The sequence below is a fragment of the Paenibacillus sp. 37 genome (assembly GCF_008386395.1).
In the GTDB taxonomy this organism is placed as follows: Bacteria; Bacillota; Bacilli; order Paenibacillales; family Paenibacillaceae; genus Paenibacillus; species Paenibacillus amylolyticus_B.
In genome coordinates, this window is record NZ_CP043761.1 from 57,672 (window position 1) to 519,044 (window position 461,373).

Annotated in this window: 395 protein-coding genes, 46 tRNA genes, 12 rRNA genes, 2 other RNA genes, 2 pseudogenes and 3 riboswitches (2 of these 460 running past the window's edge); of the genes and pseudogenes, 356 read left to right on the plus strand and 101 right to left on the minus strand. The window is 47.4% G+C overall.

The features are described 5' to 3' along the window. From spoIIE to F0220_RS00395, 24 genes are all read left to right on the plus strand, one after another. On the plus strand, positions 1 to 2,166 hold the 3' portion of the coding sequence (gene spoIIE, locus F0220_RS00280) for a stage II sporulation protein E (protein WP_179198589.1). It extends 342 nt beyond the left edge of the window; the window shows 2,166 of its 2,508 coding nt (coding positions 343–2,508); its start codon lies off the left edge, out of view; its stop codon occupies positions 2,164 to 2,166. An 85-nt stretch (positions 2,167 to 2,251) separates the two neighbouring features. Continuing rightward, the gene (locus tag F0220_RS00285) at positions 2,252 to 3,004 is read left to right on the plus strand and encodes a VWA domain-containing protein (protein WP_091018321.1); all 753 of its coding nucleotides are present in this window, start codon (positions 2,252 to 2,254) and stop codon (positions 3,002 to 3,004) included. Next, positions 2,988 to 3,935 (plus strand): serine/threonine protein kinase, encoded by a 948-nt coding sequence (locus tag F0220_RS00290; RefSeq protein WP_105602440.1) that lies wholly within the window; start codon positions 2,988 to 2,990, stop codon positions 3,933 to 3,935. Before F0220_RS00285 ends, F0220_RS00290 begins: the two co-directional genes overlap by 17 nt. A 44-nt stretch (positions 3,936 to 3,979) precedes the next feature. Then, on the plus strand, positions 3,980 to 5,419 hold the full coding sequence (tilS, locus tag F0220_RS00295) for a tRNA lysidine(34) synthetase TilS (RefSeq protein WP_105602439.1): 1,440 nt from the start codon (positions 3,980 to 3,982) through the stop codon (positions 5,417 to 5,419). Between the two features lie 52 nt (positions 5,420 to 5,471). Next, a complete protein-coding gene (hpt, locus tag F0220_RS00300) occupies positions 5,472 to 6,011 on the plus strand; it encodes a hypoxanthine phosphoribosyltransferase (protein WP_017691352.1) in 540 nt (179 codons plus the stop codon). A 100-nt stretch (positions 6,012 to 6,111) separates the two neighbouring features. Continuing rightward, the gene (gene ftsH / locus F0220_RS00305) at positions 6,112 to 8,157 is read left to right on the plus strand and encodes an ATP-dependent zinc metalloprotease FtsH (RefSeq protein WP_036606115.1); all 2,046 of its coding nucleotides are present in this window, start codon (positions 6,112 to 6,114) and stop codon (positions 8,155 to 8,157) included. Between the two features lie 298 nt (positions 8,158 to 8,455). Further along, positions 8,456 to 9,394: a quinolinate synthase NadA gene (gene nadA, locus F0220_RS00310; RefSeq protein ID WP_036606114.1), complete on the plus strand. Its 939-nt coding sequence runs from the start codon at positions 8,456 to 8,458 to the stop codon at positions 9,392 to 9,394. 35 nt (positions 9,395 to 9,429) lie between these two features. Next, positions 9,430 to 11,064: an L-aspartate oxidase gene (gene nadB, locus F0220_RS00315; RefSeq protein WP_105602437.1), complete on the plus strand. Its 1,635-nt coding sequence runs from the start codon at positions 9,430 to 9,432 to the stop codon at positions 11,062 to 11,064. Then, positions 11,061 to 11,927 carry a carboxylating nicotinate-nucleotide diphosphorylase gene (nadC, locus tag F0220_RS00320; protein WP_105602436.1) on the plus strand — a complete coding sequence of 289 codons (867 nt, stop codon included), beginning with the start codon at positions 11,061 to 11,063 and terminating at the stop codon, positions 11,925 to 11,927. The genes nadB and nadC overlap by 4 nt, the downstream gene beginning before the upstream one ends. A gap of 6 nt (positions 11,928 to 11,933) precedes the next feature. Beyond that, positions 11,934 to 12,704, plus strand: a complete 771-nt coding sequence (locus tag F0220_RS00325; RefSeq protein ID WP_026081372.1) for a type III pantothenate kinase — start codon at positions 11,934 to 11,936, stop codon at positions 12,702 to 12,704. Between the two features lie 73 nt (positions 12,705 to 12,777). Then, the gene (gene hslO / locus F0220_RS00330) at positions 12,778 to 13,698 is read left to right on the plus strand and encodes an Hsp33 family molecular chaperone HslO (protein ID WP_047844508.1); all 921 of its coding nucleotides are present in this window, start codon (positions 12,778 to 12,780) and stop codon (positions 13,696 to 13,698) included. A gap of 26 nt (positions 13,699 to 13,724) precedes the next feature. After that, complete coding sequence (locus tag F0220_RS00335) at positions 13,725 to 14,675, plus strand: peptidyl-prolyl cis-trans isomerase (RefSeq protein ID WP_105602434.1); 951 nt, start codon at positions 13,725 to 13,727, stop codon at positions 14,673 to 14,675. Between the two features lie 345 nt (positions 14,676 to 15,020). Next, the gene (gene cysK, locus F0220_RS00340; protein ID WP_036668448.1) at positions 15,021 to 15,959 is read left to right on the plus strand and encodes a cysteine synthase A; all 939 of its coding nucleotides are present in this window, start codon (positions 15,021 to 15,023) and stop codon (positions 15,957 to 15,959) included. Positions 15,960 to 16,099: 140 nt separating this feature from the next. Further along, on the plus strand, positions 16,100 to 17,713 hold the full coding sequence (locus F0220_RS00345; RefSeq protein WP_105602432.1) for an anthranilate synthase component I family protein: 1,614 nt from the start codon (positions 16,100 to 16,102) through the stop codon (positions 17,711 to 17,713). A 50-nt stretch (positions 17,714 to 17,763) separates the two neighbouring features. Further along, entirely contained in the window at positions 17,764 to 18,339 is a 576-nt protein-coding gene (pabA, locus tag F0220_RS00350; RefSeq protein ID WP_036606106.1) for an aminodeoxychorismate/anthranilate synthase component II, read from the plus strand. A gap of 1 nt (position 18,340) precedes the next feature. After that, entirely contained in the window at positions 18,341 to 19,225 is an 885-nt protein-coding gene (locus F0220_RS00355; RefSeq protein WP_091018309.1) for an aminotransferase class IV, read from the plus strand. After that, a complete protein-coding gene (folP, locus tag F0220_RS00360) occupies positions 19,222 to 20,085 on the plus strand; it encodes a dihydropteroate synthase (RefSeq protein WP_105602430.1) in 864 nt (287 codons plus the stop codon). Before F0220_RS00355 ends, folP begins: the two co-directional genes overlap by 4 nt. 117 nt (positions 20,086 to 20,202) lie before the next feature. After that, on the plus strand, positions 20,203 to 20,565 hold the full coding sequence (folB, locus tag F0220_RS00365) for a dihydroneopterin aldolase (protein ID WP_053778905.1): 363 nt from the start codon (positions 20,203 to 20,205) through the stop codon (positions 20,563 to 20,565). A 9-nt stretch (positions 20,566 to 20,574) separates the two neighbouring features. Beyond that, the gene (gene folK / locus F0220_RS00370) at positions 20,575 to 21,123 is read left to right on the plus strand and encodes a 2-amino-4-hydroxy-6-hydroxymethyldihydropteridine diphosphokinase (RefSeq protein WP_091018305.1); all 549 of its coding nucleotides are present in this window, start codon (positions 20,575 to 20,577) and stop codon (positions 21,121 to 21,123) included. Beyond that, the gene (locus F0220_RS00375) at positions 21,084 to 21,278 is read left to right on the plus strand and encodes a helix-turn-helix domain-containing protein (RefSeq protein ID WP_036668438.1); all 195 of its coding nucleotides are present in this window, start codon (positions 21,084 to 21,086) and stop codon (positions 21,276 to 21,278) included. The genes folK and F0220_RS00375 overlap by 40 nt, the downstream gene beginning before the upstream one ends. Before the next feature lie 97 nt (positions 21,279 to 21,375). After that, on the plus strand, positions 21,376 to 22,395 hold the full coding sequence (gene dusB / locus F0220_RS00380; protein WP_105602429.1) for a tRNA dihydrouridine synthase DusB: 1,020 nt from the start codon (positions 21,376 to 21,378) through the stop codon (positions 22,393 to 22,395). A gap of 251 nt (positions 22,396 to 22,646) precedes the next feature. Further along, entirely contained in the window at positions 22,647 to 23,126 is a 480-nt protein-coding gene (gene greA, locus F0220_RS00385) for a transcription elongation factor GreA (RefSeq protein WP_036606099.1), read from the plus strand. A gap of 116 nt (positions 23,127 to 23,242) precedes the next feature. Then, positions 23,243 to 24,754 carry a lysine--tRNA ligase gene (gene lysS / locus F0220_RS00390; protein ID WP_047844500.1) on the plus strand — a complete coding sequence of 504 codons (1,512 nt, stop codon included), beginning with the start codon at positions 23,243 to 23,245 and terminating at the stop codon, positions 24,752 to 24,754. Positions 24,755 to 24,957: 203 nt separating this feature from the next. Beyond that, entirely contained in the window at positions 24,958 to 26,295 is a 1,338-nt protein-coding gene (locus F0220_RS00395; protein WP_105602427.1) for a TrkH family potassium uptake protein, read from the plus strand. Positions 26,296 to 26,382: 87 nt separating this feature from the next. On the opposite strand, the gene F0220_RS00400 is transcribed toward F0220_RS00395, so the two are convergent. After that, complete coding sequence (locus F0220_RS00400) at positions 26,383 to 26,973, minus strand: TetR/AcrR family transcriptional regulator (protein ID WP_105602457.1); 591 nt, start codon at positions 26,971 to 26,973, stop codon at positions 26,383 to 26,385. 85 nt (positions 26,974 to 27,058) lie between these two features. On the opposite strand from F0220_RS00400, the gene F0220_RS00405 reads away from it, so the two are divergent. From F0220_RS00405 to F0220_RS00460, 13 genes are all read left to right on the plus strand, one after another. Continuing rightward, the gene (locus F0220_RS00405; protein WP_091018299.1) at positions 27,059 to 27,610 is read left to right on the plus strand and encodes a hypothetical protein; all 552 of its coding nucleotides are present in this window, start codon (positions 27,059 to 27,061) and stop codon (positions 27,608 to 27,610) included. A gap of 439 nt (positions 27,611 to 28,049) precedes the next feature. Next, positions 28,050 to 29,602: ribosomal RNA gene (locus tag F0220_RS00410) — 16S ribosomal RNA — on the plus strand. Between the two features lie 343 nt (positions 29,603 to 29,945). Next, positions 29,946 to 32,873: ribosomal RNA gene (locus F0220_RS00415) — 23S ribosomal RNA — on the plus strand. Between the two features lie 78 nt (positions 32,874 to 32,951). Further along, a 5S ribosomal RNA gene (rrf, locus tag F0220_RS00420) occupies positions 32,952 to 33,068 on the plus strand. Together the 16S, 23S and 5S rRNA genes form the textbook arrangement of a ribosomal RNA operon. Positions 33,069 to 33,435: 367 nt before the next feature. Further along, the gene (gene guaB, locus F0220_RS00425) at positions 33,436 to 34,893 is read left to right on the plus strand and encodes an IMP dehydrogenase (protein WP_036607306.1); all 1,458 of its coding nucleotides are present in this window, start codon (positions 33,436 to 33,438) and stop codon (positions 34,891 to 34,893) included. A gap of 417 nt (positions 34,894 to 35,310) precedes the next feature. Then, on the plus strand, positions 35,311 to 36,693 hold the full coding sequence (locus tag F0220_RS00430; RefSeq protein ID WP_149846225.1) for a D-alanyl-D-alanine carboxypeptidase family protein: 1,383 nt from the start codon (positions 35,311 to 35,313) through the stop codon (positions 36,691 to 36,693). A gap of 217 nt (positions 36,694 to 36,910) precedes the next feature. Beyond that, a complete protein-coding gene (pdxT, locus tag F0220_RS00435) occupies positions 36,911 to 37,501 on the plus strand; it encodes a pyridoxal 5'-phosphate synthase glutaminase subunit PdxT (RefSeq protein ID WP_036671585.1) in 591 nt (196 codons plus the stop codon). A gap of 274 nt (positions 37,502 to 37,775) precedes the next feature. After that, on the plus strand, positions 37,776 to 39,059 hold the full coding sequence (serS, locus tag F0220_RS00440) for a serine--tRNA ligase (RefSeq protein WP_149846226.1): 1,284 nt from the start codon (positions 37,776 to 37,778) through the stop codon (positions 39,057 to 39,059). A 194-nt stretch (positions 39,060 to 39,253) separates the two neighbouring features. Beyond that, positions 39,254 to 39,342: transfer RNA gene (locus F0220_RS00445), tRNA-Ser, on the plus strand. A gap of 192 nt (positions 39,343 to 39,534) precedes the next feature. Then, positions 39,535 to 39,876 carry a hypothetical protein gene (locus F0220_RS00450; protein ID WP_124118848.1) on the plus strand — a complete coding sequence of 114 codons (342 nt, stop codon included), beginning with the start codon at positions 39,535 to 39,537 and terminating at the stop codon, positions 39,874 to 39,876. A gap of 25 nt (positions 39,877 to 39,901) precedes the next feature. Further along, the gene (locus tag F0220_RS32335) at positions 39,902 to 40,078 is read left to right on the plus strand and encodes a hypothetical protein (protein ID WP_017691325.1); all 177 of its coding nucleotides are present in this window, start codon (positions 39,902 to 39,904) and stop codon (positions 40,076 to 40,078) included. Positions 40,079 to 40,099: 21 nt separating this feature from the next. Beyond that, the gene (locus tag F0220_RS00455; RefSeq protein WP_036607296.1) at positions 40,100 to 40,252 is read left to right on the plus strand and encodes a small acid-soluble spore protein P; all 153 of its coding nucleotides are present in this window, start codon (positions 40,100 to 40,102) and stop codon (positions 40,250 to 40,252) included. Between the two features lie 235 nt (positions 40,253 to 40,487). Next, complete coding sequence (locus tag F0220_RS00460; protein WP_105602481.1) at positions 40,488 to 41,582, plus strand: hypothetical protein; 1,095 nt, start codon at positions 40,488 to 40,490, stop codon at positions 41,580 to 41,582. A gap of 260 nt (positions 41,583 to 41,842) precedes the next feature. On the opposite strand, the gene F0220_RS00465 is transcribed toward F0220_RS00460, so the two are convergent. Continuing rightward, the gene (locus F0220_RS00465; protein ID WP_105602482.1) at positions 41,843 to 42,412 is read right to left on the minus strand and encodes a GNAT family N-acetyltransferase; all 570 of its coding nucleotides are present in this window, start codon (positions 42,410 to 42,412) and stop codon (positions 41,843 to 41,845) included. 43 nt (positions 42,413 to 42,455) lie between these two features. Then, positions 42,456 to 42,962 carry a tRNA adenosine(34) deaminase TadA gene (gene tadA, locus F0220_RS00470; protein ID WP_105602484.1) on the minus strand — a complete coding sequence of 169 codons (507 nt, stop codon included), beginning with the start codon at positions 42,960 to 42,962 and terminating at the stop codon, positions 42,456 to 42,458. A 332-nt stretch (positions 42,963 to 43,294) separates the two neighbouring features. Here tadA and F0220_RS00475 point away from each other — a divergent pair, with 332 nt between their 5' ends. Continuing rightward, entirely contained in the window at positions 43,295 to 45,634 is a 2,340-nt protein-coding gene (locus tag F0220_RS00475; protein WP_105602501.1) for an ATP-binding protein, read from the plus strand. A gap of 18 nt (positions 45,635 to 45,652) precedes the next feature. Continuing rightward, positions 45,653 to 46,354, plus strand: a complete 702-nt coding sequence (locus tag F0220_RS00480) for a pseudouridine synthase (protein ID WP_091020211.1) — start codon at positions 45,653 to 45,655, stop codon at positions 46,352 to 46,354. A 211-nt stretch (positions 46,355 to 46,565) separates the two neighbouring features. On the opposite strand, the gene motB is transcribed toward F0220_RS00480, so the two are convergent. Continuing rightward, positions 46,566 to 47,384: a flagellar motor protein MotB gene (gene motB, locus F0220_RS00485; protein ID WP_105602485.1), complete on the minus strand. Its 819-nt coding sequence runs from the start codon at positions 47,382 to 47,384 to the stop codon at positions 46,566 to 46,568. After that, positions 47,371 to 48,171: a flagellar motor stator protein MotA gene (gene motA / locus F0220_RS00490; protein WP_036607291.1), complete on the minus strand. Its 801-nt coding sequence runs from the start codon at positions 48,169 to 48,171 to the stop codon at positions 47,371 to 47,373. The genes motB and motA overlap by 14 nt, the downstream gene beginning before the upstream one ends. Before the next feature lie 233 nt (positions 48,172 to 48,404). Between motA and F0220_RS00495 the strand changes: the two genes are divergently transcribed. Genes F0220_RS00495 through rbsK form a run of 4 tightly spaced genes read left to right on the plus strand, consistent with a single transcriptional unit; the run spans position 48,405 to position 50,273 of the window. After that, positions 48,405 to 48,698 (plus strand): hypothetical protein, encoded by a 294-nt coding sequence (locus tag F0220_RS00495; protein WP_091020207.1) that lies wholly within the window; start codon positions 48,405 to 48,407, stop codon positions 48,696 to 48,698. A 1-nt stretch (position 48,699) separates the two neighbouring features. Next, on the plus strand, positions 48,700 to 48,918 hold the full coding sequence (locus F0220_RS32765) for a hypothetical protein (protein ID WP_105602487.1): 219 nt from the start codon (positions 48,700 to 48,702) through the stop codon (positions 48,916 to 48,918). A 30-nt stretch (positions 48,919 to 48,948) separates the two neighbouring features. Then, the gene (locus F0220_RS00500; protein ID WP_017691315.1) at positions 48,949 to 49,245 is read left to right on the plus strand and encodes a 4a-hydroxytetrahydrobiopterin dehydratase; all 297 of its coding nucleotides are present in this window, start codon (positions 48,949 to 48,951) and stop codon (positions 49,243 to 49,245) included. Positions 49,246 to 49,289: 44 nt separating this feature from the next. Further along, positions 49,290 to 50,273: a ribokinase gene (gene rbsK / locus F0220_RS00505; RefSeq protein ID WP_105602489.1), complete on the plus strand. Its 984-nt coding sequence runs from the start codon at positions 49,290 to 49,292 to the stop codon at positions 50,271 to 50,273. Positions 50,274 to 50,347: 74 nt separating this feature from the next. Here the strand turns inward: rbsK and F0220_RS00510 are convergent, their stop codons facing one another. From F0220_RS00510 to F0220_RS00530, 5 genes are all read right to left on the minus strand, one after another. Beyond that, positions 50,348 to 50,704 carry a c-type cytochrome gene (locus F0220_RS00510; RefSeq protein ID WP_036607288.1) on the minus strand — a complete coding sequence of 119 codons (357 nt, stop codon included), beginning with the start codon at positions 50,702 to 50,704 and terminating at the stop codon, positions 50,348 to 50,350. A 150-nt stretch (positions 50,705 to 50,854) separates the two neighbouring features. Then, positions 50,855 to 51,349 (minus strand): GNAT family N-acetyltransferase, encoded by a 495-nt coding sequence (locus tag F0220_RS00515; protein WP_091020204.1) that lies wholly within the window; start codon positions 51,347 to 51,349, stop codon positions 50,855 to 50,857. Positions 51,350 to 51,704: 355 nt separating this feature from the next. Further along, entirely contained in the window at positions 51,705 to 52,175 is a 471-nt protein-coding gene (locus F0220_RS00520; RefSeq protein WP_036607285.1) for a C40 family peptidase, read from the minus strand. Positions 52,176 to 52,178: 3 nt separating this feature from the next. Continuing rightward, positions 52,179 to 52,316, minus strand: a riboswitch (cyclic di-AMP (ydaO/yuaA leader). A gap of 245 nt (positions 52,317 to 52,561) precedes the next feature. Continuing rightward, the gene (locus F0220_RS00525; RefSeq protein WP_149846227.1) at positions 52,562 to 53,413 is read right to left on the minus strand and encodes a hypothetical protein; all 852 of its coding nucleotides are present in this window, start codon (positions 53,411 to 53,413) and stop codon (positions 52,562 to 52,564) included. Between the two features lie 10 nt (positions 53,414 to 53,423). After that, entirely contained in the window at positions 53,424 to 55,415 is a 1,992-nt protein-coding gene (locus F0220_RS00530; protein ID WP_149846228.1) for a M1 family metallopeptidase, read from the minus strand. 101 nt (positions 55,416 to 55,516) lie between these two features. On the opposite strand from F0220_RS00530, the gene F0220_RS00535 reads away from it, so the two are divergent. Then, positions 55,517 to 56,020 (plus strand): YwhD family protein, encoded by a 504-nt coding sequence (locus tag F0220_RS00535; RefSeq protein WP_017691308.1) that lies wholly within the window; start codon positions 55,517 to 55,519, stop codon positions 56,018 to 56,020. A 199-nt stretch (positions 56,021 to 56,219) separates the two neighbouring features. On the opposite strand, the gene F0220_RS00540 is transcribed toward F0220_RS00535, so the two are convergent. After that, positions 56,220 to 58,298 (minus strand): transglycosylase domain-containing protein, encoded by a 2,079-nt coding sequence (locus tag F0220_RS00540; protein WP_149846229.1) that lies wholly within the window; start codon positions 58,296 to 58,298, stop codon positions 56,220 to 56,222. A 412-nt stretch (positions 58,299 to 58,710) separates the two neighbouring features. Here F0220_RS00540 and speE point away from each other — a divergent pair, with 412 nt between their 5' ends. Beyond that, entirely contained in the window at positions 58,711 to 59,538 is an 828-nt protein-coding gene (speE, locus tag F0220_RS00545; protein ID WP_017691306.1) for a polyamine aminopropyltransferase, read from the plus strand. Positions 59,539 to 59,553: 15 nt separating this feature from the next. Beyond that, entirely contained in the window at positions 59,554 to 60,423 is an 870-nt protein-coding gene (speB, locus tag F0220_RS00550; protein ID WP_017691305.1) for an agmatinase, read from the plus strand. 426 nt (positions 60,424 to 60,849) lie between these two features. Here speB and F0220_RS33190 read toward each other — a convergent pair whose 3' ends face one another. Next, the gene (locus F0220_RS33190; protein WP_017691304.1) at positions 60,850 to 60,981 is read right to left on the minus strand and encodes a hypothetical protein; all 132 of its coding nucleotides are present in this window, start codon (positions 60,979 to 60,981) and stop codon (positions 60,850 to 60,852) included. Positions 60,982 to 61,373: 392 nt separating this feature from the next. Between F0220_RS33190 and F0220_RS00555 the strand changes: the two genes are divergently transcribed. The 5 genes from F0220_RS00555 to argS all read left to right on the plus strand — a co-directional run bounded on the left by F0220_RS00555 (position 61,374) and on the right by argS (position 66,897). Continuing rightward, positions 61,374 to 62,561, plus strand: a complete 1,188-nt coding sequence (locus F0220_RS00555) for a WD40/YVTN/BNR-like repeat-containing protein (RefSeq protein WP_149846230.1) — start codon at positions 61,374 to 61,376, stop codon at positions 62,559 to 62,561. A gap of 218 nt (positions 62,562 to 62,779) precedes the next feature. After that, positions 62,780 to 64,261 (plus strand): alpha-N-arabinofuranosidase, encoded by a 1,482-nt coding sequence (locus F0220_RS00560; RefSeq protein WP_091020195.1) that lies wholly within the window; start codon positions 62,780 to 62,782, stop codon positions 64,259 to 64,261. Between the two features lie 47 nt (positions 64,262 to 64,308). Continuing rightward, positions 64,309 to 64,530, plus strand: a complete 222-nt coding sequence (locus tag F0220_RS00565; RefSeq protein WP_223199821.1) for a DUF6171 family protein — start codon at positions 64,309 to 64,311, stop codon at positions 64,528 to 64,530. 265 nt (positions 64,531 to 64,795) lie between these two features. After that, positions 64,796 to 65,221, plus strand: coding sequence for a YwiB family protein (locus F0220_RS00570; protein ID WP_149846231.1), 426 nt, complete (start codon positions 64,796 to 64,798; stop codon positions 65,219 to 65,221). Beyond that, positions 65,218 to 66,897 carry an arginine--tRNA ligase gene (argS, locus tag F0220_RS00575; protein ID WP_091020191.1) on the plus strand — a complete coding sequence of 560 codons (1,680 nt, stop codon included), beginning with the start codon at positions 65,218 to 65,220 and terminating at the stop codon, positions 66,895 to 66,897. The genes F0220_RS00570 and argS overlap by 4 nt, the downstream gene beginning before the upstream one ends. A gap of 288 nt (positions 66,898 to 67,185) precedes the next feature. Here argS and F0220_RS00580 read toward each other — a convergent pair whose 3' ends face one another. Beyond that, the gene (locus tag F0220_RS00580) at positions 67,186 to 68,340 is read right to left on the minus strand and encodes a S8 family peptidase (protein ID WP_091020189.1); all 1,155 of its coding nucleotides are present in this window, start codon (positions 68,338 to 68,340) and stop codon (positions 67,186 to 67,188) included. A gap of 461 nt (positions 68,341 to 68,801) precedes the next feature. On the opposite strand from F0220_RS00580, the gene rpoE reads away from it, so the two are divergent. The 49 genes from rpoE (at position 68,802) to F0220_RS00825 (ending at position 113,295) form a co-directional block, all read left to right on the plus strand. Beyond that, positions 68,802 to 69,371 carry a DNA-directed RNA polymerase subunit delta gene (gene rpoE / locus F0220_RS00585; RefSeq protein ID WP_091020187.1) on the plus strand — a complete coding sequence of 190 codons (570 nt, stop codon included), beginning with the start codon at positions 68,802 to 68,804 and terminating at the stop codon, positions 69,369 to 69,371. Positions 69,372 to 69,827: 456 nt separating this feature from the next. Next, on the plus strand, positions 69,828 to 71,432 hold the full coding sequence (locus F0220_RS00590) for a CTP synthase (RefSeq protein WP_076217010.1): 1,605 nt from the start codon (positions 69,828 to 69,830) through the stop codon (positions 71,430 to 71,432). Positions 71,433 to 71,661: 229 nt separating this feature from the next. Continuing rightward, a complete protein-coding gene (locus tag F0220_RS00595) occupies positions 71,662 to 72,048 on the plus strand; it encodes a response regulator (RefSeq protein ID WP_091020184.1) in 387 nt (128 codons plus the stop codon). 260 nt (positions 72,049 to 72,308) lie between these two features. Beyond that, positions 72,309 to 73,163, plus strand: coding sequence for a class II fructose-1,6-bisphosphate aldolase (fba, locus tag F0220_RS00600; RefSeq protein ID WP_036607263.1), 855 nt, complete (start codon positions 72,309 to 72,311; stop codon positions 73,161 to 73,163). A 147-nt stretch (positions 73,164 to 73,310) separates the two neighbouring features. Further along, a complete protein-coding gene (locus F0220_RS00605) occupies positions 73,311 to 74,564 on the plus strand; it encodes a UDP-N-acetylglucosamine 1-carboxyvinyltransferase (RefSeq protein ID WP_036607261.1) in 1,254 nt (417 codons plus the stop codon). 465 nt (positions 74,565 to 75,029) lie between these two features. Continuing rightward, positions 75,030 to 76,355 carry a transcription termination factor Rho gene (gene rho / locus F0220_RS00610; protein ID WP_036607258.1) on the plus strand — a complete coding sequence of 442 codons (1,326 nt, stop codon included), beginning with the start codon at positions 75,030 to 75,032 and terminating at the stop codon, positions 76,353 to 76,355. 97 nt (positions 76,356 to 76,452) lie between these two features. Continuing rightward, positions 76,453 to 77,727 carry a radical SAM family protein gene (locus tag F0220_RS00615; protein ID WP_149846232.1) on the plus strand — a complete coding sequence of 425 codons (1,275 nt, stop codon included), beginning with the start codon at positions 76,453 to 76,455 and terminating at the stop codon, positions 77,725 to 77,727. A gap of 102 nt (positions 77,728 to 77,829) precedes the next feature. Then, on the plus strand, positions 77,830 to 78,027 hold the full coding sequence (rpmE, locus tag F0220_RS00620) for a 50S ribosomal protein L31 (protein ID WP_036607255.1): 198 nt from the start codon (positions 77,830 to 77,832) through the stop codon (positions 78,025 to 78,027). Between the two features lie 146 nt (positions 78,028 to 78,173). Beyond that, positions 78,174 to 78,441, plus strand: an RNA gene (gene ffs / locus F0220_RS00625) — signal recognition particle sRNA large type. 174 nt (positions 78,442 to 78,615) lie between these two features. Then, the gene (dnaX, locus tag F0220_RS00630; RefSeq protein WP_076329942.1) at positions 78,616 to 80,361 is read left to right on the plus strand and encodes a DNA polymerase III subunit gamma/tau; all 1,746 of its coding nucleotides are present in this window, start codon (positions 78,616 to 78,618) and stop codon (positions 80,359 to 80,361) included. Between the two features lie 42 nt (positions 80,362 to 80,403). Then, entirely contained in the window at positions 80,404 to 80,715 is a 312-nt protein-coding gene (locus F0220_RS00635; RefSeq protein ID WP_036607248.1) for a YbaB/EbfC family nucleoid-associated protein, read from the plus strand. Between the two features lie 36 nt (positions 80,716 to 80,751). After that, a complete protein-coding gene (recR, locus tag F0220_RS00640) occupies positions 80,752 to 81,351 on the plus strand; it encodes a recombination mediator RecR (RefSeq protein ID WP_036607246.1) in 600 nt (199 codons plus the stop codon). Between the two features lie 232 nt (positions 81,352 to 81,583). Then, positions 81,584 to 81,811, plus strand: coding sequence for a DUF2508 family protein (locus tag F0220_RS00645; protein ID WP_083677617.1), 228 nt, complete (start codon positions 81,584 to 81,586; stop codon positions 81,809 to 81,811). A gap of 34 nt (positions 81,812 to 81,845) precedes the next feature. Next, complete coding sequence (locus F0220_RS00650) at positions 81,846 to 82,115, plus strand: pro-sigmaK processing inhibitor BofA family protein (protein ID WP_036607241.1); 270 nt, start codon at positions 81,846 to 81,848, stop codon at positions 82,113 to 82,115. Positions 82,116 to 82,463: 348 nt separating this feature from the next. Beyond that, a 16S ribosomal RNA gene (locus F0220_RS00655) occupies positions 82,464 to 84,016 on the plus strand. Positions 84,017 to 84,122: 106 nt separating this feature from the next. Then, positions 84,123 to 84,239: ribosomal RNA gene (gene rrf / locus F0220_RS00660) — 5S ribosomal RNA — on the plus strand. A gap of 36 nt (positions 84,240 to 84,275) precedes the next feature. Beyond that, positions 84,276 to 84,352: transfer RNA gene (locus tag F0220_RS00665), tRNA-Ile, on the plus strand. A gap of 22 nt (positions 84,353 to 84,374) precedes the next feature. Next, positions 84,375 to 84,450, plus strand: a tRNA-Ala gene (locus F0220_RS00670). Positions 84,451 to 84,657: 207 nt separating this feature from the next. Next, a 23S ribosomal RNA gene (locus F0220_RS00675) occupies positions 84,658 to 87,585 on the plus strand. 80 nt (positions 87,586 to 87,665) lie between these two features. Further along, positions 87,666 to 87,757 (plus strand) — tRNA-Ser (locus F0220_RS00680). 43 nt (positions 87,758 to 87,800) lie between these two features. Beyond that, positions 87,801 to 87,877, plus strand: a tRNA-Met gene (locus F0220_RS00685). A 9-nt stretch (positions 87,878 to 87,886) separates the two neighbouring features. Beyond that, positions 87,887 to 87,962: transfer RNA gene (locus F0220_RS00690), tRNA-Val, on the plus strand. A gap of 5 nt (positions 87,963 to 87,967) precedes the next feature. Continuing rightward, a tRNA-Thr gene (locus F0220_RS00695) sits at positions 87,968 to 88,043 on the plus strand. A gap of 9 nt (positions 88,044 to 88,052) precedes the next feature. Beyond that, a tRNA-Asp gene (locus F0220_RS00700) sits at positions 88,053 to 88,130 on the plus strand. Between the two features lie 21 nt (positions 88,131 to 88,151). Next, positions 88,152 to 88,224 (plus strand) — tRNA-Phe (locus F0220_RS00705). Between the two features lie 12 nt (positions 88,225 to 88,236). Next, positions 88,237 to 88,322, plus strand: a tRNA-Tyr gene (locus tag F0220_RS00710). A 7-nt stretch (positions 88,323 to 88,329) separates the two neighbouring features. After that, positions 88,330 to 88,402, plus strand: a tRNA-Lys gene (locus tag F0220_RS00715). A gap of 120 nt (positions 88,403 to 88,522) precedes the next feature. Further along, positions 88,523 to 89,740 (plus strand): PucR family transcriptional regulator, encoded by a 1,218-nt coding sequence (locus tag F0220_RS00720; RefSeq protein ID WP_149846233.1) that lies wholly within the window; start codon positions 88,523 to 88,525, stop codon positions 89,738 to 89,740. 103 nt (positions 89,741 to 89,843) lie between these two features. Beyond that, positions 89,844 to 90,971 carry an ABC transporter ATP-binding protein gene (locus F0220_RS00725; RefSeq protein ID WP_017691279.1) on the plus strand — a complete coding sequence of 376 codons (1,128 nt, stop codon included), beginning with the start codon at positions 89,844 to 89,846 and terminating at the stop codon, positions 90,969 to 90,971. Between the two features lie 419 nt (positions 90,972 to 91,390). Continuing rightward, on the plus strand, positions 91,391 to 92,329 hold the full coding sequence (gene hprK / locus F0220_RS00730) for an HPr(Ser) kinase/phosphatase (protein ID WP_091011999.1): 939 nt from the start codon (positions 91,391 to 91,393) through the stop codon (positions 92,327 to 92,329). 121 nt (positions 92,330 to 92,450) lie between these two features. After that, positions 92,451 to 93,476: a prolipoprotein diacylglyceryl transferase gene (gene lgt, locus F0220_RS00735; RefSeq protein ID WP_076320055.1), complete on the plus strand. Its 1,026-nt coding sequence runs from the start codon at positions 92,451 to 92,453 to the stop codon at positions 93,474 to 93,476. Between the two features lie 6 nt (positions 93,477 to 93,482). Beyond that, the gene (ppaX, locus tag F0220_RS00740) at positions 93,483 to 94,139 is read left to right on the plus strand and encodes a pyrophosphatase PpaX (RefSeq protein ID WP_149846234.1); all 657 of its coding nucleotides are present in this window, start codon (positions 93,483 to 93,485) and stop codon (positions 94,137 to 94,139) included. Beyond that, positions 94,136 to 94,678 (plus strand): acyltransferase, encoded by a 543-nt coding sequence (locus F0220_RS00745; RefSeq protein WP_036616162.1) that lies wholly within the window; start codon positions 94,136 to 94,138, stop codon positions 94,676 to 94,678. The genes ppaX and F0220_RS00745 overlap by 4 nt, the downstream gene beginning before the upstream one ends. 390 nt (positions 94,679 to 95,068) lie before the next feature. Continuing rightward, positions 95,069 to 96,268 carry an ATP phosphoribosyltransferase regulatory subunit gene (locus F0220_RS00750; protein ID WP_149846235.1) on the plus strand — a complete coding sequence of 400 codons (1,200 nt, stop codon included), beginning with the start codon at positions 95,069 to 95,071 and terminating at the stop codon, positions 96,266 to 96,268. Position 96,269: 1 nt separating this feature from the next. After that, the gene (gene hisG, locus F0220_RS00755; protein ID WP_091012003.1) at positions 96,270 to 96,929 is read left to right on the plus strand and encodes an ATP phosphoribosyltransferase; all 660 of its coding nucleotides are present in this window, start codon (positions 96,270 to 96,272) and stop codon (positions 96,927 to 96,929) included. A gap of 155 nt (positions 96,930 to 97,084) precedes the next feature. Next, entirely contained in the window at positions 97,085 to 98,389 is a 1,305-nt protein-coding gene (gene hisD / locus F0220_RS00760) for a histidinol dehydrogenase (RefSeq protein ID WP_074092955.1), read from the plus strand. After that, on the plus strand, positions 98,382 to 99,011 hold the full coding sequence (gene hisB / locus F0220_RS00765; protein WP_197997954.1) for an imidazoleglycerol-phosphate dehydratase HisB: 630 nt from the start codon (positions 98,382 to 98,384) through the stop codon (positions 99,009 to 99,011). The genes hisD and hisB overlap by 8 nt, the downstream gene beginning before the upstream one ends. Positions 99,012 to 99,014: 3 nt before the next feature. Further along, positions 99,015 to 99,641, plus strand: a complete 627-nt coding sequence (hisH, locus tag F0220_RS00770) for an imidazole glycerol phosphate synthase subunit HisH (protein ID WP_105602314.1) — start codon at positions 99,015 to 99,017, stop codon at positions 99,639 to 99,641. Positions 99,642 to 99,703: 62 nt separating this feature from the next. After that, entirely contained in the window at positions 99,704 to 100,438 is a 735-nt protein-coding gene (gene hisA / locus F0220_RS00775; RefSeq protein WP_091012008.1) for a 1-(5-phosphoribosyl)-5-[(5-phosphoribosylamino)methylideneamino]imidazole-4-carboxamide isomerase, read from the plus strand. A gap of 30 nt (positions 100,439 to 100,468) precedes the next feature. Next, on the plus strand, positions 100,469 to 101,230 hold the full coding sequence (gene hisF, locus F0220_RS00780; protein WP_017691268.1) for an imidazole glycerol phosphate synthase subunit HisF: 762 nt from the start codon (positions 100,469 to 100,471) through the stop codon (positions 101,228 to 101,230). After that, positions 101,223 to 101,957 (plus strand): bifunctional phosphoribosyl-AMP cyclohydrolase/phosphoribosyl-ATP diphosphatase HisIE, encoded by a 735-nt coding sequence (hisIE, locus tag F0220_RS00785; protein WP_373419791.1) that lies wholly within the window; start codon positions 101,223 to 101,225, stop codon positions 101,955 to 101,957. Before hisF ends, hisIE begins: the two co-directional genes overlap by 8 nt. Positions 101,958 to 101,969: 12 nt before the next feature. After that, complete coding sequence (gene hisJ / locus F0220_RS00790) at positions 101,970 to 102,794, plus strand: histidinol-phosphatase HisJ (RefSeq protein WP_091012013.1); 825 nt, start codon at positions 101,970 to 101,972, stop codon at positions 102,792 to 102,794. An 80-nt stretch (positions 102,795 to 102,874) separates the two neighbouring features. Continuing rightward, complete coding sequence (locus F0220_RS00795) at positions 102,875 to 103,822, plus strand: ribose-phosphate diphosphokinase (RefSeq protein ID WP_036616184.1); 948 nt, start codon at positions 102,875 to 102,877, stop codon at positions 103,820 to 103,822. 238 nt (positions 103,823 to 104,060) lie between these two features. After that, positions 104,061 to 106,319, plus strand: a complete 2,259-nt coding sequence (locus F0220_RS00800) for a helix-turn-helix domain-containing protein (RefSeq protein ID WP_105602307.1) — start codon at positions 104,061 to 104,063, stop codon at positions 106,317 to 106,319. Between the two features lie 427 nt (positions 106,320 to 106,746). Then, positions 106,747 to 108,333 (plus strand): extracellular solute-binding protein, encoded by a 1,587-nt coding sequence (locus F0220_RS00805; RefSeq protein WP_374954438.1) that lies wholly within the window; start codon positions 106,747 to 106,749, stop codon positions 108,331 to 108,333. A 102-nt stretch (positions 108,334 to 108,435) separates the two neighbouring features. Next, positions 108,436 to 109,332, plus strand: coding sequence for an ABC transporter permease (locus F0220_RS00810; protein WP_074092961.1), 897 nt, complete (start codon positions 108,436 to 108,438; stop codon positions 109,330 to 109,332). Between the two features lie 75 nt (positions 109,333 to 109,407). Beyond that, positions 109,408 to 110,280: a carbohydrate ABC transporter permease gene (locus tag F0220_RS00815; protein WP_091012017.1), complete on the plus strand. Its 873-nt coding sequence runs from the start codon at positions 109,408 to 109,410 to the stop codon at positions 110,278 to 110,280. A gap of 56 nt (positions 110,281 to 110,336) precedes the next feature. Continuing rightward, positions 110,337 to 111,287, plus strand: coding sequence for a sugar phosphate isomerase/epimerase family protein (locus tag F0220_RS00820; RefSeq protein WP_105602304.1), 951 nt, complete (start codon positions 110,337 to 110,339; stop codon positions 111,285 to 111,287). Positions 111,288 to 111,543: 256 nt separating this feature from the next. Then, positions 111,544 to 113,295, plus strand: a complete 1,752-nt coding sequence (locus F0220_RS00825) for a hypothetical protein (protein WP_105602303.1) — start codon at positions 111,544 to 111,546, stop codon at positions 113,293 to 113,295. A gap of 140 nt (positions 113,296 to 113,435) precedes the next feature. Here F0220_RS00825 and F0220_RS00830 read toward each other — a convergent pair whose 3' ends face one another. Beyond that, on the minus strand, positions 113,436 to 113,843 hold the full coding sequence (locus F0220_RS00830; RefSeq protein ID WP_149846236.1) for a hypothetical protein: 408 nt from the start codon (positions 113,841 to 113,843) through the stop codon (positions 113,436 to 113,438). Between the two features lie 491 nt (positions 113,844 to 114,334). Here F0220_RS00830 and F0220_RS00835 point away from each other — a divergent pair, with 491 nt between their 5' ends. The 10 genes from F0220_RS00835 (at position 114,335) to F0220_RS00880 (ending at position 125,603) form a co-directional block, all read left to right on the plus strand. Then, complete coding sequence (locus F0220_RS00835; protein WP_105602299.1) at positions 114,335 to 116,068, plus strand: tetratricopeptide repeat protein; 1,734 nt, start codon at positions 114,335 to 114,337, stop codon at positions 116,066 to 116,068. Positions 116,069 to 116,238: 170 nt separating this feature from the next. Continuing rightward, entirely contained in the window at positions 116,239 to 117,198 is a 960-nt protein-coding gene (gene trxB, locus F0220_RS00840) for a thioredoxin-disulfide reductase (protein WP_105602298.1), read from the plus strand. A gap of 162 nt (positions 117,199 to 117,360) precedes the next feature. Continuing rightward, a complete protein-coding gene (locus tag F0220_RS00845) occupies positions 117,361 to 118,392 on the plus strand; it encodes an AI-2E family transporter (protein ID WP_036616412.1) in 1,032 nt (343 codons plus the stop codon). A gap of 446 nt (positions 118,393 to 118,838) precedes the next feature. Then, positions 118,839 to 119,789, plus strand: coding sequence for an ROK family glucokinase (locus F0220_RS00850; protein WP_105602296.1), 951 nt, complete (start codon positions 118,839 to 118,841; stop codon positions 119,787 to 119,789). Between the two features lie 51 nt (positions 119,790 to 119,840). Beyond that, a complete protein-coding gene (rapZ, locus tag F0220_RS00855) occupies positions 119,841 to 120,740 on the plus strand; it encodes an RNase adapter RapZ (protein WP_017691251.1) in 900 nt (299 codons plus the stop codon). A 13-nt stretch (positions 120,741 to 120,753) separates the two neighbouring features. Beyond that, a complete protein-coding gene (locus F0220_RS00860; RefSeq protein WP_017691250.1) occupies positions 120,754 to 121,740 on the plus strand; it encodes a gluconeogenesis factor YvcK family protein in 987 nt (328 codons plus the stop codon). A gap of 6 nt (positions 121,741 to 121,746) precedes the next feature. Continuing rightward, positions 121,747 to 122,685 (plus strand): DNA-binding protein WhiA, encoded by a 939-nt coding sequence (whiA, locus tag F0220_RS00865; RefSeq protein ID WP_036616210.1) that lies wholly within the window; start codon positions 121,747 to 121,749, stop codon positions 122,683 to 122,685. 255 nt (positions 122,686 to 122,940) lie between these two features. After that, positions 122,941 to 123,210 carry an HPr family phosphocarrier protein gene (locus F0220_RS00870; protein ID WP_017691248.1) on the plus strand — a complete coding sequence of 90 codons (270 nt, stop codon included), beginning with the start codon at positions 122,941 to 122,943 and terminating at the stop codon, positions 123,208 to 123,210. Positions 123,211 to 123,366: 156 nt separating this feature from the next. Next, positions 123,367 to 124,119: an SIMPL domain-containing protein gene (locus F0220_RS00875; protein ID WP_047841458.1), complete on the plus strand. Its 753-nt coding sequence runs from the start codon at positions 123,367 to 123,369 to the stop codon at positions 124,117 to 124,119. Positions 124,120 to 124,505: 386 nt separating this feature from the next. Then, the gene (locus tag F0220_RS00880; protein WP_105602295.1) at positions 124,506 to 125,603 is read left to right on the plus strand and encodes a stalk domain-containing protein; all 1,098 of its coding nucleotides are present in this window, start codon (positions 124,506 to 124,508) and stop codon (positions 125,601 to 125,603) included. Between the two features lie 164 nt (positions 125,604 to 125,767). On the opposite strand, the gene clpP is transcribed toward F0220_RS00880, so the two are convergent. Then, positions 125,768 to 126,364: an ATP-dependent Clp endopeptidase proteolytic subunit ClpP gene (clpP, locus tag F0220_RS00885; protein WP_017691245.1), complete on the minus strand. Its 597-nt coding sequence runs from the start codon at positions 126,362 to 126,364 to the stop codon at positions 125,768 to 125,770. 176 nt (positions 126,365 to 126,540) lie between these two features. Then, positions 126,541 to 126,615, minus strand: a tRNA-Arg gene (locus F0220_RS00890). A 426-nt stretch (positions 126,616 to 127,041) separates the two neighbouring features. Here F0220_RS00890 and F0220_RS00895 point away from each other — a divergent pair. The 25 genes from F0220_RS00895 to F0220_RS01015 all read left to right on the plus strand — a co-directional run bounded on the left by F0220_RS00895 (position 127,042) and on the right by F0220_RS01015 (position 156,826). Next, positions 127,042 to 128,067, plus strand: coding sequence for a sugar-binding transcriptional regulator (locus tag F0220_RS00895; protein WP_091012030.1), 1,026 nt, complete (start codon positions 127,042 to 127,044; stop codon positions 128,065 to 128,067). Positions 128,068 to 128,173: 106 nt separating this feature from the next. Then, positions 128,174 to 129,181, plus strand: coding sequence for a type I glyceraldehyde-3-phosphate dehydrogenase (gene gap / locus F0220_RS00900; RefSeq protein WP_017691243.1), 1,008 nt, complete (start codon positions 128,174 to 128,176; stop codon positions 129,179 to 129,181). 151 nt (positions 129,182 to 129,332) lie between these two features. Next, entirely contained in the window at positions 129,333 to 130,514 is a 1,182-nt protein-coding gene (locus tag F0220_RS00905) for a phosphoglycerate kinase (RefSeq protein WP_105602293.1), read from the plus strand. Positions 130,515 to 130,550: 36 nt separating this feature from the next. Then, positions 130,551 to 131,303, plus strand: a complete 753-nt coding sequence (gene tpiA / locus F0220_RS00910; protein WP_036616221.1) for a triose-phosphate isomerase — start codon at positions 130,551 to 130,553, stop codon at positions 131,301 to 131,303. 1 nt (position 131,304) lies between these two features. Then, positions 131,305 to 132,849, plus strand: a complete 1,545-nt coding sequence (gene gpmI, locus F0220_RS00915) for a 2,3-bisphosphoglycerate-independent phosphoglycerate mutase (RefSeq protein ID WP_091012033.1) — start codon at positions 131,305 to 131,307, stop codon at positions 132,847 to 132,849. 243 nt (positions 132,850 to 133,092) lie between these two features. After that, the gene (gene eno, locus F0220_RS00920) at positions 133,093 to 134,379 is read left to right on the plus strand and encodes a phosphopyruvate hydratase (protein WP_062837741.1); all 1,287 of its coding nucleotides are present in this window, start codon (positions 133,093 to 133,095) and stop codon (positions 134,377 to 134,379) included. A gap of 209 nt (positions 134,380 to 134,588) precedes the next feature. Then, positions 134,589 to 134,822 carry a preprotein translocase subunit SecG gene (gene secG / locus F0220_RS00925; RefSeq protein WP_036616231.1) on the plus strand — a complete coding sequence of 78 codons (234 nt, stop codon included), beginning with the start codon at positions 134,589 to 134,591 and terminating at the stop codon, positions 134,820 to 134,822. A gap of 563 nt (positions 134,823 to 135,385) precedes the next feature. Next, on the plus strand, positions 135,386 to 138,184 hold the full coding sequence (rnr, locus tag F0220_RS00930; RefSeq protein WP_149846237.1) for a ribonuclease R: 2,799 nt from the start codon (positions 135,386 to 135,388) through the stop codon (positions 138,182 to 138,184). Positions 138,185 to 138,443: 259 nt separating this feature from the next. Beyond that, positions 138,444 to 138,926 (plus strand): SsrA-binding protein SmpB, encoded by a 483-nt coding sequence (gene smpB / locus F0220_RS00935; protein ID WP_062837738.1) that lies wholly within the window; start codon positions 138,444 to 138,446, stop codon positions 138,924 to 138,926. Positions 138,927 to 139,509: 583 nt separating this feature from the next. Then, positions 139,510 to 139,874, plus strand: a transfer-messenger RNA (tmRNA) gene (ssrA, locus tag F0220_RS00940). Positions 139,875 to 139,961: 87 nt separating this feature from the next. Further along, a complete protein-coding gene (locus F0220_RS00945) occupies positions 139,962 to 140,159 on the plus strand; it encodes a hypothetical protein (protein WP_105602288.1) in 198 nt (65 codons plus the stop codon). Continuing rightward, positions 140,152 to 140,724 (plus strand): ATPase, encoded by a 573-nt coding sequence (locus tag F0220_RS00950; protein WP_105602287.1) that lies wholly within the window; start codon positions 140,152 to 140,154, stop codon positions 140,722 to 140,724. Before F0220_RS00945 ends, F0220_RS00950 begins: the two co-directional genes overlap by 8 nt. Positions 140,725 to 141,272: 548 nt before the next feature. Continuing rightward, a complete protein-coding gene (locus F0220_RS00955; protein ID WP_181155615.1) occupies positions 141,273 to 142,199 on the plus strand; it encodes a metal-dependent hydrolase in 927 nt (308 codons plus the stop codon). Positions 142,200 to 142,327: 128 nt separating this feature from the next. Then, on the plus strand, positions 142,328 to 143,035 hold the full coding sequence (locus F0220_RS00960; RefSeq protein WP_105602284.1) for a uracil-DNA glycosylase: 708 nt from the start codon (positions 142,328 to 142,330) through the stop codon (positions 143,033 to 143,035). Between the two features lie 108 nt (positions 143,036 to 143,143). Next, positions 143,144 to 143,506 (plus strand): hypothetical protein, encoded by a 363-nt coding sequence (locus tag F0220_RS00965; protein ID WP_105602282.1) that lies wholly within the window; start codon positions 143,144 to 143,146, stop codon positions 143,504 to 143,506. 557 nt (positions 143,507 to 144,063) lie between these two features. Continuing rightward, positions 144,064 to 146,208 carry a cache domain-containing sensor histidine kinase gene (locus F0220_RS00970; protein ID WP_223199822.1) on the plus strand — a complete coding sequence of 715 codons (2,145 nt, stop codon included), beginning with the start codon at positions 144,064 to 144,066 and terminating at the stop codon, positions 146,206 to 146,208. Then, positions 146,199 to 147,977 (plus strand): response regulator, encoded by a 1,779-nt coding sequence (locus F0220_RS00975; RefSeq protein WP_105602280.1) that lies wholly within the window; start codon positions 146,199 to 146,201, stop codon positions 147,975 to 147,977. The genes F0220_RS00970 and F0220_RS00975 overlap by 10 nt, the downstream gene beginning before the upstream one ends. Before the next feature lie 189 nt (positions 147,978 to 148,166). Further along, positions 148,167 to 149,480 carry an extracellular solute-binding protein gene (locus F0220_RS00980; RefSeq protein WP_105602279.1) on the plus strand — a complete coding sequence of 438 codons (1,314 nt, stop codon included), beginning with the start codon at positions 148,167 to 148,169 and terminating at the stop codon, positions 149,478 to 149,480. A gap of 148 nt (positions 149,481 to 149,628) precedes the next feature. Next, on the plus strand, positions 149,629 to 150,498 hold the full coding sequence (locus tag F0220_RS00985) for a carbohydrate ABC transporter permease (protein WP_091012051.1): 870 nt from the start codon (positions 149,629 to 149,631) through the stop codon (positions 150,496 to 150,498). A 15-nt stretch (positions 150,499 to 150,513) separates the two neighbouring features. Further along, positions 150,514 to 151,389, plus strand: a complete 876-nt coding sequence (locus tag F0220_RS00990) for a carbohydrate ABC transporter permease (RefSeq protein WP_181155614.1) — start codon at positions 150,514 to 150,516, stop codon at positions 151,387 to 151,389. 185 nt (positions 151,390 to 151,574) lie between these two features. Further along, positions 151,575 to 152,216: a polysaccharide deacetylase family protein gene (locus F0220_RS00995; RefSeq protein ID WP_105602278.1), complete on the plus strand. Its 642-nt coding sequence runs from the start codon at positions 151,575 to 151,577 to the stop codon at positions 152,214 to 152,216. Between the two features lie 146 nt (positions 152,217 to 152,362). Next, positions 152,363 to 153,616, plus strand: coding sequence for a mechanosensitive ion channel family protein (locus F0220_RS01000; protein ID WP_091012054.1), 1,254 nt, complete (start codon positions 152,363 to 152,365; stop codon positions 153,614 to 153,616). Between the two features lie 314 nt (positions 153,617 to 153,930). Continuing rightward, positions 153,931 to 154,380: a hypothetical protein gene (locus F0220_RS01005; protein ID WP_091012056.1), complete on the plus strand. Its 450-nt coding sequence runs from the start codon at positions 153,931 to 153,933 to the stop codon at positions 154,378 to 154,380. A 181-nt stretch (positions 154,381 to 154,561) separates the two neighbouring features. After that, the gene (locus F0220_RS01010) at positions 154,562 to 155,806 is read left to right on the plus strand and encodes a macrolide family glycosyltransferase (protein ID WP_105602276.1); all 1,245 of its coding nucleotides are present in this window, start codon (positions 154,562 to 154,564) and stop codon (positions 155,804 to 155,806) included. A 165-nt stretch (positions 155,807 to 155,971) separates the two neighbouring features. Beyond that, positions 155,972 to 156,826, plus strand: coding sequence for an aldo/keto reductase (locus F0220_RS01015; RefSeq protein WP_105602274.1), 855 nt, complete (start codon positions 155,972 to 155,974; stop codon positions 156,824 to 156,826). Between the two features lie 109 nt (positions 156,827 to 156,935). On the opposite strand, the gene F0220_RS01020 is transcribed toward F0220_RS01015, so the two are convergent. Further along, positions 156,936 to 160,109 (minus strand): alpha-mannosidase, encoded by a 3,174-nt coding sequence (locus F0220_RS01020; RefSeq protein ID WP_105602273.1) that lies wholly within the window; start codon positions 160,107 to 160,109, stop codon positions 156,936 to 156,938. Between the two features lie 199 nt (positions 160,110 to 160,308). Between F0220_RS01020 and F0220_RS01025 the strand changes: the two genes are divergently transcribed. After that, a complete protein-coding gene (locus tag F0220_RS01025; protein WP_105602271.1) occupies positions 160,309 to 161,232 on the plus strand; it encodes a helix-turn-helix transcriptional regulator in 924 nt (307 codons plus the stop codon). A 135-nt stretch (positions 161,233 to 161,367) separates the two neighbouring features. Here the strand turns inward: F0220_RS01025 and F0220_RS01030 are convergent, their stop codons facing one another. The 7 genes from F0220_RS01030 to F0220_RS01060 all read right to left on the minus strand — a co-directional run bounded on the left by F0220_RS01030 (position 161,368) and on the right by F0220_RS01060 (position 169,388). After that, positions 161,368 to 162,051, minus strand: a complete 684-nt coding sequence (locus tag F0220_RS01030) for an ABC transporter ATP-binding protein (protein WP_105602269.1) — start codon at positions 162,049 to 162,051, stop codon at positions 161,368 to 161,370. Continuing rightward, positions 162,051 to 163,172: an ABC transporter permease gene (locus tag F0220_RS01035; RefSeq protein WP_105602268.1), complete on the minus strand. Its 1,122-nt coding sequence runs from the start codon at positions 163,170 to 163,172 to the stop codon at positions 162,051 to 162,053. The genes F0220_RS01030 and F0220_RS01035 overlap by 1 nt, the downstream gene beginning before the upstream one ends. Positions 163,173 to 163,293: 121 nt before the next feature. Next, on the minus strand, positions 163,294 to 163,860 hold the full coding sequence (locus F0220_RS01040; RefSeq protein WP_105602266.1) for a TetR/AcrR family transcriptional regulator: 567 nt from the start codon (positions 163,858 to 163,860) through the stop codon (positions 163,294 to 163,296). Positions 163,861 to 164,165: 305 nt separating this feature from the next. Further along, positions 164,166 to 165,167: a 4-hydroxythreonine-4-phosphate dehydrogenase PdxA gene (gene pdxA, locus F0220_RS01045; RefSeq protein WP_105602264.1), complete on the minus strand. Its 1,002-nt coding sequence runs from the start codon at positions 165,165 to 165,167 to the stop codon at positions 164,166 to 164,168. Beyond that, entirely contained in the window at positions 165,164 to 166,459 is a 1,296-nt protein-coding gene (locus F0220_RS01050) for a four-carbon acid sugar kinase family protein (RefSeq protein WP_105602263.1), read from the minus strand. Before F0220_RS01050 ends, pdxA begins: the two co-directional genes overlap by 4 nt. Positions 166,460 to 166,552: 93 nt before the next feature. Next, entirely contained in the window at positions 166,553 to 167,539 is a 987-nt protein-coding gene (locus tag F0220_RS01055; protein ID WP_105602261.1) for a 2-keto-3-deoxygluconate permease, read from the minus strand. Positions 167,540 to 167,705: 166 nt separating this feature from the next. Beyond that, a complete protein-coding gene (locus tag F0220_RS01060) occupies positions 167,706 to 169,388 on the minus strand; it encodes a sigma-54-dependent transcriptional regulator (protein ID WP_105602260.1) in 1,683 nt (560 codons plus the stop codon). A gap of 231 nt (positions 169,389 to 169,619) precedes the next feature. Here F0220_RS01060 and F0220_RS01065 point away from each other — a divergent pair, with 231 nt between their 5' ends. The 27 genes and pseudogenes from F0220_RS01065 to F0220_RS01195 all read left to right on the plus strand — a co-directional run bounded on the left by F0220_RS01065 (position 169,620) and on the right by F0220_RS01195 (position 204,357). Continuing rightward, positions 169,620 to 169,838, plus strand: coding sequence for a hypothetical protein (locus F0220_RS01065; protein ID WP_105602258.1), 219 nt, complete (start codon positions 169,620 to 169,622; stop codon positions 169,836 to 169,838). Between the two features lie 228 nt (positions 169,839 to 170,066). Then, entirely contained in the window at positions 170,067 to 170,768 is a 702-nt protein-coding gene (locus F0220_RS01070; protein ID WP_149846238.1) for a PspA/IM30 family protein, read from the plus strand. A gap of 68 nt (positions 170,769 to 170,836) precedes the next feature. Continuing rightward, complete coding sequence (locus F0220_RS01075; RefSeq protein WP_036616300.1) at positions 170,837 to 171,868, plus strand: TFIIB-type zinc ribbon-containing protein; 1,032 nt, start codon at positions 170,837 to 170,839, stop codon at positions 171,866 to 171,868. Then, the gene (locus tag F0220_RS01080; RefSeq protein ID WP_091012081.1) at positions 171,865 to 172,668 is read left to right on the plus strand and encodes a TPM domain-containing protein; all 804 of its coding nucleotides are present in this window, start codon (positions 171,865 to 171,867) and stop codon (positions 172,666 to 172,668) included. Before F0220_RS01075 ends, F0220_RS01080 begins: the two co-directional genes overlap by 4 nt. 46 nt (positions 172,669 to 172,714) lie before the next feature. Continuing rightward, positions 172,715 to 173,752 (plus strand): SPFH domain-containing protein, encoded by a 1,038-nt coding sequence (locus F0220_RS01085; protein WP_105602256.1) that lies wholly within the window; start codon positions 172,715 to 172,717, stop codon positions 173,750 to 173,752. A gap of 249 nt (positions 173,753 to 174,001) precedes the next feature. Further along, positions 174,002 to 174,229, plus strand: coding sequence for a DUF896 domain-containing protein (locus F0220_RS01090; RefSeq protein ID WP_105602330.1), 228 nt, complete (start codon positions 174,002 to 174,004; stop codon positions 174,227 to 174,229). A 144-nt stretch (positions 174,230 to 174,373) separates the two neighbouring features. Then, positions 174,374 to 175,330 (plus strand): ring-cleaving dioxygenase, encoded by a 957-nt coding sequence (locus F0220_RS01095; RefSeq protein ID WP_091012084.1) that lies wholly within the window; start codon positions 174,374 to 174,376, stop codon positions 175,328 to 175,330. Between the two features lie 236 nt (positions 175,331 to 175,566). Further along, a complete protein-coding gene (locus F0220_RS01100) occupies positions 175,567 to 176,655 on the plus strand; it encodes a low temperature requirement protein A (RefSeq protein WP_105602255.1) in 1,089 nt (362 codons plus the stop codon). A gap of 226 nt (positions 176,656 to 176,881) precedes the next feature. Continuing rightward, positions 176,882 to 179,665, plus strand: a complete 2,784-nt coding sequence (locus F0220_RS01105) for a glycoside hydrolase family 3 C-terminal domain-containing protein (RefSeq protein ID WP_105602253.1) — start codon at positions 176,882 to 176,884, stop codon at positions 179,663 to 179,665. A gap of 188 nt (positions 179,666 to 179,853) precedes the next feature. Further along, the gene (locus F0220_RS01110) at positions 179,854 to 180,045 is read left to right on the plus strand and encodes a hypothetical protein (protein WP_105602251.1); all 192 of its coding nucleotides are present in this window, start codon (positions 179,854 to 179,856) and stop codon (positions 180,043 to 180,045) included. Between the two features lie 536 nt (positions 180,046 to 180,581). Further along, on the plus strand, positions 180,582 to 181,349 hold the full coding sequence (locus F0220_RS01115) for a copper homeostasis protein CutC (RefSeq protein WP_091012091.1): 768 nt from the start codon (positions 180,582 to 180,584) through the stop codon (positions 181,347 to 181,349). A 31-nt stretch (positions 181,350 to 181,380) separates the two neighbouring features. Next, positions 181,381 to 182,841 (plus strand): alpha-L-fucosidase, encoded by a 1,461-nt coding sequence (locus F0220_RS01120; protein ID WP_105602250.1) that lies wholly within the window; start codon positions 181,381 to 181,383, stop codon positions 182,839 to 182,841. A gap of 1 nt (position 182,842) precedes the next feature. Next, a pseudogene (locus F0220_RS01125) lies at positions 182,843 to 184,623 on the plus strand (glycoside hydrolase family 35 protein). Positions 184,624 to 184,728: 105 nt separating this feature from the next. Further along, complete coding sequence (locus F0220_RS01130; protein ID WP_105602248.1) at positions 184,729 to 185,595, plus strand: sugar phosphate isomerase/epimerase family protein; 867 nt, start codon at positions 184,729 to 184,731, stop codon at positions 185,593 to 185,595. 254 nt (positions 185,596 to 185,849) lie between these two features. Further along, positions 185,850 to 186,908 carry a Gfo/Idh/MocA family protein gene (locus tag F0220_RS01135; protein WP_105602247.1) on the plus strand — a complete coding sequence of 353 codons (1,059 nt, stop codon included), beginning with the start codon at positions 185,850 to 185,852 and terminating at the stop codon, positions 186,906 to 186,908. A gap of 695 nt (positions 186,909 to 187,603) precedes the next feature. Next, a complete protein-coding gene (locus F0220_RS01140; protein WP_105602245.1) occupies positions 187,604 to 189,016 on the plus strand; it encodes an alpha-L-fucosidase in 1,413 nt (470 codons plus the stop codon). A 378-nt stretch (positions 189,017 to 189,394) separates the two neighbouring features. Beyond that, positions 189,395 to 190,372: an ABC transporter permease gene (locus F0220_RS01145; protein ID WP_105602244.1), complete on the plus strand. Its 978-nt coding sequence runs from the start codon at positions 189,395 to 189,397 to the stop codon at positions 190,370 to 190,372. Between the two features lie 15 nt (positions 190,373 to 190,387). Beyond that, on the plus strand, positions 190,388 to 191,296 hold the full coding sequence (locus tag F0220_RS01150) for a carbohydrate ABC transporter permease (RefSeq protein ID WP_091012102.1): 909 nt from the start codon (positions 190,388 to 190,390) through the stop codon (positions 191,294 to 191,296). 129 nt (positions 191,297 to 191,425) lie between these two features. After that, positions 191,426 to 193,063, plus strand: a complete 1,638-nt coding sequence (locus tag F0220_RS01155; RefSeq protein WP_105602242.1) for a type 2 periplasmic-binding domain-containing protein — start codon at positions 191,426 to 191,428, stop codon at positions 193,061 to 193,063. Positions 193,064 to 193,241: 178 nt separating this feature from the next. Next, positions 193,242 to 195,461, plus strand: a complete 2,220-nt coding sequence (locus tag F0220_RS01160; protein ID WP_181155613.1) for a helix-turn-helix domain-containing protein — start codon at positions 193,242 to 193,244, stop codon at positions 195,459 to 195,461. A 50-nt stretch (positions 195,462 to 195,511) separates the two neighbouring features. Next, the gene (locus tag F0220_RS01165) at positions 195,512 to 197,824 is read left to right on the plus strand and encodes a glycoside hydrolase family 3 N-terminal domain-containing protein (RefSeq protein WP_105602238.1); all 2,313 of its coding nucleotides are present in this window, start codon (positions 195,512 to 195,514) and stop codon (positions 197,822 to 197,824) included. Further along, the gene (locus F0220_RS01170) at positions 197,821 to 200,928 is read left to right on the plus strand and encodes an alpha-mannosidase (RefSeq protein WP_105602237.1); all 3,108 of its coding nucleotides are present in this window, start codon (positions 197,821 to 197,823) and stop codon (positions 200,926 to 200,928) included. Before F0220_RS01165 ends, F0220_RS01170 begins: the two co-directional genes overlap by 4 nt. 17 nt (positions 200,929 to 200,945) lie before the next feature. Beyond that, on the plus strand, positions 200,946 to 201,821 hold the full coding sequence (locus F0220_RS01175; RefSeq protein WP_091012110.1) for a sugar phosphate isomerase/epimerase family protein: 876 nt from the start codon (positions 200,946 to 200,948) through the stop codon (positions 201,819 to 201,821). Between the two features lie 12 nt (positions 201,822 to 201,833). Beyond that, positions 201,834 to 202,706: a sugar phosphate isomerase/epimerase family protein gene (locus tag F0220_RS01180; protein WP_105602235.1), complete on the plus strand. Its 873-nt coding sequence runs from the start codon at positions 201,834 to 201,836 to the stop codon at positions 202,704 to 202,706. A gap of 188 nt (positions 202,707 to 202,894) precedes the next feature. Next, on the plus strand, positions 202,895 to 203,122 hold the full coding sequence (locus F0220_RS01185) for a hypothetical protein (RefSeq protein ID WP_017691180.1): 228 nt from the start codon (positions 202,895 to 202,897) through the stop codon (positions 203,120 to 203,122). Positions 203,123 to 203,201: 79 nt separating this feature from the next. Further along, on the plus strand, positions 203,202 to 203,762 hold the full coding sequence (locus F0220_RS01190; protein ID WP_105602234.1) for a hypothetical protein: 561 nt from the start codon (positions 203,202 to 203,204) through the stop codon (positions 203,760 to 203,762). Between the two features lie 166 nt (positions 203,763 to 203,928). Continuing rightward, positions 203,929 to 204,357: a VOC family protein gene (locus F0220_RS01195; RefSeq protein ID WP_105602232.1), complete on the plus strand. Its 429-nt coding sequence runs from the start codon at positions 203,929 to 203,931 to the stop codon at positions 204,355 to 204,357. A gap of 101 nt (positions 204,358 to 204,458) precedes the next feature. Here F0220_RS01195 and F0220_RS01200 read toward each other — a convergent pair whose 3' ends face one another. Then, positions 204,459 to 205,316 carry a hypothetical protein gene (locus tag F0220_RS01200; RefSeq protein WP_105602328.1) on the minus strand — a complete coding sequence of 286 codons (858 nt, stop codon included), beginning with the start codon at positions 205,314 to 205,316 and terminating at the stop codon, positions 204,459 to 204,461. 222 nt (positions 205,317 to 205,538) lie between these two features. On the opposite strand from F0220_RS01200, the gene ytxJ reads away from it, so the two are divergent. The 9 genes from ytxJ to F0220_RS01245 all read left to right on the plus strand — a co-directional run bounded on the left by ytxJ (position 205,539) and on the right by F0220_RS01245 (position 215,786). After that, positions 205,539 to 206,078, plus strand: a complete 540-nt coding sequence (gene ytxJ, locus F0220_RS01205; protein WP_223199823.1) for a bacillithiol system redox-active protein YtxJ — start codon at positions 205,539 to 205,541, stop codon at positions 206,076 to 206,078. 77 nt (positions 206,079 to 206,155) lie between these two features. Continuing rightward, the gene (locus F0220_RS01210; protein ID WP_076329646.1) at positions 206,156 to 206,338 is read left to right on the plus strand and encodes a hypothetical protein; all 183 of its coding nucleotides are present in this window, start codon (positions 206,156 to 206,158) and stop codon (positions 206,336 to 206,338) included. A gap of 20 nt (positions 206,339 to 206,358) precedes the next feature. Then, positions 206,359 to 206,436, plus strand: coding sequence for a potassium-transporting ATPase subunit F (locus F0220_RS33395; RefSeq protein ID WP_223199957.1), 78 nt, complete (start codon positions 206,359 to 206,361; stop codon positions 206,434 to 206,436). Between the two features lie 58 nt (positions 206,437 to 206,494). Continuing rightward, a complete protein-coding gene (gene kdpA / locus F0220_RS01220) occupies positions 206,495 to 208,174 on the plus strand; it encodes a potassium-transporting ATPase subunit KdpA (RefSeq protein ID WP_373419793.1) in 1,680 nt (559 codons plus the stop codon). 208 nt (positions 208,175 to 208,382) lie between these two features. Next, entirely contained in the window at positions 208,383 to 210,383 is a 2,001-nt protein-coding gene (gene kdpB, locus F0220_RS01225) for a potassium-transporting ATPase subunit KdpB (RefSeq protein ID WP_219845160.1), read from the plus strand. Positions 210,384 to 210,482: 99 nt separating this feature from the next. Continuing rightward, on the plus strand, positions 210,483 to 211,043 hold the full coding sequence (kdpC, locus tag F0220_RS01230; RefSeq protein ID WP_105602227.1) for a potassium-transporting ATPase subunit KdpC: 561 nt from the start codon (positions 210,483 to 210,485) through the stop codon (positions 211,041 to 211,043). A gap of 100 nt (positions 211,044 to 211,143) precedes the next feature. Continuing rightward, entirely contained in the window at positions 211,144 to 213,483 is a 2,340-nt protein-coding gene (locus F0220_RS01235; RefSeq protein ID WP_105602226.1) for a histidine kinase, read from the plus strand. Continuing rightward, entirely contained in the window at positions 213,464 to 215,083 is a 1,620-nt protein-coding gene (locus tag F0220_RS01240) for an ATP-binding protein (RefSeq protein ID WP_223199824.1), read from the plus strand. Before F0220_RS01235 ends, F0220_RS01240 begins: the two co-directional genes overlap by 20 nt. Before the next feature lies 1 nt (position 215,084). Next, the gene (locus F0220_RS01245; protein WP_105602224.1) at positions 215,085 to 215,786 is read left to right on the plus strand and encodes a response regulator; all 702 of its coding nucleotides are present in this window, start codon (positions 215,085 to 215,087) and stop codon (positions 215,784 to 215,786) included. Between the two features lie 127 nt (positions 215,787 to 215,913). Here F0220_RS01245 and F0220_RS01250 read toward each other — a convergent pair whose 3' ends face one another. Continuing rightward, complete coding sequence (locus tag F0220_RS01250; protein WP_105602223.1) at positions 215,914 to 217,215, minus strand: alpha-glucosidase/alpha-galactosidase; 1,302 nt, start codon at positions 217,213 to 217,215, stop codon at positions 215,914 to 215,916. 202 nt (positions 217,216 to 217,417) lie between these two features. Between F0220_RS01250 and F0220_RS01255 the strand changes: the two genes are divergently transcribed. Then, positions 217,418 to 218,245, plus strand: a complete 828-nt coding sequence (locus tag F0220_RS01255) for an AraC family transcriptional regulator (protein ID WP_105602221.1) — start codon at positions 217,418 to 217,420, stop codon at positions 218,243 to 218,245. A 77-nt stretch (positions 218,246 to 218,322) separates the two neighbouring features. Then, a riboswitch (cobalamin riboswitch) is annotated at positions 218,323 to 218,516 on the plus strand. Positions 218,517 to 219,006: 490 nt separating this feature from the next. On the opposite strand, the gene F0220_RS01260 is transcribed toward F0220_RS01255, so the two are convergent. The 7 genes from F0220_RS01260 to F0220_RS01295 all read right to left on the minus strand — a co-directional run bounded on the left by F0220_RS01260 (position 219,007) and on the right by F0220_RS01295 (position 227,544). Beyond that, on the minus strand, positions 219,007 to 221,898 hold the full coding sequence (locus F0220_RS01260) for a DUF5704 domain-containing protein (protein WP_223199958.1): 2,892 nt from the start codon (positions 221,896 to 221,898) through the stop codon (positions 219,007 to 219,009). Between the two features lie 496 nt (positions 221,899 to 222,394). Beyond that, positions 222,395 to 223,666, minus strand: coding sequence for an S-layer homology domain-containing protein (locus F0220_RS01265; RefSeq protein WP_105602219.1), 1,272 nt, complete (start codon positions 223,664 to 223,666; stop codon positions 222,395 to 222,397). Positions 223,667 to 224,012: 346 nt separating this feature from the next. Beyond that, positions 224,013 to 224,342 (minus strand): chaperone CsaA, encoded by a 330-nt coding sequence (gene csaA / locus F0220_RS01270; RefSeq protein ID WP_105602218.1) that lies wholly within the window; start codon positions 224,340 to 224,342, stop codon positions 224,013 to 224,015. 111 nt (positions 224,343 to 224,453) lie between these two features. After that, the gene (udk, locus tag F0220_RS01275) at positions 224,454 to 225,086 is read right to left on the minus strand and encodes a uridine kinase (protein ID WP_017691162.1); all 633 of its coding nucleotides are present in this window, start codon (positions 225,084 to 225,086) and stop codon (positions 224,454 to 224,456) included. Positions 225,087 to 225,281: 195 nt separating this feature from the next. Next, a complete protein-coding gene (locus F0220_RS01285) occupies positions 225,282 to 225,866 on the minus strand; it encodes a VanZ family protein (RefSeq protein WP_105602217.1) in 585 nt (194 codons plus the stop codon). A 33-nt stretch (positions 225,867 to 225,899) separates the two neighbouring features. Next, positions 225,900 to 227,024 carry a DUF4179 domain-containing protein gene (locus tag F0220_RS01290; protein ID WP_105602215.1) on the minus strand — a complete coding sequence of 375 codons (1,125 nt, stop codon included), beginning with the start codon at positions 227,022 to 227,024 and terminating at the stop codon, positions 225,900 to 225,902. Continuing rightward, positions 227,008 to 227,544 carry a sigma-70 family RNA polymerase sigma factor gene (locus tag F0220_RS01295; protein WP_091012141.1) on the minus strand — a complete coding sequence of 179 codons (537 nt, stop codon included), beginning with the start codon at positions 227,542 to 227,544 and terminating at the stop codon, positions 227,008 to 227,010. The genes F0220_RS01290 and F0220_RS01295 overlap by 17 nt, the downstream gene beginning before the upstream one ends. Before the next feature lie 329 nt (positions 227,545 to 227,873). Between F0220_RS01295 and F0220_RS01300 the strand changes: the two genes are divergently transcribed. From F0220_RS01300 to F0220_RS01315, 4 genes are all read left to right on the plus strand, one after another. Beyond that, complete coding sequence (locus F0220_RS01300; protein ID WP_223199825.1) at positions 227,874 to 228,719, plus strand: PRD domain-containing protein; 846 nt, start codon at positions 227,874 to 227,876, stop codon at positions 228,717 to 228,719. Positions 228,720 to 228,861: 142 nt separating this feature from the next. Next, entirely contained in the window at positions 228,862 to 230,790 is a 1,929-nt protein-coding gene (locus F0220_RS01305; protein ID WP_105602214.1) for a beta-glucoside-specific PTS transporter subunit IIABC, read from the plus strand. A gap of 52 nt (positions 230,791 to 230,842) precedes the next feature. Beyond that, a complete protein-coding gene (locus tag F0220_RS01310) occupies positions 230,843 to 232,300 on the plus strand; it encodes a glycoside hydrolase family 1 protein (protein ID WP_105602212.1) in 1,458 nt (485 codons plus the stop codon). A gap of 6 nt (positions 232,301 to 232,306) precedes the next feature. Then, positions 232,307 to 233,266, plus strand: coding sequence for a 2-keto-3-deoxygluconate permease (locus F0220_RS01315; protein ID WP_105602211.1), 960 nt, complete (start codon positions 232,307 to 232,309; stop codon positions 233,264 to 233,266). 67 nt (positions 233,267 to 233,333) lie between these two features. Here F0220_RS01315 and F0220_RS01320 read toward each other — a convergent pair whose 3' ends face one another. Further along, positions 233,334 to 234,017, minus strand: a complete 684-nt coding sequence (locus tag F0220_RS01320; RefSeq protein ID WP_105602209.1) for a type 1 glutamine amidotransferase domain-containing protein — start codon at positions 234,015 to 234,017, stop codon at positions 233,334 to 233,336. Positions 234,018 to 234,402: 385 nt separating this feature from the next. Between F0220_RS01320 and F0220_RS01325 the strand changes: the two genes are divergently transcribed. After that, entirely contained in the window at positions 234,403 to 234,867 is a 465-nt protein-coding gene (locus F0220_RS01325; protein ID WP_091012151.1) for a hypothetical protein, read from the plus strand. Positions 234,868 to 234,958: 91 nt separating this feature from the next. Here the strand turns inward: F0220_RS01325 and F0220_RS01330 are convergent, their stop codons facing one another. After that, positions 234,959 to 237,979 (minus strand): DEAD/DEAH box helicase, encoded by a 3,021-nt coding sequence (locus F0220_RS01330; protein WP_105602323.1) that lies wholly within the window; start codon positions 237,977 to 237,979, stop codon positions 234,959 to 234,961. A 5-nt stretch (positions 237,980 to 237,984) separates the two neighbouring features. Then, positions 237,985 to 239,763, minus strand: a complete 1,779-nt coding sequence (locus F0220_RS01335) for an SWIM zinc finger family protein (RefSeq protein ID WP_146118079.1) — start codon at positions 239,761 to 239,763, stop codon at positions 237,985 to 237,987. A gap of 280 nt (positions 239,764 to 240,043) precedes the next feature. Here F0220_RS01335 and F0220_RS01340 point away from each other — a divergent pair, with 280 nt between their 5' ends. Beyond that, positions 240,044 to 240,862 (plus strand): endonuclease/exonuclease/phosphatase family protein, encoded by an 819-nt coding sequence (locus tag F0220_RS01340; RefSeq protein ID WP_105602207.1) that lies wholly within the window; start codon positions 240,044 to 240,046, stop codon positions 240,860 to 240,862. A gap of 159 nt (positions 240,863 to 241,021) precedes the next feature. Here F0220_RS01340 and F0220_RS01345 read toward each other — a convergent pair whose 3' ends face one another. Further along, a complete protein-coding gene (locus F0220_RS01345) occupies positions 241,022 to 241,849 on the minus strand; it encodes a methyl-accepting chemotaxis protein (protein WP_105602205.1) in 828 nt (275 codons plus the stop codon). A gap of 561 nt (positions 241,850 to 242,410) precedes the next feature. On the opposite strand from F0220_RS01345, the gene F0220_RS01350 reads away from it, so the two are divergent. From F0220_RS01350 to F0220_RS01480, 27 genes are all read left to right on the plus strand, one after another. Continuing rightward, positions 242,411 to 244,654, plus strand: a complete 2,244-nt coding sequence (locus tag F0220_RS01350; protein ID WP_105602203.1) for a glycoside hydrolase family 88/105 protein — start codon at positions 242,411 to 242,413, stop codon at positions 244,652 to 244,654. A 332-nt stretch (positions 244,655 to 244,986) separates the two neighbouring features. Further along, positions 244,987 to 246,327, plus strand: a complete 1,341-nt coding sequence (locus tag F0220_RS01355) for an ABC transporter substrate-binding protein (protein WP_181155612.1) — start codon at positions 244,987 to 244,989, stop codon at positions 246,325 to 246,327. Positions 246,328 to 246,375: 48 nt separating this feature from the next. Continuing rightward, on the plus strand, positions 246,376 to 247,326 hold the full coding sequence (locus tag F0220_RS01360) for a carbohydrate ABC transporter permease (RefSeq protein WP_105602200.1): 951 nt from the start codon (positions 246,376 to 246,378) through the stop codon (positions 247,324 to 247,326). Continuing rightward, positions 247,323 to 248,171: a carbohydrate ABC transporter permease gene (locus F0220_RS01365; RefSeq protein ID WP_036616400.1), complete on the plus strand. Its 849-nt coding sequence runs from the start codon at positions 247,323 to 247,325 to the stop codon at positions 248,169 to 248,171. Before F0220_RS01360 ends, F0220_RS01365 begins: the two co-directional genes overlap by 4 nt. A gap of 28 nt (positions 248,172 to 248,199) precedes the next feature. Beyond that, positions 248,200 to 250,068, plus strand: a complete 1,869-nt coding sequence (locus F0220_RS01370; RefSeq protein WP_105602198.1) for a cache domain-containing sensor histidine kinase — start codon at positions 248,200 to 248,202, stop codon at positions 250,066 to 250,068. Continuing rightward, positions 250,065 to 251,678, plus strand: coding sequence for a response regulator (locus F0220_RS01375; protein WP_105602197.1), 1,614 nt, complete (start codon positions 250,065 to 250,067; stop codon positions 251,676 to 251,678). Before F0220_RS01370 ends, F0220_RS01375 begins: the two co-directional genes overlap by 4 nt. Positions 251,679 to 251,729: 51 nt before the next feature. After that, complete coding sequence (locus F0220_RS01380) at positions 251,730 to 252,275, plus strand: GNAT family N-acetyltransferase (protein WP_105602195.1); 546 nt, start codon at positions 251,730 to 251,732, stop codon at positions 252,273 to 252,275. Positions 252,276 to 252,903: 628 nt separating this feature from the next. Next, positions 252,904 to 254,456: ribosomal RNA gene (locus F0220_RS01385) — 16S ribosomal RNA — on the plus strand. A 308-nt stretch (positions 254,457 to 254,764) separates the two neighbouring features. After that, positions 254,765 to 257,692 (plus strand): 23S ribosomal RNA (locus F0220_RS01390). An 80-nt stretch (positions 257,693 to 257,772) separates the two neighbouring features. Beyond that, positions 257,773 to 257,889, plus strand: a 5S ribosomal RNA gene (gene rrf / locus F0220_RS01395). 38 nt (positions 257,890 to 257,927) lie between these two features. Continuing rightward, positions 257,928 to 258,001, plus strand: a tRNA-Ile gene (locus tag F0220_RS01400). A 34-nt stretch (positions 258,002 to 258,035) separates the two neighbouring features. Further along, positions 258,036 to 258,111 (plus strand) — tRNA-Ala (locus F0220_RS01405). Between the two features lies 1 nt (position 258,112). After that, a tRNA-Asn gene (locus tag F0220_RS01410) sits at positions 258,113 to 258,188 on the plus strand. Between the two features lie 4 nt (positions 258,189 to 258,192). Next, positions 258,193 to 258,264: transfer RNA gene (locus F0220_RS01415), tRNA-Glu, on the plus strand. 122 nt (positions 258,265 to 258,386) lie between these two features. Next, positions 258,387 to 258,462: transfer RNA gene (locus F0220_RS01420), tRNA-Val, on the plus strand. Positions 258,463 to 258,478: 16 nt separating this feature from the next. Then, positions 258,479 to 258,552: transfer RNA gene (locus F0220_RS01425), tRNA-Met, on the plus strand. Between the two features lie 27 nt (positions 258,553 to 258,579). After that, positions 258,580 to 258,657: transfer RNA gene (locus F0220_RS01430), tRNA-Asp, on the plus strand. Between the two features lie 17 nt (positions 258,658 to 258,674). Then, a tRNA-Phe gene (locus F0220_RS01435) sits at positions 258,675 to 258,750 on the plus strand. A 20-nt stretch (positions 258,751 to 258,770) separates the two neighbouring features. Then, positions 258,771 to 258,846 (plus strand) — tRNA-Thr (locus F0220_RS01440). A 9-nt stretch (positions 258,847 to 258,855) separates the two neighbouring features. After that, a tRNA-Tyr gene (locus F0220_RS01445) sits at positions 258,856 to 258,941 on the plus strand. Positions 258,942 to 258,951: 10 nt separating this feature from the next. Next, positions 258,952 to 259,027 (plus strand) — tRNA-Lys (locus tag F0220_RS01450). 6 nt (positions 259,028 to 259,033) lie between these two features. Then, positions 259,034 to 259,114, plus strand: a tRNA-Leu gene (locus tag F0220_RS01455). A 10-nt stretch (positions 259,115 to 259,124) separates the two neighbouring features. Beyond that, positions 259,125 to 259,199 (plus strand) — tRNA-Gly (locus tag F0220_RS01460). 7 nt (positions 259,200 to 259,206) lie between these two features. Continuing rightward, positions 259,207 to 259,283 (plus strand) — tRNA-Arg (locus F0220_RS01465). Positions 259,284 to 259,300: 17 nt separating this feature from the next. Beyond that, positions 259,301 to 259,379: transfer RNA gene (locus F0220_RS01470), tRNA-Leu, on the plus strand. A 7-nt stretch (positions 259,380 to 259,386) separates the two neighbouring features. Continuing rightward, a tRNA-Pro gene (locus F0220_RS01475) sits at positions 259,387 to 259,460 on the plus strand. Positions 259,461 to 259,470: 10 nt separating this feature from the next. Continuing rightward, positions 259,471 to 259,541 (plus strand) — tRNA-Gly (locus F0220_RS01480). A 96-nt stretch (positions 259,542 to 259,637) separates the two neighbouring features. Here F0220_RS01480 and F0220_RS01485 read toward each other — a convergent pair. The 3 genes from F0220_RS01485 to F0220_RS33400 all read right to left on the minus strand — a co-directional run bounded on the left by F0220_RS01485 (position 259,638) and on the right by F0220_RS33400 (position 262,039). Continuing rightward, positions 259,638 to 260,843, minus strand: coding sequence for a tyrosine-type recombinase/integrase (locus tag F0220_RS01485; RefSeq protein ID WP_105597948.1), 1,206 nt, complete (start codon positions 260,841 to 260,843; stop codon positions 259,638 to 259,640). A 130-nt stretch (positions 260,844 to 260,973) separates the two neighbouring features. After that, positions 260,974 to 261,447 (minus strand): ImmA/IrrE family metallo-endopeptidase, encoded by a 474-nt coding sequence (locus tag F0220_RS01490; RefSeq protein ID WP_105597949.1) that lies wholly within the window; start codon positions 261,445 to 261,447, stop codon positions 260,974 to 260,976. A gap of 4 nt (positions 261,448 to 261,451) precedes the next feature. Continuing rightward, positions 261,452 to 262,039, minus strand: coding sequence for a helix-turn-helix domain-containing protein (locus F0220_RS33400; protein ID WP_105597950.1), 588 nt, complete (start codon positions 262,037 to 262,039; stop codon positions 261,452 to 261,454). 266 nt (positions 262,040 to 262,305) lie between these two features. Between F0220_RS33400 and F0220_RS01500 the strand changes: the two genes are divergently transcribed. The 15 genes from F0220_RS01500 to F0220_RS01565 all read left to right on the plus strand — a co-directional run bounded on the left by F0220_RS01500 (position 262,306) and on the right by F0220_RS01565 (position 274,709). Further along, positions 262,306 to 262,500 (plus strand): helix-turn-helix domain-containing protein, encoded by a 195-nt coding sequence (locus tag F0220_RS01500; RefSeq protein ID WP_105597951.1) that lies wholly within the window; start codon positions 262,306 to 262,308, stop codon positions 262,498 to 262,500. A 74-nt stretch (positions 262,501 to 262,574) separates the two neighbouring features. Beyond that, on the plus strand, positions 262,575 to 262,853 hold the full coding sequence (locus F0220_RS01505; protein ID WP_105597952.1) for a helix-turn-helix domain-containing protein: 279 nt from the start codon (positions 262,575 to 262,577) through the stop codon (positions 262,851 to 262,853). Next, positions 262,850 to 263,026 (plus strand): hypothetical protein, encoded by a 177-nt coding sequence (locus F0220_RS32340; protein ID WP_181155330.1) that lies wholly within the window; start codon positions 262,850 to 262,852, stop codon positions 263,024 to 263,026. The genes F0220_RS01505 and F0220_RS32340 overlap by 4 nt, the downstream gene beginning before the upstream one ends. Positions 263,027 to 263,043: 17 nt before the next feature. Continuing rightward, complete coding sequence (locus F0220_RS01510; RefSeq protein ID WP_105597953.1) at positions 263,044 to 263,235, plus strand: hypothetical protein; 192 nt, start codon at positions 263,044 to 263,046, stop codon at positions 263,233 to 263,235. A 41-nt stretch (positions 263,236 to 263,276) separates the two neighbouring features. Further along, positions 263,277 to 264,182: a hypothetical protein gene (locus F0220_RS01515; protein ID WP_105597954.1), complete on the plus strand. Its 906-nt coding sequence runs from the start codon at positions 263,277 to 263,279 to the stop codon at positions 264,180 to 264,182. Then, positions 264,182 to 264,433 (plus strand): AbrB/MazE/SpoVT family DNA-binding domain-containing protein, encoded by a 252-nt coding sequence (locus F0220_RS01520; RefSeq protein WP_105597955.1) that lies wholly within the window; start codon positions 264,182 to 264,184, stop codon positions 264,431 to 264,433. The genes F0220_RS01515 and F0220_RS01520 overlap by 1 nt, the downstream gene beginning before the upstream one ends. Before the next feature lie 22 nt (positions 264,434 to 264,455). After that, on the plus strand, positions 264,456 to 264,899 hold the full coding sequence (locus F0220_RS01525) for a hypothetical protein (protein WP_105597956.1): 444 nt from the start codon (positions 264,456 to 264,458) through the stop codon (positions 264,897 to 264,899). Continuing rightward, entirely contained in the window at positions 264,896 to 266,095 is a 1,200-nt protein-coding gene (locus tag F0220_RS01530; RefSeq protein ID WP_105597957.1) for a DUF2800 domain-containing protein, read from the plus strand. Before F0220_RS01525 ends, F0220_RS01530 begins: the two co-directional genes overlap by 4 nt. Before the next feature lie 85 nt (positions 266,096 to 266,180). Further along, positions 266,181 to 266,780: a DUF2815 family protein gene (locus tag F0220_RS01535; RefSeq protein ID WP_105598445.1), complete on the plus strand. Its 600-nt coding sequence runs from the start codon at positions 266,181 to 266,183 to the stop codon at positions 266,778 to 266,780. 401 nt (positions 266,781 to 267,181) lie between these two features. Then, positions 267,182 to 269,131, plus strand: a complete 1,950-nt coding sequence (locus F0220_RS01540; protein WP_105597958.1) for a DNA polymerase — start codon at positions 267,182 to 267,184, stop codon at positions 269,129 to 269,131. A 439-nt stretch (positions 269,132 to 269,570) separates the two neighbouring features. Continuing rightward, a complete protein-coding gene (locus F0220_RS01545; protein ID WP_105597959.1) occupies positions 269,571 to 271,916 on the plus strand; it encodes a virulence-associated E family protein in 2,346 nt (781 codons plus the stop codon). 262 nt (positions 271,917 to 272,178) lie between these two features. Beyond that, complete coding sequence (locus F0220_RS01550) at positions 272,179 to 272,460, plus strand: VRR-NUC domain-containing protein (RefSeq protein ID WP_105597960.1); 282 nt, start codon at positions 272,179 to 272,181, stop codon at positions 272,458 to 272,460. Then, the gene (locus tag F0220_RS01555; RefSeq protein ID WP_105597961.1) at positions 272,457 to 273,827 is read left to right on the plus strand and encodes a DEAD/DEAH box helicase; all 1,371 of its coding nucleotides are present in this window, start codon (positions 272,457 to 272,459) and stop codon (positions 273,825 to 273,827) included. Before F0220_RS01550 ends, F0220_RS01555 begins: the two co-directional genes overlap by 4 nt. Beyond that, positions 273,828 to 274,292 (plus strand): sigma-70 family RNA polymerase sigma factor, encoded by a 465-nt coding sequence (locus tag F0220_RS01560; RefSeq protein WP_105597962.1) that lies wholly within the window; start codon positions 273,828 to 273,830, stop codon positions 274,290 to 274,292. A gap of 78 nt (positions 274,293 to 274,370) precedes the next feature. Further along, the gene (locus tag F0220_RS01565; RefSeq protein ID WP_105597963.1) at positions 274,371 to 274,709 is read left to right on the plus strand and encodes a hypothetical protein; all 339 of its coding nucleotides are present in this window, start codon (positions 274,371 to 274,373) and stop codon (positions 274,707 to 274,709) included. A 136-nt stretch (positions 274,710 to 274,845) separates the two neighbouring features. Here the strand turns inward: F0220_RS01565 and F0220_RS01570 are convergent, their stop codons facing one another. Beyond that, the gene (locus F0220_RS01570; protein WP_105597964.1) at positions 274,846 to 275,100 is read right to left on the minus strand and encodes a hypothetical protein; all 255 of its coding nucleotides are present in this window, start codon (positions 275,098 to 275,100) and stop codon (positions 274,846 to 274,848) included. A 128-nt stretch (positions 275,101 to 275,228) separates the two neighbouring features. Here F0220_RS01570 and F0220_RS01575 point away from each other — a divergent pair, with 128 nt between their 5' ends. The 27 genes from F0220_RS01575 to F0220_RS01695 all read left to right on the plus strand — a co-directional run bounded on the left by F0220_RS01575 (position 275,229) and on the right by F0220_RS01695 (position 295,540). Beyond that, positions 275,229 to 276,026: a terminase small subunit gene (locus tag F0220_RS01575; protein WP_105597965.1), complete on the plus strand. Its 798-nt coding sequence runs from the start codon at positions 275,229 to 275,231 to the stop codon at positions 276,024 to 276,026. Further along, positions 276,016 to 277,353 (plus strand): phage terminase large subunit, encoded by a 1,338-nt coding sequence (locus F0220_RS01580; RefSeq protein WP_223199826.1) that lies wholly within the window; start codon positions 276,016 to 276,018, stop codon positions 277,351 to 277,353. The genes F0220_RS01575 and F0220_RS01580 overlap by 11 nt, the downstream gene beginning before the upstream one ends. A gap of 2 nt (positions 277,354 to 277,355) precedes the next feature. Further along, entirely contained in the window at positions 277,356 to 278,858 is a 1,503-nt protein-coding gene (locus tag F0220_RS01585; RefSeq protein ID WP_105597966.1) for a capsid protein, read from the plus strand. Next, on the plus strand, positions 278,855 to 279,970 hold the full coding sequence (locus F0220_RS01590; RefSeq protein WP_105597967.1) for a phage minor capsid protein: 1,116 nt from the start codon (positions 278,855 to 278,857) through the stop codon (positions 279,968 to 279,970). Before F0220_RS01585 ends, F0220_RS01590 begins: the two co-directional genes overlap by 4 nt. A 106-nt stretch (positions 279,971 to 280,076) precedes the next feature. Continuing rightward, positions 280,077 to 280,667 (plus strand): phage scaffolding protein, encoded by a 591-nt coding sequence (locus F0220_RS01595; protein ID WP_105597968.1) that lies wholly within the window; start codon positions 280,077 to 280,079, stop codon positions 280,665 to 280,667. A 17-nt stretch (positions 280,668 to 280,684) separates the two neighbouring features. After that, positions 280,685 to 281,638: a major capsid protein gene (locus F0220_RS01600; protein WP_091014791.1), complete on the plus strand. Its 954-nt coding sequence runs from the start codon at positions 280,685 to 280,687 to the stop codon at positions 281,636 to 281,638. Between the two features lie 12 nt (positions 281,639 to 281,650). Further along, a complete protein-coding gene (locus F0220_RS01605; RefSeq protein ID WP_105597969.1) occupies positions 281,651 to 281,920 on the plus strand; it encodes a hypothetical protein in 270 nt (89 codons plus the stop codon). A 7-nt stretch (positions 281,921 to 281,927) separates the two neighbouring features. After that, positions 281,928 to 282,290 carry a head-tail connector protein gene (locus F0220_RS32345; RefSeq protein ID WP_105597970.1) on the plus strand — a complete coding sequence of 121 codons (363 nt, stop codon included), beginning with the start codon at positions 281,928 to 281,930 and terminating at the stop codon, positions 282,288 to 282,290. A gap of 2 nt (positions 282,291 to 282,292) precedes the next feature. Next, positions 282,293 to 282,619, plus strand: coding sequence for a hypothetical protein (locus F0220_RS01615; RefSeq protein WP_091014785.1), 327 nt, complete (start codon positions 282,293 to 282,295; stop codon positions 282,617 to 282,619). 20 nt (positions 282,620 to 282,639) lie between these two features. Continuing rightward, positions 282,640 to 283,008 (plus strand): hypothetical protein, encoded by a 369-nt coding sequence (locus F0220_RS01620; RefSeq protein ID WP_223199827.1) that lies wholly within the window; start codon positions 282,640 to 282,642, stop codon positions 283,006 to 283,008. Then, positions 283,005 to 283,394, plus strand: coding sequence for a minor capsid protein (locus F0220_RS01625; protein WP_076328814.1), 390 nt, complete (start codon positions 283,005 to 283,007; stop codon positions 283,392 to 283,394). Before F0220_RS01620 ends, F0220_RS01625 begins: the two co-directional genes overlap by 4 nt. A gap of 9 nt (positions 283,395 to 283,403) precedes the next feature. Further along, positions 283,404 to 283,856 (plus strand): phage tail tube protein, encoded by a 453-nt coding sequence (locus F0220_RS01630; RefSeq protein ID WP_105597972.1) that lies wholly within the window; start codon positions 283,404 to 283,406, stop codon positions 283,854 to 283,856. Between the two features lie 24 nt (positions 283,857 to 283,880). Continuing rightward, positions 283,881 to 284,192 carry a hypothetical protein gene (locus F0220_RS01635; RefSeq protein WP_105597973.1) on the plus strand — a complete coding sequence of 104 codons (312 nt, stop codon included), beginning with the start codon at positions 283,881 to 283,883 and terminating at the stop codon, positions 284,190 to 284,192. Next, the gene (locus F0220_RS01640; RefSeq protein ID WP_223199828.1) at positions 284,161 to 284,526 is read left to right on the plus strand and encodes a Gp15 family bacteriophage protein; all 366 of its coding nucleotides are present in this window, start codon (positions 284,161 to 284,163) and stop codon (positions 284,524 to 284,526) included. The genes F0220_RS01635 and F0220_RS01640 overlap by 32 nt, the downstream gene beginning before the upstream one ends. Further along, the gene (locus F0220_RS01645; RefSeq protein ID WP_105597975.1) at positions 284,527 to 287,547 is read left to right on the plus strand and encodes a phage tail protein; all 3,021 of its coding nucleotides are present in this window, start codon (positions 284,527 to 284,529) and stop codon (positions 287,545 to 287,547) included. 12 nt (positions 287,548 to 287,559) lie between these two features. Further along, positions 287,560 to 287,919, plus strand: a complete 360-nt coding sequence (locus tag F0220_RS01650; protein ID WP_105597976.1) for a DUF6711 family protein — start codon at positions 287,560 to 287,562, stop codon at positions 287,917 to 287,919. Positions 287,920 to 287,923: 4 nt separating this feature from the next. Next, positions 287,924 to 289,984 carry a bactofilin family protein gene (locus F0220_RS01655; RefSeq protein ID WP_105597977.1) on the plus strand — a complete coding sequence of 687 codons (2,061 nt, stop codon included), beginning with the start codon at positions 287,924 to 287,926 and terminating at the stop codon, positions 289,982 to 289,984. A 41-nt stretch (positions 289,985 to 290,025) separates the two neighbouring features. Further along, positions 290,026 to 290,607 (plus strand): stalk domain-containing protein, encoded by a 582-nt coding sequence (locus F0220_RS01660; RefSeq protein ID WP_105597978.1) that lies wholly within the window; start codon positions 290,026 to 290,028, stop codon positions 290,605 to 290,607. Between the two features lie 26 nt (positions 290,608 to 290,633). After that, positions 290,634 to 290,915: a hypothetical protein gene (locus F0220_RS01665; RefSeq protein WP_105597979.1), complete on the plus strand. Its 282-nt coding sequence runs from the start codon at positions 290,634 to 290,636 to the stop codon at positions 290,913 to 290,915. After that, positions 290,908 to 291,069: a hypothetical protein gene (locus tag F0220_RS32350; protein ID WP_181155331.1), complete on the plus strand. Its 162-nt coding sequence runs from the start codon at positions 290,908 to 290,910 to the stop codon at positions 291,067 to 291,069. Before F0220_RS01665 ends, F0220_RS32350 begins: the two co-directional genes overlap by 8 nt. Continuing rightward, positions 291,059 to 291,265: a hypothetical protein gene (locus F0220_RS01670; protein ID WP_105597980.1), complete on the plus strand. Its 207-nt coding sequence runs from the start codon at positions 291,059 to 291,061 to the stop codon at positions 291,263 to 291,265. Before F0220_RS32350 ends, F0220_RS01670 begins: the two co-directional genes overlap by 11 nt. After that, complete coding sequence (locus tag F0220_RS01675; RefSeq protein ID WP_105597981.1) at positions 291,231 to 293,186, plus strand: phage tail protein; 1,956 nt, start codon at positions 291,231 to 291,233, stop codon at positions 293,184 to 293,186. The genes F0220_RS01670 and F0220_RS01675 overlap by 35 nt, the downstream gene beginning before the upstream one ends. A 12-nt stretch (positions 293,187 to 293,198) precedes the next feature. Next, complete coding sequence (locus tag F0220_RS01680; RefSeq protein WP_105597982.1) at positions 293,199 to 293,492, plus strand: hypothetical protein; 294 nt, start codon at positions 293,199 to 293,201, stop codon at positions 293,490 to 293,492. Then, positions 293,492 to 293,650, plus strand: a complete 159-nt coding sequence (locus F0220_RS32355; protein WP_181155332.1) for a hypothetical protein — start codon at positions 293,492 to 293,494, stop codon at positions 293,648 to 293,650. The genes F0220_RS01680 and F0220_RS32355 overlap by 1 nt, the downstream gene beginning before the upstream one ends. A gap of 81 nt (positions 293,651 to 293,731) precedes the next feature. Beyond that, positions 293,732 to 294,160: a phage holin family protein gene (locus F0220_RS01685; RefSeq protein ID WP_105597983.1), complete on the plus strand. Its 429-nt coding sequence runs from the start codon at positions 293,732 to 293,734 to the stop codon at positions 294,158 to 294,160. Further along, on the plus strand, positions 294,153 to 294,881 hold the full coding sequence (locus F0220_RS01690; protein ID WP_105597984.1) for an N-acetylmuramoyl-L-alanine amidase: 729 nt from the start codon (positions 294,153 to 294,155) through the stop codon (positions 294,879 to 294,881). The genes F0220_RS01685 and F0220_RS01690 overlap by 8 nt, the downstream gene beginning before the upstream one ends. A gap of 260 nt (positions 294,882 to 295,141) precedes the next feature. Continuing rightward, the gene (locus tag F0220_RS01695; RefSeq protein ID WP_105597985.1) at positions 295,142 to 295,540 is read left to right on the plus strand and encodes a hypothetical protein; all 399 of its coding nucleotides are present in this window, start codon (positions 295,142 to 295,144) and stop codon (positions 295,538 to 295,540) included. Between the two features lie 135 nt (positions 295,541 to 295,675). On the opposite strand, the gene F0220_RS01700 is transcribed toward F0220_RS01695, so the two are convergent. Together F0220_RS01700 and F0220_RS01705 are read right to left on the minus strand one after the other, a co-directional pair. Next, on the minus strand, positions 295,676 to 296,077 hold the full coding sequence (locus F0220_RS01700; RefSeq protein ID WP_105598447.1) for a type II toxin-antitoxin system HicB family antitoxin: 402 nt from the start codon (positions 296,075 to 296,077) through the stop codon (positions 295,676 to 295,678). Between the two features lie 307 nt (positions 296,078 to 296,384). Beyond that, positions 296,385 to 296,600, minus strand: coding sequence for a type II toxin-antitoxin system HicA family toxin (locus F0220_RS01705; RefSeq protein ID WP_105597986.1), 216 nt, complete (start codon positions 296,598 to 296,600; stop codon positions 296,385 to 296,387). Positions 296,601 to 297,329: 729 nt separating this feature from the next. Between F0220_RS01705 and iolD the strand changes: the two genes are divergently transcribed. The 7 genes from iolD to F0220_RS01740 all read left to right on the plus strand — a co-directional run bounded on the left by iolD (position 297,330) and on the right by F0220_RS01740 (position 306,103). Then, positions 297,330 to 299,195, plus strand: coding sequence for a 3D-(3,5/4)-trihydroxycyclohexane-1,2-dione acylhydrolase (decyclizing) (iolD, locus tag F0220_RS01710; protein WP_105602502.1), 1,866 nt, complete (start codon positions 297,330 to 297,332; stop codon positions 299,193 to 299,195). A 53-nt stretch (positions 299,196 to 299,248) separates the two neighbouring features. Then, a complete protein-coding gene (iolE, locus tag F0220_RS01715; protein ID WP_105602504.1) occupies positions 299,249 to 300,151 on the plus strand; it encodes a myo-inosose-2 dehydratase in 903 nt (300 codons plus the stop codon). A 199-nt stretch (positions 300,152 to 300,350) separates the two neighbouring features. Further along, positions 300,351 to 301,361 (plus strand): 5-dehydro-2-deoxygluconokinase, encoded by a 1,011-nt coding sequence (gene iolC / locus F0220_RS01720; RefSeq protein ID WP_105602505.1) that lies wholly within the window; start codon positions 300,351 to 300,353, stop codon positions 301,359 to 301,361. Between the two features lie 99 nt (positions 301,362 to 301,460). Then, positions 301,461 to 302,936, plus strand: a complete 1,476-nt coding sequence (locus F0220_RS01725) for a CoA-acylating methylmalonate-semialdehyde dehydrogenase (protein ID WP_223199829.1) — start codon at positions 301,461 to 301,463, stop codon at positions 302,934 to 302,936. Between the two features lie 68 nt (positions 302,937 to 303,004). Next, positions 303,005 to 304,057, plus strand: coding sequence for an inositol 2-dehydrogenase (iolG, locus tag F0220_RS01730; protein WP_105602507.1), 1,053 nt, complete (start codon positions 303,005 to 303,007; stop codon positions 304,055 to 304,057). A 109-nt stretch (positions 304,058 to 304,166) separates the two neighbouring features. Continuing rightward, positions 304,167 to 304,973 carry a 5-deoxy-glucuronate isomerase gene (gene iolB / locus F0220_RS01735; protein ID WP_105602509.1) on the plus strand — a complete coding sequence of 269 codons (807 nt, stop codon included), beginning with the start codon at positions 304,167 to 304,169 and terminating at the stop codon, positions 304,971 to 304,973. 122 nt (positions 304,974 to 305,095) lie between these two features. Continuing rightward, positions 305,096 to 306,103, plus strand: coding sequence for a LacI family DNA-binding transcriptional regulator (locus tag F0220_RS01740; RefSeq protein ID WP_105602510.1), 1,008 nt, complete (start codon positions 305,096 to 305,098; stop codon positions 306,101 to 306,103). Between the two features lie 166 nt (positions 306,104 to 306,269). On the opposite strand, the gene F0220_RS01745 is transcribed toward F0220_RS01740, so the two are convergent. After that, the gene (locus F0220_RS01745) at positions 306,270 to 308,246 is read right to left on the minus strand and encodes a methyl-accepting chemotaxis protein (protein ID WP_181155622.1); all 1,977 of its coding nucleotides are present in this window, start codon (positions 308,244 to 308,246) and stop codon (positions 306,270 to 306,272) included. A 239-nt stretch (positions 308,247 to 308,485) separates the two neighbouring features. Between F0220_RS01745 and F0220_RS01750 the strand changes: the two genes are divergently transcribed. Then, entirely contained in the window at positions 308,486 to 309,013 is a 528-nt protein-coding gene (locus F0220_RS01750) for a hypothetical protein (protein ID WP_105602513.1), read from the plus strand. Beyond that, on the plus strand, positions 309,010 to 309,519 hold the full coding sequence (locus F0220_RS01755; RefSeq protein ID WP_091019836.1) for a GNAT family N-acetyltransferase: 510 nt from the start codon (positions 309,010 to 309,012) through the stop codon (positions 309,517 to 309,519). Before F0220_RS01750 ends, F0220_RS01755 begins: the two co-directional genes overlap by 4 nt. 149 nt (positions 309,520 to 309,668) lie before the next feature. Here the strand turns inward: F0220_RS01755 and F0220_RS01760 are convergent, their stop codons facing one another. From F0220_RS01760 to F0220_RS01770, 3 genes are all read right to left on the minus strand, one after another. Next, positions 309,669 to 310,028 carry a hypothetical protein gene (locus F0220_RS01760; protein WP_105602515.1) on the minus strand — a complete coding sequence of 120 codons (360 nt, stop codon included), beginning with the start codon at positions 310,026 to 310,028 and terminating at the stop codon, positions 309,669 to 309,671. A gap of 260 nt (positions 310,029 to 310,288) precedes the next feature. Further along, positions 310,289 to 311,128: a DUF4261 domain-containing protein gene (locus F0220_RS01765; RefSeq protein ID WP_105602516.1), complete on the minus strand. Its 840-nt coding sequence runs from the start codon at positions 311,126 to 311,128 to the stop codon at positions 310,289 to 310,291. Positions 311,129 to 311,204: 76 nt separating this feature from the next. Continuing rightward, entirely contained in the window at positions 311,205 to 311,561 is a 357-nt protein-coding gene (locus F0220_RS01770; protein ID WP_179198648.1) for a DUF1304 domain-containing protein, read from the minus strand. A gap of 267 nt (positions 311,562 to 311,828) precedes the next feature. Between F0220_RS01770 and F0220_RS01775 the strand changes: the two genes are divergently transcribed. Next, positions 311,829 to 312,362: an MOSC domain-containing protein gene (locus tag F0220_RS01775; RefSeq protein ID WP_091019841.1), complete on the plus strand. Its 534-nt coding sequence runs from the start codon at positions 311,829 to 311,831 to the stop codon at positions 312,360 to 312,362. 31 nt (positions 312,363 to 312,393) lie between these two features. Here the strand turns inward: F0220_RS01775 and F0220_RS01780 are convergent, their stop codons facing one another. Both F0220_RS01780 and F0220_RS01785 read right to left on the minus strand, forming a co-directional pair. After that, complete coding sequence (locus F0220_RS01780) at positions 312,394 to 313,218, minus strand: helix-turn-helix transcriptional regulator (RefSeq protein ID WP_105602518.1); 825 nt, start codon at positions 313,216 to 313,218, stop codon at positions 312,394 to 312,396. Positions 313,219 to 313,246: 28 nt separating this feature from the next. Then, on the minus strand, positions 313,247 to 313,984 hold the full coding sequence (locus tag F0220_RS01785) for a WecB/TagA/CpsF family glycosyltransferase (protein WP_105602520.1): 738 nt from the start codon (positions 313,982 to 313,984) through the stop codon (positions 313,247 to 313,249). A 259-nt stretch (positions 313,985 to 314,243) separates the two neighbouring features. Between F0220_RS01785 and F0220_RS01790 the strand changes: the two genes are divergently transcribed. Then, positions 314,244 to 314,693, plus strand: coding sequence for an SRPBCC family protein (locus F0220_RS01790; protein WP_091019847.1), 450 nt, complete (start codon positions 314,244 to 314,246; stop codon positions 314,691 to 314,693). 176 nt (positions 314,694 to 314,869) lie between these two features. Further along, positions 314,870 to 316,399, plus strand: a complete 1,530-nt coding sequence (locus F0220_RS01795; protein ID WP_105602521.1) for a methyl-accepting chemotaxis protein — start codon at positions 314,870 to 314,872, stop codon at positions 316,397 to 316,399. 138 nt (positions 316,400 to 316,537) lie between these two features. On the opposite strand, the gene pyk is transcribed toward F0220_RS01795, so the two are convergent. Beyond that, positions 316,538 to 317,953, minus strand: a complete 1,416-nt coding sequence (gene pyk / locus F0220_RS01800) for a pyruvate kinase (protein WP_036607968.1) — start codon at positions 317,951 to 317,953, stop codon at positions 316,538 to 316,540. 112 nt (positions 317,954 to 318,065) lie between these two features. Between pyk and F0220_RS01805 the strand changes: the two genes are divergently transcribed. Then, the gene (locus F0220_RS01805; protein WP_091019851.1) at positions 318,066 to 318,845 is read left to right on the plus strand and encodes a helix-turn-helix transcriptional regulator; all 780 of its coding nucleotides are present in this window, start codon (positions 318,066 to 318,068) and stop codon (positions 318,843 to 318,845) included. A gap of 134 nt (positions 318,846 to 318,979) precedes the next feature. On the opposite strand, the gene F0220_RS01810 is transcribed toward F0220_RS01805, so the two are convergent. Then, positions 318,980 to 319,651 (minus strand): phosphatase PAP2 family protein, encoded by a 672-nt coding sequence (locus tag F0220_RS01810; protein WP_105602523.1) that lies wholly within the window; start codon positions 319,649 to 319,651, stop codon positions 318,980 to 318,982. A 305-nt stretch (positions 319,652 to 319,956) separates the two neighbouring features. Between F0220_RS01810 and F0220_RS01815 the strand changes: the two genes are divergently transcribed. The 4 genes from F0220_RS01815 to F0220_RS01830 all read left to right on the plus strand — a co-directional run bounded on the left by F0220_RS01815 (position 319,957) and on the right by F0220_RS01830 (position 322,144). Beyond that, positions 319,957 to 320,745 carry a CPBP family intramembrane glutamic endopeptidase gene (locus F0220_RS01815; protein WP_091019855.1) on the plus strand — a complete coding sequence of 263 codons (789 nt, stop codon included), beginning with the start codon at positions 319,957 to 319,959 and terminating at the stop codon, positions 320,743 to 320,745. A 150-nt stretch (positions 320,746 to 320,895) separates the two neighbouring features. Further along, positions 320,896 to 321,132 (plus strand): DUF6953 family protein, encoded by a 237-nt coding sequence (locus tag F0220_RS01820; RefSeq protein WP_036607962.1) that lies wholly within the window; start codon positions 320,896 to 320,898, stop codon positions 321,130 to 321,132. A 395-nt stretch (positions 321,133 to 321,527) separates the two neighbouring features. After that, entirely contained in the window at positions 321,528 to 321,728 is a 201-nt protein-coding gene (locus F0220_RS01825; protein ID WP_024633772.1) for a cold-shock protein, read from the plus strand. A 188-nt stretch (positions 321,729 to 321,916) separates the two neighbouring features. After that, complete coding sequence (locus F0220_RS01830) at positions 321,917 to 322,144, plus strand: cold-shock protein (protein ID WP_017691121.1); 228 nt, start codon at positions 321,917 to 321,919, stop codon at positions 322,142 to 322,144. Positions 322,145 to 322,389: 245 nt separating this feature from the next. Here the strand turns inward: F0220_RS01830 and F0220_RS01835 are convergent, their stop codons facing one another. After that, on the minus strand, positions 322,390 to 322,737 hold the full coding sequence (locus F0220_RS01835) for a hypothetical protein (protein WP_105602524.1): 348 nt from the start codon (positions 322,735 to 322,737) through the stop codon (positions 322,390 to 322,392). A gap of 164 nt (positions 322,738 to 322,901) precedes the next feature. Between F0220_RS01835 and F0220_RS01840 the strand changes: the two genes are divergently transcribed. Then, the gene (locus F0220_RS01840; protein WP_105602526.1) at positions 322,902 to 323,636 is read left to right on the plus strand and encodes a class I SAM-dependent methyltransferase; all 735 of its coding nucleotides are present in this window, start codon (positions 322,902 to 322,904) and stop codon (positions 323,634 to 323,636) included. A gap of 58 nt (positions 323,637 to 323,694) precedes the next feature. Here F0220_RS01840 and F0220_RS01845 read toward each other — a convergent pair whose 3' ends face one another. Then, entirely contained in the window at positions 323,695 to 324,339 is a 645-nt protein-coding gene (locus F0220_RS01845; protein ID WP_036671927.1) for a GntR family transcriptional regulator, read from the minus strand. A gap of 326 nt (positions 324,340 to 324,665) precedes the next feature. On the opposite strand from F0220_RS01845, the gene F0220_RS01850 reads away from it, so the two are divergent. The 24 genes from F0220_RS01850 to F0220_RS01965 all read left to right on the plus strand — a co-directional run bounded on the left by F0220_RS01850 (position 324,666) and on the right by F0220_RS01965 (position 335,834). Further along, a complete protein-coding gene (locus tag F0220_RS01850) occupies positions 324,666 to 325,487 on the plus strand; it encodes a transporter substrate-binding domain-containing protein (RefSeq protein WP_105602527.1) in 822 nt (273 codons plus the stop codon). Positions 325,488 to 325,510: 23 nt separating this feature from the next. Further along, a complete protein-coding gene (locus F0220_RS01855) occupies positions 325,511 to 326,167 on the plus strand; it encodes an amino acid ABC transporter permease (RefSeq protein ID WP_149846239.1) in 657 nt (218 codons plus the stop codon). Positions 326,168 to 326,308: 141 nt separating this feature from the next. Then, positions 326,309 to 327,529 (plus strand): ornithine--oxo-acid transaminase, encoded by a 1,221-nt coding sequence (locus F0220_RS01860; RefSeq protein ID WP_105602530.1) that lies wholly within the window; start codon positions 326,309 to 326,311, stop codon positions 327,527 to 327,529. Further along, positions 327,519 to 328,484: an arginase gene (rocF, locus tag F0220_RS01865; RefSeq protein WP_105602532.1), complete on the plus strand. Its 966-nt coding sequence runs from the start codon at positions 327,519 to 327,521 to the stop codon at positions 328,482 to 328,484. The genes F0220_RS01860 and rocF overlap by 11 nt, the downstream gene beginning before the upstream one ends. Before the next feature lie 613 nt (positions 328,485 to 329,097). Next, a 16S ribosomal RNA gene (locus tag F0220_RS01870) occupies positions 329,098 to 330,650 on the plus strand. A gap of 342 nt (positions 330,651 to 330,992) precedes the next feature. Next, positions 330,993 to 333,920 (plus strand): 23S ribosomal RNA (locus F0220_RS01875). A gap of 143 nt (positions 333,921 to 334,063) precedes the next feature. Beyond that, positions 334,064 to 334,180 (plus strand): 5S ribosomal RNA (gene rrf / locus F0220_RS01880). Positions 334,181 to 334,238: 58 nt separating this feature from the next. Further along, positions 334,239 to 334,312 (plus strand) — tRNA-Ile (locus F0220_RS01885). A 33-nt stretch (positions 334,313 to 334,345) separates the two neighbouring features. Continuing rightward, positions 334,346 to 334,421 (plus strand) — tRNA-Ala (locus tag F0220_RS01890). Position 334,422: 1 nt separating this feature from the next. Further along, a tRNA-Asn gene (locus F0220_RS01895) sits at positions 334,423 to 334,498 on the plus strand. 3 nt (positions 334,499 to 334,501) lie between these two features. Beyond that, positions 334,502 to 334,593, plus strand: a tRNA-Ser gene (locus tag F0220_RS01900). A 16-nt stretch (positions 334,594 to 334,609) separates the two neighbouring features. Further along, positions 334,610 to 334,681: transfer RNA gene (locus F0220_RS01905), tRNA-Glu, on the plus strand. A gap of 6 nt (positions 334,682 to 334,687) precedes the next feature. Beyond that, positions 334,688 to 334,763: transfer RNA gene (locus tag F0220_RS01910), tRNA-Val, on the plus strand. Positions 334,764 to 334,779: 16 nt separating this feature from the next. After that, positions 334,780 to 334,853, plus strand: a tRNA-Met gene (locus F0220_RS01915). 26 nt (positions 334,854 to 334,879) lie between these two features. Next, a tRNA-Asp gene (locus tag F0220_RS01920) sits at positions 334,880 to 334,957 on the plus strand. A 21-nt stretch (positions 334,958 to 334,978) separates the two neighbouring features. Beyond that, positions 334,979 to 335,054 (plus strand) — tRNA-Thr (locus F0220_RS01925). A 97-nt stretch (positions 335,055 to 335,151) separates the two neighbouring features. Beyond that, positions 335,152 to 335,227 (plus strand) — tRNA-His (locus F0220_RS01930). Positions 335,228 to 335,238: 11 nt separating this feature from the next. Further along, a tRNA-Gln gene (locus F0220_RS01935) sits at positions 335,239 to 335,313 on the plus strand. 9 nt (positions 335,314 to 335,322) lie between these two features. Continuing rightward, positions 335,323 to 335,398: transfer RNA gene (locus tag F0220_RS01940), tRNA-Lys, on the plus strand. 9 nt (positions 335,399 to 335,407) lie between these two features. Next, positions 335,408 to 335,495 (plus strand) — tRNA-Leu (locus F0220_RS01945). A gap of 8 nt (positions 335,496 to 335,503) precedes the next feature. Further along, a tRNA-Gly gene (locus F0220_RS01950) sits at positions 335,504 to 335,578 on the plus strand. Positions 335,579 to 335,584: 6 nt separating this feature from the next. Further along, positions 335,585 to 335,661: transfer RNA gene (locus tag F0220_RS01955), tRNA-Arg, on the plus strand. 16 nt (positions 335,662 to 335,677) lie between these two features. Continuing rightward, a tRNA-Pro gene (locus F0220_RS01960) sits at positions 335,678 to 335,751 on the plus strand. A 12-nt stretch (positions 335,752 to 335,763) separates the two neighbouring features. After that, a tRNA-Gly gene (locus F0220_RS01965) sits at positions 335,764 to 335,834 on the plus strand. Positions 335,835 to 336,105: 271 nt separating this feature from the next. Here F0220_RS01965 and F0220_RS01970 read toward each other — a convergent pair. Then, positions 336,106 to 336,966 carry a CYTH domain-containing protein gene (locus F0220_RS01970; protein WP_105601631.1) on the minus strand — a complete coding sequence of 287 codons (861 nt, stop codon included), beginning with the start codon at positions 336,964 to 336,966 and terminating at the stop codon, positions 336,106 to 336,108. Between the two features lie 137 nt (positions 336,967 to 337,103). Continuing rightward, a complete protein-coding gene (locus tag F0220_RS01975; protein WP_105601630.1) occupies positions 337,104 to 338,021 on the minus strand; it encodes a LysR family transcriptional regulator in 918 nt (305 codons plus the stop codon). A 385-nt stretch (positions 338,022 to 338,406) separates the two neighbouring features. Between F0220_RS01975 and F0220_RS01980 the strand changes: the two genes are divergently transcribed. From F0220_RS01980 to F0220_RS32775, 4 genes are all read left to right on the plus strand, one after another. Further along, entirely contained in the window at positions 338,407 to 339,423 is a 1,017-nt protein-coding gene (locus F0220_RS01980) for an ABC transporter ATP-binding protein (RefSeq protein ID WP_105601650.1), read from the plus strand. Positions 339,424 to 339,491: 68 nt separating this feature from the next. Continuing rightward, entirely contained in the window at positions 339,492 to 340,565 is a 1,074-nt protein-coding gene (locus F0220_RS01985) for an ABC transporter substrate-binding protein (RefSeq protein WP_105601628.1), read from the plus strand. A gap of 73 nt (positions 340,566 to 340,638) precedes the next feature. Next, a complete protein-coding gene (locus F0220_RS01990; RefSeq protein WP_105601627.1) occupies positions 340,639 to 342,324 on the plus strand; it encodes an ABC transporter permease in 1,686 nt (561 codons plus the stop codon). After that, complete coding sequence (locus F0220_RS32775; RefSeq protein ID WP_223199830.1) at positions 342,321 to 343,910, plus strand: MBL fold metallo-hydrolase; 1,590 nt, start codon at positions 342,321 to 342,323, stop codon at positions 343,908 to 343,910. The genes F0220_RS01990 and F0220_RS32775 overlap by 4 nt, the downstream gene beginning before the upstream one ends. A 76-nt stretch (positions 343,911 to 343,986) precedes the next feature. Here F0220_RS32775 and F0220_RS02005 read toward each other — a convergent pair whose 3' ends face one another. Together F0220_RS02005 and F0220_RS02010 are read right to left on the minus strand one after the other, a co-directional pair. Then, positions 343,987 to 344,508 (minus strand): GerMN domain-containing protein, encoded by a 522-nt coding sequence (locus F0220_RS02005; protein WP_223199831.1) that lies wholly within the window; start codon positions 344,506 to 344,508, stop codon positions 343,987 to 343,989. A gap of 73 nt (positions 344,509 to 344,581) precedes the next feature. Continuing rightward, positions 344,582 to 345,994, minus strand: a complete 1,413-nt coding sequence (locus F0220_RS02010; RefSeq protein ID WP_105601624.1) for an N-acetylmuramoyl-L-alanine amidase family protein — start codon at positions 345,992 to 345,994, stop codon at positions 344,582 to 344,584. Between the two features lie 351 nt (positions 345,995 to 346,345). Here F0220_RS02010 and F0220_RS02015 point away from each other — a divergent pair. Next, positions 346,346 to 347,505 (plus strand): annotated as a pseudogene (locus F0220_RS02015) (anhydro-N-acetylmuramic acid kinase). A 125-nt stretch (positions 347,506 to 347,630) separates the two neighbouring features. Continuing rightward, on the plus strand, positions 347,631 to 348,470 hold the full coding sequence (locus F0220_RS02020) for a MurR/RpiR family transcriptional regulator (RefSeq protein ID WP_036616797.1): 840 nt from the start codon (positions 347,631 to 347,633) through the stop codon (positions 348,468 to 348,470). Positions 348,471 to 348,617: 147 nt separating this feature from the next. Here F0220_RS02020 and murQ read toward each other — a convergent pair whose 3' ends face one another. Both murQ and F0220_RS02030 read right to left on the minus strand, forming a co-directional pair. Continuing rightward, positions 348,618 to 349,523 carry an N-acetylmuramic acid 6-phosphate etherase gene (gene murQ, locus F0220_RS02025; RefSeq protein ID WP_105601622.1) on the minus strand — a complete coding sequence of 302 codons (906 nt, stop codon included), beginning with the start codon at positions 349,521 to 349,523 and terminating at the stop codon, positions 348,618 to 348,620. 22 nt (positions 349,524 to 349,545) lie between these two features. Beyond that, a complete protein-coding gene (locus F0220_RS02030) occupies positions 349,546 to 350,502 on the minus strand; it encodes an N-acetylglucosamine kinase (protein ID WP_223199959.1) in 957 nt (318 codons plus the stop codon). Between the two features lie 363 nt (positions 350,503 to 350,865). On the opposite strand from F0220_RS02030, the gene F0220_RS02035 reads away from it, so the two are divergent. The 7 genes from F0220_RS02035 (at position 350,866) to nagZ (ending at position 358,980) form a co-directional block, all read left to right on the plus strand. After that, complete coding sequence (locus tag F0220_RS02035; RefSeq protein WP_091019950.1) at positions 350,866 to 352,218, plus strand: ABC transporter substrate-binding protein; 1,353 nt, start codon at positions 350,866 to 350,868, stop codon at positions 352,216 to 352,218. 55 nt (positions 352,219 to 352,273) lie between these two features. Beyond that, positions 352,274 to 353,197 (plus strand): carbohydrate ABC transporter permease, encoded by a 924-nt coding sequence (locus F0220_RS02040; protein WP_017691097.1) that lies wholly within the window; start codon positions 352,274 to 352,276, stop codon positions 353,195 to 353,197. 85 nt (positions 353,198 to 353,282) lie between these two features. Further along, positions 353,283 to 354,116 (plus strand): carbohydrate ABC transporter permease, encoded by an 834-nt coding sequence (locus F0220_RS02045; protein WP_105601619.1) that lies wholly within the window; start codon positions 353,283 to 353,285, stop codon positions 354,114 to 354,116. 49 nt (positions 354,117 to 354,165) lie between these two features. Further along, positions 354,166 to 355,275 (plus strand): ABC transporter ATP-binding protein, encoded by a 1,110-nt coding sequence (locus tag F0220_RS02050; protein WP_105601618.1) that lies wholly within the window; start codon positions 354,166 to 354,168, stop codon positions 355,273 to 355,275. Between the two features lie 48 nt (positions 355,276 to 355,323). Beyond that, the gene (locus F0220_RS02055; RefSeq protein ID WP_105601616.1) at positions 355,324 to 356,034 is read left to right on the plus strand and encodes a hypothetical protein; all 711 of its coding nucleotides are present in this window, start codon (positions 355,324 to 355,326) and stop codon (positions 356,032 to 356,034) included. Next, the gene (locus F0220_RS02060; RefSeq protein WP_105601615.1) at positions 356,034 to 357,230 is read left to right on the plus strand and encodes an exo-beta-N-acetylmuramidase NamZ family protein; all 1,197 of its coding nucleotides are present in this window, start codon (positions 356,034 to 356,036) and stop codon (positions 357,228 to 357,230) included. Before F0220_RS02055 ends, F0220_RS02060 begins: the two co-directional genes overlap by 1 nt. Before the next feature lie 31 nt (positions 357,231 to 357,261). After that, positions 357,262 to 358,980 (plus strand): beta-N-acetylhexosaminidase, encoded by a 1,719-nt coding sequence (gene nagZ, locus F0220_RS02065; RefSeq protein ID WP_105601613.1) that lies wholly within the window; start codon positions 357,262 to 357,264, stop codon positions 358,978 to 358,980. Positions 358,981 to 359,149: 169 nt separating this feature from the next. On the opposite strand, the gene F0220_RS02070 is transcribed toward nagZ, so the two are convergent. Further along, a complete protein-coding gene (locus F0220_RS02070; protein WP_105601611.1) occupies positions 359,150 to 360,583 on the minus strand; it encodes a serine hydrolase domain-containing protein in 1,434 nt (477 codons plus the stop codon). 233 nt (positions 360,584 to 360,816) lie between these two features. Between F0220_RS02070 and F0220_RS02075 the strand changes: the two genes are divergently transcribed. Further along, positions 360,817 to 362,790 (plus strand): methyl-accepting chemotaxis protein, encoded by a 1,974-nt coding sequence (locus F0220_RS02075; RefSeq protein WP_179198655.1) that lies wholly within the window; start codon positions 360,817 to 360,819, stop codon positions 362,788 to 362,790. A gap of 215 nt (positions 362,791 to 363,005) precedes the next feature. Further along, positions 363,006 to 364,202, plus strand: coding sequence for a DUF2087 domain-containing protein (locus F0220_RS02080; protein ID WP_105601610.1), 1,197 nt, complete (start codon positions 363,006 to 363,008; stop codon positions 364,200 to 364,202). Between the two features lie 133 nt (positions 364,203 to 364,335). Here the strand turns inward: F0220_RS02080 and F0220_RS02085 are convergent, their stop codons facing one another. Then, on the minus strand, positions 364,336 to 366,336 hold the full coding sequence (locus tag F0220_RS02085) for a methyl-accepting chemotaxis protein (RefSeq protein WP_091019969.1): 2,001 nt from the start codon (positions 366,334 to 366,336) through the stop codon (positions 364,336 to 364,338). A 446-nt stretch (positions 366,337 to 366,782) separates the two neighbouring features. Between F0220_RS02085 and F0220_RS02090 the strand changes: the two genes are divergently transcribed. The 7 genes from F0220_RS02090 (at position 366,783) to F0220_RS02120 (ending at position 375,051) form a co-directional block, all read left to right on the plus strand. Further along, positions 366,783 to 367,487, plus strand: a complete 705-nt coding sequence (locus tag F0220_RS02090) for an AzlC family ABC transporter permease (RefSeq protein ID WP_223199960.1) — start codon at positions 366,783 to 366,785, stop codon at positions 367,485 to 367,487. Then, positions 367,478 to 367,807 (plus strand): AzlD domain-containing protein, encoded by a 330-nt coding sequence (locus F0220_RS02095; protein WP_091019970.1) that lies wholly within the window; start codon positions 367,478 to 367,480, stop codon positions 367,805 to 367,807. The genes F0220_RS02090 and F0220_RS02095 overlap by 10 nt, the downstream gene beginning before the upstream one ends. A gap of 110 nt (positions 367,808 to 367,917) precedes the next feature. Continuing rightward, positions 367,918 to 368,715: an NAD-dependent epimerase/dehydratase family protein gene (locus F0220_RS02100; protein ID WP_105601648.1), complete on the plus strand. Its 798-nt coding sequence runs from the start codon at positions 367,918 to 367,920 to the stop codon at positions 368,713 to 368,715. 115 nt (positions 368,716 to 368,830) lie between these two features. Beyond that, on the plus strand, positions 368,831 to 369,487 hold the full coding sequence (locus tag F0220_RS02105) for an SGNH/GDSL hydrolase family protein (RefSeq protein ID WP_105601608.1): 657 nt from the start codon (positions 368,831 to 368,833) through the stop codon (positions 369,485 to 369,487). Between the two features lie 298 nt (positions 369,488 to 369,785). Beyond that, positions 369,786 to 371,777 carry a heparinase II/III domain-containing protein gene (locus F0220_RS02110; protein ID WP_105601607.1) on the plus strand — a complete coding sequence of 664 codons (1,992 nt, stop codon included), beginning with the start codon at positions 369,786 to 369,788 and terminating at the stop codon, positions 371,775 to 371,777. After that, a complete protein-coding gene (locus F0220_RS02115) occupies positions 371,770 to 373,734 on the plus strand; it encodes a glycosyl hydrolase (protein ID WP_105601605.1) in 1,965 nt (654 codons plus the stop codon). The genes F0220_RS02110 and F0220_RS02115 overlap by 8 nt, the downstream gene beginning before the upstream one ends. Before the next feature lie 180 nt (positions 373,735 to 373,914). Then, the gene (locus F0220_RS02120; RefSeq protein WP_105601604.1) at positions 373,915 to 375,051 is read left to right on the plus strand and encodes a glycoside hydrolase family 88 protein; all 1,137 of its coding nucleotides are present in this window, start codon (positions 373,915 to 373,917) and stop codon (positions 375,049 to 375,051) included. Positions 375,052 to 375,222: 171 nt separating this feature from the next. On the opposite strand, the gene F0220_RS02125 is transcribed toward F0220_RS02120, so the two are convergent. After that, a complete protein-coding gene (locus F0220_RS02125) occupies positions 375,223 to 375,828 on the minus strand; it encodes a methyltransferase domain-containing protein (protein ID WP_091019980.1) in 606 nt (201 codons plus the stop codon). Positions 375,829 to 376,038: 210 nt separating this feature from the next. Between F0220_RS02125 and F0220_RS02130 the strand changes: the two genes are divergently transcribed. Then, the gene (locus F0220_RS02130; RefSeq protein WP_105601602.1) at positions 376,039 to 378,411 is read left to right on the plus strand and encodes an Ig-like domain-containing protein; all 2,373 of its coding nucleotides are present in this window, start codon (positions 376,039 to 376,041) and stop codon (positions 378,409 to 378,411) included. 160 nt (positions 378,412 to 378,571) lie between these two features. Here F0220_RS02130 and F0220_RS02135 read toward each other — a convergent pair whose 3' ends face one another. From F0220_RS02135 to F0220_RS02160, 6 genes are all read right to left on the minus strand, one after another. Further along, positions 378,572 to 379,117 (minus strand): chromate efflux transporter ChrA, encoded by a 546-nt coding sequence (locus F0220_RS02135; protein WP_105601601.1) that lies wholly within the window; start codon positions 379,115 to 379,117, stop codon positions 378,572 to 378,574. A gap of 2 nt (positions 379,118 to 379,119) precedes the next feature. Continuing rightward, a complete protein-coding gene (locus F0220_RS02140) occupies positions 379,120 to 379,707 on the minus strand; it encodes a chromate efflux transporter ChrB (RefSeq protein WP_074093159.1) in 588 nt (195 codons plus the stop codon). 12 nt (positions 379,708 to 379,719) lie between these two features. After that, positions 379,720 to 380,214 carry a chromate efflux transcriptional regulator ChrS gene (locus F0220_RS02145; protein ID WP_062837151.1) on the minus strand — a complete coding sequence of 165 codons (495 nt, stop codon included), beginning with the start codon at positions 380,212 to 380,214 and terminating at the stop codon, positions 379,720 to 379,722. 271 nt (positions 380,215 to 380,485) lie between these two features. Further along, a complete protein-coding gene (locus F0220_RS02150; RefSeq protein WP_105601599.1) occupies positions 380,486 to 381,601 on the minus strand; it encodes a PAS domain-containing sensor histidine kinase in 1,116 nt (371 codons plus the stop codon). Continuing rightward, positions 381,594 to 382,244, minus strand: a complete 651-nt coding sequence (locus tag F0220_RS02155; RefSeq protein ID WP_017691068.1) for a response regulator — start codon at positions 382,242 to 382,244, stop codon at positions 381,594 to 381,596. The genes F0220_RS02150 and F0220_RS02155 overlap by 8 nt, the downstream gene beginning before the upstream one ends. A gap of 109 nt (positions 382,245 to 382,353) precedes the next feature. Continuing rightward, a complete protein-coding gene (locus F0220_RS02160) occupies positions 382,354 to 382,785 on the minus strand; it encodes a GAF domain-containing protein (RefSeq protein ID WP_091019986.1) in 432 nt (143 codons plus the stop codon). Positions 382,786 to 383,158: 373 nt separating this feature from the next. Between F0220_RS02160 and F0220_RS02165 the strand changes: the two genes are divergently transcribed. After that, a complete protein-coding gene (locus tag F0220_RS02165; protein ID WP_223199832.1) occupies positions 383,159 to 383,935 on the plus strand; it encodes a Crp/Fnr family transcriptional regulator in 777 nt (258 codons plus the stop codon). Between the two features lie 160 nt (positions 383,936 to 384,095). Here F0220_RS02165 and F0220_RS02170 read toward each other — a convergent pair whose 3' ends face one another. The 3 genes from F0220_RS02170 to F0220_RS02175 all read right to left on the minus strand — a co-directional run bounded on the left by F0220_RS02170 (position 384,096) and on the right by F0220_RS02175 (position 385,566). Then, on the minus strand, positions 384,096 to 384,653 hold the full coding sequence (locus F0220_RS02170; protein ID WP_105601597.1) for a GNAT family N-acetyltransferase: 558 nt from the start codon (positions 384,651 to 384,653) through the stop codon (positions 384,096 to 384,098). A 311-nt stretch (positions 384,654 to 384,964) separates the two neighbouring features. Next, positions 384,965 to 385,120, minus strand: coding sequence for a hypothetical protein (locus tag F0220_RS32360; protein WP_017691064.1), 156 nt, complete (start codon positions 385,118 to 385,120; stop codon positions 384,965 to 384,967). Between the two features lie 152 nt (positions 385,121 to 385,272). After that, positions 385,273 to 385,566 carry a hypothetical protein gene (locus tag F0220_RS02175; RefSeq protein WP_105601595.1) on the minus strand — a complete coding sequence of 98 codons (294 nt, stop codon included), beginning with the start codon at positions 385,564 to 385,566 and terminating at the stop codon, positions 385,273 to 385,275. 224 nt (positions 385,567 to 385,790) lie between these two features. On the opposite strand from F0220_RS02175, the gene F0220_RS02180 reads away from it, so the two are divergent. From F0220_RS02180 to F0220_RS02195, 4 genes are all read left to right on the plus strand, one after another. Next, a complete protein-coding gene (locus tag F0220_RS02180) occupies positions 385,791 to 387,305 on the plus strand; it encodes a DUF6359 domain-containing protein (RefSeq protein WP_223199961.1) in 1,515 nt (504 codons plus the stop codon). A 214-nt stretch (positions 387,306 to 387,519) separates the two neighbouring features. Beyond that, complete coding sequence (gene cdaS / locus F0220_RS02185; RefSeq protein ID WP_105601592.1) at positions 387,520 to 388,149, plus strand: sporulation-specific diadenylate cyclase CdaS; 630 nt, start codon at positions 387,520 to 387,522, stop codon at positions 388,147 to 388,149. A 287-nt stretch (positions 388,150 to 388,436) separates the two neighbouring features. Next, positions 388,437 to 389,543: a Glu/Leu/Phe/Val family dehydrogenase gene (locus F0220_RS02190; protein ID WP_105601591.1), complete on the plus strand. Its 1,107-nt coding sequence runs from the start codon at positions 388,437 to 388,439 to the stop codon at positions 389,541 to 389,543. Between the two features lie 230 nt (positions 389,544 to 389,773). Then, positions 389,774 to 391,840 carry a methyl-accepting chemotaxis protein gene (locus F0220_RS02195; RefSeq protein ID WP_105601645.1) on the plus strand — a complete coding sequence of 689 codons (2,067 nt, stop codon included), beginning with the start codon at positions 389,774 to 389,776 and terminating at the stop codon, positions 391,838 to 391,840. 99 nt (positions 391,841 to 391,939) lie between these two features. Here the strand turns inward: F0220_RS02195 and F0220_RS02200 are convergent, their stop codons facing one another. The 4 genes from F0220_RS02200 to F0220_RS02215 form a co-directional block, all read right to left on the minus strand. Further along, complete coding sequence (locus F0220_RS02200) at positions 391,940 to 392,512, minus strand: nitroreductase family protein (protein WP_223199833.1); 573 nt, start codon at positions 392,510 to 392,512, stop codon at positions 391,940 to 391,942. A 6-nt stretch (positions 392,513 to 392,518) separates the two neighbouring features. Beyond that, on the minus strand, positions 392,519 to 393,610 hold the full coding sequence (locus F0220_RS02205; RefSeq protein WP_091020005.1) for an ABC transporter substrate-binding protein: 1,092 nt from the start codon (positions 393,608 to 393,610) through the stop codon (positions 392,519 to 392,521). A 12-nt stretch (positions 393,611 to 393,622) separates the two neighbouring features. Then, on the minus strand, positions 393,623 to 395,206 hold the full coding sequence (locus F0220_RS02210) for an AraC family transcriptional regulator (protein WP_105601588.1): 1,584 nt from the start codon (positions 395,204 to 395,206) through the stop codon (positions 393,623 to 393,625). Between the two features lie 61 nt (positions 395,207 to 395,267). Beyond that, a complete protein-coding gene (locus tag F0220_RS02215; protein WP_105601586.1) occupies positions 395,268 to 396,131 on the minus strand; it encodes a LysR family transcriptional regulator in 864 nt (287 codons plus the stop codon). A gap of 165 nt (positions 396,132 to 396,296) precedes the next feature. Here F0220_RS02215 and F0220_RS02220 point away from each other — a divergent pair, with 165 nt between their 5' ends. Then, positions 396,297 to 397,349 (plus strand): oxidoreductase, encoded by a 1,053-nt coding sequence (locus tag F0220_RS02220; RefSeq protein ID WP_223199834.1) that lies wholly within the window; start codon positions 396,297 to 396,299, stop codon positions 397,347 to 397,349. A 117-nt stretch (positions 397,350 to 397,466) separates the two neighbouring features. After that, the gene (locus F0220_RS02225) at positions 397,467 to 397,835 is read left to right on the plus strand and encodes a VOC family protein (RefSeq protein ID WP_105601583.1); all 369 of its coding nucleotides are present in this window, start codon (positions 397,467 to 397,469) and stop codon (positions 397,833 to 397,835) included. 143 nt (positions 397,836 to 397,978) lie between these two features. Here F0220_RS02225 and F0220_RS02230 read toward each other — a convergent pair whose 3' ends face one another. Then, positions 397,979 to 399,187: an MFS transporter gene (locus tag F0220_RS02230; RefSeq protein ID WP_105601581.1), complete on the minus strand. Its 1,209-nt coding sequence runs from the start codon at positions 399,185 to 399,187 to the stop codon at positions 397,979 to 397,981. A 297-nt stretch (positions 399,188 to 399,484) separates the two neighbouring features. Here F0220_RS02230 and F0220_RS02235 point away from each other — a divergent pair, with 297 nt between their 5' ends. Continuing rightward, positions 399,485 to 400,063, plus strand: a complete 579-nt coding sequence (locus F0220_RS02235; protein ID WP_105601580.1) for a TetR/AcrR family transcriptional regulator — start codon at positions 399,485 to 399,487, stop codon at positions 400,061 to 400,063. 114 nt (positions 400,064 to 400,177) lie between these two features. Here F0220_RS02235 and F0220_RS02240 read toward each other — a convergent pair whose 3' ends face one another. Further along, positions 400,178 to 401,302, minus strand: coding sequence for an LLM class flavin-dependent oxidoreductase (locus F0220_RS02240; protein ID WP_105601578.1), 1,125 nt, complete (start codon positions 401,300 to 401,302; stop codon positions 400,178 to 400,180). A gap of 267 nt (positions 401,303 to 401,569) precedes the next feature. Between F0220_RS02240 and F0220_RS02245 the strand changes: the two genes are divergently transcribed. From F0220_RS02245 to F0220_RS02290, 10 genes are all read left to right on the plus strand, one after another. Beyond that, positions 401,570 to 402,964, plus strand: a complete 1,395-nt coding sequence (locus tag F0220_RS02245; RefSeq protein ID WP_105601576.1) for a helix-turn-helix domain-containing protein — start codon at positions 401,570 to 401,572, stop codon at positions 402,962 to 402,964. Between the two features lie 198 nt (positions 402,965 to 403,162). Further along, positions 403,163 to 403,687, plus strand: coding sequence for a pyruvate kinase (locus F0220_RS02250; protein WP_105601575.1), 525 nt, complete (start codon positions 403,163 to 403,165; stop codon positions 403,685 to 403,687). A gap of 309 nt (positions 403,688 to 403,996) precedes the next feature. Next, complete coding sequence (locus F0220_RS02255; protein WP_223199835.1) at positions 403,997 to 404,185, plus strand: aspartyl-phosphate phosphatase Spo0E family protein; 189 nt, start codon at positions 403,997 to 403,999, stop codon at positions 404,183 to 404,185. 242 nt (positions 404,186 to 404,427) lie between these two features. After that, the gene (locus F0220_RS02260; RefSeq protein ID WP_105601573.1) at positions 404,428 to 406,251 is read left to right on the plus strand and encodes a sensor histidine kinase; all 1,824 of its coding nucleotides are present in this window, start codon (positions 404,428 to 404,430) and stop codon (positions 406,249 to 406,251) included. A 5-nt stretch (positions 406,252 to 406,256) separates the two neighbouring features. After that, the gene (locus tag F0220_RS02265; RefSeq protein WP_091018374.1) at positions 406,257 to 407,024 is read left to right on the plus strand and encodes a response regulator transcription factor; all 768 of its coding nucleotides are present in this window, start codon (positions 406,257 to 406,259) and stop codon (positions 407,022 to 407,024) included. A 103-nt stretch (positions 407,025 to 407,127) separates the two neighbouring features. Further along, positions 407,128 to 408,423, plus strand: a complete 1,296-nt coding sequence (locus F0220_RS02270; protein ID WP_105601572.1) for an ABC transporter substrate-binding protein — start codon at positions 407,128 to 407,130, stop codon at positions 408,421 to 408,423. A 30-nt stretch (positions 408,424 to 408,453) separates the two neighbouring features. Next, positions 408,454 to 409,164, plus strand: coding sequence for a beta/alpha barrel domain-containing protein (locus F0220_RS02275; RefSeq protein ID WP_091018378.1), 711 nt, complete (start codon positions 408,454 to 408,456; stop codon positions 409,162 to 409,164). Between the two features lie 275 nt (positions 409,165 to 409,439). Continuing rightward, positions 409,440 to 410,354, plus strand: coding sequence for a carbohydrate ABC transporter permease (locus F0220_RS02280; protein ID WP_105601570.1), 915 nt, complete (start codon positions 409,440 to 409,442; stop codon positions 410,352 to 410,354). Then, the gene (locus F0220_RS02285; protein ID WP_091018381.1) at positions 410,338 to 411,192 is read left to right on the plus strand and encodes a carbohydrate ABC transporter permease; all 855 of its coding nucleotides are present in this window, start codon (positions 410,338 to 410,340) and stop codon (positions 411,190 to 411,192) included. The genes F0220_RS02280 and F0220_RS02285 overlap by 17 nt, the downstream gene beginning before the upstream one ends. A 78-nt stretch (positions 411,193 to 411,270) precedes the next feature. Next, on the plus strand, positions 411,271 to 412,608 hold the full coding sequence (locus F0220_RS02290; protein WP_105601642.1) for an FAD-dependent oxidoreductase: 1,338 nt from the start codon (positions 411,271 to 411,273) through the stop codon (positions 412,606 to 412,608). A 349-nt stretch (positions 412,609 to 412,957) separates the two neighbouring features. Here the strand turns inward: F0220_RS02290 and F0220_RS02295 are convergent, their stop codons facing one another. Beyond that, positions 412,958 to 413,608 carry an amino acid ABC transporter permease gene (locus F0220_RS02295; RefSeq protein WP_105601568.1) on the minus strand — a complete coding sequence of 217 codons (651 nt, stop codon included), beginning with the start codon at positions 413,606 to 413,608 and terminating at the stop codon, positions 412,958 to 412,960. A gap of 58 nt (positions 413,609 to 413,666) precedes the next feature. Here F0220_RS02295 and F0220_RS32365 point away from each other — a divergent pair, with 58 nt between their 5' ends. Continuing rightward, positions 413,667 to 413,804: a hypothetical protein gene (locus F0220_RS32365; RefSeq protein ID WP_188310511.1), complete on the plus strand. Its 138-nt coding sequence runs from the start codon at positions 413,667 to 413,669 to the stop codon at positions 413,802 to 413,804. 27 nt (positions 413,805 to 413,831) lie between these two features. Here the strand turns inward: F0220_RS32365 and F0220_RS02300 are convergent, their stop codons facing one another. From F0220_RS02300 to F0220_RS02310, 3 genes are all read right to left on the minus strand, one after another. Continuing rightward, positions 413,832 to 414,554, minus strand: coding sequence for an amino acid ABC transporter permease (locus tag F0220_RS02300; RefSeq protein ID WP_105601567.1), 723 nt, complete (start codon positions 414,552 to 414,554; stop codon positions 413,832 to 413,834). A 102-nt stretch (positions 414,555 to 414,656) separates the two neighbouring features. Then, entirely contained in the window at positions 414,657 to 415,499 is an 843-nt protein-coding gene (locus F0220_RS02305; RefSeq protein WP_091018386.1) for a transporter substrate-binding domain-containing protein, read from the minus strand. Between the two features lie 39 nt (positions 415,500 to 415,538). Continuing rightward, complete coding sequence (locus F0220_RS02310) at positions 415,539 to 416,267, minus strand: amino acid ABC transporter ATP-binding protein (RefSeq protein WP_091018388.1); 729 nt, start codon at positions 416,265 to 416,267, stop codon at positions 415,539 to 415,541. A 480-nt stretch (positions 416,268 to 416,747) separates the two neighbouring features. On the opposite strand from F0220_RS02310, the gene F0220_RS02315 reads away from it, so the two are divergent. Next, positions 416,748 to 418,361, plus strand: coding sequence for a glycoside hydrolase family 28 protein (locus F0220_RS02315; RefSeq protein WP_105601565.1), 1,614 nt, complete (start codon positions 416,748 to 416,750; stop codon positions 418,359 to 418,361). Positions 418,362 to 418,513: 152 nt separating this feature from the next. On the opposite strand, the gene F0220_RS02320 is transcribed toward F0220_RS02315, so the two are convergent. Continuing rightward, complete coding sequence (locus F0220_RS02320; RefSeq protein WP_105601564.1) at positions 418,514 to 419,365, minus strand: AraC family transcriptional regulator; 852 nt, start codon at positions 419,363 to 419,365, stop codon at positions 418,514 to 418,516. Between the two features lie 256 nt (positions 419,366 to 419,621). Here F0220_RS02320 and F0220_RS02325 point away from each other — a divergent pair, with 256 nt between their 5' ends. Next, the gene (locus tag F0220_RS02325; protein WP_017691032.1) at positions 419,622 to 420,083 is read left to right on the plus strand and encodes a cupin domain-containing protein; all 462 of its coding nucleotides are present in this window, start codon (positions 419,622 to 419,624) and stop codon (positions 420,081 to 420,083) included. Positions 420,084 to 420,234: 151 nt separating this feature from the next. Here F0220_RS02325 and F0220_RS02330 read toward each other — a convergent pair whose 3' ends face one another. The 3 genes from F0220_RS02330 to F0220_RS02340 all read right to left on the minus strand — a co-directional run bounded on the left by F0220_RS02330 (position 420,235) and on the right by F0220_RS02340 (position 422,707). Then, entirely contained in the window at positions 420,235 to 421,086 is an 852-nt protein-coding gene (locus F0220_RS02330; RefSeq protein ID WP_091018394.1) for a hypothetical protein, read from the minus strand. Then, positions 421,083 to 421,601 carry a sigma-70 family RNA polymerase sigma factor gene (locus tag F0220_RS02335; RefSeq protein WP_223199836.1) on the minus strand — a complete coding sequence of 173 codons (519 nt, stop codon included), beginning with the start codon at positions 421,599 to 421,601 and terminating at the stop codon, positions 421,083 to 421,085. Before F0220_RS02335 ends, F0220_RS02330 begins: the two co-directional genes overlap by 4 nt. 278 nt (positions 421,602 to 421,879) lie before the next feature. Further along, positions 421,880 to 422,707 carry an aldo/keto reductase gene (locus F0220_RS02340; RefSeq protein ID WP_105601560.1) on the minus strand — a complete coding sequence of 276 codons (828 nt, stop codon included), beginning with the start codon at positions 422,705 to 422,707 and terminating at the stop codon, positions 421,880 to 421,882. Between the two features lie 332 nt (positions 422,708 to 423,039). Between F0220_RS02340 and F0220_RS02345 the strand changes: the two genes are divergently transcribed. The 4 genes from F0220_RS02345 (at position 423,040) to F0220_RS02360 (ending at position 426,605) form a co-directional block, all read left to right on the plus strand. Next, positions 423,040 to 424,296 (plus strand): DUF445 domain-containing protein, encoded by a 1,257-nt coding sequence (locus F0220_RS02345; RefSeq protein ID WP_105601558.1) that lies wholly within the window; start codon positions 423,040 to 423,042, stop codon positions 424,294 to 424,296. Positions 424,297 to 424,672: 376 nt separating this feature from the next. Beyond that, entirely contained in the window at positions 424,673 to 424,954 is a 282-nt protein-coding gene (locus F0220_RS02350) for a hypothetical protein (protein ID WP_105601557.1), read from the plus strand. A 31-nt stretch (positions 424,955 to 424,985) separates the two neighbouring features. Next, positions 424,986 to 426,275 carry a Tle-like phospholipase domain-containing protein gene (locus F0220_RS02355; protein ID WP_105601555.1) on the plus strand — a complete coding sequence of 430 codons (1,290 nt, stop codon included), beginning with the start codon at positions 424,986 to 424,988 and terminating at the stop codon, positions 426,273 to 426,275. A gap of 57 nt (positions 426,276 to 426,332) precedes the next feature. Then, positions 426,333 to 426,605 carry a hypothetical protein gene (locus F0220_RS02360; RefSeq protein ID WP_017691024.1) on the plus strand — a complete coding sequence of 91 codons (273 nt, stop codon included), beginning with the start codon at positions 426,333 to 426,335 and terminating at the stop codon, positions 426,603 to 426,605. Between the two features lie 226 nt (positions 426,606 to 426,831). On the opposite strand, the gene F0220_RS02365 is transcribed toward F0220_RS02360, so the two are convergent. From F0220_RS02365 to F0220_RS02380, 4 genes are all read right to left on the minus strand, one after another. Further along, on the minus strand, positions 426,832 to 427,608 hold the full coding sequence (locus tag F0220_RS02365) for a YcnI family copper-binding membrane protein (RefSeq protein WP_223199837.1): 777 nt from the start codon (positions 427,606 to 427,608) through the stop codon (positions 426,832 to 426,834). A gap of 487 nt (positions 427,609 to 428,095) precedes the next feature. Continuing rightward, positions 428,096 to 429,805, minus strand: a complete 1,710-nt coding sequence (locus tag F0220_RS02370) for a copper resistance CopC/CopD family protein (RefSeq protein ID WP_146118072.1) — start codon at positions 429,803 to 429,805, stop codon at positions 428,096 to 428,098. Between the two features lie 257 nt (positions 429,806 to 430,062). Next, positions 430,063 to 430,719, minus strand: coding sequence for a response regulator (locus tag F0220_RS02375; protein ID WP_036616682.1), 657 nt, complete (start codon positions 430,717 to 430,719; stop codon positions 430,063 to 430,065). Between the two features lies 1 nt (position 430,720). Continuing rightward, on the minus strand, positions 430,721 to 431,551 hold the full coding sequence (locus tag F0220_RS02380; RefSeq protein ID WP_091018405.1) for a sensor histidine kinase: 831 nt from the start codon (positions 431,549 to 431,551) through the stop codon (positions 430,721 to 430,723). 304 nt (positions 431,552 to 431,855) lie between these two features. Between F0220_RS02380 and F0220_RS32370 the strand changes: the two genes are divergently transcribed. Further along, positions 431,856 to 432,023, plus strand: coding sequence for a hypothetical protein (locus F0220_RS32370; RefSeq protein WP_017691019.1), 168 nt, complete (start codon positions 431,856 to 431,858; stop codon positions 432,021 to 432,023). Positions 432,024 to 432,155: 132 nt separating this feature from the next. On the opposite strand, the gene F0220_RS02385 is transcribed toward F0220_RS32370, so the two are convergent. The 3 genes from F0220_RS02385 to F0220_RS02395 form a co-directional block, all read right to left on the minus strand. Beyond that, entirely contained in the window at positions 432,156 to 433,988 is a 1,833-nt protein-coding gene (locus F0220_RS02385; RefSeq protein WP_105601552.1) for a bifunctional diguanylate cyclase/phosphohydrolase, read from the minus strand. Between the two features lie 311 nt (positions 433,989 to 434,299). Next, the gene (locus F0220_RS02390; protein ID WP_091018409.1) at positions 434,300 to 434,890 is read right to left on the minus strand and encodes a DUF5317 domain-containing protein; all 591 of its coding nucleotides are present in this window, start codon (positions 434,888 to 434,890) and stop codon (positions 434,300 to 434,302) included. A gap of 242 nt (positions 434,891 to 435,132) precedes the next feature. After that, positions 435,133 to 436,554 carry a hypothetical protein gene (locus F0220_RS02395; protein WP_105601550.1) on the minus strand — a complete coding sequence of 474 codons (1,422 nt, stop codon included), beginning with the start codon at positions 436,552 to 436,554 and terminating at the stop codon, positions 435,133 to 435,135. A gap of 277 nt (positions 436,555 to 436,831) precedes the next feature. Here F0220_RS02395 and F0220_RS02400 point away from each other — a divergent pair, with 277 nt between their 5' ends. The 6 genes from F0220_RS02400 to F0220_RS02425 all read left to right on the plus strand — a co-directional run bounded on the left by F0220_RS02400 (position 436,832) and on the right by F0220_RS02425 (position 442,927). Beyond that, entirely contained in the window at positions 436,832 to 437,863 is a 1,032-nt protein-coding gene (locus tag F0220_RS02400; RefSeq protein WP_017691014.1) for a BMP family lipoprotein, read from the plus strand. A gap of 114 nt (positions 437,864 to 437,977) precedes the next feature. Continuing rightward, positions 437,978 to 439,477 (plus strand): ABC transporter ATP-binding protein, encoded by a 1,500-nt coding sequence (locus F0220_RS02405; protein ID WP_105601549.1) that lies wholly within the window; start codon positions 437,978 to 437,980, stop codon positions 439,475 to 439,477. Continuing rightward, positions 439,474 to 440,541, plus strand: a complete 1,068-nt coding sequence (locus F0220_RS02410) for an ABC transporter permease (RefSeq protein WP_149846240.1) — start codon at positions 439,474 to 439,476, stop codon at positions 440,539 to 440,541. The genes F0220_RS02405 and F0220_RS02410 overlap by 4 nt, the downstream gene beginning before the upstream one ends. Next, complete coding sequence (locus F0220_RS02415) at positions 440,525 to 441,448, plus strand: ABC transporter permease (RefSeq protein ID WP_076332630.1); 924 nt, start codon at positions 440,525 to 440,527, stop codon at positions 441,446 to 441,448. Before F0220_RS02410 ends, F0220_RS02415 begins: the two co-directional genes overlap by 17 nt. Positions 441,449 to 441,495: 47 nt before the next feature. After that, complete coding sequence (locus F0220_RS02420; protein WP_017691010.1) at positions 441,496 to 442,167, plus strand: sulfite oxidase-like oxidoreductase; 672 nt, start codon at positions 441,496 to 441,498, stop codon at positions 442,165 to 442,167. Between the two features lies 1 nt (position 442,168). Next, positions 442,169 to 442,927 (plus strand): nucleoside phosphorylase, encoded by a 759-nt coding sequence (locus F0220_RS02425; protein ID WP_105601545.1) that lies wholly within the window; start codon positions 442,169 to 442,171, stop codon positions 442,925 to 442,927. Between the two features lie 436 nt (positions 442,928 to 443,363). Here the strand turns inward: F0220_RS02425 and F0220_RS02430 are convergent, their stop codons facing one another. From F0220_RS02430 to F0220_RS02440, 3 genes are all read right to left on the minus strand, one after another. After that, a complete protein-coding gene (locus F0220_RS02430) occupies positions 443,364 to 444,041 on the minus strand; it encodes a hypothetical protein (protein ID WP_105601543.1) in 678 nt (225 codons plus the stop codon). 108 nt (positions 444,042 to 444,149) lie between these two features. Further along, a complete protein-coding gene (locus F0220_RS02435; protein WP_105601542.1) occupies positions 444,150 to 444,668 on the minus strand; it encodes a hypothetical protein in 519 nt (172 codons plus the stop codon). A gap of 288 nt (positions 444,669 to 444,956) precedes the next feature. Beyond that, positions 444,957 to 445,142 carry a hypothetical protein gene (locus tag F0220_RS02440; protein WP_076329734.1) on the minus strand — a complete coding sequence of 62 codons (186 nt, stop codon included), beginning with the start codon at positions 445,140 to 445,142 and terminating at the stop codon, positions 444,957 to 444,959. A 135-nt stretch (positions 445,143 to 445,277) separates the two neighbouring features. On the opposite strand from F0220_RS02440, the gene F0220_RS02445 reads away from it, so the two are divergent. The 9 genes from F0220_RS02445 to nfsA all read left to right on the plus strand — a co-directional run bounded on the left by F0220_RS02445 (position 445,278) and on the right by nfsA (position 452,962). Then, positions 445,278 to 445,565 carry a hypothetical protein gene (locus F0220_RS02445; protein ID WP_105601540.1) on the plus strand — a complete coding sequence of 96 codons (288 nt, stop codon included), beginning with the start codon at positions 445,278 to 445,280 and terminating at the stop codon, positions 445,563 to 445,565. A gap of 100 nt (positions 445,566 to 445,665) precedes the next feature. Next, positions 445,666 to 445,851, plus strand: a complete 186-nt coding sequence (locus F0220_RS02450) for a hypothetical protein (protein ID WP_036616704.1) — start codon at positions 445,666 to 445,668, stop codon at positions 445,849 to 445,851. Positions 445,852 to 445,954: 103 nt separating this feature from the next. Further along, positions 445,955 to 446,467 carry a GNAT family N-acetyltransferase gene (locus F0220_RS02455; RefSeq protein ID WP_105601539.1) on the plus strand — a complete coding sequence of 171 codons (513 nt, stop codon included), beginning with the start codon at positions 445,955 to 445,957 and terminating at the stop codon, positions 446,465 to 446,467. 167 nt (positions 446,468 to 446,634) lie between these two features. After that, positions 446,635 to 446,991, plus strand: a complete 357-nt coding sequence (locus F0220_RS02460) for a metal-sensitive transcriptional regulator (RefSeq protein WP_074096703.1) — start codon at positions 446,635 to 446,637, stop codon at positions 446,989 to 446,991. Positions 446,992 to 447,050: 59 nt separating this feature from the next. Continuing rightward, complete coding sequence (locus F0220_RS02465; RefSeq protein ID WP_017691004.1) at positions 447,051 to 447,251, plus strand: copper ion binding protein; 201 nt, start codon at positions 447,051 to 447,053, stop codon at positions 447,249 to 447,251. A gap of 228 nt (positions 447,252 to 447,479) precedes the next feature. Further along, complete coding sequence (locus tag F0220_RS02470; protein WP_105601639.1) at positions 447,480 to 449,957, plus strand: heavy metal translocating P-type ATPase; 2,478 nt, start codon at positions 447,480 to 447,482, stop codon at positions 449,955 to 449,957. 353 nt (positions 449,958 to 450,310) lie between these two features. Next, positions 450,311 to 451,471, plus strand: a complete 1,161-nt coding sequence (locus tag F0220_RS02475) for a YhgE/Pip domain-containing protein (protein ID WP_105601537.1) — start codon at positions 450,311 to 450,313, stop codon at positions 451,469 to 451,471. A gap of 155 nt (positions 451,472 to 451,626) precedes the next feature. Beyond that, the gene (locus tag F0220_RS02480; RefSeq protein WP_091018425.1) at positions 451,627 to 452,226 is read left to right on the plus strand and encodes a TetR family transcriptional regulator; all 600 of its coding nucleotides are present in this window, start codon (positions 451,627 to 451,629) and stop codon (positions 452,224 to 452,226) included. Further along, entirely contained in the window at positions 452,219 to 452,962 is a 744-nt protein-coding gene (nfsA, locus tag F0220_RS02485; protein WP_091018428.1) for an oxygen-insensitive NADPH nitroreductase, read from the plus strand. Before F0220_RS02480 ends, nfsA begins: the two co-directional genes overlap by 8 nt. 322 nt (positions 452,963 to 453,284) lie before the next feature. On the opposite strand, the gene F0220_RS02490 is transcribed toward nfsA, so the two are convergent. From F0220_RS02490 to F0220_RS02510, 5 genes are all read right to left on the minus strand, one after another. Continuing rightward, positions 453,285 to 454,115, minus strand: a complete 831-nt coding sequence (locus F0220_RS02490) for a TatD family hydrolase (protein ID WP_105601536.1) — start codon at positions 454,113 to 454,115, stop codon at positions 453,285 to 453,287. An 81-nt stretch (positions 454,116 to 454,196) separates the two neighbouring features. Next, positions 454,197 to 455,105: an ABC transporter ATP-binding protein gene (locus F0220_RS02495; protein WP_179198592.1), complete on the minus strand. Its 909-nt coding sequence runs from the start codon at positions 455,103 to 455,105 to the stop codon at positions 454,197 to 454,199. A gap of 37 nt (positions 455,106 to 455,142) precedes the next feature. Next, the gene (locus F0220_RS02500; protein ID WP_105601534.1) at positions 455,143 to 455,901 is read right to left on the minus strand and encodes an ABC transporter permease; all 759 of its coding nucleotides are present in this window, start codon (positions 455,899 to 455,901) and stop codon (positions 455,143 to 455,145) included. Continuing rightward, positions 455,901 to 456,191 carry an MTH1187 family thiamine-binding protein gene (locus tag F0220_RS02505; RefSeq protein WP_105601532.1) on the minus strand — a complete coding sequence of 97 codons (291 nt, stop codon included), beginning with the start codon at positions 456,189 to 456,191 and terminating at the stop codon, positions 455,901 to 455,903. The genes F0220_RS02500 and F0220_RS02505 overlap by 1 nt, the downstream gene beginning before the upstream one ends. A gap of 224 nt (positions 456,192 to 456,415) precedes the next feature. Next, positions 456,416 to 457,456 (minus strand): ABC transporter substrate-binding protein, encoded by a 1,041-nt coding sequence (locus F0220_RS02510; protein ID WP_105601530.1) that lies wholly within the window; start codon positions 457,454 to 457,456, stop codon positions 456,416 to 456,418. A 207-nt stretch (positions 457,457 to 457,663) separates the two neighbouring features. Then, positions 457,664 to 457,776: riboswitch (TPP riboswitch) on the minus strand. A 434-nt stretch (positions 457,777 to 458,210) separates the two neighbouring features. On the opposite strand from F0220_RS02510, the gene F0220_RS02515 reads away from it, so the two are divergent. Continuing rightward, positions 458,211 to 459,611: a phospholipase D-like domain-containing protein gene (locus F0220_RS02515; protein ID WP_105601529.1), complete on the plus strand. Its 1,401-nt coding sequence runs from the start codon at positions 458,211 to 458,213 to the stop codon at positions 459,609 to 459,611. Between the two features lie 179 nt (positions 459,612 to 459,790). After that, positions 459,791 to 460,291: a DUF2798 domain-containing protein gene (locus F0220_RS02520; RefSeq protein WP_105601527.1), complete on the plus strand. Its 501-nt coding sequence runs from the start codon at positions 459,791 to 459,793 to the stop codon at positions 460,289 to 460,291. A 422-nt stretch (positions 460,292 to 460,713) separates the two neighbouring features. On the opposite strand, the gene F0220_RS02525 is transcribed toward F0220_RS02520, so the two are convergent. After that, a protein-coding gene (locus F0220_RS02525) for an MFS transporter (RefSeq protein ID WP_105601526.1) crosses the window boundary here: on the minus strand, positions 460,714 to 461,373 show its 3' portion. It continues 576 nt past the right edge of the window; only the last 660 of its 1,236 coding nucleotides appear in the window; the start codon falls outside the window, past its right edge — the gene reads right to left on this strand; it ends in the stop codon at positions 460,714 to 460,716.

Consider the following 461,373-nt stretch of genomic DNA (forward strand, 5'->3'; position numbering starts at 1 on the left):
ATCTTTTATCTGCTCTTCCGCGGTCTGGAGTCATATGATCGTGCTGAATTATCTTATGCGCCAACGATGGTTTTTACGACTACATTTATGGTCAAATTATTCGCGGTTGTGATCGGGCCATCCTTCAGTTGGTACGCCATGCTGATGCTCACGATGGATTCCGTACTAAGCTTTGTGCTCACCCTTGTTTTTATACAAGCCATACCGATCTTCACCTACCGCAAAAAAAAGTTCAGCCTAAAGAACGAGGAGATCCTCTGCCTGATCATATTGCTCGCTTCCGTTATGACGGGAGCCGTAGGGTGGACCATTCAGTCTTTATCCGTCGAGCATATGCTCTCCCGTTATCTCATATTAATCTTTGCGCTGGTGGGTGGAGCCCCCCTGGGAGCCTCAGTTGGGGTTATTACCGGCTTGATTCTGAGTCTGGCTGACATGTCAGCGGTATATCAGATGAGCCTGCTTGCTTTTGCCGGGATGCTGGCGGGTATGCTTCGAGAGGGCAAACGTGCGGCGGTTGCACTGGGCATGCTACTGGGTTCGTCCATTCTATCCATATATCTGGGAGGACCGGGCGACGTTATGAACTCATTATGGGAGACGTGTGCAGCTATCGTACTATTCATGTTAACACCTAAAAGCCTGATGACGGCGATATCCAAATATGTACCGGGTACGCAGGATCATACGAAATCCCAGCATGAGTATGCCAAACGGATACGGGATATCACGGCAGAACGGGTAACCCGATTCTCGCAGGTATTCCGTCAATTGTCACGCAGCTTTGATCAGATGTCCGGGGCGGGTGAACAAGTACAGAAAGAAGGTGGAATGGATCATTTCATGAATGCGGTTGCCGAGGGCACATGTGCAAGCTGCTTCAAGCGTACACAATGCTGGGATGCAAAGTTTATTCAAACCTACAAATATATGACGGACGTGATGAGTACGATTGAAGCAAATCCGGAGATCTCAGGCAAGCAGATTCCAGTGGACTGGAACAGGGTGTGTGCGAAGCCGGAAGAGGTACTTGAAGTCATGCGTGCCCAGTATGGACTGCATCAACATAACATGCAATGGAAGCGTCAAATTATTGATAGCCGGCAACTGGTTGCAGAGCAATTGTCCGGTGTATCTCAGGTCATGGAGGACTTGGCCAAAGAAATTCAGCGGGAAAGTGATGAGATGGTGCAGCAGGAGGAGCAGATTCGGGACGCACTGGAGTCATTAGGCTTGTCCATTCACTCCATTGAGATCATCAATCTGGAAGCGGGCAACGTAGAGATTGAGATTGTACATGCATATACACGTGGATTCGATGAGTGTCGGAAAATGATAGCTCCGCTGATCTCGGATGTACTGGACGAGCATATTGCCGTCTTGCATGAGACCATGACCGATCCTCGTCAGGGACTGGCAACCGTCACGTTTGGTTCGGCCAAAACCTTCGAGGTTACCACGGGTGTTGCTGCCGCCGCAAAAGGGGGAGATGTGATGTCAGGCGACAGCTTCAGTACGGTTGAGTTAGGCAACGGTACATTTGCAGTGGCACTCAGTGATGGAATGGGCAATGGAGAACGGGCACGCATGGAGAGCAGCGCGGCGCTGAACATACTGGAGCAGTTGTTACAGTCCGGCATGGACGAGAAACTGGCGATCAAATCCGTGAACTCCGTTCTGATGCTGCGCTCCCCTGAAGAGATGTATGCCACAGTGGACATGGCACTGATTGATGAATATACGGCAGAGACAACGTTTATGAAAATCGGATCGACGCCAAGTTTTATCAAACGAGGACAGGAGGTTATTCAGGTTTCAGCCAGCAATTTGCCAATCGGTATTATTAAAGATATTGAAGTGGATTTGGTGACAGTACAGCTACAACCAGGGGATATCCTCATTATGATGACGGATGGCATCTATGATGCACCGGGGTATGCGGTGAACAAAGAGTTATGGATGAAACGGCTCATTCAAGAGATTGATACAGATGATCCACAAGATTTGGCCGATTGCCTGCTTGAAAGTGTCATAAGATATCAGCAGCATGAGATATTGGATGATATGACCGTCGTTGTTGGAAAAGTAGAGCATTTCCGCCCTGAATGGGCCACACTGCGTGTGCCTGGCATCAACCGAATGGAGCGTCCACGGACCGTCAGTTAATTGCATATTCTTCTGTTTGAAGTCTCTTCATTCTGGCAATGCTAGTCATAGAGTTGGAGAGTAACGAATAACGGAGGGATATCGGATGAAGCAAATCTTATTGATCACCGACGGTTGTTCCAATGTAGGACCAAGTCCGGTGCTGGCAGCGGCCGAAGCACAGGAAGAGGGAATTACGGTTAATGTGGTTGGTGTGATTGATTATGGAACCATTGGTGAGTTGGGCAGTCGGGAGATTGAGGATATTGCCAGAGCCGGAGGTGGAATCAGTCAAATTGTAGGTACACGGCAGCTTGCCCATACGATGCAGATGATGACAAGGAAAACGGTGGTTCAGACCATTCAGCAGGCGGTTAATAGAGAGTTAACACAAATTTTGGGAGAGAAGGAGCCCAAAACGGTAACCGATCTGGAGCCTGCACAACGCGCCCGGGTCGTGGAAGTGATGGATGATATGGCTGAAACTACAGCCTTACAGGTTATATTGCTAATAGACGTCAGTGCCAGCATGAAGCCCAAACTGGCTGCGGTGGAAGAAGGCATTCGTGATTTAATGTTAAGTTTGCAGGCGCGTATAGGTCAGAGCAAGCTTTCCGTATTTCATTTTCCGGGGCGACACAGTGGAGAAGATGCGGTAATGGATATTGACTGGACAACGGATCCGGGCCGTGTTCGGTCCCTGTTTGGAAGGTTGCAGATGAAGGGTGCAACGCCGACAGGTCCTGCAATTCAGAAGGTGATTGATTTTTACCGTTATGGTACACTGGAGAAACAGCAGGAAATAGAAGGGAACTATCGCATTGAAAGAGAAGGGATGCTCGGTGACAACGTTGTCTGACGCCTCTTTCCCGCCAGGAACCGTGGTTACAGGGAAATGGAATCGCAGTCGTTACACGATTCGGAAGCTACTGGGCAAAGGAGCCAATGGCATCGTTTTTCTTGTCCAACGGTGTGAAAATGGCAAACACTACGCGCTAAAAATGGGATTTGATCCGGTTGATCTGCAATCGGAAGTCAATGTGCTCAAATCTTTTCAACTACAGCGTAATCATGAGGCCCTTCGGCAGAGCGGCATTCCTTCCTATCTTAAAGATGTGGATGATTATGCCGTTCGTGGCCGGGATATTCCCTTTTATGTGATGCGTTACGTTCGAGGTGAGGCACTTCATCACTTCATTCGGCGTCAGGGGACAGACTGGACACTTCTGGTGGGACTTAGACTCTTGCAGAAGCTGGCACAATTGCATCAGGCGGGATGGGTATTTGGTGATCTCAAACCTCAGAATGTGTTGGTATCCGACTATGGGCAGGTGGAATTGATCGACTATGGCGGAGTTACGTCTATTGGTCGAAGCGTCAAACAGTTCACCGAATGGTATGATCGGGGCTTCTGGAATGCAGGCAGCCGTACGGCAGATGGTACCTATGATGTATTTGCATTTGCACTATTGTTGATTCATGTACTTGAAGCAGACGCGCTCAAGGCACTGGCAGCCGAAGGATTACCGCAACTGCGAAGTGTGAATCAGCTTGTAGCGCTGGTGGAACGCAGTGAACGACTGGGTCCTTTTCGCAATTGGACGAATCAGGCTTTACGAGGTCAGTTTCGTGATGCAGGTCATGCGGCACAAGGGTGGAAGGAAATGATGGCACGCCCCACGCCTCTCCGCCGTCGTTCCAAAAGTACAACACCGCGCTGGCTTAAAAACGCATTTGCTGTATCTGTGATATTACTTATTGGAGTGCTCATCTATGCACTACTTTTTTGATCTGTGAGAGTGCATATACATAACGCAAGGAATGAGGAACAGGTATGGAGGCTTTACGCTGGAACATGCTGGTGAAGAACGTGCTGGATGCAGCGGAAGAGCATCAGTTATGGGTTCCCGGGGATCGGATTGTCGTCGCAGTATCGGGCGGGCCGGACTCGGTAGCTTTTTTGCATATCATGCACGAGATCAGCAAGCGGCATGTGCCACTTGAATTGATCTGTGCCCACGTGCATCATGGCTTCCGGAGTGAATCTGATGACGAAGCGGAGAAAATGATGGAACTGGCACAGCAGCTTGGCATTGCATTTGAATGGACCAAGGCCGATGTACCTTCATATATGGAGCTTACGGGTCAAGGACCACAGGAAGCAGCCCGCAACAAGCGATATGCCTTTCTTCATGAAGTGGCTTCCAAATATAATGCAGCAAGCATCGCTTTGGCACATCATGCCGATGATCAGGCGGAGACGGTCATGCTTCATTTGCTTCGTGGAACCGGCTTGTCGGGACTCTCAGGAATGAAGTTTAAAAGACGAGAAAAAAATGTGGAACTTATTCGTCCATGCCTTCGTATAAACAAGACAGACCTTGTAGAAGCTTGTAATACCCAGGGTTTTATGTATTTCAATGATGAGAGCAACGCCCTGCGTAAATATCGGCGTAATGCCATTCGCTTGGATGTGCTTCCTTTTTTGGGGCAGTATAATGGACAACTCACGCCGTCATTGAATCGGCTTGCCGAAATTGTGGGTGATGAAGACGATTTCATGGAGCAGAGTGCACATGACACATACAGGTGTCTAGTGCAGGTGAACGGCGGAAGGCAAACCTTTGAGGTGCCTTCCTTCTTGAAGTTACATGTCGCTTTACAACGAAGGTTGATTAAACTAATATTGAATTATCTGCCTTTGGACAGTGATTTTGTCGACTTTACCCGTATAGAAACCATTCGGCACAAGGTCATGGAGACCCATGTGACGACCTGGAGCCTGGATATAGGACAGACACTCGCCTGCACTCGGGAGTATAATCTGATTTCTTTTGGCATACGGACGGACGTACAGGATCAATCTTACGAATATCGTCTTGCGCAATGGAGTGGAACTTATGAGCTTTCACTCACCCCAATTAACCGGCATATTCGGTTGATGACGGTGAGTCCCGAGGACTATCATGTACCGGAATCGGCGGATCAAGCCGCGTTTGATGCGGATCAACTGCTTATGCCGCTGGTTGTGCGTTCACGGTTACCTGGAGATACCATGAAAGTGATGGGATTAAACGGAAGCAAAAAGGTGAAAAATATTTTCATCGATGAGAAAATCCCCCCATCTGTCCGTCCACGTATTCCTGTGGTATGTGATGGAGCAGGTCATATCATCTGGTTACCGGGTGTTCGACGGTCCAATGTGGCTCCTGTCAGGGAGGGCACTTCCGCAATCCTGTACATGACTGTAGGCGATTCAGCGATTCAGGGGTAGTGGTTATGGTTCAGGTAAGGCTTTCATAGTATAACTTAGGAGGTTCGCACAGTTGCAGAACGACATTCAGGAAGTATTGATCAGTGAAGAAGAAATTCAGAGTAAAGTCAAGGAATTAGGCGCAACACTAAGTGCCGAATATGCAAATCGCAATCCTTTGGTCATTTGTGTGCTCAAGGGTGCGTTTATATTTATGGCTGATTTGGTTAAAAACATAACGGTACCTGTTGAAATGGATTTTATGGCGGTATCCAGTTATGGCGCTTCAACCAAGTCATCAGGTGTTGTCAAAATCATTAAGGATCTGGATGTATCCGTTGAAGGACGGGAAGTTCTGATTGTCGAAGATATTATCGACAGCGGACTTACACTCAGCTATCTGATTGAACTGCTAGAAAACCGCGGTGCCGAGTCGGTGCGTGTGGTTACGCTGTTCGACAAGCCTTCAGGCCGTAAAGTTGAGTTAGAAGCTCATTACACAGGCTTTGACATTCCTGACGCGTTCATCGTTGGTTACGGTTTGGATTTTGCGGAGAAGTACCGGAACCTGCCCTATATCGGGATTTTGAAGCCGGAAGTCTATAGTAGCTAATATCCTGCCCGACCCAAGCCTTGAGCTGTTCTTGGCTTCTGTTGAGAAGCCATGTCGGGCTATGTTAAAATAATTAAAGTGTCTCGAGAGGAGGTAGGGGATGAATCGGTTCATCCGGAATTCTGGTTTTTATTTGATTCTTTTTTTAGTTGTGGTGGGGATAGTCCAGTTCGTCAGCAATGGCGGCGAAGCCACCGATAATCCTAGATATGATCAGTTGCGTGCAGCGATCAAAGCCAACAATGTCTCTGAATTGACGGTTCAATTCAACGGTCAAACGTATCTCGTGACCGGTCAATACAAGAAGGCACCTGATGGCGCCAAATCAGAAAATTTCTCAACGTATATTCCTCCTACGGATGAGGCAATTAGTGAGCTTGTAGCTGCAAGTGAAACTAACAATTTCCAATATCATCAGGAGCCAATGAAAGGTGACAGCATCTGGTTGACGTTGCTGACTTCCTTTATTCCTTTGATCATTATGTTCCTGCTGTTCTTCTTCCTGTTTAATCAGGCTCAAGGCGGCGGCGGTAAAGTAATGAACTTTGGTAAAAGCCGTGCTCGTCTCTACAACGAAGAGAAGAAGCGGGTTACATTTGAAGATGTTGCGGGTGCTGACGAAGAGAAACAGGAACTTGTTGAGGTTGTAGACTTCCTCAAGGACCCTCGTAAATTCGCAGCTGTAGGTGCACGGATTCCTAAGGGCGTGTTGCTCGTAGGGCCTCCAGGTACCGGTAAAACATTGCTCGCTCGTGCCGTAGCCGGTGAAGCGGGTGTACCATTCTTCACTATTTCAGGTTCCGACTTCGTGGAAATGTTTGTCGGTGTCGGTGCATCACGTGTACGTGATTTGTTTGAAAATGCGAAGAAAAATGCCCCATGTATCATCTTTATCGATGAGATTGATGCTGTAGGACGTCAGCGTGGTGCTGGTCTCGGTGGTGGTCACGATGAACGTGAACAGACACTCAACCAGTTGCTCGTTGAGATGGACGGATTCGGAGTTAACGAAGGTATTATCATCATAGCCGCAACGAACCGTGCAGATATTTTGGACCCTGCCTTGCTGCGTCCTGGACGTTTTGACCGTCAAATTACGGTTGACCGCCCTGACGTAAGAGGTCGTGAAGCTGTCCTGAAAGTACATTCCCGTAATAAACCACTGACCAAAGATGTGAAGATGGATATCATCGCGAAGCGTACAACAGGTTTCTCTGGTGCGGATTTGGAGAATCTCTTGAACGAAGCGGCATTGCTTGCAGCGCGTCGTAACCGTAAAGATATTTCCATGAAGGAAGTTGACGAAGCGATTGACCGTGTCATCGTTGGTACGGAGAAGAAAAGTCGTGTCATCAGTGATCGCGAGAAACGAATCGTTGCTTATCACGAAGCAGGTCATACCATTGTAGGATACTTCCTCGAACATGCTGATATGGTACATAAAGTGACCATTATTCCGCGCGGACGTGCGGGTGGATATGTAATCATGTTGCCAAAAGAAGACCGTATGCTGGTTACCAAGCAGGAATTGCTGGATAAAGTAACCGGACTTCTCGGGGGTCGTGTAGCTGAAGAATTGTTCATCGGAGAAATTGGGACTGGTGCATACAGTGACTTCCAGCAAGCGACAGGTATTGTTCGCAGCATGGTTATGGAATACGGTATGAGTGAGAAATTGGGACCTATGCAATTCGGAAGTTCACAAGGACAGGTATTCCTTGGTCGGGATATCGGTCATGAACAGAATTACTCGGATTCCATTGCTTACGAGATTGATCAGGAAATGCAACGCTTTATCAATGACTGTTATGAGAAGTGTAAGGACTTGCTTGTTAAACATTCAAAAGAGATGCACCTGATCGCTCAAACTTTGCTTGAGGTAGAGACTTTGGAAATGGATCAGATCAAGCAATTGATCGAAACAGGTTCTTTGACTCCAAAAGCAGAGAATGACAATGATGGTGAAGGCACACCAACTGAAGGCGGAGAGCCAATCATCGACACCATCGGTGATGTGCGTGTTCGTATTCAAGGTAAAGATGAAACGCCTGAGCCACCAGCCGGAGATATTCCAAACGAAGCTCCGAATCTGGAAAAGGGTAATAACAATAACCCGGATGATGGCGGAACTAAGCCAACGTCTTAATGCACAATACATCTGGCTATGATAGCAGGTGAAATCAAGAGAGCCCTCGAGGCTCTCTTTTTTTATCCATTATTTTAAAAGAGGATAGATAAAGATAAACGGGAGTTAGATGGCGAACCAGTTAGCAAACAGGTGGTTACAGCGCTGTTCCGGGCCTTTTTCATTTATTGACAGAGTCGTGAACGTTGTGTAAATTAGTTGTTAAACCGCTTGTGATTCGTTTCTCAAGCGAAGATAACGACTAGGTTAGCCCACGAAACAGCGCATGACGCTGTCCCGATAAAGGAGAGGATCACAGGTGGAAGCTCTGGCTTTAGAGCGCAAGGCTGAGATGAACCGCGAGCTGCGTGAGCGGCTTATGGTGTTGAAGAAGGAACGAAATGCCATTATTCTTGCCCATTATTATCAACGTGACGAAGTACAGGAGGTTGCCGACTTCCGTGGAGATTCATTTCTGTTAGCCCAGAAGGCAGCACAGACAGATGCGGATGTGATCGTTTTCTGTGGTGTTCATTTTATGGGTGAAAGCGCTAAAATTCTGGCGCCAAATAAAACAGTTATTATCCCGGACGAACGTGCGGGCTGCCCAATGGCAGATATGGTGAATGTGGATGGACTACGCAAATTGAAAGCACAACATCCTAATGCCAAGGTAGTTACGTATATCAATTCCTCGGCTGAGATCAAAGCAGAGACTGACATCTGTTGTACATCGGCGAACGCAGTCCGGGTTATTCAATCGGTGGATTCCGACGAAATTATCTGGGTACCGGATAAAAACCTGGGACATTATGTGCAGCAGCATACAGACAAGAAAATGATTATCTGGGAAGGTTACTGCAACACTCACGATATGCTCACAGTCAAAGATGTGGTGGAGATGAGAGCCAAGCATCCAAATGCAGAGTTTGTTGTCCATCCAGAGTGTCGCCCTGAGGTTGTAGAGATGGGTGATTTTGTAGGCAGCACAACAGCTATTCTGGAGTATTGCAAAAATTCATCAGCGAAGGAATTTATCGTAGGTACCGAAGATGGTACAGGATATCAGCTTCGTCTGGATAGTCCGGATAAACAGTTCCACTTTGCTACCAAGTTCCTCGTATGTCCCAACATGAAGGTGAACAACTTGAAGAAACTGGTGAAATGCCTGGAAACGATGAAGCCGCAAATCTACGTGCCACCGGCCGTTGCCGACAAAGCCAGAGAATCACTAGAGCGCATGTTGTTGGTAAAGTAGGATGCGCTACTCTTGCTCCAAGACAGGTGAATAACATGATACCGCAATATTTAGTTGATTTTGATCTGTCTGCGCTACCCATGGTAGAGACGGATGTACTGGTTATAGGCTCAGGAATTGCTGGTTTGTTTACCGCCATTAAGGCAAGTGAACAACAACGTGTATTAATGATCACGAAGAAGTCTTTACTTGAAAGTAACACCAGATATGCGCAGGGAGGCATCGCTGCGGTTATTGCTGAGGATGATTCACCTGCTTACCACTTGCAGGACACACTTGTAGCAGGAGCGGGCTTATGCCGCTCCGAAGCGGTAGAGGTATTGGTGAATGAGGGTCCGGACGGAGTGAAGGAACTGATTCGTTTGGGTACTTTATTTGATCTGGAGAACGGCGAGTTGGCGTTGACGCAGGAAGGTGCGCATAGCCACCGCCGTATTTTGCATGCCAACGGAGATGCAACAGGATATGAGATTGTACGTGCGCTTGCTGTTGAAGTGAATGAACATCCCGGGATTGAAGTATGGGATGAGCATTTTGTTGTTGACCTGATTACAGATCGAGATCGAGGGGAATGCATTGGCGCTCTGGTTCAGAAGGATGACGGATCCCAAGTGTTCGTTAAGGCACAGGCAACTGTTCTTTGCTCTGGTGGTGCAGGACAACTGTACCGATACACGACGAATCCGGATGTAGCTACTGCCGATGGTGTAGCCATGGCCTATCGGGCTGGGGCTATTGTTCGTGATATGGAATTTATCCAGTTCCACCCCACCTCTCTATGTTACCCGGGGGCCCCACGTTTCCTTGTGTCAGAAGCCGTACGCGGTGAAGGGGCATATTTGCGCAATGTGAAGGGCGAGCGCTTCATGGATCGTTATCATGCCCAGCTTGAACTGGCCCCACGCGATATCGTGGCACGAGCGATTGTTAGTGAGATGGAGTCCACCAACAGTACCTTTGTGTACTTGGACATTACACATGAACAGCCAGAGATGATCAAGCACCGATTCCCTACCATATATGAGACTTGTATGCGTTATGGATTAGACATGACAACGGACTGGATTCCCGTTGCACCTGCTGCCCATTACATGATGGGTGGGGTGAAAACAGATCTTAGTGGAGAGAGCAGCATCTCCCGATTATTTGCTTGTGGCGAGGTGTCTTCTACAGGAGTGCATGGAGCAAACCGCCTGGCAAGCAATTCTTTATCAGAAGCGATTGTATTTGGGCGGAGAATTGTTGATCGTATTCAATCTCTCCCTCCGCTTGGTTTATTACAAGGGGTTGCGCCTTCATCTGTGGACATGAATAACAAGATCAATAAGATCATGGAAGAGCAAAAACCTATATCCGAAAGACGTTTACGACTACAGAAAATGATGGTTCGTCAGGTAGGGTTGCGCCGGAATGGTGAGGACCTGCAGAAGGCCATGGACAAGCTGCAACAGGAATTGCAATTTTTTGATCAGACACTCACTCATAAGGAAGAGCTGGAGTATGCCAACCTTCTGACCTGTGCCTGGTTAGTTACCAGCGGTGCATTACATCGCGAGGAGAGTCGTGGGGCTCACTATCGTGAGGATTTTCCGGCACGTGATGATATCGTGTGGCAGAAGCATAGCCTGCAGCAGCGAGAACAAGCGATTGTGGAGGAATTGATGTCATGATAATGAATGGATATAATGAAGGACTTATCGAATCAATCAAAAACTGGCTTCGTGAAGATGTTGGTGCAGGTGACGTTACAACAAGTGCGACGATCCCGGCAGGCAACCAATCCAAGGCCATTATACACGCCAAAGACAATGGTATTATTGCAGGCATGACCGTGGCTGAACTTGTGTTTCAGGTCGTTGATCCTGATCTTGTATTTACACCGAAGGTAACAGACGGAGAGAGGGTTACCCATGGCACGATTTTGGCCGAGGTAGAGGGAAGTACACATTCACTGCTTACAGGGGAACGACTGGCACTTAACTTGCTGCAACGTATGTCCGGAATAGCTACGCGTACGCGTGCCTACGTGGATATTCTGGATGGTCTTGAGACCAGACTCGTGGATACACGTAAGACAACGCCGGGCCACCGATTACTTGAGAAGTATGCAGTGCGCGTGGGTGGCGGAGCGAATCATCGATTTGGACTGTACGATGCCGTTATGATTAAGGATAACCACATTAAGGGTGCAGGCGGAATCACCGAGGCGGTACAGCGTGCGCGAACTGTTATCCCACATACGATGACGATTGAAGTGGAGACTGAAAATCTGGAGCAGGTGAGAGAAGCCTTGCAAGCCGGGGCAGATATCATTATGCTGGATAACATGCATCCAGAGCGGATGCGTGAAGCGGTTGAACTTATTCGTGAACAGGCTCCTCATGTGAAGGTTGAAGCATCCGGTAACGTGTCTCTTCAGACCATTCGTGGTATTGCAGAGAGTGGTGTGGATGTAATTTCGGTTGGCAGGTTAACCTATTCCTTTGAGAGCCTGGATATTAGTCTGGATTTAAATGAAAAGAAAGAGGGGTGAACCTCTTTGATTCTAGTTGTAGACGTGGGGAACAGCAATATGGTGCTCGGCGTATATCAAGGCCGGGAATTGCTGCACCACTTTCGTCTGAGTACATCACGTCAGTCAACAGTGGATGAATACGGCGTATTGATTTATAATTTATTTCATATGTCCGGCATCAGGGCAAGTGACATCGAAGGTGTCATCATCTCATCTGTGGTTCCGCCACTGGTGAATGTAATCGAAGCGATGTGTGAGAAGTATGTAGGCAAAAAAGCTTTGCTCGTTGGACCTGGTATCAAAACTGGCCTGAATCTGCGATACGAGAACCCTCGTGAAGTGGGTGCAGATCGTATTGTTAATGCAGTGGCAGCCGTTGAGAAGTATGGCGGCCCTCTCGTCGTGGTCGATTTCGGTACTGCAACGACCTTTGACTGTATTGACGAGAAAGGCCACTATCTGGGGGGAGCTATTGTACCTGGCATTCAGATTGCCACTGAAGCGCTCTATGAGCGGGCATCCAAGTTGCCTCGTATAGAGCTGGAGAAACCTAAAAAGGTCATTGGCCGTAATACTATTCATGCCATGCAAGCGGGTATTATATTTGGCTATGCAGGCCAGGTAGATGGTATTGTAGAACGTATTCGCGAGGAGATGGGAGCGAAGCCCCGAGTTATCGCGACGGGTGGTCTCGCTACACTTATCGCAGAAGAAACCCGTAGTATAGAGGAAGTTGATCCGCTGCTTACGCTTGAAGGGCTGCGTATTATATATGAGCGGAACCGGGAAAGGTGAGCATAGAGACGGCATACAGCGGGCTGAGATTACAGCTTAAGTGTTGTGCCGTTTTTTCTGTGTTACAACTATTATGGCGATACGCCAAAGGAGGCTGAATGACTTGGAAAACAACAACAAGCATGACCGGTTAATTCGTGGTACAGCAATGAATGGAAAGGTAAGAGCCTTTGCTATCCAGACTACGGAACTGGTTGAGGAACTACGCAGAAGACACGATACGTTTCCCACGGCTACAGCTGCCATGGGGCGTACGGTTACAACAGCAGCCATTATGGGTGCAATGCTCAAAGGTGAAGAGAAGTTAACGGTACAAGTCAACGGTGATGGGCCCATTGGACAGATTGTAGCGGATGCCAATGCGAAAGGCGAAGTACGAGGATATGTTTCTAATCCGCATGTACATTTGCCAAGTAATAGTGTGGGAAAACTGGACGTTGCAGGCGCAGTTGGAACGGAAGGTTTCATCAACATAACGAAGGATTTGGGACTGAAAGAGCCATATCGTGGCAGTGTGCCTATTATTTCAGGAGAACTGGGCGAAGACTTCACTTACTACTTTGCGCAATCGGAGCAAACACCTTCTGCTGTAGGCGTTGGTGTGCTCGTTGATACGGATAATTCCGTTATTGTCTCAGGTGGATTCATTATGCAGCTGTTGCCGGGATTGACAGATCCAGAGATCACGGCGATCGAAAATGCCATTAGTACGCTGCCGCCAGTGACGACTTTGCTGGAGCAGGGGCTTGAGTTGGAAGAGTTGCTTCGCCGATTGTTGCCAGATGTACAAGTGATGGAAGGACTGGATATTCATTTTAGCTGTGAGTGTTCACGTGAGCGAGTAGAGAAGACGCTGATCAGCCTGGGCCAAACGGAGATGGAGCAATTAATTGAAGAAGAGGGCCAGGCTGAAGTGGTCTGCCAATTCTGTAATGAAGCCTATGACTTTAACAAAGAACAACTTGAGACCATCCTAGAGCAAGCCAAGAACTGATCTATGCGGGGACGGGATGATGCGGAATGACAAGACAGGAAAAAGGGTTGTGGACGGCTGTAATTGTCTTGACGTTAGGCATGCTGGTCATGGGTACAGTGATGGCTATGCATGGTCTCAGACAGGGCAAAGACGAGGCAGATGCATCCCATGATGCCAATACGGAAGAAGGAAGCGCCGTAGCGACGATCAACGGAGAAGTTATCACGGACAAAGAGTGGACCGATGCGCTGAAACGACGTTACGGCAGTGAGTTATTACTCCAGATGTTAAACCGTAAAGCAGTATTTGCCGAAGCAATTGAACGCAAGCTGATCGTCACTCCCCAAGAGATTGCAAGAGAACTTGCCGCCGCGATGGATGGGTACGATTCAGAGAAATCATATTTTGACGAAATGAAGTCTCAATTGGGCCTGTCAAAACAGGAACTTGAATTGGAAGCCGGCTACAGGCTGCTGCTTGAGAAAATCGCAACGATTGGCATACAGATCAAGGATGCAGATATTGAGCATTACTGGACTGAACACCGTGAGGATTACGTTTCCCCCGAGAAATATGACTTGTCCATCATCGTAGTGAAGGAAGAAGAAGAGGCGGATTCCTTACTGGATTCGTTGGAGAAGGGACAAGACTTTGAAGAAGCTGCTCGTAGTCAATCGACGGACAGCTTCTCTCGTGATGCTGGTGGCAGGCTGGGATGGATTGAGCGGAATGATCCATTCCAGTCAGAAGAAATCCTTCAACTTGCTGCGGGGCTGGATGTAGGCGATGTTGCCGGACCGGTTCGAGTGGAAGAAGGTTATGTTATTATCAGACTTAATGATAAAGAAGAACGCCAGGTGCAGTCGGCCGAAGAGGTCCGTGAGGAGATTCGAATGCAACTGGCTCTGAGTCAGGCTGACCCGTTGCCGCAAGTAGAGCAAATGCTGCGTAACAAGTATGAAGCCGTAATCCTGTCCGAGATTCCTGCCTCCTGAATTCAATGGAGAAGATTGTATAGTACTGCTGCATCTTGATAAAAATACTCTGTCTGCGGTCTTAGGGCCAAAGGCAGAGTATTTTTTTTGAGTACTCATATTGACAATAAGGGTTAACGTTGATAAGATGAAAATAATAAATACCTACTCGTTTACTCGGATATAAAAGATTTATTTATGAACAAAGAAACTTTCGGAAACCTCCGCCCTGTCTAGAAATCTTAGCAGTAAGGGATGGGATCAACAGGATTTCCGCAGTTCTTCTATAACAGCTAGAGGCTACCGGCCGCACAGTATAGGTTAACAGGACTCAAGTTTTATTCATCCACTAAGGAGGGCATTCATATGGCTAAAGTAGTTAATAACGTAACAGAACTCATCGGAGGTACTCCGCTTGTTCGTCTGAACCGTATCGTACCTGAAGGCAGTGCTGAAGTATTCGTGAAGCTGGAGTACCAGAATCCAGGTTCAAGCGTGAAAGACCGTATCGCAATTAGCATTGTGGAAGAAGCGGAAAAAGAAGGCAAGCTGAAACCGGGTGATACCATTATTGAAGCAACAAGTGGTAACACGGGAATTGGACTCGCGATGGTGGCTGCAGCCAAAGGCTACAAGTCCGTTATTGTAATGCCTGAGACGATGAGCTTGGAGCGTCGTAACTTGCTTCGTGCGTATGGTGCTGAGCTTGTGCTTACACCTGGAGCTGAAGGTATGAATGGTGCTGTTAAAAAAGCCGAAGAACTGCTGAAAGAAAACCCTTCCTATTTCATGGCTGAGCAATTTAAAAATAAAGCCAACGTGAAGATCCACCGTGAAACGACTGGCCCTGAGATTGTTGAAGCAATTCAATCTGTAGGCGGTACGTTGGATGCTTTCGTTGCAGGAATCGGTACAGGTGGAACAATTACAGGTACAGGCGAAGTGCTGAAAGAAGCTTTCGCTGGTATTAAAATTGTTGCGGTTGAGCCAGCAGCTTCGCCAATTCTGGCGGGCGGCAAACCAGGACCACATAAGATCCAGGGGATTGGTGCCAACTTTATTCCTGAGATTCTGGATCAGGAAATCTATGATGAGATCATTCACATTGAGAATGATGATGCATTCGAGACGGCTCGTCAGGTAGCGAAGGAAGAGGGCATTCTGTCTGGTATTTCTTCCGGTGCGGCGATCCGTGCAGGTCTTCAGGTAGCGAAACAGTTGGGTGAAGGCAAGCGCGTTGTCGTAATCGTGCCAAGTAACGGCGAACGTTACCTCAGCACACCGCTTTACAACTTCGAAGGCTAAGTCTACAAATGACAAAACCAATCCTCCTTGCCCGTATGACGGGTATGGAGGATTTTTGGCGTAATGCTTTTAAAAGGGGCGGCGCTTTAGTATACTATCAGACAATAGAACTAGCGACAGATGGAGGGCGGCACACCGCAATGACACACCTGATGACAACATACGCCGACTGGATGGAGTGGGCTGAACAAGGCTGGACCATGATGCCCTATATCACGAAGTCGGATGAGGGACCGTATCATGGCGGTTTACCGTTATCGTGGGAGGCAGCCTGGCAGCAGGCGTCACCCTACGCAATTGTGCTGGAGAATGGCAAAGGCGGGAGATATACATTTCTGGGGTTAGACCCCGTATCTGTTATTTCCGGCAAGGGTCAAGAAGCGGTTATTCATGATGTGATTCAAGGAACCACCTCGACGGACAGTGGCAAGCCGCTTGACGTATTGAAGAGATGGACTGCCCCATATAGTGCACCCAAGGTTAATGGGGCTCCAGACTTTGGTGGTGGATATGCAGGTTATCTCAGCTACGATGTAGCAAGATCATTGGAGAAGCTTCCAGACTTGGCTGAGGATAACCCGGCTCTGCCGGATTATTGGTGGATGCGCTTTGAAGAACTATGGGCGTATGACCATGAGCAGCAGATGCTTTTCTGCATGGTTCATCTGGCTATAGAACCTAACGGGAACGAAACGGATATCCGTAGCCTATATGCAACGGCCGAAGCACGAGCGACAGCGATGCAGAAACGTTGGCTTCATATTATGGGGGCTGCACAGGCCGAGGAACAACAACAGGCACTGGAACGCCGCAACAAGCAGGTCAATCGTACACCGCAACCTGAAGATGCGGAAAGAGAATCCGAAGGATGGGAGACATCCTTTCCCCAAGAGGACTTTGAACAAGCTGTACGTACGGTACAGGAATATATCAGGCAGGGCGATGTGTTCCAGGTGAATCTGTCCTTGAGACAGGAAAAGCGGCTTCATTCGAGCGCTGAGCATATTTATGAATGGCTGCGCCTTGTGAATCCATCACCGTATATGGGTATGTTGCGTAGTCCGGACTTTCAACTGGTAAGCGGATCTCCCGAACTTCTGGTCAAAGTGGAGAATGGCAAAGTCAGTGCACGTCCCATTGCAGGGACCCGAAGAAGGGGCCGCGATGAAGCAGAGGATAAAGCTATGGCGGATGAACTGCTCCGCAGTGAAAAGGAACGGGCGGAGCATATTATGCTCGTTGATCTGGAACGTAATGATATCGGACGGATTGCGGCCTATGGTTCGGTTCATGTGCCTGAATTGATGACCATCGAGAAGTATTCCCATGTCATGCATCTTGTTTCCCAGGTGGAAGGCAGGCTGGCAGAAGGGTTATCCGTATTTGATGTGATCGCTGCGACATTCCCGGGTGGAACGATTACAGGAGCGCCAAAAGTCCGCACCATGGAGATTATCGAGGAACTTGAGCCAGTGCGGCGTGGGCCTTATACGGGTTCCATCGGGTGGATGGATTACAGTGGAAATATGGAATTGAACATCGTCATTCGTACGCTTGCCATCAAGGATGGTATTGGTTATGTACAGGCCGGTGCAGGAATTGTTATTGATTCCGATCCATATCGGGAATACAAGGAATGCCGCAACAAGGCAAGAGCCATGATGAGAGCTGTGAATTACAGCGAAGAGGCGGAAGCAAGCAGAGCTATTGAACAAGAACAAGCGGAGCGAACAGAAGCTGTTAAACTAAAATAAAACGAAGCAACCGTCACTTGTGTTGACGGAAGATGAGGAGGAGCAGGCATATGATACTGGTTATCGATAATTACGATTCCTTCACGTACAACCTGGTTCAATATTTGGGTGAACTGGGTGAGACGGTGGAAGTTCGCCGCAACGATGAGATTGATCTGGCAGGCATAGAGGCACTGGCACCTGATCATATTCTGATCTCTCCGGGTCCGTGTACACCGAATGAAGCAGGCATTAGCCTGGCAGTCATCGATCATTTCAAGGGAAGCATTCCGATCTTTGGTGTTTGTCTGGGTCATCAGTCCATCGGACAAGCGTTTGGCGGCAATGTCATTCGTGCGGAGCGCATGATGCACGGCAAAACATCCGAGATGCACCACAATGGAACATCGGTATTTGCCGGATTGCCATCTCCATTCACAGCTACCCGTTACCACTCCCTGATTGTCGAGCGCAGCAGCTTGCCTGACTGCCTGGAGATTACAGCGGAGACAGCTGAAGGTGAGATTATGGGTCTGCGCCACAAAGAATATGCGATTGAAGGTGTTCAATTCCACCCGGAATCCATTATTACAGACCATGGTCATCAGATGCTTCGTAACTTTTTGTCCCAACAAGTGAAGGTATAACATGCAATATGCCGCGATAAATGGAGAGTTGGTCAATATGGCGGCGGCCGTGGTTCCTGTAACGGATCACGGCTTTTTGTACGGGCTGGGCCTGTTTGAGACGTTCCGGACTTATCGAGGTGTCCCATATCTTTTGGAACGGCATCTGGAGCGCATGGCCTCGGGGTGTAAGGAAATTGGCATTCCTTTTACAAAGACCGCGGCAGAGGTGACAGATTGGATTCAACGTTTGATGGATGCGAACGGACTTCGGGATGCGTATGTGCGATACACGGTATCAGCCGGTGAAGCACCGCTAGGCTTACCTTCTGGTGATTATTCGAAGCCAAATCATATTTTACTGGCAAAAGCATTACCTGAACCTTCTCCCTCTTTATATGAGAGCGGAAAAATGCTCCAACGGTTGTCTACACCTCGCAACACGCCCGAAGGAGAAGTTCGGTTCAAGTCGCTACATTACTTGAACAGCATTCTGGCGAAACGGGAGCTGAACGGGTACGGGCAGCATGTGCTGGGTGCGGAAGGGTTACAATTAACCCGGGATGGTCATATAGCGGAAGGGATCGTCAGCAATGTGTTTTGGGTACGGGAAAATGTCCTTTACACGCCAGCACTCTCAACCGGCATTCTGCCGGGCATCACGAGAGCTTGGGTACTGGAGATTGCCTCGCAGCAAGGAATCCACTGTATAGAAACGTTAGCTGCCTGGGAGGATCTCCTGCAAGCAGATGAAATATTTCTAACAGGCTCGGTGGCCGAACTGGTTCCGGTGACAACTCTGAGGGATCAGGACGGAGCCGAAACGATAATTAGCAACGGACATATTGGCCCGGTTACAGCAGTCCTTCTGGGTATGTACCGGCAGAAAGCGGGGTATACTTCATGACACTTACACCTGTCATCTATGAACGGAACTATACATGGGGGCCAGCTGAATTGAAGCTGGGTACAAGAACACAGATTATGGGCATTCTTAACGTCACGCCTGACTCATTCTCGGATGGCGGACGTTATACCAACGTGGAGCGGGCGGTTGCCCATGCCCAGCAGATGATGGAGGATGGGGCGGACCTGATTGATATCGGCGGGGAGTCTACCCGTCCAGGTTCAGATGTCGTGGGCGCCGATGAAGAGCTTAGCAGGATCATTCCGGTTATTGAGGCATTGCATAAGCAAGCCCCACACATTCCGATATCGGTAGACACGTATAAGGCCGAGGTTGCACGTCAGGCTATTCTGGCGGGTGCTCATATCATTAATGATGTGTGGGGCGCAAAAGCAGATCCAGATATGGCCCGCACGGCAGCAGAGCTGGGGTGTCCCATTATTCTGATGCATAATCGGCAGGTGCGAAACTATACCGATTATCTGAGCGATGTCGTGAGCGATTTGCAGGAGAGTATACAAATTGCGTTAACAGCCGGCGTGAGAGCAGATCAGATTATCCTGGACCCGGGTATTGGTTTTGTGAAGGATCTCGGAGAAAATCTGAAGCTCATGTCATCGCTCGGTTTGCTCAATGAAATGGGATATCCCGTTCTGCTAGCCACCTCACGTAAACGATTCATCCAGAACACCCTGGATGTCGGGGCGGATGATGCGCTGGAAGGAACCGCTGCGACCGTTGCATTTGGCATTGCCCAAGGCTGCCAAATGGTTCGGGTTCATGATGTGAAGCCGATTCGGCGGACGGCAGACATGTGTGATGCCATGTTGTATGCTTCTCCGGGTCTACGGAGGAAATAATGCTGGCGGGTCCCGAGTGACCCGTCCAGTGGAAGCGTAGCGTTTTTCAAAGGCAAAGCAAAGGGATATCTTCAAATAGATAAAAATTTCAATATATATAGAGGGCAGGCGGATCGTATGGATAGAATGGTTATGCATCGAATGGAGTATTACGGATATCACGGTGTATTTGCCGAGGAGCGGAAGCTAGGGGCACGTTATTATATTGATCTGGAGATTGACATGGACCTGGGTGAGGCTGGGCGTAACGATGATCTGACCAAAACGATCAATTATGCGGAGATCCATGAGCTGGTAAAACAGATTGTAGAGAATAAATCATTCCAGTTAATTGAAGCTTTGGGCGAACATATTGCATCTTCTTTACTAGACACTTATACTATTATCAATGCATTGACAGTCAAGGTGACGAAGCCACATCCGCCATTCGATATTCATTTTGGGGGCGTAACGGTAGAGCTTCGCCGCACAAGAAAGTGAGAACCGATCATGATTGCACATTCGACCTCTGAATCTTCAGAGGCTTATATTGCTTTAGGGGCCAATTTGGGGGACCGGGAACAGACGTTGTTTGAGGCATTGTCTTTGCTGGATGAACACCCTCATATATCCGTTCTGCGTTGTTCAGCGCTATATGAGACGGAACCTGTAGGATATGTAGATCAGCCTGCGTTTCTGAATATGGCAGTCGCCGTACAGGTGATGCTGACACCGGAGCAGTTGCTTACAGAATTACTGGATATCGAGAATCGGCTCGGCCGTGTTCGTGATATTCGCTGGGGACCGCGCACAGTTGATCTGGATCTGCTCTGGATGCAAGGTGAGACGCGAGATACCGAATTGCTTCAATTGCCTCATCCCCGCATGGGAGAACGGGCTTTTGTGCTAGTCCCACTGTCGGATATCGTACCGGAGGGCGAGACTTCAGGTTTGTATACCTTTGTACACTCATCGTTGTCTGTACTGGATGGAAAGGATGGAATACAGCTTTGGAAAACATGCAATTGGCCAATCGAATCCGGGCATTCCGGAAGCTGAAAGGTTTAACACAACATGAACTTGCGGCCGAGACCGGCATCTCGCTGGCCATTCTGGGAACCATTGAACGGGGGAACCGTAAGGTATCACAGCAAGAGCTCGATCGAATTGCTGGTGTGCTGGCAATCAGTATCGAGGAGTTGCGGGGCAACTAGGACCGTTTCGGTTTCGTCATGTTACAACAACCAAGACACTGATCGAACTTTATATCGTGATATATACAGAATTGAAAAAAGGAGTGGAACGACTACCGTGCTTAACATTGGTGGCATTGAAATGAAAAACCAGGTCGTACTTGCGCCGATGGCTGGCGTATGTAATCCGGCTTTTCGTTTGATCGCAAAAGAATTCGGAACAGGCCTCGTATGTGCGGAGATGGTGAGTGGCAAAGCCATTGTCCATGGCAACCAGCGTACACGTGAGATGTTGTTTGTAGATGAGCGTGAGAAACCGCTGAGCCTTCAGATTTTTGGGGGAGATCGTGATTCCCTTGTAGAAGCAGCCAAAATCGTGGACAAAGAAACCAATGCAGACATCATCGATATTAACATGGGATGCCCTGTGCCAAAGGTAACGAAATGTGATGCCGGTGCACGTTGGTTGCTTGATCCGAACAAAATCTATGAGATGGTATCCGCTGTTGTGGACGCGGTGGAGAAGCCGGTGACAGTCAAGATGCGTATCGGCTGGGATAACGAGCATATCTTTGCGGTGGAGAATGCGCTCGCGGTTGAACGTGCTGGTGGACAGGCGGTAAGTGTTCACGGCCGTACGCGTGAGCAACTCTATACAGGCACAGCTGACTGGTCACATATCAAAGATGTAAAAGAAGCTGTCTCTATCCCAGTGATCGGCAATGGTGATGTCCATACACCAGAGGATGCACGCCGTATGCTGGATGAAACGGGTTGTGACGGAGTTATGATCGGTCGTGCCGCCCTGGGTAACCCATGGATGCTGTATCGTACCATTCAATACTTAAGCACGGGGGAATTGCTTCCTGACCCGAATGGCGAAGAGAAGATCCGTGTTGCCATCCTGCATATGGATCGCCTGATCGCATTGAAGAATGAGACAGTTGCCGTACGCGAGATGCGCAAACATCTGGCCTGGTATTTGAAAGGTTTGAAAGGATCTGCCCGCATCAAGGACGTTATTATGGAAGGAACCAAGCGGGACGAGATGGTACAGATTCTGGAGAACTTTGTGGGTCAGCTGAAAAGCGAAGGTAATTTGGAGTCAGAACCGGTAATCGCCGGAAATGCATCTTAATTATAAACGCTTCTGTAAAACGTTTACACCTATAGGGGACGTAACATTGACTTTTCGAGATCGTTCCCCTATAATTTCTCAGTATAAATTCGCCATGTGCGTTAATAAGGCTATAGCATCAGGAGGAATATTCTATTTCTCTGGAGAACTTCATATAGTTTTGAAGATGTATGCGAGCGGAGCTCTGTAACAAGCACTGATTCCGTTGCCGTACAATCAAATTTATTCCCATGACAGGAGAATCGGTTGAGATGAGCGACAAGGAAGTTATCCTTACACCAGAAGGACTCAAGAAGCTGGAAGAAGAATTGGAAACATTGAAATCAGTGAAGCGCCGCGAAGTGGCTGAACGGATTAAGGTAGCCATCGGGTATGGAGATATCAGTGAAAACTCTGAATACGAAGACGCGAAGAATGAGCAAGCTTTCATTGAAGGACGTGTAATCACGTTGGAGAAATTGCTTCGTAACGCGCGGATTATTAACAGCGACGAGATCGATACCGATGCCGTAAGCGTGGGTGCAACCGTTACTGTAGAAGATCTGGAGTTTGGCGACATCACGGAATATACGATTGTAGGTACTGCGGAGGCAGACCCGCTTCAGAACAAGATATCGAACGAGAGCCCTGTAGGTAAAGCGATTCTCGGCAAGAAAAAAGGTACAGTTGTTGATGTAAGTGTACCTGCTGGCGTAATTCAATATAAAATTATGGACATTAAAAAGCTATAGCAACGAAGCAGTTGGGCACGGTAAACAAAAGCTTCCTTAGGGAAGCTTTTTCAACATTAGAGGAAAAACGTCCTTTCGCGATGCCTGCAATGTAAATAAGGAGATGAATACAGATCATGACGGATGAAGTCTTGAATCAGGAAACCGAACTTAGCGAGCTTTTACAAATTCGCCGTGACAAATTGGACGAGCTCCGCAAATTGGGAATCGACCCTTTTGGCCAAAAATACGTACGTACCGAAGAAGCCGGCTCCATTCTGAAGAAGTATGAAGAACTGACCAAGGAAGAGCTGGAAGAGAAGCACATCGAAGTCAGTATTGCCGGACGGATTATGGCGAAGCGGGGAATGGGTAAAGCAAGCTTCGCACATATTCAGGACCTGAGCGGCAGAATCCAGATCTATGTTCGTCAGGATAGCGTGCCTGAAGACAAGTATGCGGCATTTAGCCTGCTGGACCTTGGCGATATCGTTGGGGTAACGGGTGTGATCTTTAAGACCAAAACAGGTGAAACTTCTGTCAAAGTGAAAGATCTTGAAGTGCTGTCCAAATCGCTCTATCCGCTTCCGGATAAATTCCATGGTCTCACCGATGTAGAGCTGCGTTACCGCCAGCGTTATGTTGACCTGATTATGAGCCCGGACGTACAACAGACCTTTATCGCACGTTCCAAAATCATTCAATCGATGCGTCGTTACCTGGATTCCCTTGGATATCTGGAAGTGGAAACACCTACGTTGCATACGATCGCAGGAGGAGCGGCAGCACGTCCGTTCATCACACATCACAATGCGCTGGATATGGAACTGTACATGCGGATTGCGATTGAACTTCACCTGAAACGTCTGATTGTTGGCGGACTGGAGAAGGTATATGAGATCGGCCGTGTATATCGGAACGAAGGGATGTCCACACGTCACAATCCGGAATTCACAATGATTGAGTTGTATGAGGCATATGCCGACTACAAGGACATTATGCAATTGACGGAGAATCTGGTAGCTCATATTGCACAGGAAGTACTGGGTACGCAAGTAATCCAGTATGGAGATTATGAAGTAGATCTTACGCCGCAGTGGCGTCGTGTTACGATGGTGGATGCAGTTAAGGAAGTTGTGGGCGTAGACTTCTCCGTACACATGACGGATGAGGAAGCACATAACCTGGCGAAGGAACATAAGGTTCCGGTTGAAAAACATATGACATTTGGTCATATTCTGAACGCGTTCTTTGAAGAGTTTGTGGAAGAGACGTTGATTCAACCGACATTCATTATGGGACACCCTCTTGAAATCTCACCACTGGCGAAGAAAAATGATGTAGATCCGCGCTTCACGGATCGCTTCGAATTGTTCATCGTTGGACGTGAGCATGCCAATGCCTTCACAGAGCTGAATGATCCAATCGATCAGCGTCAACGCTTTGAAGCACAGATGCTGGAGAAAGAACATGGGAACGACGAAGCTCATGAGATGGATGACGACTTCATCCGTGCGCTCGAATATGGTATGCCACCAACAGGCGGATTGGGAATCGGGGTGGATCGTCTGATCATGCTGCTTACCAACTCCCCGTCGATTCGTGACGTACTGCTCTTCCCGCACATGCGTCCTCGTACGCAAGATTAAATAAGGAACGTAGTATACGTTCATAATAGAAGAGGAACCTGCCGTTCAGTATCATGCTGGGGCAAGTTCCTCTTTAGGTTTACATAGACGCTAAAAATAAAGTTGTCAGAAGGCCGTTGCTCACAGCACACCATTAGGGTAGCATCGCGTCTTGAAATTGTTAGATTAACCTGTACGTATTTTTGTTAAAAGAGGTGCCCTTCATGCAGTTCAGGCTTCACTTTGCCAAATTCTTATCTCCTCCGTTAATTCTGGTCGGTGGTTTTCTGCTTATCATTGCGATTGGAACGGTGCTTCTCATGTTGCCAATCTCCAACCAAAGCGGTATGCATTTGGCGTTTATTGACGCGCTCTTTACATCAACCTCTGCCGCATGTGTAACTGGACTTGTCGTTGTGGATGTAGGGACGACCTTTAATTTGTTTGGTCAGTTCGTCATTATGGTATTAATGCAGCTTGGTGGACTCGGATTCATGACCATGGCTACTCTCTTTGCACTTGTATTGGGCAAGCGAATTTCACTCAAGGACAGGTTATTACTCAAAGAAGCCATTAATGCAGATAGTATGGAAGGGATAGTACGCATTATCCGCAAGGTGTTGATTTTCTCCTTTACCATTGAAGGGGTGGCGGCTGTCATATTAGCACTGCGCTGGGCAACAGAGATGCCTTTGGGTCAGGCCGTATACTATGGATTATTCCACTCTGTTTCATTGTTTAATAACGGCGGATTTGATCTGTTTGGTAACAGCTTCCAATACTACACTGGAGATTGGATATTCAATGTGACCGCTTCTGTGCTCGTTGTCTCTGGTGGACTGGGTTTTGTTGTATTGAATGACCTGTTTGAGTATCGCAAACGTCGCCGTTTATCTCTTCAGTCCAAACTGGTGCTGTCTGTATCCGGAGCGCTGATCGGTATAGGAGCGATTGTCTTGTTTGTTTTCGAATTCACCAATGGACATACACTGGCTTCACTCACATGGAGCGAGAAGATCTACGCGTCCTTCTTCCAGTCTGTCTCTACACGTTCGTCGGGAACGAGCACAATCGATATCACGGAGATGAGGCAGGCTACCCAATTCTTCTTCATTCTGCTGATGTTTATCGGAGCTTCCCCTGGATCGACCGGGGGCGGAATCAAGACGACTACATTCTTGATCATGATTGGTGCAGTGTATGCCATGATTCGGGGGAATAAGGATATTGTGTTTTTCCGCCAGCGTGTTCCGAAAGAACTGCTGATGAGGGCTTTGACCATTATTATGGTTTCTCTGATCATATTCATGATCGTGGTGATGCTTCTGCTTACGACAGAGGATGCGCCATTCCTTTCACTGATGTTTGAAGCTGCATCCGCAATCGGTACCGTGGGTCTTTCTGTGGGAGTGACTGATGAGTTGACCAATTGGGGAAAAATCATTATTACCTTTACCATGTTTGTAGGTCGGATTGGGCCATTAACCATCGCGTATGCCCTTCGTCCGCGCAAAGAGAAGAAACTGTATCGTCATCCGGAAGGCCGGATCATTATCGGATAAAAAGAAAAACCGTCAGACATTCAGAACTAACTCCTGTTATCGTAACGGGCCTTAGTCACAAACGAATGTGCTGCGGTTTTTTTTGGTTTAACGGCACAAGGAAGCAAGATGTAAGGTGAGAACATCGTCCATAAGCTTGGCATTCATCTGATCCGGTCTAAGCACGGTATGTATGCCTAAGCCATCCACCAGTGCATACAATCTTTCAATCTCCAGTTCTTTGTCCAGATCGGTTCTGGAGAGGTCGAGCTTTATCAGGTAGGTGATAACAGAGCCTACGGCTTGTCTGAGTTCATCATATACGGTATTAGCAAGTTCTTTGAGTGTAGGATCGGTTTTCGATCTGGCTGTAAAAGCGTACCACACCTCCATTTCGGCCAGTTTTTCTTCCGTGTTTGGTAAGAATTCAAGCAATAGGCATTTCATATTGTCCATGGGAGAGCCGGTAAAGGGCATTTTTTGGACTCGATGAGACACCCGTTCAGATACTAGATTCATGGCATATCGTAGTAGTTCCGATTGAGTAGAAAAGTAGTGGCGCATTGAGCCAACCGAAACTCCAGCTTCTTCAGCGATATTCCGAACAGAGGCTTGTTCCATGCCATCTCTTCGTATAATACGCCAAGCTGCCTCGGCCACGAGCACGCGCTGTTTATCATGATCAACAATTTTAGGCATAGGCATATTATATCACTGTTGATTATTATAGTACATACGTGCTAAATTATATTTAATACATATGTATCAAAAAGGAGGGGCTGAAATGATTGGTTATTTCATTATAGGTTGTGAGATTGCCTTTTGGGTGTTTGTGTTCACGGGTCTGAGTGTCAGGTATCTCCTTGGCATGAAGCGGTTAGGCATCGGTTTGTTAATGGCAACGCCGGTTATCGATCTGTTATTGCTGGTAGCTACAGTCATGGATCTACAGCGAGGAGCTACAGCGAGTATGATTCATGGTATAGCTGCGGTGTATATAGGGGCAAGCATTGCTTATGGTCACCAGATGATCGCTTGGGCGGATCGATATTTCCTATATTGGTTCAAGGGTGGAGAGAATCCTCGCAGCAACAAGTTATATGGTAGAGAACATGCGAGTCGTGAACGTAGTGGATGGTTTAGACATCTATTGGCTTGGGCTATAGGAAGTGCTTTTTTATTCGCCATGATATGGTGGATTGGAGATGCTGAACGTACAGCTGCCTTCAATAATCTGATCAGAGTGTGGGGAATGATACTCGGAATCGATTTTCTGATAAGTTTTAGTTACAGTTTATGGCCAAGAAAGGTTCCTGCTAGGAATGTTAAACATTAAAGTGAAAATGGACGTGCGTATGAACTTGCTAAGTTGGGAGAGTACCATATGTACGTCTGTATTAGATCAAACCGATTGTTAATATAGTTTCAAAAAAAGACTTGCATTCAATATCTGTACATGGTATATTCTAATTCCGGCCAAGAAAACACGGTTTACACGGTGCGGCAAGCGAATGAAATAAGCTTCCAAAAGAAACTTAAAAAAGAGCTTGCAAAGTTGGTTCGGATGTGATAAGATATAAAAGTTGCTGAAGAGAACAACATTCAGTAACAAAAATAAGTTTGATCTTTGAAAACTGAACAACGAGTGAGTAAACATTCTGCTTGCAGAATGAACGCGAAAGTTTGAGACAAGCCTTGGCTTGAATCGACTGGAGCACAAATGAGATTTTTAATCTCGTCAGATTCAAAATGAGCTTATCGCTCTTTTCAATACTTTATTGGAGAGTTTGATCCTGGCTCAGGACGAACGCTGGCGGCATGCCTAATACATGCAAGTCGAGCGGACTTGAAGAGAAGCTTGCTTCTCTGATAGTTAGCGGCGGACGGGTGAGTAACACGTAGGCAACCTGCCCTCAAGTTTGGGACAACTACCGGAAACGGTAGCTAATACCGAATAATTGTTTTCTTCGCCTGAAGAGAACTGGAAAGACGGAGCGATCTGTCACTTGGGGATGGGCCTGCGGCGCATTAGCTAGTTGGTGAGGTAACGGCTCACCAAGGCGACGATGCGTAGCCGACCTGAGAGGGTGATCGGCCACACTGGGACTGAGACACGGCCCAGACTCCTACGGGAGGCAGCAGTAGGGAATCTTCCGCAATGGGCGAAAGCCTGACGGAGCAATGCCGCGTGAGTGATGAAGGTTTTCGGATCGTAAAGCTCTGTTGCCAGGGAAGAACGCTTGGGAGAGTAACTGCTCTCAAGGTGACGGTACCTGAGAAGAAAGCCCCGGCTAACTACGTGCCAGCAGCCGCGGTAATACGTAGGGGGCAAGCGTTGTCCGGAATTATTGGGCGTAAAGCGCGCGCAGGCGGTCATTTAAGTCTGGTGTTTAATCCCGGGGCTCAACCCCGGATCGCACTGGAAACTGGGTGACTTGAGTGCAGAAGAGGAGAGTGGAATTCCACGTGTAGCGGTGAAATGCGTAGATATGTGGAGGAACACCAGTGGCGAAGGCGACTCTCTGGGCTGTAACTGACGCTGAGGCGCGAAAGCGTGGGGAGCAAACAGGATTAGATACCCTGGTAGTCCACGCCGTAAACGATGAGTGCTAGGTGTTAGGGGTTTCGATACCCTTGGTGCCGAAGTTAACACATTAAGCACTCCGCCTGGGGAGTACGGTCGCAAGACTGAAACTCAAAGGAATTGACGGGGACCCGCACAAGCAGTGGAGTATGTGGTTTAATTCGAAGCAACGCGAAGAACCTTACCAGGTCTTGACATCCCTCTGATCGATACAGAGATGTATCTTTCCTTCGGGACAGAGGAGACAGGTGGTGCATGGTTGTCGTCAGCTCGTGTCGTGAGATGTTGGGTTAAGTCCCGCAACGAGCGCAACCCTTATATTTAGTTGCCAGCACTTCGGGTGGGCACTCTAGATAGACTGCCGGTGACAAACCGGAGGAAGGTGGGGATGACGTCAAATCATCATGCCCCTTATGACCTGGGCTACACACGTACTACAATGGCCGGTACAACGGGCTGCGAAATCGCGAGATGGAGCCAATCCCAACAAAGCCGGTCTCAGTTCGGATTGCAGGCTGCAACTCGCCTGCATGAAGTCGGAATTGCTAGTAATCGCGGATCAGCATGCCGCGGTGAATACGTTCCCGGGTCTTGTACACACCGCCCGTCACACCACGAGAGTTTATAACACCCGAAGTCGGTGGGGTAACCGCAAGGAGCCAGCCGCCGAAGGTGGGATAGATGATTGGGGTGAAGTCGTAACAAGGTAGCCGTATCGGAAGGTGCGGCTGGATCACCTCCTTTCTATGGAGAATCGTTTCCTGCAACGGAAACATTCAAATATAAGTCTTCAGGAAGCATGCTTCCGAAGCGAGCTTTACTTCGTAAAGCTTTTAACTCACTCGTTGTTCGGTTTTGAGAGCTCAAACTCTCAAAACAGCTTGCTTTTGCATGGAGCTTGTTCTTTGAAAACTAGATATCGAAACGAAACAAACGCGAATTAGAACATTCCTTTTTAGCTGAACTTGTGTTAAACAAGTTTAATAAATTGGTACTTAATTGCTTTTGCGATGGTATTGGATGGGAGTGACTTTTGGCTTTGCGCAAGCAAAACAAGGGAAACGAGCAGTCAAAACCGGAGCAAACTGGTTAAGCTACTAAGAGCACACGGAGGATGCCTAGGCGCTAGGAGCCGATGAAGGACGTGGCGAACAACGAAACTGCCTCGGGGAGCTGTAAGCAAGCTTTGATCCGGGGGTGTCCGAATGGGGAAACCCAGCTGGGGTAATTTCCAGTTACTCACAACTGAATACATAGGTTGTGTAGAGGCATACCAGGGGAACTGAAACATCTAAGTACCCTGAGGAAGAGAAAACAATAGTGATTCCGTCAGTAGCGGCGAGCGAACGCGGAGAAGCCCAAACCAAGGAGCTTGCTCTTTGGGGTTGTGGGACGTCTCACATGGAGTTACAAAGGAACCGGTTAAGCGAAGAGGTCTGGAAAGGCCCGCCAAAGAAGGTAAAAGCCCTGTAGTTGAAAGTCTGTTCCCTCCGAGACGGATCCCGAGTAGTGCGGGGCACGTGAAACCCCGTATGAATCCGGCAGGACCATCTGCCAAGGCTAAATACTTCCTAGCGACCGATAGTGAAGCAGTACCGTGAGGGAAAGGTGAAAAGCACCCCGGAAGGGGAGTGAAATAGAACCTGAAACCGTGTGCTTACAAAAAGTCAGAGCCCGTTTTAGGGGTGATGGCGTGCCTTTTGTAGAATGAACCGGCGAGTTACGTTCCCGTGCAAGGTTAAGGTGAAGAGCCGGAGCCGCAGCGAAAGCGAGTCTGAATAGGGCGACATAGTACGTGGACGTAGACCCGAAACCGGGTGATCTACCCCTGTCCAGGGTGAAGGTGCGGTAACACGCACTGGAGGCCCGAACCCACGCATGTTGAAAAATGCGGGGATGAGGTGGGGGTAGCGGAGAAATTCCAATCGAACTCGGAGATAGCTGGTTCTCCCCGAAATAGCTTTAGGGCTAGCCTCGGAAAACAGAGTCGTGGAGGTAGAGCACTGATTGGGTGCGGGGCCCGCAAGGGTTACCAAGCTCAGTCAAACTCCGAATGCCATAGACTTACTTCCGGGAGTCAGACAGTGAGTGCTAAGATCCATTGTCAAAAGGGAAACAGCCCAGACCATCAGCTAAGGTCCCCAAGTGTGTGTTAAGTGGGAAAGGATGTGGAGTTGCACAGACAACCAGGATGTTGGCTTAGAAGCAGCCACCATTGAAAGAGTGCGTAATAGCTCACTGGTCGAGTGACTCTGCGCCGAAAATGTAACGGGGCTAAACACACCACCGAAGCTATGGCTTGATGCTTTGCATCAGGGGTAGGGGAGCGTTGTATAAGGGTTGAAGGTGTACCGTAAGGAGCGCTGGACATTATACAAGTGAGAATGCCGGTATGAGTAACGAAAAGATCAGTGAGAATCTGATCCGCCGAAAGCCTAAGGGTTCCTGAGGAAGGCTCGTCCGCTCAGGGTAAGTCGGGACCTAAGGCGAGGCCGAAAGGCGTAGTCGAAGGACAACAGGTCGAAATTCCTGTACCACCGTAAGCCGTTATGAGCAATGGGGGGACGCAGTAGGGTAGTGACGCGGACTGATGGATGTCCGTCTAAGCAGTAAGGCTGATGTGTAGGCAAATCCGCACATTGTAAGGCTGAGCTGTGATGGGGAGCGAAAATTATAGTAGCGAAGGTCATGATCTCACACTGCCAAGAAAAGCCTCTAGCCAGGTGATGGTGCCCGTACCGCAAACCGACACAGGTAGGCGAGAAGAGTATTCTAAGGCGCGCGGAAGAACTCTCGTTAAGGAACTCGGCAAAATGACCCCGTAACTTCGGGAGAAGGGGTGCCCCGGTAGTGTGAATAGCACGAGGGGGCCGCAGTGAAAAGGCCCAAGCGACTGTTTAGCAAAAACACAGGTCTGTGCGAAGCCGTAAGGCGAAGTATACGGGCTGACGCCTGCCCGGTGCTGGAAGGTTAAGGGGAGTGGTTAGGGAGTAATCCCGAAGCTGTGAACCGAAGCCCCAGTAAACGGCGGCCGTAACTATAACGGTCCTAAGGTAGCGAAATTCCTTGTCAGGTAAATTCTGACCCGCACGAATGGCGTAACGACTTGGGCGCTGTCTCAACGAGAGATCCGGTGAAATTTTAATACCTGTGAAGATGCAGGTTACCCGCGACAAGACGGAAAGACCCCATGGAGCTTTACTGCAGCTTGATATTGAATTTGGGTACGATCTGTACAGGATAGGTGGGAGCCTTTGAAGCATGAGCGCCAGCTTGTGTGGAGGCAACGTTGGGATACCACCCTGATCGTATCTAGGTTCTAACCTGGTACCGTAATCCGGTGCGGGGACAGTGTCAGGTGGGCAGTTTGACTGGGGCGGTCGCCTCCTAAAGAGTAACGGAGGCGCCCAAAGGTTCCCTCAGAATGGTTGGAAATCATTCGAAGAGTGCAAAGGCATAAGGGAGCTTGACTGCGAGACCTACAAGTCGAGCAGGGACGAAAGTCGGGCTTAGTGATCCGGTGGTACCGCATGGAAGGGCCATCGCTCAACGGATAAAAGCTACCCTGGGGATAACAGGCTTATCTCCCCCAAGAGTCCACATCGACGGGGAGGTTTGGCACCTCGATGTCGGCTCATCGCATCCTGGGGCTGAAGTAGGTCCCAAGGGTTGGGCTGTTCGCCCATTAAAGCGGTACGCGAGCTGGGTTCAGAACGTCGTGAGACAGTTCGGTCCCTATCTGTCGTGGGCGTAGGAAATTTGAGAGGAGCTGTCCTTAGTACGAGAGGACCGGGATGGACGTACCGCTGGTGTACCAGTTGTTCCGCCAGGAGCACCGCTGGGTAGCTATGTACGGACGGGATAAACGCTGAAAGCATCTAAGCGTGAAGCCCCCCTCAAGATGAGATTTCCCAGTATGTAAGACCCCTTGAAGACGACGAGGTAGATAGGCTGGGGGTGGAAGTGCAGCAATGCATGGAGCTGACCAGTACTAATCGGTCGAGGGCTTATCCAATAGCAAGTGATAATTCGCATGTTTCGTTTCGAATCTAGTTTTCAGAGAACGATCTCTGAATGTAAGCACAGCTACGCGTTTGGTGGCGATGGCGGAGGGGTTCCACACGTACCCATCCCGAACACGACCGTTAAGCCCTCTAGCGCCGATGGTACTTGGACCGCAGGGTCCTGGGAGAGTAGGACGCCGCCAAGCGAAGAACCACTGCCGATGTTATTCGGTGGTGGTTTTTATTATATAGATTTATTAAGCAGTTTGGGATTGAAATACAGATTGAATTTGGTAATTTATCAGCACAATAGGATGTATAAAATTAACGTTATTCGATACGAATTGACGTTTTTTTGCGTAATAAATAGACTTGTCCGCTCTGGAAAAACAGTTGTATTCATCAGGCAATACACCTGATATAACCAAGTACTTTTCCTTGACAGTCTAAATATCGCTTTGCTAAGATGGCAATAATAAATTTTTCAGAAAACGTATTTTCGGCGTAAAATACAGCCTGGAATCTTCGGGTTTTGGACCGTAAAGCTGAGCAAACATAAGGAGGAACACTTGCGTGTGGGAAGATAAATTTGGTAAGGAAGGCCTCACCTTTGATGATGTATTGCTAGTGCCACGGAAATCCGAGACACTGCCTAAAGAAGTAGATGTATCTATTCGTTTGAGCGATACTGTAAAGCTAAATATCCCTTTGATCAGTGCGGGTATGGATACAGTAACTGAAGCGACATTGGCTATTGCCATTGCACGTGAAGGCGGCATCGGTATTATCCATAAAAATATGTCAGTTGAACAACAGGCAGAAGAAGTAGATCGTGTTAAACGTTCGGAGAGTGGTGTTATTACGAATCCATTCTCACTGACGGCAGATCATCTGGTATCTGATGCGGAAGCAGTAATGGCAAAATATCGGATCTCTGGTGTACCTATTATTGAAGGAGATCAGAAGCTGGTTGGTATTTTGACTAATCGCGATTTGCGTTTTATCCATGATTACGGCATCAAAATTAGCGAAGTCATGACTCATGAGAATCTGGTTACCGCTCCTGTTGGCACTACACTGCAAGAAGCTGAAGGTATCCTTCAGAAGCACAAGATTGAGAAACTTCCATTAGTTGATGAGACAAACACGTTGAAAGGTCTTATCACGATTAAAGATATTGAGAAAGCCATTCAATTCCCTCATGCAGCCAAAGACGCTCAAGGACGTTTGTTGGTTGGTGCAGCAATTGGTATTTCCAAAGATACATTTGAACGTGCAGATGCTTTGGTACAAGCTGGTGTCGACCTGATTACGGTAGACTCGGCTCACGGACACCACATCAATATCATTGAAGCTGTGCGTCAGCTTCGTGAACGTTTCCCTAGTCTGACCATCGTTGCAGGTAACGTCGCTACTGGCGCTGCCACTCGTGACCTGATCGAAGCAGGGGCTTCGGTAGTCAAAGTGGGTATTGGTCCAGGTTCGATTTGTACAACACGTGTTATTGCTGGTATTGGTGTACCTCAAGTAACTGCAGTGTACGATTGTGCAACAGTGGCACGCGAATATGGAGTTCCGATTATCGCGGATGGCGGAATTAAATATTCTGGTGAAATTACGAAGGCACTGGCTGCAGGCGCACACGCGGTGATGCTGGGAAGTTTGTTTGCCGGCACAGCGGAAAGCCCGGGGGAAACTGAAATCTTCCAAGGACGTAGCTACAAAGTATACCGCGGTATGGGTTCAATGGCTGCAATGAAACAAGGTAGTAAAGATCGTTACTTCCAAGATGATGACAAGAAACTGGTTCCGGAAGGAATCGAAGGTCGTGTCGCTTACAAAGGACCATTGTCTGATACGATCCACCAACTGATTGGTGGTCTGCGTTCGGGTATGGGATACTGTGGTACAAGTAACTTGGAGCAACTTCGTAACGATACAGGCTTTATCCGAATTACAGGTGCGGGACTTCGCGAAAGTCATCCCCATGATGTACAGATTACCAAAGAAGCACCTAACTACTCGTTGTAATCTGAAGAGAGTTAATTATTTCCAGGGCAGGCTCGGTGATTTTCACCGGGTCTGTCTTTTTTTGCAGATACCCCTGTGATAGAATAGAAAAAGCGGTGACTATCCAAGGGTGGATTAAGGCGTTGCGGCGGCTATTTGACGTGAATCTATGAACATGCTTTTGAAAAGCAAATGCAGTGCCAGAAAAGGCTGCCAGTTAAACAGAAGCGCGGACGTCCTTTTTACATAAGCATTTGGAAAATGCGGACTAAGTGACAATCGATAACGAACTTTAGGAGCAATAATATTGCTCGTTCGATACAGCGCATATAGCACACATCTCATACATCAAACACGCAGGTTAGGGAACAAGAAAATCGCAGCATAAGCTGCACTGAAGCAATTAACAATGCTTTGGATCGAAGGGAGTATTCATCATTGAAAGCCAAACACATGAATAAAAAGAAACGCCAAATTCTCAAAAAGAGCGTAGCCTCGGTAATGCTAATTAACATGCTTTGCATGTCTGCAGTCATGCCGGTCATGGCTGCTGCGGATAACTCCGGTCAGGTTCTAACTGCTGCGGCAACGAAGACGGAGAAAGCCGTACAGGTGCCTGGGGTAGACTCACTTGGGCTTGAGGTTAGATCAGCGGTGCTAATGGAAGCATCAACGGGACAGATTCTACTAAATGTCGATGCGGATAAAGCGATGCCACCTGCAAGTATGACCAAGATGATGACAGAGTACATTGTCGCAGAACAGGTCAAACAAGGTAAATTCGGCTGGGACGATATTGTAACTGTTAAAAAGAATGCTGCACAAAGTATCGGGTCGCGAATTTTCCTCGCGGAAGGTGACCAGCACACAGTTAAGGATCTCTATATTGCAATGGCTGTTGGCTCTGCCAATGATGCTACGGTTGCTTTGGCTGAACATGTTGCTGGTTCGGAAGAAGCTTTCGTGAAAATGATGAATGATGAAGCCAAGCGTATGGGCATGAAGGATACCTTCTTCATCAACTCTTCCGGTCTCGACCGAGCAGATATGCCTGCTGATTTCCGCCCAGCTGAAGACAAGGAAACTGTGATGTCCGCTCTGGATGCTGCAATTCTATGCCGATATATCATCATGGATCACCCGGACTACAAAGATTTCACAACGATTCAATCCTATAAGTTCCGTCCTAATGATAAAGCTCCAATTATCAATTACAACTGGATGCTGGAAGCGAATAAAAATATAACCAATTTCAAAAGCTATGCCTATGAAGGTCTGGATGGAATGAAAACAGGCCATACCACGAACGCAGGTAATAACTTTACAGGTACAGCAGAACGTAACGGTATGCGTCTAATTAGTGTTGTTATGGGCACAGATTCGGAATCCGCACGTTTCAGAGAAACTAAAAAGGTATTGGACTATGGATTTAACAACTTTGAAGTGAAACAGGCTGTTGCAGGCAAGACCAAAGTGACGGGCTGGGAAGCGGTACCTTTGAAAAAAGGGAAAGAAACAACCGTTCCTGTTGTAACAGATAATGCGGTAAGTTTCGTTGTACCCAAAGGTACTCAGAACCTGGATGTGACGTTCAAAGCCAACGTAACTGAGGCTGATAAGTTGGTAGCACCACTCAAGGCAGGTACAAAGGTTGGTACAGTAACGTACACGTATAAAGCAGATGGAATTGAGCCACAGGAAAAAACAGTGAACTTGATCACTGCTGAAGAGGCTGAAAAAGGCGGATGGTTCCGTTTGTTCTTCCGTGCCGTGAAGGATTTCTTCGTGGATCTTTTTGACGGAATCAAAAACTTGTTCTAACCCTTAGCAGACTTCATGGAAAGAGTATGATCATGATTTTATTGCTTACATGGTCATATCATTGACAAAATACAAGTTATTCCGACCGGATGGATTGTATATTTACAATTTTTCCGGTAAAATATCAAGTTAGAATTCACGTATGATGAAGTGAAAAAGTACAATGTTCGTTTACCGTATGCAAGATCGTGGCTGGTAAGAGAAGGGGAATGAGCGTATGAAGATCGGCGTTTTAGCACTTCAAGGAGCTGTCACAGAGCATATTCGAAGTATTGAACGTGCTGGAGCAGAAGGTATAGCTATCAAACAGGTTCAGCAATTGGAAGACTTGGATGGTCTTATCCTTCCTGGTGGGGAAAGCACGACGATCGGTAAACTGATGCGCAAGTATGGGTTTATGGATGCCATTCGGGCGTTTGCTGCTGAGGGCAAACCGGTATTTGGTACCTGTGCTGGCTTGATCGTTATGGCTAAACACATTGCAGGGCAAGAAGAAGCTCATTTGGAGCTAATGGATATGACAGTATCCCGAAATGCATTTGGACGGCAGAGAGAGAGTTTTGAGACGGATTTGCCAGTCAAAGGTATTGAGGAAACGGTAAGGGCTGTATTTATACGGGCGCCCTTGATTGAGAGTGTCGGAGACCAGGTGGAGGTTCTCTCCACATACAAGGATGAGATTGTTACGGCTCGTCAGGGACATTTGTTGGCTTGCTCCTACCATCCGGAATTGACGGATGACTATCGTCTGCATACTTATTTTGTAGACATGGCCAGATCCTACAAACACACGGTAGACTCTAAATAATGCATGATGTACAACCTATGATCTCCCGGTCATCGGATCACTTCCCCAGAGGCCGTGTAAGGCCACTGGTTGGCAGTTGCATCTGAACGGATGCCTTGATGTTGCCTGTATCTGCTTCATAGCGGGAATCGCAGCGGAGGGTGACAAGGGGGATATAGGTTGTTTTTTGGGTTACAGGTTCCGATAAGTATATAGTAAGGTGTATACAATAGAGTTCTGAGAATGGATTTAACATAAGGCTTCACGTTGTGAGGTTATTTAGGAGGGGTATATCGTGCTTGATGTGAAAATATTGCGGAATGAGTATGCACGTGTTGAAGAAGCGTTGACTAAACGTGGCAAATCGCTGGATCTTATCGCTGGATTTACCGAGATGGATGCCAAGCGTCGGGAGTTGCTTCAAGAGAGTGAAACACTGAAGAGTCGTCGGAATACAGTCTCCGCGGAAGTTGCTAGACTGAAGAAGAATCGTGAGAATGCTGATGATCTGATTGTGGAGATGCGTGAAGTCTCTGATCGAATCAAAGCCATGGACGAGGAAGTTCGGGAACTGGAAGTAAAGATCAATGATCTCACAATGGCGATTCCGAACATTCCTAACGAAAGTGTACCTATTGGAGCTTCTGAAGACGACAATGTTGAGATTCGTCGTTGGGAAGAGCCGAAGTCATTTACTTTTGCACCAAAAGCACACTGGGAAATTGCGCAGGATCTCGATATTCTTGATTTTGAAGCGGCTGCCAAAGTAACAGGTTCCCGTTTTACCTTTTATAAAGGTCTGGGTGCGCGTCTGGAACGTGCATTGATCAACTTCATGATGGATCTGCACAGCGATCAACATGGATATGAAGAGATTCTGCCTCCATACATCGTTAATCGGGACAGCTTATTTGGAACGGGTCAACTGCCTAAGTTCGAAGAAGACCTGTTCAAGTTGAAAGATACCGAATATTATCTGATTCCTACTGCTGAAGTTCCGGTAACGAACTATCATCGCGAAGAGATTCTGAATGTAGATCAATTGCCTAAGCACTTTGTGGCCTACAGCTCTTGTTTCCGTTCTGAAGCCGGTTCGGCTGGACGGGATACACGCGGCTTGATTCGTCAGCATCAATTCAACAAAGTAGAGCTACTCAAGCTCTCTACTCCAGAGACTTCATATGAAGAGCTGGAGCAAATGACTCAAAATGCGGAGCGTGTGCTTCAATTGTTGGGCTTGCCGTATCGCGTTCTGACATTGTGTACCGCAGATATGGGCTTCACTTCAGCTAAAACGTATGATATTGAAGTATGGTTGCCTGAGAGCAATACCTATCGTGAGATTTCTTCGTGCTCCAACTGTGAGGACTTCCAAGCACGTCGTGCCAATATCCGTTTCCGCAGAGAGCCAAAAGCGAAACCTGAATTTGTTCATACATTGAACGGGTCAGGATTGGCCGTTGGACGGACGGTAGCCGCGATCCTGGAGAACTATCAACAGGAAGATGGTACGGTTGTTATTCCTGAAGCATTGCGTCCTTATATGGGCGGCATCAGTGTGATTGCACGTCGCTCTTAAGAGTTATTTAACCATCCTCATCAAGAGGAGTACACACTTAATCCGTCATTTTGGAATGGCGGATTGGAGTGTTTTGTATAACTGAAAGCAGTTGTCTGATACGGGATCTTCATTTTTAATATAAAAAGGTTGCATTATAATGTCGAGATGTGGTATGATACTTTTCGTGGCAAGTTTATAAAAATTAATTCCCTGGAGAGGTACCGAAGCGGTCATAACGGGGCGGTCTTGAAAACCGTTAGGGGGCAACTCCACGTGGGTTCGAATCCCACCCTCTCCGCCATACTACACTTATAACAAGGACTCGAGCGATCTCGCTCGGGTCCTTTTTTGCGTTGCGAGTTTGTTAAACGTAGTGAGCATACAGGTTGGTGACCGATGTATACGTTGCACAGTACAACGTTATATTTTGAATAAGGTTAATATGTATAAAAACATCTTCATCGCCGCACTTTATAGGAGTGGAGGTGGTAAGATGAACCGCGAGTTAAACATCGATCAAACAGAGCTTGTAGGGGCTTGGCAAGAACGTTTGCCTCAAGTCCTGAATGTTGGAGACCAGGCTCAGGTAATGGCCGATGAAGCCGATCAGCAGGCGATTCGGATACACATTGCTACAGCAGGGCACGAGATGTACTCTTTTGATTTCAAATGTGCATATGTCGATTCCCGTGAAGTCAGCGTACAGCTGATTGATGTGGAACGGGATGGAAGAACGACGGATGAGCGTACAGAACCGATTCAGGAACTGGCTCACGATTATACACGGCACATTCATGAATGCGCCCAGTCGTTACAATCCCAAACGAGACAATAGCCTTATTCTGAAGGAGTGAACTCAATTGACTAAAGCCAAAGCGGGAGTAGACAAAAACCTGCAAAATGTAGTCGATGATCTGGAGCAACCTGCCGTAAACAGTCATCATGCCCAGCAAATTCAGCAAGATATTAATGATCGCCGTCATCAGGATGCACTGAATCATGACAAAACGGAAGACAGGGACCCATCCCATTCCTAACAATGATGAGGGGGCAATAATATGAGCAAACCAAAAACAATTCCCGTACCGGAAGCGCAAGCATCCGAACAGCATCGTCATTCATCCAAACGCTCTTCCATGCAGGAACCATTATCCGGTTCCAAAAAAGTAAAAAATCAAAATCATGTGGATCATTTGAATCCCCAAGGTTAATTGAAGAAACAGATTCACGCAAAAGTCCCTTGTTACCTAACAGGGGGCTTTTGCGTATTCATACATATATAAAGACAGGCGCATGGTTATTCCCAAAGCTGACATAGGTCTTTGTAGCCATTTTAAAGAGGAAAGATCACATTTTTCCCAAATTAGGTTTCGGTATCTGGCGATATGGTATATCATTGATATTGAATTACTTTTTTTTGGGGTTATCACGAGAGGAGAGAAACAAATGACTAAACGTATGGGGGCGCTTCTTCTTACGTTGCTGTTGACCGTATCTATGGCATTGACAGCATGTAGCAGCAAGCAGGAACCAAAAGAGGCATTGAAGACGGCTGCAGCCAATGCTTCCAAATTAACTTCGTATGAGATGAGTTCCAACTTTACAATTAATGAATTGAGCTATAAACCTGGGGATACTTCACAAACTGATCCTACTATGACTCAGTTTATGAGCATGCTGAAGGATGCTCAGTTGAATGTAACAGGTGTATACCAAAGTGAGCCAATGCAGACAGAGATGACTCTTGGCATCGAGCTTAAAGGCGATATGGGTATGACCTTTAACATTCCAATGGTGATGACGGCAGAGAAACTGTATGTGAAAGTGCCGAATATTCCGTTCTTCCCGATTCCGGAGAATGTTGTTAACAAGTTCCTTGAGCTGGACCTGAAAGAACTGGCTGAGCAAGAGGGTACGGAATGGAACCCGGATGCTATGGACGCAGCCAAAACGCAAAAGCTGAGCAACGAAGTTATGGATGCAGTGCTGAGCGAGTACGATCAAGCTAAATTCTTCAAAAATCTAGACACCAAAGATGCAAAACTTCCTGAAGGTGTAGATGCGAAGCAAGTTGTACAATTCTCGGTGAATAATGACAATGTTAAAGAAGCAGTTACTGTACTGGTAACAAAAGCTATGCCTAAAGTATTGGATATTCTGTCCAAAGAGGAATATCGTGAAATGCTGCAAATGGATCAGGCTGATATCGACAAAGCTAAAGAAGATCTGAAGATCACTGAAGCAGATCAGGCTGAAATGGCTAAAGACTTGGATAAATTGAAAGATGTTCTGACAATTAACCAATTCAACATCGATTTCGCATTGGACAAAAACGACTTCCCTGTATATCAAAAGATGGTCGCTGATGTGCTGATCAAGCCAGAAGGTACAAAAGACGAAGTGAAATTGGCATTTACCGGTTCCAATACGTACACCAAGATTAACGAAAAAGCAGCATTCAAAATCAACATCCCTACTGGTGATGACGTAATTACTATGCAAGAGTTCGAAGAATTGATGAACGCTTCATACGGATACTAATCTCGCTGAGTTCAAACCGTCTGTGATTCAAGTGAAGGATAATCTCCTTGCGCTTGGATACAGGCGTTTTTTTTATGTTAGACAGCGTAAGAGGGGATATCCGCAGAATGATTGATCTTTGATTTTGAATTGTGGCTGGGGACATACAAATAAAACCGCACTCTCTCCTACACAACTAGGGTAGTGCGGCTTTGAATATTGAATTTGTATCGTCTTGAATTGGGAATACAGACAGCTCTGTGGTGGAGCTTCTAAATTAATTAATCCGCAAGTTCATCCAAGTCTTCAGCAAGTACAGCATAGATCTGATGATCCTGATACTTGCCATTGATCTTGAGGTATTTGCGAGCCGTACCTTCAAACTGGAATCCGTTCTTCTCCAGTACGCGCTGTGAACCTTTGTTAGAGGGTAAAACGGCAGCCTGAATCCGATTTAACTTCAGCGCACGGAAGCCATAAGCTACGGCCAGTTTAACCGCTGCTGTCATTCGTCCGCCACCCTGATAATCCGGATGGATAAAGTAACCCATATCCGCATAATTGGCAACGCCCAATACGACATTGTTGATACTTACTTGTCCAATCAACAGGCTGTCTTTAATGGTATAGATTCCAAATTGATATCCTGTACCATCTTCTGCTGCCCTGACCCGATCCTCAATCCGCCGAGTCTGAACATCCAGTGTATAAAAATCATTCTCTCGCACGGGTTCTACAGCTTGATAGGGGACACGTGTAACCTGAATCAGGTCCAGATAGGATTGTGTATCCTGAGATGTGAGCAACCGAAGGCTTATGCCATTGGCTGTATCATAGAGTGTTAGTGCCATTGCAGCATACTTCCTTTCTAATTGGGATGTTTGTAGTCGGGGACTACTTTAACTTTTGGCGCAGACTTCTGAAAAATTGAGTTAGCATCGTGGAGCATTCAGGCTGGAGGATATCCGGGATCACCTCCGTGCGATGGTTAAAACGAGGCTCCTGTAGCAGGTTCATCAGTGTACCTGCACAGCCTGCCTTGGGATCAGCCGTACCATAGATTACGCGGGGGACCCTAGATTGTACAATCGCACCTGCACACATCGGACAAGGTTCCAGTGTGACGTACAGAGAACAATCCAATAAACGCCAAGCCCCAATGGTCTCGCTGGCCTGACGGATAGCCACCATCTCTGCATGGGCGGTGGAATCCAGCGTAGTTTCACGCAGATTGTATCCTCGACCAATGATTTGGTTATTTTGTACGATTACAGCTCCAATCGGCACTTCCCCAAGAGCCTCAGCTTTGTAGGCCTCGGCAATGGCCTCCCGCATCCAGTGCTCATGCTGAGCTTCCTCAGATAAATGCGCAAGATCGGTCGGAAGAGAATGGTCAGTCATTACTATATAACTCCTTCCAAAATCGTTTATTCAGCGAACAAATATTCGGGTTGTTAACATGTTGTGCATAGAATTGTGGATAACCGTGTAGTTGCTCACATAGTTATAAACAAACTATCCACAAGCCTGTGGGTATGTGGATAAATACAGTGATTAATTTCATTGTAGAGTTCAAAAATGCAAAAAACAACGAATTTCGAGCTTTTCAGTCATTCGGTAACTTTTGGACACAGGTCAATTATCCTTTTCAAAAAGACATACAAGCGTTATGATGGAGATAGGTTTTGCCATATATCGCCAGAGGGTACAAGCCGAGAGGTGAACAAAAAAACTTGTCTATTAAAACGAAATTATCCATGATTATGTCGTGCTCAGTGCTCGTTATTTTAGTGTTGAATATCGCACTGAGTTATTATACTACAGAAGAGAATCTGAGGCAGGACAGTGAAACCAAGATGGTGCTCACTGCAAAGCAGATTGCAATTGCTGTCGAACAGAATCAATACAGTTCGGATTATGTAAAACGGCAGATTGGAAACAATCTGTGGCTTGCTGCTGTCATGGCAGCGGAAGAATTGGACCCGGATATTAATAATATCACAAATGAAGAACTTGTACGCTTGAGCCAAAAGGTCGGCGTCTCACATATTTCGTTAATGGAGCAGACGGATGATGACATCGTTGTTAGCCGCTCCTCAGATCCGAGAGAAATCGGGCTGTCCACCAAATCCATGACTTATTGGTATCAGGCCTTTAAGCAGTTGTTTGAAAAACAACAGGTGACGATTCCCCAAGGGCAGAAGTTGGAGCATTTCTGGTCAGATGGATTCGAATACTCGACATCCAGTCCTTCGGATATTGATATCTGGGGTTACTACCATGATGGAAAGAGAAACTACATAATCAATCCCTTCTATAATAATACGGAAGTTGATGACTATGTGAAAATCTCTAGTCCGGATGAGATTTTAAATAAAATTCGTGAGGTCAATCCCTCCATTCTGGAAATTACAGGCATCAATCCGTTGACTTTTGGCAGCCCAAACATGGGTGATGACGGAAGAGATTCTAACTTTAGCAAGTTGAATAACAGACCGATTCGTTTTGGTACATACCAGTATGGTTCTACGGATGAGGATCATCGTGCTGTGGTGCGCGCCATTCGAACAGGGCAAAATGTATCTTTTGTCAGTGAAACGCACGAACAGAAGGTACTGAAGAGTTTTATTCCCATTTTCACACCCAATCAGTCTTCCTATGTGATCAGTATTGTCATGGACTATAAGCAAATATCCTCCATGGTATCTGAGCAGTTGGTGAGTCATGCCTCCATATCGTTGGTTTTGCTGGAGATTGTGATCTTTGGCAGCTATTTGCTCGCAGGGTATATTACACGTCCGATCCAATCCATACTGGGCAAAGTGAATGAGGTAGCGGACGGGCACTTTGATTTCCGTCTGAAAGTACGGAGGAAGGATGAGCTTGGCCAACTGGCCAATCGTATTAATGCCATGATACGTAATCTGGGCCATTATACGAGCCGTCTGAAACAGATGTATGAAGAGAATCGAGCGGTGAAAGAGCATCTGGAGTCCATTATCAATCAGACTGCGGATGCCATTCACATTACGGATCTTGAAGGGAAAGTGCTGCGGGTTAACCGGGCATTTGAACAATTATATGGTTTTCGAAGTCGTGAGGTGGAAGGTCGTAATCTGAAGATCATCCCGCCAGAGGCAGAAGAAGAAATGAAACGCCAGCATGCCCAACTCGTTGAAGGGATGTCCATTACGTCTAACGAAACCACCTGGATGAAGAAAGACGGGACTAGGGTAGAGGTCAGTGTCAGTACGGCTCCGGTAAGAGACGAAGCTGGAGAGATTACTGCGCTCATAAGTGTCTCCAGGGATATTACAAGTCGTAATCGGATGGAAGAGCTACTCAGACGCTCTGAGAAGCTTACAACCGTGGGTCAGCTTGCAGCAGGTGTGGCACATGAGATTCGTAATCCACTGACCACGCTGCGCGGGTTCCTGCAGTTACAGCAAGAGAGCAACAAGCTGAATCATCGTCATCTGGATCTGATGTTATCGGAGCTGGATCGCATCAACCTTATCGTTGGTGAATTTCTGATTCTGGCGAAACCGCAGGCGGTTCATTTTCAGAATCGGGATATTCGTTTTATTCTTGGCGATGTCATCTCGTTACTGGATAGTCAGGCGCATCTGCATGGTGTAGAATTTGTACTGCGTGCCTCATCCGATTCGGCTATGGTACACTGTGAAGAGAACCAGTTGAAGCAGGTATTCATCAATTTGCTGAAAAATGGTATGGAGGCCATGCCAAATGGAGGAAGCATCCACATCAAGCTCAAGCATGACGAACAGTCGAAACGCGTCAGAATTGAGATCAGGGATGAAGGGATCGGTATCCCGGAAGAGATGATGCCCAAGCTTGGGGAGCCTTTCTTTACGAATAAAGAGTCTGGAACAGGGCTTGGCCTGATGGTCAGTCAGCGCATTATTCAATCACATAAGGGCATGATGGATATTAAAAGCGTCATGAACAAGGGAACAACGGTTATTATTGAACTGCCTGCATCCGAGCAACAACCGGAGGTTATTGAGGTAGATCAGGTAACAGATGACACACTTACAGATGAAGAGAAATAGATGAGGTGAGATTACCTTTTGCGTATTAATAAATTTATTAGTGAAACAGGTTATTGCTCCCGGCGTGAAGCCGACAAGTTGGTGGATCGTGGGCTAGTAACTATTAATGGAGTTAAGGCTGAACTGGGCAGTCAGGCAGAAGAAGGCGACGATGTACGAATCAATGGCAAGCCGATCAAGGAAAAGAGAAAACACGTATATATCGCGCTGAATAAACCGATCGGGATCACAAGTACAACCGAGCAGCATATTCAGGGGAATATCGTTGATTTTGTCGGGCACGATGAACGTATCTTTCCAATTGGGCGTTTGGATAAGGACTCAGAAGGTCTGATCCTGATGACCAATGATGGTGATATCGTTAACCGGATTCTTAGATCAGAAGGGCGCCATGAGAAAGAGTATATCGTTACTGTTGATCGATCTGTAACCCCGAGTTTCCTTAGAGGCATGAGCACTGGGGTGAAGATCCTGGGTGAAATGACCCTGCCTTGTACAGTGACCCGGATGACGGATCGAGTATTCCGTATCATCCTGACTGAAGGAAAGAACCGTCAGATTCGGCGGATGTGTAGTGCCTTTGGTTACGAGGTTCGTAAGTTGAAGCGCATTCGGATCATGAACATCCATCTTGGAGAAATGGCGACAGGTTCATGGAGAGAGCTTACCCCTGCTGAAAAAGCGGAGTTGGGCGGTCTGTTGGACTATTCACTGGAATAGTTGATTCGAGTTCGACTAGTTAACTGATTGAAGCCCTGCTTTCCGTAAAGGAGTGTAGGGCTTTTTGGTCTAGGGTCAATGATGACAGATAAATCTTCCAAAATAGCATGAAAAATGTAGAGATAAACTAGGCATAAGCCTTATAAAACCAAAAAGACCGTTCTCAGTTACAAGGAGAACGGTCTTCTTGGTTAATGAATCGCTGCAGCCTCTAGTTTCCTCCGCCAACGGCTTTTACATTTGTATTGTTACTTTGATACTTACGAATGATAGATACCTCTACACGGCGATTCTGTGCCCGTCCCGTATTGGTTTCATTGCTGGCAATTGGGTGATACTCTCCATAACCACTTGGTGTGAATTTGGAAGGGTCCAATTGCGAGTTCAGCAACAGGATTTTCAGGAAGTTGAGCGCACGATCTGCGCTTAGATCCCAGTTATCCTTATATTGGTTGTTCGAAATGGGAATATTATCGGTATGACCGGATACAACCACTTCATATTCAGGGAACTCCTGCAGCATGCTTGAGATTGCTTTGGCCAGGGATCGTGATTCAGGCTTCACATCTGCTCGGCCTGAGGAGAACAGGGCGTTATCACTGATCGTGATCTTCAATTCAGACTGATTCAGCTTGGTGTTCAGCTGATCCGAAAGCCCGTTCTTCGAGATATATTTGTCGAGTCGCTCTTTGAGTTTCTCCAGGTCTTCTTGTTCTTTCTTAGCCATCTGTGCATCTGTAATCTGAGCTGGTGTTTTCTTGGTAATTTCTGTAGGTTCCTGTTTGTTCTTACCCAAATCAGCACCTGGCGTATCCGGATTCATGGACGAATGGTCCAGAATTCCGGAACCTCCATTTAATGCACTGTTTAGTGCGGAAGCCATCTGCTCAAACTTAGCTGCATCGATTGAACTCATACCGAACAATACAATAAACAGAGCGAGCAACAAGGTCATCAAGTCGGAATAGGGAAGCAACCAGCTCTCGTCTATATGCTCTTCATGTGGTTCGTGCTTCTTAGCCTTTTTCACCTGGTGATCCCTCCTTCTCTTCCAGTTGTTTACGTTCGGAAGGTGTCAGGAATACGGATAACTTTTGGTTGATGGCGATGGTGGAGACACCGGATTGTATGGATAACAGTCCTTCAACCATCATCAGCTTGATCTCCATTTCTTGCTTGGACATCCGTTTCAGCTTGTTAGACATCGGGTGCCATAACACGTAACCACTAAATATACCAAGGAGTGTTGCGATAAATGCTGCTGCAATCGCATGGGAGAGTTTCTCCATGTCACTGAGATCGGCAAGTGCTGCGATGAGACCTACAACGGCCCCGAGAACCCCTAGGGTTGGTGCGTACATCCCCGCCTGAGCGAAGATCAAGGCACTGCCACGGTGGCGCTCCTCTGTAGCATGAATATCTTCCATGAGCACATCACTTACAAATTCCTGATCGTTGCCGTCTATAATCATACGCATACCGCCACGAAGGAACTGATCGTCAATCTCTTCTACTTTTGATTCCAATGCAAGCAAACCTTCACGACGGGTAGTGGAAGCCCAATCCATAAATGTGCCGATCAGGGATACGCGATCAATAAGTACTTGATTTTTGAAAACAATCCCGAAAAGCTTAGGGATTTTCTTAACTTCAGACATCGGAAATGCGATAAAAATGGTTCCTGCCGTACCAACAAAGATAATAATGTAGGCTGCGGGATTGTTAACCAGGTTGATTAAGGGCGCACCCTTCAAGAACATACCAAATACAAGGGAGACCAGCCCCAAAATTAGTCCAATAATCGTTGAAATGTTCATCATACACCTCATCCATGAGATAAAATTGAATCCTTTCAAGCGGCTGTGTTCGGGCTTCCGGACGAATTTTTGGCCGCAATCCGTTCAATGTTAGGCATTCCTTACGGTTGCTAAAACAGTTAAAACGGTCATATATGTATTTATCGACCAGAAGGCCTTTTTTTTTAAGGGCTATTTTCAGGTATAATAAGATCAAATCCGCTCCTTAGGGGCCGAATAGGAGTGAAAAGCCAATGGGCGTAAAGCATGGACGGGATTATGAAGGAATTTTGACAGATCTGACAACGGCAATCGGACGCATACCTGATCGGTATGTTTTCTTTGAAATGGACGCGGAAGAGTGGGATAGACTGGCTGCATCTGACCAACTTGAAGTGGATGAGGCGTTGGCGGAGGATTTGTTCTATGCGCTGGGCGAGGAGTCCGTTATTCCGGTTGGAAGTGGCGTGGTCATCCATGATAAGGAACAGCACCGCATTCATATTTTGATCGGGGAAGAAGAGTTGACATTTGTACCTTTAATTTAGTGTGTTCACATGCATTTTCAGGGGTGTAAATGGAATTGAAATTCCCTTCAAAGCCTTATGGTTATTGGTTCTAAGCCACGTAGTTGATTGGATTTTGAAGCTTGTCCGTGGTAAGATGTTAGTCGTGAAATGGGCCAACCGCATGGCGGTGAGCCTGGCCTTTGAGGCTGCTGTTGATAGCGCCGAAGGTGTCGGTGGTTATACGGACTCAAGTCTGTAATGTACCATCCTATGGGGAGGAAGATAACGCATGGTTTTTTCGCAAGAGGAAGTCGAAGCTCATCTGGGAAGGCTGGAAGGCTGGGAACTGGAAGAGGGACGGTGGATTGTACGTAAATTCGTGTTCTCCAACTACATGAAAGGGATTGCATTTGTGGATGAGGTCGCTGCGATCTCGGAAGCATTCAATCATCATCCTTTTATTACGATTGATTATACAACGGTTACGCTGCGTCTCACATCATGGGATGCGGGTGGTATCACATCTGTAGATATCAAGGAAGCAGGGCAATATAACGAAGCTTATGACAAAATGAGGTCGCAATAACGAGGTCGGTTATTATCACGCGGCCAGAAGTGAGTGAACTATATATGTCAGACTATAATCAGAAACAACCTCTTATTGCTGTCGTAGGCAGTCTCAATATGGATCTTGTGGTGAAGACAGACACGATTCCGGAAGAGGGAGAGACAGTGAGCGGTGAGGAGCTGCATTATCTCGCTGGTGGCAAAGGGGCGAACCAGGCTGTTGCCGCTGCGCGTCTGGGTGGACAGACTACGATGATTGGTGCGGTGGGATCGGACGGTTTTGGCGAACGTCTGCTACACAGTCTGACGGAAAGTGGTGCAGATGCCTCGCAGGTTCGCATCTTGGAAGACACGGTTACAGGGACGGCTTCCATTTGGCTCTCTCGGGGAGACAACCGGATTATCGTTATTCCTGGTGCAAATGGGCAAGTGGTGCCTGAGATGCTGGAAGAGGCGGATACGGTAAAAAGCCTGACTGCAGCCGCAGCGGTGCTGCTGCAGCTGGAGATCCCGCTGCCAGCGGTTACCCGCGCCGCCCAACTGGCGGCTGAAGGCAGCGCACTGGTGGTGCTCAACCCGGCTCCCGCGGTGCCGGGTCTGCCCCAGGAGCTCCTGCGGTGCGTCGACGTTGTCACGCCGAACCGCAGTGAGCTTGCCGTGCTTACCGGCCGGGATCATCTCCGGCCGGAAGACCTGGATGCGGCGGTCGCAGAGCTCGCCGCATCCCTCGGGGCCGCTGTCGTCACAACGCTCGGCCCCGAGGGGGCTGTGTACGCGGCAGCGCCTGGTGGCCGCGTACAAGCAGGGCGTGCCGGCGCATGCCGTGCGCCCGGCTACGCCGTAAGCGCCGTCGATACGACCGGCGCTGGCGATTGCTTCAACGGCGCGTTGGCAGTAGCCCTCGCGCGCGGTGAGACGTTGGACGCGGCCGTAGGCTTTGCCATGGGTGCGGCCGCGTTATCCGTGACGAAGCTCGGCGCCCAGTCCGGGATGCCGTTCGCACGTGAAGTGGAGGCCTTTCTGGACGAGCATGCGGCAGAGGCTTAATAATTGATATAACAAAGAGGCTCTTACTCTCCGAAAAGGGGATTAAGGGCCTCTTTGTTATGCGTGTGCAGAGATTATTTCTTCTCTGAAAGCCACATGGCGATATTTGCAATCTCTTCATCTTGCAGCTTGCCCTTGAAGGAAGGCATGCCACCTTTACCTTTGACAATCGTAGAATAGATCTTCTCCAGATCATCCTGGCTGCCGATGTTTGCCAGAGCAGGTCCTACGCCACCTTGAAGCTGATCCCCGTGACAGGAGATACAATTGGCTTTGACCAGTGCTTCAGCCTGTCCGGCATCCAATGTGACTTCCGGCATGGTTGGCTTGGCTTCTTCAGCCACTTCTTCTTTCCCTGGAAGCGTAAACATTAAAACAATAGCTAAAGCGCATGCTGCAAAAAATACTCCGCTCATGATCCATTTGTGCATCCCTTATGTCCCCTCCAGAATGAAAGATCATCTAACCTAAAACTATCCATATCATTATAACGGAACCTGTACTGACATCATAGCATTTTGTGGGAAAATTTTGAACTAATCACATAACAAGGCGCAAATTTAGTTGTTTTGCAAGAGATTCTAATCACGAGGCCCTTCATAAACCATACAGTGAAAGGGCTTTAAGCCGCTTGGGGTCTGTCGTTCGTATGTATCCTGGGTGACAAATCCACTCTTCAGATAGACTTGAATGGCACGAGCATTCCAAGTGAGCACTTCCAGATCGATCTCATTCTTCGGATTTCGGCGAATGGCTTCCTGTACAATGGCCGTGACAAAAGCTGTCCCTTGACCCTGACCACACAGCTCTGGATGCATGCCGAGGCCAATCCGGGTTACCCCTTGAAGTGGGAAGTATTGAGCAAATCCACATATACGATCGTTCTGATCCAGGACGATTGCATATTGCTCCTGTCGCAGCTGTGCATCTCCGAATTCCACTTCCAGAGCTTTCATCTGCTCCCAGGGGAGCCAGCTGTAGATATTGTAAGGCGGATCATACTGCCAACTGCAGATGAGCTCCGCATGTTCTTCTCGCATGGGTACAACGTGAAACGTCACAGGGGCTTCCTTCATACACTTGCATGCTCCTTTCCTTGAAACAGAACTCTTTGTCCACTCTACAAAAGTGATGTTCTTTTAGCAAGTCTTCCTTCCCCAGAAAAAAAATGAAACAAAAGTTCCGGTAATTTCGTTTATATTATAACGGGATGGGTAAAAACATCATAAGGGCACGGACGAACGAACGCAAAATGAACCTGTTGATGTCGTAGGATATACCCAGAGTATACCTTGCAACATGAATAAGGATTGAAGCACAAAAAAACCGCCGGATACATTCCTGCGGAGAATGTACCGGGCGGTTCTGTTATGCTTCTTGCTTCGTTCCAGTATGGTTAATGGTTACAGCATTATGTTGCTCAGCTTGTCCCTAGTCAAGGGCCAGTGATTCATATGCGTCCGTGCTCATAATCCGTTTCGCGCCAACATAACGATTGGCCCAATAGTTTTCACTCAATGCACTGATCGTAACGCCTTTGGAAGAAGAGGAGTGTGCAAACTTTCCATCCCCTACAAAGATTCCTACATGGGATACGCCTTTACCTGTTGTATTAAAGAACACCAGATCGCCAGCTCTCATTTCCATGCGGGATACGGAATCGCCCATGTCGAATTGGGAACTGGATTGGCGTGCCAAATCAATACCCAACTTGTCGAATACATACCGTGTAAATCCGGAGCAGTCAAAGCCGTTTAGCGTTGTTCCTCCACTTTTGTATGTAGTTCCCATTGCTGAATCAATTACTGTGTCCATCTTTGAATCTGCGAATGCGCTACCTGCACCAAGCGATAAAGCGAATGTGATGCTAAGTACAGCTGCGGTTAATTTCTTCTTGAACAAGAGATATTCCCCTTCCAATGCCTGCGAGGTTAGCTTAAGGATTCGGTTGAAGGTCCCCTATGATCCCTCTGTAGCAAGATCAATTCACCCATAACTGGTTCCCCCGCTTCCCAGGTGCCAGGAATTTGGCTGTGCTAGTTATGCACCTGCGAAATCAAGAAATGACGATTTAATTTTAAGTAGTTACAAATATGAATGTAAAGATTACAAAGTTGTTACTAAAAACTCACTGCGATTATTGTAACAGAGGAGTACGGATTTGGCAACGTTTAGCAACAAATTTAGCAAAAAAAACCTCGACCTTTGACGGGGAAAGGTTGAGGTTTGCCTATTTATAAGTACATATTAGGCCGTGAGTTTAACTTGTGATGGTAACAATTTTTAATCTATCTGCTCTCACCTTTGGATATTTTGGACTGCCATAATCGGAAATGGCTGCATATTTTCCACAGACTCAATAGACATCTGGCAAGTGGATACGTCTGTTGTAGTATAAGTCCGGTAAGTCCCGTTAATAACCATGAGGCTGAAGTGAATGCCCCAAAGACGAGCAGGTGTACTCCGCCCAGCAGGAGTGCAATGCCGATTACAGCGATGAGATGACGCAGTGCAATCCAGAGTGCTTTGAGGGTACCGTGAGCCCCGCCTTCTCCTTCTGGTGCCGAAACACCGAACTGCATGTAGAGTATGGCATGGTGGATGATCCAACCATATACAATCCAGGCAGCAACATAAGGTATACCAGGCAAAAGTAATTGAAGGGAATGAAAACCTTCCATGAGAATAGAGTAGAGCTTCGGTATGAGCCAGTAGGCGGGCAGAAGGATCAATAATGTACGTACGGTGTGTAGCAGCAGCATCGGTTTCCACAGATTTTTGATTCCGGGGACAAAGGGGATGCGCTCTTCTGTAGAATTAAAGTGCTGAAGTGAGTAGAGCAGTCCTGCCTGAATGAGGGGGCTGATCAACATGCGAACCAGCAGCATGCCCCCGAGAATCCATAGATAACGATGAACCTCCGGATGGGTAGACAGGTTAAGTTGACTTTCCATTTTGAACAAAAGTGTACTCAGCTCTCCCGCATCAGCATCTGGATAGCGCAGGAGCAGTGGGATGACCGCCGATTGTACCATTCGATAGAAGAAATATCCCCAAATGAGTTGATAGAGAAATAAGAGTGCGGCAATGAACATATGCTGACGGACGAGAAACCAGCCTTCACGTATTTTCGCTTTCACCGTTTCCACCTCACCATGACAGACCTCCGAATATGGCTTCTATTAGTTTGGTTACACTCATGCTCCAGCGGGACTTCGCCCGCTCATCCAGTCCGGATTTCAGGAAATTGTTCATATGGCGGTTCTCCAGCACGATCGAGTACAGGGGATCGGTCATGGCCCAGGATACGGGGGATGTGTGAGTTAATTTATAGGTGATGCGATCTTCTTTGCCATTCCATTGCTTAGTGAGGATATGCCCGTCTTCAAAAGCAATGCGAACAGGAACGGCGCTGTAATCACTCCCTTTTTTTGCGATCGTCACGGATGACTCGTACAATGTTTGACCGTCTTTCTGTACGGGCGTAACACGAATCTTCTCTACAGCAAAGTCAGCCATCCCGTTACCATAGACATATTGATCAAAATAATCAGACCAGGAAGTGCGGGTCACTTGTTCCACAACGTTCTGAAAATCAGCCGAAGTGGGATGTTTGAAGCGGTACTTCTTCACATAGGTAGAGAGAATGCGTTCCATCTTTTTGGCACCGACTTGGTGTTCGATACCAAGCAATACAAGCTTGCCACGTGTATAGACATTGGCTGCATACTCATTCTGTGAATCGAACTTCCAGGATTCTTGTGTTAAGGATGAAGGAGAAGTAATCAGTCCCGATTGTACCGGCAGATTTGGAATCAATCCGTATTCCTGCTCCATCAGTTTGTCTTCTGCATAAGAGGTGAACCCCTCATCCAGCCAGGCTTCCTCGAATTCGTTGCTGGCAACCATGCCGTAGAAGTACTGGTGTCCGATCTCGTGGACTACGGTACGTTCCAGGTCATAACCTGGCGTAGTATCATCGGCTCCAAAGGCCGTAACTAGTGTAGGGTATTCCATACCTCCAGCACCGTTCCCCGCTTTGGGTGGAACTACGATGGATAAGGTAGCATAAGGATATGGGCCAAACCATTTGCTATAATTGGCTAGAGCGGCCTTCGCGGCGTAGAAATAACGTTCTTTCAGATCCTGATGAGCTGGGTCCAGATATAACTTGATTCGTACACCAGGCACATTGGGTGCAGAGAAGGGTTCCTCGGCGTACACAAAATCGGGTGAGGCTGCCCAGGCGAAATCATGCACATCATCGGCATAGAATTGATAGACCTTTTCTCCATTTTTCACCACGGCTTGCTGCGTCGGAAATCCGGTAGCAGCCACTTTGTATGTTTCAGGCACCCGAATACGTACACTATATATACCGAAGTCGGCGTAAAACTCTGAGTTGCCATGGTACTGGTGCAGATTCCAGCCTTCCGTTGTTTGTCCACGCCTGCCTACTGGTTCATAGGCACTTAATTTGGGAAACCATTGACCTGCCATGACAAAATGATCAGCGGTTCCCATTCGTGCAAAAATCTTCGGCAGATTCACTTCAAATCTGGTGTGGAGCGTAATGCTTTCCCCGCCTTTGACGGGTTTGGGCAAGCGTACTTTAATGAGGGTGGTGTCCTTGATATTTCCGTCATCTGGTTGCACATACTGCATCCGATGCAGCAGAGAGAGCCCGTCCTCCGTTTTCATTTCGGTAATGTTCATGGAGCCATAACCATTGGTAGGCATGACATCACCCCGAAGCTTTCCACCGGATTCCTTCATAAAGGTGGTGTCAGCAGAAGAGAAGGCGTTGGGATACATATGAAAGTAAAGCTCGCTGACGGTTTTTTTACCTGGATGTGTCCAGGTAATCGTCTGAGTCCCTTCCAGTACATTCCCTTCCACCAGTTTTACATCCATGTGATATTCCACAACACGGTTGCTGTACACTTCGGCAGTAGGGGTCTGTACACTTTCTGGAGGAGCTGGTGTTGGAGCTATTGCCTTGGGCTTGCCCGATTCGGGGGCGATTACTGGCAATTCGGAATGAGTTGAGCGATTATAACCCAGAGTGATCCATATCCCTCCGGCAAGTACACACAGGGCCAGGGATACAGTGAGCCAGCTCTTGGCGCGTCGTGGAATCATCGTTAAATACCTCCCGTTGACAAGCATCTACAGCATGTATATGTTTGCAATGGGACAATTATTAGTTAAAATATTTGTATCAACCCTTGGAGGCTATAAACATGGACCAAAACGAGCAAAACGGCAAAAAACAGATTGCCTTGAATATCGTTAGTGCAAAAAGCAAGCATAAAGGCTTCGGTGCAGGCTCCATTGAACTGAATAACCTTTCCCCGGTCATTATTGATAATGGCGAAGCCAAAATCGATATTGGTGCGATGCATGCGAAGAGCAAAGTGGAACGCAATATCAAGTTCTCTACCAATCGTGAGGATGTGCCCAACGGACGCCAGGTATGGCTGGTGTGGGTAGCTGTCGATCGCACGGAGGAAGGCCAACTGTATGGTGGAGCAACGGCATGTGAGATGTGGATTGATACGGAAGCAAGACGTGGATGGAAACTGCTGGCGGAACATGTGAATCGCATGGATTATGCCTTGAAGCGTCGCTTCATGCTGGATGAGCTTGGACCTGAAGCTCGAGCTGCACTTAAGACACTACTGATCTCACACAACGAAGACTGGTGGAATGCTTCTCCAGATGTATTGAAGGAAGCACTCGCCTAAGGCGGATCTTTAAACACAGTCTAAAAGAAAAAAAAGCAAAAGGCCCCTTGACCGGAAAGATCGGTTGTGGGTCTTTTGCTTGTGCATTAATCGTATTCATCGATCTGAATAATTATGAATTTTCATCCGAAGTGAATTTCCAATTGTTCAATATAACCAGGAGTTATAGGTGACGTAACTAAGTCATTGCGCATTTACGTCATTCTACCCACCAACGTTTGAAATCTCCCCACCAGGAATGTTTCTCTTCCTGTATACCTTGTTGATTCTGTACCTGACGGGTCTTCTCATCTTCTCCAGAATCCGAATCATCCGTTGTGCCATGACATACCTCTGTCGGTTCAGTACCATCAATAAAAACTTCCAATCGTTTCTCTTCACAACCGTTGCCTGCCAGCTTGCCGGATTCCGGGTCAATATAGACACTTACGACATGATCAGGCACAGTGAAAATTTTGGGTGGTACGCTCGCAAGTGCCTGCTCTGTGAACTGGGCAAAGATCGGAGCCGCCCGGCGGCCATCCGAAGTCGAGATGGCTTTGCCTTGATCGTACCCAACCCATACAGCGGTGGAGAGCTCGGGTGTGAACCCAACCAACCAGGCATCCGTGTTGGTTGTTCCCGTTTTTCCCGCTACCGGACGTTTGATCGCCTTAGACACGCGGTTGCCCGTTCCTCCATTTTCGAAGACACTTTCCATTAAACGAGTCAGGACATAAGCTGCTGCAGGTTCCACAACGGTCTCAGCCTTGGTTTGAGGCGATTCATAGAGCACACGTCCTGCGGCATCCGTCACTTGCAGAATGGCTACAGGTGGCGTCCGTTGTCCACCAGCAGCAATGACGGAAAAGGCCGACGCCATCTCCAACGGGCTGACAGGTGACGTTCCCAGTGCAAGAGAAGGTACGGCGCTCAGGTTGCTTGTAATGCCGAGATTTTTTGCCATACTCACAACCTGCTCAGGACCGATCTGCATAATGGTGTTCACCGCATAAATATTATCTGAAGCGGCGATCGCCTGTCTTAGATCAATCTCACCCAGATACTTGTCTCCAAAGTTGCCGGGTTTATAAGTTTTGCGGTCATTATCATAGTGAAAAAGGGTAGGTTCACTGTTAAATATGGATGCACTGGTGAGCTGCTTGGATTCCAGGGCTGCCAGATACATAATCGGTTTAAACGCCGAACCTGGCTGGCGCGTTGTCGCCAGAACATGGTTAATCTGATTGGTGCGGTAATTCTTGCCGCCCACCATGGCTTTAATGTAGCCCGTGCGAGGGTCGATGGACACCAGAGCCGTCTCCAGCTCACTTTTGGCATCCATACCCTTCGCTATCGCGTCTTCAGCTGCTTTTTGTACACGCAGATCCAGGGTGGTGTAGATATTCAATCCTCCATGATCCAGCATCGCTTCACTGATTCCCAGTTCTTTGATGGCCAGATTCCGAATATAGTCGCGGAAATAAGGGGCACTTTCTACCGTTTTACGCTCACTTTCCGGTTTGAACACCAGCATTTTCTCATAAGCTTTATCCGCTTCAGCTTGGGTGATCTTTCCGATATCAGCCATGGCATTCAGCACAATCTTCTGTCGGTCTTTGGCATTCTTCATATGGTTATAGGGTGAATAGTAGGTAGGTCCTTTCGGGATTCCTGCCAACATGGCACTCTCTGCAAGATCCAGCTGTTTGGCTGATTTGCCAAAATACATTCGTGAGGCCGCTTCGATTCCGTACGCACCATGCCCATAATAGATTTCGTTCAGATACATCTGCAAAATTTCATCCTTGCTGTATTTCATCTCCAATTGCGCCGTGTACATAGCTTCCTTGGCTTTGCGAGTCCATGTTTTCTCATGAGACAGATACAGGTTACGCGCCAGCTGTTGAGTTAATGTACTCGCACCCTGCGACATCTGCATATGTTCGAGGTTAACGAGCACAGCCCGTCCCATCCCTTGCACGTCGAACCCGTAGTGATTATAGAATTTGCGGTCCTCTACAGCCAGAGTGGCATGGACCAGATCTGGAGCGATATCCTCCAGTTGAACGGGTACAGAGTCTTTGCCACCTGCGGAGAAGGTAGCGATGACTTCACCTTGACTGTCCAGTAATCTGGAATTCCGGTCAGAGTCTGCGAGAGGCAGGCTGGTTGCGTATAGATAGACCAATCCTGCAGCGGTAGCAAGTATAGCGAGCACGGCGAGCAGAGACAGGTTTTTAAACAATTTACGTACACGGAACCCGCGTTTGCGGGTCTTTTGATTTGGCTTGGTCATGGAACGGGCTCCTCTCTTTTCTTCCAGTATGGGACTTGATTGGCAGGGATATTCAATCGGGTGCATAAGCGAACAAAATGTAGCATTTCCGCCTTAAAAACCGTTTTGCAGTATAAACGTCAATCGCGTATAATGCAAAAGGGTAATGAAAAGGTAAGATTCGGCACAAGATACTAAAGCGCGTAAGGACGAACAGACGAATGGTCATTGATTCATTGATTAGTCAGACGCTCCGCACGCTCTGGTCAATTTAATCTATATAATGAAGTGAACCGCGGACCTTTCCCGCAGGCCAGCAATTATAACGCGATATGGCGCCGGACGCTGGACGTGCTTGGGCGAACCGATTATAGTGCACAGCGCTGGATCGGGTATGGCTGATCATTAACTTTACGGAAAGAAGGTAGAGATTATGGAATTGTGGTTTACGGAGAAACAGACCCCGGTATTCGGGATCACCGCGAAGATTAAGCAGACCTATGTTACAGAGAAAACGGATTTTCAAGATTTGGCCATGGTAGAGACCGAAGAATTCGGTAACATGTTGCTTCTTGATGGCATGGTGATGACGACTGTAAAAGACGAATTCGTATATCACGAAATGGCGGCACATCCTGCGCTGAACACTCACCCGAATCCAAAAAAAGTTCTGGTTGTTGGTGGCGGGGATGGCGGAGTCATTCGTGAAGTCATTAAACATGCTGCTGTAGAAAAAGCTGTTCTCGTCGAAATTGACGGTAAAGTTATTGAATACTCCAAAAAATATCTGCCTGAAATCGCCGGCAAGTTGGACGAGCCTAATGTTGAAGTGCTCGTGAACGACGGCTATATGCATATTATTGAACATAAAAATGAATACGATGTGATCATCGTAGACTCCACGGAGCCTGTAGGCCCGGCTGCGCCATTGTTTGAGCGTGGGTTCTACCAAGGCATCTACGAAGCATTGAAAGAAGACGGAATTTTTGTTGCCCAAACGGACAACCCTTGGTTCAAGGCGGATCTGATCCAGAAGGTGAACAAAGACGTCAAAGAAATCTTCCCGATCGTACATGTGTACGGCTGTAATATTCCAACCTATCCAAGTGGTTTGTGGACATTCACTATGGGTAGCAAGAAACATGACCCGCTTGAGGTGGATGAGACTCAAATCCCGGAGATGGATACCAAGTATTACTCTCCGCGTCTGCACAAAGCAGCATTTGTACTTCCTAAATTCGTGGAAGATTTAACGAAATAAAAGGGGAAATCATTAATGAAACTGGATCAAGCTTATTCAGGAAACGTATTTATTTGCAGCTCTGAGGATTATGAGAACTCCAAAGCGGTTATCTATGGCATGCCGATGGATTACACCGTCAGCTTCCGTCCGGGTTCCCGTTTCGGCCCATCTCATATCCGTCAAGCATCGGTTGGACTTGAAGAGTACAGCCCATATCTCGACAAAAGCATTGTAGACATGACATACTTTGACGCTGGAGACCTGCTCTTGCCTTTCGGTAACGCGGGACGCAGCCTTGAAGTAATTCATGAATACATCGGTAGTCTGCTCGCTGACGACAAATTCCCAGTTGGTCTCGGTGGCGAGCATCTGGTTACTTGGCCAGTCATCCAACAGATGTACAAGAAATACCCGGATCTTATCCTGATTCATATTGATGCACACGCTGACCTTCGTGAAAACTATGAAGGCGAGCCATTGTCCCACTCCACGCCAGTACGTAAAGCAGCTGAGTTGATGGGTGGCCAAAACATCTATCAGTTCGGTATCCGTTCTGGCTCCCGTGAGGAGTTCCAGTATGGTCGCGAGAACATCAACTTCTATCCATTTGAAGTGGCAGCTCCAATGAAGGAAGCTCTTCCGAAGATGGGCAATCGTCCGGTATACGTAACCATCGACATCGATGTACTTGATCCGTCAGCAGCACCAGGAACAGGTACAGCAGAGGCGGGCGGCATTACGTCCAAGGAACTGCTGGAAGCCATTCATATGATCGCAGGATCTGATGTAAATGTAGTTGGTTGTGACTTGGTTGAAGTTGCACCAATCTATGATCCAACACAACAGACACAGATTGTAGCTGCGAAGCTGATCCGTGAAATGCTGCTTGGATTCGTGAAATAATCACAGAATAATTGATAAAGATAACGCTCTCTGTCTGCGCCGTTTCAAATTAGCGCAGGGAGGGCGTTTTTTGTTCACGTTTATCCCTGTGTCCTCAACTATTCTAGCTTAAGGAACGGAATTGATTGCTGGACCAAAAGTATTCTGGCAAACCAAATAACGAAGTTAAATTAAGTTAAGTTAACTTAACTTAATTTAACTTTTGGAAAGAGCTGTGCTATACTGACTACATAAGTATTCAGTAGTATATTAATTGATATATTACATTCGTGAAGTATATGGTGCTCGGGTTCGGTCATATACTAAAAAGAGCCTTTACCGCTACCAACGGTAAAGACTCTTAGGACCCGAAAGGCTGTGGATTGCCACGGCGCGCATGAACTAAATAATGCTATTCAAGCGAAACCCACCGTCAGGCTTCCGACCTTATGAGGTGGGTTTTCGCTTGCTACGAAACTTTTTACGCAACCAACGGTAAAGCTTTCGCCCACTCAGTACAATACTGAGGATTGCAGCAATCCATCGGATTACATCAAGCAACGCCACAAGTTTGACCATCGACGTCACCCCCTTTCGGGAAGCTGCGCCGTGGTCGGGAAAACATCCACCGATATTCAAAAGTCCATAAAATCAATTATAGCACGTACGTTCCCTTGTCTCTACCATTTATTTCATGTGTTAGTATAGTTCGCACATGCAGATTTCCTGCCTTGGCATGACTCCATCTTAATATTTATCCCTTTTATTAAGTATCAGTTTTGTTATCCTTGCTGTGGGGACGTATCCCATTTAACTTAGAGTACACAACGTTTGTTGATGCACCACCCTTGCCTACATGATCCAATCATGGGTGAAGGTGGTTTTTTTCTTGCAAAATTGTCATAGGGGTTAATCCGATTGTTACGTTAGAACCATCAAATTTGGGTAAAACCATAGAAGGAGGTGTTACGATGACAACCAAGAGTTCAATGACATGGAAACGAATTGGTGCACTCGCATTATCGTTAACGCTGGCTTGGGGAATCGGTCCAGTACATACGCTATCAGGTGCTAACGCTGCATCTTCACAGGCATGTGGAAAGGGAGATCATGGACTCTCTGCTACACTGAAAAAAGGTAGTGGTGTGGAAGAGCAACGATTGCAATTTACCGACATTGATTTTCTAAATGATACGACTGGACGAGCTGGGGGTGAAGGCTTCCTGATCGGCACCTCGAATGCAGGATGTACGTGGCAGTCCATATATACCGGGCAGTGGCAATTCACACAGCTTGATTTTCCGAATAATGTGAATGGATATGCGTTGGCACAAGTGAAAAATTCACCTGCAACCTATCTGATCCGTACCCATGATGGGGGATCGCACTGGACGCGGCTCGATACGCCGGGCATTCAATTCAAGCGAATCGATTTTCGCAATAAAGATGTAGGTTATGGTTACACCTATAATGGTGCATATCAGACGAAGGATGGCGGGGTAACCTGGAGTAGATTGAATACGCCTGCCAACACGCGTGCAGCTGCCTTTGCGACAGAGAAACAAGGGTATGCCGTCGTGGTTGTACCTGGATCGGGATATCATCTGAAGCAAACGAGTGATGGCGGCAAGAACTGGACAACCTCTCTTCGAGTTGTCTCAGACACATGGAGCGGAGCGGATCTGTATGCACATGGCCAACAAGTATGGGCCCTTCTGTATGGTGATGCAGGCATGTCCCAACAATCCTACTCCCTCTATGCGAGCGGTAATCAAGGCAAGAACTGGACCCAAGTATTTGCGCAATCCACAGCAGGGGGAGGTCCTGCACCAGGTACAAACAGTACGGGCAAAGGGAACGGACCAGCCAACCCGGGTGGTCATCCCGGCAACATGGCGTTGATTGGTAATCAGACGGCTTATCTATCTGCGGGTTCACCGGCAGCGGGCAAAGTGGGTATTGGACGTTCTTATGATCCAGGTTCCACGTGGAAAAATATTGACCTGAAAGATCCGGGATACAGTTCCCGTATCTCGTTCCCATCGGCCAAGACGGGTTGGCTCGTAGTCACAAGTGATAACTCTCCTTCGATCTATCAGACTATAGATGGTGGAACGACGTGGACACAAAAAATGTTGTTGCCTTCAGAGCAGGATTAAGTAGCCTGTTATTCTGAAATAATAAACGGGCAAATCCAAATTAGAAATGTATAAAAATCAATTTGGTAAGTCTCTGTATGAATTTATATAACAAACAAGCCTCTTCCTAATCAATTACACAGGAAGAGGCTTGTTTGTTTAGAAATAAAAACGGTTGAAACCTACTCTAAAACGAGTTATTGTAAGCGATAACAATACATTATATGGAGGTTGAAATCATGGTTGATGTTATTTTAAAGGCGGATTCGGATCAAGGATTAATAAATCGCAATATATATGGTCATTTTTCCGAACACTTGGGACGTTGTGTTTATGAGGGGCTGTGGGTAGGAGAAGATTCACCTATTCCGAATACGGATGGGATTCGAAATGATGTATTGACGGCCTTGCAGAAGCTTAATATTCCAGTACTTCGCTGGCCAGGCGGTTGTTTTGCCGATGAATATCACTGGAAAGATGGTGTAGGTCCGAAGAGTGAGCGTGCTCGTATGATCAATACACACTGGGGCGGTGTGGAAGAGAACAATCACTTTGGTACACATGAATTCTTGAGATTATGTGAGTTGCTGGGCACGGAGCCATACATCAGTGGCAACCTGGGTAGCGGTACAGTGCAGGAGATGCAGGAATGGGTGGAGTACATCACGTTTGACGGCGAATCGCCGATGGCGAACTGGCGTAAGAGTAACGGTAGGGAAGAACCGTGGAAAATGAAGTATTTTGGCGTGGGAAATGAGAACTGGGGATGCGGCGGCAATATGCGTCCTGAATATTATGCGGATGAATATCGCCGGTATGCTACATATGTACGAAACTATTCCGGGAACGAGATTTATAAAATCGCTTGCGGTCCGAACGAAGGTAACTATGAATGGATGGAAGTCCTGATGCGGGAGGCTGCTCGCTTTATGGATGGAATCAGTCTTCATTATTACACCATCCCTACAGGAGAGTGGAACGATAAAGGCGCAGCTACAGGATTTGATGAGGCTGAATGGTTCACCACCTTGAAAAAGACGCTCCATATGGATGAATTACTGGTGAAGCACTCCGAGATTATGGACAAATATGATCCAGAGGGCAGAGTTGGCATTATTGTGGACGAATGGGGCACGTGGTATAACGTTGAGCCAGGAACTAATCCAGGGTTCCTATATCAACAGAATACGATGCGGGACGCTGTGCTTGCAGGTGTTAACCTGAATATTTTCAACCAACATAATAAACGGGTACACATGGCAAATCTTGCTCAGATCGTCAATGTGCTTCAATCGCTTGTGCTCACGGAAGGGGACAAAATGCTCCTGACCCCTACGTATCATGTATTTGATATGTATCAGGTCCATATGGACGCACAGCGACTGGATTTGAATTATGAAAGCCCAGGATACACATTCGGAGAAGAGACCATTCCGCAGCTCAGCTTATCAGCTTCCCGCAACAAGGATGGGGTCATTCATGTGACAGCTTGTAATCTGAGTCACACGGATGAGTTGGAAGTTGTGTGTCAGCTGGACGCAACTCAAGCGGCTAAAGTAACCGGGCAGATTCTGCACCATACTGATTTTGGTGCATTCAATACCTTTGAACAGCCGAATCGTGTTCAGCCTGTGGCGTGGGAAGGACTCACACTGGAGAATAACATACTGCGTTTTGTTCTTCCTCCAGCATCGGTTGGGGTCATCGCTGTCGAGGGTTAATGATGAAAAGGCAGGAACCTTGCAAAGGCTGTAATGATCAGTACGATGTGAAGATTAGCGATGCCAAAATGGCCAAACTTGTGGAGATTGCCTCACGTTCGCGTCCGACGGTACAGGATGAGGAATATGAACGTCGGCTATCTATCTGCTCTGCTTGTCCGGGATTGCAATATGGCACAACTTGTCGGCATTGTGGTTGTCTCGTACAGGTGCGAGCGAAGCTGAGTGAGTCGACATGTCCTTTTCCTTATGAATCGCAATGGGCCTGATCGGATGAACGAATCTTATTATAATGAAGCAAAAGGGAGTTGCACTTTACGGGTGCGGCTCTTCTTTTTTGGCTTGATGAGGAAAAAACTCTGAATTTGGATTTGAATTGAGCGAGGGAACTGGATATAGTTATACAGTAGAGTGTAGGATAGCGAGCTATCCGGGAATATGAGCGCGTATAGCGACACAACAATACGGGAAGGGCTGTTCTCACCAGCCGTGCCTGATTTTGCGTCGCCTCGAATATAATGGAGGTTAACATTCATGTCGAACATGCGACCGGTACACATCCGGCTGCACAGCCGTTATGAAGGTGAAGATGTGCTGCAGGAAATGCAGGGTGAAGCCGTGTTAAAAGGGTCTGTTCTTTATGTTCGTTATGAAGAACCGCAGGTTGGACCTGAGGGAGGTACAACCCGTACAACATTGAAGCTGGGCGGACAATCCATCAAGATTATACGTCATGGTGAGGTGGAATCGGAGCAGACTTTTGAATTGAATCGGAAGCTTCCTGGTTTCTACCGATCACCATACATGTCGTTTGCCCTGTCCACGCATACACAGAAGCTGGAATTTTCCATTCAGGGATTGAGCGCACGCGCAGCGTGGAGCTACGACTTTTACCGCTTTGATGAAGAATCCGGACATTTCGCGATTAGTTTGCATATACAGGAGGAACCAATTTCATGACACGTAATCCACTAGATACGATTAACGAACGGGTAAGCACGGCCATTGGTAACGCCATTGTGGCGGCCGGGATTGTTACGCAGGACGAATTGCCAGCTATCACATTGGAAGTGCCGCGTGAGAAGACGCACGGAGACTTGGCGACCAATGCTGCCATGCAGCTGACCAAGATTGCCAAGCGCAATCCGCGTCAGATTGCTGAAGAGATCATTGCCAATCTGAATCTGGCTGAAGCCGGAATCGAGAAGGCTGAGATTGCGGGCCCAGGATTCATTAACTTCAAATTGGACAAGAGCTACCTCTATCCAGTACTTGCGCTTGTGCAGGAGCAGGGTAAAGATTACGGAAGAATTAACATCGGAGAAGGACGTAAAGTCGAGATGGAGTTTGTCAGTGCCAACCCGACAGGCAGCTTGCATCTGGGTCATGCCCGTGGAGCAGCTGTAGGTGATGCACTATGTAACATCCTTGATTATGCAGGATATGATGTAACCCGTGAATACTACATTAATGATGCAGGTAATCAGGTGTTTAATCTGGCTCGTTCCATTGAAGCTCGTTATCTGCAAGAGTTGGGTCAGGATGCTGAGATGCCTGAAGACGGTTATCACGGTGAAGATATTAAAGGATTCGCCAAGCAGCTTGTCGCTGAAAAGGGTGACGAATTGCTGTCCATGCATCCGGGTGACCGTGCGGCTTATTTCCGTGACTTTGGTCTGGAGAAGGAACTGGACAAGATCAAACGTGACTTGAATCGCTTCCGTGTTAACTTTGACATCTGGTTCAGCGAAACTTCCCTGTACGACAACGGAGAAGTGCTGCGAGTACTTGATGAATTGCGTGACCGCAATGAGATCTATGAGCAAGATGGAGCAACTTGGTTGAAAACGATGCAGTACGGTGACGACAAAGAACGTGTATTGATCAAGAACGATGGCACGTATACTTACCTGACGCCAGATATTGCTTATCACCGCGACAAATATGCTCGTGGATACGACACGATGATCAACATCTGGGGTGCCGATCACCATGGATATATTCCACGGATGAAAGCGGCGATGCAAGCACTGGGTAATGACCCTGAGAAACTGGTGGTCTTGATTGCACAGATGGTGAGCCTGTTCCAGAACGGTGAAAAAGTGAAGATGTCCAAGCGTACAGGTAAAGCTGTAACGATGGAAGATCTGATGGATGAAGTCGGGATTGATGCGATCCGTTACTTCTTCACAATGCGCAGCATGGACTCCCATCTGGACTTTGACATGGACCTTGCCATTTCCACATCCAATGAGAATCCGGTATTCTACGTACAATACGCGCATGCACGTGTATGCAGCGTATACCGTCAGGCTGAGGAACAAGGTATTGAACTGCTGCCACTGGCACAGATTGACCTGTCCAAGCTGACAACAGAGCACGAGTATGACCTTCTCCGCAAAATGGGAGAGTTGCCTGAGGAAATCTCGGCAGCAGCAACGGGATATGCGCCTCATCGTATCATCCGTTATGTATACGAGCTGGCATCCCTGTTCCACAGCTACTACCGTGCAGAACGTGTCATTACGGAAGACGCGCAGCAAACTCAAGCACGTCTGGCACTAATCGGTGCTGTGCGTACCGTTATCGCAACAGCGCTTCGTCTGGTAGGCGTAACCGCTCCTGACAAAATGTAAATTCCAGGCTCGCGGCCTATCCGCCGCTCTGCCTAAGGCAAAAAGTCTCCATGTCCACGTTGAAGTTGCAACGTGGACATGGAGACTTTTTTTGTTGTGTACCCGGAGCTGAAGAAAACGAAATGCCTGGTCCATCCAAGGCACACTAACCTGCTCTGACATCACAGTGGGCGTAACCTAGAGTCACAGCCACTACGTAATACTCCCTCGTGCGTATTACCTGGGCAGGGCTGCAGCGTTTTCGCCATGAGCCTCAATCAAGTTCTGCTGACGGCTGACAGAGCTGATTCATTCCCCGCCCTCCTGCATTAGCTTCAGGGCATCAATCTCACCACCACGCACCTTGCTTTTTGCTGTGGTAGTCTTGCGAGCGCGCAACGGGATCGTAGCGCGTTTGACGAGTGTCTTGATTTCACTAGGGGATAACCCCGGATGTCTGGAGAGCAGCAAGGCGATAGCGCCGCTCACATGGGAGGTCGCCATGGAGGTTCCGCTCATCTCGTGATGTTTGCCTTGTACCCAGGAGGAGACGATCTTATCACCGGGTGCATAGACATCCACATATGCGCCACGATTGCTGAAGGACGCAATACGTCTGTTTTTGTCGGTTGCCCCAACAGATATGGTCTGGGGATACCGTGCAGGGTAATCAATACTGCGGCGTTTGCCATCATTTCCTGATGAAGCAACAATAACGATTCCAGCATGGTACGCACGGTTGACAACGTCAAGAAGCGCCTTGCTGCGTGTTTTCATGCCAAAGCTCATATTGATGATATCGACCTTGTTGCGTACACACCAGTCGATGCCAAGTACAATGTCGGATACATAAGCCGATCCGTTGTGGTCAAATGCTTTCACCGGATAGATCAGGGAGCGTGGAGCTACACCAATCATGCCTGCGGTACTGTTGGCAGCAGCGATAGTCCCTGCAATGTGGGTGCCGTGTCCGTTATCATCATGAGGAAGCAGGCTGCGGTTTAACAGATTGATTCCGCGTGCCAGGGAATAACGAAGATCAGGATGGTGATAATCAGCACCTGTATCAATCACACCGATTTTAATCCGGTGTCCGGTAGACACAGACCATACTTTGGGCGCCCGAATCTGCTTCACTCCCCAGGGTATGCCTTGAGCATTGCTTGGTTTGCTGTGGAGTGCGGTGGCATGAAGGGAGATGGGAACGTCTGCTTCAATCGTAATTTCATCCCCATAGCGGTATAGGTCCTCCGGGCGTTGGACTGGAGCGATAATGGAACGAGCCAGTCGAGAGGAACGGACAGCCCCAAGGTCTGTGAATTCATTCCGCATTCGGGACAATTCTACGAGACAGGCCTCGTACTGCTGCGGTTTGGCAAATCGGATCAAATATCGCCCTCCCTGTTCTGGTTCAGGGCGTCGCATTCCGTCAATCAATTGATGCAATAAACCAGTATAGTCCATAATGGGCAGCCCCCTTCGGGATGAACATGCTGAGGTATTCTATGAATGCGCTCATCCCGCCGCATGGGGAACTTGCCCTTTTTTTACAAAAACACATTCACTTCGTGTCAAAACGGGCGCAGGGACATATGATGGATGGAGAGCTAGAGGGCTCTTGCGGGGAACCTGGTGAGGAGTAATCCTCCAAGGGTATACAGTCAGAAGGCGGAGGGGACTCCGTCTTTTTTATTATGGAGCTGTCTCTTTGACAAAGAGGGTATTCCTGTGGATTCGATGTCACTTCACGTTGAATATATGGACATATTGTTGCTGCTCTCCGCATTTGCGTCACATCCGTACATAAAAACTTGCTTTTTAACGCTAAATAGGTTTTACTTAGGTTTGTTAATGGATATGTTATACGTAACAGTCCAGTTCGTAGGGGTTAAAAAGTGAATTTTGTGTGAGAGGAAGTGTCTGCAGTGAGTACCTCGCTCAATTTGAAAATTGATAAAGAAAAGGTAAAAGAGATCCCTTTGGTGGACCTTGCCTTTATGGTGCTGAAAGCGGCTAATACGCCGTATTACTATCGTGACTTAATGAATGAGGTAGCGAAGCAGCGCGGAATGACTGATGAAGAAATCAACGAGTTTATCGCCCAGCTATATACCGAGATTAATATCGATGGCCGTTTTGCTTGCGTCGGTACAAGTCTGTGGGGCTTGAAGCGCTGGTATCCGGTAGCTGGAACAGAAGATTCCATGACGGGTGCGAAGCGTCCGCGTATCATCAACGATGAAGACGATGATCTGGAAGATGAAGACTTCGGTGAAGAAGAAGACAGCTATAGCAGCGATGAAGACTTCGACAGCACGGATAAAGACGAAGAAGAAGACGAAGAAGAGGAAGAAGAAGACGACATCTTTGACGAAGAAGACAGCGAAGAAGAAGTGCTGGTTGAAGATGACGATCTGGAAGATGAAGACCTCGAAGAAGACGAAGAAGAGTCCGAAAACGAGGATGAATTTGACGACGATTCTGATAATCGGTAGTCATTTTTGACGTCTATAATTTACCCGTTTCCCCGGAATAGTCAGCCTTGACAGCAGACGGGGTAACGGGTAAACTATTGCATGGGCTTATGAATGAGCGACAATATATTTATGTTTTTTATAGAAGGTGCCCCGTCCTGCGGGAGTACTTTTTTTTGTATTTTTAGAGGCATAATTTTGCAAAAAGTTTTCATTTCCGCATGCTCCCGGCCAACATTTTGTTGTGGCCCGTTTTTGTATATCAAAAACACCAAATGAAATGATGGCTACCGGAATGTTTGCACCATTTTTTGCTGTAGAACAACGTGTATTTAAACCGTCTTCGCAGAAAGAGCAGTTCGCAGATGCAGGGAATTTCTGCCATTGCTCTTTTTAACGATGATTACCTGGGAAACAGGTTACGATAACACCATATATCGCCTGAATTTCTGTACTTATATTAGGAGGGTAATAACAGTGACAAAGTATATTTTCGTGACGGGCGGAGTTGTGTCCTCCCTGGGCAAAGGGATTACGGCTGCTTCTCTGGGCAGATTGCTGAAAAACAGAGGGCTTAAGGTAACGATCCAGAAATTTGATCCATATATTAACATCGACCCGGGAACAATGAGTCCTTATCAGCACGGCGAGGTTTTTGTAACGGATGATGGCGCGGAAACGGATCTGGATCTTGGCCACTATGAACGTTTTATTGACATCAATCTCTCCAAAAACAGCAACGTCACGACTGGTAAAGTATACTCTTCCGTCATCAGCAAAGAGCGGCGCGGGGAATATCTGGGTGGAACGGTACAAGTTATTCCACACATTACGAACGAGATCAAAGAGCGTGTATTCCGCGCTGGACGTGAAGCGGGTTCGGATGTGGTTATTACGGAAATTGGCGGAACAGTGGGCGACATTGAGAGTTTGCCTTTCCTGGAAGCTATCCGTCAGATCAAGAGTGATGTAGGTCGCGACAATGTGATGTACATCCACGTAACACTTATTCCTTATATCAAAGCAGCTGGTGAAGTGAAAACAAAACCAACGCAACATAGTGTTAAGGAATTACGCAGCATTGGTATTCAACCGAATGTGATTGTATGCCGTACGGAGTATGAATTGTCTAAAGACATGAAAGCCAAGATCGCTCTCTTCTGCGACATTGATGAGAATGCCGTGGTTGAATGTCGTGATGCAGACACGTTGTATCAAGTACCTTTGAACCTGCGTGAAGAAGGCTTGGATGAGATCGTGGTAAATCACCTGAAACTGACTACTCCTGCACCGGATATGAGCGAGTGGGAAGGGCTGGTTGACCGGATCAACAAGTTGGAGCATACAGTTGAGATCGCTATTGTTGGTAAATATGTGGCGTTGCATGATGCATACCTGAGTGTTGTTGAGTCGTTGTCTCATGCAGGATTTGCATCCAATGCTGATGTGAAAATTCGCTGGGTTCCTTCTGAAGATATTACGGATGAGAATGTAGGCGACTTGTTACATGGTATTGGCGGTATCCTTGTTCCTGGTGGATTCGGAGATCGTGGTATTGAAGGTAAAGTATCGGCAATCCGTTATGCTCGTGAGAAACAAATTCCGTTCTTCGGTATTTGCCTGGGTATGCAGGTTTCCGTTATTGAGTATGCACGTTCCATCGTTGGTTTGAATGGTGCGAACAGTTCCGAAATTAATCCGGCTACGGAATTCCCGGTGATCGATCTGTTGCCTGAGCAAAAAGATATCGAAAATCTGGGTGGCACGATGCGTCTGGGTCTGTATCCTTGTAAGCTTCAGGAAGGTTCTTTGGCGATGGCTTGTTATGATGATGAGCTGGTGTATGAGAGACACCGTCACCGGTATGAGTTCAACAATGAATACCGTGAAACGATCGAAAAAGCAGGACTGGTTATCTCGGGTACATCTCCGGATGGACGTCTGGTTGAGATCGTGGAACTTCCAGGACACCCATGGTTCCTGGCGGTACAATTCCATCCGGAATTCACTTCCCGTCCGAACCGTCCGCAACCATTGTTCCGTGAGTTTGTAAAAGCTTCTCTGGAGAATGCGCAGAAGTAATACATGGTTTTATTGTTTAACGTAATAGATATTGGGGATGTTCCTGGCAACCATAGCGGATGCCAGAACATCCCTTTTTTTGCGTAAAAAGCAGATGGATATGCTTTTTGTCATTTTGTGAATGTAGCAGGATTTTAATGGAAGAGGTAGAATACTTATCATGACGACTATGGGATAGTTATCCAGATTCAAAGATGTACATGCTTTCCTAATTCTAGGAGGTTACAGAGTGGAAGATAAAAAAGTTTTGATTGTTGATGACCAGAATGGTATTCGAATCCTGTTAATGGAAGTGTTCAGCAGTGAGGGGTATAACACGTTTCAAGCACCCAACGGCAAGGTTGCTCTGGAGATTGTGAATAATGACAAGCCTGACCTGGTATTGCTCGATATGAAGATTCCTGGGATGGACGGTCTGGAAATCCTGAAGCATATTAAAGATATTGATCCGGGTATCAAGGTCATCATGATGACCGCTTATGGTGAACTGGACATGATTAAGGAAGCAACGGATCTCGGAGCGCTCATGCACTTTACAAAACCATTTGATATCGACGAGATGCGAGTGGCTGTGAATATGCAACTTCGTAATGGTACCGCCAATAAATGCAGCTGAATCCTGTTGATACAGGATTTTTTTGCGTGTGGAGAACACAGAAGGTACTTGGTGGGAGAATGGGGTATTTCACTCCTTCATCCGGGGAATATTGGAAATGGGGAAGTTATAAAGCGGTGTCTATGAAAACTGTGCTGCAAAGCACAGCATTTTTGCAAATGCTTGTTTAGTATTTGACATGGGATGTGGTATAATAAGCCCGTATGTGATTTCGGCTAAAAACCATAGACACAACCCAAACCCCTAGGAGGATTGAAACCATGCCATTAGTATCTATGACAGACATGTTGAACAAAGCACTTGAAGGAAAATATGCAGTTGGTCAATACAACATCAATAACCTTGAGTGGACTCAAGCGATTCTTGGTGCTGCTGAAGAAGAGAAATCCCCAGTAATCCTGGGTGTATCCGAAGGCGCAGCACGTCACATTGGTGGCTTCTACACTGTAGTTAAAATGGTAGAAGGACTCATTCACGACATGAAAATCACTGTTCCAGTTGCAATTCACCTGGACCACGGTTCAAGCTTCGACAAGTGTAAAGAAGCGATCGACGCTGGATTCACATCCGTAATGATCGACGGTTCCCACCACTCTATCGATGAGAACATCGAAATGACTAAAAAAGTTGTTGAATATGCACACGCTAAAGGCGTTTCTGTAGAAGCTGAAGTAGGTACTGTAGGCGGACAAGAAGACGACGTTATCGGTGGTATCATGTACGCTGACCTGAACGAGTGTATCCGTATCGTTAAAGAAACAGGTATCGATACATTGGCACCAGCTCTTGGTTCCGTACACGGTCCTTACCATGGCGAGCCTAACCTGGGCTTCAAAGAAATGGAAGAAGTTCGTGACGCGGTACAAGTTCCACTCGTATTGCACGGTGGTACAGGTATTCCTAAACACGACATCGACAAAGCCATTTCCCTGGGTACGTCCAAAATTAACGTAAACACAGAGAACCAAATTGCTTTTGCAAGAGTGGTTCGTGAAGTGCTTGCAGCTAAACCAGACGCTTACGATCCACGTACATTCATCGTACCAGGCCGTGAAGCAATTAAAGAAACCGTTAAAGGTAAAATCCGCGAGTTTGGTTCTAACAACAAAGCGTAATTTATCTTTACCAGTTCCATACTGTGAAATGGAAAAACACCGCCTAGCCGGTGTCTTTCCATTTTCACACCTTATTTCTACATCGGAATCCAACAGCACGTATTGCCGTTCATCGGCTGCAAAACACGTAGGGGGACATTAAGCTTTATGGAAAAATTGATGATTAGTGGCGGACGTCCGTTACAGGGAACTGTAACTATAAGCGGCGCCAAGAACAGCGCCATTGCGCTTATTCCTGCAGCATTGCTTGCCGAGTCAGAAGTCGTGTTGGACAACCTGCCGCTTTTGAGTGACGTGGCGGTTTATGCAGAAATTTTGGAGGAACTCGGAGCACATGTGACTTGGGAAGGCAGTCAGATGAAGATAGACCCTTCTGACATCAAATCCATTCCTATGCCGAATGGTCCCGTGAAGAAGCTTCGTGCTTCGTATTATATGATGGGTGCATTGCTAGGGCGTTTCAAAGAAGCGACCATAGGTTTACCAGGGGGTTGTAATTTTGAGCCTCGTCCAATTGATCAACATATCAAAGGGTTTGAAGCGCTTGGCGCAACCGTAACAAACGAACATGGCTCCATTCATTTGCATGCCAAAGAGCTGCGCGGAGCAAAAATCTATCTTGATGTAAGCAGTGTCGGCGCAACCATTAATATCATGCTGGCGGCTACTCGTGCCAAAGGCTCTACAATTATCGAAAACGCGGCTAAAGAGCCTGAGATTATAGATGTAGCAACACTTCTGAATTCCATGGGTGCCAGCATCAAGGGTGCAGGTACCGAAACGATCCGTATTGAAGGGGTCTCGGAGCTTAAAGGCTGCCGTCATTCCATCATTCCGGACCGTATCCAAGCAGGTACGTATATGATCGCTGCAGCGGCGACGCGCGGAGATGTTCTGATTGACAATGTGATTCCCAAACATCTGGAAGCTTTAACGGCAAAGCTGCTGGAGATGGGTGTTGGCATTGAGGAATTGGATGAAAGTATACGTGTCATTGGTAAACCAAGCTATAACCATGTGGACGTGAAGGCACTTGTATATCCTGGTTTTCCAACGGATCTACAGTCACCAATGACAAGTGTTTTAACACAGGCAACTGGTGTGAGTGTCCTGAGCGACTTTGTATACAGTAATCGATTCAAGCATGTGCCTGAGTTAGTGCGGATGGGTGCAAAGATTCGAGTAGAAGGACGGTCAGCGATTATTGAAGGCAGTGCATTAAACGCGGCCAAAGTAAAAGCATCCGATCTTCGGGCTGGAGCAGCACTGGTGATTGCAGGTCTCACCGTCAGTGAAGGTGTGACTGAAGTGACGGGGGTCGAATATATTGACCGCGGTTATGATCATCTGGTGACTAATCTGCGCCTGCTCGGTGCAGATGTATGGCGGGAAACTGATTAATAGGAAACGTTATGCATAATTCAGTCCTACACATGTTTATTTTAACTGAACTGCATATCTTTTTGATGATTAGGTAAACCTGTTTTAATAGAGTTCTCAGCCTCTCCGGCATAAGACGAAATGTTTCTGTTTCCTTTACCGGAGGGTCTTTTTTTGAAATAAACTTCATATGGCTGTAAGAACATCATTTCTCATCCCCAACCCCCGGTTTTGTTTGAACTGCGCTCCATAGCCGGTCTATCCGGATTGATCGCCTCAATGCATCGTTCACTCAATAGCGGATCTTGCCGAATGTTGGCCATCCCACCCGGAAACTTACACTCAAAGACAAGTATTTGCATTATAACGGTTACATTCCGTACAATGGACAGAAGGGATTGTGGCAGACGCCGCTCTCTATAGCCGGAACATCTAGCGAAACTATCCATTTCACACGGACTTATTAATTGAATAGGTGGTTATTATATGGATCTACAAATTTCCGATTTGGAAGAAATGAAACTAACGGACCTCTACAAACTGGCCAAAAAATATCAGATACCTTACTATGGTACGTTAAAAAAGAAAGAATTAATTTTTGCTATACTACGTGCACAAGCTGAACAGAGTGGCCTGATGTTCATGCAAGGCGTACTCGAGATTTTACCTGAAGGTTACGGATTCTTAAGACCTATCAACTACTTGCCAAGTACGGAAGACATCTACATCTCAGCTTCTCAGATTCGCAAGTTTGACCTAAGAACAGGTGACCTCGTATCAGGTAAGTGTAGAACGCCTAAGGAAAACGAGAGATACTTCGGTTTGTTGCAAGTCAACGCTGTAAATGGTGAGAATCCATCGGCGGCTGCAGAGCGACTTCACTTCCCGGCACTAACCCCACTGTATCCGCAGAAAAAACTGGTTCTCGAAACATCCCCCAACCATTTGTCCACACGCATTATGGATGTGCTCGCCCCGGTAGGATTGGGACAGCGCGGATTGATCGTAGCACCTCCCAAAGCGGGTAAAACGCTTCTCCTCAAAGAAATTGCCAACAGCATCTCAACTAACAATCCTGAAATTGAACTGTTTGTCCTGTTGATTGATGAACGTCCAGAGGAAGTAACGGATATGTCGCGTTCGGTAAAAGGGGAAGTTGTGGCTTCAACATTTGATGAACTGCCTGAGAATCATATCAAGGTGGCGGAATTGGTGCTTGAACGTGCGCTTCGTCTGGTTGAGGCTAAAAAGGATGTCGTTATCCTGCTGGATAGCATTACACGTCTTGCCCGTGCATATAACCTGGTTATTCCACCATCCGGTCGTACGCTTAGTGGTGGTATTGACCCAGCTGCATTCCATCGTCCGAAACGTTTCTTCGGTTCTGCCCGGAATGTGGAAGAAGGCGGAAGCTTGACCATCCTGGCAACGGCATTAATTGATACCGGTTCACGTATGGATGACGTCATTTATGAAGAGTTTAAGGGTACAGGTAACATGGAGCTCCATCTGGACCGTCGTCTGGCAGAGCGCCGCATATTCCCGGCAATCGACATTCGTCGTTCCGGTACACGTCGTGAAGAAGTGTTGCTCAGCAAGGAAGAGTTGGATACAATCTGGGCGATTCGTAAAAACATGAATGATTCCCATGACTTTGTTGAAGGATTCCTGAAAAAACTTCGTAACAGCAAGACAAATGCAGAGTTTTTGGCGGCATTTGATTCGGCTGGTAACAGCCCGACAAGTAATTCGGGTACAACAACAACCCGTCGCTCACCTAGACAGACAGCAACGTCAGGTACATCGACGTAAGTGTCGTTCGACTAATCACTTTCTTTTTGCAGCAATGCTGTGAATGTTACAATACACTCGTCGTTAGGTTTAACCCATTAGATGTGAGGAGAACATCATGTATTTAGTATACGCAGATGAAAAAGGTAATGTATTTGATCATCCTTCCCTGTACGGGCTTGCCCGCAGTGGAGATATGATCGTTGAGATTATGGAGGATGAGTTGATTCCTCTGCCAGAAGGTGCAACGTTGGTTGGACTCCCGAGTACCCGGCCCATTGGTATGGACCCAGACACCGGTGAGATGCTGCCAATGCCAACGGACACACAGGCTGTAGGTGCATTGCTTCCACAGGGATTCACTCGTTTGTGTCTCCCAGGGTATGTGAAGACGGATAAGGAGTATAAGTTGCCTTTGTTCGGTTATTCCGCAGTGGTTTGGAAAGATGGCGGTTTCTATGTTACGGCTTCGAAGTCAGATAGTCCTGACCAATGGAATCCGCTTAACTGTGATCGTGACGATGTGCGTTCCGGGGTTAAACGATTGACGGAGCAATACCCCGAGAACCGTCTCTACACCCATCTATCCAACTGTGCGCTTGGATATGAATGTCTAACTTCATCCAACACGTTCCTGAATCGTTGGGAAGGTGGAGTGCCGGTATCCTATTCTTGCAATGCGGGCTGTTTCGGGTGTATCTCCGAGCAACCGGATGATAGCGGCTTTGTTTCCCCGCAGACACGTATGAACTTCCGACCGCGTGTGGATGAGATTGTGGAGGTTATGATGGAACACCTGAAGACGCCGGAGTCCATCATTAGTTTTGGACAAGGTTGTGAAGGGGAGCCTTCCACGCAGGCCAAGCTGATTATTGAAGCGATTCGCGAAGTGCGTTCCGTAACGGACATGGGGTATATCAACATTAATACCAATGCCGGTCTGAATGATCACATTAGAGGTATTGTAGATGCTGGATTGGATCTGATGCGCGTAAGTACAATTAGTGCACTGGATGACCATTATAACGCCTACTATAAACCGCGTGGTTATACCTTAGCCAATGTTGAGAAGTCGATGAAATACGCAGCGCAGCAGGGCGTATACACGTCCATTAACTATCTGATCTTTCCAGGTGTAACAGATCGTGAAGAAGAGATTGAGGCGATGATTGAGTTTGTAAGAAGAACCGATCTACGCTTGATTCAGATGCGTAATCTCAATATTGATCCAGAGAGCTATCTGGAATTAATTCCTCCTGCTCAAGGTGATATCTTGGGTATGAAGCAGATGATTGAGATTTTTGAAGACGAATTGCCTGATGTTGTGATCGGATCGTATACCCATGTTCCGCCAGCTGGAATGGCACGTCCAAAACGGTTGATTACCTTATAACAATAATGGATTGCAACAGGCACAAGGCCGTGTTATAATCTCAGAGTTGTGCCATTTACTCTGGGTCCGCTTGAGGCTCAGGGCGGAAAGAGGTGAAAGGTAATGAAAGAAGCAATTCATCCTAATTACACGATTGGTCAAGTATCTTGCGCTTGCGGGAATACTTTTGAGACAGGTTCGGTTAAAGACGGACTTCGTGTAGAGATTTGCTCCGCGTGCCACCCGTTCTTCACAGGTAAACAGAAGTTTATCGATGCTGGCGGCCGTGTTGATCGTTTCAAAAAGAAATACGGAATCTAATAGGACAATTCTTGGAGTTGTCTGCTAATCGCATCCAACACACCCCTGCTGATCTGGCGGGGGTTTTTATATGTTATATATAAGCATAATCGCATTCACGTTCCTCTGGTTGCAATTTGGATAACCTTACGTTATACTATTTCTTACCGTGCTAGATGGGGAGGTAGCGGTGCCCTGTAACTCGCAATCCGCTATAGCGAGGTTGAATTCCTGCTAGAGGTTTTGCCGATGTGAGGTTTGGTCCCTAAACGTGGTGTTGACGGTTGGGTCCTCCGCAATGAGTACTCATGAACCTGGTCAGGTCCGGAAGGAAGCAGCCATAAGTGAGATCACTCTTGTGCCGGAGGGTTGCCTAGCCCGAGCTATTGTTCAGGGGTGCCACTTGGATCGCAAATATCGATAGCAGGTGCACGGCTTACCTTTTAAATGTAGAGACCTTTGCAGTTGTATGTATGCAGAGGTCTTTTTGATATGTCTTAATAAACCACGCATGAATGAGTCAGATAAAGTTTGGATTCACCCTAGAATATAGTATAATAGGGGAACGACAAAGGACTCGAATGCGAAGTGGAAGGAAGGTAACGCATCATGGAGCATATCGCGTTATACCGGGCTTGGCGTCCCCAGTCGTTTCAAGATATGGTGGGGCAACAGCATATTATTCAGACCTTGCAGAACGCGATTCGTGAACAGCGGACTTCCCATGCCTACTTATTTAGCGGGCCCAGAGGAACGGGAAAGACAAGTGCCGCCAAGATTTTGGCCAAAGCTGTGAACTGCGAACGTGGGCCTGCGCCTGAACCTTGTAACGAGTGTGAAGCTTGCCGCAGAATTACGACTGGCGCTGTGATGGATGTGCAAGAGATTGATGCTGCATCCAATCGGGGCGTTGAAGAAATCCGTGATCTTCGGGAAAAGGTTAAATATGCGCCAACCGAAGTCCGGCAGAAAGTCTATATTATTGATGAAGTACACATGCTGACAACGGAGGCATTCAATGCTTTGCTCAAAACATTGGAAGAGCCACCACCACATGTGATGTTTATTTTGGCAACAACAGAACCACACCGCCTTCCGGCTACCATTATATCGCGCTGTCAGCGATTTGATTTTCGCCGGGTATCCCTGGAAGAGCAGACAGCAAGACTTACACTGATCTGTGAACAGGAAGGCATGGAAGCGGACCAAGATGCGCTCCAATACATTGCCCGTTTATCGGACGGTGGAATGAGGGATGCACTTAGTGTGCTGGATCAGATCTCTTCATTTACGGATGGACGAGTAACGTACCAGCAGGTCATGGACATGACGGGTGGAATTGCTTCAGAGCAATTTGCCAAATTGGCTGCTTCGCTGCTCAAGGGTGATGTTGGTCATATTTTGCAGATGATTGAAGGTTTCATGCATGAAGGAAAGAGTGCAGACAAATGCATGGAGAATTTACTGTATTATTTCCGTGATTTGCTTATGATTAAGATGGTGCCTGATGCAGACAAACTGACGGACAGGGTACTTAATCCGGAAGCATTCCGTGATATGGCGGAGTCATTCACCAAGGAACGACTGTTCCACATGATTGACACCCTTAATCGGTACCAGAGTGAAATGAAATATGCAGTACAACCACAGACATTATTTGAAGTTGCATTGCTTAAACTGTGTAGTATTCCAGCTCAAGGTGAGGCTTCTGTTCAGGTGGGAGCTTCAGCTCATGCAGCACCTGCTGATGGGGGAGAGATCAACCGCTTGAAGCAGCAACTTGCTGAGTTGGAGAAGAAGTTGGATCGTGCGCTTAAAAGTGGTTTGTCTGGTGGAGAAGGTGCATCGAGTGCTCCATCTCGTCCGGCAACAAGGGCCCCTGTATCGAGAGGCAATTCGCCTGCGAAGCTTCCTGCACAGTTGGATCAGTATGTTGCGCGCAAGGGAGCCCCTGAGTTCGCAGATATCAGCAAAAAATGGAGTCAGATCCTGCAACGAGTGAAGGAAGAGAGGGTTACCGTTCACGCCTGGTTTGTGGATGGTGAGCCGGTATCATTGCTTGAAGACAATGTGTTGGTTGCTTTTAAAAACAACATTCACCGTGAAACAACGGAAAAGCAGGCTAACCGTGAAGTCATTGAGCGGGTGTTGTCCGAACAGCTTGGGCGACCTGCACGATTGGTGACGATGATGCTCAAAGATTGGACCGGAGCAATGGAGGGAGCTCCTGAAGCGCCAAAGGAGGACTTTAAGCTTGAACCTGAGCATGAAGACGGCGGTTCAGGCAACAAACAGCCTTGGATTGATGAAGCCATCCAGCTCTTTGGTGAGGACCTTGTAGTGATCAAAGAATAATGCGCATAGCGCGATAACCATAACAAAAGGAGATGAACAATTATGAACAACATGAACCAAATGATGAAACAAGTGAAGAAAATGCAGGAGCAAATGCTGAAAGCACAAGAGGAACTGGCGGACAAAACAGTCCAAGGTACTTCTGGTGGCGGTGTAGTGACGGCTGAAGTTAACGGACACAAGAAATTGCTTGCTATCACGATCAAACCTGAAGCGGTAGATCCGGAAGATGTTGAAATGTTGCAAGATCTCGTTATGACAGCTGTTAATGATGCAATGGCCAAAGCCGATGAGATTGCCAACAAGGATATGGGCAAGTTCACAGGCGGCATGAATATTCCGGGATTATTTTAATTAAAAAATTGATCCTGTCAAAGGAGACGCAATCGATTGTATTATCCCGAACCAATAGCCAAGCTGATTGATGCCTTCACCCGGTTGCCGGGTGTGGGTCCCAAGACGGCAGCGCGTTTAGCTTTTCATGTGCTTAACATGAAGGAAGATGACGTTATCGATTTTGCCAAAGCGCTCGTAAGTGTGAAGCGTAATCTTCATTACTGTTCTGTATGTTGTAATATCACTGATACGGACCCGTGTCGCATCTGTCAGGATAAGTCCAGAGATGTCTCTGTAATCTGTGTAGTTCAGGATTCGAAAGATCTGGTGGCCATGGAGCGCACCAAGGAATTCGATGGATACTATCATGTGTTACAGGGCGCGATTTCACCTATGGAGGGAATTGGCCCAGACGATATTCGTTTGAAGGAACTCCTGGTTCGATTAAGTGATGAACGTATAAAAGAGATCATATTGGCAACGAACCCCAATATTGAGGGTGAAGCTACAGCGATGTACATCTCCCGGTTGGTGCGTCCGTTTGAAATCAGTGTGACCCGAATTGCGCATGGATTGCCTGTAGGTGGCGATCTTGAGTATGCGGATGAAGTGACCCTTTCCAAAGCGTTGGAAGGGCGCAGGGAGATGCGTTAGTGTGATCAATTTGTATTACGCAGCAGACTTCCTTGGAAACTTCCGATGCTAAATAAGTTTCGATGTGCAAAGAGAGCCTTAGGGCTCTCTTTTTTTGAGAAGAAAATGAATGCCTGAGTTCTAAGTTTGTCCTTTCCCTGATAAGTATGAGAATATGCTGTGCTGATCAGGAGGAGGAGAGTTTATGTTTTTGTGGCGAAATACACGGAACTCGGTAGAGAAACACAACAGAATGTTGAAGGAACTTGAGGCGGATCAGATCTATGCAGATATTCAGGTGGCTAAGCAGGAATGGGAACGGGCTATGAGACAGTTTGAAGATGCACAGGGGCAGGATGAGATTGATTATGCTATTTATGTATTGGAGGCAGCTGAGCGGAAGTACCAGATCCACTTGAGAAGAGCAAAGCGAGCCAGAGCGAATGATGATCTTACATCACAGCGAGGGGTTAGTATGTAGAGTCACGTTTACATTAAACACGGAGGTGTAATATATGAAGAGTATCATACTGGGAAGTGTATTGGTTATATCGTTACTGGGGCTTATCGTTATTTTATTCAGAAAGCGGATAGGGTTATCGTTTTTCACGTCATTTGGAATTCATCTGGTGCTGGCTGCAGTAGGGATATATATCGTGAATTATTCCGGCTGGATTACAGGAACCTACATCCCGCTGAACCCAGCAACGATAGGGACTGTAACTGTTTTGGGATTGCCAGGTGTGGGGCTATTATTAGGGTTGAAAATTTCTTTGTTCGGATAGTTGACTCATAGGATATTTATATGGTACATTATATCTCGTTGCTTTGCTTGCTTGGTTAGATGCTTTAGATGAAATGAAGGAGTTCATTACGAACTTCGAAAAAGAATTTCAAAAAAACACTTGACCAAAACAAATGAAGTGTGATACATTATAAAAGTCGCCGCTGAGAGAAAATGGTGACGAAAAAACAAGTTTGATCTTTGAAAACTGAACAACGAGTGAGTAAACATTCTGCTTGCAGAATGAACGCGAAAGTTTGAAACAAGCCTTGGCTTGAATCGACTGGAGCACAAATGAGATTTTTAATCTCGTCAGATTCAAAATGAGCTTATCGCTCTTTTCAATACTTTATTGGAGAGTTTGATCCTGGCTCAGGACGAACGCTGGCGGCATGCCTAATACATGCAAGTCGAGCGGACTTGATGAGAAGCTTGCTTCTCTGATAGTTAGCGGCGGACGGGTGAGTAACACGTAGGCAACCTGCCCTCAAGTTTGGGACAACTACCGGAAACGGTAGCTAATACCGAATAATTGTTTTCTTCGCCTGAAGGAAACTGGAAAGACGGAGCAATCTGTCACTTGGGGATGGGCCTGCGGCGCATTAGCTAGTTGGTGAGGTAACGGCTCACCAAGGCGACGATGCGTAGCCGACCTGAGAGGGTGATCGGCCACACTGGGACTGAGACACGGCCCAGACTCCTACGGGAGGCAGCAGTAGGGAATCTTCCGCAATGGGCGAAAGCCTGACGGAGCAATGCCGCGTGAGTGATGAAGGTTTTCGGATCGTAAAGCTCTGTTGCCAGGGAAGAACGCTTGGGAGAGTAACTGCTCTCAAGGTGACGGTACCTGAGAAGAAAGCCCCGGCTAACTACGTGCCAGCAGCCGCGGTAATACGTAGGGGGCAAGCGTTGTCCGGAATTATTGGGCGTAAAGCGCGCGCAGGCGGTCATTTAAGTCTGGTGTTTAATCCCGGGGCTCAACCCCGGATCGCACTGGAAACTGGGTGACTTGAGTGCAGAAGAGGAGAGTGGAATTCCACGTGTAGCGGTGAAATGCGTAGATATGTGGAGGAACACCAGTGGCGAAGGCGACTCTCTGGGCTGTAACTGACGCTGAGGCGCGAAAGCGTGGGGAGCAAACAGGATTAGATACCCTGGTAGTCCACGCCGTAAACGATGAGTGCTAGGTGTTAGGGGTTTCGATACCCTTGGTGCCGAAGTTAACACATTAAGCACTCCGCCTGGGGAGTACGGTCGCAAGACTGAAACTCAAAGGAATTGACGGGGACCCGCACAAGCAGTGGAGTATGTGGTTTAATTCGAAGCAACGCGAAGAACCTTACCAGGTCTTGACATCCCTCTGACCGGTACAGAGATGTACCTTTCCTTCGGGACAGAGGAGACAGGTGGTGCATGGTTGTCGTCAGCTCGTGTCGTGAGATGTTGGGTTAAGTCCCGCAACGAGCGCAACCCTTATATTTAGTTGCCAGCACTTCGGGTGGGCACTCTAGATAGACTGCCGGTGACAAACCGGAGGAAGGTGGGGATGACGTCAAATCATCATGCCCCTTATGACCTGGGCTACACACGTACTACAATGGCCGGTACAACGGGCTGCGAAATCGCGAGATGGAGCCAATCCCAACAAAGCCGGTCTCAGTTCGGATTGCAGGCTGCAACTCGCCTGCATGAAGTCGGAATTGCTAGTAATCGCGGATCAGCATGCCGCGGTGAATACGTTCCCGGGTCTTGTACACACCGCCCGTCACACCACGAGAGTTTATAACACCCGAAGTCGGTGGGGTAACCGCAAGGAGCCAGCCGCCGAAGGTGGGATAGATGATTGGGGTGAAGTCGTAACAAGGTAGCCGTATCGGAAGGTGCGGCTGGATCACCTCCTTTCTATGGAGAATCGTTTCCTGCAACGGAAACATTCAAATACAAAATCTAGTCAGGTCGGCTAGTTACTCACTCGTTGCTCAGTTTTGAGAGCTCAAACTCTCAAACGTTTGGTGGCGATAGCGAAGGGGTTCCACACGTTCCCATCCCGAACACGACCGTTAAGCCCTTCAGCGTCAATGGTACTTGGACCGCAGGGTCCTGGGAGAGTAGAACGCCGCCAAGCGTAACCCATTTTGGGTTCAAATAGTATATATAATGTGGGCCCTTAGCTCAGTTGGTTAGAGCGCACCTCTGATAAGGGTGAGGCCGGTGGTTCGAGTCCACCAGGGCCCACCATCTATACCTTTAAACTTTATACGGGGCCATAGCTCAGCTGGGAGAGCGCCTGCCTTGCAAGCAGGAGGTCAGCGGTTCGATCCCGCTTGGCTCCACCAAAAATGATTACAAGTTTGTTCTTTGAAAACTAGATATCGAAACGAAACAAACGCGAATTAGAACATTCCTTTAAGCTGATCTTGTGTAAACAAGTGAAGTGTTTATAAAGGTAGTTAAATTGCTTTTGTGATGGTATCGAATGGGAGCGACTTTTGGCTTTGCGCAAGCAAAACAAGGGAAGCAAGCAGTCGAAACCAGAACAAAATGGTTAAGCTACTAAGAGCACACGGAGGATGCCTAGGCGCTAGGAGCCGATGAAGGACGTGGCGAACAACGAAACTGCCTCGGGGAGCTGTAAGCAAGCTTTGATCCGGGGGTGTCCGAATGGGGAAACCCAGCTGGGGTAATTTCCAGTTACTCACAACTGAATACATAGGTTGTGTAGAGGCATACCAGGGGAACTGAAACATCTAAGTACCCTGAGGAAGAGAAAACAATAGTGATTCCGTCAGTAGCGGCGAGCGAACGCGGAGAAGCCCAAACCAGAGAGCTTGCTCTTTGGGGTTGTGGGACGTCTCACATGGAGTTACAAAGGAACCGGTTAAGCGAAGAGGTCTGGAAAGGCCCGCCAAAGAAGGTAAAAGCCCTGTAGTTGAAAGTCTGTTCCCTCCGAGACGGATCCCGAGTAGTGCGGGGCACGTGAAACCCCGTATGAATCCGGCAGGACCATCTGCCAAGGCTAAATACTTCCTAGCGACCGATAGTGAAGCAGTACCGTGAGGGAAAGGTGAAAAGCACCCCGGAAGGGGAGTGAAATAGAACCTGAAACCGTGTGCTTACAAAAAGTCAGAGCCCGTTTTAGGGGTGATGGCGTGCCTTTTGTAGAATGAACCGGCGAGTTACGTTCCCGTGCAAGGTTAAGGTGAAGAGCCGGAGCCGCAGCGAAAGCGAGTCTGAATAGGGCGACATAGTACGTGGACGTAGACCCGAAACCGGGTGATCTACCCCTGTCCAGGGTGAAGGTGCGGTAACACGCACTGGAGGCCCGAACCCACGCATGTTGAAAAATGCGGGGATGAGGTGGGGGTAGCGGAGAAATTCCAATCGAACTCGGAGATAGCTGGTTCTCCCCGAAATAGCTTTAGGGCTAGCCTCGGAAAACAGAGTCGTGGAGGTAGAGCACTGATTGGGTGCGGGGCCCGCAAGGGTTACCAAGCTCAGTCAAACTCCGAATGCCATAGACTTACTTCCGGGAGTCAGACAGTGAGTGCTAAGATCCATTGTCAAAAGGGAAACAGCCCAGACCATCAGCTAAGGTCCCCAAGTGTGTGTTAAGTGGGAAAGGATGTGGAGTTGCACAGACAACCAGGATGTTGGCTTAGAAGCAGCCACCATTGAAAGAGTGCGTAATAGCTCACTGGTCGAGTGACTCTGCGCCGAAAATGTAACGGGGCTAAACACACCACCGAAGCTATGGCTTGATGCTTTGCATCAGGGGTAGGGGAGCGTTGTATAAGGGTTGAAGGTGTACCGTAAGGAGCGCTGGACATTATACAAGTGAGAATGCCGGTATGAGTAACGAAAAGATCAGTGAGAATCTGATCCGCCGAAAGCCTAAGGGTTCCTGAGGAAGGCTCGTCCGCTCAGGGTAAGTCGGGACCTAAGGCGAGGCCGAAAGGCGTAGTCGAAGGACAACAGGTCGAAATTCCTGTACCACCGTAAGCCGTTATGAGCAATGGGGGGACGCAGTAGGGTAGTGACGCGGACTGATGGATGTCCGTCTAAGCAGTAAGGCTGATGTGTAGGCAAATCCGCACATTGTAAGGCTGAGCTGTGATGGGGAGCGAAAATTATAGTAGCGAAGGTCATGATCTCACACTGCCAAGAAAAGCCTCTAGCCAGGTGATGGTGCCCGTACCGCAAACCGACACAGGTAGGCGAGAAGAGTATTCTAAGGCGCGCGGAAGAACTCTCGTTAAGGAACTCGGCAAAATGACCCCGTAACTTCGGGAGAAGGGGTGCCCCGGTAGTGTGAATAGCACGAGGGGGCCGCAGTGAAAAGGCCCAAGCGACTGTTTAGCAAAAACACAGGTCTGTGCGAAGCCGTAAGGCGAAGTATACGGGCTGACGCCTGCCCGGTGCTGGAAGGTTAAGGGGAGTGGTTAGGGAGTAATCCCGAAGCTGTGAACCGAAGCCCCAGTAAACGGCGGCCGTAACTATAACGGTCCTAAGGTAGCGAAATTCCTTGTCAGGTAAATTCTGACCCGCACGAATGGCGTAACGACTTGGGCGCTGTCTCAACGAGAGATCCGGTGAAATTTTAATACCTGTGAAGATGCAGGTTACCCGCGACAAGACGGAAAGACCCCATGGAGCTTTACTGCAGCTTGATATTGAATTTGGGTACGATCTGTACAGGATAGGTGGGAGCCTTTGAAGCATGAGCGCCAGCTTGTGTGGAGGCAACGTTGGGATACCACCCTGATCGTATCTAGGTTCTAACCTGGTACCGTAATCCGGTGCGGGGACAGTGTCAGGTGGGCAGTTTGACTGGGGCGGTCGCCTCCTAAAGAGTAACGGAGGCGCCCAAAGGTTCCCTCAGAATGGTTGGAAATCATTCGAAGAGTGCAAAGGCATAAGGGAGCTTGACTGCGAGACCTACAAGTCGAGCAGGGACGAAAGTCGGGCTTAGTGATCCGGTGGTACCGCATGGAAGGGCCATCGCTCAACGGATAAAAGCTACCCTGGGGATAACAGGCTTATCTCCCCCAAGAGTCCACATCGACGGGGAGGTTTGGCACCTCGATGTCGGCTCATCGCATCCTGGGGCTGAAGTAGGTCCCAAGGGTTGGGCTGTTCGCCCATTAAAGCGGTACGCGAGCTGGGTTCAGAACGTCGTGAGACAGTTCGGTCCCTATCTGTCGTGGGCGTAGGAAATTTGAGAGGAGCTGTCCTTAGTACGAGAGGACCGGGATGGACGTACCGCTGGTGTACCAGTTGTTCCGCCAGGAGCACCGCTGGGTAGCTATGTACGGACGGGATAAACGCTGAAAGCATCTAAGCGTGAAGCCCCCCTCAAGATGAGATTTCCCAGTATGTAAGACCCCTTGAAGACGACGAGGTAGATAGGCTGGGGGTGGAAGTGCAGCAATGCATGGAGCTGACCAGTACTAATCGGTCGAGGGCTTATCCAATAGCAAGTGATAATTCGCATGTTTCGTTTCGAATCTAGTTTTCAGGGAGCAATCCTTGATGATGTTGATGATTGTTATTTGGAGAGATACCCAAGTGGCTATAAGGGGACCCTCTGCTAAGGGGTTAGACTGCGTAAGCGGTGCGAGGGTTCGAATCCCTCTCTCTCCGCCATCTTTACCTAAAGATGGACAAGCAATCAAAACACAATTAATATGGCGGTGTAGCTCAGCTGGCTAGAGCGTACGGTTCATACCCGTAAGGTCGGGGGTTCGATCCCCTCCGCCGCTACCATATTACCCAGGAGGCTTAGCTCAGCTGGGAGAGCATCTGCCTTACAAGCAGAGGGTCGGGGGTTCGATCCCCTCAGCCTCCACCATATACGCCGGTGTAGCTCAACTGGTAGAGCAACTGACTTGTAATCAGTAGGTTGGGGGTTCAAGTCCTCTCGCCGGCACCATTAATGCCTGGAACCGTGGTGTAGTTGGCCTAACATGCCTGCCTGTCACGCAGGAGATCGCGGGTTCGAATCCCGTCGGTTCCGCCATTAATCCTAAAAATTAAATATGGCTCGGTAGCTCAGTCGGTAGAGCAGAGGACTGAAAATCCTCGTGTCGGCGGTTCGATTCCGTCCCGAGCCACCTTTAATCCCTGGAGGATTAGCGAAGTGGCCAAACGCATCAGACTGTAAATCTGCTCCCGTACGGGTTCGGTGGTTCGAATCCATCATCCTCCACCAGTTTTATGAGTCATTAGCTCAGTTGGTAGAGCACCTGACTTTTAATCAGGGTGTCGAAGGTTCGAGCCCTTCATGACTCATCTTTAAGAAAAGAGTGATTAATCATTAATTTGATTAGTTGCTCTTTTTTTGTTATGTGATTTTAACTCAATATGGATATTTATTAATGCTGGGCAAGATATGATAAACTAATAGAAAACATGCAGAGTGGTGACGTTCATTATATGAAGCTCATACCTGATCTAAAACAGCAAATTGAAGTCATTATAGGCACAACTTTGGACGAATATGAAATTACAATACAAGAATGGACGCAATCCGTTGCTAATCTGGTTGGTCATCATGAGAATTTAGAGACCGTTGGTGATGAAGGTGAGCGTCAGGAGTTATCTGTTCATTCTACATCTCCAAGTTCAGCTGATGTAATCAGTTTGAATACGGGAAAGCGTATCTTTTTTAAGGTTCGGATGAATGAGCAAGAAGAGACTGCCGTGTGTTGGGGATGCCCTGAAAAATCTATTACCGTGGAAACACGACAATTGATTGAGCTTTTAATCCGTACTAACACGGCTCTACCCGATGAGGTACAACCTGTTGTATATGAGAATGATAGAGAGCAGTATTTGACTGAATTGGGTCTCTGGCTTAAAGAGCAGATCGAACAACCAACCAAGCAGGAATCTGAAGCGGTTCCTGATCGCTTTGTGGTGCCTGCAGGATTAAATGCTGAGAAGATTCTGTTCTTGCTGCAAGGGGATACACCGGATGCACATCGTTTACGATCCAAGGAACTCAACAAGTTGCTTGAGAGTTACTTTGGCGAGGAAATTGTCTTGATTCCTTTGGGGGAGCAAGAGTGGATCTTCATGGGTGATAAAGAAATTGTTACAGAAGAAGCCGAGGAAGATACAACGGAGGCCAAAAAGGATTCACTGAACGCTTTTTGTCTGGGGTTGCATGAATTGGTTGCCAGTGAGTGGGCTGGGGTGTTCCATCTCTCTGCATCTCTGCCATGCATTCCTGCACAACAACTTGTATCGGTCACAACCCTTCTTAAAGAAAGTGTTCACTTGGGGAGAGCATTCCATGTTACGCAGCATATTCATCTCCCATGGGATCTGCATCTGGAGCGGTTGGTAGCGAGCATTCCTGATGAACAACGTACACGGTTTATACAGGAAACAGGCAAAGACACGGTAATCTTCAATGACAGTGAGACACTTGCTACGCTGGAAACCTTTTTTAGCCTGGACTGTAATGTCAGCGAGACAGCGAAACGACTTTTCATTCATCGTAATACGTTGGTCTATCGTCTGGACAAGATCAAACAGGAGATTGGTTACGATGTGAGGCACTTCGAAAGTGCTGTTCTAGTGCAGTTTTTACTACTAATGTACAAAGTGACGAAAAAGCATTGATATTTTTGTGCAGTTTGCGAATAGTCAAACCTCACGTAGATAGGGTATTATAAAAATACAAATTGTATTCGATTACAAAATGATCTCTGAGGAGGCAACAATCATGGCTGGAGTACGTTTAGAGCATATTTTCAAAAAATACCCGGGTTCTGATAAAGCAACTGTAGTTGACATTAACCTGGACATTAAAGATAAAGAATTTCTGGTACTGGTAGGCCCGTCCGGTTGTGGTAAATCAACAACACTGCGTATGATCGCAGGCCTTGAGGAAATTTCTGAAGGTAAACTCTATATCGGTGACCGTGTCGTTAATGATGTTGCACCTAAAGACCGCGATATCGCGATGGTATTCCAATCCTATGCCTTGTATCCGCATATGAGCGTATATCAAAACATGGCATTTGGTTTGAAATTGCGTAAGGTTAAAAAAGACGAGATCGACAAACGTGTACGTGAAGCAGCTAAAATCCTGGATATCGAGCATTTGCTTGAGCGTAAACCTAAGGCATTGTCCGGTGGTCAACGTCAGCGTGTCGCTCTAGGACGTGCGATTGTCCGTGATCCACAAGTCTTCTTGATGGATGAGCCTCTCTCCAACTTGGATGCTAAACTTCGTGGTCAGATGCGTGCGGAAATCACTAAACTGGCTAAACGTTTGGAAACAACAGTTATCTACGTAACGCATGACCAGATCGAAGCAATGACGATGGGTGATCGGATCGTTGTTATGAAGGATGGTATCATCCAACAAGCAGCTTCTCCGGAAGAGCTGTATAACCTGCCGGCTAACCTGTTCGTAGCTGGTTTCATCGGTTCCCCGACAATGAACTTTATCTCGGGTAAACTCGCTGAGCAAGGTACTAGCATGCATTTCATAGCTCCTGGTGTGGATGTTGAAATCCCGCAAGGTAAAGCACAAGTGTTGAAATCTAGAGGATACATTGGCAAAGAAGTGATTCTGGGTGTTCGTCCAGAAGATATTCACGAAGAGCCAGTATTCCTGGAAGCATCCCCGAACTCTGTATTCTCTACACACGTAGATGTTACAGAGAACCTGGGTCACGAAATGCTCCTCTACTTGAGCGGTGTTGGTAATGATACAACGATCGCACGTGTAGACGGACGTTCTAACACTCGTGATGGTTCCACAGTTAAAATGGCCATCGACATGAACAAAGTTCATATCTTTGACAAAGAGACTGAAGTGAACGTACTTCTTCAAGACAAATAATACTGGGATTCCTCGGTGACGATGGAACCTGAAAGTTAACGCAATTATACATTGTAATGAGAGCCCCTTCCGTTATTGCTGGAAGGGGCTTTTTTTAAGATTATTGGAATTATAAGTTTCGGAGGAGTTGAAGGATAAATAACCGCAAGAAAAACGGCCGGTAAACTGCGAATGTAGTATCCCAGAAGGTACTTCGATCAGAAGACTTTTCTTACTAATGGTTGTCGGAGGCTGCGATTGCATTCATCCCGGAATTCATTTAAGATTATTTGAAGGTCTGTCTTCATTTATTTGAGAGAATCGACTGTTGGAAGGGTATGCATTCTGTACCCCATGTTGTGAACGCGCTAATAATGGAAATAACTGATACACGATCTGATGTACATAGAGGGACAGCTAATGCTGAAAGGAAGAGACAAATGGCGAAAAAAGTGAAAGTATCTGAACTGGTGCAGCAATTTCAGTTGGAGGTTGTTTCTGGATCTCACGGATTGAAAAGAGTCATTACGGTAGATGACCTGAACCGTCCTGGTCTGGAAATGGCCGGCTATTTTGAATACCATCCACAAGAACGGGTACAGCTACTTGGAAGAACGGAGTTAGCTTTCTTTGCAATGTTACCTGAGCAAGAGCGGCGTGATCGTATGCAACGTCTTTGTACAGAAGAGACGCCTTGTATCGTTGTAACGCGCGGACTTGAAGTGCCGCAAGAACTGATTGATATCAGTGAAGAACGGGACCTGGCTGTATTACGCAGTAATATGGCAACAACGATTCTGTCCAGCCGGATCACCGGATTTTTGGAGGGGAAATTAGCACCAACAGCAACCATTCACGGTGTACTTTGTGATGTCTATGGCGTAGGCATGCTGATCACGGGTAGTAGCGGTATTGGTAAGAGTGAGACAGCACTGGAACTGGTGAAACGTGGACACCGACTGATTGCCGATGATGCGGTAGAGATCCGCCAAACGTCAGATTTTCAGCTGCACGGTACTGCACCTGAATTGATCCGCCATTTGCTCGAAATTCGAGGTGTTGGTATTATCAACGTCATGACATTGTTCGGAGCTGGTGCAGTTCGGAATAACAAACGTATTACCTTGGTTGTACGTCTGGAAGCATGGCAGCAGGATAAACAATATGATCGTCTGGGTCTGGATGAAGAGACTACACGTATCATTGATACCGATGTGCCTCTCGTTACGATTCCTGTTCGTCCGGGACGGAACTTGGCAGTTATTATTGAAGTGGCAGGTATGAACTATCGCCTGAAACAGATGGGTCTGAATGCTGCACTGCAATTCACGAACAAGCTGACAGCAACCATCTCGGAAGATATGGAAGACATGGATTAAGAAACATTTTATACAAGGAAATGAAGATAAATGGTTGACATGTACTGCTTCTCTTAAGGCGCAGTGTATGCCAACCATTCGTCATGCGTGCGATTGATTGAATAAATAGGAGTGTGAATGAATGGATACATTATTACTGTTGAACCCGATTGCGTTCTCTATTGGAGCGTTAAAGGTTCACTGGTACGGGCTTATTCTTGGTGCTGCGGCACTTATAGGACTGCTGCTCGTGATCCGGGAGGGCAAACGCTACAACATTCCACAGGAAGTGTTCATGGACATGGTCCTGCTGGGTGTACCTTCTGCCATCATTGGTGCCCGCATCTACTACGTAGCATTTAAGTGGGAAGATTATAAGGATAACTTCTGGGATGTCTTTAAAATATGGAATGGCGGTATTGCCATCTATGGTGCCCTTATTGGTGCAATCATCTGTGCAGTTATTTTCTTCCGTCGTAAAGGATATAACTTCTGGCGTATGGCCGATATCTGTGCGCCTGGACTGCTCGTTGGACAGTTGATCGGACGCTGGGGGAACTTTGTGAATCAGGAAGCCTACGGCGGTCCTGTGGAAGAATCATTTTTGAGAGACAAGCTTCATCTGCCGGACTTTATTGTGAATCAAATGAACGTAGAGGGTGTATTCCACCATCCTGCATTTTTGTATGAATCGATGTGGAGTCTCGTTGGCCTGGTCTTGCTCTTGGTTCTGCGTCGTCAGAAGTTTCTCCGTTCAGGTGAACTGTTTATGTCTTATTTCATCTGGTACTCTATCGGTCGTTTCTTCATTGAAGCTCTACGTACGGACAGTCTTGGCTTCCAGGCTCCGCAATGGGTTGCTTCATTAGTGAACGGGCTGTGGTCTCCAATGACTGCAATGGGCTTTGAACAAGGATATCTTGATCCTGCTTACGGTAACGTAAGAATCTCGCAACTGCTCGCAATTGGTATCATTATTGTTGCTGTTGTATTCATTGTGGTGAGAAGAGTGACAGGTAAAGCAGATGTTCGTTATAGTGATCCGATTGTATCGTCCAAAGTTACCTCAGATGATATGGAGCATACGGGAACAGTTGCTGGCAAAGAGAATAAGGTAACACCTCCAGCCAAAGATGAATCCAAGCAAGTTGATGATAAAAAGGAGTAATGCAACATGATTGACACGGTATTGTTTGATCTGGACGGAACGATTATTGATACCAATGAGTTGATTATCAGCTCATTCCAGCATGTCATGGGAGGATGGGAGCATTCAGCTCCATGGACTCGGGAACAGATCATTCCACATATGGGTGGCACACTGGAGCAACAAATGCGCACCTTCTCTGGCCAGGAGGAAGTCTCCGAGTACGTGAAAGGTTACCGTGCTTATAATGATATTCATCATGAAGCGATGGTTAGACCTTTTCCACATGTCATTGAGGTAGTAGAGGCGCTGCATGAGGCCGGCATTGTTATGGGTGTGGTCACAACCAAAATTCGTCCATCTACATTAAAGGTGCTAGAACGTTTTGATCTACTGAAATATATGAAAACAATTGTAACCGTGACCGATGTGACGAATCCGAAGCCCCATGCTGAGCCTGTACTGAAGGCCATGACGGAACTGGGTGCAGATCCTGCTAAAACGTTGATGGTAGGTGACAGTCCGGTGGATATCCAATCGGCACAAAATGCGGGCGCACTCTCGGCGGGGGTTGCATGGTCTCTTAAAGGGGAAACAATCCTGAACGGATATGGTCCCGATCATATGTTGCATGACATGAGAGACTTGTTGAAACTCATCCGTATTGAAACGGGACGTTCATGAGAAAAGTAACCCGCTATCCGGTAGAGGACCAGAATGCACTTTGGCATATCTACAAGACAGTGAGTCCGTGGAAGGGCGTTCGTAATTTTATCTGGATCCAGTTGTCACGCTACTGTCCGATCCTATCAGTGAAGAACTGGATTTATCGCCGAATGCTGGGGATGAAGGTGGGAAAACACACGGCCTTTGGCCTGATGGTGATGGTGGATGTGTTTTTTCCGGAGAAAATAACGGTCGGCGAAAACTCGGTCATCGGTTACAACACAACGATTCTCGCTCATGAGTATCTCATTAAGGAGTACAGGCTCGGTGAGGTGATTATCGGGGAAAATGTACTGATTGGTGCGAATACAACGATTCTGCCCGGGGTAACTATAGGGGATGGGGCGGTTGTAGCTGCTGGAGCAGTCGTACATAAGGATGTTGCACCAGGGGCTTTTGTGGGTGGCAATCCACTGCGTGATTTATCCCGTGCGGCAGCTTCTACGGAAGAGACTGTCTTTAACACGGATGATTCCTCTCAGGGTAGTGTGCATTAAGTCAATAACGTAATGAAAGAAGATGGGTTGAAGTAAAAAGCTGCTTATGGCAGCTTTTTTCGTATATAAATACCGATTAGTGAGGGTAACGGTGTGTATATAAAACGATATGCCTATCCAAGGGCAATCAAGCCTCGGTGTTGTTGACGGTAGTGCGGATTTCATGTTATCATATCCCATATCCTTTAGTTTGTTAGCACTTTACCATGTGAAAGTATTATTGGAGAAATGAAGCATGATAAAGATTGAACTAAACCAATAGTATGAAGGCTTATGAGATAATACTGTGATTCAAGATTTATAAGATAGAATGGGGATTTACACTACATAAATCCTGTTGAAATAGAACGAGTGCGACCTTAAACTACTGACTCGGGGTGAATATTACCAATGTCCAAACCAAAAGGTTTTGAAAAACCGACCGGATTCCGCGACTATACACCACATGTAGTATCCAAGCTGCGGACGATTGAACGCAATGTACTGGAATGTATGGAACGCTGGGGTTACCGCCAGATCATCACACCAACGATTGAATATTACGACACGGTAGGTGTGGCAAGCTCTACATCGGATCGCAAATTATTTAAATTGCTAAACAGCCGGGGAACCACGCTGGTGCTCAGATCGGATCTAACGGCTCCGATTGCTCGCGTCGTTTCATCCATGCTCAAAGATGAGCAGTTGCCGCTGCGTTTATCCTATCATGCGAACGTATTTCGTTCCATTGAAGAGGAAGCTGGGCGTGAGGCTGAATTTTTCCAGACCGGCGTGGAGCTGGTTGGAGACGACTCACCTGAGGCGGATGCAGAAGTTGTTGCGCTTGCGATTGCCTCTTTGCAGGCAGCGGGCGTGTCTTCTTTTAAAATAGCGATGGGCCATATGGGATTCCTGAACGGGTTACTGGAGGAAGTCATTCCAGGCCAGACAACGGAGCAGGAGCAATTGAAGGAAGGGCTGCTCGGACGTGATTATGTAGGCTATCGCCAGTCCATTGAAGCATTGAATCTGGAGCCCAAGTTGAAAGAACAGCTCGAAGCGATCCTGCGTCTGCGCGGTGGCAAGGAAGTATGCACACATGCGGTAGAGCTAAGTTCAAGTGCTGAAGCAGCACAGTCGATTGCACATCTGTGTGCAGTATTCGAAGTGTTGGAAGCGTACGGTGTATCCGAGCATGTGCTGATTGATCTGACGATGATCGGTGATTTCTCCTATTATACGGGTATGACCTTTGAAGGGTATGCAGCCGAACTGGGATCTCCAGTATGTAGCGGTGGACGGTATGATAATCTGTTACAACAGTTTGGTCGCTCATTGCCGGCTACAGGATTTGCACTGAAAACGAACCGTATTATTGATGGTGTTCATGGCATTACGATTGAAGAGAAAAAAACGGTACTTATCCAATATACCCCGAAACGTCGGGCCGAGGCACTAACAGAAGCGGCAAGATTACGCAGTATGGGACAAAATGTAGTGACACTCCTTCTTCCTGAAGACGGGGCTGGGGCAAGTGCCGTATCGGTTGAAGCAAGAACCGCTCAGGCTGAGCAGGTTATTACTTACGGATCTGAAGAAGGAGGACGCTGAGATGTCGGATATTCTGAAGGTGGCCATGCCGAAGGGCCGAATCTATAAAAAAGCCTCCAAATTGTTTCGTGAAGCGGGGCTGGATATTCCAGAAGACGTAGACGATACACGCAGATTGGTCATTGAAGTGCCGGAAGCTGGAATGGAATTCATTATGGCTAAGCCAGTAGATGTTCCAACATATGTGGAGTACGGTGTTGCCGATATCGGAATTGTTGGTAAAGACGTGCTGCTGGAGGAAGATCGGGATGTGTACGAACTGTTGAATCTGGGAATCGCTCAGTGCCGTATGTCTGTGATCGGACTTCCCGACTGGAAGCCAGGCATCCAGCAACGTGTTGCAACGAAGTATCCAAGGATTGCTTCACAGTATTTCCGGGAGCAGGGGCAACAGGTCGAGGTGATCAAGCTGAATGGTTCCATTGAGCTTGCGCCTTTGATTGGTCTGGCAGACCGGATTGTCGATCTGGTGGAGACAGGTCAGACACTGCGCGAGAACGGATTGGTGGAGATGACGGGTATTCTGGACATCACCAGCCGTCTTATCGCCAATCGGGTAAGTTATCGGATGAAAAACGCACGAATCCAGGCTTTGTGTGATGCACTTCAGCAGGTCATTCCGGCATCAAATGAGATTTCAGCGGGAAGCCTTCGGGGATAAATCACTGAGAAGCAAGAAATGCAAGGTAGCAAGGAACGAGAAATATACAAACGGAATAACCAAAGAATGAAAGGATAGAAGCAAGAAACGAGAAAAATCAGAATCGAATTGGCCATATAAAGGCAGGCATTACAGAGGATGAGGAGGTTGTACGTATGAAAATTGTACCTGCACGTGAGTTTGATCTGAAGCGGGAAGTGGAGTATGGCACGCCAGAGCAAAATGAAACGGTACGGCGTATTGTCAGCGACATTCGCCGTGAGGGTGATGCGGCACTGCTGCGTTACACGGAGCAGCTGGACCGCACGAAGCTGACGGCCGCGGAATTGCGCGTGCCGCAGGAAGAGCTGCAGGCGGCTTATGCAGCCGTGGAGCCATCCTTTGTGACGGCGATTCGGCAAGCCGCCGCCAACATTCGTGCGTTTCACGAGAAGCAGAAACGCAACTCGTGGATGGATTGGCAGCCGGACGGCAGCCTGCTGGGCCAGGTCATCCGACCGCTGAAGCGGGTCGGGGTCTATGTACCTGGCGGCAAAGCAGCGTATCCATCGTCTGTGCTGATGAATGTGATTCCGGCACAGGTGGCAGGCGTGCCGGAGATTGTTCTCGTGACGCCACCGTCTACGAACGGTGGCGAAGGTATTAATCCGTACATTCTCGTTGCTGCTGCGGAAGCAGGCGTGAGCGAGATGTACCGGGTTGGCGGCGCTCAAGCCATCGCCGCCCTTGCTTACGGCACGGAGAGTATTGCCCCGGTGGACAAGATCTGTGGACCGGGCAATATTTACGTGGCGCTCGCGAAGCGCGAGGTGTACGGTGCGGTTGATATCGACAGTATCGCCGGGCCGAGTGAGATTGTGGTGCTCGCCGATGATACGGCGAATCCGGTGTACGTCGCCGCCGACCTGTTGTCGCAGGCGGAACATGACGAGATGGCATCGGCCATTCTCGTCACGAATTCGGCCACGCTGGCGGAAGCCGTGCAGGGCGAAGTGCAGCGGCAGCTTGAAGTGCTGCCGCGGCGTGATATCGCTGCTGCTTCGGTGGAGCAGTATGGCGCGATTATTGTGGTCGATTCCATCGATGAGGGAATCGACGTGGTGAACCGGCTTGCACCGGAGCATCTGGAGATTATGGTGCAGGAGCCGATGGCTTACGCTGGCCGGATCGAGAATGCCGGAGCGATCTTCCTCGGCCCGTACAGCTCGGAGCCTGTAGGAGATTATTTTGCCGGACCAAATCACATTATTCCGACCAATGGAACTGCGCGGTTCAGTTCGCCAGTGGACGTGGACGATTTTATCAAGAAATCGAGTCTGATCTATTATAGTAAAGAAGCGCTGCTGCAGAACGGAGCGGCTATTATAGAGTTGGCCCGCCATGAGGGTCTTGAAGGGCATGCCCGTGCAATCGCTGTACGGTTAGAACAGGAAGGAAAGGCGGAATCGGACAATGGATAAGCAAAATAATGGTGTGGAACTTGAAAACAAAGGTGCAGTGCGCCAAGCAGAGGTTGACCGTAAAACAAACGAGACCAATATTCAATTGGCCTTTACTGTAGATGGCACAGGACAATCCACGATTGAAACGGATGTACCTTTCCTGAACCATATGCTGGATCTGTTCACGAAGCACGGACAATTCGACCTGAACGTACAGGCCCGTGGAGACATTGATATCGATGATCATCACACGGTTGAAGACATCGGCATCTGTCTGGGACAGACGTTGCGAGAAGCGTTGGGTGACAAACGCGGTATTAAACGTTACGCCAGTGTTTTTGTACCGATGGACGAGGCGCTCGCCCAGGTCATTATTGACGTGAGTAACCGACCTCACTTTGAATACCGTGCAGAATACCCTTCCCAACAGGTAGGCAGTTTCTCCACGGAGCTGGTACATGAATTCCTGTGGAAATTGGCGCTGGAAGCTCGGATTACGTTGCATGTCATTGTGCACTATGGTCAGAACACTCACCACATGATTGAAGCGATCTTTAAGGCACTGGGACGTGCACTGGATGAAGCAACGATGATTGATCCACGGGTAACAGGTGTGCCTTCCACGAAGGGAGTGCTGTAGACGATGGCGATTGCAATTGTCGATTACGGTATGGGTAACCTGCACAGCGTCGGCAAAGCGGTCGAACGTCTTGGCTACGAAGCGCTGGTCACGGGTGACCGGGAAGAGATTCTTGGCGCAGATGGTGTCATTCTGCCAGGCGTAGGTGCTTTTGGTGATGCAATGGTTCATCTGCGGGAGAGTGGCCTGGATACGGTGGTGAAGGAAGCTGCTGCCGGGTCCAAGCCACTGCTCGGAATCTGTCTGGGGATGCAGTTGTTGTTCAGCTCAAGTGAAGAGCATGGCGAGCATGAGGGACTGGATATTTTGCCAGGGAAAGTGGTGCGATTCGCACCAGGAGAGCTGAAGGTTCCTCATATGGGATGGAACCGTTTGGAATTCCTGCACGCGGAAAATCCGCTATTTACGGGGCTGGAGGCAGGTCACGTCTATTTTGTCCATTCCTATCATGCGCTTACTGAAAACAGGGACGATCTGCTGGCGGTAACGGATTACGGACATCCGGTGACAGCCATTGTAGGCAGAGGATCCAACTTCGGCATGCAATTCCACCCGGAGAAAAGTGGAGAGCTTGGCATGAAGCTGCTCGGCAACTTTTTGGCTCTGACAGGAGCACCTGTACAAAGGTAAAACATCAGCTCTTCTTAACTATAGAAAGCGTACAAATCTAATTCATATTCAGGAGGCCTTGTATGTCATCTTTTATCCTATATCCGGCGATTGATATCCGGGACGGCAAATGTGTAAGACTGGTGCAGGGAGATTATAATCAGGAGACCGTGTATAACGATGACCCGGTTCAAGTGGCTTTATCCTGGGAGAAACAAGGCGGTACATACGTTCATCTGGTGGATCTGGATGGTGCGAAAGCAGGGCATCCTGTTAACGATGAGCTGATTGGGCGGATTGCGTCGTCTGTAAACGTACCTGTTCAGGTGGGCGGCGGACTTCGTACAGTAGCGGATGTAGAGCGTTTGCTGGGTCTGGGTGTTAGCCGGCTGATCATTGGAACAGCAGCAATTGAGGATCGTGCTTTTACAGAGGAAGTACTGGGACGTTACGGGGACAAAGTGGCAATTGGTATCGATGCACGTAATGGTTACGTGGCAACTCGCGGATGGCTTGAAACATCGGAAGTACAGGCAGAGGTACTCGCGAAGGAATTGGCGGCATATGGGGCAGAAACGTTTATCTTTACGGATATTTCCCGTGATGGCATGATGCAGGGTCCTAATGTGGAAGCGATTGTGTCTCTTGCCAAGGCGAGCGGACGTACGGTTATTGCTTCCGGCGGTGTAAGTGTAATGGATGATCTGCTTCGTTTGAGTCGCCACGCGGATGATGGTGTTGGTGGAGCAATTGTGGGTAAAGCACTGTATACAGGAAGTATCGATCTGTCTGAAGCAGTACGTGCGGTCAATAAGTAAGGGATATTCGGATAGAGAGGAAGAGGTAGCATGCTGGCAAAAAGAATCATCCCCTGTCTGGACGTGAAGGACGGCCGGGTCGTCAAAGGCGTCAACTTCGTTAATCTCCGCGATGCGGGTGATCCGGTAGAGCTGGCGGCACTATATGACCGCGAGGGCGCAGACGAACTGGTGTTTCTCGATATCTCCGCTTCGGTAGAAGGGCGCGAAACGATGGAAGAAGTCGTGCGGCAGACGGCGGGCGAGATCGCTATTCCCTTTACGGTAGGTGGTGGCATCTCCAAGGTAGAGGACATGAAGCGGATTCTCCGTGCGGGAGCGGATAAAATCGCAGTGAATACAGCCGCGGTACTTAATCCGCAGTTGATTGCAGATGGTGCACGTCGCTTTGGCTCGCAGTGTATCGTGGTAGCGATCGATGCCAAGTATAACGAAGCTTGGGGCGAGTGGGAAGTCTATACCCATGGTGGACGGAAACCCTCCGGGATCAAGGCGCTGGAATGGGTTAAACAGGCTGAGAGCTTGGGCGCGGGGGAGATTCTTCTCACAAGTATGGACGCGGACGGAACAAAAGACGGCTTTGATCTGAAGCTGACGGCAGCGGTATCCGAATCTGTGCGTATTCCAGTCATCGCATCGGGCGGTGCGGGCAAGGAATCTCATTTCTATGATGTATTTACCACAGGCAAAGCGGACGCAGGGCTGGCCGCAACGATTTTCCATTACAAAGAAATCGCCGTACCGGCGTTAAAACAACATTTGAGAGAACAAGGGGTGGAGATCCGTGACTAAAGTGAGCGATGAAATCAAGGAACAGTTGTCCTTGGAACAGGTTGTGGAACACATTCGTTGGAGTGATGGTTTGGTTCCTGCCATTGTGCAGGATGTGGATACTCGGGAAGTCTTAATGATGGCTTATATGAATCGCGAATCTCTGAAGTTGTCGCTTGAATCCGGTGAAACGTGGTTCTGGTCACGCTCGCGTCAAGAGCTGTGGCACAAAGGTGCAACATCTGGTAACGTGCAGACCATTACTTCCCTGAAATATGATTGTGATGGTGATACCTTGTTGGTTGAGGTCAAACCGAACGGTCCTGCCTGCCATACAGGTGCGGTAACATGTTTCCATAATGAAATCATTGGTTTGCCAGAGAAATCGGCGAATAAGGGTTCGGATGATGCGAGTGATGCATCTGCTTCGGGAAGTTCCGATTCCGAAAGCCGCTTCGAGGTTTTGGCTGAACTGGAGTCCGTTATTGCAGAGCGTGAACGTGAACGCCCTGAGGGTGCATATACAACGTATCTGTTTGATAAAGGTGTAGACAAAATATTGAAAAAAATCGGTGAAGAAGCATCCGAAACGATCATCGCCGCCAAAAATAAAGATAATGACGAGCTTCGTCTGGAGGTCAGTGACCTGATGTATCACCTGCTCGTCCTGTTACAAGAGCGCAAGCTGCCGCTGGACGATATTATGTCAGAGCTGAGCCGCCGTCATGAACGGCCTCGCCGCGATTAGGAGGCGAGCTTCGTGCGTATAGATTATCACACACACCATGAGCGGTGTGGACATGCCGTTGGCAAACTGGAAGAGTACGTGCAACGTGGTGTGGAGATCGGACTATCCCAGATTGGATTGTCCGATCACATGCCATTATTGCATGTCGATCCGGCTCAATATTATCCGGAAATGGCGATGCCTATGGATGAACTGCCGCGTTACGTAGAGGAGTGTTTCTCCCTGAAAGAACGTTACCGCGGACAGATTGACGTACGTGTTGGTCTGGAAGGTGACTATATTGAAGGCTGGGAAACAGAGATCCGTGCAATCATTGAGCGTTATCCATGGGATTATGTGATTGGCTCTGTTCATTTCCTCGGGGAATGGGACATTACGGATTTCCGCCAGACCCATCACTGGGAGGGCAAAGACATCCTTGAAGTATATCGTCAGTACTATGATGCCGTGAGCAAGGCAGCTACGACGGGACTGTACGATATTATGGGCCATACGGATGTCATTAAACGGTTTGGCTATGTTCCTTCAGCTGAACAGACAGAAGAACGTATCTCACTGGAGAACGCAGCGTTGCAGGCTATTGCCAAAAGTGGCTGCGCCATGGAGCTGAATGCTTCCGGGTTATCGAAGCCTTGCGCCGAGATGTTCCCTAGTCGCAGAATGCTGACGGAAGCCATTCGCATGGGCATTCCATTAACCATGGGGTCTGATGCACATGACCCAATGAAGCTGGGCGATTATCTGCCTGAAGCTGAAGCACTTTTGCATGAGTTGGGCTGTACGGAAGTCGCTGTTTTTGAAGGCCGTCATCGCTCGTTCATTCCTTTAAATGTATAAGCCAGTAGAGTATAATGAGGGTAGGAAATAACCTTTTAGCTAAGGGATTATATAGGGACTTCAACCCTCGGGAGGGCATTATGCAGCATTCGTTACGTATTTTTTCCGGTTCATCGAACCCTAAGCTGGCAGAACAGGTATGTGACAAGCTGGGTGTACAACTGGGCAAGATCAAGCTGTCCAGGTTCAAGAGCGGAGAAATATACGTTCATTATGAAGAAACGATCCGTAATTGTGATGTGTTTCTGGTACAGTCGTTGTCTCATCCGATCAATGAGCTGTTTGTCGAGCTGTTGGTGATGATTGATGCCGCAAAGAGGGCTTCAGCGCGCACTGTGAACATCATTGTTCCGTATTACGGCTATGCTCGTCAAGAGCGCAAATCCGCACCACGGGAACCGATCTCGGCCAAGATGGTAGCAGATGTATTAACGACAGCTGGCGCCAATCGAGTGGTAACAATCGACCTGCACGCAGCGGCCATTCAGGGATTCTTCAACATTCCGGTTGACCATATGACATCACTGGATCTGATTAGTGATTATCTGTTAAGCAAAGGAATCGAGAACCCTGTTGTCGTCTCCCCGGATGCGGGACGAGCATCGATGGCAGAGAAGCTGGCGAACCGTCTGGATTCTCCATTTGCCATTATGATCAAGAAACGTCCAAGCCATAATGAATCGGTTATTACCCATGTCATTGGTGATGTAGAAGGACGGACACCTATTATTATTGAGGATCTGATCGACACCGGAACAACCATTCTGAATGTGGTGGAAGGGTTGAAGGAACGCGGGTCCAAAAATGTATATGTATGTGCAACACACGGATTGTTCTCAGATGGGGCAGTAAGTAAATTGAATCACCCGTCAATTGAAGAGGTGGTAGTTACGGACTCGATCGCACTGCCAGATGACCACCCTGAATGCTTCAAAGTGTTACCTGTTGCGCCAATGCTGGCTCGCGCCGTACGCATTATTGTGGATGGTGGCTCCATGGCCACATTGTTTAAGGATTCTGGCATTTAGAGCATCGAGGATATAACGGTGTGCTGCCAGATGAACTGTTCCGTGTCTGAGTTGTTTTCTGCTCAGCACGGTTTTTTTGTTTTGGCTCTTTGAATTTAATTCTTGCTTTGCTGCTCAGAGGCTTGTGCTATAATAACATAAAATCAGTTATGATAGCGTTATCATAAGGTGAGTTGGATGCTGAACAGTAGAACCACGGCTGAGAACATTGGCATCGTGGAGTGAGGAGTGGGGTCTATTGTCTCGTAATTGGTACTACCGGTTATTGTTCTCGTATTTCCCTATTTTCTTTTTTACCATGACAATACTTATTTTTATCGCATTTGTTTTTATAAATGACGTCTCTAGGGAAGAGACCAGAAAGGCAGATCGAATCTCCTCCAGTTACTTGGAGTCTACACTGGATCGTACGATCCGGGATATTGAGCTATCTGTGACCGAAACAGTACAGAACACACAAGCTTACAAGCTTTATTTTAATAACACCGTCCAGACCAGCTCGGACACGGTCTATTCAATTGCACAGAATTTGCGCGAACTGTCCAGTTCTTCTTCATGGATTCAATCCATCTATATCTACGACAAGAGAAATGACAGAGTTTTGACGGTAAGTGGCTCCAGAGAATCGGACAGCTTCTCGGATAAGGTGTGGATTGATCGGATTGTTAACGGGCCAATCGGGTCGGGCTGGCAACCAGTCCGGGAAATCGAGGTGGACTTTCAGCAACCTGTCCGGGTACTGACAGTGAATAAGGGCATGCCTTTACCTTTTGGCTCCGAGGGTACTCTAGTCATTAATATCAAGATGAGCAGTATTGAGCAAAGTGTGGATAGTATGGTTAATGGGCAACTTTCCTTTCTGACGATTACGGATCGTGAGGGCAAGATTGTGTATAATGCCCATTCCGATTATGAAGGGGCAGTGAATGGAAAGGAGCTAAACCATTTACCGCTAGACAGATTGGGCTGGACCCTGTCCAGTGGAATTAAGGCGGGCAACTTGTTTGGCTGGGTTTCGGTTGTTTCCTACGTGTGGATTATAATTGGAATTCTGACTGTTCTCTGTGCCGTCATTTATATTGTCTATATAACTCGTCGTAACTATAAGCCTATTCAGATTATCATGAACCGGATTGAAGCTCATCAAATCCGTGTGTTGGAAAACTCAGGAACTCGGACCGATGAGATGAAGATGATTGATGGTGTTCTTGAGAATCTGATCAATCATATGATGGACTATGATAAGAAGAGCAGAGAGAACGCACTTTTACAACGTAGCAGGCTGTTTAATGCTTTGCTGCTTGGGGAACATATGGATCAAGTTTCAGAGCAATTAAAGGAGTTTTCTCCTTTTGATGAAGTGCATGACTCTTCGCGTTTTGCCGTTGTTGTTGGAGAAATCAACAAGTATGAAAAAGGGTTTCAGGAACGGTACACGAGAGGTGAACAAAATACGCTGAAGTTTGCTTTGATGAACGTTTTGCAGGAACTATCACGTAATACGGGAGTACAGTGCTGGGCGGAATGGATCAGCGCGGATCGAATAGCGATACTTTTTTTGTCCAAAGAAAATCGTGACAGTAACAGCTCAGATATGTCAGGGCAGATTCGCATTGTGGTAGAGGAATGTCAATCTTGGGTGGAACAGAATCTGCGTATTTCCCTTAGCTTTGGCATTGGGCCTATTGCTGAGGGGATAGAATCGATTCGGGATTCCTATGCAGCAGCCGAGACGGTAATGCAACGCAAGCTCTTGATGAATGGTGATGTGGGGCAAGCCGAGTGCGGAGAGCATCAGCATCCTTTACTGGATACCTACACTTACCTGCAGATGATCGCCGACTTTGTTAAACGTTTCCGCATGTCGAGTGTTCAGTGGCGTGATCAACTGGAAGAGATTTTCACAGCATTTGAGCGAAATAAGCTGCCAGATGACGAGATTCGCTCTCTCATCCAAGCGATGTTACAGATGCTCAGTAGAGAAGTCGCAATGATGTCAGAGAAGCTGCAAGAAGAGCTGTCAGAAGAGAATATTAACAAGTGGCTCAAGTTGATGGAAGAGGCAGAGACACTTGAGGATATCAAAGGCCTTCTGTTTGATAATCTGACGGATCTGTTCAGAACCTATGTGGCGGTCACTGAAACCAAGAGTTACAAAGCAATGGTTAACGAAATGAAAGCCTATATTGAAGAACAGTTTGCTAATCCAGATCTTTCATTGAAACATCTGAGTGATCGATTTCAGATTACGGGCAAACATGCGAGTTATTTGTTTAAGACCGAATTCAACATGAAGTTTGTTGATTTTGTTACAGAGCTTCGCATGAAGGAGGCCGAACAGCTTCTGTTAAAAACGGATCATTCCTTGCAGGACATTGCTTTGAAAGTAGGATACGCGAACGGGATTACTTTAGGCCGTGTGTTTAAGCGAGTGATGGGTATTACACCAGGGGATTATCGTCGTTTGAAACGTGACCACCTTGATCTCGAAGAATGACAAAAATATAGATGTGCATGGCTTAAGGAAATACAGGGTGAGTTTTAGGCAGTGGCTCTTCACTGAGAGAGCGGACAGTCTTGAATTCACCCTGTTTTGTATTATTCAGTTATAAACTGAAAGGGAAGTAACTGCTTGTGTGCGAGGATACAAGGATATTCCCACTCTTTTCTATTTACGAATATAAGCAGTATGTGAAAATGGTTTATCCGAATATGAGCAGAGTGTTCTGGTGTCAGAGGGGGCAAACTAGCACTAAAGCCTTTAGCAGCAAGGGTTTAGAAAATAGTCAGTCTGCGAAAATAATCATGATGTATAAACCATAATCCGTATGTAAACGCTTACGAAACTAGTTTGTTGTAAGAAAGACGAGAGATGTGGAATACTCAGAGCAAGCTTCAAAAACATTCACGCAAAGCCAAAGGGGATGAACGGAATGACAAGAAAAGGGAGTCTAAAGAAGTTGATGGGTTTGGCGCTTACAGCAGTAATGGGCGTCTCACTACTTGCGGGGTGCTCATCTGCAGATAACAAATCAGCAGAAGGCGGAGCATCCGGTGATGGAAAACGCGTCACATTAAAGGTGGAGCTTTTCGACCGTGGTAAAACACCTTCTCAGTACACGATCTCAAATAACTTTATCTCTCAAATGATTCAAAAGAACTTTGGTGATCCGAACAACATTGACGTACAGTTCGTACCTGTTCAACGTTCTGAGGAAGTAACCAAGCTGAATGTCCTGATGGCTAGTGCTTCGGACGTTCCGGATATTGTCTTCGTTTATGACTCCAGCGTGTTTTACCGCTATGCACAACAAGGCGGGTTGACAGATGTAGGTGATCTGGTTAATCAGTATGGACCGAATCTGAAAAAGTTTTTGGGTGAAGATACATTAAAGTTTGGTCAAGTGGAGGGACAGCAGTTTGCTATACCGGGTAAACGTGCGATTACAGCGCGGTACAGCTCCTTCATTCGTCAAGATTGGTTAGATAAGCTGGGAATGCCAGCACCTCAAACAACAGATGAGTTGTATAACACATTGAAAGCTTTTAAAGAAAAAGATCCTGGCAATGTGGGAAGTCAAAACATTCCTATGGGTTTTGCGCTTGCACCAGCTTCCTATGAACCACTCATCTATTCTTTCATTAAGCCGATCGCTGGTGATAAGACTTATGCTCAACGCTATGAACTGCCTTTGCATGAAGGATTCAAAGAATCTATGCAGTTCTTGAACAAGCTATACAACGAAGGATTGATCAGTAAGGATTTCAGCTTGGATAAGGATAAAACCCAGTTAAACAAAGACGTTGCAAATGGAAATACTGGTTTCTTCTCTGAAGATGTGGACTCTATTTTCTGGCCAGATGGATCTTATGATCTGTTGAAAACAAACAAACCAGACAGCAACTTGGCTCCGCTCGATGCATACACCAATGCGAATGCTGATGGAAAACATATCAAGTCCCGTTATGGTTCGAATGGTATGTACATCATGATTCCGAAGAGCAGCGAACGTGCCGCAGAAGCAATTAAATATCTGGATTGGATGGCTTCCGATAAAAACCTCACTGCCATTTATGATGGCGTGGAAGGCGAGAACTATGATCTGGTAGACGGCATTCCGGTTGCTAAAGCAGACGCTACTCAAGAAGCAAAAGATCGTCTGTTCAATGCAGGAGATACCGCGATTATTTCGAACGGTAAAAACCTTGGTGATCAAGCACAAAATGAAAAAGCTTGGATCATGGGATTCCCTCCAGCGAATCAGGAAATTTTGAAAAAAGCACTTGAAGTTGCAAACACAGATACGGTTGGGCCAATTGTTTTCAGCAAGCCAATTCAGACAGAGATGAAGTATAGCACAGCACTGACAGACAAATTGGACGTTATTATCGTAAAAACAGCGATGGCAAAACCTGAAGAATTCGATGCTGTATTTGAAAAAGAAATGGCTGACTACATGTCCTTGGGTGGAACAGAGCTGAAAAAAGAATTGGAAGCTGCTGAACAATAAGTTTGAACAAAATGTGTGTAAATTGAAGTGTTTCGATGAAGCCTGTGCCGCCTCTCGGGCGGCGGCATAGCGTTTCTTCGTTTGTGAGGAGGAGAGAGAGACATGACCACATACTTGAAGAGATACTGGCAACTGTATGCGTTAATTTCACTGCCCCTTATTTATTTTATCATTTTCCGATACGGACCAATGTACGGTGTGCAGATCGCTTTTAAAGATTTTAACCTGTTTCAAGGTATTAACGGTAGTGAATGGATCGGCTTCGATGCTTTTCGTGAGGTATTTGCAATGCCGGACTTCTACACTACGCTACGTAACACATTTATGCTGAATTTTCTTGATCTGATCGTTTCATTCCCTGCTCCAATCATTCTGGCCATTATGCTCTATGAGGTAAGGTTTAAATGGTTTAAGAAAATTTCACAGACCATTTTGTACATTCCTCACTTTATCTCCTGGGTTATCATCGGGGGAATTGTATACCAATTGTTTGGTAATCAATCCGGTATGGTTAACGGTATTCTGGAAAGTATGGGCCTAAATTCAATTCCGTTTTTGACAGAGAAAAACCCTTGGCTTGTTACTTACCTGTTCACAGGTGTGTGGCAAAGTGCTGGGTGGGGAACCATTCTATATCTGGCTGCATTAACCGGCGTTAACAAGGAATTGTTCGAGGCAGCTGAAATTGATGGTGCAACGCGGCTGAAGAGAATCTGGCATATTACACTGCCAAGTATTAAACCAACCATTGTAACCTTGCTTATCCTTAATCTCGGAAATATGGTCAGCATCGGTTTTGACCGGCCTTATGTTATTGGTAATACGGCTGTTCGTGAATATTCCGATGTACTCAGTACCTTTGTATACAGAATGGGTATACAGTCTGGACAGTATACACTTGCAACGGTTGTCGGCTTATTCCAGGCTGTTGTCGGATTGATCTTTGTACTCGGCTCAAACTATATCTCGAAGAAAACAACTGGTGAAGGAATATTATAATTTTAGGAAAATAATAAAATTTGTTACATTTGGTTTGTTGAACGTATAGACCATCAGTAAAGGAGTTGTGCGCAGATGAGTGACCGCACCTCGAACCGGATTTTTGATATTGTCAATGTCTCCTTTATCACCTTGTTTGTTATATTCTGTCTTGCTCCGTTTCTGCACACGATTGCGATATCGTTAAGTTCAAACCGGGCCATTACATCAGGTGAAGTAACCATCTTCCCCAAGGAATTTAACTGGGATGCATATGGGCAAGTATTTTCGGATCATTCCATGATCTATTCACTAGGCTTCACCACGGTTCTTACGATAGCTACGACAGCGCTGTGCATGTTGTTTACCATTGCTGCAGCGTACCCGCTCACGAAGAAAAAATTAAAAGGTCGTAAAATGTTTATGTACGTCATCATCATCACCATGTTCTTCAGCGGAGGGATTATTCCCGAATATTTGCTGATTCGTGACCTACATTTGCTGAATTCCGTTTGGGCTTTGATTCTACCAGGATTAGTGAGTCCGTTTAACTTGATTATCCTGATCTCCTTTTTCCGTGGCATTCCAGAAAGTCTGGAAGAATCCGCTGAGATTGATGGAAGTTCGCATGTGCATACGCTCTTTAAAATCATTTTGCCGCTATCTATGCCAGTAATTGCTACACTCTCTCTGTTCTATGCGGTTGGACGCTGGAATGGCTTCCAGGATTCCCTGATGTACATCACTGATCCGAAGTTATATCCATTGCAACTGAAGCTCTATCAAATGGTACAGAACAACATGATAAGTGAGCTTACATTGCTTGAAGGTGCAAGCCGAACAAGATTAACTCCAGAGAGTCTTAAGGCTGCAACGGTCGTGTTCGCAACGGTACCTATCCTACTAGTATATCCATGGTTGCAAAAGTACTTCGTCAGCGGTGCGATGCTGGGAGCGGTTAAAGGGTAATTTCGTAGTCCCTATACACGCTAAACATCACAATTGGGGAGGAGAAGGAGCGTAATATGCAGGGAAGAGATAAGGGAGAATACTCATTCTCCACATGCTGGAATATCCGAAAACATGATGTCGGGGAAGCTATGATTCGGGAGATTGCGGATCTAGACTTTCGTCGGGTGGAGCTAAATTACAATGTAACGAAAGAAATGCTCAAAACGATTGAGCCGATGATCGAGCGCGGGGAGATCGGGGTGTCCAGTGTGCACAATACATTCCCTCATGACCCTGATCCCGATTATGGAACGGATTCCATCCTGCTCGGCTTCGAAGATGAAGTGAAACGCAAACGGGCGATCGAATTATTGGTAGAGTCGGCTGAATATGCCCAGCGTTATGGGGGAGAAGCTGTTGTTGTGCACCCCGGAGAGGTGCCTTTTCCTCAAGATATCAGCAAAGACCTTGGAAAGATCTATAACGAGGAAGGTCCGGACTCACCGAAGTATCGCAGCAAATGGGCTGAATTGATGGAGCGGCGGGAAGCCCTCAGTTCAGGGTATGTGGAGAAAATTATCGCCAGTCTGGATGAGGTATGCAATCGGGCGGCAGCTAAAGGTCTGGATGTTCGTTTTGGCATCGAGACAAGATCGAGACCACAACAGATTCCTACCCTTGCCGAAGCCAAGACTATCATCGCAGCTCTCAAAGGAGCTCCGGTTGGTATCTGGTACGATACAGGTCATGCCATCATGATGGACCGAATGGGCCTTTATGACAGTGTGGGAGAAATGCAAGGCCTGATGGATGATATCGTAGGGGTCCATATCCATGAGACACTTGGTCTCTCTGACCACTGGTGCCCGTATGTACACAGTAAGGATATGAACTTCTATGATGCCTATCTGCCGATGATTCGCCGCGCACAGGTGAAGGTATATGAGTTGAAGTCTGCATGTAAGGCAGAAGAGATCCATGAGAGTCATGACTTGCTTATGAAGAAGCTTGGAGTGACAGAGTAGGCGCGGTGATGTGGGAAACAGTTTGCATGTTCACAGCATGTGTTTAACGACTGTTTTCTCAGTGACAGTGACCCATAAATAATGTAGTAAAACAAGCGCAGATTTTCTAGCGACTTATGTAGAAATATGATATATACTGACGAGAAAAATGAACTCACCTACGGGCGGTATGAGTAGGCTTCCGGTCTGAATTGAAGGCACTGAAGCAACATACTCTGCACATCGGGAGAATGCATTGGTATGGAGGGGACTGCACATGTACAAACAACTGGTGGACAGTAATGATAGAGCGGTAGAAAGAGGCATATCCCGGCAGATGCTTGACCCGGAAAGCCGTTACTATGGAGGGACAATTGATCCCTTCACAGGTGTTGCCTGGGTCAACCATACGACTGGAACGCCCACGGATATGTGTTACTGGGGAGCTGCAATCTCCAATCCGGACTCTATCTATTACCGGGATGAATCGTTGTTAAATCGACTACTGTTAGCTACGGAATTTGTACTCCGCTTCCAGCATGAAGACGGTTCAATATCGCCTGGCTGGACCAATTACCATTCCCCTCCGGATACTGCATTTGTCGTTGTAGGGTATTCACAGTTGTATCAGCTTCTTCAGCAGCAAGAATGGGAGCCGCTTCAACCCGTATTGAACAATATGAGGCTATTCTTGGAACGTACAATCCCAACCATGCTAACAGGAGGTTGTCATACGCCTAATCATCGCTGGGTGTTATGCGCGGCGCTTGGTTTCTTGCATGAAATTTTTGGTGTGGAGGAAGCTGTGCAGCGCGCAGAGCAGTGGCTGGCAGAAGGCATGGATATTACACCCGATGGGGAGTGGACCGAACGAAGCAACGGAATCTATAATGCGGTAAGCGACATTATGCTCATTCATGCGGCACGTCTGCTCAAGCGTCCAGAGTTGCTAGAGCCGGTCCGTCTAAATCTTCGTATGATGGTGTATCTGGTCCATCCAACGGGTGAAATCGTTACGGATTATTCAGGGCGACAGGATCTGGGCAGTGTTCATGATCTGTCACCTTACTATCTGCCTTATGCCATTTTGGCTCGGCTGGACGGTGACCCACTCTTTGCCGGTATGGCAGCCTGGGCTGGAGATACATTGACCGATCCGGGAGTATGTTCGGTGAATACACTCATTCGATTAATGCTTGAGCCGGGGCTTCAGCAGACGAATAATACACGTGATGCATTACCGGAACAGTATGAGGTCATGCTGAATGAACATTTTGTACGGGGCGAATATTTGAAAAAGATGGACTCAGTAGGGCATCACGGACGTATCTCGCACAGTCGGATGCATACGGATTTTGGTGCTCCGGTAGCCCGAATTCGGGATGGCGCCACTAGTGTGACTGTGATGACAGAAGTTCCTTCTTTCTTCGCTCTTCGTCATGGCAAGGTGCGCCTGCTGGCTGTGCAACTGGCATCTTACTTTAATCCAGGGTATGTACCTATGCAGCAAATGACGAGGCTGTCCGAAGGGTATCGATTAACTGGTAAGCAGAAAAAAGGTTACTACGGCCCAATCCCTGCAAACATGCTGCCAGAATCGGCTGCAACAGCCATCAGTCCATGGTACTTGTTACCTCATCAGAGTCGTCAGCTTACTCATGAGCAGACATTCCGTGTAGGAGCAGAATTACAGCCAACGGAAAACGGATGGAGCATGCATCTATCTGGACAGGAACCGGAGGACATTATGATGCAGTTATCCTTTGTATTCGGAAGCGAAGGTGAGCTGACCTGTGAGGACGCGATTGAAACGAGTGAGGGTCACTATTTGTGGAAAGGCGGCTCGTTACGCTATACCTGCGGAGAAGACTGGTTGGAGATCACCGGGGGAGAGATGGGACATCTGGCGGCAACGGTACGTGAGGCAAAACTGCCGGACAAGTGTAAGGTTGTGCTGGTCAATTTCATGACGCCGTTTGATAAAACCATTCAAATTTCACTTTCTCCTTCGATGGGGTTAAAGCTTTAAATCTGTTGGATCTTTAAAGCCGTAACAGTTAGAAGACCGAGCCTATGGAATCGGTCTTCTTTTTTTACGAATGACTGCAATTAACGTTCTAAAATGATATTCCCACTGTCCAGATCAGTCCAATAATATATGAACTATTATCATTCCAGTTGCTCTAACGCAGTTTCGATTCGTTTAGTGAACAGAGGATCATCTTTGGTTTTGCTCCAGTAAACGACAAGAACATTTCCTTTCTCATATAGAAAAGGGAATGTTGTGAATTGGGCGCTTTCCATATGTCTATTGAATTCTTTTGTCTCGTTGATGCGATCCTTTTCAGAATTGAAAATATAAAAATGTATAAACTCAGGGCTATAGGGTTCATCTTCCACGGGTACTTCAACGGAGTACACCTCAGGTACAACATCATTTAATTTCAAAGGATACCCGGTTATACCAAAGGACACTAAATCCAGTTCTTGAGACTCGAGCGCTCTCAGCACATCCTCTAATGTGAACTTATTTTCTATGTTTTCTATATCTTTTGAACATCCATTCAAAGCAAACAAGCAGATTAAGATGAATACAATTGGTTTTATCTTCGAGATCGTCAATATAACATCTCCTTAAAATAATAATGATGTGTCTTTATTTTTAATTACATACGCGAAAAAGAGGCTGACGGTCAGAGCTAATATACGTTGTTTGATTTTTAATGGAGATAAACCACTAAAAAGGACGATAAGGATAATAATACCATGTACTACACTCGTATTATTATAACCGGACCGAATCCAGTTAGACGTCCCGTAAGTGATAAGAAGGGACTAATGTAATACTGCAAATAGATCCTTGGCAAGCGAGTGCAGGAGTCTCTAGGAAAAGATGGGTTTCCTTTGAATAAACAACGCTCCAAGGTGATAGGTTTCCGCAAAATGGAATATCATCTTCCTTTGCATTTTTTTCATAAACGACATGAAACTACATATTGAGAAGTGGGCCTTAAGATGTGGTATACTGAAGAGTATGAATGAAATGCAAAGAGGAGGTGCCTTGGAAGATGAAGGGCAAGCTAGTGCGGGCTGAGGGACACCTTGCCAATATTATACCGATTCACTTGGATGCTTCTTTCTTCTTTGAAAGAGCTGTCCGCTCGCTGGACCGAAATCATGTCGACAAGGCATTAAAATATTTTCGCAAAGCTGTTGAATACGAACCGGAAAATCCGGTAAATCATTGTAATATGGCGGGTATATTATCGGAGAAGGGGGATTACGAAGCCTCCAATGCCATTCTGGCTAACGTGCTGGAAGTGGTAGATCCGTCGATGACGGAATGTTATTTCTATATGGCGAACAATTATGCAAATATGGATCGGTTTGAGGAAGCCGAGCAAGCACTTGTTACCTATCTGGAGGAGGACACCCAAGGTCAGTTCATGACGGAAGCCGAAGAGATGATGGAGCTTCTGTACTATGAGCTGGATCGTCCGACCAAACTGAATCGAATCAAATCACGCAAAGGTGTAGTGGAGCACGATCAGGCACGGGAACTGCTGGAAGAAGGAAAATTTGCACAGGCTGCTGAATTGCTCGAAGGCATGTCTTCTGATTATCCTGATTACTTGGCTGCCCGTAACAATCTGGCACTCGCCTATTATTATATGGGGCTGTTTCCCAAAGCAAAAGAGACCATTGCTGAAGTGCTTGAACAGGAACCAGGTAATCTGCATGCACTCTGTAATTTGGCCATTTTCCATCAAAATGAGAACCGGGCTGATCAAGTTCTGCTTTTGATCAAAAAATTGCGTGTCATCGTGCCATTCCAGCACGAACAAGTCTACAAACTGGCTACAACGATGGGAATTCTGGGTCAGCACGATACGGCCTATGTTCATTTCCGGCGTTTGCTCAAGGATGAAGAGACGGCTGGTGATCCGGCACTTGCTCACTATGCAGCAGTAGCAGCTTATAATACAGAGCGTTATGACGCCGCTGAGCGTTTATGGCATCATGTGTCCAAGCTTGATCCGGGTTCGGAAGTATCTCGATACTATCTGTCAGGTCTTGAGGCTGTACGGCAAGGCGAGCAAGAGCCTGAGAAGCTGAGTTATCACTATCATCTGCCATTTGATGAGCAGTTCAGACAGTGGGAGAACTATGGTAGCGGCATACCTGAAGAAATGAAGAATGATCCACTGATTCGTTCATCGTTCTTCTGGGCTTTGCGTCATGGTGATCGGGCAACGAAGCTGCAGGTTATTCATGCGCTTGGAATGATCGGCGATTATGAGGTACAGCAGGCACTTCAATCTTTCATTGAAGAGCCACGAGAAGAACCAGATTTGCTTGAGGCAGCACAAGGTGTGCTGAACGGATTGAAATCGGCTGAACATGAGGATCGGAATTCTCAGGTCGTTCGTCCTTTTTCTCCTGTAGCCTTGAAGTCTATTGGGAAGGTTCCATCCACTTCGGAGCAATCGGACACTGGTTCAACCTCCCATTGGCAGGCTGTTGTTGATCGTGCGTTACAGATGTCTGAAGCAAAGGCTGAGTTGCAGCAAGAGATGGAACGGCTCTGGACGGATTATGTATCCCGGGTACATCCGGAGGTTCCAGGTACGAAGCAGATTGAGGGTTGGGCTGCAGGACTTGAATATTTGGCAGCGAAGAATCACAGTCGGCCCGTTACCTATCAAAGCATTGCTGAGCGGTATGGGATATCGGCATCAACGGTTAGCAAGTATGCTAAACAGATTCATTCGGTTTGTAACAGCAAGCCACCACTTGTATAGAAAGTTCGCTTCAACTCGTTTTCAGAAAGACATCATCAGGTGAAGGATACAACAACCGGGAAAACGGGTAAACTTAACGAATGGGCCTCGTAACGCCTGTAGGATATCATCTTGGCAAGTTCATCGCTAGTACAACACATTCTCACCTTAATTAAGGAGGCTGTATCTATATGTCTAAATACAGAACGATTGTGATCGGAACGGGACCTGCGGGTCTGACAGCAGCGATATATCTGGCTCGTGCTAATCTGAAACCACTGGTTATCGAAGGTCTTCAGCCGGGTGGTCAATTGACGACGACAACGGAAGTTGAGAATTTCCCCGGTTTCCCGCAAGGTATCATGGGGCCGGAACTGATGGACAACATGCGTAAGCAAGCTGAACGTTTTGGAGCAGAATTCAAAAACGGTTGGGTAGAAGAGGTTGATTTCAGCAAACCGCCCTTCAAGGTCAAAGTTGGAGGAATTGGTGAACTGGAAGCTGAATCGATCATTATCTCCACAGGTGCTTCCGCTCGTTATCTCGGTATTCCGGGTGAGCAGGAAAATGTGGGACGTGGTGTAAGTACATGCGCGACATGTGACGGCTTCTTCTTCCGAGGCAAAAAAATTGTGGTCGTGGGCGGCGGAGACTCCGCGATGGAGGAAGCGAGTTTCCTGACTCGTTTTGCAACAGACGTGACATTGGTTCACCGCCGGGATGAATTGCGTGCATCCAAAATTATGCAGGATCGGGCTCGCAGCAATGAAAAGGTGAAGTGGGCACTGAACCGTACTCCTCTTGAAGTCGTACCTGAAGCGTTGGGTGTCAAAGGGCTGAAGGTGCGCAACAACGAGACAGGGCAGGAAGAGCTGCTTGAAGCAGATGGCGTATTCGTTGCCATTGGTCACACACCGAATACCGGATTCCTTGGGAATGCGATCACAATGGACGAACATGGCTATGTTGTCGTTAAACCGGGAACAACGGAGACCAATATTCCGGGTGTATTCGCCTGTGGTGATGTTCAGGATACGAAGTATCGTCAAGCTATTACGGCTGCAGGATCAGGATGTATGGCTGCGATGGATTGTGAGAAGTTCCTTGAAGGAAGCATTGTTCATGATTGGAGCGAAACGTTGGATAAATAAGCATTACATGCTTGAGGTTAGGCATATGTTAGGAAAAAGAGACAACGGGAAGTCTCATGAAATGAGAGAAGCCGGAAGGCTTCTCTTTTTTTGAAACTACAGTGGGCATGAGTTCGTATACATATAGGGCATATTAGCTGTGAGGTGAAGATTTTGGGGGAAATGATAAAAGATTGGTTACAGAATGCGACAGTGAGACGGTTTTTGATCTTGCTCTTGTTCTGTTTAATTTTGTTCAGTATGGGGAGTATGCTGCACATGATTCTGCTGTTGTTCCTGGTGACATATGTCATGAACAGGTTACAGCATTTCATTACAGGTGGTCTGAATCGATTGTTTCCGATCAATTATAAAGTTGTGGTCATCCTGCTCTATATGATTGTGATCGCAGTCATTGTGCTTGGCATTTCCAGATATTCACCACGGATCGTGGATCAGGTCGTTCAGTTGACGAACGAGATTATGAAATTTCTGGATAGTGCAGACGGTGATAATTTTGCATCCAAAATTGCGGGTTATCTTCAATCCTTCGATATCAAAAATTACACCAATGATGCATTGAAATATATTTTCGCTTTGAGCAAATGGCTGGAGTTTATTCTGCTCGTTATCATTCTGAGTCTGTTCTTCTTGTTGCAGAAGCAGGAGATATCCAAGTTCACGTCCAAGTTCAAAACAAGTAAAATTGGATGGTTCTACAATGAAGTAGCTTATCTGGGAGACAAGTTCGTGTCTTCTTTTGGTAAAGTTATTGAGGCTCAGCTTCTTATTGCGGTGTTTAATACAGTGCTGACGATACTGGGCTTATGGATTCTGGGTTTCCCGTATTTGTTCGCTCTGACCATTCTGGTGTTCATGCTCAGTCTGGTTCCCGTTGCGGGAGTTATCATCTCACTTGTACCGCTCTGTCTGATCGGGTATCAGATGGGTGGACTGAAATTAAGCATAATTGTAATCATCATGATTATTGTTATTCATGCTTTGGAGACGTACTTCCTGAATCCAAAACTGATGGCACACAAGACCAAATTGCCAATGTTCTACACCTTTATCGTACTAATTCTGTCGCAACACTTCCTGGGGATCTGGGGACTGATCATTGGTATTCCGATCTTTGTCTTCCTGCTCGATATTCTGGATGTGAACAAGATGGAGAAGACAGAAGAGCCGGTACGTGTGGAAACGAAGTTATAACGCAGAAAAATCAACTGAGTTTAACCCCAATTCTACAACTTCAGAATTTTCATAAAAGTAAAAGTGCCTTCTATATGTAGAAGGCACTTTTCTGTTGGCAATACCGTCATTCGATAACTTTCTGCATGAGAATGACAGGTGGCAGGGTGCATAAGACGAGTCACCCTATATGAGGGGGCGAAGTCCATCTTTTATGAATGGAACGAGTGAAGATGTAATATCATGAGTTGAGGCTTCCTCTGTTATGGAGGAAGGAATAAAGCGTGCGTTTATTAATGAAGGTAATAAGATTGTATACGTATTCAAAAATGCTATGTGATGTGGTTCAAAACCCTGGCAAAGCATGATGTATCCGAGGTCTTATCGTCTTGACCCAGGCGTATCCTTCAATTATAGTTGGTACGTAGGACTTAAACTATTTTAGATAGATAAAGGTGGCTTGCAGCATGTCTGAGAAAATCTACGTTGGGGTCGATCTCGGCGGAACAGCAATTAAGGTCGGTATATGCGATGAACAAGGTCAGCTAATGCATACGTATGAAGGACCGACTGAAGTGGATAAGGGCGTAGACACGGTCATCGCCAACATCGAGAAGTATGTCCGACATATCGTAGCCGAATCACCTTACAATTGGGAACAGCTTGAGGGTGTAGGCGCTGGAGTGGCCGGTTTCACGAATGTACGCGAGGGAATTATCGTTCATGCCCCTAACATCGGATTTCGGAATGTAGCCATTCGTTCGATTCTGGAAGAACGTCTGGGCAAGCCAATAAAAATAGATAACGATGCAAACGTGGCTGCACTGGGTGAAGTATGGGCAGGAGCCGGCAAAGGCGTAGACAACTGCGTATGTTATACACTCGGTACGGGTGTTGGTGGTGGCTTGATCTTGAATGGTAACATTTATCAGGGTTTCTCCGGTATGGCGGGAGAGCTGGGTCATATCAGTGTTGTACCTGATCTGGAAGCCATAAAGTGCGGTTGTGGTAAAATGGGATGTGTAGAAACAGTATCTTCTGCAACAGGAATTATACGTATGGCGAAGGATGCAGTAGAACGTGGTGATCATACGTCACTGGCACTCGTCGACAAGATTGCAGCCAAAGAAGTATTTGATGCTGCGAAGGCAGGCGATGAAGTGGCACAGCGCATTGTGAATCGTGCGGCCTTTTACCTGGGCAAGTCCATGGCTACTGTAGCAGCCGTCATTAACCCGGAGATGTTCATCATCGGTGGCGGCGTATCCAAAGCGGGCAATTTCTTGTTTGATGAAATCCGTACTGTGTTTGCTAAGCTGACGCCAGAACCGTTGCAAGATGGGGTTCAGATTCTGGAAGCTACACTTGGTAATAATGCAGGTATTGTGGGTGCAGCAGGTCTTCTCTTGCGTTCCTAGTACCCTCGTAACAATATATGAAGACAGCAATATGATAAGGAGGGGACATTTATGCTTGAAGGTGAAGGATCACCAGGCACAGGCGCCACGCTCATTATCATTACGGGCATGTCGGGGGCAGGTAAAACCATTGCAGTACAAAGCCTGGAGGATCTGGGTTTCTTCTGTGTGGATAATCTGCCGCCGGTATTGATTCCAAAATTTGCGGAACTAATTGAACAGTCAAACGGCAAGATTGGTAAGGTTGCATTGGTTATCGATCTGCGCGGGCGTGAATTCTTTACGGCTCTGTCCGAGTCTTTGAACTATATTAAAGATCATTTTACCATTCATTGCGAGATTTTATTCCTGGATGCTACAGATTCTGTACTTGTTCAGCGTTACAAAGAAAGCAGGCGCAGACATCCACTGGCTCCTGAGGGCATGCCGCTGGACGGCATCCGACTGGAACGCAAGATGTTGGAGGAACTCAAAAACTCTGCGACTCAGGTACTGAATACAAGTACGATGAAGCCTGCTCAACTGAAAGAACGCATCATATCCCGCTTTTCTCATCTGGAAAGCCAAATGCTGTCGGTGAATATTACGTCGTTTGGATTCAAGTATGGCATTCCGATTGATGCTGATCTGGTGTTTGATGTACGTTTTTTACCGAATCCGCATTATATTGATCATTTACGACCGAATACGGGACAGAATAGTGATGTGTACGAATATGTTATGAAGTGGCCAGAGACACAGGCGTTTCTGACCAAGCTGCTGGATATGCTGCATTTCCTGATTCCGCAATACCGGAAGGAAGGCAAAAGCCAGGTTATTATTGGAATCGGCTGTACCGGAGGCAAGCATCGTTCGGTAGCAATATCGGAATATTTGGGCAAGATGTTGGGAAGCAGCGAGACAGAAGCTGTCACCGTGAGCCATCGCGACGCTGACCGGGACCGTCATTGAAGAGGGTGAAGGGATGAAAGAGGCCGGACCACGAAGAGAACGTCCGAGAATAGTTGTAATGGGCGGCGGAACCGGATTATCCGTGATGCTGCGCGGTTTGAAAGAGAAGCCGCTGGATATCACGGCCATCGTCACAGTTGCAGATGACGGTGGAAGTTCAGGCATCCTGCGCAATGAGCTACAGATGCCGCCTCCAGGCGACATTCGCAACGTGCTTACGGCACTGGCTGATGTAGAACCATTGCTTTCAGATATGTTGAAGTACCGTTTCAATACAGGCGCGGGGCTTGCAGGCCACAGCTTGGGAAATTTGATTTTGGCTGCAATGACGGATATTTCGGGCGACTTTGTGACCGCAGTGCGGGAGCTTAGCCGCGTGTTTGCCGTTCGAGGTGAGGTATTGCCAGCAGCCGGGCAGGCCGTTGTGTTGCATGCGGAGATGGAAGATGGGACAATTATTACAGGTGAGTCCAAAATCCCTGAGGCGGGTGGACGCATCAAACGTGTTTTCCTTGAACCGGATCACGTGGAGCCGTTGCCAGAGGCAGTAGAGGCCATTCGTCAAGCTGACGCTATTCTGATCGGGCCAGGCAGCCTCTATACAAGCATCCTTCCCAATCTACTCGTACCTAAGCTTGCAGAAGCTGTGGTAGAGGCTGATGCGGTGAAGATGTTTATCTGTAATGTTATGACACAGCCGGGAGAAACAGATAACTATACGGTAAGTGACCACCTTAAGGCGGTACACGAGCATATAGGTCATCAGCTCTTCGACTATGTTATCGTGAATAATGGTGATATTCCGCTGCAAGTGCAAAATAAGTATGCGGAAAAAGGAGCAAAACCGGTTGTACTGGATATGAATGTACTCGAAAGTGCCGGCTATCAGGTGGTTGCAGATACCCTTGTTCTGTTCAAAACCTATCTGCGTCATGATGCCGACAAGTTAAGTCATCACATCTACCAACTGGTACAAAATTGGATGTTACGGAAGAGGTGAAGTCCCATGTCGTTTGCAGCACAGACCAAAAAAGAGTTAACTATGATCGAGAGCGAACCGTGCTGCGAAAAGGCGGAACTTTCAGCCCTCATCCGTATGCTTGGTGCAGTGCAGTTATCGAATAAAAAAGTGATCTTGGATATTTCGACGGAGAATGCCGCGATTGCAAGACGGGCATACTCTCTGCTTAAAAAGCATTTTCAAGTGCATACGGAATTACTGGTCCGCAAAAAAATGCGGCTGAAAAAGAACAATGTATATATTGTTCGTATTCCAACCATGGTACAGGAGATTCTCAATAGTCTTCATATTGTATCTGAGGGCTTTCTCTTTACCCCAGGGATCAGTACGGAATTGTTTCAGCAAAACTGTTGTAAACGGGCCTATCTTCGCGGTGCATTTCTGGCCGGTGGATCGGTTAATAATCCGGAAGGTTCCTCGTACCATCTGGAGATTGCGTCTATGTATGAAGAGCACTGTCAGGCACTGGTTGACCTGGCCAATGAATTTCATCTGAATGCCCGGTGTATAGAACGGAAAAAAGGATTCATCCTATACATTAAGGAAGGCGAGAAAATCATTGAGCTGCTCAGCATCATTGGTGCTCATCAGGCCTTGTTCAAGTTTGAAGATGTACGAATTATGCGAGACATGCGTAACTCCGTTAACCGGATTGTCAATTGTGAGACCGCCAACCTGAACAAAACGATTGGAGCGGCCGTAAGACAAATCGATAATATCCGGTTGTTACAAAAGGAAGTTGGTCTGGAATCTTTGCCTGAGAAACTTCGCGAAGTGGCGGAGGTTCGACTCGCTCATCCGGATATCAACTTGAAGGAAGTTGGCGAGCTCCTTAAAGGTACAGTCAGCAAGTCGGGAGTGAACCATCGGCTTCGTAAAATTGATGAACTGGCTGAGAAAGTACGCACAGAACGTTATGGTTAAGACGGAGTAGGGTAAAGTAACAAGGTCGGCTGTTTCTGCTGAACAGAAAGGTCGGGAAAGTCAGCCGTTAAGGATCTGTGAGACTCACTTAGGTCATTGGATGCGCTGTGCAAAAGATGAAATTAGGGCAAGATAATGTCCTCCAAAGCACCCTGAGTTTTTTCTTCTAGTGTCCTGCACGGGTTAATGGTATAATGTTGTTTAAATATAATTGTGTATTTAATGTCCAGATTTCATAATAGGGGGTAAGTTTCCATGACAAAGCACCCGGTAGTTGTCCGTTTGAAAACGGGTCTCCATGCCAGACCTGCGGCACTGTTCGTTCAAGAAGCGAATAAGTACTCGTCTGAAGTGTTCGTCGAGAAGGACGACAAAAAAGTTAATGCAAAAAGTATCATGGGGATCATGAGCCTTGCAATTAGCACAGGTACGGAAATCCAGATTAGTGCAGAAGGCGCGGATGCCGAACAGGCTGTAAACGCTTTAGTTAGTCTGGTAAGCAAGGAAGAGCTCGAAAACCAATAAGATATGATCAATCCAATGAAGAAGTCCCGAAAGGGGCTTTTTTGCGTTTTTCACGTTTATGCTATCGTCAAGTGCAACATTATGGAATTTGTCCCGTCTGTTAAGGTATCAAATCGATTAAAGTTTGAGATGTTAACACATAAGGAGGCTATCGTGATGGGTAAACAATGGATGAAACCGTTTGGTGCAGTGCTGGTAGCAAGTACGTTGCTTGTAGGAGGAACCGCATGGGTTGCGCCAGGGAACTATGCTTATGCTGCAGAGGTTCAAGGGGTACAACAGAATGTGATTAACGTCGTGGGTAAAGGTGAGATTCAGGTGAAGCCTGATATTGCTTATCTGTCCATTGGTGTGAACAGTACTGCAGAGACAGCTGCATCTGCTCAAAAAGCGAATGCTGCCAAAGTTCAAAAGGTATCCAACTTGCTGAAGAATACGTGGAAGATCAGTGCAGACGACATTCAAACCAGTCAGTTCTCTGTACAACCCAATTATACGTATAGCGAAAAAGACGGACAACAAATCAAAGGATACACAGCGCATCATACACTGACAGTCACGTATCGTCAGATGGACAAGATCGGCGAGCTGCTCGATGCTGCTTCAGGGGCGGGTGCCAACAATATTGAGAACGTACGCTTTACTGTAGAAAATCCGGAAAGTTATGAATCACAAGTGATTGAGAAAGCTGTTGCCAATGCAGATGTGAAAGCTGGCGCCATTGCAAAAGCAGTTAAACGTCAACTTGGTGCTGTTCTTTCCGTGAGCCAAGGTGATGCTAATGTGCCTGTATTCTATGCAAGCGAGGCGTTGATGTCCAAAGCACAAGATACAGCAGGTGGTACGGAGATTGAAACAGGCCAGGTTAAAGTAAGTACAATCCTGAATATCACGTATGAAATGAAATAAAAGATCGAATTAAGGACTGTAAGCTCAAGTAACCTTCTCAAGTGTCATTTGAAGAGTACAACGAAATAATGACAAAGACTTTGTCCTGTGGACAGAGTCTTTTTTTGTTGGAAAAGCAAACTTTGATGAAGTTAGATAGGAGGATACCTTTTTGAAGCAACATGAAATGCTGTATATTGGTATCTTTTTTGTATAGTTGTTCGTGACAAAAAGGTCATAACCCATTATATTTTCCGCCTGATATTCATCAACATTGTAACTCGAGCTGTAAACCTTTCCGAAATTGGGTTAATTATAATAGAGAGGTGAGCGTATGAGATATGCGATCAGGTCAGGATTACATACGCAATGATCCCTAATTGTGAATTCAGAGAGGAGTTTTATATATGACATCATGGAAAAAATGGACAAGTGCGTTGCTTGCAGCAGGAATTATTGTAGGTAGTGGTTCGGTATGGCAGGACAGTTCGGTTCAGGCAGCATCGGTATCCTCTAAAGTGACAACCCCGGCTGAGGTAACTCTGAAATCGGGTGGAAAAACACTGACTCAAAAAGGGCTTCTTCAAGGTGGATCGACATGGGTCTCTCTTACGGCAGTAAAAGATGTAGCGGGTGGAACGCTGAAATATGATGCGAAAACCAAGTCATATACGGTAACAGCAGCCAACAATGCGATGACCGTTAGCCTGATTGATGGACAACCAAACGTGTACATTAACGGTTATTACCCTCAGGTGGAAGCAAAATTGATTCAGGGTCGATTATATATTCCATTCTCAGCAATGAGAGATTATCTGGGTGTACAGGGGAATTGGGATGGCAAAACCAAAACGTTGACACTCAGCAAGGTGAAACAAAATAACGTTAAAATTAAAGCGGCAACAGTTAATGTCACTGTAAAAAATGCTGAAGTCGATGTTCAATATCCGCAAGTGAGTGGACTTGCCAGCAAAGAAGCTGAAGCGGCAATCAACAAAGTGCTGAAAGACGAAGTGGATGCTTATGTAGCTGACTTCAAGAAACAGACATCTGAATTCGGCGGTGCAACAGCCAACCGTCCATATGCATTTGAGAGCTCTTATGTAGTGACGTACAACGAAAAAGGCGTGCTGGGACTCATTACACAACGATACGAAGATTATGCTGGCGCTCATGGTATGACAACCCGTACGGGCCACACCTTTGCACTGGACACAGGCAAGGAGCTTACGTTAGATGATGTGCTGCAAAACAACAAAACTATGCGTGAGACGTTGGGTAAAAAAGTCGGCGAACAGCTGAAAGCTCGCGGTGGATACCTGGAAGGTTATAAAGGGTTGAATAAAGATCAGGATTTCTATGTGACACCAACGGGTGTGGTCGTGTTCTTCCAGTTGTATGAGTATACGGCGTACGCAGAGGGATTCCCTGAAATGCCATTTACGTATAAAGAACTTCTCCCTAAAGGAACTGAACCTTTCAGTAATGTATCTGGAACCAAATAAAGAAATCATTATTATGCACTCTTAAGTTATCTTTCTTATAAAATGAAAAAATAAGCCCTCATCATAATCATGATGAGGGCTTATTCCCGTATAGACAACACAATGGGGTGTTGCTGACGTTAGGTGTTGATATGTTAACTCGTAGACCGGGGTCTACATAACACTTAAATGCCTTGGGAACCTACGTTTTCGATAACTTTATCAATGATACCGTAATCGGCGGCTTCAGCAGCACTCATGAAGTAGTCACGATCTGTATCTTTCTCAATCCGCTCAAGCGGTTGACCTGAACGCTCAGAGATGATGCGGTTCAAGGTATCACGCATTTTCAGGATGCGGCGAGCACGGATTTCGATGTCGGAAGCTTGACCTTGTGCACCACCAAGTGGTTGGTGAATCATAATTTCACTGTTTGGTAATGCAAAACGTTTACCTTTTGCACCGGCATTCAGCAAGAATGCACCCATGGAAGCCGCCATACCTACACAGATGGTAGATACATCCGGTTTGATGAACTGCATTGTATCGTAAATCGCCATACCGGCTGTAATCGATCCGCCTGGGCTGTTGATGTATAAGTGAATGTCTTTCTCCGGATCTTCCGCAGCCAGGAACAACATCTGTGCCATAATGGCATTAGCCACTACGTCATTAACATCGCTACCAAGGAAAATAATACGATCCTTCAGCAATCTGGAGTAGATGTCGTAGGCGCGCTCACCCCGGTTGCTCTGTTCAACGACCATTGGAATAAAACTCACGTGAAAAACCTCCTTGGAATGTAAATGTTATTGGTGTTTATACTTAAACTGTTACCGTATTACCCACATAATAAACAATTCCAAACAAAAAGTCAAAGAAAGTCAAACTAACTTGCAAAAAAAAGAAACCTTTCCGGTTTCATTGGTTAAATGGGTTATGAGCTGTTAAATAAAAATGGCGCGCCCGCCAAGAATCGAACTTGGATCTCAGGCTTCGGAGGCCTACGTCATATCCATTGGACCACGGGCGCACATTATGTGACAGCAATAATGATTATAGCTCATGAAATATTTAATTGCAAGCAGTTCGTTGTGGTATTGGTTTGGATTAACCTAAAAATGATCATGATGAAGAAGAGTGGATAAAGAGTACATTTAAGTAAATGCTATTAGAGGTTTTGGACATGCCGTATGAAATGTGATTCTGAGCGATATGTAGATTGAATTCATTCGTTTCTTCTATATATGGTATGCGTGAGCTAGTCCTAGATCATGGAAGTCTAGGATTGTGAAAATAGGCGCGTACAAACGCTGAATGCGTGTCGAAATAACACGTTGAAACACTTGCATGTCACGTCAGTTTTAGGTAGAATAGACGTGGGACTTAAAAAGTTAACCCGGGACGTTTTAGGGCCACGAAAGAGAGCTTAGAACGAGAACTTGCGGGAGTGGAAAGCATGCGAACGATTTTAGAAGTACAAAAGCAGCTTCTGCCTGATCTCATGGATATCTTGAAAAAGAGGTATACGATTCTGCAACAGATCATGTTATCGGATGTGATCGGACGGAGAACGTTAGCTAATTCCATGCAGATGACCGAGCGGGTTCTGAGGGCTGAGACCGATCTGTTAAAGGCTCAGGGACTTATTGAAATTGACAGTGCAGGAATGAAGATCAGCGAGGCAGGGTATGATTTGCTGCAGCAGTTAGAGCCCGTAGCCAAAGAGTTGTTTGGATTATCCGAGCTGGAAGAGCGCATCAAGCAAGCCTACGGTCTGCAAAAGGTAGTTGTGGTTCCTGGTGATTCGGATATTTCTCCATTTGCCAAAAGGGAACTGGGCAGAGCCGGAGCGAAGGCTCTCGGCAATATCATGAGTGATAACGACGTTGTCGCCGTTACTGGCGGTTCAACAACGGCCGAAGTTGCAGAACAACTAAATCCGCCAACATCGCTTAAAGGTGTCTGGTTCGTACCGGCACGCGGTGGACTTGGAGAAAGCCTTGAAATTCAGGCAAATACGATTGCATCTACAATGGCAAAGCGGGTAGGGGCGCAATACAAACTCCTGCATGTACCGGATTTGCTTAGTGATCATGCCTATGAATCATTAATCCAGGACCCTAGTGTTCAGGAGATTCTGCAGCTGATTCGGAAATCGCGGATTGTTATTCATGGAATTGGTGATGCCGTGGAGATGGCGACAAGACGTAAACTTGCGACGGAGATTATAGATGAACTTCAGGAGCAAGGTGCCGTATCTGAATCTTTCGGTTATTACTTTAACGATCAGGGTAAGGTGGTACATACCATGCTTACACTGGGTATGCGACTTCAGGATATTGAACGAACCGATGTTGTGATTGGAATCGCAGGTGGCAAAAGCAAAGCTGCTGCTATACATTCTGTGTTGCGATTTGGTCAGGAAGATATTCTGATTATTGATGAGGCTGCTGCCGAAGTCATCGTTGCTGAAATGGAATAAGGTTTTACTTTGCATCACAACTATTGTTGTCTTGACGGACTTCACCGTCTGTCTTGAATATATAAGTTTCATAAAAAATTAATCAAAACTTGGGAGGAACTTACTCATGATTAAAGTAGGTATTAACGGTTTTGGACGTATCGGACGCTTGGCATTCCGCCGTATTCAAAATGTAGCAGGCATCGAGGTAGTAGCAATCAACGACTTGACTGACGCTAAAATGCTCGCTCATTTGCTCAAATATGATACAACTCAAGGTCGTTTCGATGGCGATGTTGAAGTACACGATGGCTTCTTCAAAGTGAACGGCAAAGAAGTTAAAGTATTGGCTAACCGTAACCCGGAAGAACTTCCTTGGGGCGACCTGGGCGTAGATATCGTTCTGGAATGTACTGGTTTCTTCACAACGAAAGAAGCAGCTGAGAAACACTTGAAAGGTGGAGCTAAGAAAGTTGTTATCTCCGCACCAGCTACTGGCGACATGAAAACCATCGTTTACAACGTAAACCATGAAATCCTCGACGGTACTGAAACTGTAATCTCTGGCGCATCTTGCACAACAAACTGCCTGGCACCTATGGCAAAAACACTGCAAGACAAATTCGGAATCGTTCAAGGTTTGATGACTACAATTCACGCTTACACTGGCGACCAAAACACGTTGGATGCTCCACACCCTAAAGGTGACTTCCGTCGTGCTCGCGCAGCAGCTGAAAACATCATCCCTAACACAACTGGTGCTGCTAAAGCAATCGGTCTGGTAATCCCAGAACTGCAAGGCATCCTTGATGGTGCAGCTCAACGTGTACCAGTAGCTACTGGTTCCCTGACTGAGCTCGTAACTGTTCTGAACAAAAAAGTAACTGCTGAAGAAGTTAACGCAGCTATGCAAGAAGCTTCCGATCCAGAAACTTTCGGATACACAGAAGACGAAATCGTATCTTCCGATATCCAAGGAATCACTTTCGGTTCCCTGTTTGATGCAACTCAAACTAAAGTTCTGACTGTTGGCGACCAACAATTGGTTAAAACTGTAGCTTGGTATGACAATGAAATGTCCTACACTGCACAATTGGTTCGCACTTTGGAGCACTTTGCAAAAATGATTAAGTAATATCTGCAATAACATAGAGCGGAAACAGATGCTATATTGTTTCCGCTCTTTATATATCTACATTTTGCAAATTTCTCAAAAACACCAGGATTGACAAGGGATTTTAGCTCTTGATTGGTCCACCAAATACATGGGTGCGGAGGAAATACAGATGAACAAAAAAAGTGTACGCGATATCGAATTGACAGGAAAACGGGCTTTTGTCCGTGTAGATTTCAATGTGCCGCTCGAAGATGGTAAAATTACAGATGACAAACGTATTCGTGCGACGCTTCCTACAATCAACTTCTTGATTGAAAAAGGCGCTAAAGTCATTTTGGCAAGCCACATGGGTCGTCCTAACGGCGAAGTGGTTGAATCTTTGCGTTTGACTCCAGCAGCTGAGCGTTTGTCTGAATTGCTTGGTAAAACAGTTGTTAAAGCTGACGGTTCTGTTGGTGGCGCTGTTAAAGCTCAAATCGCTGAACTGAACAACGGCGACGTATTGTTGCTTGAAAACGTTCGTTTCCACGCAGGCGAAGAGAAAAACGATCCGGAACTGGCAAAACAATTTGCTGAACTGGCTGACGTTTTCGTTAATGATGCGTTTGGCGCGGCTCACAGAGCACACGCTTCGACTGAAGGAATCGCTCACTTGCTTCCAGCAGTGTCCGGTTTGTTGATGGAGAAAGAACTTGAAGTGTTGGGTAAAGCAATCTCCAACCCTGAGCGTCCTTTCACAGCTATCATTGGTGGATCCAAAGTTAAAGACAAAATCGATGTAATCGACAACCTGCTGAACATTGCAGACAACGTGATCATCGGTGGCGGTCTGACTTACACGTTCTTCAAGGCACAAGGACATGAAATTGGACAATCCTTGCTGGATGATTCCAAACTTGATGTTGCGCTCGGTTTCATCGAAAAAGCGAAAAAACTGGGTAAAAACTTCTACCTGCCGGTAGATATCGTAGTGTCTGACGATTTCAGTGCGAAAGCAAACACACAAATCGTTGACATCGATGGTATCCCAGCAGATTGGGAAGGTATCGACATCGGTCCTAAAACACGTGAGATCTATGCTGATGTAATCAAAAACTCCAAATTGGTTGTGTGGAACGGACCAATGGGCGTATTTGAAATTGAGCCATTCTCCCACGGTACTCGTGCAGTAGCGGAAGCTTGCGCTGAGACAGAAGCTTACACTGTAATTGGTGGCGGTGACTCCGCAGCAGCAGCTGAGAAGTTCAAATTGGCTGACAAGATGAACCACATCTCTACAGGTGGCGGTGCATCGCTCGAGTTCATGGAAGGTAAAGTACTTCCAGGCGTAGTGGCATTGAACGACAAGTAAGTTTTAGTAGCCTATAGCATGAAGGAGTTGAAACCCATGAGAACACCGATTATCGCAGGTAACTGGAAAATGTTCAAAACGGTTTCCGAATCCAATGACTTCATTCAGGAAGTTAAAGGAAAAGCGGAAGTTGAAGGCGTGGAAACTGTAATCTGCGCACCGTTTACGAATCTGCCATCTCTGGTAGAAGCCGTTAAAGGCACAAACATCAAAATTGGTGCACAAAATCTTCATTTTGAAGACAACGGTGCATTCACAGGTGAAATCAGCGGCGTAATGCTGAAAGACCTGGGCGTGGATTATGTCATTATTGGTCACTCGGAGCGCCGTCAATATTTTGCGGAAACCGATGAGACTGTCAATAAAAAATTGCATGCAGCATTCCGTCACGGATTGACTCCAATCTTCTGCCTTGGTGAGACGCTTGAAGAGCGTGAAGCGAACCAAACAAAAGACGTATGCAAAGTGCAAACAGTAGCTGCTTTTGCAGGTCTGTCTGCAGAGCAAGCGGCACAAGTTGTTATCGCTTATGAGCCAATCTGGGCGATTGGTACAGGCAAATCCTCCACTTCCCAAGATGCGAATGAAGTTATTGCTTACATCCGTACGCTGGTGAAGGATCTGTACAACGAGACGGTTGCGAATGCAGTTCGTATTCAATACGGCGGCAGTGTTAAACCGGAGAACGTAACAGAATACCTCGGACAAAGCGACATCGACGGCGCACTTGTTGGCGGTGCCAGCTTGCAGCCGGCTTCGTTCATCGCGCTTGTTGAGGGGGCGAAGTAAGATGACAGCTCCAAAACCTGTAGCACTGATCATCATGGATGGCTTTGGTCTACGTAACACGGTGGAAGGCAACGCGGTAGCGCAAGCCAAGAAACCGAACTACGACCGTTTCATGAGCCAATTCCCACATACAACACTCACTGCTTGCGGTGAAGCTGTAGGTTTGCCAGAAGGGCAAATGGGAAATTCCGAGGTAGGTCACCTGAACATTGGTGCCGGCCGGATCGTATACCAGGATTTGACCCGTATCTCCAAATCCATTCGTGACGGCGAGTTCTACGACAATGAAACACTTGTCAAAGCGGTTCGCGAAGCGAAACAAAGCGGCAAAAAGCTTCATCTCTACGGCTTGTTGTCCGATGGCGGCGTACATAGTCACATCGACCACCTGTTTGCTATGCTGGATCTGGCCAAAAAAGAAGGAATGAATGATGTATATATTCATGCTTTCATGGATGGCCGTGATGTTATGCCAGACAGTGGTAAAGACTTCATGCAGAAGCTGATCGCCAAGATTGAAGAAGTCGGTGTAGGTAAAATTGCAACGGTTCAAGGCCGCTATTACGCGATGGACCGTGACAAACGTTGGGAACGGGTTGAGAAATCATACCGTGCCATCGTTTATGGAGATGGACCAAAATACACTGACCCACTCAAAGCGGTTGAAGAATCGTATGAGAAGTCCGTATTTGATGAATTCGTTGAACCAACGGTTATCGTCAAAGCGGATGGTGAGCCGGTAGGTTTGGTTGAGAGCGGCGATTCCGTTATCTTCCTCAACTTCCGTCCTGACCGTGCGATTCAGTTGTCGCAAGTATTCACAAACCAGGATTTCCGCGGTTTCGATCGTGGTCCGAAGTTCCCTGTGGGCTTGCACTTTGTATGCTTGACTTTGTTCAGCGAGACGGTTGAAGGTTATGTGGCTTATTCGCCGAAGAACCTCGACAACACCCTGGGTGAAGTTCTGGTACAGAACAATAAAAAACAACTGCGTATTGCAGAAACTGAGAAATACCCGCACGTTACCTTCTTCTTCAGCGGTGGTCGTGATGTGGAGCTTCCGGGCGAAACTCGCGTACTAATCAACTCACCAAAAGTTGCAACGTATGACCTGCAACCGGAGATGAGTGCGTATGAAGTAGCTGATGCATGTGTTCGCGAGATCGAAGCAGACAAACATGACGCCATCATTCTGAACTTTGCTAACCCTGACATGGTTGGACACTCCGGCATGCTGGAGCCTACCATCAAAGCGGTTGAAGTAACAGATGAGTGCATGGGCCGTGTTGTGGATGCGGTACTTGCCAAAGGCGGCGTTGTACTGATCACTGCGGATCATGGTAACGCGGATATGGTGTTCGATGAGAAAGGACGTCCGTTCACAGCTCATACAACGAACCCCGTTCCATTCATCGTTACGGATGCCAATGTAACTTTGCGTGAAGGCGGAATCCTGGCAGATATCGCGCCAACGATCCTTGACCTGATGCAATTGCCTAAACCGGAAGAAATGACAGGTACATCTGTCATCGCTACCCGCAAATAAGTTACGTAACAACATATATGAAATTGGGAAGTTTGGAGTGTACCCCTGAACGAAGGAAGCAGAAATTGTCTGAAGAAGCGTTAGCGTTCGCCTTTATCACATGATTCCAACTTATGAAAATAAGTTCAAAAGGAATCAGGGGATAACAGCGATCAGAGGACAATTCTGCTAACGTAGTGGAAAAGGGAAAACACAAGTGGTCCTAATTTATAATAAATTTAAATTTAAAGGAGATTATCACAAATGACTATTATTTCTGACGTGTACGCTCGCGAAGTCCTCGACTCCCGCGGTAACCCTACAGTAGAAGTTGAAGTATACCTGGAGTCCGGCGCAATCGGACGCGCAATCGTTCCATCTGGTGCATCCACTGGTGCCCACGAAGCCGTTGAGCTTCGCGATGGTGACAAATCCCGTTACCTCGGTAAAGGCGTTCTGCAAGCTGTTAAAAACGTAAACGAAACAATCGCTCCAGAAGTTATCGGTATGGATGCATTGGATCAACTGGGTATCGACAAATTGATGATCACTTTGGATGGTACGCCAAACAAAGGTAAACTGGGTGCTAACGCAATCCTGGCTGTATCCATGGCAGTAGCTCGCGCAGCTGCTGACGCTCTGGACCTGCCATTGTACGTTTACCTGGGCGGATTCAACGCTAAAGCATTGCCAGTTCCAATGATGAACATCATCAACGGTGGTGAGCATGCGGACAACAACATCGACGTTCAAGAGTTCATGGTTCTTCCAGTTGGAGCACCAAGCTTCAAAGAAGCTCTTCGCGTAGGTGCAGAGATCTTCCACAACTTGAAATCCGTATTGAGCTCAAAAGGCTTGAACACAGCTGTAGGTGACGAAGGTGGTTTCGCACCGAACCTTGGTTCGAACGAAGAAGCAATCACTACAATCATCGAAGCAATTGAAAAAGCTGGTTACAAACCAGGCGTTGACGTATTCCTGGGTATGGACGTTGCTTCCACTGAGTTCTACAAAGATGGTAAGTACACACTTGCTGGTGAAGGTAAATCTTACACTTCCGCTGAGTATGTTGACCTTCTGGCTTCATGGGTTGAGAAATACCCAATCATCACAATCGAAGACGGTATGTCCGAAGATGACTGGGATGGTTGGAAATTGCTCACTGAGAAATTGGGAGACAAAGTACAACTCGTTGGTGATGACCTGTTCGTAACAAACACTGAGCGTCTGGGCAGAGGTATCGACGAAGGTATCGGTAACTCCATCCTGATCAAAGTTAACCAAATCGGTACATTGACTGAAACATTTGATGCAATCGAAATGGCTAAACGTGCAGGATACACAGCTGTAATCTCTCACCGTTCCGGTGAATCCGAAGACAGCACAATTGCTGATATCGCTGTTGCAACTAACGCTGGTCAAATCAAAACGGGTGCTCCTTCCCGTACAGATCGTATCGCGAAGTACAACCAATTGCTCCGCATTGAGGATCAACTGGGTGAACTGGCTCAATACAATGGTCTTAAAGGATTCTACAACCTTAAAAAATAAGCTGGATATCCAGCTTTTACGGGCAAGCCGGGTAACCGGCTTGTCTTTTTTTGCAACGAAGTAATGGTATAACGTAAGGATCACGCAGATGGTGAAATTTAGGGCATTGTATAAACTGTACTACTTGTAGTACAACCATAGCTATGTTACAATTAAAGTAACTGTTTTTATGGTGAGATGTATGCCCACATGGGTAGGAGGTGGAAAGAATGGATATTGCTTTGAAATTGCTGCTCGTTGTTTTCTCGATCGGTCTAATCACTGTAGTATTGCTGCAGCACGGGAAAAGCGCTGGTTTGGCGGGTGCCATCTCCGGTGGTGCGGAACATCTTTTCGGTAAAACGAAAGCGCGCGGATTGGATCTCTTCCTGCAACGTGCAACGGTGGTACTGGGTGCAGGATTTATGATTTTGTCTATTGTTGTTACGGTGGTTTCCAAGTAAGACTTGGAACTGCTGTTCAATGAATAGCTTTTAAGCTAATGGCTTAATTGATGAACCTTCGTTTCGTGAAGAAACGGGGGTTTTTTAATAAATTCTTACGCGTCCAAACTTTTCCAACAATTTAATCTATAGACTCCATGATTTTCGGTCTTCTTCTCACTTCTGTTTGGTTTGCCTTCCTTAAAATGCATCACACCCCTAACATGTATGGTATGTCCCTCGCTTATTCGTTACGCGAACTCACTCCCTATAATGAATGTCATGTGTACAGAAAATTTCCGGACGTAGTCCTTTTCCAGATGCGCACAGCACGTGTATCGCATAAAATGTCTGTAGAGATACGTGAAAGCGTGATTTTGAGGAGCGCATGGCCACTGTGGTTTTTTTGCGAGGTACGGATGGGCCGGATTGAATTCGTGTATACTAGGGTATGAGATAGTATGGTTGTACCACTACTTCTCTTCACAGTAGTGATATTGTATTGCATGAAAATGGTAAGAATTCCGATACATAAAGAGATAAGACTTGCTTACACTTTTATGTTTCCCGAGGTGAATATATTAATGATAACAGAACAACAATTGCTCGACTTCATGCGGGAAACCGCTTATAAACCCATGACTTATCAGGAGTTGGAACAGCACTTCGCTATTGAAGATGCAGCTGATTTCAAAGCCTTTTTGATTATGCTGAATACGCTGGAGGAATCCGGTAAAGTTTTGCTGACCCGTAACAATCGCTATGGCATGCCAGAGCGCATGGATTTGGTACGTGGACGTTTACAGGCTCACGCCAAAGGTTTTGCTTTCCTTATTCCTGAGGATCGGGAGCACCCGGATGTGTACATTCACGCCAATGACATGAAGAGTGCGATGAATGGTGACACGGTATTGGTTAAAGTCACATCTCAAGGACCTTCAGGCGGTCGCCTGGAGGGTGAGATTGTCCGTATTGTTACTCGTGCTGTGACACAAGTCGTTGGTGTGTTCCAGAGTCATGAGGTGTACGGATTTGTCATTCCGGATGATAAACGGATTAATCGCGATATTTTCATCCCACGTACCAACTTTGCTGGGGCGGTTGATGGACAGAAGGTCGTCGCAAAAATCGTCAGCTATCCGGAGGGCCGTGCGGCAGCCGAGGGTGAAGTGATCGAGATTCTCGGTCATAAGGATGAGCCGGGTATTGATATTTTGTCCGTTATTCGCAAGCATCAGTTGCCTGAAGCTTTCCCTGATGAGGTGGTAGAAGAGGCGGAGAAAGCACCCGACTCCATCACGGATGAGGAGATTGTACAACAGGGTCGCCGTGATCTGCGCGGACTTAACATTGTCACGATTGATGGCGAAGATGCCAAAGATCTGGATGATGCTGTTAACGTAGAGAAGCTACCTAACGGGAACTATCGTCTGGGTGTTCATATTGCCGACGTTGGCTATTATGTACAGGAGAATTCCAAGCTCGATCAAGAAGCCTACAACCGTGGATGCAGTGTGTATCTGGTGGATCGGGTTATTCCGATGTTGCCACAGCGTCTGTCCAACGGAATCTGTAGTTTGAACCCGCAGGTAGACCGCCTGACCCTGTCTTGTGAGATGGAGTTTAACGACCAGATGAAGGTTGTCAAACACGACATTTTCACGAGTGTAATCAAAACCAAAGAGCGGATGACGTATTCCAACGTTCGTAAAATCCTTGAAGGTGAAGAGCCGGAATTGCTTGAGCGTTATAAGGATCTGGTAGATGATTTCCATCTGATGAAAGAGATTGCTTTGAAGCTGCGTGCTATGCGTATGCGCCGTGGTGCGGTTGACTTTGATTTTGAAGAATCCAAAATCATTGTGGACGCAGAATGCAAACCGGTAGATATCGTGAAACGGGAGCGTTCGATTGCCGAGCAAATCATTGAGGAATTCATGTTGGCAGCGAACGAAACAGTGGCAGAGCATTTCCACTGGTTGAAGGTTCCGTTTATCTATCGTGTGCATGAAGATCCAGATCAGGAAAAACTGCAAAATTTCCTCGCCTTTGCGGCGAATTTCGGACACCAGGTCAAAGGACGTGGCAATGCAATTCATCCACGTGCACTTCAATCGTTGCTTGAGGATATCAAAGAAACGAAAGAACAAACCGTGATCAGTACGATGATGCTTCGTTCCATGAAACAGGCGAAGTATGATTCTGAAATGTCAGGTCACTTTGGCCTCGCGGCAGAATTCTATAGTCACTTCACGTCTCCAATTCGTCGTTATCCCGATCTCGTCATTCACCGGGTGATTCGCGAAGTGATTGAAAATAATGGTGCTTTGCCGGAGAACCGTCAGGAGTATTTGGCAGCACGTATGGCCGATATTGCCCAGCAGTCTTCGGAACGTGAACGTGTGGCGGTAGAAGCTGAGCGGGATACGGAAAAAATGAAAAAAGCCGAGTACATGCTCGATAAAGTAGGCGAAGAGTTCGAAGGCATGATCAGTAGTGTGACCAGCTTCGGTATGTTCATTGAACTGGAAAACACGGTTGAAGGTCTGATTCGTCTGAGCGCGCTCACGGACGACTATTATCATTTTGACGATCAGCATATGGCTCTGATTGGTGAACGGACTTCAAAAGTCTTCCGCATCGGTGATGAAGTGAAGATCCGTGTGGCACGTGTAAGCATGGAAGAGTATACGATTGATTTTGAAATGGTGGATATGAAACCTCGCGGTGAACGTCCTGGCGGCTTCGGTGGTGGACGTGGCGGTAAAGGTGGACGTCCTCCTGGTAGCGGCGGCGGACGCGGTGGTGCCAAGGGTGGACCAGGCGGATTCAGCGGTTCGCGTGGCGGCAAAGGTGGCTCAGCCAGTGCTGGAGGCAACCGTGGTGGCCGATCAACGGAAGAGAGCGGCAAAGGTGGACGTGGCGGTCGCAGTGGAGCAGCGAGCGCAGGTACGGGCGCAGGCTCATCCGGTGGATACGGAGGTAAAGGCGGCGGCAAACCGAAAGGTGAGCGTCGTGCTGGTGATGCTGGCGGATCGACTGGCCGGGGCAAAGGCGCGGTGAGCTTTGGTTTTGGCTCAGGTAAAGGCGGTTATAGCTCTACATCGGGTGGATCGGATAGTGGTTCAACCGGTGGACAAGGAAGTGGCCAAAGCAGCGGCAGCGGTCGCGGTGAAGGAAGCTTTAAGTCAGGCAAGGGCGGCGGTAAAGGTGGAAAAGGCGGAAGTGGACACAAAAACACTTCGCCAAGCGGCGTATTTATTGGAGAGAATGCAACTCCTGGTGGCGCTCAGGAAGGCGGAGCACCACGACGCAAGCGGAAAAAGAGCAAAGGTGCAGCGGGTAACGGCACGGCAGCTTTTGTGCGGAAAAAGAAAAAATAAAGCTAACGTTACCTGAAGAGATGGATTACTATTCGTTCCTCTAGGTTAAGCGTTGGAGAAATAGTCACTTTCTCCGGTGTGTTGTTTCGCACTGTCTGGAAGTGGTGTAATGAGGAGGGGCGGCAGAGGTCGCCTCTTTCTTGATTTTAACAGCCGTACTTGCTACAATTAAGGTCTGGCATGTGGTACCTTGGTGCAACATTGGGTGCGCTGCTATAGAGCATGGTACCGGCTTATTTTACGGAGAAGGAGTGAGGACATGGGCAAGAATGACGGACAGAGTAAAGTGCTCGCACAGAATAAAAAGGCTTCCCATGACTACTTCATTGAAGATACGTATGAAGCGGGCATGGTGCTTACCGGAACGGAGATCAAATCTCTTCGTAACGGCCGTGCGAATATTGGTGATGCATTTGCCACGATTCGAAACGGTGAGATTCATATTCACAATATGCATATTAGTCCTTTTGAACAAGGGAACCGAAATAATCCGCTCGATCCGACACGTACGCGCAAGTTGTTGATGCATAAAGTGCAGATTCACAAGTTGCTTGGGCTGTCGAAACAGGATGGGTACAGCATTGTGCCACTGAAGATTTATATCCGTAACGGTTATGCAAAGCTTTTGCTTGGACTGGGTAAAGGTAAGAAGCAGTTTGATAAACGTGAGACTGCAGCCAAGCGGGATGCACAACGTGATATTCAACGGGCAATGCGCGAGAAGCAGAAGGTTGCACGTTAAGTGTAGCGCTGGGTGTGAAAGCTGTATTATAGGTATAAGTTAGTTTTCTGATGGAGTTAGGAAGGTTGATGTACGAGTTAAGGAGTCTCAAGGTTTGTCCTGCAATGGGCAAGATTGAGGCTTTTTTATTTGTATTAGCGAAAGTAATTAGATGAGGTTGTTGAAGTGTGCTGTAAACTGAATTTTTGTGATATGTGTAGAAGAAGTAAGTAGGGGCATGGAATATGGCGTAGTGATGAATCAAAATTATCAGCTGTTGCGTAGTTTGCCTGAATCGTGGGTAAAATACTTAGGTGCCGTTGTTCGTGAGCCGATCTGGGTAACTTTACTTCCGATGGGTGACGCGGTATAATATGTAGACGATTGAGCCTGTTGTATTGGATAACTTTGTATACGTGCTCAGCCTGCTGGAATGTCTTCCAGCAATCTGTACTATATCGGCTTGCTGCTCTATGTTATGATTACTCATGTAGCAGACAGGAATGCCGAGTTTGAAAGAAGCATCTTTTTACCTTGGAGGAAAAAGATGTGCAGCACCTTTGCTCCGTATTCACGGATTAATCCTGGAGCCCTTCTTAATTGAGGGGGCGTTTATGGATTCGACGGGGATAGTTCGAGCATGGGTAGCGGGTAGTGGGGACGCGTCCGCTTCATCAACGCTAAAGCCTATTAAACGGCAAACAACAAACAAACTACGCTTTCGCAGCCTAAGAAACTGTGTGCGTGCTTCTAACCTGCATCGCCCATGTGACAGGATTAGGGGCTAACAAGTAGTGGGATACGCTGTCACATCTCCGCCTGGGGTGTGCTGAAGAAGACAATCAGGCTGACCCAACGTATAGCCGGTTACGGGGCGATACTCGGGTGACATCAAAACTGTGACTACACCCGTAGAAGCTTATGTGTCGTTATCTTCGGACAGGGGTTCGACTCCCCTCGCCTCCATTAGTAAGCAAAAACCACCAACCAGTGTTCTGGTTGGTGGTTTTTCAGTTTATGATATAATAAGCATAAATTTAGATTGGGGGACTCAAGATGTTTGAAAATCGAGAACAGCTCCAAGCAATTTTAAAAAAAGCAAATCAACATGCAAGGAAGCAGGCTAAAGAGTCTGGTGCTTCTATTTATTATATAAAGAATAACAAACGCGTTCGTGAGGATGCTGAAGGTAATAAATTCGAAATTATATTCGATGCTACTGGGAAACGCCAGGAGTTTGATTATCATGAGTGAAGTTAGACCAGTCATGACTGTGTTTGCGGGCACCAATGGAGCAGGGAAAAGTACACTTAGCATGCAAATGAGAGAGTGGCTTGGTGAACTGGTTGATCCTGATCAGATTGCAAGAGAGTTAAAGCCAGAGAATCCTCGTAGTGCTGATCTGTCTGCTGGCAGGGAAGCTGTAAAAAGAATCCGATCACTCATTAAAAGTGGTGTAAACTTCGCTATTGAAACGACATTGTCCGGATCATTTGTTTTAAAACATATGGAAATAGCAAAAGAAAACAATTATGAAATTGTCGTTTACTATATCGGTCTTGAGGATGTTCAAATGCATATAGATCGTGTAGCCTCTCGTGTTGAACAAGGTGGACATTGGATTGCAGAAGAAGACATTCGTTATCGATATGGTGAGTCATTGAAGAACCTTAAACCGGCTCTAGCCATCGCAGATCGGGTTACTATTATTGATAATACATATGAGCCTTTAATTGTTGCGGAAATCATGCAGAGTGATTTGATCTATTGTGTTGAGTCCATACCTGCGTGGGCTAATCCTGTTCTTACGGGTTACTGATACTTGGGTGACATTAAAACTGTGACTACACTCGTAGAAGCTTATGTGCTGTTATCTTCGGGTCAAAGGTTCGATACCCCCTCAACTCCATTAAAGTTAGCAAAATCCACCAACCATTGTTCTGGTTGGTGGATTTTTATTTTATGATATAATAACCTAAATTATATAAATGGAGGAAATTTAGGTATATGTAGGTCGGGAGTAGCTCCCGGAAAGTATATCAGGTACATTTAGGCTCTGAAACGTATATAGGTATCTATAGCCTGCTTTAGCTAGACCAAATTATGATAATAGAAAATACATACGGATCATCCATTTTTATGGGGATTTTAATAGATTTTGGATCCTGCTTGTGTGGAGACTATGCTGACTTGGTACGCGAATTTAGATCTAAGAGAGTAGAGTGGATACATCCAAACGGAGACTACTCCCCGCAGACCTTTGGAAGAGGTCCGACTCTCAGGGTATTTTATATGAAAAACTAATTTATAATTTTTAACATTAAATATCATATTTTTTGATGCTAACAGAGTAAAGGAGTAGTTATTTTGGATCCGTACTTATATTTGTTTTTTCATGTTCTATCACATGCTCTTCTTGGGGCGGTAATTGCATACTGCTTTTTGCCAAGGGATACATGGAAAGATCTTATGATATGTCTATGTTCGGGTGCACTGTGTGGAATAATTCCTGATATTTTTGGGGATAGAAGTGTAGCTCCGTGGTCCCATTCTATATTGTTTACACCCCTTTTAGCTTTAGGAATAGCCTATTTGACAAAACTGTTCTATAAAAAGACAAGTCTCAAATTAATCTGGGGATCTTCTATTTTGTCTGTCTTGTTTGGACACTTATTTTTAGACTATATGGGACATGATTTACCAGCATTCTATCCCTTGAGTGATAAATCATATATTATGGGTGCCATTACATTGGGAGATCCATGGATATGGTTTCCGTTAATTATTGGTCTTGGATTGAGTATTTTTTTGAGGAACAGGCCTAAATTACCCGTAATTACTTCGATACTATTTATAGTGGTATATTTAGTTTTTCGAATAATATCAAAAGAAATAATTGAGCACAAAGTTCAAGTTCAACACCCGGTTCCTGAAAAGTCATATATTATAGTGGAGCCCGATAGTCATTATGAATTTCCTTTAGATCCCAGAAAATGGTTGGAGTTCAGATTTCGAGTCATCAGTCCTCATTTCTCTAAAGGTGGTGATGCGGGTATACTGGGAGAGAAGTCAGACAAACTATTCTGGTACGATTTTTATCCAGTAGCCTTTGAGATTAATTTATCAAGAGGGAAATACGTTTTAATAAATTCACAGGATTCTAAAGTTGTCCTATCTGTTACTAAGGAATGGAAAGAAGCGGGTTCTAACTTTATTGAAGGAAAGTATAATGGAAACCTTCTTACCTACAAAGAAACCACCAATGGTCAGTGGGAAGAAGTTATACCGCAATAGTTTACTACGGCTTCTGTCCACCACCAACCAGCGTTCTGGTTGGTGGTTTTTTGGTTTATGATATAATCTTTGTAAAATAAGCTGATGCTAGCCCGATATACTCTGTATCTCCCAAAGGTGGCAAATAAATGAGCCAAACGCAGCAAGAGATTCACGAGTTTGTTGCAGGGATACAAGCATATGTGTCGCCAGTAAATGTGATTAATCCTTGGAGAGATTATGTGAAGGGCTATGATATCGGCCCAGAAGCGGTAAAGATTCGGTCGGAACATTTGGTCAGGTATTTCGAACCAAGAATGTGCAAGGCTCGGTACATATTTATTGCGGAAGCTGTGGGATATCAAGGGGCAAGGTTCTCCGGCGTACCTTTAACGTCCGAACGAATGGTTACCGGGAATCATTCGCTGGTGAATCACCAGATGGTTTTTTCAGGTGAGCCGGGTGTCCGAACGAGCTTGCCCAATATCGCCAAACCTAACCGCAGTCAGGCGCTGTATGGATTCGCAGAACCGACAGCATCCATCATATGGGACGAAGTGTTATCCAGTTCAAGGTGGAAACCAACGGACTTTATATTTTGGAACATCTATCCCTTTCATCCCTATCAATCTTCTGAAAATAGGATGACGAATCGAACGCCGACTTTGGCAGAGTTGGAGGAAGGTGTGTTGTTCGCGAGACAGCTTATGCAACTGAATCCTGATGCTCAGATCGTGGCTATTGGCAGAAAGTCAGCAGACACGTTAAGCGCCCATCTCATTAAACATCATCATGTTCCCCACCCTGCAAACGGGAGGGCAGTACAATTCCAAAAAGCAGTAAGGTCCATTATCTAGCTCATTTTGAACTGGAGGAATGTAAGGCTAACATGTGCATTTCTTATTGTTCAAGTGTCCGCACATAACGTAATGCCCTATCCTATAAAGATTGGTTGGTGAAGCTAAATGAGTGAAAAATACTGGCTTGTGGTGCAATATCCGCTGAAGAGCGCGCAGGGCAGCAAACGAGATCATTGGTTGAAGGAAAAGGTAATGGAATATCTGGAAACCGTTCTGATCCAGGCGGAGTTGGGAGAGGTGGATGGATGTGATCTGGGTAGCCGTGTGGCTGATCCAAAGGAATATGTAATGAACATTTTCTGTGTGGTAACGGACGAAGATCGGAGCATAGCTCTAATTAAAAAAGTGCTGAGAGAGAGTCGGCTGGATTACACCCGCATCCAAATCGCTACGATGCCATATGGCACAGAAGGAAGCTACACGCTGAAATATGCCTCCAAAAAAGGCATTACCGAATTCTCGCTTTGATCACGATTTTGCTGTTTCTTACCATAACGAACGGTACTTCTCCAGCCTGAGGGCGGTGTGCCCTCGACACTTTCCTCACTTAAATTCATCATACAAGAAAACGATGATTTAATTTCCCAACCTTAACCACTCGATCCACACACGGCCCATAGTAAGATTTGTGCATGCTCGTACATATCGTAATTCTGCTCAAAAGTAGCGCATATCATATCAGCGTCTCTTAATATTAAGATCTTCCGCGTCCCCCGCATCATTCTCCATCCGGCACAAACCACAATTTATTATCTGTACCTCCGAAATTTCATAAAGCAGTGCTCCTTGGGGTTTCAAGTCAGGGGGCCCATACCCGAAGTATTCACAACAACCGTCTTCCCAAATCCTCATTTCTACTTTACTCAGTCATGTCATCCCCAAGCGATAAAAAGAATTGAGCCTCCTCCTTACACCGTCCTATAATATACAATTGTATAAAATCCGAGATAGTGGTGGGTGTCACAACAGGTCATCCGATCCCAACCGTTAAACCCATCACACCTCGGAACCAAAGGAGGTTTACAGTGCAAAACAGAGCAAAGGATGCAACAACAGAGGTAGCAGGAGTAGCAGAAGCGACAGAAGAAGATGCAACGATTGAAGCGAAAGCAACAGCAAAAGCAACGACCCAATCAGATATTGAGACCGATGCAGAAGTAAACGCAAATGCAAAAGCAACCCCCAGTGCAATGAAGAAGACGTGGACTCCCCGTTTCAAAGAGTTTATTCAACGCAAACCCAAGACGCTGGCTTTTAAAATCCCGTTTGCCTACTTTGTCATTATTCTGCTAACGGTGGCGTTCAGTGCGTTGGTGCTGAATCGAATCTCGGAAAATGACGCGCAGCGAAAGATTAATGAAGCATCACTGCAGACAATCACATCCATTGAGACCAATGTTAATCTGATGATCGGGAACGTGAACAATTATTCGAAGATGATTTTCTCCGATCCCAACTTGCAGAACCTGCTGCGGCAGGGCAATGTGTACTCCAATTTACAGACACAGTCCAAGGTTAGCGCGTATTTGACTAATCTTATGCAAGCGGTTCCAATTATCGATTCAGTCTATATTTACGATAATTCGGGTCACCGATTCTCGGTCGGTACACAGGAATGGCCAACGTTTATGGAAGCGAATGTGAAGGAAGCGCCGTGGTACGAACAGGCTTTGAAGCACAACGGACGATATCTGCTCAGGCTGAATGGTGGCAACGATAGCGGAGTCTCGGCCAAGGGGGAGAATGATGGGCAAGAGGTGGTCTCATTTATTCGCCTCATTCGCGATTTGGATGATACGTCTCCACTTGGCTTTCTGGTCATGAACATCAAGGGGGCATCCATCGCGCAAGCCTACGCTAACCTGTCTGCACCGGATTCATTTCAGGTGGCCATTCTGGATGAGCATCAGCGGGTGATCGCAACCAACGCAACCGATGGGAAGAAGGGCGTGCCTACGGTATCCGACGAATCCATGTCTGCGGCTTCTGGACAGGAAGGGATGCACGAGATGTTAGAGGCCAATCAGGCCAAGTTAAAACAAACCTTTCAAGAGCAGCCCTCCGGCTTCATCACCTTGCAATCAGGTGGTCAGGAATATGCGGTGACCTATCGTTCGGCTGGTGATGATCAGTGGAAATTCATCAGCATGAGTCCATACCGGGCTACCGATACTCGTAATAAATCCATGGTGCTGCTCGCATTGATCCTGCTGGCGGTGAACGGAACTGTCTTTTTTGTCAGTTCGTTCATCATCTCGCGCAGTGTCATCAATCCGATTCACAAGCTGCTTCGTGCCATGCAGAAAGCGCCAAGTGGCAACTTCCGTAAAGTGACGGTTGAGCTGAACAGCTACGAGTTCGAACAGCTATATGGAGGATACAACCAGATGATTGAGCAGATTGACCAGATGCTGAAACGCATTATTCAGGAGCAGCAGACGATCCGCCGTGCAGAGCTGAATACACTTCAGGCGCAGATCAAGCCGCATTTTTTATACAACACACTGGATTCCATCACCTCCCTGGCCATGTCGGGCATGAACGATAAGGTATGTGAGCTGTTAGAAGCGCTCGGAAGTTACTATCGCCTGAGTGTCAGCAAAGGCCGTGAACTGATTACACTGCACGAGGAGGTAGAGATTGTACGCAATTATCTGACGATCCAGCAGGTGCGATACCCCGGTGTATTTGAGGTGCAGTACGATATCGAGTCAGGCTGTGAACGGGTGATGATTCCCAAGCTTGTGCTCCAGCCACTGGTGGAAAATTCACTGTATCATGGTATTCGTCCCAAAGGCAGCCCAGGCAAGATACGCATTCAAGCTCGTCGATCCAAGGAGGGAGTACTTCTAACGATTACTGACGACGGAGTCGGCATGTCCGAGGAAGAGATACAGCAGGTTCACCGCAAAGAAATAAACAGTTCTAACCGTTCTGACTCAACTAACTCAACTAACTCATCTAACCCCTCTAATTCAATTAATCTTTCTAATACTTCTAATCCTACCTATAACTCTAAACACAATCCAAGCTTTGGCTTATGGGGGACGATGGAGCGGCTTCGCATTTTTTATGACAGAGAGGATGGACTCAAGCTGGAGAGCGAGGTTGGAAAAGGAACCACCATTATGATAACGATCCCGAAGGGAGCTGATGAATCATGGAATTAACTTTAGAACCTTTAAAGGTGTTGATTGTGGACGATGAATACCTCATCCGAAATCTGCTGCGTATGCGTATCGATTGGGAACAGCAAGGTATGTTCATCGTTGGCGAGGCCTCCGATGCTGCGGAGGCTTTGGATCAGGTGGAGCTATTGCGTCCAGACATCGTGTTCACGGACATATACATGCCCAAGATGGACGGTATTGAACTGAGCGGCATTCTCATGGAGCGTTACCCGAACATAAAAATCGTGGTAGTGACGGGACATGATGAATTTGAATATGCTCGTCAGAGTGTGAAGCTGGGCATATCCGATTTTATTTTGAAACCCATCCGTGCTTCTGAGTTATTACAGGTTACGACGAAGCTGCGAGCGTTAATCAAGCAGGAGGTCGGGCGCGAGTACGAGCTGATGAAGTTGCGGGAGGAGATGGAGCAGAGCTTGCCTTATCTCAGGGAGAGGTTTGTAAATCAATGGTTAAGTCACATGGTGCCTGAGGATGAACTACACGAGAAGGCGCGATTCTTCGGCATTCCTATCTCGTCCAGTGAACCGGGATTACGCATCGCAGTAATGGAGGTAGAGGGTGTTGTCTCACAAGGGAAGATAACTGAGCCAGAGGCAAGTCCACATCTGTCCGAGACATCTCATCAAGTTCATGAAGCTTATCAAGCCCTTCAACCCCACCAATTCAGCCAAGTTCAACGAGAGCCTCAACAAGATCAAACCCATTTAAGCCAGCATCAGACAGAAGCCTATCGACAAACGGCTGAGGAAATACATATTTTGCTCCGAATGGTAGGCATGAAGCAGGTGCAGGCATTTTATCCGCAGGATTCGCAAACCATTATCGTCATGGATCCGCATAACCGGATCGTTGTTCTTTCGCTTGGTACGGATACGGAATTTGCCAATCAGGTGCAGCAGCTTCAGGAAGAACTTCAACATACGCTTAAATTCGAAGGGTGCGAAGTGGATGTGACCGTAGGGATTGGGCAATGGCAATCAGGATGGGGAAAGGCTTGTGTGGGATACAGGGAAGCTTGTCGTGCACTCGATTATCAGGCGTTTGTAGGGAAAAATCAGGTTATTTGCTTCGAGGATCTGGTCATCGAAAGCGGGAATAGGCCCTACCACTCGAATGCTCAGCTGCTCCAACAACTGCAATTTAACGTGAGTGTTGGTGCGGGGGAAGAAGCGGTATTGTTACTGGAGCGAATGCTGTCTGTGCCATTCTCGGACGTTTCACAGTTTCGGATGGCAGCCATGGATGTGGTTACGGAGTGCCAGCGTGCTGCCATAGAGCAGCAACTTGAGGGAGAGGACGCATTGAACAAAGAGGCCGTTGCAGCCATTTTTACAGCAAATCATCTGCCCGAACTGAAAAGTATGCTGGAGCAGCATGTCCGCACCGTATCGGATGTCATACAAGCCAAGCGACAGGCCAAGGAAGGCAACCTGATCGACCGGGTCATGGCTTATCTTGAAGAGAACATGGGCAATACGGAAGTGGGGCTTTCCAGCACTGCGGCTGCTTTTTACGTAAGTTCGGGCCATCTGGGGCGGCTGATGAAAAAAGAAACCGGGCAGACATTTGTTGAATATCTGACCCAACTCCGCATGAAGAAGGCTGAACTACTGCTGAAACAGACGGATATGAAAGGTTATGAGATTGGGGAGCAGGTAGGCATCCCGGACCCACACTATTTCAGCGTCTTGTTCAAAAAACATATCGGCCGATCCATGAATGAATATCGAAATGTAAAAACATGAAAAACGAGAATGTAGTCTGGAGTGTTGGGGGAGTGCGGCGAAGGTCTGAGCATAAACCCGCTTCCGGTTCCAATTCCACATATGTTCGAAAATTACAAATCGATGCCTGTATTCTAAATGGAGAACAAAGCACAGTTTGCCTAAAATATGGGCTAGAACCAACGAAAACACATAGGGAGGTCCGTAGATATGAAAGCGCTATTAAAAAAATCGGCAAGTCTAATTCTGACGCTGGGCATTGTAAGCAGTCTGGTGGCATGTTCAACCGATTCGTCCGGCGGTGCACAGGGGGAAAGTAATGGCAAGATCAAGCTGACACTGTGGGATCAATCGGTCGGCAATACCGATCCTTCGGCCAAGCTGCTACCCGAGATTGTGGAGAAATGGAACAGCGAGCATCCAGACATTCAGGTTGAACGTACGGGCACAACAGGAGAACAGTACAAAACCAAAGTCAAAACATCGATTGCAGCTGGTGAAGCGCCGGACCTGTTCTATGGCATGGGCGGCGGCAGCTTCATGCAGCCTTACATCAAATCCGGTAATGTGCTGGAAATCTCAGGTTACCTGACGGACGATATCAAAGAACGGATGGGCCCGGGGATGGCTGAGGCGATCAATATGGACGGCAAAATCTACACATTGCCCGTGTACACACATATCGCCAACCTTTACGTGAATACGGAATTGTTCGAGCAGGCGGGTGCCAAGATTCCAACCACCTATAATGAACTGCTGGATGCAGTCGCCAAGCTGAAAGCGGCAGGTATCACTCCAGCTGTAATTGGGGAAAAGGACCGCTGGCCGGGCATGTACTGGTACGACATTATTGCGATGCGTCAGGCAGGCAATGCTGCGGTGATGGAAGCCTTTAAAGATCCGTCAAAATGGAATTCGCCCGACTTTGTTGCCGCCGCGACCAAGATGCAGCAGCTTGCGCAAGCAGGGGCTTTCAACAGCAGCATGTTCAGCATGAGCTATGACGAGATGCTTGGGGCATTCAATGCAGGCAACGGGGCGATGATGTTCCAGGCCAACTGGGTGAATGCAGGAATTGAGGATCCGTCCTCCGTAGTCAAAGGCAAAGTGAAAGTGATTCCGTTCCCGGTGTTTGAGGATGGGCAAGGCACAAATACCGAAATCTTCGGCGGAGCCGTGGATGGTTTCTACATTAACCAGAATACCAAACATCCGAAAGAAGCGGTGGAATTCCTCATGTATCTGAGCGAACAGCTCGGTACGCAAGGTTTCCTGGCCGGAGCCGGTCTGCCAAGCTGGAAAACCGATGCACTCGACACGTCCAGTCTGTCCTCCCTGGATCTGTCTGCGGCAGATATTATGAAAACGGCGACCTCATTCATCGCGTGGTGGGATAACATTCTGCCAGCGGAGTCTGCCGAGGCGCACAAAAACCTGATTGCCCAGTTGCTGGCTGGCGATGTAACACCTGAGGAGTTCTGCAAACAAATGGCACAGCTCAAACCAACAGAGCTGAGCTTGTAGATCGCGCAGGCTAATATGCGCATAATCAATCCATACACGTGTAAGCTCGTGTTGAGCTTGCCAAGCTGAAGCCTGCTAACAATGAAGATGAACCCAAACGAGGCGTGGTCCGGTATATGCCGGTCACGCCTTTGAGAGGAGAACAATAATGAACTCTGTATTTTCCAATAAAGGCACGATCGCCGTCTTTGTACTGCCCACCCTGATTCTGTTCTGCGGCATTGTGCTTATTCCGATCTTTGTCTCCAGTTACTACAGTCTGCTGGACTGGAACGGCGTAGGCAGGGGGACATTTATCGGCCTGGACAACTATGTGGAGATGTTTAAGGATACCCGTGTGCTGAATTCGATCAAAAACTCTCTGTTATTCGCGGGTGCTTCGGTGTTCATTCAACTGCCGATCTCGCTGGTGCTCGCACTGATTCTGGCGTCCAACGTCAAGGGGGAAGGGTTCTACCGGACCGTGTATTTCATCCCGGTATTGATCTCAACGGTGGTTATTGCCCAGTTGTGGTCAAAAATCTACAATGCTGATTATGGCCTGCTGAACGTGCTGCTGCAGAATATCGGCTTATCCCACTGGGCGCAAGATTGGCTGGGTCAGAAGCACACGGCACTTGCGGCTTCTTTTATCCCAACCCTATGGCAGTACGTGGGGTATCACATGCTGCTGATGTATGCAGGAGCGAAGTCCGTGTCTCAGGATGTGCTCGAGGCTGCTCGAATGGATGGTGCTTCACGTCTTCGCACGGCTTGGTCCATTATGATCCCGCTGATGAAACCGATTCTGAAGGTGAGCCTTGTATTTTCGGTCATTGGCGCATTTAAGGTGTTTGACCTGATCTATGTGCTGACGGGCGGCGGGCCGTTCTACACCACTGAAGTGCCGAGCACGCTGATGTACGCTACCATTTTTGATACGTTCCGGTATGGATATGGCAGCGCGATTTCGGTCTTTATCATTGTGGAGTGTCTGGTATGTACGATCCTCATTAATTCATTGTTCAAAACGGAATAGAAGGAGGCATGAGGCATGAGTACCGTAGAAGTCATGTTGCAAAAAAAGCCCAAGCCAAGGTCCATCTCCGGACCAATCGGGAAAGTGTTCCTGCAAGCGTTTCTGATCCTCGTCGCAATTGTGCAGATCTACCCGCTCATCTGGCTGGCGCTATTTTCCTTGAAGGATAACAGTGAAATCTTCAGCGGCGATGTTGCCGGATTGCCAAAGGCGTTTCTGTGGAGCAACTATACTAAAGCCATGTCCGACGGCCATGTGCTGACCTATTTTATGAATAGCGTGCTGGTCACAGCGGCCTCCATTGTCTTGGTACTGATCTTGTCTTCGATGACGGGATACGCAATCACAAGAATGAATTGGAAGCTCAGCGGGCTCACGATGACGATTATTTTGCTGGGCATGATGGTGCCGATACATGCGGCGCTGCTGCCATTGTTTATTATTTTGAAGAATCTGAGCCTGCTCAACAGCTATTGGTCACTGATCATTCCCTATGTGGCGTTTGGCATTCCGATGGCGGTATTCATTCTGGGCAGCTTTTTCAAAGGTATCCCGCGAGAGATGGAGGAGTCGGCGGTGATTGACGGCTGCGGCATCTACCGGACGTTTTTCTCTATCATTCTGCCTCTAGTAACCCCGGCTATATCAACGGTAGCCATCTTCACGTTTTTGTCGTGCTGGAATGAGCTGATGTTTGCGGTCACGTTTATCAATAACACGGATTATCAGACATTGACGGTGGGCATGATGTCGATGGTGGGAACGTACATTACGCAATGGGGCATCATTGGTGCGGGACTGATGATTACGACGGTGCCAACTGTAGTCATCTATCTGCTGTTGAACAAACAGGTGCAGAAGAGCATGATCGCAGGTGCAATCAAAGGTTAGCTGGTGGCTGGACTGGAGGTGTGGCGGTAGAAGGGCTTGCTGCTCGCTCGCTGTACTCTCTTTCTGGTGGGTATCGGCTTGATTCGGGATTTCGCAAGGTGTGATCTCTGGACTAGACCGCGGTCTATGAACATGGAATAATAAGGGGTATGTAGCCAGTCAGTTGCAGAGAGGGGTCATTATTTATGGTCAATATCGCGATGGTAGAGCAGGAGTCAGTTCGGGAAAAGGTTGTGGCGTTCACGTTTGATGATGGGCCGCATCCGGTGTATACACCTCAAGTACTTGAGATATTCCGTCGTGCGGGTGGGCAGGCGACGTTTTTCATGATCGGGAAAGAGATAGAGGCTCATCCGGAGATTGCGGCGGAGGTACACCGTGAAGGGCATGAGATCGCAAACCATACATACACGCATCCGGACCTGACCAAGCTGACGCTGGAGGAAGCCGGGGAAGAGTTGCAACGCGCAGAACATCTTGTTCAAGAAGTTACGGGGCAACCTGCCCGCAGCTTCCGACCGCCGTATTTTGGCGTAAACGATGATATATTGTCTCTGGCAGCGGAGCGTGGATATCGCACGATTGGTGCGGTCAACGGTGATGCGAAAGATTGGGATAATCCTGGCGTTGAGCATATCGTGGAGCATACCCGGTCTGCGGTCAAACCTGGCAGTGTGCTCATATTCCATGACGGGTATGGTGATCGTTCCCAGACGGTGGAGGCGGTTCGTGTGCTGGTGGAGGAACTGGTCACAGAAGGGTATCGATTGGTGACGGTGAGTGAGCTGCTGGACATTTCTCGTGAGCAGGATGAAAAGATAACATAATCAAGTGGACCCATCATTCTTTGAATGACAGGGTCCTTTTTATATATAATTTATATAGGAAGAACGGAGCGAAAGCACAAACTTTGCTTGCCCTCTCAAACTACTTTATAATAATAGGCTAAACTAGATTATGTCAGGAGGAAACAATGGACTTTATCAAAAATCAACTAGAAGAACTCGGCATGAGTGGACCCTCCATTGGATACCTTTCAAACATCATTATGATTATTTTTATAGCAGTGATCTCGATATTGGCGAATGTGATTGCCAAGCGAGTGGTACTGAAGACGGTGCATCGTATTGTAAGTAACAACCGTTTCAAGTGGGGCCACATCGTGGTTCAGAAAAATTTATTTCAGAAGCTGTCGCATCTCGTGCCAGCCATTATAATCTATTATTCGGCTTATATTTTCTCGCCCTATCAGGCCATAATTGAAAAAGCAGCCATGACCTACATGATTGTCATCATGATCACGGTACTGAATGCTTTGCTTAATGTATTCGATGATATCTATCGTACCTATGAGGTGTCGAAGATTCGCCCAATCAAGAGTTACATTCAGGTAGCCAAGATCGTCCTGTACATTATCGGGGGTATTATCGTCATCTCCAGCCTGATTGGACAAAATCCGCTCATTATCCTCAGTGGACTTGGGGCATTATCGGCGGTATTAATGCTCGTGTTCAAAGACTCGATCCTGGGCCTCGTGGCGGGTGTACAGCTATCGTCAAACGATATGGTGCGCGTTGGTGACTGGATCGAGATGCCAAAGTATAATGCAGACGGGGACGTCATCGACATTACATTGAACACAGTGAAAGTGATGAATTTTGATAAAACGATTACGATGATTCCAAGCTATGCCCTCATCTCGGACTCGTTCCGTAACTGGAGAGGCATGCAGGTGTCCGGCGGCAGAAGGATTAAGCGGAGTATATATATTGATATCAGCAGTATCCGTTTTTGTACGGAAGAGATGGTGGCTGAATTTGAGAAAATTCACTACCTGACTGATTATGTCACGGAAAAATTAAAGGAAATTCAAGCATACAACATGGAGCACGAGGTGAATACCGAAAGCAACGTGAACGGCAGACAGCTGACAAACGTCGGTGTGTTCCGGGAATATATCCATCAATATTTGAGGAACCATCCAAAAATCAATAAAGATATGACGATGATTGTGCGACAATTAGCACCGGAAGATCGCGGTCTGCCTCTGGAAATCTATGCATTCAGCAATGATATCAACTGGGGTGTGTATGAGAACGTTCAGGCGGATATCTTTGACCATATCTTCGCGGTGGCGTCAACATTTGGACTGCGGGCCTTCCAGAATCCAACCGGACATGACATTGTGCAACTGAAAGAGGATAAGCAATATGCGCGAGAGTATTAAGAAGATTTATCAAAATAGATGTGACGGCCACCATATTGGTGGTCGTTTTTGCGTTGAGATGTTCTTCCCATTCGGCCATTTATTTACGAGACGGACAGATTAAGTTCATGGGATAGGGTTCAATACAGATAACAAAACAGATATACTGTAAAAAAAGTGGACAATACATATATTTTTCATTATATTATAATTAATTCCATATTTTGAAAGGGGTGATTTGGAGCTTTTTCTGATCAGGCGTGTCTATGAACGAGGGAAAAGCATGAAGTCTCTTTGGCGTGCTAACTTTTCAAAAGAAATGGAGGGAGAATGAAATGAAGAAAACATTGTATGCTGCTATTATGATGGCGCTTTTATCAGGATCGATTGTGGGTACGGCCTTGGCGGATAATTACGAGTCGAATGACACTTTGAGCACCGCGTATAAAATCCCAACGCAAACGGTAGCCACTCCCTACGGTCCGGCTTACTGGGGTGGAAGTGCTTGGTCTTATCTATCATCCCCGACAGATGTAGACTACTTTACATTCAGAGGGCATGGCAAATCTGTCGTGCTGGGTTCTCCTTCCGGCTATGATTACGATTTGTACGCCTATGACAGCGCTGGAAATTTGGTTGCTTCTTCTACGAATACGTCAGGAGCGGATACGGTTCTTGTCGACTACAATAATGTATATTTTAAAGTGGTAAGCAAAGATGGACGATACAGCGATACCGATGCTTACAGCGTAACCTTTTATAAAAGGGATGTCTGGGTGCCGTGACCAGCTCGTGAGAGTAAGATAACGTTAGGTATCGTAGACTTTAATGCTTCCGTCTCATGAATAGGAACTCTACCGCCTCAATGAGGTAGTAGAGTTTTATTTCTTTAAGCCAATGGTCTTGAAGAATGGGTTACCATATACCCACTTGAGTTCATTGGAAAATTTAATGGAGGTGAGTGCCGTGGCACGTGTATTAGTTGTGATGATCCCTGCAGAAGGCCATATCAATCCGTCGCTTGGATTAATCAAGGAGTTGATAGAGAGCGGAGATGAGGTCGTCTATTGTTGTACCGAAAAATACCGGACGAAGATTGAAGCGTTAGGCGCACAATATAAAGCCTACTCCTTCAACGAGGCAACCCTGCTTAACAACCCTGGTATGAAGCCATTTGAACTCAAGCATCCTTACCAATTTTTATATATGATATTGGAAAAAGTTATTCAACGGTTTATTCCAGATGTTCTGAATCTGATCGAACATGAAACCTACGATTATATCATTTTTGACTCCATAATAGGCTGGGGAGGACAAATTCTAGGTGAGAAGTTAGGTATACCAACGGTATGCTCAACCAGCACCTTTGTTTTTGTGGAGCCTCTTGGATCAGACAATCAACTGAAGGATGATACGGAGGAGGTCAAAGAGCTATATAACAGCATCGTGGAAGTGTCCCAGCAAATAGCTTCCCAGTTCGATGTGGCTGTACCTTCCCTAGCGGAACTTTTAGGGCATTCAGGACAATTGAAGATTGTGTATACAAGTCGTTATTTTCAACCCATGGGGGAGAAGCTGGATGACAGCTTTGTATTCACTGGCCCATCGATTATCCCCCGCAAGGATGCGCCAGGCTTTGCAAACGAGTCTCTGCATGCTCTTTACAAACAGGCAGTTTATATTTCGATGGGAACCATTTTAAATAAGGATCTTGATTTTTATAAGCTTTGCTTTACGGCCTTTCGTAATTTGCCTGTGCAGTTTATATTATCTTCTGGGAAGGATACCGATATAGAGCCCATTGCTGATTTGATTCCTGACAATTTCATCATAAGACCCTATGTCCCTCAATTGGAAGTGTTGCAGTGTGTAGATGCTTTTCTGACACATGCAGGCATGAACAGTACCAGCGAAGCTTTGTATTACAATGTACCATTAATTATGCTTCCGTTAACATCGGATCAGCCGCGTGTAGCAGGCCGGGTACAGGAGTTGGGAGCAGGGGTTATCGTGGACAAAAATAACCTTACACCCGATGTGCTTAGAAACGCAGTATTAGAAGTGCTCGGTAATGCCTCCTACAAGGAGCATGCTGAGGTTATTGGGAAAACGTTACGCGATGCTGGCGGGTATAAGCAGGCTGCTATGGCCATTAAGAACTTTATAGGCAATCAACCGTTATCGGCCACGCCCATCTCTTCGTTTGAATGAAACGGAGACCGTTCTTTATGAGAGCTAGAAGAGGAAGCCGTCACCCGACTAAAATGGAGTGATGGCTTCCAATTGATTCAAGCGCGTATGGAGGGGTAGATAAACGGAGAGGGGCATTATTTTTTCCATATTGTTCGTATACCTTTTGCAAAGGAGAGTCTTCAGATGAATCATCGAATTCCGGAATATACATTGAACGATGGCTTGAAAGTGCCTGCAATTGGATTTGGTACCTATAGTTTAAAAGGTGAAGAAGGCGTTAAATCGATCGCGTTCGCAATGGATGCGGGTTATCGATTAATTGATACGGCGTATAACTATGAGAATGAGGCAACGGTGGGCAGAGCAATCAAACAAAGCTCCATCGCCAGAGAAGAACTGCTCATTTCCTCGAAGCTGCCGGGGCGTTATCACGCTCATGATAAAGCACTGGTGGCGATCCAGGAATCCCTGTACAGAGCGGATCTGGATTATTACGACCTGTATCTGATCCACTGGCCCAATCCGAAAAAGGACATGTATGTCGAGGCATGGCAAGCACTGATCGAAGCAAAAAAACGTGGATATATCCGATCCATTGGAGTCAGCAACTTCCTGCCTGAGCACAATGAACGGCTGATTAAGGAAACGGGGGTAGCGCCGAGTCTGAATCAGATTGAGCTACATCCATTCTTCGACCAAGCCGATCAGCGGGAACAGGATACAAAACATGGCATCGTGAACGAATCCTGGAGTCCGATCGGACGTGGCAATGATGCCGTACAGGATATTCTGAAGGATGAGAACATTCTTCGGATTGCGGAAACGCATGGCAAAACACCAACCCAGATCATTCTGCGCTGGCATGTTCAGCTGGGTTCCATTCCAATTCCGAAAGCGGGCTCCTTGCAGCATCAGCAAGAAAATATTAATATATTCGATTTTGAGTTGAGCACAGAAGAGATGCGGGTTATCTCTGCATTTAATCGTCCGGATGGACGGTTGTGGGATCAGGACCCAAGTGAGTACGAAGAGTTTTAAAGAACGACAAATAAAGGGCTGCTCCCATGTCAGATATGACAGGAGGCAGCCCTTTATTGTTGAAGCATAGTAAGCAATGTTGCAGTTTTTCATGTTGCGTAATTTCTGCTTACTGTCCCGCAGGGATACGGAAGGTCAGAATCTCATACGGTTTGATATCAAAAGAAATCCGGCCATTTTCCACGGCGCATTCCGCTTCGTTGTTCTCGAGCAAATCACATGCGTATGCCGTAGCACCTGCTCCTTCAGGTAATTGCAGGGAAGCACGGCTGCGGCGGCCATGTGCTTCATAGAGACGGATGATCATATCATCGTTGTTCTCGGCTTTTTTGATAACCTCCAGCACGACATTATCCTGATCGACCGATGCGAGTGACCACAACTCAGGTAACGTGCCGGTTTGCGATGCAATCTCACGAGCAACCAGCGGCCGGTTGAGATCATAAGCAGCTTGGATGACACGTCCTTCACGGAAGTCGCCCTGATGCGGATAGAGCGCGTAGGTGAATACGTGCTGCTCTTTGTCAGCATTTTCATTTGGGTACGTTGCGCTCTTGATCAGCGACAGTCGCATCACCGAGTTATGAATGTCATATCCGTATTTGCAGTCGTTCAGCAGCGCCGCACCGTACCCGTTCTCCGCCAGATCAGCCCACTTCTGTCCGCACACTTCAAACCGGGCTTGATCCCAGCTCGTATTACGGTGGGTAGCCCGCTCGACGTTGCCGTACTGGATTTCGTAGACCGCTTTCTCACTCCAGATATCCAGCGGGAAGGCGGCTTTTAGCAGCAAATGCTCCTGCTTCCAGTCCACAAACGTACGGAAATCAATCCGGCGTGTATGCGCGTAGAAGATGATCGTTTGCTCAACGACAGAGTCCAGGAACTGTCGCTTCACATGTAACACGGAACGCACCGGCCCGCTTTCAACCCACTCCAGTGACTGCAGGTCGCTAATCTCCCACATATGCTGTTCATAATAGTCGTCAATGTTCCATGCCTCATATTCCGCAGGTCGATCCTCGAACACTTGCAGCACATTACCACGCTTGCCAGACTGAAGCAGCTCACGCCCCTCCAGCTTGTCCCATACGGATGTGAATTCGGCACTTTCATTCAGGTGAATATCGTACCAAGGTGTATGGATGTGGCGCTGATTGGCTTCCCACTGCGCAACCGATACGCCCGCGACAAGTTCGTCTGTCAGATCCGGTGTGATTCGGAAGGATTTATATCCGGATGCAGGCACGTTCTCTGCAAGGAACACAAGTCCGCCTTCGGGAGTACGTTGGCTTGGTACAGGGCGATCTCCATCATGAACGGTCACTTTTCTCGCAAAAGCAGGCAGTTCAACAACGTCCGTCCGTACGAATCCGGTGGTGTTGAATACCACAATGGCTTCGCCATCAGATGTAATTCGGCTTGCAATGCCGTTCAGTGCGCTGTCTTTCAGCTCATCCGTGACACGCAGAACTTCTTCATATTGCTCTTTGGAATCCACATATACCTGCTCAATGGAGCTGCCTGGGAGAATATCATGGAACTGGTTCAGCATCGTCAGCTTCCATGCATGCTCCAGTGCATCAGTTGGATAGGCCGCTTGGGCATTGGCCTGACGATGAATCATGGCATACAGCTCGGCATCGGCCAGTGCAAATTCACTATGACGGTTGTACCGTTTGTTGCGGGCCATGGAAGTGTAGGTACCGCGGTGATACTCCAGATACAGCTCACCCGACCAGCGGGGAACGGAAGGGACATCCGCCAGATTTTGCTCCAGCTTCTCGAAAAACTCACGTACAAAGGTACGTTTCACCGCAGGCACACCCGGCAATCCAACATCAAGTCGTCTGCCATGCTCCAGCATCTCTTCGGTTGGTCCTCCGCCGCCATCACCGAATCCGAAACATTGCAGAACATCTGAATTGATGTTTTTGTTCTGGTATCGCTGCCACGTGCCTTTGACTTGAGAGGCGTTGAATCGTCCATTATAAGTCGTCTCGAAGCGACGTTGTCTGAAATCAGGATGTTTGTCATAGTCTGTCGCTGTGATGAAATGGGTTAGAACTTCAGAGCCGTCAATACCTCTCCAGTACATCGTGTCATTCGGAATCTGGTTCGTATCATTCCAGGCAATTTTGGTGGTCATAAAATAATCAATGCCACTCTTGCGCATAATCTGCGGCATCGCTGCACTATAACCAAATACATCCGGCAACCAGAGCACACGGTTCTCTACGCCGAACTCATCCTTGAAGAAACGTTTCCCGTATATAATCTGACGGATCATGGATTCGCCGGAGATCAGGTTACAATCGGCTTCCAGCCACATCGAACCTTCCGCTTCCCAGCGGCCTTCGGCTACCTTTTCCTTGATTTTTTCATAGAGAGACGGGTAGTCTGCTTTCAGGTACGCATACAGCTGGGGCTGAGAGGACATGAACGTGTATTCTGGAAACTTGTCCATCAGATACAATACACTCGCGAAGCTGCGAATGACCTTCTCTCGAGTCTGATCCAATGTCCATAGCCATGCTACATCAATATGCGTGTGTCCGATACAGTGCACGGTAGGGATGTGATCACCAGCAGGGCGGACATCACCATAGACATGATCTTGCAGATATTGGCGCGCTTCAGGTACTGACGCATGGAATTCTGCGCTGTTCTCCTGACGCAAATCCAGCAGATTCACGGCTTTATTCAGATGTTCGACCAAATTCAGCCGCTCCAGATCATCCTCACGTAGCAGATCCGCAGCATCGAGCGCAGCCTTAAGATCGTAATATAGATCTGTGACAGGCTGATGATGCTCAGCTACATAGACATTGAGAAAGACATCGGCCGCCGAAGTACTACAGTACGCATATAAAGCCAGTTCGAATTCTTCCCCTTTTGCCGCAGCAGGTGTCAGGTCAATTTCCGTATGGTTCACATCCAGACCACAGATCAGTTCTCCATTGAGGAATGCCAGGAATTGTGGATTATCATAGTTCCAGATATCATCCGCACCGGTGACAATGGTACATACGACTTTTTTTCCTTCCATATGATCCGGGATACGAATCCGGGTTTTGAAGCAGCTGTGTACATCTTTACCGCCCCAGCCATCACCTTTACGAAATACGTTCCAGGAGGAAGGGTCCTCATGCACCAGTTCCCAAGAGTGGTAACCACTCTCTTTATGATAAAGCTCCGGTATATATGTCTTTGAGGTCAGTCGTGCACGTTCCAAGTGTTTAACTATGGTATGGATCCGAGTATACAAGGAATTCATTTTCATGTTGGTTTCCCACCTTGGTTTGTAGTAAGTACAGGCTGTAGTCGTCGTTGGAGCAAGAATACTGCAAGCGCTAACATATCAACTCTATCATAACAAAGGGGAAAGGGAGCAAACTACGTAATGTATGCTGAAAAAGACGTATTTTTATTGCATTTCATGCTAAAATAAAATCATTAGTATCGGGATAGGGGGCATGTCCATGACAACATCCGTTTTGACATACGAGCAGGGATATGTAATCCATGTCAATCAGCCTGGAGACGAACTCTTTTATCATCTGGACTATGACGAGCGTTCTCATGACCTGAATATGGAGTTTCAGCACTTTCATGATTTTTATGAAGTCTGTATTCTTCTGGATCGTACGGCTGCGCATATTATTGAAGGCAGTTTATATGAGATTCAGCCATTGGATATCGTGCTGCTGCGACCTTCTTTGCTGCATAAGACGCAGTATCCGAAAGGTACACCGCCGAAACGGTTGATGATTAATTTTGCGATGCCTCGCCATATGCCAGGACTTGAGAACGGTTACAATGAACTATTCTCCATTTTTGATGAAGAGGTTCCGATTTTCCGCTTCCCGGAAGAACGGCGCAAAGAAATCCTCGCGCCCATCAATGATATTTTTGCCATATCCCAGCAGCGATCTACGCTTCAACCGGTTGTGATCCATCATAAATTTGTAGAATTTCTATGTGCAATTCATCGTTACGCAGCAGAGAACGGGTATGTGCGAGAAGAGACAGGATCATCGATGTCCCGGCGCATGTATGCCATTGCATCCTATATTCACAGCCACTATCAGCAGGATTTATCTTTGGACGAGGTGTCCAGGCGGTTTTATGTAAGTGCCCACCACTTGTCCCGCCAATTCAACAGGGTCACTGGTTTTACCTTCACGGAGTATGTGCAGATGACCCGTATTCGAAATGCCCAGCAATTGCTGCTGAATTCGAGTGAAAAAATTACGGACATTGCTGCACAGTGCGGGTTCTCCAGCTTTTCCCAGTTCAATCGCATCTTCAACAAACAGAGCGGTATGTCACCAAGTGCCTATCGACGGAGCAGACCATCGCAGAGCAAACATGAAATGATGCTTGTGGGTGAAAGACCCGAGTGACGTTAGCGCCTAGCGTGAGATAATAAGCGGAGTGATGGACAGGCTTAAATTGCTAGTTAACGGGCTATTTTTCTGGACAGGAGATTTTTATGAAAATAATAGCTAAGACATGGTATAGGGTTGGGTCCATCTATTTTATGATTTAGCTAGGGACAAACCGCCATCATACATCCGATATACTTTGTCACAATATTCAAGCATGCGCTCATCATGGGTAACCATAATGGCTGCTTTTTGGCGTGATTTCACTTCTTGCGCGATTAGACTAACCACTTCATGGGCTCGTTTGGTGTCCAAACTGGCGGTTGGTTCATCGGCCAAGATGATGTTGGGATTATTCATTAAAGAACGCGCAATGGCTGTCCGTTGTTTCTCACCACCGGATAACTCTTCGGGAAAACTTTTTAACTTCGAACCCAGCCCCAGTTCTTCCAGCAGCTTGGTGGCAAATGCCTTATCCTCTTTTTTGACCGTTCCCGCCATTCTTTTTACAACTAGCAGTTGATCGAGAACATTTAGATAGGGAACTAGATTGGAAGATTGCATAATAAATCCAACTTCTTGCAGCCGTATATTAGATAGCTCTTTCTCCGTAAGCTTCGAAATATGATTTCCGTTTAGTTGAATATCTCCTTCGGAGGCTTTCAGCATAGCCCCAGCAATAGACAAGAATGTACTTTTACCAGAACCAGAAGGTCCAACGACAGCAACAAACTCCCCCGGTTCCACGGATATGGATACATGATCGAGCGCGGTGATCCGATTATTTCCTTCGGCATAATACATGGTGACTTCCCGCATGTGCAATCCCTTACTCATTATTCAACCCTCCCGAGCGCCTTAAGCGGATCGATCTTTGTAATTTTGCGAACAGATACCAATGAACTTAACATAGCGATAACCAGCAGGATAATAGAATAATTGAAGACAAGACTGGTTTCCAGCTTAAATGGCATTCCTTTTGGCATAATTGCTGCTGTCCCATAAGTCAGCAAGATTCCAACAACAATGCTAGTCAGCGAAAGTACAAACACTTGCGAGATAATGGCTTTTCCCAAGAAACGGTTGCTGGCACCGATCGCTTTCATAATGCCGAACTGGTTGGTCTTTTGCATCGTAATGACATAGAAGAATACCCCGAGTACAAATGCAGAGATCGCGAGCAGAAATGCAAGCATCATCAGAATCGTTCCGTTCTCTTCTTTGTATCCTGGCATGCCTTGCACAGCTTCCGACCGGGTAACTGTATCCGTACTGGCTAACTCTTTATTTATAGCTGCTGGATCAATATTTTCGCCTTGTAACATGATCGCATTAACCGGTCCGGCAATTCCTTTATCTGAACCTGGAGCCGCAAAGGCAATCTTCCGCCATTCAGCCATCGGGGTAAATACGGATGCAACGTGGTTATAGGTCTGATTCTCCACAAATCCGATAATGGTCAATGATTCCGTCGTGCCATCCAGTTGAAAGGTGTCCCCGATATTATAGCCCTCATCTTTTAGGGTCGAATTCACAACCACCCCGGTGGGATTTTCGGAAGACAGGTTTTCACCTTCTACAATAGCTGGTTCCAGGAAGCTTCCTGGGTTAATTCCTATAATCGCTATATCGACTTTATCTTCATTCTTGGTACTCGTCTCTTTCATTGCTGTTGCCATCGTACTTCCCATAGGTGATGCAGCATCCACATTAGGAAGTTGTTCCGCCTTCGCCACCAGTTGATCTGACAGCAGTGACTTGCTCATGGAAGACTGAGCCCCTTCTTCAAAGATGACATAATCAGCTTTCATGGTCTTGAATGTTGATGCGGCTAGCGTGGACAATCCATTCCCCAGACCGGATAAAATAAATACCAACCAAGCCATGAGTACGAAGATAATGATAATCATCAAAAACTTCATTTTACTATGCATTAACTCCTTCATCGCTAAAAACATGATCTGTTCAACTCCTTCTCTCTTTTTTTGACACATGTGTCAAATTAGATGCGCGGCCACGCTGTCTTCATTATTAAACGACATAAATGACACTTGTGTCAAATTGAATCCAAGAACAAAGTTAGCTCTTGGCTCCTCCGATCCACATTTGGAACAACAGCTTTCCCCAATCAGGCGTAGGGATATTCATCATGTTAGGCGTATTAATTAAGTTGAAGAATACACCAACAAGTACAGGTAGAGGGATATCTTGCCGGAGGGCCTGATCCTGCTGTGCACGTCCAAATAAGCGTGATAATTGAATTTTGAGGGTCTTATGTGCTTCCTCAATAAATTCAAGATCTCTCGCTGCCGCAGCAGAATTAGTCGTATTAATTTTACTGGCATCTCCCAGAAGTTGATGGAGCGTCGATTCTTCTGCGTAGATCAGAAGCAGTTGCTCAAGAGCATCCATGGGATCAGTCTCATCAACGGCTAATGAATTCTCCAACACGGTTGCTATTACACGCTTCATACAAGCAGCAACAATCTCTTCTTTATTGGCGTAATATTGATATATCGTGCTCCGGGCTCCAGATAGATGCTGTGAGAGCAGCTTAAGATGAAAACCGTCGTAGCCATGCTCCAGAATTAATTTCTTGGTCGTATCCAGTAGCTCTGTTTCGGTAAAAGATTGTTTTCTTCCCATTGAATCTCTTCCTTTTTCTCATTTAAAGTTAGTGCGAACTTCACGTAATCGAGGTTGTACTTTAGGTCTACAGGAGTTCTACACTTCCCTTGTTTATTATGATCAGTTTAGCATATGTTTGATGTCCATAATACCAACCAAGACGATTGGTCTGAATAAATGGGTGAACATATACAAAAAGGCAAACCCTTGAACTTACAAGGGTTTGCCTTTTTCTTTCTATTCATCGAATATCGACGATATACCGATACATCTGCAATTGATCTTACGATCAGACTTACGCATGTACCGGATGAATCTTGGTGTTATCCCTGATCCTTCGGTGCCAGCTCAATGGCGGAGCGGATGGCAGCCAGCATGCTTTTGTCATCGGCGATGTTCTTACCTGCGATGTCGAAGGCTGTACCGTGGTCAACCGACGTACGAATGATGCCGCCCTTCAGACCAACGGTGATGTTCACGCCTTCCTCGATGCCCATTACCTTAATTGGCGCATGGCCTTGGTCGTGGTAGCAGGCTACCACAATATCGAAGTCTCCGCGGCCAGCGCGGAAGAAGAGTGTGTCCGCCGGGAGTGGACCAACGACGTTAATGCCTTCCTGCTGCGCACGCTCAATGCCGGGCTGCAGTTTTCCTTCTTCTTCCCCGTTGCCGAACAGTCCGTTCTCTCCGGCATGAGGATTGATTCCGCATACGGCTACGCGCGGATTCTCAAAGCCTGCTTTTTTCAGCGTATCATGGGCAAGCTTCACAACGGTGTAGGTTCTTTCCGGGTTGATACTCGCGATGGCATCAATCAGACCCATGTGTGTCGTCAGGTGAATGACTCTCAGATTAGGCGTTGTCAGCATCATCGAGAAGTCCTGTGTATCCGTCAGGTCCGCCAGAATTTCGGTGTGTCCTGGATACAGGTGCCCCCCTTGATGCAAGGCTTCTTTGTTCAAAGGTGCTGTGCAGATGGAGTGAATCTGGTGTTTTTTGGCGAGATCAATGGCTTTGGCGAGAAACTGGAATGCTGCATCCCCAGCCACGGCAGATACTTTGCCGTATTCCAAGTCCGCAGGGACAAGGTTCAAATCAATCACATCTACAGTACCGAATTCATACTTGGCTTCGGAAGGCTCTTGAATCGCGTTAACGTTCAGACTTGAGTCGATGATCGGCAGTACGCGCTCCAGAATCTTCGCATCACCGATCACGAGTGGATTGCACTGATCATACATCTCTTGATGACCCAGTGCTTTCATAATAATCTCCGGTCCAATACCTGCTGCGTCGCCCATCGTAATTCCTATTGTAGGTTTCATACAAGAATACCTCCTTTTAATTTTTGAATCGCATGGATAAAGACATCTGGTTTGCCGAATCCGCCTGCTTTGGTAATCACATGCAGATCATCAATGCCTATAAACTTGGAAATCGGCACGCCGATCTCAAGCTCATCCAGCAGCTCGAAGCCGCTAATATTCCATTTCAAACAGATTTGTTTTGCCGTATCGCCGCCAGTCATGGATACCCCTTTGAAAAGTCCCTCTTCCAGCAGTCTGGCACAGATCTCACCCATCGCAAGTACAATCTCGTTGCTGACTTCCGTGTGATTGAGACCACGAATTTCGCCCGTTGCCCGTGCCAGTTCGATATCCACCTGTTCAGCGGTGGAGTAGAGGACAACATCTTGTCCTTCCAGCGCTTTGTCTCGGACCTCGTTATAGACACGTTCCATCTCTTCCGCGCGGTCTGCGGTTGCGGATACCGCTTTGAAGGAATGGAAGGATACGGAAGCCACGCGAGAATTGCGCATCAAGCGATGCAGCTGCTCACGGGAGTTTTTGTTCACGCTGCCTACCACCGTAAGGATTGGACCGGAATTCTCCGGGATATCAAGTGAAGCAGCCCTGGATTCCAACGCGTAATGCGCAGGGAGGTAATTGGCAACGCCGGCCGAACCTGCCCAAGTAAAGGTATAATCCAACTCGCGGGTCATCTGCAGAATCAGTTCCAGATGGCGTTCTTCGGTGGAGTCCACCATCACATACGGAATGTTATTTGTTTTCAAGTGCTCCAGCTTGGTGCGAATATGATTCTGCCCGGCTTCCAGATCTGCGACGGTGATCTCGCCAACTTCGTACTTGGTCTGTAGTTTCAACAAGTCCGGAAGGTAGGAAATCGTAACAGGTGTCTTCGGATCATGAGCAATTTCAGTATCTGCCAGCGGGACGCCGTTCAGGTAATGAATTCCGTTCAGAATAGTCCGGTTATTTTTCGGATATCCTGGAGCAATCATCATAAAATCAGGCTTAACTACATCATACACAGCATCAATCTCGATGCCGATATTGCCGCGCATGGTGGAGTCCATTTTTTTGAAAATCGTCTCAAATCCGTTGTTCGTCAGCAACTCAGCAGCCCGATATACACGGTCATATGCTTCCTGAGGGGATATGGAACGACTATCTGTATCAAAGACGACAGCATCGTAATGTGTAAGAGGTTCTTCATTCATATTAAAAAGAACACTGGTCTTCAAGCCATGACGGGCAAGCTGCACCCCGCTGTCATTGGCACCGGTCAAATCATCTGCAATAATAGCTAATTTCATGCAGTCATCCCTCCTTGTAAGCAAAATGTCATAATAAGTCCGTCAGATCATCAATTAGCACAGATTAAGCATATCGGATCAGGTGATAACCATTTATGTGGTTGGTCGTTGATTGTATTTCTCGACGCCACCTGATTTCTCCAGTCGTTTGGAGAGGAAACCGATGAAGATTGGCAACAGGATAGCTGTCGTTACAACACTCGCCGCAATTTGCACAGTAGCAATCTCTGCAATCGGGCCAAATGAAGCATTAGCAGCCACGATGGCAGCGGGTGTACCTACCGCATTCCCGGCTGTTGAACCTTCGGAAGCACCAACGATCGGGTTCCAGCCAATGGCTTTGAACACCAGATATCCGATTCCGCCTGTGAGAAGCACGGTCAGAACACCGAGGAGAATGCCACCTAGTCCGCCTTGAATGATGGATGAGAAATTGATTCCCATACCCAGGGAGAATGCAAAGAACGGAACAAGTTTGTCACTGCCTTTGTACAGCCAATCCCCCAGATTACGGTCCAGATTACCAATAATGACACCAACGATGAGTGGAAGCAATACAGCAACGAATGCCATCGGTGAGAACATGCCGTTCGCAAAGCCCATTGCACCAAAGATCGAGAGCGCTACCATGGTCAGGAACGGACCATCGCTAAGCGCGAGGAACGGGTAAGCTGCCTTGTCATCTTCTTTACCGTATTGACCAGCGAGTGCGATGTACAGACCACCGTTAGAGTTGGTCATTGCAGCGATAATGGCAAGTGGTGCCAGACCCAGGAATAAACCGCTTGAATCCGCAAACAAAATAGCGATAAAACCAAGGCCTGCACCAATCACCCATTTGAACGTAAGCAAGGTTAAACCTTTGCCGACAGATGAACCTGCCGTTTTGAACGTAATCTGTGTACCCGCAATTAACAGGAACAGCGCAATCAACGTACTGGCACTGTTAACGAAGAGGGCTTCCGTGAATCCGCCAATGCGCAGGGCATTCGGGAAAAATGTATTAATGGTTGCACCAAGTAACAGGGGAACGACCATCATACCGCCAGGGATGCGATCTAAAGTTGCTTTAATGTTCATAGTAGTAGCTCCTTATGAAGTAATCGTTTTTATGAAGCGCTTGCAGGGATTATATTATCCCATATTGTTTAATATAGCAACAATAAATTATTGTAAATTTTAAATGAGTAATAAAGTGTTTAAAAATGCAACACAACAAGACGATAAAAAAGACGTAAACTTAAAGTTAATCTTTAAGTTTACGCCATAATGTGGCCCGGTTAATCCCCAGGCGCTCTGCCGCCTTTGATTGATTGTTGTTTTCCTCCTGAAGTACAATCTGAATAACTTCTTTTTCGATCTCCTTCAGGGTGCCGTTCAACTTCATTGGACTAGAAGAAGGTTGCTGATCGAGCAAGCGGGATAAGGTAGCCGTGGTGATTATATATTCCTGTTCATTAAGTGCAGCCTGCTTAATCAGATGTTTCAACTGGTTGACATTCATATGTGTGATCTGATCTTGGATTAGCTGTAGTGCATCTTCTTTTATTCTCACCGCAGTAGTTCCGTATTTGTGGTAGTACCCCGTAAGGAAATGCTGCATCAGTGGAGCCAGATCTTCTGGTCTATCCGCAAGATTAGGCATCATAATTGTATTAAGCTCCAGATCGAGTGACCACAGGGGGGGCAATGCCTGCTCCCCGAGTATAAACACCCCAATCCGGTTATGAAGGCAGCTCTGGATAAAGGAGAGCAACTCCGGATCTTCCACACGTGTCTCCATGTGGTTAATCTCTACATTTCGAACCTTGGCGAGTGGTATCTTGTGCAAATGACCGGAAGGCACTTGCGAGAGATCGATCTGTAATAACAGTCCGCCACCGGCGTACATCTGATGAATATGTTTGACCAGAAAAGATTTACCGGAATCCGCTTCACCCCGCAGATAGATCGGTTCATGATTCTCGTAAAGTGCCCGAATGTTCTTCAATACCGCCTGCATGGCAGGGGATTCGGCAACGATAGGCTCCATCGATGCATCCGTGAACGTTGTTATGCCGAATTGTGCAAAGGCATAGGGTTGTCCTTTTTCCAGCATGTATACCTTGTAGTTCTTGTTGTCCAGGGTCGTTTCATAGGCGTTAACCGTGAGCTGGTAATCGTCCACCATGAACACATTTTGGACCTGGGATTGGTGGAATTCCAGACTCGTGTTAGTCAGATACATGTGATTATCGGTCAGTGGATTTTTCTCGAAATCAGTCAGGTTCTCGAATACGACTTCATTCCGTTCATTTAAAATAAGCAAATTCGGATGTTCCCGTGTAACCAGGTCATTCAGTATGATCGATATCGCATGATTTTTGCTCAAATAACGGTAGACCAGCTGCGCATCTTCCATCGCTCTAAGGATGGATTCCTGACCGGATTGGATTAACAATCCCTCCAGACCATAAGTCTTCGCAGTGTTGACGGTGATCACATCTCCGACAATCTGGCGGTAACCGGAAGCTTTCAGCTCCAAGAGCAACCGTGCCACATCTTCCGAGCTATGTATGGTATAGACCTTGAGAGGCAGATCCATCAGATCAATAATCGATTGTGCACCAGAGGTGATGTTGGAGAAACCAACAATCGCTGTTTGGCCGTTAAACTGGCTTGCCAGGGTAAGTGAACGAATCATGTCATAACCCGATAACTGCACATCAATGACGGGAATGGTCACTGCTTTTTTAATGAGTTGGGCGGTTCCGCCGCGGCTGATGATAATCTCTGCACCGTTTTTCTCAGCTTGAGTTGCTAGCTCCACGCCTTTTGCCAAGTCGCCCACGTCTGTCTGAATGGTTAACTGGGGAAAACGAGGAATACACTCTTGTATAATAGGAATCATCGATTCGTAGGGAGCAATAAAGTGAACTCGTGTACGCATAATTTTCCTGCCTTTATAGAAAACTTTGATCCCCTTATTATAGCCAACTTGTGAAGGGATGGCACCTATGGGGGGACAGGTCACTGTTAATGTGTGCAGAATGCCTGTGTAGTATGTCGATATAACCCTCCGCGTGGAATGTGATGAAGTGCACTGAATCGAATCCTTAACTATTTCAGAATTAATGAATAATTGCACACACGATAAGTATAGAGAAATGAGGAGTTTTATATGGGAGACATTCATAAAGTAGCTGAGCCCGATCACATCATTAAGGATGTTGTCGCAAAGTTCTCGTGCAGGGTGTTGTGGAGTGAGGGCCGTCCATGTCTGGAATATCAACGGGAAGAAGAGTTAACCCAGATCGAAGAATACATTCGCACAGTGTACAATGTTGAGCTGTTGGATGTGTTTTTCACCGCGGTGGAGAGCCTTCCGGTTGAGCCATAGATTAGGTTGGGATTTGGGGATTGCGGGCAAAGGGTTAGTACTTAAGTTTTTTGTGTTTATACAGGGTTATAAGGCGACACTATAGGTGTTCGTCTTTTCTTTTATTACTCCATTACTATCTGACTTTGGATCGTATGGACACCAGTTGCAATCGTGAAATGTGAAACGTATGTGGGCGTATTCATGTATTATAGTATACATATGAACTTTTCGGAGGAGGAACACGTAATGGGAATCTTATCGAGGTTTAGAGACGTGATGAAGGCCAATGTGAACCACATGCTGTCGCGGGCGGAAGACCCGGAGAAGAGCGTGAATGAGTATATGCGCAACCTGAGCAGTGATCTGGGTCAGGTGAAGGCCGAGACGACGGCGGTGTTGTCGGACGAGAGCCGGGCGAAGCGAGCACTGGATGAGTGCAGCGCCGAGGTCAAAAAGTTACAGCGGTACGCAGAGAAATCGGCGGAGTCCGGAGACGAAGACAAGGCACGTAATTTTCTGGAGAAGAAAGTGAAGCTGGCTGACAAATTGAACGAATTACAGGCTGCCTATGAACGGGCTTCAGCCAAAGCCAAGATGATGAAGCATATGAATGATAAATTGGTTGCAGATCTGGGACAACTGGAAGCACGGCATGCAGAGCTGAAAGGTCGCATGGCAGATGCGAAGGCGCAGCAACAGGCCAATGAACGGAATGCATCTACGGGCAGAGCTGATGCTGCATTGAAAGCCATGGAAGACAAGGCGAACCAGGCGTTAAATGAAGCAGAGGCTTTGGCAGAACTTCGCGCTGGGGCACAGGAAGATGATTTGGACGAATTAATTGCCCAGTTGGAGAGGGACATGAACGCAGATGCGGGTAATAATGAGAATGCGTCGCCAAGTGCAGAGGAAGAACTCGCAGCGATTCAGGAGAAGTTGAGGAAGTGAGTTTAACTTGCACACTACAACGTAGAGGACAGAAAAGAATCATATTTCGTTAACATTGAGGTGAGCAGATGCCGGTTATTGAATATAAATGTCCAAACTGCGGCAGTGGCATGATCTTTGACAGTGTGTCAGGTGCATTATCCTGTCCCAGCTGCGGCCGCCAGGACAACATAGAGCAGATCCCCGATCCCTTGAAGAGACAAGTATTCACCGAAAATGAGGTCAAAGAATACCACTGTAACAGCTGCGGAGCTGACATTGTGACAGAACCGGAGACCAGTGCGACGACATGCAGTTTCTGCGGTGCAGCGGTTGTACTCAGTGATCGGCTGACGGGCAATCTAGCCCCCGCGATGGTGATTCCCTTTTCAATCAACAAGGATCAAGCCAAACAGGCTTTCAAAAAGTGGTGCAAAAATGGCCTCTTAACGCCAAGTGGCTTCATGTCCGCCGATCGGATTCAGAGCATTACCGGCATGTACGTGCCGTTCTGGTTGTACGAGTTACATAACAAAATCGAAGTGCATGGTCGTGGCACCAAGGTCAGATCCTACACCCAGGGCGACTACCATTACACGGAAACACAGCATTTCGATATATACCGCCGGATTCGGCTGAATTACGTGAACCTGCCCATTGATGCATCGGAGAAAATGAAGGATGAACTGATGGATAAGCTGGAGCCTTTCCCATATAACCAGCTGAAATTGTTCAAGACCCCGTATCTGGCGGGGTACATTGCGGAAAAATACAGTTATACAGACGAGGAACTTTTTCCACGGGCCAAGGATAAAACGAGATCGTACATTGATTCTTATATTGCCTCAACTGTATCCGGATATACCAGCGTGAGCTACACAGACAAACAGATTGATACTACGCTCAAAAATGCAGACTATGTGCTGCTCCCGGTGTGGATGGTCAACTATGACTACAATCGGGCACAGTATACCTTTGCCATGAATGGTCAGACAGGGAAAGTGGTCGGCAAACCGCCGATCAGCAAAGCCAAAGTCGCTGGATGGTTCGCAGGAGTATCTGCCGTCTCGTTGCTGTCACTGAAGCTGGTCTCCTGGATGATGGGAGGTGGATTCTTATGAGAAAAAGAACTCCTCTGGTCGTCGTGATGGCTACGCTCATTTTACTTATGATCACCCTTGTTGCTCCGTTGATTCCCATGTCTTCGGCATCCGCAGCGGAGAACAAAAATCTCATCTACGATGAGGCCAACCTGCTGAGTGAGCAGGATAAAGTTGAGCTGAATGCACTTGCGAATCAGTATGGCGCGGAACGGCAGACGGACTTTGTTATTTTGACAACAAATAATGCTGAGAATCAGGATATCGTGCTCTTAACTGAAGATTTTTATGATAAGCAGGAGCTAGGGTACGACAAGAAATTTGGCAATGCTGTCATTTTAACGATGGATATGAATAATCGAGAAGTGTATCTGGCGGGATTTTATAAGGCAAAAGAATACCTGAGTGATCAGCGACTGGATTCTATCCGTAACCGGATTACCTCTGAGTTATCCAGTGGGGACTATAAACTCGCATTTGAGAAATATATTGAGCTCTCTTACAAATATATGGGGTACGAACCGGGTGTGAATCCGAACAATATTTTGTTCAACGGCTGGTTTCAGTTGGGAGTATCGGTAGTACTGGGCGGTATTGTTGTTGGCATGATGACCTATCGTTCCGGGGGGCGTGTCACGGTCAATCGTGCGACTTATGAGGATTCAAGTAATTCCAGTGTAATTGATCGGCAGGATCGTTATATCCGTACGACCGTAACCAAGCGCAAAATTGAGAAGAACAATAACAATGGAGGCGGAGGCGGCGGTGGAGGTACATCGCGAGGCGGTCATTCACACAGTGGGAGTAGAGGGTCGTTTTAATAAAGGAATAATCGGAGTACGTTAAATAGAAGGGATGGAAACGAATATGGGATTTTTCAAAAATCAATTTTCGAATGTGGTGGAATGGGAAGAGTTCAGAGATGACATGATATTTTGGAAATGGAGCAACCGGGAGATCAAGAAGGGGAGTAAACTTATCATCCGTTCTGGTCAGGACGCCATTTTCCTGAATAACGGTAAAGTGGAAGGGATTTTCGAGGACGAAGGATCATTTAATATCGATTCCGAGATCATTCCATTCCTTTCTACATTAAAAGGATTCAAATTTGGATTCAACAGCGGCATGCGGGTCGAAGTCTTGTTTGTAAACACAAAAGAGTTCACCGTGCGCTGGGGCACACAAAGTCCGGTGTTGATTCCAACACCACAACTCCCGGGCGGGATGCCGATTCGGGCCAACGGTACATTTAATTTTAAAGTAAGTGACTATGTGACCCTGATTGATAAGATTGCAGGCATCAAGCAGAGTTATCTGGTGGAGGATGTCAAAATCCGAATCACATCCGTGCTGGATCAGCTTCTAATGAAGTGGATTAGCCGCGAAGGGAAGGATATGTTCAACCTGCAGGCCAATGCATCGGATATTGCCAAGGGGATTCAGGAAGATCTGGATATGCAGATGATGGACATCGGAATTGGGATTACCGGTTTCCAAGTGATGAGCTTCAACTATCCAAAAGAGATTCAGGATATGATTACAAAGACCGCTTCGCACGAGATGATTGGTAATCTGCAAAAGTATCAGCAGGTCAGCATGACAGACGGTATCTCATCCGGTAAAGTACAGGGCGGCGGCGCGGCCTCGGATATGGCAGGCATGATGATGGGCATGAACATGGCCAATGAAATGATGAAGAACATGAACCAGAACCAGAACCAGAACAATAATGCCAATTCGTCTCAGAATCAGAACGCGGACCAGAAACCAGCAGGAAATAGCAACGGTGATTCAGGTAACTCCTCATCTACAGAGGGCAACAAGAAGCCTAACTTCTGTCCGAACTGTGGAGCCAAGAATGAAGGAGCCAACTTCTGTCCGAACTGTGGTCAAAAGCTGGCCTAATGAAATGAATACATGTAGGGTTAGGTCCGTAGAAGTGAAGTTACTGCGGAGCTAGCCCTTTTTTGTTTGGAATCATAGTTATAGCAACAGGGTTAAGAGCAGGGAGGTAGTTCATTTATTTTAGTTTTGATAAAACAGTTGACAACCAATCACAAATCATTTATCTTTAAATTAAGATATTTAATTTGAATATAAGTAACAACCACAAACAAATATCTTTAATCCATTACATGAGGAGCGATCAAGATGATGATCCCAACATTGACCAGAATAAATGAACTTGCAAGAAAAGCCAAAGAGGGCGGATTGACGGAGATGGAGAAAGAGGAACGGGTTAATCTTCGCCAGGAATATCTGCAAACTTTTCGCGGTTCGGTCAATGACATTCTCTTGAATGCAACCATCTATGATCCGAACGGCGATGACGTGACTCCTGATAAATTGAAACAAGAACAGGCTTCTCAAAATAATAAATAGGCTTTAAACGAACATATATCTTAATTTAAAGATAATATAAACTTACTATAAATTAACCAGCGATCTCAATTATCTCATTTATCAAATTATCTCTAACACCTACTCAATCCAAAACATGCTTACCAAACCAAGGAGGAATTAATCATGACTATTCAAACAGCAGGTATCCACCATATTACAGCTTTCGCAGGAGATCCACAGGCCAACGTTGATTTTTATGCCGGAGTTCTGGGACTTCGTCTGGTGAAAAAAACAATCAATTTCGATGCACCTGATGTATATCATCTGTATTTTGGCGATGAGCACGGAAGCCCAGGTACCATCATTACCTTCTTCCCATCCGCTGGATCACCACGGGGGAAAATTGGCGGAGGTCAGGTCGGCATCACTTCCTATGTCATTCCTCCTGGGTCGATTGGCTTCTGGCAGAATCGGCTGGAACAGTATAACATTGAGGTAACCAAAACAAGTCGCTTCAATGAAGAGCTGCTTCAATTCGAAGATAGCGAAGGCTTGCGGCTTGAGCTTGTGGAACGGGAAGAGGGAGCAACCAGCACTTGGGCTCACGAAGGAATTCCAACAGATCAAGCGATTAAAGGCTTTGGCGGTGCTGTCCTGTTCAGTGTAAACCCGCAGAGAACGATGGATGCGCTTGAGAAAATTTTGGGATTTGTCAAAGTGGGTGAAAATGAAGAGTATGCCCGTTTCCGGTCGAGTGGAGACATCGGTAATGTTGTGGATGTTCCGGTAACCCGTATACCTCTGGGCATGGGTGGAGCTGGAACGGTGCATCATATTGCATGGCGCGCCACAGATGACGTGGAACATGCACAGTGGAGTGAAGCTGTACGTGATTACGGGTACCAACCGACTCCAGTTCGGGATCGTCAGTACTTTAACGCAATTTACTTCAGAGAAGCTGGCGGCATTCTGTTCGAGATTGCTACCGATCCTCCGGGCTTTGCCAAAGATGAACCTGCTGATTCGCTCGGACAAAAATTGATGCTGCCAGAGTGGTTTGAGAAATACCGCCCTCAAATTGAGGACAATCTGCAACCAATCGTGGTAAGAACACTCGAACCTGCTACAACTGCGAAATAAATTACTATATTGATTAAACTATCCATTTACACAATAACGAAGAGGACAGAAGAAAACTGAAAAAGCGAAGCGTTCGCCTAAAAGCTTTCTGAAAGAAAGCTACATCGGAAGCATATGCTATCCCCGGATTTTCCCTTGAGAAAAGGGAATCGAAAAAATCTGGGGATAACAGCGATTGGAAGGTTATTCTGTCATCGAAGTGTATGTGTAAATGAAAATCAAAGGAGCAACGAAGGATGATGGAGAAAAAGGTTACCTGGCTGGAGCTGTTTTACGATCTGCTCTTCGTAGCAGCGGTCTCCAAAGCGGGTCATGTCTTGTTACATGCCGAACACGGAGTAATTACGTTTGAATACTTAATGAAGTTTGTGCTTATTTTCATCCCTGTTTGGTGGGCATGGGTTGGTCAGACCTTGTTTATTAACCGCTATGGTCAAGATATTCTGATCCATCGAATATTCCTCATCCTTCAGCTTCTGTCCGTTATGGTCATGACGGCGAGCCTCTCTACCCATTTTGACCAGTACTACCTGTCCTTCTTCATCGGATATATCGGTTCACGGGCGTTTACGGCCATTCAGTATCTGACGGTTCACAAGTCGAAAAGCGAGCATCAGCAGAAAGCCGCCCGGTACTTGGGCATCTGTTTCCTCATTGGAATATTGATCTCATCGGGCTCATTGTTTTTCGATTCCTGGCTGCGCTACTTGATCTTGTATGCGGGAATTGCTGTGGACATCGTACTTCCGTTGATTGGACGCAAAAATCTGGTGAAAGTACCGGTTCAGACTCATCATTTGTTGGAACGTTTCGCGTTATTTACACTTATCCTGCTAGGTGAATCGGTAGTTAGTATTATTGCCGTGCTGCAAGCCGATCATTGGGATATGAAATCCATCCTGTTTGCCGCATTTACGTCCATCTTTGTCATTGCGATATGGTGGCAGTACTTCGACAACGTGGAGAAAAAGGTCAGCAAAGAGATTCAGACTGCCGGACAAGCGATCATATACGGACATCTGTTCATCTACATCTCCATGAGTATGATTGCTGCTTCAATTCAGCTGTTATATCAGAATCAGTTAAACTATGTGTTCATGCTAGGGTTTGTATTTGGATCGGCGCTACTGTATTTCTTGTCGACCTCACTTGTGTTCCATCGTTACAGACACGCACATCTGCGACTGGGTCCGCGCCATCTGGCGTTCATGGTAGGGTTACTGGTGGCATTTGTCCTTGTGGATATGGTTTACCAGGTTCCGGGTTATGTCATCATGGGCGAAGACATGTTATTCTTCCTGGTGTATGCGAAACTTACGACTTGATATAGTGTATTAAAATGAAGAAAAGTCACGGACAACAGGTGTCCGTGGCTTTTTGTTATGCCACTAATCGTGGACATTTTTTAATAATATAAATAATGCACAAATCTAATTTAATTTCTTCTATAGAATCTGTTAATATGAGACTATGTACAAGTGAATCTACCAGATCATATGGAATGGTCTTATTCGTTCGTAGATATGGGGATGACAATTAGGAGGGAAATCATTGAGCACACATCAAATTGGAGTTCCATTGGAAGGGTTTGCAGAGTTTAGTCGTACGGTTGCCGCAGAAGGAGCCGTTTTAGTCAGAAATGAAGGCCAAGTGCTTCCACTTCGTAAAAACGAAAACGTTTCAGTTTTTGGACGGATTCAAGTCAATTATTATCGGAGCGGCACGGGTTCAGGCGGTAGTGTCCATGTAGCCTACACAACGAATCTGCTCGATGGTCTGCGCAGCAAAAAGAATATAACGGTGAATGAAGAACTGGCAGCTGTCTATGAGAAGTGGATTGAAGAGAATCCATTTGATGATGGTGGAAAAGTATGGGCGGCCGAGCCATGGAATCAGAAAGAAATGCCTTTGACGGATGACCTGGTTGCACAGGCTAGAAGCAAATCCAGCAAAGCCATTATCGTGATTGGACGTACAGCAGGAGAAGATCAGGATAATGCGGATGCGCCAGGAAGTTACCAACTGACAGAAGATGAAAAAGCGATGCTGAAGCAAGTCACTGCGCAGTTTGAACACACAATCGTAGTGCTGAATGTCTCGAATATCATCGACATGAGCTGGTTAAACGAAACGTATCTACATCCAATCCAAGGCGTAATTTACTCCTGGCATGGCGGTATGGAGGGTGGCAACGCGATTGCTGATGTGCTGGCGGGAGACGTTACACCAAGCGGTAAACTGACAGATACGATTGCATATTCCATCGAGGATTATCCTTCGACAAGCAACTACGGCAATGAGTTCAAGAACCTGTATCAGGAAGATATCTATGTAGGTTATCGTTATTTCGAAACGTTTCGACCTGAGCGTGTTCAGTTTGAATTCGGTTACGGCCTGTCTTATACGACGTTTTTGGCTCAGCATGAAGAAGTGAAATCTGTGTCCAAAGACGGCGAAACCTACATTGAAGTTCGTGTCAATGTGACCAACTCAGGTACAACATATGCGGGCAAAGAGGTTGTACAAGTCTATTATGAAGCACCACAAGGCAAACTGGGACAACCGGTGAAGGCTTTGGTTGCTTTTGGCAAGACAGGATTGTTGCAGCCGGGCGAGTCAGAAATACTGACGATCAGCTTCCCGATCCATGACATGGCATCCTACGATGATGCGGGTGTTACAGGTCATGCTTCCGCATACGTTCTGGAAGAAGGCACATATCGACTGCATGTAGGAACCAGTGTGAAACAAGTGCAGCACGTTAGCATCGATGGCCAGGATGGATATGTGATTGAATCCCTTCAATTGGTGGAGCAGCTGCAAGAAGCGATGGCGCCAACGGAAGATTTTACACGGATGAAACCAGGTGCGCGCAAGGAAGATGGATCTTATGAACTGACGTATGCAGAAGTACCGAAACGTAAGATATCCATGGCGGACCGGATTGAGCAGAATCTTCCGCAAACGCTGGAGCAGACGGGCAACCAGGGCCACAAGCTGAGTGACGTTAAAGCTGGCAAAGTGAGTCTGGAAGCCTTCATCGCTCAACTGAGTGATCAGGATCTGGCAGCGATTGTCCGTGGCGAAGGCATGAGCAGTCCACTCGTTACTTCGGGGACGGCATCTGCATTTGGTGGTGTCAGCGACAGCCTGTTTAATTACGGTATTCCGGTAGCATGTACGGCAGATGGCCCGTCGGGTATTCGTATGGATAGTGGCGAGAAGGCAACACAGGTATCCATTGGTACGTTGCTTGCGGCGACATGGAACAAGGAGCTTGTTGAAGAGTTGTATGTGATGGAAGGACAGGAACTGCTCAGAAATCAGGTGGATACCCTGCTCGGACCTGGACTCAATATCCGCCGGAGCCCGCTCAATGGCCGGAACTTTGAATACTTCTCCGAAGATCCACTGATCTCGGGTGTATTTGCCGCAGCATGTACGAAAGGTATCATGAAGGGTGGTTCCAATGCCACACTGAAACACTTTGCCTGTAACAATCAGGAGAAACACCGCAGTAAAGTAGATGCTGTTGTCTCCGAACGTGCACTGCGTGAAATTTACCTGAAAGGGTTCGAAATCGCTGTAAAAGAAGGCGGAGCCAACTCCATCATGACTTCCTACAACCCGGTTAACGGACACTGGGCGGCATCCAACTACGACCTGAACACCACGATTTTGCGTGGCGAATGGAATTTCGACGGAATCGTAATGACCGACTGGTGGGCGATTATGAATGATGTGACCGAAGGTGGAGAAGCTGATCGCAAATACACGAACTGGATGATTCGTGCACAGAATGATCTCTACATGGTTGTACCGAACTACGGCGCAGAGATCAATGGTTGGGATGACAACACGATTGAATCCTTGGATAATGGAACATTGACTCGCGGAGAGCTGCAACGCTCGGCGATCAACATCTGCAAGTTCATCATGAATGCACCGGTGTCCGGCAGAAAGCACGAGATCGTAGAGAACGTCGCTTCGTTCCAAGCGAATGCATCTCTATCTTCTGCACAAGCTCAGGCGCTGGTGGAGAACGCACAGGTGAAACCTGCGGTAGCTGAACCCGTCTACATGAAAGTGGACGAGGCAGGTCATTATCGGATTATCGTACAGATCATGTCCCCTGAGCCGGAACTGGCTCAAAGTGCATGTAACCTGCTCCTGAATGACCAGTTGGTAACCACCATTCAGACGAATGGTACGGAAGGAAAATGGATCAGACAGAAGCTTGTCAAAGTAGACCTTGAAGCAGGACTGTATGAATTGAAACTGGACTTCACCAAACCAGGTCTCCAGATTGATTGGATCGAATTCAAGCAGGTGTAGAGATAAACAGAAATATCTTGTGATAGCAGCAATCAAAAGGTTGTTCTGTCATCCAAAGCAGAATACGTTGGTATATGACAAAGGACACTGCACGCGGGTGTCCTTTGTTGTAACACAGAATAGCTACTGTTATGATAGTGTTATGAGATTCGTAGTTCTGAACAATGGGGTCAGGGGTGTTGCGAGGAATGAGAAATTATAATTTTATGAGTCCAATCCTGCTAGTTGTGGTGGCGCTGATTGTAAGAGGCCTGGTGACTAACCTGGGAGTCCTTTTCGGACTATCACAAGAAGTGGCGAGTAATATTGCCATGATAGCCATGATTATTGCTGCACTGATTATGTTTAATCGAATGACGAAGGCTCGGCGTAGAAAATAGAAAAAGCTCGGATAACCAGAAGGTTATCCAAGACATGAAGACACCCTCCGGGTGTCTTTTTTGTATTGACGTACTGATCCTAACGTTTTAGACTATTGCTAATAAATAATAACATTGTAAATAACAAAAATAACAAAATTAAAAACAGGTAAAGTATTTATGTTCGTTGCACTCTCTATTTGCCAGCTCCCCCATTGCGATCCCAAAGGAGAACCCATTCATGAAGATCATTGCCTACGAACAATATATCTTTCAGGAAGGTCGACCTATTCGGATTGCGATCTGGAAGCTGACCGTTGCCCACAATGATGAAGAAGGATCGCAGGAGCGCTGATGAAGCGTTCAGTCGGTCCTTTATGTCATGGATCAGGCTGTGTGCAGTTCGAGTGATGGGTAACGATACGGGTTAACGGTGCGAGGGTCGGGTGAGAACACAGGATTATACTTTCGGAAGTATCTACTTACGACTTCATGCCTGCTGATGAGCACCTTATTACGCTGGACTAATTTTCAATGAAGTGAAGGGAGCGATCCTTATGGAAAGACAGCCTGTATTGGAAGTCATTGCTGTGGATGTGGAAGATGCCAAGGCAGCTGAGGAGGGAGGGGCCGATCGGATTGAGCTGGTGTCTGCGATGTCTGAAGGGGGGCTTACTCCAAGTTATGGCGTTATGGAGCATGTCGTATCCCAGGTTTCCATTCCGGTGTATGTCATGATCCGTCCCCACAGCCGCTCGTTCCGCTATAGCGCAGATGACATCCACGCCATGACCCGTGATATTCGCGTGGCGAAGGAACTTGGAGCCGCTGGCATCGTGATCGGAGCCCTCTCGGGAGAGGGTGAAGTGGACCTTCTATCCTTGCAATCATGTATGGCGGAAGCTCAGGGTTTGGGCGTTACGTTTCATCGTGCAATTGATGTGAGCGCAAGCCTGACTGAGGCACTCAAGGCCATTAACACAATGGGCAACGTGGAGCGTGTGCTTACATCGGGAGGGAAACGGACAGCGCCTGAAGCCATACTGGAACTGAAACAGCTTCAGGAACTGGGGCAAACCTTGAACATCGCTGTCATGGCAGGGTCTGGGGTCACCATAGAGGGAATTGAAACGCTAGTGAGTCAGACGGGTATCACGGAGATCCATATGGGATCAGGTGTACGCCGTGAAGGAAGCTTTGACCATCCCGCAGATTCGCAGCTTATCTCTCAAGCCAAGCAGCAGTTATTGCATGCATCACAGCCATTTATGGACAGTAGTGCAATCCGTAACGGTCCAAAAAGCAAGGGTGGTCCAGTGACATAGGAATGCACGAAATAAAAGGAGGGATAACACCATGAATCATGAACTGCAATCAGCCGAATGGATTACAACCGCAGCGCAGATCCGCCCATCCGAACGCCAGTTGAGATGGCAGGAGATGGAGTTTTACGGGTTTATTCATTTTACGGTAAATACATTCACGGATCGGGAATGGGGTACTGGAGAGGAAGACCCGTCGATCTTCAATCCTTCTGAACTGAGCGCAGCGCAATGGGTGCAGGCGTGCAAGGCTGCCGGGATGAAAGGGCTGATTTTGACATGTAAGCATCATGATGGATTTTGTTTGTGGCCAAGCCAGTTTACAGCCCACACGGTCGCGGCCAGTCCATGGAGGAATGGTGCTGGGGATTTGGTTCGGGAAGTCGCCGATGCCTGCCGTGAGGGCGGATTGAAGTTCGGCGTGTACCTGTCTCCTTGGGATCGGCATGAAGCCACGTATGGAGATTCCGAGAGGTATAACGAGTTTTTCCTCGATCAGTTACGAGAGCTACTCACGAATTACGGGGACATCTTCTGTGTATGGTTCGATGGCGCGTGTGGTGAGGGTCCGAATGGCAAAAGGCAGATCTACGACTGGGAAGCCTATTATGCGCTTATTCGTGAACTCCAGCCCGATGCTGTCATCTCGGTATGCGGACCGGATGTTCGTTGGTGTGGCAATGAAGCGGGGCATACGCGGGAATCGGAATGGAGCGTTGTGCCTGCGCATATGCAGGATAATGAGAAGATTCAGGAGCAATCACAGCAGGTGGATGATGGTGAGTTTGCCACAAGGATTAATACGCAGGACAGTGATTTGGGAAGCCGAGAGGTCATTCGTTCCCAAGGCAAGCAACTGATCTGGTATCCTGCCGAGGTGAATACCTCCATTCGCCCGGGATGGTTCTATCATGAAAGTGAAGATGATCAGGTCAAAACATTGGAAGAACTGCTCGCCGTCTATTATGGCGCAGTGGGGGGCAACACCACCTTTTTGCTCAATTTGCCACCGGATACGCGTGGTCTCATTCACGAACGTGATGTGGAGCGACTACAGGAACTGGGTGATTCGCTACGTACCATTTTTCAGGAAAATTTGGCCTTGCAGGCGCTTGTAAAAGCATCGGAGACGATGGATGAACAACATGCTGTATCGGAGGTGCTGACGGAACGACGGGATACGTACTGGTGTCCTCATGAAGGAACGGAGCAGGCTTGGATCGAGCTGGATTTGCAGGAGGAAACGACGTTTGACCGGGTGGTGCTGATGGAACATATCGAGACAGGCCAACGGATTGAGCGTTTTACACTGGAGTCACAGAGGGCAGATGGGGGTTGGGAGGCGTTCTACACGGGGACTGTGGTGGGGTATAAACGAATTTGCTGTTTCCCCCAGGTCACATTGAGAAGGATGCGATTAACCATTCATGAATCCAGATGGTATCCTACGTTGTCCGGGTTAGGCATATATCTGAGCGAGCGGGGAGGGGTGTAACATGGCGCTGCTAACGTATAAAGGTTCACAATTCATGTATGGTGGCGAGCCCATTCGGATTCTGTCGGGTGCCATCCATTATTTCAGAGTGGTCCCCGAATATTGGGAGGATCGGCTACTCAAGCTGAAAGCCTGCGGTTTCAATACAGTGGAAACGTATGTGCCGTGGAATGTTCATGAGCCTCGGCCTGGGCAGTATTGTTTTGAAGGCATGGCTGATCTGGAACGTTTTATTCGCATTGCAGGAGATGTGGGTCTGCATGTAATTGTACGTCCGAGTCCTTATATATGTGCGGAGTGGGAATTTGGCGGATTACCTTCCTGGCTGCTTGCAGCTGATGATATCCGTCTTCGGTGTAATGATGCAAAATTTCTGGCGAATGTGGATCGTTATTATGATGTGCTTTTGCCCAAAATGAAACCTCTTCTGAGCACCCATGGCGGGCCGATCATTGCAATGCAAATTGAAAATGAGTACGGCAGCTTCGGGAACGACGCGAGTTACCTGCAATATTTACGTGATGGCATGGTAGCACGCGGTATTGATGTGTTGTTATTTACCTCGGACGGACCGACAGACACATGCTGCAAGCGGGATCAATCCCGGGGCATCTGGCTACAGTTAATTTTGGATCAGGAACGGAGGGAGCGTTTGCCAAGCTGCGTGAATATCAGGCGGATGGACCTTTAATGTGCATGGAGTATTGGAACGGCTGGTTCGATCACTGGGGCGAGTCGCATCACACCCGAGAAGCTGCAGATGTGGCTGGTGTGTTTGAGGAGATGCTTCGAGCAGGAGCCTCGGTTAACTTTTATATGTTCCACGGCGGAACAAACTTCGGATTTTACAACGGGGCGAACTGTCAGCAGAAGGATCAATATGAACCGACGATTACAAGTTACGATTACGATTCACTGCTCAGTGAATCGGGGGAGCCGACAGCGAAGTTCCATGCGGTGAGGGACCTTATTGCTCAGTATAGCGGCGAAGACTTGGGTGAGCTTGTGCTGCCAGAATCGAAGGGGACATTCGCCTATGGGCGAGTGGAATTGAACCAGCAGGCGTCATTACTTACACAATTGGACCGGATATCAGTCCCGGTACAACGCACGAATCCAGAACCGATGGAGAAGCTGGGTCAGGATTATGGTTTTATTTGTTATCAAACCCGAATATCCGGGCCAAGGGAGCGACAGGAACTGGTGGTTCAGGAGGTTCGTGACCGTGCGCTTGTGTTTGTTGATGGGCAATTTCAGGGTGTGCTCGAACGGGGAAATACAGCAGTATCGATTTCTTTTGAAGTGCCGCCAGAGGGTGCAGAACTATTGATCCTTGTCGAAAATATGGGGCGAATCAACTATGGCCCGTACCTGAGAGATCCGAAGGGGATTACGGAGGGGGTGCGACATGGCTTTCAATTTTTATTCGATTGGACGATTCATTGTCTGCCATTAACTGATCTGTTGGCTTTACAATTTAGAGATGTGATTAGCGAAGCAATTAACGAAACAATTAATGAAGTACAGGGACCAGCATTTTATCGAGGAGAGTTTAATATCACGGATGTAAGAGATACTTTTCTGCGACTGGATAGCTGGACCAAGGGAGTTGTATTTGTAAACGGATTCAATCTGGGTCGCTACTGGAATAAAGGACCGCAAAAAACGTTGTACGTCCCTGCCCCACTCCTCCGCGAAGGTGAGAATGAAATCATGGTATTTGAGCTTCATCAGACGTCAGAACTGGCCGTAACGTTGGTGGATACACCGGATTTGGGCTAGGAAAAGGAAAATAGGTGAGCCAAACGATTATTGAGAATTGTCGTGTCCGCCGGAAAAAGGTATACGTTGGGTATGGACATTGACTACAGGAGAGGATGAGGAAAAATGAAAGTTGGACTCAGCACCTACAGTCTGCAACAAGCATTGGATCGCAAAGAATTAACCGTGCCAGATGCCATTCGTTGGATCGCCGATCAGGGTGGGGAACATGTGGAGATTGTCCCGATGGGGTTCAGTCTGATCGATAACCCGAAGTTGATTGATGAGATTAAAGCTGTGGCAAAAGAGGTTGGAATCGATATTTCCAATTATGCCATCGGTGCTAACTTTGCTGTGCAGGAGGACGCCGAAGCGTTGGAGCAAGAGATCCAGAATGTGATGCGACATGTGGATGTGGCTGCAGCGCTCGGTGTGAAACTGATGCGTCATGACGTGGCTTTCCGCCCCGCACCAGAAGGAACCGTAGCCCAATTCGAGATCGACCTGCCGGTACTGGTGAAGGCTTGTCAGCGAATAGCCGATTATGCTGCGGGTTTTGGGATTACAACAAGCGTGGAGAACCATGGGTACTATGTGCAGTCGAGTGAGCGAATTCAGCGTTTGCTCCACGAAACGGCGCGGAATAACTTCAAAACCACCCTGGATGTCGGTAATTTCCTCTGTGTGGATGAAGATCCGGTGAGTGCTGTGAAAAATAACATTCCGTACGCGTCGATTGTGCATGCCAAAGACTTCTACTGGAGACCTTCCTACCGGAATCCCGGTGAAGGCTGGTTCCAAACCTCGCATGGCAATTACCTGCGCGGTGCCATTGTGGGCCATGGCGATATTAACATGCCTGAAGTTATCCGTGTGTTAAAACAATCCGGGTATGACGGATATATCTCGGTTGAATTTGAAGGCATGGAGGATTGCAAAACCGCCTCACGTATTGCTATGGATAATGTCCGCCGCCTATGGGAAGAGGCATAGGGCTGAGCACTTGTGTTAGATGAATAATGTTGAATCAAATTCTAAAGAAGGCGTGAGTAACAGAGGGGAAGCTTGGAACTGTAGGAGCGTTAGCGACCGCCTTTGTCTGCGGATTTCAACCGCCAGAGCGGTCAATAAAAGAAATTTGCAGACAACAGCGGCCGAAAGTCCAAGCATTCACCGTCGTTACGTTAAGCCGAATATTATAATTTCTTGAGTCAATTCATATGAAAACGATGGAGGAATCAGCTACTATGTCCAAATTGAAAGTCGCCGTCATCGGTGCCGGATCCATATCCGATTGCCATTTGCAAGCCTACGCCAGTAACCCGGACGTTGAAATATACGCTATCTGCGACCTGAATGCAGAACGTGCCGCAGAAGTCGCGAAGCAATATAATGCACCTCATGTGTTTACCGACTACAAGGAACTGCTCGCACTGCCTGAGATTCATTCCGTCAGCATCTGTACATGGAACGACTCCCATGCTGAGATTAGCATTGCTGCTCTGGACGCAGGCAAAAACGTGTTATGTGAGAAACCACTCTGCCAAACGGTGGAGGATGCCCTCGAGGTAGAGAAGGCCGTTCATCGTAGCGGAAAACTGCTGCAAGTTGGTTTTGTTCGCCGCTATAGTGACAATGCACAGATTCTGAAGAAATTTATCGACGAGGGTGAACTGGGCGAGATCTATTATGCCAAAGCCTCCAGTCTGCGTCGTCTGGGCAATCCGGGTGGCTGGTTCTCGGATGTCAACCGCTCAGGCGGCGGTCCACTCATCGATATCGGGGTGCATGTAATCGATATTTGCTGGTATCTGATGGGCAGACCGAAGGTGAAATCCGTCTCCGCCAACGTGTCCAACCGATTGGGGAACCGCTCGAACATTAACAATCTGTCGTTCTACAAAGCGGCAGACTATGACGCGGAACAGAACACTGTTGAGGATATGGCAAATGCCCTGATTCGTTTCGAAAATGGCGCGAGCCTGCTCGTGGATGTAAGTTTCACGCTCCATGCCAAAGCAGATGAGACTTCGGTCAAACTCTATGGCGACAAAGGCGGTGCCGAGCTGGAACCGGAAATTTCGATTATTGGCGAGAAATTCAATACCATTTTGAACATGACGCCACAGGTAGATTTCAAATCATTCGATTTTATGGGCTCATTTCGCAATGAAATCAACCATTTTATCGACAGCACACAGGGCCGCAAAGAAACACTTAGTCCCGTCGAGGATGGCGTTGAAGTGATGAAAATGCTCTGCGCCATCTACGAATCGGCACGCCAAGGCCGCGAAATCACGCTGTAAAAGGATCATTGCATGGCGTTGTTAGGCTACGTTGATACTTTACTACTCCCGTGGCATTAAAAGTTATGAGTACTTCGCTCCCTTTCAATGAAAAGCTCCGCTCAGGGCGGGCGTGGATGCGTCCTCTCCGCTCGCCGTTGGAGCAGAGTAGGGAGCGAGCGCTAACGAATCTGAGGCGTCTTATTCAAGGATTCGAAGCGCTAGCAGAAATCTAAGGAACCTGACACACGCTATATCAGAATAAACAGCAGTTTACAGCGTTTTTATAAGCTAATTTCGGGAAATAACGTGTCTGATGTTCCTTACAATTCAAAAAGAGGATCAAAAGGCTGAATAAGACGCCCTGTGTTCCTTAGAAAATTTCCTACCCCTCCGCGAAGGTCAGCCAGTTTATATTCCTCTAGAGGCAAGAGGAGGAAGTAAGGGATTCATAGGAATTGAAGATCGCACCGCAATCGAAATACAAAGTTACTACGCCCCTTAACAGTTAAACTAGCGTTTACGCCAAAACGGAGAGTGCAGAACCAATCTGAAGAAGCGAAGCGCTCGCCTTTATCACCGGATTTCCAACAATTATAAAGTGAAATCAAAGAAATCCGGGGATAACAGCGATCGAAAGATGGTACTGCACTCGGAGTGACCAGGCGTAACATGCAAGGTTTATCTTTTATCTAATCCAAAGGAGATGAAACAGGATGAGCGAAACCAAAGAAACCGTACTGGAGCAGGAAGAGCAGATTGTCGAAGCCGGGGTGCACAATTTTAGCAAAGAGGAAGAGTGGATCAGACCGGAGGAACCGCTGCTGAATGAACGGCTGGAGTGGTTCAAGGACCAGAAGCTGGGGCTGATGATGCACTGGGGGCCGTATTCCCAGCTTGGTCTCGTGGAGTCCTGGGCGCTGAGCGACGAGGATGGCGATTGGTCGCGTGATGACATCGACTGGACGGATGACATGGAAGACTTTAAACGGGAATATTTCGATCTCAACAAAACCTTCAATCCGATTCGTTTCCAGCCTGAGGAATGGGCACAGATGGCGGCAGATAACGGGTTCAAATACTTCCTGTTCACCACCAAGCACCATGATGGTTTCTGCATGTGGGATACGAAGACAACCGATTACCGGATTACGGGCAAGGACACGCCTTTTCATACCCATAAGTATGCGGACATCTGTCGAGCACTGTTTGACGCTTTTCGGGCTAAAGGACTCGGCATCTCAGCGTATTTCTCCAAAGCGGACTGGCATACCCCGTATTACTGGGCACCGGGTATGGAGCGTGGACGTCATATGTGGCGCGGCCCTTCGTATGATCCCCATAAGTATCCGTGGCTGTGGGAGAAATTCGTGGAGTTCACACATGAGCAGATCATGGAACTGCTGACCAATTACGGGCGGATCGAATGTCTGTGGCTGGATGCCGGCTGGGTGCGTGAAGGTCGCCATGGTCAGGATATCAGGCTTGGAGAAGTCGTGGACCGGGCGCGTCAGACCACTCAGCCCTGGCTGCTGTCCGCAGATCGCACTGTAGGTGGACCGTATGAGAATATTGTTACCCCTGAGCAGACCATACCGGAACATCCGATGAACATTCCATGGGAGAGCTGTATTACCGTAGGCAACTCCTTTGCCTTCGGATTCGATGATCAGTATAAAACGGGAAGACAGCTAGCACATATTCTACTCGAAGTGGTGTCCAAGGGTGGTAACCTGGCGCTGAATGTAGGACCACAACCCGATGGGCGTCTGCCAAAAGGGGCAATTCGAGGCATCAAGGGCCTCGGTGAATGGCTGGGTACTCATGGAGAAGGTGTCTATGGAACCCGGATCTGCGGGCCATATTTTACGAAAGATTGGGCCTTCACTCAGAAGGAAGAGATCAACACCGTATATGCCTTCCGTTTATACCGAAACGAACATGAGAGCGTACAACCACAGTTAGTCATTCCTTATCTGGAAAAGGTAGAGCGGGTCGAACTCATCGGTAGCGATGACGTACTTACGTATCAGCATAAGGAAGACGGACTTCTCGTGGAACTTCCACAATCGGTTACAACCAGTGCATTACCCATCACACATACGTTCAGATTGATCACAAGCGCATAGAGGTTGTTCCAACTGTTCCCCTTCTCGGTGCTGAATCGGTAACTTTTTGAACATGCATGCATAGAAAGCCATGTCAATTCCGGGGGAGGTATAACCACCTCCGGAATTTTTATATTCATACATAAGGAACATATATCCCACCAAAAACAGCTCCAAATTGCTTGTCACACAAGGGTTTATGGAATAAAGAGAAGTCGGAGAAAATTGCAAATTGATAAAAGTTTACCGTGCGATGTACTATCAAATTAAGAAAGCGCTACCTGATATGAATGTTTACATCAATTAGGTTTGACAAGGAATTAAGAACAGAAAAAAGGATGTTTAAGGGATGTAAATGTAATGTATTATTACACTTGAGGTGTAGAAGGAGTGACGCAAATGAGTCGAGCTACGGAAAGCATACCCGCCAAGATGGAACTCCAGCAGAGGAAACATGTGGAGCCCAAGCGGCAGCATCCATTCATCAAAAGCCTCAAGAAACACTGGGAGCTCTACCTGCTCGTGCTGCCCCCGGTGTTGTATCTGTTGATCTTCAAGTACATCCCTATGGTGGGTGTCCAGATTGCCTTCAAGGACTTCAGTGTGGTCAAAGGAATCTGGGGAAGCCCGTGGGTTGGATTCAAACATTTTGAAGCCTTCTTCCAATCTCCAAACTTCTGGCTGTTAATCAAAAACACGATAGGCATTAGCTTCTATTCCTTAATTGCGGGTTTCCCTATTCCCATCCTGCTGGCGCTGGCGCTGAATGAGATTCGAACGGGTTACTTCAAGAAGACCGTGCAAATGGTCACTTACGCTCCGCATTTTATCTCAACCGTTGTCATGGTATCCATTATCATTCTGATGCTCTCCCCACATGTGGGCGTGGTAGACAAGCTGTTCACACTGCTCGGCTTCCCAATGACCAACTTCATGGGCATTCCGGAATACTTCAAATCGATCTATGTCTGGTCAGGTGTGTGGCAGGGCATGGGATATTCATCCATCATATATATCGCAGCTCTTGCTGGTGTTGATCCATCTCTCTATGAAGCAGCAAAGATGGACGGCGCATCAAGGCTTCGGAAAATATGGCACATTGACCTTCCAACACTCGTTCCAGTCACGGTTATCATGCTGATTCTGAGTCTGGGCAGCATTATGGGCGTGGGCTTTGAGAAAATATACCTGATGCAGAATCCACTCAACACAAGCGCTTCGGAGGTCATCTCCACGTATGTGTACAAGGTGGGTCTGATCGGAGCCAATTTCAGCTTCTCCTCGGCAGTAGGGTTCTTTAACTCCATTATCAACTTGATCCTGCTGGTTATCGTCAACGGCATATCGCGCAAAGTATCCCAGAACAGCTTGTGGTAAAGGAGGAGCTTATCCATGTTCAACCTGATTAATCGTAACCGGATCAAGGACCCGCTTGGTGACCGCATTTTCATGACACTTAACTACATCTTTTTGTTCGCCATACTTCTAACGGTGTTTTACCCGCTCTTGTATATCATCAGTTCTTCGTTCAGCTCTTCACGAGCCGTGACATCCGGCCAGGTGTGGCTGTTCCCGGTCGACTTTAACATCAAGGCGTACATCTCCATTTTCAAAAGCCAACAGCTTATGCTCGGTTTTTATAACACGATCATTTATACCGTGGTGGGCACGTTCATTAACGTGACGCTGACTGTCATGCTGGCGTATCCCTTGTCCCGTAAGTCATTCTACGGACGAGGAGCCATTATCATTTTCATGATGATCACAATGTTCTTCGATGGCGGTCTGATCCCCACCTACCTCTTGATGAAGGACTTGCACTTGCTGGATACACGCTGGGCGATGTGGCTGCCCGGGGCGCTCGCAGTATTCCAGGTCATCGTGGCAAGGACTTTCTTCCAATCTTCCATCCCGGAAGAACTCGGGGAGGCCGCCGAAATGGACGGTTGCCGGGATATCCGGTATCTGATCAGCGTAGTTCTTCCCTTATCAAAGCCCATTCTGGCAGTCATGACACTCATGTATGCCGTAGGTCACTGGAATGCGTACTTTGATGCACTGATCTACCTGCGTTCCGAGAAATTGTTCCCTCTGCAATACGTGCTTCGCAATCTGCTCATCCTGAATGCGGCTGATCCGGCGATGCTCGCCAATACCAGCCAACAGATGCGGGATCAAGGGTTTGAGCAGGTGTTGAAATATGCACTGATCGTTGTCGCAAGTATTCCCATTCTGATCATGTATCCATTTGTACAGAAACATTTTGTTAAAGGGGTCATGGTTGGTTCCCTGAAAGGTTAATCCTTGTGAGTTAAGCCCGGTTGCCTCTTGAAAGGAGGTGGAAGGAACACGCCGGCTTCCGGGATCGATTTTATACACGTGCAGTACAAGTCAATAATTTGCCGTTATGAACAAAAAGGAGGAGTCAGATTGAGAAAATCTTGGATTTCGATGTTGTTTCTGGTCTTTGCTTCGATGGCTTTGTTGTCCGCATGCAGTTCATCCGAGGAGTCGGGTGGAAGTAGCGACGGTAGCGGGGAGAGCGGCGGTCCTGTAACTATGACCCTCTTTGCTCCGCAAGGCAAAGCGTCCATGGAAGAGAATGAATTCACCCAATTTATCGAAGACAAGTTCGACGTTACCCTAAAATGGGATCTGGCCCCAACGGACGCCTTGCAGGATCGCAGACAATTGCTGCTGGCTAGTGGTGATTATCCCGAAGTGTTTCTTCACGGCAAGTTCACCACCTCAGACCTTCAAACCTATGGAAAACAGGGCGTGTTCCTTCCGCTACAAGATCTGATTAAGGAGTATGGTCCGAACCTGACCAAGATTATGGAAGAGAAGCCATACTTCAAAGAAGCCATTACGGCACCGGATGGCAACATCTATGCACTGCCGATCTTCAATGAATGTTACCACTGTACGTATGCACAGAAATACTGGATCAACACAGAGTGGCTCGATAATCTGGGTCTGAAAATGCCAACAACAACCGATGAACTGTATACCGTTCTGAAGGCGTTTAAGACACAGGATCCCAACGGTAACGGGAAAGCGGACGAGATTCCACTTACGGGTGCACCGAACAAGTATGTATGGAATGGCAACATTGATGCCTATCTGATGAATAGTTTCATATACAATGACAACGACAAATACCTGATCGTGAACGATGGCAAGGTGAGTTTTGCCGCCAATCAGGAAGGATGGAAGAAAGGGCTGGAGTACATGAACAAGCTGTATGCAGATGGCCTGATTGATCCAGCTTCCTTCACGCAGAACGACCAGGCCATCGGACAACTGGGCAACAAGGAAGGCGATGAAGTGGTAGGTTCCATTACGACGGCACTGGTCAGCTATCTCGTGAATACGTATGACAAAGACATCACCCGTCACCAGCACTGGGAGATCGTTCCGCCATTGAAAGGACCGGATGGGGTGCAGACGACAGGCGCCACGCAGAGCGTAGGTGAGTTTGAGTTCGCCATCACCAACAAAGCGACAGAAGCACAGCAGATTGCTGCCATCAAAATCGTAGATTACATGTTCAGTGAAGAAGGTGCGCTGTACGCGGAGTATGGACCAACCGAAGGTAAGGGCTGGAAGAAGGCAGATGCTGATGAGAAAAACATCAATGGCGAGCCGGCCAAATACAGCTACTACAACCTGCCTGAGCGTGATCCGAACGTTGTTGTGAACGAGAGCTGGTCACAGATCGGAGCGCATGACTTGTCCAACTCGTTCCGTAATCTGTTTGCCGAAGGGCAGAATCCTTTAGAAGCAGAGGGTTATGGTACACGTCTGGCGCAAGCTACCAATGTGTATGAACCCTATGCACCAAAAGAAGTATACCCTGCGAACGTGTTTATCCGTCCAGAGGATACGGAATCAGCTGCACAACTGACTACGGCCATCAAGGATTATGTGCAGACAAATATGGCGCAGTTCATTATCGGTAGCAAGAGCATTGATAAGGAATGGGATGCATATGTCAAAGGCTTCGATGGTCTTGGGCTGAGTAATTATCTTGAGATCTACCAGCGCGCCATTGAGAAGAATCAATAATTGTTGAAGGATTCAATATAGAGGCTGTCCCGTCTGTCACCCGTGACCGGGACAGTCTTCTCCTATGACAACCCCACGTCATCCGATATAATGTACTGAATATTTATGGAAAATTAGCGATCAGCACAAATGATTGTCGTCATTCAGCATGAACAGTAATGGTGGGGGGATCTCGGAGATGAACAACAATTGGTTTAGACGTTTGCTGTTATCGTATCTGCCTGTTTTCTTTATTGTGACGACCATTCTATTCTTTATTTTCTTCCAGGTCTTCAATGAACAGAACCGTAGAGAAGCGCTTAAGGCCAATGAATTCCTGGCCTCACAGGTCACACAATATCTGGACAACTCTTTGCGCTCCATTGACTTCAAGGTACTGCGTGAGATTTTGACCAACCCTAACTTGAAGAATTATTTCTCGGTATCTGGCAGCGATGATGTGTATGCCGGCATTCAGGCGGTCCAGGTAGTTGATGAATTGAAAATAGAGTATCCGCTGATCGATTCGATATATCTCGTTCGATATGGAGATGGCACGGTCTTCAGTAACGGGAAGGCTGTTCCCATTGAAGAGTTCCCGGATGCAGATTTTATTGCAGATAGCCGGACGAGGGATGAACAAAAGTGGGCAGGGGCACGAGCATTCCGGGCTTTCCCTTCACAAGCAACGGAGCAGGTGATTACGATTGTGCGAAGTGTAGGGAACGGCAAAGGACTTGTAGTCACCAATGTGGATCTGAGTACCCTGAGGAAGTCCATCATGCAGATGTATGATCCGGAATTTACGTTTGTGAACATCTTCAACCGTTCGGGCGACAATCTGTGGGATAGCAGCATGCCAGGAGGGGTTGCAGCTTCTACTAAAACCACGTCGGGAGAAGTCTTCTCCGAATTTACGTCGAGTTATAGCGGTTGGAAAGTGCAGACAGGTCTCAATAATGGAAAAATCGTCAAATGGACTCTGCAATTTTATAATATCTGGTTTGCCTTTGCTGTAGTGGTTGTGTTGATCGGGGTGGTGTGGGTGATCTACGTGACCCGTAGAAATTACAAGCCGATTCAGCAGATTGTCACGTTAATTCAGACCGTTTCTTCACAGAAGCAATCCGGACTGAACTATGGCAAAGAGAATGAATTCCGATTCATCCATACCACGCTGGAACGCATGATTGATCAGACGAGACAATATCAGGAGGAGCATGAAGAGAATCTGATTTTGCAGAAAAGGATGTTCTTTCAGGAGTTGCTTGAAGGCACACGAGACTTTACAAGCACGGATCTGACAGCAGAGATGAAGAAGTTCAAACTGCCTGAGATGGAGCATCGTTGGGCCGTCATGGTAATCGAAATGGATCGGTATGATGCATTTGTGACGGAGTATCATCATCAGGACCAATCCCTCCTGAAATTTGTGTTGTCCAGTATTCTGCAAGAGAGTGCACGCCATGAAGGAACGGAAGTATGGGCTGAATGGATCTCCGATCAGCGTCTGTACGCCATCCTCTGGATGCCGGACATGGAACAGGCCGATGAGACGGAGCATCGATTACTAGCTGGTTATCTGGACAGAATCGATCAGTATCTGAACTTCACCGTCACCATTGGTGTGGGTCGGGTTGCTGTCGATATTCGGGGGTTGAGAGCTTCATTGAAAGAAGCTGTACACGCGCTGGAGTACAAGGCTGTACTGGGCATAAATCGCATCATTCCGTGTAGCGATGTGCCGAATTCGACCAATGATGTGTATGAGTTCCTGAAGACCATCTCACTGCTGGTACAGGCGATGCGTTTATCGGACGATATCTGGGAAAAGCATTTTGAAAGACTGTTTGAACAAATCAGTGAGTCCGTCCTGTCCCGTCAGGAGATTATGAATACGATCCAATTGTTATTTCAACATTACAATCGGGAGTTCGCCGAACTTCCACGGGAGTACCAGGATTCGTGGGCCGCTATATTCACCCCGCTTCTCCCAAGGCTTGAGGGCTGGGAGACGTTAGACGATTTGCGCGAGTTGTGCTGGGAAGGGTTCCGGGAACTGGCCCTGCAGATGAAGACGCTGCAATGTTCGCGAAAACACAGATCTCATATTCTCGAGATTCGCAAATACATCGAAGAGCATTACAATAATCCCGATCTTTCGCTGAACTATCTTAGTGATCGTTTCGATATTAATCCGAAGTATCTGAGCAAGCTTTTCAAGGATGAGATTGGGGAGAAGTTTGTGGATCTGCTCATTAGTCATCGGATCGAAAAAGCCAAATTGCTCATGCAGGAGACGGATAAGGCCATTCAGGAGATCAGTGAAGAAGTAGGATATACCAACTATAATTCCTTCAATCGGGCTTTCAAGAACGTGGTGGGTGTAGCGCCAAGTGACTACCGGAAAGCTATGTGATGCAAGTGCACCCGCCTAACTAATTCCGAACGCATAAGGAGAATGTGCATATGGACTATAAAGATGCTTCGCTTCCCATTCAGGAACGGGTTCAGGATCTGATCGGACGGATGACAACGGCAGAGAAGATTGGTCAACTCATTCAGCCGATGGGATGGAAGACGTATGATAAAGCAGCTGATGGTACAGTACAGGTGACGGAAGAGTTCAAAGCGGACATGGAACAGGGCGGTGTCGGTTCTCTGTATGGTGTGCTTCGGGCCGATCCATGGACTGAAGTGACACTTGAGACGGGGCTTACTCCACGGCAGGGAGCCGTTGCCACAAATGTCATTCAACAGTATGCCATGGAGCATTCCCGGCTGGGCATTCCCATTTTGTTCGGAGAAGAATGTTCACACGGGCATATGGCAATTGGAGCGACAGTGTTCCCCGTACCGTTAACGGTGGGCAGCACGTGGAATATGGAATTATACCGCAAGATGTGTGAAGCCATCGCTGTAGAGACCCGGAGCCAGGGGGGAGCGGCGACGTATTCCCCGGTGCTTGATGTCGTGCGTGATCCGAGATGGGGGCGGACGGAGGAATGTTTTGCCGAAGATCCATATCTGATCGGTGAATTCGCAGTAGAAGCCATGAAGGGACTACAGGGTGACCACCTTGATTCCAACCAGACGATTGTGGCGACACTCAAGCATTTTGCAGCTTATGGCAGTTCGGAGGGTGGGCGCAATGCAGCACCTGTGCATATGGGATTACGTGAATTGCATGAAATAGATCTGTTGCCGTTCAAAAAGGCAGTGGAGGCCGGGGCTTGTTCCGTGATGACCGCTTATAACGAGATTGATGGCGTCCCTTGCACGTCCAGTACGTATCTGCTGAATGACCTTCTGCGCGAGCAGTGGGGATTTGAAGGGTTTGTGATTACTGATTTTGGCGCCATTCAGATGCTGGTTCATGGACATAACACCGCGGAGAACGGGGAGCAGGCCGTAGCACAGTCCCTCCAGGCAGGGGTAGACATGGAGATGTCCGGGTACATGTACCGCAAACATCTCGGTCAGGCGTTGGAGCAGGGACTGATCGAAGAGAAAGATCTGGACTTGGCTGTGTGGCGGGTGTTGGAGATGAAATTCAGACTCGGGTTATTCGAGCACCCCTTCGTTGATCCAGAATTTGCAGAACGGGTCATCGGATGTGAGGATCATATTCAGTTGGCGAGGGAAGTTGCGCAAGAGGGGATTGTTTTACTGAAAAATGAAGGAGCGATATTGCCACTCTCCAAAACTGGCACGAAGCTGGCTGTCATTGGTCCCAATGCGAACCATATCTATAACCAGCTTGGGGACTACACCTCGCCACAGCCGAGAGAACAGATCGTCACGGTACTGGATGGCATTACGCGCAAGTTTGGCGCGGATTCGGGTCAGGTATTGTACGCACCTGGTTGCCGGATTAAAGGCGATTCCAGAGAGGGTTTTGCACAAGCGCTCGCCTGTGCGGAACAGGCCGATGTCATCGTGATGGTAATGGGTGGTTCCAGCGCCCGCGATTTTGGTGAAGGCACGATCGACTTGCGGACAGGAGCGTCTGTGGTAACCGATGACCCATGGAATGATATGGAGTGCGGCGAGGGCATTGACCGGGCTTCCCTGAATCTCATGGGTGTTCAATTGGAGCTGGTGCAGGAGCTACATAAGCTGGGGAAACCGGTTATCGTGGTCTATATTAACGGCCGTCCTATTGCTGAACCTTGGATTGATGAGCATGTTCACGCCATTGTGGAAGCATGGTACCCAGGACAGGAAGGTGGTAACGCGATCGCAGACATTCTGTTTGGCGATGTGAATCCATCTGGCCGTCTTACGGTTTCCATTCCCAAGCATGTTGGGCAACTTCCTGTCTATTATCATGCCAAACGCACGCGTGGCAAGCGGTATCTGGAGATGGATCTTGCGCCGCAGTATCCGTTCGGCTATGGACTGAGCTACACCGAATTCACATATGAGAATGTTAGGGTAGTACCGGAAGTGATCGGTCCGGAAGATGAAGCACAGGTGATGGTTGAAGTCACAAATACCGGAGCGGTTGCGGGAAGTGAGGTTGTACAGTTGTATATCACCGATGTATCGGCTTCGGTCACGCGGGCTGAAATGTCACTGAAAGGGTTCCGCAAAATCCATCTGGAGCCAGGAGAGACTCAGACCGTTACGTTCCCTGTGCAAAAAGAACATCTCGTACTGATCGACTCCCGTCTCCAGTCTGTTGTGGAGCCAGGTGAATTCAGACTCATGGTTGGCCGCAATTCTGCTGACTGGATCGCTTGCAGTCTGCACATTCAAAAGGTGGGGGTGGAGGTATGATTCGAATACAACGATTCATCGAAGATCTGAAGCAGCGGCAATGGCTGGATACGATCGAGCTTCCAGAATGGCATATGCAGAAGGCCCGGTACATTCGGCCAGGGGAATACGAGTATGAGCAGGCGGACAAGGCAATGCAAAGCTTGAATCCGCTGAACAGTGTACACGGAACGACGTATTTTCTGAGTAAATGTGTGGAGATTCCGGACAGTTGGCAGGATCAAGCCATTGGGTTGATTTTTGAGACTGGAGGAGAAGGGCTGCTGAAGGTGAATGACTTGCCTTATCACGGACTGGATCGGAATCACGGATTCGTACCGCTTCCGAGAAGTCGAGTAGGGAATACGCCGCAGTTGGAGATTGAACTCTACGACCCGATCCCGGAGCCGCATGATCCACTCAATCGACAAGCTGTGATTCAGCCGCCTATTCAGGGCATCCGTACAGCATTGGTTCATATCAATCAGCCCTTGCAGAGCCTGATGTATAGCGTGACGGTACTCGCCGAGTCGCTCCGGGCATATAACGAGAAGGAGCCCAAGCGGATGGCACTTGTTCAGGCCATTCACCAGGTGATGGATGAGATGTACAATAATCCGGACCGCTGGACTGATGCAGCATGGATACAGAATTTTGAACATGGACTGGTACAGTCGGTACAGCAGGAAGACCCGGAGGAATATCGAAGTGGCTTCATGCATCTGGTTGGACAATCCCACATTGATATTGCCTGGCTGTGGCCTGTGCGAGAGACGGTTCGCAAGTCCAGTCGCACGTTCTCGACCATGTGTACCTTGATGGACACGTATCCGGATTTTGTGTATTCCCAGAGCCAGCCGCAGCTGTATGCCTTCGTGAAAGAGCATTACCCGGAGCTGTACGAGCGAATTAAAGCACGCATTGCTGAAGGCCGCTGGGAGTTGGTCGGAGGCATGTGGGTGGAGCCGGATCTGAACATTCCGAGTGGCGAGTCGTTGGTCCGGCAGATTCTGTATGGACAGAACTTCTACCAGGCGGAGTTTGGCAGACGCTCCAACATTGAGTGGCTGCCCGATACTTTTGGCTACTGTGCTTCCTTGCCGCAGATGCTGAAGCTTGCGAATATTCCTTATTTTATGACCACCAAGCTGAATTGGAATGACACCAACGCGTTTCCTTATGACCTCTTCGACTGGGTAGGCATTGATGGAACTTCAGTGCTTGCCTATCTGAATCATGGGGTGAATGAGCATACGCGGCCCAAAGATGTGGATGAACATTGGCAATCGTACAAACAGAAGGATGTGCATCCCGAGCAGATGTTGCTCTACGGACATGGCGATGGTGGCGGCGGTGTGACGAATGAGATGGTGGAGTTTGCAGAGCGATCCCACTTGATGGTCGGGCAGCCAATCAGCAAATTCAGCACGGCAGGCGCTTTTTTTGAAGACATATCGTCCAATAATCCAACGTTGCCAAAGTGGCACGGGGACTTGTACCTGGAGTTACACCGGGGAACCTATACGACCCATGCGAGGAACAAACGTAGCAATCGAAAGGCAGAGGTATTGTACCGGGAAGCGGAGATTTGGGGGCAATTTGCCAAAGCTTGCGCTGTACACACGAAGAATGACCTGGATGAAGGCTGGAAGCTGATCATGCTCAACCAATTCCATGACATTATTCCGGGAACATCGATTCCTGAAGTATACGTAACGTCCACCGAGGAGTACACGAAGGTATTTACATTAGGTACATCCGTACTGCGGGAAACGCTGGATATCCTTGCGGAGAACATTGCAACCGATGAAGCTGATGGTCTTCCCTACATTATATTTAACAGCCTCGGCTGGGAACGTGGAGAAACTATCACCATTACAGGGGATGCAAATCTCACCACGGTGGGTGCATTCGATCGTCAAGGGAACCCTCTGGCCTGTGATCTCGAACAAAAGGGAGACAAGTATACGTTGCTTGTGCATGTTCCATCGATTCCTGCTTTTGGGTATACAACCATATGGCTGCGCGAGGCATCGGATGTTATCCTTCCAGTAAGAGAAGAAGAAACTTTCCCTTCCACATGGGAAACCGAATTTTACACGCTTGAGTTCAATGATTTGGGAGAGATCACCCGATGGTATGACAAAACGGTAGGACGCGACTGGTTGAAGCCCGGTGATCGGGCGAATGAGTGGCAGTTTTTCCATGACAAACCGACGTACTGGGATGCCTGGGATATCGATCCACGGTTTGAATCCCAGCGGGCAGGTGTGGTGCAGTTGATCTCCAGAGAGGTTGTACAGCGCGGAGCTACGCGAGATGTGCTGCGTTATGTGTGGAAGCTGAATCAATCGGAGATCAGCCAGGATATCATTTTGCATCACCACCAGCGGCGTGTTGATTTCCATACGAAAGTGAACTGGAATGAGAGTCATAAGCTGCTCAAGGTGGCATTTCCGGTGGATCTGGTGGCAGCCAAAGCAGCCTATGAAATCCCGTTTGGAGCGTTGGAGCGTCCAACCCATAACAACACCAGTTGGGAGCAGGCGCAGTTCGAGGTCTGCGGTCATCGCTGGGCGAATATCTCAGAGGGTAACAGTGGTGTGAGTTTGCTGAATGATTGCAAGTACGGATACGACATCAAGGATCGGACGATCCGCCTGTCCCTGCTTCGCGCCCCGAAATGGCCGGATGAACATGCCGATCAGGGAGAACATGAATTCACATATTCGTTCCTGCCACATCAGGGGGATTGGCGACAAGCTGCTGTCGTTCGCCGCGCAATGGAGCTTAATCATCCGGTGGAAGTTGTTGTAGCGAGCCCGTCTTCGGGTCACTTGCCATCTGAACATGCTTGGGTTCAGTTCCATAGTGAGCATGTCATTCTGGATGCAATCAAACCCGCAGAAGATGGATCGGGAACGGTGCTGCGTTTCTATGAGTCATCAGGAGGTAGAGAAACAGTACAGGTCGAATGGGTTAAAAGAGAAATTAAGGCGTCTGTCATTAATCTGCTGGAGGATGAGATCCATCCGTTGGCTTGTCCGAACGGCACATTCGAACTGACATTCAAACCGTATGAAATTAAGTCAGTGAAACTTGTTCCAGTGAATCCAAATACGTAATCTTCAGGAGGTATGACATGAAATTAACGAATAAGATCGGTGTCATCGTGGATAGCTTTGGCGTAGGTGTACGGGAAGGGCTGAACAAGGCCAAAGACGTAGGTGCAGAAGGTGTGCAGATATACGCCGTCAAGGGAGAGATGGACCCTGAAAATTTGTCACCTGCGGCGCGCAAGGAACTGAAGAGTTACATCGATTCGCTGGGTCTCGAAATTTCAGCACTGGTTGGTGACCTCGGCGGACATGGTTTTCAGGTCAAGGAAGATAATCCGTGGAAAGTGGAGAAATCGAAGCGGATCGTGGATCTGGCCCTCGATCTGGGTACCAACATCGTCACAACACATATCGGCATTGTTCCACATGACCCTTCATCAGAGGTTTATGCCACGCTGCATGCTTCTTGTGAGGAACTGGGCCAATACGCCAAAAGTGTTGGCGCATACTTTGCCATTGAGACAGGGCCGGAAACGGCTGCTGACTTAAAAGGATTCCTGGATACACTGTCGACCAACGGGGTATCGGTGAATTTTGACCCGGCAAATATGGTGATGGTGACTGGAGATGATCCGGCGCAGGGCGTTCGTCTGCTTAAGGATTACATCGTACATACCCATGTGAAAGATGGTGTGCGGTTGAAGGAAGTCGACCCACGAGACGTATACGGAGCGGTCGGTTATGCGCCTATGGATCACGAAAAAATTGCCGAGATGGTCTCGTCCGGAACGTTCTTTCGTGAGGTGCCACTGGGCGAGGGTGGCGTTGATTTTGACGGATACTTTGCAGCGCTTCAGGAGATTGGTTACACCGGTTATCTGACGATTGAGCGCGAGGTAGGGAATCAGCCGGAGCAGGACATTCGTAAGGCGGTTCGATTCATCCAACAATATCGATAGGGAGCTGAGCAGATGAAAGTGGGCCTGAGCACATACAGTTTGTTGAACGATTTGAATTCCGGTGAGATGACGGTACTGGATGTGATCGACTGGGTTGCGGCGAACGGTGGAGAGCATATGGAGATGGTACCTTACGGTTATACCGTGGAGGATAATCACGATCTGGCGGATGCGATTCGGGAACGGGCAGCGTCTGCAGGTATTGAACTGTCCAACTATTCGATGCCAGCCAATTTCGTGCAGGAGACGGAAGAGGCGTTTGAAGAAGAGATGGCCCGGGTCAAAAGGCATGTGGATGTGGTACACCGAATGGGTGTGAAACATATGCGTCATGACGTCACGGCGTTTACCCTGCCAAAGGAGAAGATGACCATCGCCTGGTTCGAGGACCATCTGCCGCTGATGGTGCGGGGAAGCCAGATCATTGCGGACTATGCTGCGCAGTTTGGTATCACCACAACCATTGAGAATCACGGCTTCAGCGTGCAGGCGAGTGACCGGGTGCAGCGTGTGCTGCATGCTGTGGACCGTCCGAACTTCAAAACAACACTCGATATTGGCAACTTCATGTGTGTGGATGAGAATCCGATCATCGGTGTCATGAAAAATCTGCCGTACGCTTCTCTGGTCCACTTCAAAGATTTTTACTTCCGTCCTTATGATGAGCATCCGGGTGAGGGTGAATGGTTCACGACAGCCTACGGCAACTTCCTGCGTGGGGCCATCGTTGGACAAGGGGACATTCCGATTCGTAAAATTGTTAAGTTGATCAAAGACTCCGGCTATGATGGCAACATTACGGTGGAGTTCGAGGGTATGGAGGAATGCAAATCCGCATCCAAAATCGCCATGGACAACCTGCGACGCTTCTGGGAAGAGGCGTAACGAACATCATGGGGAGATAATTAAGGGCCGCGTCCAGACGTGGCTCTTTTTCTCATAATACAGCAAGCAAAAAAGCCTATCAGAATATGGTTCTGCGCAAGGATTAAGTTACGAGCAGCACAAGTGTGGTATACTGGATATATTCAGCCTGATAATAACTGGCTATGGATAGGAGATGTCACTGATCTATGCAGGTATTCGAGGACTGGAATCAGAAAGTAAAGAGGACGTTTAATGCTACGAACCCCGAGGTAGTGTTGACGGTATCGGAAGCTGGAAGTTTGCTTGGTTTGACCAAAGACCAGATGAAACTGTACGTGGACAAGAACAAACTAACGAAGGTCCCGATCATGAGAAGTGTTCACCGATACCTCTTATTGAAAAGTGAAATAGATAACATCGTTCAAGCTCGATAACTTCATAGGATTGAACACAACCATTTTACCGATAGGATTCGGGAGAGTGGTCTTTTTTTTATCGGAAAGGGGACGGAACGTGCTGAATAAAGTGTCAAATTGGTTCTATCAGCGGGTGAATTGGAAATGGGTTGCAGCTGCAGTTGTTGTATTTGCTTGTTTTATTGTATTGATTCTGCCCTGGCAGGCGGCAAAGTCGGAGGAGGCCACAGGTGGTGGGCAGTCCCCGGATTCCTCTTTTTTGTACACTGCGGATGATCTTTATCAGATGGCTGAGCAGTATGGAGAAGCAGGGCGGAGCGCCTATATCTATGCACGGTTCACATTTGACCTCATATGGCCGTTGGCCTATCTGTTGTTATTGGTCGTTCTGTTATCAGTACTCTATCGCGTGCTTCCGGTGAAGAGTCGCTGGCGCTGGGTGAATCTGATTCCAGTCTTAGGTTGGGCTATGGATATGCTTGAAAATATAGGTGCGTCTCTGATCATGTATCGTTATCCCGAACGTACGCCTGTGCTTGCTGAACTCACTCCGGTATTTACCTTGTTGAAATGGTGTCTGATCTATGCCAGTTTTGCAGCACTGGTTCCGGGTGTTCTGATCACGGTTCTCTGCTATATACGCAGGCGCAAGAAGTAATGGAGAGACGGATGGATTAAAAATATATTGGTAACCCTAATGGTGTAACGATCCAAAGAGTAAGTGAGGAAATATACGCTTGTCAAAGGACAACCTGTTCATATATACTCATGTCGCAAGTGGCGTGAATCGTATAATTACATGAGCCCAAGGAGATGAAGAACGCATGTCGATCAGCTTGAATGTGTATCTGATAACAGACGGTAATGGACGTGAAGCGGTAGATTTTTATCAAAAGGCATTTGGAGCGGAAGTGCTCGCACTTCAAACGTTTGGTGACGGTCCATCTGACCCGAATCATCCCATCCCGCCAGAAGCGAAAGACCGTATTATGCATGCTTCTTTGCAGATTGGCAGCTCGGTATTAATGTTGTCCGACACATTTCCAGGCATGCCGTACACCATAGGTAATCATGTTAGTATTACTGTGAACACGGATACTGTGGATGAAGCCAAAGCTATTTTCAGCCAACTGGAAGATGGTGGCATAGTGGAAATGGCGATACAAGAGACGTTCTGGAGTCCAGCCTACGGCACGGTTGTTGACAAATTCGGCGTACATTTTCAGGTCAGTGCTAAACCGGGACAAGCTTAAGAGCGTACTCTTCGCTAATATAGCCTACAAACGGCAAAACCTCCGCGATCTGCTTTGAGCAGTTCTGGAGGTTTTTTTGTTTTTCCCTATACGGCGTGGGATTACCCTTCCTTCTGAATCTTGGAAGGGTTGTTGATTTTATAAGGAACCGGGTTACGTGTCAGCTTCTTCTTGATGATTTTGGCTTCAAACGTGATAACGTCTCCCACTTCCAGTTCTTGTTTCTTAACGGTGGCACTGTGGCTCGACCAGGCTTCCCCAACGTCAATGACGTCTGGCTCCGTGATGGTAACTGCTTCATAGATGATGACTTCATCGTCATTGTCAGAGAAGTGATTCGGCACAGTGGTGAATTCTTTGACAACGGCGCTCATCTTCACTTTGCCTTCTGGCAGATCAATCTTAACGGTCTTGGCCTTGCTCGCTGTTTTGGCTTTGGGTTTGGCTTCACTGGCTGCCCCGGACTGAGGTCCAACATACGCTTCTACTAGTCCATCCGGATCACCCTTCATCCCCGAGGAGAAATCATCGGTGTCCGTTTCGTCGTAATCATCCAGATCCGCCGGAATTTCATCCGGGTTAACCAGGGCATCTTCTGGAGTTGACGTAACAGCAGCAGAGACTGGTGCGACTGTATCCGAAGTTGTCGTTTCTGTGCTTCGATCTGACCCGGCATTACTTATGCTTCTGGCGCTGTAACTGGACGCTTGCATTTCCTTCAGATACGATGGGTGAATGCAATGTTTTTGTCCATTATCCAGTTGAATTACGGCTGCCATGTGATCGACATATCCAATGATGGTGCACGGCATGTTTAATCCGTTTCCTTTATAATAGAACGTTTTGAGTTTGGTCGCTTTACCGGAAAGCAGGCCCCACTCCTGACATTTCTCAATCAGCTCATCTTCGTTATCCAGCGCAATAAAATCCTGTGGTTCAATCATAAATGCGTATGTCATATGGAATTTCCGCCCTTCCAATCCATTCTTCATGTTCATCGTTTCCAAATTACAACCAGTGTATCACAAATGAGCATTTTGCATAAATCGAAACGCTGAAATCTGTACTCGGAGATGAAGATTATCAACGCCTGCTCACAGAGGCCTATGCTATAATTTGATCAGAATGTAAGGTGAGAAGATATAGCCTTGATATACATATTTCGTGAAGGGAAGATCTGTATGGATAAAAAGGTGAATCATCAAGCTGTATGGCTTGCTATAGGTGTTGCCATGGGAGTCAGCATTGGTACGGCTACACAGCAGCTTGGACTTGGGATTGCTTTTGGCTTGGCACTTGGCATTGTGATTGGTTCGGTAGTTAGCAAACGTGCAGGGTCAGACTCGGAACATATGCTCAGCGAACATGTCCGTGAATTGCATAAACCAGATGACTGGGAAGACGCGCTGCATCGCTCGCAGGATCATCCGGTGCTTATCCTGAAACACAGCACAACTTGTCCGACCAGTGCGAGAGCGTACAGAGAGTTTATGGCGTTTGTAGGCACCAATGCATCAGATCCCAAACAACCTATGGACTACCGCATCGTCAAAGTGATTGAAAATCGCTCGTTGTCCCGCCATATTGCGGAAGAGACAGAGGTTCACCATGAGTCACCCCAGGTACTTCTGCTCGATCAGGGACAAGTCGTCAAACATACCTCACATGGCAAAATTACAAAAAAGAGACTATTGCAGTGGGCACAGAATCCATTTGGATAAATGGTAAACCTTATAAACCCGTTCTTTTCAGCCCATAGCTGAGAAGTGCGGGTCTTTTTTACGTTTTTTTTACACCTGTGGAGGCATTTCTTTACCCCTTTTTTACAGCGTTTCGTATTACGATTTTACATGTAGCAGGTGCAGAGAACGGTAGAGAGAGGGAGGAAGGGCGCATGGTGAATGATGCCACGATGATTGGATTGGTTGTGCTGCTGTTTGCGGTGTTTTGGGGATTTGTGAAATTCTGCGAAAAGGCTTGAGGGTAGAGAGGGGGAGGGGAATGATTGCCATCAGCATAATTGTACTCGCACTGGTGATTTATCTCGGTTATGTGCTGGTGAAGCCAGAGAAATTCTGATGCTGACACTGTACGTAATGCGGAACAAGGGAACGTCGAATAGGGAGGAAATGCGGATATGGGTATCGGTGTAGTGCAAGTAGCGGTAACGCTGCTGATCATCCTGCTGTTGGTGAAACCGGTGGGAAAATATATAGTGAACGTGTTCGATGGACAGCGAACGGGGCTGGATCGGGTTTTTGGCGGACCGGAGCGACTGCTCTATCGCGTGATGGGGGTACGGGAGAATGAGTCCATGGGGTGGAAAAAGTACCTCACGGCCGTTCTCCTCTCCAACTTCGTAATGTTGATATTGATGTTTCTGGTGCTGCGACTGCAAAAATATTTACCGCTCAACCCGGATGGGATTGACAATATGCCAGCGGCGCAGGCATTTAATACGGCTGTTTCGTTCATGACCAATACGAACTGGCAGTCTTATACGGGCGAGAACGCCCTGTCGTACCTGTCACAGATGCTGGCAGTGACATTCCCGATGTTTACGTCGGCAGCGACAGGGTTCGCGGTAGCCATTGCGTTCATTCGCGGGCTGATAGGCCGCCGGGATGAACTGGGGAACTTTTACGTCGACCTTGTACGGTCGATTACGAGGATTTTTTTACCGCTGAGCTTCATCGTGGCCTTGTTCCTCGTGTTCCAGGGTGTACCTCAGACGCTCGCGGGAGCGGTGAACGCAACGACGCTCGAAGGCGCGCAGCAGACCATTACACGTGGATTGGTCGCCTCACTGGAGTCGATCAAACATATTGGCACCAACGGTGGTGGCTGGTTTGGAACCAATGCTGCACATCCATTCGAGAATCCAACAGCCCTGAGCAATCTGGTGCATATCGTCTGCATGATGCTGCTGCCAACTGCGTTAGTCTACGCCTTCGGCTTGATGGTCAATAACCGGAAGCAAGGTTGGGCCTTGTTCGCAGCGATGAGTTTTCTTTTCCTTGTGATGTTGACCACCGTATTTGTCTCCGAATATCGCGGTGTACCTGCGCTGGATGCAGCAGGTCTGCAGGGCAATATGGAAGGCAAAGAGGTCAGGTTCGGCATACCCGAGTCTGCTTTATTCACAGCAGTCACGACGGCAGCCACAACAGGTTCAGTCAACAATATGCACGAGTCGCTCACTCCACTTGGAGGCATGGTATCGCTGGCCCAGATGATGCTCAACAACGTGTTTGGAGGCAAAGGGGTAGGGCTGATCAACGGACTGTTGTATGTGATTCTGGCTGTGTTTATCTGTGGATTGATGGTGGGACGAACACCTGAGTTCCTGGGCAAAAAAATCGAGGGCAAAGAAGTGAAGCTCGCATCCATCGCCTTGCTCATTCATCCTTTGATTATTCTTGCGCCAACGGCACTCGCACTTATGCGGCCTGAAGCAGTTGCGTCCATCTCGAACGGGGGCATGCATGGCCTGACCGAAGTTCTCTATGCTTTTGCCTCGGGTGCAGCCAATAATGGATCGGCCTTTGCCGGACTGAATGCCAATACAGACTTTTACAACATCGCGATTGGTATCGTTATGCTGCTCGGAAGGTACGTTTCCATGATCGCCATGCTCGCTATCGCGGGTTCACTTGCTACGAAACGGGTTGTACCTGTAACCACAGGTACATTGCGGACACACACACCTCTCTTTGCTGGCATTCTGGTCATGATGATTGTTGTTGTCGGCGCACTCACATTCTTCCCTTCACTTGCCCTTGGACCGATCGCAGAACACTTGGCAATGATTCAATGAGGGATACGACAGGGGCTCTACAGAGAAATTGGTGTATCGACGTAACGTATGGAGGTGGCAGTGCACGATGAATGCAGTCGAACGAAAGAAGGAGCAGACGATGCAACACACGGATACAGAAATGTTTAGAACGAAGGGCAATGAGCCGGATAACAATCGAGGTCATATTCAACGTGATCCCGGATCGAAACGGTCGTTAAGCAAGGATATGATACTTCAGGCTTCACTGGATACGTTCAAGAAGCTTAATCCAGTGGTCATGATCAAAAACCCGGTCATGTTTATTGTCGAGGTGGGTACATTCATTACGCTCTTGTTATGCATTAATCCCGATCTGTTCACCGCATCCGAAGCCGGGCGCGGGTACAATATCGCCGTATTTTTCATATTGCTGTTCACCCTGCTATTTGCCAACTTCGCGGAGGCACTTGCAGAAGGTAGAGGTAAAGCGCAGGCGGATACGTTACGCAAGACGAAGTCGGACACCATGGCCAATCTGGTACAGAAGGATGGAACAATCCGACACGTGTCTTCGACCCAATTGAAAAAAGGCGATATGGTACGTGTGGAAGTTGGTGAACTGATCCCCACGGACGGTGAGATTATAGAAGGCTTGGCCTCTATTGATGAATCGGCCATTACGGGAGAATCTGCCCCGGTCATCAAGGAAGCGGGAGGCGATTTTTCATCGGTTACCGGAGGTACACGTGTCGTATCTGATTACATCGTCATGCGTGTACAGACCGATCCGGGGGAGTCATTCCTTGACCGGATGATCTCTCTGGTTGAGGGTGCACAGCGCCAGAAAACACCCAATGAAATTGCGCTGACAACCCTGCTCGCCGTATTAACGCTGATCTTCCTGATCGTCATACTCACGATGGTTCCGATGGCGAATTACCTGGGTATTCGACTGGATCTAGCGACCCTGATCGCACTGCTCGTCTGCCTGATCCCAACCACCATTGGTGGATTACTGTCTGCCATTGGTATTGCCGGGATGGACCGTGTTACGCAGTTCAATGTGCTCGCCATGTCAGGTAAAGCGGTGGAAGCAGCCGGGGATATCGACACGTTGATTCTAGACAAAACAGGAACGATCACATACGGAAACCGCATGGCATCTGAGTTTATTCCCGTTCAGGGCATTACTTCGTCAGAGATGACGCAAGCTGCTTTACAGGCTTCTGTGCGAGATGAGACCCCGGAAGGACGTTCTGTTGTAGAACTGGCAGGCAGACAAGGCCAGAGCTGGCCGGAGACGGAATATGCACATGCGGAAAATGTGGAATTCACGGCAGAGACCCGGATGTCCGGTCTCAATCTGAGTAGCGGAATGAAGATCCGCAAAGGTGCGGTGGATGCGATCAAAAGATATATCACTTCCGAAGGAGGCCGTATACCGGAAGATCTGGATGAGATCGCAAATCGAATTGCAAAGGCCGGAGGTACGCCGCTTGCTGTAGCCATCGATGAACGCATTTACGGTGTGATCTATCTGAAAGACACTGTGAAGCCAGGGCTGAAAGAGAAGTTTGCTGAGATGCGCGCTATGGGCATCAAGACCATTATGTGTACAGGCGACAATCCGTTAACCGCAGCGACCATCGCGCTGGAAGCGGGCGTGGATGATTTTATTGCCGAAGCGAAGCCCGAGGATAAGATTGCGGCGATCAAAAAAGAGCAGCAGGAGGGCAAACTCGTCGCCATGACGGGCGACGGTACCAACGATGCTCCTGCTCTGGCCCAGGCTGATGTGGGCCTGGCAATGAATTCGGGCACCATGGCGGCCAAGGAAGCGGCCAATATGATTGACTTGGATTCCGATCCGACCAAGCTATTGTCGGTCGTCTCCATTGGCAAGCAGCTGCTGATTACACGCGGTGCACTTACAACCTTTTCGATATCCAATGATATCGCGAAATATTTTGCCATCATCCCAGCCATGTTTATTCTCGCCATGCCGCAGCTTCAGGCGCTAAATATTATGAATCTGGCTTCACCGCAGTCTGCGATCCTGTCGGCGCTCATCTTCAACGCCATTATTATTCCGCTACTCATTCCTATCGCAATGAAAGGGGTCAAGTATCGGGCGATGTCAGCCGAACGACTGCTTGGTCGCAATGTGTTCATCTATGGTGTAGGTGGTGTGATTGTACCTTTTATCGGCATTAAGCTCATTGATATGGTTCTATCAGGGATTCTTTGAGAAAAACAATGTGATCTCGAAACTTTGAACTAAAGCGTGATACACCGCAATGTTTAGCAAAATTGTTCCTTATCCTAATGAATTCAGGAAGTGATCTATATGAACATGTTCTTACCCGCTGTACGGCTGTCCGTCGTGCTTATGCTGATCTGCGGTCTAATCTACCCGCTTGTAACGACTGGCGTAGCCCAACTTCTCTTCCCTGCGCAGGCGAATGGCAGTCTGATTACGCAAAATGAGAAAATTATTGGCTCGTCACTGCTGGCGCAGGAAATCCAATCGCCGGGGCTGTTCCAGCCCCGGGCATCAAATGCCGGTTATGACCCAACGGCTTCAGCCGGTTCGAATCGTGCCGTAGCTTCGGATGAGTATATCAGTGAGATGAAGGAAAAGATTGCTCAGCTTAGGCAGGAAAACCCGGGATTGCAGCAGATCCCTGCTGATCTCGTGACGGGTTCAGGATCTGGACTTGACCCGGATCTCTCTCCCGAAGCCGCTGAGGCGCAGATCCCGCGCATCAGCGAAGCTACGGGACTTAGTGAACAGCAGCTTGTGCAACTTGTAAATGAGCATACGGAAGGTCGTCAAATGGGTATATTCGGGGAACCGCGTGTGAATGTAACGGCTCTGAATGTGGCGCTGACAACGGAACTGAATTAACGAATTAACATATTAGCCTGCTCACGACATATCGCGAGGGGCTTTCTCCATTTTTTCATTATATTTTTTATTTTTTAGAGGAAAGGGGGGAGAGGGACGGATGGAAGACAGTTTCAAGCGCAAGTCTCCAGAAGAGATGCTGAAGATGATTACGAAGCTACAGCAGGGTACGCTCAAAATCTACATCGGCCCCGTCAGCGGATCGGGCAAAACGTATCACATGTTACGAGAAGGGAATACGTTGCGCGAGCAGGGCATTGATGTAGTCATCTGCGCCGTCTCCACAATGCGCAGACCGGAAACGGTGGAACAGCTTGGCGCACTCGAACGGATTCCAAGCATTCACTGGTTACGCCAGAGTGATGATGTAGAGATGAAGGATCTGAACTTGGATGCACTGCTGGAGCGTAATCCGGAGGTTGTGCTGGTGGATGGTTTGGCACATCGCAACAGAGATGGCGCTCGATATGCTACCAGGCTGGAGGACATTCAGTTCTTGCTCCGAAACAACATCAGTGTCATGACAACGGTGAATGTGTATGAGCTGGAAGGTTATACCGAGCTGGCACGACAACTTACAGGGATCGTAGCAGAACATACGGTACCCGCGGATACACTGGAACTTGCGGATGAAGTCAAGCTGATTGACGTCACGCCGGAAACGATACTGAGCCGTCTTGCAGAAGGTCATCTGAAGGGGCATGAGGGAGTAGCTGTATTTCGTCAAGGCAATCTGGGTATTCTGCGCGAACTGGCCCTGAGATTGGTTGCAGAAGGGGTCAATGAATCTCTGCGCGAGCATCGAGAGGAGATGGGAATTACCGTCACAACAGGCATCCTGGAACGGATTCTGGTGTCCACGCAATATCATTGGAACGGCTCGATCTATATCCGGCGCGGACAACAGATTGCCAAACGGCTGAATGGTGATCTGTCCGCGGTGGTTTTTCGGAATATGAAGCAGTCATTAACCAAGGAGGCAACCGTATTTCGGCGCAATATGATCAAACTGTTGGAGAAGTTTGGCGGCCATATGGAGGAACTGTCAATATTACACCGTCGTAACATCCCGTCTATGCTGGCGCGTTACGCCATGGAGCACCAGATTACCCGGATTGTGATGGGACACTCCCGGCGTACGCGCTGGCAGGAACTGTGGCAAGGGTCCGTTGTTAACTCACTGCTACGCAGATTACGTGGTGTGGATCTGTTTCTGGTTGCTGATCGAGCGGCCCGGGAGGGTGAACGTGTGGTCCCGGCCAAAGTAAACGAAGTGGAGTCACTGACATATCGCAGACTAAGTGAGCAGGAAATGAAGGAACAGATTGGCCAGATTCAGCGCGGCACATTCAAAATATATATTGGAGCCGCACCAGGTGTAGGCAAAACCTACATGATGCTGCGGGAAGGCAATGATTTGCTCCGTAAGGGCATCGATGTGCAAATCGGTTTGCTGGAGACACATGGACGGGCAGAAACCGTGGAGCAGATGGGTCATTTATCTGTAATCCCCCGCGTGCAGCGATTCTATCAGGAGACTCGACTGGAAGAGATGGACACGGAGGGGATTCTGCGTCTTTGCCCGGAAGTGGTGCTTGTGGATGAACTGGCGCATACGAATGTGCCCGGAAGTGTCCGGCAAAAGCGTTATGAAGATGTCCTTATCCTGCTGAATGCAGGCATCTCGGTCATTACCACAATGAATGTACAGCATCTCGAAAGTCTGAATGATGCCGTTGAACATATTACCGGTGTTCGTGTCCGCGAGACCGTACCCGATCGGATCATTCAGATGGCGGATGAGGTGCAGCTGATTGATGTGGCGCCCCAGGCCTTGCGGCAGCGCATGAGGGAGGGTAAAATCTATGCAACTGCCAAGGTCGAGCAAGCTCTTGCAAATTTCTTCAAAATCGGTAATCTGATTGCCTTGCGTGAACTTGCCCTGCGCGAACTGGCGGACGACGTGGATGAACGGCTTGAAGCACAGCAGGCCAAAATCACACTTCGAGGACCTTGGCGCAGACAGGAAGCGGTCTTTGTATGTGTAAGCAGTGATCGTCATGCCGAGCGGCTTATCCGGCGTGGATTCCGCATGGCTTTTCGTCTAAAAGCCATCTGGCATGTACATCATATCCACATCGGCGAGTCCATGAGTGACGAAGTGAAGTGCCATCTGGAAGCGTTGGAACAGCTGACGATTCGGCTTGGTGGTCAATTTCATATTCATCACAGTCCAAGGCTGCGCGATGTACCTGAGATTTTGGCAAGAAAGGCATCGGAGGCGAGAGCAACCCAGTTGGTGGTCGGGCAGGCAAGACGGGTGTGGTGGCTGAATGGCTACCGCGGCTCAGGTTCGGTGGTCAACCAACTTGTACGGTTGTCGCGGCATCTGGATGTATTAATCGTTGCAGATTATGATTATGAACGGAACGGGATGTGAATGGATATTGTCTGAACGAATAAAAAAAGAAACGCAGGCATTCCATGGAAAAAGGGTTCCGGCATATGTATGGGTGACCCTCGGGGTGACGCTGCTAACCTTGCTTCTTCATGCCATCGGCATGAGTGGTGATCTGGTTAATGTAGCACTTATATACCTGTTTCCGGTACTGGTGAGTGCCGTGTATTGGGGAATGGGGCCAGCTGTATATGCCGCGAGTTTTAGCGTTATTATGTTTGACTTCTTTTTTGTACCGCCATATCTGAGTTTCACGGTTGAGGATTTGAGATATCTCATCTCCTTTGTCGTTTATCTTGCTGTGGCAATTTTAACTGCGAGTCTTGCAGGTCGATTGCGACAACAGTTGGAGATGGTAAAAGCACGCGAGGCCACAACTAACTCCCTGTACGCATTGAGTCGTCAGATGACAGCCATTACGGATCTGAATACGTTGCTGGTTAACATTGCAACCCAGGTTTCGCTCACCCTGGGTAAGCCCGCGGCTATGTATCTTCCGGATGGTCAGGGGGATCTACTGGTTACTAGCTCATCTTCACCCGCATCTGAAGCAGAAAAGGGTGGTTGGGGAGATGGAGAGTCGGAGATTGCCATTGCCAAATGGGTATATCATCACGGACAGATCGCTGGTAAAGGATCATCTACTCTGCGGGAATCTCCCGGACTTTACGTGCCGCTACGCACAGAGGAGCAGATTCATGGCGTGCTCGCTGTGAGCATGGATGCTGATGAGGTTCATGAGCAGCAAGAACAGCTTCGTCTGTTGGAGGCATGCGGAGGACTGGCCGCAGGTGCCATTGCCCGAGTGAAACTGGCTGAAGAGGCCCGATTGGCGCAGATCACTGCCGAATCGGAGCGCATACGCACAGCGCTGCTGGACTCTGTCTCCCATGAATTGCGTACGCCCCTAACCGCCATTATCGGCTCGGCTACGGGATTGTTGGAGAATGATATTCTTTTTACACCCGAGGATCGGAGAGAATTAACAGTCAACATTCGGGATGGAGCCTTGCGCATGAATCGTCTCGTCACGAATCTGCTGGGTATGGTTCGGCTGGAGAGCGGCATGTTGCAACTGAATCGGAAATGGTGTGACGTGGGGGACATGATCAGCGTTGTACTGACACAGGTTCGGGAATTCAGTCTGCATCGTAACATTCAAGTTGAACTGCCTGATGATCCGGCTTTCATTTACGGAGATGAAGTATTGCTGGAGCAGGTACTGGTCAATATCGTCAGCAACGCCATCAAATATTCGCCTGATGAGAGCCAGATTGTTATCACTGTGGCGAGTGATAAGAGTTCAAGTCAATTGACGATCTGGGTAGCTGATCAAGGCATCGGTATACCGGAAGCGGAAAGAATATGTATATTTGATAAGTTCTATCGCTCGGAGTCGACCCAGCATGTCACAGGAACGGGGCTTGGTCTGGCGATCTGCAAAGGCATTGTGGAAGTCCACGGAGGTACCATTGTGGCAGAGCCGAATCTGGGCGGAGGAACGAGAATGCGCATAGAACTCCCCATGGAGGCTCACGGATCGCGGTTTCCCTATTCAGAACAAGGAGAGGTTGAAGAATAACATGAACGCACCACTAGGGGCTCGTATACTGGTGATCGATGATGAACCGCAGATTCGCAAATTGCTCAAGGTCACTCTTCAGGCACATCAATTCGAACTCCACGAGTGTGGGGAGGGCGAAGAGGGTGTTATTCAAGCCAGTATTGTACATCCGGATCTGATCATCCTTGATCTTGGTTTGCCAGGCATGTCTGGCATGGAGGTACTTCACCGGATTCGAGAATGGTCACAAGTGCCGATTATTGTGCTGACAGCGAAGGATCAGGAGGGAGACAAAATTGCCGCGTTGGATGGTGGTGCAGATGATTATGTGACCAAACCATTCGGTATGGGTGAGTTGGTCGCCCGTATTCGGGTGGCGTTACGTCATGTAGCCAAAACGACGGATGAGCCGATACTGCGCTTCGGATCACTCACGATTGATCTGTCCCAAAGACAAGTCGAACTGGAGGGGGATTTGGTCAAATTAACTCCGACAGAATATGAGATGCTGAAGGTGCTTGCCTCCAATGCAGGGAAAATCATCACCCAGCGCCAGCTATTGCAGCAAGTATGGGGAGGGCATCATCATGAGTCTGATAGCCATTATCTTCGGGTATATGTGGGACATCTGCGCAAAAAATTAAATGAAGATCCAACGAATCCGCGATATATTCAGACGGAGCCGGGTATTGGTTATCGTTTTTTGCTCCCTGCCGAGTAAGGATCAAGGGAGCGAGGCATTTCTTCTAAAAGATGTGATGCACGTTTCAGCGGGTGAGCGCTATGGATGAACCAAACCAACAAAGCACCGTCCCCTTTAGCTGCAAAGGAAACGGTGCTTTTATATATTATGAGGTATATTTCGGCAACCAGTCGCCGTGAGCCTCAATCAACTCATCACACATCGCTACGATGTCGTCGATAGACAGTTCGGCAGCCGTGTGTGGGTCAAGCATGGCGGCGTGATAGATATGTTCCTTTTTACCAGTGATTGCTGCTTCAATGGTCAGCAGTTGCGTGTTAATGTTTGTCCGGTTCAGTGCTGCGAGTTGTGGAGGCAGATCCCCAATGTACGTAGGGCTGATCCCTGATCCATCGACCAGACAAGGTACCTCGACACATGCCTCGCGCGGCAGATTCGTAATCAGTCCGTTGTTCATGACGTTGCCGCCAATCTTGTATGGGTTATTCGTCTCCATCGCTTCGATAATATGCGATGCGTATTCACGGCTGCGGGTGTGTTCAATATTTTCGCTGGCAAACAGCTTGGTACGCATTTCTCTCCAGCCTTCAATCTGGTTCACACAGCGGCGTGGATACTCATCCAGTGGAATATTGAAGCGTTCAATCAGCTCCGGGTAATTCCGTTTGATGAAGTAAGGATGGTACTCGGCATTATGCTCGGAGGATTCCGTTACATAATAGCCAAAACGCTGCATCAGCTCAAAACGAACCATGTCGTCATGCTGTTCCTTCTGTTTTTCCTTCGCCAGACGTTTAATCTCGGGGTACAGATCCTGCCCGTCTTTTGTAACTTCGAGCAGCCACGCCATGTGGTTGATCCCTGCAATCTTAGCCACGACACCTGTCTGATCGATCCCCAGTGCATCAAACAGATGCGGTACACATACCTGTACACTATGACACAATCCTACGGTTTTGATCCCGCCCTGCACATTCATGACGTTAGTAAGCACGGCCATCGGGTTGGTGTAATTCAGGAACCACGCATCCGGACATACTTCCTGCATATCTCGGGCGAAATCCAGCATAACAGGAATCGTACGCAGATTACGGAAAATTCCGCCGATGCCGAGTGTATCTGCAATGGTTTGACGCAATCCGTATTTCTTCGGAATCTCGAAGTCTGTAATGGTACATGGATCATATCCACCGACTTGGATAGCGTTAATGACATATTTGGCCCCGCGCAGCGCTTCTTTGCGGTCATGATATACGTTCACAACGCAACGACTTCCGAGTGAACGGGCCAGGCTGGTCAGCAAACGCTCGGAATCGCTCAAACGTTCAGCATCGATGTCAAACAATGCCAGCTCAAAATCCTGCAGTGCTTCGGTCATCATGACATCACCCAATACGTTTTTGACAAAGACGGTGCTTCCCGCACCGAGAAATGTAATTTTATTCATTTAAGTTCAGCCTCCCTGAAAAATGTTGTACCCCAACTATAGGCCGATTCGGCACATATAACTATGGTTCAACCCCTCTCAAACATGTCATAATCCCATTTTTGTTCCCGCTTTCAACTAATATAGAAGAACTTTAGCTGTTATAATATAAATAGACGAAATGAAGAGGTAAGCGGAACGAAGTCAGGATGGAGGGCGAAAAATGAGTCGCATTGAGATGAATGTGGTTCCCGCAGGCTGGACACAGATGGAGCTGATGTTGTTGTTTTTTGGGTGGGAGGCATGTGACCCTGCGCATTATTGGGGACCGGGTGTACGTGATTCTTACATTGTGCACTACATCCATGAAGGACGGGGCACTGTGTACATGGGGGATCAGGAGTACAAGCTTAGCGAGGGACAGGGTTTTGTCATTCTCCCGGACACGCTTATTCATTATGAGGCAGATCCGCAGGAGCCCTGGACGTATTCGTGGTTTGGTTTTAAAGGCATACAAGCCAAAGCATTCATGCAACGTGCTCAATTGAGCGCGGAGCGGCCGGTTTATGATGCCCATGATACGAGTGCGATGGAACGGTTGTATACGGAGATGGTCCAAGCTTCCACGCGGTCAGAAGGCGATGTGTTGAACCAGAGTCTCTTGTACCGCTTGATGGCAGAACTCATCTCTTCTTCACCTGTGAAGGAAGTTATAGGGCAGCTCCTTTCGAACAAAGAAACATACATCCGGCAGGCGGTGCAATTTATGGAGAACAGGTACAGTCAGCGAACTTCCATACTGGATATTGCCCAAGCTGTGGGGCTGGATCGCACGTATCTATCAGGATTGTTTAAAGAGCGATATGGCATGTCGCTACAGTCCTTTTTTCTGGAGTACCGTATGAATAGGGCAGCCGAACTTCTTCAGAATCCAGGGCTGTCGGTCAGTGAAGTGGCCCATTCTGTTGGTTATACGGACCCATTATTATTTTCTAAGATGTTTAAGCGTGTGACGGGCGTATCTCCGAAGGGGTCGAGAATTCGCGATTAGACGTACTTAGTGTTTCAAATTTGAAAGAAAATTTTTGATCATTAAACGTTGTCCCGCTATTCTGATACAGAAGTGTAATTGAATATGTGGAACTTGGTGCTTTGCCCGTCAGGGTGGAAGCTTAATAGGGAATTCCGGTGTAATACCGGCGCGGTCCCGCCACTGTAACAGAGGAGTCAGGTAGTGATAATCCACTGGTTTAAGCCGGGAAGGAGCTGCAAGTGACGATGAGTCTTGAGCTAGGAGACCTGCCAGGTTTAACTAACACAGTAGTACCCTAAGGGAGATAGGACGGTGTTTAGAGAGCATGATTTTTTCTACCCGTCTCCTGGAGAAAGTCTGTCAGGATAATACAATGTGCGGGTTTTCGTTATAGTCTAAGTAAGGTTATAAAAAGAGAATGATGCAAAAAGGGTTACCCCAGAAGTCCATAGATGACTTTCAGGATAACCCTTTTGTTGTATAACAGGCATGTTGTGTGTAAGTTGGAACGTGATACAGCAATAGCTTCTGAATGCTTCATCTTATGTCGTTCATTGCACCTATATCAATTCAGTACACCATAGTTTTGTGAAGGCTGCATAGTATTTTATCTGCCCTCATGTCTATTTCATCATATATTTATTGATTGCTTCATTGGGTGTTATCGCTATACAGACAGTCAGTCTTATTTTGGAGAGATACTCCGCATATAGACTCTTCTGTCCACATGTAGTTGGTTACATCTGCTTAGCCAGTCGTGCTGACGTGAGAGATTCAAACTAGTGCGGTACTTGCGATTGGAAGTCGTTCCGGCTAGACTGGTCAGCATGATAAAAGACAATGTCGCCATCCTTCAGCGGCCAGGTTCTGCCTTGACTGTCTGTTGGCATTGTGTTGAAACCTTCCATCTGCCATTGATTCATCAGTGGTGCATGAATGTATTGCAGATGGGGCGCCTCTGTATTTCCATTCTGCAGGCTCTCCATGTTGAAGTTAACTACGATATAACCATTCTTTAGAAAAATCTTCGATTTCTCATCCAGCTGATTTTGTCGGGCTAGGGGTTCAAGATCCGTACCTTTTGATACGGCATATACATCGGCTGGCAAGCTGTACTCCCCGTACCAACGCTGGATTGCTGCATTGGCCCGGTCCACGTTGACCCCGGAAGGAATCTCCGTTTTGGGCCCGATGAGTGTCCGAATCGGAGCGGACAGGATCATCCAGTCATAACGACCTACCCATGTTTTTTGATGAGATGTCTGATCGACTAGTCGAACCATATGTTCTGCCAACGTACGCTGGCTGCGTTCTTCCGCTGTCAGTTCATAAGTATACTGATAACGCGCGGTATCGCCTAACTCTGTGCCGGGTACATTCCGAAGCCGCGAGTTCAGGACAACAAATCGTTTCTCCAGATCCTGAGCCGATCCGATGCGGATTAGGCGTTCCTGGCCTCGATGGTAGTACAGATCTACTTCTTTCCGGGAAGACCCGTCTTTACTCACAAAAGCAAAATTGGGTGTAATTCGAATACCATCCTGATTGCCAAACATATTGCCCTTGGTCTTCAGATCGAACTTGAAATGGTACCCTGTCTTCACAAGTGCGTTAGCAAATCCCTGTACCGGGTGGCTTCCCGGTCGAATGGGCAATACAAATGGAGCCAGGTTACCTCGTGGATCACCATCAATGCTATTCATCCCGGTCCAGTAGCTATAGCCCGTTGGTTCGGAACTACCCAATCGCTTGCGAAATACATTTTCCCAGTTGTAATCAGAAATATCAGTGACGTGAAAATCATATAACCTTCCGATGACATCTACCGGTACGGTGTCTGCTGCAACATGATGTGCCAAATTGGTATTAGCATCCTTTTGCTCGGTAAAGTTTGCAGGTGCATTCTCTGCAATATTGCGGAATGTAATATGGTATTTTCCCTCGTCTACCCATACAGGGAGGTAGAATGTGGTATCCAGTTGATTGACCGGAATATCGACCCATGTCTTGGCAGGGATAAACTGACTCCGGTCTGCGTTGTAGACATCAAACGGGAATTGCACCTGTTTGGTTCGAAAGTATTTGGCATAGTCCCGATTCCCATATCCAGGATAACTTGCTGCGTCCAAGTGCTGTCCCGATGTGGGAATTCTCACAATGAACGGACGTTCCAGAATGAGTGCAGCGCTTGTTGGGTCCGGCACGGTTTTCTGATTATGCGGCTGATCATCCGATACCCAGGCGTAATTGACGACAGGGGTATGTACCGTGACGGTGTTGATGCCGTTAATCGGTAATATTTTATTGGCGCCGCCATTCACGTTGCCTGGTAGCAAATCATAATAGATCTCACCAGAGCTTGTGGTGTTTGCTTTATTCAGCAGGGAATTGCTGATCATATTACCCGGTTTGTACAGCACATTGCGACCGATCGTCGTTGGGTTAGGAATGTTGGATGGCGTTGGGCCATCCTTGGTTGCTTCCACATCATTCATAATGGTTGTGTTGTTGAATTTCACTAGATCATTATTCACTTTACTTTGAGGTGTGTTGGATTCAGCCATCCCTTTTAACCGTGATGTATCATCAGGCACACTGGGAGGTTGGTTCAAACCACCTGTTAATTTGGGTGGAGTATATGAGATTGAAGTGGTTTGGCCTGGTCGTACATGGCTTTCTACGGATTCATCATGTTTAGACTCCAGTGTTGGTGGTGTGTATCCTGATGGATTCATCGTAACGGTCTCACCGGGCAAAGCGTAATTGTTCATGGTTGCTTTAGCGATCTTATATACTTCCAGGTTATTAATTTTCCAGTAGGAGTAGTCTCTTGTGATTTGGAAGTTGTATGGCTTGGGTACCGTGTCGTTCGCAGGTACAGGTGTCCCTGATGTACAACCATCATCATCACATACCTCCGGTCCAGGTACAGTCCACTCTCTGTCGTAAGAGATTGTGACATTACAGTTGTATGTAATTTTACCGCTCATTTTCGCCCAAGCTTGTTTAAATAGGTAATTGTCAGCAAAAGCATTTGTGTAGAGTGACTCGGAAGTAGGGATTCCTTTTAACACATTGAATGTCTCATTATCTCTGTTATCTGACTTAATAACACCGTTGGCATTTGGATCGAGATCACTCATGCTCATGATGGTTCCACCAGAAGGTGGTCCAACCGTTGGCGTGCAACCTCCACCGCCTCCGTTACTGTCCTCCCCACCAGGACCCGGATTTTCCTCAACGCCAATGTTTGTTGTGGTAGTTAGCTCAAAATCATCCTTTTCCCACAGTACTTTGATGGTTGTGGTTCCTCTGCTGACGGCTTGGACCACTCCAGAGTTACTCACGGTTGCGACACCAGGATTGGATGATTCCCATGTCGTTGTACCACCGCTACCGGTGTTTACATTGGTTTCTGCACCAAAGTTTCCATCACCATTTTTCGTTTTGACCGTTGCGTTTAATTGTTTGGACTGGTTCAAGCTAAGTTGCCCGCCAGCGGTTAGGTTAATCTCTTTGGTTATTTCAGCAACGGCCCGCCAATATATATCTGTATTGAATATGTAGTCGGCAGAGAATTTAGGTGGATTATAGGGTCTGTGGGCTGTTGGTTCAATCGCACCTCCGATTTGAGTTGTAAATTTCACCGTATCACCGTCAAATGATTCCACACTAACCAAGATTGGTTTTCCTGGTAAGTAATATTGTGTGTTATCCATGTACATGGGCTTTAACGAAATTGTGGTTAATTCACTTCTAGAATACCTCTGACCGGAACGATCAAAGTACTCAGAGGGTTTGTAGCTTGGTGCATCTAGTGAAAGATTTACGCAAACTAAAGATGAGTTTGGTTTGTTAGTATCGGGGTTATTGCTTAATGTTTGGCCATTGCATTCTCCATCTACACGCCATCTTAAATTATCGAGCTGGTAAACATAAACACCGATATTAGACATTCCACTGCCCTCAACAGGAATTACTTTTTTCTGCGACTTTGCAGGTGATGGAGGTACTATATGAGAGGCTTCTAACACTGGCTTTGTTCCAGGCCCCCCTCCAGCAAAAACAACTGAAGGGGTTTGGAAGAATATACACAATGTTATATATGCTATTAATAATTTTTTTAATAATTTATAGAACTGCACATTGGAACACCCTTTTCATAGTTTAATTTGGAACTACAGTATAGTTTGTTCCATCTTTGAGCGTCAGGCGTACTCCAGGATTTAATGATTTATCAAAATGTAAGAGACCATGGCCCCAGTAAACAGGGTTCTTTAAGATAAACACGCCTTTGGGTCCGAGTAAATCATTTATATGTTTAGGTCCATACTCGCTAAAAGCTTTGGTGCTTGGTGAAGTTAGAGCATTAATAGTTGGGGAATGGATAAGACTACCGGCTTGCAGTTGATTCATAGAGTTCTTAATACTAATATCAAACTCTGTAAAAGAATAATAAGCGCCTCTTAGTAATCTATCTTTTTCATCAACGAAAACAGGATAGTAGATACTTCTCTCAGTTTCTTTTACATATGGATTGACGATGATCCAGTTCTTGACCTTCAGATCTGCATAATTCGTTACTGTAACTAATTCTTGATTACGAATTTTCCCGAAATCTCCAGTTACTTTGCTGTAATCATACGATTCAGAAAATTTTTCTGGTCCTGCTTTTTGATACTTAGGCGCAATAATACTCAAATTTGTCCCCGTCAAACCCACCGCTCGCAGCTCATTCAGCCCCTGAAAATCAGCAGGTTTTGTCTTGGCAACTGCTGCATAACGGGCAATCAATACAGCTACTTCAGCTCGTGTTGTTGTACGATCGACGCCAAATGTTTTATCGTTTGCTACACTCATCAGTCCCGTTCCCAGGGCAACAGCGACTGCATTTTTTTGAGCGCTTGCGAGTTTGCCTGTGAAATATTCCTTTGCAGGCACAACGGTGTTGGTCACATCAGAGAGTGCTTGTTTGTACTGAGGATCAACAACGGTTAGCCCTTGCGTCAGCCAAGTAGCCATCTCCCCTCGTTGAAGAGCGCCTTGTGCATCCAATTTCCCCTTATAATTAGAAGGGCTGATAAAACCTTTTGCTATAGCAATAGAGACACCACTTTTTGCCCACTCGGGTATGTCCGTGAAATTATTTTGTTCTTGTGTTGATGCATTAGGCTGGTCGGATAAACGTCCCAGAATACTTGCCATTTCAGCTTTGGTGACTGGTGAGCTTGGTTTAAATGTCCCGTCGGCATACCCCTTGAAATAACCTTGTTCCACGGCCGAATTAATTGCTGAAGATGCCCAGTGTGTAGAAGGAACGTCCTTGAATTTAGTTGTAACTTGTGCGGCTTCTACAGAACTCCCAACACCTCCAAAACCTGCGATACCCCCTGTTAATATAGCCAATGCCGCTACGCCGGAAATCATCATTTTTTTCATGAATCTTACTCCTCTCCATTTTCGTTTGTTTTCTTTGGTATGTACGATTTAGGTTACTAGATACTAAATTTGTAATAATAATGAATATTCTACCATGTAATACTAGGCTGTTGGTATGATTAATCAATATGTTTTCTCCTCTCCACACCACTCTTACTACTTCTCCAGACCTATATTCCATCAAAAAAACACAAAAAAAGGCCACGAATCCGCAGATTCATAGCCTTATGCTTTAAGGTCTCCAACATATGTAGTTCCATCAATAGTCAATTCAATAATCAATAAATCAAGAATACTCGATTTCCAAACATTTGAAAAGCCCATATTCTTCTTACTCCAAATAAAGTCAGGCTATCGGTGTTCCATTAGGTAATGGGCTATCCGGTGAGAGCAAGACAACATCGCCTTCACCAGGCAAGCCGCCAAGCACAAGTACTTCAGAGACAAAACCGGCAATCCGCCGAGGTGGGAAATTAACTACAGCAACGACCTGTTTGCCAATGATCACATCAGGCGTGTATCGCTGAGTAATCTGAGCGCTGGAGCGTTTAAGACCAAGTGGTCCGAAGTCGATCGTCATTTTAATAGCGGGTATGCGAGCCTTGGGGAAGGGTTCGGCTTCCACCACGGTACCAACCCGGATGTCATGCTGCATGAACTCTTCAAAAGTAGCCATAGGGGTAGATCTCCTTTCAACTATTGGGGACTATTATAAATGAAAAATCAACAAAAAATCCAGATTACGCAGTATCGTAACCTGGATTTCTGTTGCGTTGCATTGCGCAAATTAAGCGCCGTTCCAATTTTCCCCGGTGAGGTATTTCTCAGTGAGGATGGATAACATCTGAATACCTACTTCATTATGTCCGCCTTCTGGAATAATGATATCGGCATACTTTTTGGATGGCTCGATAAAAGCATCGTGCATCGGTTTTACCGTTTCGAGATATTGTTTGTACACGGATTGGATCGTGCGTCCGCGCTCTTCAATATCCCGCAGGACTCTCCGTAGAATCCGAACATCGGAATCAGTATCAACAAATACTTTGATGTCCATCAGACTGCGAAGATGTTCATCAATCAGCACATGCAATCCTTCTACAATGACAATATGGTTCGGTGCCAGTTCAACCGTCTCATTGGCAGCACGATTATCTATGGTGAAGTCATATACGGGAGCATACGCCGCTTGGCCTTTTTTCAACAAAGTGAGATGCTCAATCAACAGATCATTATCGAATGCAAACGGGTGATCGTAATTGGTGAGTCGGCGTTGCTCAGGTGTCAGCTGCGACTGGTCTTTGTAATAATTGTCTTGGGATATAAACGTGACTTTACCTGATCCCAGACGGTCTATGACGGAGCGAGCTACCGTCGTTTTACCGGAGCCGGTTCCTCCGGCGATACCAATAATGAGCATGGTTGTTCCATAAGCCTCCCTAAAATGGCAGCATGATGAATGGATAAAAGCGCATCAGAAATCCTTCGTTCATGGCCTTTATCCACATGTCTGTCTCTGAATACACAATTCTTTCATTGTACCATAGCAGACGGCTTTTTTCATCTTGGTGTATGGACCATGTTTTGCCTTCAGGGGCTTTATGCTTGTTAAAATTCATTTACTGCATGTCTTTGGATGATACTCCCCGCGGTGACTCCATAGGGCCAGCAGGCGATGTCCGATGGAGCTTTTTGTGAACATATTCAGGATGACATAACCAAGGACACATCCTGTTGTATTGGCTATCAAATCGTTCAGATCAGTGCTGCGACCGTTGCCTAAGGTCGCTCGAAGCAGCAACTGTGTTATTTCAATGAGGAAACTTACGCTCAATCCTGCGAATGCTGCTGTTCGTATCGAGTGAATCCAAGGCTTGATGAAAGGAAGCATGAACCCCAGTGGCATAAACAGCACAATGTTGAGGAGAAAGCTTGGTGCATCCGCGGTCAGGAGCGGAATCCATTGAATGCTTTGATACCATGGAGTTTGATTGGCATAGATTCCGATGTTCACGTCGATAGGGAAAAATACAAAGTGCATAACGCCCAACATATATATGGCAAATGCGAGCATCGACACATACTGTCTGACCGTATACCTGGTTTTGCTCACCCTGGCGTGGATCATCAGGGCAAGCAGGACCAGAACGAATAATGGGCCAAGTACGATGGGAGATGAGATTGAATATTGGATGGACATGGAATGGCTCCTTCATAAGGAAATGAGATCAGGCTATTGAAGCTGAATCTTCATTTCCATTCCCTTGATGAATTGAGTGTCTTTAACCTCTTCCGTAAAATCATCCTTGATCTCGAAAGGTTTTACTATCAGATATTTTACATCCTTGGCAGTTGTGGCATATATGCGTTCCGATTTCAGTTGGTTACCCTCGTATAGGCCTTCGCCGCTGAGAGCGGTTAGCTGCCGCTCCTGATCATCATAGACGGCAAATCCGACGTGACTCAGCTGTTCCTGCTCTTTTGCCGTAAGAGTACTCTTATCGTTCAAACTGATAACAGTAGTTAGACGGGTAGTGACAGGGGTAACCACAGCTTCCGTAACAGCGGCAGTATACAAATTGTTGGTCATGGCTGTATTAGGCAAAACCTGATGAATGTTTTCTGTTGATTTGGCAAATGGAACCGTCAGCTCGAACTCATGATCGATGCCCTGCAACGTCAATTGAACCTTGGCGTCGAACTGATCCGGCAATTGTGCCGTTCCCTGATCGGAGGAAATGACCTGCTCAAAGAGCAGTGTATTTGGCTGCGTTTCTCCTACCGAACTATAGAACAGTCCGCTATTCGAAAGGGACCCGTCGACTTTGAAAAAGACATTCTCAATACCACTGCTCAGTTTCACGATGTCCTTGCCATTGTCATATTCACCCTGATTCAGATTAGGCGCAGTGAAATGAACCAGAAATGCAGCACGGGTACCATCATAAACTGTTTCAAGGACTTCCAGCTTCACATCCTGGTAAGCAACCTTGCTGTTAACAGGGGTAGTCAAGCCGTCGTTGCCCGCCGTTCGCAGACCCATATCGGCTTCGATTGAGCTGAAGAGGCTGCCCACGAGTGGGATATTGCGCAAGGAGGCAGCCATGGCCGGTGATACAAAGCCGGATGCAAATACAGTCACGCCCAATACTCCGGCTGCGATCGTCGCAGCTGCAGCCTTGTGCCATCGCTTGTGCCGGCGACTGGAGCGCAAAGTTTGTTCGGTTTTCAATGTGTTTGGGGACGCCGGCAGAGAATCCAGTGTGGCATCAATCCGGTTACGCACGAGTTCAGACATCAGAGGACGCTCCTTCGCTTGGTTCTTTAATTCCTGATCGATATTAAACAGGTTTGACATGTAAGTTTACCTCCCGAAAATTTTTGAATTTCTGATATAACTCCTGCCTTGCCCGAGTAAGTCTCATTTTCACTGCACTTTCGGAAATATTGAGGGCATCGGCGACTTGACGGAGAGACAGGTCTTCAAAATAATGCAAAACGACAACAATTCGCTTCGATTCCTCCAGTTGGTCTACCGCTTCTCGCATATCGACCTCATCGTAGGGACTGGAATGCTCCCGCTTTTCTGAAGGTACTTCCGCATAAGCGGTGGAGAGAGAGCGGCGGGACAGCATCGTGTTGCATTCATTGATGAGGATGCGAAACAGCCAGGTTTTGAAATACCGGGGTTCCCGGAGTGTATGCACCGATTTGTATGCGTTCAGGATTGTCTCCTGAATGGCATCGGCCACGTCCTCCTCTTTTCGCAGCATGGATTTTGCCGTATTGTACAAAGAGTTTTCAATGTCTCGAATAAGCCGGATAAAGGCTTCACGATCTCCTTGGATGGCCTGGTTAACGAGATCGGTTGAACCCATGGATAACAGCTCCTTTCGTATTGGAGGGATGAAGCCAGCACTTGGCTGGTTTTGATATGAATTAGACTGGCGAGTAGGGCATATGGTCACATTTTCTTTTTGTAGTTTTAAAAAAGGGCGTTATTATATATGACGTATCGGGTCTCTGCGTTCCCTTCAATGATAAGAGGGGCTGATTTTTCCCTAAGATTGGATGATTGACTTTTTCTAAAACAGCACTATAATAAACTTATATTCATAACACGGACTGTTACTGGGGAAACCAGGCATGACCGAATTCGATTGCTTTACTGTAATCGCTTTCGGTCTTTTTTTATTTTTGTTGGGGGGTGAGAACATTGAAGGTTATCAAGAAAGTAAACAATAACGTAGCCATCGCTATTAATGAACATAACGAAGAGGTTTTTGTCGTAGGCAAGGGTGTAGGATTTCTGAAAACGCCCTATGAGCTGACGGAGACGGACTTGGTGGAGAAAATATTTGTAGCACCAAAGAACATCCGTATGTATGACCTGCTGAACAGTATTCCGATTGAGGATATTTATCTCGCGGAGGAAGTTATCAAGTTGGGCAGTCAGATCCTGAATAAAACATTTAACCCGAATCTGCTTCTCACCCTGTCTGACCATATCAGTTTTGCATTAACCCGAACCAAAGAAGGCATCCGTATCAAAAATCCGCTGGAATGGGAAGTGCGGACACTCTATCCGGACGAGACCCGGGTGGGGGAGGCTGCGCTGAAGCTGATTCAGGAAAAAACGGATATCGCTCTGCCGACAGCCGAAACAACACTGATTGCTCTGCATTTTGTTAATGCACAGGTGGGCTCTGGAGAGATGACGGATACCACTAAGGTAACCACAGTTACGGGCGAGATCCTGTCCGTGATCAAATATGCGCTCAAAATTGATTTCCAGGAGGATTCCATCCATTTCATGCGCTTTGCCACACATATTCGGTATTTCATTCTGAGGCAGATGAGCGGTAAATCGCTCAAAGACGAGAATGAATCGCTGTTCCTGATGGTGAAGGAGAAGTTTCCGAAAGAACTCGCTTGTGTGGAGAAGATTGCTGATTTCCTGGAAAGTAATTATGGCTGGACCTGTTCGGATGATGAAAAGTTATATCTGATTCTGCATATCCAACGTTTGATTTCGAATGAACCAGCGGAATGAATGGACTAGTGAAGAAACTAACCGAATAATCCATATTGGACTGTTACTGATTCGATCAGGCATGACCAAGCGTAGGGAATGACGATTCCCCGGCTTGGTCATTTTTTATATATCCAATTTATTCATGTAGAGGAGAAGGGTCATGAACAACAAAGACTTGGCTAAAAACGTACTTGATCTCGTTGGCGGCGAGCAAAATATATCCGGGCTAACACACTGTGCAACCCGTTTGAGATTCGTATTAAAGGATGATAACAAAGCAGACCTCAAGGCACTGGATCAGCTCGAAGGCGTGCTCAAAGCACAAAATTCCGGTGGACAGGTTCAGGTTGTTATCGGTGCCAAAGTAGACGCGGTATATAGTGAAGTGAAGAATCTAACTTCTGACAAGATTGGCGAGCTTACGGAGTCTACAGACAGTGGACCGAAAAAGAGACGTAACCCCGTCAACGTAGTGCTTGAAACCATCGCAGGTATATTCACGCCTGTTCTGCCAGCACTTGTTGGATGTGGGATGATCAAATGTTTGGCTACCGTAATAACTGCAATGGGGTATCTGGAAGGATCGGGCTTCCTGACGATCATTAACATGATCGGGGACTGCATTTTCTACTTCATGCCGTTTTTCCTGGCTGTCAGTGCAGCAAACCGTTTCAAAACCAATCCCTATTTGGCGGTAGCTCTTGCTGCGGGACTAATGCATCCAACCATTTTGAACGCTGCGACTCAGATTGCTGAGACGGGTGTAAACCGTATTGATTTTCTCGGCATGCCGATTCTGCTGATGAAATATTCCTCTTCCGTCATTCCAATCATTTTGGCGGTATGGATTATGAGTTATGTGTATCCAATCGTCAATCGAGTGATTCCCAAGTTTCTACAGGTCCTGCTTACCCCAATGATTGTTTTGTTCATTATGATTCCAGTGGAACTGATCGTGCTCGGCCCAGTAGGATCATATATCGGTGACTGGTTGACCAACGGTATTAACTCATTGTTCTCCACCGCAGGTGTGCTTGCGGGTGCGATTCTTGGATTTTTCAAACCGATCATGGTTATGTTCGGTATGCACTATGCCATCATGCCTATCCAGGTTCAACAAGTGGCTACCCTGGGCGCAACCGTATTGTTACCAACGGCACTGGCGGCAAATTTGGCCCAGGCTGGAGCAGCTTTCGGTGTGTTTGTCCTAACGAAGAGTAAAACGATGAAATCAGCTGCTGCTTCGAGTGGATTCACTGCGTTGTTCGGAATCACCGAGCCGGCGATCTATGGTGTAACACTCAAATATAAACGTCCCTTTTTCGCAGGTTGTCTTGCGGGCGGATTAGTCGGTGGATTCTACAGCTTGGTGCACACAACAGCGAATGCAATTTCACTTCCAGGTGTATTGGCAATTGGCACGTATTCCTCTGATCGTTACATGTATGTCGTTATTGGTTGTATTGCCGCAGTTTTACTTGGCTTTGTCTTCACGCTGTTGGCGGGCATCAAGGAAGATACAGATGGAAATAAATCGAAGCAACAAGCTACGAATAAAGTAAATAGCAATCAGACAGTCGTTGCCTCAGAGGTAACTCCAGCGTCCGTATCATCACAGACATCCACTTCTTCTGACATGCTTATCGTTAGTCCAATGACAGGGGAGATCAAACCGATCTCTGAAGTGGACGATCAGGCATTTGCTCAAGAGTTGATGGGTAAAGGCATTGCGATTCTTCCGACAGATGGCAAGGTATATGCTCCATTTGACGGAGTAGTCGAGGCCCTTTATCGCACCAAACATGCTATCGGATTGAAGGCGACTAATGGTGTTGAGATCCTCATTCATATCGGGGTGGATACCGTCAGCCTCAAAGGCAAATATTTTACCGCCCATATCGAACAGGGACAGACCATCAAGGCTGGCGATTTATTGGTGGAGTTTGATCCAGAAGGTATTACGACAGCAGGTTATAACACCATTACATCTATTGTTGTTACCAACATGCAACAGTATGGGGACGTACTGACTACAGCGACCAGCGGCCCGATCCGGGAGAGTGAAGCGCTGATCAAGCTAATCCCCTAGAACCTTAGATAAGACCATTTAAATAACACGTATCTAACAGGAGGAAACTAAAATGACTCATTCTAATTTTCCAAAAGATTTTTTGTGGGGCGGGGCGCTTTCTGCCTGTCAGGCTGAAGGTGCTTATAATGTGGACGGCAAGAGTCTGACCATTCCCGAAGTGATGAAGTTTAACGAGAAGAACGACCGCAAGGTGACCAAACAGATCAGAGTGAATTGGGAGATGATAGAAGAGGCCCGGAACGACCCGGATACGGTTAAATATCCAAAGCGCCGGGGGATCGATTTCTATCATAACTTCCGTGAGGATATCGCATTATTCGCCGAGATGGGCTTCAAAGTGTTCCGTTATTCCATTTCTTGGGCCAGAGTATTTCCAGGTGGCGACGATGCCGCTCCGAACGAAAAGGCACTAGAGTTCTATGATCAGGTTATTGATGAATGTCTGAAACAGGGCATGGAGCCCCTGATCACCATTAGCCACTTTGATACACCGATTGTACTGATGGACAAGTTCGGAGGATGGTACAACCGCAAGCTGATCGATCTGTATGTGAACTATTGTGATGTGCTGTTCAATCGCTACAAGGGCAAAGTGAAATATTGGGTGACGTTCAACGAGATCAACATGAGCGTGAAGGCATCTGCCAAGACGCTGGGAATCATTGATTATGATGCACCGAATTATGAGGAAATGCTGTTTCAGGGATTGCATCATCAATTTGTAGCTGCGTCCAGAGCAACCAAGATGGCCCATGAGATTGATCCGAATAACCAGATCGGAAGCATGGTGGCATATTTTACAACGTACCCATACACATGCAAGCCGGAGGATGCACTTCAGATGCAGCAGGATGATCAGATGAAAAATCAATTCTATCTGGATGTGCTCAATAAAGGCGAGTACCCTTATTATAGTAAAACGTATTTCAAAAACAAGGAGATCCGGTTGAACATCGAGGACGGCGATCTGGATAACATTCGCGCACATACGGCTGACTTCGTGGGGATGTCGTATTACAACTCCATGATTTCCAGCAGTGATACCGAACAACTTGAATTAACAGCCGGGAACGTACACAGTGTCTACAAAAACCCGCATTTGCCTGCAAACGAGTGGGGTTGGCAGATTGATCCCATTGGCCTGCGGTATACGCTAAATCTCGTCTATGATCGGTATCAAAAACCGGTCTTCATCCTGGAGAACAGCTCAGGCTTCTACGACAAGCTGAATGAGGACGGAACGATCAACGATCCCTACCGGATTGATTTCCTGAGCAAACATATCGAACAGATGGGACTCGCCATTGCGGATGGCGTCGAAGTGTTGGGTTACACGATGTGGGGGCCGATCGACATGATCAGTTCAGGGACTTCCGAGATGAGCAAACGGTACGGATTTATCTACGTGGATCAGGATGACTATGGCAATGGTACGCTGAAAAGATATCGGAAGGATTCGTTCTTCTGGTATCAGAATGTGATCCGTACCAACGGAGCAGAACTGTAACAGGTCATGAATATTCTGGGCCGAATCAAAAAAATCCCTGGCGGCTTGCTGATTGTTCCTATGCTTGCCGCCGCGGTTATCAACACGATTTTCCCGTCGTTCTTTCAGATCGGAGATCCAACAACAGCGCTGTTCACATCGAAAGGTACCATGGTGCTGATTGGCATGATTTTGCTCGTGTCTGGCACACAGCTCAATCTGTCACAGCTTCTGATGACCTTGAAGAGAGCAGGAGTACTCTGTATTTCACGTATTCTCATCAGCTGCCTGTTCGGCTGGGCATTTGTACACTTTTTTGGCATTAGTGGGGTTGGAGGCGTGTCTGCAGTAGCTTTCATCGCCGTTCTGACCAGTTGTAATCCAGGGTTATATCTGGCCTTGATGAACACGTACGGAGATGATGTGGATCGTGCTGCGTTTGGCATTCTGAATCTGATTGCCGTACCGGTTATTCCGGTCATGATATTGAATTCGGCAAGCGGTGTTGGTATGGATTACCTTAGTGTTCTTGCTACGCTAGTACCTTTTTTTATCGGCATACTTCTTGGTAACCTGGATCGCAACATACAGAAGATGTTCGCTCCGGGAACACTGATTCTGCTGCCTTTCCTGGGTACAAGCTTTGGGTCGAATATTGATCTGCGTATTGCATTTCAATCCAGTCTATCCGGCTTATTGGTCACGGTGTTATTTTTACTGATCTGCATGCTGCCGCTCATTGGAATTGATCGGAAGATATTAGGACGGCCCGGTTACGCAGCGGCTGCGACATGTTCGGTTGCCGGATTGTCTATGGTGGTGCCTTCAATGGCTGCCGAATTCAATCCGGCGTATGCGCCTTATGTGGACACCGCTATCGCTCAGATTGCGTTTGCCGTGATTCTGACGTCGGTGACCGTGCCTTATATCGTGAAGCGTCTGGCTGGAGGAACAGCGACGGAAGCTTCTGCATCAACAAATCACTAGAAAAAACAGCATGTGTTCTGTCAGGTCATGACGGATCACATGCTGTTTTGCTTTGTACATCTATATGTTACAGACCAAGCAATTGTTTAACACTTTCAGCTACCGCTTTGCTGGATTGCGGATTCTGTCCTGTGACTACGCGGCCATCAGTTGTGACATAGGAACTGAATGCAGCAGCTTTATCGTATTGTGCAGCGCGTTCTCTCAAAGCATCTTCCAACAGGAAAGGAACATACTCGGTTTGTTGAGCCAATGCTTCCTCTTCATTCGTGAAGCCGGAAACCGTTTTGTCGTTGATCAAAAGCAGGCCGTTGGACAGCTTCACGTTCAGCAGGGCTGTAACCCCGTGGCACACGCCGGATACAACGCCACCTTTTTCATAGATTTCACGAGAAAGCTCTTGAAGTTCCGCATTGTCCGGGAAATCCCACATCGTACCGTGACCGCCTGTGAAGTAGATTGCATCGTAGTCGCTCGCGTTTACTTCGCCAGGTTTCAACGTGTTCTTCAATTGGTTCATGAATGTTTCGTTCTCAAAATAGGTTTTGGTGCTCTCATCCAGGGAGTCACCGAGACTTTTCGGATCAAGAGGTACGTTACCGCCTTTAGGGCTAACCAGATCGATCTGAACATTGTCATTATGGTCAAATTCTTCAATAAAGTGAGTTGCTTCGCTCAGCCACAAGCCGGTAGGTTCGTCCTTCGTTGCGTATTTATCTACATTTGTTAGAACAACCAGTATCTTTTTCATATAAAAACCTCCCGTAAAGTGTATAACATCAATTTATATTAAATATCACAAAATTAAATTGTGTAAAATCTATTATTAAATATAACATAACCATTTTCTAAAGTAAAATCATGAACGTATCTTCGATCTCCATTGTTACTTTCAAGCGTAGGCGTAAAGAACAATCTAGTAGTAGTAAATATGCCCTTAAGAATGCACGTTTACTTATAATTTTCTTTTTAATTTACTCAATTTGTAAGCGGAGGTAGGCATGTGTAAGGGTTATCAAAATTAATTCAAATTTGATTTTAATTTGATTGTACATCTAGGTCTTTTGATATAAGATGTCGAAAGAAACTACATTATAATGGTACATATTACATATCTAATCGGGGGAAATTGAACAATGAAACGTACAGGAAAATTCGTCACTTCAACGATGGTTGCTGCTATTGCAGCTGTGTCAATCGTGTCTTCAGCCTCGGCAAGCACAATCTCTAATTCGAATATCTCTAGTATTTCTATGGCTAATATTCAAAGTATGGATATCGAAACTGCTTTGATGTTGGTTCAACAAGAACGCACCAAATTATTGGATGCCCAATTGCAGACACAAATTCAGGAAGTACAGAACCGTAACAATTATATTGCAGATTTGAATGCACAATTGTCGATAGCTCAACAAAACGGGGATGAAGCAGCTGTTCAGAAGCTGAAAGGTCAAATTGATGCTGCGAGCAATTCCCAGCAGATGGACATGCTTCGTCTGCAGTCCATGTCCAACAAGCGTAATGAAGCATTTGAAGTAATGACAAACTTTATCAAAAAAATGCAGGAATCAAGATCATCCATCATCGGTAATATGCGTTAAGAACGGATGATTAACTGCAACAATACAAAAAGAGCGAAGCCGGAATTCTAATTCCGAAACTTCGCTCTTTTGTATTTTCCTTCAATCCAAGTTAGCCCGACCAGTCACGACGCCGAGTGAACAGATCCTTCAACTCATCCGTCGACAATTCCGTAATCCAGTTCTCGGAGCTTGTGATGATGTTATCGCTAAGTTGTTGTTTGCTCTCCAACATCTCGTCAATACGTTCCTCCAGTGTACCGAGAGAGATGAACTTATGCACCTGTACATCTTTGGTCTGACCCATCCGATAAGCACGGTCGGTAGCTTGATTCTCAACAGCCGGGTTCCACCAGCGGTCAAAATGGAAGACATGATTGGCTGCGGTCAGATTCAATCCCACACCGCCAGCCTTGATGGACAGAATAAAGACGGATGGTTGCTTATCCTCAGGCAAAGTACGGGATTGGAATTCCTCAATCATACGATCCCTTGCTGTCTTGGATGTGCCCCCGTGCAGGTAAAGCACAGGCTCTTGCAACTCCTGACGCAGTACCTGCTGCAGCATCTGCCCCATACCGATATATTGGGTGAAAATCAGGCATCGCTCGCCCTCATCCCGCAATTCACGGACAAGCTCCATCAGTCGTTCCAGCTTCGCGGAACGGCTGATCAGCATTGCCATATCCTGCGGGCTGTACACGTCATAAGCAGATGTCAGTGCGCCGTCTTCGGGAAGTTCCTCCGGCAAAGCTTCTTTCGTTAGCAGCAGAGGGTGATCACACAACTGTTTAAGCTGGGTTAACGCCGATAGAATGGCACCTTTGCGCTTAATGCCTTCCAGCTCTTTCATTTTATCCATCAGGGCCTGTACGGACTGGTCATACAATGCACTTTGTTCGCCCGTAAGGTGAATATAGGTTTTCATCTCGTTTTTGTCCGGCAGATCGAGCTGGATATTGGGATCTTTTTTCTTACGGCGTAGCATGAATGGTTTCACCAATTGCTGCAGATCCTGCATCCGCTGCTCATCCTTGTCTTTCTCTATGGCACTGATGAAACGAGTCTGGAATGCCCGGGCGTTGCCCAGATATCCTGGATTGATAAAGTCATAGATCGACCACAGCTCGGACAACCGATTCTCGATCGGCGTACCTGTCATGGCAATGCGGTGTTTCGCCGGGAAACTGCGGACAGCCAGCGACTGTTTGGTCTGGGCGTTTTTGATATTCTGTGCCTCATCGAGACAGATGCATGCCCAGGTATAGGTTTGTAACATCTCCTGATCCAGTGTAGCCGTAGCAAAGGACGTGATAATAATATCCACCTGCTCGGTCTGCTCCCGGAATTCTTCTCCACCTAATCGGCGTGCGCCATAATGCAGACTGACATTAATGGAGGGCGCAAAGCGGCTAATTTCCTTTTGCCAGTTGCCCAGTACGGAGGTTGGGCAGATCAGAAGTACCGGGGCTTGTCCCGGCTTACGTGGTTCATGATCCTTGATGTGTAACAGATATGTGATGAACTGAATAGTTTTCCCGAGACCCATATCATCGGCAAGACATGCCCCAAGTCCGAATCTGCGCAGGAAACCAAGCCATGCAAAACCTTCCTTCTGATACGATCGCAGCTCGGCATGAAGTCCTGTAGGAATGGGCAGAGAAGGCGCGCCACCTTGTCCACCCCCCAGTTGTGCGATAACCCGATTCAGGTGCTCATTCAGTTCTACTTCCAGCCGAATGTTCTGATCATCCTGTGGTTGCTGCTCTTCCTCGGTTTGTTGTCCTTCCTTCCATTTCTGATTGCGATATTCCCGTTGCTCATTATGCAACAGATGCAGGTGCAGAATATCCTGAAATGAGAGTCCTTGTTCCCGATCTACACCGCCCATGGCACGACGTATCTGTTCCAGCAGGTCGGGGTCGAGAGGGACCCATTCACCTCGGAAGCGAACCAATCGTTCATTACGGGCCACAAGATCGGCGAACTCATCTTCGCTGAGATCCGTATCACCAATCGCTATTCGCCAGTCAAAATGAATAATCGAGTCCAGTCCAAAGAATGACTGTCCCCGCTCACTGCCTTCCTCCGGTTGCACCTTAGCACGCAGCTTTGGTTTCTTCTTACGGGCTGCTTCCCACCAACCAGGCAGCAGAACTTGCCAGCCCGCTGCGAGCAACCGCCCGCTATCCTGCGTCAGGAACTGCCAGGCTTCCTGATCTCCCAAAGGGTCACTCAGCACATCCCGCCTGCCGCTAATGGAGCTTCCGAGACGCGGCAGATGTGCACGCAGTTGATCCAGCCATCCGGCGGAGCGGTCCAGAATGAACGGTGTCCATACCTCTGGCCATTCGCCTTCAAGCCGGCCCCGTGAATCCAGCATGACGGGCACCAATACAGCGGCATCCAGCTTATTCTGCAATACCAGTCGCAGCCGCCAAGATGGCTCATCCTCGTCCGGTTCCTGCAACTGCAGCATGGGTCTGAATGGTGCGGCATCCGCTTTCCAGCCAATGGATACGAGCCAGGACTGAGCATCCATCCCGGCTGTCTTGGGTAGAATCCCACGTTCTGGGAATAACTGCGGGAATTCACGTCGCAGATCGGTTGCTGCTTCCTCCGAACTGTACCAGCGCTGGAACACAAAGGCGGAGTAGGCCGCCCCAAGTCCTTCGGCATAACTCTCGTCGGTCTGTTGAATCGCCTTGGTAAGCGATGCCCGCTCCTGCTTTTTCAAGCTGTCAGGGTCCCAGGTCCACTGAAGTTGTCCTGCACGGTAGGCCTCGAAGCTAGGTACGTATTTGCGTTTTTCGATAGATGCTGCGAGCGCGGGAGCTAGACGAATCAGATGTTCCGTTTGCTCGTCCCATTTCCATTCAATATGAAGTAAAGTGTGCATCTCGGCAAAGAAGGGAATGACTTCTTCCGCAGGCAGAACAACCAGCTCAATCTCCTCAATCTGCCGAATTTCCAGTTCGGTACCGTAGAAGGAAGGCGCATGCCAAGCGAACAATCGCTGCTTAAGCGACTGTCCCGGTACAAAGTGGTGTGTGTTGAGTGCTCCGTAAAACAAAGCATCGCCATATCCGGTTAAAGCGACGTGAACCTCAATCGTTTCAGTGTATGGATGAATTAAGCTCATGAGATCAGTTTACCTTTCCGAAGCTCTTCCTGCAGGGCACGCAGCCGACTGTTACGAACGGCGAGAGTGGTGATGAACTGCTCCCAGTGCGCTTCTTGCTTCAACTTTTTATAGATTTTGGACAGGCGTTTCAGCAGCTTCACCGCGGCCTTGTATCCGTCCCTGTTCTTATGTCCGATATAACGCTCCACTGCCTGATGATAGAAGGGGAGCAGCAGCTCAGGTACATCTTTTTCGATTGGTTGCAGTATCGCTACGCGGAATTCGAGAGGTTCCGTTCCCGTACTCAGCTGAAAATCAATCCATCTGCGCCACTGTCCACGCGAATGCATGGCATCCTCGTAGGCGGGGCGGGAGTGGGGAAGCATACTGACAAGTGTGTCCCACATACGGTTCTCTGCATCGGGCAGATGTTGAATGGCCGTATCCCACAGATGCATGTAATCATTCAAAGGTGTATTACGCCGATTCGCCAGAAGGGGGCCAAGTTGTACCAACCAATCCCCAAGCCTTTTCCATTCAGCCCAATCTGCGAGTACATGGAGAAAATGCAACAGATGTTCTGGCGGGAAACCGTAGGTCGAGCTTCCATGGATGAGTCGCTGCCATGCCTGATCATCTTGCCCTACATGGAAGTACATCCAGCTCTGCGCGAGTACCAGTGGTAAAGGCAGTGTCACTGCTTTGCTTGGTCTATCAATACTACTTTCATTACTCTGAGCGCTACCCAAGACACTTCCACCTGACTGGGAAGGTGGCGAAGCGGCGGTTATATTGCGTTCTATATCATCTAAGATGGCCTGTTCCGACACTAACATGTCCCGCGACCCTTGCAGCTCAGGTACAATCCAGTTCAACCACAGTTGTCGATAGATGGGAGTGAAGAACATCATGCTGGCTGTCTCAGGCATCATCTGTTTGCGTAAATAAGCTGAGGTTTCGGCCAGTCTGTTCCAAAGTTGTTCAAGCTTGTTTCCCGCTAGACCTGACAGGTCTAGCGGATGGTTAAAGATCCGTTCAATGTCTTTCTGAAGTGCATCCACCGCGAGCTGGGCAGGGTAGCTCAAGTACACGGGGGTATGCGTGATGGAGTTACGAGCCGGAGGCACGCAGAATCGGATGAGGTGCAGCTGCACATGTAGTTCAAAAAGCTGGTCCATTACAGCAGACAGCCTTGGTTTAATGGCATATAGCTCGTCCGTTGCTTCCTGTACGTAGGATGTGCTTGCTGTGCCAGTACCCAGCCGTCTCAGACAGGAGTGGAATAGCTCATGCCATTCCGAGATTTCGAGATCGGCAAGCTCTGTTGCACGTTCCTTGATCTGGCTGTATTGGTTGTCCGGAAGGTCTGTATCCTGCTGTTCATCGGCATCTGTATAGCTGGATCGTCCTGCTGACATGGCACCGACGGGTTTGGTCGTTTGTTTGAGCGCAGTACTGGAGTGTGCATTAACAATCGCATGCACAGGTCGCTCCAGTTGCTCGGCATAACTCATCAAGACTGCCGTCATATGTTTGCATACGGAGTTCACCGGGCAGGTACAATGACTTGTAGACAAGGATTGCATGCTCAGGGTGACCTCATATTCTTCCGATCCCTGTACAACGGCCGAAATCCCTTGTTGTTCTGAATAGGTTAATGGTCCGACACGTTTCTGTTTATAATATTGGAATCCGCGCATGATCGTCAGGTTGTTAAAATGCTCTGCAACTTCCCGAATTAATTGTTGCCACTGCGCATCATCCATCCTCATGTTAATTGGTATGTTCATCATTCCATCTCCTGGGGTAAACATAGGTTCAGTAATCACCACGTCTATGATGTGATGTTGTAAATTTGTTGTATCCATCATATCAGTTATGAGCCAATCCGTGCATGGGTTATGAAGAATTTGAAGCTATTTTAGACCAACTGGAATCAGGATGAACACGTCGGTTCTGCTGGCGGCCGACATGCAAGAATGCACCATATTGTGTATGCTTATGGTATGTATTCCTATCAGGAACGATGCAGGCCGGGGAAACGGCCATACTACACACAACAGGAGAGAGCATATGAAAATACTTACGTTAAACACACACGCCTGGGCGGAAGAGGATCAACTGAACAAGATCAGTCAACTGGCTGATTTTATTAATACACATCAATTTGATGTGATCTCCATGCAGGAGGTCAACCAATCCATGCAGGAAGCTGCGCTTTCTGCAGAAGAACTGAAGATGTATTATGCTACTGAATCCGACGCTGTGATTAAAAAAGACAACTATGCCTACGTCCTGCTTCAGCAGCTGACAGAGCAATATTACTGGACGTGGATTCCCGCGCACGTCGGGTTTCAAAAATATGACGAAGGACTGGCGATCCTTAGCCGGACGCCGATCACACAGGCTTTTGGAGAATATGTGTCCCACATGCGGGATTATAACAATTACCGTACACGCAAGATTGTGGGAATTCAGACGGTCGTCCAAGGTGAAGCAACCTGGTTTGTGAACGGACACTATAACTGGTGGGATGATGCACAGGAACCGTTCAAGGGACAATGGGAGATGACGGAGAGCAAGCTTGCACCCTACATGGATCACCCGTTATATATGATGGGTGACTTCAATAATGTCGCTGAAGTACGTGGTGAAGGCTATGATTATATGATGAGCAAAGGCTGGAATGACCTGTACACCACCGCATTGCAAAAGGATGAAGGAGCAACCGTGGTGAAGGCCATTGCCGGCTGGGCAGATAACAAACGCGATCTTCGGATCGACTATATTTTCTCCAATCGTCCGATTCAGGCCAAGTCTTCCACTGTGGTCTTGAACGGTAAAAACGGGCCGGTGGTCTCCGACCATTTTGGCGTCGCTGTAGAGATATAACAGCCATTTGACCATAAATGGGATATCAACTCAAATACAAAACAAAGCCTCCGCTGACTTCCTGTTAAGGGAAGTGTAGCCGGTGGCTTTGTTGCATTTAGACATAATTTCCTATGTACATTTCATATCATTCTTTATTTCTGCTGTGGAACTGGCCTACTATTCTAGCGCCAGCATCTGATGTACGAACTTTTTCAGATTCGCGCTTGTCTCGCTAAGCTGTTCGATACTTTCCATGAACTCGGATACAAGCTTGGCCTGATCCACCGTTGCGGTTGTAATCTGACCGATCTCCTGCTCCATATGTTTCATGGAATCCTGTACACTACCGAGGGAGGTTTCGATATCAGCCGCTGCTTGTTTCGTATGATCGGACAGCTTGCGTACTTCACTGGCAACGACACCGAATCCGGCTCCCTGATCGCCCACACGGGCTGCCTCTATCATGGCGTTTAGTCCAAGCAGATTGGTTTGTTCCGATACTTCACGAATGACGTTTGTTACTTTACTTACACTGACCGAGTTCTCTGAAGCTTTTTTGGAGTTGCGCAGAATCTCTTCCGAGGTCGCAGAGAGTTCTTCGGAATGTGCCGCAATCTGCTGAATGCCACCGACGAGAGTATTAATGGTTGTTTCATTTTCACGGATCAGCGTTTCCAGTGTCATGTGACTATCCAGTGCGTAGTTCACACCCAATATACCCACGACCTGATCGTTTTCCTTAATGGGAATAAGAATGGAGTCGAAAGGTCTGCCTTGCAGATCACCAGGCATACGTGCAACAGTACGCGTCTCCTTGTTGGTGAGCATTTTGAAATTTTTATAATCGTCATGCAGTTCATCTCCAACCTTCACGCCAATCTCCAGACTTTTTGCTTCGGAAAAATACAATACTTTCTCATGATCATTAATGGATATGGATATGTCGTCACGGAACATTTGGCTAACAAAAGGCATAGCATTTACCAGAGATTCAAGAGTATTCAATGTGCATCTTTCCTTCCCGATACAAAAAGTGGAATTCTCAATCTATATAAGTTGAACTAAAGATATATTCACACGTACACTCCGATGACAGAATAACCTTCCAATCGCTGTTATCCCCAGATTTTTTTGATTCCCTTTTCTCAAGGGAAAAATCCGGTGATAAAGGCGAACGCTTCGCTTTTTCAGGTTTTTTCTGTCCTCTACGTTTCTGTGTAAATGATTAGTTCAACTTATATAGTCTCTATATCGGTAACTTTTTCCGTTTTTTTGAATTAATGTCCAATGAAGGTGTAATTGGCGAAGGGAAAACCGAATTTCCTGATTTTTTGTAAGCGTAATCAAAAATCTGTAGCCACCACAGAACATGTCAGTTATACTGGGATTATTATTCGGCTATTCAGAAGATAACCAAGGGACATACCTATTTCCCGGTAAGGGGATTACCCACCTAGGTTAAGCGCTATACTTTATTATTACTTATTAGTTTGGTGCTCCAGTGTGGATGGTATGAATGCTATGATATAAGACTTTATTTCAACGGGAGAAGGATGTGTGTCATCGATGACGACCTATTTCAGTGAACCACAGAGCATGTATTACCGATTTGGAGAAGATCAGGATCAGGTGCTGAAGGTGCTAGCCGAGAGGTATATTGGAGCCAATGCGCAGGCTGATTTTGTATATCGGGTATTCCAGAAGTCTGGTATTTTGCAAAATGAAAAAGGGCTTTATGATCTGAACTTAGGTAAACGTTTTCCTGATGCACCTAAAGACCATATATCCTACGCAGCTGCACTGGTTTGGGGGGACGAGGACCGAAACCTGGATGTACTGGTCCGCTGCTATGGGCCTGTTCGTTTCTATTTCAATGAACAGATGGTCTATCGCTCAACCGTAATGGATGAGATTAGTCCAGACGCAACGGTGAAGCTCAGCATCGATATCAAGCCTGGTTGGAACACCATTTGGCTGGAAATGAAAAACACTCCTGCCGGCTTTGGCTGCCAGTTTGGATCAGATGAAGGTAAAGTGCGAATTTTGAACGTATTTGCTCCATTCCAGGAGAGACAGGGGCAAGCGGGGTGGGTATTCTCTCAACCGAACCCGGCCACGAGTAAGCAACCAGACCTGCTTGGTAAAGAAGCTGACTACAGCTTAAATTGGTTGCCTGAGACAGGCTGGTCTGATGAAGATAAAACCAAGCCAGCCTTCGAACGAATATTCGGAAATCTTGCTGGAAAACATGCTTATGCTTGGACCCATCTGAACAATATCGATTCAACCGGGAATCAGGTACGATTGTCAGGTCAATCCTCCGGTTCTCTAAGTATTTGGATTAGCGGCAAGCCTGTGGCGCAAGTGAAGGAGCCGGGTTCGTTCGAAGTGGATGTAACAGTCCCGTTTGGACGGAGTGACCTGCTTGTCCGAAGTGAATATGACGATAAGGCGGGACCTTGGCATTTTAATTTGAACGCAACCGTGTCGGGCAAGCCGCTCTCACTGGAAATTCCTCAGCGTGTGCACGGTGCTAATGGAGAGTCTTGGTTATATGTTGGACCTTTTGAGTCGGAGGTTGAACCGGACTTGGCGGATCTGACTCGAACGGACCGAGTGTATCAAACGGGGCAAAGACAGACATATTGGCGCTTAGATCGACCGGATGCTTGGATCAGACCTTATTATGAGAACGCGATGTTAAGCAACAAATGGACAGTGGGCAGTGTGACCAATTATGGTCGCTGGGATTATCCATTGGGTGTCACTGTATATGGTCTATTACGGACGGGGCGTTATTTGCAAAGACCGGACATTACACGTTATGCGGCTGAGCATGTGCAGGCATGTACCCAGATGTATGAGTACTCCTTATGGGATCGGGAGCAGTATGGTTTCCCGGCTGTCAATCAACAATTGGTCATGCTGAAAATGCTGGATAACTGCGGTTCTTTTGGTTCAGCCATGCTGGAATCGTATTCAGAGTGTCATGAACCAACGTTTCTTCCGATTGCTGAACGCATTGCAGATTTCATGCTTTCCCGCCTGGAGAGGCAGGAGGATGGTGCATTTTATCGCACATGTGTAGGGGAGTATGCCGAGAATACCATGTGGGCAGATGACCTCTATATGAGCACGCCGTTTCTCGTTCGTTATGCCCGGGTGACAGGCAACTCAACCGCATTGGATGAAGCCGCCAGACAATTTTCACTGTATCGGAAGTATCTGTTTATGCCTGAGTTCAAGATCATGTCCCATGTGTATGATTTCAAATACGGACAGGCGACGCAGATTCCATGGGGACGGGGGAATGGTTGGACGCTGTTTTCCTTGACAGAGGTACTGGAAGCTTTGCCAGCAGAGCATCCCGAGCGCCCGGCCTTAATAGATTTCTTTAATGAGCTGTGTGAAGGGTACGCAGCGCTTCAAGGGGAAAGCGGGTTGTGGCATCAGGTATTGAATGTTCCCCAGACGTATGAAGAAGCCTCCTGCACGGCGATGTTTGCCTATGGTTTTGCGAGAGGTGTACGCTTTGGCTGGTTCAAAGACCCAGAAGTTTACGTCACAGCTGCCGAACGGGCTTGGAAGGGACTCATCTGCAAAGCGATTGATCGTCAAGGGAATGTCCATGGCGTGTGCAGCGGATCACGATATGCATTTACAGCAGAGTATTATGATCAGGACTTGCGTACCGTCACCAATGACAATCACGGAATAGGCATTATGATGCTGGCAGGAACCGAAGTGGCAAAAATGAAGAAATATCTGGCTGAGCACAGGGTGTCTTCACCTGCAGTCTCACATTCCTGACAGATTCGCAGGAAACACAATTTTTATAGCTGAACATCGAGCTCGGACATTCCAATGGCTCGTAGAAAGAAATGCCGTGATTAGATGTTCATACCTTTGTTCCATATCAGCCCAGTAACTTCTTCTCAATGTATCATGCATGTATACCCGTAATCATACCGATACGGGAACGGAACCGCCGGGAATATCATTCCTGGTGGTTTTTGATTCCTGTAACTCCTTACTTTTTTGACAGGAAAGCTTACTTTTGTTTATGTCATGTGCAGCAATGGACCGATACAATATATTTTGTAAGCGATTCCATAAATGCAAGAAGGGGAGGAAATTCATTTATGATGATTACAAAAAAGTGGGTAACCCTGTTCTGCCTGTCCCTGTTATTGTTCGCTACAGCCTGTTCGGGAGGAGCCACGGATAAGCCAGCTTCTTCTAGCGAAGCAAGTGGAAGTGAAGGAGACTCTTCAGGCAAGATTGAACTGCGCATGACCTGGTGGGGATCACAGACCAGACATGATCTGACGACCAAAGTCATCCAACTATTTGAAGAGAAACATCCGGGAATCACCATTAAACCTGAATACTCCGGTTGGGATGGTTATTTTGACAAATTAACTACACAGGTAGCCGGTTCAAATGCACCAGATATCATCCAGATGGATTACGCATTTCTGACTGACTTTGCCCGCCGTGGGGCCTTGCTTGATCTGACCCCATTTGCAGAGAGCAAAGAGCTGCGGACAGAGGATCATGATCAGAGCATGATTACAGCCGGATCCATTGACGATAAATTATATGCGATTACCCTAGGAGTAAACGCACCAGGTGTCATTTATGACGCCACCGTATTTCAGGAATTAGGTATTGAGGAACCGCAAGAGAGCTGGACATGGAAGGATTTTGGGGATATGGCGACCAAAATTGCCGCAGCCAAAGGTGAGGGGTTCTATGGATCTGCAGACATTTCCGGTACAACCAACATGTTCGAAGTGTTTATCCGACAATCCGGGAAAGGATTGTTTGATGGTGGCACGATGACCGCTACCAGTGAGGAGCTTCAGCAATGGTTCGATATGTGGGGCGCATTGCGCGAGAATGGTGGAGTGACCACAGCGGAGATCACGGCATCCACAACCAATGCACTGGAGACACGCCCGATCTCACTGGGCACAGCTGCCATGGATTTTGCATGGTCCAATCAATTGCTGACATTCCAGCAGGTGAACAAAAACCAGGATCATAAGCTTGGCATACAAGTGCTTCCGCATGGTGCAGGTGAAAAGCAAATCGGTGAATATCTGAAACCAGGCCAGTTCCTCTCCGGTTATGGCAAAACCAAACATCCAAAGGAAGTTGCCATGTTCATTGATTTCATGGTCAATGATCCAGAAGCAACCGCTATTCTTGGTTCTGAACGTGGGGTGCCGGTCAATTCCAGCATTCGTGAAAAGATGCAGCCTACGCTGCCGGAAGCGGAGCAAACCATTTTCCAATTTATCGATACTGTATCGAAGCACTCCAGCGAGATTGATCCACCGTACCCGCAAGGATTTGCTGAAGTGGACACAAGTTTCAAGAGCGCAAGCGAGCAGATCGCCTTCGGTCAAGGTGATACGCCAGATGTCATTGCCCAGTTTATTGAAGGAGCCAAGGCTACGCTTGGATCGAGTCAATAAAGCATTGAAACTGTTCCAGACTTCTAATTCTGCGGGGAGGTTGCGAAGATGACGACATCACAGGTCAGTCAAGCCCGAATCGAGCGTGTAGCTAACCGGCGGGTCAAACGGAGATATGCCCACAATGGAGCAGCGCTTCTGTTCCTCGCCCCATGGCTTGTTGGATTGTTATTTCTAACCCTTGGTCCCATGTTGGTATCCTTGTACATTTCGTTCACCGATTATAGTATCCTGGCCGCCCCTTCCTGGGTCGGTCTGGATAACTACACGACGATGTTTACATCGGATAAACTGTTCACTCAGTCGCTCAAAGTTACATTCACGTATGTCGCTGTATCCGTACCGGTCAAATTGATCTTTGCGCTGCTGGTAGCCATGTTGCTCAATAAAGGGATTCGAGGGCTGGGTATTTACCGGACGGTGTATTACATTCCGACATTACTTGGAGGTAGCGTTGCAATTGCAATGTTGTGGCGTAAAATGCTGGGCGGGGACGGGCTACTCAATAGTGTGCTTGCCATGGTGGGCATTAAGGCGCCCGATTGGGTTGCCAATCCGAAGTATGCCCTATACTCCATCGTGCTGTTATCCGTATGGCAGTTTGGATCATCCATGATTATTTTCCTGGCAGGTTTGAAACAGATTCCACCCGAATATGATGAAGCCTCAGCGGTAGATGGTGCAGGCCCTCTGCGGAGATTCTTCTATATAACGTTGCCAATTCTGTCACCCGTTATCTTCTTCAATCTCGTCATGCAGCTGATTACGTCCTTTCAATCGTTCACGCAGGCTTTCGTAATCAGTAATGGTAGCGGAGGGCCAGTGAACTCAACCTTAATGTATTCGCTCTATCTGTACAAAAAAGGATTCTCATTCTTTCAGATGGGCTATGCTTCTGCGATGGCCTGGGTGTTGGTCATCCTGATTGGCGTATTTACATTGCTCGTATTCCGCAGCAGCAAGCTGTGGGTGCACTATGAGGATGGTGGAAAATCATGATTGGACAACGGAACTCTACAGCATGGGTCGTCAGCAAACATGTGTTGATCTCAGGCATCGCCTTTGTCATGCTCTACCCGATCCTCTGGATGCTGGGCAGCTCGTTCAAACCGGGACATATGATCTTTACAGAGACCTGGTTTTGGCCGCAGGAATGGAATTGGCAAAATTACATGAATGGCTGGTCCGGTATTCAGGGGAATCCGTTCTCCCGCTTCCTGACCAACTCTGTCATCCTGTCGCTTGGCGCCGTGCTGGGCAATGTCATCTCCTGCTCTATGGCGGCATATGCCTTCGCCCGACTGAATTTTCGTTTCAAAGCCATCTGCTTCGGCCTGATGCTCATGACGATTATGCTGCCTCATCATGTGACGCTGATCCCGCAGTATATCCTTTTCAACCACCTGGAGTGGGTGAATACGTATCTGCCGCTTGTGGTGCCAAAATGGCTCGCGACCGACGCCTTCTTCATTTTTCTCATGGTACAGTTCTTCCGGGGATTGCCCAAAGAGTTGGATGAGGCGGCTACCATTGATGGTTGCGGTCCTGTGAAAATTTACACCAAAATCATCATTCCACTTGCGTTTCCAGCACTGGTTACCACGATGATCTTTACGTTCTTGTGGACATGGGACGACTTCTTCAGTCAGTTGATCTACTTGAGTGACGTTAGCAAATACACCGTGCCGCTAGGTCTGCGTCTGTTCCTTGATTCGAGTTCTCAATCCGATTGGGGCCCGATGTTTGCCATGTCGGTGTTGTCGTTGGTGCCATGTTTCATTGTATTTATCGTGTGTCAAAAGTACTTCGTGGAAGGAATCGCGACCTCTGGGCTCAAAGGGTAATTCCAAGACGAAACGAGTTGATTTTTCCATGGGGAAAGGAAGATGGTCTGCATTCATTAATCAAAAGCTGCAACAAAGCAAGCTCTCCACATTGATGGTGACTTGCTTTATTGCGTTTAACCTGTTGCTCGTCTCCGTTGTGGTCTGGCTGGCATATCAGTCTTTCTCTGCGGTCACATTTGCCGAGATTAGCAAAGCACGTCTGGCTCTTCTGAACGAGAGCACACGTCGGGGATTTGATTTCATTACAGGGGTAACAGGAACCGCATATGGTTTGGCAAGCAATCGGGAACTGTCCAATCTGCTCGAAAAGGCCGATACGGGCAGGCTTGCACAGATTCACCAGCGGAGAGAGGTTTCTCGAATCCTGGATCATACCATGGTCGTGAGTGAAGGCATCACCTCCATCGAACTGTATACGGATGTCTTTAATGAGGTGACAGTGACTATGGCTGATCGCATATTTCCGGTGGATACCATCGCACACGACTCTTGGTTTGCTACGTTGGAAAAGGCTGATGCGGCATGGGTGCCGCTGCGCGAGAACGAATCGGGCCAATCCCTGGTCGGATACGCCCAACGGATTTTCGACAGTCATGGCGGAACGGTGGCCTATGTGCTCATTCGACTGAGTAGAGCGGACATCGTACGCAGGTTTGCCGATGTGCCCATGGTGCTTGATGGAAAAGTCCTGTTGGTAGATACGGCTGGTAATGTCGTAATGCAGATGGGGAGAGTTGATCCAGCAGAGGAAAATGAACGAGCGGATAGAAGAAATGAAGCGAGTACCATTCAAGAAACGGGTGGAGCTGTAAATTCATCTTCTTCTATTATAGATAGTGCATGGATTCAGGAACATGTACAGCCTGGCGCAGATGGATACGAAGTCGTTTCCGGCCAATCCGGAGGTGCCCAATTGGTGCTCTACTCCAGACCAGCCATGCTTCAGTGGCGACTCGTACAGACTATTCCGGTGTACACACTTCTATCTCCGGTCAGGCATGCGGGCTGGCAGATTCTCGGCATCGCCATACTGGGACTATTATGCTCCGCTGTGCTTGCGTACCTGTTCGTAAGGCAGATCATCCGCCCACTGAGACAATTGATCAAGCGAATGAGACAACTGGAGAAAGGGGACTTCGATACCCGGGTCCAACTTTCGTTTACGGAGGAATATGCCCATTTGGCTTATGGCTTTAATCACATGGCTTCACAGCTCACGACGCTGATGGAACAGGTGAAGGATGAGAGCCGGGCTAAGCGTGAAGCCCAGACGGGCTTGCTTGAGGCCCAGATCAAACCCCATTTTCTATACAATACCCTCGACATGATCCACTGGCGCGCACTTGATTATGAAGCTAAGGATATCAGTCGTATGATTGTGCAGCTCAGTAAGCTGTTACGGATCGGACTGAGTGGAGGGAGATTGTTTATACGGGTTCGTGATGAGTTGGAACATGCCCGTTGCTACGTTAACATCCAGTCAGAGCGGCTACCGTTCTCCATTCAATATCAGGAGCAGATCGATCCGCATATTCGTGGTTGTTACATTCCCAAGATCATTTTGCAGCCCTTTATCGAAAATGCCGTTATGCACGGGCACCCTGAAGAAGGTACACTTCGAATTCAGGTGCATATGCACGAAGAGGTTGGTCCGCATGAGGATATCGTCATTCGTATCGCGGATAATGGGCGGGGTTTGCCGGAGGGGTGGAAACTCGAAGAGACGTGTGGCATCGGTGTACGGAATGTACATCAGCGCATTCAGCTTTATTGTGGGAAGAGGTATGGCGTTCAACTGAGCGATAGAGAGTCAGGTGGCGTGGAAGTGACCATTACGCTGCCGCGTATTGAGACCGACGAGCAATTAAATCTATGGCTGGACGGTGAAAAATGATGAAGACCATTATGCTTGTTGATGACGATCCTCATATTGTAAAGGCATTAACAGATCATATCGATTGGCCTTCTCTGGGCCTCAGCATTGCAGGCACTGCTTCCAACGGCTTGGATGCGCTGGAGCTGTTTCAACGCATGCATCCAGATGTGGTTATGACTGACGTCTATCTACCGGGGATGAACGGGCTTGAGATCACACAGACGTTGCGACGTGATCATCCCCACTTGCCGATCATCATTCTTAGTGGATATGACGAATTCGAGAACGCCCGGGCAGCCATGCGCTGGGGGGTGAATCACTTTTTGCTGAAGCCGGCAGAGGTTGAGGAGATTGAGTCTGTGCTGCGGGAGGTGCTACTGGAACAAGATGTGCGAGAGCGGCATGAACGGCTGGAGCAGACGTACAAGCAGGAGGTCGGACGGGTACTTCCGTATTTGCGCAAACAATTTCTTCACGAACTGCTGACTACGCGATATCGGGCAGATGAACTGCCTAAAGAACGCATGGACTATATAGGCATTCATATGTCCTCACAGGCACGCGCCATTAGTCTGCAACTGAATCGCCCCGTATTTTTGACACGGATGAAAGAACGGGATTGGCAGCTTCTCCGCTATGGGGCGGCTGATATTATTCAGGAGACGGTGAAGGAACAGGCGGCGCGCATGAATGGTCAGGTAGAGATTGTTGATTATTCGGATCAGGTATTTGTGTTGCTTCTATTAGCAGACAAAGAGGATAAGGATCAGCTGGAGGAGATCTTGCCACTCGTGGAAAGGATGATGGATCAGATCTTTACGTATTTGAAAATCGAAGTAAGTGCTGGAATAGGAAAATCCAAAAGTCACCCATGTGAGGTGATAGATTCTTATCTGGAGAGCAGGGAAGCGGTGGAAACAGCAGAGTTTCAAGGTGGAAATCGTATCTACCACTATGAAGCGTCAGAGGATACAGAACCAAGTTTGACCGATTATTCGTTAATGCTTCGTCAATGGAATGAGGCTTGGACGGATATCAGACCTGATCTGGCGGAAGAGGTATGGCACCATATTCGGCTTTTGCTGAAAGAGGGCAACTGTGTTGGGATACAGGGTGTACAGGTGGTGGTCGTCAGTTTGTTTGACACGTTGATTCATAGCTGGAACCGACTTCACCCTATGTTACCCCCGCCGCTCGCGATGAGTGATTTTCTGCGTGAAATTCAATCGAAATATGCTTTGCATGATCTGGTAAGCTGGATGGATCGTATTATCTGCAACTGGCTCGATCAGATACGCAAAGAGATGGGTGAGAAGAAGAGCAATAAACTGATAGAGCAGGTGAAACAGTATGTGGAGCTGCATTACACCGAAGAGATTAGTTTTGAAGCGATTGCCAAGGGGCTGTTCGTACATCCGAAATATCTGAGTCAACTTTTCAAAAGGGTGACCGGTGAGAATTTCGTGAGTTATTTGAACGGGTACCGGATTCAGAGGGCGTTGGAACTGTTGCAGTCGGGACATTACATGGTATATGAGGTGAGCGAGATGACGGGGTTCCGTAATGCGACGTATTTCAGCCAAGTGTTCAAAATGCTTACGGGCAAGAGTCCGTCTGAGGTGGGGTAGAGCGATACAGGTATAGTAATTATACAAAGCAGAAGAGGAGGTACGGTTCTTATGATGATCGATCAGCAGGAATATTACATTAAAGGCTTATCTTACTCCATTAGATCGGCAGAGGAAAAGGATGCTGAGGCCTTGTCTTCACTTCGTGTACAAATCGATGGGGAAACCGAGAACATGGATCGTGAAGAGGGCGAGGCGTATATCGACGCAGCCGGGTTCAGGCGGATCATCCATTTGGACACTGAGAAGTCACGGAATCTATTCCTTGTTGCTGTAGTGGCGGACGCAATTGTGGGATACTCCCGATGTGAAGGTACAGAGTTGAAGCGCTTTTGCCATAAGATTGAGTTTGGCGTGTGTGTGGCCCGAGAATTCTGGGGACATGGGATTGGCAAGAACTTGCTGGAGAAGTCGATAGAATGGGCAGACCAGACTGGTGTAGAGAAGAAGACGTTGAACGTGCTGGCATCCAATGAAAAGGCAATCGAGTTATACCAAAAGAGTGGCTTCGAGATCGAAGGTATTTTGAAAAAGGATCGGCGACACATGGAAGGACAGTATCACGACACAATAGTGATGGGGAGGTTCAAAGACTAATAGTAAAAAAAGTAAAAACACAATCTATTTAGTCCACAGCCTATGGAGTTCAATTATTAGATTCGAAATCCACATAACAGATAGCAACGTTATTGAGTAGAGGTATGATGTTTCTTATTTTATAGAACGAATGTAATGATGCTGGTTGATTAGTTCACAACCTATATTGAGAGAGATTCGACCGGTGAGCGTATATAGGATATAGTAAGAGGATATTGCCATTGGAAAAAGAGATTATGAAGAGATTGAATCAGATATAAAATCAGCTTCCAAATGGAATTTTTTACAAGTGGTAATTGTGTTGTGTATATGATATATTCTATCTCCGGCCAAAAAAAACGAGAAACAAAGTACAGTAGGCAAAACAAATAAGCTTCGAAAAGAAACTTAAAAAAAGAGCTTGCTAAGTTGGTTCGGAAGTGTTATGATATAAAAGTTGCTGAGGGGAACGACACTCGGTAGAAAAAACAAGTTTGATCTTTGAAAACTGAACAACGAGTGAGTAAACATTCTGCTTGCAGAATGAACGCGAAAGTTTGAAACAAGCCTTGGCTTGGAACGACTGGAGCACAAATGAGATTTTTAATCTCGTCAGATTCAAAATGAGCTTATCGCTCTTTTCAATACTTTATTGGAGAGTTTGATCCTGGCTCAGGACGAACGCTGGCGGCATGCCTAATACATGCAAGTCGAGCGGACTTGATGAGAAGCTTGCTTCTCTGATGGTTAGCGGCGGACGGGTGAGTAACACGTAGGCAACCTGCCCTCAAGTTTGGGACAACTACCGGAAACGGTAGCTAATACCGAATAATTGTTTTCTTCGCCTGAAGGGAACTGGAAAGACGGAGCAATCTGTCACTTGGGGATGGGCCTGCGGCGCATTAGCTAGTTGGTGAGGTAACGGCTCACCAAGGCGACGATGCGTAGCCGACCTGAGAGGGTGATCGGCCACACTGGGACTGAGACACGGCCCAGACTCCTACGGGAGGCAGCAGTAGGGAATCTTCCGCAATGGGCGAAAGCCTGACGGAGCAATGCCGCGTGAGTGATGAAGGTTTTCGGATCGTAAAGCTCTGTTGCCAGGGAAGAACGCTTGGGAGAGTAACTGCTCTCAAGGTGACGGTACCTGAGAAGAAAGCCCCGGCTAACTACGTGCCAGCAGCCGCGGTAATACGTAGGGGGCAAGCGTTGTCCGGAATTATTGGGCGTAAAGCGCGCGCAGGCGGTCATTTAAGTCTGGTGTTTAATCCCGGGGCTCAACCCCGGATCGCACTGGAAACTGGGTGACTTGAGTGCAGAAGAGGAGAGTGGAATTCCACGTGTAGCGGTGAAATGCGTAGATATGTGGAGGAACACCAGTGGCGAAGGCGACTCTCTGGGCTGTAACTGACGCTGAGGCGCGAAAGCGTGGGGAGCAAACAGGATTAGATACCCTGGTAGTCCACGCCGTAAACGATGAGTGCTAGGTGTTAGGGGTTTCGATACCCTTGGTGCCGAAGTTAACACATTAAGCACTCCGCCTGGGGAGTACGGTCGCAAGACTGAAACTCAAAGGAATTGACGGGGACCCGCACAAGCAGTGGAGTATGTGGTTTAATTCGAAGCAACGCGAAGAACCTTACCAGGTCTTGACATCCCTCTGACCGGTACAGAGATGTATCTTTCCTTCGGGACAGAGGAGACAGGTGGTGCATGGTTGTCGTCAGCTCGTGTCGTGAGATGTTGGGTTAAGTCCCGCAACGAGCGCAACCCTTATATTTAGTTGCCAGCACTTCGGGTGGGCACTCTAGATAGACTGCCGGTGACAAACCGGAGGAAGGTGGGGATGACGTCAAATCATCATGCCCCTTATGACCTGGGCTACACACGTACTACAATGGCCGGTACAACGGGCTGCGAAATCGCGAGATGGAGCCAATCCCAACAAAGCCGGTCTCAGTTCGGATTGCAGGCTGCAACTCGCCTGCATGAAGTCGGAATTGCTAGTAATCGCGGATCAGCATGCCGCGGTGAATACGTTCCCGGGTCTTGTACACACCGCCCGTCACACCACGAGAGTTTATAACACCCGAAGTCGGTGGGGTAACCGCAAGGAGCCAGCCGCCGAAGGTGGGATAGATGATTGGGGTGAAGTCGTAACAAGGTAGCCGTATCGGAAGGTGCGGCTGGATCACCTCCTTTCTATGGAGAATCGTTTCCTGCAACGGAAACATTCAAATAAGCAGCTTAGCTGCAAAACACTCACTCGTTGCTCAGTTTTGAGAGCTCAAACTCTCAAAACAGCTTGCTTTTGCATGGAGCTTGTTCTTTGAAAACTAGATATCGAAACGAAACAAACGCGAATTAGAACATTCCTTTTTAGCTGAACTTGTGTTAAACAAGTTTCAATAAAACGGTAGATTGCTGGAGCGTGTGATCGAAATGGAGTGACTTTTGGCTTTGGACGTAGTCCAAAACAAGGGAAGCGACAGCTCGAACACGAGCGCAATGGTTAAGCTACTAAGAGCACACGGAGGATGCCTAGGCGCTAGGAGCCGATGAAGGACGTGGCGAACAACGAAACTGCCTCGGGGAGCTGTAAGCAAGCTTTGATCCGGGGGTGTCCGAATGGGGAAACCCAGCTGGGGTAATTTCCAGTTACTCATAACTGAATACATAGGTTATGCAGAGGCATACCAGGGGAACTGAAACATCTAAGTACCCTGAGGAAGAGAAAACAATAGTGATTCCGTCAGTAGCGGCGAGCGAACGCGGAGAAGCCCAAACCAAAGAGCTTGCTCTTTGGGGTTGTGGGACGTCTCACATGGAGTTACAAAGGAACCGGTTAAGCGAAGAGGTCTGGAAAGGCCCGCCAAAGAAGGTAAAAGCCCTGTAGTTGAAAGTCTGTTCCCTCCGAGACGGATCCCGAGTAGTGCGGGGCACGTGAAACCCCGTATGAATCCGGCAGGACCATCTGCCAAGGCTAAATACTTCCTAGCGACCGATAGTGAAGCAGTACCGTGAGGGAAAGGTGAAAAGCACCCCGGAAGGGGAGTGAAATAGAACCTGAAACCGTGTGCTTACAAAAAGTCAGAGCCCGTTTTAGGGGTGATGGCGTGCCTTTTGTAGAATGAACCGGCGAGTTACGTTCCCGTGCAAGGTTAAGGTGAAGAGCCGGAGCCGCAGCGAAAGCGAGTCTGAATAGGGCGACATAGTACGTGGACGTAGACCCGAAACCGGGTGATCTACCCCTGTCCAGGGTGAAGGTGCGGTAACACGCACTGGAGGCCCGAACCCACGCATGTTGAAAAATGCGGGGATGAGGTGGGGGTAGCGGAGAAATTCCAATCGAACTCGGAGATAGCTGGTTCTCCCCGAAATAGCTTTAGGGCTAGCCTCGGAAAACAGAGTCGTGGAGGTAGAGCACTGATTGGGTGCGGGGCCCGCAAGGGTTACCAAGCTCAGTCAAACTCCGAATGCCATAGACTTACTTCCGGGAGTCAGACAGTGAGTGCTAAGATCCATTGTCAAAAGGGAAACAGCCCAGACCATCAGCTAAGGTCCCCAAGTGTGTGTTAAGTGGGAAAGGATGTGGAGTTGCACAGACAACCAGGATGTTGGCTTAGAAGCAGCCACCATTGAAAGAGTGCGTAATAGCTCACTGGTCGAGTGACTCTGCGCCGAAAATGTAACGGGGCTAAACACACCACCGAAGCTATGGCTTGATGCTTTGCATCAGGGGTAGGGGAGCGTTGTATAAGGGTTGAAGGTGTACCGTAAGGAGCGCTGGACATTATACAAGTGAGAATGCCGGTATGAGTAACGAAAAGATCAGTGAGAATCTGATCCGCCGAAAGCCTAAGGGTTCCTGAGGAAGGCTCGTCCGCTCAGGGTAAGTCGGGACCTAAGGCGAGGCCGAAAGGCGTAGTCGAAGGACAACAGGTCGAAATTCCTGTACCACCGTAAGCCGTTATGAGCAATGGGGGGACGCAGTAGGGTAGTGACGCGGACTGATGGATGTCCGTCTAAGCAGTAAGGCTGATGTGTAGGCAAATCCGCACATTGTAAGGCTGAGCTGTGATGGGGAGCGAAAATTATAGTAGCGAAGGTCATGATCTCACACTGCCAAGAAAAGCCTCTAGCCAGGTGATGGTGCCCGTACCGCAAACCGACACAGGTAGGCGAGAAGAGTATTCTAAGGCGCGCGGAAGAACTCTCGTTAAGGAACTCGGCAAAATGACCCCGTAACTTCGGGAGAAGGGGTGCCCCGGTAGTGTGAATAGCACGAGGGGGCCGCAGTGAAAAGGCCCAAGCGACTGTTTAGCAAAAACACAGGTCTGTGCGAAGCCGTAAGGCGAAGTATACGGGCTGACGCCTGCCCGGTGCTGGAAGGTTAAGGGGAGTGGTTAGGGAGTAATCCCGAAGCTGTGAACCGAAGCCCCAGTAAACGGCGGCCGTAACTATAACGGTCCTAAGGTAGCGAAATTCCTTGTCAGGTAAATTCTGACCCGCACGAATGGCGTAACGACTTGGGCGCTGTCTCAACGAGAGATCCGGTGAAATTTTAATACCTGTGAAGATGCAGGTTACCCGCGACAAGACGGAAAGACCCCATGGAGCTTTACTGCAGCTTGATATTGAATTTGGGTACGATCTGTACAGGATAGGTGGGAGCCTTTGAAGCATGAGCGCCAGCTTGTGTGGAGGCAACGTTGGGATACCACCCTGATCGTATCTAGGTTCTAACCTGGTACCGTAATCCGGTGCGGGGACAGTGTCAGGTGGGCAGTTTGACTGGGGCGGTCGCCTCCTAAAGAGTAACGGAGGCGCCCAAAGGTTCCCTCAGAATGGTTGGAAATCATTCGAAGAGTGCAAAGGCATAAGGGAGCTTGACTGCGAGACCTACAAGTCGAGCAGGGACGAAAGTCGGGCTTAGTGATCCGGTGGTACCGCATGGAAGGGCCATCGCTCAACGGATAAAAGCTACCCTGGGGATAACAGGCTTATCTCCCCCAAGAGTCCACATCGACGGGGAGGTTTGGCACCTCGATGTCGGCTCATCGCATCCTGGGGCTGAAGTAGGTCCCAAGGGTTGGGCTGTTCGCCCATTAAAGCGGTACGCGAGCTGGGTTCAGAACGTCGTGAGACAGTTCGGTCCCTATCTGTCGTGGGCGTAGGAAATTTGAGAGGAGCTGTCCTTAGTACGAGAGGACCGGGATGGACGTACCGCTGGTGTACCAGTTGTTCCGCCAGGAGCACCGCTGGGTAGCTATGTACGGACGGGATAAACGCTGAAAGCATCTAAGCGTGAAGCCCCCCTCAAGATGAGATTTCCCAGTATGTAAGACCCCTTGAAGACGACGAGGTAGATAGGCTGGGGGTGGAAGTGCAGCAATGCATGGAGCTGACCAGTACTAATCGGTCGAGGGCTTATCCAATTAGCAAGTGATAATTCGCGTGTTTCGTTTCGAATCTAGTTTTCAGAGAACGATCTCTGAAATGTAAGCTAAGCTATGCGTTTGGTGGCGATGGCGGAGGGGTTCCACACGTACCCATCCCGAACACGACCGTTAAGCCCTCTAGCGCCGATGGTACTTGGACCGCAGGGTCCTGGGAGAGTAGGACGCCGCCAAGCGAAACCCCATTGGGGTATTTTTTTTCGAAAATTGATAAGGGCCCTTAGCTCAGTTGGTTAGAGCGCACCTCTGATAAGGGTGAGGCCGGTGGTTCGAGTCCACCAGGGCCCATAGTAAGACCACAACAAGAAATACACAAGAGTATGGGGCCATAGCTCAGCTGGGAGAGCGCCTGCCTTGCAAGCAGGAGGTCAGCGGTTCGATCCCGCTTGGCTCCACCATTCCCTGATAGCTCAGTTGGTAGAGCACTCGACTGTTAATCGAGTTGTCACAGGTTCGAGCCCTGTTCGGGGAGCCAGTAAGGCCCGTTGGTCAAGGGGTTAAGACACCTCCCTTTCACGGAGGTAACAGGGGTTCGAATCCCCTACGGGTCATAGCAATATCTATTGCTTCAACAAGGGATGAGAATCCCAAAGGTTCGTCGGAGGATGCACTTCGTTAGCAACAGCTTCGCAGTCTCGAACGAAGTGAGAGTATCCCCTACGGGTCATATTATGGAGGCTTAGCTCAGCTGGGAGAGCATCTGCCTTACAAGCAGAGGGTCGGGGGTTCGATCCCCTCAGCCTCCACCATATAACTTTATAACGACGCGGGGTGGAGCAGCCCGGTAGCTCGTCGGGCTCATAACCCGAAGGCCGCAGGTTCAAATCCTGCCCCCGCAATTATACTTTCCTTTGAGAAAGTGATCTGGAACCGTGGTGTAGTTGGCCTAACATGCCTGCCTGTCACGCAGGAGATCGCGGGTTCGAATCCCGTCGGTTCCGCCATTTTTTTAATGTAGTAAGGCTCGGTAGCTCAGTCGGTAGAGCAGAGGACTGAAAATCCTCGTGTCGGCGGTTCGATTCCGTCCCGAGCCACCATTTATAACACCATGTAATACGCCGGTGTAGCTCAACTGGTAGAGCAACTGACTTGTAATCAGTAGGTTGGGGGTTCAAGTCCTCTCGCCGGCACCATGTAATCCTGGAGGATTAGCGAAGCGGCCAAACGCATCAGACTGTAAATCTGCTCCCGTACGGGTTCGGTGGTTCGAATCCATCATCCTCCACCAGTTTTTCTATGAGTCATTAGCTCAGTTGGTAGAGCACCTGACTTTTAATCAGGGTGTCGAAGGTTCGAGCCCTTCATGACTCACCATTATATGCGCGTGTGGCGGAATTGGCAGACGCACTAGACTTAGGATCTAGCGTCTTTGACGTGGGGGTTCAAGTCCCTCCACGCGCATCCCTTATTTGCGGAAGTGGCTCAGCGGTAGAGCATCGCCTTGCCAAGGCGAGGGTCGCGGGTTCGATTCCCGTCTTCCGCTCCAATATTTTGCGCCCTTAGCTCAGCTGGATAGAGCGTTTGACTACGAATCAAAAGGCCGGGAGTTCGAATCTCTCAGGGCGCGCCATTATAACTTCATATTTTGCCGGCGTGGCGGAATGGCAGACGCGCTCGACTCAAAATCGAGTGGGAAACCGTGGAGGTTCGAGTCCTCTCGCCGGTATAGATAACGGGATGTAGCTCAGCTTGGTAGAGCACCTGGTTTGGGACCAGGGGGTCGCATGTTCAAATCGTGTCATCCCGATTGTTGTTATGCGGGTGTAGTTCAATGGTAGAACTTTAGCCTTCCAAGCTAATAGCGTGGGTTCGATTCCCATCACCCGCTTCATACTTTGTAAGACCTTAAACCCTTGCCCTACAAGGGTTTTTTGTTTGCTTAAAATTCGACATAGGACTAGACTATTTTTGTTCATGGGGCAGGTCATGGGGCAATTCTCAATCTTTTAGGATCAAACACCTCTAAACGGTCCGCAGCGTCTCTTGAGATCATCTCAGACTTATGTGTGTAGATATCGGCTGTGGTTCCGATCTTAGTGTGCCTTAAACGTTCCTGCATGGTCTTGAGATCCGCGCCGCTTTCTCTGAGCAGCATGGCTGCCGTGTGTCGCAACCCGTGTAGTTTGACATGTGGAATGCCCTTCTTCTGCAAAAACTTCCTCCAGGTGCTTGTGGGGGTCGTAGGGAAGTACATAATTCCTTTCCCACCATGGAATACATATGATTTGTTCTCTCCAGCCCAATCTTTGCATTGGAATTTCTCTTTTTTCCATATTCGTTCGTATTCCTTGAGCTGAGCCATGTACCACTTCGGCATAGCTACCCAACCCTCGGATTCTTCTGTCTTAACTTCGCCTTCAATCTTGTTACCTTCTTTATCAAATGTGATTTGCTTATCGATCCAGATTGCTCCCCGATCATAGTCGACGTCCGGCCACTCTATAGCTAAATATTCGCCCCGTCTGAAGCCGCCAAGGAGTGACCCGGTAAAATAGAGCCTCCACCTATCTGGCAGGTCGTAGAGAGCCAGCAGGACCGTTTCTGATTCTGAGCTATTAAATGCCTTCTTTACACCGCGCATAACTTTCTTTTCCTTCTTGCTGGTTTTCGGTCGCTGAACGCCATCCATCGGGTTCTTCGTAATCAGTTCCCAATCATGGGCAGCGTCAAAAACCGACTTGGCCGCTTTGTAGATATTTAATTTCGAATTAGTAGCGAACTCTTTCCCGTTCTCGCGCCGCAGCTCTCCAAAGAAGGTAACAAGCTGCAGGGTTGTTATTTTACTAATTTTCAGGTGGCCAAACTCTGGAACCACATATTTGTTCAGATTGTAGAGGTTCACGTTCTGCGTGTATTCGCCCATATTCCCTGCAGCGTAGCCTTTCTCCCATTTCGGAATGAAGTCATTAAAGGTGATATCCTCCTGTTTGACTGCTTTTCCTGCTATTACTTGTTCACTCCATTTAGCTTCTTCAAGCGCAAGCCAGGCTTCCTTTTTCTTCTCTGATTTTGAACGTGCGATCTCTTCCGGCATGTAGACAGTAACAGACCTTTTCGGTCTGGACGCCTTTGAGGGATCTCGCTCAACAATTTTATACTTGTTGCCTCCTAGATGTTCATTCCAAGCCATGTCATTCTTCCTTTCTAAGCATTGATAATGGATTTTTATATTTCCAATTACATGAAAAACACCTCCTTTAAAGAACGTATGTTCTGTTTTTGGGTATGAGAAGCCACTAGTAATAAGCTCATCTCGAAAGCTACGCAGTTGATTCAATGACTCCCAGTGGATCAAAAAATATGATATGTCGTTCATCCGCTCGGACAGATAGACCAAACTTCTCCGTGTAGCGGTCAATGGCTGACTGGAGAAATTGTTCTGTTACCCCTAGGTATTCGGCAAGATCATATCGGCCTGAGATTCGGGCATGATGGGCTTGGACAATCTGGTCTAAGGGCAGCATACACTGATATGCCCACTGCCTGGCGCGAAGCTCTTGCTTTCGTTTATGTATGTCGCTTTGGTCAAGAATATCGCCAAAGCTCGTGTGATGGTGCCCTAGTTCTTCAGCAAGTATGCAGGCTTTTTCAATGATAGTAGAGATTCGCTTATCTATAAGAATTAACCCATCTGCATAGAAGCCCTTGCTTCTGCCCCGTAAGGGCTTCTCGACGATATCGACGTCTGACACACAAGCCTCAGCGCATAGTTTTTCGTAGTTGTAGGCTACCATCACGTCACTCCTTGCTCTTTCTAAGCTGCCTTCTTAATTTTACTAACTCTTTGAATTCCTCGATATCCTGAAGTTCTTCTTCTGTCCAATCATCACCGTCATGGTGAGCTGCAATGGTTTGAGGCACATATTGTTGAGATTCACCTTCTATGTTGGCACTTAAGGGTTTTGAGGTCATTGTTTTATACCCTGCCGCTTCCATAAAGTCTTCTCGAAGGACTAAGATCTCATAAGGATTAAAAACAGCTAACCTTTCTACAAACTCAGGCTCCGGTTTTATTAGACAAATACCCATCAAATAATTATCTAGAGTTTCGGAGTCAACCCCGCTTAATTTTGCAACTTCCTCAATGGGTTTATTCCCTACTATAATCCGGAGCATTTGCTCAAATCTTGATAGTTCAAACCCGTAAAGAACTCGCTCAACAGATACATTAAATAAGTCGGCTACCTTTTGTAACTTGTCAATGGAAGGGGAGTTCTTATTCCAGTTGTATATAGCGCCATTCCCAAAACCTAACTCTTTCTCAAGTTTTGGGATAGAAGTGTTAAATTCCTTACAAAGTTCTCGTATATTATCGACAATATTCATATCAACTCTCCTAACAGAAAATATTCTAACTAAAATATTCGGTTATTTGTTGACTTAACTAAAATATTCGGTTATATTTGTTTCAACAGCTTAATTAACAGCGAAAAAGGCAATAAAAAACCAGAGGTCACTTGACCCCGTATCAAAAATCGTTCCCCAACGACGTTTATTTGGTTGTGTCTTCTTCACGATAATAGATTATTTTCGGTTCATTGTCAATAATTAAGCTGTTTATTTTACAAACTCTTACAAAGGAGGGGTGTTAAATGCCACATTATACTGAGTTTGGAGCTGAAGCGAGAAAGATCATGTTCCAACGCAACATTAAATTGAAGGACCTTGCTAGTGAACTTGGTGTCTCAGTTACTTATGTTTCCGAGATTCTTAAAGGAACACGTGAAGGAAAGAAGCAAAAACCTATGATCGCAAGGCTGTTAGGCATGGAGAGCGAGGTTTGCTAAATCCTATCCAAGTGTATCTCTAACATAATTTAAACATTCAATTAATTCATTTAACAATGAAAGAAAGTGGTCTTGTGACATCAACAGCAGGATTTATCGAAGCACTACGTGTGGAAATCAAGCATGAACTAAGAGCCGAGATCCTGGCCGAGCTTAAACCTACCATCGAACAACTTTTATACGCTAATGTGTTTGATTTTGCTGAGGCATGCAGATATCTGAAGGTTTCGGACTCCACGTTACGGCGGATGGTTAAAAACGGCGAGATTCCTTTCATTAGGAATCGGACACTAATTCACTTTCGTCAGATCGCATTAGATAAATGGCTAGAAGGAAAGGAGCAAACAAAGTGAGTAAAATGCCAAGCCTGGTACTGCCAGAAGTGATGGATTACTGCGCTAATCCAGAATGTGCCTCTGAAATCGTAGAGGGTCAGATCGCTGTACATCATGGCAAAGATCTCTATTGCAAGTTGAGTTGTATGGCAAAGTCCATCGGAGCTGTGACGATCACCGCGGGGGATTAGGAAAGGAGGTGAGAATTTTGCCCTTGATGACAGAACAGCATTTCAAAGCAGCCTGTGGCTTTTACTTGGCCCTTGCAAGTCAGATGCGCCGGAGTGGCCATATCAAAGTCGCTACTCATGCGGACAAGCAGTACCGCACATATCGTAATCGTCTACACGCAAAAATGCAGCTGATCGGCTCCTACCCCGAAACAGCTGCACATAGTTAAAAACTCTACCGTCAGTTTACCCTGACAGAAAGGATTATGCAATGAAAGTCTGCTACAGGGAAATTAATTTCCGTGCTGAAAGCCTTCGACTCATTGAGAAAGTAAATAGCATCATCAATGAATATCAGGAGATGGGCTATTCCCTCACACTTCGCCAAGTTTACTATCAGTTGGTAGCTCGCGATGTCATTCCGAACAATGAACGTTCTTACAAAAACCTTGGGAATTTGATTTCAGATGGACGGATGTCAGGGATGATTGATTGGAATGCCATTGAGGATCGTACACGTAATCTGCAAGAAAATAGTCATTGGGGTTCACCAGGATCTATTCTCTACTCGGCGGCCCGTTCTTTTGCCTACGATAAATGGGCTGACCAGGATAATTACGTTGAGGTTTGGGTCGAAAAAGACGCCTTGGTCGGAATCGTTGGACAGGTTTGTGAAGAGTTAGACATTCCGTATTTCTCATGCCGTGGGTATGTGAGTCAATCTGAGATGTGGTCCGCAGCCCAAAGGATGAACGATATTGCAGGACAAAAAGAAATCCACATCATTCATCTTGGAGATCATGATCCGAGTGGAAGAGACATGAGCCGTGACATTGTGGATCGCCTGGAGCTGTTTGGAGTTAGTGTAGAATTTCAGCGGATTGCTCTTAATTATGACCAAATCGAGGAATACAGCCCACCCCCAAACCCCACAAAACTAACAGACAGTAGGGCTACAAAATACATTGCAGATTTCGGCTACGAATGTTGGGAACTTGATGCTTTGCGTCCAGATGTTATTGACGGTTTGATTCGGAATGCAGTTACTCAACTTTGTGACTTGGATCTACTGGAAGAAGCGCGAGGCAGGGAGAAAAAAGCCAAGTACGCACTTGAAGCCGTGGCAGATGATTGGCGCAACATTGAAAGTAAATATACCAAGGGAGATGAAAACTGATGAAAGCCACTGGTATTGTTCGCCGCATTGATCATCTTGGTCGCGTGGTTATTCCGAAAGAGCTTCGCACGGTTCATTTTATTGAGGACGGGAGTCCGTTTGAAATCTTTGTCGACGATGACAAGATCATTCTTCGCAAGTACCAACCAGGCTGCATTTTCTGTGGCCAAAGTGATCATTTGCACTTATTTCATGGTAAACACATTTGCACACCTTGTATTACGAAAGCAACAGAGCTTACTAAAAACTAACCCCTATTAGGAGGAATTATCCATGCCAGTTCAAATCAACATCACCGGCGCTGATGCAGCCGAATCCCTTCGTGAGCTTTCCGCACTATCCTTTGGTCTTTGTGGCAATGTTCAAGTTGCTGCCCCTGTTGCTCCAGTAAAAGAGGAGGCGAAGTCCCGCCGCGCTTCTACCAAATCGGATACGACTAAACCCGTAGAGGAGAAGCCTGAAGTAGCACAAAAAGACGAGCCGCATTCTGATCCTGATTCGGGCACAGGTTCTGCTGATCCTGATGCGAGTGCGGACGATGCTGAGGATATCCCCGATGATGCTTCTCTTCGAGCAGCGGCTATGGACAAGTCAAAAGAGGTAGGTAATCCCAAAGTTAAGGCCCTGCTTGTTAAGTATGAAGTTAAGAATGTTACAGCTATCCCGAACGACCAGCGCATTGATTTCCTTCGTGAGTTGGTAGGGTTGTCGAAATGACAGCCCCTGCACATTCGGAGCGGAAGCATGCCTTATTGGGTGCTTCCAAGGCTTCGCAGTGGATCAACTGCCCACCGAGCGCCAGGCTCACGGAACATATTCCGGATACGCGGAGTGAATTTGCGGATGAGGGCACGGCAGCCCATGAGCTGTCAGAGCTTCGCCTACAGCGCCGTTTGACCATCTGCGACTCAAAGCGTCGTAAGGATCTGGAACAGAAGATGAAGACCTTCATGGAATCCAATCGATTCTATGGTCCTGAAATGGAGACGGCCGTCACGGAATACTGTGAGCTGGTAGAAGAACGGTTTATGGAAGCCAAGGCACGGTCTGTGGACGCTGCAGTCCTGTTGGAAGCTCAGGCTGACTTCTCGGAATGGGTGCCCGATGGTAAGGGGATCGGTGACGTCGTACTGATCTCTGATGGAATCATGGAAGTCATTGACCTGAAATACGGTAAAGGTGTACCGGTTAGTGCATTCGGCAATCCACAGATTCGCCTATATGCCTTGGGTACTTGGGCAGAGTACAACATGTTCTATGACATTCAGGAAGTTCGGATGACTATTGTTCAGCCACGACTCGACAGTATCACTACGGACACGATGACAGTGGACGAGCTGTTGGCGTGGGCAGAGGAAATTGTTCGTCCTGCTGCCGCTCTGGCCGATGCAGGCGAAGGGGAGTTTAAGCCCGGAGATCATTGCCGGTGGTGCAAGGTCAAAGGAAACTGCCGTGCCCGTTCTGACGCCAACATGGCCGCTATAGCCTACGAGTTCCAAGATCCGGCACTACTTGATCTGGACGAAATCGGGGCAATCCTGCCTATTGCTGAACAGCTCCAGTCATGGGCTAAGGATGTTCAAGGATATGCGTTCGACCAGGCTAAGGCCGGTCAGCGAATACAAGGCTGGAAGTTGGTCGAAGGGCGCAGTAATCGCGCCATCAAAGACAAGGATGTGGCTTGGAAAGTTCTTCAGGATGCTGAAATTCCGGAAGACAAGTATCTCAAGCCACGCGAGCTACATGGTATCGGAGAACTGGAGAAACGGATTGGCAAGAAAGAATTGTCCTCATTAATCAGTGATTTAATTATAAAACCACAAGGCAAACCGGTTCTCGTGGTCGAGACAGATAGGCGGTCCGAGCTTAACAGTGTGGCCGATGATTTTGAAGGAGTAGAGTTCGATGGGTGATATCGCAGACTATCATGTTGATCAAATGACTTCTGGGCGCTGGAGTTCAGGACATACAAAACCAACTCAAAGGAGAAATGTTCAAATGGCAATCGACAATCAAACAACTAAATTGGTGACTGGAAAAGTAAGACTTTCTTATGCAAACGTATGGGAGCCGCAATCCATGGACGGTGGAGATCCGAAATACAGCACTGCTCTTCTGATCCCGAAAGACGACAAGGTAACCTTGCAAAAGTACAAAGCAATCATTGATACGCTTAAAGAACAAGCGAAGGCAAAATACGGTGGTAAGTTGCCTGCTAAATTCCATTCACCGCTTCGTGATGGGGATGAGGAAAAGCCGGACGATGAGGCTTACGCAGGACACTACTTCTTTAACGCCAGCTCCAAGAACAAACCGGGTATCGTGAAGCCAATGGGCAAAGACGGCAATGGTAAAACCAAGTTCCAAGATATTACGGATACCACCGAAGTATACAGCGGCTGCTACGCCAAAGTCAGCGTAAACTTCTATCTGTTCGATACTAAAGGCAACAAAGGTATTGCGGCAGGGTTGAACAATATTGTGAAGGTACAGGACGGGGACTTCCTCGGTGGACGCAGTAGCGTTTCGGATGACTTTGCTGATGAAGATTTTGATACAGATGATTTTGACGGTGATGAAGAAGATTTCTTGAGCTAATTATTTTTTAGGGGATTCGCGAGGGTCCCCTTTTTCATTAAATTGAGAAAACCCCTCTATTTGAATAGAGAGGCATCGAATCCCATTTTCACGCTAATTAAAGTAATCACCGCAATAATTATGGATTGTTTGATATTTAACTCGAAATCGCGAAATTTGAGTTGCATTTTCTCAGCTCCTTTTTTATGTACATGTAATGTAAGTTACACATTACACATATCAGAGGGCTAGAATTACACCCACTGTATGTATCAAGAAAACAGTGAGCTACTCACGAGAAAAGGAGAAAACTGCGGTGCTTCACGACTAATATAACATAATATTCCTTATGTGTAATTAAGAAAATATGTTCTCTTTTTTTGAATATTGCTTTGTATTTTGAGTCTTTGAGAGGGGGATTCATGAGCTTGTTACAGATTGACTTAGAGACGTACAGCAGCATTGATCTGAAAGGTTGCGGTGTTCATCGCTATGTTGAAGCAGAGGATTTCGAGATTCTGCTGTTCGCCTTTGCTTTTGACGATGATCCGGTCCAGGTCATCGACTTAACCGACTTTCAGGATATCCCGAAAGACGTACTGGATGCCCTCCAGATGGACGTGACCAAAACGGCATGGAATGCTGGTTTTGAACGTGCTGCCATCGCCAAGTATCTCGGCATAGCGTGTCCTGCTGAGCACTGGCGCTGTTCTATGGCTCATGCCTACACCCTGGGTCTTCCTGGCTCATTAGACGGGGCAGCCAAGGCCCTTGGACTCGAAGTGCAGAAGGATAGCAAGGGTAAAACCCTGATCAAGTATTTCAGTGTTCCCTGCAAGCCCACGAAGGTCAACGGCGGACGTACGCGTAACTATTCGTACCATGACATGGATCGCTGGCAACAGTATGTGGACTATAACCGGCAGGACGTGGTAGTGGAACGCGAGGTGCGTAAGCGCCTGGAGCGGTTCCCGGTTCCTGAACGTGAGTGGCAAGTATGGGCACTGGATCAAAAGATTAATGATTATGGCATAGGCGTGGATGACAATCTTGTGAGTCACGCGATTGCTTGCTCAAAGTTGTACACGGAGCGGTTGCTCATTGAAGCCAAGGAGCTGACGGGAGTCGATAATCCCAACAGCCTGCCGCAGCTCAAAGAGTGGTTCGCGGATCAGGGATTGCAAATCGACAGTTTGAATAAAGACAATATGCCTGAACTGCTGGACGCTGCACCTACAGATGAGACAAAACGCATGCTTGGGCTACGGCAGGAAATGGGGAAAACCTCTGTCAATAAATACGATGCTATGAAGCTGGGTACCTGTGATGATGGCCGTGTGCGGGGGATCTTGCAATACTGTGGGGCAAGCAGGACATGGCGCTGGGCTGGGCGGCGAGTGCAGATGCATAATCTGCCTCAGAATCACTTGGAAGATCTGGGGAGAGCGCGCAACGTGCTTTCTTCTGGGGATTATGAACTGCTGGAAATGCTGTATGGCGCCCCGCCGTTCGTGTTGTCTGAACTGATTCGTACCTCGTTGATTCCTTCACCAGGTAATCGATTCATTGTTTCTGACTTTTCGGCAATCGAGGCACGCGTCATTGCCTGGCTAGCAGACGAGATGTGGGTACTGGACGTATTCCAAGGACATGGCAAGATCTATGAGGCAACGGCTTCGCGTATGTTTGGAATTGACTTCGAGACGATTGTAAAGGGACATGAAAACTATAAATATCGGGCATCCGGAAAAGTGGCCACTTTGGCCTGCGGATTCGGTGGTGGTGCAGCGGCTATGGAACAAATGGATAAGAAGAAGGAAATTCCTGCAGATCAGTATGATCCTTTGGTAAGACAGTGGCGGGATGCGAATCCACGAATCCGTAAGCTCTGGTACCGTGCAGAGGCCGCAGCCATGGAGGCTGTTCAGACAAAAGGTGTTGTCAAACTGGCTCATGGCGTGAGCTACCGATATGCCAAAGGAATGCTGTTCGCGGATCTACCAAGTGGTCACAGCTTGTCCTATCCTTCACCGGAGATCAAGCCCGATCCCAAGTTCAACAAAGAGGGACTGTCGTTCAAGGCTCCTGACAAAACAGGCCGTATGGTTCGGCAGCGCACCTGGGGCGGAACGCTTGTGGAGAATTTGGTCCAAGCGATTGCGCGGGACTGTCTTGCGGAGAGTTTGCTTCGGATGGATCGGGCGGGCTTCAATATTCCGCTGCATGTACATGACGAGGTTGTACTGGATGTGCCGGAGGAAATTAGCTCGGTTGAGGAAGTGACGGATTTGATGGGGCAACCCATTGATTGGGCGCCAGGACTGCCCTTAAAGGCAGCCGGCTTTGAATGCGAGTTTTATCAGAAGGACTAATCAAAGTTTGTAATTAAACAGAAATAACCCTTCTGGTAGGAAGGGTTGGTTATCCTTGACTACTTGAGAAGGGTTACATCGAGTCCGTATATCCCAGCAATGATCAAAAGGATCATTATTAAGACACGCGGGGCGATGATGAGCTTAAAGTCTTTGAACTCTAAATTCATATTTCCACGCTCCTTTCAAGAGAATCCCATTTCAGGCTGTTCCCCATTAATAATGAAGGAGACCTGTCCTGGTGTGGTGACTCTATTGACATGTGTGTGTGCATGTCATGGGTCCCACAAGTTACTTATTGCTGTTACCAACAATAAGTAAATGCGACAGACTATTGTCTATCAACATTTCTCTGGAGCAGTTAAATATTACCACAAATCAAGTGGCTTGTTAACATAATTTTTAAGTCAATTCTTTAAACACAGATTGAGGTGGAAGCATGCACGAATTAGACATATCGCTCGGTAAGCACCGTGCAGACACAAGCTGGAAGCCGGAATACTGGACGTGGGACGAGTTCATTGATCGGCTGCATAAGGTACGGCGGACAGCCGAGACGATGGCAGTTTACGACAAAATGAATGTGCCTGCAAAAGGTAAGGCCAAAGATGGGCCCTCATTTGTCGGTGGTCTGATCCTGGGCGGACGGCGGAAGAAGGAGAACGTGGACTCCCGCAGCTTGATTACGCTGGATGCTGACTTTGCTGATGATGGGTTCTCGTTCGCCGTGGAGCTCATCTTGGGTGGCCGGGCGTATGCGATCTATTCGACGCATAGTCACCGGCCTGACAAACAAAAGTATCGTCTTATCGTTCCAGGAGATCGTTCCATGAGTCCGGACGAATATGCCGCTGTCAGTCGCAAGCTGGCGGAGCAGATCGGCATCAATTATTTCGATAAAACAACCTTCGACATTCACCGACTCATGTATTGGCCTTCGTGTTCCAAAGATGCTGATCCGGTGCTGGAGATCGGCGAAGGGGATGTGCTGAAGGTCGATGCAGTATTGGACCAATATGAGGATTGGCAGGATGTAGCGGCGTGGCCTCGGCACCCAGAAGAGGGCCGGGCGCTACGCCACGTTACCACGAAGGCCCAAGATCCGCGGGAGAAGATAGGTACCATTGGACTGTTCTGCCGGGCATACAGCATCGAGGAAGGGATTGAAGCTTTCCTATCGGACATATATAGCCAGGGCACGATGACGAATCGGTACACCTATACCCGTGGCTCCAGTGCAAACGGATTGGAAGTGTATCCGGATCAGGATCTCGCATATTCGCATCAGGACAGTGATCCCATAAGTGATGGCCGGACATACAACCTGTTTGATCTTGTCCGTATTCATAAGTTTGGTCATTTGGATGAACGTGTGAAAGAGTTTACGCCGGATGCCAAAAAGCCAAGTCACATGGCGATGGAACATTGGGCCATTCGGCTCCCGGAAGTGAATCGGACAGCAGGAGCTGAGCTGCAGGCGGACTTTGCAGATGTGGATTTTGACGAAGAAGCTGAACCGGAGGATGACAGTTGGCTAGAAGAGTTGGAACGCCACCATAAGACGGGAAAGTTGCTCCCCACGGCAGGAAATATTGAGTTGATCCTCTCGAATGGTACTTGGAATGACATTCTAGGGTATGACGCATTTGGTAACTCAGAGGTCATCCGTAAGCCCCTGCCGTGGCGTGAAAAAGAGCGTCCAGGACGATCCTATGAGCCGTGGTTGGGTGCCGATGATAAAAGGCTTCAGCATTGGTTTTCCAAGGCTCACAGCATCAATAGTGCGAAGACGATCCAGAACGCATTTACGGAAGTGGTCCATCGGAACACGTTTCACCCAATTAAGACCTATATAGAATCGACAGAGTGGGATGGTCTGCCTCGTGCAGAACGACTGTTTACCGTTTATTTGGGGGCAGCAGACACCCACTATGTACGTCAGGTGACTCGCAAGATGCTGCTGGCGGCTGTAGCACGTTTATATCGGCCAGGGTGCAAGTTTGACCAGATGCTTGTGCTTGTGGGTCCACAAGGCGCCGGCAAGAGTTCTTTACTGTCGAAGCTTGGACGAGAATGGTTTTCCGATAGCCTACGTACGTTTGAGAATAAGGAAGCGGGAGAACACCTGCAGTCAGGTTGGATCTTCGAGATCGGCGAGCTGTCGGCCATGAAGAAGACGGAAGTGGAAGAGGTGAAAGCCTTCTTGTCCAAGACAGAAGACCGGTACCGCGTGGCATATGACAGACAGGTATCGGAGTTTCCACGGAAATGTGTGTTCTTCGGAACGACCAATACGAAGGGGTTCCTGCGGGACATGACAGGAAACCGTCGCTTTTGGCCCATTGAGGTATTCCCAGATCGGGCAGAGAAAAGCCATTGGGACCATTTAGAAGAGGTGGAAGTGAGCCAAATCTGGGCGGAGGTACTCTGCTGGTTTAAGGCGGGGGAAACCTTGGAGCTGGATAACGAAGGACGCATGGAGGCAGAGCGCCAACAAGCTGCACATATGGAAAGTGATCCGCGTGAGGGTCTTATCCAGGAGTGGCTGGAATCGGAAGAGGTGGACGAGCTTGACCGTCCTTCAGGCCAAATGCGGCAGCGGGTTTGTGCAGCCCAGATATGGGTGGAATGTCTTGGTAAGCGAAAGGGTGACATGAAGCCCTGGGAGGCAAAAGAGATATGCGACATTATGCGGAAGATTCCAGGATGGCATGAAGCCAAAGGACGGTTACGCATAACGGGGTACGGTCAACAGACCGCGTTTACCCGATACATTAATCCTTAATTTTATCTGCATCTCTAATGTATCAACTGCGTCAGGTATGATGCAGTTGAAGCAGGCATGAAACAGTGAATTCTGCTTTACTGCATCATACCTAAAGTCAACTGCACCAACGCTTAAAAGCTTGCGGGTGCAGTTGATACAGTAAATTATCCTATTTTAATAAGAATAGTAATTAACCTATATATAGGGATACGGAATATGGGTTAAACGTACATTCTGTGCACACACGTGTATGGAGTACGTCAACTGAACAGGAGGTTCTATGCGAGAATCACAACTGGAACGGAAAGCACGACTGGCTGTGGAACGGATTGGCGGGAAGATGCCGAAGTGGGTCAGTCCAGGTAACCGTGGTGTACCCGATCGCTTGGCCATCTTACCTGGTGGGTTGACTGTATATGTTGAGCTGAAAGCACCGGGCAAGCCATTGGAACCCCTGCAAAGAAAATGGCGTAAGGATCTGCTGGCCTTAGGGCATCCACATTACAAAATAGATAGTGAGGCTGACATTGAACGGTTCATACATGAGGTGATGCCGAAATGAAGTTCATTCCTCACCAGTATCAAGCCTATGCAACGTTGCGGATTCTGGACACGCCTTTCATCGGGCTGTTTCTGGAAATGGGTTTGGGCAAAACAGTTTCTACGCTGACAGCGATCGACCAACTGTTGAATGACTACTTCGAGGCTGAGAAGGTCCTGGTTATCGCACCACTGCGTGTGGCAGACGATACCTGGGCACGTGAGATTCACAAGTGGGATCACCTAGGTCATCTGCGGATTAGCAAAGTACTTGGCAGCGTAGATCAGCGGCGTAAAGCTTTGAAGTCCGATGCTGATATCTGGGTCATTAACCGGGAGAACGTGGAGTGGCTGGTTGGTGAGTACGGTAGCAAGTGGCCGTTCGATACTGTAGTGATCGACGAGCTTTCCAGCTTTAAGAACCATCAATCCAAGCGGTTTAAGGCGCTTCGCCGGATCCGGCCTATGATCAAACGGCTGATCGGATTGACTGGCACGCCAGCCCCGAACAGTCTTCTGGACCTGTGGGCTCCTGTGTATCTGTTGGATCAGGGAGAACGACTTGGAAAAACCGTATCTGCCTACCGGGATCGGTACTTCGTTCCAGGTGAATGTAGCGGACATGTCGTTTACAACTGGAAACAGAAAAAGGAATCTGAGGATCGGATCTACGAGGCTATTAGTGATATTGCCGTTAGCATGAAAGCGGAAGACTGGCTGGAGCTGCCTGAACGGATCGATCGAACGGTAACGGTACGTTTGGCAGGTAAAGCGGCTGAACTGTACAAGAAGCTGGAGAAGGAGCTGCTGATCGAATACGCAGACGCTGATGTCGTGGCCCAGACCGCTGCCGTCTTGAGTAACAAGCTTTTGCAGATGGCAAGTGGAGCCGTGTATGACGAGGATCGCGGCGTGAAGCAGATTCACGATGCCAAGCTTGATGCACTGGAGGACGTGATCGAGGCGGCAAATGGTAAGCCCGTCATGGTGTTTTACAACTTTCAGCATAGCCTGAGCCGGATCCGGCAACGGTTCCCGCAAGCCCAGATCCTGCGAAAGGGAAAAGACGGCAACGAGGATATCCGGGCCTGGAACAACGATGAGATCCCGCTGCTGCTGCTTCATCCGAAATCTGCAGGCCATGGCCTGAATCTTCAGGAGTCCAGCTGCCGGACGGTTGTGTGGTTCGATCAGATATGGAGCCTGGAAGAAGATCAGCAGGCCAATGCCAGGGTTCACCGGCAGGGAGTCAAACACAATATTGTCGTTATCCGGTTGGTGGCTGAAGGTACGATGGACGAGGATGCCGTAGCAGCACTGGAGCGTAAAGCTACCGGACAAGATGCCTTGATGGATGCAGTTAAAGCAAGAATAGAGAGGGTGAAATAGATGACAACAACGACTAAAGCAACGTGGATTGAGACGCTGATCAGTCAATATGCAACGGATTCCCGAGCATTGGACAATTACCGGAAGAGTCTGGATCTGGATGATCCCCAAGAGAAAGAGGAGGCTGGCACGGTCTCTGAAATGTTATCGGACATGAGATATGCCCTGACATGGTTAAAACGCGGGAGACGGCCAGGTAGCCGCCGTGGCGTCGAGATTACCGACGTGTATCGGCAACGGGAAATTTATATCAAACTGTCCGGACAGGAGATCACAGATGCAGAGCGTTTACGTCTGGTGGATGCGCTGCTGGCTTTGAGTGACAGAGAGCGAACATGTTTTCTGCTTCACATGGCGCAAGGCTTGACGCTTTTGGAAATTTCACATAAACTAAACTTGTCAAGAGGTGCGGCGTATGAGTATGTAAAGCGGGCGAAAGCTAAGCTTAAACAAGATTTCATTTGATTCTTGTATTACGTACTGTATTACACCGTGTATGCAAGTGTCCCACTATACGTATGTCTTTATAAGGAGATCAAGCTAATGACTACTAAAATTGATTCTCAAGAGCTCACTAACGAAAAGATTATTGAGATAGGACAGGAGTTAAGAGAGTGGGAAAGCAAATTACCTAAACTTGATCCTAAGGATATTGTATTGTCCAAAAAGTTTGAATCCGTAGAGATAATTGATTTTGAAATCAGGCAAGGGGATAACGAAATCAGGAGACAACACCTCACAATTGATGAGTTGGAATCAAATTATAAGCTCCAACTGCAAGGAGATTGGTTCCTCTATAGCGACACGGAATCGGGTAGTATTTTTGTTGGAGAGCATAAACATAACAATACAAGATACGGAAATATAGTTATCTACAAATAAACTTATCACAGGGCTCTCCATTGCGGAGGGCTCTTTTTTGCGATTTAATACAGTTTGGATGTGACAAGCTTAGATTGAACCTTTACATATTTGATTAAAAGCCCCGCAAGAGTAGCGGGGCCGAAATTTTCTTTAGCTAGCACTGATCCTTACACGCAGATTCCGCAGCATTTGCGGCCTGGATACAAATCGCACGTGCAATCGGATTGTTTAGCCCTTCACAGGCAACCCTTGCAGCATTTCCGGCTGTTTCACAAAGAATTTCACATGTACCGTTGACACCTTTCGCCTCAAAGCTAACTTCAATAATTTGTGAAATTTGCGTGAGCTCTATTGGGGAAATTTTATCAGTTAACTTTGCATCATTGAGCACTGAATTATTAATTGTCAATGTTATCACCTCCTCGATTTCTATATTATCCAAATTATTATTAATTAATACAAAAAAAGAAAAAAATAGATATTTTATATTAATTTAATCTTTCAAAACAAAACGACAGCGGAGGTGGTGAAGATGAATTGACGCCGAATTGGGAAGTGATTAGACGATTATTTGAGACAAGCAATTTAACGCTGAAGGAGCTTGCTGAGGAATACGGCATCAAGGATTCAACGATCCGAAGCCGTAAGAACCGAGAGAACTGGCAACGAGGAGCCGCGACGCAACGCAACGTTGCAACGTTGCAACACGCAGCGCCAAAAGTCTCAGAGGACAGCCAGCTGACTGACAAGCAGCGCATTTTCATCATGGAGTACCTGAGGGACTTCAACATCACACGTGCAGCCATGGCAGCAGGCTATAGCAAACGTTCAGCGCATGTGGTTGGATGGGAGACGCTAAGAAATCCTAAAGTGCACGCGGAGATCCAGCGACATAAGGAGATGTACACCGAGGCGCTGGGCTTGGACATTCAACGAATCATCGCTGAATACATGAAAATTGCCTTTGCAGATATCACGGATTTCGTGGATTTTGGTCGCAAGGAAATTACCGTTGGCCAGGATGGAGAAGGCCAACCGATCACACAGCAAATCAACTTCGTCGATTTCAAAAATGCAGACGAAGTGGACGGGGCGATTGTCAGTGAAATCAAGATAGGCAAGAGCGGGACCACCGTCAAGCTTGCTGACAAGATGGAAGCCCTGAAGATGCTGGACCGGTACGCTGGGTACTTGACTGAGGAGCAGAAAGCCCGTGTTGCTGTGCTGAAATCGAAGGTTCCAGACAAGGACGGCTTCAATCCAAGCGCTCAGATCCTGGCTTTGGCTGAGATGATTAATAATCCGGTAGCTGAACGGGTGATGGATGATGACTGAGGCTGCTCTGATCCCGTATGCGCCGTTTAATCAAAAACAGGCAAGCTATATTGCCCGAAGTAAAGACGCCTGGCTGAACGTTGCTGAGGGCGGTAAGCGGGCGGGGAAAAACATCATCAACCTGATTGCTTATGCGATGTGCCTGGAGGTTCATCCGGACAAGCTACATCTGGTTGCGGGTGTTTCCTTGGCTGCAGCAAAGATGAACGCCATCGACTCGAACGGCTTCGGACTCCAGCACCTATTTGCGGGGCGTTGCCGTGAGGGAGAATACAAGAACCGCGATGCACTGTACATTCAGACCAAGACTGGGGAGAAAGTGGTCATTATCGCTGGTGGTGGTAAAGCCAATGACGCTGCCCGTATCAAAGGTAACTCGTACGGTACGGTGTACATCACTGAGGTCAATGAGTGCCATCAGTCGTTTGTGCAGGAGGTATTTGACCGGACACTGGCGAGTAGCTTCAGGCAATTGTTCTTCGATTTGAATCCTAAGCCCCCCTCTCACTGGTTCTACCGTGACATTCTGGATTACCAGGACGAGCTGCTGAAGCTTGGAGAGAATACCGGATACAATTACGAACACTTTACCGTGTTTGATAACCTCTCTATCCCTAACGACCGTCTCAAGACCACGCTATCCACGTATGACAAAGGCAGCCTGTGGTATCAAGCTGATATTTTGGGTAAGCGAACAGCGGCCACAGGGCGGATCTACACGGGATACACTAAGCCGGGAGTTGTTGTTACTCGTAAGGATATTAAGGATTTCCGGTATATTGAGTTCTCCATAGGTATCGACATTGGGGGTACAGACGCCACGGTGGCAACGCTGACCGGATTCACGCCAAGGTATAAAGATGTCATCCTACTGGATGGTTATTACCATAAGCAGGGCAAGGAGTCTGGTTATACACATGACCGGTACGCCAAGGAAGTCGTGAATAAGATCGTCGAATGGTCGGAAACCTATCCGGCCTTTTTGTCATGCGCTCATATCTTTGCTGAATCTGCTGACAAACTGTTCCGGCAGGCGCTGGCTAATGAGCTAAGGCGGCGGGGTATACACATTCAGGTAGTGCCTGCTTACAAGAAAGAGGGCATCGTAGACCGGATCAGGTTGACGAACGTTCTGATTAACCAAGGGCGGTACAAGGTTATGGCCCATCTTAAACATTGGATTGAAGCCATAGAGAATGCCACTTGGGACGAGAACGAGCGCCAGAAGGGTGAATGGGTGCGGACGGATGACGGAAGTTACCCAGTGGACTGCTTGGATAGTAGCGAATACGCCGTTCAACCGTTCAAGAAGAGACTGGAGGTATAGAAATGGGGTGGATCAAGAATATGGTCATGAAGATATTGAGGATTCAACCAGCACCGGAGAACAAGTCATTCATCATTCGTGAGCCGTTCAGCTATCGGACCAGTGTCCTGCGTAACCGGCTCTGGTATCGTGGAGATCCGTCCGAGCTGGAACAGTTCTATAAGCAGTCAGTCACAGATAACGTGAGCCGTTCCCGATTCTGGGCAGCGGTACCGAGTGAGAACCGGCATATCCGGAAGATCCATTCAGGGTTACCGGCTATGATCGTGGAGCGCCTATCTGACATTGTGGTTTCGGATATGGACCAGATCGAGCTGAAGACATCGGAACAGACGAAGCTGTGGGAGGAAATCGCCAAGGATAATAACTTTGATGAGCTGCTGGGCAGCAGTCTGATTGAGGCTTTGGTCGAGGGGGATGGGGCGTTCAAGGTAACATTGGATACCGACATTACCCCGTACCCGATTATAGAGTTCTACGCAGGCGATAAGGTTCGGTATAGACGAGAACGGGGCAGGCTCCAGGAGATCATCTATTACACGGAGTACCGCCATAACGATAAGGATTACCAGCTCGAAGAGACATTTGGCAAAGGTAAGATCACCTATAAGCTGCTGAGTGCGGATGGGAAAGAGGTTCCCCTGGCCATGGTGCCTGAATTGACTGGCTTGGATGAAACGACATTTACGGGTGACTTTATTTGGGGTGTGCCGCTGTCTGTGTTCAAATCATCGAAGTGGCCAGATCGAGGCAAGTCCATTTATGAGAGCAAGGCAGATAGCTTTGACGCTTTGGACGAGGTTATCAGCCAGTGGTGGGATGCCATCCGATCCGGACGAGTGCAGAAGTACATTCCGGAAGACTTGCTCCCCCGAGATCCGAATAACGGAATGCCCATCAAGCCAAATCCATTTGATATGGACTTTATCGCGGCTGGTAGGACAATGGCCGAGGAAGCCAAAGAGCAAATTTCCTTAGTGCAGCCAGCCATACTTTATGAAGCATTCGTATCGTCATATGCTTCTGCATTGGATATGTGCTTACAAGGGATTGTATCGCCGTCAACACTTGGCATCGATCTGAAGAAGATGGATAATGCCGAGGCGCAACGGGAGAAAGAGAAGGCCACATTGTACACCCGAAGCAAGATCATTGAACGCTTGAATGAAGTCATTCCAGAATTGGTGTCTATTGTGCTGAGGGTACACGATAACAACCTGCAACGGAATCTAGGGGAGTATGAAGCATCCGTCAAGTTCGGTGAATACGCTAGTCCTTCATTTGATGCTGTTGTTGAGACGGTAGGCAAGGCCCGGACGTTCGGTGTAATGAGCGTAGAGCGTGCGGTCGAAGAGATGTATGGCGATACTTGGACGGATGAGGAGAAGGCAGAAGAGGTTAAACGCCTGAAAGATGAACAGGGGATCACCTTTGAGGAACCGGCACTGAATCGTGATGCTCCACCAGATACAGAGGAGGACGTTCCAGAAGATGATGAGACATGAAGAAGAAATATGACATACGCCAGATCTTCAGCGACATGGAAATGGATCTGATCAAGTCCATGCAGCGTAACCTTCAGCGTCACAAGGATGACGAGGAACGAGAGGGCAAGGAGTGGGAGCAATGGCAACAACGCAAGCTGGAGGATATCCAGCAGTACCGTAAGGAGACACGCCAGATATCCAAGAAGTATGAGTCGGAAGTGAAGAAAGCCGCAGAGGAAGAGGTCAAAGGGGCATGGCGGCGTGGTGCAGATCGGGTGGCTAACACGGTTAAGGGCCTGTGGAACAAGATCACGGGCAAAAAGCCAGGAATAGAGCCGGAGGATGGTTCAGATCGTACCTTCTTCAGGATCAATGAGAAGCGGGTTAACGCTCTCGCAGATGCAGCAGAGAACAATCTGCAATTAGCCCGCCACGCCATGCTGAGACAAGCAGATGACGTGTATAGACAGACCATCTATAAGAGCCAGGTATATCTGAACAGTGGAGCTGCTTCGCTGAATCAGGCTATTGACCGGGCTACTAAGGATTTTCTTGAAAAGGGCTTCGACTCCATCACCTATGCAAATGGTCGAAGGGTGAATGTGGCCAGTTATGCGGAAATGGCGTTGCGTACATCCTCCCAGCGTGCAGTGTTTGCTGGAGAGGGTGCAAAACGGGATCAGCTAGGCATCCGAACTGTGGTGATATCGTCACACGCCAACTGTTCGAAGCTGTGCCTGCCATATCAGGGCAAGGTGTTCATTGATGACGTTTATTCAGGCGGGACCATAGCTGATGGCAGGTATCCGCTTCTGAGTACCGCCATTGCGGCTGGTTTGTTCCACCCGAACTGTCGTCATAACATGACTACGTTCATTCCAGGCACCAGTTCACTGCCTAAGCCTGTCGATGATGCAAAAGCTTTGGCCAATTACCAGGCAGAGCAGAAACAGCGCTACATGGAACGCCAGATACGCAAGTACAAGCGTCTGGAAACGGGCAGTGTGGATGAAGGAAACCAGGCGAATTACAAGGCTAAGGTTAGACAGTGGCAAGCCCAATTGCGGATTCACCTGAAGGAACATGATTACTTACGCAGAGATCCCAAACGGGAGAAGGTAAGAGTTTGAAGGCCCTAGCTGAGACTGCTGGGGCCTATTGCTCGTTGACCGGAGCATCACGGTCCGCTCCCTTAGCTGGAGAGCAGCTATATAAATCTATGGAGGCTGATGACAAATGGATTGGCTTAGAGAACTGTTGAAACAAGCAGGTTGGGAAGATGCGAAGATCGATGCATTTATTGGGGACGTAAATAAGGAATTACCGAAGCACTTTGTACCTAAATCGCAGTACAACGAGTTATCCGATACTAGGAAGAAGCTGGAGAAGGACGTTGCAGATCGTGATAAACAGATTGATGATCTGGGCAAATCTGCGGGACTGTCTGAGGATCTGAAACAACAGATCGAGACGCTGAAAACAGAGAACCAGACGGCCAAGCAGCAGTATGAATCGGATCTGAAGGAAGTCAAAATCAGCAACGCCATTACGGCTGCACTAACCGGCAAGGTGCATAACGAGAAAGTTGTCACAGGTCTGATCGATAAGACGAAGCTGGTTCTTGGAGACGATGGCAAGATTGTTGGTCTTGATGAGCAGCTAACAGGCTTGAAGACGTCAGATGCTTATTTGTTCAAGCCTGAAGAAGGGCAAGGCCAGCAACAACAGCAACAACCCGGCATTAGAGTAGGCGCAGGTAGAACAGATCCGCCTGCTGGTGGACAACTCTCCTTGGGAGATGCAATTGCTGCACAATTAACAAAATAGAATAGGAGCTGATTTGAATGGCAGTAACATTGGCAGAAGCAAAGAAAAACGTACAGGATGCAATTACACTTGGGGTGATTGATGAATTCCGGAAGAATAACTTTCTACTGGAAAACCTAACCTTTGATGATGCGGTTTCCCCAACTGGCGGGGGCTCTACATTGACTTACGGTTATACCCGTTTAGTCACGCAACCTACAGCTCAGTTCCGTGCAATTAATACTGAGTACGTACCCCACGAAGTAACTAAGCAGCGTCACACCGTTGATCTGAAGGTGTTCGGTGGTACGTTCCAGATTGACCGAGTTATCGCTAATATGGGCGGAATCGTGAGCGAGGTTACGTTGCAAATGGAACAGAAGGTTAAAGCTGCACAAGCGCTGTTTAACGATACGGTTATCAACGGTGATTCCGCAGTGGACGCTTTGGCTTTTGATGGCCTTGACCAAGCCTTGACAGGTTCCAGCACAGAGTTTATCCCGGGAACCGCTCTTGACCTTTCGAATGCTGCGGCAGTTAAGGAAAACTACGTTGATTTCCTCCACATGCTGAATAAATTCCTGAAGAAACTGGACGGAAAACCTTCCGTTATAGCTAGTAACTCAGACATGATTACAGCAATTCAGCTTTGCGCTCAGTTGGCTGGACGTTATCAAATCTCTACTAATGAATTTGGAGAGCAAGTTGAATCATACAATGGCATTCCTTTGCTTGATTTGGGTGAGAAAGCAGGAACAAATGATCCTGTAGTAGCGACAAATGGCGCCGGAGAAGCACCGCTTTTCGCTATGCGCCTTGGTTTAGACGGATTCCACGGTGTATCTATGGCAGGCGTAGCGCCTGTTCAGACGTGGTTGCCTGACTTCACCACATCGGGAGCAGTGAAGACGGGTGAGGTGGAGATGGTTGCGGCCGTGGCACTGAAAGCGACCAAGGCAGCTGGCGTAATGCGTAAAATTAAAGTTTCCTAGGAGGAATAGACCATGGCTAAAGTATTTGCACCAAATAAGGAATACACAGGCTTGTCCGCAGGCGTTGCCTTCGCAAATGGCGTGGGTGAGACGGACAACCCTCATTTGCTGAGCTGGTTCGAGTCGAAGGGCTACGAGGTTGAGAAGGATCCCGTAGATCAACCTGATGATGTACCTGTTCTTAATCTGGAGCCTGGTGATATCACAGATGGTAAAGCAACGGATCTGCCCGCTGATCCGCCTGAAGATAAATCGGCAAAAAGCACTAAAGCCGGAAAGTAGGTGCCATATGCCCTACGCTACACCGGATGAATATGAGCTGTATGGAAACGGAATTATCCCGGCTGAGGACTTGAACAAGGCTCTTAGTCGGGCTTCCGACCAAATAGACAGCCTGACTTATAATCGCATCGTGCAACGTAGCCTGGACGGCCTGACAGCCTTTCAGCGGGAAAATGTGGTCAAGGCAGTATCTCAACAAGCGGATTTCCAGTATCAGTATGGGGATTACTTGGACTTTCCCTTGTCGGGATACTCCGCAGGCAGCGTAAGCGTGTCATTTAAAGCTGTTGAAGGTGCTGGAGGGGTTAAGACTACCGAAGGCGTTACAAGCCTGCTGAGGGCAACCGGGCTGATGAATAGGGGGTTGTGAGGATGCGAGGTAAGTTTCCGTTTCCGCACTGGATTAATAACGCAACGGTTGAAGTATTTAAAACCGAGCTGTCAGAAGACGGGGAGCCAGTTGAGACACAGCTCTATTCAGGGCCTTGTAACTATGATGAGAAATCAAAACAAGTGCTGGATAAGGAGCGCCGACTGGTCCGCCTGTCTGGCCGAATAATCATTGAAGGCGATATAGCCCCCGGTCAACAGATCGAGGGGTTTGTTCGTGTTGTCGGTGCTGAAAGAACAATTTTTCGATCCGAGCGGCCACGAAATCCAGATGGCAGCATATTCAGTACTGAACTGGAGCTGAGCTGATGGTTAAAGTGAAGGTGACGATGGATCCCAGGGCAATGCGTGAAATCGCAAATGCTCCGTTGAAAGCACTGGAGCAAGTCGCCAACGGGAAAGCAGAAAGCATCCTGACCGAGATTGCAAACGCTCAGGTCGTGCCAAAACAAACAGGTGAGTTGGAACGCAGTGCCTGGGTAGATACTACGGGGCTCAAAAAAGGCAAGGTCAAGATTGTGTATGACACGCCGTATGCACGCCGTCTATACTGGCACCCAGAATACAACTTCCGCAGGGATAAGAACGCCAACGCCCAAGGGTTGTGGCTGGAAGCTTGGCAACAAGAGCAGAAGGGTTGGATACGTAAGACGTTTGAAAAGCTGATCAAGAAGTTCGGGGGTGGGTTCATCAAATGATGCTGTCCGAGATTCGGGATTGGCTTAAAACACAGATCGATTCCCCAAATTGGTACATTGGCAAGATTGATGGGAAGAAGGAACAGTCCGTTGGGATCTACAACCTGAACACCGGACAACCTTACATTGCCATCGGAGGGCTGGAGAACACCAGCTATGCCAGCAAGTCCATATCCATCCTGGTGCACTGGTCCAAGAATGCAGATACAGCGGAGCGTAAGGCCCATGAGGTCTATGCTGCGCTATTTGGTCGTTCTGATGGCGAGATAGCAGGGCACCGTGTCATTGCCTTTGAGATGCGGACACCGTGGCCTATTGATGTGGGCACGGATGATGCAGGGATTTACGAATATGTGATTGAGACAACGATTTATTACGAGAGGTAGGGGAATGGAATGCCGACAACAGGCGTATTTCCGGTTCATAACAATATTTTCAAAGTAGGTATTAAGGGCCGCGTTTCCACAGATTCAGACATGAAAACGATCAAGGATCTGGAGAATTTCGCGCCAGCCATTGACGGTAATACGGAAGAGTGGAGTTCGATGGACCAAGGGGGCTGGACAAGACGGGCGGTGACAGGCAAGTCGTTGTCCTTTAGTTTCAGCGGGAAGCGGAACTATGGCGATCCAGGTAATGACTACGTTGCGGGTCTGATGCTTGGTACAGGTCAACAGGTCGAAACCATCTTCGAATGGACCATGCCATCCGGCGCGAAGCTGACCATGGATTGTGTCATTAACTTGACCACACCAGCAGGTGGTGATTCGACGAACATCGACGGTCTGGAGTTCGAGCTACTATCTGACGGTAAGCCAGAATTTGAACCTGCACCAACCACACCATAAACATAAACCAAGGGGGATTTATCCATGTCAAAAGTTATTAATATCACAGACAAGTTTTCTACAGAACTGCCGTCCATTCAGATCGGTGAAAAGCTGTATCCGGTCAATAACGGTATTTCAGCCATGATGGCGTTTGAAGAAGCGGCAACAGGCGGCTTGACTGGTATTTTGAAAGCCTTGGAAGGCGCGTTTGGCAAAAAGGCATATAAGGAAATGGATGTCGAGGGCATGAGCATGGGAAATATCATGGTTCTGGCATCGGCAGTTCTTGCGGCGATGATGAACATTACCTATGAGGAAGCGAATGCGCGATTTCAGCGGGAAGTCCAGTCCTGACGGCTGGTATGACCTGTACGAAGATTGGGAACTGATTGAATCCAGTCTTGCCAAGCAGTACGGCATCCGTATTCGGCAGCAGGGAGATATGCCGTGGGAAGAGTTTTGTACATTGGTCGGGGGCCTTATGCCAGATACACCGCTGGGAAGCATTGTATCGATCCGTGCAGAGCAAGACCCCAAGACTATTAAGGGATTCAACACAGATCAGCGCCGAATCTATAACGAGTGGCGAAAACGGCAGGCAGTCAAACAGTTGGACAACCCTGTTGAGTTGGATCAGCAGATGAAGAATCTGGAAGCCGCAATGGCTCGGGCCTTTGGGGGTGAGTAGATGTCAAGTGCAGGCCACGTAGATTTAGACTTGGGCTTGAACTACGGAGCCTTTCAACAGCAGCTCAACGGTATCTCCAGTACCGCTACCAACCTGGTGGGTGGGGCCTTCAAGAAGCTGGGCGGGATCGTTGCCGCGGCCTTTGCTGTCAATAGCTTAAAAGAGTTTGGTAAGGAAGCCATTAACCTGGCATCGGATTTGGCCGAAGTGCAGAACGTGGTTAACGTCACGTTCGGTGCCATGACTAGCCAAATTAATAACTGGTCCACTAACCTTATTGACAGCTTTGGTTTGTCGGAGCTGGCAGGGAAGCGATATGCATCCACTATGGGTGCCATGCTCAAGTCATCCGGGATTTCCGGTGAAGCCATGAAACAGATGTCTGTCAAGTTGACGGAATTATCTGCTGACATGGCTTCTTTTTATAACATCACGAATGACGAAGCGTATTACAAAGTGTTCTCCGGTATGGTCGGTGAGACTGAGCCGCTGAAGCAATTGGGCGTAAACATGTCCGTGGTCAATATGGAAGCCTACGCCATGTCTCAGGGCATCACAAAGTCTTGGTTAGCCATGACCCAATCTGAACAGGCCATGCTTCGGTATGGCTATTTGTTACAGGTTACGGCCGATGCTCAGGGTGACTTTGCCCGTAATGGTCAGAGCTGGGCAAACCAAGTCCGTATGATGTCGGAACAGTGGAACATCTTCAAGGGCACAATGGGTGCGGGATTTATTAATATCCTCACTCCGATCCTGAAAGGGCTCAACTGGATCATTGCCAAACTACAAGTTGCGGCGGCTTATTTCAAGGCATTCACGGAGTTGGTGTTTGGGGATGCAGTGAACGCTGGTGGTGCCGGAATGACGGTGGCCACCGATGCCATGGGCGGTATGGGTGATGCAGCAGCGGCCGCAGCTCCTGCTGTAGAAGATACAGGGAAAGCGGCTGAGAAGGCAGGCAAGAAGGCGAAGAAAGCCGGAAAAGACATGAAGGGCAGTCTGGCCGGATTCGATCAGCTCAATACACTGGCACAATCCGCAGCGTCCGCTCTGGATGATGCCGGGTCAAAGGCGAAGGGCGCAGGTGCTGGTATAGGCGGGGGCTTGGGCGGTTTGGCTGGGTTTGGTGACCTGGACTTGGGCACACCTTCAATTGAGATCGATCCGATCAAGCAGCAAGTGGCAGCCTTCTTGGAAGACATCAAATCCCGATTTAGTAAAGCCTGGGCGTATATCTCTTCGGGCTGGGGCGAAATGCGGCCGGCACTGCAACCGTTCATTGATATGATGGTGCCTATTCGTCAATCGGTATCAAACATGGGCAAGACGTTCTTGGATCTGAAAGACAAGGTTCTTGTTCCGATGGCCAAGTACATTTTGGGTGACTTTATCCCAAAAATCGTTACTGGATTCGTTAAGTCATTCGCTCCTGTCATTGCAAAGCAGATCGTATGGACGTTTGATTTCTTGGATCGGACATTCCGGAATTCCACGGATCAATCCATTAAGTTGTGGGAAAACGTTTGGTTACCAAGTCTGGAGAAGGTGAAGAACGCCTTTGTTACCAATATGCCGTTAATCGCGGCAGCCCTGCAAAGCCTACTGGATGGAACATTGAACCCGTTCACGGATTTCATGATGAATGACTTTGCAATCCCGGTATCTACGGTGCTTGCTGAGACGCTGGTACCCATATTCACAGATACACTGGTCTGGGCCATTGACACATTCACCAAAACGTTCACGAATGCAGTCAACCATATCAACGATCTATGGGACAGCACGCTGAATCCGGCGCTGGAGAAGTTCAGGGATTTGTTCTTGGACATCATTCCGCAGATCGGGAAATCATTTTCTGACTTGCTGAATGGTACGTTAAAGCCGTTTGTGGATTATGCCTTGAACGACTTCATCATTCCGATTGCGGCGAGAGTCATTGATACGCTGGTACCTGTGTTCACGGACACACTCGTTTGGGCTTTCAAGGAAGCAGCCAACACGTTTGAATTTGCTGTAAAAATGATCAATGACATTTACAACACTGTGTTGAAACCCGTGTTTGATTTGATCAAGAAAATTGTTCTGGACACGTTGGAGACAATTAAAGGATTGTGGAATAAATACGGGGCCGAGCTACTTGCGAAGCTGACGGAGTTTATGGAGAACACGCGAAAGCTGTTCCAGAAACTTTGGGACGATATCCTGAAACCGATCATAGAGCCGTTCCTCAAAAAGCTGAATGAAATTTGGGACGGAACACTCAAGGGGATTATCAAACAAATCGGTGAAGTGGTCATGAAGCTTGTTAACGCTGCGCTGGATATCTACAACAAGTTCATTGTGCCGTTGATCGGCTATGTTATTGATAAGCTGGCTCCAAGCTTCACGAAGGGCTTTAACATCATACTGAACATCGTGACAACGGTCATTGAGAGCATAGGTGGCATCATCAAAGGGCTGCTGAAAACACTTGGCGGGGTCATTGATTTTGTGGCGGGTTCCTTCACTGGTGATTGGCGCAAAGCTTGGACAGGCGTAAAAGACATTTTTGGCGGGATATTCGATTCCTTGTACAGCTTGGTCAAAGCACCGCTGAACCTGATCATAGATGGCATTAACAAGGTCATTGAAGGATTCAACAGCTTGAGTGTGAGCATTCCTGAGTTTGAGGTCTTTGGTCAGAAAGTGGGCGGGGGTAACATTGGGGTACCACAGATCCCGAAAATTCCGAAGCTGGCAAAAGGCGGTTTGGCCTACGGGCCTACGCTTGCCATGGTCGGGGATAACCGAGGGGCTTCCGTTGACCCAGAAGTCGTGTCGCCGTTGTCCAAGCTTCAAGACATGATCGGTGGCAACAATCAGCCGATGGTGGAAATCTTGCTCCTGATTCTGGATGCCATCAAGAACGGAGACAAACAGACCGTCATCCAGCTCAACGGTACGGAGCTGGGGCGTGCTACTGTGAGTGCAATAAACGACATTACAAGGCGTCAAGGCCGTTCACCATTAACGACATAGGAGGGATGCAGATTGGAAATCAAAATTAATGGTCAAGTGATTGCCGCTTATCCTTCATCGTACCAGGTGACGGTGCTTGACTTGGATGACGCAAATTCATCCGTGCGTACTGCAAACGGGACCTTGAACCGGGACCGGATAGCAGTCAAACGGCAGATAGACATGACTTGGGGGATGCTGACATGGGCAGAAATGTCCTCCATCCTTCAATCCATGTCCAATGTGTTTTTTGATTGCACTTTTCCAGATCCGATGACAGGGAAACACGAAACCAAACGGATGTATGTCGGCAACCGGCCTGCACCGTTCAGTGTGATGAGTGGCGGCGTGATGTACTGGTCTGGGCTCAAATTGACGCTGACAGAGAGGTGATCAGATGTATCCAATATCGCCGCTCTACACGGATTATTTAAGACGGCCAGACCGGGAATTCATTGTCAAGGCTCTGGTGGGTAGTGAGGAATACGATAGCAGTAGAATTGTGGATTTCAGTATTGAGAACAGTTTGAGCCTGACCGATGGCTTCCAGATCGGGACGGCCATTCCCTCCAAACTGACAATCAAACTTCGAACAATTGAGATCATTCCGGCGAATGCCCGTATCGTGCCGTACCTTTCCCTGTCTCTGGCTGGTCTGACGTGGCTAGAAGCACAGTACCCATGGCAAGACATGAACATCACTTGGACGGGCTCAGGGACGGACTGGTTGCCGCTGGGAGAGTTCTTTGTAGATGATCGGGAGAAGATCAATGATGTCTGGACGTACACCTGTTACGACAAGCTGGTTATGGCTAATGTGGCGTACATATCATCTTTGACGTATCCCACCACACAAAGAGCGGTCTTCAACGAAATTTGCAACCGGCTTGGATGGACGTATGACAGCAGCGTAGTTATTAATCCGGCCTATCAGGTGCAGGCGGGGCCAGCAGGGTACACGATGCGTCAGGTGCTTGAATATATTGCTTCCGCGAATAGCGCAAGTATTTTTATTGATAAGGCTGGCACCTTGAAATTCAAGCGGTTTACAGCTTCCGAAAACCCTGTATTTGAAATGACAACCGCCGATTACGTGGTTGCCAAAATGACCAATCCTGTTAAGTCATACAGTCGTGTAGTGGTGACGTACAACACTGAGGATGAGCTTCAATATGAAGCGGGTACCGGGGATGAGAACCATACCCTCTACCTGGAAAACCCGTTTATGACCCAATCGCAAGTAAACAACTTGCAGGCTACGCTGAACGGCTTCTCGTATCTGCCTTTGACGATGGAAGCGAGGGGATACCCGCAGCTTGAACAAGGTGACGTCATCGGGTTTGAACAGCAAGAGGGCACGACATGGGATGAAACGGTATCCACTTGGCAGGATACGAATATTCCATGGGATGGCGTTGTCAGGTACAAGACCATTATCCTGCATCAAGTATTCAGTTTTGCAGGCGGCTTGAAGATGAGCTTGGAAGCACCGTCTGTGTCCGAACAACGCAGTGAGTTTATCGTTGAAGGCAGCCTAACGCAACAAGTAAACAAGCTGAATAAGGATGCCCTCAAGGAAGGCAAGTCCTATTACGGGGCGACCATCACACGTACTGAGGGATTGATCATTGAGCGGGAAGACCACAGAAGCAAGGCGGTTTTCAACTCAGATGAATTGACCTTCTACCGTGGATCGGATAAGGCCCTTTGGTTTGACTTGCCAAGTAACCGATATAAATTCAATGGTACTCTGGAAGCCGTAGATGGAGTATTCAGCGGAACCTTGCAGGCGGCTGGTGGAACATTCACGGGTGACCTTCGAGCCGCAGGCGGCACATTCACCGGGACATTGCAGGGTGTGAATGGGACGTTCAGCGGAACACTCCAGGCAGCTAACGGAACATTTCACGGCACGTTGATTGCTGGTCGGGTTGAGGGTGGAGAAATCATTGGTTCATACATCCAAGGTGCTGACATCCTGGGTAGTAAGATTAGGACAGCAGCGAGTGGAGATCGGATCGAGCTAGACCCTAATGGATTCACCTTCTATGATTCTGGTAATGCACGCCGGGTCACTTTGGGTACCAATCCATCTGCGAATATCTCAGGTCATACGTACTATAATTCCGGTGGTCAATCCCAGGGGCTTATCTATGCCAATTCTAGCGAGTTGGCGGTCATAGGCAATAATGGATTGCTAATTGGTGCGACATCAGGGATCACAACTTTGCAAGGGAATGTGCGATTTACAGGTGGCAGCGTGAGTGGTTTGTCATTAAGCACTGATCAGGTTGTTGGACTTCAGTCTCAATTGCAATCCTTACAAAATCAAATTAATACTTTAAATTACACCCTGAACAATCACCGACATACTGTAACTACTGCTAACCATAATCACGGGAATAATGCAAACCTACCAGGAACAGGTGGCGGAACCTTTACGACATCAACCCCGTAATGTATCATAATAGGTAAATTGAACCAATACGGAGGTTGAATATGAAAAAGGCTGCATACATCGCCGGAGGTATCTTGATTGGAATGGTTGTTTCGACAGCAGGCGGCGCGTTTGCTGACACTGTGAAAAGTGTAGTTGGCAAAAAGGTTACGGGTGAGTATACGGTGATCGTGGACGGTAAAAAATTGTCGGACAAGGGTGCAGTAATTGACTCGCGGGCAAATGTTCCAGCACGAGCACTGTCCGAAGCGTTAGGGGCTGATGTAAAAGTGTCAGGTAAGACTATCACCATCACGTCAACAGACGATTTACAGAATATATCAGGTTCAGAGCCTACGGACAATCCAGCAGCTACGACATCAAGCAATAAATATATTGGTGGTTCTAAGTCTAGTCTTCAAACTTTAAGAGATAGTATATTAAACAATACTATTAAACCCACTGAGGAAGGCAGACAACGTATTCTCAATCAAATAACTGATCTCAAAAAAGCCGAAGCTGATGGAATACCCGTGAGCAATATTGGTGTTTTTGAAAACGAACTGGCTTCCTATGACAAGATTATCAAGGATGCAAACGCCGATCTGAAGCTGATCGATGAAGCACTCTTAACAGCTAAATAATATCAACATTACCGAGAGTCCATTTCATGGGCTCTTTTTTTGTTGCCCAAAAAGGGGATGATTTCTTGGAAGTGGACGGTATTACCTATAAAAGACCATTGGCGTGCTGCGGATACTGTGGCACGTCTGTTTTTGTTCTGCACAAGGATGTCCAGGCAAAGGAACAGATTTTTGAAAGCATTCTGAAATCCAAAGGGATTCCACCGCAGCCTGATCCGTTTCCGGAGCAGGAACCACGATGCGCTACTTGTGGCGAGGTTTGGACTCAATCTGATTTTACATTGAGGGAGGGTAAAGAACGTGGATGAACAGCGTATTCGGGAAATTATCCGAGAGGAATTGATTGCCCATGACGACCGGATTAAGGCTGAGGTTATCACGATCAGAGTCAATGATCAGATGAAAGCAACTATGCTTGGGGTTCTCAAGAATATGAATCGGGGTGGCACAAGTGAAAATTAGGAAAGTGCTAGAGCTGTCCATCGATGTAGATAACGTGTTTAATGATTTGCCACATATTCTGCGGGCTTTGCTTGATACGATGCCCGACAGCGAATCGAAGCTTGCCTTACTCAACACAATCAAGATGGACGTGGATCATTTTTTGAAAGGAGCTGAAACAAATGGCGAACCGTTACGCGAATCTGGTCGGAAGTAAAAAGATCAATGAGGATTTTGGTAACATCAATATCGGCTTTGACCGTGTGCAGGCTGAAATGGATACCAAAGGCACGCCAGCCGATGCCCAGGCTAAAGCCGATGCAGCTAAGACGGCAGCCATTGCCGCAGCCGCTGCTGATCTGGCTGCACATAAGGCACGTGGAGCCGATGAGCATCCCACGGCAAAGGGAAATGCCGCAGGTTTTATGAGTGCGGCCGACAAGCTAAAATCTGATGCCAGCACCAGCGCTGCAACCCCTGACACGCTCATGCAACGTGACACCGCAGGCCGCGCGAAGGTAGCGGCTCCAGCGGCAACAGATGACATTGCCCGGAAGGCAGAGACAGACGCCATACAAACCAATCTGGACAGCCATACGGGCGATACTGTAAAGCACGTCACACAGGCCGAACACGACAAACTGGATGGTATTGCTGCCGGAGCTGAGGTCAACCAGAATACATTCGCCAAGGTGAATGACGTGGAAGCAACCAGCAAGTCCGATACAGTCACATTTGAAGGCGGTACGGGGATCACGGTCACGACTGATCCAGAAGGCAAACGTGTTGTATTCACGGCAACGGGTGAAGCAACGCCAGGTGCCCATGCATCATCCCATATCACTGGTGGTACAGACGTCATCCCTGACGCTGTGATTGGCGGTTCCAGTGGCCTGATGAGTGGAGCGGATGCCAAGTTTGTCCGGCAGGATGGGGAGAGCAAGACAGGGGCGCAGGCCAAGGCAAACGCAGCCGAACAGGCAGCCAATGCGTATACGGATCAGAAAGTTGGGGAGATCGTTATTGATGACGCATCCTTAACAGATAAGGGTATCGTCCAACTGTCCAATGCAACAGACGGTGAATCAGAAAACGTGGCTGCTACAGAGAAAGCGGTTAATGATGCGCGAAAGGCTGCGATAAGAGATGCAGGTTTAGAAGTTGATAAGACGTACATTCGGAAGAACCGTCCATCTAATCTTTTGCCAAACAGTTCCGCAGAAATGCAGATACAGGGGTGGACTAATGTATCCTCTGTCCCTTTCGTATCTTCTAATGATGTAAATGATGAAGTTTCTACAGCATTTGTAAGTAACGGAGCAACCACAAGTACCAGTAGTATCTTAAAATCTGACAATATTTCGATTCGATCTGGCGTAACTTACACGCTAAGCGCTGATTTTATAAACCCAGGGGGAATTGCTGGACAAATAATTGTAAGTCTTAGAAATGCTTCTGGTGGGTCCTTAGTGGAATCCATTAGTTGCGATGCTGGAACATCCTGGCACCGTAAGGCAAATACCTTCGCATTAGGTCTAGGCACGTACTATGTTGAGCTTTCTATTCCGTTGGGTCTGAGTGGAGTTAATCGTAGGGTTCGGAAAATTATGTTTTCAACTGGTACGGATGGAGACCTATGGAATCAAGATTCTAATGATCGATTGCTTTTTCAATCTGTCAGTGATGGGAAAACAGCCATCGCAGCCGCTATCACTGGCAAGGGAGTAGCAGCATCAGGCAGCGATACATTTCCACAATTGGCTACGAAGATTGGACAAATTGCAACAGGACTTCGGTTTGTTGAAGGTACTGGTACGACAACAGATAATTTCATAACTCAGAGAGGAATGGCATTTAAGCCTAAATTGATATTTTTATCAGTCCTATCAGCAAAACCTCATGATGCATCATCTACTATATACATTAGCAGTTTTAAAATATATTCCGAATACGGAAATGTAGGTAATGGATTAGATACAATGTTTCGATTCCTCTACGGGATAACGGCTGTGAATGGGAGTCCGCTCCTTCAGAATACAGATCCGTTCACTATATATAATGACGGATTTCGAGTCCCATTCGCAGTATCTTCGACTGGGAATACTGGATTAACTTATAAATATATAGCTATAAGCTAAAGGGGGGTTAACATGCAGTTAGGGAATCGTATTATCTACAACCAAGACGGATATATCGTTCATCAAACAGGTGAGGTGCAAGGAGATTTGCTTCCTCGTGCAGAGATCACATCTTTAGATTTTGTTGATTTGGATTACGGCGTAATTGACTTTAATAAACAGCGTATTGTGAAAATCGATCCCGATACAAAACAACCTATATTGGAAGACATCGAATCAACCTTAACGCCTGAAGAACAACGTATAAAAGATTTGGAAGATCAACTATTACTTTTGGCTGATGCCAGCACGGGAGGTATTTTATAATGGTAAACTCAGTTGTTGCTCGGATTGCTGCTGATCGGATCATGAATAAAGGGATGAATCCAAAGACGGGTCAAGTGTACTTACTTGATGACATCACCAATACCGATTATCGACAAGCCGTTGAAGATTATATTTTGGAAAATACCGAAGGAATTTAACAGGCGTTCCAATTATGGAGCGCTATTTTTATGCCCTCTGGAGTGGTCAGGGGGCTTTTTCATATTAGACAGACGGGGGATATGGAATTGGAAAACGTGGGGAAATGGCTTTTGGCTGTGGGTAGTTGGTCGGTGTCTTATTTATTTGGGGGTTGGTCTGGAGTGTTGGGTGTATTGCTTGTATTCGTGGTGCTGGACTACCTGACTGGTGTTGCTGCTAGTTGGATTTCAGGGGAGCTTAGAAGCAAAATCGGGATGTTCGGCATCGCCCGTAAGGTATTTATTTTTGCCATGGTTGCGGTCGGCCACTTGGTGGATGGCATCCTTGGTGATGGCCACTTATTCAGGGATACGGTGGCGTTTTTCTATATTGCGAACGAGTTGCTATCCATCACTGAAAATGGCGGGAAAATGGGAGCGCCTATCCCGGCCGTAATTAAACAAGCCATTGAGGTTCTGAAGGGCAAAGGCGGCAATGATAAAGATAGAGGAGCTGGTACAAATGTATAAAGTATGGATTGATGCAGGACACGGTGGTAAGGATCCGGGAGCTGTTGCAAATGGAGTGTTGGAAAAGGATATCGCACTAAAGGTATCGCTCGGGATCAAGGATCGACTGGAATCCTTATATGAGGACGTGCAAGTGTTACTCTCCAGATCCACGGACGTATTCCTGGATCTTCGTGACCGGACAGCGAAGGCTAATGCTGCAGGTGCTGATATACTGGTATCCGTCCATTGTAACGCTGGCGGCGGCAAAGGTGGCTTCGAGTCATTCAGATACACATCTGCTTCCCAAAACAGCATCAAGCTTCAGGACAAGCTGCACAAGGCGATCACGGCCAAACTGGGCGGCATAGATCGTGGTCAGAAGGCGCAGAACCTCCACATGGTTCGCGAATCCAAAATGCCGGCAGTCCTGACAGAAAACCTGTTTGTTGATGTGGCAGCTGACGCGGATCGTCTCAAGCAAGCGAGTGTGATCGATGCAATTATCGATGGCCATGTCCAAGGGATTGCTACATACTTGGGGCTGGTCAAAACAAAGGAAGACAAGCCAGTGACACAGGAGCAAAACGTTAACGTGCCAAGCAAATGGGCTGAGACGACGTGGAAGGAAGTAACGGATAAAGGATTCTTTGACGGTACACGCCCGGGTGCGACTGTTACTCGTGAGGAGCTGGGGACCGTGGTTAGCCGGATGTTACGCTATATTGAACAAAAAGGATAATTGTGGTAATATAAAAGAAATCCGATAGCATCGGTAAGAAGAGCTCCACTGGCATTACGCTGGTGGAGCTCTTTTTTTTCTCGATTGATAATATTGTAAAATACTAGAATATGATGTAACATTATGTTTGAATAATATTCCATTAAATGAAAGTTGGTGGATTAGATTACTTAAATTGGTTTTACTTTTATGCAATCTTAGGTATTCAGCAACAAATTGAACTAATTTAAAACTTAAAAATGATCTTGGGAGGAATACCTGTGAAAAAGAAATTATTTATGACTTTACTCTCTGTTTTAATGGTGTTTTCTTTTGCAATGCCTGCCTTTGCTGAAGTATCTTCTAAAAATTTTGATTTAGCCCAAAATGGTTCATCTATAAACGTTTTCTCTTATTTGAATGTTGATCCAAAAGGTACAGTTGAATTTAGTATAAATAATATTACTAATCAAGATTGGAATATAAAGGTGATCCTAACTAATGGGAATACCGGAAACTCTGTTGAAAGGTTGTTAACTAAAGCGAGTCCATCTGGTAAATTCACAAATCTTACTGGTTCAGATTCTTACATCATAGCAGTAAAGAATATTGACAATTCTTCTCGCAAAGGAACCTTGAATTTCTCATGGACCGGCACTTGGGGAGGATTTATTAATTAGGTAGTAGTATTGTAGAATTTAATACTTACAAAAAAGAGAGCCCTGTTAACCTTAATTGGTCAGCAGGGCTCTTTGCTTCGCATCTAATGAAGGAGTCTCTAATAAGAAAAGGCGACCCAAAGGTCGCCATTGTGTTTATTTAATCCCAAGTGCATCCTTGACTGAATTTTGCAGAAGCTGAGAGAAGTTCAGTTCAGCATCCTTGCCGGCATCCCGCAGCCATTGCGGAACGGTACAGTTTACTGTGACAGACTTATTTGCCGCTGCATCACGGTATGGAGGTAGAAATACCTCAACAAATACAATCCGGTCACTGGCATCGTTTAACTCAATGTCATCTGGATCGGAAGGCACGGGAATTGCCATATTATTATGCTCCATCTCAAGTATACAGTCGATCAGCATGTTTTTGGCATCTTTAACAGCTGTTTGAATGTTAGGGGCAAGCACCGCTGTACCTGGCACGTCTGGAAAGTACAAACCGACCCCACCGTCATCTGCTTTTTCAACCACCGCAGGAAATATAAATGTGTTCACCAATTTATCTAACCTCCTTAATATTATTTTATTATTATTGATATCAACAACTTATCGCAGAAAAAATTATTGATAACAATAACTTAATGCTAAAAAAAGTGTCAGTACATTATTCAGCTTTTGGGCAGCTATTGAATTATGAAATTCAACTTTTAAGCAGTAATCAACCACGCTAGGATAATATACATGTGAGTATCAATTTATCTAGCTCCCTTAATACTTATTTTTATTCTTGTCGTCTTCGTATATAGAAGATGACGAACCGGTCTATGCCGGAGGCAAGCGATGGCCTAAGAGAAGGGAGGGGTTAAAAAATAACCCCTGATGACTTCTCGATGCTTTTGAGTGTGCCAATCGGTATCGTCTGACCACTGTTGTGGAAACTGATGATAGCAAATCTGGATGGATCATCTTTATGTATCCATTTACTATGGCTTCCGCCGCCAGTATGTGAAGGGGATTTTATAAATCCTTCTTCTTTTAACCGTTTGAGCACTTCTCGTACCGTTCGCTGTTTCGGCATCGTTTACCTCCTTTCTATATTATGATTATAGCACGTGTTATTATGCGTGTCAAATAAAAATGCGTGTAAATATACGCATTAGCGAGAGTTGCAGCAGTGAACATATAAAAGATTAAAGCCCATAGGATAACCTGGGGTTAACTTGTTTCTACTATTATAAAGGGGCAGTCATGGGGCAATTAATTGTGTGTTCAACAATTGTATGCGCTGTTCATGACTGCCCCCATGCAGTTGGAATAGCGGTATATCTATCTTTTGACTATGTTGGATTAGCTCAGAATAGGGTGAGAATCAGCCTTCCAAGCTAATAGCGTGGGTTCGATTCCCATCACCCGCTTATATATTGATAAAGAAAGAGATGGTATTCACCGTCTCTTTCTTTTTTTTGCATTCACAGGCATATTGATCATGATTGTATATAAAGATCACGGATTATATGGCTGATTAGCATGTACCATCAAGTATTCCATCCTCACGATAATATTCCCTCTCTTTTAAGTCTGTTCTTAGTCATTGTGGAGTGTTCAAATAGAGAAGGTCTAACACATGTTCGAACACAAGAATATCTTTTTTTACAATATTTCATAAAAACGCTTACAAAAATAGCTTGCGTAAATCATTAACCTGTAATACCATATCAATTAAGCGCTTAACCTTTAGGGGTAAGGCGCTTAAACTTAACGTAGATTAAGCGCTTAACCCGTAAAGGAAAGGACGGCGATCAAATTCATGAAAACAATTCGACTGACGATGGCTCAGGCACTGCTTCGATACTTGGATCAGCAATATATCTCGGTTGACGGGGTGGAAACCAAGTTTGTGAAGGGAATCATCGGTATTTTTGGACATGGCAATGTAACAGGCATTGGAGAAGCGCTGGAGCGCAGTCCGGGAAGCCTGAAGTATATGCAAGGCAAGAACGAACAAGGCATGGTGCATACGGCAGCGGCTTATGCCAAGCAGAAGAACCGTAAACAGATCTATGCATGTACAACATCCATTGGACCTGGTGCTTTGAATATGATTACAGCGGCAGCTACTGCAACGGTGAACCGGATTCCGGTTTTATTGCTTCCAGGAGATAACTTTGCTACACGGGAACCAGACCCGGTACTTCAGCAGTTGGAAGTGAGCAGTGATTATACAATCTCAGCCACTGATCCATTCAAAGCCGTCAGCAAGTACTGGGATCGCATTGTTCGTCCCGAACAGCTGATGATTGCTGTTACACAGGCGATGCGTGTGCTAACCGATCCAGCAGAGACGGGAGCAGTAACGCTCGCATTGCCACAGGATGTGCAGGCAGAGGCGTACGATTATCCAGAATCGTTCTTTGCACGCAAAGTACATTATCTGGATCGTCGCCCCCCGGTACAGGCAGCCATTGAACGGGCAACGGAGCAGATTGCCCGTGGCAGTAAGCCGTTGCTCGTTGCAGGCGGCGGTGTGTTGTACTCTGAGGCATCCGCCCAGCTCGTGGAATTCGCCGAGGCATTTGGTATTCCGATCGCCGAGACGCAGGCGGGCAAGAGCGCAGTCTCTTGGGACCACCCACTGAATGTGGGGGCCATCGGGGTTACCGGCTCTCTGGCAGCCAATAGGCTGGCGAGAGAAGCAGACGTTGTGATCGGCGTCGGAACGCGGTTCTCGGATTTCACGACGGCGTCCCGCTCTGCTTTTCAACATCCAGAAGCGTCATTCATCAACATCAACCTGAACAGTATGGATGCCGCCAAGTTAGGCGGAGAAGCCATTCTGGCAGATGCTCGCGAAGGATTGCAGGCTTTGCAGAAGGAATTGCAGGAAAGACAATACCGAAGTGCATATGGCGCATCCGAAGTTGCTGATCTCCGCGCTGAATGGAATGCAGAAGTGGATCGGCTGTATGCAGCTCAACATGAAGCAGGGCTGGCACAGACTACAGCAGTTGGCATCGTTAACCGGACCATTGATCCGTCTTCCGTCATAGTGTGTGCGGCAGGCAGTCTGCCGGGTGATCTACATCGTCTGTGGCGTGCGTCTGAACCAAAGACGTATCACATGGAGTATGGGTTCTCCTGTATGGGGTACGAGGTAAGTGGAGCGTTCGGGGCAGCACTTGCCGAGCCGGATCGTGAAGTGTACGCCATGGTTGGTGATGGCAGTTATCTGATGCTGCATTCGGAGTTTGTGACCAGTTTGCAGGAACAGAAGAAGATGACCGTTCTCTTATTCAATAACAATGGATTCCAGTGTATTCATAATTTGCAGCGGGAACATGGTAGTGACGGGTTTGGCAATGAGTTCCGTTATCGGGAATCAGAAAGCGGACGATTGACCGGGGACTACATGCCAATGGACTTTGCAGCTCACGCCCGAAGCATGGGAGCCAAATCTTATAGAGCGGAGACAGCAGAACAGCTGGAACAAGCACTCCGAGATGCGAAGAACGAAACAGTGAGTACGTTGATTGAGATTCAAGTCGTGCCTGGAACCAATGCAGGTGGATACGAGTCATGGTGGAATGTAGGTGTACCTGAGGTATCTGCCGAAGAAAAAGTAGTTCATGCTCATCACACCATGCAAGCCAACCGTGCCAAAGCAAGACCGATCTAATCCGGTTTAATATAGTGAACCACAATGTTGAACGACAAAGGAGACGTGGAGCAATGAGCAAGCTGCCATTCCAGCTTGGGATTCATCCGATCAATTGGGTCGGTGAAGATGTGAAGGAGCATGGTGATGCGACAACGTGTGCACAGATTCTGGATGACATTCAGCGTCTTGGGCTGACAGGCACAGAGATGGGACGTAAGTATCCAACCGATCCCGATATATTGCGTGAGGAATTGAGTAAAAGGAATATCAATCTGGTCTCCCAGTGGAAATCCGTACTGTTCTCCGATCCGGCGTATCGTCAGTCGGAGTTGGACAGTTATCGCAGACATGCGGAATTTCTGCAATCCATGGGCAGTAAGGTGATCAGTACGGCGGAGGTAGGCGGGTCACTTCATTTTGATCCAAGACGAACTCCGAATGAAAAAGAAGTGCTCAGACTCAGTGAATCTGAATGGCATATTCTTGCTGAAGGGTTGAACGAAGCAGGAGCTATTGCTCGTGAACATGGGTTGAAGCTTACGTATCATCATCATGGTGGCACAGTGGTAGAGCAACCGGATGAGATTGATCGACTGATGGAGCTGACAGACCCTTCTCTCGTGTATCTGCTCTATGATACTGGTCATGCCTACTATGGCGGAGCCGACCCACTTGAACTGTTGCGCAAACATTATGATCGGATCGCCTATATCCATCTGAAAGATATCCGCCCGCATGTGCTGGATGAAGCACGCGCGGAGCAGTCTGACTTTGTCGGTTGTATTCGTAGAGGCGTGTTCACCGTACCAGGGGATGGATGCATTGATTTTGCGCCAATTCTGCAAGAACTGATCACACGAGGGTACGATGGCTGGGCGATGCTTGAAGGAGAGCAGGACCCTGCGATTCATAACCCGTATGAGTATGCCAAACGCTCCTTGAACTATATGGAGTCCTTATACCAACACAGCTGATTCGTTCAGCATTGCAGCGGTCAGAGGCCACACCTATGAAGTGAATAAGGAAGAAGGCCAGCAAGAGTATAACGTTACGATTGGAAAATAAAACTGACTTACTCTAGCCGTTTACGAGTTCTTACGATGGAATGAATAACTAGTCTAGATATCGATATACAACATGGAAAATCCCACTACAGAAAGGGGCTCACATGCAATGACTTACGTATCCTTTCCGGTATCCAGGAAGAAGGATTTCACCGCGATTGGCCGCTTGTGCATCGACTTGAACGCCAATGAGATCAATCGCCCGATGGAAGAGACGATGACGTTCACGAAATATGTGGGTGGCTCTCCGGCCAACATTACGATTGGCATGTCCAGGCTCGGTATGGAGACAGCTTTTATCGGCAAAATTGCAGGTGACCAAATGGGCAGATTCATCCAGAACTATCTCGAGAAGAACGGCATCGACACATCGAATGTGGTAACGGACGACACCGGAGCGGTAACGGGGCTTGCTTTTACCGAAATCAAAAGCCCAACCGACTGCAGTATCCTGATGTACCGGGACAATGTAGCGGATCTGTTATTACAGGCGCAAGAGGTGCAGGAGCAGTTGATCGCTGACTCCAAAGTGCTGCTAATCTCGGGCACAGCCCTTGCGCAGAGCCCATCCCGTGAAGCCGTATTGCAGGCACTAACGTATGCGAAGAAGCATGGCACGGTTATTGTGTTTGATCTGGACTATCGCCCATACACATGGACATCGGATGAAGAGACAGCGGTCTATTACAACCTCGCAGCCGAGAAATGCGATATCATCCTGGGCACACGTGAAGAGTTCGACATGATGGAGACATTCGACCACAATCCGGATCATAGTGATCAGGTGACTGCACAGAAATGGTTTGATTTTTCAGCCAACATCGTTGTCATTAAACACGGTAAGGAAGGGTCCATTGCTTATACGCGTGAAGGACTTTCTCACCGTGCGGACAGCTATCCGGCCAAAGTGGTCAAAACGTTCGGGGCAGGCGACTCCTACGCAGCTGGGTTCCTGTATGGATTGATGCAGGGCTGGACGATTGAGCGCAGCATGGCATATGGCAGTGGCGCAGCAAGTATCGTCATTTCAAGCCACAGCTGTTCGGATGCGATGCCAACGGTGGAACAGGTGAATGACTACATCGAACGTTGCAATCGGGGCGAGATCACCGTGTCTTGAAACTCGTTGCAATACTTTGAATAACACACTCATACAGATCAACATCAATGATATAAGTTCAACATAAGGGATCACACATAAGCGAAGGGAGACAGGGCTATGGGAAAAGGAATTTCTGAAGCGTCTGCAACAGCGACAATGGTACAAAACTGGATCGGAGGTGCCTGGGTAACCCCAGCGTCAACTCGTACGGAGCCGGTTGTGAATCCGGCCACGGAAGAAGTTATTGCACATGTGCCACTGTCCGAACAAGCGGACGTGGATCTGGCGGTTCAGACAGCACGAGAAGCGTTTAAATCCTGGAGCAGCACACCGGTTCCGCGCCGTGCACGTATTTTGTTCCGCTACCAGCAGCTACTGGTTGAACATTGGGAGGAGCTCGCCCGCCTGGTAACGCTGGAGAACGGTAAAAGTTATGCCGAAGCGTATGGCGAGGTATTGCGTGGCATTGAGTGCGTCGAGTTCGCGGCAGGTGCCCCGAATCTGATGATGGGTAAACAACTGCCTGACATCGCGACAGGACTGGAGTCAGGCATGTACCGTTACCCAATCGGAGTTATTGGGGGGATTACCCCATTCAACTTCCCGATGATGGTGCCGTGCTGGATGTTCCCGCTGGCTATTGCGTGTGGTAACACCTTTGTCTTGAAGCCGTCCGAGCGTACACCGCTGCTGGCAGGCCGCTTGGCAGAGCTGTTCAAGGAAGCGGGGCTTCCTGACGGCGTGCTCAACATTGTTCACGGTGCACATGATGTCGTGAACGGGTTGCTGGAACATAAGGATGTTCAAGCGATCTCCTTTGTCGGATCACAACCTGTGGCCGAATACGTCTACACTACTGCATCCAAGTATGGCAAACGGGTACAGGCACTGGCTGGTGCCAAAAACCACTCCATCGTTATGCCGGACGCCGATCTGGATCTAACCGTGAAAGAGATTACCAGTGCAGCTTTTGGTTCAGCAGGGGAGCGTTGCATGGCATGTGCGGTTGTTGTGGCTGTGGGTGATGTAGCTGACGAACTGGTACAAAAGCTGGTGGAAGCGGCAGACCGCATTACCATTGGTAACGGCATGGATGAGGGTGTGTTCCTCGGTCCTGTCATCCGTGGACCGCATAAAGAGCGTACACTCAGTTACATTGAAGCCGGAGAGCAGGAAGGCGCGGCATTGATCAGGGATGGACGTAAGGATCAGGCGACAGGTGAATCCGGTTATTTTGTAGGGCCAACGGTATTCGACCAAGTTGATAGCAATATGAAAATCTGGCAGGATGAGATCTTTGCTCCGGTACTCTCGGTGGCAAGAGTGTCTACGCTGGAGGAAGCCGTTGAGCTGGCGAACCGTTCTGATTTTGCCAACGGGGCGTGTCTGTTCACTCGCAGCGGGGCGAGTATGCGTCAATTCCGTGAAACAATTGATGCGGGCATGTTGGGTATTAACCTGGGCGTACCTGCGCCAATGGCATTTTTCCCGTTTTCCGGTTGGAAAAAGTCCTTCTATGGTGATCTGCACGCTAATGGCACGGATGGTGTTGAATTCTACACTCGCAAGAAGATGGTAACGGCGCGCTGGTAACAACCAGAGCATCACTCGGGCTAAGGGAACGCCTAGCCCATATGGACGCACATAGGGAGGATAACGGAATGGGCAAGGACAAAGTGAGAATTGGCATCATCGGTGCTGGACGGATCGGCAAAATTCATGCAGACAATCTCCTGCGTAACCCGCATGCCGAGATTGTGGGAATCAGCGACTTATTTGCAGGTCCTGAATTGGAGGCTTGGGCTTCCAACCGTGGCATCCCTGTTGTAACAACGGATAGTAGCCAGTTGATCTCGATGCCTAATGTAGACGCGGTGCTGATCTGTTCTTCAACCGATACACATGTGCCGCTGATCGAACAGGCCGCTCAGGCGGGCAAACATATCTTCTGCGAGAAGCCAGTCAGCATGGATCTGGCACAGACCCAAGCGGCTGTAGCGGCAGTTCAGAAGGCTGGCGTGAAGCTGCAAATTGGATTTAACCGCCGCTTCGATCACAACTTCAGACGGATACGTGCGCATGTGCAGGATGGTACGATTGGTGATCCACATATTATCAAAATTACTTCTCGCGACCCGAGTCCGCCGCCTGCGGAGTACATCCGGGTGTCTGGCGGGATCTTCATGGACATGATGATCCACGACTTTGACATGGCTCGGTATCTGTCCGGGAGTGAAGTGGAAGAAGTGTACGCTCAGGGCAACGTGCTGATCAATCCGGTCTTTGCAGAACATGGCGATGTGGATACGGCAATTGTTACGATGACCTTTGCTAATGGAGCGATTGGTGTTATTGATAACAGCCGTCAGGCTGTATATGGGTATGACCAGCGTGTTGAAGTATTTGGTTCGATGGGCAGCGCAGCAGCGGCGAATGATCATCCGAATACGGCTGAGATCAGTACAGCGGCCGGACTCATGCGCGACAAACCATTGCACTTTTTCCTGGAACGCTACAATGAAGCGTATGTACAGGAGACAGCCCTCTTTATCGATGCAATCATCCATGATACACCGGTTATCGTAGATGGCCACGATGCAGTACAGGCAGAACGAATTGCGCTGGCAGCGAAGATGTCGATGGAGCAGGGAAGACCTGTGAAGCTGAGTGAAGTCACTGGGGTGTCACTGGAATCGCAAACGGCAACGCCATAGTTGGATGATTAAAGTCACTTTTTTGAATAGAGCGCATGAATAGTCAAAGTTCTTGTTTTTATATGCATCAGGTTGTTATGGACGAATACAGAAAGGAGTGGATGACAAGATGTCAGAACGTATTGTGAAACCCGTGGTCAACCCGGAGGGAGACGGTACGCTTATAAACGTAACACCGGAATCGGCTGGGTGGGAATATGTTGGCTTTCAGGTAGCGAAGCTGGCGGAGGGGGAAACGCTAACCCGTGAGAGCGGTGATCAGGAACTCTGTGTAGTGCTTCTCAGTGGTTTCGCCAATGTAAGTACCCGGGAGCACACATGGGATAATATCGGAAAAAGAATGAGTGTTTTCGAGAAAATACCTCCGTACTCGGTCTACGTCTCAACTTCCGATCAAGTACAGATCACAGCACGTACCGAACTGGAAATCGCTATATGTGTTGCACCCGGTAAAGGCACGTACCCGGCTCGTCTCATTACACCCGAAGATGTAGGGGTAGAGGCGCGAGGGTATGGTAATCTGGAACGCCAGATTCACAACATTTTGCCGGAACAGAAGGAAGCGGACAGTCTGCTCGTTGTTGAGGTATTCACACCAGATGGGCATTGGTCCAGTTACCCGCCACATAAGCATGATCGAGACGCACTCCCGGATGAATCTTTGCTGGAAGAAACGTATTATTTCCGTGTACAGCCTGAGCAGGGGTTTGCCATTCAGCGTATATACACGGATGATCGTTCTGTGGATGAGACGCTAGCAGTGAAAAACGGTGAAGTGGTGCTTGTTCCGGACGGATATCATCCGGTAGGTGCTCCTCCGGGGTATGAGGTCTACTATCTGAACGTGATGGCCGGCCCTACTCGGACATGGAAATTCCATAACGACCCTGACCATGAGTGGTTGATGAAAAAGTAAAACAGTTCATGTTACGCACATTTTGCTCGCTTCAAGTTGCGTATGCAGACTTCCCCCTGCATAATGAGAAGAAGAGGATAATTATCTATGTATATTATATATAGCACAAATGGGGAAAAACAATGAAAGCAACCATATACGATATAGCACGCGAGGCGGGTGTATCCATTGCAACCGTCTCGCAGGTCATTAATGGCAAAGGCAAGATCAGTGAAAAGCGGCGCGCCGAGATTATGGAGATCATGGAACGCCTTCATTATCAACCCAGTGCGATCGCAGCTGCACTTACAGGTAAACAGACGTATACACTGGGGCTGCTCGTACCGGATATCTCAAACCCGTATTTCGCAGAACTCGCAAGAGCCGTGGAGGATCGAAGCCGTCAATTGGGTTACAGCGTGGTCATCTGCAGTACGGATAATAAGGACGAGCGGGTAGAGCGTTACCTGAATCTGCTCCAGCAAAAAAGGGTCGATGGCATGATGATCGGAACCGGGATCGATAATGCCGAAATTTTGTCACCCCTCTTGCAGCAGTCTATCCCTGTTGCTCTGATTGCCCGTCATATGCCATCCCTGTCGGTACATACGGTCACCATTGACGACATACTTGGCGGAGCACTCGCAGCGGATCATCTGCTTGAACTTGGACACACCCGTGTAGCGGTTCTGTCGGAACCGTCCAAAGTCAGCAGCAGTCAGGAACGTGTACGTGGATTCCGTGAAACGCTGATTAAGGCAGGTCATACGCTGGAACCGAATCAGATCCGAGAATCGGCAGCTGACTTGAGCTCGGCCAAAAAAGAGGCGTTACTGCTGCTCGGTGAGAAGGATCACCCGACAGGTTTGTTCTGTTGTAATGACATTCAGGCTATTGGTGCACTTCAAGCAGCCAAAGAGCTGGGTCTACGCGTGCCAGAGGATGTGTCCATTATCGGCTTTGATAATACCATTCTTGCTTCGGTAACCAGTCCACCGCTTACGACCGTTGCCCAGCCAATTGAAGAACTGGGACATCGCGCTGTAGATCTGTTGATTGAAGAGTTAAAGGATGAGCAAAAAGAACCGCAGAAGATTGTCCTGAAGCCCGAGCTGGTTATCCGAGAATCAGCAGGTCGTGTATTGAGCTGAAAACAATTAGGTTTCTGATGTAACCTGATCAGTTGTGCGGCCAAGTCTACGTGTGTCATATTCTTTTATGCAGATACGGGCTGCTTCATCCCTTATTACGAATATGTAACGTATCAACATAACAAACAAGCCGCATTCACCTTATAGGGGAACGCGGCTTGTTGATTTATATCTTGAACTTTTTCACTTCTTCAGCGAGTGTATTAGCTTGTTGGGCCAGTTCATTGGAGCGTTCCGAGATACTGGTAATATAATTGAACTGTTCTTGCGTTGAAGAGGCAACCTCTTCGGTGGAAGCGGCGCTCTGTTCGGACATGGCCGCAACACTGGAGATCACTTCAGCAATCTTGCCAGAGTTGTTATCCAATTCGGTTGTGGCAGAGGATACTTGTTGAAGCTGGGTGTCAATGCCTTCAATGGAATGCTTGATTCGCATAAATGAGTTGCGCATCTCATGTACAGCAGCAACCTGCTGTTCAATACCATGTTCAGCAGAATCGACCTCGCTCACACTTTGGTGGCTAGCCGCCTGGATTTCATTCAGCAACACGATGATGTCCTGAGCAGAGCCTGCGGATTGTTCAGCCAGTTTGCGTACTTCCTCGGCAACCACCGCAAATCCACGTCCATGTTCACCCGCTCTGGCGGCTTCAATCGAAGCGTTCAGGGCCAGCAGGTTGGTCTGGGAAGCAATACCTTGAATCATGCTGACGATGTCTTCAATCTTCTGTGATTTGTCTGCGAGTAGAGTGATTGATTCACCTACACGGTCAATCGATTGGCGGTTACCATCCGAAAGCTCCACCTGATGATCTACTGCTTGTAGTCCTGCTAGCATGGCTTCTCCTGCCTCACGCATCATCGTTACGGACTGCTCGACACTGCGATTGATGCCACCGACACTATCACTCATCTCTGACAGACGGCTTGAGCCATCATACACGGATTCAGCCTGTGCACTGGAACCTTGAGCGAGTTCATCCGTGGCGATGGAGATCTGCTCTGCGATGCGCTTGGTTTTATCTGTATGCTCCTGCATCTCACCCGAGATACTTTGTACGCGATCGGCAGAAGTCGTTACTTGCCTGAACAACGAGCTAAGTTGATCGGACATCTGATTGAATGCCATACCGAGTTCAGCGAATTCATCTTTGCCTTTGATCTGCACCCTTCCTGTAAAATCGCCACTCGACATTTGGAGGGAAGTCTCATGGAGATTTCTCAGTGGCTTGATGAAGAGTGTTGCGATCCAATAGGCACCTCCAAGTACAACCAATAATGTAATGGCGATAATTAGAATGTAATTGTTACGCAATTGATAATAGTCAGCATAGGCGAGTTTCTCAGATATGACTGAACCGACGATCCAACCTGTGCTTGGAATCTGCTTGAAGTAGAGAAGCAGATGTTCTCCGTTATATTGAAATGATTTTTGCCCTGATGGATTAGTTTGCATCTCAGCAAGTAACGGTCCCAATTGACCGTTGTCCACAGCTGAAGTACTTGCAAGATCAGCCTCGGGATGAGCTAAAATAACTCCCTTTTTGTCGAGCATAAAAGTGTAGCCTAGTCCATCCAGATTAATTTGGTTGACTGTATCGGTTAACTTGGAAAGTAGAATATCAGAAGCAACCACTCCACGTAATGCACCGTTTTCTGTCTTTACTGGCATGGCGATAGACACTGTAAATTGTTTGGATTTGTTGTCAAGGTAAGGGTCGGTAAAAATCAGCTTGTCCGCTTGTTTGGCCTCTTTATACCAAGAACGATCTCTGGGATCATAATCTGTATCTGGGACAAAGTCAGAACCGTTCATAAACTTGCCTTCCTCATCTCCGTAAAATATGTCCTCTAAATTGTTAGGGTTGGTACCCTTATACATGATAGACAAATAATCTTCATTGAGATCGGAAGCTGCAACAGCCTCCTGAATGACAAGGCCTAATGTTTCCACTAATTTCTCGTTTCCGTGTAACCAGCCGTCCAACTGAAATGTTGCGGTGGATATTAATCCTTCTAGTTTGTTGTTCACACTCTGAGAAGCTTGGTTTTCCGTCTGAACCAAACCAAGTGGTGCGAGCGCGCCTGCTGTAAGCAGAACAGTGACGAAGAAGGCCAACATCAATTTGAGTTTTAACTTCATACTTTTCCCCCTAGATGTCATGAATGTGTCAGTTTGTTTGAAGCTTATTATATATATCGTCAAATAATATTTAATCCTTAGGTGAGACCAAATGTATTTTGATTTGTGAATAGATGAGGGTTGGTAGGGAGAAAGAATGGAAATTGCAATTGAATAAAATGTGGGAAGATAACGAACACAAAACTGGTTTTATTTGATATATAATGTGTAAGGCTTCAATTCCAGGAGGAGGTTAGACTGTGAAAAACAGAATCAAATATATATGGGGTATCTCCATAATTATTGTTTTTTTAGCTATTGCAGTGCGTATGTATACTTCCGGTCAATACACCATGTATATCCCTAGCAAACATACGACGTTTCGAGCAGAGGTCACAGATCATATGACAATGCTGGATACATTGGATCGACTGACGATTAGGAAAATTTCCGACAATGAACCGTATAATGAAGATGATGAAATAACGATTACAGATCCCAAAGAGATTAGAGACATGCTGAAGCTATTAAAGGATGTTGATCTTAAAAGAGTACGGGAATTCGACGTTTCCGAAAGGAATCCGCATTACTATGAGTGGCGACTTACCATTAATAAAGAAGGTCGCTTTACCGATGGATTCGGACTGACGTTTTATAATGAAAATTCCATCTCCATCTACAATGAGGCGAAAACGAGAGACCAACTTGAGGACTACGAGATTACCAATGAGTTTGATCTGAATGAGATGGACCGCCTTTTTGGAAAGCTGAAGGAGGAGCAAACATGACCATTATATCCAACTATTATGTACGCCCTATTGACGAACAGGATATCCCTTTCCTGTGGGAAATGTTATACGCATCCCTGCATAGGAGAGATGGTGATGAACCTTTTCCAATCGAAAGTATTCATACTCCCGGACTGTCCAAATACGTTGAAGACTGGGGGAGAGAAGGGGATTTCGGATATGTTGCAGTTGACCAGCAGGGCAAGAGACTAGGTTCAATAACATTAAGATTCTATACGGATCAGAATGCGGGATACGGTTATGTGAATGCAGCTACGCCAGAGATGGGGATGGCTGTAACGGAAGATGCACGTGGAAAAGGAGTAGGGACCTTACTGCTTCAGACCGCATTAGATGAGGTTGAACGGCGGGGATTTGAAGCAGTCTCGCTTAGTGTTGACCCGGATAACCAAGCAATTCGCTTATATAGGCGGTTAGGATTCGTGGAGGAGTCCCTAAATGGTACATCGGTAACGATGGTGCGTGTAAGTAAACTTGAATCTTAAATGACGAGCGTTCGGATCACTGGCAAAACTGAGTAAGCCAAGTGGAACTGCAAAAGAAAAAGGCGCTTCCTCATGGGAACGCCTCCTTCTGTGTGCCATGTACAGCATCAGTATCTCTCTTATTCTACTTAGTCCGTATCACTTCAATATTATTTCAACAAAAATGCCAAAGCCTCGTCATACGTTTCCCATTGGAATTCAGTCTGGTGCGCCGACTCTTTGGAGATCCGATTCAATTGCATTTTGGCTATCGCACCACCTACGGCTACACTAGCTCGCTTCATCCCCCACTGTGCCAGTAGTTTCTGGTGTTCCACAATTTTTTCTTTTGTATCCTGAGGGAAAGCCTTCATGTTCCGCATATCTACTAGCACATCAAACGAATTTCCCAATTGTTCCGCTATTCTCTGGATTTCTGTATTCGTTTGTTCGACATGTTCAGGAGAAACAATACCTTCCCAGATAATTTCAATAATAGGTTTAGTTGAATCCAAACGTCTAACAGACATGTAGGCAACTCCTCGATAATAAAATAATATGTAATATATGAGACTATAAGCCTATTAATTATACCTTTTTATAGCGAGAATGAAAACTAAATTCATAATTTAGTGGTTCTTATGAACTACTTCTTCCTAGGGGAGTTAAATTCAGGGATTGTTATCATATCGTCATGGGGAGGAAGGTTGAATAGCTAAAAGCCACCCAGAGGTTGAACTCCAGACGGCTTCTACAACTGTACACGATAAAGTTAAGATAACTACTTAAATTAGAAGCCAATCTTCAAACTGTTACCTTCCGTTGCTACACCTTTGGAAAGAGAAATGCTCAGCTTTTGTTCTGCCGAGAAGCCTAGTGTTTCCCCATCATGCAGTGTGACGTCGTTCTCAACCACATACGTTGTGGTCATAAACATCATCTCAAATACATCGCTTAAGGACTCCGACGATTGCATAATCTCCATCTCTTCTTTTCCAAAGTTACGTAGTCCGTAAGTGTAAGCTGAGGCGCCTTCGGCATTTTGGAATAGTCCGATGAAAATCCAGAGCGAGACTGGCAACTCATCATGTTTGATCCCACGGCTGGTTTCGACATATTGACTGGCTTCAACAACAAGTGGGGCCATGTATATGGCCAGCGCGTGATCCAACTGTAACAAGGCACTTGCTGTTTGAGTGAACAGAACATGTCCATCAATAGCATTTGTTGCGTTCAGAACAGAGACAATAATCTGAGACTGGTGCCGTGAGGTAATTTGCTCCGCTTCTCGCCAAAGGATGTTGAGTTTGGCATTCTCTTCAACTTCACGGTCAGGCACAGGCGCGGCAATGTGGGCACATACCACCTGCATTCCATTCACTTCGAAAAAGAGATTGCCCTCCTCCGGGCGTTCTTCAATCTCGATATCCCATTCGTTCTTCATGTTCCTGATGAAGAGGTCAAAATCACAATCGTCACGCTCCAGCAGGACAAAACCCACGATGGTTTCACTGTAATTCGTCGATTCGACAGCACCACCTGCAGGTACCTTCTCCTTTTTGCGCCGCCGAAGCTTGTCAAACAATCCCATGACATGTTCTCCTTCCAATTCCAGAACGATTCTGGTCATTGTACACTGCTATCTATTCACTACCTTACCATAAAGGAGTTAACATGAATCGAAGCAATGCACCATTCGACAGAAATTACAGGAACAGAACGAGCAACAACGCAATGATCGCAGGCAAACCTTGTTTGATAATGATCGACCGTGAAGAAGTTGCTCCTCCATAAAGAGCCGCAATAATCACACACGCCAGGAAGAAAATCTGAATATGCTGTCCAACGGCAGCATCCGGATATAAGAGTCCCCAGATCAGACCTGCTGCAAGAAATCCATTGTAAAGACCTTGATTGGCCGCGAGGGATTTGGTGGATTTGGCGAATTCCGGCGTGAGATTAAAGGTTTTCATTGTGCGTGGACGAGTCCACATAAACATCTCCATCACCATGATATAGAAGTGTTCGACAGCTACAAGAGCTACAAAAATGATACTAATCAAAGGAAACACCTTGCTTTCTGATATGTAATTTATTTACTTGTCCATCCTAGTATAAGTGTTTGCAACAAGAACGGAAAGAGTAAATTTAATTTGTAACAATTTAATTGCGTATTATTAAAATAATATATCGTTTTCCAGTTGAGTTATTGATGTTGAAATTAAAAAATGGTTACAAAGGTAAGCATACGCCGATTGTCGACAATCCATTCATTGGGTAATAATGAACAATAAAGAAGTAATATTGCTCAGGAAAGGGAGGAGATTATTATGGGAACAGTTCAATTCGTCATGTTGGCTGATGATCCATCCACATTTGTAACCCGAGTTGTACCTTTTATCGACATTGAGCTTGCAGGAATTCCGGGTGACCGTCATTATGGTCTGCTTCGTCCGGCGGACTCACGTCAGAAAATCTACAAGCGTGGCACACCGATTGTGAATCGCCGCCAGATCAGTATTGTGTCTGAGGAAGAATGTGCTCTTATTGCTGAGAAAATGAACATTCCTGAAGTGCGTCCAGAGTGGCTGGGTGCCAATATACTGGTCCGTGGCATTGATCGATTGACGGAACTGCCTGCTGGAACGCGGCTCCTATTTCCAAACGGGACAGGGTTAATATGCGAAGGGGAGAACCTTCCCTGTGTACATCCGGGAAAAATGATTGAACAATTCTATGAACAGGACGGTTTGCGCAAAAAATTCGTGCCTGCGGCTCGCAAAAAACGCGGGATTGTATGCTCGGTTGAACGGGAAGGTGTGATTCACACGGGGGATACCATAGAAGTCATTCACCTGTCCTGATTTTCAAGACAGGTTTCTAATTGATCAGCTCTCAGCGCTCACCATGCGGATGTCTAGAGTGTAAGTATTCCTCTGGTGTACTGCCAATAATGGACTTGAAATCTCGGATGAAATGGGATTGATCATGATATCCAAGATCCTGAGATAGCTTAATCAGGTCACAGTGAAGACCGCGGTCCATCCATTCTGCAGCATTTTGTAGACGATACAACTTGATTACGGTTTTGGGTCCTATGCCCACATACTGATTGAACAGGCGTTGAAGCTTTCGGGTATGCATATTCCAATAAGAAGACAGATCATCTACTCTCAGCATCTCCCGGTTCTGTTCAATCTGTTGTACAATATCATGAACCATTCTCGCTTGAGCATCTTCAGCAGGAAGGTGTGCACATAATAGTTGGTCGATGTAATTGGTTTTATCCGCATCATCCCCCGCCCCAAGAAGCCGGTCTTCCAAGGATTCCGCTGTGACGTCCAGAATACTGGGGACATCCATCGGCTGTCCGTACAATGAAGAGACAGGAGCGCGGAGGAAGGGATAAAACCCTCCTGGTTTGAACTTCACGCCAAATACACGTCCTTTCCCGCTCACAAGATAGGAGAATTTACGTCCCGATGGTCCGAAGAAAAACGTATTGTTACGTTCCACAACCAGATTGACACAGGGGTTAGGCACGACATGTTGGGGATACGGTTCAAGTCCAGTCAGATCCCACGATACGATCCAGTAATGTTTAACAAAAGGGCGAAGTGCTTCGGAAGGAGCATGGCGTGTCAGTTGATATTTATGATCACCTTCATTCAGATTCAACAGGCCCATACTTTGTCTGTCTCCTTGTTCTACCTGTTTCATCTGAATCATCCCTCCTGCTCATCTCACATTATTTAGGTTCTCTGAACAACAATGCCCGCATAGCAAAACGGGGTAAAATGAGTTGCCTGCGCCATCTCGAAGGTTGACTGAGGAGGCGATAGAGCCATTCCAGGTTAAGCTTCTGCCATATCGCAGGGGCACGTTTGGTTCTGCCAGCCACGATATCGAGACTGCCTCCAACACCTATGGCTACACGAGCGTTCAACTGGTGGCGATACTTGTTAATCCAGTGTTCCGCATGGGGGGCGCCAAGAGCCACGATAAGAAAGTCTGGTTGAGCAGTACAAATCTCTTCCACAATCCGTTGTTCCTCATCTGCCTGGAAGTAACCATGGTGTCTACCCTTTACAACAACTCCCGGATAACGTTGCGCTATAACTTTTACGGCCTCTTCACTGACACTTTCTTCTGCTCCCAGCATGTAGAATGACCAGTGTTTTTGATCGCCTTCCTCCAATAAACGAAACAGCAGATCACAACCGGTTACCCGTTCAGTCAATTGTCCACCGCGGAAACGGGATACCATCACAATGCCAGCACCGTCAGCTGTGACCAACCCGGCTTGATCGACGACTTTCCGAAGAGATGCATTCTTTTGACAGGACATAACAATCTCGGGATTACCTGTGATGACATGGAAGAGTTCATTGCTTTCCTGATCTACGACTTTATCAAGGATTGCAACCGTTTGATCCATCGTGACATTGGGAAAAGGGATACCCATAATATTTGTTGATTGGCTCATATCTCATTTCCTTTCTTAATTAGTCGTATTACCTTGAACAGACCTGTTATTTCATTCCAGTTTAGTATATCTGATCTTCTAGGAAAGCACTATATGGGCGCAATCCTTTTGGAACATGGTATAACAACGTTCCCGAAAACATAAAGAGCTATATTTTACCTGTTGTCGCGTTTTTACAATACGGCCTTTGGGGTATAACGATAGGATAGGAGTGCGAGGTTGGCAGATCGCTTATCCAATACATAAAGGGAGTGAGTCCATGGAACTGAAATATGAATTTTATATCAATGCAGGACTGGAAGAGGTGTGGAATGCTCTAATATCACCAGACGGCACACGGAACAGCTTTTTCGGCAGCGAACTTCGCACCAATTTCCAACCAGGCCAGCCGTTTGCTTATGTAGGGCCGGGCAATGATGGTGCGGAGACTGTCCATGTGTATGGAGATATATTAGAATTTGAACCGTTGTCCAGACTTAGTTATCAGGAGCATCCTGGACCGTCGTACCATGCGAATCATGCCGAGCTTCAATCCAGAGTGGTCTTCCAGTTGGAAACTGTAGGTGAGTGTACGAAGCTGACGCTGATCAATGATCAATTTACAGATAACCATCCTTCCTTTGCGAATGCACAGAGCAGCTGGTGGATGATTCTAAGCAGCATCAAAACTTGGGTGGAAACGGGGAAAACACTGAATTTTGGCTGGTAGCTGGTGAGAGGCAGTCATTTAAGATTTATTTTCATAAAAATAAAGGCAATTACTATAAGAACCAGTGCTGTTTCAGCGCTGGTTCTTGTTTTTATACAAAATTGAGTTCATTGCTCTACACTTAATGTCTGATAATGTCGAAATATATATCATATGAGCTAAGAGGAGAAATGAGCATGTTTCGTAAACGTACTGAATCGACCAAACACCTTCGTACAGATGCGCATCAGAATTTACTGGAGTATAGTCGTAAACTGGTAGCAAACGCAGAAAAGGGCAACTATGACGCATGGATCGAAGATGGCATTGAGTTTCAGGATACTAATGAAATAGCTAGTAATATCAAAAAAGCAGTACATATGATGAAAGCTCAAAACGAAGACGTGGAAATGCGCCTTAAAATGCTGAATCAGGCGATGAATGTGGGATTATGGGAATCTGAAATTGTTGCTGGTGATCCACTGGATAACAATAACATCGTCTCATTTTCGAATGAATTCCGCCAAATGTTAGGATTCCATAATGCCAAGGAATATCCCAATTCATTTGCAAGCTGGGCGAAGTCAATATATCCGGATGACAGACCTCAACTGGTGCAGGAGATTATGAAACATGTGAATGACACAAGAGCAACAACTGCCTATAACGTCATCAGCCGTATGATTACAAAAAGTGGAGAGACTCGCTGGTTCCGATGCCTTGGACAAGTCATCCGAAATCAGGCTGGAGTTCCAGTCAAACTTCTGGGCATCATGTTTGATATTCATGAGGAGAAGAGCAAGTCTGATGAGTTAGAAGCACTCGTCACCCGATATGATCTGGTTAACCGCGCCTTGGTGGAGGCACCGTGGGATATGACGGTTGTGGCTGGAGATGTGGTTAATCCGAACAATGAATTTTGGTGGTCACCCCAGTTCCGTAAAGAGTTAGGGTTTAAAGACGAGCAGGATTTCCCGAATGTGTTCAGCAGCTGGAGCAGCCGACTTCATCCGGAAGACCATGATCGGACGATCAACGAATTTGCCAGACATATGAACGATTACAGTGGTCGTACGCCGTACGATCTGGATTATCGTCTGCAGCGCAAAGACGGGGAGTATCGGTGGTATCACGCGGGTGGGGAGACCATTAGGGATCAGGATGGAGTACCGCTCCGTGTAGCTGGCACCATTCGGGATGTCACCCATGAGAAGAATAAGGAACAGATCGTGGAAGCCATGAATCTGAAAACAAAACAATTGTCGGAGTCCATAGGTGAGATGGTGCGTGGAATCAATTCGATTACGGATCAGGCACAGGATTTGGTGACTGCACAGGAGTTATCTGCCGATGCAGCCATTCAAGTGAAAAGCAGTGCAGATGATACGAAGAATATCACCGTGTTTATTCGAGAGATTGCCAGTCAGACCAATCTGCTGGGGTTGAATGCGGCCATTGAAGCTGCACGAGCGGGAGAGCTGGGACTGGGATTTGGCGTTGTTGCAGGAGAAGTGCGGAAACTGGCTGATCACAGTTCGGAGGCCACAGTAAATATCGAAGATAGCATGCAGAAGATGAAAACACTGATTGATCAGATTCTTGAGCACATCGGTAATATGTCCACGTTAACACAAAATCAAGCTGCTCTGACACAACAGGTGAATGCTTCAATGGATGAGATCAACACCATGTCACAGGATCTGGTTAATTACTCGCGGAATCTATAATCTCGAAGCCGTTTCTTATAACATCACGATCATTGGCAACAACATCAATAAAAAACCACCGGGAAGCATTTCTGCTCCCGGTGGTTTTTTGTATTTCTATTTTATAGCTAAGATATATAGCTTCCGTTAGCTATTGAATTAAACTTGTTGAACTTTGATCAGGTTTGTATTACCGGATTGACCGATTGGAACACCAGCGGACAACACAATGATGTCACCTTTTTCAATGTAACCTGTTTTGATTGCGTTCCGCGTAGCCGATTCGAACATTTCATCCGTTGTTGTTACTTTGTCGCCCATAACCGGAATGACACCTGAGAGCAGGCAGATCTTCGCCAATACTTCTTCATGTTGTGTAACTGCGATGATTGGTGCTTTTGGACGATACTTGGATATCATACGTGCTGTGAATCCACTCTCAGTCGAAGTGATGATTGCTTTTGCATTCAGTACGAGGGAAGAACTTACAGCGCCCTGACTGATAACTTCAGTAATATCAGCGATCTGTTGAGCCGATTTTTGTGCGAATTGCTCTTTGTAATCGATCATCGTTTCAGCACGGCGAGCAACAGCAGCCATCGTGCGCACGGATTGTACCGGATATTTACCAGCAGCGGATTCACCGGACAACATCACAACGTCAGCACCTTGAAGTACAGCATTGGCCACATCACTAACTTCGGAACGAGTAGGGCGTGGGTTCACTTGCATGGACTCCAGCATGTGTGTAGCTACGATAACTGGTTTACCAGCGCGGTTACATTTATCGATCATTTCTTTTTGCATCATGGGTACGTCTTCGATTGGCACCTCAACACCGAGATCTCCACGAGCTACCATGATGCCGTCAGATGCTTCAATAATATCGTCCAGGTTGGTCATACCTTCCTGGTTTTCGATTTTGGAGATGATCTGAACGTGGTCTACACCGCGTTCTTTCAAAATGCTGCGGATTTCACGGATGTCATCACCTTTACGAACAAAGGATGCTGCGATAATTTCGATATCGTTTTCGATCCCAAATCCGATGTGCATAACGTCACGCTCGGTTACACCTGGCAATGTCGTTTTGATTCCTGGCAAGTTAACCCCTTTGCGTGGTTTCAGAATGCCGCCACTGATGATTTTGCAATGGATATCGGATCCTTCCACAGACAGTACAGTCAGATCCACAAGGCCATCATCGATGAGGATACGATCGCCAGGTTTCACAACGAGGTTCAGTTCTGGATAGTTTACCGAGATACGCTCAGCGTCACCAAGAATTTCTTCAGTAGTCAGGATCAGCTCTTTACCAGCTTGCAGATGGCAGGATGCTTCTTTCAGTTTGCCGATACGTACTTCCGGCCCTTTGATGTCCATCATGATCGGTATATAGGTGTTCAGTTCGGAAGCTGCTTTGCGGATATTGTTAATCCGTGTAACGTGATCTTCCAGTTCGCCATGAGCCATGTTCAGACGGGCAACGGTCATACCTTCCTGAATCATTACTTTTAACAATTCGATTGAGTCACAAGCAGGTCCCATGGTACAAATAATTTTTGTTTTTAACATGCTGATTTCCTCCTCATATTTAAGCTTATATGTGTATTGTAGCGTTTTCTGTCGAATCAGGGTATGAACTATAGTACAATGATTAGAGTATAGTCCGATAATGAGGTGTGTTATGGTCACTCCACTTGAAGTACGACATATTAATGGTGTCGGTTGGTACGAAGAAGCTGTGCAATCTCAAGAAACTTGGCGGCTTAGCTTGGTTACTTATGGAAAATGTGTATATTGGGTGAACGGTGATAAACAGATCATGGAAAAAGGTGAATTGCTCCTCATTCCAGGTGGTACCCCATATTACGGCAAGAGTATTCCTACAGTAACGCACACACAGATTGTAATTCAACTGCAACGCGACCATATGGAAACTTTGCCTGCACTGGAACGGTATGAGGCATTGCGGCATAAACCTGGATGTTACGAACTGATCCATCAACGCATGAGCGCTATTTATCAACAATGGCAAGAGCGTCCTTCTTATTATGTCATGATGAGCCAAGCCTTATTGATGGAAGTGTTGATTTATATGAACAGGGAGCTTGATCGTGGAGTTATCCCGCCGGAGAGGCATAATCATGTTGAACGGATGAAGCGATATATAGAGCGGCATTATCGGGAGAAAGTGACGAAGGAAGAACTCGGGGACGAGATCAAAAAAACTCCCAATTATGCTGCTGCATTATTCAAAAGCATGACAAATCAGACCATCAGTCAATATGTCCATGATCAACGGATGAAACGAGCCATATATCTGCTCACCGAGTCACAACTCTCCATCCAGGAAATTGCCGAATTTCTCGGCTACCGGGATCTGTCTTATTTTTACCGCATATTCAAACGTATAACCGGAAGTCCACCGTCTGACCTTCTTCATGAACGACCACCTATAGCATGAAACGCGTAGTCCAACCCAAATAAAGTTCTTCTATATAAGTAGGTTTAATTAAATGAGTACAAAAAAAGAGGGCCTAGGCCCTCTTTTGCTGTATAGCAGGATCATCATCCCACCTGTTACTTATATAAATGTCGTTATACATGACTGCTTGGGTTAGAAGCTGTGAGTGGCTGCTTGCCTTTTTTTCGTGCCTGCCCAAGACGAAGAGCAAAGACATGTACAGTCCAATACGCGGCCTCAGCAAACAAAATGCCGCCAGCGATGTCCAGCAAGGAATGCTGTTTTACAAACACCGTTGAAGCAATAATCAACCACAGCCATACCGACCAAGAAATCCGTGCCATAGGCTTAAAGTTCAAGTGTCTGTTGATCACAATAAACAGCAAATAGCTGGTCAGAACGTGAACACTTGGGAAACAGTTGAAGGGCGCATCATTTATATAGATAAACTGTACTAACACGCTACTCAGATCAGTTCCGCCGATCTCAGGGCGCGGGACATGGGTAGGAAAAATCGCAAAACAGACATTGGCAGCCATGACACCAACATTGTAGGTAATCAGCGTGCGCCAGAATAGCGACTTGTTCGTCAGACCCAAATAGAGAAATCCAAGATACAGAATGGGCATCCAGCTAATGTACGGATAAATAAATTCTTTGAGAAAAGGAATCTGTGTATCAATCCAGGCATAATTGTAGAAGACATCACTTCCGGTGTTGCTGCCTAGAAATACGTAAATGGAGCCTTGGAGCGGTATGCACAGAATAGCCAGTAAATGCCCCCAGCGCTGAAAGAATGCTTTCATAGTATCCCCCTGATTTCATTATGCATTGTGAAACTATCGTTAATGGGTACTTCATAGATATATGACGCTGAAGAGTCGCGACACCCCTGCAGCATTGAACTCTTGTAATACTATAATGGACAGATAAAGGTATAAGCCATACCTGATTTTAGGGGAAAAGAGGTTAGTATAAGTCTCTTTTTTGTTACTTTTATAGTTTTATCCATAATAGGGATATTCAATATACGGATGATGTGATACAACTATATTGGCATATAAGTTCTTATGACAACGGAAAACATAAATGAAACGAGGTAGGCAAATGTATGATTAATGCGCAATCCAAGCCGAAACATTCCTTTTCCGAGCGCAAACCTGTGCTCACCGTTGTAATTATTGAGCTGCTTCTCCTGTTAGCCGTATTTGCAGCAGGGGCCATTGCGACGATAAAGCAACTGGACTACACTTCCCCTGTACTCATTTCCTTTACACCCATCGCAATTGTTCTGATGATCTATCTGACGTTAAGGCGCAAGTGGGGAGAGACTGGATTCCGATCTTTGCGAAGTATCCCGGCTGGCCACGCAAAGTATTATATTCCACTACTCCTTGTACTGGGTACACTTTCACTGAAAGGATTTGGGGAGCTGAGCTTGTCACGGGTAGCCTTTTTCATCTTTTTTACCTTGCTCGTAGCTTTTGTTGAGGAAACGATCTATCGTGGACTTATTTTCAAAACATTGCTTCAAAAAAGTGCAGTGGCCGCAGTTGTGACCTCCAGCATATTGTTTTCGATTACACATCTGCTGAACGCATTGTCTGGTCAGGATATGACGGATACGATCATGCAATTGATCTATGCGCTGCTCCTGGGAGTTGTACTTGCGTTATTGATGCTGAAGAACGGAAATATCGTACCGCTTATATTGTTTCATTTCATACATAATCTGATTCAATTTCTAGGGAATGATCTGGAGGACACAGGTACACTTCCTTACGATCTGTTTATACTGGCAGTACTGATTGCTTACTGTGCATGGTTAGTGTGGAGCATTCGAACAAATTCGTCTATTCCATCCAAAGGGAGTGAGCAAGCGAATACGGTTGTTCATTAAGGTATTGCGGGTATTGCTTGAAAGTAGTTATCATACAGTTTCCCGTCAGCAGTTGGATCATGGTATACTTCAGTCTGGCGGGAAGACAGATATGTTCATGATACGAGGTCTGCCCATCCGTACATTAAGGTTTAGACAGTAGGTGATATAGTGGAGAAGACAGCACAAGGTGTAGCAGAATGGATGGTACAGGAGATTAAATTCACAGGAACACTTCATCAGGAAGCTGCCATAGAATATGTGAAGACCCATTTCGGCGAAGAGTTTGTTTTTGTGAACGAGAACGGCAATACATCATTGTCCAAAGAAGTGAAGAAAGCTTTCCGTAAGCTTCATCGTGGGCAGATCGCCTGGGATCGGGATGCATTTATGTGGGCATGGACATAGTGTGTTATACTGGATTAAGATGATTCATTGGTTGTGTTGGATATGCATGTCAGAATATTATATAAAAAATGTATAAGATGGATTAGATCTGCATATCCTTTCATAAGACCGTACACAAGTGACCAGGCACATAAGCGTGATAAACCTTGGCCCCACACGTGTTAATAACATGTATTTCCAAAGCTGTTTGAAAAGAAAATACAAAGATTTGCTTTTTGGCTGAATTGGAGTTATAATAAAAACAAGTTGTAGAGAGTGGAAAACCTAATTCATATATTGTAAAGGGCGATCACTTATAGGTTTATGACTGGTACCTTTTTCAATGTGTGAATTTTTATTTGCTTGCTGCAAAGAACAAAGGAACATGTTAATCTTTATTTGGAGGTGTAATTCACATGCAAAACGGAACAGTAAAATGGTTCAACGCTGATAAAGGCTTCGGTTTCATCGAAGTTGAAGGCGGAGAAGATGTATTCGTACACTTCAGCGCTATTACAGGCGAAGGCTTCAAAACGCTGGACGAAGGTCAACGCGTGCAATTTAAAATTGTACAAGGAAACCGTGGTCCTCAAGCAGAAGAAGTTGTAAAACTGTAATTAAAGCATAGCTGCCTTTAACATGTTATAATGGTAAAGGCAGCTTCTTTTTTTTGATCAGTTATATAAAAAGTCGCCCATTAGTTGTCGAGGTAGGAGTCCGGTGGGACGTGAAACTTCCGCTAAGTGTAGGCTTCTGTGAAATAACGTCGGTTAGATGTTTTTCCATAACAAAGGGGGTAGAAGTCATGTATAATCGCAAAAAACCGTTGGAAGAGATTCCACAAGCTGATGCGGCAATCTGGGAATGTACGAGTGATACGTGCAAAGGATGGATGCGGGACAATTTTGCGTTTGATAACGTACCTACTTGTCCGATATGTGCTTCTGAGATGGTCAGCACGACTAGGATGCTACCATTGCTTGAGAATTCGAATAGTAATCTGAAAACGATGCCTAAAGGAAATCGGATTTAACATAGCTTACCCGCCTCTAACGAGGTGTTTTTTTTTAAGATTAAATAGACACCCTGTGCGAAGGTAAGGGTATTAAATATGAAGTTCCCGGCATTCGTTTTGGCGAATGCCTTTTTTTGTATCATTTTTTAACAGAAAATATAGTGTAATTGACGTGAATTGTATGAAAAAGATAAAGACCCTTTTCGCTATAAGCAAAAAGGGTCTTTATTATGACTACAATTTTACCACGATCAGATTGGAATTTAGATGAACAGGAATGGCAGCAGAAACAATGTTGCTACCAGAGCCAGATCGATTCCAGCTCCATAGCCGTAACCCCCACCGTATCCTCCGTAACCATATGGACCATAGGCCGAAGATTTAACTTTCTTTGATGCAATAGCGTTTTTCTTGCTGCTTTTTACCAGTTGCTGTTTGGATTTGACTGAACACAGCCGTGGTCCCTCGAAACATCCGTTCAAATATACTTTGCCATCACGACATTGGCTAAGCGTACCATACATATGCTTACCGTCTTTCATAACAAGACAAACGGAACGTCCAACGTGCGGAGAAACCGTTTCTTCACATACCCGATTAATTCTGTACATGCATATCCTCCTCATTAGATGTGGTTGCCGCTTGAATTCAACGGTTTGTATATCATAGTAAATAAAAGAGGATTTGGTATGGACGAGTACCCGGTAAATCGAATAGGGAGAAGCCGTTTTTGAGTCTATTCCATACACTGGGAGGAGTGAGGAGGGGATGTTGCATGGATTATCATGACATGCTGGCTCGGTTAGGGGAGGGGAGTGCCCATCCCGGAGGATTTTTGGCAACGCTGAAGTTGCTGGAGAGTTTATCTCTGCCTGTGGATAGTCATATCCTTGAGATTGGATGTGGCACTGGGAGGACTGCGTGTTATTTGGCTAAAAGGGGTTATCAAGTAACAGCGATTGAGCTTAATCGTCAGATGCTGGATAAGGCCGTTCGGCGAGCAAGACGAGAAGGGGTGGATGTTCGTTTTGTTCAGGCTGATGTAGCATCGTTACCTTTCCCGGAAGATCATTTTGATATGGTATTCGTGGAGTCGGTTACGATCTTTACCCCATGGCGGAGTGCATTTGCTGAGTATAGAAGAGTGTTGAAGCCCGGTGGACTTTTGGTGGATCGGGAGATGGTTCTATCAGGCCAGAAGACCGAATTGATGTGTCGCAGGTTAAAGCAATTTTACGGTATACGAACCCTGGTAACGACCACAGCATGGAGAAAACGCCTCAAACAGTGTGGTTTCACCAAGGTTGAAGTCAAAGAACATTCGCGATCCATGGGGAAATGGGGCGTTGATCATGATCCGCATCGCGAGATCGATATGAATTGGTTTGAGGATGAACGTATGCAGCGAATGAGTCAAACCAATGATCGTTTGCTCGCGAAATACGGCAATAAGTTGGGATATGCTGTTTTTGCGGCTAAAGCACCGTTGGAGGTCAAAAACGAAAAATAGGAAAAAGACAACTCACACAATCGTGTGGGTTGCCTTTGGTTTGTTTCGACAGCACGTACTATAGCATATCGTTGTCGATAATCCGCCAGTGGTGTTTGAGTAGGGCTTCCAGTTGGTTCTTATCTTTGGCTCGAAAAGCACTTAAAATTTGCCGGTGCTCTTCATTAACTTCCAACAGTACCTCAGATAGCTTTGGTTTATTATCACTAACATACGACTGGCGGATGAAACTGTTTTTCAATGTATTTAACATCTCAATGACTGTAGCGTTACCACATCGCTGAATGTACAGATTATGGAACTGATACTGGTTTTTGTTGTAGGCAGCAAGATCAAGCTGGCTGATATCCTCGTCCATTCGAACAACCAGAGTCTCCATCTCCAAAAGTTCAGATGGTCTGAGATGGTCTGCTGCAAGTGTGGCAGCAAGTGCCTCCAGCACACCGATTGCTTGGGAAAACTCCAGTTTTTTGCCTGCATCAAAAGGAGTGACAATAAATCCCCTGCGTGGGATGTATTGCAGCAGATTGTCTGAAGCCAGCTGGAAAAGCGCCTCCCGAGTAGGTGTGCGACTGATGTCCAGCTTTTTGCATATCTCGGCCTCGTTGATCTTCTGGTTGGGAAGTAGCGTCCCGTCTTGAATCTTCTGGGCAATGTAATCGTATACGTGATCTTTCAAGGACCGGTATTTGGGTACCTCCATACCGAATCCTCCTTTCTATGTATAGTGAATAAATAGATGGGTGTGAGGCTGTACTGTACGCGCCGTTCAGGAGTTTCAAGTTTTTATCATCTTAACACCGAGGGGGAAGTTGGGCAAGCAAACTTCATGTTTCAGCCGATGTAAATGCCGTGTCATATATAGTACATTTTATGGAATTAAAGCGTATAAATGTTTAAATAATGATTGTGATAAACCGATTTATTTGTTAGTATTACTTACATATAAGTCCATATATTGTCTTATGTATATTGTATACAAATTTATCATTAAGCTACTAAGTCCAAAAAAGAATAGGGGTATGCTGTGTGAGAAAAGTATTGTTGCCAATGATTCTGCTGTTAGTGGTTGTATTCATGTCCGCATGTGGGCAGGAAAAAACGACAGGAACCGGATCAGACGCTACTTCGTCTTCGGGCAGTAGCTCTGCGGAAAAGAAAGTAATTGTACTTGGAACCAGTGCGGACTATGCACCCTATGAATTTCATAAGAAAATCGATGGTAAAGATACCATTGTAGGTTTTGACATCGAGATCGCCAAGGCAATTGCGGCTGATCTGGGAGCCGAGCTGAAGATTGAGGACATGGACTTTGATGGCCTTCTTATGGCTCTCGGTACAGATAAGGTTGATTTTGTAATATCAGGCTTAACCCCTACCGAAGAACGAAAGAAGAATGTTGATTTTACGGATATCTACTATTATGCAGAGCAGGCTGTACTTGTTAGAGGAGGGGGAGATACCGCAGTAAAGTCCATAGGTGATCTATCAGGCAAGCAGGTTGGCGTGCAAAAGAGTTCCATTCAGGAAGGGATTGCTCAGGAAATAGAGGGGGCAAAGCTCACTTCTCTGGCCAAAATACCTGAACTGATTCTGGAGCTGCAGACGGGGCGTGTAGACGCACTCATCCTGGAGAAGCCGGTGGCTGAACAGTATGTGAAAAACCAAGAGGGGCTTGTTGTTGCAGGTGTGAAGATTGAACAGGCTGAAGACGAGGGTGGTTCAGCCATCGCGGTGAAGAAAGGTAATCAGAAGTTGCTGGATCAGATCAACACTACATTGGAAAAGCTCAAAACAAACGGAGATATTGAACGGTTTGTCGTTAAAGCGAATGAGATGCTCGGTGAATAAACCGGACGAGTGAGGGATATGCCGTGAATTTAGATTTTTCCTTTCTATTAGAACATTGGCAGGATTATGCACGAAGTGCGTGGGTCACGCTTGAGCTTTCCTTTTTCGGTGTATTGTTTGGTACGTTGCTGGGTGTAATCATGGCGCTAATGCGAATATCCCGAATATGGCCAATTAAATTTGTGGCATCGGCGTATATTGAACTCATTCGAGGAACACCGATGCTCGTACAGATTCTTATTATTCATTATGGTCTGACGGTTATAGGTGTGAACTTACCGGCATTTATGTCGGGGGTGGTAGCTCTGACGATGAATAGCTCGGCTTATATGGCGGAGGTGTTCAGGGCCGGGATTCAAGCGATTGATAAAGGACAGACCGAAGCTTCGCGCTCCCTCGGTATGACAAATGGTATGACACTTCGTTATATTATACTGCCGCAGGCTTTTCGTAACATGCTTCCAGCCATCGGTAATGAATTCATTATTATCATTAAAGATTCTTCGCTTGTCTCCATGATCGGCATAGCCGAGATTATATACACGGCCAGAACGATTCAGGGTGTTACGTTCCAGCCGCTTGCTCCGCTGCTTGTTGCCGCCGGCCTCTATTTTATAATCACATTTACACTGGCTAATTTACTCTCTTGGTTGGAACGTAGACTTTCTGCTTCTCGCTAACTATTGATATAGGATTTGATTCGAGAAAGGCTTGGATTAGGCTGGAGTGGAAAAAGAGGGATGTAGTCGTAAATGGCGATGGCATCGCATACATTGTTATTGTATTTTGTATACAATATTTCGGAAAGGTGTTGGGTGTGTATGTCAGATTCCAAAATGTTAATGGATTGGTCGGAGCGTTATGCTGCACCTAATTATCATCCGCTCCCTATTGTTATTGAGCAGGCGGAAGGGGTATGGGTGGAAGACCCTGAAGGCCGCCGTTATATGGATATGTTAAGTGCATACTCTGCATTGAATCATGGTCATAGACATCCTGTAATCATACAGGCGCTCAAGGATCAGGCAGATCAGGTTACGCTGACATCACGGGCATTCCACAGCAGCTCCGCTTCTCTTTTTTATCAGAAACTCTCACAATTCACGGGGAAATCGAAGATTCTCGCCATGAATACAGGAGCGGAAGCGGTGGAGACTGCGGTGAAGGCGGTACGTAGATGGGCTTATCGTTGCAAAGGTGTACCGGAAAATCAAGCCGAGATTATCGTATGCTCTGGTAACTTTCATGGAAGAACTCTGACGGTTACGTCCTTTTCTTCTTCAGCGGAGTATAAAAAAGATTTTGGACCGTTCACACCTGGATTCCGGATTATTCCCTATGGAGATATAGAAGCGCTGAAAAAGGCCATTACGCCAAATACGGCTGGTTTTCTTGTAGAGCCTATTCAGGGCGAAGCTGGAATCGTTATCCCGCCTGATGGATATTTGGCTGAAGCTTTTGCTCTGTGTAAGAGCCAGCAGGTGTTGACTGTATTTGATGAGATCCAGACCGGATTTGGAAGAACGGGTCGCCGTTTTGCCTCCGACTGGGAAGGTGTTGAACCAGACATCTGGATTATGGGCAAAGCGTTGGGGGGAGGAGTCATGCCCATCTCGGCTATCGCTGCTGATGCGGAGATACTTGATTTGTTTGAGCCGGGGTCTCATGGTTCTACGTTTGGGGGTAACCCACTCGCTTGCGCCGTGGCTATAGCAGCTCTGAAAGTTCTTGAAGATGAGAAGCTTGCCGAGCGATCGGAGCGTCTGGGGAACTATTTTATGAAAAGACTTCGAGGTATCCACAGTTCAGCCATACGGGATATTCGGGGGAAAGGTTTATTTATTGGTGTTGAACTGTATGAATCAGCCCGTCCCTATTGTGAGCGTTTGATGTCTACTGGACTGCTGTGTAAAGAAACCCATGAGACAACCATTCGATTTGCTCCACCATTGACGATTAAAGAGTCTGAGATTGACTGGGCACTGGAGAGAATTGAGCAGGTACTGATCAACAATGAGGGAGCTGACCTACATGAAAAATGATGATGATGTACATGGTGAAATAAAAGATACTTCTATTGATACAAGTCAAACATCTATGCGACGTGATATTGCTATCATTAAAGTTCCTTTTGGACTCGGTGGAGCAAGAGGTGGAGCAGAGTTGGGGCCTGATGAATTGATTACAGCTGGGCTTAAGCGGGAGATTGCGAGTCTTGGGCTAGTGCTTTCCAAAGAAGTGCGGGTAGATTGTCCTTCTGAACCTGTTGCCCCTATTGAGCGAAATCGTGTAAAACACTTAAATGAGGTACGTCAGGTCAGTGAGAAGGTGTGTAGTGAAGTATCAGGTGCAGTAGAGGAGGGGGCTTTCCCACTTGTGCTTGGGGGAGATCATAGTGTAGCGATTGGTACTATTGCCGGGCTAACAGCGCACTATTCGAATTTGGGTGTGATCTGGTTTGATGCGCATGCAGACTTGAATACGGAAGAGCGCAGTTTGTCCGGTAATATGCATGGCATGAGTGTGGCTGCATCCTTGGGGCATACTGCATTCAATCTGTCGCACATTGCTGGAGCAGGCGCGTTTATTGATCCGTCTAACTTGGTCTATATTGGTCTGCGTGATCTGGATGAGTATGAGAAAGAGCAGATTAAGGGACTGGGAATCCGAGCATTTACGATGCATGATATTGATCGTTTGGGTATACAACAAGTTATTGAGCGAGCAATAGCTACAGCGGGAAAAGGGACAGATGGCATTCATGTCAGCTTCGACATGGATTGTCTGGATCCGCGGGAGGCTCCGGGTGTGGGCACCCCGGTACCTGGTGGTCTGAATTACCGAGAGGCACATTATGCATTGGAGATACTTGCTTCCACAAATCAAGTTACGTCCATGGAATTGGTGGAAGTGAATCCGTTATTTGATCATAATAGGCATACGGCAAGGCTTGGTGTCGAACTGATCGCTTCTTTGCTCGGTAAGCGTATATTGTAAGCACTGAGAAGTGAATCGGAATGTGTAAGCTGTGCTCAAGGAATGACTGTCTTATTTATATAGAAGGAAAGAAAACTGAGATCTCCGAAAACTAGGGCTAGTCACAATCAATTGTTCACTGTTATCACAGTGAAAGTGGCTTCCCTGGTTAAGTTTAATGGATATGTATATTAGAAGCGCCGTAATAAGGATGCTGAGAGTGATTTGTATGTACAGGAGCGTCAGATTACATATTGTGCCGATGATGTGAGTTGATTATCATTTTTGAAAAAAGACTTGCAATTGAAATCTGTACATGATATATTCTAATTCCGGCCAAGAAAACACGGTTTACACGGTGCGGCAAGCGATTGAAATAAGCTTCGAAAGAAACTTAAAAAAAGAACTTGCAAAGTTGGTTCGGACATGATATTATATAAGAGTTGCTGGAGAGAACGACATTCGGTAACGAAATAAGTTTGATCTTTGAAAACTGAACAACGAGTGAGTGAACATTCTGCTTGCAGAATGAACGCGAAAGTTTGAGACAAGCCTTGGCTTGAATCGACTGGAGCATAAATGAGATTTTTAATCTCGTCAGATTCAAAATGAGCTTATCGCTCTTTTCAATAATTTATTGGAGAGTTTGATCCTGGCTCAGGACGAACGCTGGCGGCATGCCTAATACATGCAAGTCGAGCGGAGTATCAAGGAAGCTTGCTTCCTTGATACTTAGCGGCGGACGGGTGAGTAACACGTAGGCAACCTGCCCTCAAGTTTGGGACAACTACCGGAAACGGTAGCTAATACCGAATAATTGTTTTCTTCGCCTGAAGGAAACTGGAAAGACGGAGCAATCTGTCACTTGGGGATGGGCCTGCGGCGCATTAGCTAGTTGGTGAGGTAACGGCTCACCAAGGCGACGATGCGTAGCCGACCTGAGAGGGTGATCGGCCACACTGGGACTGAGACACGGCCCAGACTCCTACGGGAGGCAGCAGTAGGGAATCTTCCGCAATGGGCGAAAGCCTGACGGAGCAATGCCGCGTGAGTGATGAAGGTTTTCGGATCGTAAAGCTCTGTTGCCAGGGAAGAACGCTTGGGAGAGTAACTGCTCTCAAGGTGACGGTACCTGAGAAGAAAGCCCCGGCTAACTACGTGCCAGCAGCCGCGGTAATACGTAGGGGGCAAGCGTTGTCCGGAATTATTGGGCGTAAAGCGCGCGCAGGCGGTCATTTAAGTCTGGTGTTTAATCCCGGGGCTCAACCCCGGATCGCACTGGAAACTGGGTGACTTGAGTGCAGAAGAGGAGAGTGGAATTCCACGTGTAGCGGTGAAATGCGTAGATATGTGGAGGAACACCAGTGGCGAAGGCGACTCTCTGGGCTGTAACTGACGCTGAGGCGCGAAAGCGTGGGGAGCAAACAGGATTAGATACCCTGGTAGTCCACGCCGTAAACGATGAGTGCTAGGTGTTAGGGGTTTCGATACCCTTGGTGCCGAAGTTAACACATTAAGCACTCCGCCTGGGGAGTACGGTCGCAAGACTGAAACTCAAAGGAATTGACGGGGACCCGCACAAGCAGTGGAGTATGTGGTTTAATTCGAAGCAACGCGAAGAACCTTACCAGGTCTTGACATCCCTCTGACCGATACAGAGATGTATCTTTCCTTCGGGACAGAGGAGACAGGTGGTGCATGGTTGTCGTCAGCTCGTGTCGTGAGATGTTGGGTTAAGTCCCGCAACGAGCGCAACCCTTATATTTAGTTGCCAGCACTTCGGGTGGGCACTCTAGATAGACTGCCGGTGACAAACCGGAGGAAGGTGGGGATGACGTCAAATCATCATGCCCCTTATGACCTGGGCTACACACGTACTACAATGGCCGGTACAACGGGCTGCGAAATCGCGAGATGGAGCCAATCCCAACAAAGCCGGTCTCAGTTCGGATTGCAGGCTGCAACTCGCCTGCATGAAGTCGGAATTGCTAGTAATCGCGGATCAGCATGCCGCGGTGAATACGTTCCCGGGTCTTGTACACACCGCCCGTCACACCACGAGAGTTTATAACACCCGAAGTCGGTGGGGTAACCGCAAGGAGCCAGCCGCCGAAGGTGGGATAGATGATTGGGGTGAAGTCGTAACAAGGTAGCCGTATCGGAAGGTGCGGCTGGATCACCTCCTTTCTATGGAGAATCGTTTCCTGCAACGGAAACATTCAAATATAAGTCTTCAGGAAGCATGCTTCCGAAGCGAGCTTTACTTCGTAAAGCTTTTAACTCACTCGTTGTTCGGTTTTGAGAGCTCAAACTCTCAAACAGCTTGCTTTTGCATGGAGCTTGTTCTTTGAAAACTAGATATCGAAACGAAACAAACGCGAATTAGAACATTCCTTTTTAGCTGAACTTGTGTTAAACAAGTTTCAATAAAAACGGTAGATTGCTGGAGCGAGTGATCGAAATGGAGTGACTTTTGGCTTTGGACGTAGTCCAAAACAAGGGAAGCGACAGCTCGAACACGAGCGCAATGGTTAAGCTACTAAGAGCACACGGAGGATGCCTAGGCGCTAGGAGCCGATGAAGGACGTGGCGAACAACGAAACTGCCTCGGGGAGCTGTAAGCAAGCTTTGATCCGGGGGTGTCCGAATGGGGAAACCCAGCTGGGGTAATTTCCAGTTACTCACAACTGAATACATAGGTTGTGTAGAGGCATACCAGGGGAACTGAAACATCTAAGTACCCTGAGGAAGAGAAAACAATAGTGATTCCGTCAGTAGCGGCGAGCGAACGCGGAGAAGCCCAAACCAGAGAGCTTGCTCTTTGGGGTTGTGGGACGTCTCACATGGAGTTACAAAGGAACCGGTTAAGCGAAGAGGTCTGGAAAGGCCCGCCAAAGAAGGTAAAAGCCCTGTAGTTGAAAGTCTGTTCCCTCCGAGACGGATCCCGAGTAGTGCGGGGCACGTGAAACCCCGTATGAATCCGGCAGGACCATCTGCCAAGGCTAAATACTTCCTAGCGACCGATAGTGAAGCAGTACCGTGAGGGAAAGGTGAAAAGCACCCCGGAAGGGGAGTGAAATAGAACCTGAAACCGTGTGCTTACAAAAAGTCAGAGCCCGTTTTAGGGGTGATGGCGTGCCTTTTGTAGAATGAACCGGCGAGTTACGTTCCCGTGCAAGGTTAAGGTGAAGAGCCGGAGCCGCAGCGAAAGCGAGTCTGAATAGGGCGACATAGTACGTGGACGTAGACCCGAAACCGGGTGATCTACCCCTGTCCAGGGTGAAGGTGCGGTAACACGCACTGGAGGCCCGAACCCACGCATGTTGAAAAATGCGGGGATGAGGTGGGGGTAGCGGAGAAATTCCAATCGAACTCGGAGATAGCTGGTTCTCCCCGAAATAGCTTTAGGGCTAGCCTCGGAAAACAGAGTCGTGGAGGTAGAGCACTGATTGGGTGCGGGGCCCGCAAGGGTTACCAAGCTCAGTCAAACTCCGAATGCCATAGACTTACTTCCGGGAGTCAGACAGTGAGTGCTAAGATCCATTGTCAAAAGGGAAACAGCCCAGACCATCAGCTAAGGTCCCCAAGTGTGTGTTAAGTGGGAAAGGATGTGGAGTTGCACAGACAACCAGGATGTTGGCTTAGAAGCAGCCACCATTGAAAGAGTGCGTAATAGCTCACTGGTCGAGTGACTCTGCGCCGAAAATGTAACGGGGCTAAACACACCACCGAAGCTATGGCTTGATGCTTTGCATCAGGGGTAGGGGAGCGTTGTATAAGGGTTGAAGGTGTACCGTAAGGAGCGCTGGACATTATACAAGTGAGAATGCCGGTATGAGTAACGAAAAGATCAGTGAGAATCTGATCCGCCGAAAGCCTAAGGGTTCCTGAGGAAGGCTCGTCCGCTCAGGGTAAGTCGGGACCTAAGGCGAGGCCGAAAGGCGTAGTCGAAGGACAACAGGTCGAAATTCCTGTACCACCGTAAGCCGTTATGAGCAATGGGGGGACGCAGTAGGGTAGTGACGCGGACTGATGGATGTCCGTCTAAGCAGTAAGGCTGATGTGTAGGCAAATCCGCACATTGTAAGGCTGAGCTGTGATGGGGAGCGAAAATTATAGTAGCGAAGGTCATGATCTCACACTGCCAAGAAAAGCCTCTAGCCAGGTGATGGTGCCCGTACCGCAAACCGACACAGGTAGGCGAGAAGAGTATTCTAAGGCGCGCGGAAGAACTCTCGTTAAGGAACTCGGCAAAATGACCCCGTAACTTCGGGAGAAGGGGTGCCCCGGTAGTGTGAATAGCACGAGGGGGCCGCAGTGAAAAGGCCCAAGCGACTGTTTAGCAAAAACACAGGTCTGTGCGAAGCCGTAAGGCGAAGTATACGGGCTGACGCCTGCCCGGTGCTGGAAGGTTAAGGGGAGTGGTTAGGGAGTAATCCCGAAGCTGTGAACCGAAGCCCCAGTAAACGGCGGCCGTAACTATAACGGTCCTAAGGTAGCGAAATTCCTTGTCAGGTAAATTCTGACCCGCACGAATGGCGTAACGACTTGGGCGCTGTCTCAACGAGAGATCCGGTGAAATTTTAATACCTGTGAAGATGCAGGTTACCCGCGACAAGACGGAAAGACCCCATGGAGCTTTACTGCAGCTTGATATTGAATTTGGGTACGATCTGTACAGGATAGGTGGGAGCCTTTGAAGCATGAGCGCCAGCTTGTGTGGAGGCAACGTTGGGATACCACCCTGATCGTATCTAGGTTCTAACCTGGTACCGTAATCCGGTGCGGGGACAGTGTCAGGTGGGCAGTTTGACTGGGGCGGTCGCCTCCTAAAGAGTAACGGAGGCGCCCAAAGGTTCCCTCAGAATGGTTGGAAATCATTCGAAGAGTGCAAAGGCATAAGGGAGCTTGACTGCGAGACCTACAAGTCGAGCAGGGACGAAAGTCGGGCTTAGTGATCCGGTGGTACCGCATGGAAGGGCCATCGCTCAACGGATAAAAGCTACCCTGGGGATAACAGGCTTATCTCCCCCAAGAGTCCACATCGACGGGGAGGTTTGGCACCTCGATGTCGGCTCATCGCATCCTGGGGCTGAAGTAGGTCCCAAGGGTTGGGCTGTTCGCCCATTAAAGCGGTACGCGAGCTGGGTTCAGAACGTCGTGAGACAGTTCGGTCCCTATCTGTCGTGGGCGTAGGAAATTTGAGAGGAGCTGTCCTTAGTACGAGAGGACCGGGATGGACGTACCGCTGGTGTACCAGTTGTTCCGCCAGGAGCACCGCTGGGTAGCTATGTACGGACGGGATAAACGCTGAAAGCATCTAAGCGTGAAGCCCCCCTCAAGATGAGATTTCCCAGTATGTAAGACCCCTTGAAGACGACGAGGTAGATAGGCTGGGGGTGGAAGTGCAGCAATGCATGGAGCTGACCAGTACTAATCGGTCGAGGGCTTATCCAATAGCAAGTTGTAATTCGCATGTTTCGTTTCGAATCTAGTTTTCAGAGAACGATCTCTGAAATGAAAATTGGTACATCACAGAACGTGTGTATGAATTTCAGTTCCATATCTGATTTCAAGAAGCTATGCTTCGACAAATCGCGTTTGGTGGCGATGGCGGAGGGGTTCCACACGTACCCATCCCGAACACGACCGTTAAGCCCTCTAGCGCCGATGGTACTTGGACCGCAGGGTCCTGGGAGAGTAGGACGCCGCCAAGCGATTTCCCTTTGGGGTATTTTTTTTGCCCCCTTGCAAAGGAATAAGGGATATATATTAGGGCCCTTAGCTCAGTTGGTTAGAGCGCACCTCTGATAAGGGTGAGGCCGGTGGTTCGAGTCCACCAGGGCCCATAGCAAGACCACAACAAGAAATACACAGTGTATGGGGCCATAGCTCAGCTGGGAGAGCGCCTGCCTTGCAAGCAGGAGGTCAGCGGTTCGATCCCGCTTGGCTCCACCATTCCCTGATAGCTCAGTTGGTAGAGCACTCGACTGTTAATCGAGTTGTCACAGGTTCGAGCCCTGTTCGGGGAGCCATATGGAGAGGTGTCCGAGCTGGCCGAAGGAGCACGATTGGAAATCGTGTAGGCGTCACAAGCGTCTCGAGGGTTCGAATCCCTCTCTCTCCGCCAGATAATTTTTTAGCAAGGCCCGTTGGTCAAGGGGTTAAGACACCTCCCTTTCACGGAGGTAACAGGGGTTCGAATCCCCTACGGGTCATATTATGGAGGCTTAGCTCAGCTGGGAGAGCATCTGCCTTACAAGCAGAGGGTCGGGGGTTCGATCCCCTCAGCCTCCACCATATAACTTTATAACGACGCGGGGTGGAGCAGCCCGGTAGCTCGTCGGGCTCATAACCCGAAGGCCGCAGGTTCAAATCCTGCCCCCGCAATTATACTTTCCTTGAGAAAGTACTATGGAACCGTGGTGTAGTTGGCCTAACATGCCTGCCTGTCACGCAGGAGATCGCGGGTTCGAATCCCGTCGGTTCCGCCATTTTAATAAAATATACACCGTGCCGGTGTAGCTCAACTGGTAGAGCAACTGACTTGTAATCAGTAGGTTGGGGGTTCAAGTCCTCTCGCCGGCACCATTTTTAGTATTTACATATGAATTTGTGATAGAATGTATATTACAAGTTAAATTGGTAATACTAAGATTCTCTTAGTGGATGAATGGCTTACTCTATGGCGGTCGTGGCGAAGTGGTTAACGCACCGGTTTGTGGATCCGGCATTCGGGGGTTCAATTCCCCTCGATCGCCCCATGATTTTTTAATGGGGATTAGCCAAGCGGTAAGGCAACGGACTTTGACTCCGTCATGCATAGGTTCAAATCCTATATCCCCAGCCATTTCATTACGAGTCATTAGCTCAGTTGGTAGAGCACCTGACTTTTAATCAGGGTGTCGAAGGTTCGAGCCCTTCATGACTCACCATTATATTTTGCGGTCGTGGCGGAATTGGCAGACGCGCACGGTTCAGGTCCGTGTGGGCTAACCCCCCGTGGAGGTTCGAGTCCTCTCGACCGCACCATATGTTTTGCGGAAGTGGCTCAGCGGTAGAGCATCGCCTTGCCAAGGCGAGGGTCGCGGGTTCGATTCCCGTCTTCCGCTCCAATATTTGCGCCCTTAGCTCAGCTGGATAGAGCGTTTGACTACGAATCAAAAGGCCGGGAGTTCGAATCTCTCAGGGCGCGCCATTATTCTCATAAGTATCGGGATGTAGCTCAGCTTGGTAGAGCACCTGGTTTGGGACCAGGGGGTCGCATGTTCAAATCGTGTCATCCCGATTTTTTTTATTTGCGGGTGTAGTTCAATGGTAGAACTTTAGCCTTCCAAGCTAATAGCGTGGGTTCGATTCCCATCACCCGCTTCCTAGTAATATATAGAAGAGCCTTTGCTTATAGCAAGGGCTTTTTTGTTTTCACCTATAAGAAGAGGTGATTTTCAGAAAACCAGAGTTTAATGTGAGTAGTCAACTCGAGTTGAACAGATGAAATAGATAAGCAAAAATCTTAACTGTTGATAAACGTAGAATTACTTAATTAACTGATTTTAATTCGTTCTCTACACAAAAAAAGACAAGTCCCTCTCCTACGATATCCGCAGGAAGAGGAACTTGTCTTTTTAATTAGAGCCAGCGATTAGTATCTTTCCAAAATAGTCTGTGTCTTCAAGCCATCGGCCGGAATCAGCCAGTTTTTGTTCTCCAGCAATTGCAGCAGTTGAGTACGCAGACCGGATACGGCTACAGTATCATCGGTTTTGAAAGAAACCTCTACGATATTCTCAATACCTGTACCTGCTGCGTCACGGATTGGCCATACTTCGAGTGTAAGCTCTTGACCATTCCATGTACCTTCATAACGTTGGAATGTGATTGGGCCATATGCACGGGATTGAGTCAGTTGTTGTTTACCCCAGTTGGAAGCAGACCAGTTCTTCAATTTGCCCGGAAGCTTGTCCAGTAACATGTTCAGGGCATCTTGCTGGGAAGGAAGTTGAACACCTGTCGCTTTGGTATCGACTTTTTTGGTGTTGGAGAAGCTCAGTGTCTGTTTGCCGTATCCCCAATCAATTTCAGCCTCGTAGTTATCATCTGATATGTCGAATCCTTCTTGGTTAGCCAGGGTCAGCGCTGCGTTGATGTCGCCATTGATTACAGGGTAGCGTTTTTTATAAGTCAATTCGTAGTTATTTTTGTCATCCTTTTTGCGAAAACGAACGTTCCATCCTTGTTGATCCAATCCGAGAGCATTGGTGTCGAAGTACTCTACGTTAATGTTTCTTGGCGTGGAACTCAGGCCGAGTGTCTGAATCACTTCACTGCGTGGTGTCCCATCTATATTCAATACAAGTTCCGGCTTGGCCAGAAACTTTACTTCATAAGCAGGAACGGCATTGGCAGCAGCTGAAGCCTGGGGTGCTCCCAGAAATGTCATTCCACTTCCCAATGTTACGATGCTCAGCATCAATGAGGCGGTTACCTTTTTCCACTTTTTCAAAACCAATCACTCTCCTAATCTGGATTAACGTACAGACTCACTTTATCGCCCGAATATATGAAAGCGATTAAAGGGGAGCGCACATTGCGTTAATCCTGCATAGATTTGATGAATGGTAAACGATAGTTTATAGCGGATCAGGGCAATCTGCCATGGAAAATGGGGGAGCCGTGACTCACCTCTCGTAGCACTTCTTTGAAGCGGTTTACCTGAACGGAAGGGTGGCGGTCCTTGTTATGTACCGTATAGATATGGCGCGGTGCTTGCTCTCCGGGAATGGGAAGAACTTGAATGAGCCCGTGCTGTTCCTCCCACTGTACCGCCATCCGAGACATGAATGAGACATGCCCCCCGATTAACACGAGCTGTTTGATCGCTTCCAGGGAATCCATCTCCACGGTACTCCTCAAACGAATGTCATGTTGCGCAAGCCATTGATTGGTTAGCCGCCGTGTACTGGATTCATTGCCATGTAAGGCAAAAGGAATCTGCGCGATATGATTAGGTGTTAATGCATCCTTCTGGGCCAACCCATGTTGTGGAGAACAGATCAATACTAAGTCGTCTTCACACAGCGTCTCAGCTTGCAGGGCGGGTCCAACAAATGGCTCGGAAGAGATCACCCCCAGATCAATCTGATGCCGAATTAACATTTCGCGAATAACAGGTGATGGTTTGACGGATAAGACGATACGAATGCCCGGAAATTCCTGAGAAAAGGTGTTGAGTATGCTGGGCAACAGATATGTAGCCGGTACATAGCTTGCCCCAATGTGCAGGGTGCCCCGATAGAGACTGTCATATTCCTTTACGACCCGCCTTGCCTCTTGGGTCAAAGCATTGATTTTGACGGAATAGTGGAGCAGGGCTTGTCCGGCCTCAGTTAGAAAGGTCTTGCCACTGCGTGATTCGAATAATCGCACGCCCATCTCTTCCTCCAATGACTTCATATGAAATGTAACGGTTGGTTGTTTGATCCCCAGTAATTCGGCCACACTGGTCATGTGATGATGCTTGTCGATCAGCTCAACAATTTGCAGTTTGATCAGATTCAATGTCTCAACACTCCTCTCACTTCTACTAACCCCAATATATAAGATGATCTAATGTTTTTCATAAAGACGGAGAGTACAGAACCAATCTGAAGAAGCGAAGCGTTCGCCTTTATCCCCGGATTTCTCCCTTTAAAAAGGGAGTATAAGAAATCTGGGGATAACAGCGATCGGAAGATGGTGCTGTAATCGAAGCGAAAACATGAAAATTAATTTAGTTCACCTACTATAGATTTAATCTATGAACATCAACAGAATTCATCTAAAAAGTTAATTCCAATTTTACATACAAGACATACAACTCGCGAAAGCGGACGTTAGACTGATAACAGTGCAAGAGATTAAGTAACAAAAGAGATCAAGTAACAGAAGACAGGCAGGGATGCTTATGAAATTAGAGATGACAGGAATTCAAAAATCATTTAATCAAACACCCGCACTGCTGCCGACAGATCTAACGCTTGAACATGGAAAGTTCACGACACTGCTTGGCCCGTCGGGCTGTGGCAAAACAACACTGCTCCGCATGTTGGCCGGGCTGGAACAGCCGGACGCGGGGGAGATTCGTGCAGATGGTCAGTGTATCTACTCTGCGGCGAAGCGGATTGATATACCAACACACAAGCGTAATCTGGGCATGGTGTTTCAGGATTTTGCATTATGGCCGCATATGACCGTATACGAAAATGTAGCGTTTGGCCTGAAGGCCGGAAAACAGAAATCTGATCTGCGGCAAAAGGTGAACGAAGCACTTGGCATGGTTCGCCTGCAAGGCATGGAAGGTCGATATCCTCATCAGCTGTCTGGTGGACAACAGCAACGGGTTGCTTTTGCCAGAGCCGTAGCGGTCAGACCTGGTGTGATCCTGTTCGATGAGCCACTAAGTGCACTGGATGCTGTACTTCGGGAAGAGATGCGGATTGAGATGATGTCCTTGGTACGGGATATGGGGCTGACTGCGCTTTACGTCACACATGATCAGATTGAAGCGATGTCGATGTCGGATGAGATTGTGGTGATGCAGAAGGGGCGGATATTGCAAAAGGGAAGCCCGGAAACGATCTACTCGGCACCAAGTGATCCGTATGTCGCTTCGTTTATCGGAAAGTCTAACTGGCTCACGCCTAATCAATCGATGGTGCGTCCAGAGCATGTCACCTGGAACAAAACAGATCATGACGATCTGTGTTATCCGGGAACTGTACTCAGCGTCAGCTATGTAGGTGAACGCTACGAAGTGCGGGTGCAGATGGAAGGGCTGGGCGTATGGACAGCCTATATGAACCAAAGAGTACGCGTAGGGGAGAGAGTTCAGCTCTATGTTGCTCCCGAGCGGATATGCCGCATGGATGGTTATGACCACCCAAGTATGAAACAGAACGAAGCAATCGCAGTGGCATATTAAATTGTTGGACGAGCACAGTTGGAAGCAGGATTACACATTTTATAAGAAACCAGGGGAGATGGATGAATATGTTGGGGATGAAAACACGAAAAAAGAGCGCAATGCTGTTATTAACGGCGGTTATGAGTATCAGTTTGTTCGGATGTAGTACAGGGAACTCGACCACAGGAAATGCGGCGCAACCCGCAAGTGAAGGAAACACAGCAGCAGCGGCAGAAACAACGAAACCGGCTGGCGGCAAGTTGGTACTGTACAGTGCTGGCCCACAGAAGCTGGCCGATAACATCGTGAGCGGATTTACAGACAAAACAGGGATCGAAGTTGAGATGTTCCAGGGAACGACAGGCAAAATTCTGGCTCGTATGGAAGCTGAGAAATCCAATCCGGTGGCAGACGTTGTAATCCTGGCCTCTTTACCTTCCGCACAGGCTCTGAAAGCCGATGGACTGACTATGCCATACCCTGAAGCAGCCAATGCAGACAAGCTGAACAAGGACTGGTCGGATGCAGAGGGCAACTATTTTAGCAGCAGTGCTTCCGCACTGGGTATTGTGTATAACACCAAACTGGTATCTACACCCCCAACAAGTTGGGCAGATCTTGCTACGCCTGCATGGAAAGATGCAGTGAACATTCCCGACCCTACATTATCAGGCTCAGCACTCGACTTCATCACAGGATACCTGAGTGCGAATGGTGAAAAAGGTTGGGATCTGCTGAGTGCCTATAAAGCCAATGGTGTAGCGATGGCAGGAGCCAATCAGGAAGCCCTTGATCCGGTCATTACGGGTGCCAAAAGCATCGTAGCTGCAGGTGTGGATTACATGGCGTATTCCTCCAAGGCAAAAGGTGAACCACTGGATATCGTGTACCCTGAGGAAGGCACGGTAATCAGCCCAAGACCGGCAGCAATTCTGAAATCCAGTCCGAATGTAGAGAATGCCAAAGCGTTCATCGACTACTTGTTGTCTGATGAAGCACAGAAGCTTGTTGCAGATGCTTATCTAATCCCGGGCCGCGAAGACATTGAAGCGACTAACCGTGCCAATGTGAAGGATATTCCACAGCTTAAAGTGGATTGGAACTGGATGAGCGAACATGGCGAAGAGACAGCAGCGCGTTTTTCCGAGACTTTTAAGTAAGAAACAATAGGATAGAGACAATTAGGCAAAAGGAATACCTGCTGTCTGTGGAAAGTCATGTGAGGTGAACGTAGTGAAACCTGTTGGAATAGACAACAACCGAATTTTTCGGAGAGTGGGCGTGATTCTGGCCCTCGTTCTGCTGACCATAAGTATTGGCGTGCCGCTCTTGCTGATCTTCTGGCAAAGTGTGTATCCGGACGGACAATGGGACTGGATGGCTCCGATTCGCACGATTACGGGTCATCATCTATCAGGTGTATTGCTGAATTCCGTCTGGCTTGGCATCTGCGTTGTAGCAGTAACCACGCTGCTGGCGCTACCGTTGGCCTGGATGATGGCGAAGACCCGAATGGGCGAGCATCGCTGGGTGGATGTAATCCTGATGATTCCGTTCATGACCCCGCCGTATATCGGATCGATGGGCTGGATTCTGTTTATGCAAAAAGGGGGATACCTGCAACAATGGGTGCCTTCATCTGCAGGCTGGAGTGAGCTGTTCTTCAGCTTCTGGGGCATGGTGCTCATCATGAGCTTGCACCTGTTCCCATTCCTGTACCTGCTGCTTCGAGATGCGTTGATTCGCATCGGTGGCAATCTGGAAGAAGCGGGAGCCGTGCACGGTGCACGTGCAGGATACCGTTTCAGACGCATTATTTTACCTTTATTGTTGTCGTCTTACGGCATGGGGATCATGCTGGTCTTTGTCAAAACGATTGCGGAATTCGGAACACCGGCAACCTTCGGGCGCAAGATTGGCTATTATGTCATGACCTCCGAGATCCATAAGTACATCTCCAGTTGGCCGATTGACTTCGGCAAGGCGACTTCGCTGGCATCGGTGCTGTTGTCCGTCTGTCTGGTGATGTGGTATATGCAGTCTGCCATGAGTCGAAAGTTCACGTATCGTCTGGTTGGTGGCAAAGGGCAACGTTCGAAGCGATATTCCCTTCGTGGCGGAGCCGGATGGTTATGTGGGGCATATCTTGCAATCCTGTTGATCCTATCGATAGGTATCCCGTATTTCTCCATCATCGCCGCTTCGACCATGAAGTTACGAGGATCGGGAATTGCTTTTGATAATCTGACCTTGGATCATTACAAAGAGCTGTTATCTTGGGGATCGGTGAGTATGAAGGCCATCGGGAACAGTCTCGGTCTATCCCTCGCGGCTTCAACCGTTGCTGTTGTTATTGGTACGGGTTTTGCGCTCGCGATCGGCAGATCATCTTCATTCATGCAGCGTGTGATTGACTTGTTCAGTCTGTTGCCTAATACGGTGCCGGGTATCGTGATGGTTGTGGGTCTGATTCTCTTCTGGAACTCACCCTGGATGCCTGTCACGTTGTATAACACCTACGGCATGGTTGTGCTCACGTACGTTGTGCTCTTCTTGCCTTACACCGTGCAGTATGTAAAATCGAGCTTTACCCAGATTGACGGAACGTTGTTCCAGGCTGGGCAAGTATTTGGAGGGAAGCCGCTGTATATTCTGCGGCGTATCTTGATACCGCTGATCCTGCCTGGCATGCTGGCCGGCTGGATGATGACCTTTACGATTGCTACCCGGGAGCTAGTAGGTTCGTTGTTAATTCTTCCGCCGTCCATGCAGACGTCAGCTACGTATATTTTTGCCCAGTTTGAACAAGGTCAGGTATCACTCGGAATGGCGATGGCCGTTGTAACTGTAGGTATGACGGTGCTGATGCTGCTTGGAATCGAACTGCTGAATTCAAAGAGAAAGTGGAATGCATCATGATCAAACTGAACGTATGGGGCGGTGCAGGGGAACATGGACGTTCCGCCTATCTCCTGAGCGGGAGCCGGTTTCGCCTTTTGCTGGATTGTGGTGTGAAAAAAGAAGGCACGGGCCAGTATCCGCTAATTGACCCGGAGATTGTCCCGCAACTGGATGCGGTGTTTTTGTCCCACGCCCATGAGGATCATTCGGTCGCCATCCCTTTGCTGTATAAGATGGGCTACCGGGGTGAAGTATGGACAACGAGAGAGACGAGGGCACAGCTGCGTACGTATTTTGCCAACTGGCGAAGATTTGCAGAACGTGTCGGAGAGAAACTCCCTTACGATGAAGCAGATGAGCAGGCTATTCGTTATCGTTATCTGGAAGATGAGGTCGTATCCCAAACCTGGTTCGAACCGATTCCCGAAGTAAAAGTGATGTGGGGCCGGAGTGGACATCTGGCTGGATCGGTGTGGTTTGGACTTGAAATGGAAGCGAAGCGGATTTTTTATTCCGGGGACTACACGTCCGAATCAATGCTTTTACAGGAGGATTGCCCAGCGGAGGCGTTCTCACGGACAAACATGATTCGTGAAGATACGTTGTTCGATGCTCCGAGCAGCGAGCGGTGGGGTATGGAGGAACTAATCGTTATGAACAGCGGGCAAAAGGCTGGAGAATTTATAACGTCACAAGATCAGACATCTGTTGCATCAGAGGCGTCGTCAAGAACGCTTGTATCCATGGAGATACCCATGAAGCAGAGAAATTCCATATCCAATGGTGCAGATGGAGCAGTCAGAGCAAGCAGAGCAAACGTAGCAGACGCTGCGCCAAAATCCTCCGTCGGGCTGGTAGATCTGGCGATCGTTGATGCGGCCTACGGTACGGATCAGGATACACAGGCCGACAAACTGGAACAGCTTGAACGAGCCATTCGCCAGACGATTGCTCAAGGCGGAAAGGTGCTCTTACCCATGCCTGTCGTAGGGCGTGGACAGGAGATCATACTGTGGGCACAGCAACAATTCCCGGCTGTTCCAATGGTAGTGGAACAAGGGCTGGTGGACGGTATGAAGCAGCTTATGCATGTTCCGTATTGGTTGAGGGAGAAGGGAGAGCATGTCATCGGAAGTTCGTTGAAAGACAAAATCGATTGTTTTCTGACTGGACGAGGATGGGATCTGCCTACAACTACCCAAGAGCGGGAACAACTGTTGGAACATCATGCTGCTTCGTTATGGTTTATTCCGGACGGCATGATGCAGTCCTCGCTTGCCCGTTGGTATTATAGTCAATTATCGGACAGGGAGGAGAATCTGATTCTGCTCACCGGGCATGTTGCTCATGGCACATTTGCTGATAAACTGCTACGGGTTCCTGACAAGTATGGAGTGTGTGAGGTGCGGAAAATACGATATAAAGTGCATCAGGGCTGGAAGGATGTTGAACGGATGCTGCATCAGGTTCCAGCAAGGCATACGGTCCTTGTGCATGCTGACCGGGCAGAGACGGACCGATTAAAGGAAGGATTGCTCAGAAATAGCCCGTCACCGGGAACAGTTATACATTCACTGTCTGCTGGTGACGAGCTATATGTGTGAATTGAGCATGAATCGAATTGATGCGTCAGATTGGAACGTCCCTGGGGACGTTCTTTTTCCATTGTTGCCTGATCAGTTAGGGTTCGCGATGAATGGGGTGTTCCAGTTCGGCATGGCCCATCAAACTATCAACGGCTTCACCATCCACCAGTATATCCAGGCTGTTCACTTCATCAAATTGAAACATCGTTGTTGTTAAAGCTTCCAATGCGAGCAATTCTCCACTGGTACCGAGATTGGCTTCAGCAGGGATATGAACATCCAAAGTCACTGTACCCTCAGCATATTGGATAGAGAGCAATTCAACCTGCTCCCAGAGGGAAACAAGCTCCGAATCGGTGTTCGTTTGCAACGCTGCAAATGTTTTTTCATATTTTTCGGAGTCATCCTTGTACTCAATTTCCTGCTCTGTTTTCTCAAGCGCCAGTACCTGAGAATCTGCCAAATATACATCGACGACTTGTGTATTCATTGTGCCCAGATCCACCTCCGTCTCGGATGGGTTTGGTGCCTGCACCTGTCCTCCCTGAACAGCAGGTTCATTCGAACCGGATTGGCTCACTGGCTTCTGGGCACATCCAACTCCGATAAGGATCAAGCATGATAATATAAGTGCACAACCAAGCTTCTTATTCAAAGAATCACTTCCTTTATCTGATTTATTTGATGATTTATAGCCCCAAATACTCCTTGATTCCATCGGCTATCGCTTGAGCGGCTTTCATCTGAACAACCTCGGACGACATCAGTTCTTCATCGAGCACATTACTCAAGAATCCCACTTCCAAAAGCACTGCAGGCATGGTCGTGTCTCGGATTACTTCCAAGTTGCCATTTTTCACACCACGATCTCTGAGACCCATGGCTTTCACCAAACGTTGATGAATAATAGTGGCTAATTCCTTGCTATTACTGCGTTGATAATAATATGTCTCCGTACCTGTGGCTTGGGGAGCAGACTTTACGCTATTGCCATGGATAGATACAAATACATCCGCATTTAATTGATTGGCGAGCTGAACACGCTCAGGGCGGGTCGGATAGGTATCACCTTCACGAGTCATCACCAATTCGATATTGGGTTCATTGAGCAACAGGGCTTGTACTTTGTGAGCCAATGCCAGATTGTATTCCTTTTCGGGTTTGTTCGTGATGCTATTCGTCCCCGGGTCACTCCCACCGTGTCCTGGATCGATGACCACAACCTTGCGTCCTGAATCACCTACTGGAGTGACTGGAGCAGGTGTGACATTGTCTCCCGCAACATTAAGATCAATAATCAGTTTATCGGCAATGACGTTCTGGCTGTACTGGACATCCTTCACATTATTCAATTCTACGACAATGCGAACTTGCGCCGGATCTCGTTTGAACAGTGAATATCTCACTTCTGTCACATTGGGATAACCACTCACATCCAACTTGCCATTGAGTCCTTGATCCAGCGGTTGGGAGATATCACCAAAGGCGGTTCCAGGCAAGTCCACAACCAAACGATCAGGGTACTTGAGGGTCGTTACTATTGGCTGAACGGCTCCATCCGTGGATAACACGAGCTGATTATTGGCAAATTGGATATCGGTAACCTGCGCGTTAGACGTTGAATCTCCTTTTCCAGAACTATTGCCTGGATCGATAGCAGGTCCCTTACTGGTGTTTGTTAAGTATACGATCTTGTCTTGATTATTCCATCTTACCTTAAGCCCCATTTGTTCACTGACAAATCGAATGGGCACCACCAGCGTATTGTTCAAAATTTGCGGTGCTGTGTTCAAAGTGACTTGTTTGTCAGCAACCATGGCTTGCTTTTGATCCACGGTTAGGGAAATCGTCTGTTGATCTTGCTGAATTTTTACAGTGCGTGCTTGTTGGTTCCAATCGACTTTGAATTTCAAATTTTCGGCAACGACACGAATCGGAATCATCACGTTTTTATTGATAATCGTCACCTGTACATCACTTGGGAGGACTAATTCCTCTCCATCCATAAAAATTTTCGACGTGCTTGCAGCGGCATTTCCCTGATTAGGGAGCAAAACGAGTAAGAACAGACTCAAAAACAGTAGTAAAATGGTTTTCTTCATTATGCACCTCGACTAGTATTAGATCTATATCTGACTACCAAAATATACCTACATATTATAAACGGTAAAAATGTAAAAATGTTTCTCTTCTGATATCTAATTATCAATTGATGGAATAAAACATGATGTGTGATCGCAAATGGGATGAATATCTCTCTTTTTATTTTCAATGTTGTAATTAAATTTCATATAATGTTTGACTTGTGAAATTTAATATCATATACTGGGTGAAATTATGGCAGGATGACGTGTTCATCGGGTCTTGCAGGAGGTTGGAAATGGATGGATACAGGCAGCTATCCGATGTGGGAGAAGTATCGTTTGAAGCAGGAGCATCTGGTCATCGGACTAATGTCAGGGACGTCTCTGGACGGAACAGACGCGGCGCTAGTCCGTATTCAAACCGATATGAGTGGGGCATTACAGCAGATCGAGCTGGTTGATTTCGTATGTGTGCCGTATTCGAATGGATTGAGAGACGTACTGATCCGGTTATGTTCACCGGGGACAGCTCGTATCGACGAGCTGACAGCCGCACATTTTGGTGTATCGGAGTGGTATGCACATAGTGTTAGGGAACTGATGCAGTCTGCCGGTATCTCAACACAGCAAGTGGATGTGATTAGCATGCATGGGCAGACGGTATGGCATGCGCCTGTAGCATCCGCATTTCCAGGGCCAACGGGGGCAAGTATTGATGTGGTATCGACATTGCAGATCGGTGAATGTGCTGTTGTTCGAGAACGGACAGGACTGCCCGTGATTGGCAACCTGCGAGCCAGGGATATGGCGGCTGGTGGGAAGGTGCTCCACTTACGCCTTATGCGGATGCTCTGATGTTTCGAAGCCCGACAGAAGGGCGGCTAGTGCAGAATATTGGTGGCATTGGCAATGTGACGGTGCTTCCCTCCGAGTCATCTACCGAAGTTATTTCGGCATTTGATACGGGACCGGGGAATATGGTGATGGACGCCCTTGTTCGACAGACAACGGATGGGCGGCAGCATTATGATCCGAATGGAAGTATTGCCGCACAGGGGAAGGTCGATCAGCGTCTGGTTGAACTGTGCTTGGAGGATGAGTATTTCAAAAGACTTCCGCCAAAAAGTACCGGGCGAGAAGTGTATGGAACAGCGTACGCAGTGAGACTGATGGAGATGGCCGCAGCGCGTTCCTTATCTCTTGAAGATACGCTGGCTACTGCCACCTGTCTGACCGCGGAAACCATCGTGCGTGCAGTGAAGGATCTTATCCTGCCCAAGGTGCAAATATCGGCCATGCTCGCGTGCGGTGGTGGTACTTCCAATGCCACGTTAATGGAAATGATCCGTCAGAGACTACCGAAGGATATCCGTTTGGAACGAACAGCAGATTATGGTATACCCGATGATGTTCGGGAAGCCATTGGATTTGCTTTACTTGGCCATGAGGCACTTATGGGAAGAACTAATACACTCCCGGCAGTAACCGGCGCGAAACACGCCGTAATCTCGGGTAATCTCACACTCTAGTGAGGTATGACTTTAATTAGAGTTCAGTTATGGAAGGGCGAGGAATTCGATTAGACGCGAGTGGAATTATAAGATAAAATGCTTGTACATGAATGCAGTACGGAAAGGAGGAGCGAATGGAAGGCATGAAAGGTGGACTTGTACGTTTACGCGCATTAATGGATGACTTGACCCCGTCCGAACGGAAGATCGGAGCTTATATTCTCGATCACCCGCAAGAAACTGTTCAATCCTCGGTGGCCCAGTTGTCTGAACGGAGTGGAGGCAGCCCAGCTGCCATTATCCGTCTCTGCAAATCACTGGGTGTAACGGGTTTTCAGGAGCTGAAGCTGAAGATTGCCGGAGATTTGCAGACGAGTGAGCCATATCAATATACGGAGATTCGTCCCCAGGACTCCATGGAGAGCATTATTCAGCATGTGTCCGCAAACAATATTCAGTCGGTGAAGGATACGGTTCATATTCTGGACCCACGTCTGGTGGAAAAAGCTGTGGACGTGCTTCATCAGGCAAACCGGATCTTTTTCTATGGAGTAGGGGCTTCCAACCTGATTGCGCTGGATGCACATTACAAGTTCATGCGAATCAATCGCACAAGCTTTTCGTTCGCCGATCCGCATATGCAGATTTCGTCCGCAACGACGCTTCGTGAGGATGATGCGGTTGTATGTATCTCGTATTCAGGGGAGACGTCGAACGTAATCTCCTGTCTCAAGCATGCTCATGATGGTGGGGCAGCGACAATCAGCATTACCAAGTGGGGCAGCAATACACTCAGTAGTATGGCGGATGTGCCCCTGATGATTACTTCCACTGAAAGTGATATTCGGAGCGGAGCAACTTCGTCACGGATTGCACAGCTGAACGTGATCGACATTTTGTATCTGGCGATTGCCAGCCGGGATTACAACCAGTCGGTGGAGTATTTGGAGAAGAGCCGACAGGCTATTCTGGAGCACAAGTGAAGTAGAACCATATGAATCCCTTTCTGTTTATGCAGGAGGGGATTTTTTGAGAATTATATCCGCTGTTAGAATAAAAAAATAAAAAAAAGAGCCCAGACTAATGTTGGGCTCCTCTCTTTCAACCTCTAATAATACCCCTTGTACGGCTCAGGAAGGCCCCGCAATGGCGCTACGGACAAATCCGTCAGCCAGATCAAGCCTGTGCTGGGCTTCCGTTGCGTCCACACCTGCCATCAGCATGACGATTGCCGTTTTTACATGACCGTCTGCACCGGTAAAAGCCTCTTCAATATCCGCTTCATTTGCTCCGGTTGCCAGATGGATCATGCGTTTGGCCCGATGGACAAGCTTTTCGTTCGAAGGGTTCAGATCAACCATGAAATTACGGTAAACCTTGCCCAGACGAATCATGGCGGTAGTGGTGAGCATGTTCAGAATCATTTTCTGGGCGCTGCCTGCCTTCATACGTGTTGAACCCATGACAACCTCTGGGCCGACAACAGCCTCAATGCTCACATCAGCCAACAGGGTCATCGGCGTGCCTGAATTATTGCTCAGGCTGATCACCGTAGCCCCGATCTCCTTGGCATGTCTCATCGCACCCAGCACATACGGCGTTCGTCCACTGGCTGCAATGCCAACCACGACATCGTTTTTGTCTAAGCCATGTTCATCAAGGTCGGCAGCTCCCAACTCCTCATTATCTTCAGCACCTTCAACCGGGTCCTTCACTGCCCGGAATCCCCCTGCAATAATACCCTGTACCATGGATGGCGGGGTTCCGTAGGTAGGCGGGCATTCAGAAGCGTCAAGTATTCCTAATCGTCCACTGGTACCTGCGCCTACATAAAAAAGCCTGCCGCCAGACTGAAACGCCTCCAAGATCCGATCCGCAGCTTGAGCAATGACCGGAATGAGGGGCTGAATGAGCTCCGCAATCCGTTGATCTTCCTTATTAATGAGCTCCATAATTTCTGCCGAAGGCAATTCATCTATATGATCCGTTAGTGGATTGGGTTGTTCTGTTAGTAGTGAATTCAGCATGTGATTCATCCGTATGGCCTCCTTCTCTCTTTTAAAATGATTCATTCAGGGAACGGCGTTTTCTTGCCAGTTGTGCTGCACCAACCGCTGGAGCGGGGGCATCTTCACGATATACAAAGTCCAACTCTCCATAATATTCAGATAACTTCTGAATAAATGTATTTCGGAAAAGTGCAGCGTATCGAAACAGTGATCCGGACAGGACAACCGGAGTGGATTCAAATTCGGGATGACGGGCAACCAGCGCCTTGGCGGTATCCGCCAATTGTGAGGCTTCGTCGATGATCAGTGCGCGGGCGGCCTCATCCCCGAGTTCAGCAGCTTCTATAGCTAGGGGGGCGATGGATGCGGTCTCGGTTTTGCCCCAATCCGTCTGATACACTCGCGTCTTTAGCTCCGATATATCCCGAAGGCTCAGATTCTTTAGAAGAAGCGGGGTTAAACAGGTTGGAGGAAGAACACCGTCATAACTCTGCATAACCACTTGGAGTGCACGCTGCCCAATACGATAGCCGCTCCCCTCATCTCCGAGCAGATGACCCCAGCCTCCTGCACGGTATCGCTCTCCTTCCAGCGTAAATCCGTACACGATGGACCCCGTTCCAGAGATGCATAATACACCGTGCGTATGTCCGAGAGAGGCCATCAGAGCAATCTCTCCTTCGGATACAACCCAGACGGGACAACCTTCTGATGCCTGTTGATTACGACTCTTCATATAGTTATTTACTGCTTTGGCTATAAGTTGCCGTTCTTGGATCGTATCTACACCTGACATACCAAGGCATATACCCTCACAATTTGTCGATAAATCACTTATTAGTTTAAATAGCTGTTCCAGCACTCGTTGCAGTTCGGAAATGGCCTGTTCAGTTGATACGGTGTGAGGATTCGTGGGACCGCCGCTGAGTCGGGCGAGAATTTCACCAGATTCAGAAATGATTGCTGCATCAGTATTGGTACCGCCTCCATCTACGCCTACATACACTCGCAAAGTGGTTCACCTCGCTTGCTTGGGTTTTCTTTTTACATAGTATAGTTGCATGAAAAGAAAAAGTAAAATTAAATTTTATAATAAAAAATAATTTTGAATTTTTATTTTACAACTCATATAATGAATTCAATCTACAATTTTGGAAGGAATTAATACTGTTAATGTCAATTAAGTTGACGTTAATATTGCATTTAAGAGATTTAGCCTGCGACTGGCAGGCCCAATCTACAGGGGAGGTGCTTTTCCTTACTGCCGCGTGTATAGGTGGATGGCGTTTGAAGGCCGAATGATCACAAAGGGGTAGCATGGTTAGGCAAATGAAAGAATCGGAAGACGACATGCAAAGGAGATGAAGGGATGAAAAAGAAGGGTCTGGTATGGACAATGTTGTTGATGATGGTCTTGGTTACTGCCTGTGGGAGTAGCGGAGGTGCTGCTTCGGATGACCCGAATGCCGATGATACGGTAACGGTATGGACCTATCCTGTACATGGCACATATGAAGATGAACTGAAGGATCTAATCTCTGATTTCAATAAAGAACACCCGAATATTACCGTGAAGACGGAAATGCTCTCCTGGGCGGAAGGGCCCAAAAAATTCGATGTCGCTTTGAACGCGGGTAACCCGCCAGATCTTTACTTTCATAGTGTAGACGGCACATATGTGAATACGGGATTGGCACTTGAGCTGGACAGTTACCTGACATCTGTGATCAAGGACGACTACCTGCCGGGTACGCTGGATTTAGGCCAGATTCAGGGGAAACAGTATGGACTGCCCTTGTATCAATTCCAATGGGCTTGGGGTGGTAACAAACGCATTCTGGAGGAAGCGGGCATTGATTGGAAGTCCATTCAACAAAATGGCTGGACCTGGTCCGAATTCAACGATGCTGCTGCCAAGCTGACCAAAACGCTGGATGGCGGGGCCAAGCAATATGCACTGGTTACCGACGGAACCTCGCTTGACTTCATTGAAATGCTGTCCCGGAACAACGGGATGATTGATGTTCTTGATAAAGACGGCACGTTCCAATGGAATGATGGTCGCATTCTGGATACTCTCTCTTTTATCAAAAACCTGATGGATCAAGGGTATATGCCGAAGGAAACGGCGGCTCTTGCTCCAGCAAAACGGACGGATATGTTCTACGCGGGGGAAACGGCGATTATTTCCAAAGCGATTCCTTATTATGATGTGATGATTCAGAACCGCAACAAGGATATTGATGATGGCAAGGTGCAGGGAGAGAAGATTGATTTTGTCCTGTTACCTGTACCGCATAATGATGATCAACCTGCGGCCACAACAATGGGTGGCGAAGGGTATGTAGCCTTTAAACAGAAAAAGGACAAGGGCGAACAGCATGCCAAAAATACCTTCTTGGTGATGGAGGCGCTTAGTGGTGCCAAAGCAGGGAACTCGGCCAATGAACTGGCGCTCCCATTCGTAAGACAATCCCAAGTGGAACTGTTTAAAGGAAAAGAGCTTGGTCAAGCGGATAATCTGGCCGCTGCGAAAGTCATGGCAGAGAATATCGCTATGCCGGTAGTGCTTGAACTGGATATCGACAAAGCATCTCAGCAAAAACAATTCAAGGAACAGGTTGTGAAGCCTAATATTCAGGCGCTGTTCTCGGGTGAAAAATCACCGGAGCAGATCGCAGAAGACTTCAAGAGCAAGGGCGAGCAGATGTTTGGACAATAACTCGGACAATCAAACATAACGTAAAACCACACTGATTAGGAGAGGAGGATTCGCCATGCAGACCGCCCTTGCGCCAAAGCCGTCCGTGCCCCGGACTTCCCGGGTTGCCCGGTTTTGGCGGGACTACGGGTGGGCGTATTTGTTTATTTTGGCGCCTGTCCTGCTGTTTCTCATTTTCACACTGTATCCCGTACTAACAGCTCTCGTGATGAGCTTCCAGAAATACAACATTATGAACTCAACGTGGGTCGGTTTGGACAACTACGAACGACTGGTGAAGGATGAGACGTTCTGGAAGTCGATTAAAAATACGGTGATCTTCACCGTAGGCACAGTCCCGGTCAATATTCTCATTACATTTGTACTGTCCTATTTCATCTATCAAATGAAAAGCAAATGGCAGACATTTTTCAAAGCTACCATGTATCTGCCTGCGGTAGCCTCCGGGGTAACCATATCCATTGTATGGCTGGCGATCTTTGACCCGACGGATTCGGGGCTGCTCAACCGTTTTCTCGGCTTGTTTGGCCTTGACCCGGTGATCTGGCTGGGCCAGTCGGGAACGGCACTCTTTTCCCTCATTCTAATGAACTGGCTCGGATCGCATGGGGCGGGCATTATTCTGTACCTAGCAGCCATGGGCGGTATTCCGAAATCGCTGTACGAAGCGGCGGATATTGATCATGCCAGCGGCTGGACCCAGTTCAGCAAGATTACATGGCCGCTACTCAAACCAACGACGCTGTATCTGCTCGTTACAGGTGTGATCACGTCTTTCCAGGTGTTTATCTCGGTATATCTGATGACACAGGGTGGACCAAACTTTGCGACAACTACAATCGCTTATCTGATCTACGAGACGGCTTTCAAGTTCTATGAGTTCGGATTGGCTTCGGCTCAGTCGTTCGTACTGGCGATTATCATCATAGTCATCTCCGTCATACAGTTCAAATATTTCTCCAGCGATATTGAGTATTAGAGGTAGTTCAACTGAAAACCGTTCTTTTTGAACACGTATTAGAGGTAGGCACGTTGCATTAAGCATCCGGGGGTGAATGAAATCCATGAAATCAACACAGAAAAAGACACTGCTTGTCGTTGCATCCATTCTGCTGGTGGTTTGGGCGCTGGTGACGGTCATTCCGATGTACTGGATGCTGGTCGGTTCGGTGCAGGATAGCGCGATGTCGGCGTCGTTTAAACCACAGATGATTCCGGAGCAGTTGTCGTTATCACCATATGAGCGCTTTTTTGCCAAAACTGATGCCTGGCGCTGGTTATACAATTCGCTGCTCATCTCGATCATTCTGACCGTAACCAATGTATTCTTCGCCTCCCTGGCGGGGTATGCGTTCGCCAAACTAAAGTTTCCGGGGAGTCAGGCGGTATTCTGGACTTTGCTTGGGACCATGATGATTCCGGCACAGGTGACGCTGATTCCCTTGTACATTCTGATGGTCAACGTGTTTGACCTGGGGGATACCTATACAGCCATTATTCTGCCTGCTGCCGTTAGTGTGGGTAACATTTTCTTGATGAAACAGTTCATGTCTACGTTGCCCACATCGCTGATACATGCGGCGCGTATCGATGCATGCAGCGAGTTCGGCATCTTCTGGAAAGTCATTCTGCCGATGGCAAAGCCGGGAATCGCGGTGCTGGCGATATTCACGTTTGTCGCTTCGTGGAACGAATTCTTCTGGCCGTTCCTCATTACCAATTCCAACGAGATGCGTACCATTCAGGTGGGGCTAGCCTCGTTTGTATTTGCCGAATCAACTGATTTCGGCGCAATGATGGCGGGGGCAACAATAGGTGCACTGCCGATGATCATTCTGTTTTTCTCACTGCAACGTTACTTCCTGCAGGGCATTACGATCGGTGCGGTAAAAGGTTAAGTTGAACTGTTAGTTCAGGACAAGCGACAACGTAAAGGGGGATCTACCTATGGCACGCGTGGAGTTTCGCCAAGTGCGCAAAGAATTCAAAGACGATCATAAAGGAACGTTCACGGCTGTGGCCGGCTCGGACTTTGTTATAGAGGATAAGGAATTCGTAGTGTTTGTGGGTCCTTCGGGCTGTGGCAAGACAACGTCACTGCGGATGATTGCCGGACTTGAAAAGCAAACAAGCGGTGATATTGTCATCGGTGACCGGCTTGTTAACGATCTGCATCCGAAGGATCGGGATATCGCGATGGTGTTTCAGGATTATGCACTCTATCCGCATATGACCATCCGTGAAAATCTTTCCTTTGGCCTGAAAAATCTGAAAAAGCCAAAGTCCTATATTGATGAACAGGTACAGAATGCGGCCTCCATTCTGGGACTGGAAGCGATGCTGGAGCGCAAACCACGCGAGCTGTCTGGTGGTCAGCGCCAGCGTGTTGCGGTAGGACGGGCGATCGTCCGTGATCCGCAGGTGTTTTTATTCGACGAACCACTGTCCAATCTGGATGCCAAGTTGCGGGTACAGATGCGGGTGGAGTTGGGTGAGCTGCATAAACGTCTCGGTGCCACGATTGTGTACGTGACGCATGATCAGGTAGAGGCCATGACACTTGGAGAACGCATCGTGGTTATGAATCATGGAGATATTCAGCAGGTGGCTTCACCGAAAGAATTGTATGCGAGTCCGCGAAATATGTTTGTTGCCGGATTTATTGGTTCCCCGGCGATGAACTTTATTGATGCACGGATTGAAGGCACACAGGTTGTCATCGAGGGAGCCTCATTCACCTTGCCAGCCGATGTGCTTGCTCGTTTGCAGAGCCATCAGGGCAAGCCGGTGATTATGGGACTGCGCCCAGAGCATATTTTTGGTGACGATGTCGCTCCGAATATCCCGACAGACCATATGCTGCAGGCGCGAGTTCAGGTTGTAGAGCATCTGGGCTCCGAGAATTTAGTGTATTTCCATTCTGGTGCCCGTACGGTTACAGCCAAGGTTCATCCGGAAATACATGCGTATGTAGGAATGGACAAAGATTTTGTGCTGGACTTGCGTAAGGCGCACTTTTTCGATCCAGAGACGGAGCTTGCGATTGGACGGGAATAAAAGACGAGGCCTGGCGAAGAAGGAACGGTTAGAAAGGAGAGGGTGAAGATGCGTAAGCTGAGTGAAGTGTTGATCAAGTCAGGTGCAGAAATCTATCGGGATATTATTCCGGTAGCCTTGTACAGTGTCGTTAGCTCCATCGTATTGGTTCCTATTCTGATGTTTGCTCCACTGCCAATCGCGGTGCTGCTTCTGGCCTTGATATATATGCCCATCCTGTTCGGTGTCAGTTATGCCGTACATCATAGGCTGGAACGCAAGGAACGCCGCAATGGGCTTAAGGATATCTGGAACGGAACGATGCAGGGATTCATCCCGGGAGGGGCAGTAGGTGTGCTTTTCGCCGTGCTTGGCTTCATTCTCTGGTCAACCTGGTGGTATTACGGCGGACAGGGCGGGATTACAGGTACAGCAGTGAGCATGTTCCAAACCTTCTTCGTCCTCATGGCGCTGATGTCACAGTTCTATACTTGGCAGCTTGTTTTACAAAAGAACATGGGCATCCTTCAGGCGATGGGGGAAAGTGTAAAGCTGTTCTTCCGTCACCCGGGGTATACGATGGGCGCTTGTTTTCAGGCGCTATGTCTGACGGCTCTGCTGATGCTGACGGTTGTTGGCTTTGGAGCGCTGTTCGCGGGCATGTTTGCCATCTATCAGCATAAGGTGGCTCTCAATGTGCTGGAGCCTGAAGAGGAACCTGTCGTAACAGGCGGTAATGATCACCAGCATACAGGGTGGATCAGCCAGGAGAATGTGTAATGGGCCGGTTGAATGGAAGCGAGCAGATTCCGGCTGTAAAAACGGGAGTTGACCTTCTGTCGAGAGGGTTATCGCATCCATGGTTAACAGGTGCTCGAATCGGTCTAATTACGAATCCGACTGGAATTACAGCGGATTTTGTATCGACCATAGATGTGTGCACAGGACTGTCTAATGCCGAGCTTACAGCGCTCTACGCCTGTGAGCACGGACTGGATGGAGAACTTCAGGCGGGTGTCAGATTCGGAGACATGCGTCATCCGCGTCTGGACATTCCGGTGTTCAGCCTGTATGGAGATCACAAGAAGCCTACGCCTGCAATGCTGGCTGGAGTCGATACGGTCCTGTTTGACATTCAGGATGTGGGCATCCGTTATTACACGTATGTCTCAACCTTGCTCTATATGATGGAGGTCTGCGCTGGAGCAGGCAAACGTATGCTGATTCTGGACCGTCCCAATCCACTGGGTGGAAACGTTGTGGAAGGCGGTGTACTGAACGCGGGATATGAATCACTCGTTGGCGCTTGGCGTGTCCCTGTACGTACCGGATTGACGGTAGGTGAACTCGCCCTGATGGTCAACAGCGAGATGGATGTACCTTGCGAATTGGACGTAGTTGTGATGGAAGGTTGGCAGCGTTCCATGGAGTTTGCGGATTGTGGTCTTCCCTGGATGTTACCCTCTCCGAATATGCCCACGCTGGACAGTGTGCGGGTATATGCGGGTACGTGCCTGTTCGAAGGCACTAATGTATCGGAGGGCAGGGGCACGACCCGCCCATTCGAGTGGATTGGGGCACCCTGGGTTGAGGGTGAACGTTTGGCGGAACGATTTCGGGAATACAAGCTGGAAGGTGTACATGTGCATCCAGTGTACATGTCCCCAACATTCTCCAAACATGCAGGTGAGCTGTGTGGTGGTGTAAGGATTTTTGTAACGGACAGCAGGAAATTCCGGGCGGTAGAGACGGGGCTAGTGCTATTGCATGAACTGGTTTCACTCTATCCGGAGCAATTCTGCTGGCTGGAGCCACCAGAGCCGGGTTCGAGGTACTTTATCGACCTGTTGGCAGGGGGGAAGGCAGTCAGGGAAACCATTCATGACCATGCGGAATTCATTCGTTTAATGGATGCGTGGAATGTACAGGCAGCAGAATGGAAGGAGCGGCGAAAGCCATTTTTGTTATATCCATAAACGGATGTTTGTCATCGGAAGGAGGCATGAAATGAGTGGGCCAAAAGAGTTATACCAGTCTCATCTGAAACAGATGACCTTGCGCGAGAAAGTTGGACAAATGCTGCTTTGCGGCTTTCATGGCACTGAAGCTGCTGGCGATGTGGAACCCTTTCTTCGAAAGTATCCAACCGGTGGCGTGATCTATTTTGCACGCAACGTTGAGTCGCCAGAGCAGGTAGAGCGGTTATCGTCAGGGTTACAACAGATTGCTAAAAGCAGCGGTAATGTGCCGCTCTGGATATCCATTGATCAGGAGGGCGGCATGGTTGCACGAATTACCGAAGGAATCGCTTTGATGCCTGGACCAATGGCTATTGCCGCTGCTGGTTCCATTGACGATGCGTATCAGGCGGCATATATCAGTGGGTTGGAGCTGAAATCCATGGGCATTAATATGAACTTTGCTCCGGTATTGGATGTGAACAATAACGCGGCAAATCCGGTCATTGGTGTACGATCATTCGGCGAATCTCCACAATCCGTTGCAGAATATGGGGCCAGAACCATTGTGGGGATACAGGACGCCGGGATTGCAGCGACAGCCAAGCACTTCCCGGGGCATGGGGATACGGACACCGATTCTCATCTGGACCTGCCGATCATCACTCATAATCGTGATCGGGTAGAGCGCCTGGAGTTGATTCCCTTCCGAGCCGCCATCGCCGAAGGTGTCGATGCCATGATGTCGGCGCATATTTATTTCCCTGCACTGGAGCCAGAGCGTCTGCCCGTAACGCTATCGCACAGCGTATTAAGCGGTCTGCTTCGCCAGGAACTGGGTTATGAGGGCATGATCGTGACAGATTGCATGGAGATGGATGCCATTGCTGTGAACTATGGCACGGTCGATGCAGCTGTGATGGCGGTAGAGGCCGGAGCGGATCTGGTGTTAATTAGCCATACGGCTAAACTTCAGGCAGAGGCATTTGAAGCGTTGCTAGCAGCTGTGGCGAGCGGGCGGATTAGCGAAAGGCGTATTGACGAGTCGGTAACCCGCTTGCTGATGTACAAGGCGAAACGTGGTTTGTTGGAGAGTGGAATGGGCGGTGCAGGTGATGATGAAGTGAATAGTGTATTCTCAAATGCACCCTCCCTGCATTCATCAAAGGATCTTTCACATTCCAGCGGGTCTGAGCGCAACAGTTCATTACACCAAGAGGTTGCCCGCCGAATTAGCGAGAACAGTATCACGCTGGTACGCGATCAGCTGAATATGCTGCCTATGAAGCCGGAACGCACACTGGTGATAACGGTCGCCACGTCCGTGACGACGATTGCAGATGAACAGCTGAGTCAGACGTTCACCTTGGGCTCAGCTTTATCCAAGTATGGTCTGGATGTTGTTGATCGGGTGGTTACGCCCGAGGAAGTTGCCATTCGTTCCGCACGTCTGCTTCAAGCTGCGGAAGAGGATGGCGTTCGACAGATTGTGGTAGGCACCTACAATGCGGGAAGCCCTTCAGGTGATCCACAGTGCCGACTAATCGGCTGGTTGCAGCAACTGGGCAAGCCATTGGCAGTTGTGGCACTGCGAAGTCCCTATGATCTGCTCGCAATTCCGGATGCCCAAGTCTATGTAGCGGATTACGAGAGCCGACTACTTGCCATGGATAGCGTCGCTCAGGCGCTGATGGGGCGCATTCCTTTTGCTGGGAAACTTCCTGTAACATTAAAGCAGACAGATGATGAAAGAGCGGATGTCTCCTAGGCAGTGATAAGAATATGAGTACATCTGCCTTTTGAGGATGGAGAAGAGATGAATTGTGGGTTGAGCGAAACGGAAATGTGAGTTGTTAAAATGAAAACATATATAGAGCAAAGAGACGATCCTTTAAAGGACCGTCTCTTTGTGCTGTATATAAGCGATTAATTATAGATTATTGCAATTGCAGTGCTGCTGCTGTTTTGGTTTCAACTTCATCCAAAAGTGAAGTCATGTCCATACCCGCGTGGTTGCCAAGCAGGATAATGGTGATATCATCGGACAGATTACGTGAAAAGGCTGTAGCAAACCCGCCACCACTACCGTTGTGGAAGACGGTGCGGTTGGTTCCATTCTCTTTGAGAATCCACGCGTAGCCGTAGTTTTTATCGGAGTAAGGCTCATACATCTGTTCAATCGTATCCTGGCTTAGAATCTTGTCCGTATACAGCGCACGATCCCATCTCAGCATATCGTCCACCGTGGAATAGATGGTTCCTGATCCGGATTGGGAAACATAATAAGGGGCAGTTACCCATGCGTTATCTTGTTGAACAAAACCACTAATCGTGTGCACTTTACGGGAAGCCTCTCCCGAATTCTTCATGCCAAGTGGTTTCAATATCGTCTGTTGCACGTAGTCGGCATAACTCATGCCGGATACCTGTTCAACGACGTATGCAAGCAAAACATAACCGCTGTTGCTGTATAGATAGGCACTCCCCGGTTCAAACTTCAGCGTTTTTTGACGAATTTCTTCTACAGTCTCTTCCATAGAAGTTCCTTCACTCCGACCAAATGCGGATGGCAGACCTGAAGTCTGGGATAACAGCATATGCAGCGTGATCTGATCTCCCTTTGGTATACCAGAGATATACTTGGAGATTGGATCTTGCACATTAATCTTACCATCCTCCACCAGACTCAGAATGGACGCGGCCGTGAAGGATTTGCTCAGAGATGCGATCCGGGTCTTCTGATCCGGGCGATTCAGCGTCTGTTCATCGGCAAGTCCGTAGCCTTGTCTTAGCAGAACTTCACCATCGCGGGCAATCAGTGCCATACCTGGATAGTTGATCTCGCGCAGATACGTATCTACGCTGGCAACTTCACTGTTCAGCAGGCTGACTTGATCCGTGAACATATTCACACTCATCTGACCCGTAGCTGTACGTTGGACCTTGATATCTGCCTTAATTGCATTAGCCATGGCCCGGACAGGCACCATCAACGTACCATTAATGGTACGTGAATTCACACCTGTAGCGAGATTAACCTGGTTTACCTTAATGGAGTTGCTGCCAGCCTGATGGACCAGCTTGTCTCTGCCAACGGTAATGGTAGCTATTTTGGTGTGATTGTCCCATTTCAACGTGCCTTTAACGGATGTCACTACATCCCGCAATGGAACAAACGTTGAGCCTTTGATGATAAGTGGTGCGTTCTTCCAGGATTGTTGCTCACCATTCACTTCAATGTGAACTGCTTGCGTTGCCTGCGATGCGGATGCCGTGATACCGACTTGTCCCAGAATCGGGCCTGCGCACAGGATGAACGCTAACAGGATACGAAACATGGATGAATATACCGTGGAAACAGGTTGTTGCATGTGTGACTTGCGTAAGATTTGAATCCTCCCCTTCCAATCGTTTCATGAATAGACAACTTATGAGCATTGTAAACGATCTCGCTTAGAGGGTCAAAACGATTAGCGGATATATTTCATATCATGTGATCAAATCATTTAAATTAAATTTGTACCAATTTAGTATCTATACATAATATTTTTACAGCGATTGTCCGATAAAAGGATGGGTGAAGATTATGATGGGGGATAGTTATATGAAGAAAAGGATTCGAAATTGGTTTACTTTAACCGTAAAAAAACGCCTGATTGCTGCATTGCTCCTGTTCCTGATTGTACCGAGCATTACCGTTGGTTGGTTGTCTTATCAAAAAGCTGCTGACCAGGTTAAGCAGGAAATTATTCGTTCCGCACAGGCCAAAACAGAAATGCTTAGTCTGCAGATAAATCAAATGCTGGATATGGAGAAGGATAACGCAGCACAGATGGCTGCGGGTATGACTTCAAACGATATCATTAATAAATCCCCTGCACTTCAAAGGCAGATGGATCGGATGTCTCAGAGTCATAAGGAATTGGGTGTACTCACCGCAGGTGCGGAAGATGGCAGCTGGATGAAATCTCCAGAATCCGAGGAACAGAATTATGATCCTCGAGAACGTTCATGGTATACGATGGGCATGTCTCAGGATGAGCCTGTAATTTCAGATACATTCCAATCGGCTTCGACGGGTGAATGGGTTGTGACCGCGGCGGTCAAGCTGGCTGATGGCAAAGGGGTATTCGGGGCCAATGTCAGTCTCAATCATCTGAAAGAATCCGTAGATCAGATACGTATCGGTAAAGCAGGAAAATTGTACATGCTGGATAACGGGGGTAAATTCCTGTTCCACTACAATATTGAATCCGGTACACAGTCGGATGAAAGCTACATTAATGAGATGTATACGAAGGAAAGTGGAACGGTGAAGTATACATATGATGGTCACGAAGTGGAAGCTGTGTATTTCACCAATCCGGTTACAGGCTGGAAAATTGTTGGCGAGATGGTTCCTTCGGAAGCAACTGAAGCCGTAATGCCTATTTTGATTCGTTCCATTACAATTGTGGCATCTGCATTGGTTATTGGGCTGATTCTGCTTGTTTTCATTATTCGCAGCATTCATCGGCCATTACTGCAATTAACACAGGCAGCATCGAAAGTAAGTGCCGGGGATCTCACCGTTCGGGTAGGTTTGCAGCGCCGGGATGAGTTCGGACTGCTTGGAGAAAGCTTCGACACGATGACGACTTCACTGCGTAATGTGCTTGGAGAGGTACATGATACGTCCAGCCAGCTGGCGGCATCTTCGGAAGAGCTGATGGCAAGTTCGGAGCAGACATCGAAAGCCACAGAACAGGTGGCTGAACTGATGCAGGATGCAGCTGCAGGAACGACTTTGCAGAACAATAGTCTTGCTGCTACAGGTCAACTCGTGGGCGAAATGTCCATTGGAGTCAAAGAGATCTCATCAAGTGCTGAAGACACCGCTCGTATCGCTCTGGATGCTTCCACCAAGTCGGAAGCGGGCATGGTGACAGTGGAAGAAGCGGTTACCCATATTCAGCAGGTGAATGACGAGAGCAAAGCCATGTCTGTGGTCATTGAGGATCTGCGCGCGAAAAATGAAGAGATTCTGGTGATTGTGGCCGAGATTACGGCTATTGCCAAGCAGACGAACATTCTCGCATTGAATGCATCCATTGAAGCTTCAAGAGCTGGTGAGCAAGGGCGTGGATTCGCGGTTGTAGCCAACGAAGTGAAGACACTGGCTCACAGTTCAGGCGCTTCAGCTGAGCGGATTAATGAGCTTATGCATGAGATGCAGGAGAAAACCAATGCGGTGCAATCCACTTTTGCCCGTACGGGAGAAGGTATGGTGAAGAGTTCGCAGATGATTACAGAGGCAGGCGAAGCATTTAATAACATTCGTACTGCGGTACAGTTGGTGGCTGCACAAGCTGGAGAAGTATCCGCGGCTTCCCGTCAGATTGATGGTGGCATGAGTCATGTCAACAAGGCAGTAAGTGATACCATGGTTCTGTCGGACAGAATTGCCTCTGGAACGGAAGACGGATCAGCGGCGGCTCAAGAGCAGTTGGCTACAATGGAAGAGGTTGCAGCTTCTTCGGCAGCATTGTCACGTATGGCTGAAGATCTGCAAAGCATGATTGAACGGTTTAAGTTGTAACAGGGATTGAAATGAGACTGCAGGGTTGCGACCATGCGGTCTTTTTTCTGTTGAACAAGGGGCATCCGTTATGTTTTTAAACACAGCATTCTTTTCCGTCATGTTGACACATAATAAACAAAAATATATTATATCTATAAATAAACAAACAAAATTATAAAATATTTGATTATTATACGGTTGGAATCACCATACAATGATAAAAGGAGCTTTACATGAAATCATCGGAATCCTGGTTGCAAACCGCTTCATTGGAAGAGATCAAGCGTGGTTATATGGAGGAGGGTCCCGCCTATATATGTGTCTGTTGCGGATACAGGACGGAATCGGGGATTATCTACCCCGAAGAAGGAGTGCTCTATGAAGCAGCCCGTTATATGCGAGTGCATATTGAGAAGGTTCATGGGTCGGTATTTGAGTATTTACTGGAGTTGGATAAAAGCGTAACCGGATTGTCTGATGTCCAGCGGGGCTTGTTGTCACAATTCTATGAAGGCAAGAAGGATGCTGAAGTACAGAAGACCCTTGGCATCGGGAGTGCTTCCACGATTCGGAATCATCGGTTTGTATTGAAGGAGAAGGAACGGCAGGCCAAAATATTCCTGGCATTAATGGAACTCCTCAAAAGCAAGGATACCCAGAGTCCAGCCGAATGGGTGTCGCCGGTGACAAGGCACGAACATACGATCCATCCGAACTCATTTGATATTACAGAACAGGATCGTGAGAAGGTGCTAAACAAGTTTTTTCCGGAAGGCACCAGCGGTCCACTGACGACGTTTCATATGCAACAAAAGCATAAATATATCGTGCTCACCGAAATTGCCAAACGATTCGAGACAGAGCGCCAATATTCCGAAAAACAGGTCAATGAGCTGCTGAAGGAAGTTCATGACGATTACGTGGAAATACGGAGGTATCTCATCGATTATGGTTTGCTGGAACGTGAGTCAGACGGCAGTCAGTATTGGGTGGGAAGCCGCGCATATCAACAGAGCGCCGGAGATGGAAAACAGGAACGTAAAGAAAAGAGGGAGCAGGAGAAGATGAATCGTCGCAAAGAATTGCAGGAACAGGCCAAAGAAGTCAAAACGGAAGCGGGTGTCTACCAGATTCGAAATGAACGTAACGACAAAGTTTATATCGACAGCACACTTAACCTGAAAACCATTAACGGACAACGGTTTATGTTACAGATGGGTAGCCATCTGAATCGAAGGTTGCAGGCTGAATGGAATGAATATGGAGAGAATGCGTTTGTGATCGAAGTGCTGGAGACATTGAAGCAAGATGACAATCCGTATTACGATCCCAAAGATGCACTCGCCAAATGTCTGAATCGCTGGTTTGAACAGTTAGAGCCCTACGGAGATCAAGGGTACCACGGAGATAAAAAGCAATCTGCTGAATAGGAGAGTCATTTCCTATCCAAAGTTCCTGACCTTTCATTACCCAAAAGCCCCTTTGCCAATATGATGGCAAAGGGGCTTTTGTATCATAGACTACTTGTTAAATAAGTTGAACCAGTCTTTTACACGATAACGATTACAGCTTGAATTGTTCCACCAGCTTCTGCAGCTTGTGGGCCAGATGGGCAAGGGAATCAGCAGAGGATGATATCTCCTGCATGGAAGCCACTTGCTCCTCCGTAGCAGCGGAGATGTTCTCCGTTCCATCGGCATTGGTTTCAGATATGGCGTGGATCTGATCAATGGATTGCACCACTTCGGCTGTACTTGCAGACATCTGTTGTGAGGCGGCTGCAATGTTCTCAAGCTGATGATTGACGACCCCAACAGCCTCACTAATCTGGGCAAAAGCTTCATCTGCAAACTGAACGGCACGAATGCCGTTGCTTACATCCTGTTGCCCGATCTGTACATTGTGATTGGCCAATGAAATCTCCTGTTGAATCGCTCCGACCATCTCTACAATCTTCTGGCCTGAAAGGCTGGATTGTTCTGCCAGCTTGCGGACTTCGCTGGCAACAACGGAGAAGCCACGTCCATGCTCACCTGCACGTGCTGCTTCAATAGAAGCATTGAGAGCAAGCAAATTGGTTTGTGCAGCGATATCTGTAATGACAGATACCATCTCACCAATGGATGTGGAATGCTGTCCAAGTCGTCCAGCAGTATCTGCCATACCTTGCACAAAGCGACTCACGGAACTCATCTCGGATACGGCCGTCTGCATGGTTGCATTCCCTTTATCCGCGAGCTCACTTGCTTGCATGGCAGCTTCGGATACTTGCTGTGTGCTGTTCGTTACCTGTCCTACACCTCCAGCAAGCTCATTCATCTGTAGTGCCGTATGTTTCAGGCTGCTGGTTTGTTTCTCAAGTCCAGCTGCGGATTCTTCCGTGATCAGGGCGACTTGCTCAGTTGCTTTGGTTGTCTCCGATGAGTTGACTGCCAATTGTGTGGATGAGGCGGTTAACTCGTCAGCCGTGTGTCGCACGTCCTGAATAACGGTTCGCAGGGATTCGCTCATCTTATTGAAGCTGGTGCTCAGCTTGCCGAATTCATCCTGTCCTAATACAGCAACCTCGATGGTCAGATTACCATTACTAATTTCGTCAGATGCCTTCACCAAGCGGTTCAGTGGTTTGGTGATGGATTGCACGATCCAGAAAATAATGACGGAGCTTACCGCAATTGCAATCGCTACAACAATAAGTGTGGTGTATAGAATCGGACGGACAGAAGCCGTCACTTCCCCACTGTCGATGACACCAACCACGGTCCAGCCCGTCGTTTCATTGGTGGAGAAAAAGGCGTGTTCCTGATTTCCATTTAGTGTATAGGTCAGACTTCCGTTTTTCTGTGCAAAAATGTCTTTATAGGGTGCCATGGTTCCTTCGGTCCCCGGTTTTTCGGTAGGATGTACAATGATTTTATTGGCATTATCAATAATATAGATATAACCCTTCTCGCCAATCTTCGTGGAGTTAACCGTCTTCGAGAGGGCTTCAAGCGACAGGCTGACAGAGACGACACCATGGCCATCCGCTGAGGTCTGAGCTACCGAAGCAACAACATTGCCGGTATTGCTTGATAAGTAGGGGGTGATTACGGTAGGGACATCTTTGTTCTCCGTAGCAGCCTGATACCACGGGCGTTCGCGCGGGTCATATCCTTCTTTGTTCACCGCAGTTACAGGGGAGTTAATATACACGCCCTGATCGGTACCGATGGAGGCAAGTTCCACGTCATCATGCGTTTCCTTATAAGCGTCGAGCAAGGTTCGGATGGTATCTGTTTCGTCACCCTGATTGGGTCCGACATTACCTGCGTCCAGCTGACTTGCCAGGAAATCAACATTTTTGCGTGTTGCACCAATGATCTGGTCAATGGTCTGGTTGAGCACAGTAACACTGCTGATCGCGTTCTCATACATTTTCTCTTCAACCTTGGCATCGGCTGTTTGGAAAGAGATAATGCCGAGACTAATGGTTGGAATGAGCAATACAATGGCAAATGACAAAATCAGTTTCTCTCTCATCTGCATTGTTCTTTTGACCCCTTGTTTACGATTTTTTTTCATACACATTCCCCCTCTGTGTAACCCATCCCATATCTAGTGGACAAGCTCATCTGGTAAAAGATATTTCATTCCAACCTTTCCAGAAGTTTCTGGTGCTATCGTATGACAAATTTCGCGTTTATTCAACATAATTTATGAGTTTCGCGAAAATATTTTTTGATTTTATAGGTATTTAGGATTACATCTGTTCTATAAAAAGGAATCTGTCTCTCCCTTAGTGCACATCTTGTGGTATATTTCTGAATTAATGTGAAATGAAATTTTGCAAATTGCGAAATCCACAAGGCATGTACCTGATCATGTTGAATACACAAAGAAGTTGTTTTCATGAAGAATGGACCTGAATGGATCTACATCCATATATATCGGTTGATGGAGACAAAAATTGGAGAGGGGTTGTACCGCAGTTGGACCAAAGTACACTACAGATATCTGGACAGGAGAACATGGAAGAGGTCCGGGATCAAGCTACATTCATGCAGGGGGTCAAAGATTGTATCCCAACCCTGCTTGGTTATTTGAGTATTGGCTTTGCGGCGGGTGTCATTGAAATGACCGCAGGTCTGAGTCTGGCGGAAACAGCTCTGCTCAGCTTGATTTTATATGCAGGATCGGCTCAGTTCATTGCAGCAGGCATGCTCGCATCGAATGGGTCAGCAGTAGCTATCATGTTCACCATATTTTTTGTGAATCTTCGTCATTTGCTGCTCAGCGCAGCTGTATCACCGTATTTTCGGCATCTGACCCCGCTTAAAAATATGTGGATCGGTTCATTGCTTACGGATGAGTCTTTCGGTGTGGCGATGACACGTGCGATTGGCAGGGAAAGGCTCAGTGAACGCTGGATGCACGGTCTGAATATTACCGCATATCTGAACTGGTTCGTGGCTAATATGGCGGGAGCGTACTTTGGACGCTGGATCACCAATCCGGAACGACTGGGCCTGGATTATGCCCTGCCAGCGATGTTTATCGGACTGGTTGTACTCCAGTTGGTGCATCGTAAAAACAAAAAAATACACATTAATGTGGCGATCATCGCTGTGGTCTGTGTAATCTTCGCCAGCATGGCTTCACTAGGCAGCATGAGTGTCATTGTGGCTGCGGTCATTGCGGCAACGATGGGAGTGTTCATGGAACGATGGAAGTAAGATGGGATGTATTCTGGATTATTATGGGGTCAGCGCTGTTAACATTTATTCCGCGTGTACTGCCACTGATGCTGTTCAGCAAGATACAGATTCCGGTGTGGTTGTTACGCTGGCTGGAGTATGTACCTGTAGCGGTCATGGCAGCACTGATTGGTCAGGAACTGTTCATGTCGGACAACCAGTTAGTGCCGATTACGCAAAATGCAGCTCTGTGGGCATCTCTGCCTACGATTGCAGTAGCGATTTGGACACGCAGTCTGCTGGGAACCGTATTGGTTGGTATTGTGGCTATGATGATACTGCGATATTGGATCGGATAATTGCCAGGTTGTATTGTAAAATCCGGTAATTCCTTCGCCTGATCGGTTAATACTGTTCTATAGAGGACAGATAGCCTATCTGAGCGAAGGGAGCTGGATTCATGAGTGAACTGAAGCGTAAGCTGTTAATTACGGGAGCTGCAGGAGTCATTGGTCGCAGTCTGCTGGAGGGGCTGAGAGCCAAGGGTACGTATGACATCGTTGCGGCTGATCTGCGTGAAGACGAGGAAGCTGGCATTGTAGCCATGGATGTGACAGATGGGGAACGCCTGAAGGAACTGATGCAGGGGGTTCACACCGTTCTGCACATTGCATGGGCCAAGGATGAGGAAGATTTTCTGGGCAAAGTTCTGCCGATCAACGTAACCGGAGCCTACCATGTGTATGAAGCAGCTCGGTTGAATGGTGTTCGGCGGGTGATCTTCGCAAGTTCCAACCATGCAACAGGCTTCTATCCTACTGGTGAAGATATTGAAGTGGATGACCCGTACCGACCGGACAGCTTCTATGGACTTAGCAAATGTTATATTGAACTGCTGGGACGTTATTACGTTGACAAATATGACCTGTCCTCATTTAACATTCGGATTGGAAACTTCTCAGGTGATACATACCCGCACTCGGAGCGCTCGGCTCATATTTGGATATCACCAAGGGACATGGTCCAGCTTGCTGAGTGCTGTATTAAAGCCGATCCAGATATGAAGTATCTGAATCTGTACGGGACTTCTGCGAATACAGATAATTACTATGATATTAGCTATCTGGCGCAGAAGATTGGATACCGCCCACAGGATGATGCAGCCGAGTTGTGGGAAGAGGCAAAGCTTAGAGGCGTACCCGACAAACAGGATGAGACAGCCTATCAGGGCGGAGGCCATGTGGAGAAAGAACCAAAAGATTCATAAGATGGCGACACTCGGTGATGAAAACGCTATTTTCTATTGTGACCGAAAGGGATAAAATGGAGACTGAGGTGTTCAGTGTTTCCATTTTGCACAAGAGGAAGGAACGATTTCAATCATGAGTACAAGTCCATCCGTTATATTGTTTCAGGGAGACTCAATTACAGATGGGGGAAGATCACGCAATGACGATCCGAATCATTTTCTCGGACACGGATATGCGTATCTAATCTCTAGCAAACTGGGTATGGAACTGGCGGGCAAGCATAAGACCTTCTATAACAGAGGTATCAGCGGGGATCGGGCATCCGATCTGTACGCACGCTGGAATGAGGATACCATTAGTCTAAAACCGGACCTGATCAGCATCCTGATTGGGGTTAATGATGCCTGGCGCACGATGAATGGTGAACCTAGCGGGGTAACGGATCGTTTCGGACGGGCGTATCGCCATTTGCTCGAAGAAACTCGGGAAGTGATGCCGGACACGGGGCTGATTTTGATGGAACCGTTTATTCTGAGAACCGGAGCAACCGCGGAGAAATGGGAAGCCTGGGAAGCGTATATCGGTCAATATCAGAAACTGGCTCAAGGTCTTGCTGAGGAATTTGGAGCTGTGTGGGTACCATTGCAGCAGACGTTTAATGACGCTCTGAAACAGGCGGATGCAGCCTACTGGTTATGGGATGGCGTACACCCAACCGCAGCAGGTCATGAGCTGATTGCACGCCAATGGTTGTGTGTTGTACAGAATTCTTCGCTTGCGATTGTGTAATAACAACAACGGACAGTTGCGATATGGACAGCAGCACTATAGGTGTTCAGGATTAGTTGAGGACATAAGATAGTTAAGAATATGAGATAGCCATAAAAAGCCTGTGGTGACAGGCAGAATGTAACGGAGGACCTGACGAAGGTTCTTCGTTTTTTTGTGTTGGGAAGGAGAAGGACGTTACGTCGTGGAAAGGGTTCTAATGGATAATTCTTCAAAAGTGCTATTATATCCGGTAAAATGAAATCGATTACATTATAATGTGAGTATGACAATCCATTAACGAAGAGTGGTGAATCCAGTGGAAGATTCCATTCACGAAGTCGAAAATGAAAATATAATTCAACGTGGAAACGAGAGCAGAACATTGAGTTCCTTAAGTGCCGACAGACTCTTGGAGAAGTTATCCCGGCCTGATTTGGCTTCGTTATACACAGACTTGAAGGCTTACGCTGAACGTGCCTTGAAAGAACCCATGCCTTCCTTGTCGTTCCGTCTATATCGACAGTTCAGTGATATGGGTGAGCGAAAAGCCTATGAAGAGGCTTATTTCAATCGAAGAGGCAGGCTGGCTGCTGTGGCGATGCTCGCATTAGACACAGCTAGACCGGATGCACTGCAGGCGCTGGAAGAAATGTTGTGGGACGTGTGTGGTGAGTATACGTGGTGTTTGCCCGCGCATCTGGGTACGGGAGAGGTCAACCAGGTGAATGGGAACATCGATCTGTTCGCCGCAGAGACAGTACATATGCTGGCCGAGATGGTGACCATTCACGCCGAGCGGCTGGATCGCCTTGTCATAGAGCGAATCAGGTCTGAGGCAGAGCGACGAATCTTCATCCCGCTATACCGGGAGCAACGGAAGTTCCACTGGCAGACAGCGGATCACAACTGGTCGGCGGTCTGTGGTGGGTGCTGTGGCATGGCCGCATTGTTGCTGCTCGATGATGAGTCCACACTACAGGAATCGATCTCCCATACGGTCAGCTGTATGAACGCATTCTTGAGCGGATATGGCGAGGATGGCGGCTGTGCCGAAGGTATTGGATATTGGGTATATGGCTTCGGTTACTTCACCTATTATGCCGAATTGCTTCGCGAATATAGTGAGGGTGAACACAATCTACTAACGGGTTCCAAAATAACAGCCATTGCAGCCTTCCCGCTGCGAGTTCATCTGTCAGGCGGAACATTCGTAAATTATTCGGACAGTGCCGAGCAGGAAGAGATCCCTTCCGGATTACTCTCCCTACTCGCGTCACGGGTTGGGTTGCAGGTGGATCTGCCGCTTCATATTCCACTCCTTACAGATGATCCCTGTCATCGCTGGGCTCATCTGTTGCGGAACGTGATGTGGAGCGATCCGGCAGTGTATGGTGGTGAAGGTGCCTCTGGACAGGTTGAACGTGGATTTATTTTTCAAAATCTGGGCTGGATGGTTGCGAAGGGTGTGCTTCATTCTCCGGGTAAACAACGTTCCAGCGGCGCGCCCCTTCATGTGGCTATTTCCGTTAAAGGCGGGCATAACGATGAACCTCACAACCATAATGATCTGGGTCAGTTCATTATCCATTGCGGTGGTGAGAATATCCTGTGTGATCCGGGAGCAGGGTTGTATACCCAAGCGTATTTTGCGCGAGGCAGAGAGCGCCTGTTCCACATCTCGTCATCCGGTCATAACGTTCCGCTCATTGAAGGCCAGGAGCAAAGCTCGGGCCGGCAAGCGCAAGCCCATGTGTTAGAGGCAAAACTGGCAGCGGATGGCGGTGAGCTGAATACAACATTGGATCTGACATCCGCATACCCTGGAGCTGCTTCACTGGCTCGTTATACACGTCAATTCCATTGGGCATTGAATCCTGACGGCAGTAGAGATGGAGCGGAATTGCGTCTGATTGACCGTTTTCAATGGAAGAGCAGGAGGGAGTCTTCGGCAGAACGATTCTCTTCGGTGGATGATTCAGATGCAGGATGTTCGAGCGTAGTGGAGCGATGGATAAGTAGATTACAGCCTGAGGTGGTGAAGAGCGGTAATCTTCGCTGGCAAGGAGTACATGGAACGGTCCATATGGCGTATGATGCGAACCAGTGGCAAGTCCATACGGAGGCAATAGACACAGTTGATCATGGCAATGTTCCCGTCACATTCTATCGGACGTCACTATCATGGACAGGTGTGATTGATGAGACGGATGTTCGGACAGAACGCCCTAATCCACTTGAAACGGTATGTGAGGTACGCTTCATCATTGAACCGAAAATGGAAGAAACCGAGGTGAGCATGCGTGAATAAATATACATCTGCGTCCACGTATCCATGGAAAGACGAACTCGTACATTACCATACATTGGCAGAACAAGCGGGCCCCGCTCCGACAGACGGCTGGAATCGGGAGCGCAAGTTGGCACTTGTTGAAAGTGTTGTTCGCGCTTACACAACATATCAGGACAGCCAGGGTGCAATTATCGACCCGTTCTCGGGTGTGGAGAGGTATTATTCTACACCGGCCTATGCGATGGCTGCAGCAGTTCTGGTTGACGCGGGACGTACAGATCTGCTGGATTCCGCAGCGGTAGCCCTGTCACAGAGCATTGATGCCGTGGTCAAAGGTAGCGCACCTGACAATCACCCTGATTTTTTTCCGGTGCTCATGATGAGAGCTTATATGTTGTTGAAGTCACATCTGCCTGAACAAGCACAGATCTGGGCTGAGGCACTCAAGACGATCAGTCCTGAACAAGACTATGTATTTACGATGAGCAAGATGAACAATCCCAATCGCATGATTAACTGGAATGCCATTATGATCTCTGGTGAATATCTGCGGTGGCATGAACAGCTGGCAAATGAGGGTACAGCGTGGATGGATCGTTATTTGGAAGCCTATCATCTGCCCCGGTTTACAGCCCTTGGGTTGTATCAGGATGGACCGCTGGACCGCCCGAATTGTCCATTTTCCTATGATATTGCCACCCGTTATCACCTTGGGGTGATGCTTGAGGCGGGTTACGAGGGAGCCACTGCCGATAGGTTACGTGAGCAGCTGCGCCATGGTGCCTTCAGCTCGTTACTGACGCTCTCGCCGCTAGGTGAGATTCCACCGCGTGGTCGCAGCTCCCAGCATCAGTGGAATGAAGCGGCGGCGGCTTATGTATGTTCTACACATGCAACGCAGGCTCTGGAGGCGGGTGATCCGGTGATGGCGGGTGCTTTTGCACGTGCAGCCAATCGGTGTTTTGCTGCTGTTGAGCGCTGGAAAATGGATGATGGACGCTTGAAAATTGTGCGCAATGAATACGCGCCAGAAGATCGGCACGGGTACGAGATCTATACCAACCACACCTGTTACAACCTGTGGACGGCAGCAGCGCTGGCTCACGCTTGTCTCAGTGATCCGGGAGACGATGTGAGCGAAGTGTACCTTCCTTCCGAGTTAGGCAGCAGGGTTTTGCAGACCGATGGGTGGTTTGAAACTGTCATTGCTTCCATACCTGGTCAGCAACTGGTATTACACACGGCGATGAATGATCCGTATACGATCCCTGGTTTGGTACGGATTCAGCAGACGGGGTTACCTGGTCTGATTGGTCCGTCCGCTGCCAGCCATGTGCAGGCAGGATTCACGGAATTTGCCGAAGGGGTGGTCCGCCCGCTCAGCTATTGTCCTGCATGGAAGACACCAGATGGGATATGGCACAGTCTTGCAGAGGGGATTCCATCCGGTGGTGCATATGATCGTGACGTTGGATTGGACCCTGCACAGGGAGGAGGTTCCATTGTGTACGAGAAGGTGGGCCAGGATACGCCGAATCAAGTAGAGGGACATCTGGCGGAAAGAGCGGCGGAAGAGGGAGTAAACACCTCCGAGAATTCTTTTGCTGTGACATGGGTTGGTCCCTTGCCCGGCGTGGAAACATTGCGCACTCATTATGTGCAGCAGGCAGACTTGCTGACCATAACGTATGAATTCGAAGGTGAGATCGCAGCGGCAGGTGCACTCATTCCGTTGATGTTCCATGATGGTCGTGAACAGGCGGTGATTACCCATACGGACCAAAGTGTGCGCACTACGTATCGGGGGGCATATGTAGAATCTACAGCGCTGGATCAGGAAGCCATTATTCATCTGGAGGATCAGGCCGTGGCTTCCCGTAATGGGTTGCTGAAAGAAGCGCGGATTGAAGTGAATGGAGCGCGTAGTCTGTCCTTTACGATCCGATTGGGTGAGGTTACACAGGAAGGCGTTTAGGTCGAGGATCATTAGACCTCGAAACATCTCGATGATAGTTAAACGTGTTATACGTGGGATGATTGGTGTTATTTAACTGATCGATATTGCAGTGACGGCAGAAGACATTATAGATAAGTTGAGGTCGAACTGGAGCATCACGCAAAGATGTCCGGTATTGAATCGGGGAGGGATATGTTTATGAACACATCAACGTCGGTAAAATGGCTCGAGGAAGCGTGGCAACAGGGAGCTGCCAAAACGATTCGGAATGTAAAGCGGATCAAGGATACATTTCCGCACATTGCTCCGCAAGGGACGTATGACCAGAATGATCCGGAATGGTGGACAGCAGGTTTCTGGCCTGGCCTGTTATGGTTGGTCTATGGGGATGCACCGGAAAGTGAAGCGGTCGCTCCGCTGCATCGCATTGCCGAAAGTTGTGAGCGGCAACTGGAGGGGTGTCTGCGTGATCCTGAATCGGTGGATCACGATCTGGGGTTCATCTGGCTGCTTAGTGGCGTAGCCAACTACCGCCAGACGGGCAGCATGGATGGACGGCGACGTGGCATGCTTGCCGCCAATCTGCTCGCTGCCCGGTTCCACGTGCGCGGTGAGTTCATCCGCGCCTGGAACTTCAGCTCGTCAGCAATGGATACGCGCGGCGTAGCCATCATTGACAGCATGATGAACCTTCCGCTGCTCTACTGGGCATCCGAGCAGAGCGGCGACCCTCGCTTCCGCTGGCTGGCGGAAGCTCATGCGGACACCGTGGCGCGCGAATTCATCCGCGCTGACGGGTCCATCTGCCACGTGGTGGAGTTCGATCCACACACGGGGCAGAAGCTGCGAGAGCATGGCGGACAGGGCCATGCTCCAGGTTCCGCCTGGGCGCGGGGCACCGCCTGGGCGTTGCACGGGTTTGCGCTGTCTTTCCGGTATACGGGCGAAGCCCGATATCTGGAGACAGCGGAGCGTGCGGCCGATTTCTTCCTCGCCATGCTTGGCGAAGAGATCGTGCCGGTGTGGGATTTCCGCGCACCTGCGGAGCATCAGGTGGCGTGGGACTCGTCCGCTGCGGCGATTGCCGCGAGCGGGTTGCTTGAGCTGGCGAAGCTGTCGTCACGCGGGGAGACCTATGCCGCCGCGGGAGAACGTATCGTCCGCGGCTTGCATGAGCACTATAGCTCCGGCGACTCGGCAACGGAAGAAGGTTTGATCATGCAGGGGACGGTACATTACCCGGAAGGACGAGGGTTGAATGTGCCGATTATATACGGCGATTATTTCTATATGGAAGCGCTGGCGAAGCTGCGTGGACATGCGGGGTTATTTTAAAGAGGAAATAAGAACGATACAAACGATCATCAGCTGTCCGCCTGAGGCTGTATCCAATAGGAGGAACGATATTCCTTCTATTGGAGGCGGCGTATACTTAAGCTTGATCTAGGAATAGACCAATCATATCAGCGGACAGGCTTATGATAACTTTATGAAAAGAATCACTTTTCACTTCGAAGGCGTACGTCTCAGGATGACAAAGTCGGCAGAAGATTGATCTGGATAGCGCTGCGGAATAATCTCATGAACTTTGAAATCAGGGTAGTCGAAGAGATATTCGAACAGATTACGGTCCTGGATTGTATCAATCCCCGGGTTGCCGTTTTCTTTCAAACGGGTGTAAAGCACCACCCATGCTGTTGAGGAGTGCAGAATATCATAAAGGGTATTACGAAAATCCGTTTCATCCGTGATGTGATATAACACATCCAGACAGACCGTCAGATCGGCTTGCAGGAAACCTCGGTTAATCCATAGTCCTGGTGTATACAGCATGAAACTCTTGGAAGAATCCTTGGCAAATTGGGAAGCACAACGCTTTACTGAAGAAGCCGCTACATCCACGCCCAGGTAGTCCTCATAATTCATGTATTGCAACTGGTTGCCATCCCCACATCCAAACTCAATGACACGATGAATCCCTTCACGTTGAATCAGTCCATTCACGACCTCGGCCTTGAATTCAGCCAAAACCCCGTATGAACCCCTCCCGGAAGTTTCACCCGAACGATATGTTTCCTCCCAATACCCGATGTAATCAAAAGGCTGACGCATTATGTTTCCTCCAATCCTGTTAAAAGAAGTTCAAGACAGTCAATATACATAGGTATGCGCAATATTCGCAGGTATGATCGGTTGAAACAGGAATAGAAGATAAATTAATTTCCATAGAATCCCTGAAAATTTCCTGAAAGTCTAAACATCTGGAAAGGACTTGCCGACATAAAACATAAGGAAAAAAATGATGATAATCGGGGGGAAATGATGTTAAAGCCAAGATTGACCAAGTACATGGTGATGATGCTGGTGTTGATGCTGAGTATTTCCAACGTAGGCTTGGCCGCTGCGGCAGACAAAGAACTGTCCAAAATTGTGGTTTCCAAGAATGAGATGTCGCTCGAAGTTGGTGATTCTGGGTCTGTTACGGTGACAGGGGTATATTCAGATAATACCTCGGCTAATGTAACGATTAGTACAACCTGGAGTAGCGAAGACACTTCGATAGCAACTGTATATAATGGTGCAATCACGGCCAAAAAGGAAGGTAAAGCGACGATTACCGCAGCTTACCAGGGTCAGAGTCAGACCGTTCAAGTGAAAGTGACAAAGAAGGTCAAAGCCCTTTCGAAAAACGTGCAAAGTCTGGATTTGCGCACGGGAGATACAAAAGAAATTATTTTGACAGCAACCTATAGTGACAATGAAACAAATAATGCAGCAGCAAGTACGGCAGAATGGTCTACCAGTGATGAGAAGGTTGCTACCGTTGTGAATGGTAAAGTAACTGGACAAAGCGCGGGTACGGCAGTTATTACTGCGAAAGTTGGCAGCCAGAGCGTGACTGTGGATGTTAACGTTGAAGTGGTTAAACGTGTAGATGTAGATAAACAACAGGTTAACCTGTTGTTGAACAAAAGTGAAAGTGTGAAAGTGACAGCTACGTATCCAGATGGCACAACCAAAGATGTAACCGATCTGGCGGAATGGACGTCCAGCAATGAGAAGGTCGCAGACGTTCTTAAAGGTGAAATTACAGGATACTCGGCAGGTTCTGCCAAGATCACAGCCAAATACGGTACAAAATCCGTATCCGTTGACGTGGATGTGGATCTGACCAGCAAGCTGAGTGTGGAGAAACAAAGTATTTTCTTCCGTTTGAGCGAGACAACCAAAACGGCTAATGTCGTTGTAACGGCTTCGTATCCAAACAGCAGCGATGTGAATGTAACGGATCAGGCAACATGGACATCCAGCAACGAGAAGGTTGCAACGGTGTTCAAGGGACAGATCACAGCGATTAGTGCAGGTTCAACAACGATCAAAGCAACCTATAGTGGAAAAACTGTAGAAATTGCTGTAGATGTAGATACGGCAAGATATCTGGATATCAAAGATGTAAATGACAAACTCGCCATGAGTGTTACAGGTGATAACAAGTCCAAGACATTGGTAGCCAATGCCGAATATATTGATGCCAGTACAGAAAATGTAACTTCCAAAGCAACATGGACTTCAAGCAATCCAGATGTTGTATATGTATCAAACGGTGATCTGATTGCATACAAATCCGGTACGGCTACGATCACTGTAGCTTATGGCGGTAAAACAGCTAAGTTCACAGTGAATGTAGACGTAGCAGACAAGTATGAGATGGACAAGAAAAAAGCATCGGTAGCCGTTGGTGGAACGACTTCTGCCAAAGTACTGGCGTTGTATGGTGAAACATCCAAAGATGTATCTGAAGATGCAACTTGGAGCAGCAGCAGCGACAAAATCGCTGAGGTAGATAGCAAAGGGGTTATCACAGGTGTTGCTACAGGTAAAGTAACCATTACCGCGAAGATTGAAGGCAAAACACTGACTCTGCCTGTTGAAGTAGGTATGGCTAGTGGACTGGAAGCAGATGTGAACTTCGTTGTTCTGTCTGCCAAAGAAACTCAGACGATCCTTCTAACAGGTACGGATGAGGACGGCAACACGTTGGATGTTACATCCGAAGCAACCTGGAAATCCAGCAATGCACGTGTAGCGGATGTGAAAAAAGGCGTGATCACAGGTAACAGCAGTGGTAAAGCCAACATCACAGCAGAATATGGTTCCAAAAAAGTGACGATCCAAGTTGAAGTGGATGTCATCTCACGTATTGAAGCTTCCGAGCCGGTCCTTTCCCTGAAATCAGGCGATACAGCTGATCTGACGGTAACTGCCTTCTTGAGCGACGGTAGCGAGCGTGATGTTACGGACAAAGCTGAATGGAAAACGAACAGCTACAAAGTAGCTCAAGTGACCAAAGGTAAAGTCAAAGCTACAGGTTCAGGTAAAGCCAAAATCACAGCCAAATACGGTAGCAAGTCTGTAACGATTGCTCTAGATGTGGATACACTGAAATATTTGCAGACGGATAAAGTGACGTTGACCATGAAACCTGGTGAAAAGGTAACTGTGGCGGCTACTGCAACGTATGCTGATGGCAGTGAAGCTAATGTATCCAAACCGGCTCTCTGGAAATCTTCCCGTATTGCAACAGCATCGGTGAAAGATGGAATCATTCAGGCGAACGGCAAAGGTAAAGCAACAATTACGGTGACATTTGCAGGTGTGAAAACCAAAGTAACGGTAGTGGTTGAAGCGAAGTAATTGCTTTTCTTAATGTGAGCGTGAAACGCGCAAATAAAAAACGGTGATGCCAGTTAATAGCTGGTATCACCGTTTTTTGGTCTATAAACTAGAGCATGTCTTCAAGCGCTGACGAATCTGAAACGTCATATTCAGGGATCGTTCCCTGTAGGTTCTATAACTACATCGTGTGAGACAGTACCAGCGCACCATAGGCAAAAGCGATCACGATCAGAATGGCTGGGTGCAGCTTGGTCTTGGTCATGACCCAGAGCGAGATGCCTGCAATGATTAACGTCTGCCAGAGGCCGATGGAATCAGTGGATAGCTGCCCGAATTCCCATGTAAGCAGAATCATGAGTACAGCGATAACAGGCTGCACGAGTAGGGTCATGCCTTTGACTTTCGGTGAAGTACGATGTTTGTTCAACAGACGAAGTAATATAATTAGTGCGGTTGCGGAAGGGACGATTGTGGCAAAACTTGCGATAAATGCCCCGAACCAGCCTGCCACGTGATACCCGACAAATGCAGCAATTTTGGTTGCAATCGGCCCGGGAAGGGCGTTACCAATCGCCAATACATCCCCGAATTGCTCTGTGGTCATCCATTGGTAATGGTTCACAATCTCTTCCTGCATGAGCGGAATCGAAGCCGGACCACCCCCATATCCCAAGATGTTTGCTACGAAAAATCCCCAAAATAATTCCCACCAGGTCTGGAGCATCCTTAGGACACCCCCTTATCGGACTTGCCTTTGGACTTGAAGCGCTGGACTAGCTCCAGATGGAAGACACCATATCCAAGGAAAACCGCGATCACAATTCCCGGATGGATATCCAGCAGCTGCAATAGTACAAAGGCAATTACGCCGAATAGGGCGGCAAAAACTTTACCGAGTCCCTTCCAGGCTTTCATGGCAAATTCATAAGCCATCATGCCCAGCATGACAAAAATGACGGGCCTTACGGCCGCTACCATGCCTGCTACCACTTTCGACTCGCGTAGCGCGTACATGGAACCGAGCAGAGCAATGATGGCAATACTTGTCGGTAAAATGTGGGCGAGCACAGACACAATGGCGCCCAGCACACCTTTGGTTTTATAACCGAGATATGCGGCCATCTTGGTCGCGATGGGACCCGGCAGGGCGTTGGCGATAGCCAAAATCTCGCCGAACTCCTCATCACTGACCCATTTGTAACGCGTAACGGCTTCGTAACGGATTAACGGAATAACCGAGGGGCCGCCGCCATATCCGAGAATTCCGGTCCGTACCATTCCGATGACGAGACCGTTGTAATCTTTCCAACCCATGCTGATTTCCTCCTAGAGTCTCATGCCCATCCGGCTTTTATAACGTTTCAACAATAGCTGTGATTCCACTTTGACGATACCCGGCATCTTATAGAGCTTCTCCAGCAAGAACTGCTCCATCTCTTCCATATCCGCAAAAATACCGTGCATGTGCAGGGTACTCGGGCCTGTCATATGATAAAGGCTGGTGACGGCTGGCTCTTCATCCAGTTTCTCAGCGACTTCATCCAGGAAGGGCGGTTCGACATCGACATTGAAAAAGGCCGAGACCTGAAGCCCAACCTTGCCAGGGTTGATTACAACGGTGAAGCGTTCGATGATTCCTTTTTCGGATAACGCATTAATGCGTGCCTGAACGGCTACACGCGACAACCCGATCTGTGTGCCCAGATCCGTATAGGATATCCGGCTGTTTTTGTGAAGTGCGGCGATAATTTTACGATCCATCTCGTCCAGATTGTACATTTGCGGAATTTCTCCTCCTTTGGAGGAGCGTTTCTCTGACATGTTGACCATCCTTTTCTTTCGCTATATGCAATGAAAAATGAAATTTTACTGAACATACAATGTGTATGTGGCATTCATAGTTTAATGACGAATCGTAACTGGAGTCAATCTAATTATCATGAATATTGAATTTATCTGATTTTTAGCCTTCATTTTGTCATTTCGACCAATCGGAAAATAAAAAGACCACTCGCACAGTCCAATAGCGAGCAGCCGTTAATTAATAGATAAGCTGGAGTGAAGCGCAGATTGTGATACGAAGCATGTCCGCTTATGCTTGGGCTGTCTTGGGCAATAAAAGGGTAACGGTGGTCCCTTCGCCAGGCTCGGAAGACACTCTTAACGTTCCTCCTGCACCACGGGCACGCTCTTCCATACTGAACAATCCAACGCCATTCCCAGCAGTTGCTTCGCTGAATCCGGCACCCTGGTCTTCAATAATAACCATCGTCATGTTCTCAGCGTCTTCTATAGTAACACGTGCCTCGGCAACATCGGCATACTTCGCGACATTGGTTAAGGCTTCCTGAATAATCCGGTAGATGGCTATCTCCCGGTTCATCTCCAGTCGCTTACGCAAATTACATTCCAGATCAACTTCAATTCCATAATGACGGGTGTAATTCTCAATATACGTACGAATCGCCGGAACAACACCCAGGTCATCCAGAACGGATGGTCTCAGTTCCCATGCCATACCGCGTACATCTTCCATAATACCCGTGACCTGCTTACGAAGGGCTTCAACTCCGGGGTGAGGCTGGTCTGCCAGCAGTCGGTCCATCTGAATCACCAGAGAGAATAGACTCTGTCCAATCCCGTCATGCAGTTCACGCGAGATCCGGCGACGTTCCTCTTCCTGAATGTTCATCACTTGGGACATCATCTTTTGCAATTCGGCTTCGACGGATTTTAACTTGGTGACTTCACTACGTACAGCCAGGTATTGATATGGCTCGCCGTCGTTATCAAGGAAAGGCACGATGGTGGTGTTGACCCAATAATGACTGCCATCTCTGGCACGATTGAGAATTTCCCCGTTCCATACCTTACCTGAGGATATCGTGTCCCACAGGTTTTTCATAAAGGTTTTGCCATGGTATCCGGAATTAATGATTCGATGATCCTTACCGATCAGTTCCTCGCGCTCATACTGCGAGATTTCACAGAATTTATCATTCACATACTGGATTTTACCCTTGCGGTCTGTCAGAGCTACAATGGAGGATTCATCCAAGGCAAATTTCAGGTCACTCAGTTGATGCAGGGAACCCTTCAACCTGCTGCGAAATTCATTATCCGTAATGTGATTATCGATTTCGTTCAGCAGAAGGCGTACGGGCTGGTCTGCGAGTCCACTTAGTCTGTTCTTGCGTGCACTACTCAAAGTTCAGCAACCCCTTTTTCATGGCGAATTTCACCAGTTCCGGTCGTGTACGCAGGCCAAGTTTCTCCATCAGATTGCTTTTGTGGGATTCGACCGTTTTGACACTGATGATCAGATGTTCGGCAATTTCCTTGTTGGCGTATCCTTTGGCAATCCAGGACAAAATCTCTTTCTCCCGCTCGGATAACGTGTCATACGGTCCGGCGTTTTCCTGTTTGGCTTTGTCCAGGTATTCACTCATCAGCCGCTTGGTCGCACTTGGGTACAGATAGGCGCTACCCTCTGCTACGGAACGAATTGCGGCAAGCAATTCTTCATGCGGCGCACTTTTGAGGATATATCCGGATGCACCTGCGTGGATGGCTCGGAACAGATATTCTTCATCGTCATGCATGGTCAGTATCAAAATGGAGACATCCGGCATCAATTTCTTCAATTCAGCGGTAGCGGTCAGACCGTCTTTGCCTGGTGGCATGCTGAAATCCATCAAGACTACGTCTGGTTTCAACTCTTGAGCCTTGGCAATGGCTTCATCGCCATCTGCGGCATCTCCAACGATATGTATATCATTCTTTCCTTCAAGTAAGGCGATCAGCCCGGAACGCACGACAACATGGTCGTCTACAACTAATAGTTGAATCACATGATTTCCCCCTGTCCGCTTCCTTAGTTCTTTCTATATCATAACAAAAAAAGAAGCCATTCAGAGCTTTAATCTCCGAATAGCTTCTCTCACGCTCTAGTTCATACTTTTATCCAAATACCTTCGGCTGAAGATGTAGAGCAACTTGCTCCGTCTGCCGGATCATGTCCGGTGAGAAGGTGCAGGGCAGTCTGCTGCCAACGAGCAGCACGGCGCCAGGCACACTTCCTTCCTGGAACACAGGTACCGCTATGGCACTTACCAGCCGCTCAGCAAGCATTAACGGGCAACGACCAGGCGTATGCTCCCCGGTGGATTGGGCATCAGATCGAGCTGTGCGTCCAGTCCGAAGGGCTGTGCCCACCAGATCTTGTCCGGGGCGCATTTCCATGCGTCTCACCCGTTCATTACTAGCCCCAGAGGTAACCTTCCAGCGTAGCATCGTCCCGTTCAGACAGGCAAGTCCACAGAAGTCGCTGGATGTGTTCAGGCGCAGGCCGTCGATCATCTCCTGAATGCCAGATGGCAGTTCATCATGCATGAGAGGACACTTCCTTTTTCAGATTATAACGTACGTAACGGTGTAATCATTATCTTTAACCTTTTAGGATCATCTTAAAGTAAGGGTATTTCGATGTTAATTCTATTGTAGACCCTTTCTTATACATTGTAATTCAGGGAAAACCCCTATTTCCGCTCCGTAATCTACTGAACTTGGGCAGTGGAGGACTCCTGAATCAGGTGCACCAAGGGATTGAAGAAATGCGATGGATGAGGCATATCGGTGAAATGTGACTTTTCTCACAGCAAATTCAGGGAGTTTCTTGTCAATGATCAGGTAATCCCCCGATAACCCTGAGGCTACTTTCGCGATATGATGTATACATAAGGAATCACCGAGGGGGACGAAGGTTATGGGTACAGTATTTGTGGAAAGAACAACCCAGAGAACAGAGCAGAAACAAACGGAGGCGGGCAAAATGACACGAGAAACAGGCGGAATCCTTTCGTTCGTTACACCTGAGCAATGGGACCTGATTGAAGCAAGAATGCAACCCAAACGGGTGAAGTCGGGGTATAGTCTCTTTCTCGAAGGCGATGAAGCCGGATATCTGTACTACATTCGTTCGGGACGAGTAAAAATGACCAAGTCGACGGAGGATGGCAAAGAAATTATTTTATCCATTCAGCAAAGCGGCGATCTCATCGGTGAATTCGGCGGTATCGGTGGATTGAATCATAGCTATAGTGCAGAGATGGCGGAAAAAGGGGAACTGGCTATTATCTCGCTTGGCGATCTGGAAAATATACTCAGTAAACATGGCGACCTTGCCTTGAAATTCTTGCAATGGATGGCATTGTCGCAGCGGATCACCCAGTCGAGATTCCGTGATCTGCTGCTCTATGGCAAGGCGGGTGCACTGGCTTCGACACTGATTCGTGCCAGCAATTCGTATGGCAGGGTTACACCGGATGGTATTGTGCTGGACATGAAGCTGAACCATACCGATCTTGCCGAGATGATTGGAGCGACCCGGGAGAGTGTAACGCGGATGCTGGGGACATGGAAGGAACAAGGTACGCTGGATATGATGGACGGCAAACTGATGATTCGTGACCTGGCAGCCCTGCGCTGTATGTGTGGATGTCCGACATTCCCAAGCTGCCCGGTAGAGCTGTGCCGGTTGTAAGGTAGATCGTTCCGGTGTTCCGAGTTGAGGGAAGCACAACGGTTGCATTCCCAAGGAACAAATTCGATTTGGATTCCAAATGAGGCTTCAAGGCTTCACCTCCATTGGCGATTGGGGTCGTTACGGAGTAAAAAGAAAAGCTGACTCCCATATATGGGAGTCAGCTTTTTGTGTTTCTTTGAAATTGTTCATGTGCATATTCACTGGAGAGAATCGAATAGATGACAGAGTCATGAAAGGAACCTTTGTAGAACCAGTGCTCTCGCAACAGCCCCTCACGCTGCATACCGATTTTCTTCATGACGTTCTCCGAAGCAGTGTTATGCGGACGACATTTGGCATAAATCCGGTGGATGCCGAGTTCGTTGAAACCGAAGCCTAGTAGAGCACTGGATGCTTCGGCGGCATACCCTTTTCCTTGATAGGCGGGATTGAGGACGTAACCGATCTCTGCATTGGTTTTCTCCATCACGTGAATACCTACTCCGCCGAGGAGAGTTCCATCACTTTTCAAACATATCGCCAGCTCATAACCTTCTCGTGGTTGTGTTTGCTGCATGTCCAACACAAACTGCACGTACTCTCGCGTATCTTCTTCCGTATTCGGCCCCCATGCGGTATGTTGTGTGACTTCCGGCATGGAAGTATAGGCATGAATCCTCTCCCAATCGGTCTCCCGAATATCCCGGATGATCAGTCTCTCCGTCTCCAGTTGCATCGTTGTTCACTCCTATATCAATTGACTAATATTACACTTGCCACTCCGATGACAGAACAACCTTCCGATCGCTGTTACCCCCAGATTTTTTTGATTCCCTTTTTCAAAGGGGAAAATCCGGGGATAAAGGTGAGGTGTATGCTTCCGAAGCAGCTTTCTTTCAGAAAGCTTTTAGCTCCGCTTCTTCAGGTTATTTCTGTCCTCTCCGTTTCTCGTGTAAATGTTTAGATCAATTATATTGTAAAACAAAAATAGCCCAATAACCGATTCATGTAAAGAATGGGTTATGAGCTATGTAAGTATAAGGCATGCTATTGTGGTTGTTTACATTGAACTGCGGGATAAGTATAAGCCAGCTTGCGGATAATTTCCTTTTGCCATCTCGTATCACCCAGGTTGGTTGCCAGGTTCAGAAGATCCAAATAATCGTCAAGCTGCAGATCAGCCTTTTGCAGAGTTGTATTCATTCGATGTTCGTTCCCCTTTATCTATAAAATCGTAAAATCATATGCAGTAGAAAGTTACATGGAGACAAGTTCAAGAATGATAATCATTATCACGTTGTATATTCATTATGCAATGAACGCTGGCAAAATGCAATATCAAGTCCGTAACGAAGTTAACTTTTTTCTGAAAATAGGCTCCTCCACATCACATAGGGAATGTACACACCGAGATATGCAGACGGATACAGGAACCAGCCATTCATTAGGAATTGATGAATTTCGGTGGTGAACGTGGTCATATGAGCATTCGTTGCATACACATCACCAGCGATGACGGTTGCCGCACTATAGAAGCAGAGCAATGCAAGGATGTGGAATAGCCGCGTAACCATTCGGGAACGAAGAGCAACATAAGCCATAATTAGCGGAACAATCAACAAGAGCACCAAAAATACCAATTTCATCATCGTTTTACTCCTTCGGAAAATGGGATTCTAATGATAATCAGTATGGGCAATTGGATGCCATCTCAAAACTTTTTCAACAATTTTACAAAACGAAAGAGGAATTCATCATATGAACAATTAAAATAAAGGAGGATAACCCATTATCAGGTAATTTGGAGGAGGAGAAAGGGAATATGAAGAAGGCGTTATGGCAGCATTGGATCGGGGCATTCCTGGTCTTTATCATGATGGCAACCGCACTGCTGGGGCCGGGTTCGCAAAGTCCGGTACAAGCTGCAGCACCACTTACGGTATCTCAGGCCATCGCTGCCCAGAGCGGTGGAGGAACAGCGACGGTTGAAGGAATCATTGTTGGACATGCTACCGGGTCACTTACCGCGAAGTTTACATCTCCGTATGCCAATGATTTTAATGTTCTGGTTGCGGACTCAGCGTCAGAGCGAACCAATGCCAGATTACTGGATGTGCAGATTCCCGCTTCTTTCCGTTCGCAATATGGACTGGCTACCAATCCCGGTCTTGTAGGCAAGAAGATCATCGTAACCGGAACTCTCGGTGCCTACAACAGCTACGCAGGAGTCAAAAACCCAACGTCCATTACATTTTCCTCCGGAACAACGAACCCTGATCCAGAACCGAACCCAGGTACAACATTACCGGATGGTACCGGTAAAAAAGTATTGTTCGATAATACCCATGCCCAGACAGCAGGTGCTGCCGACTGGATTATTGACGGGGCATTTTCGGATTTTGCCAATGGTTTGCGAAACGCAGGCTTTGCCGTGGATCAGCTGGAACGCAGCATCCCGTATACATTCGGTGAGCAAGCCATCACCTACAATAAATTGAAAGATTACCACGTCTTTGTCATTGGTGAAGCCAACGTGCCGTTCAAAGCGACAGAGCAGGCTGCGCTGGTGCAGTATGTGCAGAACGGAGGGAGCATTTTCTTCATCTCCGACCACTATAATGCAGACCGCAACAAAAACCGCTGGGATTCTTCCGAAGTATTCAACGGTTATCGCCGCGGTGCCTTCCTGAATCCAGCCAAAGGCATGTCTTCGGCTGAAGCCGAATCACCAGCGATGCAGAGTGTGACGAGTTCAGACTGGCTCGCGACGAACTTTGGTGTCCGTTTCCGTTACAATGCTCTTGGAGATGTAAATGCATCGGATATCGTTGCACCTGCACAATCCTTCGGCATTACGGCTGGTGTTAATTCTGTAGCCATGCATGCGGGATCGACTGTTGCGATTATAGACCCTAACAAGGCCAAAGGTTTGGTGTATGTACCAAGTGGTGTGTCCAAGTGGGGCAATGCCGTGGATCAGGGCGTATATAATGGTGGTGGACGAGCTGAAGGAGCCTATGCCGCCATTGCAAAGGTTGGTGCGGGCAAAGCCGCGTTTATCGGCGACTCTTCACCTGTGGAAGACGCGACTCCGAAATATTTGCGTGAAGAGACCGGTGCTACCAAGAAGACCTACGATGGATTCAAAGAAGTGGATGATGCAACGTTCCTTGTAAATACTGTGATATGGCTCGCGGTCAAAGAGAGTTACACTAGTCTGGCACAAGTGCCAGGACTGACATTGGACACGGCAACAAGCCTGCTTCCGATCGAAGCTCCGGCTGCGTCTACCGAGCCGCAACTTGAGCCATGGGCTGCACCTGCGGCAGGGTACAAATGGTATGACCCGACCACATTTAAGGCAGGTTCATACGGAAAAGCACAATAAGTGAAATAGATATCATATCATCATGCCGAATAGGGCCTGACCGTGGAAGTTTGTTCGCGGACAGGTTTTTTTTTGCTTATTATACAAAGTTGCAGTCATGACCATGATTAGCTCATACCGCACTGTCATGGTATATATACTTGCTCCTGAGGGGAAGGTATGGGTATTCAGGATGTGTGCGAGGCATTAAAAGAATTAAAGGAGGAGGCGACGTATGATGAATCGGCAAGCAGACTGTGACAGTTCCACGATGAGACACAAGCTCAAAGCGGATCTCCATCGTGTAGCAGAACGTATGAATCTGACGTTATCCCGGTTTGACAATGACAGTGCCTGTCTGCTGGGGCAATTTGCAGAGATTCGAGCGGAGATCAAGCAGATCGAGGTGCTCGCCTCTTCGTTTTATCTGGATTGTTATCTGTCGCCCTTTACCGAGAAGTTTGCCGAATTAACATCGAGCGTACAGCATCTATCTGACCGGAGATATGGGGCACTAATTGTGATTGAACGGGAGATTCCGTTGGAGTCGATCATCCACTCAGGGGTGGCAGTGGATGCCAGAGTTACCCATGCGCTGCTTGAATCGCTGTTCATTCCCGGTGCACCATTGCATGACGGGGCCGTGTTGATTCGTGGCAATCAGATTGTATCCGCTGGTAATGTGTTGCCGTTGTCGCAAGCGGAAGTGCATGAACGAAAAATAGGCACTCGTCATCGGGCTGCATTGGGACTCAGTGAATTGACGGATGCGGTTGTACTGGTTGTCTCTGAGGAGACAGGACAGGCTTCATTTGCTGTGGATGGCGATTTGCATCCAATTAATGTGGTTGAGACGCTCCCTTAAATATGAACGATCAAGTGGCCTACTTGGGGCGATTAAGTTGATGCTGTTGAGGGAAGTGTACCTTTCTCCTGTAAGGGAGAGAGGCTTTTCTATTGATAGACGATAAAATTATAATCTGAAATTCGACCGCTTTGCTCTCGCCATATGAGAAACATCGATCGATGCTTCTCTGACATTGCGATGTGATTTTGCACAAACTGGGTATTCATGGGTACAATAGAGGATGGTCAATGAATAGAGAACAATGCGATTGGATCGCAAAAATGGTTGGAGGAGACGGTTAGCACATGAGTTGGTTTGAAGCAATGGAGCATCACGATTATGAGGAACTGGTTCTGTGCCAGGATCGAAATTCAGGGTTAAAAGCAATTATCGCCATACACGACACAACACTCGGCCCTGCGCTGGGAGGCACGCGGATGTGGACTTACGCTTCAGAAGAAGCCGCCATTGAAGATGCCCTGCGCCTTGCCCGTGGTATGACATATAAAAATGCGGTATCCGGACTGAATCTGGGCGGCGGCAAAACCGTTATTATCGGAGATCCAAGGCGCGACAAAAACGAAGCAATGTTTCGGGCGTTTGGACGATATATTCAAGGGTTGAACGGACGTTATATCACAGCCGAAGATGTGGGAACAACGGAAGAGGACATGAACCTGATCTATCAGGAAACGGACTATGTGACAGGCATCTCGGCGAGTTATGGTTCATCCGGTAATCCATCACCTGCAACGGCTTGGGGTGTATATCGTGGGATCAAGGCAGCAGCCAAAGAAGCATTTGGTACCGATCTGCTGGAGGGTAAAACGATAGCGGTCCAAGGTGTCGGCAATGTGGCGATGCATCTGTGCAAATATCTGTATGAGGAAGGTGCACATCTGATCGTTACGGATATCCATAAGGACGCGGTGAAACAGGCTGTGGATCGGTTCGGCGCAACAGCTGTTGATCCCGCAGACATCACGAGTGTGGATTGCGATATCTATGCACCATGTGCACTGGGCGGAACGATTAATGACGATACGCTCAAAACGCTCAAGGCGAAGGTTGTAGCGGGCTGTGCCAATAATCAGCTGCTGGAGACCCGTCATGGGGATCAGTTATATGATATGGGCATCGTATATGCGCCTGACTATGTTATCAATGCAGGTGGCGTAATTAACATTGCGGATGAGCTGAATGGTTACAACGCGGATCGGGCGTGGAGCAAGATCGGAGAGATCTATTCCACTCTGGAGAAAATATTCGAAAGCTCACGTACCGAGGGCATCGCTACCTATGTTGCCGCAGATCGTCTGGCTGAGCGACGAATCGAACAGATGAAGAATACGCGCAGTACATTCTTGCAGAATGGCCACCACGCGTTGAGTTCCCGGAGATTGCGCAAGTAAACGGTATTGAATCATAAAAAAAAACTTAAAACGGTCTGTTAGATAACGGCAACATCCATTCCAAGATGGATAGTCGATCTGACAGGCCATTTTTATGTTGCTATCAGAATTTTAAAAAAAAGAAAAACAGTGGCAATATCTCCCTAATTGATCAATTTTACTATGGATTTTTCCGATAATGTATGTACATCGTTCAGATGCAGATGGTTCAGGGAAGTGGGGAGAAGGAAATGGGGAAAAGAAAAGGTATAGGGTATAAGCTCAAAAATATGTCGCTTAAAATCAAGCTGCCTTTCATGATCAGTGTATTGGTTGTGTTGGTTCTGCTTGGTGCAACAACCACAAGTTATATGATTTCATCTGATGTTGTGGTCAAGAAAAGCAAGGATGAGATTAATGTGATGGCTGACCGCCTTGGGGAAGGGCTTTGGACAGCGATGCAGCTTCAACAGCAGATGAGTCATGCGATATCCGTACATAGTACTTTTAAAGAACTCTTGAAGTTACGTGATACCAATGAAATGACAGATGAGACCTTTTTCACAGATGAGAATCCATATTTCAACAGAGCGAATACGATTCTCACCGACAGTATAACTGACACGGGAGGCACCAAGCCGGATCTGTTTGTGTTTGACAAGGAAGGAACCATGGTTGCGGGAACCATGCCGGAAGTCATTGGGCAGTCACGGGGAGATCGGGAATATTTTAAGGAGTCCATACAGGGGAAATCCTTCATCAGTGACGCGGTCGTCTCTAAGACTGGCAAGAAGCTCATTATTGTATTCTCGGAGCCCATCACCGATGAACAGGGGAATATACTGGGTGTGTTCGCCATGTCGGTGGACAGCAGCTTTTTCCTGGGGCAACTGGGAGACATTAAAATTAATGGCCAAGGCAGAGTTGAAGTGCTGAGTCGGAGTGGCATCATCATGTTCGACTCACTGGACCCTACGGTTGTGGGACAAACACTTGCAGAAGACAAGGAAGCCATGGAACTTATGGAGGCCAGAGCCACCGATAAAATGAAAATCACTTCGATGGATCGAGATGATATCTACTACCGTGTTAATCAGATTCCTGACGCAGATCTCTCCGTGGTCATTATTGACGATTATGATGATATCAAACGTCCATTAGAGGATATGCAACGCCAGATGGTTATCGTGACATTGATCGGAATTGCTCTGGCTATTGGCGTAGGATTATTGATCTCTCGTAGTATTACGAGACCTATCGTTCGTCTGATCGGGCTGTTCCAACAGCTTGCTCAAGGGAATCTGACCGTCAAGGCCAATGGTAGATATAACAGTGAATTCAAGGATCTGGCGGAAAGCTTCAATGGCATGGTGGAGCAGAACAGAAACCTGATCACCGATATGAATAGTTCGATCCATGTTCTTCAAGCCAGCACCCAGGAGCTGGAGGAAACGTCCAGGCAGACGGCAAGGTCCATTGATGAGACATCAGCGACGTCCATGGGGATTGCGAAGGCGATGGAGGCTCAATCGGAAGATACCGAACAGATTGCAGGCAAGTTCAACAGCTTTGGCGATAAAGTGGCTGCCATGAACAGCAGTGCGCAGGATGTGAAGGCAAGAGCGGATGAGATCGAATCTGTATTCCACAACGGGAATGAAGTCGTCAATGAATTGATGCGTATCAATGAGGTGAACGAGCGCGAAGTGGAGAAGATCTCGGAGATTACCGTCAAACTTCAAACGAGTTCGGGCAGTATTAGTCAGATCACGGAAGCCATCAGCCAGATTGCGAAGCAGACCAATCTGCTTGCATTGAATGCTTCAATTGAAGCATCACGGGCTGGGGAGCATGGCCGAGGATTTGCAGTTGTAGCTGAGGAGATCCGCAACCTGGCAGAGCAGAGTTCCCGCCAGTCCAAGGAAATCTCCAGCATTATTGAGCAGAATCTGGCCGATGTCGCCGAGAACAACCAAAGTGTTGCCGAAATTCACACCATCTCGTCCAGACAGGATGAGCTTGTCTTGCAGACTCGTCAGGCATTCGATGTGATTTTGGAGAAGGTAACGGTCATTAATCAACAGATCGCTACGATGGCAGGACAGATGCAGGAGATGTTACAGAACAAGGATGATGTACTGGAGTCAGCCCATAGTTTGTCAGCTTCAGGAGAACAGGTATCCGCTTCGGTTGAAGAGGTAACAGCAACCATGATGGAGCAATCTTCAACAGTACAGCAGTTGGCCAACATGGTTGATACGATCGATCAATTGACGCAAAAACTGGCTGAATCGGCTGCGCGATTCAAGGTGGAGTAAGCATTATGTGATATAGAGAGAAAGAAGGCAAAGGCACTCTTTATGAGTGTCTTTTGCCTTCTTTTTTTATAGTCTAAATTCAATGTATTCCAAATCCATTTAGTGATCAATGAGATGCAACAGTTGAGGAAGAGGTGTGCGAGGCTTGGGCATAGGCTGATCTTCAGCGTTAAAATACCCCATGTGAAGTGTACCTACTATTTTTTCCTCAGATGTCACACCAATGGCTTCACAGAATAGCGGACTTTCGTTAAAAGGGCTTGTCTTCCATACGACGCCGATGTGTTGTTCCCAGGCGAGCAACTGTATGTTCTGGATCAGTGCCGAGGTTGCAGCAAAAGCCTCTTCCCACGCTTTAGAGGGCAGCTTGGCTGTCATAACCACAACCAGATGCACAGGTGTCTGTGCACAATAGGCAGCTCTGATTTGTTGTCCGTACTTTGCTACAAATTCAGGATTGCGTGTACTCAATACAGCGCTTGCGAATGTTTCTCTGCCCTCATTCATAAACAGAATGAAACGCCAAGGTTCCTTTTTGGAATGAAAAGGTGCCCATATCGCGTCCTCCAGAATCTCATGAATCGTTTCCAAGGGAATGGGTAGGCCATTAAATTCCTGAATCGTACGTCGTTCGATCACGGTCTGCCTAAGACTTGTTTTAGGTTTCATCATGTCCCTCTATAACTCGAAGGAAGCAGCGATCTCATCAATAATTTTGCTCAGACCGATGGGACCGTATCCTGCAAACCACAGGTTGGCATCACCGATATAAACATGATCGTTCTGGACTGCATTCAGATTGGACCAGATGGAAGTATCCATGATGTTATTAAGCACAACCTTGTTTTCTTCTCCTGGACGAAGAATAATAAACAGTCGATCCGGGTTCAGTTCAGGCAGAATTTCCTCGGAAATTGCCACATTCCATGATCCCTCGAAATCTACACTGTCTACTGAAGCAGGGATTAATCCCAGAGCACCAAACAGAGTGAAGTTATCATCAGGTTTAATCAACTGGAGCTGTTTATCCTGTACACGCATGTAGGCCACCGTTTCGTCTTTGGCTTTTACGGCAAGCTCATCATGGGTTGTGGCAACTTTGGCATCATAGGCGTCTTTGACCGCTTGGGCTTCTTTTTCTTTGCCAAGAACGGTTGCTGTTTCCATGAATCGCTCCCAGTCTCCTTTTTCTTCATTATCAAAAAGGATCGTTGGGGCAATCTTGGAGAGTTGCTCATAGTTTGCTTCATTTAACGTTTTGGAGGCCAGAATGAGATCCGGCTCAGCCTGGAGCAATGCTTCAAAATTGGGAGACTCGCCGGAACCTACGGCAGTGGTATCTTTCATCTGATCTGCCAGGTATTCAGGGAATCCGAGATCGTTATACGTTACCATGGCTGTCGGTTCAATGCCGAGAGCGAGTAATTGGTCAGCAAAGACGTAGAGCATACCCGCAATTTTTTGTGGTTCAGCAGGAATTTCGATATCCCCTTTGATCGTAGAAATGGTGCGTGTATTCTCACTTCCCTGTTCAGCGGTTGATGGCTTTGCCCCATTAGATTCGGGTGAAGCGGAGTTCCCGCTGTTCTGGGAAGTCCCACAGCCTGCAAGTATGCTGCATAGAACAAGAACGGTTATAAGGAATCGTCCTGATTTGAAAAAGGTAGAGAAGCGTTGGTTATTAGGTAAAGACACGTTGTACACACCCTTTAATTGATTTTGATTATCATTATCAAAATAATTATAGGTCCATTCCAAATCGTAATCCATGGATATTCCTGTTTAATGCATGGACGTTTGGCTCAGGAACAATTGACTAACCCGATTCAGAAACAGATTATGAGCCAAGGAAGTATAACAGGAGTAGGGGGAGGAATCGCCCAATTCATAGACTTGATTCATACGGACCGCCTCCCATTGCTGCCAGATTGAATTTTGCATAAGCGACGCTACAGTGTGCGTACGCTCTTCTGCGTGACCACTTGTAAACAGAATGAAGTGTTCAATATCCGACTGAACCAGCTGTTCCAGTGACATTAAACGGGAATGGGATACGTGGCGTAGGGCTTGAGGTACGGATAACTGCAAATCATCATAGAGAACCGTCCCCAGATTACGGTTGCCGTAGACCCGGAACTGTCCATCTTCGTATTGCGCCACAGCCACAGGGCGGTCATCCATGGCACGTTGTATTCCGGATATTTTTTGTTTGACCGATAGATCATAACGTTCCAGCCATTCTTCACCAGCTGTTATTTTGCCAACGGATTGTGCAATGGAGTACAACTGTTTACGCCAATTTTCTGCAAAAGATATGGTGCAAGTGGAGGCGATATGCCGAAATAATTCGGCTTTTTTGGGCTCTTCATAATCGGTTCCTTCATACCCAATGATCAGTTCCGGGTGTGCGTTCATTAATAGTTCCAGATCAGGCTGATCTTTGCCCACTTGAATCACATTTTTGAATTCATATGATGTCCTATGGACCGGGTTAATCAGTGCCGCATAAGGCTCAATACCAAGGGCAAGCAGATGCCCCGTATAGGGATGGGCAAGTGAAGCGATACGTGTTACGGAGCGATGCTTTTTAATATAAACCATGGGAGACAATCCAGTGGTTGCTTTAAATTTTCGGCTAAAATAGAATTCATCTTCATACCCGACCTGGCGGGCTGTTTGTTTGATCGTGTTGTCCGAAGTCAATAGCAGATCACCGGCTTCCCGGATGCGTACGGCGTTCAAATATTCAATGGGGCCTTGTCCAATCATTTTTTTGAACAATCTGGAATAACGGTTGACACTCAGTCCAGCCAATTCAGCCAGTTTTTCGCGTGTGAAGTTATCCTGATAATGTGTATTGATATATTTTTGGCTCTGCTTTACCGCTTCAATTGCTGTATCTTCCTGGAATTTCTGCTTCTTCTGCTTCAATAGGACAAGACACAGTTCCTGAAAGAGGATCTGACGTGCCATTCCAGCCCATGGATCTTCCTTCTGCCCACCTTCATGGATTTGAATGGCGAGCACGGGAGCTGAGGGAACAACAGCGGGAATGAATTCAAGATGTGGATCAATAACTCGCTGCATCTTGCCATCCAGTTCTTCGTTGTAGACATTGTAGGTTAAGGTGACACATTCAAAGTCATGCTGTACCTCGGTAGTTGCGTTACAGGTGTGAGAAGGAGGGACGGAAAGGACTTGAGGAGCGCATAGGGAGATGATTTTGTCTTCGACTTTGACGGTTAAGCTCCCTTTGATCACAACAAGCAGCATATGATGTGGACGGGATGGAAAGGACACTTGTTCAGCATTGTTGTCGACACGCCGGGCATCAATGAGCCTATATAAAAGATTCGTGAGTTTCATCTGATCTTCTCCTGACTGCTGTGAATGTACATACTATACTGCTGCTTATAAAAGTTATATATCAAAATGTAATGCACTTCTGATTGAGCAGCTTCATGAATTGATCCAGCGCACTGCTGACATACCGATCCTCACCGCGGACAAAGGTTGTTGTGGTATGAGTATAACGATCTGCGAGATCAAATACGGAGAAATCATCCGGTTTCTTGTGAATAACGCTGCACGGCATAATGGTAAAAGCAATGCCAGATTCCACACAGCTGAGCAGGTTTTCCATCGTACTCACTTCAATGATATTGCGTGCGGACAACCCTTCTTCTTGCAGGAATTCTTCAGTCATTTCACGATATGGGCAGCCCTCGGGGAAAACAACCCAGGATACTTGGCACAGGCTTGCGGGTGGTATATCCATCCGCTTGGAGATGATATGAACCGTGTCTTGCATCTCATATTCCACCTTCAGCCCCTCCTTCACACAAGCCCCACTGATAAAAGCACCGTCAATCTCATAGTCCTGTATTTTCTTGCGCAGTACTTTGGGTGAAGTGGCGTTAACGAGTGAGATGGACACCTCCGGGTAGGTTATTTGATATTCATTCAGAATCTCCATAAAGCGGCTGGATGCCGCAGTTTCCACAATGCCGATTTTTAGCGTGCCAGAAGGTTCACCTGGATCGGTCATATCCTGCTTCAGATCGTGCAAAAGGTTGTGAATCTGTGTGGCGTACTGGACGAACTGTTCTCCTTTGGAGGTCAGTGCAACACCTTTGGGAAATCGGTTGAACAACTGGATTTGATATTCCTGTTCCAGTTTTTTGATGCGTGTAGTGACATTGGACTGGGCGTAATTCAATTCTTTGGCGGCCTGTGAGATTTTGCCTGAACGTGCCACCGCAAGAATAATATCGATATCAGAAAGTTCCATGCTGTATCCTCCTGAACGTGGATTAACTTACATTGCTTCCGCAGATGTTCATGTTAGGTATCTCTCTGAGAGATACAACTATATATTACAATCATTTTACGATATATCAGAGCCGCCGTACAATATCCCTAATGACGAAGAGAGTAGGGATATGACATGGATAAAATGAATACACGTTCAACACTATTAAGCCCGGTGACGATTCATCAGTGGCAATTAAGGAACCGCATGGTGATGGCACCGTTGACCCGGGGATTTGCTGATGACCATAAGGGGACCGTGACGGATGAGATGGTGGCATATTATGAGCAGCGTGCGCGGGATGGTGTGGGACTGATTATTACCGAGGGCATTAACCCCAATCTGGCAGGCAAAGGCACTTATGGTATCCCCGGCTTATATACAGATGAACAGACGACTTCTTGGAAAAGAGTAACGGATGCTGTTCACAGACATGGTGGCACCATTATTGCTCAATTGTGGCATGTCGGCAGATTGTCCCATTCTGATCTGATCGGAGCTGTTCCATTGGCACCTTCCAGCCTTGCGGCAGAGGGAAGAGTGCATAAGCTGCATAAGCCGTATCAGATTCCCCAAGCGATGAGTTCACAGGATATAGCGGATACGATTCAGCATTTTCAGAGGGCAGCCCGCAATGCGGTTCTGGCAGGTTTTGACGGAATAGAGCTTCATGCTGCGCATGGGTATCTGATCGACCAGTTTATCAATGAGAAGACCAACCACAGAACAGACGAATATGGAGGCGACACTGCGGGCAGATTACGGTTCCTTCGAGATATTATTTTGGCGGTAAAAAAAGAGATCAGTGTGGATCGCATATCGGTTCGATTCTCCGAGAAAAAGGATGATGATGCATCCTATGCATGGGTAGACAAAGCTGGAATGATCGATGCATATCTGAAGTTGTTCCGCGAGACGGGAATTACAATCTTGCATCCCTCAACAGATCATTATGCGAAAGCGTGGGCAGGGGAGCAGTCCTTTCACGAGCGGATTCGAAGTCAGTGGGAAGGAATCATCATTGGTGTGGGGAATTTGGATGTTCAGACCGCAGAGCACGCGATTGGTAAGGGAAGCATAGATTTGGCTGCGTTCGGCAGACCGTTTATCTCGAACCCTGATCTGGTGCAGAAATTGAATGCTGGTGAGCCATTGGTGGAGTATGATGCAGCTAAGCATCTGCCCGTGTTGGTGTAAAAGGGGAAAACCGAGTCAAAGAAAAATTAAATAAAAGACTGAACGCTACTGACATACTGTTGGCAAGAGCGTCCTTGTATGATCAAGATATACAAATACTAAGGAGGACATTACATTATGTCAGTAATTGGACCCGATTTCATTTCACTTCAAGTGAGCAATCTTGAAAGCTCTGCCGAATTCTATCAAAACTATCTCGGACTGGTACGCTCACAGGCGGGACCACCTCATGCGGTGGTTTTTGATACCAAGCCTATTACATTTGCTCTTCGTGACCTACTGCCAGGAACCGAACTCGGTTCAGGTACTCAGCCAGGACTTGGTATCGCCCTGTGGCTTCATGCCCCGGATACACAAGAGATTCATGACAAACTTGTTGAAGCAGGCGTAAAGATTACATCTGTACCCATAGATGGACCATTCGGGCGAACCTTTACATTTGCCGACCCAGATGGGTACCAAGTTACCCTTCACAGTAAAGCCTAATATGCAGATGTACCCATCTTAATCATAGTGATACCTTGCTCTGTCAGAGGGAGCCAAGTGTTGATTACAACATCAAGGGCAGTACTGATCCTTAGGATCAGTCTGCCCTTATTTGGTCGTTCGGATTATAAGATCAATTCATTCTATTCATGGCTGACGATTACAGCTTTCTTTTCCGTAAAGTAATACACCAAAGCGAGCAGCGGCATGATCAGGCCAATCAGCGTTGTGAGACTCCAGCCTCCGTTAGCATAAGACCAGCTTCCAAGAGATGAACCGATCGCACCGCCGACAAAAAAGATCGACATGAATATGCCATTCACACGTCCTCTCGCTTCACTTCCTAACGAATAGATGATGCGTTGACCCAGCACCAGATTTCCCGAGACAGCCATATCCAGTGTGATCGCCACGATCACAAGCAGGATCAATGCAAACGTGGAGTGGCTCTGGAACACATAAGCAAGACCAAATGAAGCAGCAGCGATCACCATGGCAGCACCTGTCAGAATGCGCGTTAGTCCGCGATCCGCCAGTCTCCCGGCGATGGGAGCAGCAATAGCACCTCCGACACCAGCCAGTGCAAACCAGGCAATGCCTTGCTGTGACATGCCGAAATCGTTAGCGAGCCTGAGTGGAACCGTCGTCCAGAATAAGCTGAAAGCACCAAACAGACTGGCTTGATAAAACGCCCGACGGCGTAACAGAGGCATCGTTCTGAACAGTGTGCCCAATGACACGATTAATTGACCGTATTTCAAGTTTGGTTCAGGCTGGCGAGCAGGAAGAGCACGTGATAGGAGCAGCATTAGAAGTGTTATAACAATGGCGGAGAATACAAAGACCGTCTGCCATCCGAAGAAGCTGGTGATAAAGCTTGCGACAGGACGAGCGAGCATAATGCCCAGCAGCAGACCGCTCATGACATTGCCGACAACCCGCCCGCGTTGTTCCTCGGAAGTAAGATATGTCGCATAGGGTACCAGAATCTGAGCGACAACAGAACCTATGCCGATGAATAGAGAGGCAGTCAGAAATACAACAGCAGTGGGCGAGAAAGCCGCAGCAATCAGGGCAACAACCAGTACGATGAGGAAAAGAACGACCAGGCGTCGGTTCTCAATAATGTCACTGAGCGGCACGATGAATAACAAACCAATAACATAACCAATCTGAGTCAACGTTACGATCAATCCGGCAGTGGCAGAAGAAAGGCCCGTGGTCATACTAATCGGTCCGATAACGGTCTGAGCATAATACAGGTTTGCCACGATCAATCCACAAGCGGATGCCAACAAAAAAATAATCCAGGCAGGTACAGGTGCCTTCTTCACTTGTTGTCTCATATCCATCTTAATCATCCTCCACAGATTTCATATTCGTATTGAAAATTCGATATTCCAGATAAACGGGTGCTGTTTAAAATGTTAATTACTAAACGTTGTGTTCACTAATTACAAACATATAATAAACTAAACGTTTAGTATTGTAAATAGGCTAAACATATTTTAATGAAAATTTAAATGAGGATGTAAAAATGAGCGAAGAGTGAATTGTGTGTACGCAATGCATTTTAGTATAATGAACGTATCGTTTTTATGAATATTACTGATGATAAAATATATTTTATACATCCAGGAGGGCTCAAGATGACTGCCAAAAGAGGACGTCCACGTAACATGGAAACCCAGAATGCCATTCTTACCGCATCGTATGAGTTGTTGTTGGAACACGGGTTCGGGGCAGTTACGATCGAGAAGATTGCTGAGCGCGCACAGGTGAGCAAAGCCACGATCTACAAATGGTGGCCGAACAAAGGCGCCGTCATCATGGACGGATATATGTCTGCTGCAACGGCAAGATTACCAGTACCGGATACAGGCTCGGTATTGGAGGATATACGCATACATGCGAGTAATCTGGTTCGATTTTTGACCAGTCGGGAAGGAAAAGTGATTACACAGATTATCGGAGAAGGGCAGTCGGATGAAGGGCTTGCCGAAGAATACCGTACAAGATACATCCAACCACGTCGACGTGAGGCTCGGGGAATTCTGGAGAAGGGTGTGGAGCGCGGCGAATTGAAGGCAGGGGTGGACATTGGACTGTACATTGATCTGATCTATGGGCCGGTGTTCTATCGTATGTTAGTGACGGGGGAAGCGATGGATGAAGCGTTTGTAGATGTGATGCTCCGTTCATTGTTTGAAGGCATTCAGTCCGAGTAGATATCAAGTAGGCATAGGGATAGCGGCAATATAACCGGTACGAAGAGGAAGAGGGCGATTCTTAGGAATCACCCTGGAAGGGATCACATATGGCATATTGTACGTGGGAGAATGTTATACCTGGAATATAGGTGAGATGGCTGTGGGCCATGAGTCTGTAGCATTAGAGGAAAGGAAGGATGAGTGCTGGGTTAACACCGGGGGTTCATTCCATACCGAACTGGGCAGTTCACGGCGTAATACAGGGGCGACTTCCTTGGCAAAACGCTCCACTTGCTCCAACTGTTCGCTATGCGTCAGTCCATCTACGCTGATACTCAGCACCTGATGTCCGTAAGCGGCATGATAGTCCAGAATTTTCTCAATGATCTGCTCCGGACTGCCAATTAACGCAGGGCCTCGTGCAATGTTATCCTCCAGATCGGTGAAGGGCGACTGATTATGCTGTGCGGCGGCGGTGGCGTGGAACGCTTCATAATATGGCTTATAGCGGCGAATGGCTTCTTCACCCGTATCCGCAAGATAGAGACTGCCGGCACCAGAGCCAATCACGGCTTGCTGTGGATCATGACCATAATAATCGAGACGCTCCCGATAATGATCAATTAATGCTTTGTATTTGGCCTGAGGGTGAAAAGAGTTCGACGTGAAGAGCGGCTCGCCATATTTGGCAGCGAGTTCGGTTGAGACCGTGCTGGACGCGCTACCATGCCAGATTGGGATGGACTGCTGAAGCGGTCTGGGCCACGTGGTCACTCCCTCAAGCGGAGGGCGATACGTCCCCTGCCAGGTGACATTCTCTTCAGACCACAACCGTCTTAGCAAATGATACCGTTCATCGAGTGAGTCCCATTGTTCCTCTTCGCGTATGCCAAACAGCGGATAGTGGCGAGGGTCATTGCCTTTCCCGATGATCATTTCCAGCCGTCCGCCCGATAATTGATCCAACGTGGCATAATCCTCGGCAACCCGGACTGGATCAAGTATACTAAGAACAGTGACGGTGGTTAGTAACCGAATGCGTGTGGTTGCTGCGGCTATTGCGGTTAATACGACAGGTGGCGATGAAGATAGAAAAGGCGCACCATGTCGTTCACCGATTCCATAGGCATCGAATCCCAGTCGTTCAGCCAGCTTCGCTTGCTCCAATATATTATGGAATTTCTGCTGAGTTGTCAGAGCCTCCCCGGTAACGGCATTAGGCAGATTCATCATGAGGCTAAACAAGGCAAATTTCATCTGACCTTCTCCTTGAACTGAATTGATCGTATCTGTGTCGTATAATCCTATTGAAATAGTTGGATATGTAAGTTGCATTAAATGTATCACGTTCTCACGAATTCTTCTAATGGATTTTTTCTATAAGCAAAAATTCAGTTCAGGCTTCCTTGCACACATGCGAAGGAAATTGCCACGATTTTTATTGACCGCTGTAAAATTTAGGATTAAAATTGTGCTTATCATATAAATTCAAAATTATGGATTTTCATTGTGGAGGTGGGATACATGGAACCTACAACTACGATACGCTCATATATTGAGGACTACATCAGGAAACAGGGGTACACCCTGCAGTATTTTGCCGATATATCGGGAGTTAACGCTGGAACGCTTAGCGCAATTATTAAGGGGACTCGGCCCATCGCTATGGCGCAACTGGATCTGATTACCCAAGGCATGAAGCTGGAAGAGGGGTATTTCTACGAGATTTATGGGGCTGAATGTTTCGTGGAATCGGCACCTCATTGGAGGAGACTGGAACCATTCCTGCAACGCTGTGCTGAATTGGACAAGCTGGAATGTATTCATAAGGTTATCCAGGAAGTGACGGATGATCGCTCGTATATCTCGGAGTTGTTCGAGATGGCCGAAGGCATGCTTGAACGTGGACAGACGAAGGCCGCACGGATGTTGTACGAATGTGTGGCGGAGTGTGAGAAATATCAGCACTCGGAACGTCTGGCGCTGTGCCAGTATCGCATCTTCACGTTATCTCTCGGTCAGGACCAACACGAGAATCTGCGTGCAGCCGTACATTTTGAACCGTATATTAATCGGCTGGATGAGGAACGGCAGTTGGATGCGATTAGGGAGTTGGCGAATACATACAATGGGTTATGTCAGTGGGATAAAGTATTCCAATTAGCCGATGAACTGTTACAACGGGTCAAATTTCTGGAACAATACAAAAATAAAAAAAAGGGATTGGAGTTTATTAGAGCCTCCAAACACCCGTTATTTACTTATAAATTTTATGCTTACTTATTAATAGCAACTGTATGGGGAGAGCGTAAAGAGTATGAAAAGGCGCTAGAGTATACTTCTTTCTATTCAAATATTGTTATTGAAGACTCTACTACAGAAGATCAACTCTTTATAAAGCGATTTAAAGATTGGGCTGAAGTTAATACCTATTTATATAAGTTGATGACGGGCGACTATAATGCGCTTAACTCTTATCTCGACTTTATAGAAGTAAATGAAAATGAAACTCTTCTTGGACTTGTCAAAGTTATGGAAGCGGCTAATCAATACCAACTGAATGTTGACCATGTTCTCAAAAGATTTGATTCGTTTATCCGTATGTTAGTTAATGATTCTAACTATGAGAGTAGTTATACTACTCAGATAAAAGATGATCGATATACTAAATTTTGGGCTGAATTAGCATTCTACCAGTTGTCTAAAGCCAGGCATAATGAAGGATTCAGGGATCTGCTTACTTGTTTGAGTTCTGCTCACAAGATCAAGGATGACTCCACCATAATTTATTGTGTGAGTTTATTTGAGGAATACAGAACACAGGCTTCTGATTCAATAGAGTCCCAATATAAAAGTATTATCAAGGAGGTTTATGGTCGATATGAGAAAAAAAGCAATGTTGGTATTAACGCTGTTTAGTTCTTTCATTATGTTTTCTAGTATTACTGGTGGTATAAATAATATTATAAATCTGATTTTTAATCATGGTGCAGGTGGATATTAGGAGTATTTGGTATTAAAGTCTTCATTAACATGCGTCTTATTTCCGGGATATGGAGATGGGGCGCTTATTTGTTCTATCCATTAGATCATCCATAACGAAAAGAGGATTTATCATTGCAGATTGATATTCAAAAGCTTTACGACAAATATATAACATTGGACATTCCTAATCCATTCACATTAGAGCAGATTCATGATCGACTAACAGAGAAATTTTACGCTGAGAAGGTGGATTTAGAAGAGTTTTCAGACTTACGCAACGACCCTCATGCGGGATTTGATCAGGCGATTGCAGCTTATGTATTTAAGGATGAGAGGGGAACCAAGCAATTAATTAGCCTGAATAAGGATGAGGATATCCATGAGCCATTGGAGTTTGCATGGATCATCAATTCCACTGTGCGAGGGTTTTCGCTACTATTAATTCTTGAAATTGAAGTATTTTATGGAATGGCAGAGACTGAGATGACTCTTGGCAATCCACGTTTTGAGGAATATCTGATCCTACTCTATTTAACAGGTTACATTGAGTTTGAGAATGACTCCTTCATCAATCCATTACGTGCTCGTTATCGAGAGGGCTACAGACTTCGTTATTTTGGTATGCAGAACGGTGATGAAAATTATCTATACAAATAGATTATCTTTCAATAAAATTATTAACTTCTCTCGAGAGAAAGGCGCAAGAGACACTTAGGGTAAAATGGATAATATGTCCATAAATCACTTTAAAGGTAAAGGATTTGCGTATTCTCGAATACGATATGTAGACATGTTATAATTTTTTTGCCCACATCTTGTAGAAAAGAAGAGATGTCAACTCTCTATGCAAATTGCTTGATGTTGAAAGTATCTCTATGTAAATAAATATTTTATTCTGCAAAGGAATATAATATGAATTTTTTGGCAATGTATCCTAAAATGTTATACAAAGAGGGGGTGCATGCTGTGAGTGAACCGAAGCAGATCACAGATAAAATCGAACGAAATAGGCATGAGTTAAGTCGTTTGGCGGAGAATCATGGCATGCAGGACAACCAAGTCCTCCGACAGTCCATGGTACTGGACGAGCTTATTAATGAATATAATCGATTCAAATATAAAAGCCATCTTAGGAACAGACAACCGATTGCATAATGCAGTCGGTTTTTTGGTCTAATTAGTGTTCTATAGAAATACCTTAGTCGACTGTAGCGATACAGTCGGCTTTTTTGCGTTCACCCTGAAACCAATGTGGATAACTTGAAATTCCGTACCAATTCCAGAATTGGCAGGATAGCGAATGATCATTAAAACTGGATATGATGACCCCAGTTATATCCAGTTTGATCTGTGAAGGGGGCTCATACAATGATCGGGAGAGGGAGGGATGAACGGAAATGATGGACAAGGTACACAGTTATTTCAGAAAAAATGTAAACCTGCGCACCAAGTTACTCCTGTTGTTCCTGGCGCTGACGTTGCTGCCGCTAGGCTTGCAGGGAGTGATGAACTACAAGCATTTCTCGCAGACGATGGATCGCAAGACCGAGCAGTTCACCATTGAACTGGTTCGCCAGATTAACGCCAATCTGAATCGGCTGCTGAAGGACTTTGAGCGGTTGTCGCTCTTGCCGCTTTACGATCAGATGGTGCTTGGCATTCTGGGCAAATACAACGGTTCAATGGGGTCTGGTACATGGGCGAGGTCTGAGGATTATCTGAAAATGAAGCTCTATACATCTGGTCAAGCTTATGACCGACCCGAGATTCGGGGAATTCATCTGATCAGCAATAGCGGCATCCTGTTCTCCAATCTCGATTCACTGGCAGTCAAGCCGGTATGGGACAGCAGACAGGATGACTGGTTTGCAGAGCTTGAAGACTCGGAAGGGACATGGCGCCTGCTTCCTCCGCATCAACCCAGCTATTACACGGGTGGTCAGCAAGAATGGTATATATCGGCGGGCAGAGTGCTTCGAGATCCGGGCACGCTTCAGCGACTGGGTTACATTCTGATTGATATCCGTCTAGAGGCCTTCGGTCAACTGTTATCCAATCTGAATTATGAGCAAGATGCAAGCCTGATGATTGTAGACAGCAAGCAGCGTCTGCTGTTCGAACGGACCTCGACCGGAGGAATGTCTGCTTACGACCAGTTGCTAACGAATGGACAGCTTCAAGGCTATGCAGGAAACCAAAAAATTGTTCTGGATGGGCAGTCCTATCTCTATGTACAACACCATTCCAGCTATTCCGGGCTTTCGGTGATCAGTCTTACACCTATTGTTGTGATTCAAAAGGAATCGGGTAAGATGCTCACCTTTACAATATGGTTCGCAGTGTTATGTATGGCGGGTATAGCGATTCTGGCGGTTCTGTTATCCTATCGTATCACCCGGCCACTGATTCGACTGAAGCACCACATGATTCGGGTGGAGCAGGGAGATTTCAGCCAGCGGGTAGCACACTTCAGCAATGATGAATTCGGACAGATGAGCCGGGGATTTAACCGAATGATGGAAGAGATTCATCGACTGTTTAATGAGGTGTTCCTGCTGGGCATTCAAGAGCGGGAGGCAGAGTTGTCGGCGTTGCAAAGCCAGATGAATCCTCACTTTATATATAACACACTGGAGTCCATTAACATGATGGCCATTCGCCAGAAGCATGCTGAGGTATCGGACATGGTGACGGCGCTTGGCAAGCTGCTGCGCTATACGATTGATAAGGTGGACCGGATGGTTCCACTTGGAGAAGAACTTGCTTTTGTACAATCCTATGTACGCATTCAGCAGGTACGTTACGACGGCAAGTTAAAGATTATCTATGATATCGAAGAAGGGATAACCGAGTATTTGATTCCGAAGCTGGTACTGCAACCGCTGGTGGAAAATGCAGTCTACCACGGCATTGAAGGGCAGGAAAATGGAGGAGTAATCTGGGTATCTGCCTTGAAATTCGACCATGAGCTGCTGATTAGCGTACGAGACAACGGTAAGGGAATGACTCAGGCTAAGATGGACGAGTTAAACGAATCCATAACAAAACAGCCTTCCAGTCAGGCATTACGTTGCCATGCCGGGGACAGTCTCGGGCTTAATAATATTGCCCAGAGGCTTCGTCTCATGTACGGAGAAGGCGGCAGCCTAAGCATTGATGGAAGTCCCGGGCAGGGCCTGGTGGTCACGATATCCATTCAAATTCTACCGAAAGGGGATTGAAGCGCATGTATAAAGTATTGCTTGTAGAGGATGAGACGGTCATCCGTCAGGGAATGAGAGAGCTGATCGTACAATCGTCTTCTCAGTTTCAGGTAACGGGCGAAGCATCGAGCGGCACCGAGGCGCTGGATTTTCTGAGATGTGAGGTGCCGGATGTGTTAATCACGGATATCCGCATGCGTGAAATGGACGGATTAACTTTGGCAAGCAAAGCCAGAGACATGTACCCTGAATTGCTCATGCTCATCATTAGCGGCTATGGCGAGTTTGAATATGCGCGCAGAGCGATGGAGTTCGGGGTGTTGAACTACCTGTTGAAGCCAATCGATCGCTATGAACTGGCATTATGCATACAGAAGATTCAATTGCTGCTGGATCGCAGATATGGTATTTCAACCCTTTCGATCCCGGAGCCATCTGGGAAAGCAGAACATGTTGGTGGAGATACGCGGAAAATTATCCGAGATGTGAAGGAGCACATCAAGCAACATCCCGATGGAGATTTGCGGCTCCAGACGATAGCAGATCTCGTTAACTTGAACCCTACTTATTTGAGCCAGTTGTTCAAGAACGAAATAGGCATTAATTATTCCGAATACATCACGGAGGCACGTATGGAGCGGGCCAAGTGGTTGCTGATCAACACGGGTCTCAAAATCTATGATGTGGCACGGTTATCCGGGCATCAGAGTCCCAAACATTTCATGCTGGTGTTCAAGCAGCAGGTGGGATGGACTGCGGGAGAATACCGAGACCGATTCAGTATTTCTTGAAAAACCATACCATTTCTGTAGTTGACGTGATTTATGAGGGAACGAAGCTTTCGATATACTTTGGTTGCACCTGTATACCACAACGTCCATAAGGGGGATTTCCATGAAAAAAGCGGGACTGATACTGATGCTTGTACTCATGATGGTGGCTTCAATCGCGTGCACTAGCGCCAATTCCAGCAGTGAACCTGGCAGTGCAGGCGGGGAGAATGGGGAGGTGGAGCTGAAGTTCATGATGTGGGGCAACCAGGCACATATGGATGTATACAACAAGCTGATTGATGGCTTCACCAAGGAAAATCCAGGCATCAAAGTCACGATGGAATCCGTACCTTTCGCAGAATACCAACAAAAAATTTCGGTGCTTGCTGCCGGAGGCTCTCTTCCCGATCTCGCCTGGGTATCGGAGCGAATGGTACCACAATTCAAGTCCAACCACATTCTGGCCGATGTATCCGAGTTCAAGGATGATGCACAGTTTAAGCTGGATGATTATATTCCAAGTACATTGGATTTGTTCCGTGATGGAGACCAGCTGCTGGGGCTACCTTTTTCTACACCTCCGGTGGTCATGTTTTACAATAAAGCGCTGTTCGATCAAGCCGGCCTGACTGATCCAAACACACTTGCCGCCCAAGGGCAATGGACATGGGAACAGTTCGAAGAGTCCGCCAAAGCCATTACCAGCAAGGATGCGACCAACCGAGTCTATGGTGCCAACTTTTTTCGCGACTGGAAGACCTGGGCGGTGCTCTCCTCCTATTCCTGGTCCAATGGAAGCGGTCCGTTTGATGAAGGTATGACGAAGTTCACCTGGAACGATGCCTACGGTATACAGACCTTTGAATTACTGGAGCGCATGATGTTCACCGATGAATCACATCCGAAGGCGGGCGAGCAAGTTAGCTTCGATGCGGGTAATGTGGGCATGTTCTTCGATAATTACAGTTATGTTTCCAAAGCAAGGGAGATTACGGATTTTGAATGGAGCATCGCGCCTATGCCATCCGGTTCACAAGGCAGTGTACCGATGCTGGGGCAGGCCGGATATGCCATGTTCAACGATAGCAAACATCCAGAGGAAACAAAGAAGCTGTTGAAGTATTTTGCGAGTGAGCAGGGGATTCAGGCGACAGCCACCTATTTTGTGCCTCCTCGTACTTCTGTTCTGAACTCGGATGCATTCATTCTTCAGCCGAATAACCCGAGCAAAGAGCATATTGTGCAGGCCGTCATTGATGAAATGCCGAAAGCGCGCTTAATCCCCGGCCATATCCGTTGGCAGGATATCGACAATGCGGTATTGCAGGGATTCGACCGACTGTTTGCCAAGACGGCGACAGCTGAGGATAACCTGAAACAAATGCAGGAAGAGATCCAAAGTGTGTTGCAACCCTGAGTAAGTCGATCGAAACCGGAGGTGAGAATAATGGGCAAATTCAAAGAATTACTTGAGCGGAAACCGTTGTCCCTGGTGGTCAGTCTGCCTGAAAATGAACTTGCTTTGGCTCGGGCAGCCATGGAAGAGGGGGCTGATGCACTCAAGGTGCACTATAATGTCGGTCATCGCGCCAGCGGGAATCATTTTGGCCCATTGGACAGGTATGCCGAGGTATTTCGGGCGATCCGCAGTGAATTTGGTGGTCCGCTTGGGGTCGTACCTTCCGGCAGTATAGATGGAGCACAACGGGAGGATGTAGAGCGCCTTGCTGGACTGGGTTTTGATTTCTATTCCATCTATGCACATCACTTGCCCTCCTTCATGCTGAGTGACTTGGGGCTGGACCCAACGTTTGCGATCAATGAAGAATATGATACTTCACTCGTAACATCGGCAGCTCACTTCGGCTTCACTGCTCTGGAGGCATCCATTGTACCTGGAAAAGAATATGGTACACCTCTCAGCTTCGCGGATGTGCTCAAGTATCGCCGTCTGGTCTTGCAAGCCCAGGTTCCGGTATTGGTTCCTTCCCAGCGAAAGCTGGTACCGGAGGATGTTCGGGTGCTAAGCCAAGCTGGGGTCAAAGCGATTATGCTTGGAGCGGTTGTGACAGGCAACACGGAGGATGAGCTGCGAAGGGCTGTGAACGGGTTCCGCAATGCGGTGGACAGTCTGAGCTGTCCAGACTATATAAGTTGAACTAAAGGATATTTACACATGTACTCCGATGCCAGAACAACCTTCCGATCGCTGTTATCCCCAGATTTTTTTGAATCCCTTATATAGAGGGAGAAATCCGGGGATAAGCATATGCTTCCGATGCAGCTTTCTTCCAGAAAGCTTTTAGGCGACCACTTCGCTTCTTCAGGTTTTTTCTGTCCTCTACGTTCTTGTGTAAATGTATAGTTCACCTTATATAGAATGGTCACAGAGTTCAGCTTCGGAGGAAATATGATTAAAAGGAGGGCCTGATTGTGACCCATCCACACAAGCGAAAAAGAAGGGGACCGCTCGCCAGAGAGGCCCAGATCGCGGGGTGGCTGTTTGTATCGCCGATGGTGCTTGGGTTTACCCTGCTGCTGTTATTTCCCATGGGTCTCGCGTTATACATGAGCCTGACCGATTGGCCGCTGCTGGGTGATCATCATTTTATGGGACTGGAGAATTACCGGAATATTATGACAGACACCATGTTCTGGAAAGTGCTCGCCAATACAGTTTATTTCACAGTGGGGCTGGTCCCGCTTAATATTGTGCTCGCCCTGCTGCTTGCTTTGTTATTATCCAGAAATCTGAGGGGCATCGGAATTTTCCGGACGGCCATCTTTGTTCCGGTCATGACCTCGTTGATCGTATGGGCCATCGTGTGGAAGCTGATGTATGCGACAGAGTCGGGATTGATTAATCAGCTTCTGTTGATGCTGGGCATTAAAGGTCCGGCCTGGCTTTACAATCAGGATTTGGCAATGCCGGCCGTGATTGTGACCAGTGTGCTGAAAAATGTAGGTCTGAATATGGTGCTGTTCATTGCAGCCATTCAGCAGGTACCGCGTTCACTGTACGAAGCAGCAACATTGGACGGTGCGGGCAGAAGGGGAACCTTCTTTCACGTTACACTGCCTATGATTACACCAACGGTGTTTCTGACTGTGGTCATGACCGTGATTGGTTCACTCAAAGTATTCGGACAGATCTATGTGATGACACAGGGTGGGCCGAGTAACAGCACAAAGGTATTGGTTTATTATATCTGGGAAAAAGCATTCAAACTATTCCAGTTCGGCTATGCTTCTGCTCTCGCATATGTGCTGTTCTTCATCGTACTGATCCTGACGCTGCTGCAATGGCAGCTCCGAAAGAGGTGGGTATTCAATGAAGGCGATGCCTAGTCCTTCGGGGAGGAAGATAGGAAGTACCCTTGGGACGTATTTGCTGCTGACACTGATTTCACTAATCATGATTGTGCCATTTATCTGGATGATATCGACGTCATTCAAGGAGCCCCAGAGCATATTCACCTATCCACCACAGTGGATACCGGAATCATTCCGATTTCAGAACTACATCGATGTCTTCCAATTGATTCCGTTTCACCGTTTTTATTGGAACAGTATCTACATTTCTGCTTTGGTTGTGCTGGGCACCGTATTTTTTGCTTCTCTCGCCGGTTATGCATTCGCCAAAATTCCATTTAAGGGACGTAATGTGGTATTTCTCATCCTGCTGAGTGCCATGATGATTCCCCATGAGGTGACGGCGATTCCGATGTTTCTGTTCATGCGGCAGCTGGGGTGGATTGATACCCATCTTCCGCTGATACTACTGCCCATCTTTGGCGCGGGTGGTGTATTTGGCATCTTTGTGATGCGGCAGTTCTTCATTACGGTGCCAACGGAACTGGAGGAAGCGGCGATGATTGACGGCTGCAACCGATTCCGAATATATGCGCGAATTATGCTGCCTATTGCCAAGCCGGGTATGGCTACGCTGACGATCTTCACGTTTGTGACGATCTGGAATGAGTTCTTTGATCCGTTGATCTTCATTAACTCGCGTGATCTAATGACGCTGCCGCTTGGATTATCTCTCTTTACAGATGAGGTGGGTACAGCCTGGCAATATCTGATGAGCGCCACCGTTATGGCGACCTTGCCGCTGTTAATTGTCTTTTTCCTGGCACAACGGCGCTTCATTGAGGGGGTTGCCATGACGGGACTGAAAGAGTAAGCCATGAAATACGTGCAAAGGCGAGCAATACGTGCAATAGAACGGAAGGAGGGACAACATTTGCGTGAACGGATGAGCATGGAAAAGGAAGAAGCAGATGTCGTTATCGTGGGTGGAGGTCCAGCGGGTATAGCGGCAGCCATTGCCGCTGGAAGACAGGGTGTCCGCACAGTCCTGGTAGAGCGATACGGATTCGTTGGTGGGATGTCCACTGCCGCTATGGTTTATCCCTGGATGACTTTCCATACGGAACGTGGGGAGCAGGTCATTCAAGGCATTGCGCAGGAGATTGTGGATCGTTTGCAGATGCGTGGCGGCTCCCCGGGGCATTTGCGTGATACGGTTGGATTTGTGCACAGTGTCACACCGTACCATCCAGCCATCTTTCAGGTGGTTGCGGCAGAGATGTTGCAGGAGGCTGGTGTCCGGCTGTTATTGCACAGCTTCGTGGATGAAGTGGTCGTTGGGGATGATCGGGTGAAAGCGGTGCGAGTGACAAACAAGTCTGGACGAAAGGAGTTTCAGGCGAACGTATTCGTGGATGCAAGCGGTGATGCGGATCTGGCTTATCTTGCAGGGGCTTCGGTGGCGAAGGGGAGAGATGGCGATAACCAGTCTCAGCCGATGACCATGAAATTTCGCATGCGTGGTGTGGATCTTGGACGAGTGAAGCAATACATGCAGGAGCATCCGGAGGATTTCTATGTGAAAACGCCTTTTGCAGAGCTGGACAGTATTCCGTTAACCGGGGTGAGCGGCTTCTATTCCCAATGGAAAAAAGCGGGTGTGCCGATTAATCGCGACCAAGTGCTGTTTTTTACCGGACCGGCTGACGATGAAGTGCTGATTAATTGTACCCGGGTGCAGGGACTCGATGCGACGGATGCCGAGGATCTGACCTCTGCTGAACAGGAAGGGAGGAAGCAGGTACTGATGATCGCTGAGTTTTTGCAACGTGATGTGCCTGGATTCGAACGGGCTTCCATCTCAGCGGTAGCACCTCAGATTGGTATCCGTGAATCCAGGCGAATTATAGGTCATTATGCGTTGACCCAGGCGGATGTGGTCGCAGGACGGAAGTTCGAGGATGTGATTACCAGAAGCGGTTATCCGATTGATATTCATGACCCTTCGGGTCAAGGTGTTGTGGCTGCCTTTATAGAAGGAGATGGGGCGTACGATATTCCGTATCGCTGTCTGATCTCTCGCAACATCCGCAATCTGCTGGCGGCAGGACGCTGCATCTCCACCACACATGAGGCGCATGCAACGACAAGGCTGACGCCAAGCTGTATGGCTACCGGGGAGGCCGCCGGGACAGCAGCTGCACTAACCGTGAAGATGAAGCTTGATCCGGTGGGACTGCCAATTGAGCTGCTACAGGCGGAATTACGTCACAACGGAGCGGCGATCTAGCGGATGAGCTGATTGTGGGCAAAATTGGGCGGATTGGACTAAGTATTAGTCTTGGGAGCGGCATGAATCATTAATAGTAGGCGTGGATGTTTATTTAATTCGCGGATGGCATTAGTTTTAACGAACCTGAGACGTCTAATTTGTGGCTATAAGTTGAAATGAAAAATGTAACGAATCTCAGTGAAGTTATTTTACTCAAAAACCTGAAATACGGCGTAATAGCGGGATGAATCGGATGAATAGAGCGTCTACGATTCGTTAGATTAGAAACTGTCCTCAAAATGGCTAAATAAGCTTCCCACGGTTCGTTAGAACATCGGTGGGAAGCTCGTTTCATTCATTCAGTCATTCAATTCATGCGTGCCTCAAGTCGTCTTGCGACAATGGACAGCGCGTAGTTGATCACAAAATACAATACGGCTGCGAGCAGCAGGGCCGGGATAATATAATCAAAACTTTGACCGCCAAGGATCTGCACGTTGTGCATCAGCTCCGGCAGAGAGATGATGATCGCCAGTGAAGTATCCTTTAGGAGTGAGATGAATTGGCTGACCATCGGCGGGGACATGCGGCGTAGCGCCTGTGGCATGATGATGCCACCGAGGGTCTGCATGTAGCTCAGGCCGGAAGAACGGGCAGCTTCCACCTGACCGCGCTCAACGGATTTCAGACCGCTACGGACGATTTCGGCAATCATCGCGCCTTCAAACAGACTCAGTCCAACAACTGTGGACCAGAAGACGGACATTTTAATCCCGAGCTGTGGAAGTACCATGTGAATGAAGAAAATGATGAGCAACAGCGGCAGATTCCGAATCGTATCCACGATCACCGCCACGATCTGTGACAGAACAGGGATGCGAGTAAACCGGACCGTACCCAGCACGGTGCCGAGTATGAAGCTGAATACAATGGATAGCCCTGCTACCTGCAGGGTGATCAGGAATCCGTGAAGCAGGAAACGAAGGTTGGGCCACGCATAGGCCCCGCTAAAGTCCATATTTTATTAGCCTCCTTCTGTATGCAGGAATGGAATATCGAAGATCAATAGATGGGGCATGGACTGTGTACAAAGCAACTCAAGCACCGTAGCAGTGAATTACAATATGCACTGTGACATGATCACCAATGCCAGCAAAACACAGACGATCCAGTACTCATTTAAACCACATGGGCAAGCCAATATATTTCCCTAAAAACCTGCGCTGGTACAAGTTAATCTGTTACATGGTGACCTGACCTGCCGATTTGTTCTTCTTCGTTTTGCCCTTGGTGTTGCGAGCCTCTGCATCGCTCTGTCCAAACCTGCGCTCCATATAATGCACCAGAAAGCTGAGTGGTAGAGTCAGCACCAGATAGAACAGGGCAACAATGGTGTACACACTTAGCGGCTGGAACGTATCCGAGTTAACCAAGTCGGCAAAATACATAAGATCCATTCCGGCAACAACGGCAAGAATAGATGAGTTTTTGACCAAATTGATGAACTGGTTGCCGATGGACGGCAGTACAATCTTGATGGCCTGGGGCAGAATGATCAGATTCATGGCCTGTACATAGGACAAGCCGGAAGACCTTGCTGCTTCCAGTTGTCCGCGCGGCACCGTCTGAATGCCCGCTCGGATCGCTTCGGCAATGAAAGCGGCGGTGTAGATGGTCAGACCCAGAGTACCGGAGACAAATCCATCCAGCGAGATGCCTAGTGCAGGCAGTCCGAGATAGAAGAAAAACACAACCAACAGCAAGGGGATGTTTCGGATAAATTCCACAAAAGCCGTGCCAATCCAATTCAGCGGTTTCACAGGGGATATCCGAAAGATCGCCAGGATCGCGCCAAGGATAAAGCTGCCAATGAGAGCCATAATGCTCACTTGAATGGTATTCATGAACCCTTCCAGAAAACGATCCGAGTGTCGCATCAGTACGCTGAAATCCAATGTGCCCATATAGGCAAAGCCTCCGTTCTCCAGATGTAGAAACGGCGATTACGTCTGCTCATGCATCGCATCCAGCAGACGAATTCGCCGCGTGCTCATCATTAATCGGGGTTACTCGGGCTTTGAGCCCAGCCATTTCTCATGTAATGTGTCATATTCCCCGCTGTCTTTCATGCTTTTGAGCAGCTTGTTGACTTCTTCCACGAAGGCGGTGTCGCCTTTGCGAATGGCCATACCATAAGGTTCACTTGTGAAATTGCCACCAACCAAATGGAAACTGTTATCCGTCTGTTGCATGCCGATGAGGATGATGTTATCTGTGGTCAGCGCTTCGCCTTTACCTGCTTTGAGAGCAGTGAATGCATCCTGATAGTTATCGAATTCAAGGACCTCAGCATCCGGGGCTTTCTCGCGAATGTTCTGAGCGGATGTGGAGCCTTTCACCGCGAGTACTTTCACTCCGCTGAGGCTTTCCAGGCCGGTAATCGCACTGTCGTTTTTCACCAGCAGGGATTGGCCTGCTTCAAAATAAACATCACTGAAATCCACCTGTTCTTTACGCTCATCCGTAATTGTCATTGTGGCGATGATGATATCGATGTCTCCATTTTGCAGCATGGGAATGCGCGTCTTGGAAGTGACCTCTTTCAGCTCGACCTTTGTCTCATCTCCAAGGATCTGTTTGGCGAGTGCCTTGGCGATATCAATATCGAATCCTTCAACGTTGCCACTTGCGGGATCTTTCAAGCCAAACAGCTTCGTATCGTATTTCACACCGGCGATGAGCTTGCCGCGTTCCTTAATCTGCTCTATTGTTCCTTTGGCTACGGCATCTCCGCCAGAACCGCCACTACCGCCGCTACTGCTATTCTCCTCACCTGTACTGCAACCGGACAATACAAGCGAGAGAATGAGGACAAGCATAAATGATGGCCATTTCAATAATTTCTTCATGAATAAAGACCCCTTTCAAAATGGAATAGTGGATTATTCTCAATGATGAATCAGACGGCTCAGGAATTGCTGTGCTCGTTCTTCTCTGGGGTTGTCAAAAAATTCAGCAGCGTTGGCCTCTTCTACAATTCGGCCTTCGTCCATGAAGATGACCCGGTCCGCAACTTCGCGGGCGAATCCCATCTCATGGGTAACAACGACCATGGTCATGCCATTATGGGCAAGGGAACGCATAACATCGAGGACTTCCCCGATCATCTCGGGATCGAGAGCAGAGGTAGGTTCGTCAAAAAGCATGATTTTGGGCTCCATGGCGAGTCCTCTGGCGATGGCTACCCGTTGTTGCTGTCCACCGGACAACTGGGAGGGATAACTGTCTGCTTTGTCGGCAATGCCCACCCGGGTCAGATACTTCATTGCTGTTGCGGCTGCCTGTTCTTTGGGTTGTTTGCGCACCTTCATGGGTGCAAGGGTAATGTTATCGATGACTTTTTTGTGAGGATAAAGATTGAAGTGTTGAAATACCATGCCGATGTCACGGCGGAAGAGGTTAATGTCCACCTTTTTCTGATGTAGAGGGACCCCACTGACAACAAGTTCGCCTTCGGTAATGGTCTCCAGGCGGTTAATACAGCGGAGTAATGTGCTTTTGCCGGAGCCGGAAGGTCCGATAATGACGACGACTTCTCCTTCTTCAATGTGAAGATGGATATCCTTGAGGACATGAAAATGACCGAAATGCTTCTGGACACCCCTAAATTCAATCAAGAGTACACCCCATCCTTTCTGCAACGTCTGTGTGTAAAAGGGAGAATAAGGAATAAATTGAAACTAGTTATTTAATCATACATAGTCATCCTGCTTATGGCAATTGGTTTGTGATAAAACATGACATAAGTAATAGGTTACCTAGGGCTATAGCCAGAAAATATGTTATATATCTGTCATGTTATTAAATACCTTGTGACGAATCCTGACAGAAAAATGAATCTATTCTCCTAGTTGTTTTCCAACCTTTGGAATAGTTGTATAGAGTATACTGAAAGTGATGTTTGATTTATGACTCTGATTAACAAAACAAATAGCATCAAGTTCCACGTGTACATGGCAAGAAAGCTCAACCCTACATGTCATGCCATTGATATGATGGAGCGAGAGAGCGTCCGTTTGAACGCAAGTAAGGAAAGTAAAAGCAATGTATTGATCCCATAACAATTCCATTACATGTAGAGAGGATGATTCTGCACGATGAATACATATCACTCCCCAATGTCGACAGGAGCAAGTGCCCAGTCCGATGTTCGAGATTATGAAGCCAATTTGCCTGTCATTCCTGCTCAGGATTTTCAGCTTACAGACTATGGAGCTGTTGGAGACGGCGTAACAGATAATACGGAGATGTTCCGACTTGCCATCGCTTCGTGTGCTGAAGCAGGAGGTGGAAGAATCGTAATTCCTGCCGGGGTATGGCTCACAGGTCCGATTGTAATGCGCAGCCGTATCGAACTACATGTGGAAGCAGGGGCACTGGTTACATTTAGCCGAGATTTTGATCAATACCCATTAATTGCATCAAGCTTCGAAGGCTGGCAGGTGGTACGCTGCCAATCCCCGATCGATGGAGATCAACTGGAGGATATTGCGATTACTGGTGAGGGGATATGGGATGGCGGCGGGGAGGCATGGCGTCCGGTAAAACGCTCCAAAATGACCACTTCACAATGGAACCAATTGGTCGCTTCCGGTGGTGTTGTAGAGCAATCCGGCGGAGAGGAAGAAATCTGGTGGCCTACCACAGCTGCACTTGAGGGCGGCACTATCGCGAATCGAATGCATGAGGAGCAGGTACGTGATGTCGCTGCCTATGAAAAAGTCAGAGACTTTTTACGTCCCAACATGGTCAGTTTACGGAGATGTAACCGGGTATTGCTGGACGGTCCAACGTTCCAGAACTCGCCTGCATGGAATCTGCACCCCTGGGCATCTGAGCATGTCACCATTCGTAACGTGAGTGTGCGGAATCCGTGGTTTTCTCAGAATGGAGATGGGCTGGACATTGAATCCTGCCGTCATGTGGTAGTGGAGAATAGTGTATTCGATGTCGGTGATGATGCGATCTGTCTGAAATCAGGCAAGGATGCCGAAGGCCGTGAACTGGGTCTGCCATCGGAGTACATCACCATTCGGGATTGCACGGTGTATCACGGTCATGGCGGGTTTGTAATTGGCAGTGAAATGTCCGGCGGTGTGCGGCATGTGCGTGTGTCGGATTGTACGTTTATCGGCACGGACATAGGACTTCGCTTCAAAAGCGCACGTGGGCGCGGCGGAGTGGTTGAGGACATTCAGATTGAGCGCATATATATGAAAGATATCATTATGGAAGCCATCTCGTTTTCCTTTTTCTATGCAAATCAGGAAGGGTCTGCCCGGGGCAGTGATCTGTCTCAGGAGATTAGCGAAGAGACGCCGGTGTTCCGGGATATTCGAATATCGGATGTGGTCTGTGCCGGTGCTGACACTGCGTTGCTTGTGAGTGGATTGCCGGAACTGCCTTTGGATGGGGTGATCATCCAGCGTTACAACGTGCAAGCTCGCAGTGGTATCCAATGTGCTCATGCAAAACATCTGCATATCGCGGAATTGCAGGCGCAGATCACCGAAGGTCCGTTGGTTCATTTGCACCAGTGTAAAGGGGCCGAATTAGAGAGCATTCAGGGCAAAGGTGCAGATGGCCGACTTCTGATGGTGACTGGACACGAGTCCGCAGGCATTGTATGTCGTGAAGGCGATGCAGAAACTGAAGGTCGTCAGATCTCTGTGGGTCCTGAAGTACGAAGTGGCGTGATCATTCGCAGGTAAAAGGTATGTAGTAGGTTTATACAAGTTGGTCCAATTCAGCCGTAGTGGCGTAGCCATAGATCCAGTAATCGCAATGTCTTTTGATACTAAGGAGTACGTAAACTCTGGAGCGAGGCTACCCACTCGGCTTTTATATGAAGTTATCTGATGATCTACCGGTGTTCCTTGCGATAGCGCAGCGGTGTTGTACCGGTAACCTGTTTGAATGTTTTGTTAAAATGAGCCGTATGCTCAAATCCTACCTTCTCAGCGATCATCTGGACACGCTCTTGTGTGGACAGCAATCTTCGTTGTGCCTCCCGGACACGAACAACACGCAAATATTCGCTAAACCGAAACCCGGTAAAACGGCTGAACATTCGGCTCAGATAGGATGGACTGATATAAAAACGATTTGCTGCACCCTCCAGCGTAAGTGGTTGGGTGTAGTTGCTGTTCACATATGTAACGATTTCACTGATTTTGTCCTGCATCGGATGCAAAGGACCGGGGCATGATTGCCGAATATCCTCCTCCACCCGATGAATACGGATCAAAAGTTGGGCAAGCAGACTTCTGACCGCAATCTCATAGTGAGGGCGTCGCTCTTTGCATTCTTGCAGCATCTGCCACAATATACGCTCCATCTCGGGCTGCTCCGCTTCAGGCAGTCGAAGGAGTCTTGAACAATTAAAAGGCAACAGACCACATATGCCAAGCTCCATCCCCGTTGCAAAAGCAGGAGAAAAACCAATTAAAATCCGTTCGAAGCCAGGAATACTTCCTTTGGAGGTGCTATGTACATCGTTTGGGTTAATCAGAATAAAATCACCCTTGCGGGCAGACAGTATCTGACCATTCATGGAATAAACGCGTTCACCTTCAAGCAGGTAATACAGTTCGTAGAATGGATGAGCGTGAGGCTGAGGCATACCGTTCCCATCATGTCTGCGCATATGTTCAATGGTAAATGAATGTTCACCGATTCGATATTTGGGTCCAATCCGATCTTCTATGAGACTCATGGTACAGCTCCCCTCTGCTTCACGGATTAACAACGATATCCATATCATAACGGAACATCCATCTTTTTGTAAACGCTATCATTGGAAATGAAATATTTCTTTAATCATATGTAAAATACCGTGAGACCGAATCTGGCATGGCCCATATGTGCTGTCAAGGTGACAAAACTTGAATGATGTTTTAGAGTAGGGGGAGAGAGGCGAAACTCTGGTTAAGGAGTGTCTCCAATATGATGTAGAAGGAAGGAAACAGGTTATGACGACACATGAATTATCGCCATTGGTTGCTGCGCTTAATATGCAGCCTCACGTTGAAGGCGGTTGGTATAAGGAAGAATGGAAGGCATCTTATCAGATTCCACAGTCCGTTCTGCCGGATACATACTCCGGCCCACGATTCTCGGCAAGTTCCACGTATTTCCTGCTACACGCACATGAAATCTCCGAGTGGCATACGGTTCTGTCCGATGAACTTTGGCTGTGGCACAGCGGCAGTCCAGTTGAACTGAAGCTGGGCGGCAACGGAGAGAACCCGGAGAACGAGGAAGTTCTTGTTCTGGGTATGGATATTGCTGCAGGTCAATCACCACAGGTGCTCGTTCCAGCCGGCGTATGGCAGACAGCACGCCCGTTGGGTGATGAGCCTGTACTGGTCACTTGCGTAGTTGCGCCAGGTTTCCACTTTGATGATTTCAAGCTGGTATCCAAAAGCGAATAGGTTTTGATATGTGAAAATCCCGATTGGAGATGCTCAGAGCATCCGAATCGGGATTTTTTGGGATTGAGCGTATTAAGTATGCTGAGGTCTATGCCTAGTTCAGGGATAGATCATTCCCTTTTGGATCAGCATCACTTTTAGCGATGACGGATCATTTGGGATTCTCGTTACTCATCCAGCTGTCCACATAAAACTCCTCATGATAATCCGGTTGCCCGGCGAGTTCTTTGAGCTTCTGTTCAGCTTCTTCAGCGGTAAGATATTCTCCAATAACTGCTGTAAACTCACCAGTGGACGTTTTGAGGAAAGAGATGTCCTCATCCGGATAGGATTCTTTAATTATACCCATCGATTCTCCAAAAGGCATTGATTCTGTGCGGAGAGAGTATACCTTCCGAGGTGTGACCGGTTTGCCGTCGGAAGTCAGTTTCACTTCCAGGTATCCAGGGTTCTTGAATTCCGTTACGGCATACTGTACCCCTTCTTTTAAAACAACGACGAATCCGACGGAAGAGTCGTCTAAAATCATGGAACCATATACATCTTTCACTAAAGGCTGAGTCATGAAGTCGGCTTTGACTTTCTCTATATCCATGTAACGTGCACCGCTAAACGTGAAGAGGATACGATTCGGTGCTTCTTTGTGCACCACATTATAATGGGGTGCATCATTAGTCTGATCTTGCTCGTCGGTGCTAAAATTAATTTTAAGCGTATTTTCAGTTGCTTCTGAACCTACGGTTACCCCATCCGTAATCTTGCCGCCATCGCCGAATTGAAGGACCTGAACAATCGTTCCGACCACAGGTATTTTGACCATGGCGTTTGCGACAGTAGGAATGTTGATAATGAGCAGCAAAGCGGCACATGCTGCCAAACTGGAAGCGTAGCGAATGATACGGGATGAGCTTTTGCGAGCGGCAGCCTTTTGCTGGGCACGACGAATAACATCTGGAAGTTGAGCTGGAATTTCAATGTTTTCATAACGTTCTTTACTAGTCATAGATCTCCAACCTCTCCTTCGGTTAAATCCATTTTTAATTTGTTGATAATCCGATAGAATTTTGACTTCACGGTATTCTCTGACAGGGAGAGCACTTCAGCGATCTCTCGAAAACGCATATTACCAAAAAACTTTAATATAATGTAGGCTCTATCTTCGGGTACGAGTCGATCCAGTGCATCATACAGATCCATTTTCTCTTCCACGGATGCCCCTCGCTCTGGAGCCGCAAACTCCTGCGCATGATCCTCCATATAGGTAAATCGCTGGTTGCGTCGAATATGATCTATCGCTGTGTTAATCACAATTCGTGACATCCAGGAATCAAAATAAGTCATGGAGTCCATCTTTCCATAAGCGATGAACCCTTTATAGACCGCTTCGGATACGATATCCAGCGCTTCTTGTTCATTTTTAACATAGCAGTATGCCAGTCGATATAATTTATTTTGAATCTCTGTTATTTTTTCGCTGAACTGTTCTTCTTTTGTCTTTCTATGGTTCAGTCTTATCACTCCTGATCCCCCCATGATAAACCTAAATATTCAAGTCACCGCTCGTTCCAGGCCTGGATTCTATATAAGTGCTTGAGTTCGCTTTACACTCGTTAGACTGATGAGGAGATCAAATAGTTCTAAACTGTCAAAAAAACTTTTTTTGGGCACAGATTCGGTACTGAATAGCTGTCCTCGCCTCCATTCTTAACTACGAATAGATTGCCTATAACATCACATGACAAAACACCCGCTCTTCTGAGATCGAAGGCGGGTGTAATCGAATTATGATGTTTATATTAAAAATTAAAATTGTCGGGATCGGAACCAAAGCGTTTGTTCTCGTTCAGTCCGTTAATCTGCTCTACTTCTTCCGGAGTTAACTCAAAATCGTAGAGATCGGCGTTCTCGCGAATACGCTCAGGCGTGACGGATTTTGGTATGGTCACGATGCCGTTCTGCAGATCCCAGCGCAGAATGACTTGTGCGGGGGATTTGCTGTATTTGGCGGCGATGTCCTGAAGTAACGGATGATCCATCAGGTGACCTTGTCCGAGCGGAGACCAGGCTTCGATCTGAATCTGATGTTTGTTGCAATACTCACGAAGCTCCGACTGAATCAAAAGTGGGTGAAGCTCCACCTGATTAACCGCTGGTTTGACCGTGGCATCGATCATCAAGTCTTCCAGATGGTGAATCTGGAAGTTGCTCACACCGATCGCTCGGATGCGTCCTTCTTTATGGAGTTTCTCCAGTGCTCTCCATGTATCTTTGTACTTGCCCTTAACCGGCCAGTGGATGAGATAGAGATCCAGGTACTCCAGCTCGAGTCGTTCCATGCTGGCTTCAAAGGCAGCTAGCGTGGATTCATATCCCTGATCACTATTCCATACTTTAGTGGTAATGAACAGATCCTCACGAGCTACTCCAGATTCACGAATACCCTGAGCGACACCTGTTTCGTTGTTATATGCTTTGGCAGTGTCGATGCTACGATAACCAGCTTGAATGGCTGTTTTGACAGCATGAACGACTTCGTCTCCGTCTTTAACTTTGAATACCCCAAAACCTAGCCAGGGCATTTTGACTCCGTTATAGAGCGTGGTTGTGTCCTGCACGTGTTTCATGGTCCGAAATTCCTCCTCTGATTGATTCATTGTTCCACTATGTAATTACCCTGCTGTTCAGCAGCCAATCGATATCGAAGGGCCGTTATGATTGATTATACTAAATTATTTCTGGTATAGGAAAAGGGAGCGGTGTGTTTACGACGTAAACACCGCTATTATCCTTTTTATTCAACCAGAGGTTTGGTTTTGACGCTTGTGGGTGATAAGATGAAGTATACGAAATATGGAAGTCAAGACTTTGTAATTGGAGAGTTTACATAAGAACAGACGAAGTACGGAATTGGGTACAGACCAGACCGTACGACTAACGATAAAGGAGCAAGAATACAATGGCTAAACCTAAACAAACCAAAAAAGCAGCAGCCTGGTCTCTCGTGGTAATGGGAGCAGGATTTGCTGCATCCTTGCCGTTCCAGGGCGTTCCCGTGGGCAAGTTGCTGGTAGGATCATTTGAAGCGGGACTTGTAGGTGGACTTGCGGACTGGTTCGCCGTTACCGCATTATTCCGGCACCCGCTCGGCATTCCCATTCCACACACGGCATTGCTGCCGAAAAATCGGGATAAAATGACGGAAGGTCTGGTCTCCGCAGTAGAGAATAACTTGCTCAACAAAGACAGCATTACCGAGAAAATTGCAGATTTCAAAGCAGCAGAGACAGTGCTCGATACGTTGACACGTGAGCTTCACAATGACGGAATCAAGACCATGATTGATACGCTCTGCAAACGAATTCTGGCTGGTCTGCCGTTAGAGCAGATTGCTCCACTCGTAGCGGCTGAGATCAAGTCACAGGCGGGCGCTTTTGATCTGGGTCCGATTCTGGAGCGGGCTGCCCATCAGATGACAGAGCGGGGTTACGATGCCAAAGCGCTGGACTATGGACTGAAGCAAGCTGAGGAGTGGCTGGTTAAACCCGAGACGATCATGTTTTTGGGTGAAAGCGGGATGAAAGCGATCAGCGGCATTCAAATGAACGGATTGATGCAGTTTGCGATGAATGCGTTCCTTGGTTATATGAACGAGGAGCGTCTGGGTGGCATTTTACAAGGATATCTCTTCGATCGGGTAGAGGATATGAAACGTGAAGGCAGCGCTCTAAGGTATAAGGTGCTTGATATGGTACGTACCCAGACGGTGCGTCTGGCAATGAGCGAGGCTATGCAAGATGGAATCAACAGCTGGAAGAACAACATGCTGGAGGGCTGGAACGCAGAGGAAACGGTGCTGAACAAACTCACCGAACTGAGAGACAAGGCGCTCGCCGCGATGGAAGATGGACAGTATGTAGATACGTATGCACTGCCTGCCATTGAGCGGGTATTGGTTGATCTGCGGGCAGATGACGAGTTGATGACAGGCATGAATGCCAAGATCGTAGATGGCGTCACAACACTGCTGGAGAAAAATCATTCCAAAATCGGTAAACTGGTACGCGAAAATGTGGACAAAATGGACAATGCCACTTTGGTTTCGATGATTGAGGATAAGGTTGGACAGGATCTGCAATGGATTCGGATCAACGGAGCTGTTACCGGATTTGTTATCGGGATTGCGCTGACTGCGCTGCAGATGGCATTGGCATAAAAGTCATGTATGTAAAAAAGGGCCGCTCTTACAAAGAGTAGGCTCTTTTTGCCGTGGAAGGGAAATATCAAATACTTTAAACATTTATGATGCAAAATTCAGGAAATCGGGTAATATACACGCGAACACGCGTATGAATCATATAGGAAGAAAGATACATAAAAACGATGCTCTCAGCCGATGTGGTCATGTTGATTTTGTACTATGATTCAGTTAACAGAAGCAGAGGGCATGGGTGAATGATCCTGATTCATTGGGTGCACATATACATTGAAATCATAAGAAGAAGGTGATTGGTATGAGGCCAATACAAAAAAAGGTATGTGTATTCTTACTAATTGTGCTATCTATCTTTATTTTGGGAGGCTGTCAGAACATGAAAGAAAGTGAGAAACAGGCACTTTTTCAGGAAGCAGAAGCGAAAGCGGTCAAATATTTCAAAGACAAGTATGAGATGAACGTTGTTATTACCAGCAAGGAGTTGCTACCCGAAATGGCACTGGACTCGATTGCAATGGAAGGGCATGTGGTAGATCAGGAGGATCAGGAGTTCACTATTTCCTATGACTATAATGATAAAAAGATCAAAAATTTTGGAATGAGCCCTGCAATCAAGGCAGCCATCATTGAGAAAGGCCACGATCCTTTTGCCAAGTAGATTGTAATGAATTTTTGGAGGTGAACATAACATGGGGGATACACCAAGAATTGATGATGAAACATACCGTCTGATGTCGGAACTGGCTTATGAAAATGCCAAAGCAGGTACCGAATATTCGAATTTACCAGGATGGCAAGTGCTTGAGGATACGCATGGCAACGGTTATTCCGGGTTTGACGCAGTGACTTTTTACAATCAGGAAACGGGGCAGGCGGTCATTTCTTACCGAGGAACAGAAGGAAGTGCCGGATGGGATCGTAAAGGGCTTGATTTTCTGGCGGATGGTCAGATTGCGATCCCCGAACTGGGCAGGAAAATTGAACAGTCTACGGATTTCACACCCGATTGGTTATCAGGTGGAATTCAAAAGGTAAAAGACGTCACTGGACTGACCCATTTGGATAATGCGTTGGGTGAGCTGGATAGGCAGATTGATAAAAAGCTGAACCCTTTTCCGAATCAAATGTACGAAGCAGAAGACTATGCGAAGGATATGCAGAACAAATACAAGAATTTGGACTTCTCTCTGACAGGGCATTCACTAGGCGGCGGAAATGCTCAGTATGCAGCGGCGAATACGGGAATGACGGCAGTAACCTTTAGTGCGCCATCTGTAATATCCAGCTTAACTCCATCACTGAAACGCAAGGCAGAAGAGGGTGGATTCGATAATCAGATCGTAAACTTTGGTCACCCGGGCGACTTTGTTGCCAGTGGATTCTTTGGTGGCTATGATCGCCATGTGGGTTCCATGTATTACATCAACTCTAATTACAAGGACATGAATGACAACATGAGCATGGGGGATAAGATGGGTAACACCTTTGGTGGGAAGGAATACCACGACCTGAAGCAGTATCAGTTCGAGAATGGTTATATTTCCAATGATCTATACGACCCTATCACTGGTGAGAAAATCAATAAAACTCCCCGTGAACCTTCCAATATCATGACGGAGCTTGCGGATATTATGCGTAGCTTTGGTGCGCAGACCAGCAAGATGGTTGCAGGTGTCGGCTCAGTGGGGGGAGCTTCCGGACTAATTCAGGTAACGCCGGAAGAACTGAAAAGTGTCGCTTCACGGTGGAAGCAAAATGCACAACAGTGCAATGCGGAGTTGAATCAGGTGCGAACCCGCATGGCCCAATATCTCCATACAAGCCGTAGTCGCAGGCTGGAGCCAATTGTCACCCAATTGGACGCGTCCATTCATGAGCTTGGCACATGGCATATGAAACACACCAGCCAGTTCCTGAACTTTATTGATGAGAAGGCGGATGCTTTCCGGCAGGCAGACGAGAGTCCAGTTCATTTTTAATTAAGGATTTCTGGGAGGCTAGCATTGATATCACGTACATAGGGGAGGGGAACACGAGTGGGTGGACAATTGCTGGTGGAATTGAATGATCTTCGGATTGCGGAAAAAGAACTGACACAGCTGCTTGCCCGTCTGCAAGCCGATGAACAGGAAGCGCGGGCGCTATACAGTCGCCTGAACGATTGGAAAGGCCAGTCAGCAGATCATACAAGACAGCAGATTGAAGAGTTTTTTGCGGGCCTGTCCAGACGTATTCAATCCATTGAACAGCAGAAGAAAAGCTTGCTGCAATACATTGAGATCATGATCCAGACGGATCAGGAACGCTAAAGAGCGGTACGGGTTGATGCCATATTGCGGATGGTAATCAGTGTGGATAAGAGTGTGACCGTGGAGCGGCATGATTAGTTCTAAACCACGGATTGTAAAGAACATGGGTAGCCAATCAAAATGATGATAGCTAAAAAGCCTACGGCACATCGGGTTTAATCCCAAATGCCATAGGCTTTTTGTTATCTGAATTTTTTCAGGTTTTCGTAAAACTGTAAGTTAGTTCTTAACGTTTTTTGCGACGTGTAGCCAACGCGATTCCCAGGAAGGACAGAATCAGAGCCAGGATGGATACGATCAACGTTGCTTGTTGAAGCTTCAGTGTACCCGGGTCTGTATCCGTGTTGTTTGGTTCACCTGTAACGGTGTCATTGAGTGCATCGCCCAACGTAGTGTCATCGTTTGCTTTGCTATCGTCGGTAGCTGCATTATCCCCAGTGGCGCCTTCTGTACCTGCACTATCATGTCCATCGTTGGCATGACCTCCACCTGCCGCATCATTACCAGCAGCAGCCGGATCTTCGCTAATCGTTGTGATACTGTGCGGGTTGGCATCACTTGGTTGGCCTGTCCATTCTACGATGCTGCCATCACTGTAGTATTGGAAGGCATCCCAAGCTACTTCAGCTTCAGACTTAGGGTTCTGTGCAACGAAGTTGAACTGCTGGAATTGTCCTGCCAAAATGCCTTCGTTATCGCCGTCAATCTCCCACGTAATTGATGTTACTTCATTGGAATCGTTCTTCTCTGTAGTGATTTTCCAGCCTGCCAGAGGTTGATATTGCTTGAATGCAACACCTTCCGGAACTTTCATGGTGATTTTGGTTGTAGGCAGTTCTTTCTCGGATGGAATCTTAATCGTGTACGTCTGCCATGCGCTTGTCTGTGCAACGGATGGGCTAACGGTAACGTGCGCGCTAGCGAATCCGGCAAATAGCATAAATGCTGCGGTACCTGTTGCGATAGTGGATGTTAGTTTGGAAATCCATGATGTTTTCTTCAAAATAAATAACCCCTCTCAGTTCTTATCATATATGATGCGGCCCATTTTCTTAAATGAGTGTCTACGTTCTGCAAAGGCCGTTTCGGTTACGAATTGTTCTTTCGATCACCGTTATTCCCGGAATTTTAAAATTTAACTAAATTTGATTTACACATACACTCCGATGACAGAATAACCCTCCAATCGCTGTTATCCCCAGATTTTTTTGATTCCCTTTTCTCAAAGGGGAAAATCTGGTGATAGCATATGCTTCCGAAGCAGCTTTCTTTCAGAAAGCTTTTAGGCGAACGTTTCGCTTTTTCAGGTTTTTTCTGTCCTCTCCGTTTCAGTGTAAACATTAGTTGAATTTATATTAAGTCAGTTGAAATCCGGGAATAAAGGCGAGTGCTTCGCTTCTCCAGAATCAATTCGTTCCCTTCACTACATTTGCTGTTAGTAGAAATACTAATTTTAGATAGGATCACTTTTCAATATCAACGTTGTGTAACTATGGTTTGGCAGTGTCGATCTCGAATTCGGCATCCAGTGCATCCAGCGATTTGGTTAGCAGGTGTACCTTGATATTCCAACGTCCAGGCATGGAGATGTAATCTTCAGCCTTGTACATACCGGTGTCGTTTTTCGGAATGGTGATCTCATAGATCCCCATATCCATGTCCAGATGTGTGAGTGACAGTGTGATCTGTTCCAGATCATTAACGATACTGCCATCTGCACGTTTCACATCAACTTCGAATTGGTTCTCTCCCGTCACATTGGGACTCACCTGAAGTGTGATTGCCGAGCCATCATCTGTAGTCTTTGTCTCCTGATACGGTCCGACTGCTACTGGTTGCCCCGGTGACAGATGTGTCAATACGGCGGCCAGAGCGAGAATTACAGCACCAGTAACAAGCTCGGCTTTTAGGCTGCCGGATAATCTGCTCCCCGTTGCTGCTCTAGCGAGTCGCGCATGACGCCATGCCAAGATAACCATCACAATTAGCAGCACGATCTTGCCGATCAGCACAAGACCATAGGCTGTAGTGAACAAGGAGGTCAGTACAGGCGCTGGTAGAATAATCAGACTACTGTATATTCCTGTAGCGACCAGAGCGGCTACAGCGCCGATTCCCCAAGCGGTAAACCTGCGTATGGCAGTCCAGTAGACTTCTCCTCGCACCTTGGAAGGCAGCTTGTCGGCGAGGGGAGGCAGACATATCGCCATGGCAGTCAATGCACCAATCCAGAACGCCGCACCGATCAGGTGCACGAAGTCCATGGCAATAGCGAGAGCACGTTGATCCGCCGCAGCCGGATGTCCCGTCATGGCGTGAGTGAACAGCCATCCAAGCACGAGCACGAGTGACCCGTAAGAAGACCAGATGCGAGCACGGATGGATCGATCACGATCATATCCGGAGAGAATCGTGACGGCCAGCAGCATTACAATGAGGATCTGTAACATCCAGATTTGGCCAAAGGATGTCAGTTTGAGCGCACTTCCGATCAGTGCCCAGCTTAGTTCGCTCAGAGCCACACCAGATTCATACAACGTATTCAGTGGCAGGCTGACCAGAGCGGCAAAGGAAGCAGCAGCATAACTGATCCATAACAGTCTGTAGCTACCTGGAACATCCATAGGCTCTCTTGTCATGGATGTTGGTGCAATTCGCAGCAGCAAGAATGCAAGTGTCCCCAGGATGACAGACAATCCGAGATACTGAATCCAGTCTGTCAGGGATACGATCCATTTCAGCGGCCCACCTGTTGAACCGGAACCAGATGTAAGATCACTTAGTCCGGCAGGAGAACCGGACGGTTCTCCGATATGGAAAACATATGCCCCTTGAATTGGGTGTCCATCGGCAGACACAGCTTTCCAGTTGACGGCATAAGTCCCGTTCCCGAGTCCAGCCCTCAGGCCAGTCTCCAGAATATGAGGGCGATCCGCATCGATCTGTACGGTTCCGTCATCTGCCTGAGTACCGTCAGGCCCGGTAATTTTAATATCATAAAAGGCCGTCTGCAAGGATTCGTTGAACTCCACCGTCAGCCGCTCCGGAGCAGCTACGAGGATCTCGTTCTCTCCTGGCGAAGCCTTAACAATATAAGCATGGGCAGATGCCCACTGTGGCATAACAAGGCAGCACACAAGCAACAGACAGGTGACCAATGCCCAGTGCCGTTTGCCCCATTTCAGGGTAAAGCTTGTCAAAATCAAAAAATCATCACCCTCAGGTTATAGATTTGTAGTCAATCCGGGTCCTTTATACACAATCTATCCCATTATAACTTTGTCCAAAATGACTGCGTATGACTACATTGGGCTATAAAAAAACGATTTGGTCTGCATAATTGTGACAAAAGCATGAATGTGTATGGTACAGAGCACCCATCTCGTCTTATGTTACAAATCTCATATTGGTGTGGGATAAGTTTATGCTACCATTCACATATTGCTACGAAGCCACGCTATTTGCGAAGTTTACGTCCCGCAAGCCCGCTCTCTAGCGCATAGCGGGTGAGTTGTACCCGGTTTTCCAGCTGGAGCTTCTGCAAAATGTTTTTTAGATGATTCTTCACCGTCTGGTCTGAAATACCGAGTTGATCGGCGATCTCCCGATTGGTATATCCCGCGGATACCCATTGCAGAATCTCAAGCTCCCGCGCCGTTAGCGGGTTATCTTGCACATCTTCACTGCGTGGTGCGGGAAACTCCTGTAAAATCCGGTAAGCCAGTTCCTTACTGAGCGGTGCGTCGTCACTGACGATGGCGCGCAGGTATTCAAGCCAGGTGGAAGGCGTTAGATTTTTGAGCAAATAGCCTTGAGCGCCTTGTTTCAGTGCTTCGAACAGAAACGTCACATCATCCGATACCGTGACCATAACAACGATAACATAAGGGAATCGCAGCTTGATCTGACGGGTGGCTTCCAGCCCATCCATGCCCGGCATCTGCACGTCCATCAGGATCAGGTCGGGCATCCATTGCCCAGTGAGTTCCAGCGCTTCCTGTCCATTCGAAGCTGTACCAATCACTTCAAACAGGCTGTCCTCGGATAAAATGCTACAGATCGCTTCACGCGCATGCGCATGATCATCAACAACCAATACACGTACATGTTCCATATTAAGCATGCTCCTTCCCTATCGTCATTCGTGTATGCCCCGGTCTTGAATCGAGGGTAAAAGACCAACCCATCTCGGCAGCACGCTCCTTCGTAATTCGCAGTCCGTACCGATCCTTCAGATGAAGAGGATCTCCGCTTAGTCCATTCCCATTATCCTGAATATAAATGAACCAGGCAATTGGATTACCTTCCGCATGAACCTGAACGCGGGTAGCCTGCGCGTGTTTGCGTACATTCAGTAACCCCTCCCGGATACAGGCGAGCAGTTCCACTTGCTCCTTGGAAGAGAACGTTACACCCCTTAGGTCCCAATGAATCTGTGCACCGGGTACCGTTTCTTTGACGAGCACTTCCACCTGCGCATGCAGTGAAATAATTTCTGATGTTACCGTAGAGGAAGGAACAAAACGCAACTGTGCAATAGCTTGCCTTACATATGTATTGACTTCATGCACGGTTTTTTGAATCTCCTGGATCTCATGCTCATGTCCGCTCCCTGCCAGACTACGGCCGGCTTTATCGGTCTTCACTGACAGCAGGAAAAGAGACTGAGATATGCCGTCGTGAAGTTCTCTTGCCAATTGGTCACGAGCTTCCAGGGCTGCTTTCGCTGCACGTTCCTGCTCCAGAGCAGCCCTGGCACCTTCGAGCATGCGGAACAATCGGCTGAGCAGTGTCACGCTGACGAGGTAAACGATGACCGGCGTTAACCAGTTTCCGGCATCCATCGAAAGGTACGGCATCAGAAACTGATGACGAATATATTCCCAGATGCCTACCGTGAATGTGGGGATCAGCAGAATCATCCATTTAATTTGTTTATAGGACATGAATGCAGAACTCCTTTGATCTAGGATTAGCTTAATAAGGTAATTTATTTATACAGGGATGGGACCATTATAACGCAAGCTTGTCCAAGACCCTAGTCTGTGTCTTTGGAGAAAGCTGGGGAGGATCAGGGAGTATTTAGAAGGATATCTAAGAACGACAAGGGGTGAAATGTTGTCACGCTAGGTGAGGGTTGGTGCATCCAGCTGAGGAAGGCTGAGTCCGTTTTCCCTATTGGAGAAGGTCCTCTATACTTATATAGAACGTGAATTCATTACAAAACATGTTAAGGAGTGAAGCAACAACATGAGTCAAGAAGTATTGGAACGTCGCAGTGAATTGCTCAAAAAGAACATTCACCAGATGCTTGTTCAAGACAATCAGCACGGTATCAGTCGCCAAGACAACATGTTTTTGCAGCAGATGATCAAAGAGCTGCATCAGACCTCACATGAACTGAATACCAAATCTTAATGTAGAATCTGCACGAGAATGAAGATGTCTGGTGTACGATTCATTCCATGAAAATGAAAATGGCGCTATCTCCGATCAGACCGGGGATAGCGCTTTGATTTTTTAAGAGCCTATAAAAAAGCCCCATTTATCTTACAGCAACTGTTGCTGAGCGGTTCTTTTCTCAATATACCGAATGAATAACTCGGCAAGCTCCGGATCGAACTGTGAACCCGAACATGCACGCAGCTCTCTAATGGCTTCCTCCACGTTCTTGGTCTCCTGATACGGCCGCTCTGTCGTCATGGCATCAAAGGAGTCAATCACGGTCAGCATCCGGCACAGCCGGGGAATCTCGTTACCCTTTAGGCCGTAAGGGTAGCCCTTGCCATCATAGCGCTCGTGGTGAAGTTCAATATACGGAATCAGATCGGCGAAGCGATCGTTCGTGATCACCATTTTTTTGCCCCAGGTGACGTGTCCTTTGATCGTTTCCCATTCTTCTGGGGTGAGCTTGTCCTTTTTGTTCAGAATGGACCAAGGAATCTCCAGTTTGCCGATGTCATGAATCAGTGCTCCCAGCACGAAACGACGTTTCTCCGCATTGTCCAGTGCGAGCAATTCACTGATATCCAGTGCATATTTGTAGACCCGTTTGGAATGTTTGAACGTATCCATATCCTTGTATCTGAACAGATTGAGCTGCTGCTCGATGTCACGAACGTCCTGCACCAGATCAATCTCATGTTCCATACCATCATTGCTGCCGTGGCGGTGCACGTTGTTCTTGCCCTGTTTCTTCGCATAATACAGTGCTTTATCCGCCTGATCCACGAGCTGGGATTTGTTATACATATCCACCTGATAGGGCGCGACGCCAGCAGAGAAGGAGAGACAACCATGTGGAAACACTTCAACGCCTTCAAACGGCGTGTCGTTCAATTGTTTACGCAGCTTGTTCATGAACCTGTAGGATTCGTCCAGCTCCATGCCTGGCATGAGCAAAGTGAACTCTTCCCCTCCATAACGAAAAGCAGTAACAGGTGTGCCTTCCGTCTTGCGCATCAGAAAATCCCCCAGCAGGGCCAGCAGACTGTCACCTTGTAGGTGGCCAAACCGATCGTTATACTTTTTGAAATCATCGATATCAATAAGTCCCAGACAGAGCGGTGTTCCCTGCGTACGAGCGGTAGTTAGTTCATTTTCCAACATACTTTCAAAATAACTATGGTTGAACAGACCTGTGCGTTGATCCGTGTTCGCCTTCTCCTCAATGCTCTGATACATGACAAACAACTGCTTGAATGCATGGGAGAGCAGAATGCTGAGACTCAGATACAACAACAGACCGAGTACGCCATTGTGCACAACCAGAATGGTCAATACTAGCGCCAGAATCAGCGTACATAAATAAACCAGCAGGGATTCGGTAACAAATGCCCGCTTCATCTGCTGTAATGCATCCTTTGTTGAGAAATGAAAGAATAAGCCAAGTGTGATCGTGTTGATGATGAAGTAGGCTGCGAGCGCTGCAAAATAAGGAATCAGGTTATAGCCGTCCAGCGTTCCCGATTGCCCGCCAGTCCACTCAAACACGGCAGCTGCTCCCGTAATCATGAGACTATAGATGCTGAAATTAACAATGTGTTTCCACCAGGTTAGCTTGCGCTCTTTGATTAACAGGATGATGGAGACAGGAAGCAGTACAGATAAACTGAAAGCTCCGCCAAACATGAATATACAGGCAAGGTATACCGATGAATCCATGGATTGCTGATTGCCTTTGGGTGGAATCTGGAACGTGAAGTAATCCAGAATTAACGCCGCACCCAGCATGGTGTAGACCATAACCCAATCCGCCGTGGTTAGATGAAGATAAGACCACTTGTTCATGTACAGAAAAACACCGATCCCGGTACAGCTAAGCAAAATAACATACAGACTGCTTCGATCTGCCTTATGGATAAGGTTACGAATAAAGTTCATAAAAAATCTCCTGCTTGGGTTTAGTCTACTCTTGATGTGTATATAATTGGTGTTCTTGTATTGGGATATATTATATAGATGTTTAACATACCAATTTGCCTGGCAAAAATCCAGAAAGAAAAAACAGGCCGCTGGCAGCCTGTTTGTCTTGTTTGGCGGTATGGATACTAGCCGCCCAGCTTGTATCCCGAGGTTAATGCTACAACGACAGAAGCCACGATGATTGCGTTGATGACAATGCGGGAATATTTCACACCTTCAAATTTTTTCATGGAGAAGACCTCCCTTCCTTGGAGTCTACCTGGTTCTCTTTAAGCCTGATGAGTTTTAGCGGTTTGTACAGCCTTTTTGTCCCGATTCACCATCATGTATTGGATAAAAAGGAATATGCCAATATTCATGACCACATCACCGATGCTGATGACTTGAGTCCGTGGATAAGGGCTTGAGAGTGGGATGATATCACCGAGAAAAGGCAAATGTGTAGATGCATCCATCATAAAATGCTTCGATACGGCGCCGCCTTCCCGTAGCATGTCTACATAGTAGGGTCCCAGTACAGCGGAGGCTTCCACAGAAACAGGCATGCGCCCACCGTTTACAGCCATAACGGCAAAATTGAGAAATACCCCAATCCAGATGAGCATGAAACCGGTATGGTGTCTGTTGAGCCACAGAAAAGCGAGCCCTGTGATGTAGACGGCAGCAAAGAGATATCCATTAATGGATGCCACCCATTCGAATCGTTCCTGGAGATAGAAAATAAAGAACTGGATTAGCAGCAGTACAGGGAAAATCCAGCCGCTTCGCAGCTTGAGTGCTGCAAACTGGTTGAGCCCATGCCGCAACCCTCCCCGAAAAAAACCAACGATTAAGCCTAGTAGAATACCGTCATATACCATGGAGTAACTCCTGTTCGTGCGGAGATATGCAATATGATTGCGTGTTTGTGTACATAAAGGATTCGACCTTATATTGGTAATTCCTGCATGAGAAAAATGATTTTGTAGAAGAAATTCGCAAAATGCTGCACAAAAAACCGCCTTTACGAATCTAGGGGTCGAAAACCCTGGAAAATTCGGTGAAGACGGTTGCTTATAATGGCAAAATACGAGCTTTAATTCGGTTGGAGACGGAATTTATTTTATTCAGATCCACCGTTCAGATAGTTGAAGAAGGGCTGGTCCACCCAGAAGTCATACGTCGAAATGTCCGCATCAGGAGCCAGCTTTAGGAAACCTTCCCGAATGGATTTGGCATTTTCCTTCAGAGAGAAGGACTGAGCATAGTAATTGCCAAGCGCGATCTTATTATTGGAAATGACTGGATAGCTGGCCAATGCCGTTGGTGAGTAATAAAGTGGTTGCCACCAGGAATTGAGAATCAATGGAGATGTACTGTCACTGTTCTTCTTGGCATATTTCAGAACAATATCATTGAAGCGGACTTTGTCTGCCACATTGTTGAACTCGAACTGAATATCATATTCCTTCGCAGAAGCGATATAGTTGCCGTTTTCGATCTGTGTCACTTTATAGTCTGGCGTTTCCTTCGGCTCTCCCCATTCCTTCAAATAAATGAAGGCAGATGTCTTCGGCTGGAATTGCACATCAGCATCAATACCTTCGCTACGCAACAAACCAACCAACTGTACAGCATGTTGAATATTATCGTGGCCGTAGGTAAGTGTCAGTTCATCGATAAAGTTGGAATCAAAGCGGCTATCCTTCAGATTATAACCTGTTACGAGATCATCTCGCAGGGCCTGATCCACAATCTTTCTCAGCTCAGGTGATTCGATCAGATCCGCTGTGCGATATGCAGCATACAGTTTGGAATAGATGTCCGCATCGCCGGAACGCCCAATCTCATGTTTGTATTTCCCTTGACTGACCAATACACGTCCAAGCAGATTATCAGCGAAATCTTTACTTGCTATGCCACCCTTAAGGAGAGCGGGGTATAAGCTTTCGGGAATCAGGCCTGTATCAATCGCTGCAGCCAGTTCCTGTGCGGCTTGTCCCTGAACACGGTTCGGGTTAATGCCAACTTTGGCAAGTGCTTTGGCCGTTTTCTCTGTGGGATATGTATAAGCGAGTTCCTTGAATCCGGCTGCTTTCACCGCGATGAAGACGGCAGTATAAGTGCTCAGTTGATCCTTGGCACGTACTTCTGTACCTGTAAGAACCCCACTATTGAATAAGGAAACGGCAGCGACATAAGAAGAATCACCCGAGGCCAGATCGGTAAAGACAGGAGCTTTGGCTTCACTGTCACTTGCTTGAGTTGCTTCCGTGATGGCTGCAATGGCTTGAATGAAATCACCTTTGGTTATCTGTTGCGGCAATTGTATGTTGTATTTCGCTTGCAAGAATTGAGCAAAATCCGCTGCGCTTTCCGTATAAGCGACTGGAGCCTGAGCTACTGGTCCTTTGACACTTTGTGAAGTGGTGGGTTTAGCCAGAGTTGCAGATGCTGCAGAAGCGGAAGCGGGCAAGCTAAGGCTGCCGAGTGTTACCGGAGCGGCGAGTAGGGCCGCCAACGTGATCTGGGTGATTTTTTTCAAATGAATAGCCTCCTTAAAATGGGTTGGAAAATAAGTAGCTTTCGGTTATAATCCTGACAAATCCTATCAGAATAGAATAATTGGATTGACTTTAGCACGGAGACGCGCTGGATGTCAATGGAAAAAAAGCTTGCTATAAAGCGGTTTCCAAAGCTTGGTAGAAAGCAAATCATCAAATATATTCTAATTGAGTGTATACGCTCAAAGATTTATTGACAAGGATCGACAGTATCCGCTAGGATAAGAAAAAAGAATATTGAAAAGGGGTATTTTCAAAATGAAAAGAGGTTTATCGTTCGTCTTATCGATCATCATGTTGGCTATTTTGTTGGCAGCTTGTGGGAATTCGGCTTCCAAAGACGAACAATCCGCCCAAGGCAGTGATTCGGAGAAATCTCTTCGGATGGCCCTCGTACTTCCCGAAAAAATAGGGGTTAACCCTTTCTTTGTACAGATGGATGAAGGCTTCAAAAAAGCAGGCGAAGAATTCAAAGTAGACACCAAGACGATTGAATCGACAGACCCGGCAGCATTTGAACAAAATCTGCGTGCTGCGGTTGCCGAGAATTATGATCTGATTATTACAGCAACTTTCCAGGCAGAGGATGCATTGAAGAAAGTCGCTGCAGAAAACCCGGACAAGTCCTTTGCAATTGTAGATACAACCGTGGATCTGCCTAACGTACGTAGCGTTGGTTTCCGTGAATATGAAGGGGCGTACCTGCTCGGTGCAGCTGCTGGATTGTCCACCAAAACAGACAAAGTCGGCATGATCGCAGCAATGGACGTACCACTGATCAAGAAATATACAGAAGGTTTCAAAGCGGGATTGGAATCCGTGAATCCGGATGCTGAATTCCTTGTGAATTATGTAGGTGGATTTAATGACCCGGCCAAAGCAAAAGAATTGGCACTCGTACAATTTGGCAAAGGCGCTGACTTCATCGCTGGCGCATCCGCTGTAGGTGATCTGGGTGTGTTCGAAGCAGCGAAAGAAAAAGGCTTCTATACTTCAGGTCAGGATACGGACCGTACGGTTGAAGACCCGGAACATATCGTATTGTCTCAATTGAAATCAACCGATACGGTTGCTTATGAGACCGTGAAAGATTTTGTAGAAGGCAATTTCAAAGCAGGTGCAGTGAACTACGGCTTGAAAGAAGACGGTGTGGGCCTGACTTACGTTACACGTGATAGCGAATCTCCGCTGAATGCTTTTGTTGGACAAGAAGTGATCGACAAAGTGAAAGCAATCAAGGATGATATCGTATCCGGCAAAATCGTAGTCAAAGATCCATTGCAACAATAGTTTTGAATGTTCTTTTCAATGAATGAGTAATGGAAATGATCAGCCGGCTGCCCGATCAGGCAGCCGGTTTTGCTGCTATTAAATGACCGAGACCGAGAGGAGCGAACGCGAGATATGCTGTTGGAGATGGAGCACATTACCAAGAAATACGGCGGCTTCACCGCTAACCGTGACATCCGTTTTAATTTGCGTGAGGGAGAGATTCATGCCCTTGTAGGTGAGAACGGGGCAGGTAAAACAACCTTGATGCGTATGTTGTACGGCATGGAACAGCCTACGTCAGGCTCAATCAAAGTCCGTGGACGCGAAGTGAGCTTCGCTACGCCGTCCCAGGCGATGGCAAGTGGCATCGGTATGGTGCACCAGCATTTCATGCTGTTCCCTTCCTTTACGGTGGCGGAGAACATCGTGATCGGACGCGAGCCAGCTAAGGCAGGTACATTTGACCGCAAAAAGGCAGCGGCCCAGGTGAACGAGCTTGGCAGACAATATGGTATGCCGGTGGACCCGTGGAAAAAAGTATCCGAGTGCCCGCTTGGCATGCAGCAGCGTGTTGAAATTCTCAAGGTGCTGCATCAGGGTGCAGACATCATTATCTTGGATGAACCTTCGGCGGTACTGACACCGCTGGAAGTAAAGGAACTGCTGGCGAACATGAAATCACTCGCCAAGCTGGGCAAAACCTTTGTACTAATTACCCACAAGCTGCAAGAAGTCATGGATGTAGCCGACCGGATCACGGTGCTTCGAGATGGTCAGGTGACTGGAACACTGGAAGCCAAGGATACACATGTGGAGGAATTATCTCGTCTAATGGTTGGTCGTGAACTTGTGCGTATGGACAAGCAGCCATCGGTTCCAGCAGAAGCCGTTCTTCAGGTGGAGGGGGTTAATCTGTCTGGAGCAAAGGATCGTTCAGCGCTCAAGGATATCCACATGGAAGTTCGAAAAGGCGAGGTTGTTGGTATAGCAGGCATCTCGGGTAACGGCCAGTCGGAACTAATTCAGGTCATTGCAGGACTGCGTAAGGCAGACAGTGGTCGCGTTGTACTCTCCGGGCAGGATACAACCAATTGGCCTGTACGGCGCATTCGGGAGCATGGACTTGCTCATATTCCGGAAGATCGTTACATGTGGGGAGCAGCCAAGGATGCGAGTGTTCGCGAGAACGGACTGATGGGCCATCATCATCGCTTGCAGTCACGTGGCATTATCAAAGCGAAAGCAGCAAGAACGATGGTAGAGAGCTGGATCAAACAGTTCAGCATCAAGACGGGATCTGCGGAGACCAAGGCGCAGTTTCTGTCCGGAGGTAATTTGCAGAAGCTGATTGCCGCTCGTGAATTTGCACAGGATACACCGTTTCTGATTGCAGCCGAACCAACCCGTGGTGTGGATATCGGAGCGATGGAGACGATTCATGCCGAATTGCTACGCAAACGTAGTGAAGGTGCGGGTATTCTGCTCATTTCATCGGAATTGTCTGAGATTTTGCAATTATCGGATCGCATTATTGTGATGTATGAAGGTGAAATTGCCGGGGAACTGAGAGCAGAGGAAGCAACTGAGGAACAGATCAGCTTGTTAATGGCAGGAGGGAAAGAGCGGATATGAATCGGGTAAAAGAAACACTTCGCGGACTCGTACAGCCGCTGCTTGCCGTATTCATCGGTCTGATTGCAGGGGCTGTGGCGATTCTGATTGTTGGCGGTAATGTGGTGGATACGTATGCGGAGATGTGGAAAGGGGCCTTCGGCAACTTCTACTTCTTCACCAATACACTGGCTCGTTCCACACCGATCATCTTGGCGGGACTTGGCGTAGCCTTGGCATTCCGTGCCGGATTTTTCAATATGGGAGCCGAAGGCCAGATGATTCTTGGCGGGCTCAGTGCCGCGCTCACGGCGCTCTATCTGCCAGGCCCGGGCTGGTTCGTGTGTACTGCTGCGATTGTAGCAGGTATTGTTGCCGGAGGAGTCTGGTCTCTGTTTGCAGGTTGGCTGGATGCTCGTTTCGGCATGAATCTGTTGATTACAACTTTACTACTTAACTATATTGCCATCTATTTTGGCGGTTACATGGTCTCCTATCCATTCAAGGATCGGACTGGATCAGCAGCGATGGCTCAGACACCCATGATTGACCAAAGTATCTGGTTGCCGAAGTTGTTCCAGGGCATGGGACTGCATGCTGGCTTCATCATTGCCATTGTCGCGGCTATGCTGATCTACTGGTTCACTCACAAAACGGTGACGGGTTACGAGATCCGCATGCTCGGCAGCAACCCGTCCTTTGCAACCTACGGTGGTGTTCGCCGCATTCGCATGATGATGCTGTCCATGGTCGTTAGTGGTGGACTTGCTGGACTTGCAGGTGCGGGAGAAGTGCTGGGTACACAGTACCGTTTCCTTGATGGCTCGTTGTCATCGGCAAGTTATGCATGGAGCGGCATTATGGCCACGCTGCTTGCCCGCTCGCATCCACTCGGTACAGCTGTAGCAGCCATTTTGCTCGCTGCGTTACAGACAGGTGCCATGGGGATGGAACGGAATACGGATGTGCCGCTGGAAGTCGGCAGTGTCATCCAGGCAGTATTGACGTTATTTGTATCAGCTCAGATCGGTTATTCATTCCTGAAGCGGAGAAAGGAGAAAAAGTCCAATGCAACAACTGTTTGATGCAGCCATGTTTGGCTCAACCTTGCGGATTATGACTCCAATCCTGCTTGCAGCGCTCGGTGGGGCTTTATGTTCCCGTGTCGGTCTGTTCAACGTGGGTCTTGAAGGACTGGTTTTGATTGGTGCGTTCTCCGCCATTGTCGGTAATTATCTGTTTGGCAATGTGCTGCTGGCTGTACTCTTTTCCATTATTATCGTCATGTTGTTCTCGGCGCTCTTTGCCTTTATAAGTATTAATCTCAAGGCCAACGCCATCGTGGTCGGGATCTCGCTCAATTTCCTGGCTGCGGGGGTGACGACCTTTGCACTGCGTGCGATTTTTGATGTAAAAGGTGCATACTACGACAAGGACATGGTTGGACTTCCCAAGTGGGATATTCCGCTGATCAAAGACATCCCGTGGGTGGGCGATGTATTATCGGGACATAGTCCCTTGGTCTACCTCGGTATTGTGCTCGTGATTGGACTGCAATTCTATCTGTTCAAAAGTGTATCCGGCTTCCGCCTGCGCTCCGTCGGTGAGAACCCGATTGCAGCACAGAGCATCGGGATCAAGGTACGCGGCATCCAGTACGGTGCGGTTCTGATGTGCGGTGTGTTGTGTGCTCTGGCTGGCGCACAGTTGTCGCTCGGTCAGGTGACGATGTTTACCGAAGGCATGACTGCTGGTCGTGGCTTTATCGCGCTGGTGGCAACGATGCTGGGGCAAGCGAATCCGCTTGGCGTGATGGGCTCCAGTGTACTGTTTGGCTTCATGGAAGCATTGAGTATTCGTCTGCAAGGCTTCTCCTTGCCAACCCATTTCACATTGATGCTGCCGTATATTGTAACGCTGGTCGCGATGTTCTTTTTCAAAGACCGCACTTATGCACAAGATGCACTGAAAGCGGGCGGAAGCTCGCGTTAATTCCTGAATGCCCATGCTAGAGGCAGAAGAAGAAGGAGGAATTCCACTTGCATAACAAGGCTGAACGTTTGAAAAAAAGTAAAACCCCGGCACCCAAAACGGGTAACGATCACGGAGATCGGCTGCCGCCGGGACAGATGCTGACGGAGAAATTCCCGATTCTGCATGAAGGGGAAGTGCCGGAATATGACCTGTCCACATGGGACCTGAAAGTATTCGGCGAAGTGGAAGAGGAGAAGGTGTTCTCCCTGGCCGAGTTGCAGGCGATGCCACAGGTGAACACGGTAAGTGATATTCACTGTGTCACACGCTGGTCCAAATTCGATACGCCGTGGGAAGGTATTCGCTTCTCGGATTTTGTGAAACTTCTGGGGGTTAAGCCGGAAGCAAAATACGTCATGATCCATGCGGATCATGATTATGAGACAAATGTACCGCTCGAAGAATTGATGCATGATGATGTATTGCTTGCATTCAAATATAACGGCGAACCACTAACGCCCAAGCATGGTTTTCCACTGCGTATGGTTGTGCCACAACTTTACTTCTGGAAGAGTGCGAAGTGGATACGTGGGCTGGAGTTCATGACCGAAGACCGTAACGGATTCTGGGAAGTGAATGGTTTCCACCATTTTGCCGATCCGTTCAAGGAGCAGCGCTTCTCGGGTGAAGATCTGCCGATTCCGGAAGACGAGTGGACGAAGAAGGAGTTTGATTGATATGTTGATGCCTATTTTGCAGATTCATTCGGAAGACATGCCGGCATATGCCATTGTCTGTGGTGATCCGGCACGTGCGGAGAAGATTTCCCGTAAGTTGGAGCAAGCGAGAGAACTGGCGTTCAGTCGGGAGTATCGCACGTTTGTTGGTCTGTACGAAGGGGTACAGATCGCTGTGGTCAGCCATGGTGTAGGGTCACCTGGAGCGGCTGTCTGCTTCGAGGAATTGATTCGAGCGGGTGTAACAACCCTGATTCGTGTAGGTACAGCGGGATCGTATACAGCGGATTATCCGGCAGGTAGTGTGATTGTGAGTACAGCCGCTGTTCGTACAGATGGATTGACTCGCCAACTGGTGCCGGATGGTTTCCCAGCGGTAGCGGACATTGGGGTGACGCAAGCGTTGATTGAAGCTGCTCGTGAGCAGGGGAACGCGGATGCTACAACCTTTGCAGGCAAAGTGGGCGTTGGTATCACCGTAACGCTGGATGCGTTCTTTGCAGGCGTGGAAGAGATTCCACACCGCAAGTACAAGCAGGCTGGAGCACTTGCGGCCGAGATGGAAATTGCGGCACTCTACATCGTCAGCACCTTACGTGGCGCTCGTGCCGGAGCCATTGTCGCAATTGATGGATTCGCGGACAGCGATCTGGCTGCCGAGTATGATCCGCATACGGATGCGGTTGGACAAGCGGTGGAGGGCGAGATTAATGCAGCGCTACGTGCGCTAGCCGCGCTTGCGCGTCAGGATATGCAGTAAGGTTAAACCTCGACTTTGGTGTATTTGTGGATTCAAAGAGATATAGAATTTGTAAGACGAATGGATTAACAAAAAATCCAGATTTCCTTCAAAAGGATTCTGGATTTTTTCGCTAGCAATCGAAGCATGAATAATGTAAGGTGACTGATCTATGATGTAAGCTCTCAGTAAGATTGTTTAGTTGAGCTTAAATAAAATGCGATATTACACAGCCGCAGTAAATTTTGTATTGTTAAAAATTAACTACCTGATGTCCAATTGTGCCAGAATTCGCAACAAAAAAAGGACCTCATTTTCCAGCTGAATGTGAAAAATGAGATCTTTTTTGAGCTTAAAGACACTCCCTAGTGTCATTAGCAGGAATGATTGAACACTTCAACATTTAATATATGAATTCTTGATCGTAGCCATGTTAATTACAGTTACCATCGTTACATTAAGAAAAAGAAATGTATCGAATTACATTTGTATTCTTATCAACTGAGAGCTTAATTTGATTGCACACATTAGCAAACAATCGGATACTAACTTTATCTTTTATGAAATCGTTGAATTCCCAATTATCGACCCATAATACGAATTCCTGTCCTGCTAGAATGAAAGTTTCTTTAATATTGTTCCAAAATTCATTCAGTTCCTTGGCTTGTAATTTATCGATCAAATCTAAATTGATTAGATATTCTTCAACCTCTACATTATGAAAATCATCTCCTACATTGCCATTAGGAAATAAATCATATATTATTTCACTACACTTTTTTGCTTTATAAAGTTCTAAAAAACGATCCAAATAAACTTTTTTTATATTTTGAAAATAATATGATACCTGGGAATTATTCTCCAATTTTTTTACATTTTCAAAATATTGAACCAGTTGCATTATTTGATTTCCTTCTGAACTTTTATCTGTAGGAATATTTAAGAGTCCTTGTGGATCTACAAATACAAATGGGGAAATAAATAATTGTTCAAATAAATTGAAATGTAAATCTTGAATATCAGATCCATCAGAAGACGTATCTACTTTGATATACCTATTCCTTTTCCTAGCTAGGGTGTCAGGATAGTTCGCGACATCATCATCTTTAATCTCAAGTTTTTCAAATAAATTCAAGGTGTTTCCTCCCAGATCTTTATTTATGCATTTTATATCATTACTATTCGGAAAACAAAATGTCGAGACACCGGAAGGTATTCTCGACATTTTGTTACACTCAGAAACTTATTTTGTTGTAAAATATGCGTTTCCTGTAGTAATAACTTTTAAAACTCCCTTGGTAGTAGTAACAGAACCAGTTAAAGTTACTGCATGTTGACCTGGTTTAGTAAAAATGCGATCATCTTGATTTTGTTCAAAATTCTTAGTTTGGAAAGTTGAATACTTAAATGGTGTTCTCACTAAATCAGAATACGCTAACTCTAAATCTACTCTAGTAATTTTAGCCTGTGGAGTTGTTATATATACGCTCCAGTCCACAAACACATGATTACCGTTCTCTACTTCAGCTACTACATCAGCGTAACCATCAAGTGGCTTCACAGCCATAGTCGTTATAGATCCATCATTAGCCTGGGCTTGTTCACTAGGTATAAATGTCAATGGGATTCTAATTGAGACAATATTAGACTCTGACTGATCTGCAGTATTATTTACCAATTCAGAGGCATAAATACTTGATGGACCAACTAACAACACTACCATGGTCATAACAACTAAAAATAATTTCTTGAGATTCTTCACTTTTACATCTCCCTATTATTAATTTCATTAATAAGGATAACATTGAAAAACAAGGAATTCATATGATGCAAAAGTCATATAGTATCGACAAATAATGGAGCTTTTTGTCGAATCACTTTTAACTTCTCTGGAAAACGTTCGATTTTCCTTGATTCCCTCCATACCAGAGTTGGAATACGAAGTAGAGGAAATCATTTTGGATAAACAGGTTGATTTCGATTAACGGGGAACAGGATATATCATGAAAAATGACGTATGGATGATGCGCATGTACTAAGGGCGCAAAATCTATACGTCATTATGTGTATCTGGGGAAATAACACCTTGTTCTTTCTCAAACTCTTCAATATGTTGTTCAATAAGATACTCAATCTGCATCGCAATAGATCGTTTGTTTTTGTCCGCAATCACTTTAATTTTCTCAAAATTCTTTTCTCGCAGCCTAAGTGTAAAGACTCTTTTATCAGTAGCCATGAAATAAAATCTCCTCAAAAAGTAATGTTCATATTGTATCATTACAAAATAATTCAATATACAATCATATTGACATCTAGGTGATGTCACTTTAATATTTATATTCATAGTGACGTCACTTTTTTGGAGGAGATCATGGAGAACTTCGAAGAAATATTTAACCAGTTCAAAGCTCTTTGTATGGAGAGTATCGGAAATCTTGTGATTTATAATTCAAAAGAATATAAAAGATTGAGTCAAGAAAGTGATCGTTTATTTATGGAGCTATGTGATTATGTTAAGCCAGAGGGGATGGCTTTATTTTTGGACTATTGTAATGTAATAACCCTTCTTCAGGGTACAGCAGAGTCAGTAATGTATGAGCAAGGGTTAAGAGATGGATTTAGCTTAATAAAGTTAATGTTTACGTCAAATAACACATAACTTGGGGATGGCCTGTCCCTCGCGAAGAATGATAATGCAGAAAGTGGGCACGTTATATAAAGGAACATCACCATGAACATGAAAAAGGGAGGACTCTACGATGACACAGAACAATCAGCCTCAGGACGAGGCGGAAATTCGCAACAAGCTGGATGAAGACGGGGATTCCTTGATGGAGAAAAAGAAGATTTTGAGCGGAGTGGACATTGAGCCGCAGGCGGACGAATGGGCAGCGAAGCCATCACCTGTTGCTTTTAATGAGGGAAATACATCTTCGAAAAAATAATCAACATGAGCATCATATGGGCTTGATGGAATGAAGATAAATTTAGCGAAGCAGGTACCCTTATGGTATCTGCTTTTTGGTTGTATAATAATGTAAAATTCAAATGAGTGAAAGAGTGATGGGGATGAGCACGAAGGGTACTGTTAGCATTCGAAATGCAGAAATGAGGGACTACTCTGGCGTGTCAATGTTGATGGATGAGCTGCACCAGATGCATGTTGAGGCGCGGCCGGATCTATACAGAGTGTTAGAGACCAGGATGGAGGAGAAGGAATTCACCGAACTACTGGAAACGGACAAGCGTTACCTGTATGTTGCCGAATCTTTAGAAACGGGCTTGATTCTGGGTTACGGGAGTGCGCAGTTAAGTGTAATTCAGGATAACCCACTGATGGTGGATCGCAAGATGTTATACATTCATGAACTTGTAGTGGATACCAAGCATCGGGGCCAAGGAACGGGCAAACAGTTAATCCAGGCATTCATCGAGCTAGGAAGAGAGCTTCAGGCAGACAGCGTGGAATTATCCGTGTCGACGTTTAACTCGGGCGCACAGGCTTTCTATGAACAGATGGGTCTGGTCGTCCGCAGCAGCAGGATGGAATATACCTTGTAAGATGCACTGCTCTTTATAATTCGAACAAGCAATCATCTATTTTTAACAAAATATCAGAATACTCTTGAATACCCCCATGGGGTATGTTACTCTTAGAAAAGAACGAAAGAAAAGGGGTGTTCATGATGGATCATCAGAGCCATCCCGAGGAACCTTTGCAATCCTCCATGTCCGATTCAACGGAAGCTTCGGCTACAGTTCAAGAAGCAGTATCCTGTCATGCCGAAGGCAGTGATGGGAAGCATGTGCGCAAGAGTCACCATTCGCAGGAGATGAAGAGTAACCTGGTTTCTCGTTTGAACCGTGTGGAAGGTCAGATTCGCGGGATCAAGGGATTGATCGAGAAGGATACGTACTGTGATGATGTGCTGACGCAGATTGCGGCGGCTCAGTCTGCTCTTAATTCGGTAGGCAAACTTCTGCTTGAAGGCCATATGAAGAGCTGTATCGTTGAACGCATTCAGGCTGGTGAACATGAGGTTGTCGATGAACTGCTGGTTACGATGCGGAAGTTAATGAAGTAAGCTACATTGATTTACCTAATGAAGTTATCATTTTAATATACCCCAAGGAGGAATTTAGAATGTCTAATGTTACGTTGAACGTTACGGGAATGTCTTGCAATCACTGTGTGAAGTCGGTTGAAGAGGCTGTGAAGAATACCGGTGCGAGTGGTAAGGTTGATCTTGCAGCGGGTACAGTAGCGGTGGAATATGATGAGCAGACGGTGAACGTGGATCAGATCAAAGCTGCCATTGAAGATCAGGGATACGATGTAGTCTAACGGCATTGCAGGCTTAAACCGAACATGCTCATGGGTAAAAAGAGGTCAGTGGCTTTTTTTTCCTACGAGTCAGGTTTAAGCCTAATTTTCTGCCTGATACATACCCCTTGGGGGTATAATTGATTGCAACATACATTAATTTGAATCGACATGAAAGGAGCTGACATGATGGATAACTCAACGAATAAACCAACGGATAGATCATCTGAACCCACCCCAATACCAGCTATGGCAGACGCACCAGGACTGAAGGCAACACTGCATATCACGGGGATGACCTGTGCTGCATGTTCTACACGAGTGGAGAAGGGATTGTCCCGCATGGAAGGTGTGCATCAGGCCAATGTGAACCTTGCGATTGAACAGGCAACCGTTTCTTATGATCCAAAGACAACCAACGTGAATGCGTTGCGGGATAAAGTAGAGGCGCTTGGCTACGGAACGGTGTCCGAATCGGTTGATCTGAACATCACCGGTATGACGTGTGCTGCCTGTTCTGCCCGGATTGAAAAGGGTCTTTCCCGACTACCGGGGGTATCTCAGGCGAATGTGAATCTGGCGCTGGAGACAGGGCATATCGAATATGCCGCTGGTGCATTGAAACCTTCGGATATTACCGCCAAGATCAAGCAGATGGGCTATGGTGCTGAACTGCAATTGACCCAAGAAGAGACCACATCTGTTCGTGAACGTGAGCTGCAACGCAAAAAGTGGAAATGGATGATATCGGCTTTGTTATCGATTCCTTTGCTGTGGGCAATGGTTGGGCATTTCTCGTTCACATCCGGAATCTATGTACCCGAGCTGTTCATGAACCCATGGTTCCAACTGCTGCTGGCAACACCGGTACAGTTCGTGATTGGGTGGCAGTTCTATATAGGAGCGTACAAAGCACTTCGCAACCGCAGCGCGAATATGGATGTTCTTGTCGCACTGGGTACCAGCGCAGCGTTTTTCTACAGTCTGTATCTGACGTTATCCAGTGGGTACTTGCCTTTTGCGTCGGTGGATCATGGTGCAATGGGAACGAGCACAGCTGCCATGCCTTCGGTAGAACTCTATTATGAGACAAGTGCAATTCTAATTACGTTAATTTTACTGGGAAAATGGTTGGAAGCTGTGGCGAAAGGTCGCTCTTCACAGGCGATCAAAAGCCTGATTGAGTTGGCTCCACGTGAAGCCCGTGTCATCCGGGATGGACAGGAAGTTATGGTTCCTGCTGCATATGTTGCGGTAGGAGAACTCATTCTGGTGAAGCCGGGTGACAGCATACCAGTAGATGGTATCGTTGAGGAGGGGCAATCCTCTGTAGATGAATCCATGCTAAGTGGAGAGAGCCTTCCCGTGGATAAAAAGCCGGGAGATGCCGTTACAGGTGCTACGCTGAACAAAAATGGAGTATTACGACTGCGTGCGACCCGAGTAGGTTCCGACACGGTTCTGTCCCAGATTATCAAAGTGGTGGAACAAGCACAGGGCTCTAAAGCGCCGATTCAGCGGATTGCAGATGTTATATCCGGCATTTTTGTTCCGATTGTCGTCGGCATAGCTGCATTGACATTCTTGATCTGGTATCTGTTTGCAAGTCCGGGTGACTTCGCCGGTTCTCTTGAAAAAGCCATTGCTGTGCTCGTCATTGCCTGTCCATGTGCACTGGGGCTGGCCACGCCGACCTCAATCATGGCTGGATCAGGCCGTGCTGCTGAGTACGGCATTCTGTTCAAAGGCGGCGAACATCTGGAGTCCGCACAACAGATTCAGACCGTGGTGCTCGACAAAACAGGTACAGTGACTCAAGGTAAACCCGTGCTTACCGATGTTATCACGGCTCCGAATTGGACGGAATCGGATCTGCTTGAACGTGTGGGAGCGGCTGAACAGAGTTCCGAGCATCCGCTGGCAGAGGCGATTGTTGTGGGTATCCGTGCCAAGGGCCTGGAGCTGATCCCAACAGAGAAGTTCGAGAACATACCGGGATATGGTGTGCGAGCTTCAGTAAAAGGGCAGGAAATTCTGGTCGGCACACGGCGATTGCTTGCGGATGAACAGGTCAATGTCTCAGAGGAAACCGTTCAACAGATGAACCGACTGGAAGAGCAGGGGCGTACAGCGATGCTGGTAGCGGTGGATGGTCAGTGGGCAGGAATTGTGGCAGTGGCTGATACCATCAAGGATACCTCTCGTGAAGCGATCGGTCGTCTTCAGGCGATGGGGATTGATGTTATCATGATCACGGGAGACAATGAGCGGACTGCTCGCGCTGTAGCGGAACAGGCAGGGATCGGTAAAGTTCTGGCTGAGGTTCTGCCCGAAGGTAAAGCTGCGGAAGTGAAGAAACTTCAGGAGAGTGGCCTGAAAGTTGCCATGGTAGGTGACGGTATTAATGATGCTCCAGCACTCGCTACTGCTGATATCGGGATGGCCATCGGAACAGGAACGGATGTAGCGATGGAAGCGGCAGATATTACATTAATGCGTGGTGATCTGAACAGCATTGCAGATGCGATTGAAATGAGCCGGCGCACGATGGGTAACATCAAACAAAACCTGTTCTGGGCACTTGGATACAACGTTATTGGTATTCCCATTGCGGCAGTTGGCTTCCTGGCTCCATGGCTGGCAGGGGCGGCGATGGCGTTCAGCTCCGTATCGGTTGTACTGAATTCCCTACGTCTGCAACGCATGAAGCTGAAGAGAAATGACTGAACGACCTTTGTTTGGAGATACATTCAACGCCTTATTGTAAATGAAGTGAGGATGAATAAATGCGCGGTTCGCTGCGGCGGACCGTGTTTTTTTGTTGAGAAAAATATAGTTAAGTCGCCAGAAAGTAAGCCTAAATTGTTGGTATAGATGTTCTTTTCTACGGAGAAAAGATAGCATAATGCTCTTTTGTGAAAATGGATCGATTGTATTCATGAATAAAGCTTACGTTTTCTGAATATTTCAAAAATGAGTTGACAATATGGTCATATTCACATAAAATTTAAACGATCGTTTGATTCAAACAACTGTTTAAATCAAATTAGAACTATTTTGAGTAATGGAGGACACCTTTTATGTTACAGGCTTTACGTACATTGTTTAAAAAACCGCCAGTGATTGTAGGGATCGTAACAGCACTTATGTTCCAAGTGATCTTTAGCGTGATCTGGATGACCGCATATTCTGGAGTAAATGACCGTGCAAAAGAATTGACGGTTGCAATTGTGAATGAGGACGGCGAAATGTCCAAAGGAATTGCAGATTCGCTCGCTGGAACACTGCCTTTCCATACCGTATCCAATCTGAGTGCAGCTGAAGCGTTGGATCAGTTAAATCATCACCAAGTACACATGGTGCTGGATATCCCGGCTGGATTTAACGAATTGCTTCAGACGGCTGGCTCAACCGCCGAGATTAAATACACCATTAATGAAGCAAACCCGGTTACGATTAAAAGCATGATGCAAGGTGTATCACAAAGTGTGACAAACACGATTAACAAACAAGCTACAGCGCAAGGGGTACAAACGGTACTTACTGCTTCGGGCGCGCCTGCTGATCAGGCTGCTGAAGCCGCTGCGAACCTGGCTACCCGAGTGGAAGGAACGACAACGTCCATCAACCCGGTTAACGGGATGAATAATCAGATGGTGCCAATGATGATGGTACTGGCTTCCTATGTAGGTGCCATGATCATGGGGATGAACCTCCAGACAGCCATGGGTATGCTGTCATCTACCTATTCCCGATTGACTTTGTTTGGCGCAAGAGTCGTCATTAACGTGGGTTCTGCATTGGTCGTCTCCTTGCTGGGATCATCGCTGATCGTGGCACTGGGCGGACAGATTGCACAAGGATTCGTTGCGTTCTGGTTATTCCAGGCACTCTTCCTGTGCACGTTCATGTTCTTCTCCCAGTTCTTCCTGATCTGCTTTGGACCAGCAGGAAGTCTGTTCAACATCATCTCACTGTCCTTGCAACTGGTATCTTCCGGTGCTATGGTACCGCGTGAATTGCTGAACAGCTTCTATAGCGGCATTGGGCAGTATCTGCCTGCAACATACGCCGTTCAGGGTATTCTGAGCGTGCAATTGGGAGGCCCGGGAGTTCAGTCTGCTGCAGGATCTATCGTCATTGTACTGTTGGTTGCTGTTGCTTTGTCACTGGTCGTGACGTTATTGAAAAAACAACGCATGCCAGCTATGGCTCCAAGCCCGGCTCAAGCAAACAACTAAATACAAAAGATGCATGAAACGGCTTCAGAGATAGGACAAGCACCCCGATGATTTTCATCGGGGTGCTTGGTGTAATATAATAGACAGATGATTCGCTGGCTGCAGTCCTTGAGCTGGAGCGAATGAGATGAACGGACAAGAGGGAGCGGGACGGAATGACTGAACCGGAGTTGGATATCAAAACGAGGATATTACTTGCAGCCAAGAAGCTTTTTGCACAGCAGGGGTATGACGGGACGAGTGTTCGTCAAATCTGTGATGAGGCGGGTGCGAACGTGTCACTGGTCTCATACCATTTTGGCGGAAAAGAAAAGGTGTTCGAGGCATTATTCGAACATTTCTTCCCCGATCATATGATGAACTCGCTGGCGGAAGAGTCCATGTCCTCGCCTGTGGAAGGTATCCGACGAATTATTGGTGAAGTTGTGAAGTTCACGATGACAGATCGGGAGATGAGCGATATTGTGCAGCTTGAAATTACACTGCGTACACATCGCACAGCTACCGTATTTCGTTTTCTGGACCCCGTCTGGACACGTGTGAGGGAACTACTGCAAGAAGGAAAAGACCAGGGATTATTCCAAATCGAGTCCGTATCTTATGCAATGCTTCAGGTTATGGGTGTGGCTTTGGCGCACAAACGGGCCAAGAATTCACGATTTGGCTTTGATTATCAACATATGAATACAGACGAGCTCGCGGAGCAGACGATTGAGTTCGTACTTCGAGGATTGGGAGTGAACCGCCATGAATGAAACCATTGAGTTGATGATGAAACACCGCTCTGTACGAAAGTTTAAGCCAGACCCGGTAAGTGATGAGCAGCTTGCAGCCATTGTATCGGCAGGGCAGATGGCTTCCTCTTCAAGCAGTGTACAAGCTTATACCGTGATTGCTGTGACTGAATCGGAGCAAAAGGCCAAGCTGGCTGAACTGGCAGGCAATCAGGCCTACGTCAATGAATGTCCGGTATTTCTCGTATGGTGTGCTGATCTGTACCGGCTGAGTGATGCTGCGAAACGTCATCTTCCTGAGAAGGAATCGTATGCCGATTCGACCGAGAATTTCATGGTAGCCACGATTGATGCCGCTTTGGCTTCCCAGAATGCCGCTCTTGCAGCCGAATCCCTTGGCTTCGGAATCGTATATATCGGCGGGCTTCGTACTCGGATTGAAGAAGTCGCTGAGCTGTTAGGATTACCTGAAGGCGTATATCCGGTGTACGGCATGTGTATTGGTGTTGCAGATCAGGAAACGGGAATTCGCCCACGTCTGCCGCTGGATGCAGTCCTGCATCATAATCGATATAATGCCGAGCAGAGCCTCCAAGGTGTTGCGCAGTATGATGAGACCACAACCGCGTACATGAAAGAACGGACCAATGGAGAAAGAACGACCCCATGGTCCGAACTGATGGCGAAGCGCTTGACTGAGCCGACAAGATTGCAAGTGAGACCGTTCCTGGAAGGCAAAGGATTCTTGAAGCGTTAATTTGAACGGAAGGTAGTTACACTTGCCATTCCGATGACAGAACAACCTTCCGATCGCTGTTATCCCTAGATTTTTTGATTCAATTTTTGTAAAGGTGAAAATCTAGTGATAGCCGATGCTTCCGATGAAGCTTTCTTTCAGAAAGCTTTTAGGCGAACGCCCTGCTTCCTCAGGTTATTTCTGTCCTCTACATTCTTGTGTAAAAATTTTGTTCAACTGATATATACGGTAAATTAGAAGTCAGTCGGGGAAAAGTCGACTGGCTTCTTTGTGCTGTGCTGGCAGAGTAAGCGAGTTTGCTTGCTTCTACAATAATGTTGACTCAAGTTAATCCATAGAAACGCTTTGTGTTCTGATGAAAGAGACGGGCGGCCCGTTCGGTTCCCATGCCGGTGATCTCACTCCATGCCTGAATGACTTGTCTGGTCATGGCAGGGTGTGTCATTCGTCCCTGAAACGGCCCTTCGAAGGGCCAAGGTCCGTCGGTCTCGGCCATCACTTGTTCTGAAGGATATCGCCGGGCGAGTTCACGAATCTCTTCTTCATAGACAATATCCGGTGTGAAGGAAATGAAATAACCGTTGTCCGCTATGCGCCTTACGGTTTGGCGAGAACCCTTGAACCAGTGGAAATGAGCACGTCGGAATTGATATTGCTCCAGCAGATCACAGACAATATCCGCATCATCGTATACTGCATGAAGGACAAGTGGTTTGTTATGCTTTTTCGCGAGTTGGATGAACCGTTCAAGCAGCTTGATATACCCGCTCTGATCGAAGCGCTGTCCTGCCTGCTCCGCTTCCTGACGATTGTAATAGGGAAGGCCAACTTCTCCGATGGCTGTAGCTTGTCCAATATGCTCTTCGATCCATTGGAAGAACAGGTCCATTTCTGCAACGGAAGGCAGTTCCTGTTCTGGATGAAAACCGAAGGCCGGATAGATGGTGCGTGGATGTTGTTCGGCAAGCTCCAGATTGGCTTGGGCAGAAGCGAGATTCATGGACACGGCAATGACTGCTTCGACCTGGTGAGACGGGAAAGATAACAGCATCTCGCGTTGTTCGTCAGGGGTATACTGGTCGAAGTGAATATGAGCATCAATTAATGGTGCAAAAGCTTGAGAATGCACGAGGGAATTCCTCCTTGTGGTCATTTATATTCTAACTATGTTACGCAGAATTTCTTATGGTGGATCACCCATTAAAGGGAAATAATAACTTAAAAACCCGCGCTATTATGATAGGCGGGCTTTCTGCTGCTCTTCTCTCATCCACTGTGCAATCTGCCGTTTACGCTCCAGAAAAGCAGATTCCTCCGTAATTTCTTCTCGTCTGGGGCGATCAAAAGGAACATGTACCTCGTGCAACACTGTTGCAGGTCGGTTGGATAACACATAGACCCGATCTGCAAGCAGCAATGCTTCTTCGATATTATGGGTGATGAACAGCACCGAGCGGCGGTTCTGTTCCCAGATATCGAGCAGCCAGCGCTGCATGTCGCTACGTGTCAGTGCATCCAGCGCGCTGAAGGGTTCGTCCAGCAGCATCAGTTCCTGCGGACTGAGCAGGGCGCGCAGGAATGCAGCACGCTGCTGCATTCCGCCCGACAGCATATGAGGGTATGCCTGCTCGAACCCGGCAAGACCCACGCTGCTTAACCACTTACGAGCTTCTGCAAGTGCTTCGGTCCGAGGGGGAGCGCTTGAAGCTACTTCTCCAGCAAGCAGTACATTGTCTTCAATGGTCCGCCAAGGGAAAAGAGCAGGCTGTTGTGGCATATAACTGATCTTGCCACGTTGGCCCGTTACATCATGATCGTCCATGAACACTCGCCCTTCCTGTGGCTTCAGAAGACCGCCGATGATATGGAACAGGGTGCTTTTGCCACAGCCGGATGGCCCAACGATAGCAACAAACTCGCCTTGCTCCACAGTCAGGGATAGGCCGTTCAGAACCGGTAACCTGCTCCGCCGTTCACGGAATGATGCATGAACATCCACGACATCCAGTGCAGGTGGAACCGTAGCAGCAGTCGTATTTGTCGGTAGACCAGGATTAGCCGAGTGAAGTTTTTCACCGTGCTTTGGTTCCAATGCGCGTGCTCCCCGTTCAGGCTGGACATGTTCGTCCTGTTGCCGATTCATATGGTCATCACTTCCTAATTACAGATTACTTGCTTTACTACCGCTTCTGTGGCCGCCAGCGCACGAGCAGCTTCTCCAGAAGGGCAATGAACAGGAAGAGCAGCAAGCTGAGCGCGACAATAATCATGATCGCCACGAATAGGCGGTCCGTACGATAAGCCGACTTTTGCAGCATCATATAATAACCAATACCCTTATCTGCACCGATCCATTCGGCGATAATGGCACCCATTACGCTATAGGTAGCAGCGATTTTGACACCGGAGAACACGGATGGCAGCGCATGGGGAAGCTCCAGCTTCCAGAAGATATGATGACGTTTCGCACCAGCCATGCGCATATAGTTCATCATCGCTGCATCTGTACGGGTCAAGCCGTCCATGGCTGCCACTGCAACGGGGAAGAAGCAGACGAGGATGATGGTAATCAGCTTGGGCAACAGCCCGAATCCGAACCAGATTAACAGGAGCGGCGCGAGCGCGATGGTCGGAATATTTTGACTAAGAATAAGTAATGGATACAGGGCTGACTTGAGAAAAGGAACCAAATGCAGCACCATCGCGATCAGTAATCCAACCGCTGTGCCGGCGGCGAATCCGATAAGCGTTAACTGAATGGTTGCGGAAGCGTGCATGCCAAGCCGATCAGCCTGGGATGCCGCTTCGCGGGCGATATCAGACGGTGCTGGCAGCATCCATTTTTCAATATGGAACAGGGAGACAGCTCCCTGCCATATCGCTATAAAGAGAATAACCGCCACAATGGGCGGCCATACACTTTTGAAATAGGCATTCATTAGCGGTACTTCTCCGTCAGGGTATCCATGCTGAAGCCAGTAGGGCTATGGGCGATTTTGATCTGGGAGATGATGCTTGGGCTGCCAGCCTCGACGAGTACTTCGTGCATTTTGCGGACAACCTCCAGCAGTTCCTCCAGTTCCCCCTCCATCGTGGTGTCGAGCGGGTTCACCTGATATTTCAGGCCAGATTGCTGAATAACTTCAATGGCGCGATCTACATAAGGATATGAGTTCTCGCCATTAGGCGTTTTCGGAATAACCTGAATGCTAAGTAGTGTGCTTGCCATGAGAGATCACGGCTCCTTTCGTGATATATAAAATGAACTAATGACGGTTACACTTGCCACTTCGATGACAGAATAACCTTCCAATCGCTGTTATCCCCAGATTTTTTTGATTCCCTTTCTCTAAAGGGAAAATCCGGTGATAAAGGCGACCGCTTCGCTTTTTCACGTTATTTCTGTCCTCTCCGTCCTCGTGTAAATATTAAGTTCGTTTTATATGAGATATTTTATTGGGGTAAAAACGCGTTCGTATATGCTTTGCTCACGTCGACCTGTTCATCCAGCAGTTTTTTGCTAAACATCCAGTCGGTGTAGTTCTGCCATACTTCCTGTTTCTGTTCTCCCCAGCGCGGGGCGTCATCCGTGTACTTTGGACTAAGCCATTTCTGGCTTGCCAGGACCAAGTCTTTATCCAGATCCGGGACGGCCTTGATCAGAATATTCGCTGCGTCTTCGGGATGATCAATTGCGTATTGATATCCTTCTGAAGTGGCTTTCAGGAATGCTTTCACCAACTCAGGGTCGTTCTGAATCGTCTGCTCGTTTGTTACGAGAACAGGCGTGTAGTAATCCAGTGCATCTGAATAATCCTTCACATATAACATGTCGATCGGTTCTCCGCGCAGTTCAGCTTCAATCCCCGTCCAGGCGTAGAAAATCCACGCGAAATCAATATCCCGTTTCACTGCGGTGAAAAAGTCAGCGTCACCCATGTTAATGTTTTTTACTTTGGATACATCGGCTCCGTCGCCTTCCATAATGGATTGCATCACGGCTTCTTCCACAGGCGAACCCCAACCGCCATAGGTTTTCCCTTCAAAATCTTTCGGTGACTTGATATTCCGATCCGCCGGAGCAGCGAACCCGGATGTATTATGCTGAATAACTGCTGCGATGGAGACGAGTGGAACACCTTGTGTACGGGCTTGAGTTACACTTTCCTGATAACTTACGCCAAAAGGCACTTCATTCGAGGCAACCATCGTATCTGCGCCGCCGGCACCTGGCTGGACAATCTCCACATTCAAGCCTTCGGCCTTATAAAAACCTTGATCTACAGCTGCATATAAGCCGGTATGATTCGTATTTGGTGTCCAGTCGAGTACGACTTTAATATCCTTGAGGGCTGCGTTGTCACCTTCGTTGCTGCTCTCCGTATTCGTGTTGCCGTTCTGTTCTGCCGGGGCAGCTTCTTTACCGCCACATGCGGCCACGGTCACCAGTAGTACACATAAGAGCAACAGTCCCATTGTTTTACGCCATTTCATCTGTGATTCTCTCCTTCGGTATGTCCGGCCGATTGGCACGGGGTACTCCTTGGCTTCATATCCAATCATCTTGCATAAATCGACAGATTTATACCAGTTGGATCTGGATGACTTATTTTTGTTTCGATAAATAAAACAAAAAAAGCGTCCCGTAATCCGGGACGCGTGCAGGCGTTAGAGAGGTGGCGTTCAGCCAGAGGGCTGTGCCATTTCGATATACTCCGATTCCTACGCTGGCATGATCCAGATCAGGTCTAAGGGTTAGTATCTTGGTGGGATACACTCTCAGCCGGCCAATTCCGACTCCCCTGGGAAACTATGAAGTTACGGGCATTACTAGGTGTAATTATAGGCCAGAGGCCCATTCGTGTCCAGTCAGGAACTGGATGGGGACAGATATGAACTTATCAAACAGGCCTTTATACAGATGTATATCAGCCTGTTTAGATGTGTTATTTTCAATAATTATCATTGCGAATCATATAAGGAAATCTGGCTGAGTGTAAAAGCACCGGATAGTGGGTCATAGCCTAAGTGCTGAAGATCTGGAGGGCTCCCAACAAATACTTAGATCAAATCCGATGTTTGATATCTCGTCGCATAAGGGCTGCTTTCCCTATTTCAGTGATCAGCTTTTGCTCGTTTGACCTTGAGCGGTGCAGCTTGAGTAATTTAAACAACATAATTTAGATACAAAAGGAGATAGTACTGCTATACAAATAAATACTTTTACATACAAGTGGGGGAGTACTGAATGATCCTTAAAACCATAATCGCAATTATTTTGTCCTATAGTGTCTACGTTTTTTTCACGGCTTACCTTTTATTTTTGGTTCCGTCTCCATCGACTATTGAAAATACGGATATGCAAAAAACGTTAACAGAAGGAAGTACAACAGATCGCGTAATGCTCCTGGAGGACGGCTTTCAATCGGGTCAGGTGAGAATCCAGACCATTCGAGAGGCGAAAACAAGCATCGACCTGGCGTATTACTCCATCCAAAAAGGAAAAACATCTCAACTCTTTTTTGCTGCGTTATTCGATGCAGCTGATCGGGGTGTTCATGTTCGAATCATTTTAGACGGGATTTTTCACAGCATGCGCGGAGAGTTGCGTAATATTCCAGATGCCATTGCAGCTCACCCCAATGTGGAATTAAGATATTATGAACCACTCCACCTATTTATGCCATGGACATGGCATAACCGTATGCATGACAAGATCCTTCTTGTCGACAACACATATGGCATTATTGGCGGCCAAAATATTGGTGATAAATACATGGCATCGCAACCCCCAAAAGACTATGTATTCGATCGGGATGTCCTTGTTTACAATACAAACGATAATACGAACAGCACGGTTGTTGAAATGAAACAATATATAGATCAGTTATGGAACCATCCATTCACCAAACCAGAAAAACATGCAAAACGTCAGCATCATGCAAAGGGGCTAAAAGAGCTTTCTCAACTAGCTGAGTTATATCAAAAAGCTCAGGCTCAGAACGATCCTTTTGTTAAAGTGTTGCCAAAGGAATGGGTTCGAGGAGCGCTTCATTCCGACCACGTTGCTTTCATTCACAATCCAATTAAAAGGCTGTATAAAGACCCGATCATGTGGAGAACATTTGTTCATTTCGCCAATCAAGCAAAGTCGAAAGTGTACCTTCAGACGCCATATGCCATTCCTACCAAGAAAATGGAGAAAGCCGTACATCTGTCGATGAATCCAGAAACAGAATGGGTCATGCTGACGAATTCAATCCAACAGACCCCTAACCCTTTGGCTTTCGCGGGATACTTAAGCTCTAAAAAACGGTTGCTTGATACCAGTCTGGCCATATATGAATACGAAGGCCCTTATTCCATACACGGCAAATCATTTGTCATGGATGATTACCTCAGCATGGTTGGTTCGTATAATTTTGATCCCAGATCTGCCTTCCTCAATACTGAATCTGCTGTGGTCATTTCTGGTTCTGCATTCGCCGACCAACTAACAGAGGCTATGGATATCAAACGTGCACATAGTACACTTGCGGTTAAAGGTGAGCATCCAGCAGAATCTACGAATCAGAAAGGCTCTGTTTTCAAACGAATGGCAATCACAGCGTTATCCAAACTGTCTTTTCTCTGGAAATTTATGTTGTAGATAAAAACTGCATTCTATTGAGGTTGAATTTTTCTCCGCTTCATCGAAACTTGCGTTTCTCGCGTCAACCTGCAATTCATCACACGGGAAGAAAATCAGATTTGTTCACGGAATGTTCACTTATGTGGAGGGTTTACTCATCTCTATAATTACGAAGGTAAACAGAGAGGATGAGAGAATTGCCAACAAGCAAGAAGGAACAAATTTTTTTCGGATTAATGATGTGTACAGGAATGGTCTTGGTCATGATGTTCTTCAATCTATGGCACAGTGGGCTACTCGGCAAGATGTCCCCGCTTGAAATACTGTTTCAATTCATATTGTGTTTTGTCATCGCTTTTCTGGTGGAGTCCTTCATTGTTGGCCCAGTAGCGAGAAAAATTGCATTTTCCTTACCTTTTGACAAGTCCAACAAGATCCTTGGTGTGCTGGTCATGTCATTTTTCATGGTACTTGGCATGGTTCTGATCATGTCCTTGTACGGAATGATTTCAGCGTATCTTGCGGACCAATTAATTGGGGTATCCTTACTTGGTACGTACCTTCATACAATTACTCGTAATTTCAGCCTCGCGCTTCCCTATCAATTAATTATTCTGGGGCCGCTCGTACGATATGTATTCGGTAAATTCATCAAGGGCAACGGGCCTGTAATGCCTGCTGTTAACAAAAGTGTGTAATTCCGATGGCTTAAAGTATTTCCTGGGCAATCTTGTGCAAATGAATAGATCGTATTCTCACCTGTAATGAAAGGTGATCTGAGGCAAAGATAGGATACTTTTCACCATGATTACAGCGCTAACGAATCGAGGACATCTTATTCGGCCAGTTTCTAAGGGAATGAAAATCTAACGAATCTCAGTGGTGTTATTATGAAAAAAACCTCCAACGAGGCATTTAATTGAAGCTAATTATCTATAATAACGTCTCTAGGATTCGTTAGATTTCAAATATGCAGAAATGGAGGGGGATAGCGTGTGCTAGGTTCGTTAGAACAGAGTAACGCTAAAACAAAATGTCCACCGCCAAAGTCATGGAGGTGGACATCTCAATCCCTATAATTGGTAATTCGACTCTCAGGCTAAGGGCGGACCCATAACTGTTAAGTCGCTGAATCGACCACATGTTTGTTCTGCCACTGGTACGTGATCAAACTAATGACAAGCAGGCCAACTGCAAAGATGGCAAGCATCCATGCAGACTGATTAACCTCCAGATGATCAAGACTCCATCCCGTGATCAAAGGCAGAATGGCACCGCCGACCCCACCTGAGGCAATCAAAATGCTGGGTGTGGATTCTTCAGTTCCGGGTAGCAGTTTGCTGGCGAAGACAAGGGCAATGGAGAAGATGCCTGACATCGCAAGTCCGAGTAGTAAGATAATGAGAAATGCAGACCATATTTGGTTAGTAAATGGAAACACCATTAACAAAAGCACAGATGCGAGACAACTATAAAGCACATAGACGCGGTATTGGAATTTCTCTGCGATATATCCCGCGAAGAGCCGTCCTACAGACATGGCAATCCAGAAGCAGGTAACACTCAGTGCTGCTCCGGCTTCCTTCATGTTCATTTTCTCAATCAGGATCGCTGGCATGAAGTTCGCAAGACTCATCTCGGTGCCAACATAAAGGAAGAAGAACAGGACGAATAGAACCAGAAGAGTCAGGTTACGTCCGCGAAAGGTTGGACCGGATGTACTGGTAGCTGCGGAATGCAGTTCATCTGAAGCACCAGCAGTGTGCGTATGTACCGAACG

Bases quoted from the DNA above. Each gene is read 5' to 3' on its own strand.
- F0220_RS00285 (WP_091018321.1), top strand. From the start codon at position 2,252: ATGAAGCAAATCTTATTGATCACCGACGGTTGTTCCAATGTAGGACCA.
- tilS (WP_105602439.1), top strand. From the start codon at position 3,980: ATGGAGGCTTTACGCTGGAACATGCTGGTGAAGAACGTGCTGGATGCA.
- ftsH (WP_036606115.1), top strand. From the start codon at position 6,112: ATGAATCGGTTCATCCGGAATTCTGGTTTTTATTTGATTCTTTTTTTA.
- nadB (WP_105602437.1), top strand. From the start codon at position 9,430: ATGATACCGCAATATTTAGTTGATTTTGATCTGTCTGCGCTACCCATG.
- nadC (WP_105602436.1), top strand. From the start codon at position 11,061: ATGATAATGAATGGATATAATGAAGGACTTATCGAATCAATCAAAAAC.
- hslO (WP_047844508.1), top strand. From the start codon at position 12,778: ATGGCGATACGCCAAAGGAGGCTGAATGACTTGGAAAACAACAACAAG.
- F0220_RS00335 (WP_105602434.1), top strand. From the start codon at position 13,725: ATGACAAGACAGGAAAAAGGGTTGTGGACGGCTGTAATTGTCTTGACG.
- cysK (WP_036668448.1), top strand. From the start codon at position 15,021: ATGGCTAAAGTAGTTAATAACGTAACAGAACTCATCGGAGGTACTCCG.
- F0220_RS00345 (WP_105602432.1), top strand. From the start codon at position 16,100: ATGACACACCTGATGACAACATACGCCGACTGGATGGAGTGGGCTGAA.
- pabA (WP_036606106.1), top strand. From the start codon at position 17,764: ATGATACTGGTTATCGATAATTACGATTCCTTCACGTACAACCTGGTT.
- F0220_RS00355 (WP_091018309.1), top strand. From the start codon at position 18,341: ATGCAATATGCCGCGATAAATGGAGAGTTGGTCAATATGGCGGCGGCC.
- folP (WP_105602430.1), top strand. From the start codon at position 19,222: ATGACACTTACACCTGTCATCTATGAACGGAACTATACATGGGGGCCA.
- folB (WP_053778905.1), top strand. From the start codon at position 20,203: ATGGATAGAATGGTTATGCATCGAATGGAGTATTACGGATATCACGGT.
- folK (WP_091018305.1), top strand. From the start codon at position 20,575: ATGATTGCACATTCGACCTCTGAATCTTCAGAGGCTTATATTGCTTTA.
- F0220_RS00375 (WP_036668438.1), top strand. From the start codon at position 21,084: ATGCAATTGGCCAATCGAATCCGGGCATTCCGGAAGCTGAAAGGTTTA.
- greA (WP_036606099.1), top strand. From the start codon at position 22,647: ATGAGCGACAAGGAAGTTATCCTTACACCAGAAGGACTCAAGAAGCTG.
- lysS (WP_047844500.1), top strand. From the start codon at position 23,243: ATGACGGATGAAGTCTTGAATCAGGAAACCGAACTTAGCGAGCTTTTA.
- F0220_RS00395 (WP_105602427.1), top strand. From the start codon at position 24,958: ATGCAGTTCAGGCTTCACTTTGCCAAATTCTTATCTCCTCCGTTAATT.
- F0220_RS00400 (WP_105602457.1), bottom strand. From the start codon at position 26,973: ATGCCTAAAATTGTTGATCATGATAAACAGCGCGTGCTCGTGGCCGAG.
- F0220_RS00405 (WP_091018299.1), top strand. From the start codon at position 27,059: ATGATTGGTTATTTCATTATAGGTTGTGAGATTGCCTTTTGGGTGTTT.
- pdxT (WP_036671585.1), top strand. From the start codon at position 36,911: ATGAAGATCGGCGTTTTAGCACTTCAAGGAGCTGTCACAGAGCATATT.
- F0220_RS00450 (WP_124118848.1), top strand. From the start codon at position 39,535: ATGAACCGCGAGTTAAACATCGATCAAACAGAGCTTGTAGGGGCTTGG.
- F0220_RS00455 (WP_036607296.1), top strand. From the start codon at position 40,100: ATGAGCAAACCAAAAACAATTCCCGTACCGGAAGCGCAAGCATCCGAA.
- F0220_RS00460 (WP_105602481.1), top strand. From the start codon at position 40,488: ATGACTAAACGTATGGGGGCGCTTCTTCTTACGTTGCTGTTGACCGTA.
- F0220_RS00465 (WP_105602482.1), bottom strand. From the start codon at position 42,412: ATGGCACTAACACTCTATGATACAGCCAATGGCATAAGCCTTCGGTTG.
- tadA (WP_105602484.1), bottom strand. From the start codon at position 42,962: ATGACTGACCATTCTCTTCCGACCGATCTTGCGCATTTATCTGAGGAA.
- motA (WP_036607291.1), bottom strand. From the start codon at position 48,171: ATGAACATTTCAACGATTATTGGACTAATTTTGGGGCTGGTCTCCCTT.
- F0220_RS00495 (WP_091020207.1), top strand. From the start codon at position 48,405: ATGGGCGTAAAGCATGGACGGGATTATGAAGGAATTTTGACAGATCTG.
- F0220_RS00500 (WP_017691315.1), top strand. From the start codon at position 48,949: ATGGTTTTTTCGCAAGAGGAAGTCGAAGCTCATCTGGGAAGGCTGGAA.
- rbsK (WP_105602489.1), top strand. From the start codon at position 49,290: ATGTCAGACTATAATCAGAAACAACCTCTTATTGCTGTCGTAGGCAGT.
- F0220_RS00510 (WP_036607288.1), bottom strand. From the start codon at position 50,704: ATGCACAAATGGATCATGAGCGGAGTATTTTTTGCAGCATGCGCTTTA.
- F0220_RS00515 (WP_091020204.1), bottom strand. From the start codon at position 51,349: ATGAAGGAAGCCCCTGTGACGTTTCACGTTGTACCCATGCGAGAAGAA.
- F0220_RS00530 (WP_149846228.1), bottom strand. From the start codon at position 55,415: ATGATTCCACGACGCGCCAAGAGCTGGCTCACTGTATCCCTGGCCCTG.
- F0220_RS00535 (WP_017691308.1), top strand. From the start codon at position 55,517: ATGGACCAAAACGAGCAAAACGGCAAAAAACAGATTGCCTTGAATATC.
- F0220_RS00540 (WP_149846229.1), bottom strand. From the start codon at position 58,298: ATGACCAAGCCAAATCAAAAGACCCGCAAACGCGGGTTCCGTGTACGT.
- speE (WP_017691306.1), top strand. From the start codon at position 58,711: ATGGAATTGTGGTTTACGGAGAAACAGACCCCGGTATTCGGGATCACC.
- speB (WP_017691305.1), top strand. From the start codon at position 59,554: ATGAAACTGGATCAAGCTTATTCAGGAAACGTATTTATTTGCAGCTCT.
- F0220_RS33190 (WP_017691304.1), bottom strand. From the start codon at position 60,981: ATGGTCAAACTTGTGGCGTTGCTTGATGTAATCCGATGGATTGCTGCA.
- F0220_RS00555 (WP_149846230.1), top strand. From the start codon at position 61,374: ATGACAACCAAGAGTTCAATGACATGGAAACGAATTGGTGCACTCGCA.
- F0220_RS00560 (WP_091020195.1), top strand. From the start codon at position 62,780: ATGGTTGATGTTATTTTAAAGGCGGATTCGGATCAAGGATTAATAAAT.
- F0220_RS00570 (WP_149846231.1), top strand. From the start codon at position 64,796: ATGTCGAACATGCGACCGGTACACATCCGGCTGCACAGCCGTTATGAA.
- argS (WP_091020191.1), top strand. From the start codon at position 65,218: ATGACACGTAATCCACTAGATACGATTAACGAACGGGTAAGCACGGCC.
- F0220_RS00580 (WP_091020189.1), bottom strand. From the start codon at position 68,340: ATGGACTATACTGGTTTATTGCATCAATTGATTGACGGAATGCGACGC.
- fba (WP_036607263.1), top strand. From the start codon at position 72,309: ATGCCATTAGTATCTATGACAGACATGTTGAACAAAGCACTTGAAGGA.
- F0220_RS00605 (WP_036607261.1), top strand. From the start codon at position 73,311: ATGGAAAAATTGATGATTAGTGGCGGACGTCCGTTACAGGGAACTGTA.
- rho (WP_036607258.1), top strand. From the start codon at position 75,030: ATGGATCTACAAATTTCCGATTTGGAAGAAATGAAACTAACGGACCTC.
- F0220_RS00615 (WP_149846232.1), top strand. From the start codon at position 76,453: ATGTATTTAGTATACGCAGATGAAAAAGGTAATGTATTTGATCATCCT.
- rpmE (WP_036607255.1), top strand. From the start codon at position 77,830: ATGAAAGAAGCAATTCATCCTAATTACACGATTGGTCAAGTATCTTGC.
- dnaX (WP_076329942.1), top strand. From the start codon at position 78,616: ATGGAGCATATCGCGTTATACCGGGCTTGGCGTCCCCAGTCGTTTCAA.
- F0220_RS00635 (WP_036607248.1), top strand. From the start codon at position 80,404: ATGAACAACATGAACCAAATGATGAAACAAGTGAAGAAAATGCAGGAG.
- F0220_RS00645 (WP_083677617.1), top strand. From the start codon at position 81,584: ATGTTGAAGGAACTTGAGGCGGATCAGATCTATGCAGATATTCAGGTG.
- F0220_RS00650 (WP_036607241.1), top strand. From the start codon at position 81,846: ATGAAGAGTATCATACTGGGAAGTGTATTGGTTATATCGTTACTGGGG.
- F0220_RS00720 (WP_149846233.1), top strand. From the start codon at position 88,523: ATGCAGAGTGGTGACGTTCATTATATGAAGCTCATACCTGATCTAAAA.
- F0220_RS00725 (WP_017691279.1), top strand. From the start codon at position 89,844: ATGGCTGGAGTACGTTTAGAGCATATTTTCAAAAAATACCCGGGTTCT.
- hprK (WP_091011999.1), top strand. From the start codon at position 91,391: ATGGCGAAAAAAGTGAAAGTATCTGAACTGGTGCAGCAATTTCAGTTG.
- lgt (WP_076320055.1), top strand. From the start codon at position 92,451: ATGGATACATTATTACTGTTGAACCCGATTGCGTTCTCTATTGGAGCG.
- ppaX (WP_149846234.1), top strand. From the start codon at position 93,483: ATGATTGACACGGTATTGTTTGATCTGGACGGAACGATTATTGATACC.
- F0220_RS00745 (WP_036616162.1), top strand. From the start codon at position 94,136: ATGAGAAAAGTAACCCGCTATCCGGTAGAGGACCAGAATGCACTTTGG.
- F0220_RS00750 (WP_149846235.1), top strand. From the start codon at position 95,069: ATGTCCAAACCAAAAGGTTTTGAAAAACCGACCGGATTCCGCGACTAT.
- hisG (WP_091012003.1), top strand. From the start codon at position 96,270: ATGTCGGATATTCTGAAGGTGGCCATGCCGAAGGGCCGAATCTATAAA.
- hisD (WP_074092955.1), top strand. From the start codon at position 97,085: ATGAAAATTGTACCTGCACGTGAGTTTGATCTGAAGCGGGAAGTGGAG.
- hisB (WP_197997954.1), top strand. From the start codon at position 98,382: ATGGATAAGCAAAATAATGGTGTGGAACTTGAAAACAAAGGTGCAGTG.
- hisH (WP_105602314.1), top strand. From the start codon at position 99,015: ATGGCGATTGCAATTGTCGATTACGGTATGGGTAACCTGCACAGCGTC.
- hisA (WP_091012008.1), top strand. From the start codon at position 99,704: ATGTCATCTTTTATCCTATATCCGGCGATTGATATCCGGGACGGCAAA.
- hisF (WP_017691268.1), top strand. From the start codon at position 100,469: ATGCTGGCAAAAAGAATCATCCCCTGTCTGGACGTGAAGGACGGCCGG.
- F0220_RS00795 (WP_036616184.1), top strand. From the start codon at position 102,875: ATGCAGCATTCGTTACGTATTTTTTCCGGTTCATCGAACCCTAAGCTG.
- F0220_RS00805 (WP_374954438.1), top strand. From the start codon at position 106,747: ATGAACGGAATGACAAGAAAAGGGAGTCTAAAGAAGTTGATGGGTTTG.
- F0220_RS00810 (WP_074092961.1), top strand. From the start codon at position 108,436: ATGACCACATACTTGAAGAGATACTGGCAACTGTATGCGTTAATTTCA.
- F0220_RS00815 (WP_091012017.1), top strand. From the start codon at position 109,408: ATGAGTGACCGCACCTCGAACCGGATTTTTGATATTGTCAATGTCTCC.
- F0220_RS00820 (WP_105602304.1), top strand. From the start codon at position 110,337: ATGCAGGGAAGAGATAAGGGAGAATACTCATTCTCCACATGCTGGAAT.
- F0220_RS00825 (WP_105602303.1), top strand. From the start codon at position 111,544: ATGTACAAACAACTGGTGGACAGTAATGATAGAGCGGTAGAAAGAGGC.
- F0220_RS00835 (WP_105602299.1), top strand. From the start codon at position 114,335: ATGAAGGGCAAGCTAGTGCGGGCTGAGGGACACCTTGCCAATATTATA.
- trxB (WP_105602298.1), top strand. From the start codon at position 116,239: ATGTCTAAATACAGAACGATTGTGATCGGAACGGGACCTGCGGGTCTG.
- F0220_RS00845 (WP_036616412.1), top strand. From the start codon at position 117,361: ATGATAAAAGATTGGTTACAGAATGCGACAGTGAGACGGTTTTTGATC.
- F0220_RS00850 (WP_105602296.1), top strand. From the start codon at position 118,839: ATGTCTGAGAAAATCTACGTTGGGGTCGATCTCGGCGGAACAGCAATT.
- rapZ (WP_017691251.1), top strand. From the start codon at position 119,841: ATGCTTGAAGGTGAAGGATCACCAGGCACAGGCGCCACGCTCATTATC.
- F0220_RS00860 (WP_017691250.1), top strand. From the start codon at position 120,754: ATGAAAGAGGCCGGACCACGAAGAGAACGTCCGAGAATAGTTGTAATG.
- whiA (WP_036616210.1), top strand. From the start codon at position 121,747: ATGTCGTTTGCAGCACAGACCAAAAAAGAGTTAACTATGATCGAGAGC.
- F0220_RS00870 (WP_017691248.1), top strand. From the start codon at position 122,941: ATGACAAAGCACCCGGTAGTTGTCCGTTTGAAAACGGGTCTCCATGCC.
- F0220_RS00875 (WP_047841458.1), top strand. From the start codon at position 123,367: ATGGGTAAACAATGGATGAAACCGTTTGGTGCAGTGCTGGTAGCAAGT.
- F0220_RS00880 (WP_105602295.1), top strand. From the start codon at position 124,506: ATGACATCATGGAAAAAATGGACAAGTGCGTTGCTTGCAGCAGGAATT.
- F0220_RS00895 (WP_091012030.1), top strand. From the start codon at position 127,042: ATGCGAACGATTTTAGAAGTACAAAAGCAGCTTCTGCCTGATCTCATG.
- gap (WP_017691243.1), top strand. From the start codon at position 128,174: ATGATTAAAGTAGGTATTAACGGTTTTGGACGTATCGGACGCTTGGCA.
- F0220_RS00905 (WP_105602293.1), top strand. From the start codon at position 129,333: ATGAACAAAAAAAGTGTACGCGATATCGAATTGACAGGAAAACGGGCT.
- tpiA (WP_036616221.1), top strand. From the start codon at position 130,551: ATGAGAACACCGATTATCGCAGGTAACTGGAAAATGTTCAAAACGGTT.
- gpmI (WP_091012033.1), top strand. From the start codon at position 131,305: ATGACAGCTCCAAAACCTGTAGCACTGATCATCATGGATGGCTTTGGT.
- eno (WP_062837741.1), top strand. From the start codon at position 133,093: ATGACTATTATTTCTGACGTGTACGCTCGCGAAGTCCTCGACTCCCGC.
- secG (WP_036616231.1), top strand. From the start codon at position 134,589: ATGGATATTGCTTTGAAATTGCTGCTCGTTGTTTTCTCGATCGGTCTA.
- rnr (WP_149846237.1), top strand. From the start codon at position 135,386: ATGATAACAGAACAACAATTGCTCGACTTCATGCGGGAAACCGCTTAT.
- smpB (WP_062837738.1), top strand. From the start codon at position 138,444: ATGGGCAAGAATGACGGACAGAGTAAAGTGCTCGCACAGAATAAAAAG.
- F0220_RS00945 (WP_105602288.1), top strand. From the start codon at position 139,962: ATGTTTGAAAATCGAGAACAGCTCCAAGCAATTTTAAAAAAAGCAAAT.
- F0220_RS00950 (WP_105602287.1), top strand. From the start codon at position 140,152: ATGAGTGAAGTTAGACCAGTCATGACTGTGTTTGCGGGCACCAATGGA.
- F0220_RS00960 (WP_105602284.1), top strand. From the start codon at position 142,328: ATGAGCCAAACGCAGCAAGAGATTCACGAGTTTGTTGCAGGGATACAA.
- F0220_RS00965 (WP_105602282.1), top strand. From the start codon at position 143,144: ATGAGTGAAAAATACTGGCTTGTGGTGCAATATCCGCTGAAGAGCGCG.
- F0220_RS00975 (WP_105602280.1), top strand. From the start codon at position 146,199: ATGGAATTAACTTTAGAACCTTTAAAGGTGTTGATTGTGGACGATGAA.
- F0220_RS00980 (WP_105602279.1), top strand. From the start codon at position 148,167: ATGAAAGCGCTATTAAAAAAATCGGCAAGTCTAATTCTGACGCTGGGC.
- F0220_RS00985 (WP_091012051.1), top strand. From the start codon at position 149,629: ATGAACTCTGTATTTTCCAATAAAGGCACGATCGCCGTCTTTGTACTG.
- F0220_RS00990 (WP_181155614.1), top strand. From the start codon at position 150,514: ATGAGTACCGTAGAAGTCATGTTGCAAAAAAAGCCCAAGCCAAGGTCC.
- F0220_RS00995 (WP_105602278.1), top strand. From the start codon at position 151,575: ATGGTCAATATCGCGATGGTAGAGCAGGAGTCAGTTCGGGAAAAGGTT.
- F0220_RS01000 (WP_091012054.1), top strand. From the start codon at position 152,363: ATGGACTTTATCAAAAATCAACTAGAAGAACTCGGCATGAGTGGACCC.
- F0220_RS01005 (WP_091012056.1), top strand. From the start codon at position 153,931: ATGAAGAAAACATTGTATGCTGCTATTATGATGGCGCTTTTATCAGGA.
- F0220_RS01015 (WP_105602274.1), top strand. From the start codon at position 155,972: ATGAATCATCGAATTCCGGAATATACATTGAACGATGGCTTGAAAGTG.
- F0220_RS01020 (WP_105602273.1), bottom strand. From the start codon at position 160,109: ATGAAAATGAATTCCTTGTATACTCGGATCCATACCATAGTTAAACAC.
- F0220_RS01025 (WP_105602271.1), top strand. From the start codon at position 160,309: ATGACAACATCCGTTTTGACATACGAGCAGGGATATGTAATCCATGTC.
- F0220_RS01030 (WP_105602269.1), bottom strand. From the start codon at position 162,051: ATGAGTAAGGGATTGCACATGCGGGAAGTCACCATGTATTATGCCGAA.
- F0220_RS01035 (WP_105602268.1), bottom strand. From the start codon at position 163,172: ATGTTTTTAGCGATGAAGGAGTTAATGCATAGTAAAATGAAGTTTTTG.
- F0220_RS01040 (WP_105602266.1), bottom strand. From the start codon at position 163,860: ATGGGAAGAAAACAATCTTTTACCGAAACAGAGCTACTGGATACGACC.
- pdxA (WP_105602264.1), bottom strand. From the start codon at position 165,167: ATGAAACCTACAATAGGAATTACGATGGGCGACGCAGCAGGTATTGGA.
- F0220_RS01050 (WP_105602263.1), bottom strand. From the start codon at position 166,459: ATGAAATTAGCTATTATTGCAGATGATTTGACCGGTGCCAATGACAGC.
- F0220_RS01055 (WP_105602261.1), bottom strand. From the start codon at position 167,539: ATGAACATTAAAGCAACTTTAGATCGCATCCCTGGCGGTATGATGGTC.
- F0220_RS01060 (WP_105602260.1), bottom strand. From the start codon at position 169,388: ATGCGTACACGAGTTCACTTTATTGCTCCCTACGAATCGATGATTCCT.
- F0220_RS01065 (WP_105602258.1), top strand. From the start codon at position 169,620: ATGGGAGACATTCATAAAGTAGCTGAGCCCGATCACATCATTAAGGAT.
- F0220_RS01070 (WP_149846238.1), top strand. From the start codon at position 170,067: ATGGGAATCTTATCGAGGTTTAGAGACGTGATGAAGGCCAATGTGAAC.
- F0220_RS01075 (WP_036616300.1), top strand. From the start codon at position 170,837: ATGCCGGTTATTGAATATAAATGTCCAAACTGCGGCAGTGGCATGATC.
- F0220_RS01080 (WP_091012081.1), top strand. From the start codon at position 171,865: ATGAGAAAAAGAACTCCTCTGGTCGTCGTGATGGCTACGCTCATTTTA.
- F0220_RS01085 (WP_105602256.1), top strand. From the start codon at position 172,715: ATGGGATTTTTCAAAAATCAATTTTCGAATGTGGTGGAATGGGAAGAG.
- F0220_RS01090 (WP_105602330.1), top strand. From the start codon at position 174,002: ATGATCCCAACATTGACCAGAATAAATGAACTTGCAAGAAAAGCCAAA.
- F0220_RS01095 (WP_091012084.1), top strand. From the start codon at position 174,374: ATGACTATTCAAACAGCAGGTATCCACCATATTACAGCTTTCGCAGGA.
- F0220_RS01100 (WP_105602255.1), top strand. From the start codon at position 175,567: ATGATGGAGAAAAAGGTTACCTGGCTGGAGCTGTTTTACGATCTGCTC.
- F0220_RS01110 (WP_105602251.1), top strand. From the start codon at position 179,854: ATGAGAAATTATAATTTTATGAGTCCAATCCTGCTAGTTGTGGTGGCG.
- F0220_RS01115 (WP_091012091.1), top strand. From the start codon at position 180,582: ATGGAAAGACAGCCTGTATTGGAAGTCATTGCTGTGGATGTGGAAGAT.
- F0220_RS01120 (WP_105602250.1), top strand. From the start codon at position 181,381: ATGAATCATGAACTGCAATCAGCCGAATGGATTACAACCGCAGCGCAG.
- F0220_RS01130 (WP_105602248.1), top strand. From the start codon at position 184,729: ATGAAAGTTGGACTCAGCACCTACAGTCTGCAACAAGCATTGGATCGC.
- F0220_RS01135 (WP_105602247.1), top strand. From the start codon at position 185,850: ATGTCCAAATTGAAAGTCGCCGTCATCGGTGCCGGATCCATATCCGAT.
- F0220_RS01140 (WP_105602245.1), top strand. From the start codon at position 187,604: ATGAGCGAAACCAAAGAAACCGTACTGGAGCAGGAAGAGCAGATTGTC.
- F0220_RS01145 (WP_105602244.1), top strand. From the start codon at position 189,395: ATGAGTCGAGCTACGGAAAGCATACCCGCCAAGATGGAACTCCAGCAG.
- F0220_RS01150 (WP_091012102.1), top strand. From the start codon at position 190,388: ATGTTCAACCTGATTAATCGTAACCGGATCAAGGACCCGCTTGGTGAC.
- F0220_RS01160 (WP_181155613.1), top strand. From the start codon at position 193,242: ATGAACAACAATTGGTTTAGACGTTTGCTGTTATCGTATCTGCCTGTT.
- F0220_RS01165 (WP_105602238.1), top strand. From the start codon at position 195,512: ATGGACTATAAAGATGCTTCGCTTCCCATTCAGGAACGGGTTCAGGAT.
- F0220_RS01170 (WP_105602237.1), top strand. From the start codon at position 197,821: ATGATTCGAATACAACGATTCATCGAAGATCTGAAGCAGCGGCAATGG.
- F0220_RS01175 (WP_091012110.1), top strand. From the start codon at position 200,946: ATGAAATTAACGAATAAGATCGGTGTCATCGTGGATAGCTTTGGCGTA.
- F0220_RS01180 (WP_105602235.1), top strand. From the start codon at position 201,834: ATGAAAGTGGGCCTGAGCACATACAGTTTGTTGAACGATTTGAATTCC.
- F0220_RS01185 (WP_017691180.1), top strand. From the start codon at position 202,895: ATGCAGGTATTCGAGGACTGGAATCAGAAAGTAAAGAGGACGTTTAAT.
- F0220_RS01195 (WP_105602232.1), top strand. From the start codon at position 203,929: ATGTCGATCAGCTTGAATGTGTATCTGATAACAGACGGTAATGGACGT.
- F0220_RS01200 (WP_105602328.1), bottom strand. From the start codon at position 205,316: ATGACATACGCATTTATGATTGAACCACAGGATTTTATTGCGCTGGAT.
- ytxJ (WP_223199823.1), top strand. From the start codon at position 205,539: ATGGATAAAAAGGTGAATCATCAAGCTGTATGGCTTGCTATAGGTGTT.
- F0220_RS33395 (WP_223199957.1), top strand. From the start codon at position 206,359: ATGATTGCCATCAGCATAATTGTACTCGCACTGGTGATTTATCTCGGT.
- kdpA (WP_373419793.1), top strand. From the start codon at position 206,495: ATGGGTATCGGTGTAGTGCAAGTAGCGGTAACGCTGCTGATCATCCTG.
- kdpB (WP_219845160.1), top strand. From the start codon at position 208,383: ATGATACTTCAGGCTTCACTGGATACGTTCAAGAAGCTTAATCCAGTG.
- kdpC (WP_105602227.1), top strand. From the start codon at position 210,483: ATGAACATGTTCTTACCCGCTGTACGGCTGTCCGTCGTGCTTATGCTG.
- F0220_RS01235 (WP_105602226.1), top strand. From the start codon at position 211,144: ATGGAAGACAGTTTCAAGCGCAAGTCTCCAGAAGAGATGCTGAAGATG.
- F0220_RS01240 (WP_223199824.1), top strand. From the start codon at position 213,464: ATGAACGGAACGGGATGTGAATGGATATTGTCTGAACGAATAAAAAAA.
- F0220_RS01245 (WP_105602224.1), top strand. From the start codon at position 215,085: ATGAACGCACCACTAGGGGCTCGTATACTGGTGATCGATGATGAACCG.
- F0220_RS01250 (WP_105602223.1), bottom strand. From the start codon at position 217,215: ATGAATAAAATTACATTTCTCGGTGCGGGAAGCACCGTCTTTGTCAAA.
- F0220_RS01255 (WP_105602221.1), top strand. From the start codon at position 217,418: ATGAGTCGCATTGAGATGAATGTGGTTCCCGCAGGCTGGACACAGATG.
- F0220_RS01265 (WP_105602219.1), bottom strand. From the start codon at position 223,666: ATGAAAAAAATGATGATTTCCGGCGTAGCGGCATTGGCTATATTAACA.
- csaA (WP_105602218.1), bottom strand. From the start codon at position 224,342: ATGGCTACTTTTGAAGAGTTCATGCAGCATGACATCCGGGTTGGTACC.
- udk (WP_017691162.1), bottom strand. From the start codon at position 225,086: ATGCTCATTATTGGTATCGCCGGAGGAACCGGCTCCGGTAAAACGACG.
- F0220_RS01285 (WP_105602217.1), bottom strand. From the start codon at position 225,866: ATGTCCATCCAATATTCAATCTCATCTCCCATCGTACTTGGCCCATTA.
- F0220_RS01290 (WP_105602215.1), bottom strand. From the start codon at position 227,024: ATGTCAAACCTGTTTAATATCGATCAGGAATTAAAGAACCAAGCGAAG.
- F0220_RS01295 (WP_091012141.1), bottom strand. From the start codon at position 227,544: ATGGGTTCAACCGATCTCGTTAACCAGGCCATCCAAGGAGATCGTGAA.
- F0220_RS01305 (WP_105602214.1), top strand. From the start codon at position 228,862: ATGAACAACAAAGACTTGGCTAAAAACGTACTTGATCTCGTTGGCGGC.
- F0220_RS01310 (WP_105602212.1), top strand. From the start codon at position 230,843: ATGACTCATTCTAATTTTCCAAAAGATTTTTTGTGGGGCGGGGCGCTT.
- F0220_RS01315 (WP_105602211.1), top strand. From the start codon at position 232,307: ATGAATATTCTGGGCCGAATCAAAAAAATCCCTGGCGGCTTGCTGATT.
- F0220_RS01320 (WP_105602209.1), bottom strand. From the start codon at position 234,017: ATGAAAAAGATACTGGTTGTTCTAACAAATGTAGATAAATACGCAACG.
- F0220_RS01325 (WP_091012151.1), top strand. From the start codon at position 234,403: ATGAAACGTACAGGAAAATTCGTCACTTCAACGATGGTTGCTGCTATT.
- F0220_RS01335 (WP_146118079.1), bottom strand. From the start codon at position 239,763: ATGATGAACATACCAATTAACATGAGGATGGATGATGCGCAGTGGCAA.
- F0220_RS01340 (WP_105602207.1), top strand. From the start codon at position 240,044: ATGAAAATACTTACGTTAAACACACACGCCTGGGCGGAAGAGGATCAA.
- F0220_RS01350 (WP_105602203.1), top strand. From the start codon at position 242,411: ATGACGACCTATTTCAGTGAACCACAGAGCATGTATTACCGATTTGGA.
- F0220_RS01355 (WP_181155612.1), top strand. From the start codon at position 244,987: ATGATGATTACAAAAAAGTGGGTAACCCTGTTCTGCCTGTCCCTGTTA.
- F0220_RS01360 (WP_105602200.1), top strand. From the start codon at position 246,376: ATGACGACATCACAGGTCAGTCAAGCCCGAATCGAGCGTGTAGCTAAC.
- F0220_RS01365 (WP_036616400.1), top strand. From the start codon at position 247,323: ATGATTGGACAACGGAACTCTACAGCATGGGTCGTCAGCAAACATGTG.
- F0220_RS01370 (WP_105602198.1), top strand. From the start codon at position 248,200: ATGGGGAAAGGAAGATGGTCTGCATTCATTAATCAAAAGCTGCAACAA.
- F0220_RS01375 (WP_105602197.1), top strand. From the start codon at position 250,065: ATGATGAAGACCATTATGCTTGTTGATGACGATCCTCATATTGTAAAG.
- F0220_RS01380 (WP_105602195.1), top strand. From the start codon at position 251,730: ATGATGATCGATCAGCAGGAATATTACATTAAAGGCTTATCTTACTCC.
- F0220_RS01485 (WP_105597948.1), bottom strand. From the start codon at position 260,843: ATGGCTTGGAATGAACATCTAGGAGGCAACAAGTATAAAATTGTTGAG.
- F0220_RS01490 (WP_105597949.1), bottom strand. From the start codon at position 261,447: ATGGTAGCCTACAACTACGAAAAACTATGCGCTGAGGCTTGTGTGTCA.
- F0220_RS33400 (WP_105597950.1), bottom strand. From the start codon at position 262,039: ATGAATATTGTCGATAATATACGAGAACTTTGTAAGGAATTTAACACT.
- F0220_RS01500 (WP_105597951.1), top strand. From the start codon at position 262,306: ATGCCACATTATACTGAGTTTGGAGCTGAAGCGAGAAAGATCATGTTC.
- F0220_RS01515 (WP_105597954.1), top strand. From the start codon at position 263,277: ATGAAAGTCTGCTACAGGGAAATTAATTTCCGTGCTGAAAGCCTTCGA.
- F0220_RS01520 (WP_105597955.1), top strand. From the start codon at position 264,182: ATGAAAGCCACTGGTATTGTTCGCCGCATTGATCATCTTGGTCGCGTG.
- F0220_RS01525 (WP_105597956.1), top strand. From the start codon at position 264,456: ATGCCAGTTCAAATCAACATCACCGGCGCTGATGCAGCCGAATCCCTT.
- F0220_RS01530 (WP_105597957.1), top strand. From the start codon at position 264,896: ATGACAGCCCCTGCACATTCGGAGCGGAAGCATGCCTTATTGGGTGCT.
- F0220_RS01535 (WP_105598445.1), top strand. From the start codon at position 266,181: ATGGCAATCGACAATCAAACAACTAAATTGGTGACTGGAAAAGTAAGA.
- F0220_RS01540 (WP_105597958.1), top strand. From the start codon at position 267,182: ATGAGCTTGTTACAGATTGACTTAGAGACGTACAGCAGCATTGATCTG.
- F0220_RS01545 (WP_105597959.1), top strand. From the start codon at position 269,571: ATGCACGAATTAGACATATCGCTCGGTAAGCACCGTGCAGACACAAGC.
- F0220_RS01550 (WP_105597960.1), top strand. From the start codon at position 272,179: ATGCGAGAATCACAACTGGAACGGAAAGCACGACTGGCTGTGGAACGG.
- F0220_RS01555 (WP_105597961.1), top strand. From the start codon at position 272,457: ATGAAGTTCATTCCTCACCAGTATCAAGCCTATGCAACGTTGCGGATT.
- F0220_RS01560 (WP_105597962.1), top strand. From the start codon at position 273,828: ATGACAACAACGACTAAAGCAACGTGGATTGAGACGCTGATCAGTCAA.
- F0220_RS01565 (WP_105597963.1), top strand. From the start codon at position 274,371: ATGACTACTAAAATTGATTCTCAAGAGCTCACTAACGAAAAGATTATT.
- F0220_RS01580 (WP_223199826.1), top strand. From the start codon at position 276,016: ATGATGACTGAGGCTGCTCTGATCCCGTATGCGCCGTTTAATCAAAAA.
- F0220_RS01585 (WP_105597966.1), top strand. From the start codon at position 277,356: ATGGGGTGGATCAAGAATATGGTCATGAAGATATTGAGGATTCAACCA.
- F0220_RS01590 (WP_105597967.1), top strand. From the start codon at position 278,855: ATGAAGAAGAAATATGACATACGCCAGATCTTCAGCGACATGGAAATG.
- F0220_RS01595 (WP_105597968.1), top strand. From the start codon at position 280,077: ATGGATTGGCTTAGAGAACTGTTGAAACAAGCAGGTTGGGAAGATGCG.
- F0220_RS01600 (WP_091014791.1), top strand. From the start codon at position 280,685: ATGGCAGTAACATTGGCAGAAGCAAAGAAAAACGTACAGGATGCAATT.
- F0220_RS01605 (WP_105597969.1), top strand. From the start codon at position 281,651: ATGGCTAAAGTATTTGCACCAAATAAGGAATACACAGGCTTGTCCGCA.
- F0220_RS32345 (WP_105597970.1), top strand. From the start codon at position 281,928: ATGCCCTACGCTACACCGGATGAATATGAGCTGTATGGAAACGGAATT.
- F0220_RS01615 (WP_091014785.1), top strand. From the start codon at position 282,293: ATGCGAGGTAAGTTTCCGTTTCCGCACTGGATTAATAACGCAACGGTT.
- F0220_RS01620 (WP_223199827.1), top strand. From the start codon at position 282,640: ATGGATCCCAGGGCAATGCGTGAAATCGCAAATGCTCCGTTGAAAGCA.
- F0220_RS01625 (WP_076328814.1), top strand. From the start codon at position 283,005: ATGATGCTGTCCGAGATTCGGGATTGGCTTAAAACACAGATCGATTCC.
- F0220_RS01630 (WP_105597972.1), top strand. From the start codon at position 283,404: ATGCCGACAACAGGCGTATTTCCGGTTCATAACAATATTTTCAAAGTA.
- F0220_RS01635 (WP_105597973.1), top strand. From the start codon at position 283,881: ATGTCAAAAGTTATTAATATCACAGACAAGTTTTCTACAGAACTGCCG.
- F0220_RS01640 (WP_223199828.1), top strand. From the start codon at position 284,161: ATGCGCGATTTCAGCGGGAAGTCCAGTCCTGACGGCTGGTATGACCTG.
- F0220_RS01645 (WP_105597975.1), top strand. From the start codon at position 284,527: ATGTCAAGTGCAGGCCACGTAGATTTAGACTTGGGCTTGAACTACGGA.
- F0220_RS01655 (WP_105597977.1), top strand. From the start codon at position 287,924: ATGTATCCAATATCGCCGCTCTACACGGATTATTTAAGACGGCCAGAC.
- F0220_RS01660 (WP_105597978.1), top strand. From the start codon at position 290,026: ATGAAAAAGGCTGCATACATCGCCGGAGGTATCTTGATTGGAATGGTT.
- F0220_RS01665 (WP_105597979.1), top strand. From the start codon at position 290,634: ATGGGCTCTTTTTTTGTTGCCCAAAAAGGGGATGATTTCTTGGAAGTG.
- F0220_RS01675 (WP_105597981.1), top strand. From the start codon at position 291,231: ATGGCGAACCGTTACGCGAATCTGGTCGGAAGTAAAAAGATCAATGAG.
- F0220_RS01680 (WP_105597982.1), top strand. From the start codon at position 293,199: ATGCAGTTAGGGAATCGTATTATCTACAACCAAGACGGATATATCGTT.
- F0220_RS32355 (WP_181155332.1), top strand. From the start codon at position 293,492: ATGGTAAACTCAGTTGTTGCTCGGATTGCTGCTGATCGGATCATGAAT.
- F0220_RS01685 (WP_105597983.1), top strand. From the start codon at position 293,732: ATGGAATTGGAAAACGTGGGGAAATGGCTTTTGGCTGTGGGTAGTTGG.
- F0220_RS01690 (WP_105597984.1), top strand. From the start codon at position 294,153: ATGTATAAAGTATGGATTGATGCAGGACACGGTGGTAAGGATCCGGGA.
- F0220_RS01705 (WP_105597986.1), bottom strand. From the start codon at position 296,600: ATGCCGAAACAGCGAACGGTACGAGAAGTGCTCAAACGGTTAAAAGAA.
- iolD (WP_105602502.1), top strand. From the start codon at position 297,330: ATGAAAACAATTCGACTGACGATGGCTCAGGCACTGCTTCGATACTTG.
- iolE (WP_105602504.1), top strand. From the start codon at position 299,249: ATGAGCAAGCTGCCATTCCAGCTTGGGATTCATCCGATCAATTGGGTC.
- iolC (WP_105602505.1), top strand. From the start codon at position 300,351: ATGACTTACGTATCCTTTCCGGTATCCAGGAAGAAGGATTTCACCGCG.
- F0220_RS01725 (WP_223199829.1), top strand. From the start codon at position 301,461: ATGGGAAAAGGAATTTCTGAAGCGTCTGCAACAGCGACAATGGTACAA.
- iolG (WP_105602507.1), top strand. From the start codon at position 303,005: ATGGGCAAGGACAAAGTGAGAATTGGCATCATCGGTGCTGGACGGATC.
- iolB (WP_105602509.1), top strand. From the start codon at position 304,167: ATGTCAGAACGTATTGTGAAACCCGTGGTCAACCCGGAGGGAGACGGT.
- F0220_RS01740 (WP_105602510.1), top strand. From the start codon at position 305,096: ATGAAAGCAACCATATACGATATAGCACGCGAGGCGGGTGTATCCATT.
- F0220_RS01745 (WP_181155622.1), bottom strand. From the start codon at position 308,246: ATGAAGTTAAAACTCAAATTGATGTTGGCCTTCTTCGTCACTGTTCTG.
- F0220_RS01755 (WP_091019836.1), top strand. From the start codon at position 309,010: ATGACCATTATATCCAACTATTATGTACGCCCTATTGACGAACAGGAT.
- F0220_RS01760 (WP_105602515.1), bottom strand. From the start codon at position 310,028: ATGTCTGTTAGACGTTTGGATTCAACTAAACCTATTATTGAAATTATC.
- F0220_RS01765 (WP_105602516.1), bottom strand. From the start codon at position 311,128: ATGACCAGAATCGTTCTGGAATTGGAAGGAGAACATGTCATGGGATTG.
- F0220_RS01775 (WP_091019841.1), top strand. From the start codon at position 311,829: ATGGGAACAGTTCAATTCGTCATGTTGGCTGATGATCCATCCACATTT.
- F0220_RS01780 (WP_105602518.1), bottom strand. From the start codon at position 313,218: ATGAAACAGGTAGAACAAGGAGACAGACAAAGTATGGGCCTGTTGAAT.
- F0220_RS01785 (WP_105602520.1), bottom strand. From the start codon at position 313,984: ATGAGCCAATCAACAAATATTATGGGTATCCCTTTTCCCAATGTCACG.
- F0220_RS01790 (WP_091019847.1), top strand. From the start codon at position 314,244: ATGGAACTGAAATATGAATTTTATATCAATGCAGGACTGGAAGAGGTG.
- F0220_RS01795 (WP_105602521.1), top strand. From the start codon at position 314,870: ATGTTTCGTAAACGTACTGAATCGACCAAACACCTTCGTACAGATGCG.
- pyk (WP_036607968.1), bottom strand. From the start codon at position 317,953: ATGTTAAAAACAAAAATTATTTGTACCATGGGACCTGCTTGTGACTCA.
- F0220_RS01805 (WP_091019851.1), top strand. From the start codon at position 318,066: ATGGTCACTCCACTTGAAGTACGACATATTAATGGTGTCGGTTGGTAC.
- F0220_RS01810 (WP_105602523.1), bottom strand. From the start codon at position 319,651: ATGAAAGCATTCTTTCAGCGCTGGGGGCATTTACTGGCTATTCTGTGC.
- F0220_RS01815 (WP_091019855.1), top strand. From the start codon at position 319,957: ATGATTAATGCGCAATCCAAGCCGAAACATTCCTTTTCCGAGCGCAAA.
- F0220_RS01825 (WP_024633772.1), top strand. From the start codon at position 321,528: ATGCAAAACGGAACAGTAAAATGGTTCAACGCTGATAAAGGCTTCGGT.
- F0220_RS01830 (WP_017691121.1), top strand. From the start codon at position 321,917: ATGTATAATCGCAAAAAACCGTTGGAAGAGATTCCACAAGCTGATGCG.
- F0220_RS01835 (WP_105602524.1), bottom strand. From the start codon at position 322,737: ATGTACAGAATTAATCGGGTATGTGAAGAAACGGTTTCTCCGCACGTT.
- F0220_RS01840 (WP_105602526.1), top strand. From the start codon at position 322,902: ATGGATTATCATGACATGCTGGCTCGGTTAGGGGAGGGGAGTGCCCAT.
- F0220_RS01845 (WP_036671927.1), bottom strand. From the start codon at position 324,339: ATGGAGGTACCCAAATACCGGTCCTTGAAAGATCACGTATACGATTAC.
- F0220_RS01860 (WP_105602530.1), top strand. From the start codon at position 326,309: ATGTCAGATTCCAAAATGTTAATGGATTGGTCGGAGCGTTATGCTGCA.
- rocF (WP_105602532.1), top strand. From the start codon at position 327,519: ATGAAAAATGATGATGATGTACATGGTGAAATAAAAGATACTTCTATT.
- F0220_RS01980 (WP_105601650.1), top strand. From the start codon at position 338,407: ATGAAATTAGAGATGACAGGAATTCAAAAATCATTTAATCAAACACCC.
- F0220_RS01985 (WP_105601628.1), top strand. From the start codon at position 339,492: ATGTTGGGGATGAAAACACGAAAAAAGAGCGCAATGCTGTTATTAACG.
- F0220_RS32775 (WP_223199830.1), top strand. From the start codon at position 342,321: ATGATCAAACTGAACGTATGGGGCGGTGCAGGGGAACATGGACGTTCC.
- F0220_RS02010 (WP_105601624.1), bottom strand. From the start codon at position 345,994: ATGAAGAAAACCATTTTACTACTGTTTTTGAGTCTGTTCTTACTCGTT.
- F0220_RS02020 (WP_036616797.1), top strand. From the start codon at position 347,631: ATGAAAGGTGGACTTGTACGTTTACGCGCATTAATGGATGACTTGACC.
- murQ (WP_105601622.1), bottom strand. From the start codon at position 349,523: ATGAATCACATGCTGAATTCACTACTAACAGAACAACCCAATCCACTA.
- F0220_RS02035 (WP_091019950.1), top strand. From the start codon at position 350,866: ATGAAAAAGAAGGGTCTGGTATGGACAATGTTGTTGATGATGGTCTTG.
- F0220_RS02040 (WP_017691097.1), top strand. From the start codon at position 352,274: ATGCAGACCGCCCTTGCGCCAAAGCCGTCCGTGCCCCGGACTTCCCGG.
- F0220_RS02045 (WP_105601619.1), top strand. From the start codon at position 353,283: ATGAAATCAACACAGAAAAAGACACTGCTTGTCGTTGCATCCATTCTG.
- F0220_RS02050 (WP_105601618.1), top strand. From the start codon at position 354,166: ATGGCACGCGTGGAGTTTCGCCAAGTGCGCAAAGAATTCAAAGACGAT.
- F0220_RS02055 (WP_105601616.1), top strand. From the start codon at position 355,324: ATGCGTAAGCTGAGTGAAGTGTTGATCAAGTCAGGTGCAGAAATCTAT.
- F0220_RS02060 (WP_105601615.1), top strand. From the start codon at position 356,034: ATGGGCCGGTTGAATGGAAGCGAGCAGATTCCGGCTGTAAAAACGGGA.
- nagZ (WP_105601613.1), top strand. From the start codon at position 357,262: ATGAGTGGGCCAAAAGAGTTATACCAGTCTCATCTGAAACAGATGACC.
- F0220_RS02070 (WP_105601611.1), bottom strand. From the start codon at position 360,583: ATGCAACAACCTGTTTCCACGGTATATTCATCCATGTTTCGTATCCTG.
- F0220_RS02075 (WP_179198655.1), top strand. From the start codon at position 360,817: ATGAAGAAAAGGATTCGAAATTGGTTTACTTTAACCGTAAAAAAACGC.
- F0220_RS02080 (WP_105601610.1), top strand. From the start codon at position 363,006: ATGAAATCATCGGAATCCTGGTTGCAAACCGCTTCATTGGAAGAGATC.
- F0220_RS02085 (WP_091019969.1), bottom strand. From the start codon at position 366,336: ATGAAAAAAAATCGTAAACAAGGGGTCAAAAGAACAATGCAGATGAGA.
- F0220_RS02090 (WP_223199960.1), top strand. From the start codon at position 366,783: ATGGAAGAGGTCCGGGATCAAGCTACATTCATGCAGGGGGTCAAAGAT.
- F0220_RS02095 (WP_091019970.1), top strand. From the start codon at position 367,478: ATGGAAGTAAGATGGGATGTATTCTGGATTATTATGGGGTCAGCGCTG.
- F0220_RS02105 (WP_105601608.1), top strand. From the start codon at position 368,831: ATGAGTACAAGTCCATCCGTTATATTGTTTCAGGGAGACTCAATTACA.
- F0220_RS02120 (WP_105601604.1), top strand. From the start codon at position 373,915: ATGAACACATCAACGTCGGTAAAATGGCTCGAGGAAGCGTGGCAACAG.
- F0220_RS02125 (WP_091019980.1), bottom strand. From the start codon at position 375,828: ATGCGTCAGCCTTTTGATTACATCGGGTATTGGGAGGAAACATATCGT.
- F0220_RS02130 (WP_105601602.1), top strand. From the start codon at position 376,039: ATGTTAAAGCCAAGATTGACCAAGTACATGGTGATGATGCTGGTGTTG.
- F0220_RS02135 (WP_105601601.1), bottom strand. From the start codon at position 379,117: ATGCTCCAGACCTGGTGGGAATTATTTTGGGGATTTTTCGTAGCAAAC.
- F0220_RS02140 (WP_074093159.1), bottom strand. From the start codon at position 379,707: ATGGGTTGGAAAGATTACAACGGTCTCGTCATCGGAATGGTACGGACC.
- F0220_RS02145 (WP_062837151.1), bottom strand. From the start codon at position 380,214: ATGTCAGAGAAACGCTCCTCCAAAGGAGGAGAAATTCCGCAAATGTAC.
- F0220_RS02160 (WP_091019986.1), bottom strand. From the start codon at position 382,785: ATGCATGATGAACTGCCATCTGGCATTCAGGAGATGATCGACGGCCTG.
- F0220_RS02165 (WP_223199832.1), top strand. From the start codon at position 383,159: ATGGGTACAGTATTTGTGGAAAGAACAACCCAGAGAACAGAGCAGAAA.
- F0220_RS02170 (WP_105601597.1), bottom strand. From the start codon at position 384,653: ATGCAACTGGAGACGGAGAGACTGATCATCCGGGATATTCGGGAGACC.
- F0220_RS32360 (WP_017691064.1), bottom strand. From the start codon at position 385,120: ATGAATACAACTCTGCAAAAGGCTGATCTGCAGCTTGACGATTATTTG.
- F0220_RS02175 (WP_105601595.1), bottom strand. From the start codon at position 385,566: ATGATGAAATTGGTATTTTTGGTGCTCTTGTTGATTGTTCCGCTAATT.
- F0220_RS02180 (WP_223199961.1), top strand. From the start codon at position 385,791: ATGATGGCAACCGCACTGCTGGGGCCGGGTTCGCAAAGTCCGGTACAA.
- cdaS (WP_105601592.1), top strand. From the start codon at position 387,520: ATGATGAATCGGCAAGCAGACTGTGACAGTTCCACGATGAGACACAAG.
- F0220_RS02190 (WP_105601591.1), top strand. From the start codon at position 388,437: ATGAGTTGGTTTGAAGCAATGGAGCATCACGATTATGAGGAACTGGTT.
- F0220_RS02195 (WP_105601645.1), top strand. From the start codon at position 389,774: ATGGGGAAAAGAAAAGGTATAGGGTATAAGCTCAAAAATATGTCGCTT.
- F0220_RS02200 (WP_223199833.1), bottom strand. From the start codon at position 392,512: ATGATGAAACCTAAAACAAGTCTTAGGCAGACCGTGATCGAACGACGT.
- F0220_RS02205 (WP_091020005.1), bottom strand. From the start codon at position 393,610: ATGGATTACGATTTGGAATGGACCTATAATTATTTTGATAATGATAAT.
- F0220_RS02210 (WP_105601588.1), bottom strand. From the start codon at position 395,206: ATGAAACTCACGAATCTTTTATATAGGCTCATTGATGCCCGGCGTGTC.
- F0220_RS02215 (WP_105601586.1), bottom strand. From the start codon at position 396,131: ATGGAACTTTCTGATATCGATATTATTCTTGCGGTGGCACGTTCAGGC.
- F0220_RS02220 (WP_223199834.1), top strand. From the start codon at position 396,297: ATGAATACACGTTCAACACTATTAAGCCCGGTGACGATTCATCAGTGG.
- F0220_RS02225 (WP_105601583.1), top strand. From the start codon at position 397,467: ATGTCAGTAATTGGACCCGATTTCATTTCACTTCAAGTGAGCAATCTT.
- F0220_RS02230 (WP_105601581.1), bottom strand. From the start codon at position 399,187: ATGGATATGAGACAACAAGTGAAGAAGGCACCTGTACCTGCCTGGATT.
- F0220_RS02235 (WP_105601580.1), top strand. From the start codon at position 399,485: ATGACTGCCAAAAGAGGACGTCCACGTAACATGGAAACCCAGAATGCC.
- F0220_RS02240 (WP_105601578.1), bottom strand. From the start codon at position 401,302: ATGAAATTTGCCTTGTTTAGCCTCATGATGAATCTGCCTAATGCCGTT.
- F0220_RS02245 (WP_105601576.1), top strand. From the start codon at position 401,570: ATGGAACCTACAACTACGATACGCTCATATATTGAGGACTACATCAGG.
- F0220_RS02260 (WP_105601573.1), top strand. From the start codon at position 404,428: ATGATGGACAAGGTACACAGTTATTTCAGAAAAAATGTAAACCTGCGC.
- F0220_RS02265 (WP_091018374.1), top strand. From the start codon at position 406,257: ATGTATAAAGTATTGCTTGTAGAGGATGAGACGGTCATCCGTCAGGGA.
- F0220_RS02270 (WP_105601572.1), top strand. From the start codon at position 407,128: ATGAAAAAAGCGGGACTGATACTGATGCTTGTACTCATGATGGTGGCT.
- F0220_RS02275 (WP_091018378.1), top strand. From the start codon at position 408,454: ATGGGCAAATTCAAAGAATTACTTGAGCGGAAACCGTTGTCCCTGGTG.
- F0220_RS02285 (WP_091018381.1), top strand. From the start codon at position 410,338: ATGAAGGCGATGCCTAGTCCTTCGGGGAGGAAGATAGGAAGTACCCTT.
- F0220_RS02290 (WP_105601642.1), top strand. From the start codon at position 411,271: ATGGAAAAGGAAGAAGCAGATGTCGTTATCGTGGGTGGAGGTCCAGCG.
- F0220_RS02295 (WP_105601568.1), bottom strand. From the start codon at position 413,608: ATGGACTTTAGCGGGGCCTATGCGTGGCCCAACCTTCGTTTCCTGCTT.
- F0220_RS32365 (WP_188310511.1), top strand. From the start codon at position 413,667: ATGGACTGTGTACAAAGCAACTCAAGCACCGTAGCAGTGAATTACAAT.
- F0220_RS02300 (WP_105601567.1), bottom strand. From the start codon at position 414,554: ATGGGCACATTGGATTTCAGCGTACTGATGCGACACTCGGATCGTTTT.
- F0220_RS02305 (WP_091018386.1), bottom strand. From the start codon at position 415,499: ATGAAGAAATTATTGAAATGGCCATCATTTATGCTTGTCCTCATTCTC.
- F0220_RS02315 (WP_105601565.1), top strand. From the start codon at position 416,748: ATGAATACATATCACTCCCCAATGTCGACAGGAGCAAGTGCCCAGTCC.
- F0220_RS02320 (WP_105601564.1), bottom strand. From the start codon at position 419,365: ATGAGTCTCATAGAAGATCGGATTGGACCCAAATATCGAATCGGTGAA.
- F0220_RS02325 (WP_017691032.1), top strand. From the start codon at position 419,622: ATGACGACACATGAATTATCGCCATTGGTTGCTGCGCTTAATATGCAG.
- F0220_RS02330 (WP_091018394.1), bottom strand. From the start codon at position 421,086: ATGACTAGTAAAGAACGTTATGAAAACATTGAAATTCCAGCTCAACTT.
- F0220_RS02340 (WP_105601560.1), bottom strand. From the start codon at position 422,707: ATGAAACACGTGCAGGACACAACCACGCTCTATAACGGAGTCAAAATG.
- F0220_RS02345 (WP_105601558.1), top strand. From the start codon at position 423,040: ATGGCTAAACCTAAACAAACCAAAAAAGCAGCAGCCTGGTCTCTCGTG.
- F0220_RS02350 (WP_105601557.1), top strand. From the start codon at position 424,673: ATGAAAGAAAGTGAGAAACAGGCACTTTTTCAGGAAGCAGAAGCGAAA.
- F0220_RS02355 (WP_105601555.1), top strand. From the start codon at position 424,986: ATGGGGGATACACCAAGAATTGATGATGAAACATACCGTCTGATGTCG.
- F0220_RS02375 (WP_036616682.1), bottom strand. From the start codon at position 430,719: ATGGAACATGTACGTGTATTGGTTGTTGATGATCATGCGCATGCGCGT.
- F0220_RS02380 (WP_091018405.1), bottom strand. From the start codon at position 431,551: ATGTCCTATAAACAAATTAAATGGATGATTCTGCTGATCCCCACATTC.
- F0220_RS32370 (WP_017691019.1), top strand. From the start codon at position 431,856: ATGAGTCAAGAAGTATTGGAACGTCGCAGTGAATTGCTCAAAAAGAAC.
- F0220_RS02385 (WP_105601552.1), bottom strand. From the start codon at position 433,988: ATGAACTTTATTCGTAACCTTATCCATAAGGCAGATCGAAGCAGTCTG.
- F0220_RS02390 (WP_091018409.1), bottom strand. From the start codon at position 434,890: ATGGTATATGACGGTATTCTACTAGGCTTAATCGTTGGTTTTTTTCGG.
- F0220_RS02400 (WP_017691014.1), top strand. From the start codon at position 436,832: ATGAAAAGAGGTTTATCGTTCGTCTTATCGATCATCATGTTGGCTATT.
- F0220_RS02405 (WP_105601549.1), top strand. From the start codon at position 437,978: ATGCTGTTGGAGATGGAGCACATTACCAAGAAATACGGCGGCTTCACC.
- F0220_RS02410 (WP_149846240.1), top strand. From the start codon at position 439,474: ATGAATCGGGTAAAAGAAACACTTCGCGGACTCGTACAGCCGCTGCTT.
- F0220_RS02415 (WP_076332630.1), top strand. From the start codon at position 440,525: ATGCAACAACTGTTTGATGCAGCCATGTTTGGCTCAACCTTGCGGATT.
- F0220_RS02425 (WP_105601545.1), top strand. From the start codon at position 442,169: ATGTTGATGCCTATTTTGCAGATTCATTCGGAAGACATGCCGGCATAT.
- F0220_RS02440 (WP_076329734.1), bottom strand. From the start codon at position 445,142: ATGGCTACTGATAAAAGAGTCTTTACACTTAGGCTGCGAGAAAAGAAT.
- F0220_RS02445 (WP_105601540.1), top strand. From the start codon at position 445,278: ATGGAGAACTTCGAAGAAATATTTAACCAGTTCAAAGCTCTTTGTATG.
- F0220_RS02450 (WP_036616704.1), top strand. From the start codon at position 445,666: ATGACACAGAACAATCAGCCTCAGGACGAGGCGGAAATTCGCAACAAG.
- F0220_RS02455 (WP_105601539.1), top strand. From the start codon at position 445,955: ATGAGTGAAAGAGTGATGGGGATGAGCACGAAGGGTACTGTTAGCATT.
- F0220_RS02460 (WP_074096703.1), top strand. From the start codon at position 446,635: ATGTCCGATTCAACGGAAGCTTCGGCTACAGTTCAAGAAGCAGTATCC.
- F0220_RS02465 (WP_017691004.1), top strand. From the start codon at position 447,051: ATGTCTAATGTTACGTTGAACGTTACGGGAATGTCTTGCAATCACTGT.
- F0220_RS02470 (WP_105601639.1), top strand. From the start codon at position 447,480: ATGGCAGACGCACCAGGACTGAAGGCAACACTGCATATCACGGGGATG.
- F0220_RS02475 (WP_105601537.1), top strand. From the start codon at position 450,311: ATGTTACAGGCTTTACGTACATTGTTTAAAAAACCGCCAGTGATTGTA.
- F0220_RS02480 (WP_091018425.1), top strand. From the start codon at position 451,627: ATGACTGAACCGGAGTTGGATATCAAAACGAGGATATTACTTGCAGCC.
- nfsA (WP_091018428.1), top strand. From the start codon at position 452,219: ATGAATGAAACCATTGAGTTGATGATGAAACACCGCTCTGTACGAAAG.
- F0220_RS02490 (WP_105601536.1), bottom strand. From the start codon at position 454,115: ATGACCACAAGGAGGAATTCCCTCGTGCATTCTCAAGCTTTTGCACCA.
- F0220_RS02495 (WP_179198592.1), bottom strand. From the start codon at position 455,105: ATGAATCGGCAACAGGACGAACATGTCCAGCCTGAACGGGGAGCACGC.
- F0220_RS02500 (WP_105601534.1), bottom strand. From the start codon at position 455,901: ATGAATGCCTATTTCAAAAGTGTATGGCCGCCCATTGTGGCGGTTATT.
- F0220_RS02505 (WP_105601532.1), bottom strand. From the start codon at position 456,191: ATGGCAAGCACACTACTTAGCATTCAGGTTATTCCGAAAACGCCTAAT.
- F0220_RS02510 (WP_105601530.1), bottom strand. From the start codon at position 457,456: ATGAAATGGCGTAAAACAATGGGACTGTTGCTCTTATGTGTACTACTG.
- F0220_RS02515 (WP_105601529.1), top strand. From the start codon at position 458,211: ATGATCCTTAAAACCATAATCGCAATTATTTTGTCCTATAGTGTCTAC.